Origin of the sequence: Aminobacter sp. NyZ550, from assembly GCF_025628925.2 — a bacterium.
Taxonomy (GTDB): Bacteria; Pseudomonadota; Alphaproteobacteria; order Rhizobiales; family Rhizobiaceae; genus Aminobacter; species Aminobacter ciceronei.
Genome location: NZ_CP114190.1, coordinates 1,765,172 through 2,222,689 on the forward strand (window position 1 = coordinate 1,765,172; position 457,518 = coordinate 2,222,689).

The window sequence follows — 457,518 nt, forward strand, 5'->3', positions numbered from 1 at the left end:
TTGAACGGACGGGTGCCGTGCGCTGCGTCGACCGCAATTATATTGGCTTCGGATATATGTATGGTCATCTTAATCCTCGCGTTCGCGTTACAAGAGCGTGAACTCATCGGCGGCAGACAAAAAACACTTTACCGCCGAGATGGGGTGCGTCTTTCCGCGCTATATTTAATCTCCGCCGCCAGAGAATTAGCGCAATACCCTTGCAATGCCTCCGTACTTAAGCTTGCAATCACAGTCATATTCAAATGATTTTGATACAAATTAAGATTTCTTATGCAAATTATTTGACCTTTTGCTTCTTAGCATTAGATAATAACACGCTGATAAATTACCAATGTATAACCGTCATTCTCCGGGCAGAATGTGCGTCGCTTCCGGCCGCCACGACACCCAGACTTTGGCGCCAGGCTCAAGGTTGATATGTTCGAGTTCGTCGTGGCTCTTCTGCGCCTTGATCTCGATACGGTCGGCGCCCTCCAGATGGATGACGGCGGTTGCGCCAACAAACTCCTCGCCGACCACCTGCGCCTGCAACCCGTCGTAGCCGTCAGCCGGGGGCTGGTTGCTCAACTGTATCCGGTCGCCCGACACCACAAAGGTCGCCTTGTCACCCTTGGAGAGGGCTTTGGCTGGGTTCGGGGCGACATCGAACTCGCCCACCGGCGTCGCGATCTTCAACGCCTTGCCGTTCACGTTCGAGACCTTGCCGGCAAAAATGTTCGACGAGCCAAGGAATTCAGCGACGAACTTGGTTCGCGGCGCGCGGTAAATCTCCTGCGGATTGCCGATCTGCTCGATCCGTCCACGGCTCATGATGACGACGCGGTCAGCCATGGAGAATGCCTCAGACTGGCTGTGCGTGACATAGACGAAGGTGATGCCGAGTTCGCGCTGAAGGTTCGAAAGCACCGTCTGCATCCGCACTTTGAGATGAGCGTCCAGCGCCGATAGCGGCTCGTCGAGAAGGAGGATGTCCGGTTCCGTCACCAACGAGCGCGCTAAGGCCACGCGTTGGCGCTGGCCGCCGGACAGATGGGCAACGTTGCGATCGGCGAACTCGGTGATCTGCATGCGCTCCAGCCATTTGTCGACGCGTTTGCGCCGCTCGGCCTTTTCCACCCCACGCATGCGCAGGGAGAACTCGACATTTTCGCGCACGGTAAGGAACGGAAACAGCGCCAGGCTCTGCCACACCATCGGCGTGTCGCGCTGCCAGGTCGGCAGGTCGTTGATGCGCTTGCCGCCAAGGCGGATCTCGCCTTCAGTCGGGGCGTCCAGTCCAGCCAGCATCCGCAGCGTCGTCGTCTTGCCGCAGCCACTGGAACCCATGATGGCAAGGAACTCGCCCTTGCGGATTTCGAAGTTCATCTTTTCGACTGCGACGAAACTGCCGAAGCGTTTGACGACGCCGTCGAAGACGACGAGAGCCTTGTCGGTCATGATAGCGGTACTCCGGCTATTTCCGCGGACGCTTTGGGCGGACCGCTTCGTTTCATGAGAAGGATCTGGGCGAGCACCACCAACGTCATCGAAACGATGAAGACGAAGGTGCCGATGACGTTGATACGCGGGCTGACCTGACCTTGCAGGAAGCCCAGCACCTTGACTGGCAAGGTTTCATTCAGTCCAGAGACGAACCAGGCCACTGCAAATTCATCGAACGAGACTGCCATAGTCAGGAACAGGGCCGCGAAGATTGCCGGCTTGCAGAACGGGATGATGACATGACGCATCGCCTTCCATTCACTCGCACCGAGATTCCAAGCCGCGGCTTCGAGTGAAGGGTCCATCTGTGACAGGCGCAACCGAACAATCGCCATGGCGAAGGGCGCGCACAAGACCACATGGGCGATGATGACAGAATGGATGGCGCCCGACAGGTTGATGTTGGACAAGAAGGCGAGCATCGCCAGGCCGAGGATGACGACTGGGATCGTGGGTGGCAGAAGGGCCAGCGCGACATAGAAGGTCTTGCCGAAGAACTTGTAGCGGAAGTCGGTATAGGCAGCACCAAAGCCGATCACTGTCGCCAGCACCGATACGATCACACCGGCGACCATCGTGTTGCGCAGGCCTTCCCAGACCAGCGGGTCGGCGGCGACCGTCTCGTACCAGATCGTCGAGAAGCCGCCGAGCGGAAGCGAGGGGAACCGGTCGACATTGAACGAGAAGACGAAGCTCGCGGCGATTGGCGCGAAGATAAAGGCGAAGGCCAGCAGGATGTAAAGTTTCAGCGCCCAGTCGATCAGCCAGTTGCGATTGAAGTCGTTCATCGTCCGCGCTCCTTGTAGGCGTAGCCCACCGCGGCGAACGCGACTGCTAGCAGCGTTGCGATCATGGTCAGCGCGATCACCGCCGCGCGCGGCCATTGCTGGCCCGACTTGGTAGTGTCGGTGATCAGGATGGACAGTGTCGGCGGGTCGCCTCCGCCGAGATAAAGCGGACTGACGAAATCACCGAAGGTCAGGATGAAGCAAAACAGCGCCGCGATCACCAGGCCGACCTTGGCGGCCGGCACGATCACCGCGAAGACCGTGCGCAACCGGCCGCAGCGCAGGTTGTGCGCGGCCTCGATCAGGTTTTTGTCGACGAAGATCAGACTGAACAGCTGCAGCAAAACGACAAGCGGAAAGCTCAGCGTCAGATAGCCGACCATCGTGCCGAACACCGAGTTGAGCATGCCGAACGGTCCGAGCCCGACCTTGGCGAACAGTGCGTTGATGATGCCGTTGTCGGAGAGGAATATCTGCCAGGAATAGACGCGCACCAGATAGCTGGTGAAGAAGGGGATGACCATCAGGAAGATGGCCCAGCGGCGCGCGGTTTCGGTGAGCTTGAATGCGATGGCGTAGGCGCAGGGGAAAGCCAGCGCGCTGGTGATGACGGCAGCAGCGGTGGCAAGCGCGAAGGTGCGCAGATAGGCGTCCCAGAAGACACCGCGACCGAGCATCCTGACCCAGTTGACGGTGTCGAAGTCCGGTTCCATGCGGAAATTCTTGACCGTCCAGAAGCTGAGTGCGATCAGGAACAACAGCGGCGCAAGGAAAAACATCACCTGCCAGATCAGCATCGGCAGTGATAATGTCAGTCCGTAAAGTGTGATTGATTTCCGCATCGCGGCGATTCCATCTTGAAGACACGACTGCACGGCTGCGTGCAGGGATTGCCGGAACGGACGGAGCGCTAAGCGACGCCCCGTCGTCTCTAGATTAGCAGAATAGCTGGCTTGCCGCGTCGCCGCCTTTACGAGCCCTTGTACTCCGACCAGAAATCGTTCCAGTCCTCGAGGCTCTGCTGCACCGGCAGCTGCCGGTACTTGATCCGGCCATTGCGGATCATGTCCATGACGTTGCCTTCATTGAGCAACATGCCCTGGCGCTTGGCTTCCTCGGGCGTTTCCTTGGCCAGAAGCTCCCAGCCCTTCTGGCTGGGAATAAGCGCGGGATAGGCCGCCATGTTGGCAGATTTCACCTGTCCTTTAGCCGAAGTGATGTACTGGATCCATTTTTTGGCGAGGTCGGCCTTTGTCGAGCCCTTGCCGATGGAGAAGGACTCGGTCCACTGTAGGCCGCCCTCTTCGGGGATGACGCTGCGCACCTTGGCGCCGTTCTTCTCCAGCGTCCCGGTGATCCAGTCGCCGATGCCCGCCATGGCCAGCATCTGGCCGTTCTGCAACGATGAGAATGTGCCGCCGTAGTCGAAGAAGCCGCCGATCTGCGGGCGCAGCGTCTTCATCTTCTCCTGCAGCTTGCCCCATTCCGCCTCGTCGATGTCGTAGGGCGAGGCATTGCCGTCGAGCAGGCTGATCTGTCCGAGATTGGGCAGATGCCAGTCGAAATGCCCGACCTTGCCCTTCAGCTTGTCGGCCCAATAGACATTGTAGCTCGACGCCTCCTTTTCGGTGACGGCTTCGGTGTTGTAGGCAACGCCGAGAAAACCGAAGCGGGTGAGAACCGAGTACAGCTTGTCGTCCTGCCAGTGGCCGGCGAACTTCTGGAACTCGGGAAAATAGTCGTCGAAGGCGTAGTCCTTGGGATCGAGCTGCTCGATATAGCCGGCGGAATTGAGCTGCTGGACATATTCGGCATCGGAAAGGATGACGTCGAAGGTGCCGGGAGGCGACTGGGCGATCAGGCCCAGCATGTTGTCGCCGCCGGTATAGTATTTCGGCTTGAACTTGACGTTGTTTTCCGCCTCGAATTCGGCAACGACATCCGGTTCGGCATGGCCGTACCAGGCAAGCATGGTAAGCTCGACAGGAGCGGCGAAGGCCAGCCGGCTGAGATACGGCATCGCCAGGATTCCGCCGCCCAATACGCTTGCACCCTTCAGAATCTCGCGCCGGGTACGGGGCCCCGACAATGCGTCCTTGATGGTCATCGCATTCCCCTTTTGGTTGTTGTTGCCGCAAGGTTAGGAAGCGCAAGTGCATTTGGAAAATTAATTCTTATAATTGGGCCATTTGCATTGCTTATTGACGATCAAGTTCCACATGACGCCTGACGGGGTCGCCGGAGACGCCAGCCTCATCCAGCCGGGCGATGATGTGGTTGACCAGCCGGATGCCGGCGTCCGACAGGCGCGGATGCTTGTAGAACAGGCCAACCCGGATTTCGGCCAGCGGCGGGAACCCGTCGTCCTCGCCGAGTACGCGCATCCCCGGCAACAAAGTGTAGCGCGTCAGTGCGCTTACACCCAGACCGTTGATCACGGCATTCTGCAGGCCAGAGATACCCGGCCCGGTATAAGCGACGCGCCAGCGCATCTGCGCCGCATCGAGCGCCTGGATCATCCGCGCCCGGTACGCGCACCCTTCCGGATGAGCAGCAAGCGGAATGCCTGCCGCCGGATCGAACGTGACCTCGTTCGCCGCCGTCCAGATCGGCCGCTCGATCCATGACCGCGACAGGTATTGCGCGCGATCAGTGTTGACCATCGCAATGGCCAGATCGAGTTCGTCCGCCCGCAGCCGATCGAGGATTTCAGCGCTCCAGCCGCAATAGATCTCGAGCGAAATTTCAGTATGCTGACGCGTGTATTCAGTGATCACCCCTTGTAGGAACGCCACCGCATAGTCGTTCGGCAGGCCGACGCGCAGCACCCCTGCTATCTTGGCGCGATTGAAATAGGACGCCGCCTCGTCGTTGAGCCGCAGGATTTCGCGCGCGTAGCTCAACAGCATCTCACCTTCACCGGTGAGCGTCAGCGAACGGCCCGTCTGCTTGATGAGCGGTGCGCCGACCAGTTCCTCGAGCCGGCGCATCTGCAGCGAGATCGCCGGCTGGGTACGCCCCAGCATGTCGCCGGCCTTGGTGTAAGCGCCTAGATCGATGACCGAGACGAAGGTGCGGAGCAGGTCGGTCTGGAAGTTTATGATGTTGCGCATGGATTTCGTTTCCTCATGCGAGGATGAAGATTATAAATTTCTCATATCACAAGGTTGGGCTCAAATCTTTGCCCCATCAGCCAAAATGGGAGATGACCATGCCTCAACAATCTGTCTTCGCCGCCGAGCTTTCCTGGCCCGACTATGACGCCCGTGTTCGCGGCGGCACCACGGCAATCCTGTTGCCGATCGGCTCGATGGAGCAGCACGGCCACCACATGCCGATGAATGTCGACGTGCTCTTGCCGGTCGAGTTCGCTCGGCGCGTCGCCAGCCGCATCGACGCGCTGGTCGCGCCGCCCTTCACCTATGGCTACAAGTCGCATCAGAAGTCCGGCGGCGGCAATCATCTGCCGGGCACCACCAGCCTTGACGGCGCAACCCTGGTCGCAGCTCTTCGCGACGTCATCAGGGAATTCGCCCGCCACGGCGTTCGCCGCATCTGCCTGGTCAACGGCCATTTCGAGAATTCGTGGTTCATCATCGAGGGCATCGACCTTGCACTGCGTGAGCTCAAATGGGCCGGCATCGACGACATGAAGATCGTCGTCCTGTCTTATTGGGACTTCGTCGACAAGGCGACGATCGGCCGGCTCTATCCCGACGGCTTCGCAGGCTGGGATCTGGAACATGGCGGGGTGTTCGAAACCTCCCTGATGCTGGCGCTCTACCCCCACCAGGTCAGCCTTGAGCGCGCGGTCGACCATGCGCCGGCAACCTTCCCGCCCTACGACGTCTACCCGCCAAAACCGGAATGGACGCCCGCCAGCGGCACGCTCTCCTCGCCCAAGGATGCGACAGCGGAGAAAGGTGAGCTGCTACTACAGGTCTGTGCCGAGGGCATCGTTCAGGCTCTGGAGAGGGAATTCCCGCGCTGAACTTTCTACCTCCAGGCACAATAAAAGCCGCGGCATCGACCGCGGCTTTTTTTGTTGCCAAGGACGGGATCAAAAAGGCCGGCTCGGCGGAGTCAGCGCACCACGCTCGCAAGTCGCTTCGGATGCTGGCCGAGACACCGGCTCTTCGGCATCACGGGCAGTCATGCGCGCACCCAGCCACTTCACCCAGCGGGCGATATCCCTGGCCAGCAGCGCTGCCGGATGCAACGCGGTCGCGGCAGACCGGCAATGCCGGTCCACCGCTTCCCGGGGGCAATCGTGGGGGATGTAGAACACCACCCTCAGTTCCTGATGATGTTGTGCTCCGGACCGAAGGGGAAGCCGGTGATGTTTTCGGCGCTGTCTTCCCCAACGATCAGGATGTCGTGCTCGCGGTAGCCGCCGGCGCCCGGCATGCCCTCGGGCAGCATCACCATCGGCTCCATCGACACCACCATGCCCGGCTCTAGCACCGTCTCGATATCCTCCCGCAGTTCCACGCCGGCCTCACGGCCATAGTAGTGGCAGAGCACGCCAAACGAGTGGCCGTAGCCGAACGAACGGTACTTCAACAAGTCCCATTCGCGGTACATCTCGTTGAGCTCGATGGCGATGTCCTTGCAGCGCGCGCCCGGCTTGATCAGTTCGAGACCGCGACGGTGAACGGCGACGTTCTTCTCCCAGATGTCGAGGCTGGCATCGTCGACATGGTCGCAGAACAAGGTGCGCTCGAGCGCCGTGTAGTAGCCGAAGATCATGGGGAAGGTGTTGAGCGACAGGATATCGCCAGGCTGCACCTTGCGGTTGGTCACCGGATTGTGGGCGCCGTCGGTGTTGATACCCGACTGGAACCAGGTCCAGGTGTCCATCAATTCGACAAAGGGGAACGAGTTGGCGATCTCGCGGATCATCGCATTGGTGGTGGCGATGGCGACTTCATGCTCGGCCACGCCAGCCTTAATTGCTGCAGCACAAGCCGCGCCGCCGACGTCGCAGACGCGGGCGCCTTCGCGGATCAGCGTCTGCTCTTCGAGCGACTTGACGGTGCGCATCCACATCGAGGGCTGGCTGACATCGACGAACTCGACGCCGGGCAGCGCTTCTTCAAGCGTGCGACGGAAATCGAGCGAAATATGGTCGAACTCAATACCAACGCGCTTGGCGCCCGGCGTCAGCTGGCGCACGGCGCTGTAGAAATTGTCACGGCGCCAGTCGGTATAGGTGATGTTGTCGCCGAAGCTACGGCGCCACGGCTGGCCGCCATCGATACCGGCCGAAATGGTGGTAGCATTGTTGTGGTCAATGACCATGCCGTACTTGCGACCAAAGTAGCAGTATAACCATCCGGAATAGTAGTTGATGCAGTGGTAAGACGTAAACAACGCCGCGTCGACGTTGTTCTTTGCCATCCAGCCGCGGACATCGTTCTGGCGACGGGCCATTTCGGCATCGGAGAACGGCGAAAACTCCTTGTCGCCATTGTGCCATTTCATCACGTGCAACATGTCGTCGGTCATCGGGCTGCTCCTCCTTGAGAATAGATCTGATGCAGCACAGCTTAGTTTCGACGACGGCATTTCGAAAATTTATTCACCTAATGTTCGAATAACAGATCTTAATGGAGGAACTATCCCGCAGTCATCACGGACTCTGCAAAGTCTCACCCATAGGCGCCACCATGGCACGATCCGACGCAAGTGCAGCAACACTCTCGTTCTGCTCCACTGCCTCTGGGTTGACGGCACTAGCTGTGAGTGGGGCAGGGAAAAGATGGCGTAGCAGATATGCACCCGATCCGTTCGCGGGTCCGTTTCCGGAACTCCGTGACGTCCCGCCGGGACGGTGGTTGTGGTGACCGCGTTGAATCTGCTGACGTCGATTCGAACGTCGTTGCACACGTCGAGGCGCCCGACCCCGATCATCATCATGAGGCATCGCCCTCGCAAAGGACCATGACCCCGGCGATGGCAGCGCGAACCCGATTGACAGCTGCCCGCAATTAAAGGGCCGCTTCACAAGCTAAATGACCAAAACTGGCTGGACAATCACGTAATTGCCCCTACGCAGCGCCTGAGGAGATTTGCGGGCGGATCAACGTCGCCTCAGCATGATTGCCCAGCTGCAGGTGACCGGTTCAAACGAGCAGCGGACTGCAATTCAATCGCTGATCAGTTCGGTGACGATCGGTGGCGACCGCATCACGATCGATCTGACGATGACAGCATTGCAGGCACAACAGCGACAGATGACAGAGGTCGAGGTTCGGTTTGCATCGACCTCCACAATCCGTTTGCTCTCAAACGATAATCTCCGCACCTCATCACGACATCAGGAAATGCCAGGCCAACTGCCAGCAACAAGACCCATCAAGGCAATTGCCCGCGGCGCGACATGGTACGCTGACCTGCTAACTGGCCGTGCAAAGTCGGCGCGCGAGATCGCAGATCAGGAAAATCTCAACGAGCGCTACGTTCCCAGCTTCTGCGCCTTGCCTTCTTTGATCCAACGATCGTCACCGAGATCGTTGATGGCGACAATGCCATCGATATCGCCTCGGCCGATATAGCTCGCGGACTTGACTTGCCGATGCTCTGGTCCGATCAAATCGAACTGAGCCGATAATCATCCCACGCTGCCTATGATCACCGTAGCACTTTTGGCGCCCGACTTGCTCGTCGGCAGTGTCCGAGCAGCAGCGCTGTCGCCGCTAGCGATCAATACGCGGGGAGGCGTTAGGTGGTCGGTGCCTGCGACCGAGACATGGCAACCATCACGGCACCATCGCTTTGTCGAGAACTCCATAAAGCAAATACCGTTTCCAGAATGACAGGCAAAACGGCCCAGAATTCTGGTTGAAATGACAATTCGGGCCGACAGGTGAGGTATGCAGGCCTTGAAGACTGGCTGGCGGAGCCGCGATATTTTCGCAGCAAGTGATCCGGCTCGATTAGAAGCAATTGCTCCTAAACTACCTGCCCCCTTGGACTGTAAGCCATCAGCCGCTACTGGTTTCGCATGGATCGGCTTGAATGTGACAGGATGTTTGTTGCCGTGATGGAGGCGGGCAGCTTTGCAAGGGCCGCCGAACGGTTGCGAACCAGTGCCGGACAGGCCTCGAAGCTGATTTCGCGATTGGAGGGGGAACTTGGCGTTCGGCTGCTCAACCGCACCACCCGCGCACTGGCGGCAACAGAAGCGGGGCAGGCCTACTTCGAACGCGTGAGGGTTCTGCTTGCCGATTTCGACGCGCTCGAGGAGGCGGTACGCAACGTTTCCGGCACACCGAAGGGGCGCTTGCGAATGACTGCGCCCGTCTCCTTCGGCGCGGCCCAACTGGCCCCGGTTCTTGTGGAGTTCGCGCGTCAGTTCCCACAGATCGAACTCGACGTCAGTTTTTCGGACCGGGTCGTCAGTCTGGTGGACGAGGGCTTCGACGCCGCAATTCGCATCGGCAGCCCTGCCGATTCCAGCCTGATTGCTCGGCGTCTATGCGAAGCGCGCATCGTGGTCTGCGCGTCCGAGGCCTATTTGCGGGATCATGAGAGACCTCGCCGGCCGACTGACCTGAGTTCCCACAACTGCATTATCGACACCAATTTTCGCGAACCCGGTATCTGGGCGTTTCGAGAACCGGACGGCAGTGACACGCTCATCGAAGTCGCCGGTCGGCTGCGCTTCTCCAACGCCGAAGTTGCGCTAACGGCGGCCGAGGCGGGCCTCGGCATAGCGCGCGCGCCGAGTTTCATTGCCGGCCCTCGGTTTCGCGACGGACGGCTCGTACCGCTACTGCGCGAATCCGAGGCCGATCCCCTCACAATCTACGCCCTCTATCCGCCCGGCCGGCATCTCGCCATCAAGGTCCGGGTGTTCGTTGACTTCCTGGTAGCCCACTACCGCAGCGGTCCGGATTGGGACAAAGGCTGGTAGCCGATTAATTCCATTTTGGAATTAAATAACTGCTTTTCGCCAGGATAATATCTGTCCTGGAAACGCGCTATCTCCTCGCTATCGGCGCTGATCAAGCGCTTTGCTCAAGGAGACACGATCATGACCATTGCGATTATCGGAACCGGCAATATGGCGAAGGGCCTTGCCGGCGTATTTTCCCAGGCCGGCTATTCCGTCACGCTCGGTTCACGTGATGCCGCCGGTGCCAGCAAAGCGGCGCGTGAACTGGGCGGCAATGTTTCAGGCGGGGACATCGCTTCGGCGGCACGCAACGCTGAAATCGTTGTTCTCGCGGTGCCATTCGACGCGGCCGGCGAGGTGATTGCCGCGGCAGGCGGCCTGGAAGGCAAGATTGTCATCGACATCACCAACCCGCTGACCGCCGACTATGCCGGGCTGACCATCGGCCATTCGACCAGCGCTGGCGAGGAAATCCAGAAGCTCGCCCCCAAGGCCCAGGTCGTCAAGGCGTTCAATACGATCTTTGCCTCGGTGCTACAGGCGGGCGGCAAGATTGGCGACAAGCCCGCCACTGTCTTCATTGCCGGCGACGAACAAACTGCAATCGACGCGGTGGAGGCAATCGTTGCCAAGTCCGGCTTCGTTCCCGTCCAGGTCGGCGGACTGCGTGTCGCGCGCTATCTGGAGCCGGTCGCCGGCCTCAACATCGTGTTGGGTTACATGCGCGGCCTCGGCACCGATATCGCTCCCGCCTGGCAGACCGCAGCCTGACGTTTAAAACACAGCAATCAGGAGTAACGAACATGAACAATATCAACAACCCCAATCTCGCCGCCCTTCTACTGCGCGTCAGCATGGGCATCCTGTTCCTCGCCCACGCTGGCCTGAAGATCTTCATCTTCACGCCGGCAGGCACTGCCGGGTTCTTCGAAAGCCTCGGATTTCCCGGACCGCTTGCTTATCTTGTCATCGCGGCCGAGCTTCTGGGCGGCCTCGCTTTGATTGTGGGCGTCTGGACCCGCTGGGTTTCCATCGGGCTGATTCCGGTCCTGCTTGGCTCGATCTACGCTCCGCATGGCGCCGCCGGCTTTTTCTTCAGCAACCCCAATGGCGGCTGGGAGTTCCCGGCATTCTGGGCTGTCGCGCTTGCCTCGCTGGCGCTGCTCGGCAACGGCGCCTACGCCCTGCAAAAGGTGCGTGGCTGATTCCGCCCCGGACGCGGTCCCCATCCCACCGTGTCCGGGCCACCTTCTTTGCCGAACGGAGACGTAGCATGCTTGTAAACGGAAAGTGGACCGAGGACTGGCAACCGGTTCAGGCCAAGGACGAACAGGGCGGCTTCGTTCGCCAGATTTCCAGTTTCCGCAACTGGATCACGCCCAACGGCAGCGCCGGACCGACCGGCGAAGGCGGCTTCGCTGCGGAGGCCGGGCGCTATCACCTCTATGTCGCGCTGATCTGTCCCTGGGCTTCCCGTACCCTGATCGCCCGCAAACTGAAGAAGCTCGACGACGTTGTGTCGGTCTCGGTGGTCGAGCCAACCTTGACCGATCAAGGCTGGCGCTTTGGCGACTATCCTGGTTCCAACCGGGACGAGCTCAATGGCGCCACCTATCTGCATGAACTTTACAGCCTTGCCGACGACGATTTCACCGGCCGCGCCACCGTTCCGGTTCTGTGGGACAAGAAGCGCAGGACCATCGTCAACAACGAGTCGGCCGAAATCGTGCGCATGTTCAATTCAGGATTTGGCGCGCTCGCCGACCAGAGCATTGACCTTTATCCGCAAGACCTGCGCGCCGACATCGACGCGTTGAACGAGCGCATCTACCCCTCGCTCAACAACGGCGTCTACCGGGCCGGCTTCGCCACGACCCAGATCGCCTATACTGAAGCCTACGGTGGTGTCTTTGCTATGCTGGATGACCTGGAAACCCGGTTGGCTGATGGACCGTTCCTGCTCGGCGCCCAGCCCACCGAAGCCGATATCCGTTTGTTTGTCACGCTGGTGCGCTTCGATGCGGCCTATCACGGTCTGTTCAAGTGCAATTTGCGCCGCTTGTCCGAGTATCCCAATCTGATGGCCTATCTGAATCGCGTACTCGCCATTCCCGGCATCCGCGCCACAGTAAACATCGACCACATCAAGAAGGGCTATTATTCGATCAGGTCTCTCAATCCGAACGGCATCGTGCCCGACGGTCCCGATCTCAGCGATCTCGGTTTTTGAGCGGCGATTCTAACTGCGATAGGAGACCTCCGATTCCCATGACCAAGTCCTCTACCAAAAGCCTCGTCATCTTCCTGCATGGCGTCGGCAGTCGCGGGGCCGATCTCTTGCCACTTGCCGAGGGCTGGCGCCAAGCACTGCCAGCCTCCACGTTCGCGACACCGGACGGCCCGTTCGCTTTCAACGGGGATAGCTCCGGTCGGCAATGGTTCAGCATCTCCGGTGTGACGGAGGCGAACCGGCCGCAACGCATCGTTGCGGCAAGGCCGGCGTTCGACGATGTCTTGCGCGGCACCATCGAACGGCATGGTCTTCTAGACCATCTCGATCGGGTCGTCCTCGTCGGATTTTCACAAGGCTCCATCATGGCGCTTGACGCCGTTGTATCAGGGCGTTGGCCAGTTGGCGCAGTCGTCGCCTATTCCGGCAGACTCGCGTCGCCGCGACCCTTTGCGCCAGCTGGAATGCCACGCGTTCTTGCCGTGCATGCCGCGGCAGACCCGGTGATATCAGCTGGGGCGTCAATCGAGGCAATGGCAGCACTGCGCGAACTGGGACTCGATGCCGACAGCCACATTCTTCCAGGCGTGGGGCACACCATCACCGCCGAAGGCGCGCAACTGGGCGCAGCATTCGTGGCCGCTGCACTTTCAAGCGAACCCGAATGATCGAGCGCATGCGCTCATCTTCTGATTGACTTGCGAGGCGTGGACTGCCTCAATGTTTTGCTCGGCCCAATGCGAAAGCGCGTCCAGCGTGCGAAAGCGCGTCCAGCGTGCGGATGAGCGTCCGGCCAAGCGGGGTGAGGTCGTATTGACGGTAACCGGGACTGTCGGATATGCCGTCCGGGTTACCAGCCCGTCGCGTTCCAGGTCCCGGAGAGCCCGCGACAGGACTTTTGCTGACAGACCTCCGATCGACTTGTTCAGCGCATTGAACCGCAGCGGGCCAGCGACCAGCAGGCGGACAACCAGCACCGTCCATTTGTCGCCGAAGCGATCGAGGACGCATCGAAGCGGGCTGGCTGTTGGCTAGATATGCATCATACGGGCTCAACGGAGCCTCCGTTCTGGAGCGCACCCCTTTTTGACCGGACAGGCGGCATAGCCGATAAGGCATAGGCATGCGCCTATGAGTACGACTATGTCCAAAGCTTCTGACGTCCCGTTCAGCCGGGTCGAAGTCATTACCTCAGTGCAGCGCCGTCGACGCTGGTCGGTGGCCGAGAAGGTCAGCCTGGTTGAAGAGGCCATGCAACCCTGCATGAGCGAGTCCTACGTTGCCCGGCGGGCATTTCTCCTTCCCAGCTGTTTGCCTAGAAGCGTCGCATGCTCGAAGGCGGTCATGCCGCTGTCCAGGCCGACGAAGATGTTGTTGCCGCATCGAAGGTGCGCGAGCTCGAAAAGCGCGTTCGCGATCGGAGCGGATGCTGGGCCGAAAGACCATGAAAAACGAGACCCTCAAGGAAGCGATCGAGATCGCTCGCCCAAAAAACACAGCTTGCCCCTGGGTGTCCTGGAACGATGCCGAGGACGGTTTCCGGTGAGCGCGATCGCCAGAACTTTGGGTATCGCGCGCTCCAATCAATCTCATCGAACTGCCGCCGTTCCAATTGTCCGGCGCGGTCCCTATCGCAAGCCCGAGGATGCCGATCTGCTGGCCGAGATCAGGCCGATCATCGACAGACGGCCAACCTATGGCTATCGCCTTGTCATCGCACTGATCAACCGACAACGGCGTCTCGCGGGCAAGCCGACCGTCAATGCCCAGCGGGTGTTGCGGGTCATGCGCCAGCATCATCTGACGCTGCAACGCCACACCGCGCAACGTCCCGGCCGAACTCATGACGGTCGTTGACTTGCGCTCGAACGTGCGCTGGTGTTCGGACCACTTGGAGCTCCGTGCCCGTGACGGCCAGGTCGTGAGGGACCGGACAACTTCCCGCAGCATGCCGCCTGCGGTGCAGTCGGAGAACACCAGCGCGGTCAGATCGCCACTATCAACGAATGTCGGAATCGGTAGTTGCGTGTCCCCGCAACCAAATACCAAAACAGTCCAGCTTGTCTGGGCTGTTTTGGTATTTGGACGCAGGTGACGGTCGAGTTGAACCTGCATCAGGGGCCCGCTAGGAGGCAAAGCCGACAAAGCGGGACAAAAAGCCAAATCCTGTCCCCGCAACCAACAATAAAAGCCCGCCAAGGTGAAAACCACGGCGGGCTTCTTGCTGTCTCGAACCACGTGACAGCCCGAGCTTGAAGCGCATCAGGGGCACGCAACAGCCAAAGCCCACTATCTGACTATCCAGATCTTGAAACATCGAGTCGAGGCTGTGCATATCTTCCTGCTGGGTGGGGAGCAATGGCAGTGGCCAGTCGACAGACGCAGAATGCGAGTATCCTTCGTCGCGTTGCAGCCATCGCAATCGACGCACTCGGCATCCTTTTCGTCACTCAACTGATCCTCGCGTCATTGTATCTTTCAACCAACGGTCAGGTGCAGGGCCAAACCTGGTTCTTCGTCAATCTATGTGGGCCAGCGAATGCGGGCGTATTGCCACCATTGGAGGCCGGCGCCTTCTTCATCGATGACTGCAGCGAAACTGTTCTTGGCCTGCCAACGGCACGGCTATTGGGGGCGCGAAACAACGACGAAACGCGGGCTCAGGAATATTACTACCTCAACAGACAGGGGGCCTGGTCGAAGGGAAGATCATTGTCCTTGACTGGCTCGCATTCGCGCTTCTCCTCGTCTACCGGTTGATCGCCGAAGCGAGGGGCGGCGCGACCTTCGGCAAACGGCTGGCTGGGCTGCGCGTAACGAGCGTCAATGACACCAAACAACGACGCCTTCCGATAGCTCGTGCAGTCAATCGGACGGCTGTTCTGGCGCCAGCTTTGGCATTGTTACTATACTCGTCATTTTCATTCGGACTTACTCTCAACCAGGCGACGGGGCTCCGGCTATCTGGACAAGGAGCCGTCTCGGCGCTGGGGCGATCGTGCCCATGGTTTGGCTGGGCATTTTGTGTGCGTCTGTTCTCGCGAGCCGTGTCGCACTTCACGACCGGATCGCTGGCGCAATTGTATTGAAGGCGACGTGACAGGAACGGCGAACCAAACTCATCTCGAGGGTCCAGAGACCTGCTTGAGATCGGAACGATCTTCGTCGCGGTTTCCTCCAAGCCCTCGACCGGACGCTTACCCACAAGCAAAGCGCGACAAAAGCCAAAGCCTGGCCCCAGAACCATTGATAACGACACTCCCGTGAGCCTTGCTTCGGGAGTGTTTTGGGTTGCAGGGCCAACAGCCTGTCGCTCGGTCCAGTTCAGGATCGTGCCCAGTTCCCCATGCAGCGCAACTCGATCTCTCCGCGCTTTGTTCCGGGTGTCAGAATGAAGTGGACGGCCGTCGGAACGAATTTCGCAGGCCTCCTCGATCGTGTAGTGCCGGATGGCTGAGACGTCCTGCTCCAGATCCCGCGCACTACCGTCCACGGGATTGCAGAGCGCGGCCATAGTTTCGATCAACTGGGAGATATCGCTTTGCTTGGTTGACATGCCGGAACAATAAGGTCTGACTGCCCAGCACACTGTCTACACTTTTTGCGATGGCGGCTGCGCCTGTCAGGCGACGCTGCTGAAGCGATCTATATTGAAACTGAAGCGACATATATTGAAGGATATTAGGCTGTGAAGATACATGCTGGCCTTTTGATGACCTCTGCGTTGATTGCGATGAGCGTGGGGACGGCGCGGGCGGAAAACGTGACTACCGAGACCGCCCCAGCCGGCACGGCGTATGCTGACGCGACGGACTGGAGCGGGATCTACGCCGGCCTGCATGTCGGTTGGTAACTTTGTGCTCGGTGTGCAGGGCGATGTCTCCGGGGGTGGCCTGAGCGGTAACTACGACTTCGGCTTCGGGCCATTTCCCAACATCTCCATGGAGGTCAACTGGCTGGCCGGCCTGACCGCCCGTGGCGGTGTCGCCTTCGACAGCGTGTTGCTCTACGGCCTGGCCGGTCTGGCCGTGGCGGATACTGCAATAAAGTACCCGGGAGAATCCGCCGGCCCCACATACACCGGGTACACGGCTGGCGCCGGCGTCGCTTTGAAACTCAATGCCAATTGGTCGGTTTTCGGTGAGTACGCCTATTACGGGCTTGGCGAGCAGGAGTTCGATAGGGATACCTACGACCTCAGCCTATCAAGCGGCAAGGTCGGCTTGAACTACAAGTTCTGATCTGTCCTGACGGGATTGGCTGCGCCGGCGAGAAGCACACTTCCGCCGGCGCTGCGGGCCGCCACGCCAGTTCCTCCTGCATGGCGATGGGCTACGGGCCAGTCGGCTGTCGATCGTCCAGGCGGTGCGACGGGCCGAAGGCCGGTGGTCAGCCTGCCAGCCCCAGCTTCTGTTTCCGCCGCGTTGCCCATGCCGTGATCAGCTGGTCGGCGGTCAGGCCCATGAAGGCGACGCAGAGGCCCAGGACGAGGCCTTTGCCGGCATCGTTGAAGGTCAGCGCCCGGAAGATTTCCTGGCCGATGTCCTTGGTGCCGATGAAGGCGGCGATGATGACCATGAAAAGGGCGAACATGATCGTCTGGTTGATGCCGAGCATGATCTCGGGGAAGGCCAGCGGCATGCGGATGTTCCACAGAAGCTGCCTTTGCGTGCAGCCCGATGTGATGCCCGCCTCTACGATTTCTTGTGGCACGTTGCGCAGGCCGAAGATGGTGTAACGGACGATCGGGATCATCGCATAGATGATGATCGCCGAGATCGCGGCGACGTCGCCGACCTTGAACAGCATGATCACGGGGATCAGATAGATGAAGGACGGAAAGGTCTGGAAGGTGTCGCACAGGAGCTTGGCGATGCCGGTGCGGCGTTCGCTGCGCGAAGCCCAGATGCCGATCGGCAGGCCGATCATGATGCACAGCAGCACCGCGACGGTCACCATATAGGCGGTGATCAGCGAGCGCTCCCAATAGCCGGCGAAGGCGATGAACAGCACGAAGCCGGAGACGATCGCAGCGAGCCTGAAGCTGCCGAGTGACCAGCCTGCCGCGGCGACAAGAGCCACCATCGCCGTCCAGGGGATCGACTGGAACAGGTCGCGGATCGGGATCAGCACGTAGAGCAGCATGGCGTTGCGGAGGTATTGCAACGGGTCGTAGAGCGTGACGGTGATCCAGTCGACGAGGGCATCCCAGAAGGGGGCGGTGCTGAGGGCGAGCTCCGAAGGCCAGGCCTGGGCGTAAGGCGTGATCGCGGCGAGCAACAGCGACGCGGCAATGACGGCCAGCGATGCGGCGAGGAACGGAAAGCGCTGCAGCAGGCTGGCGTCGGGCGCGAGATGCGAGGGCTCCTTGTGGGCAGCAGCGCGGCTCAACTGGTCGAGCGTGATCGCCATCAGGACGATCGCGACGCCGCTTTCCAGCGCCTGGCCGATCTTCAGCGCCTGGAGCCGGAACAACAGGTCATGGCCAAGGCCGCGGGCGCCGACGAAGGAGGCGATGACCACCATCGCCAGGCACTGCATGATGACCTGATTGACGCCGACGAGCAGCGGCTGGCGCGCCGACGGAATCTCGACCATCCACAGGGTCTGGAAGCGGGTGCAGCCGGCCATCTTGCCGGCCTCGCGCACCTCTTCGGCAACGCCCTTCAGGCCGAGGATGGTAAGACGGGCCATCGGCGGAATGGCGAAGATGACGGTGGCGATCGCGCCGGCCTTGTGGCCGACGCCGATGAAGATGGCGATCGGGATCAGGTAGGAAAAATGCGGCAACGACTGCAGCACGTTGAGCAGCGGCACGACGAGCGCTTCGAACCACTGTTTCTTCACTGCGAGAATGCCGATGCCGAAACCGATGAGACCGGCAATGGGTGCGGCGACGAGGACCACCGACAAGGTGATCATCGACAATTCCCATTTGCCGAAGATCGCCATGTAGGCGACGCAGCCTGCCGCCAGCGCGCCAAGGCGCCAGTCACGGAGATACCAGCCGAGCACGCCTGACAGGCCGGCGGTCATGACCCAGGGCATGGCGGCGATGCCGATATCGGGGAAGCCGGAGACCAACAGTCCCTCGACGAAGGCCAGCGGCCAGGTGATCAGCTCGGCAGCACCGCGCGTCAGGTCGCGGAACGAGAACAGCCCGAAGATCGCGTCGTCGCGCAAATGGTCGAAGACCATGTTCGCCCAGTCGACGAACGGAATAGTCCAGCCCTTGGGCACCTGCACCGCCCAGTCGGGCAAAAGCGAGGCGGCAAGCAGCAGGACGAGGAAAGGCAGAACGACAAGCAGCGGCCTAGTCATTGCGGCCAGCGGCTTCTGCGGTTCCATCGCCTCCTGGCGGGTCAGTGTCGCGGCACTCATGCACACTGCTCCTTGCCGTAGAGAGCATCGATCAGACCGTCTCGGGTCAGCGTACCGACGAGCGCGCCAGCGTCGTCGATGACGTCGACGGGACGCTCCGAGGTCAGCACCTGGCGGACCACGCTGGCGATCAGGGCCTGTGCATGGACCGCAGCGGCGTCTGGCTTTCGAGAGGATGCGGGCGCCATGACGGCGCGAACCGACAGCAGGCGATCATGCGAGACGTTGCGGGTGAACTCGGCGACGTAAGGGGTGGCCGGGCAGGTCACCAGCTCCTCGGCGGTGCCGAGCTGCTCGACGACGCCGTCCTTCATGATGGCGATGCGGTCGGCGACGCGGATCGCCTCGTCGAAATCGTGGGTGATGAAGACGATTGTCTTGTTGAGCACCTTCTGCAGGCGCAGGAATTCGTCCTGCATCTCGCGGCGGATAAGCGGATCGAGTGCCGAGAACGGCTCGTCGAGAAACCAGACGTCGGGGCCGACGGCGAGCGAGCGGGCGATGCCGACGCGCTGCTGCTGGCCGCCGGAGAGTTCACGCGGATAATAGCCCTCGCGGCCCTTCAGCCCGACGAGTTCGATCACCTCGCGGGCGCGTCTCTCACGCTTCTGGCGATCGGTGCCGCGAACCTGGAGCGGGAAGGCAACATTGTCGAGCACGGTGCGGTGGGGCAGCAGGGCAAAGTGCTGGAACACCATGCCCATCTTGTGGCGCCTGAGATCGATCAGCTCGCGCTCCGTGGCGGCCAGAATGTCGCGGCCCTCGAACATGACCTCGCCCGAGGTCGGCTCGATCAGCCGCGCCAGGCAACGCAGCAAGGTCGACTTGCCCGAGCCGGAGAGTCCCATGACGACGAGGATTTCGCCCGGCGTCACATCGAAGGAGACGTTGCGGACGGCGGGGACGTAGCCTTCGGCCCTGATGGTCTCGATGGAAGGATTGTTGTGGTTGCGGCGCAGGAAGCCGGCGGGATCGGAGCCGTAGAGCTTCCAAAGGTTGCGGCATGCGATTTTTGCTTCGGACATGTCTGCCTCTCGCCAAAGGGGGCCGATGGGGTATGCGCGGCGAGGTGGCGCCCGCATTTACGCGGGCGTCACGACGCCATGAGGGGACGGATGGATGCGGAGGGTTAGCTGGCGGAACCCATCCAGGCCTTCCAGCGCGCCTCATTGTCGGCCAGCCATTTGTCGGCGGCCGCCTCGGGCTCCATGTTGTCGATGTCGGCGAGCTTCGCCTGCACGGCGATGTCCATGTTGGAGAAGTTGATCTTCTGCAGGATGGCGTAGGCCTTGGGCCACTTGGTCGGGAATTCCTTCCAGGCAGCGATCTTCAGATAACCGTCCTTCGGGTTGCCGCAGTCGTAGCTGAGCTCCTTGTTGGAGCCCCAGGCCGGGTCGTCCTTGCACTTGGGATCAAAAGCCGGGAACTCGACGAACTTGCCGTCATAAAGCGCCTCGACGAAGTTGGGCGTCCAGTTGAAGAGCACGATCGGCTCCTTGCGCTTGACGGCGGATTCGAGCTCGGCCCACAGGGCGGCGGACGAGCCGGCATTGACGACCTCGAAGTTCATACCGAGGGCCTCGACGCGTTCTGCGTCATGCTTGAGCCAGTCGACAGGACCGCCGAGGAAGCGGCCCTTCGGCGCGGTTTCGGCGGTGGCAAACTTGTCGGCGCAGGCGTTCAGCGCTTCCCAGGCGGGCAGGCCGGGGCAGACCTCCTCGACATAGGTCGGATACCACCACTCCTCGCGTGTCTTGGCGTCGTGGGTGGCGGCATCGACGACGCAGCCTTCCTTGACCACCTTCTGGAAGGCAACGCCGAAGGCGCCTTCCCAGACCTCATGCACGAGGCTGACGTCACCTTCGCAAAGAGCGGTGTAGACGACCTGGCTGTCGGCGGAGACGTATTCGACCTTGGCGCCGCCCTTCTCGAGCAGCTTGCCGACGATGTGGGCACCGACGATCTGGCTCGACCAGTTGTGGGTTGGGATCTTGATAGGGTCGGTGGAATCCTGGGCGAACGCCGTGCCGGCCGCAAAAGCCATGATCGTGGCCATGGTTGCGGATTTGGTAAAATGGGTCATTGAACCTCCCGTTCCTGTGTGCTGCGATTGTTCCCATGGAAGGCGGGATGCCGGCCTCTGTGTGCCTGTTGGATTTCCGCGCCATCCCCGCAAAGATAGCGACGAGAAGTGAACCGGTGTCGGCCGGGGTGTAAAAGTCGTAAGTCGACTTGTGAAATGATGTTAATAGGCAACCTGTCGCTCGGTGAAAGTCGCGTGTTGTTTCCCGAGGACAGGCCATCAGGTCGGCGAGGCGGCAGGCGCGCCATCATCTTCGCGCTTTTGTCGTCGAGATTGTCGGACAGTGCTTGGCTTGCAATCGCCCGCCTCGATAGAAGAAGCTGGTGTCGGCCATCAGCCGGCATGTCTCCTTGGTGATCGCGCTATGAACCCCAGCATTCTCGTTGTCGATGACGACCCGGACATCCGCAACGTGATCGGCATTGCACTGGAAAGGGCGGGAATGCATGTCCAGCAGGCGGCCAACGGACGCCTGGCGCTGGAGCAGTTGCGGCGACACCATGCCGACCTGGTGGTGCTCGACATCGGCATGCCTGTCATGGACGGCATCGAATGCTGCAAGGCGATCCGTGCCAGCTCGCATGTCCCGATCGTCTTCCTGACGGCGCATGACGACGAAGTCGACCGGATCGTGGGGTTCGAGCTGGGGGCGGACGATTATGTCAGCAAGCCGTTCTCGCCGCGCGAACTGCTGCTGCGGATCAAGGCCATACTGGCACGCGGCAAGCAGGCAGGCAGTATCACGCGGCACGGCGACCTCAGTCTCGACAGCGAACGCCACATCTGCTCGCTTGCCGGAAAAGATCTGCCGCTGACGGCAACGGAATTTTCGGTGCTGGCGATCCTGTCGGTCCGGCCCGGGATCGTCGTCGGTCGGGGGGCGATGATCGACAAGGCCTATGGCGGGAACAACACCTTGTCCGGACGCACGGTGGACAGCCATGTCCGTAACATCCGCGCCAAGGCGGCGGTACTTGGTTACTCCGACATAATCGAAACGGTGCGAGGGGTGGGCCTACGGCTTGGCAATTGTGTCGCCGGACCAGGCACCGCGTGAGCCGGATCGTCCGGAAATGGCGGCCATCCATGCCGCTGGTTGTGGCGATCGTCTGCGTTAGCCTGCTGGCGGTGCCGGTCGTGACGACGCTGGCGTTGCAGATCGGAACAAACCGGCTGGTCAACGAGACGGAGGCCTCGCTGATCAAGCAAGCGGCGATCTATGCCGGCGCCTATGCCGTCGCGTTCGAGGCCGAGCCGCCCGAAGCAGGCAGGGCTGTACCTGGCTTCTATCTGCCGCCGCCCAAGCGCATTTTCTGGAGTGCTGCGTCACGAACCTTTCGACCGCTCCTGAACCTGCGCCAGGATGTGGTCGAGCCCGTCCGCCCCGATCCGGTGCCGACCGCGGAGCGACTCGATCCGCGTTATCTCAGGATTGCGCCGGGGCTGGGTGCCTTGGCCGACAATGCCAGCCGCACGACACTTTCGACTGTCGTTTTCCTGGATCATCAGGGCATAGACATGCTCGCTGGCGAGTCAGCGAGTTTTGCCGCCGTGCCAGAGGTCCGGCAGGCGCTGCAAGGCGATGTCGGGGCCGCACTGCGCTGGCGGGGTGACGCGGGTACGCGGTTGCGCCTCGCAGTGCTTGGCGGCGGGACAGGGTTCAGGGTGCTGGTTGCCTATCCCGTCATCAGCCACAACCGGGTTATCGGCGCGGTCTATATGTCCAGGACCGCTCCCGGGCTGACGGAATATCTTGCCGGCGAGCGCAGCGCCGTCATCGTCCTGGCCGTCGTGACGCTGTTGAGCGCCGCAGTCGTGGGAACGTTGCTTGTGCGGACGATGCTACGGCCGATCCGCGCCCTGCGCGACCAGTCGAGAATGGTCGCCAATGGCAGCCATTCCGAGCTAGCCCCGCTCGGCCACTATGGCATGCGGGAGATCGCCGACTTGGGTGAAGCGGTCATCACCATGGCCGGCACGCTGTCGCAGCGCAGCAAGGAAATCGGCATCTACACCAACCACGTCACCCACGAGCTCAAATCGCCGGTTACCTCGATCATGGGAGCTGCCGAGCTTCTCGAGGATGGCGACCTGTCTGACGCTGCGCAGCAAAGTCTCATAGGCACCATCAGGGCCCAGGGAGAGCGGATGGATTTGCTGCTCCACCAGCTTCGCGACATGACAAGGTCAAGCGAAGCTATGCGCGGTGAACCTGGCCAGTTGCGAGATATGCTGCCCGAGATTTCCGGGCTCGATATCAGCCTGGCTCCTCCGGATGCCATCCTGCCCCTCTCGGTTGCGCATGGACAAACGGTACTCGCGCACATGGCGGGGAATGCCCGCCATCATGGGGCGACCAGGCTCGACCTCGATTGGGATGGACGGACGCTCCGGCTTTCAGACAATGGTGAGGGATTTGCCGACATCGACCTCGGCCGGATGGTCGAACCGTTTTTCACCACGCGTCGCGAGGAGGGCGGAACGGGGCTTGGCCTGGCCATCGTGGTGGCCATTCTCGAGCTTTATGGTGCGCGGCTGACGCCGGTTGCCGCTCTGGGCGGCGCGGTTTTCGAGATCGATTTCGGCTAGCTTCCATCGGAGCGCATTGCGTTCGAGCTGGCCTGCACGGAAACTGCACACGAGTTGCACCACTTCGACGGCGAATGCGGGTCATCCGCAAACTAGACGTCTGAGGGTCACGGGCCTGCTGGCCCCGATCCACTCAAGGGTAGACCTATGAAGTTGAAACGTCTTCTTGGCGCCGTCGTAACGCTTTGTGCCGCGATTGCCGCCACATCCTCGATGGCATGGGACAATCCCGCCAATCGATACGCCAACGCCTACAAGCAATACACTGATGCAACATGTCCGCTGCCGGCGGACAAGATCGAGCATTTCGTCTATTTCAGCCGGGATCGCGACGCGATCCGCGACCATGCCTTCCTGACCAGCGATCGTTTCGCAGGCGCGCAGATCATGTATGTGTGGCGCCAGCTTGAGCCGACTGAAGGACACTACGACTTCTCATCGATCCAGTCCGACATCGACTACCTGGCCAAGCATGGCAAGCGGCTTTTCATCCAGTTGCAGGATGCATCCTTCTCACCCGAATACAAGCCGGTCCCCGACTATCTGCTGAAAGGTGACTATGACGGCGGCGTCACCGCCCAACATACCGACGACGGAGTTGTCGAAGGTTGGGTTGCCAAGCGCTGGAACGCCAAAGTCCAGGCGCGCTTCGCGGCATTGCTTGCGGCACTCGGCAAGCAGTTCGACGGCGTGGTCGAGGGCGTCAACCTGCAGGAAACGGCCATCGGTGTTTCCAAGGAGACGGATGCGTCCTTTACCCCGGACAAATATGTGGCGGTGCTCAAGACCAACATGCAAGCCATGAAGGCCGCATTCCCCAAGTCAACCACCATGCTCTACGCGAACTTCATGCCCGGCGAATGGCTGCCCTGGGAGGACAAGGGATATCTGCGCGGAATCTATGAGTTTGGCGACAAGATCGGCGTCGGCATGGGGGCTCCCGATCTCATGTACAAGAAGAAGGGCCAGCTCCACCATGCCCTGGCCATGATGCACGAAGGCAAGTTCAACGTGCCACTCGGCATTGCGGTCCAGGACGGCAACTATGTCGGCGAGACAGGCTCGACGAACATCGTGACGAAGCGCACGAACCTGGTGCCGAGCCTTCATGCCTTTGCGCAGGATTTCCTGAAGGTTAGCTACATGTTCTGGGTCAACCAGGAGCCGTATTTCAAGGAAGATGTCCTGCCTTGCTTCTCGGCTAGGAAAGGCTGACGTGACAGATCCCAGGCAATGATGCAGGGGCCGGCGACGCCATGACAAGTGCGCCGGCTCCTTCCGTCGTTGCCCGGGCCGCCCGACTTGTGAAATGATGTCAACAAAAGTCGGGAGGATAGAATGGCATGCGGGCTCAGCATCACATAGTGATCGTCGAGGATGACCCGGTCACACGGGCGAAGCTTGCGGGCTATTTCCTGGCCGAAGGTTACAAGGTCAGCGAGGCCGGCGACGGCGATCAGATGCGTGCCATCATGTCCAGGCATCCGGCCGATCTCTTGATGATCGACATCAATCTGCCGGGTGAGGATGGGCTCAAGCTGACGCGTGAGCAACGCGAGCGCTCCGACGTCGGCATCATCCTGGTCACCGGGCGCACCGACACTGTCGACCGCATCGTCGGGCTCGAGATCGGCGCCGACGACTATGTCACCAAGCCGGTCGAGCATCGCGAGCTGCTCGCCCGGGTCAAGGGCTTGCTGCGCCGCGTCGGCAAGGGCCGGATACCGCAACCGGCTACGGCCACGCGGCATTTCTATGGCTGGACGCTGGAGGTTGCTCGCCGCACGCTGCAGGCAGCCGACGGCACCTTCGTCGAGTTGACCGGAGCCGAGTTCAAGCTGCTGTCGGTGCTGACAGCCAATCCCGGCCAGGTGCTGTCGCGGGAGCGGCTGCTGCACGAGATATCAAGGCGCGAATGGGATGCCAGCGATCGCACCGTCGACGTGCTGGTCAGGCGTCTCAGGCAGAAGCTGAACGACAATCCGCGCACGCCGCGCATCATCGTCACCGCTCATGGCGAAGGTTACTTCTTCGCGCCGGACGCCGTCCAGCCCGGGCGCGTCGCTGCGGCTCTTTAGGCGATAGTTCTAGGCCGGCAGGACGGGGTCGGCGCTGCCTTCGAGCATCTGTTCCCATTGCCGCGAGCCGTCGGCGAAGGCCGTTTCGCAAGAGCCGACGATCTGCCTGAGCTCAGCTGCCGGCCTTTGCGCCGCAGCCGTCTCAAGAGCTTCAGCCGCCTGCAAGAGACGTGGAAAACCGAGCGAGCCGGCCGTGCTTCGGGTGGCGTGGGCAAGGTCGCGCAATGCTTCGCGGTCATCCGCCTTGACCGCGTCGCGCATCGCTTTGAAGCGCCGGGGCAGGCTGTCATGGGCGATGCGATGCAGCCGCCGCACCGTCTCGGAACCCAATGCGTCGACGTCGGCTTTGAAGGCAGCGATATCGAGCGCGACCACGTCCTGTGGCTGTTGCGGCGCGGACTGGCCGCCGAGCGAGGCTACGGCGTCGAGCAATTGCTCGTGGACGATCGGCTTGGCAACGAAGGCATCTACACCGGCGTCGAGATAGCGCTCGACATCGGCCTTGAACACATGCGCCGACATCGCCACGACAGGCAGGTCGGGCGTCCCAAGCTTCTCGCGTAAGCGCTTCATCGTCTCGATGCCGTCGATGCCGGGAAGACTGACGTCCATGACGACGAGGTCGGGTCTGAACTCGCCGATTGCCTCGAGCGCGAGATAGCCGGAGCTGACCGCCGTGATCCGGTGACCGGCATTGGCCAGCACCGTGGTCGAGACCAGCCGCGTGGCGTCGTCGTCCTCGACCACCAGGATGTTGCAGGCCGCGGGCTTGGCCTTGCGGCCGCCTTGGCGTTTCTGGGCCGAAAGCGCTGCTGCCTTGGCCTTGCGCAGCGTCATGTCGAGCATGAAGGTGCTGCCCTTTCCGGGCTCCGAGGCGACGCTGAGTTCAGCGCCGATCAGGCTGGCGAACTCGCGGCTGATGGCAAGGCCGAGCCCGGTGCCGCCGAAGCGGCGGGTGATCGAGGCGTCCATCTGGGTGAAGGGTTGGAAAACGTCCTGCTGCCGCTCGGGCGCGATGCCGATGCCCGTGTCCGCTACGGCAAGACGCAACGTCTGCATGTCCTTGCGGTTGGCGACGACCTTGACGTCGACGGTGACCTGGCCGTGCTCAGTGAACTTGATGGCGTTGCTGACCAGGTTGAAAAGGATCTGGCGAATCTTGCCGGCGTCGCTGCTGAAGGCGGGCGAAAGCTTGTTGTCGAGCACCAGCGTGAGGTCGAGCCCCTTTTCGGCGGCCATCGGGCGCATGAAGGCGGCAACACCGCTGACCAGCTTGCCGAGGTCGAAATCGACCTTGTCGACGTCGACATTGCCCGTTTCGACCTTGGAGTAGTCGAGGATGGCGTTGAGGATGCCGAGCAGGGCTTCACCGGAGCTGGCCGCGATCGACAGATGCTCGCGCTGCTTCGGCCCCAGCTTGCTGTCGGCGAGCAGGCGCATCATGCCCAGCATACCGGTCATCGGCGTGCGGATCTCGTGGCTCATCGTCGCCAGAAAGGCCGACTTGGCGCTGCTCGCCTGCTCGGCCCGGGCGCGCGCCTCGTCATGGTCGATCGCCTCCTGGCGCAGGCGCGTGTTGACCAGCCTGATCTGCTCGGTCTGTTCCTCGACAAGCTGCTGCAACTCCTCGCGGTGGCGTCGGAGCTCGTCGGTGATGCGGGCGCGTTCCTGCTCCAACTCGAGCCGGCGTCGCGACTCGTCGCGGAACTGATTGACGGCCACCGCCATGGTGCGCAGCTCGTCGTCGCCGCTGTCGGTGACGGTGACGTCGAGATCACCCGTCGTCAGCCGCTGCATCGCACGCGACAGGCCGCTCAAGCGGCGGACGAGGTTGCGCTCGACATAGAACCAGACGATGGCGCCCGAGGCGAGGATGGCGCCGAGCAGGGTGACGACAAGCACGATGACGCCGATGCGCACAGCATTGTCGGCGCGCTCGGCTGTCGTGCGGGCGAACTCGTCGGAGCGGTCGAGAATGTTGCGGGCGATCTGGTTCTGCGTCACGGCGAGATCGCGGTTGGCTTCGGCCATGGCGTTCAGGCTGCCGGCTAGGTCGATGACCCGCTGGCGGCGGCCGAAGATCGAGCCCGACACGGGCACGTCGCCGGCGGCGGCCTCGATGGCGCCAAAGAACTCGATGCCCTGCTTGCGCCGAACGGGATCGTCGATGCTAAGGATGCGGCGCCTGATGACCTTCACATGGTCCTGGAAGATGCCGCTGATCTCGCTGATCTCGGCCTTTGTCTCCGCGCGGCTCAGCCGGTTGATCAGCAGGCTGATCTGGGCGCTGCGGTGGCGCAGCTCGTACATGCGCTCCATCAGGTAGATGTCGTGCTCGATCAGCCGGTCGAGCGCGATGTAGGCATCTTCCCGGCGCCCGGGATCGCCGATCAGGCCATAGAGGCCGGCGGTCACCGCCGAAGCGCCGGCCGAGGCGTTGGAGATCAAAGTTTCCGAAAGCAGCAGCACCGACTGCGCCGCCGAGGTCGCCGCCTCGGCGCTGTCGCGATAGGCCTTGTCCTCGTCGAGACGCTGGCGCACCAGCTCGTTGTTCTGTTTGAGGTTGGCCAGCATCTTCTCGACCGAGCCGGCAAAAGCCTCGACGAGCTCGGGGTCGATCGATAGACGCCGGACCTCGGCGAGCGACTTGACGATCTCCTGCGACAGCGTTGCGAGCTTGGCCTGTTCGGCGAGCAGTTCGTCGCGCGAGGTTACGGCGGCAAGGGCAGGAGCGGTGGCGATCAGCTTGGCGCTGAGCTCGGCGGTGCGCTGGGTCGCCGCCACTGCGGGCAAGGCCTGGGCGTTCACCACGGCCTGGGCATCGGCAATGTTGCGCAGGATCAGCCAGCTGACGATGCCGGATGTCAGGGACAGTGCGGTGATGCACAGGAAGGCGAGAAACAGCCTCCCGCCGATGCCGAACCTATGAAGCATGGCTCATATAACCATGGTTTGCGCTGCCAGCGGAAGCTGCAGCTTTTGGGTGGGCATGATCCTTTTCGAAAATCGATTTCGATTTTCCGGGTCATGCACTAGCGTAAGACGATGCGTGCCCCCGCCCCAAGCCACTGCCTGAACCTGATCGCCACGGCTTTTGTCGCCTGCAGTATCGCCCAGTCCGCCGGGGCCGCTGAAACGACGTGGAAGCTGAACGCCTGGGAGCCGCCATTCGACTATTCCAGGCAGCCGGCGACGATCGATTACCAGCCGGTCGTCAAAGCGGCGAAGCCGTGGCGCATCTGTGCGTCCTATCCGCATCTCAAGGATTCCTACTGGGTCAGCGTCAATTACGGCATGGTCGAGCAGGCGCGTTCGGCGGGCGTCAAACTGACCGTCGTCGAGGCCGGCGGCTATCCCAATCTCGAGCGCCAGATCGAGCAGATCCGCACCTGCAGCGCCACCGCCGACGCGCTCATCGTCGGCACTGTGTCCTATGAGGGGCTGACACCGACGATCAAGGATATCGCCAGGCGCATCCCTGTCATCGCTGCGGTCAACGACATCGACGACGCCGGCATCTCGGCGAAATCGGGGGTCTCCTGGGAGGAGATGGGGCAGTCCATCGGTGCCTATCTGGCGCGGCTGCATCCGGCCGGCACCATGCCGGTCAGCGTCGCCTGGTTTCCCGGGCCAAAGGGTGCAGGCTGGGTGAAATTCGTCGAAGCCGGCTTCCAGCGCGCGCTGAAGCAGAGTTCGGCCGAGATTGCTGCGGTCAAATGGGGCGACACCGGCGTCGAGATCCAGCTCCTGCTGATCGAGGAGATGCTCGAAGCCCAGCCCGATATCGACTACATCGTCGGCAGCGCGCCCACGGCGGATGCTGCGGTCAGCATCCTGAGGGCGCAGGGCAGGGCCAACCACGTCCAGGTTCTGGCCGACTATTTCACCCATGGTACCTTCCGCGAAATCAACCGGGGCAAGGTGGTGGCGGCGCCGACCGACTCACCGCCGCTGCAGGGTCGGATCGCCATCGACCAGGCGATCCGGGCGATCGAGGGCACGCTGCACTACCGCCATGTCGGCCCGCCGGTCGAGGTGATCGACAGGAACAATATCCAGGCGCTCGACCTGGAACGCAGCCTGGCCCCTGCCTGGTTCAAGCCGACGTTCGACGTGCAGTAGCCGATAACAATTTTTCACATTTGCTGTGCTGATTTTCACATGCCGCGGCGGACCGGTTCACAGTCGGATGCTAATCTGGCAGGTGGCTGCGGCGTGCTGCGAGGAGGGCGGTGATGGTTGCGACAAATGTGGTCTACCCCGAAATTGTGGCCGGCCCTCCGCGTCCGAGCCTGGTTGTGCAGCCAGGCCTGTTGCTGCCCGGCATGGAGCGCTATCACGTGCCTGGTGGCGGTGCGGTGCTGATCGACATCGAAGCCGGCGATCATGTGACGGTGCGCAATCTCGAAGGCGGGCAGGCGTGCGAGCTGGTGGCGTTTGATGCCGCCGGCCGCGCCGATCCGGGTATCCTGTCGACACGCTCGAACAGCGATGCGTCGGGGCTGAAGGCGCTGCTCGTCGATGGCGACGAGAGTTTGCAGAAGTTTCGGCTTGGCCTCGCCCGCCGCAAGCTCGAGCTTGGCCGGGTCGAGGCGGTGCGCTTCTTCGATGGTGCGACCGCTGCCGGGGTGGAGGAGCGTTTTGTCGTCTCGCGGCCAGGCTCGCTGGTGATTGCCGCACCCGGGGCGCCGATGTCGGTCGACAGCCAGGACACGACGACGCCTCTGGTGGTGATGGTCAAGCGGGCCAAGCTGCGGGCCGGGTCAGGCGGCTTCGAGCTGCCCGATCCGCTCGCCGATCCGGTGCTCGATCTCAGGGTCAAGTCGAAGACGGCGGAGAGCTATTTCGTCAAGGCCGGCGACTACATCCAGATCATCGACGTCGATGGCCGCCAGTGCACCGACTTCCAGTGCTTCTCGGCGCGCAAGCTCGACAAGGGCAGGGACCTCGCCCTCGACGTCACCGCCACCCGCTCGCTGATGGGCCACGCCTATCCGATGCCCGGCCTGCATGCCAAATATTTCGACCAGGATTTCGAGCCGCTTGTCGAGGTCGTGCAGGACACCTGCGGCCGGCATGACGCTTTTGCGCTCGCCTGCTACGCCAAATATTACGACGACATCGGTTATCCCGGCCACATCAACTGCTCGGAGAACTTCAACGGTGCGCTGACACCCCATGGCGTCAATGCCCGCGCCGGCTGGATGGCGGTCAACTTCTTCTTCAACACCGGCATCGACGCCCATGGCGTGATGTTCTCGGACGAGCCGTGGTCGCGGCCGGGCGACTATGTGCTGCTGAGAGCGCTGACCGACATCGTCTGCGTCTCCTCTGCCTGTCCCGACGACACCACGCCGGCCAATGGCTGGAACCTCACCGACATCCACGTCCGGACCTATTCCGGCTCCAACACATTCCAGCGCGCGATCGCCCGACGCACGACCCCGGAGGCAGAACCCAAGATGACCCGCGAGACCGGCTTCCACGCAAGCTTTGCCAAGCACACCCGCAACTTCATCGAATACAAGGGCTTCTGGCTGCCGCAGGAATTCGCCAAGGAGGGCGCCATCGCCGAATACTGGGCCTGCCGTGAGAAGGCGGTGGTGATGGATCTCTCTGCCCTGCGCAAGTTCGAGGTCACGGGCCCTGATGCCGAAGCCTTGATGCAGTACACGCTGACCCGCGACGTCAAGAAGCTCGGTGTCGGTCAGGTCGTCTACACCGCCATGTGCTACGAGCATGGCGGCATGGTCGACGACGGCACCTTGCTGCGTCTGGGCAAGGACAATTTCCGCTGGATCTGCGGCGACGACTATTCCGGCGTCTGGCTGCGCGAGCAGGCGGAGAAACTCGGCCTCAAGGTGCTGGTCCGCTCCTCGACCGACCAGATGCACAACATCGCCGTCCAGGGCCCGAACAGCCGCGACATCCTGAAGGAGATCGTCTGGACGCCGCCGCACCAGCCGGCGCTCAGTGAACTCGAATGGTTCCGCTTCACCATCGGCCGCATCGGCGATGCGACCGGCGTGCCGATCGTCGTCTCGCGCACCGGCTACACCGGCGAGCTCGGTTACGAGGTCTGGTGCCATCCGCGCGATGCCGAGACCGTCTTCGACGCGGTGTGGGCAGCGGGCCAGCCGCATGGGCTGAAGCCGATGGGCTTTGCAGCACTCGACATGGTGCGCATCGAGGCCGGCCTGATCTTTGCCAATTACGAGTTCTCCGACCAGACCGACCCGTTCGAGGCCGGCATCGGCTTCACCGTGCCGCTGAAGACCAAGACCGACGACTTCATCGGCCGCGAGGCGCTGATCCGGCGCAAGGACAATCCGATCCACAAGCTTGTCGGCCTCGACATCGACGCCAATGTCGCTGTCGGCCACGGCGACTGCGTCCATATCGGCCGCGCCCAGATCGGCATCGTCACCTCGTCGATGCGCTCGCCGATCCTCGGCAAGAACATCGCACTCGCTCGCATCGAGGCAGCACATGCCGAGATCGGCACCGAGGTCGAAGTCGGCAAGCTCGACGGCCAGCAAAAGCGCCTGCCGGCCAGGATCGTGCCGTTCGCCCATTACGACCCCAAGAAGGAACGCCCACGGTCGTAGGCGCAACCGGCACCACACATCACCTTCGACAACGCAAAAGCCCCGCAATCGCGGGTCCCGCAACAGCGGGGCTTTCTGTTGGTAGCGGCGGGATCAGCCTGATCAGGCGGTGCCATCGAAGACGTGGGCCTTGCCGTGGACACTGATCCGTACGATCGCGCCCACCGTTGGCGCGTCGACGAAGGACCGGCGCAGGATGAGCGGGTGGTTGCCGATAACGGCGGCGTCGGGCGGGTCGAGACTGTTGAGTACACGCAACGCGACAGTGCTTACCGAGCCGGCGAACTCTGCCTCGATGATCTCGCCGAAGACCACGTTGGGTGGCGGATTGGCGACGTCCGCCCGCGACGCCGGCTCAAGGAAGACCTGCTCCGGGCGCAGCATGATACGGGCGACGTCGCGCGGGCTCGTGCTGTCAGCGCCGATGTGGCCGATGGCGCATTCGGCGATGCCGCCTGAGATACGCGCCGGAAGGATGATGCTGTCGCCGAGGAACTCGGCGATCATCCGGTCCTTCGGGCGCAGATAGAGGTCGCGTGGCGCGCCGACCTGCGAGAAGGCGCCGTCGCGCATGACAGCGACCTGGTCGGCGAAAGACAGGGCCTCGGCCTGGTCGTGGGTGACCAAGATCGTGGCGATGCCGGACTGTTCGAGCAGTTCGGCGACGGCCTTGCGCATCGAGGCGCGCAAGCCCGTGTCGAGAGCCGAGAACGGTTCGTCGAGCAGCATCAGGCGCGGCTTGCGCGCCATGGCACGGGCGAGTGCCACGCGTTGCTGCTGGCCGCCGGAGAGCTGGTGCGGGCGGCGCTTGAGGATGCCCCTGTCGAGGCCGACGACATAAGCGAGGTCGGCGATGCGTTCGTCGCGCGCATCCTCGTCGCGTTTCATGCCGAAGCCGATATTGTCGGCGATGCTGAGATGGGGAAACAGCACGCCGTCCTGCGCCACCACGCCGATGCCGCGGCGATGCGCCGGCACGACATCGCCATTGCCCGCGAGTTCGGTCCCATCAAGCACGATGCTGCCGGCATCGGGGGCCTCGAAACCGGCGATGAGGCGCAACAGTGTGGTCTTGCCGCAGCCCGAGGGGCCGACGATGGCGGTGCGGCTTCCGACTGTGACCGCAAGCTCGATGCCGTCGACGGCGGTGACATTGCCATAGGCTTTGCGCAGGCCATGCAGGTGAAGAAAGCTCATCGGCCGGCCATCCGTCGCGACTGTACATAAAGGAGCCAGGTCAAGGGCAGCGACATCACCACCATGATCAGCGCGTAGGGTGCGGCTGCGGCATAGTCGAGTTCGTTGCTCATCGCCCAGAAGGCCATGGCGAGCGTGCGGGTGCCGTTGGGCGCGAGCATCTGGGTGGCGGTGAGTTCATTGGTGATGCCAAGCCCGACCAGGGCAATGCCGGCGGCGGCGCCCGGCGCGGAGAGGCGCACCGTCGTCGACCACAGCGCGCGCAGCGGGCTGCGGCCGAGGCTGCCGGCCGCCTGTTCGAGCTCGACCGGAGCCTGGGCGATGCTGGCGCGTAGCGACACCAGCGCCCGGGGCAGGAACATCAGCGCATAGGCCGCAAGGATGGTGGCGACGGTCTGGTAGAGCGGCATCGCGACACGCACCGTGACCGTGACCAGAGCGAGCGCGATGACCACGCCGGGCAAGGAGCCGACGATGTAGTTGCAGCCTTCGAGCAGGCGCGGCAGTGGGCCTGGGCGGCGGATCGACAGCCACGCCATTGGAATGGCGATGGCGACGGTGAGCAGCGCGCCGCCGAGTGCCAGCACGAGCGTCTGCCACAGCGCGAGGCTAATGACATCGAGGTTCCAGACGCCGGCGCCACCGGCGACGAGCCAGCGGCCGACGGTCAGGAATGGCACGCCGAGCGCCAGTGATGCTGTGATCAGTGGCAAGGCGAGGCAAGGCACGGTGGCGCGGCCGAGGCTTGTGCGCACAGCGGTGCGCGCAGCACCCGAGCCGACGCGGGCGTAGCGCTCGCCGCCGCGCAGCATGGCTTCGAGCGCCAGGAGCACGAGGCAGCAGACGACCAGCACGCCGGCCAACATGTTGGCCGCCGGTCCGTTGAAGGTCGACTGGAACTGGTCGACGATTGCGGTGGTGAAGGTGTCGAAGCGGATGAAGACATAGAGGCCGTATTCGGCAAGCAGGTGCAGGCCAACGAGCAGCGCGCCGCCCAGCACGGCGAGTTTGAGCTGGGGCAGGACGACCCGAAGGAAAACGCGCCAAGGGGTGTTGCCGAGCGAGGCGGCAGCGTCTTCCAGCGCCGGATCGAGCCGGCGCAGCGTCGCTGCCACCGGCAGATAGATGAAGGGAAAATAGGCGATGACCGAAATCAGCACGCCGGCGAAAAGGCCGTGCATGGATGGAAACAGGGTGATCCAGGCATAAGAATGGACGAAGGCGGGAACGGCGAGCGGCGCTACCGACAGCCCCGACCAGAAACGTGCGCCGGGCAAGTCGCTGCGTTCGGTCAGCCAGGCCAGGGCCACCGACAAAAGCACGGTGATCGGCACGACGAGGATGACGAGCGAAAGCGTGTTGACCAAGAGTTCGCCGACGCGTGGCCGGAACACCAGCTGGGCAACTGAGGTCCAGCCGGTCTGGATCGCAACCCAGATGATGAAGCCGAGCGGCAAAAGGGCAAACAGCGACACCAGCACCGCCGCGACCGCGATCCAGGATGTCGGCAGCAGGCGGGACCAGGCTGCGGCTGGGGTCGATGGCCGCGAAGGATGATATTCAGCCGACGAAGGCGTCACTCCAGGCTCCCGGTTCGCCTCGCGGCGAGGAATAGGTGACCATCCGGTGAAGGAATTCCGCCGTCTTGGCAAGCCCTTCAGGTGCAAAAGCTCCCGCGACCGTGTTGCGGGAGCTTGATTGGCGCAGTGGCATTCAGAGCAGCCCGGCCGCCGTCATCAGCTCGGACACCTTCTTGCTGTCGAGCTTCGAGGCCTCGACCTTCGGCGCCTGCAGGTCCTTGAGTGGGGTCAGCGCCGGGTTGGACTCGTCGCCGGTGCCGACGGCATATTCGAAGGAGGTGCCGGTCCTGAGGATGCCCTGGCCGGTCTTGCCGGTGATCCACTTGAGGAACGCCTGGGCTTCCTTGGGATGTTTGCTGGACGCGAGGACCCCACCTCCAGAGATGCTGACGAAGGCGCCAGGATCCTGGTTCTTGAACAGATGCAGCGAGACATTCTTGCTGTTCTCGCCCGTCTTGGCCTGATCGCCATAGTAGTAATAGTGGTAGATCACGGCGCCCTCGACCTCGCCGGCATGGACCGCCTTCATGGCGGTGCTGTTGCCGCGATAGGCGGTGAAATTGGCCTTCATGCCCTTCAGCCATTCGACGGTGGCTGCCTCGCCCTTGAGTTCGAGCAGCGCGCCGACAATGGCCTGGAAATCGGCGCCCGACGGCGAGGCCGCCCAGCGACCCTTCCAGCTCGGATCGGCCAGATCGAGCAGCGATTTCGGCAGCTTGTCGGCGGTGAGCTTGATCTTGTCATAGGCAAAGACGGTGCTGCGCGCGGCAATGCCGGTCCAGTGGCCGTTGGCGGGACGGAATTCCTCGGGCACCTGCGCCAGCGTGTCGGCATCGACAGGCGCGAACAGCCCGGCATTGTCGACCAGCGCCATGGCCGGCGAGTTCTCGGTCAGGAAGACGTCGGCCGGCGACAGCTTGCCTTCGGCGACGATCTGGTTGCCGAACTCGGTGTCGCTGCCCTTGCGGATCGTCACCTTGATGCCGGTTTCCTTGGTGAAGGCTTCGGCCCACTCGTTGGTCAGGCTTTCGTGCTGGGCGTTATAGACGACGATGCCTTCGGCATCCTGCGCCAGAGTGGACGAGGCGTAGAGGGCCAACAGCAGGGCGGCGCTGGTCAAAGCGAAATGGGTGGACTTCACGGGGGCACTCCTTGGAAGCTGAAGGTGTGTGCTGGGCCGGACAGGCGGCAGCAATACATGAGTAGCGTAGTCAACATGGATGGACATGTCGACGCCAGGGAAGGCGTTGGCGAGGCGCATTCGGTGAACGATGCTGGGAGCTGGGCCGTATCGAGAAGGCTGCTGGAAACTTGAGCGAAGTCATTCGCTGTCGCGAAGTCAGACGTTACTCGAACAAGCCAGGCCTGTCGGACTGGTGCTATGTTGATCGCAAGTGGAGAAAGCGTTGGACCCCGACCGCCAGATCAGCCGTTAGCCGGCGTTTCTTGGAAATTTGTGCCGACGCCGCACCGCGTGGCGGGGCGGTCAAGACAATCGGCTGCAATCGTGACCCCGTTCCAGTGGGTCACGATTGCATTACCCCAGGCGATTTTCTTTTGGCCCAGACGATCTGCGGCTAGGCGCTGCGGCTAGGCGCGGCGGTCCCCGAGGATCATTTCGGCTGCCTTCTCGGCGATCATGATGACAGGCGAATTGGTGTTGCCGGAAACGATCGTCGGCATGATCGAGGCGTCGACGACACGCAATCCGTCGAGGCCGTGGACGCGCAGGCGGTCGTCGACCACGGACATTGTGTCAGACCCCATCTTGCAGGTGCCGACCGGGTGGAAGATCGTCGTGCCGATGTCGCCGGCCTTGCGGATGAGATCGGCGTCGCTGTCGTACTGGGTCCCTGGAAGCATTTCCTCAGGCGCGAAGCGCGCGACGGCCCTGGCCTTCATCAGGCGGCGGACATGGCGCAGCGAGGCAATGGCGGTGCTGCGGTCGCCGTCGGTGGAGAGATAGTTCGGCCTGATCTTCGCTGCCTCGCGCGCGTCTGATGAAGCCATGTGCACGCTGCCGCGGCTTTCGGGACGCAGATTGCAGACCGACACGGTGACGGCTGGAAAGCGGTGCAACGGCTCGCCCAGCCGATCAGTGCTGAGCGGCTGAACGTGATATTCGAGATCGGGCGTTTCGAGACGCGGATCGCTCTTGGCGAAAATGCCGAGCTGGCTCGGCGCCATCGACAGCGGGCCGCTGCGCTTCACCGCATATTCGAGCCCCATGGCGGCCCGGCTGAACAGATTGTGGTAGCGCTGGTTGAGCGTCGCCGCCCCCGTTACCTTGAACACGGTCCGGATCTGCAGATGGTCCTGCAGGTTTTCGCCGACGCCGGCCAGCGCGTGACGGATTTCGATGCCGAGGCCTGAAAGCAGCTCGGGCCGGCCGACGCCGGAGAGCTCGAGAATCTTTGGCGAGTTGATGGCGCCGGCGGCGAGGATTGTCTGGCTTGCCTTGACGCGATGCAACTGGCCGTCCTTGCGGAAGACGAGGCCGGTAACGCGCCTGCCGTCGAATTCGAGCTGCTCGGTCTCGGCGCCGGTGACGACGCGCAGGTTGCTGCGGTCGGTTATGCCGCGCAGGAAGGCCTTGGAGGTGTTCCAGCGCACGCCGCCCCGCTGGTTGACCTCGAAATAGCCGGAACCTTCGTTGGTGCCGGTGTTGAAGTCGTCGGTGCGCGGGATACCGAGTTCCTCGGCGGCGTCGCGGAAGGCGTCGAGGATCGGCCAGGACAGGCGTTGTTTTTCGATGCGCCATTCGCCGCCCGACCCGTGCATGGCGCTCTTGCCGGCGTGATGGTCTTCCGACTTCAGGAAGTAAGGCAGCACATCATCCCAACCCCAGCCAACATTGCCGGCCTGGCGCCAGCCATCATAGTCGGCTGCCTGGCCACGCATGTAGATCATGCCGTTGATCGACGAGCAGCCGCCCAGCACCTTGCCCCGGGGGTAGTTCAGGCTGCGGCCATTGAGGCCGGCGTCTGGTTCGGTCTTCATCAGCCAGTCGGTGCGCGGATTGCCCATGCAGTAGAGGTAGCCGATCGGGATGTTGACCCAGTGATAGCGGTCGGAACCACCGGCTTCGAGCAAAAGCACGCGATTGCGGGGATCGGCGGACAGCCGATTGGCAAGCACGCAACCGGCGGAGCCTGCGCCGACGATGACGTAGTCATGGTCGGCAAATGAGGAGGATGCTTCGGTCACTGCGGTGCCTGCTCGGACTGCTCAATGGCGATGCGCTGCCAGATCGGGGCCATCGCCTGGTTGATCTCGCCATACAATCGATAGCGCCTGGCATAAACAGGGGCAATCGCGCCATTGGGCGTATAGTGGCGGGCGGCCGAGGTCATCGCCGTCGCACCTTCAGCATAGTCGGCGAAGAGGCCAAAGCCGGTCGCGGCGGCAATGGCGGCGCCCAGCGCGCCGGTCTCGCGGCTGCGAGCCACGGTGACCGGAACGCCGAGCACGTCGGCGAAGATCTGCGGCCAGACGGCGCTGCGCGAGCCGCCGCCCGACAATGTGACCTCGTCGAAGATGGCACCCGCCTTGCACAAGGTCTCGACGTGGCGCTTGTGCTCGAAGGCAACGCCCTCGAACAAGGCGCGCAACATATGGCCGCGCGTGTGCCAGCCGGCGACGCCGTAGAATCCGGCGCGGGCGTGGCCGTTCTGCTGCGAGCCATAGAGGAAGGGGTGGTAGATCGGAATGTCGCCATCGGGGTCGACAGACGCGACGAGTTCGCTGCACAATTCGAACGGCGAAGCGTCGCCGTCATGGCCATGCTCGAAGAACTCGCGGACGATCCATTCGAGATTGGCGGCCGAGGTGGCACTCGATTCGATCGCCAGATAGCGCCTGGGGTCGAAGGTCGACAGCATGAAAATCGAAGGGTCGCGGATCGGCTCGTCCGTAATGACCTGGTTGATGCTCCAGGTGCCGGCGATGATCGAGGCTGCGCCCGTGCGGGTGACGCCCGAGCCGACAGCGCTGGCAACGACATCGAACAGGCCTGCCACCACTGGCGTGCCGGCTCGCAGGCCGGTCTGGGCCGCGACCTCTGGCGTGACGTGGCCGGCGATCTCGGCCGATTCCAGCACAGGCGGCAGAAGCTCCATGCAGTCGCCAAGCCCGTAAGCGGCAAGCAGGTCTTGAGCGTAGCGGCGGCTGGGCATTTCAAGCAGGCCGCAGCCAGACATATCAGACGTATCGGTGGAGCGTGCGCCGGTCAGCCGGTTGACGACAAAATCCTTGCACAGAAACACCGTGCCGATGCGGCTGAAAAGCTCGGGCGCATGGCGCTTGATCCAGGCGAGCAGGGTGGGCGTCTGTGCCGCCCACGGCTTTTGCAGGCAATGGGCGTAGGTGCGGTCACCGACATTCTGTTCGGCCCATTCGTCGACGATGCCTATGGCGCGCGTGTCGAGCGACTGGATGCCGATCAGCGGAGCGCCGTCGCGGTCGAGCGCATAGAGCCCGTTGCCATGTCCGGCACAGCCGATGGCAACGATGTCACCGGCGTCGATGCCGGCCTGGTCGATGCACTGGCCGATGACGGCAATGGCGTTGCGCCAGAGCTCGTCGAGGTCGCGTTCGACATGGCCTGGCTTCGGCATGCAGGAGCGGCCGTCGCGGGCGGCGAGCGCAAGTTCGCGCCCTGACGTGTCGAAGATGATCGCCTTGATGACGGTGTTGCCCGCATCTAGGCCAAGAATGTACGTGCCCATTGGCTCCTCCCGATGCCGCTGCTTCAAGCCTGCTTGTACAGGTCGAAGGCTGTGGCACCATCCGCGCCGTCGTGGATGATCGCCATCAGTCCGCGAACGACCGCGCTCGGATGGGCATGCTGGTAGATATTGCGACCATAGACCATCCCCATCGCGCCTTGCGACATCAGCGCCGCCGACTTGTCGAAGACTGTGCGCAGATCCTCCTTGCCGCCGCCACGCACCAGGACCGGGCAGCGTGCCGCCTCGACCACGCGGTGGAAGTCGTTGGGATCGGTGGTCGGGTCGGCCTTGATGATGTCGGCGCCCATCTCGCGGGCGAGGCGGGTCAGCGTGACGATCTTTTCGGCATCGCCGTCGACCATGTAGCCGCCGCTCTGGTCGACGGGCAGCATCGCCAGCGGCTCGATCATCAGCGGCAGACCGTATTTCTCGCAGTCGGCGCGGACGCGTGCGATGTTCTGGACGCATTGCCGGAACAGGTCGGGCTCATCCGGCAGCATGAACAGATTGACCACGACGCAGGCCGCATCCATCTCGATCGCACCGAGCAAAGGCTCGGCCTCGTTCTGAAGCACCGCCCACATCGCCCGATGGCGGATCTTGTTGTAGGGATTGCCCATGTCGATGCGCATCACGAGTGCGGGCTTGTCCTTGCCCGGAACGGTCTGCAGCAGGTCGGCCTGGCCGTAGTTCATCTGGATGGCGTCGGGACGAGCCTTGACCAGCTGACCGACGACGCTTGCCATGTCCTCAAGCCCGTTGAGGAAACTCGGTTCGTTGCAGACGCCGTGATCGATGGCGACGTCGAGGCAGCGGCCACCGCCGAACAGCCTGTTCATGCGGACTTTGTGGTTCAGGCGCATAGGGCGCTCCTTTTGTCGTTCGTCTGGGAGAGATCGGAAAGTGCGATGCCGTGCTGATGGGCGAGCAAGGCGAGAAAGGCGCTGCGCTCGGCGGCGGCCTCGGCGGCGCTCCAGCCTTTGTGGTTGGCCAGGATGGCGAGCACGGCCTCGATGAGCTGGAGGTTGAGCCCGCCCGAAATGGCGATGGTTGTGCGGCGCAGGAATATGTCGGCGAGGCATTCGACCTGCTCGCGCTCGACGATCATGCGGATTTCGCCGGTCGAATAGTCGGAGCCCACCAGCATCGGGTCGGAGGCAGCCGCGAAATCGACCGCCGAGGTGCCGTAACGCTCAAGCAGGGCATGCGCGCGTTCGATATTGAGACCGTGCTGTTCCGCCAGCTTTGCGCACCATGCATCCGAGGCGGCGGGAAATTCTCGTCCGCCACCGATGGCGAGGTCCTGGGTGCCGGTATGGCGCGTCAGGCCGAGGCGCTCGAGCGCCATGTCGGCCGCCATCTCGCCGAAGGAGCGGAAGGTCGTCCACTTGCCACCGATCATGCACAAGGTCGCCGGCAGGCCGCCGCTTGGTTCCACGAACTCGCAGAAATGGTCGCGCGGAATGCGCCCGGTGAAGCTGTCGTCGCTGGCAGGCAAGGGGCGCACGCCGGCAAAGCGGAACACGATGTCTTCTTCGGCGATCACGATCGCGGGGAAAACAAAAGCGAGCGACTGCAGGATGTAGCTGCGTTCGTCGTCCTCACAGCGGACCTGGTCGGGATCATCGACGCGGATGTCGGTCGAACCGATCAGCACCTTGCCGAGATAAGGAAACAGGATGCAGATGCGGCCATCCTCGTTCTCGTAATAGACCATGTGGCCGCCAAGCGCGTCATGCAGCTCGGCATTGTCGACGATCAGGTGCGAGCCCTTGGTACCGCCCATCATGCGCGGGGCGGCCGCGCCAATGGCCTTGTTGGTGAGGTCGATCCAACCACCGGTGGCGTTGATGATCAGCTTGGGGCGGAGCTGCAGGACCTCGCCGGTCAAGCTGTCGGTAAGGGCGAGGCCGTCGTTGGATGCGGCGACCGCGGCATAGTTCAGGGCGTGCGCGGTGGGGCTCGATGCCAATGCGTCGAACAACATCTCCAGGCCGAGGCGCTCGGGACGGCTGACCCAGGCGTCGTAATAGGTGGCGGAGCTGCGGATATCGGAATTGATCGCGGGCCATGTCTTGAGTGTTTCGGCACGGCCGCGGAAGCGGTGCTTCGGCATCAATCGCCGTGCTGCCGTGAACAGGTCGTACATGGTCAGTCCGGCCTTGATCACCAGCGCGCCGCGGCGGCTGGGATTGCGCGTCAGGCCGAGGAAGCGGACCGCGCCGTTGGCGATGCCGGAGAAGGTGTCGAAGATCGGCACCGTCGTCGGCAGCGGCGCGACATAGTGCGGGGCGTTCTTGAGCAGCCGGTCGCGCTCGACCAGCGATTCACGCACCAACTTGAACTCGCCGTTTTCGAGATAGCGAAGCCCGCCATGCACCATGCGCGACAGTGCAGCACTGGCGCCTGAGCAATAGTCGCCCTTGTCGGCGAGCACGACGTCGACGCCTTGCAGCGCGAGTTCGCGGAACACCGAGATGCCGTTGATGCCGCCGCCTATCACCAGCACGGCAATATCGGGCCGCTCTCGCAGAGCGGCGAGTGTGTCGTTGCGGTTCATGTGGGCTGTGCCTTTTCGCTCAGGCATCCATGGCGGTGAGATGCGCGGCGATTGCCGTGTCGATGATTGCCAATTCGTTCGTGCCAAGCGTGATCTCGCCGGCCCGTGCATTGTCGAGCGCCTGTTCGGCTGTGCGCGCGCCGCACAAGCCGAAAGTGATACCGGGCTGGGCGAGTGTCCATGCGATGACGATCTGGGCCATCGACGCCTTGTGCTGTTCAGCGACCGGCGCGATGGCCTGCTTGAGCTTTGCCACCTTCTGCCTGTTGGCGGCGGAGAAACGTGGATTGCCCTTGCGCTGGTCATCGCCGGTGAATTCACGCGAGGGATCGATCGTCCCGGTCAACAGGCCGAGTGCCAGCGAGGAGTAGCTGAGCGTGGCGATGTCGTTGCGCTGGGTGATCGGCAGCAGGCTGGTCTCGATCTCACGATCGATCATCGAATAGCGTTCCTGGATCGCGTCGATCTGGCCAGCGGAGACATAAAGCTCGAGGTCCTCGGCGCTGACGTTGGAAGCACCGATGGCGCGGATCTTGCCCGCTGCCTTGAGCTTTTCCAGCGTCGCCATCGTTTCAGCAATCGGCGTCGTCGGATCCTGCCAGTGGGTGATGTAGAGGTCGATGTAGTCGGTGCCGAGGCGGACGAGGCTCTGCTCGATCTCGTGGGCGATGCCGTCGGCGCCGAGATAGCGGTGCACCGGCTTGCCATCCTGGTCGAAGAAGTGGTTGCCCTTGCCGGAATGCCAGTTGAGACCGCATTTGGTGGCGATGACCACCTTGTCGCGCTTACCCTTGATCGCCTTGCCGACAATCTCCTCGCTGCGGCCGAGGCCATAGGCAGGCGCGGTGTCGATCAGGCTGATGCCTGATTCAATCGAGGCTTCGATGGCGCGGATCGAGGCCTGCTCGTCGGTGCCGCCCCACATCCAGCCGCCGATCGCCCAGGTGCCGAGGCCGACGGCCGAAGCAGAGACGCCGGAGCGGCCAATGGGGCGTTGGATCTGTCGGGAGCTCATGCTGCCTCCTGTTCGGCAAGGTCGAGAATCTGGAGGCTTGTCGCCTCGTCGGTGACGATGGTGTCGAGATGGTTGCCGCGCATGGCGCTGAGGATGGGCGCGGCCTTGCTCGGCCCGCTGGCGATGCCGATCGAGCGCGGTATGGTGGCGAATTCATCCAAGGTCAGCGACACCAGCGACCGGTTGAGGGCGTAGCCGCAAAGCTTGCCGCGACTGTCGATCAGGTGGGCGAGCAACTCGCCCGATGCGCCCGACTGCTGGATGGCCTGCCGGTCGGCGCTCGATGATGGGTGCAGGTCGTAATAGCTGGAGTCGTCGGTCAAGATCGAGCCGATGCCGACAACCGCCACATCTGCCTCGCGCGCCTTGCGGAAGACATCGGCAACGGAACGCACGCCCATCAGCATTTCGCGCTGTTCCGGCGTGTCGGCAAACAAGGGCGCATGCACCTGGTAGGCGCGGCCGCCGAGCTTGTCGGCCATCAGCGATGCGACGTGGTTGACGTCGGTGTAGTGCTTGCCCTGGACGAGACCGGTGGCCGGGATGACCTCGACATCATAGCTGCGACCGGGCTTCAGCCCGGCAACAAGTGCGCTGACGCCCTTGCCGCCGGTGATCGAGATGGTGTCGCCATCCTTGATGGTGTCGAGCAGCAGACGGGCGGCGGCCTCGCCGACCCGCTGCAGCGCGGTCTGCGGATTGTCGGATACCGAGGGCACGACGACGGCGCGTTCGATGCCGCCGAGCGCGACAAGACGCGTCTCGATGTCGACGAGATGGTCGATCGGCGACTTGATCTTGATCTCGACGAGGCCGAGCTGGTGGCCGCGCTTGATCAGCCGGTTGACGGTGGCGTGCGAGATGCCGAGTTCTTTGGCGATCTCGGCCTGGGTCTTGCCCTCGACATAGTGGAGCACGAGGGCCTGGTGCATCTGGCGGACGGTCGATATGTCGTCGCGGGTGTTGGGGGGAGCCATGATGGTGTCTCGTGCTTGATGCTCAGGACTTCTTGCGGTGCAGGAAGTGGTCGATGGAGACGGCCGCTAGAAGGATGCAGCCCTTGATCATGTCCTGCCAGTAGACGGAGACGTCGAGCAGGATCAGCGAGCTGGTGACCACCGAGAGCAGTGCCATACCGAGAATGGCGCCGAAGATGGTGCCCGAGCCGCCATTGAGAGATGCGCCGCCGATCACCGCCGCCGCGATGATGTTGAGCTCCATGCCGGCGCCGAAGGTGGGTGTCGCAGCACCAAAGCGGGCCATGTAGATGACACCCGCCAGTCCGGCGAGGGTCGAGCACAGCACCGTCACCCAGAACTTCACCTGCCTGGTTTTGATGCCGGAGAACTGCGCCGCCTTCTCGTTGGAGCCGGTGTAGAATACCTTGCGGAAAGCGGTCGCGCGGCGCAGCAGGAAGTCGAAGATCGCAACGACGACGACGAAGATGATGATGACATAGGGCAGGCCGTGGAAGCTGCCCTGGCCGATCGCCTTGAATTCCGGCGGCAGCGAAAACAGCGACAGCGGCGTGCCCTTGGTGATGACCAGGCACAGGCCGCGGACGATGACCATTGCCGCGAGCGAGGTGATGAAGTGGTTGAGTCCGACCACGGTGACGAAGAAGCCCATGGCAGCGCCGATCAGGGCGCTCGTGCCGATGCCGATCAGGCTTGCTGTCCACGGATCGAGCCCGGCAAGGAACAGCGCGCCCGACACCACCATCGAGAAGCAGACCACCGAGCCGACCGACAGGTCGATGCCGCCGACGATCAGGAGGATAGTCATGCCGACGACGACGATGCCCTCGATCGAGAAGCTCATCAGCATGGCGCGGAAATTGCCCCATGTCAGGAAATGCGGCGAGGCGAAGCTCATGGCGATGCACAGCGCCAGGATGATGACAATCAGGCCGGCCTCGCGCATCGAGGCGAGGCGCGCGAGGTTGATGCGCCCGGCGGTGTCGGGTGCCTTGATCTCGGCGTGCATGAGGGTTTCTCCGGCTTCCCTAGGCGACATGTGCGGCCTGCTTTTCTTGACGTGAAGAATTCTGGACGCCCGAGGCGAGCATGATGATGGCTTCCTCTCCGAGCGCCTCGGCGCCGAGTTCGCCGGCGATGCGGCCCTCGCGCACCACGATCACGCGGTCGCACAGGCCGATCAGCTCCGGCAGTTCCGAGGAGATGACGACGATGCCGGTGCCCTTGGCCGCAAGCTGGCGCAGCAGGCGGTGGATCTCGACCTTGGCGCCGACGTCGATGCCGCGCGTCGGCTCGTCCATGATGATGACCTTGGGGTCGATCGACAGCTGCTTGGCGATCGCCACCTTCTGCTGGTTGCCGCCGCTCAGCGTCGACACCTTGGCGTCGATGCCGGCCATGCGCACGCCGAGGCGCTTGGTCAGGTCGGCCGCTTGGCGGTCTTCCGCCTTGCGGTCGAGCAGGCCCAGCGAACCGGTCAGCTTGCTGAGGTCAAGCGCCGAGACGTTGGCCGCGATCGGCATGTCGAGGAACACGCCCGAGCCCTTACGGTCCTCGGAGAGGTAGACGAGACCGGCCTTGACGGCGTCGCTGTAGCTGGTGACGCGCAAGGGCTGGCCGTCGAGAGTGACGGTACCTGACGTCACCGGCCTCAGGCCGCAAATACTCTGGGCGATCTCGCTGCGGCCGGCGCCGATTAGGCCGCCGATGCCGAGGATTTCGCCGGCACGCAGTTCGAAATTGACGCCGCTGAAACGGTCGCCGTCGGAAAGTCCTTCGACCGACAGCAGCCTGCGGCCGGGTTCTGCCGGCGCCAGCTTGTCGGGATAAAGCTGGGTGATCTCGCGGCCGACCATCTTGCGCACCACGTCGTCGGGCGAACTTTTGGCAATTGGGTCGGTGGCGACGTAGTGGCCGTCACGGAAGACGGTGACGCGGTCGCACAAAGAGAAAATCTCTGCCATGCGATGGCTGATATAGACCACCGAAATGCCACGATCCCTGAGGCCGCGAACAATGGCAAACAGCCGCTGCGCTTCGCTTTCGGTCAGGGCCGCTGTCGGCTCGTCGAGCATCAGCACCTTGCAGTCGAGCGTCAGCGCCTTGGCGATCTCGACGAGCTGCTGGTTGGAAATGGAGAGGTCGGCGACCTTGGTGCGCACCGGAATGGGCGCGAGCAGGTCCATCACCTTCTGCGCGTCGGCATAGAGTTTCTGGAAATTCATCAGCGGCGCGCGACGGGCATTGATCGCGGCCATGTAGATATTTTCGGCGACCGTCGCGTCCTGGCAGAGCGCGATCTCCTGGTGGACGAGCGCGATGCCGAGGCGCTGGGCTGCCGCCGGCGAGGGGATGGACACGGCCGCGCCGTCGATCAGTATCTCGCCGCGGTCGGGCTGCAGCACGCCGGCGATCATGTTCATCAGCGTCGACTTGCCGGCGCCGTTTTCGCCGCACAGCGCATGGATCTCGCCGCGCTTGAGTTCGAACTGCACGTCGCTCAGCGCCTTGACCGGGCCGAACGCCTTGGACAGCCCGCGGATTTCAAGAATGGGCGCTGTGGTCACGCCATGCTCCTGCGATGAACGCTTGCGAGGTGGAAGGGGGCGTAACCCCCCTTCCGACTTGGTCGCCCCGGATGTCGGGGCAGGGCGGTCGAGCTTATTCCTCGATGCCCTTGGTGCCGCGACGCTTGAGGTACTTGTCCCAGTAGAAGTCGTCGGCGTTTTCGGCTGTCACGATGGAGAAGCCATTGTCGACGAAGGGCACGCTCATGCCGTTGGCGCCCGAGCGCTTGGTGTCGTTCATCGGGTCGATCAGGTTGGGGTGCGCGGCCAGCCACAGCAGCATGAAGCCCATGTAGCCCTGCATGCCCTGGTTGGGGTTGACCGAACCGTAGATCTCGCCGGCCTTGATCATGTCGAGGATCTTGGCGTTGACGTCGGCGAGCATGACCTTGATCTTGCCGCCGCCTTCCTTGGCCGCCTGGGCAGCGCCGATGGCCGAGTTGGCTTCCGGCATGAACACCGCACCGAGGTCAGGATGCGCCTGGGCGAGGCTGAGAACGGCCTGATAGGCCTTGGTCGGGTCCTGGTTCGAGGCAGCGCGGCCGACCAGCTTCATGTCGGGCCATTTGGCTTCCATGCGGGCGATGAAGGCCGAGATGCGCTTGTCATGGTTGTCCTGGCCGGGGTTTTCCAGCACAGCATATTCACCCTTGCCGTCCATCGCCTTGGCAACGGCGTCGGCGGCGTAGGTGCCTTCGGCCAGGTTGTCCGACGTGATGAACGAGGTGCGCTTGGAGTTGGGCGAGTCGGCGGCGAAGGTGACGACGGCGGTGCCCTGTTCGATGGCGCGGTTGATCGGCTCGATGAACGGATCGGAGTTCATCGGATGGACCAGGATGCCGGCCGGCTTCTGGGCGAGCGCCTGGTCGAAGGTGGCGATCTGCTTGTTGACGTCGTATTCGGGCGTGCCGGTGTATTCCGTCTCGCAGCCGAACTGCTGGCCGGCCTGCTTGAACATCTCATAGACCGGGAACCAGTATTCGACGCCCGAGACCATGACGTTCATGACGTATTTCTCACCCGGCTCGCACTTGAACGGGTTGGCGTTTTCGGCAAGCGCCTGGGTCGAAGCCAAACAGGTCGACGCAGCCGCCGCGATTGCGAGCGTGCTCAGAAATTTGCGCAAGTTTCCTCCCTTGGCCGAAGCCATCCTCAATGACCGTCGCGGGCGCCCCAGGCGCCGCTATGTGGATTGATTGCCGCCGGACTTCCTCCCGAAAGCCGACGGTCTGGAGATTACAGCTCACCCAGCATATGTCAATAAAATTCATATACTGAAATATATTTCAGATCAAGCCTCGCGATTCTGAATTTGCGCCGGGGCTGGTCGGGTCTCTGTGGTCGCTACAAGCTAGACCTTTGTGCCGGCGTGCTGCCATGGCCAACCTTCGCGGATGAGATTTTTCCACTTGCCAATCCAATTAGAAAATATCACCTTCGCCATGTGATGCATCAGTTGCAAAATCCAGGACATCAAAGTCTGGCTGATCGCTCAATGGAGAGGGTTCTTATGTTTGCCGTCAATCGTCGCGGGTTTATTGTCTCGGCTCTCGCCGCGGGCCTTCTGGCCGGAGCCGCCAGCGGCGCGCTGGCTGAGGACAAGCCGAAGATCGAATTCCTCTATTCGCCCTTTGCCGACTATGCGCCGTTCTTCCTCGCCGAGGACCTCGGCTATTTCGACGAATACGGCGTCGACGTGACCCTGTCGCCGAAGAGCGGCACTGCCGAGACGATCCAGATGCTGGCCTCAGGCAACGTCCAGGCGGGCGCTGCGACCTGGGGTGCCGGGCTGTTCAATTCGATCAATGCGGGCGCCACGGTCGCCATCGTCGCGACCTCGGCCAAGATGCCCGACACGGTGCCGTCGCCGTCGCCCTTCATGGTCTCGCAGAAGGCCTGGGACGAAGGCATCAAGACGGTCGCCGACCTCAAGGGCAAGCGTGTCGGTATTCCAGGGCCTGGCGGCTTTGGCATGTATTCGGTCGCCAAGGCGCTGGAAAAGGGTGGTCTGACCGTCGACGACGTCGAGGCGATCTACCTGCCGCCGCCTGCGACTGCCGCCGCCTTCGCCAATGGCGGCCTCGAGGCCGGCTGGAGCATCGAACCCTTCGCCCTGCAGCTCGAGCGCGAAGGCTTGGGTCGTCGCCTCGTCGAGGACCATACCTTCGGCACCGAACTTGGCTTCATCGCGTTCAACAAGGAGTTCGTGGAGGGCCACGAGGATGCCGTCGTCAATTTCCTCGCTGCCTATCTCAAGGCTGCGCGCCAGCTCGACAATGGCGGTTGGAAGGACGAGAAGGTGCTCGACATCGTCGCCCGCTACACCGGCACGGAAAAATCGCTGCTTCAGGGCATAGCCTACACCATTCGTTCGGAAGACGGGTCGATCGACTTGAACTCGGTGCGTGAGCAGGAGGCATTCTTCCGCCAGCGCGGCGACCTCGAATACAAGGGCGACGTCGACATCTCCTCGGTCTATCGCAGCGACCTGCTGAAGCGCGCCAACGAACTGGTGGGCAAGAAGTGACCCAGGCCGCGTTGCCGCAAGGGGCGGGTACGATGAGCGAAACGGCGATCGAGGTGCGCAACCTCACCAAGGCCTTCTACGACGCCGACAGCGACCGCACGACCGTCGCTGCCTACGAGGTCGAGTTCGAGGTCAAGCGCGGCGAATTCGTCTGCATCGTCGGTCCCAGCGGCTGCGGCAAGACGACGGTGCTGCGCATCCTCGCCGGGCTTGAAAGCAAGCTCGGCGGCAGCATCGACATGCGGAGCGAAAACCCGCCAGCGATGGTGTTCCAGGAGGCGTCGGTGCTGCCCTGGCTCACCGTGCGCGAGAATGTCGGCTTTCCGCTCAGCCTGCAGGGCGTTTCTGCCGAAAAGCGGCGGATGCGCGTCGACGAACTGCTCGAACTGACCGGGCTGACCGACTTTGCCGATGCGCTGCCGCACCGGCTGTCCGGCGGCATGAAGCAGCGCGTCTCGGTGGCGCGCGCGCTTGTCGACGACCGCGAGATCCTGTTGATGGACGAGCCGTTCGGCGCACTCGATGAACAGACGCGGCTGGTGCTGCAGCAGGAATTGCTGCGCATCTGGGAGACGACGGGCAAGACCGTCGTGTTCATCACCCACAGCGTCGACGAAGCGCTGACACTGGCCGACCGGGTGTTGGTGATGTCGCCGCGCCCCGGCACCATTATCGCCGATCTCACTGTCCCCTTCGACCGGCCGCGCGACGTCGTAGAGATGCGCCGCGACAAGCGTTTCTGGGACCTCACCTATGAGGTCTGGCGGCTGTTGGCCTCAACTTCGCCGGAGCGCCACGCATGAGCCTCATCACCGCAAAGCTGACCGAAGAACAGATCCGCCAGCTCAAGGCTCCGGCCCAGCGTGAGCGGCTGTTCCGCACCATCTCCTATTTCAGCCCGATCCTGTTGTTGTTGCTATGGGAGATCGCCTCGCAGCTCAATGTCATCGACCGGCGCTTCTTCCCCCCGCCGAGTGCCATTGCCGGCACCGCCTGGCAGATGATCGCCAGCTTCGAAATCTTCGACCATATCGGTGCCACGCTGCGCCGCGTCTCGGTCGGCTATGTCATGGGTGCCGTACCGGGCATTCTGCTCGGCCTGATCCTCGGCCTGTCGCAGCCGGCGCGGCGGGTGCTCGGGCCGATCTTCGCCGCACTCTATCCGGTGCCGAAGATCGCCATTTTGCCGCTGATCCTGTTGATCTTCGGCGTCGGAGACGCCTCGAAATTCGTCGTCATCGCCATCGGCGTGTTCTTCCTCTTGCTCTACAACACGATGGGCGGGGTGATGCAGACGCCGCAGATCTATCTCGACGTTGCCAAGAACGCCGGCGCTACGCGCTTCCAGACATTTTTCCGCATTGCACTGCCGTCGGCTCTGCCCAACATCTTCACCGGGCTCCGGTTGGCCGCGGGGTCGTCCTACATCATCATCGCGGCGGCGGAATTCCTTGGCGCGCGCAGCGGCGTCGGCTTCTTCATCTGGGCGTCGTGGCAGACCTTTGCGGTGTCGCGCATGTTCGTCGGCATCGTGGTGATCTCGGCCCTGGGTTATCTCACCATTCTCGCGCTCGAGGCGCTGGAACGGCGTTTCGTGCCCTGGGCAAAACACTGAGGGGCTGAGGAGCACAAGCTCATGATCGTCGACGCCGACCCCACCGTGAATGCACCCGTTTCCGAGCGCATCTATCTGGCGCTCCGCCAGGAGATCATGCGTTGCGAGATCGTGCCGGGGACGACGCTTGATGCTGCCTCAATCGCCGGCAAGTACGAGGTGTCGAAGACGCCAGTGCGCGATGCCATGCAGAAGCTTGCCGCCGATGGACTGGTGACGATCCTGCCGCGCAGCGGCTATCGCGTCGCTCCCATCACCTTCCAGGCGGTGCACGACATCCTCGACATGCGCGCCGCGATCGGACCGCATGCGGCGCGGCAGGCGGCACGTTACGCCACGCCGGCGGAAATCGCGCTGCTGCGCCAGATCGTGAGGGAATATGCCGAGCCGATGGATATCGGCACCATGCAGCAGGTGGCTCGGCGCTTTCACCTCGCCATTGCCCGCTGCAGCCGCAATAAGCGTGTCGTCGCGCTTTCGGAGACACTGTTCGACGAGCTCGAACGCCTGCTGCGCTTTGCCATCGATTTCACCGTCAAGGCAGGCGAGCATTCCGACGAGCACACGGCACTGGTCGATGCGATTGCGGCCGGCGACGGCGAGCGGGCCGCGGCGATCGAGTTCGCCCATATCAAGCACTCCAGGGAGTTCCTGATCGAGCGTCTGATGACGCTGGGCTACCTCTCGGCAAGCGAGATCCAGCTTGGCGGCGCAGCGCGGAGCCCGGCCGAATGATCGCGATCCCTGATGCGGCCGGCCGGTTGGCGGCAGCCCTTGGCGGCGGCCCGGCAGCGCAGCTCGCGGCTTCGGCGCTGGTCGAGGCCGATGCGCTCGGCCTGCCGCGTTTCGGCATCGCCATGCTCGACGAATGGACTGTCGATGCAGCGCCGGTGCCGGCACGCGAGAGCTCGCAGGCCATAGGCTGGCTCGACTGTGCCTCATGCTTTGCGCCGCTGGCGGTCGCCAGCGCCACGCTCGACCTTGCCGAGGCCGCCAGGCAGTTCGGCGTCGCCGCGGTGTTCCTGCGCGGTGTCAGGGGCTTTGGCCGGCTCGCACCCTTCGTTCGCCATCTCGCAGATGGCGGCCTGCTCGGCATCGCCGGCGCGGAAGGCCCGCCTTTCGTCGCGTCACATGGCGGTACCCGTCCGGTGATCGGCACCAATCCGCTGGCGCTTGCCATAGGGCAGGGTTCCGAACGCGTCGTCATCGATGTCGCCACCAGCACGGCAACCATGGCCGATATCCGCAACGCCCGTGCTTCGGGCGCGCCCTTGCCTGAGGGGATCGCCCTGGATGGCGAAGGACGGCCGACCAGAATCGCCGCCGAGGTTGCGGCATTGCTGCCGCGTGGCGGCCAGATCGGCTCGCTGCTCGGATTGGTGGTCCAGCTCATGGCCGGCGTCGCGGGTGGCGGCAGGGGAGATCCGAAAGGCCGGGGCGTGTTCCTGCTTGCCTTCGATCCGTCACGCGCGGGTGAAGGCATCGACTGGCAAGCCAGGCTGGCCGGGCTGAAGGGCGACTGGATCGAGGGCGGCGGTCACTGGCCGCGTGGCGGCCGCGCGGCACCCGAGGCCGTGCTGGACGACGATTTCGTCCAGCGTCTCGACACCTCTCTCGCCCGCATGACGATCCAGCCAGGCCGATGACCACGCCGGTCAGCCAGATGCAGAGTTTGTAAGCCAGATGACCACAAAGCCCGTTTCAGCACCTGTCTTATCCATCGATGCCTTGGACGGCCTGATTGACGAGCCGCGGCAGATCGTCGTCTCCGGCCTCGTCCCTGACGAACTCGTCGCCGTCTCTGCCCGCACCGAGCGGGCGCATGGCGTGACCTGGATGAGCCAGGCGACCTTCATGGCGGACGCCGACGGCGTGGTCGACCTGGCCCGCGACGCGCCGGTCGGCGGAGACTATGCCGAAGTTGCAGCCATGGGCCTGATCTGGAGCCAGCAGCCGGTCGACAGCACCAGCGCCGAGCTCTTCGCCGACGATATCATGCAGCCCATGGCGACGACGCTGACAGCCGAAACCGCCGGTGGCGTGCGGGCCGAGGCCAGGCTTTTTCAGGCTTTCGCCGCGCCTGGAGTGGAGCGATGCGAGATCCGCGACGACGGATTGGTCGGCACGCTGTTCACGCCCGCCGGGCCGGGACCGCATCCGGTCGTCATGGTGCTCAACGGCTCGGGCGGCGGCATTAACGAACCGCGCGCAGCACTGCTTGCGTCCCGTGGTTACCAGGCCTTTGCGCTCGGCTACTTCAAGGCGCCGGGGTTGTCGCCCTTCATCACCGAAACACCGCTCGAATATCTCGAGGCCGGCCTGCGCTGGGCGCGTCGAGAGCTCCAGCCGAAAGACGGCTTCGTCGCTGTCAGCGGCCAGTCGCGCGGCGGCGAACTCGCGCTGCTGCTCGGCGCCACGTTCCCTGAACTGGTCTCCGCCGTGATTGCTTTCGTGCCAGGTGCTGTGGTCCATGGCGCCCAGGGCGCGGGCGATCCGGCACGTGGCGGCTGGCAAGGCACGACCTGGACAAGGGGCGGCGTTCCGCTGCCTCATCTGTGGCAGGACAATGCCGCCGTGCACTGGCATCCCTGGGCCGGCGAGGCTCCGCCCAGCCGGCATCACTCGGTCTTCTTCGAAGGCTTGAAGGACACCAAGCTTGCGGCCCGCGCGCGCATTCCAGTCGAGAACATTGCGGGTCCGGTGCTGCTGATCTCGGGCCGTGACGACCGCGCCTGGCCGTCCAGCCTCTATTCCCGCATGGTCGCTTCGGCCTTGCGGAAGCACGACCATCGTCATCTGGTCAGGCATCTCGATTTCGACGATGCCGGTCACGCCATCAACCTGCCGATCGTGCCGTCGACCCAGATCAGTCGCCTGCATCCGGTGTCGAAGGTCCCTTACACCAATGGCGGCACGCCCTCCGGCAATTCGAGGGCCGACACCGGCTCTTGGCGCGGCATGCTCGCCTTCCTGGACGAGATCACCGGGGCCGCCACCCACCAGAATGCCCACGCAAAAAGCTGAATTCTTCGAAAGGGAGACGAACATGCCCACAAGAGAACATTTGGAAGGCCAGTGGCGCGAATGGCGCTACGCTCATGTCGCCAAGATGTTCCGGCCTTATGGCTGGACCTCGCTGGTCGCCCAGTACTGGCTGGAAGCCGGCGACAAGGACGTCAGCTTCGACCTGCTCCCCGGAACCTGGTCGGTCGAGGACAGCAAGGTCATGTTCACCCCGCCCGCTTCGGGGCCGAACCTCTCCGTCAATGGCACCTATCCGACCGAGCCGATCGAGATCATTCCGGGCCGCAACCAGACCTATGGCCACGGCAAAAGCGAGCCCGTCTATTTCGGTGTCAACGAGGTCGAAGCTATCCTGCGCAGCAGGAATGACGGCAAGTCGCTTTATGGTGTGCGCGTGCGCGATCCGCGCGTGGCGACGACGGTGGAGGAGGCGGGCGTTTCCGCATTCGACTACGATCCAGCATGGCGTATTCCCGGCGTCTACACGCCGACTGATATCACCGAATACGAGGCGGAAACCGTCGAAGCCGGCGTGCGTGAATCGACGCCGCGGATCGGCACCTTCACCTTCGAGCACAATGGCAAGAGCTATACCATCGAGCTGATCGGCAAGGACACGGCAACGGGCGTGCAGCCGGTGGCCCATGTCCGCGACAAGACCAGTGGCCCCGTCACCTACGGTGCCGGCCGCGTCATCGAACTGCAGTTCACCGACGGCACCAACAGCCGCATCGACTGGATCGATTTCAACTATGCGGTGGCGCTGCCATGCGCCTTCACCAACTTCGTCACCTGTCCGCTGGTCCCGCGCGAGAACCAGCTCGATTTCGAGGTTCTCGCCGGTGAAAAGCGCCCGGCGCGGGACGTGGTCAGGACGATGACCTATCAGGCTGGCACAGACGCCGCCTGACAGGCATTTGCCGCTCGCGCGTGCGGTTCCCGATGTGGTGGGGTGACAGACACCTCGCCATTTGCAATCACTTCTGTTTCGACAGGAGGCGCGGGCGATGATGACGGGAGCGATGTGCAGGGCGGCGCGTGCGCTGGTGGAAATCAGCCGGCAACGGCTTGCCGTCGCCTCCAGCGTCGACGAGGCCGATATCGAGGCCTTCGAACGCAAGACCGGCATCCCGGACGATGCCGCCATTGGCGCGCTTCAGGCGGCATTGGAACATTACGGCGCCGTCTTCATCCCCGAGGAGGGCGGCAATGGCGCGGGCGTGCGCCTGAAGTTCAGCCGGTCGGTGACCAAAAGACTGTCGATGCTCGAGGGCGAGGGCGGGCCTGCCGCCAGCGACGACGTTCCCTGAGGCGGCTCATGATCTCGTCCTTGAGGCTATCGGGCAATCCGGTCTAGCTTCGCGCATGCGACTGTTGTCTGCCCTGTTGTTGTCGCTGATGTCGTCGGCCGCCTTTGCGCAAGACTGCGTCGTGCTGCTGCATGGCCTCGCGCGCTCCGACGTGTCCTTCCTGCTGATGGAAGAGACATTCACCAAACTCGACTACGCCGTCGTCAGCGACACCTATCCTTCGGTCGAGGCGCCAATCGGGCAGTTGATCGCCCATGTCGGTACGTCGGCGGCAAAGTGCGGTCCGGCAGCCAGGGTCAACTTCGTCACCCATTCGATGGGCGGTATCCTGCTCCGGGCCTGGCTGAAGGACAACCGGCCGCCAAATCTCGGCCGGGTGGTGATGCTTGCGCCGCCCAACCACGGCTCCGAGGTCGTCGACACGCTCGGCGGACTCAAGTTGTTCGAGATGCTCAATGGCCCCGCCGGCATGCAGCTCGGCACGGGGCCGGACAGCGTTCCGAACCAGCTCGGTGCTGCGGATTTCGAGGTCGGCATCATCGCCGGTGACCGCAGCGTGAACCCGATCCTGTCGACGATGTTCGACGGGCCCAATGACGGCAAGGTGTCGGTGGAAAGCACCAGGCTCGCCGGCATGGTCGACCACATCGTGCTGCCGACCACCCACACCTTCATGATGAACAATCCGCTGGTCATCGCCCAGACGATCAACTTCCTGCGCGACGGACGGTTCGACCACCAACTGACATTGGGCGAACTGCTGCGGCGCGGGCTGGGCAACTGAGCGGGGAAGGCCCGGCGGGTTGGTTGCTGCAAAAGTCCTGAACAGCTGGCAGGAAGTACCGCATCGGCGTCACTCGCCGTGGTAGTCGTCGATGAGCATGCGCTCGAAATCGAGCCCGCGCTGCCAGTTGTTGAGACGGCGATAGACGGCGTGGCCATAGTCGTCAGGCAGGTCGACCCGGCCATCGGTCTCCACCAGGACGCAGGCGCGCAGCCGCTTGCGATGTTCGTGGACCTTGGCAAGCGTGACGGCGCGGACGCGCTCGCGCGGCACGTTCCGCGCTTTCATCTGAGCGACGCCGTCGCGAACCGCTTCTTCAGTGGGTTCCACTGTCAGCCATGTCTCGGGGTCGCCGAAGATATGGCGGCCGCCGATCGAGGGCGTCGAGACGACGGGCAGGCCGGCAAGCAGGTATTCGATGCTGGCATACATCGCGCCTTCTTCCGCCGACAGGCACAGGCCGGTGGCGCTCGCCGCCATGACGGCGTTGATCGCCTGCCAATCGAGCTTCTCGATGCGGTGGCCATCGTGCGGGTTGAGAAAGTGATGCGCTGGCATCATGCGCTTGAGCTCGTCGAGCAGATCGGCGGTCTTCTGTCGTCCGGTGAGGCGCGATTCGTAGAAGACGTGCGCGGCGCTTGGCACCAACCGGGCCAGGTGACGGCGTTTCCAGGGACTGATCATGGCGTTGTAGAAGGCATCGTAGGTGTTCTCGACACCAGATACGGGCTTGAACGTCTGTTCGTCGGCCAGGGCATTGTGGCTGCAGAACAGCGCGTTCAGTCCATGCTCGCGAAATAGCGCGACTTCCTCGAGTTCGTTGCACATGAAGACGAAGCGATGCTCGGGAAAGCGGCGGCGATAGAGCCGCTCAGCGGTCAGCGTCCGCAGGACCTGCCGCTCCTTGCGCATCGCCCAAGTGAACCAGACGAGAAACAGGGCAGGGCGGGCGGCCAAGCGAGATCCAAGATAGTTCGCAACGCCGAGTGGCGCGTGATTGAGCATCGAGGAGGTAAATACGGGGCACGAGCCGTCGTCGAGCCGCCCCGCTGCCATCCTGAGTTCTGCTCCAGCCCTTGTCGCTGCATCAGGTGCAAAGCCGGGTCCGGCGTGGATTCGGGTTCGGTAAGCTAGCCTCAGCTTGTTCTTCAGTCGCATGTTGCCCACAAGCCGTGCCCATCCAAGGCTCACCTATCGCATGGGAACCACCCGACAGAGAAGGGCCACGGAGAGGTGCCGAAAATTGCCACCAAAAACAATCTGGACGCGAGTATTGCGTTTTGCAATGCAACCCTATAGATATCTCGGCCCGCAGCTGTTGCTTATATGTGCATTTGCTTGATAAGCAGTTTGCCGGGAAAAAACCTAGGGGTAGGGTAGGCGTGGGGTATTCGACAATTTACGCGGTCTCGGGCAACGACATCGTCTATGAGACGTTCGATGGTGACGCGGTCGTTCTCGACCTCGCCAGCGGCAGGTATTTCGGCTTCTCCGACAGCGGCAGCTGTGTATGGGAAGCGCTGATCGCACAGGTTCCGCCGGCAAGTCTGGTCGGCCGCACCTGCGGCAGCGGACAGCTTTCCGCCGCCGACCTGGATGCTTTCATTGCCAGGCTGAACGAGTATGGACTGCTTTCGCCTGCGACCGGCATGGCATCGGCCGCATTGTCGCCCGAGCTCGCGCAGCGCCTGGCGGCGGCCCGCGAGGGGCTCAAGATCGACATGCACGACGAGCTCGCCGACCTGGTGATGGTCGACCCGATCCACGACGTCGACGAGCCTGCCGGCTGGCCGGCGGTGAAGCAGTAGCGCCGGTTTCCGGCGCATTTCGATACCACTTGCTGCCTTCAGGTTCCGATGCGAGTGTAACCCTTGACGATCTTGCCGACTATGCGCGCGAGCTCCTCGCCGCCTGCGAGGCGAATGCCGATGCCTTTCCCGGGAAAAGCCGGGTCGAGCTGCCCGGCCTGGCGATCGACGTGTTTTCCGATCACGGCGAACTGGCGAGGGCGCTTGGCCACGGCATGGTTGCAGAGATAGCTGCCGGACGACCGGCGACGCCGGGGCGGATTTTTCTCGCCCACCCTGGCATTGGCTCGATTCCGCAGCCGGCGTTGTGGGGCGAGGCGCTGTTTCATCCGAACATGTTTTCCGAGCGGCTCGAAGCCAACGGCCTGCGCGGCCATTACTTCCACGACCTCAGCTACTGGCAGTTCTACGATGTCGAGAGACAGCTGGGCGTGCAGCTCATGCGGTCCGCCGACGGCTGCCCGCCATGGGAGTTCGGTGCCCCGCTGCGCTGCTTCCTGCATTGGGAATATGCGGCGCGCGGCATGCGCCTCACGCATGCCGGAACGCTCGGCAAGGGCGGCAGGGGCGTGCTGCTGGCCGGGGCCGGCGGCGCCGGCAAGTCGGGCACGGTCGCTTCGGGCCTGCTTGCCGGGCTCGACAGCGTCGGTGACGACTACGTGCTGGTCGAATTCGACGGTGACCGTTCGCTGGCGCGCCCATTGTTCACGACCCTCAAGCAGGACCGGGCGGGCTTCGATCGGCTTGGGCTAGCCCGGCTGCTGCCCGATCCGGGCCTGCTCAACTGGCAGGGCAAGTATCAGTTCAGGGTGCAGGACATTTGCCCGCGTGGCGTCGCCAGTGAACTCGACATCGTGGCGCTGCTTGTGCCGCAGATATCGGGCGCCGCGCAAAGCACCATCACGCCGCTTGCGCGCAAGGACGCGCTTATGGCGCTGGCGCCGTCCGGCATCGCGCAGATGCCGGGCGAACGCGAAAGCGGATTTCGTTTCTTTGGCGAGCTGACACGTCGGTTGCCGTGCTACACTCTGACACTGGGCACGCGCGGCAACGAGATCGCGGATACGATCGCCGCGTTTCTGGACAGGGGCAATTCATGAAGCTGGGCATCGTGCTGCCCGTCTACAACCGCGAGAGCTACATCGGCTCGGCGCTGCGCTCGGTTTTGCGACAGAGCGACGCCGCGCAGCTCGACATCATCGTCATCGACGACGGCTCGGTCGACGGTACCGTGGCGGCTGTGCGGTCATTCATCGCCGACGGCGCGCCGATCCGCCTGTTCTCACAAGCCAATTCAGGCGTGACCAAGGCGCGCAATGCCGGCCTGCGCCGGCTCTCTGACGACACCGAGTTCGTCTCCTTCATCGATTCCGACGACATCTCACCCGCCGGGCGCTTTGCCGCCGACCTTGCCTATTTCAAGACCGATCCGGCGCTCGAACTCACCTATTCCTACATGCGCATGGTCGACCAGATCGACGACGAGACGCTCGAGCCGGTTGCAGGATGCGACGACCGCATCTTTCGCGGCGTGCATCTGTCGGCCGGCATCTATCGGCGCAGCCTGATCGCGCGGATCGGCGATTTCGACGAGGAGCTGGCGCAGGCAGAGGACACCGACTTCCTGTTTCGCATCTTCGAGCAGAGGGCGCGATTTGTCTTTCCCGACACGATCGCGCTCTACTACCGCCGCCATGAACACAATCTGACCCGGAACGTCGCCGAGTCGCGGCGGGAGTTCCTCAAGGCGATGCAGAAATCGATGCGCCGCCGCAAGGCCGACCCGACGCTCGGCGACCTCAGAGGTTTCATCCAGGTGGCGCATCCGTCGGGCGATGGGGCGCCGCTGCGGCCATGAGCTACAGCGTCGTCATTCCCGCCTGGAACGCGGCCCGCACGATCGCCGAGACGCTGCGCTCGGTTGCCGCGCAGACAGTGCCGCCTGCCGAGATCATCGTCGTCGATGACGGCTCGACCGACGAGACCGAGGCGGTGACGCGGCAATCGGGCGTTCCGGTCCGATATGTCAGGCAGGACAACTCCGGACCGGGCAGTGCCACGACGCGCGGCTTCGCGCTGGCCAGGGCGCCCTTCATTGCAACTGTCGACGCCGACGATCTGTGGCTTGGCGACAAGATCGAGCGTCAGTTTCGCAGGCTGGAAGAGGCGCCGCAGCTGGCTGCCGTGTTCACGCAGTGGCGAACCTTTCGGCATGGCGAACCAGACGATGGCACCGGCAAGGTGACGCCCGGCTGGTCGCGCACGACGATGTTGGTCCGTAGCCAGGTGGCGCTTTCCGTCGGCCCGGTGATCGACCCGCCAGGCAACCGCGGTGAAATGGTCGACTGGCTTGGCCGGGCCCGCGAAGACGGCCACCAGCTCGGCATGATCGATGAGGTCCTGGCCCTGCGCCGGATCCTGCCGGGAAGCATGTCCTACGGCCGCGATCCCGAGCGCGACCGCGGCTATCTCGAGGTCGCAAGAATGGCCATGCTGCGGCGCAAGCTCAAGAACGCCGGACAGGGCTGATGGCATCCACGTCACGCCGCATCGGCCGGCGCTTCCCCGACTATGGCTGGGCATGGCCGACAAACGGTCTCGACCAGTTGCTCAAGGCGGTGCTGTTGCCGGACCATGCGGTCGCGCAGACGCAGGCCTTGCGGTGGCTCGATGCCAACGACATCGATGCCGTCGAGTTCCGCGAGCACAGGCTGCTTGCCGCGATCGCCGACCGGTTCGGCAAGGCGCTGGCGATGCATCCCGCCTATCCGCGTCTCGCTGGCCTGCAGAAGATGCTGTGGACCAAGTCGCGGCTTGCCATGCGCGAGGCCGAGCCCGCACTGAGGGCCATCGTCGCGGCCGGCGTGCCGATCATGCTGCTCAAGGGCGCGAGCCGCATCGCGGTGGAGCCGGCGGCACAGCGCGGTCGGGTGGCGCACGACATCGACATCCTTGTGCACCCCGAGCACATGGTGGCCGCCTTCGACATGCTGCGTCATGGCGACTGGCAGGTGTCGACAGGGGTCAGTCCCCAATATCTCAAGCCGCGGTTAGCTGCGGTGCGGTCGATGAATTTCTTCAAGGGCAGCTATGGCGACATCGATCTGCACCAGGTCGCTTATGACTGGTCGCAGGCAGATGAGGCGGACGACGCTGCGGTTTGGCAGCGCGCCACGCCGGCCTCCTTCACCAGTCTCGACGTGCTGGTCCCTTCGACCGCCGACCGGGTGACGCTGGCGATCGGCCATGGCGGCCTCGACGCTCATACCCACAGCGACTGGCTGGTCGACACGGCCTCGGCGATCCGCGCCGGCGGCGTCGACTGGGCCGTGCTTTGCGACGTCGTCGCCCGCAGGCACCTTGCCGTGCCGACGGCGGTGGCGCTGAGCTATCTGAAAGCAGAGATGTCGGTGCCGGTTCCCGACGATGTGCTGGAGCAGGTGGTCGACATGGCCGATCGCGCCGGCGCCGCCCGTATCGCTGCCTTGCTGCAGGCCAAGCCGCGGACCGACTTCAAGGGTCTGACCTGGCTGTCACGCGGTGTCGCCAAGCAGTTGCGCATGCGCAAGAAACGCGCTGTCCGTGAGCGCGAGCTGCCCGGCGTCGTCTGGCACGGTCGGCGCACACAGGCGGGCGATGGTGCGGGGCAGGTCACCCCGGCACTGGCGCAGCAGGTGCCGTTGCCGCCGGCGGCAGTTGGCGGTGCGCCTGCCGAGATCGACATCGTCGTGCGGCTGGACGTGCCGCCGGTGCGCCGTCGCATCGAGATGGAGCTGAATGGCGGCGAATGCCATTTCGCGCGGCTGCGCTATCGCAAGCTGGGTAAATCAGGCGGCCGGCTGACCTTGCGGTTTCGCGGTACCATCCGGCCGGACCAGGCGGATGGCGCGTTGGTGCTGTCGGCGCGGCCGTCGCGACAGTTCCGCGCGTGGGAGCATGAGCAGACGGTCGCCACCTATGGTGCGGTGCCGTTCCAGATCGTCTCGGTGACCGTTTCGCCGGCTCGCTGAGCCGGAGAACAGTTTGCGCTGCCTGCAGTTCCGCGCAACCTGGTCTCAGCATCGTCGCGGCTCAGGCAAATGCCGCCCTGTATAGTCCCGGATGGCAACTTGACTTTACCTTGGCCGTCGATAGGTTGGCGCCGTCATGGTCTTCCGCCGCGAGGTGGAAGCTAAGAGGGAATCCGGTGCGAAACCGGAGCTGTCCCGCAACTGTAAGCGGTGAGCCTATTGCCCCTGTGTCACTGGCATTCGTGCCGGGAAGACGGGCGACAAGGCTACGACCCGCGAGCCAGGAGACCTGCCTGACAGAGTGAGATTCCGTGGTCGGGGTGTGCCACAGGAATGCCGGTTCCGGTTCGGAAGCCCGTTTGCGGCTTTCGCCAGGTCTGCATTTCCGCATCCACGCCAGGGCAGGCAGAGGTTGGCGCGGCGATGTCGGGAAGAACGGTTTCCCCAGAATATCGAAAGTTTGGGCAGACGCATTCGTTGCCTGCTGCCGTGGCATCGCGCCTCGACCTATTGTCCCGGACGCCTTCCGGGCATGGCAACGCCAGGCGTTGCGCACCCCTTTCAAGCAAGGAGAGATCATGAACATCAGACATTGGATCCTTTGGCTCGGGCTCGCCGCGGCATCCGCCATTGGCCTTGCGCCGGCGGCCGCGGAAAGCTTCACCGACGATGCCGGCCGAAAGGTCGAGCTGGAACTGCCGATCAAGCGGGCGGTGATCTTCAACCGCTACGCGGTCGAGTTCGCCCGCGCCATTGGCGCCATCGACAAGGTCGTTGGCGTCGATGCCAGCACGATGCGGGATCCGACCTACTGGCCGCAGTTCAAGGAAGCCGACATTGTCGGCCAAGGCCAGACGCAGCCCAATTACGAGGCGATCGTTGCGCTCAAGCCGGACCTGGTCATCATCCCTCGCAACGGCGTCTATGAGGAGGCAGCCAAGCAGCTCGAAGCCTTCGACATTCCGGTGCTGGTCGTCACCGCCTGGGACACGCTGCAGCATGTCGAAAACGTGACATTGTTCGGCAAGCTGTTCGACGAGAAGGAAAAGGCCGATGCGCTGAACGCCTACTACACCAGGTACATGGACCTGCTGGCCGAGCGTCTGAAGGGCGTCGAGCGCAAGAAGGTTTATCTTGAAGAGGTCCGTGATCTCGTGACCGTCACGCCCGGCTCAGGCTGGCACGACATGATCGAGGCCGGCGGCGGCACCAATGTCTTCGGCGACATCGACATCAAGAAGGAGCCGTCGTCGCGCGGCAACGAAAACAGCTTCACCGTCGATCCCGAGGAGATCATCGCGCGCAAGCCCGACCTGGTGATCAAGCTGCAGCCCGGCTCCTACCAGACCATCCCGGAGGCAAAATTCGCCGAGAGCTGGAGGGCGATCGTCGCGCGCGAGGAAATATCAGGCACGCCGGCAGGGCAGGCGGGCGATGTCCGCCTGATCAACTACTACCTCGCCGGCGGCTCGTCCAAGGTCACCGGCGCGCTGCAGGTCGCCAAGTGGCTCTATCCCGACCTCTTCACCGACGTCGATCCCGAGGCTGCGATGAAGGAATGGATCGAGATCTACCAGGGGCTGCCGTTCCAGGGCGGCATGACCTACCAGGGCACAGCCTCCAACTGATCGACCAGCACGCCGCCGCCCGGCAGGCGGCGGCGTACCCTCTCAATCCGGAGCCTAGAGCACGTCCCGCAATCGATGAATCGATTGTGAAGTGACGGGCGCGTTCGGTGCTGATTCAACATCTATCTCGATGGAGGTGGAGTATGGGGAAGGCACTGAGCGGAGATCTTCGGTTGCGGGTCTTGAAGGCTTCAGACGAAGGCATGTCGGCGCGCAAGGCGGCGGCGCGGTTCGGGGTGGGCGTATCGAGTGCGATCCGCTGGATTGCGCGGGCGAAGATCGGCGAACTGGCGCCGCGGCCGCAGGGCCGCCGCCGCGCTTCCAGTCTCGACGCGCATGAAGGCTTCATCGTCGGGATGATCGAGGAGCACAAGGACATCACGCTCAACGAGATGGTGGCTCGCCTGGAGGGGGAACAGTCGGTGCGGATCAGCCGCAGCGCGCTGAGCGCCTGGCTTGGCCGGCGCGGCTGGACGTATAAAAAAAGTCCGCGCACGCATTGGAGCAGGACCGCCCCGACATCCTGATGCGCCGCCGTGCCTGGTTCGACGGCCAACTCGACCTCGAGCCGGCGCAGTTGGTGTTCATTGATGAAACCGGACTATCGACCAAGATGGCCCGCCTGCGCGGAAGAGCGCCACGCGGCGAGCGTTGCCGTGCCGGTGTGCCGCATGGCCACTGGAAGACCACCACCTTCACCGGAGCGCTGCGGCTGACAGGCATGACCGCGCCCTTCGTCTACGACGGCGCCATGAACGGCAACGTGTTCCTCGCCTATGTCGAGCAAGTACTGGTCCCGACGCTCAAGCCCGGCGATGTCGTCATCATGGACAATCTGCCCGCTCACAAGGCTGCCGGCATTGGCGATGCGATCGAGGCTGCCGGCGCGAGACTGCTCTACCTGCCGCCCTACAGTCCCGACTTCAACCCCATCGAGAACGCATTCTCGAAGCTCAAGGCTCTGCTGCGCGCAAAGGCCGAGAGAACGATCGCGGCACTGTGGGACGCGGTCGGATCGGTCATCGAACTCTTCACCCCCGCAGAATGCGCCAACTACTTCAAGGCAGCCGGCTATGACCCAGATTAAACAGGATGCGCTCTAGACCATGGACATCGCAAGCAGTGCCGGTTTGGCGCGTGGCCAATCCGACGGCATTTCCAGCCTCTACCACCGAGCCGGCTATCGCAAGGCGGCTGTCATCTTGTGGTCGCTGCTTGTGCTGCTGCTCGTCGCCGGCGGCGTTGCCATCGTCGGCATCGCCGAGACGGGGCTGGTGACGCTGCTCATGGTCATCCTGCAGAAGCTGTCGTTCGGCCATTTCGTCGCCGAGGTCGATCCGCAGCAGGCGCGGGTACTGGTTCATCTGCGCCTGCCGCGCGTCGTCATGGCCATGGTGGCGGGCGGTTCGCTGGCCTTCGCCGGCGTGCTGATGCAGGCGATCACACGTAACCCACTGGTCAGTCCCTATACGATCGGCGTGTCCTCGGCGGCGGCCTTCGGTGCCTCGATCGCCATCATGTTCGGCATAGGCTTCAGCGCCGCCGGGCTCTACTTCGTGCCGCTGACGGCATTCCTGTTCGCGCTCGGCTGCGCCGTGCTGGTGTTCTCCATGGCCTGGCTGCGCGGCATGGGGGCACAGACGATGGTGCTGACCGGCATTGCCCTGATGTACCTGTTCAGCGCGATGACCGCAGCCGTGCAGTTCGTCGCCACCCAGGAGCAACTGGCCCGGGTCGTGCACTGGACGTTCGGCAGCCTCAACGGCATCGGCTGGGATGCGGTTGCCGTCTCTGGTGCGGCACTGCTGGTCGCCCTGCCGCTGGCGCAGTCGCGGGCCTGGCAATTCAACGCGTTGACGAGCGCCGGCGACGACGTTTCGCGTTCGCTCGGCATCAATGTCGCGCTGCTGCGCGGCATCGCCGTCGTGCTGTCGGTGGTGGTCTCAGCGGTGGTCATCAGCTTCACCGGCGTGATCGGCTTTGTCGGGTTGATCGGGCCGCATGTCGCCCGGCTGCTGATCGGCAGCGACCATCGCCATCTCATCCCGTTTTCGGCGATCTGCGGCGCCATGCTGCTGCTTCTGGCCGACACTGTCGGGCGCATGGCGTTCAGCCCGACAGTCATTCCGGTCGGCATCGTCGTCGCCTTCGTCGGCGTGCCGCTGTTCCTGCACCTGATCCTGTCCAGGCGCTCGGAGTATTTTTCATGAGCGACTATCTTTCCGTCGACAAGGTCAGCTTCGGTTATGGCAGCCGCCCCGTGCTGCGCGAGGTCTCGGTCGGGCTGACGAAGGGCGACATACTCGGCCTCATCGGCCCCAATGGTGCCGGCAAGTCGACCCTGGTGCGGACCGTGCTCGGCCTTGCCACGCCGTCGTCGGGGCGGATCCTGCTCGACGGCCACGACATCCGCGCAATGTCGCCCAAAGTCCGCGCCCGCCGGATCGCCTATGTGCCGCAATCCTCGCCGCTCAGCTTTCCAGCGACGGTGTTCGAGACCTGCCTGCTCGGTCGCACACCGCATATGGGGGCGAGCCCGAGCCGTGGTGATCTCGCCGTCGTCGAGGACATGCTCAGGCGGCTGCGACTCGAGGATTTCGCCTTCCGTCCGATGTCGGAGCTCAGCGGCGGCGAACGCCAGCGCGTGATGCTTGCGCGTGCCCTGGCGCAGGAGACCGAGGTGCTGGTGCTCGACGAGCCGACGAGCGCGCTCGACATCGGCAACCAGCTATTCACCCTGCGCGTGGTGGCCGAGATCGCGCGCGAACGAGGTGTGACGGCACTGGTCGCCATTCATGACCTGTCGCTCGCCGCCCGCTTTTCCGACAGCCTGCTCCTGCTCGACAAGGGCGCCGTTGTCGGCCATGGCAACTGGCGGAGCACGTTGACCGAACAGACGGTGCGCGACGTCTATGGCGTCAATGTAGAGATCGGGCTGCTGCGCGACATTCCCGTTTTTGCCCCGCACGAGCTGACCTGATGCGGCTCGACATTTCAGGCTTTGCGCGAGGGGGAAGGGCCCAGAGCCACGCTTCGGTGTTGCGGCTCTGCGAAGACGTCGAGCGCATGGGCTTCGACGGCATCTGGTTCAACGAGTTTCATTTCCAGAACCCGCCGCAGGCTTATCCGTCGACCTTGATCCTCGCCTCCGCCATCCTTGCCCGGACGCAGCACCTGCGGGTCGGCACCTCCATCGTGGTGACGCCGCTCTACCATCCATTCCTCTTGGCTGAGGAGGTGGCACAGTTGCACTGGCAGAGCGGCGGCCGCATCGACCTGGGCATCGGCCGTGGCACACATCCGGCGACGCTTGCCGCGCTGGGCATCGCCGCCGAGAGCACCAGGGCTCGTTTCGAGGACTCCTACCGGATCATGCGCGATGCCTGGACATCAGGCGCAAGGATCGAAGAGGGCGCGTGCTGGCCGGCTTCGGAGGTTTCGGTTGGACCGCTTCTTCCAGGCGAGACGGTACCGGTCTATGTCGCCGGCACCTCGCGCGACACGCTTGGATTCGCCGCCCGCGAGGGATTGCCGTTGCTGCTCAGTCTCGATCCGCCTGAAGTCGGGCAGCTTGCCACCTACCAGGCAATCCTCGAGGAGGAGGGCCATGCCTGCCGTCTGCGGGCGTCGCAACTGTCTCGCTATGTCTGCATCGCTCCGACGACGGTGCAGGCGATGGGCAAGCTCGACGAGCTGGTGCCGCGGCTGTTCGAACGTCGGGTTGCGTCGGCAAAGGCCGCAGGGCGGTCTACTGACCAGATCGTGATGCCCGACCGGCAGACGGCCATGGCGCGGCAGGTGATTGCAGGCGCGCCGGACGATTGCGTGGCGCAGCTCAAGGCGCTGGCGGCAGTTACGGGTATCGATGCCATGCGCCTGGTCTTCAACGGCAACGGCATCGTCGACATGGCGGCGGCGCTCGCCGACATGGAGTTTTTCGGACGCGAGGTGCTGCCAGCCTTGCGGCCCGCCTGAGCGCGTCTCAGGCGGCCTTGTCGGCCGCATCGGCACGGTCTGCCTTGCGCGCCACCACCCAGCCCAGCAGGGCCGCGCCGAAAAGCACGACCGCCGCGAGGTAGAAGGCGAGGCCGGGATAGGGCAGCGGCGTGCCGTCGCGCACCGTCCAGGCATAGACCGCGCCGAAGAACAGCGGCGAGGCGACGCCGGCGATGCTCGCCACGCTCATATTGGCGCCTTGCAACTGGCCCTGCTCGAATTCGGAAACGCGCTGGGTCATCAGCGACTGCGTCGTCGGCATGGCGAGGCCCCAGAGCGCGTTCGGAATGATCGCCAGCGAGAACCAGAATCCCGTAGGCGCAAGGCCCATGCAGGCGATGCCGAAGGCGCCGGCAAACAGGCCGAACACCATCGTAGCGCGATCGCCGAAGCGCTTGACGGCCGGGCCGACGATCAGACCCTGGACGATCATGTCGAGCACCCCGACCATTGCCAGCAGCGTGCCGACCTCCCAGGCATGCCAGTTGTAGCGATAGGCGGCATAGAGCACGAACACCGCCGAAAAGACGTGATGGGCGAAATGCAGCAGGAAGGTCACTGCGGCGAGCCCGGTGAGCTCAGGGTGCGAACGCAGCAGCATCATCGCGCCGAACGGATTGGCGCGGCGCCAGGAAAACGACATGCGCTTTTCGCGCGGCAGAGATTCCGGCAGCACGAAGGCACCATAGAGGAACGCGAGCCCACTCATTGCCGCCGCCACCCAGAACGGCGCGCGTGGCGAGATCTCGCCGAGGAAGCCGCCCATCAGCGGACCGGCGACGAAACCGGCGCTGAAGGCAGCACCGATCAGGCCGTAGGCGCGGGCGCGGCCCTCGGGCGGGGTAATGTCGGCCATATAGGCGAAGACGGTTGTGAAGCTCGACGAGGTGATGCCGGCGACGATGCGGCCAAGCGCCAGCCACCACAGGTTCGGCGCCAGCGCCATCAGCACGTAATCGGCGGCAAGGCCCGCCGTCGACAAAAGGATGACGGGACGGCGACCATAGCGGTCGGACAGCGAGCCGATGATCGGCGAGCAGACGAACTGCATGAAAGCCCACAGCGCGATGAAGACACCGTTGATCCAGCCAGCATCGGCGTTGGACCCGGCGAACTCCTCGATCAGCGAAGGCAGCACCGGAATGATGATGCCCATTGCGACGATGTCGAGAACGGCGGTGACGAAGATGAAGGCGATTGCCGCCTGGCGCCGCGACGCTGTGATGGACATGATGGTGGCCTCGATGGACGTGCCTTATAAAACAACCTGACGCGCGATCCAGCCGTGGCGGCGTATATTGTCCAAACCTACTGACATTGGGGCAAGAGCACCGAAGCGCTGAACCAAGTCTTCACGCCTTGAAAAAGCCGACCTACAAATGCGGTCGGATTCGAGACACGGGCGCGCCGCGCGCCGTTCTACAAGACTGCCGACACTACTGCGCCGCGCGTCGAATTGGGTGCGCAAAGGACGCTGTAGCATTGTGAAACCGTGCATGATCCCCATGCACCAAGGAGCCTGCCATGCTGCGCAAGACGGATTTCTTCATCGACGGAAAGTGGGTCGCGCCGACGGTCGCCAAAGAGCTCGACGTCATCAACCCGGCCGACGAGCAGCCCTTCGCGGTGATCTCGCTGGGATCCGCCGCCGACGTCGACAAGGCGGTTGCCGCAGCGCAGCGCGCCTTCCCGGCGTGGAGCGCCACAAGCCGCGAACAACGTATCGCGCTCTTGGAAAAGCTGCTCGCCGCCTACAACAGGCGAGTGCGAGACATGGCCCAGGCGATTTCCTGGGAGATGGGCGCGCCGATCAAGCTGGCGCTGGAACAGCAGGCAGCCAGCGGCTCGGGCCACATCAAGAGCTTCATCGAGGTGCTGAAAAGCTTCGAATTCGAGGAGCCGCTCAACGACAAGAACCCGCAGGAGCGCATCGTGCGCGAGCCGATCGGTGTCTGCGGGCTGATCACGCCGTGGAACTGGCCGATGAACCAGGTGGCGTTGAAGGTCGTGCCGGCGCTGGCAGCCGGCTGCACGGTGGTGCTGAAGCCGTCTGAGATCGCGCCGATGTCGTCGATCGTGTTTGCCGAGATGATGGAGGAAGCAGGCTTCCCGGCCGGTGTCTTCAACATGGTCAATGGCGACGGGCCGACAGTCGGCGAGGCGATGTCGCGCCATCCCGGCATCGACATGATGTCCTTCACCGGTTCGACCCGCGCGGGCGTGGCCGTGACCAAGGCTTCCGCCGAGACGGTCAAGCGCGTGGCGCTGGAACTGGGCGGCAAGTCGCCCAACATCGTCTTCGACGACGCTGACCTCACCGACGCGGTGACGCGTGGGCTGGCGCATTGCTTCGAGAATACCGGCCAGTCCTGCAACGCCCCGACACGTATGCTGGTGCAGCGCCCGGTCTATGCCAAGGCGGTCGACATCGCGGCGAAATATGCCGCCACCGTCAAGGTCGGCAATCCGGCCGAGGATGGCGACCATATCGGCCCGCTGTCGTCCGACGTGCAGTTCGAAAAGGTGCAGGGCATGATCGACGCCGGCATCAAGGAGGGCGCGCGCGTCGTTGCCGGAGGCCTCGGCCGGCCCGAGGGCTTCAACCGCGGCTATTATGTGCGCCCGACGGTGTTTGCCGACGCCAACAACGACATGCGCATTGCCCGCGAGGAGATCTTCGGTCCTGTGGTGGCGATGATCCCGTTCGAAACGGAAGAGGAAGCCATCGCCATCGCCAACGACACGCCCTACGGCCTATCGGCCTATGTTCAAACAGGTGACAAGGCGCGCGCCCAACGCGTGGCGCGCAAGCTCCGTGCCGGCATGGTGCAGATCAACGGCACCGACCGCCCCTATGGCAGCCCCTTCGGCGGCTACAAGCAGTCCGGCCTCGGCCGCGAGGGCGGCAAATGGGGCATCGAGGATTTCCTCGAGGTCAAGGCGATCAGCGGGTTCGAGGAAGGTCTGGGCTGATCTCTTTTCGTCTCAAGAGGTTCCCCCTCTCCGTCACGGCTTCGCCGTGCCACCTCTCCCCCACGTTGTGGGGGCGAGGAACCCAAGTTTCTGCGAGGTCGCACTCTACCTGTGCAGACCAGTCAATTTCGCTAGGGCCTGCGTGATTGGCGTTTCCTCTCCCTCACGGAGTGGGGAAAAGGTGGCTCGGGCGAAGCCCGACACGGAGAGGGGCTTCAAGCGAAACCGCCTCTCTTAACCCCCGTTCCGCCTCAAATATTCCATGGCAATCTCACGCATCCTTGTGCCATCGATGCTGTCGGCGTGGCCGCCATGGGCGATGCTTACCGGCAGATCGATGAGGCGCCGCATGGTGGCACAATAGGCGGTGCGGTCGGAATCCGGCATGTCGTCGACCAGAAGCCCACAATGGATGGCGTCGCCCGAGAACAGCGTGCCGTCATGGCAGTCGAACAGGCCGATCGAACCGGGCGAATGGCCGGGCAGATGCAGCACGGTAAAGCTGCGATCGCCAAGCTCGATGACATCGCCATCGTCAAGCAGGCGGTCAAGCGGCGCAGGCACAATGGCATAGTCGGCGGAGCTCCAGCCGGGCCAGGGCAGTTCCGACACCGCGCCGGGAAAGTTGCGGAACATGTTGGCGTAGGTGGCCTCGTCGGGCATCGTCTCGAAGAATGCTGCCTCGATGCGCGGGCCGGCGCGCCAGGAAAACTCGTGCAGCGAGCCGACATGGTCGAGATGGACGTGGGTGGCGACGACAAGCAGCGGCTTGCCTGGCACAATGTCGATTTCGGGTGCGAGCGCACAGATGCCCATGCCGGTGTCGACAAGCATGTCGAGGTCGCGGCCGCGCACCAGCCACATATTGGCGCGACAATAGTCAGTGACGAAGGGCTCGCTCAGCATCGTCGTCGTCGCGTCGACGATGGTTCTCGAAAACCAGCCGGGACGGGGCGTCACACGAAGGGCCTGCCGATCTTGAAGCGGCCGGGCACCAACCGCCTGAGATAGTCCATGCCCTTTTCGGACAGATGGTTGACGTCTGGCAACATGTAGTCGTCGGGCATGTGCCGGGTCTTGCCGGCGACATTGGCCAGCGGCACCAGCTTCAACACGGTCTTGCCGCCCTCATATTTCAGCGCCACCGAGCCGCCGCCCTTGTCGGCCGCATCGACGGCGAAGACGCCGGCGTCGAAGGCCTCCTGCGCGTCGACGGCATTGACCGCGCCGATGTAGCCGCGCGGCATGTAACCGAGCGCGTCGACACGGGCGCGCTTGCCCGGCAGGCCTTCGGCGAGCGCGTTCTCGAAGGCGCGGCTCAGGTCGCTGCCCGAAAGCTTGATGTTGCCATGGGCGTCGCGCTCAAGCTTGTCGGCAGGCACGATGCTCTCGACCAACGCCTTGCCGTCGGCGGTGCTGACGCCTTCGGAAACCGCAACGACGCAACGACGATGGCGGGCCAGCGTCTCCTTCACCTCGTCGATGAAGCGCGGCACAGAAAAGGCACGCTCCGGAACGTAGATCAGGTGCGGCCCATCGGTGTCTTCGTCGCGCCATGCGGCGGCGGCGGCGGTCAGGAAGCCGGCATGACGGCCCATGACGATGCCGACATAGATGCCGGGCAAGGCGCGGAAATCGAGATCGACCGAGAGGAAGGCGCCGGCGACGAATTCCGCCGCCGAAATGAAGCCCGGAGTGTGGTCGTTTTCCTCGAGGTCGTTGTCGATGGTCTTGGGCGCGTGCACGAAGGCGATACTGCCCTGGGCCGCATCCGTCAGGATCTGCTGGGTGCCGGCGGTGTCGTTGCCGCCAATATAGATGAAAGCGCGCGCATCGGCCTTCTTCAGGCCTTCGAGCACGAGATCGCAATAGGCGGCATCAGGCTTGTCGCGCGTGCTGCCGAGGGCCGCGCCCGGGGTCGCCGCGATGCGCAGCAACTGCTCCTCAGGGATGTCGGTCAAGTCGACATAGTCACCGTCGCGGATACCGCGCACGCCGTGCCGCGAGCCGAGGACCCGCGCCTTGGGATGGCGGCGGCGGATTTCGAGCACGGCACCCGCCATGGTCTGGTTGATGACGGCGGTCGGTCCGCCGCCTTGCGCAATCACGAATGTCGAGGGCATGGTCGTCCTCCCCAAGGGTGCCGGAAATCGCCGTCGCAACGGCGCTGTTTTCCGGCACATTCGCCCTTCTGGCGAAGCGACGCAATGGGAGATTCAACCGGTTCGCAAGGTTTCGAAGATGCCGGGCCGGAGCTTTCGCTCCGGCGGTTTGCTTTAGCCGACGACGATCGGTGTCTTGCCGTTGACCCGGCTGTAGAGGTCGATGACGTCCTGGTTGATCATACGCACGCAACCCGACGACATCGCCTGGCCGATGGTCCACCATTCGGGCGAGCCATGAACGCGGTAGCCGGTGTCCTGGCCGTTCTGGAAGATGTAGAGGGCACGCGCCCCGAGCGGGTTGTCGAGGCCGCCGGGCTGGCCGCCGGCCCATTTCACCAACTCCGGCTTGCGCGCGATCATCTCGCGCGGCGGCGTCCAGGTCGGCCACTTCTTGCCGTACTGGATGTTGGCGCGGCCACTCCACAGGAAGCCGTCGCGGCCGATGCCGACGCCGTATCGGATGGCTTCTCCGCCGGGCTGGACGAGATAGAGAAAGCGTTCCTGCAGCTTGACGACGATGGTGCCGGGCGCTTCGCCGGTCGGATCGACGACGATCTGGCGGCGGAACTTGGGATCGACCTTGGCGAAGGGGATTTCCGGCAGCTGGAATCCTTCGTCGGTGAAGGACGCATACATCACATTCGGGCTGGTGACCTGCTTGTCGACGCTGATCTGTGGGCGGACCGAACCGGTGACGGTGTTGTCCAGGCCCATCGCCGGCATGTCGAAGTCCATGGCGCGGCTGCAGCCGGCGACCAGGCCAGCAGCGCCGAGGCCGAACAGCACGTTGCGGCGCGAGGCAAGGTTCGAAAACTCGGTCTTCGGAGCAGGCGATTTCGACACGGCACAATTCCACTCTACACGCGGGGCGGCCAGGCACCGGAGCGAACCCCGGCTGTGGATCGCGTGTATTTTCACCATTCATGGTTGAAAAAGCATGAACGCCATCGGCCGCGCGTTAAGGGCTTTACATCGGCGCGGAGCCGGAGCTTGATCCCGCTTCCAAATGAGGGAGAGTTGCCATGTCGTTTGAAAGCTGGGCCGCCTTTGCCGCCGCGTCGGCGGTGCTTCTCGTCATTCCGGGGCCCACGATCCTGCTCGTCGTATCCTATGCGCTCGGCCAGGGCTGGCGCACGGCATTGCCGATGGCCGTCGGCGTGGCGCTTGGCGATTTCACCGCCATGACACTGTCGATGCTCGGCATCGGTGCGCTGCTTGCCGCGTCCGCCACCGTCTTCACCATCGTCAAGTGGATCGGTGCCGCCTATCTGATCTATCTCGGCATCAAGCTGTTCCGCGCCGGTGGCACGCTCGACGCCAAGCCGCGCACGGATGCCGCGTCTGCGGCCAAGATGATGGCCCATGCCTGGATCGTGACCGCGCTGAACCCCAAGAGCATCACCTTCTTCGTTGCCTTCCTGCCGCAATTCCTCGACCGCAGCGGCGATTTCTGGACCCAGATGGTGATCTTCGAGCTGACCTTCCTGACGCTCGCCTTCGCCAACGCCTTCGGCTACGCGCTGGTGGCAGCACGCGCCCGCAGCGTGGTGTCCAACCCGCGTGCCATCCGCATCTTCAACCGCACCGGCGGCACGCTTCTGGTCGGCGCCGGCATTGCGGCCGCGGCCACCCGCTCGGGGCACTGAGGATTTTTGGCCGTGGTGAAGGATCGGCTCGGGTTCGCCCTTTCCGGAGCGGATGAGGCAGCCGCTGCGCAATACGAGCGCGGGGTGAGCGAACTCCAGCGCTTTGTCGGTGATCCCGTCGGATCGGCGGACAAGGCGATCGCCGCTGCGCCCGATTTCGTCATGGCGCATGTGCTCAAGGGCTGGCTTTACGGCCTGTCCACAGAGCGAGAGGCGATGGCGGTGGCGCAGGATTGCCATTCGGCAGCCGCTGGGTTCGCGGCGACGGCGCGCGAAAAGGCGCATGTCGCCGCACTTGGGCGACTCGCTGCCGGGCATTGGCATGAGGCCGGGCATATTCTCGGAGAGCTGACGGCGGAGCACCCGCTTGATGCGCTTGCGCTGCAGGCCGGACATCAGATCGACTTCTTCACCGGCAATGCCCCGATGCTGCGCGATCGTATCGCCAGAGCGCTGCCGTCATGGGGCAAGAGCATGCCCGGTTATCACGCCATACTCGGCATGCAGGCCTTCGGCTTCGAGGAGATGGGCGATTACGTCAGGGCGGAAGCGCTGGGCCGCGAGGCAGTCGGGCTGGAGCCGCGCGACGGCTGGGCTCAGCATGCGGTGGCGCATGTGATGGAGATGCAGAGCCGACAGCGCGACGGCATCGCCTGGATGCGCGGCAACACCGACGCCTGGACGAAGGAGAGCTTTCTCCAGGTCCACAACTGGTGGCACCTGGCGCTGTTTCACTACGATCTCGGCGAGACCGACGAGGTACTCGCCCTTTATGACGGGCCGATCTACGGCGCGCAGTCGAAGCTGGCGCTCAACATGGTCGACGCCTCGGCGATCCTGTGGCGGCTTTGTCTCGGCGGCGTCGATGTCGGCGACCGCTGGGCCAAGCTCGCGGCAAACTGGATGCCCAAGGCCGCCGCCGGCAACTATGCCTTCAACGACGCGCATGCGATGATGGCCTTCGTCGGAGCCGGGCTCGAAGCGCCGGCCAAAGCGATGCTCGACGCCCAGCGCGAGGCGATTGCCCGCAACGACGACAATGCCGCCTTCACCCGTGACGTCGGCCATCCCGTCACCCTGGCGATCAAGGCCTTCGGCGAGGGGCGTTATGGCGAGACGGTGAGGCTACTCGAACCGGTCAGGGCCATCGCCCATCGCTTCGGTGGCAGCCACGCCCAGCGTGACGTGATCGAATTGACGCTGATCGAGGCGGCCCTGCGCAATCGCGACGACGGCCTTGCCGTGAAGCTCGCCTCCGCTCGCAACCACGCGCGGCCGGCGAGCCCGCTGTCGGGCCTGTTCGTCCAGCGCGCGGCACTGCTCGCACATGGCTGATTGAGGTCGAAAGCGCGTCGGTTACGCCGAAGATTTATTTTTTACGAGTTCCGAAATAAATGTCGACCCGGCCCCGGAATGTTTGCTAATAAGCAGCGTCCGGTGGAGGAACGGGACGATGGCAAGGCCGTTTTGCCTGTAGGCGATGAAGGCGGCCATGACGTGAGAGGATGGATGCGACGCGCGTCCGCGTCGCTCATTCGGGAGGAACGGCATGTATCTCGGGCTCGATCTCGGCACGTCAGGCGTGAAGGCGCTGCTGATGGACGCCGACCAGAAGATCATTGGTTCCGGCCATGGTTCGCTCGACGTCTCCAGGCCGCATCATGGCTGGTCCGAGCAGGATCCTGCCGACTGGATCCGCGCTACCGAGGAGGCGATCGCCGAGCTCAAGGCAGCGCATCCACGAGAACTGGCTGCCGTTCGCGGCATCGGCCTATCCGGCCAGATGCATGGCGCAACGCTGCTCGATGCCGCGGGCAAGGTGCTGCGCCCCTGCATCCTCTGGAACGACACACGCAGCTATGCCGAGGCGGCCGGCCTCGACGCCGATCCGCGCTTCCGCAAGATCACCGGCAACATCGTTTTCCCCGGCTTCACCGCGCCCAAGCTCGCCTGGGTTCGGGCCAACGAGCCCGACATCTTCGCCAGGGCGGCCAAGGTGCTGTTGCCCAAGGACTATCTCCGGCTCTGGCTGTCGGGCGAGTACATTTCCGAAATGTCCGACTCCGCCGGCACCTCCTGGCTCGATGTCGCAGCAAGGCGCTGGTCGCCGGAGCTACTCGCTGCCACAGGCCTTGGCATCGAGCACATGCCGTCGCTGGTCGAAGGCACCGACAGAGCCGGCACGCTACGCGGCGAGCTGGTGGCGAAATGGGGCATGGGGCAGGGCGTGGTGATTTCGGGCGGCGCCGGCGACAACGCGGCTTCCGCCTGCGGCATGGGTACGGTCAAGCCGGGAGCCGCATTCGTGTCGCTCGGCACGTCGGGCGTTTTGTTTGCCGCCAATGGCGCCTACCTGCCCAACCCGGCAAGTGCCGTCCATACCTTCTGCCATGCACTTCCCAATGCCTGGCACCAGATGGGCGTGATCCTGTCGGCGACGGACTCGCTCAACTGGTTGAGCACCATATCGGGCAAGGACGCGGCTGAACTGACACGCGAACTCGGCGACGAGTTGCGTGCGCCAACGGGCGTCACCTTCCTGCCCTATCTCTCGGGCGAACGGACCCCGCATAACGATGCGGCGATCCGCGGCTCCTTCACTGGTCTCGCCCATGAGATTGACCGGGCCGGCCTGACCCAGGCCGTGCTCGAAGGCGTGGCCTTTGCCTTCCGTGACAGTCTTGAAGCGCTGGCGTCTGCCGGAACGACGCTGACGCGCGTGACCGCCATCGGCGGCGGGTCACGCTCGCGCTACTGGCTGAAGTCGATTGCGACAGCGCTCGGCATGCCGGTCGACATTCCCGCCGACGGAGATTTCGGCGCCGCCTTTGGTGCCGCGCGCCTCGGTCTCATCGCAGCCGAGGGGGCCGACCCGCGCCAGGTCTGCACGCCGCCTGATACGGCCGAAACCATTGAGCCGGCGGCAGCGCTGGCAGACGCCTATGACGCGGCCTACCAGCGCTATCGCAAGCTCTATCCGGCGATCCGGGGGACGATGTGAACGCCCGGGCCAGATCAGCCCGGCACCTTGTCGAGGAAGCCGGTGACGATGCTGAGGCGGCCGTCCTTAAGCGTGGCGAAGTCGCTGCCTTCGATCACGGCTTCCGCGCCGTCAGGGCCGAGGCCCCAGGAGAAACGGATGTTGTCGCCGAAGCCGTCGGCCTTGCCCTTCAGCGTGAAGCGGAAGCCGGGGAACTGGCCGTGCACGCCTGCGATCAGCGCGTCGATGCCGGCATGGCCGTCGCCTTGCATGATCGGGTCGCGATAGCTGACGCCCGGGGCGAAGGCAGCTTCGACGAGCGGCTTGCGGGCGGCGGTGTCGATCTCGTTCCAGGCGGCGAAGTAGGCCTCGGCGATGGCGTTGTAGTCGGTCATTTCTGCTCTCCGTCAGGTTTGTCTTGGTTGACGCAATCCTTTTCGCAGCAGGCTCGACTGAAACCAATTACGCCTGAGGTAATCGAATACGGAATTCGGCGACTGCCCTTTTCAGGCGGTCATGCGTACTCACTGAAAGGAGTTCTCCCATGAGCACCGGCTATTTCGGCGACATCAAGCCCGTCCGCTACGAAGGCCCCGACAGCACCAATCCGCTGGCTTATCGTCATTACAACGCTGACGAGGTGGTGCTGGGCAAAAGGCTGGAAGACCATCTGCGTTTTGCGGTTGCCTACTGGCACACATTCGCCTGGCCGGGCGGCGATCCGTTCGGCGGGCAGACCTTCGAGAGGCCCTGGTTCGGAGAAACCATGGAGAACGCCAAGCTGAAGGCCGACGTCGCCTTCGAGCTGTTCTCGCTTTTGGGCGTTCCCTACTATTGTTTCCACGATGCCGATGTGCGGCCGGAAGGTGCCACCTTCGTCGAGAGTGCCAAGCGCCTCGACGAGATTGCCGACTATTTCGAAGGCAAGATGGCAAAATCAGGCGTCAAGCTGCTGTGGGGCACGGCGAACCTGTTTTCCAACCGCCGCTTCATGGCCGGTGCCGCGACCAATCCCGATCCCGATGTCTTTGCCTATGCGGCGGCGACGGTGAAGCATTGCATCGACGTCACCAAGCGGCTGAAGGGTGAGAACTACGTGCTGTGGGGCGGCCGGGAGGGTTATGAGACGCTGCTCAACACCGACATGGGCCGCGAGCTCGACCAGCTTGGCCGCTTCCTCAACCTTGTGGTCGACTACAAGCACAAGATCGGTTTCACCGGCACCATCCTTATCGAGCCGAAGCCACAGGAGCCGACCAAGCACCAGTATGATTACGACGTCGCCACCGTCTACGGCTTCCTCAGGAAGTACGGGCTGGAGAAGGAGGTGAAGGTCAATATCGAGCAGGGTCACGCGATCCTGGCCGGTCATTCCTTCGAGCACGAGCTGGCGACGGCCAATGCGCTCGGCATCTTCGGTTCCATCGACATGAACCGCAACGACTACCAGTCGGGCTGGGACACCGACCAGTTCCCCAACAACGTGCCGGAGATGGCGCTGGCCTATTACCAGGTGTTGCTGGGCGGCGGCTTCAAGACGGGCGGCACCAATTTCGACGCCAAGCTGCGCCGCCAGTCGCTCGATCCGGAGGACCTGCTGGTTGCCCATATCGGCGGCATGGATGCCTGCGCACGCGGCCTCAAGGCCGCGGCGAAGATGATCGAGGACAAGGCGCTGTCGGGACCGCTCGACAAACGTTACGCCGGCTGGAACTCGACCGAGGCCAAGGCGATGCTGGCTGGCGAGCGCAGCCTCGAGCAGATCGCGACGCGCGTGGTTGCAGAAGGCATCGAGCCCCAGCCGAAGTCGGGCCGGCAGGAATATCTGGAGAACGTCGTCAACCGCTACGTCTGACGGCATATCACGCCAACGATGGCGCCAGCCGCCGGGACTGGCGCCATTTTTTTGTCCGCGCTGTCCGATGTTCAAATCCAGCGGCGCTGCTACATGGCGGCCTGGAAAAACAGGGACGACGGCATGGACAAGCGCAACATCCTGGTGCGGCTGGCGAAGGCGGCTGATTTTGCCGAGGTGAAGCAGGTGCTGGCCGATACGTTCGAAAGCACGTGGCGGCCGGAGATCACAGCCGCGTCGGCCGAGCGCTATCTCACGTCGGATGTCGGCGGCCGTTACGTCGACAAAAACGGTCTCGCCTTCTGGGTGGCCGAGGTCGATGGCCGCATCGCCGGCATGGTGCACTGGAGCGGCGACTTCATCGAGGCGCTGCATGTGGCGGGGGCTTATCAGCGCATCGGTCTCGGCAAGTTGCTCCTGGTGCGGGCTGAGCAGGAGATCGGCAAGGCAGGTTTTGCCAAGGTGCGGCTCGAAACCGACACCTTCAACCAGCAGAGCCAGAGCTTTTATCGTGCAATGGGCTATGTCGAGATGAGGCGGTATCCCGACGAGGAATGGGACAGCGGACTGACCACGGTGCTGTTCGAAAAGCCGCTGGCCAAGGGCTGAGGGGCGCCCGGGACTCGGCATGATTGAGGCGGGCGCGGACACACACCCGTGCCCCCGAATTGCCTCTTTCTCGCCCTCAGGACGCCCGTCGAATCAGGGACTTAGCACCCCATGAGACGGGAACGAAAGACTTTCACCGGGGATACCCACGATCCGGCAATCGAGGCGTTGCTCGGCAAGGCCGCCGACGTCTCGTTCGTCGACCGCCTGATGGCGCTGCCGCCTCCGCCGCTGGAGCCGGAGCTGTCCGACGAGTGGACGCGCGCAGTGACGATGCGGCTCGAAGCCGTGCTCGCCCAGAACATGCGCGCGCATATCGATGCCGATGTTCGCGCCGCAGCCTGATCCCGACTGCGTGGTTTGACTGAGCGGGCAGGGTCCGCCATGCTCCCTTGCATGATACGCGCGGTCCTGCTCGACCTCTCTGGCGTCGTCTATGACGGGGACACGCCGATAGCGGGCGCGGTCGCGGCCATCGGACGGCTCCGTGCCGAGGGCCTGCCGATCCGCTTCGTCAGCAACACGACACGTTTGCCGCATCGGGCGATCGTCGCGCAACTTGCCGGCTTCGGCATAACCGTCGGTCGCGACGAGTTGTTCACGCCGGCGCGTGCCGCTGTCGAATGGCTCGCCCGCGACGGCTGCGTGCCGCATCTCCTGGTGCATCCCGACCTCGTGCCCGAATTCGCCGGCAACATGTTCGGCGACAGAAGGGCGGTGGTGGTCGGCGATGCCGCCGAGGCCTTCACCTATTCGGCGATGAACACAGCCTTCCGCCAGCTGATCGACGGTGCCGAGTTCCTGGCGCTTGCCGTCAACAGCACCTTCAAGGATGCCGATGGCGGGCTCAGCCTCGATGCCGGCGCCTTCGTCGCGGCACTCGAATTCGCCGCCGGCAAACAGGCGACGGTGCTGGGCAAGCCGGCGCGAGACTTTTTCCATGCCGCGTTGGCCGGGTTGGACTGTCCGCCTGATCAGGCGGTGATGGTCGGCGACGACGCGGAAAGTGATGTTGCAGGGGCCTTGAAGGCCGGCATCGGCTCGGCGCTTCTGGTGCGCACGGGCAAATATCGCGCCGGCGACGAAAGCCGCCACGTGCCGCATCCGAGTGCCGTCGTCGACGATCTCATGGCAGCGGTCGAGTGGATTCTTCGCAAACGCAGCTAACCCCGCCGCATGCGCACCGGAGGAGTGCCGAAGGCATGCGAGAAGCTCCGTGAAAACGCTGCCGCCGACGAAAACCCCGTCCGTTCCGCCACCTCGGCCATGCTGACGCGCGTGTCGACCACCAGCCGGCGGGCGGCGTTCAACCTCAGCCTCAGGTAATAGGCGCCCGGAGTCTCGCCGATCGACGTGCGAAAAATGCTTTCGAGCGTGCGCGCGGTGACGCCGGCACGTTTGGCGATCGCGGCAATTGTCAGCGGCTGGTCGACATGCGCTTCCATCAGCCGGATCGCCTGGGCGAGGCGCGGGTCGTAGCCGTCGAGCCGGCCAAGCGAGACCAGCGGCTGCGCGTCGGTGGCGGCGCGCGACTGGTCGTAGATGAAGACGCTGGCGACATCGAGCGCGGTCGCCATGCCCAACCGCGAGCGCACCAGATGCAGCATCAGGTCGAAGGTCGGGGCGGCCCCGCCGGAGGTGAAGACCGGGCCGTCGATGATGTAGCGATCGGGGCGGACCTCGACGTCGGGAAAAGCGGCGGCGAAATCCTCCATGTCCTCCCAGTGGGTGGTGGCCGCACGCCCTTCCAAAAGGCCGGTGCGGGCGACCAGCCAGGTGCCGGCTTCGATGCCGCCCGCAGCACGCGCCTTGCGGGCGCAGCGCCTGATGCCGCCGAGCAGCTTCGACGTGGCGTAGCCTTGCGTGCCGAATCCGGCGATGACCATCAGCACGTCGCAGGCGTCGTCGGGGTCGAAGGCGCCGGAGACCGCCACCGGCAGGCCGCAGGTGGTGATGGCCGGCTCGCCGCTGGCGGAGACAAGCCGGAAGTCGAAATGCGTCTCACCTGATATGCGGTTGGCGGCGCGCAGCGGGTCGACGGCTGACGCGACGCACATGATGGACGCGCCGGAAAAGACCAACATCGTCACCTTGAGCGGCGAGCGCTCTTCGCGAAAGATTGTCGGCTTTTCGCTTTTTGCCATTTGGCTTTCGTAAAACGCAAAACATGTCGACGCAAGCGGCGCAATGATCTGCCCGGAATTGCTGCTGGGAGGAAATGCGATGCCGCTCGAAATGAACCGCGAGGTCTTCATTACCTGTGCCGTGACCGGGTCCGGCGGCACGCAGGATCGCAGCCACCTCGTGCCGCGTTCGCCCAAGCAGATCGCCGACTCGGCCATCGAAGCGGCCAAGGCTGGTGCGGCTATCGTCCATTGCCATGTCCGCGACCCCGAGACCGGCAAGCCGCGCCGCGACATCCATCTCTACCGCGAGGTGACCGAGCGCATCCGCGACGCCAATGTCGATGTGGTGCTGAACCTGACCGCCGGCATGGGCGGCGACATGGTGTTTGGCGGCGTCGAGAACCCGCTGCCGCTGAAAGAAGCCGGCACCGACATGGGCGGTGCCACGAACCGCGTCGAGCATGTGCGCCAGTGCCTGCCCGAGATCTGCACGCTCGACTGCGGCACGATGAATTTCGCCGAGGCCGACTACGTCATGACGAACACGCCGGGCATGCTGCGCGCCATGGGCGGCATGATGACCGCGATGGGCGTCAAGCCCGAGATCGAAGCCTTCGACACCGGCCATCTGTGGTTTGCCAAGCAACTGGTGGAGGAGGGGGTGCTGGCGCCCGACGCGCTGGTGCAACTGTGCATGGGCGTGCCGTGGGGCGCGCCGGACGACCTCAACACCTTCATGGCGATGGTCAACAACGTGCCGAAGAGCTGGACCTTTTCTGCCTTCTCGCTTGGCCGCAACCAGATGGCCTATGCGGCGGCGGCGGTGCTTGCCGGCGGCAATGTGCGCGTCGGCCTCGAGGACAATCTCTGGCTCGACAAGGGGGTGCTGGCCACCAATGCGCAACTGGTCGAGAAGGCGGTGACCGTCGTCGAGACCTTGGGCGCGCGGGTCATCGGGCCAGAAGAGGTGCGCAAGAAGCTCAACCTCGTCAAGCGCGCGCCGCTGGCGGCGTAGCAGATCGCGAACGTGGCATTCCTTCGCGCCCCCCTCTGTCCTGCCGGACATCTCCCCCTCAAGGGGGGAGATTGGCTGGCCGCAATGGGGTCGCCAACCGCCAACGCTGCAAGCACAGCGCGAAAATTGAAGCTGCCAATCTCCCCCCTTGAGGGGGAGATGTCCGGCAGGACAGAGGGGGGCAACGTAGAGTGTTACGCCCTCGGTGAGAGGGAGTTCACACAATGACAATCGCAAAGGCGGCCGCCATTGGCGGCGGGGTGATCGGCGCGGGCTGGGTGGCGCGGCTGCTGCTCAACGGCATCGACGTGTCGATCTTCGATCCCGACCCGGAGGCGTCCCGCAAGGTCGGCGAGGTGATGAAGGGTGCGCGTCGCGCCTACAAGCAGATGGTTTCAGGCGGCCTGCCCAAGGAGGGCAAGCTGACCTATGCCAAGACCATTGCCGAGGCGGTGGCCGACGCCGACTTCATCCAGGAAAGCGTGCCCGAACGGCTCGACCTCAAGCACAAGGTGCTGGCCGAGATCGACATGCATGCGCCAGCCAATGCGATCATCGGTTCCTCCACTTCGGGCATCAAGCCGTCCGACATGCAGGTGGCGATGAAGAAGCACCCCGAAAGACTGGTGGTCGGCCATCCGTTCAATCCGGTCTACCTCCTGCCGATCGTCGAGATCGTCGGTGGTATCAAGACCTTCCCCGAGGCCATCGAGGTCGCCAAGGAGATCTATTCCTCCATCGGCATGAAGCCCGTCGTCATCCGCAAGGAGATCGAAGCCTTTGTCGGTGACCGCCTGCTGGAAGCGGCCTGGCGCGAGGCGCTGTGGCTGATCAAGGACGGCATCTGCTCGGTCGAGGAGCTCGACGACATCATGCGCTACGGCTTCGGCCTGCGCTGGGCGCAGATGGGCATGTTCCAGGTCTACCGCATCGCCGGCGGCGAAGCCGGCATGCGCCACTTCATGGCCCAGTTCGGACCGTGCCTGCAGTGGCCGTGGACCAAGCTGATGGATGTGCCGGAGTTCAACGACGAGCTGGTCGACCTGATCGCCGGCCAGTCCGACGATCAGTCGTCGAAGTGGTCGATCCGCGAGCTGGAGAAGATCCGCGACGACAACCTGGTCGCGATCATGGATGCGCTGTCGAAGCAGAACAAGGGCAAGGGCTGGGGCGCCGGCGCGCTTTACAAGGATTACACCAAACAGCTCGCGGCGCAGGCGAAGCCCAAGGTCTCGAAGGCAGCCGAGAAGGCCAAAGCGAGCAAGCCGGCGAAGAAGGCGGCGAAGGCTGCCAAGAAGAAGGGCTGAGGCGATGCAGGTTGGGGAGGTCGACCCCCACTCCGGTTTGCTGCGCAAACCACCTCTCCCCCGTTCGACGCGGGAGAGGAAGGCCTGCCGCGAGCTTGGCACCTTTCCTCTCCCCCGGGCAGGGGGAGAGGTGGCGCGCGCAGCGCGACGGAGTGGGGGTGCTTCCGTCTCGGTACAGCAATCGAGGAAGGGCTAAGTCATGCATTTCGGTCTGTCCGAAGAACAGCAGCTGATCGTCGACACGACGCGGGCCTTCGTCGAGAACGAGCTTTATCCGCATGAGCAGGAGGTCGAACGATCAGGCCATCTCCGGCGCGAGCTGATCGAGGAGATCAAGGCAAAAGCGATGTCAGCCGGGCTTTATGCCGCCAACATGCCCGCGGATGTCGGTGGCGCCGGGCTCGATACGCTGACCTGGCTGCTCTACGAAAAGGAGCTTGGCCGCGCCAACTATGCGCTGCACTGGACCTGCGTGGCGCGCCCGTCCAACATCCTGCTTGCCGGCACGCCGGAACAGCGCGAGAGATATCTGTTCCCCTGCATTCGCGGCGAGAAGTGGGACTGCCTGGCCATGACCGAGCCGGGCGCCGGCTCCGACCTGCGCGGCATGAAGGCTTCTGCCGTCGAGAAGGACGGCGACTGGGTGCTGAACGGCACCAAGCATTTTATCTCCCACGCCGACCTTGCCGATTTCGCCATCGTCTTCATGGCGTCTGGCGAAGAAGACACGCCGCGTGGCAAGCGCAAGAAGATCACCGCCTTCTTCGTCGACAAGGGCACGCCTGGCTTCACTGTCCGCGACGGCTACCGCAACGTCTCGCATCGCGGTTACACCAATTCGGTTCTGGAGTTCGACGACTGCCGTCTGCCGGCGAGCCAGATCCTTGGCGAGGTGCACAAGGGTTTCGAGGTCGCCAACAGCTGGCTGGGCGCGACGCGCCTGCAGGTCGGCGCCACCTGTCTCGGCCGTGCCGAACGTGCATTGAACCATGCCGTGGACTATGCCGCCCAGCGCCAGCAGTTCGGCCAGCAAATCGGCAAGTTCCAGGGCGTGTCGTTCAAGCTGGCCGACATGGCGACCGAGCTCAAGGCAGCCGAGCTGATGGTGATGGAGGCAGGCTGGAAATACGACCAGGGCACGGTCACCGACCAGGACATGGCGATGGCCAAGCTCAAGGCCACCGAGATGCTGGCCTTCGTCGCCGACGAGGCAATCCAGATCCATGGCGGCATGGGCCTTATGGATGACCTGCCGCTGGAGCGCATCTGGCGCGACGCCCGCGTCGAGCGCATCTGGGAAGGCACGTCGGAAATCCAGCGGCACATCATCTCGCGCGCATTGCTCAGGGCGGTGGGCGGATGATGTTGGGGCTGCGCAGGCGGCAAAAAAGTTTGACCTTGCTCCTCGGGGCAAGGTGGCCCGCAGGGCCGGGTGGGGGTGGAAATGAGTAGCTCGACTTTGACCACCTCCACCCCGAAGCTTTCAGGTCGAACACGGCTCGAACGCCTGCTGCGCCCGAAGTCGATTGCCGTGTTCGGCGGCTCGCAGGCCGCCGCCGTGGTCAAGCAGTGCCTGAAGATGGGTTTCGCCGGCGACATCTGGCCGGTGCATCCGACCAGGGACGAGGTCGAGGGCATCAGAACCTTTCGCTCGGTGGCCGAGCTGCCTGCGGCCCCCGATGCGGCCTTTGTCGGCGTCAACCGCTTCCTGACCATCGAGGTGATCGCGCAGCTTGCCGCGCGCGATGCCGGCGGGGCGATCTGCTTTGCCTCCGGCTTTCTCGAGGCCGGTAACGACGATGCCGACGGCGAGCGGCTGCAGTCGGAACTGGTGGCGGCGGCAGGCGCGATGCCGGTCATCGGACCCAATTGCTACGGCCTGATCAACTATGCCGACGGCGCGCTGTTGTGGCCCGACCAGCACGGTGGCCAGAGGCTCGCGCCTGAGGGGCGCGGCGTTGCCATCATCACGCAATCGTCCAACATCGCCTGCAACCTGACCATGCAGAAGCGAGGCCTGCCGGTAGCCTTCCTGATGACGGCCGGCAACCAGGCGCAGACCGGCCTCTCCGAAATGGCGTTGGGCCTGATCGAGGACGAGCGCGTGTCGTGCCTCGGCCTGCACATCGAGGGGTTCGACACCGTGGCGGGCTTCGAGCGGCTGGCGGTCCGGGCGCGCGAACTGAACAAACCGATCGTCGCCATGAAAGTGGGCCGCTCCGAGCAGGCGCAGAAGGCGACGATCTCGCACACCGCGTCGCTCGCCGGCTCCGACGCCGCATCCGATGCGTTCCTCAAGCGGCTGGGCATCGCCCGCGTCGACACCATCCCGTCGCTGCTCGAGACACTGAAGCTGCTGCATGCCTTGGGACCACTGCCCGGCTTCACCCTGTCGTCGATGAGTTGCTCGGGTGGCGAAGCCTCGGTCATGGCCGACAGCGCCGAGGGGCGGCGGGTGCGTTTCCCGGCGCTTAAGCCTGACCACTATGCGCGGATAAAATCGACGCTCGGCGCTTTTGTGGCGGTCGCCAATCCGCTCGACTACCACACCTTCATCTGGAACGACGAACCGGCGATGACGGCCACTTTCACCGCCATGGCATCTGATAGCTTCGACCTCAACATGCTGGTGCTCGACTTCCCGCGTAACGACCGTTGCTCGGATGCCGACTGGTGGCCGACGGTGCGCGCCTTCGAGGCGGCGCTGAAAGCCAATGGCGCGTCTGGCGCGGTGGTGGCGTCGATGTCGGAGAACCTGACCGAGGAGCACGCCGCCGACCTGTTTGCGCGCGGCATCGTGCCGTTGCAGGGCATAGCGGAGGCGATGGACGCGGCAGAGGCTGCCGCGTTTGTCGGCGAGGCGTGGCGTAGGCCGGTTGCTGCGGCGGTAGGGCGTGGTGCTGATGCATCCCGCTCCGGCCAAAGGCTAGAAAGGGGCGACGCCAAGGCGATATTTGACGAAGCCGCTGCCAAGTTCCTGCTGCGCGACGCCGGCCTGGCCGTGCCGAGCGGTCGTCGCGCGGCAAGCGTTGCGGAGGCCATCGCGGCTGCGGAGTCGCTGGGCTATCCGGTTGCGCTCAAGGCGCTCGGCGTGACCCACAAGAGCGAACTCGGTGCCGTCAGGCTCAACCTGCGGACCGGCGAGGAGGTCGACGCGGCGGCTGCAGCCCTTTTGCTGCTCGGCTCCGGCCTCTATGTCGAAAAGATGGTCTTGGGCGGTGTGGCCGAGCTGATCGTCGGTGTCACCAGCGATCCGCTGTTCGGGCCCGTCATGACCATCGGCAGCGGCGGTGTACTGGTCGAGCTGATGAAAGACAGTGCCACGCTGCTTTTGCCCGCCTCGCGCGGCGAGGTTGCAGCGGCGCTCACGGGGCTGAAGATGTCCCCGTTGCTCCAAGGCTATCGCGGCCGCGCCAGGGCGGATGTCGGTGCCGCAATCGATGCGATCATGGCCATATCAGGCTTCGTGTCCCATCATGCCGATGCAATCGAGGAACTCGATATCAATCCGCTGATCGTCTGTGGTGAAGGGCAGGGCGCCTGGATTGCGGATGCGCTACTGGTGACGGCCTAGAGGGAGAGAAAAAATGTCCGATGTCGTGAAAACCCGTCGCGAGGGTGCGATCCTCGAAGTTACGCTCGACCGGCCCAAGGCCAATGCCATCGATCTCGCTACGTCACGGCTGCTGGGCGAGACCTTCAAGACCTTTCGCGACGATGACGGCCTGCGCGTCGCCATCGTCAGGACGGCGGGGGAAAAATTCTTCTCGGCCGGGTGGGACCTGAAGGCCGCCGCCAGTGGCGATGCGGTCGACGGCGACTACGGCGTCGGCGGCTTCGGCGGGCTGCAGGAACTGCGTGACCTCAACAAGCCGGTGATTGCCTGCGTCAACGGCATGGCGGTGGGCGGCGGCTTCGAACTGGCGCTGTCCTGCGACCTGATCTACGCCTCCGAGCATTCGAGCTTCGCACTGCCCGAGATCCGTGCGGGCACGCTTGCCGACGCCGCGACCATCAAGCTGCCCAAGCGCATTCCCTACCACGTGGCGATGGATCTCCTGCTCACCGGGCGCTGGATGGACGTGGCTGAGGCGCATCGCTGGGGCCTGGTCAACGAGGTGCTGCCGGCCGACAGGCTGGAGGACCGCGTCTGGGAAATCGCCCGGTTGCTTGCGGGCGGTCCGCCGCTGGTCTTCGCCGCCATCAAGGAGGTGGCGCGCGCGGCCGAGGGAACCAGCTTCCAGGAAACGATGAACCGCATCACCAAGCGGCAATTCCGAACGGTCGACGAACTCTACGCCTCGGAGGACAATCTCGAAGGCTTCAAGGCGTTTGCGGAGAAGCGCGATCCGGTGTGGAAGGGGAAGTAGGGAAGCCTAACGTCATGGTCGAGTTGCGTCATGCCCCAACGAGGCGCGCGCAGGAGTGCTACCGGAGCCTGCGCCAATGACCGATTACAGCAAACTCATCGATGCCGAGACCTGGGCCTTCATCGAGCGCACCAACGCCTATTATCCGCCCGATACCATCGACTACACCATTGTCCAGCAGCGTGAGATCTACGATCGCATGTGCCGGGAATTCTTCGCCGGCTATCCCGAGGGCGTGTCGGCCGAGACGACGGCAATCACGGCGCCAGCTCACGACGTGCCTATCCGCATCTACCGCCTGGCCGGCAAGGCGCCGGAAGCGGTGGTGCTCTATTTCCATGGCGGCGGCTTCATCCTCGGTGGGCTCGACAGCCATGACGATGTCTGTGCCGAGCTGTGTGGCCGCACCGGCTACGACGTCGTGTCGGTCGACTACCGGCTGGCGCCCGAGCACCGGCATCCGGCCGCTTTCGATGACGCCATGGCAGCCTTCGAATGGGCTACGGCCAAATACAGCCAGCCAATCGTGCTCGCCGGCGACAGCGCCGGCGGCAACATTGCCGCCGCCGTCAGCCACGCGACGCGCGGCCACAAGCGTCGTCCGGTCGGGCAAGTGTTGGTCTACCCGGGCCTTGGCGGCGATCGCGCACGCGGTTCCTACGTCGTTCACGCCGAGGCGCCGATGCTGACCATGCGCGACCTCGAATTCTACAAGGACATCCGCACCGGTGGCGAGGACCGCACCGGCGACATCACCCTGTCGCCGCTGGCCGATGCCGACTTCGCCAATTTGCCGCCGACAGTCGTCGTCACGGCCGAATGCGACCCGCTGTCGTCTGATGGTGAGGCCTATGGCGAACGCATTGTTGCCGCTGGCGGCAAGGCCTTCTGGCATGAGGAGCCGGGGTTGGTGCACGGCTACCTGCGCGCTCGCAACACCGTCGGCCGCGCCCGGGCAAGTTTCACGCGCATCGTCGATGCTGTGGCGGCGCTGGGGCGCGGTGAGTGGGTATGGTGATTGGCTTCCTTCTCCCCGTTCACGGGGAGAAGGTGCCGGCAAGCGGATGAGGGGCGGCGCCACTTCCTCAAACGTGGAGCTGCCCTTCACCCAACCGCTGCGCGGCCACCCTCTCCCCGTGAATGGGGAGAGGGAAGGGCGTCCGCTTCAATTCCCAGCGCTTGCCATCCTGCGTCCGCCGATCGCCTTTTCCAGCCAGCCGATCTCCATCTCAGGCACCGACGACAGCAGCAGGTCGGTGTAGGCGTCGAAGGGCGGCTTCAGCACTTCGGATTTCGGCCCGTAGCGGACCACTTCGCCGCGATACATGACGGCGATGGAGTCGGCGATCGACTTCACCGTCGCCAGATCGTGGGTGATGAACAGATAGGCGACGCCTTCCTCGGCCTGTAGCCCGAGCAGCAGCTTGAGGATGCCGTTGGCGACCAGCGGGTCGAGGGCGCTCGTCACCTCGTCGCAGATGATCAGTCTCGGTTTGGCGGCAAGCGCACGGGCGATACAGACGCGTTGTTTCTGGCCGCCGGAGAGCTCGGCCGGGTAGCGATCGATGAAACCGCGCCCCATCTCGATCTTGTCGAGCAGTTCGGCGACCTTGGCATCACGCTCCTTGCCGCCCATGCCGAAATAGAACTCCAGCGGACGGCCGATGATGGTGCCCACGGTTTGGCGTGGGTTCATCGCCACGTCGGCCATCTGGTAGATCATCTGCAACTCGCGCAGGTCGTCGCGGCTGCGGTCGGCGAGACGGTTGCCGAGTGCGCGCCCGGCAAAGGTGATGCTGCCTTCCTCGGGCGGCAAAAGGCCTGTTATGGCGCGCGCCAGGGTCGACTTGCCCGAGCCGGATTCGCCGACGACGGCGAGCGTCTGGCCGGGCAGGATGTCGACCGAGACGTTCTTCAGCACCTTGATCTTGCCGCCGCCATAGGCGGCCGTCACGTTCCTGACCGACAGGAAGGGGGAAGCGCCCGGCTTCTTTTCCTCGTGCGCGATCTCGTGCACCGAGACCAGCGCCGAGGTGTATTCCTGGCGCGGCTCCTTGATGATCTGCTGCGTGCCGCCCCATTCGACCAGCTTGCCGTGGCGCAGCACCATGATCTCGTCCGAGACCTGGGCGACGACGGCAAGGTCGTGGCTGATGTAGAGAGCGGCGACACCGGTATCGCGGATCGCCTCCTTGATGGCGGCAAGCACGTCGATCTGGGTGGTTACGTCGAGCGCCGTTGTCGGCTCGTCGAAGACGATCAGGTCAGGCTCGGAGCACAGCGCCATGGCGGTCATGACGCGCTGCAACTGGCCGCCCGAGACCTGGTGGGGGAAGCGCTTGCCGATGTTTTCCGGATCGGGAAGGCTGAGCTTCTTGAACAGCGCAACCGCGCGCCGCTCGGCCTCTGCCCGGCTCGACACCCCGTGCAGGATCGAGGCTTCGACCACCTGGTCCATCAGGCGATGCGCCGGGTTGAAGGCCGCCGCCGCCGACTGCGCGACATAACAGACCTCGCGCCCGCGCAAAGCGCGGATGCCTTGCGTGCCGCCCTTGCGGATGTCGCGGCCGTTGAGGATGATCTCGCCGCCGGTGATCTTCACGCCGCCGCGGCCATAAGCCATGGACGACAGGCCGATCGTCGATTTGCCGGCGCCGGATTCGCCGATCAGGCCGAGCACCTTGCCCTTTTCGAGCGTCAGCGACACGTCGTGCACCAGCGTGATGGTGCGTGGCGCTTCGCCGGGCGGGTAGACCTTGGCCTCGATCCTGAGGTCGCGGATGTCGAGCAACGGCCCGGAACCGTTCGCAGGTGCCTTAGCCATTGCCGCGTCCTCCCTTGAGATCGGTGGTGCGATTGAGCACCCAGTCGGCGACGAGATTGACCGAGATGGCAAGCGCTGCGATCGCGGCGGCCGGTATCAGGGCTGCCGGGATGCCAAAGACGATGCCGTCCTTGTTTTCCTTGACCATGCCACCCCAGTCGGCATCCGGAGGTTGCACGCCGAGACCGAGGAAGGACAGTGCCGACAGGAACAGCACGGCATAGATGAAGCGCAGGCCGAGTTCGGAAATCAGCGGTGACAGCGCGTTGGGCAATATCTCGCGGAAAATGATCCAGCCCTTGCCTTCGCCGCGCAGCTTGGCTGCCTCGACGAAATCCATGACGTTGATGTCGACGGCCACCGCCCGCGACAGGCGGTAGACACGGGTGGCGTCGAGGATGCCCATGACCAGGATCAGCGTCACCAATGTCGATGGTAGCACCGACAGCACGACGAGGGCGAAGATCAGCGTCGGGATCGCCATCAACAGATCGACGAAGCGCGACATGCCGGTGTCGAACCAGCCGCCGACGACGGCGGCTGTGAAGCCGAGGATCGCGCCCAGCGAAAACGACAATGCCGTCGCCATCACGGCGATGAAGATCGTCGTGCGCGCGCCGAAGATCATGCGCGAGAGCAGGTCGCGGCCAAGATTGTCGGTGCCGAGCAGGAACTGCGACGACATCGGGGCCCAGACGTCGCCGACGATCTCGCCCAGGCCGTAAGGTGCGATCAGCGGCGCGAAGATCGCCGCAATCAGGAACAGTGCGGTCAGCACCAGCCCGATCGCGGCGCCAAGGGGAATACGTTTAAGGTCAAGCATGGCGCGCCCTCATTTCGGATGCCTGAGGCGCGGATTGGCCACTATGGCGGCAATGTCGGCGATGATGTTGAGGCCGATATAGACGGCCGCGAAGATCAGCCCGACCGCCTGCACCACCGGCACGTCGCGCTTGGCGACATGGTCGACCAGGTATTGGCCCATGCCGGGATAGACGAAGATCACCTCGATGACGACGACGCCGACGATGAGGAAGGCGAGGTTGAGCATGACGACGTTGATCACAGGGGCGATCGCGTTGGGGAAGGCGTGCTTGCGGATGATCTCGAAGGGCGACAGGCCCTTGAGTTCGGCGGTCTCGATGTAAGCCGACTGCATGACGTTGAGGATAGCCGCCCGCGTCATGCGCATCATGTGGGCGAGCACCACCAGAGTGAGTGCGGTCGCCGGCAGTGCGATGGCCTTCATGCGTTCGAGGAACGGCATGCCGTCATAAACGGTGGAGATACCCGGGAAGATCTGCCACTTCACGGCAAAGAAATAGACGAGCAGGTAGCCGACGAAGAACTCCGGCAGCGAGGTCGAGGCCAGCGCCAGGCCGGAAATGGTCTTGTCGATCCAGCCATTGCGGTAGCGCACGGCGAGCAGGCCGAGGATGATGGCCAACGGGATCGACACGATCGCCGCCCAGAAGGCAAGAAACAGCGTGTTCCACAGCCGCCCGCCGATGGCGGTTGCGATGTCCTGCCGGCTCGACAGGGCCGTGCCGAGGTCGCCGGTCAAGACGCCGCCGAGCCAGCGGAAATACCTGACATAGGCAGGCGCGTTGAGGCCGAGCTCCTCGCGCAGATTGGCGAGCGCCTGCGGCGTGGCCGACTGGCCGAGAATGGATTGGGCGACGTCGCCGGGCAGGATCTGGGTGCCGGCGAAGATCAGGACCGAAACGGCCAGAAGCAGGAGAAGGCCCAGCGCAATGCGCTGGGCGATCAGTTTCAGGATCGGATTGGACATGCGCTCAATGCCCTATCAGGCGTTGAGCCAGCACTTGGACAGTGCGTAGCCGCCCATCATCTCCTGGTTGCCGTCATCGACCCAGCCGCCGACCTTGCCGCTGGTGGCATCGATGAAGTCGTTGAACATCGGCGTGATGACGCCGCCTTCGTCGCGCACGATCTGGCCCATGTCGGCATAGATCTTCTTGCGCTTCTCCGGATCGAGTTCCGAACGCGCGGCAAACAGCATCTTGTCGAAGTCCTCGCGCTGGAAGCGCGTGTCGTTCCACTCGGCTTTCGAATAATAGGCGGTCGAGTACATCTGGTCCTGGGTTGGACGCCCGCCCCAGTAGGAGGCCGAGAAGGGCTGCTTGTTCCAGACTTCCGACCAGTAGCCGTCGCCGGGTTCGCGCTTGACTTCGAGCGTGATGCCGGCCTTGGCGGCACTCTGCTGGTAGAGCTGGGCGGCGTCGACAGCACCTGGGAAGGCGACGTCGGAGGTGCGCAGCAGCACCGAGCCGGAGTGGCCCGACTTCTTGTAGTGGAAGGCGGCCTTGTCGGGATCGAACTTGCGCTGCTCCATTTCGGTGAACAGCGGATAGGCCTTGTTGATCGGCGTGTCGTTGCCGACCGAGCCGTAGCCCATCAGGATCTTCTGCAGCATCTCCTCGCGGTCGAGCGCGTATTTCAGCGCCAGCCGGAGATCGTTGTTGTCGAAGGGCGCGGTGTTGCAATGGGCGATGAAGACGTAGTGGCCGCGGCCGGCGACGTTGCGGATGACGACGCCCGGAACGCGTTTGATCAGTTCGACGATCTTCGGCTCGACGCGGTTGATGATGTCGACCTGGCCACCCTGCAATGCAGAGGTGCGAGCCGTGGCGTCGTTGATGACGATGATCTCGATCTGGTCGGCGAAGCCGCGGTCGTCGCGCCAGTAGTTGGCGAACTTCTCGCCACCGAGGCGCACGCCGGCCTCGTTGACGGTGATCTTGTAGGGGCCGGTGCCGATGCCGGCGTCGGGCTTGTCCTTGCCGCCATTGGGCTGGATCATCAGATGGTAGTCGTCGAGCAGGAATGGCAGGTCGGCGTTGGCGTCCTTGAGTTCGAAGACGACGTTCTGGCCGTCGGCCTTGACCGAGGCGATGCCGCCCATCAGGCCGAGCGCGCCGGACTTCGCCTTCTCGTCGGAGTGGCGCTCGATGGTGGCGACGACGTCAGCCGGCGTCATCTCCTGGCCGTTGTGGAACTGCACGCCCTTGCGGATCTTGAAGGTCCAGGTCTTGGCGTCGTCGGACGCGCCCCACTCCTCGGCCAGTGCCGGCTTGGGCTCGCCCTCGGGCGAGATCTGCACCAGTTGCTCGCCCCACTGGCGGCCGAAGAAATAAGGCACCTGGCTCGACCAGGATGCCGGGTCGAGGCTGTCTGTGGCCGCACCGCCCTGCATGCCGGCGCGCAGGATGCCGCCTTTCACAGGACCTTCGGCCTTGGCGGCACTGGAAAGCAGCGTGTTTGCGAAGGCTGCGGAAACACCAAGGGCTGCGGCGCGACCCAGAAAGTCGCGCCGGCTCAACTTGCCTTTTGCGACTCGGCGGCTCAGATATTCCAGTTCATTTGACATTGGAAAGGCTCCTCACTCTGGCGGTCGTTATTGCTCGACTTCTGGTGGCAATATTGACCGTAACGTAAGGGCATCGGCAAGGCCGAATGCGACATCGAGTGGCGCATTCGCCATGTCGCATTCGGAACAGTCGTTCTGAACGTCAGATGTGGTCGCGCGCGACGATTTCGCTGAAATTGCGCTCGAAGACCAGAATCTCACCCTCATAGGCTTCGATGCGGCCGGTGAGATGGAAATTCTCACCCTCCGAACGCATGGTGGTGAAGGTTTCGGTCCTGACCGACCAGTTGTCGCGTTTCAGCGTCTGGGTCCAATGGGTCTCGCCATGGGCCGCGAGCGGGTCTGCGGGATCGATGCTCCAGGCTTCGCGGGCGACCTCGCCGACGGCCAGTCCATGGTCGAGATCGCGGGTCTCGCCGAAGTCGTCGACGATGCGGAGCGTGACCTTGCCGTCGGCACGTTCGACCTTGCGGAGGTGGCTGTCCTCGCGCAGCGTTTCGATCTGCCAGGGGGTAGCGCCCTCCGGTTCCTCGAACGTCCACTCGTCGCCTTCGCCAGAGGCACGTACAGGCAGCTCGATCGCACCACCATGGATCGTCAGCGTCACCTCTTCCGGTGATGGCCAGACCAGCGGCCAATAGGTCGAAGAGATGGAGACGCGCAGCCGGTTACCTGCAGCGACGCGGTAGGCGATGTCGTCGAGCTTGAAGGCGATCTCCATCGTCTCGCCTGGTACGACTGCCTCAGGGAGTTCGTGGCTGTTGCGGTGGCAGAGGTTGAGTACGCCATAGGTGATGCGCGTCGAAGCACCGTCGGGCTGGACGTCGCACAGGCGCACGGCGACCATCGCGCGCCGGCGGTCGGCCGCAAGCTTCAGCCGGATGACCGGGCTGCCGACGATGTCGAGCGGGGCGTCGAGCGCAGCGCCGTCGAAGCAGGCCGACTTGGCGTCGTCGGCGCGCTGGTCGCCCGGCAGTTCCGGTCCGAGCCAGATGGCGCAATATTCGCCGCCATCCATGCCGCAATCCTGCGGCGAGGTGATCGACACGGCTGGTTCCAGCTTGCCACCCTCGGCAAGCGTGCCGTTGGCGCCGAGCGCCAGGATCCTGGTGGCGATGTCAGGCGAGGGCCACTGCGGCTCGGCGATCCAGCGACCCTGGCGTTCAAGATACCATTCGCGCGGCGGCTCGGAGTCCATGACGTAAAGCCGCATCGCCGGATCGTCCTCGACGCCGGTTTCCTTGCCCTTGAGCCAGTGGTCCCACCAGCGCAAAGCCTCCTGCAGGAAGCCGATGGCCGGCTTCGGTACGGCAAAATGCGGATATTTGTGCACCCACGGTCCGGCGATGCCCTTGACCGGCGCCTTGAGGTTGCTGACCAGGCGTGAGACGGTGTTCTTGTAAGAGTCGCCCCAGCCGCCGACGGCGAGCACGGCAGCCTTGATTGCCGAATAGTTCTCGTTGACCGAGCCGCGCTTCCAGTAGGCGTCGCGACGTTGGTGCTTCAGCCAAAGGGCAGGCAGGAACGGCTCGTGCTCCAGCCGGTCGAGCCACATATCGCGCCAGGCATCGCCGACCAGCGCTGGATCCGGCGGCCTGGAGGAATAGGACAGCATGGTTGCGCCCCAGCCCATGTTTTCGTTGAGCAGCAGGCCGCCCTTGTAGTGGATGTCGTCGGCGTAGCGGTCGTCGGTCGAGCACAAAGTGATGACCGCCTTCAGTGCCTTGGGCTGGAGGGCGGCGACTTGCAGGCCGTTGAAGCCGCCCCAGGAGATGCCCATCATGCCGACCTTGCCGTTGCACCATGGCTGGGCGGCCGCCCAGGCGATGACGTCGCAGGCGTCCTGCCACTCCTGGTCGGAGTATTCGTCGTCCATCAGTCCTTCGGAATCGCCGTTGCCGCGCATGTCGACGCGGATCGAGGCATAGCCGTGGCCGGCGAAATAGGGATGGGTCAGGCAATCGCGCGTCGTCGTGCCGTCGCGCTTGCGGTAGGGCAGGTGCTCGAGGATGGCGGGCACCGGGTCCTGGTCGGCATCGGCCGGCATCCATACCCGCGCGGAAAGCCTGACACCATCGGGCATGACGATGCCCATGTCGGGAAACTCGACGATGTCGCGCGGAAATTCGGTGATGGTTTTCATGCTTGGCTCCCTGCGACGTCGCTACGGCGCCCCGCGTTCTGCGACGCGCAAAGGAACGCTGTGGCGATTAAGTCTGTGCATGATCCTTGGCCGAAAATCGACCTCGATTTTCGGGGTCATGCACTTGGCAGGGTGCCAAACGCAAGGGGTGTTGCATGAGCCCGAGAGCGGATGTCTCTGGCCTGTCCGCGTCAGTTCAGCGGAATGTCGTTGTCGGCCTTGCTCTCCTGGTAGGTCTCCGACATCTCGTCGTAGCGCTTGGAGATTGTTGCGACGCGCTCCTCCAGCCGTTTGCGGTCGGCCTCGGGCAGTTCGCGCACCAGCTTGCGCAGCGAAAAGCTCTTCCAGTAGGCGTTTTCGGCGTTGTACCCGCCCGGCTCCAAGGTGAAGACCTCTTTCAGGATCTTCAGATCGTGCGGGATGGCGAAGTTGTCCCGCGAATCCTCGTGGCTGAAGAGATAGTAGAAATTGTCGAAGCCGGCCCAGGTGATAGCCGACAGGCACAGCGAGCAGGGCTCGTGGGTCGACAGGAAGATCAGATCCTTGGTGTCGGCGCGGGTCGCCTTGGGCATTTCATAGAAACGCTTCAGGCAGTGCATCTCGCCGTGCCAGAGCGGGTTTTCGAGCTCGTTGTTGGTCTCGGCGATGACGAGCGAGCGGTCGTCCTTGGCAAGCAGTGCGGCACCGAACAGCTTGTTGCCCTTCTTCACGCCTTCGGCGGTCTTGGGCACGATGTCGTGTTCGATGACGTCGAAGAGGCGTTCGATGAGCGAGAGTTCGGCCATATGTCAGAAGCCTTCCGGAAGGGTGATTTCGTAAGGATGCGAGAAATGGAACTCTTCGAGATTGGGGCCGGTGCCGCCGCGGTCGACGACGACAAAATCCTGGCTTTCACCGATCGGCGTCAGCACGCCGTGCCAGAGATTGCGGGGATAGTTGACGCCCTGGCCGGGCGCCGTGATGAAGGCGTGCGGCTCGCCCGGGCCGTCGCCGACGTCGTGGCAGACGACGACGAGATAGGGGCGTGGGGTGAGCGGGATGAAGGCCTGGCTGCCGAACGGGTGGCGCTCGACCATCGAAAGCTTCAAGGGGAAGTCGTAGGGCGTTCCCTTGAAGATGTTGATGATGACGTGGCCCTCGGGACCGGCCGCCTCGGCACGGGCGAGCGCATGGTAGCGCTCGCATTTGCCTGAGTTGATCGGGTAGTGCGTGTCGCAGTTGGTGTCGATCACCTCGCCGAATTCGGCGAAGTTCTCCCGCGTCAGCGGCTTGGCGACGATCCGCTTCATCTCACCCGACATGGCTTTGGTCCTCAGCGGCGGCGTGTGGCGTTGAAGGCGCCGAGCTGCATGTGGCGGTTGACGTCTTTGTAGAGCAGGTAGCGGAACTTGCCCGGGCCGCCGGCATAACACGCCTGCGGGCAGAAAGCGCGCAGCCACATGAAGTCACCGGCCTCGACCTCGACCCAGTCGTTGTTGAGCCGGTAGACCGCCTTGCCTTCGAGCACGTAGAGACCGTGCTCCATGACATGGGTTTCCGGGAAGGGAATGATGCCGCCCGGCTCGAAGGTGACCACAGTGACATGCATGTCGTGGCGCAGGTCGTTGGGGTCGACGAAGCGTGTGGTCGCCCAGGCGCCGTTGGTGTCGGGCATCGGGTTGGGCGCGATGTCGTTGTCGTTGAGGAAGAGCGGATCGGGCGCGTCGAGGCCGTCGACATATTCGTAGGCCTTGCGGATCCAGTGGAACCGCGTGGTTTCCGAACCGGCATTGCGCATCGTCCAGCCGCTCGCCGGAGGCAAATAGGCATAGCCGCCCGGCGTCAGCACATGGCTCTTGCCCGCAATCGTGACCGTCACTTCGCCTTCGACGACGAAGAACACGCCCTCGGCGCCCGCGTCCGGCTCCGGCCTATCGCTGCCGCCACCAGGCTGCACTTCCATGATGTATTGCGAGAAGGTCTCGGCGAAGCCCGACAGCGGGCGGGCGATCACCCACGCGCGCGCCTTGTCCCAGTGCGGCAGGAAGCTGGTGACGATGTCCGAAAACTCGCGCTTCGGAATCACTGCATAGGCTTCGGTGAAGACGGCGCGATCGGTGATCAGATCCGTCTGGGGAGGCAAGCCGCCTTTCGGCGCGTAGTAGGAGCGTTTTGTCATGGTTTCTGACGGGGGTCTCAGCGGGGAAGGAGGTCGTGAAGTCGATACCAGGCGATACGTTCCACCTGCTTGCAGGCAGTCAGGAATTCCTGGTCGCGGTTGTTGGCGATGCGGGTCTCGAATGCCTTGAGGATGCTTGCCTTGTCATTGTCGCGCACGGCGATGATGAAGGGGAAGCCGAACTTCTCGACATAGGTGGTGTTGAGCGCGGTGAAGCGGGCGCGCTCGGCGTCGGTCAGCGCGTCGAGACCGGCGGAGGCCTGCTCCTTCGTCGACTCCTCGGTCAGGCGCTTGGCCTGGGCCAACTTGCCGGCAAGGTCGGGGTGGGCGGTCAAAACACCGAGCCGCTCCGACTCGCTCGCCGAGCGGAAGGCGCGGGAGAGTGCGTTGTGCAGGCCGCCGGCGCTGTCGTGCGCCGGGCCGAGCTCGAATTCGAAAGCGCGCTCGGCGATCCAGGGCGAATGCTCGAAGATCGAGCCGAAGCGCTGGACGAACTCGTCGCGGCCCATGCGCGAGGGACGCAGCGCCTGCGGCTTGTAGGGATGGGTGTCGCGCCAGTGCTGGGCGATGTCTTGGCGGCGGGCCAGCCAGACCTTGTCGTGACCCTGTACATATTCGATGAAGCGGCGCAGCGCCTCGGCGCGGCCGGGACGGCCGACGAGGCGGCAGTGCAGGCCGATGCTCATCATGCGCGGACGCCCGGCGGCACCTTCGCGATACAGCGTGTCGAAGCTGTCCTTGAGGTAGGCGTAGAACTGGTCGCCCGAATTGAAGCCTTGGGCTGTGGCAAAACGCATGTCGTTGGCGTCGAGCGTGTAGGGGATCACCAGCTGCGGGGCGATCGCGTTGCCGTGGCCGTCATGGTCGAGCCAGTAGGGCAGCTCGTCGTCATAGGTGTCGGAAATCCACTCGAAGCCGCCTTCGGCAGCGGCGAGCCGCACCGAATAGACCGAGGTGCGGCCGAGATAGAGGCCCTTGGGACGTTCGCCGACGACTTCGGTATGCAGACGGATCGCTTCGATCAGGTCGGCACGTTCGTCGGCTTCCGCATGATCGCGATAGTCGATCCAGCGCAGGCCGTGAGAGGCAATTTCCCAATCGGCATCCTGCATCGCCGCGACATGGTCGGGAGAGCGGGCAAGGGCGGTCGCTACGCCATAGACGGTCACCGGCACATTGGCTTCGGTGAACATGCGGTGGAGCCGCCAGAAGCCGGCACGGGCGCCATATTCGTAGATCGATTCCATGTTCCAGTGGCGCTTGCCCGGCCATTGGGCCGCGCCGACCACTTCCGACAGGAACGCTTCCGAAGCGGCGTCGCCGTGCAGGATGTTGTTTTCGCCGCCCTCTTCGTAGTTGACCACGAACTGCACGCAAACATTCGCGTTGCCAGGCCATTGCGGGTGGGGTGGGTTTGCGCCGTAGCCGCGCATATCTCTTACGTAACGCATGTTCCCTCAAAACCGGATTCTTGCCGGGCACTTGAGCAGAATAACGAAAGGTGCGTCAGACATTCCCTCGAAAAATTTTGAAAGTCTTTTTGTAGTGCTCTGCTCGACCGCACCTTATGCAATGGCCTTAAATGGCGCAAAATCTATGATGATGGCGTTCAGCGCCAATAGGGAGACCGAATGACAAAGGCCGAAGGCGGACGCCTCACAACCCATGTCCTTGATACTGCGACCGGAAAGCCTGCCGAAGGCCTGGTGGTTTCGCTGTTCCGGATCGACGGCGACGCACGCACGCTGCTGAAGACGGTCGCGACCAATTCCGACGGACGCTGCGATGCGCCGCTTCTGGCCGGCGACGAGTTCCGGGCCGGGGAGTACGAGTTGATCTTCGCTGCCGGCGATTATCTCCGTGGCCTGGGCACCGAGCTGCCGAAGCCGGCTTTCCTCGACATCGTGCCGATCCGCTTTGGCATGGCCGAGCCGACGCATTATCATGTGCCGCTGCTGATTTCCCCCTTCGGCTATTCCACCTATCGGGGCAGTTGAGCCATGACGATGGTCAAGACACGCAATCACATCCGCTTCATCCTCAATGGCGAGGACATCAAGCTTTCCGACGTCGCTCCAGACGCTACACTGCTCGACTATCTCCGCCTGCAGCGTTCGCTGCGCGGCACCAAGGAGGGCTGCGCCGAAGGCGACTGCGGCGCCTGCACGGTGCTGGTCGGCCGGCTCTCCGGCGGCAAGCTCACCTATGAAAGCGTCAATGCCTGCATTCGCTTCATGGGCTCGCTCGACGGCTGCCATGTCGTGACTGTCGAACATCTCGCCGGCGGCGGCGACCGGCTGCACCCGGTTCAGCAGGCGATGGTCGATTTCCACGGCTCGCAATGCGGGTTCTGCACGCCAGGCTTCGTCATGTCGCTCTATGGCCTGTGGATGAAATCGCCGGAGCCTTCCGACGCCGAGATCGAGAAGTCGCTGCAGGGCAATCTCTGCCGCTGCACCGGCTACGAGGCGATCATGCGCGCAGCACGCGCCATTTCCGACTATGGCAAGGTCGCTAAGGATCCGCTGCTGGTCGAGCGCAAGGCGATCACCGCACGGCTCGAAGCCTTCCGCGACGGCGTCCGCGTCGAGGTCGGCGAAGGCAAGGACCGCTTCGTCATCCCGGCAACTGTCGACGATCTCGCCGCCGTGCTCGAAGCAGAGCCGACAGCGACCGTGGTCGCCGGCTCGACCGATGTCGGCCTCTGGGTCACCAAGCATATGCGCAAGATCGCGCCAGTCGTCTTCATCGCCAACATCGAGGGCCTGCAGGGCCTGTCACATGACAGGGGCGTCATCACGATCGGCGCCGGCGTCACCTATACCGAAGCCTTCGAGACGCTGTCGAAGCACATTCCGGCGCTTGGCCCGCTGATCGACCGCATCGGCGGCGAGCAGGTGCGCAACATGGGCACCATTGGCGGCAACATCGCCAATGGCTCGCCGATCGGTGACACGCCGCCGCCCTTGATCGCGTTGGGCGCGACGCTCACGCTGCGCAAGGGCAAGACACGGCGGACGATTTCGCTGCAGGACTTCTTCATCGCCTACGGCAAGCAGGACCGCGCGCCGGGCGAGTTCGTCGAGGCCGTGCATGTGCCGGTGCCGTCGAAGGGCGTCCATTTCGCCGTCCACAAGATCGCCAAGCGCCGGGACGAGGACATCACCGCAACACTCGGCGCCTTCTGGCTGAGCCTTGCCAAGGATGGCACCGTCGCCGAAGCCCGCATCGCCTATGGCGGCATGGCGGCGACCCCGAAGCGCGCCAGCTCGGTCGAGGCGGCACTCGTCGGCCAGCCCTGGACCGAAGCAACGGTGGAAGCAGCTATGGCCAAATACGCCGAGGACTTCACGCCGCTGACCGATATGCGCGCCACCGCCGAATACCGCGCGCTGGCGGCGAGGAACCTGCTGTTGCGTTTCTACATGGAGACGACAGACACCAAGGCGCCGTTGACGGTGTCGAGATACGAGGCTGCGTGACATGACCCAGCATCAACCGAACCTCAAGGCCGCCAAGATCTCCGGCGGCGTCCACACCGACCAGCGCCACGACTCCGCCCACAAGCACGTCGCCGGCGAGGCGATCTACATCGACGACATGCCGGAACCGGCAGGCACGCTGCATATCGGCCTCGGCCTGTCCAATGTCGCCCATGGCACGCTGAAGTCGGTCGACCTCGCGGCTGTTCGCGCGGCGCCCGGCGTCGTTGACGTGCTGACCTATGCCGACGTGCCCGGCGAGAACGACGTGTCGCCGAGTGGCATGCATGACGACCCGGTCCTGGCCGAGGGCAAAGTCCAGTTCCATGGCCAGCCGATCTTCGCCGTCGTTGCCACGACCCGAGAGCAGGCCCGCCAGGCGGCGCGCCTTGCCAAGATCGAGTATGAAGAGTTGCCGGCGATCCTCGGTATCTGGGACCTCGATCCCGAGAACGACAAGCAGGTGACGACGCCGCTGACGCTCAATCGCGGCGACGCGGCAGCGGCGATAGCCGCTGCTCCGCGCCGGGTGAAGGGGCGGATGAAGCTCGGCGGCCAGGACCATTTCTATCTCGAAGGTCAGGTCTCGCTCGCGGTGCCCGGCGAGGACGACGAGGTAACTGTCTATTGCTCGACGCAGGGACCGAGCGAGACCCAGCATCTCGTTTCCCATGTGCTCGGCGTTCCGAGCCATGCAGTCCAGGTGGAAGTGCGGCGCATGGGCGGCGGCTTCGGCGGCAAGGAAACCCAGGCCAACCAGTGTGCTGCGATCGCCGCGATCGCCGCCAAGAAGCACAAGCGCGCCGTCAAGGTCCGTCTCGACCGTGACGAGGACATGACCGCCACCGGCAAACGCCACGACTTCGCCATCGACTACGAGGTCGGCTTCGACGATGAGGGCCGCATCCTCGGCGTCGACTACATGTTCGCGCTCAATGCCGGCTTCTCGGCCGATCTGTCGGGTCCGGTGGGCGACCGTGCGCTGTTTCACTGCGACAACGCCTATTTCTATCCCAACGTGCATGCCAAGTCGGCGCCGCTCTACACCAATACGGTGTCGAATACGGCGTTTCGCGGCTTCGGCGGCCCGCAGGGCATGGTCGGCGCCGAGCGCGTCATCGACGAGGTCGCCTTTGCCGTCGGCAAGGACTCGCTCGAAATCCGCAAGCTGAATTTCTACGATCCGATGGGCACGCCGGGCGAGCGCAACCTCACGCCCTACCACCAGAAGGTCGAGGACTGCATCATCCAGCGCATCGTCGCCGAGCTCGAGGACAGCGCGCAATATGCCCGCCGCCGCCGCGAGATCGCGGCGTTCAACGCCAACAGCCGCTTCGTCAAGCGCGGTCTGGCGATGACGCCGGTCAAGTTCGGCATCTCTTTTACCAAGACCGAGTCAAACCAGGCCGGTGCCTTGGTGCATGTCTACTCCGACGGCTCGGTGCACATGAACCATGGCGGTACCGAGATGGGGCAGGGCCTGCATCTCAAGGTGGCGCAGGTGGTGGCGGAAGAGTTCCAGATCGACCTCGACCGGGTGAAGATCACCGCGACCACCACCGCCAAGGTGCCCAACACCGCACCCACGGCAGCATCGTCGGGCGCGGACCTCAACGGCATGGCGGCCCAGGATGCGGCGCGGCAGATCCGCAAGCGGCTGACGGACTTCGCCGCCGAGAAGTACCAGGTGCCGGCCGACCAGGTGGTGTTCCTGCCCAACCGCGTGCGCGTCGGCAATCAGGAGATTGCCTTCAACGACCTGGTCAAGCAGGCCTATCTCAACCGCATCCAGCTGTCGGCCGCCGGCCACTACAAGACGCCGAAGATCCATTGGGACCGCAGCAAGGGCAGGGGCCATGCCTTCTACTACTACGCCTATGGCGCGGCTTGCGCCGAGGTATCGGTCGACGTTTTGACCGGCGAATATGTCGTCGAGCGCGCCGACATCCTGCATGACGCCGGTCGTTCGCTGAACCGGGCCATCGATATCGGCCAAGTCGAGGGCGGCTTCATCCAGGGCATGGGCTGGTTGACCACCGAAGAGTTGTGGTGGGATGGCAAGGGTCGGCTGCGCACGCATGCGCCGTCGACCTACAAGATCCCGCTCGCTTCCGACCGGCCCAAGGTCTTCAACGTCGCGCTGACCGACTGGTCCGAGGCTTATGAACCGACGATCCATCGTTCGAAGGCCGTCGGCGAGCCGCCGCTGCCGCATGGCATGGCAGTGCTGCATGCGCTGTCGGATGCGGTGGCAAGTGTCGCCGACCACAAGATCTGTCCGCGCCTCGACGCTCCGGCGACGCCCGAGCGCGTGCTGATGGCGATCGAACGCCTCCGGGCCGAGGCGGCCCAGGCCAAGTGACCGCGACCGCCAAGAGCCTCCGGGCCTTCCTTGACGCAGCGCCTTCGGTGGCACTGGTCGAGGTGGCCGAGGCCAGGGGCTCGACCCCGCGCGAAAAAGGCGCGTGGATGCTGGTGTCGCCGCAGCGCATCTTCGGCACCATCGGCGGCGGTCAGCTGGAATTCATGGCGATCGATACCGCGCGTGCCATGCTGGCCGGTTCGTCCAAGCGCAGCACGGTCATGGAGCACGTCACCGGCGATCCCGTCCCGGCGCGCTATCTCGACCATACCAGTGAAACCAAGGACAGCCTTACGCTCGACATTCCACTCGGGCCGGAGATCGGCCAGTGCTGCGGCGGCCGCGTCGAGGTTGCCGTCAGGAACGTCGACGAAGCGATGCGCGCCGATCTGCTGGCCGGCGCCGAGGCATCCGACGCGGGACGTCCGCATGTCTATGTCTTCGGCGGCGGCCATGTCGGGCAGGCATTGGCATCGGCCTTCGCGCTCCTGCCGCTCAACGTCGTCGTCGTCGAGACCCGCGCCGACGCGCTCGAAGGCATGCCCGACAATGTCGTCACGCGGCTGACGCCGATGCCGGAAGAGATGGTTCGCGAAGCCCCCTCAGGCTCGGCCTTCGTCGTTCTGACCCACGACCACGCGCTCGACTTCCTGATCGTCGCCGAGGCATTGAAGCGCGATAACACCTGTTATGTCGGCATGATCGGCTCCAAGACCAAGAAGGCGACGTTCAGGAGCTGGTTTCTCAAGATCGCAGGTGGCAGCGACGAACAGTTCGCGGGGCTGATCTGTCCGATCGGCGGTGACGCGGTGAAAGACAAGCGTCCCGCCGTCATTGCGGCGCTCGCCGCAGCCGAGATCATGACCGCGCTTGTCAGGGCGAACTGACCGGCGTGGCGGCAACGAGGCTGGCGGCTATTCGCTTTCCTGGATGTGGGCTTCGAGGAACCACAGCGACTTGTCGAGCGTGCGCGAATAGGCAGTGAAGATATCGGCGGTATCGGCGTCGCCGGCCTCTCCAGTCTCGTCGATGGCCGTGCGCACGCTTTTCGCGGCGTCGGCATAGCGGTCGATCAGAGCTGCGATATGATCCTTGGTCTTGGAGATGTCGGTCGGATAGGGCTTCAGCTTGCTGGCCTCGACGACGACCTGCGAGGTGCCTAGGGCGGCACCGCCGAGCTGGGCGACGCGTTCGGCGATGGTGTCGACGTGTTCATCCAAATCCTTGCGGAAGCCGTCCAGCATCTCGTGGATGGCGATGAAGTGCGGCCCCTTGACGTTCCAGTGCGCCTGCTTGGTGATCAGCGCCAGGTCGATCGCATCGGCGAGCCGGGCGTTGAGAAGCTCGATCGAAACCTTCTTGGCGTTGGATTTGAGATCGTTGCGCGTCGGATGGGAAATCACGTGCCTGCTCCTTGATGGCTGGTCGCGCCGCCCGGCGACTGGCAGGCGGCTCACGCAGGCTACAACAGCCATATGACAGTTCGGTTCCGGGCTGGCCCAGTGGAAAATCAAGCTGATCCGGCGTTACGGGCGACGACTTCGAGATAGGCCGCCTGCAGTTCCAGGCGCACGGGAAGCCGTTGTTGTCCTGCCTCCGACAGCGGCTCGCCGAGATGGTCGGTGCGCAGCTCCTCCATGAAGCGCTCCCACATCTCAGGCCCACCCTTTTCCAGCAGTTCGGCGCGGATGCTGAGCTCTTCGCTGACCGGCAGCCATTTGCGGCCCCAGGCGGCGATCTGGGCGAAGACCGGCAGCAACTCTATCGCCATCTCGGTCAGGGAGTAGATCGCCTTCTGCTTGTGGCTGGGATCGTCGGCCTTGCTGATCAGCCCGTCGTCGAGCAGCCGACGCAGCCGGTCGGCGAGTATGTTGGAGGCGATGCCTTCCTCAGACTGCGTCAGCAACTCGCGAAAGTGCCGGCGATTGCCGAACATCATGTCACGCAGGACGATGAGGCTCCATTTGTCGCCGACCACCTCGAGGGTGAGGTTGATCGGACAGCCCGACCGATGCTGCTGGTTCATGCAAAGTGTCTCCAATAAACCAGTTGCAATATAAAATCAGTCTGCCTATTTTACAACCAGTTAGTAAATGCAATCAGTTTGGATCTCTTTCGGCCAGCGAGGAAGACATGAACGGCATTAACGGCATTTCAGGAATGGACCGCCGCACGATGATGAAGGGCGCAGCCCTTTCCGCGCTGCTGCTGCCCGCGCCGGCATCGGCGCAGCAGGAACAGTCAGCCGCGGCAAGCGCGACGATAACAGGATCAGGGAGCACGACGATAATGACAGGCAAGTTCACAACCGACCGCCTCGAGCGGATGCACAAGGTCATGGCGGGCCATGTCGAAAGCGGCGACGTGCCGGGCCTCGTCTGGGCGGTCAGTCGCGGCGGCGAGACCCATGTCGAGGCAGCGGGTGCGCTTGCGCTCGGCGGTACGGCGCCGATGCGCCGCGACAGCATCTTTCGCATCGCCTCGTTGACCAAGCCGGTCACCGCGGTCGCGGCAATGATCCTGGTCGAGGAATCCAGGCTGCGCCTCGACGACCCGGTCGACAGATGGCTGCCCGAGCTTGCCCACCGCAAGGTGCTCAAAGCCATCGACGGCCAGCTCACCGACACCGTTCCGGCCAGCCGGCCGATCACGCTGCGCGACCTGCTCACCCTGCGCTTCGGCGTCGGCGCGATCATGGTCTATCCCTTCGCCTATCCGGTGCAGCATGCGATGGCCGAAGCCGGCATCGCGCCAAGTGCCGACCTGTACCGCGGCTCGCCCGATGCCTTCATGAAGGCCGTCGGTTCCCTGCCGCTCGCGCATCAGCCGGGTAAGGGTTGGCTCTACCACACCGGCCTCGACGTCGCCGGCGTGCTTGTCGCGCGCGTGGTCGGCCAGCCTTTGTCCGCCTTCATGCAGGAGCGCATCTTCGGCCCGCTCGGCATGAAGGACACCGGCTTCCATGTGCCGGCCGAGAAGGTCGACAGGCTTGCTACCGCCTATTCCAGGGATTTCCAGAGCGGCAAGCTCGGCGTCTATGACGAGGCCAAGGGCGGGCTGTTCGCCAGACCGGCCATTTTCGAATCCGGTGGCGGCGGGCTTGTCTCTACGGCTGACGACTATCTCGCCTTCCAACGCATGATGCTCGGCAAGGGCAAGCTTGGCAGCCAGCGCATCCTGTCGCGCGCCTCGGTCGAGCTGATGACGTCAGACCAGCTCACCGACGAGCAGAAGGCGAGCGCTGCGATGTTCTTCAACGGCAATTCCGGCTGGGGGCTCGGCATGTCGGTCGCGCTCAAGCGCGACAATCTCTTTACGACGCCGGGAAGGTTCGGCTGGGACGGCGGCTATGGCACCTCTGCCTATGCCGACCCGGCCAATGACTTTGCCGGCATCCTGCTGTCCCAGAAGCTGATGGACTCGCCCGAGGCGCCCAAGCACTATGTCGACTTCTGGACCTCGGCCTACCAGGCGATCGAGGGATGAGGTGCCGGCCTAACGTCTTCGCCCGCCTCACTTGCCAGCAAGGATATCTTTGATCAGCTTGTGGCAGCGCTCCGCCATGAAGTCGAGCAGCAGCCGGACCTTCGGGTCCTGCAGCTTCTTGTGCGGATAGACGGCGGCAAACTGCACCGGCGTCGGCGGCGTCTGCGGCAGGATGATCTTCAGCCGCTGGTCGCGGATGAAGGGCTCTACCTCGAAGCGCGGCTTGTTGATGATGCCACGCCCGGCCAGCGCCCAGCCGGTCAGCACGTCGCCGTCGTCGGAATCGAACGGGCCGTGGACCTCGAACTTGGTCGGCCCGTTGGGCGTCTCCAACGTCCAGAAATATTCGCGTGAGCCGGGATAACGCAGCATCAGGCAGTCATGCTTCTTGCCGATCAGCTCATTGGCGCTTTCCGGTTCGCCGCGCTTTTCCAGATATTTGGGTGCTGCGACCAGCACCCGCTCGCATTCCATGATGCCGCGCATCCTGAGGCTGGAATCCTCGATCACGCCGAGTCGGAAGGCAACGTCGAGACCTTCCTTGAGGATATCGACATTGTGGTCCGAAAGCCTGAGCCTGACCTCGATGTCGGGATACTTGTCGTGGAATTCGGGAATGCCCGAGGCGACAAGCCGACGGCCCAGACCGAGCGGGGCGGTGACGCGGATGGTGCCGCGCGGCTGGCCGGAAAGCGCCGAGACGGCGGCTTCGGCTTCGGTGATCGCTTCCAGCACCTGCTTGGCGCCGGAATAGAACACGTTGCCGTGCTCGGTCGGCATCAACTGGCGCGTCGTGCGGTTGAACAGGCGCACGCCGAGGTGCTTCTCCAGCTCCTTGATGCGGTTGGAGGCGACCGCCGGCGAAATGCGCATATCACGGCCCGCGGCGGAGAGATTGCCGAGTTCCACGACGCGAACGAAGACCGCGATATTGTCGAGATATGCCATGCGAGACCGATGGTTCCATAGCCGGCTTGTGCCGTGCAGCGCTACGCTAGTATTTTCCAGATTTTTTTGAAAGTCATCGCGAATCCTTTCACTTCCCCAATGCATCGGGCATCGTAAGATCGGCACGCTGCGAAAAAGGGACGGCGGATGTACGACTTGGCGTTTTTCATGGACTGGGCGAGCTTCGCCGTGCGGTGGCTGCATGTCATCACCGCCATGGCCTGGATCGGCTCGTCGTTCTACTTCATCGCGCTCGATCTCGGGCTGCGCAAGCATGACGGCCTGCCGGTCGGCGCCCATGGCGAGGAATGGCAGGTTCATGGCGGCGGCTTCTACCACATCCAGAAATACCTGGTGGCGCCGGCCCAGATGCCGGAGCACCTGACCTGGTTCAAGTGGGAATCCTACGCCACCTGGCTGTCGGGCTTCACGCTGCTCTGCCTGGTCTATTACGGCGGCGCCGAGCTGTTCCTTGTCGACCGCAACGTGCTCGACGTGTCGGCGCCTGTCGCCATCGCCATTTCGCTCGCCTCGATCGGTCTCGGCTGGATCGTCTATGACCTGCTCTGCAAGTCGAAGCTCGGCGACCACGACACGCTTCTGATGATCATCCTCTATGTCGTCGTCGTGTTCATGAGCTGGGGCTATACGCAGCTGTTCACCGGCCGCGCCGCCTTCCTGCATCTTGGTGCCTTCACCGCGACGATCATGTCGGCCAACGTCTTCATGGTCATCATCCCGAACCAGAAGATCGTCGTCGCCGACCTCATCGCCGGCCGCAAGCCTGACCCGAAATACGGCAAGATCGCCAAGACCCGCTCGACGCACAACAACTACCTGACCCTGCCGGTCGTATTCCTGATGCTGTCGAACCACTACCCGCTGGCCTTCGGTACCGAGTTCAACTGGATCATCGCCGCGCTCATCTTCATCATCGGCGTCTTGATCCGCCACTACTTCAACACGGTGCACAAGCGTGAAGGCAACCCGCACTGGACCTGGCTCGCCGCTGCCCTGTTGTTCGTCGTCATCATGTGGCTGTCGACCGTGCCCAAGGTTTTGACCGGCGAGGACAAGAACGCCTCCGTCCTCACCGAGCCCTATATTGCCGCAGCCCAGTTCCCCAAGGTTCGTGATACGGTTCTCGGCCGCTGCGCCATGTGCCACGCCAACGAGCCGTCCTACGAAGGCGTCTACCATGCGCCGAAGGGCGTGGTGCTGGAGACCGACAACGCAATCGCCTTGCATGCGCGTGAGATTTACCTGCAGGCTGGCCGCAGCCATGCCATGCCGCCGGCCAACGTGACCCAGATCACACCCGAGGAGCGGGCGTTGCTGGTCGCCTGGTATGAACAGGCGCGCAAGTAGCGCCTGCGACCTACGGATTGAAAGTTCGAGGCGCGCTCGTCGCGCTCACCTTGACGCGCGGCAAAACGGGCCGCGATGTGGCCACGCCAGAAAGCCTGTAGAGTTCGATCATGACCACCACACTCCTTCGCGGCCGTACCTTGTCCTTCCTGCGCTGGCCCGATAGCGCAGACGACCATGCGTCCTATGCCTATGAGGAAGATGGTGCGGTGCTGATGCGCGACGGCAAGATCGCGGCCGTCGGCGCCTATTCGGAGATCGCGGCCCAGGCCGGTGACGCCAAGGTCGTCGACCATCGCCCGCATCTGATCCTGCCCGGCTTCATCGATGGGCATGTCCATATCCCGCAGATGCAGATCATTGCGTCCTATGGCGCCGAGCTGCTGGAATGGCTGAACAAGTACACTTTCCCCGAGGAAACGCGCTTCATCGACACCCAGCATGGCCGCCGCATCGCGCGCCTGTTCCTCGACGAGATGGTGCGCCACGGCACGACGACCGTTGCCGCCTATTGCTCGGTGCACAAGCAGTCGGCCGAGGCGTTCTTCGCCGAATCGCATGAGCGCAACATGCTCAACATCGCCGGCAAGGTGATGATGGACCGCAATGCCCCCGACGGTCTGCTCGATACGCCGCAGGCGAGCTATGACGATACCAAGGCATTGATCAAGGAATGGCACGGCAAGGGCCGCCAGCACTATGCCATTACGCCGCGCTTCGCCATCACATCGACCCCCGAGCAGATGGAGATGGCCGGCCAGCTGGCGCGCGAGCATCCCGACCTGCACATCCAGACGCATCTGTCGGAAAACCACGCCGAGATCGCCTTCACCCAGGAGCTCTACCCCTGGTCGCGCGACTATACCGACGTCTACGAACACTACGGCCTGCTCGGCAAACGCACGCTGCTCGGCCACTGCATCCATCTCGGCGAGCGTGAATCCGACGCGATCTCCGAGCATGGCTCGATCGCCGTGTTCTGCCCGACCTCCAACCTGTTCCTTGGCTCGGGCCTGTTCGACTACCAGCGCTACCGCAAGCGTGACAGGCCGCTCCGGATCGCCACCGCCACCGACGTCGGCGGCGGCACCAACTATTCGATGCTGCGCACCATGGACGAGGCCTACAAGGTCATTGCGCTCAACGGCGAGAAGCTGAACCCGCTGGCTTCCTACTGGCAGCTGACGCGCGGCAATGCCGAGGCGCTGTCGATAGCAGACAAGGTCGGCACGCTCGACGTCGGCACCGACGCCGACCTCGTGGTGCTCAACGCCCGCGCCACGCCTGGCATGCGGCTCAGGATGGAGCGCTGCGGCACGCTGGCCGAGGAGCTGTTCCTGCTGCAGACGCTCGGCGACGACCGCGCCGTGGTGGAAGTTTATGTCGCAGGCAAAGCCGCCAAGACGACGATGGATCAGGCTGCCTGACCTTGCGTCATTGCCTCGCGTCTGCCATGTGAGCCGTGTCTGACGGAGGAACGGACGATGGCAGCAGCCGAGGACCTGAAAAAGATCGCTGAGCAGGAGGACCGACTGGTCTTTGAGCGCTTCGACGAGGCGGTTGCCTTCGATATCGGCTCGACCATCCGCGCCCGCGCCGTTGCCGAAAAGCTGCCGATCGTGGTCGACATCAGGCTTTGGGACCGGACCTTGTTTTACTGCGCCCTGCCGGGCTCGACGTGTGGCAACACCGAATGGGCGCGGCGCAAGATCAATGTTGTCAAGGTTTTCCACCGCAGCAGCTACCGCATAGTGCTGACCAAGGCCCGCGAGGACCGTACCTTCCCGATCGGCGAGGCCTTGCCCATCGAAGACTATGTGCTGGCCGGCGGCGGCTTCCCGATCAAGGTCAAGGGCGTCGGTGTCATTGGTGCCATTGCCGTTTCAGGACTGCCGGAGCGCCAGGACCACGAGGTGGTGGTGGCGGCGGTCGCCGAGCATCTCGGCATTCCCAGCCGCGAACTCGCCTTGCCCCCCGTTGCGAACAGCTGAAAGAGTTTGAACGTCCCGATGGCCATGACCGACCCGAAGCAGTTGCTGACCAGCGTTTTCGAAGCCGCCGTGGCGGCCGCCGATCCCGAGCTCACCATCCGCCGCCACCTGCCGGCAAAGCCCAAGGGACGGACGATTGTCATTGGCGCCGGCAAGGGCTCGGCCCAGATGGCGGCCGCTTTCGAAAAAGCCTGGGACGGACCGCTGGAGGGCGTGGTGGTCACCCGCTACGGCTTTGCCGCCCCTTGCGAGCGCATCAGGATCGTCGAGGCCTCGCACCCGGTGCCCGACGCCAACGGCCTCGAAGCGGCGAAGCTTCTGGTCCAGACGATCTCCGGCCTGACCGAGGACGACCTCGTCGTCGCTTTGGTCTCGGGTGGCGGCTCGGCGCTGCTGCCGTCGCCGGCGGGGAACCTGACCCTTGCCGATGAGATCGCCGTCAATGAGGCGCTGCTCGCTTCCGGCGCGCCGATCTCGGCGATGAACACCATTCGCAAGCACATTTCAGGCATCAAGGGCGGCCGGCTGGCTGCAGCCGCGCATCCCGCCCGCGTCGTCTCGCTCGTCGTGTCCGACATTCCCGGCGACAATCCGGCTTTGGTCGCCTCGGGTCCGACGGTGCCCGATGAGGCGTCGCGCGCCGATGCGCGGCGCCTGATCGAAACCTACCGCATCGCGCTGCCCGCCAATGTCATGGCCCACATCAACTCGGCTGCCGCCGACGCGCCGCAGCCGACCGACCCGCGCTTCGCCCGCAACGAGGTGCATGTCATCGCCTCTGCCGCCGTGTCGCTCGACGCTGCCGCCGAAGCCGCGCGCAAGCAGGGCGTTGAGACCGTTATCCTCTCCGACGCCATCGAGGGCGAGGCACGCGAGGTCGGTGGCGTGCATGCGGCCATCGCCCGCGAAGTCGCGACCCGCAACCGGCCGTTCAACAAGCCGGTGCTGATCTTGTCCGGCGGCGAGACCACGGTGACCCTTAGGGCCAAGGGCAAGGGCGGCCGCAACAGCGAGTTCCTGCTTGCCTTCGCCATCGGCATCGACGGCCTCCAGGGCATCGACGCGCTGGCCGCCGACACCGACGGCATCGACGGTTCCGAGGACAATGCCGGCGCCTTTGCCGACGGCTCCACTGTTTCGCGCATGCATGCTGCCAGCGTCGACGCCAAGGCGATGCTGGCCGGCAACAATGCCTGGACGGCGTTCAACTCGGTGGGCGATCTTTTTGTCCCCGGGCCGACCGGCACCAACGTCAACGACCTCAGGGCGATCCTGATCCGGTAGCTGGCATACGCCTTTTGCCGGGTGGGACGGGTCTTGGCCTTGCGTTAGCCAGCCATCATCGCGCGCACCGTCCTGATGTCGGCGACGAAGCGGGCGCGCTCGGCTGCCGCCTCCTGCGGGTCGCGGATGCGCAGGATGTAGGACGGGTGGATCGTCAGGAAAACGGCGAGGCCGTCGTCGCGTTTGATGGTCTGCCCGCGCTGTTTGGTGATCGCCACCGGCGCCTCCAGCAGCGACTGGGCCGCGGTCGCGCCGAGCGCCACCATCAGCTTCGGCTTTAGCAGCGTCACCTCCTGCGCCAGCCACCAGCGGCAAGCCTGCACCTCGCCGGCATTGGGCTTGCTGTGGATGCGACGCTTGCCGCGCGGTTCGAACTTGAAATGCTTGACGGCATTGGTGACGTAGACTGCCGTCCGCTCGATGCCGGCTTCGCCGAGCACCGCGTCGAAGATCTTGCCGGCCGGGCCGACGAATGGCCGGCCCTGTAGGTCCTCCTGGTCACCGGGCTGCTCGCCGACAAACACCAGTTCGGCATTGTCAGAACCCTCGCCGAACACCGTCTGCGTCGCCTCGCTCCACAGCGGACAGCGCCGGCACTGGCTTGCTTGCTGGCGCAGAGCGTCGATCGAATGCGCCTCTGTCTCCGGCGACGGCTCCAAAGCCGGCCAGTGTCTGGCTTGTATCGCCTGGTGATGCGCTGCGGGCATCGTCGGCATCCTCGCGATCATCTCCCGGGCAGCCGCGTCGGCGCCTGATATCAGCTCCGGAATGAGCGACGCCTCGGGAAGGTTCCGCCAATACTTCTTGGGCATCTCCGCCTGCATCGCCTTCACCTTGAGGCGGGCGGGATTGAAGATGCTGGCGAAATAGGTCCGCCACATCTCCTCCGACTGGTCGGCAGCGGGCGCATCATCCTTCGAAGCGCCGGGGCCTAGCGCCAGTCTTTCGCGGTCCCATTCAGCCGAGCCGCGTGGCGTCAGGATCGCCCAGTGCATGCCGGTAAAGCGACGCACGAAGAACGGTGCTGCCAATTCGAGGATGAAGTGGTCAGGCTCGAACCAGGCGACGAAGCGCTCTTCGTCACCGTCGCCGATCTTCCGGAAACGGACGAAGGCATGCATCTTGTGCTCGTCGCGCCTGACCGACTTTTCCATCGCCTCGAAGCGGCGCACGTCGGGGTCGGAGGCGATGCGGAGCAAATGAGGCTCGCTGCGCTGCCGCCACAGCAGCCGATAGAGCAGTGCGAAACGTTCGCTGTCGGAATGGCAGGTGACGATGGCCGCGCGCTCGATGAAATCTCGGGAGACCCTGAGTTCGACGCCCGGGGTCGGCGCCGGCAGCTCGTCCCCTTCGCCGCCGACATGCCATTCGATGTCCTCGGGCTTCACCTCGTTGGTGCTCAGCCTGCGTGCCGCATCGCGCCAGCCGTCGAAGTCGGTCGGGCCGGCGAGATGCACGGCGTAGGCGGCCAGTGGGAAGGCGGGTTGGCCGGTCATCGGAACAGCTCGAGTTGCCGCGGCTTCGGCGCAATCGCCTCGCGCAGCCGTGCAGCGTCGGTGGCGGCGCCCGGCGACCAGCCGTCGGCGACGATGAACGGGCGGACCTTGGTGATGGATTGGCAAAGACGGCCAACGTCATCGAGCCGCAACCGCTTGAAGCGGCGGGTCTCCAGGATACGCTCCACTGCGCGCGTGCCGAGGCCCGGGATGCGCAGCAGCCTCTCCTTGTCGGCGCGGTTGACGTCGAGGGGAAAGGAGGCGCGGTTGCGCAGCGCCCAGGCGAGCTTGGGGTCGATCTCCAGGTCGAGCATGCCGTCAGGCGTGCCGTCGAGGATCTCGCCCTGTTCAAAGCCGTAGAAGCGCATCAGCCAATCTGCCTGGTAGAGCCGGTGTTCGCGCATCAGCGGCGGCTTCCTCAGGGGCAGGGCAGAGGAGGCGTCGGGGATCGGGCTGAAGGCGGAATAGTAGACGCGGCGCAACTGGTAGCTGCCATAGAGCCGGGCGCTGGTCTTGAGGATGCGGGCATCTGAAGTGGCGTCGGCGCCGACGATCATCTGCGTCGACTGCCCGCCCGGTGCAAAACGCTCGCGAGTCTTCGTCCTCAGCGTCGGTTCCGCCTTCTCCTCGATCTTCGAACGCAGCTTTGCCATCGAGACGCGGATCGTCTCCGGCCGTTTTTCCGGCGCCAGCCGCTTCACGCCCTCATCGGTCGGCAGTTCGACATTTATCGACAGGCGATCGGCATAGAGGCCTGCCTTCTCGATCAGCTCGGCAGACGCCTCGGGGATGGTCTTGAGATGGATGTAGCCTGCGAATTTCTCGTCGAGCCTCAGCCGCCGCGCCACCTCCACCATCTCCGTCATGGTCTCGTCGGGCGAGCGAATGACGCCTGACGAGAGGAACAATCCCTCGATGTAATTGCGCTTGTAAAAATCCATGGTCAGCCGCACCACTTCGTCGACCGTGAAGCGGGCGCGGCGGACATTGGAGGACGAACGGTTGATGCAGTAGCTGCAGTCGTAGATGCAGAAATTGGTCAGCAGGATCTTGAGCAGCGAGATGCAGCGGCCGTCGGGGGCGTAGGAGTGGCAGATGCCCATGCCCTCGGTCGAGCCGATGCCGCCAGACTTGAGCGAGTCGCGCCCGCCGGCGCCTGACGAGGCGCAGGAAGCGTCATACTTCGCGGCGTCGGAAAGGATCGCGAGTTTCTCGCGGGTCGAAAGAACTGCCATTTGTTCATGCTATGTTCTTTTTGCTGCCAAGGCCAGAGGGTTCGCTGTGATGCGGCAAATTGTGAACGACGCGTCTGGAGTGGATGGCGGATCAACCGCCATTCCCGGGGATCACACCTCGTGCAGATAAAGGTGGTAGTCGAGCTCGCTCACCGTGCGGGCGACGCGGAAATATTCGCTTTCCTTGATCGCCGTAAACGTGCGGTGCAGGTCGTGGCCCAGCGCCTCACGGAGAAACTCCGACGCTTTCGCCGCCTCGATCGCCGAGCGCCAGTCCGGTGGCATCACGCTTTCAGTACCTTCGGCCTGTTCGTAGCCGTTGCCAGACGTTTCCGGGCCAGGATCGAGCTGCTCCTCCAGCCCCTTCGAGATGCCGGCGAGGATGGTCGCGGCGACGAGATAGGGGTTGGCGTCGACGCCGGAGGGACGGTGCTCGATGCGGCGGTTCCTGGCGTCGCCCGCCGGTACGCGCAGCGCCACCGAGCGGTTGTTGACGCCCCAGGTGGGGGCCACCGGTGCGTAGGACTGGGAGACGAAGCGACGCCACGAGTTGGCATGCGGCGCAAACACCAGCATCGATTCCGCCATCGTCTCGGCGAGGCCGCCGAGCGCATGCAGCAGCTTCGGCTCCCAGGTGCCTTCCGCGGCCTCGGTGAAGACGTTGTTGCCGTCGCTGTCGAGCAGAGAGACGTGAAAATGCATGCCCGAACCGGCATATTTCTCGATCGGCTTGGCCATGAAGCAGGCAGTGACGCCATGGCGGCGGGCCTGGGCACGCACCAGGCGCTTCAGCATCAACAGGTCGTCGGCCGCCTGCATCACGTCCTTGCGGTAGCGCAAGGTGAGTTCGTACTGACCCGGCGCATATTCCGAGATCACGGTCTCGGCCGGGATGCCTTGCACTTTTGCGGCGGCATAGATGTCGGAGAACAGCGGCTCCATGCCATGCAGGTGATCGACCGAATAGACCTCGGTCTTGCCGGAGGCGCGGCCATCGAGCACGGCGCGGGCCGGCTGGACCTTGCCGTCGCTGTCGCGCTCGTTGGCGAGCAGGAAGAACTCGAGCTCGAAGGCGCCGGCAGGATAGAGGCCCTTTTCAGCCAGCCTGTCGACCTGTCGCTTCAGCGCCAGACGAGGGTCCGAAGTCATTGGCGCGCCGTCGAGATGGAACATCGACATCAGCACCTGGCCGCGGGCGGGGCTGGTGCCATGCAAAGGCTTCAGCGTGCCAGGTATCGGCCAGGCGCGGAGGTCGCCATCGCCGGAATCCCAGATCAGCCCGGTCTCGTGGACGTCCTCGCCAGTGATGTCGAGGCCGAGGATGGAGATGGGCAGGTGGCGCCCGCCTTCGTAAAGTCCCATCAGTTCGTGGCGGCGGATGATCTTGCCGCGGCCGACGCCATTGGCGTCCGTCAGCACGATATCGAAGGCTTCGATGTCGGGGTTCGCGTCGAGGAAGGCTCTCGCTTCGTCGACGGTCGAGCCGGAAGGTGATGTCATGATGTCACTCGATTGTCCTTCTGCCTTGTCTCATACCGCAAGACGGGCGGCAATGTCGTCGAAAGCTGCGATCAGCTTGTCGACCTGCCGCGCTGTCGTCACCGGCGAGACCAGCATCATGTTGTGGAACGGCGCGATCAGGACACCGCGATTGACCAGCGCCACATGCATGGCAGCCTCCAGCCGGGAGGCGTGGGCATGCTCGGCCTCGCCACCATTGCGCAGCGGACCGGGGGCGAAGATGAATTCGACGCGGGCGCCGACGCGCATCACGTGCCAAGGCAGTTTCCGTTTTCGGATCGCCTTGTCGAGCCCCGTGGCCAGCCGTTCGGCCAGCTTTTCCATGTGGGCGTAGGCCGCCTCCGTCATCACCTCTTCGAGCGTGGCGCGCATCGCCGCGAACTGCAGAGGATTGGCCGACAGCGTCGTGCCCATGCCGGAATAGCCCGGCTCCTTGGTGGCATTGTAGGCGGCGTAGCGGGCGGCGACCTCCTCGCTCATGCCCCAGACACTGGCCGGCACGCCGCCAGCGACGGGCTTGCCGAGCACGAACAGGTCGGGGTCGAGATTGTGCTTGCTTGTATAGCCGCCGGGGCCGGTCGAGATGGTGTGGGTCTCGTCGATCAGGAGCAGCGTGCCGGCTTGCCGCGTCAGCGTGCGCACGCCTTCGAGGAAGCCCGGCTCGGGCAGCACCATGCAGGAATTGGTCAGCACCGGCTCTGATATGACGCAGGCGACGTCGCCATGGCTCAGCGCCTTCTCCAGCGCCGCAAGATCGTTGAACTCTACGATGCGGGTGCGCTGGGTGAGATCGCGGAACTCGCCTGATAGTCCCGGGCGGTTGATCGGCTTGCCGCCGTCGAGCCGCACCATCGTCTCGTCGACCGAGCCGTGGTAACAGCCGTTGAAGACGAGGATCTTGTCGCGGCCGGTGATGGCGCGGGCGACCCGCAGGGCGAAGCGGTTGGCGTCGGTGGCTGTCGTCGCGATCTGCCAATGCGGCAGGCCGAAGCGCCTTGCCAGCAGCAGGCCGAGCGTGAGCGAATCCTCCGACGGCAGCATGTAGGTCAGGCCGCGGGCCGCCTGCCGGCGAATCGCACGGGCGACGGGTGCCGGTGAATGACCGAACATCGAGCCGGTATCGCCAAGGCAGAAGTCGGCCAGCCTGATGCCGTCGATGTCGGTGATCGTGGCGCCGCTCGCCTTGTCGACCAGGATGGGGAAGGGCGTCGGCCAGTCTTTCATCCAGTGCATCGGGACGCCGTTGAAGAACCCGGCCATGCCGTTGCCCACCGCGGCCTCCGATTTTGGGCGGGCGCGGCGGAAGATGTCCGCCTCCGTCGCTGCAAGTTCGGCGATGCGCGACAAAGGCACGCCGCCTTCGGTGGCTTCAGGTCGTTCGATACGGTTCATCATGGCTCCCATTGGACAGACGGGCGCCACTCTAGCCAGCCGTTCCCACAAACGGCAACTGGCCGTTGCAAGGGTCTCTGTTGGCTCAGCGCGGCCATCTTGACCCATCGATCGCAATGGCGATCATGACACTGTGCTTTGGGGGTGATGAGCGATGCGTGCTATGATGACTGCCATGTCGATCCTGCTTGCGGCGGGCCCGGCCGGTGCCTCTGGCGGGCTCTCATGCGGTGCCAAGGATGAGGCAGTGAAGCTGACCATCGAGAGTGGCGTCACTCGTGGCATGGGCAGCCCGGTGTTCAATTTCCGCGGCGAGATCGAGATTTCCGACAAGGCGATTTCGCTGGACCTGCGCAAGATGAGCTTCGAACGCGACCACCTCGCGCAATACTGGCTCGACGGCGAGGAATTGCGCATGGTCGTCTACCGCGAGCGCGAGGCCGACAAACCGCATGGTTATGTCGAGATCACGGTCCGGACCAAATCAGGCGACGAAGGCGACTATATCGGCCAATATTCGGTCACCGTGTTCGACATGACGGATGCCACCGGCGGCGACGGCAAGACCTACAATCTTACCGGCCGCGCCACCTGCCTGGTCGAATAGTCCCTTCCGGATCGGCCGGCGCGTTCGCCGCGCGGGCCTGCGCTCAATCCTTGTGCATGGCGGCGATGGCGCGCCGCATCAGTGCCAGGAAGGTTTCCCGTTCCTCCTCGGAAAAGTCCGCCAGGGCAGCTGCGTTCTGGGCGCGGGCGGCAGCCGTGGCCGGGTCGCGAAGCGCCTTTGCCCTTGGCGTCAGGTGGATTGCCTGCGAGCGCCCGTCCTCCGGGTTGGCGCGCCGTTCGATCAGCCCATCACGCTCCATCCTGGTCAGGGTATTGGCCATCGTCGCTTGTTCGACGTCGAGGCGCCGCACCAGTTCGATCTGCGTCAGCCCATCTTCGTCCCACAATGCCAGCAGCGTCATGAACTGCGCCGGCGCCAGGTCGAGGGGGCGGATGCGCTCGTGCAGGCCCTTGGCGAACAGGCGTGCCATCTGGTTGGCGAGATATCCGGCGGAGCGTTCTTTCTGAAAAGCCATGCCGCGAGGAATAGCTGTTGAATAGCATGCTATGCAACGATATATAGCTTGCTATGTAAACTGGAGATTCGACGATGAAAGCGAAACTTCATGCCGCGGCCGGCGGGGTTGCCTTGCTCACTGTCAGCTGTTTCTGGATTGCCACAATTGCCGCTGAACTGACCGCCAACGCCGAGATCATCGCCACGGCAAAGGCCGTAATTCTCGCCGGCATGGTGGTGCTCATCCCGGCGATGATCATTGCCGGTGGCACGGGATTCTCGCTCGGCAAGGGCTGGAGGCGCCCTGGCGTCCAGCACAAGAAGCGGCGCATGCGCATCATCGCCGCCAATGGCCTGCTGGTGCTGCTGCCGTCGGCCTATGTACTTGCCGGCTGGGCGGCGGAAGGCCGTTTCGATACGGCCTTCATCATCGTGCAGACACTGGAGCTGGCGGCCGGAGCCCTCAACATTGCGCTTCTGTCGCTCAATATGCGCGACGGCTTGGCACTGCGGCGCAAGCCGGCGGGGGCTGTACGCGCCGGCTGAGTTTCGCGCGGAATCCGCATCATTCCAGGAAAAGCCGCTTCACGTCTCTCCCTGGAATTGTGCTAGCCGGTGATGTCGATGACGCCGCAATCGCCGGCGGCGCTGCCAAAGGCGAGACGGCGTTCTTCCTTGTCCCAGGCCATCGAGGTGATGGCGCCCTTGCCGGGGCGGCGCAGCAGCACTTCCTTGGCGTCGGCAAAACGGACCGCCAGCACCATGCCGTCTTCATAGCCGATGGCGACGATGTCTTCGCTCGGATGGCAGGCAACCGAGGTCACCATGGTGTTGCCGCGCGTGCCGAGTTCCAGCGGCGCCTTGCCCATCGGGCCGTCCTTGCCTGTGAAGGGCCAGACGATCGCCGCCGGCGCGCCGGAGCTGGCCAGCCATTTGCCCTTGGCGCTCCACGACAGGCTCTTCACCTTGGCGGGATAGCCGGTCATGCGCATGTGCTTGGCATCGACGAGTTTCCAGCCGTGCAGGGCGTTTTCCTGCATGGTGGTCACCAGGAATGCGCCGTCGGGCGAAAACGTGATGCCGGTATGCGCACCGTCCCATTGCAGTTCGGTCGGCGTGCCGTCGGCGGCGGGGAAATGCAGCGTCGCGCCATTGTAGCGGGCAACGCCGATGCGCATGCCCTTCGGCGAAAAGGCCACGCCCTCGACCGAGCGCGGGTGGGCGAACTCCTTGGTCTTGCCGTCGGCGAAGCGCACCCAGGCATTGCGGCCGCTGGCGTAAGCCACGGCTCCCTGCGGGCCTGAAGCGACCGACGTCACCCACTTCTTGCCGACGCTCGCCAGTTCAGCCGTAACGCCGGCCGAGGTCAGCGTCATCACCTTGCCGTCTTCGCCGCCCGAGATCATCAGGTCGTTTTTGGCCGTCGTCGTCGCCGACAGCAGCCCGTCATGCAGCCTGACCGACTTCTGGCCATGGTCGAGCCAGTGCACCATGCCGTCGGCAAGCGCAAAGAAGGGAATGTCGTCGAGGAAGCTTGCAGTGACGCAATGTCCGTCGAGATCAAGCGGGGCGACTGTCGGCATGGGCTGTAAAACTTCCGGTGCTGATTTGTCCTCACCCCTAAGGACAGGGTGAGCAAGCGTCAACTTCGACACTGGGTCGACGCTGGCGCTCAGCTCGCATCTGAGGCGAGGCAAGCGACCGGCTCCCGATACATCGAGGGCCGTGGGTTTTCCGATGGCTAGGCTGCCTGGCAAGCCTCGAAGCTGCGCTTCAGGCGCTCGGCGTCGAGTTCGCGGCCGATGAACACCAGCCGGCTCTCGTGCTTTTCGTCGTCCTTCCAGGCACGCTGGTGGTCGCCTTCGATGATCATGTGCACACCCTGGATGACGTAGCGGTCCGGATCGTCCTTGATGGCGATGATGCCCTTGAGGCGCAGGATGTTGGGGCCTTCCATCTGGGTGATCTTCTCGATCCAGGGGAAGAACTTCTTGGAATCCATCTCGCCGCCGCGCAGCGATACCGACTGCACCGTCACGTCGTGGATCGGCGACACCGCGCCATGCTCGTGGTGGTCGTGATCATGATGGTCATGATCGTGGTGGTGATGATGGTGGTCATGGTCGCAGTTCGGGCCGCATTCATGATCGTGGTGGTGGTCATGATCATGGGCGTCGAGGAAATGCGGGTCGTCGGCCAGCACGCGCTTCAGGTCGAAGGCGCCGCGGTCGAGCACCTGGTCGAGCGCCACGCCGGCGCGGGTGGTGCGATGGATCCTGGCGGACGGGTTGATGGCGCGCACGGCAGCCTCGACGTCGCGCAGCTCGTCTGATGTAACCAGGTCGGTCTTGTTCAGCACGACGACGTCGGCGAAGGCGATCTGGTCTTCTGCCTCGCGGCTGTCCTTGAGGCGCAGCGGCAGGTGCTTGGCATCGACGAGCGCCACGACCGCGTCGAGCTTGGTCTTGGAGCGGACGTCGTCGTCCATGAAAAAGGTCTGGGCGACCGGCACCGGGTCGGCGAGGCCGGTGGTCTCGACGACGATGGCGTCGAAACGGCCCGGGCGGCGCATCAGGCCTTCGACGACGCGGATCAGGTCGCCGCGGACTGTGCAACAGACGCAGCCATTGTTCATCTCGTAGATTTCCTCGTCGGATTCTACGATCAGGTCGTTGTCGATGCCGATCTCGCCGAATTCGTTGACGATGACCGCATATCGCTTGCCATGGTTCTCGGACAGGATGCGATTGAGTAGCGTCGTCTTGCCGGAACCGAGATAGCCGGTCAGCACGGTGACGGGGATTTGGGTCTGGGTTTCGGTCATGGTCGTCCTCGGGATCGAATAGAGGCCTCATATAGGATGCCGGCCAAGCTTTTGCACGTCTCAAACGGCATCATGGCGCCACCTGATGAACATTACGGAAGTTTCATTGGGAGCGAGGTGCGACCGCACCTAGATTGACGGTCAGGCAAGGGGCTTGCCGACCCATTCGTGGAGACACCCAGCCATGCGCAAGGCACCTTTCCCCAGCACACTCAACCGCCGCCGGGCGCTTGGCCTGATTGCGGTGACGGCGGGCGGCAGCGCGCTCGTGCCGGTGCAGCTGTTTGCGCAGCAAGCCTCGCCGCAAGCGAGCTCGCTGCTCTTGCCGGAAGCCGGCGTCTGCTCGATCACGCCTGAAACCACCGAAGGGCCTTATTATTTCGACCCGGAGCTTGAACGCAGCGAAATCACCGAAAGTCGTGAGGGTGTCGACCTCACCGTGCGCCTGCAGATCGTCGATGAAGCATGCAACCCGATCGAGGGCGCGCGCGTCGATCTATGGCACTGCGACGCGACGGGGCACTATTCCGGCTATCCCGGCCAGGGCGACAATCGCGACGTCGATACGTCAGGCGAAAAATTCCTGCGCGGCTGGCAGCGGGCCGACACGGCCGGCATCGCGACTTTCCAGACCATCTATCCCGGCTGGTACCGCGGTCGCACCACCCACATCCACTTCAAGGCGTTTCCGGAGGAGGGCAGGGCCATGACCGGGCAGATGTTCTTTCCCGACGATCTCAGCGAGCAGATCTTCTCGACCAGGGCGCCCTACAATCAGCGTGGCGGACAACGCGACACGATGAACGCCGACGACGGCATCCTGCGCCGCGCCGGTTCCGGCGTGCAGAGCACGGTGCGCGAAGCCGCATCCGCCTACGAGGCGCTGATGATCGTTGCCGTAAGACGGGCAGGATGACGTCTATCGACCGGAAGATTTGCCGGCGAAGCGTATTTGTCATCGAACTGTAACATGCGTCTGGCACAGAGCGCTCGTGCGGGTGGTCGGTTGCCGGCAAAACGAGCAGGCAACAATCTCCCGTGCGGTCGATTGCAAAGGGCCACGCAGCAACTATTCTCGGCCATCACGGTACGAGGCGTGGCGCAGGAGATGCGGATGTCCAAGTCCAACAAAGGCGCGGCGATGAGCCGGCTTCACCAGGTCGCCCGACTGGCGCGCACCTCGCTGGCCGCACGGCTTCTGGCGCATGGCTTTTATGCCGGCCAGGACCAGATCATGCTGTCGCTGCACGATGACGACGGCCAGACCCCCGGCCAGCTCGCTTCGCGCCTCGGCGTGCGGCCGCCGACCATCACCAAGACCATCAACCGGCTGCAGGCCCAGGGATTCCTGGAAAAGCGCGCATCGGACACCGACGCCCGCCAGGCCCACATCTTCCTCACCGAGACCGGCCGTGACGCCATCCGCGCCGTCGAAAAGTCGGTCAAGAAGACCGAAAAGCAAGCGCTCAAAGGTTTTGACAAGAAGGACGTCAAGCAGCTTTCCAAGCTCCTTCTGCGCATCGAGGCCAACCTGTCCGACCTGACCCTGATCGACGACGAGGCTGCCGCCGACGTCGAGGGCACGACCGAGGTCGAGCCCGAAGTGGAAGCCGAAGCGGCGGAGTAACCGTCACGGCAGAGACATTCCATCCCGGTATCCGGGATGGAAAATAGCCTGGTCCACTGTCTTTTGCCTTGCCGGGCAGCCGCGATAGGCGCAATAGCCAAGCATCCCTAGTCATTTGCCCGGCCTGCCAGCGTGTCTCCTCAAAAACCAGCAGAAACCGCAACGCCATCATCGGCGATCCTGCTGATATTTGCCTCGGGCCTGGTGTTTTCCTTCCTCGACACCAGCGCCAAGCATCTCGTCACATCAGGCATGGCGGCACCCTTCGTCACCTGGGTGCGCTTTGCCGTGCATGCGCTGATCGTGCTCGTGCTGTTCAAGGCCTGGGAGCGGCCGGAGCGGCTGGTGCCGCAGAGCCTGTGGCTGCAGATCCTGCGCGCCGTCTTCATGTTCGGCTCGACGATCTTCAATTTCCTCGCGCTGCAGACCCTGCAACTGGCCGAAACCGTGTCGATCAACTTCGCCAGCCCGATGGTCATCACCGCCCTTGCCGGGCCGCTGCTTGGCGAATGGGCCGGCTGGCGGCGATGGCTCGCGGTCTTCGTCGGCTTCATCGGCGTGCTCGTCATCACCCGGCCGGGCTTCGGCGGCTTCGACATGGGGCACATCTTTTCGCTCTGCGCCATGCTGAGCTCGTCGCTCTACACCATCATGACGCGCCAGATGGGCAGGCGCGAGACGGCCGAGAGCCTGATCCTCTATTCGGCAGTGGTTCCTGCGCTCTTCATGCTGCCGGCCGTGCCGCTCGCCGGTTCGCTGCCGGCACATCTTTATGACTGGCTGGTGTTGTTCGGGCTCGGCGTCTTCGGCGGCTTCGGCCACTGGCTGCTGATCAAGGCCTACCAGCGCGCCTCCGCCACGGCCCTTGCGCCTTACCCCTATCTGCAGATGGTCTGGATGATCATCCTGGGCTGGCTGGTGTTCGACCAGTTGCCCGACCGCTGGACGCTTGCCGGTGCCGCGATCATCGTTGCCAGCGGCCTCTACATCATCCACCGCGAGCACACGCTGAGGGTCCGGAACCGCGCCGCGCCGAGTGCCGAAACCGAAGAGCTGGCAAAAAAGCTTTGATTTGCCGTTGAACAATGGCATACGGCTTTAAACGGTTTAAAAGACCGTCCGTTCACGCTTGCGGATGGAGGGCCCGCTGGCTCAGAAGATCAAGCTTTCGACGATAGCCGACGCGCTCGGCGTTTCGACCGCGACCGTGTCGCTTGCGCTGCGCGACAGCCCTCTTGTCGCCGACGTCACCCGTGATCGTATCAAGCAGCATGCCCGCGAGATTGGCTACATCTACAACCGCCGCGCCGCCAGCTTGCGCACCTCGCGCTCGGGCATCGTGGGCGTCGTCGTCCACGACATCATGAATCCGTTCTATGCCGAGATCCTGCGCTCCATCGAGAGCGAGCTCGACCGCAGCCGCCAGACCTTCATTCTCTCCAACCACTATGACGATCTGGAGAAGCAGCGCACCTTCGTCGACACGCTTTTGCAGCTCGGCGCCGATGGCGTGATCATGTCGCCGGCCATCGGCACGCCGCCCGAGGACATCATCATGGCCGAGGAGAACGGCCTGCCGGCGGTGTTGATCGCGCGCTCTGTCGAAGGTGCAGAGGTGCCCGTTTTTCGCGGCGACGACGCCTATGGCACGGCGCTTGCCACCAACCACCTGATCTCGCTCGGCCACAAGCGCATCGCCATGATCGGCGGCACCGACCAGACCTCGACCGGCCGCCACCGCTATCAGGGTTATCTCAACGCCATGGAAGCGGCGGGCCTGGAAGTGCTGCCGACCTGGCGCATCGCCGGACCGCGCACCAAGCAGGGCGGCTTCGAGGCGGCCGGACAGTTCTTGGCGCTGAAGGACAAGCCGACCGCAGCTTGCTGCTGGAACGACCTCGTCGCCATCGGCCTGATGAACGGCATCGCGCGTGCCGGCCTCGTGCCGGGCATCGACGTTTCCGTCACCGGCTACGACGATCTCGAGGAAGCGCAGATCGCGACGCCGGCGCTGACCACTGTGTGGAACGGCCAGCGCGAGGTCGGCCGTCGAGCGGCAAGCGCGCTTCTCGACAAGCTCAACGGCCAGTCGGTGCGCCCGTCGCAGGAACTGATCAAGCCCGAGCTGCATGTCAGGCAGTCGACGGGAAAGCCCAAAGAGCGCACATGACTGTGCCAGCCATCGAGGCGCCGTCAGTCCTGATTCCCGGACTGCTGCACCCCCGCGTCACCGAGCGACTCAGGTCGGCATTTTCTCTTGTCCATCTGGCATCCAGCGATCCCGCGCTGCTGACAGAGGAGATGAAGGCAAGGGTGCGTGGCATAGCCTCGGCGGGACAGGTCGATGCGGCGTTCATCGACGCTTTGCCCAATCTCGAGATCATCGCCAATTTCGGCGTCGGCTACGATGGTGTCGACGCGCGCCATGCCGGCTTGCGCGGCATCATGGTCACCAACACGCCCGATGTCCTCACCGAAGAAGTTGCCGACGCTGCGGTCGGCCTGCTCATCAACACGGTGCGCGAACTGCCGCGGGCCGAGGCATGGCTGCGCGACGGGCGCTGGGTCAGCGAGGGCGGCTATCGGCTGACGCCGGGCACGCTGCGCGGCCGCCGCATCGGCATCTTCGGCATGGGCCGCATCGGTCGTGCCATCGCCCGCCGGCTCGAAGCTTTCGGACTGCCGATCGCCTACCACAACCGCCGCCCGGTCGAGGGCGTGGCGTACGCCTACCATCCGACGCTGAAGGAACTGGCTTTGTCTGTCGACACGCTTGTGTCGGTTGCGCCTGCCACGCCGCAGACCGCAAAGATTGTCGATGCCGGCATTTTCGAGGCGCTCGGCGCCAACGGGGTTTTCGTCAATGTCGGCCGTGGCGCCACCGTCGATGAGGCAGCGCTTGTCGATGCCCTGTCGAAAGGCACGATCCTTGCCGCCGGCCTCGACGTCTTCGCTGACGAGCCCAACGTGCCGCAGGCCCTCATCGACTTGCCGAACGCTACGTTGCTGCCCCACGTGGCCTCCGCCACAGTTCATACCCGGAAAGCGATGGCCGACCTTGCGGCCGACAACATCTTTTCGTGGTTTTCACATGCGCGCCGGGCGCTGACGCCGGTACCCGAGACCGGGCATGTGACGGCAAAAATCTAGCTGAGCCAACCTGGCTGGGATCGACCTGTCCCCCGATCAGGACGCGCCGGGCGCTGAAGGACAGGCCGGCTGCCGTCTGCTGCTGGCACGACCTCGTCGCCATCGGCCCGACGGCCTTGCGCGCGCCGGCCTCGTGCCGAGCATCGACGTCTCGGCCATCGGCTATGACCTTGCGGAAGCGCAGATCGTGACGCCGGCGCTGGAACGGCGTGCGCTAAGTCGGCCGTCGCGCCGCCCGTCGCAGGAACTGATCAAGTCCGAGCTGCATGTCAGGCAGTCCACAGGAAAGCCGAAGGAACACGCAATCGCGCCAAAGTCCGGACAAGGCTGCTGACGACCCATCGGGAACACTGGCGCCTCGATCCCGTGGGTGAGGACAGCCGAAGCGTCTCCAAGCTGTCATATTAGACCGTCGTTACATGTTGCGCTTGCGCACCATAAGGTTGTGTACGTGTACAGCCTCCCCCGTAGGGTGTCTTCCCTCTGCATCAAAAAGGATGTATCGCCAGCATGATATCTACTTGGGGGTGTATCTTGAGGTCGATTCTTCTCGTTTCTTCAATCCTGCTTGCCGCTGCGGGCAACGCGATGGCGGCGGATGCCGCGAGCGTCGAGCCCGGGTTCGGGTGGTCGGGCTTCTATGTCGGAGCCCAGGCCGGCTACGGTTGGGGCGATGTCGACAGCCACAATGTCGGCCGTGAAACCGGGGTTACAGACTGGCGGGATTCGTGGAACGCCAACGGCGGCCTGGGCGGCATCCATGTCGGCTACAATCATGCGTTCAACCAGCTGGTCGTTGGCGCAGAGGCCGATCTCGAGGTGTCCGGGGCGAAGGGGGCGGTCGAATCCGATTACGCCGGGCTGGTGGAGAACCAGATCGAGGTTCAGGGCTCGCTGCGGGCGCGCCTCGGCTATTCGGTCGGTCCGGCGCTGTTTTACGCAACAGGCGGACTCGCCGTCGCCCGCATCGAAACCACCTACGATGGCGACGCCGACCGCTGGACGCACACCAAGAGTGGCTGGACCGTCGGCGGCGGCGTGGAGTACGCGCTGTCGCGCAACTGGACGACCCGGATCGACTATCGCTACACGGATTTCGGCAGCTTCACAGAAAACCCTGCCACCGACAGCGGCTTTAACCACGTCACCGAGCTCAAGACCCAGGCAGTGCGGTTCGGCGTCAGCTACAAGTTCTGATCGAACCCGGTCGTCGGCGGAACGTAGTCGACTACTCCGCCGCGGCCCGTGCCGCAGTCCGGGCGATCGCATGCGCGCGCACCGCATCGCCAAATGCCTTGAAGATGCGTTGCGAGACGTCGTCGGACTTGACCCAGTATTCGGGGTGCCATTGCACGCCGACCGCGAAGGCACGCGAGTCTCGAACCGACACGGCTTCCACTGTGCCGTCAGGCGCTACGGCCTCGACCTGAAGCTTCGATCCCAGGCGCTCGACCGCCTGGCGGTGGACCGAGTTGACCAGGATGTCGCCTGGGCCGAACACGCCGGCAAGGCAGCTGCCCGGCTTGATGGTCGCCACCTGGTGGATGGCGAAGCGTTCGTCCTGGTTGTCGCTGACCGGAGCCCGGTGATCGGCAATGCCTTCGCGCTCCTGGATCTCGGTGGCGAGCGAACCGCCGAGCGCCACGTTGAGCTCCTGAATGCCGCGGCAGATGGCGAGCAGCGGCACGCCGCGTTCGATCGCCTTGCGGATCAGCGGCATGGTGGTCGAGTCACGGGCGAAGTCGTAGGGGCCATTCGCTTCGGTCGCTTCCTCGCCATAGAGGCGAGGATCGACGTTGGACTTGGAACCTGTCAGCATGACGCCGTCGACCGACGAGAGCAGCTCATCGAGGTCGAGGCGGTCGCCGAAATTGGGCACCAGCACGGGCAGCACCCCGGCGCCCGAGATCGCCGCCTCGAGATATTGCTGAGGCGCCGCATGCCAAGTGTAGTTCTCGAACTGCTTGACGTCTGACGAAACGGCGACGAGCGGCTGGTGCATGATGGGGTTCGAATCCTTGTGGAAAGCAGGCTGTTTCCTTGCCTACAAAATAGGCGATCCCGAGGCGCTTTTCCAACACAAGTTTGCACATCTCGTATGTGCCAGGCTGGGCGGGCTTAGACTATAGTTTTAGATGCTTGCGCTGCCGCAGCGTTTTGCGCGGCCAAAGCTTCTCCGCCCTCTCGGGCGTGCTTTACTCATCCCCTTCGCCGTGTATTGTCGCGGTCGGCGTGAGTGGTGGGAGGCCAAATATTTCCCCAGCGTCGCATGTCTTTCGGTCCACTATGGGAGGATTTTGATGGATCGCCGTTCATTTATCAGGAAGGCCGGTACCACCGGCGTGGGAGCGGCCGCGGCCGCTGCGACGCTCGCGGCACCGGCGATTGCCCAGTCCAATCCCAAGATTACATGGCGGCTCGCGTCGTCTTTCCCCAAGTCGCTCGACACCATCTATGGCGGTGCTGAAGTCCTGTCGAAGCACCTGTCGGAAGCCACCGACGGCAACTTCACCATCCAGCCTTTCGCTGCCGGCGAAATCGTGCCCGGCCTGCAGGCGGCCGACGCCACGACCGCCGGTACGGTCGAAGCCTGCCACACGGTGGCATATTATTACTGGGGCAAGGACCCCACGTGGGCGCTGGGTGCGGCCGTGCCGTTTGCGCTCAACGCACGCGGCATGAACGCCTGGCACTATCATGGCGGCGGCATTGACCTGTTCAACGAATTCCTGGCGACCCAGGGTCTCTATGGTCTGCCCGGCGGCAACACCGGCGTGCAGATGGGCGGCTGGTTCCGCAAGGAGATCAACACGGTCGCCGACCTGCAGGGCCTGAAGATGCGCATCGGCGGCTTCGCCGGCAAGGTCGTCGAGCGGCTCGGCGTGGTGCCGCAGCAGATCGCCGGCGGTGACATCTATCCGGCGCTCGAAAAGGGCACCATCGATGCTGCCGAATGGGTTGGCCCGTATGACGACGAGAAGCTCGGCTTCCAGAAGGTCGCGCCCTACTACTACTATCCCGGCTGGTGGGAAGGTGGCCCGACGGTCCATTTCATGTTCAACAAGGCCAAGGTCGACGAACTGCCGGCAGCCTACAAGGCACTGCTGCGCACGGCTGCCCAGGCTGCGGACGCGAACATGCTGCAGAAGTACGACTTCCTCAACCCGACGGCGGTGAAGAGCCTGGTTGCCAACGGCGCGCAACTGCGTCCGTTCAGTCCGGAAATCCTCTCGGCCTGCTTCGACAAGGCCAACGAGGTCTATGCGGAGATGGAAGCCAGCAATCCGGCTTTCAAGAAGATCTGGGACTCGATCAAGGGCTTCCGCAAGGACCACTATCTGTGGGCCCAGATCGCCGAATACAACTACGACACCTTCATGATGATCCAGCAGCGCAACGGCAAGCTCTAAGCTTCCGCCTGTTTAGAAAGGGCCCCGGGGCATTGCTCCGGGGTCTTTTTTTGTTTCCGGACACCTGCTCTGCCAGTGGCGTTTTCTACTGCCGCGTGTAACGTGTGCGGTGGCGCCGATCATAACAATCAGGGGCCCGGCGCCGTTCCACGCACTCACTGTCAACAACAATGGGAGTTCAGGAATGGACCGCAGATCCTTTATTCGCAAGGCCGGCGTTACCGGCGCGGGCGCAGCCGCTTCCGCCGCGCTGCTTGCAGCACCGGCAATCGCGCAATCACTGCCCAAGGTTAGCTGGCGCTGCACCTCGTCGTTCCCCAAGGCGCTCGACACCATCTATGGCGCCGGCGAGACGATGGCCAGATACGTGCGCGAGGCGACCGACGGAAACTTCAACATCCAGGTGTTTGCCGCCGGCGAGATCGTTCCCGGACTGCAGGCGGCCGATGCCGCGGCGGCGGGCACCGTCGAATGCTGCCACACCGCGTCCTACTATTACTGGGGCAAGAACCCGACATTTGCGCTTGCGACGGCTGTGCCCTTCATGTTCAACGCCCGTCAGATGAACGCCTGGATCTACCACGGCGGCGGCCACGACCTGCTCAACGAGTTCTACGCCAAGCAAGGCCTGTACGGGCTCGCCTGTGGCAACACCGGGGCCCAGATGGGCGGCTGGTACCGTAAGGAGATCAACACCGTCGCCGATCTCAAGGGCCTCAAGATGCGTGTCGGCGGCTTCGCCGGCAAGGTGCTGGAAACGCTTGGACTGGTGCCGCAGCAGATTGCCGGCGGCGACATCTATCCGGCGCTGGAGAAAGGCACCATCGACGCCGCCGAGTGGGTCGGTCCCTATGATGACGAGAAGCTCGGCTTCCACAAGGTTGCGCCCTACTACTATTACCCCGGCTGGTGGGAGGGCGGGCCGACGCTGCATGCCCTGGTCAACCTTGCCAAGTGGCAGGAACTGCCCAAGCCGTACCAGGTGGCGCTCACCTCGGCATGCCAGGCCGCCAATTGCGACATGATGGCGACCTATGACTACAAGAACCCGGCGGCACTTCGCCGGCTGGTGGCCAATGGCGCCCAGTTGCGGCCGTTCAGCCAGGAGGTCATGAAGGCCTGCTTCGAGGCCTCGAACCAGACCTATGGCGAGATCTCGGCCAGCAATGCCGACTTCAAGAAGATATTCGACAGCCAGGTCGCCTTCCGCAAGGACGCCTATCTCTGGGCGCAGCTGTCGGAATACACCTTTGACACCTTCATGATGGTCCAGCAGCGCACCGAGGCGCTCTGAGCCGAGAGACGGCGTCCGTTGCGCCGAGCTGACGGCAAATGAGAGTTTGCCGCCAGCAGCCGTCCGAAACCCGGGACCTTGCACGCCCCGGGCTTTTCCGTTGCGTTCAGGACGCCGTGACGACCGGAGATCGTGCGCCCCTTGAAGGGTTGTCTTAGACCCGTCGGTCGCGCGGCTAGTGCCATCGCGGTCCTGCCGTGTGTCCTCTCGCGATGCGGTGGGCAGGCTTCCACAGAGAGGGAAGTGACCGAACGTACCGAACCGGCCATTTTTCGGCGACCTGATTGCTTCCGTTCTTGGGTCATAGGCAACTCAAACGATGACATCGACATGACGCTGACGATGACTACCCTCTACGCACTTCTCGTGATCCCGATCTGCTTTGTCCTGTGGATAGGGGCACGTCGACCCGACGCGCTGGTCCGTAACGACCGAAGGCGGCCGATGTCCGCCCTGATCGCCCGTCTGGGCAGCTTCCCGCTCGCCGAGGAAGCCTTTCAGGATGCGTTGGTGTCGGCGGTTTCGCACTGGAGTCGCAACGGCGTGCCCGCATTCGCCGCAAGGCTGGCGGCTCCAGGCCGCCTATCGCAAGGTGGTCGACCGCATCAGGCAGAACAAGTCGGAAGCGCGCAAGGTCGATGACCTCAAGCCGCTGGTCCGCGGCGAGACCGCCGAAGATCCCGACGTAACCTCGACGAACGCCTGCGTCTGATCTTCACCTGCTGCCATCCTGCGCTGGAAACCAAATCGCAGGTCGCACTCACGCCGCGGACCAGCGGCGGCCTTTCGACGACGGAGATCGCGCGTCATTCTCGACGCCGAGACGAGTAGGGACAAAGGCCGTCGCGCGGCCGGGGCCTGACGAATGGGCAACACGGTTGCAGTCAGTGCTTGCCATCGTCTACCACATCTACACTTCAGGCTATGCCGTCGGCCCGGCCAACGGAGGCCATGCCCGTGTCGATGCCAACGGGGTGACGGTCGCGCTGGCCGACCAGGACCGGACCAAATGCAAGCGGTCACAGATCGACGAAGGTCTCGGGCTGATCGAGATGGCGATGCAGCGCCGCGCACTCGGCCCGTACCCGATCAAGGCGGCGATTGCCGCCTGCCACGTGCAGGGAGAGGTCTCCCACTGGCCGCAGATCGTGCTGCTCTATGATAGCCTGCTGCGGCTCGAGCCGACCGCTGTCGTGCGCCTCAGCCGGCGGTCGCGCTGTCGGAAGCGGGATGGCCGGAGGCCGCGTCGCGCTCGCTCGATACGCTCGCGGCCGAACTCAAGGACTACCAGTCCTATCATGCGGCGCGCGCCGAGCTTCTGTCGCGGACGGGGCATCTCAGCCAAGCCGCGGTAGCCTATGCGGTCGGCATCGACCTTGCCGGTTCAGAAGCCGACGCCGCCTTCCTGCGGCGACGGGGCGGGCGTCTGGTTACGCAAGCCGGGTCGGCCTGACCTGCCGGAGGGGCAAGAAAAAGGCGCCTTTCGGCACCTTTTTGCTGCTTGAGGATCAGTTGAAGCTCGGTGGCTTCGTCAGATCGTTTGCCGGAGCCGCCGGTTGAACCGGGGCGGTGCCCGGTTGCGCCGGCGCTGTCCCTGGCTGGGCCGGGGCAGGCGCGCCGAGCGGAGGCAGGCCGAGGCCGCCGCCCAATCCACCGCCGAGCCCCGGCATTTCGGGCATCTTGATCTCAATCGTCGACGGATCGACCTGCTTGCCCTTGTAATGCATGACCATCTGCGGGAAGGCGATGGTAAGTCCGATCATGATGATCTGGATGCAGACGAAGGGGACGGCGCCCCAGTAGATCTGGCCCGTCGTCACCGGTTGGATGTTCTTTCCGGTGATACGGTCGAGATAAGGCACGCGCGCCGCCACCGAACGCAGGTAAAACAGCGCGAAGCCAAACGGCGGATGCATGAAGCTGGTCTGCATGTTGACGCCGAGCAGCACACCGAACCAGATCAGGTCGATGCCGAGCTTGTCGGCGGCGGGCGCCAGCAACGGCACGATGATGAAGGCCAGCTCGAAGAAGTCGAGGAAGAAGGCCAGCAGGAATACCAGCACGTTGACGGCGATCAGGAAGCCGACTTCGCCGCCGGGCAGCGACACCAAGAGGTGTTCGACCCAGAGATGGCCGTTGACGCCATAGAAGGTCAGCGAGAAGACGCGGGCGCCGATCAGGATGAACAGCACGAAGGACGACAGCCGTGTGGTGGAGGCCAGCGCCTGCTTGATCACCGCGAAGCTGAGGCGGCCCTTGGCGGCGGCCATGATCAGCGCGCCCACAGCGCCCATTGCGCCGCCTTCGGTCGGCGTGGCGATGCCGAGGAAGATGGTGCCGAGCACGAGGAATATCAGCGCCAGCGGCGGGATCAGCACGATGATCACCTGCTGCGCCAGCCGCGACATCAGGTTGAACTTGAGGCCGCGGTCGAGGATGGCCGCGATGTAGATGACGACGACACCGACGCAGGCGCCGAGGATGTCGGCGTTGGCGCCATGTGTTGGCGACAGATAGACATGTGCTGCATAGGCGATCGCCACTGCCAGCACCAATGCCGCAAACAGCGAGGTCACGCCGTGGCCAAGCGTACGGGCATCGAGCGGCAGCGCCGGCATCGACTTCGGCCGGATGATCGACATCAGCAGGATGTAGCCCATGTACATGCTGGTCAGCACCAGGCCGGGGATGAGCGCGCCCTTGTACATGTCGCCCACCGAGCGACCGAGCTGGTCGGCGAGCACGATGAGCACGAGCGAGGGCGGGATGATCTGCGCCAACGTGCCTGACGCGGCGATGACGCCCGACGCGACGCGCCGGTCATAGCCGTAGCGCAGCATGATCGGCAGCGATATCAGGCCCATGGCGATGACCGAGGCGGCCACCACGCCGGTGGTCGCTGCCAGAAGCGCGCCGACGAAGATGACGGCATAGGCGAGACCGCCGCGGATCGGTCCGAACAACTGACCAATGGTGTCGAGCAGGTCTTCGGCCATGCCTGATCGCTCAAGCACGATGCCCATGAAGGTGAAGAACGGGATCGCCAGGAGCGTCTCGTTCGACATGACCCCCCAGAAGCGTTCGGGCAGGGCGTAGAGCAATGGCCAGGACAAGTTGATCGAGCCATTCGAGTAGGGCGCGAGTTCGACGCCGATGAAGAAGAACAGCAAGCCGTTGGCGGCGAGCGAAAATGCGACCGGGTAGCCAAGCAGCATGAACACGATCAACGAGAAGAACATGATCGGCGCCATGTTCTGGGCGATGAACTCGATCATGAGCGTACCTCGTCGGCCAGCGCCTTGCCTTCGAGCTCAGCCTGCTCGTGCGCGGAGATGAACGGGGTCGGATCATCCATGTCGCCGCGCATGATGGCGATCTTCTTGATGATCTCGGAGATACCCTGGAGGCCGAGCTGGATGAAGCCCATCAGCAGCAGCGCCTTTGCCGGCCACAGGATCAGGCCGCCGGCGCTGGACGACATCTCGCCGGAACGGAACGACAGGCTGACATAGGGGATGAAGTAGAAGATCATCAGGATGACGAAGGGCATCAGGAACAGCATATGACCAAGCAGGTCGATCCAATGCTGCACCCGGCGCGAGAACATGCCGTAGACGATGTCGATGCGGATGTGCTCGTTCTGCTTCAGCGTGTAGGCGGCTGCCAGCATGAAGGCGGCACCGAACAGGTACCACTGCAGTTCTAGCCAGGCGTTGGACGACATGTTGAATGCCTTGCGGATCACCGCATTGCCTGCGCTGACGAGGATGGCGAGCAGGATCGCCCACGCCACCGTCTTGCCGATCGCTTCGTTGATACGGTCAATGGCTCTGGATAGAGCGAGAAGCCCTGCCATGCATTCCTCCCAGGTTGTGTGGGGCAGCCGTTGTTCCCCGACGTTCTTTTTTCGGCACTCCCGATGCCATGGGTATGCCGGTCATGGGGCCGGCGTCAACATAACGAGCGGTACTCGTCAATTGCTGCGAAGGTAGCAAAACGAGGAAAAGGCCCACAGGCCGCGCGGCATGCGACCAAAGTCGAAGACGATTTTCGCGGTCAGGCAGCCGGGCTTGGCGCGTCCTTGCGGTCGCCGGTCAACACCAGCATCGCCGCGAGCAGGCCATACATCCAGGCGTCGCGCCATTCGATCGGGAAATAGCCGGCCCATAGCGACTCGGCGATGCCGAAGGCGGCAGCACCGAGTGCTGCCTTTCCCGGTGCGTAGTAGCCGCCGACCGCGGTGATGAACAGGATCTTCAGGCCGTAGACCAGGCCGGCGCCGAAGCCGAGATTGCCGTAGTAAAGTGCTGCCAGCACACCTGCCAGGCCGGCGCACATGCCGCCGAACAGCAAGGCGCGGTGAAACACCTTTGTCGTGTCGATGCCGCAGAGTTTTGCGGCGAAAGGATCGTCGGCGACGGCCCGCCAGTTCCGGCCGAAACTTGAGTGCGACAGCTTGGCGGCGCCCAAGATGATGACGGTTGCTGCCGTCGCCGTATTGATCAGCTGGATCACTGTCATCGTCGCGACGAAATTGCCGCCAGAGGCAAAGACCACCGGCGTCGCCAGCATCGGCGGCAGCCAGTAGTCGTGTGTGTCAGCGGCAATGCGGCTGAGTTCCATCAAGGCGATCATCACGCCGAGCGTGGCGGCGACGATCGCGTTGGGCGAACGGCCGGCGAGCGGGGCGAAGACCGAGTGCGACAGCACACGGCTCACCAGCGTGGCGTAGGCGAGCGCCACGACAATGCCGAAGGCAATTGTCGAAGGCAGCGTCAGCCACAACGCCTGGTAGCCGTAGACGGCGGCCAGGATCATCGTCTGGCCCGAGAAGGCGAAGATGCCGCCATAAGCGAGATTGGTACGCTGGAGCAGGCCGTTGCCCAGCGCATAGCCGAAGGCCAGAAGGCCGTAGATCGCGGCCGAATGCACGCCGTTGAGAAGCTGTTGCAGGAAATAGAGCATGCGTTGTCCGGCGGCGCAGGGAGCTGTCCCGTGCCGCAAGATTGCGCTCGTGATTCTAACTTGTCAAATTGCGTTTACTAGTTAGATTTAGGCATGGCAGTTTCCTGGACCCGGCATCGTTTCTCCGGCGGCGTGCTTGCGCTCGACACCGCCAACACGGTGGTGCTGCGCGGCGACGCGGAGCGCAGCTTCGACCGTTTCGACGACCCCTCGGAGATCGCCCGCTTCGCCGCGGCCGCCAGTGTCTTTCGCACCGACGAGCTCAAGGGCAGGGTGCTTACCGCCCCCGACCCACAGGCGATTGCCGGCAAGGTGATTTCCATCCGTGAAACAACCGACCGCCTAGTGCGCCGCAGTGTTGTCGATGGCGCTCTGGCCACGGCAGACATGCCCGGTTTCCTCAACGCATGTGCCAACGGACTCACTGGGGCGCGCGAAAGCCTGAGCGCCGATGCGCCCTTCGGTGCTGCGCCGGAACCGCTGGCCTTCGAGGCAGCACTCGCCGTGTCGGCGTTGTCGCTGTTGTCAGCCGGCACCATGTCCCGGCTCAGGATCTGCCCCAACTGCAACTGGCTGTTCGTCGACCGCAGCCGCAACGGCAGCCGGCTCTGGTGCGACATGGCCGTCTGCGGCAACCGCCAGAAGGCGCGGCGCCATTACAGCAGGCGCAAGGAGGTGCAAATTGCCTGAAGGTGGATTCTTGCGTGCTACATTTGCCCTTTCGGCGCTTGTGTCGCTGGCATTGGCTGGCTGCCGCGAAAGCGGCGGCGAGGGGGAACATTTCGAGCTGTCCGGCCGGCTGTTCGTATTCAACTACCGGGTCGCGACAGTGCAATATCTGGTGACGCTTAAGCCGCTCAAGCCGGTCGGCGAGGGCGAGGTCGCAATCACGACATTCGAAAACCCCGCGGGCGGCGCGGCCATCGTCGTGCGCCAGAAGATATGGCCGCTCAACGACAAGGTCACGATCAACAGCCCGCCCCTCGAATGCGTGGTCAAGGACAGGCCCTACAAGGTGTCGATCCGCATCGAGAATGCCAAGGGCGAACTGATGCAGGCGCTGGAGACGACCATGGTCTCGTCGCAGGACCAGTCGGTGCTGCCCGACAAGCCGCTGGTCGTCGGCCCGTTCTACGATCCCAATCCGGAACTTGAGGGGCATCCCGACGGTCACCTGCCCGGAGGCCGCGGCGTGACCTGTCCTCCCGCGGCCTGAGCTTCGCTCCGACGGAAATTTTCATTCGCCTGGACGGCTTCCGCTTGCGTATTCGTGTGCGGTCGACGCCGATCGGCACCTTCGATTGTTCTTTTTCCCAGGCAAAGAATTTCGTTTGACGCGACAGCCGCGCCCGGAAAAGCTATCGCTAAGCTACCCAAGGTCAGCCGCCCGAATCGAGGGTGGTTGGGGCACAGGAAATGCTGATGACGCTTCACGACGTCGCTCTCGACGACAAGTTCGATCTGGGCAAGGAGCGGATTTTTCTATCCGGCGCGCAAGCCGTCATCCGCATGCTGCTGATGCAGCGCGAGCGCGACAGGCTCGCGGGCCTCGATACGGCGGGCTTCGTCTCGGGCTATCGCGGCTCGCCGCTTGGCGGCCTCGACCTGCAGCTGTGGAAAGCCAAGACGCAGCTGGCGCAGTCCAACATCGTCTTCCAGCCCGGTCTCAACGAAGAACTCGCCGCCACGGCCTGCTGGGGCTCGCAGCAGGCTGAGCTTATGGGCGAAGGCAAGCACGACGGCGTCTTTTCCGTCTGGTACGGCAAGGGTCCCGGCGTCGATCGCTCGGGCGATGTCTTCCGTCATGCCAATCTCGCCGGCTCTTCGAAGAAGGGCGGCGTTCTGGCGCTGATGGGCGACGACCATACCGCCGAATCCTCGACCAACGCACACGCCACCGAGTTCCTGTTCGTCGACACGATGATCCCGATCCTCAATCCGGGCGGGGTGCAGGAGCTGATCGACTACGGACTCTACGGCTTTGCCCTGTCGCGCTTCGCCGGCACCTGGGCGGCAATCAAATGCGTGAAGGACAACATCGAATCGACGGCCTCCGTTGATGCCTCGCTCGGTCGGCTCAACATCGTCATCCCCGAATTCGACATGCCCTCAGGCGGGCTCAACATCCGCCACGAGCTCGACCAGCTCGGTCAGGAAGCGCGGCTGCACGAATACAAGCGGGCGGCTGCGTCCGCGTTCATCCGCGCCAACAACATCAACCGCATCGTCTATTCCGGCGGCCGCAAACCCAAGATCGGCATCATCACCGTCGGCAAGAGCTTTCTCGACGTGCGCCAGGCGCTCGACGATCTCGGCATCGACGAGAGTCGCGCCAACCAGCTCGGCATCCGCCTGTTCAAGGTCGGTTGCCCGTGGCCGCTCGACATCGAGCACATCAGGGAGTTTGCCCGTGACCTCGAGATGATCGTCGTCGTCGAGGAAAAGCGTTCGTTGCTAGAGGTTCAGGTGCGCGAGGAGCTCTACGGCACCTCGATGCAGCCCAAGGTCGTCGGCAAGCGGGACGAGCGCGGCGACTGGCTGTTTCCGGCCAAGGGCGCGCTCGACCCCAACGACATCGCCATTGCCATCGGCGAGCGCGTGCTCAAGGTCATCGGCCCGTCGGAAGAGATCGCCGCCCGCGTCAGCCGCTTGCGCCAGTACCAGGCGATGCTGGCCGACACCAAGGACGTGGCGTCGCGCACGCCGTTCTTCTGTTCCGGCTGCCCGCACAATTCCTCGACCAAGGTGCCTGAGGGCTCGATCGCCGGCGCCGGTATCGGCTGCCACTTCATGTCGTTGTGGATGGACCGCAGCACCGTCGGCTTCACCGCCATGGGCGGCGAGGGCGCGCAATGGGTCGGCCAGGCGCCGTTCACCAAGCGCGAGCACATCTTCCAGAATCTCGGCGACGGCACCTACAACCACTCCGGCACGCTGGCGCTCCGCTTCGCGCTCGCCTCGGATGCCAACATCACCTACAAGATCCTCTACAATGACGCGGTTGCGATGACCGGCGGCCAGCCGCATGAAGGCAGCCTGACCGTGGACATGATTGCCCGCCAGGTCCGTGCCGAGGGCGTCGAGCGCATCGCCGTGGTCACCGACGAGCCGGACAAATATGGCGGCCGTTCTCAGTTTCCTGCCGGTACAACCTTCCATCACCGCGACGATCTCGACCTCGTTCAGCGCGAGCTGCGCGACATCAAGGGCGTCACCGTCCTGCTCTATGACCAGACCTGCGCTGCCGAGAAGCGCCGTCGCCGCAAGCGCGGCACCTTTCCCGATCCGGACAAGCGCGTCTTCATCAACGAGCTCGTCTGCGAGGGCTGCGGCGACTGCGGCGTCAAGTCCAACTGTGTCTCGATCCAGCCTGTCGAAACCGAGTTCGGTCGCAAGCGCAAGATCGACCAGTCGAGCTGCAACAAGGACTTTTCCTGCGTCAACGGCTTCTGCCCGTCCTTCGTGACGGTGCATGGTGCCAAGATCCGCAAGGCCGAAGGCATCGCCGGAACCAGTGACGCGTTGCAGGGTGTGCCGGAGCCGAAGCCTTTTGCGCTCGACCGCGACGGCTGGGCAGCGATCATCGACGGCGTCGGTGGCACTGGTGTCGTCACCGTCGGCGCGATCCTCGGCATGGCCGCCCACCTCGAAGGCAAAGGCTGCGGCATGATCGACATGGCCGGCCTCGCCCAGAAGGGCGGTTCGGTGTTCACCCATGTCCGCATCGCCCGTTCGCCGGACGACATCAACGCCATCCGCGTCTCGGCCGGCAAGGCCGACCTGATCCTCGGCTGCGACCTCGTCGTGTCGGGCGCCAAGAAGGTGCTGGCGGCGGTTCGCGAAAACCACACCATCTTCGTCGCCAACACTGCAGAGATCATGCCCGGCGAGTTCACGCGCTCGGCCGACTTTTCGCTGCCGACGGAGCGGCTGAAGAAGACGATCCGCGATGCGGCGGGCGAGGCGAACGCGCATTTCTTCGACGCCACCCGCACCGCATCTGCGCTGTTCGGCAATTCGCTCGGTGCCAACATGTTCATGCTCGGCTTTGCTTTCCAGCATGGCGGCCTGCCACTGTCGACTGAAGCGGTCGAAAAGGCGATCGCTCTCAATGGCGAAGCGGTGGCGATGAATGTCGCGGCGTTCCGCTGGGGCCGCCGCGCCGCCCATGATCCGGAGTTCGTCCGCGCCATGATCGGCCGGACCACCCGCGGCGATGAGCCTGTCGTCGCCCGGACACTCGATGAGATGATCGCGCGCCGCGCCGCGTTCCTGAAAGCCTATCAGAACGCTGCCTATGCCGAGCGCTACACCGGCCGCATCGCCGCGCTCCGCGCCGCCGAGCAGAAGGCTAAGCCGGGCTCGACAATCGTCACCGATGCGGCGGCGCGCTCGCTGTTCAAGCTGATGGCGATCAAGGACGAATACGAGGTTGCGCGGCTCTATGCCGACGGCTCGTTCCAACGCGAGCTGGCCAAGCAGTTCCAAGGCTACGACCGGCTTGAGTTCCATCTTGCGCCGCCGATCCTCGGCCGCAAGGGTGCTGACGGGGTGCCGCGCAAATCGAGCTTCGGTCCGTGGATGATGAAGGGCTTCAGGCTGCTGTCGGCGATGAAGGGCCTGCGGGGTGGTGCCCTCGACGTCTTCGGCTACACCGCCGAGCGACGTATGGAGCGTGCATTGCTCGACCGCTACGAGGCCGATCTCGAGCTGATCCGTGGCGCACTTACGAGCGACAATCTTGACGCTGCGGCCGCATTGGCATCGGTGCCGCAGCTGATCCGCGGCTATGGTCACGTAAAGCATGCCAGCGTCGACAAGGCATCGGGGGAACGAGAACGGCTGGTCAAGAGGTTGGCTGCCGCGCCGGTAAGCCCCACGCTCCAGGCTGCCGAATAGGCGATACGACTTGTTTACCTGAACCTAAATTAGAAGTTGTGGCACGCGATTGAGTGGCGTTACTGGCGTATAAGTGCGCGCTTTCTAAGCCTTTCTTAAGGTGGATGTGGCAGTCCTTGGCCTCCTAGGCAGGCCTCGGATGCGCAGAAGAAACAACGAGATACCGGTCGACGTCTACATACCCTTCGTGGAAACGCTTTTCCGCGATGGCGCGACGCTGGCTGTTGGTATGGTTGCGCAGACGGTCCTGATCGGCGTCGTCTGGTGGAAAACCGCTCACCCGCTCTATCTTGTCGTTGCGCTGTTCATGGTGCTCGTCGCCACGTTGCGCATGCGAAACTTCCGCAAATACAACAGCTTACCGGCTGCCACGACGTGGGAAGAAGCGCACAAGCGCGAAAACGACTACATCCTCTATGGCACTCTGCATGGCCTGGCGCTGGGCTCGTTCTGCCTCGCCGGCATCTATTTCGCCTATGATCCTTTCGCCGAAATCGCCTCGGTCTGCGTGACGCTTGCATCGGCCACCTCGATTGCCGGCCGCAATTACGGCTCGCCGCGCATGGTGATGATCTTCACCGTGACAATGACCTGGGCGATCTCGCTCGGCTTTCTGCTGCGTGGCGATTTCTACCACGTCTTCCTGGGCCTGCTGTCGGCGCCGTTCCTCTACGCCATCCGCAAATTCGCCGATACGGTGCGCGACGTGCTGTTCACCGCAGTGTCGGAGGAGAAGAAGGCCAACCGCATCGCCCAGCGCTTCAATCGTGCCCTCAACACCATGTCGCACGGCCTAGTCATGCTCGGCCCCGACGGTCGCGTGGCTGTGGCCAACGCGGAAGCTGCGCATCTGATGTCGGTCAAATCGCCCGAGGCGCTGCTCGGCCGCTCGATCCATGGCCTGCTGATGCGCGGCGTCGCCGGCGGCCAACTCGCGCTCAAGGATTGCCGCTACATCGAGGCACAGCTGACCCGCGCTTTGCGCGAGGGCAGGGACCGCAAGGTTCTGGTCTCGCTCGCCAACGGCCAGTGCCTGGAGTTCTCGGCGCGCGAAGGCAGCCAGGAGCTTGGCGTCATCACCTTCGAGGACGTGACAGCTCGCGTCGCCGCCGAAGAGAAGATCCGTTTCATGGCCCGCTACGATGGCCTGACCGGGCTGCCCAACCGCGCCTATTTCCATGAAGTGGCGGCTGAATGCGTACTCTCCGGCGACCGCGAACGGCTGTGCGCGCTCGCCGTGCTCGACCTTGACGACTTCAAGAGCGTCAATGACACGCTTGGTCATCCTGTCGGCGACGGGCTGATCTACGCCGTCGCCGAGCGGCTGGCAGCGTTTGCCTCCGACGCCGTCAAGGTCAGTCGCTTCGGCGGCGACGAGTTCATGATCTATTTCGACAAGGTCGACGACGAGAGCCATCTCAAGCTGATGCTCGACCGCATGTTCGCCGAATTGCAGGGCGAGGTCGATGTCGCCGGCCATGTGCTGCGCATCCAGGCCAGCGGCGGCGCCGTGCTCGGCAAGGTGCGTGAAGCCGATGTCGACGCGATGATCGTCAAGGCCGACCTCGCGCTCTACAAGGCCAAGGAATCCGGCAAGAACAGCTGGCAGCTGTTCGAGGCGGTGATGGACGCCGCCTTCCGCAATCGCCAGCTGATGAAGGCCGATCTGCGCAATGCGGTTGAAGCGCGCGCGCTCCGCGTGGTCTACCAGCCGATCGTTTCGATGAGCACGATGCGTATCGCCAGCTGCGAGGCGTTGTGCCGTTGGGACCATCCAGAGCTTGGCCCGGTCTCGCCGGCAACCTTCATTCCGCTCGCCGAGGAGATGGGCATCATCTCCGACATCAGCACCTTCGTGCTGCAGGCGGCCTGCGCCGAATGCGCCAAGTGGCCGGCGCCGATCGGCGTGTCGGTCAACCTGTCCGCCAAGGACTTCCGCGACCGCGATGTCGTCGAGAAGGTCCGCGGCGCGCTTGTGGCTTCAGGCCTCGCGCCGCACCGCCTCGAAATCGAAGTCACCGAGACGGCGCTGCTCGACGACAAGTCGTCGACGCGCAGCTACATCGAGGAACTCAAGGCACTGGGCGTGCGCATTGCGCTCGATGACTTCGGTACCGGCTATTCCAGCTTGAGCTATCTGCACAAGCTGCCGCTCGACAAGGTCAAGATCGACCGCAGCTTCCTTGCCGATGTCGCGCAGAACCCGCGCTCGCTGAAGCTGCTGAAAGGCATCGTCGACCTGTCACGGCCGCTCGGCCTGTCGGTCACCGTCGAGGGCGTCGAGACCTTCGAACAGCTCAAGATCCTCGCTGTCGAGGTCCACCCCGACCTCGTCCAGGGCTTCCTGTTCGGTTCGGCGCTGTCGTCGTCCGGCATTGAAACCATGTCCAACACCGTCTGGCCCTTTGCCAAGGACATCGGTCTCGCACGCATTTCAGCCCGTCGATAAAGTAAGCGGAAGGGCAGGTCGCGCAACTGGCAAAAACGCTTGTTTTTCCATTAATTGTTAACCTTAATGGAAGGTAAATAGGAACATTTTGAATTTTATCTTTACATCAAACCGGCCTCCGCTACCCTTCGATTGGGCGGAAGTACGGGGAATACCATGACGATCCATCAAGCGACGTCCGGCGGCGACGCCGACGTCAAGAGTGGCAGTGTGTCCGGTGAAGGCTCGAGTTTCGCGAGCCATGTTTCAAGTCTGCTCGAGCGGGCCGAATACCGGCGCTGCGACAAGGGCGAAGACCTCGAAGACATCTATCGCCTCCGCTACAAGTCGTACCGTCTGAGCGACATGGTGTCGGAAAATCCCGACCACACCATCCATGATGATCTCGACGATGCCGAGAACTGCTACAAATTCGGCATCTACATCGATGGTCAACTGGTCAGCACGCTGCGCATCCATCATGCCTGTCGCGACACGCCGGCGTCGCCGTCGACGACCGTCTATGGCGATATCCTGCGCCCCCAGCTGGCGGCCGGCGCCAACTTCGTCGATCCCAGCCGCTTCGCTGCAGATCCGGACTGGTCGCGTGTCTATCCTCAGATCCCTTATCTCACGCTGCGCCTGGCCGGCATGGCCTGCTTCTATTTCGACGCGCCTTACTGCCTGTCGACCATTCGTCCCGAGCATGCCGGCTTCTATCGCCGCATCTACAAGTCGGAGCAGATCGGCGAGTTGCGCGATTATCCCGGCCTCAACTACCAGGTCGTGCTCTATCGCGCCGACGTCAACAGCATCCGCGAGCGCTCGTTCCAGCGTTTCCCATTCTTCAAGTCGACGCCGATGGAACAAAGGTTGATGTTCAGCAGGCAGCCGATGGGCGAGCTCGCGCCGCTGACCATCCTGCCGACGGCAAAATATTTTCGCGAAGCCGCCTGAGCTTCGCGTAAGGTCGGCGGCAATGTGATCCGGAATCCGCGGGAACAATGACGACGCCGACCACAAAACACCTGTTGCGGGCCGCATTGCTGCTCGGGATGATCCTGCCCGCTCCGGTGCTGGCTGCTGACACGCTCACCGTCGCCAATATGACCTTTCGCACCGGCCCTTTCGCCGATGCCGGTACTCCGCTGATGGACGGCCAGCGCGACTACATGCTGATGCTCAACGAGCGCGACGGCGGTATCAACGGCATCAGGCTGAACTACGACGAGTGCGAGACCGGCTTCAGCGTCGACAAGGCTCTGGAGTGCTACGACAAGGCCAAGGCGTCGAGCCTTGTCACCCAGCCCGGGTCGCCCGCGATCACTCTTGAGTTGCTGCCCAAGGCCAGCGTCGACAAGGTGCCTGTGCTCGCGCCGGGATACGGCTTTTCGGCCATGGCAGATGGCAAGCGTTTTCCCTGGGCCTTCAATCCTCCGGTCAGCTACTGGGACGGCGCCTCGATGATGCTCAAGGGCATATCGGGCGACGACCTCGACAATCTGCGTGGCAAGAAGATCGCGCTTTTGCATCTCGACGGTCCTTATGGCGAGGAGCCGATCCCGCTGTTGCAGGCATATGCCGACAGCTTCGACTTCACGTTCCTGCCCGTTCCGGTGGCGGCCAAGGAGATGCAGAGCCAGTCGGCGCAATGGGCGAAGATCAAGGCCGAGCGCCCGGATTTCGTGCTCCTGTGGGGCTGGGGCGCGATGAATGCGGGTGCCTTGGCCGAGGCGGTTAGATCGGGCTTTGCGATGGACAGGCTCGTCGGCATCTGGTGGTCGGCGCATGACGACGACCTGAAGGCGGTGGGCGAGGCGGCCAAGGGCTATCGCGCCCTGTCGTGGAACCTGCCCGCGCCGGATGCCGAGGTGATCAAGGACATCCGCAAATATGTCATCGACGCCGGCAAGTCGCAGACGTCTGCCGAGGCGCTCGACAAGCTGTTCTACCAGCGCGGCGTCTTGATCTCGATGCTGTCGGCCGAGGCGATCAAGGTCGCTCAGGAGCACTTTGACACAAGGCTGATCAGCGGCGAACAGATGCGCTGGGGGCTGGAGAACCTCAAGATCGACGATGCCAGGCTGGCGGCGCTCGGCATGTCAGGCATGATCGGCCCGTTCGCGACGACCTGCGCCAATCACGCCGGCAATGGCAGCGCCTGGCTTTTGCCGTGGGACGGCAACCGCTTCGTCAAGGCTTCGCACCCGCTGACCGCCGACGCCAAGGTGATCGCCCCGCTGGTCGATCAGGAAGCCGGTAAGTTCGCCACGTCGCATGCGCCATGGCCGCTCAACGAGGCCTGCAAGAACTAGCCCTTTTCCCACAGACAGTGATCGGCGCGGCTCGCCGCCATTCCGGCATCGCAATATCAGTCATCGCTTTTGCAACAAAAGCTTGCGTTTGATCAAATGAGCATTTATTTCCCCGCTGGGGATTGATAATCTTGTCGCAGCCATCGGGGCAATCTTTCCATTGCCCTGCAGCGCGCATTTAGGTATGTGCCCTTGAACTCGTTTTCCGGAGGGGACTCTCATGGCTGATACCACGCCGACCGGCCCGATCGAACTTGGCGCGCAGATGGACTACGCCGAGCACGAGAAAACTTATTCGATGTTCATTATGCTGTCCAAATACGGCACGCTGTTCTGCGTGGCGCTGATGATCGCCATGGCATTCGGCTTCTTCACGCCAGCCGGGTTCTTCTCCAGCCTCGTGCTATTCCTGGTCATCTGTGGCGTTGGCGGCTACCTGCTGCGCGACGTGCCGACCCACATTCGCTGATTGATTTCCTGGCAGCCGCCGGGTTCCCGCGCCGGTTCGTGTCACGGCCAATTTCCGGTCGAAGCTGAACGGGCGATCTTCCCTACGAAGAGCGTGGATCAAGGACGGCTGCACGCAATAACCTTGCCGGCGAAACGCCCGGCGGGGCATGGTCCTGATAAGTTTTTGGTGCGGGTGCGTCGGCGGTCTTTTCGTCACTAGCCCAGTAGATTTCGTTGGTAAGGCGCCGACGCGTCTGTGTGCGTCCGGCACTTTACGTTTGGTAAGGTTCCAGCCGAAAGGACGTCACGGTGGGCCAGACGATATTCATACCCAGAGAGTTGGATGCGATTGAGAGCCGTGTGGGTGCTTCACCGGATACGGTGAAACGCCTTGTGGGTCTCGGTTTCGAGGTTGTTGTCGAGACGGGTGCAGGCACCTTGTCGCGCATTCCCGATGCCGATTATGCGGCGGTGGGGGCTGTCATCGGCAAGGCCGGCGATGCCTCGAAAGCCGATGTGGTGCTCAAGGTGCGCCGTCCCTCGGAGGCCGAGGTCAAGGGCTACAAGCCGGGTGCTGCCGTGCTTGCCACCATGGATCCTTATGGCAACGAGGCCGGTGTGGCGGCGATGGCCAAGGCGGGGGTGACGGCGTTTGCCATGGAGTTCATGCCGCGCATCACCCGAGCCCAGGTGATGGACGTGTTGTCGTCGCAGGCAAATCTCGCCGGCTATCAGGCGGTCATCGACGGTGCTGCCGAATATGACCGGGCGCTGCCGATGATGATGACGGCGGCCGGCACGGTTCCTGCTGCCAAGGTGTTCATCATGGGCGTCGGCGTCGCCGGCCTGCAGGCGATCGCCACCGCACGCCGCATGGGCGCGATCGTGACTGCCACCGACGTGCGTCCGGCTGTCAAGGAGCAGGTCGCCTCGCTCGGCGCCAAGTTCCTCGCCGTCGAAGACGAGGAGTTCAAGGCCGCCGAGACCGCCGGCGGCTACGCCAAGGAGATGTCCAAGGAGTATCAGGCCAAGCAGGCGGCCTTGACCGCCGAGCACATCGCCAAGCAGGACATCGTGATCACCACGGCACTCATCCCGGGCCGTCCGGCGCCGAAGCTGGTGTCTGCGGCAATGGTCGCCTCGATGAAGCCGGGTTCGGTGCTTGTCGACCTCGCCGTCGAGCGCGGCGGCAATGTCGAGGGTGCGGTGCCGGGCAAGGTCGTCACCACGGCCAATGGGGCAAAGATCGTCGGCCATCTCAACGTGCCGGGCCGGGTCGCGGCGTCCGCCTCGCTGCTTTACGCCAAGAACCTGTTCGCCTTCCTCGAGACCATGGTCGACAAGACCACCAAGCAGATCGCCATCAACCGCGACGACGAGCTGGTCAAGGCAACCATGCTGACCGATGGCGGCAAGGTGGTGCATCCGAACTTCGCCAATGCCGCTGCGGCTGCGGACAAGCCAAAGCCGATCGTGGCCGGCCAGAACCGCGGTGACGACCCGGCGAGCGATAGTGCAACTCCTGCCAAGGCAACGGCGAAGAAGCCGGCCGCCGCCAAAGCGGACAAACCGGCGGCTGCGAAAAAGCCCGCTGCCCAAAAAGCCACTGCCAAGAAGTCGGCGCCAAGCGCCGGCGCGAAGACATCATCTGAGGGAGACGCGTGATGGAAGGTCTTCAGAAAGCCCTCGACCAGCTCGACCAGGCGGTTGCCGCCGTCCGGCTCGGCGTCCAGGATCTCGCCACATCTGAAGGTGCGGCCGAAGCTGCCGGCAATGCGGCACATGCCGTCACCGGCGGGGCGGTCGACCCGTTCGTGTTCCGCTTCGCCATCTTCGTTTTGGCGATCTTCGTCGGCTATTACGTCGTCTGGTCGGTGACGCCGGCCCTGCACACGCCGCTGATGGCCGTCACCAACGCCATCTCCTCGGTCATCGTCGTCGGTGCGCTGCTGGCCGTCGGCATCGCCGCTTCCGGCCTTGCCACCGGCTTCGGCTTCGTCGCCCTGGTGCTGGCCTCGGTCAACATCTTCGGCGGCTTCCTCGTCACCCAGCGCATGCTGGCGATGTACAAGAAGAAGGACAAGTGACGTGACCCTGAACCTCGCTTCCTTCCTCTATCTCGTCTCCGGCATCCTGTTCATCCTGGCGCTGCGCGGCCTGTCGCATCCGACCACCAGCCGCAAGGGCAACACCTACGGCATGATCGGCATGGGCATCGCCATCGTGACCACGCTGGCGCTGGCCAAGCCCTCTGCCGGCGGCCTCGGCCTGATCGTGCTCGGCCTCGTCATCGGCGGCGGCGTCGGTGCGGTCACCGCCCGGCGCATCGCCATGACCTCGATGCCGCAGCTGGTCGCTGCCTTCCACAGCCTCGTCGGTCTGGCCGCCGTCATGGTCGCCGCTGCAGCCATCTATGCACCCGAAAGCTTCGGCATCGGTGCCGTCGGCGCCATCCACGGCCAGGCGCTGGTCGAGATGAGCCTTGGCGTTGCCATCGGCGCCATCACCTTCACCGGCTCGGTCATCGCCTTCCTCAAGCTCGATGGCCGCATGTCGGGCAAGCCGATCATGCTGCCGGCTCGCCACCTGATCAACGCAGCCCTCGGCATCGGTCTGGTCGTGCTGATCGTGCTCTTGGTCACCACCCAGTCGACGACCATCTTCTGGCTGATCGTGGCATTGTCGCTTGTGCTCGGCGTGCTCCTGATCATCCCGATCGGCGGCGCCGACATGCCTGTCGTGGTGTCGATGCTGAACTCCTATTCGGGCTGGGCAGCAGCGGCACTCGGCTTCACGCTGGGCAATCTCGCGCTGATCATCACCGGTGCGCTGGTCGGCTCGTCGGGTGCGATCCTGTCCTACATCATGTGCAAGGGCATGAACCGCTCGTTCATCTCGGTCATTCTTGGCGGCTTCGGCGGCGAGACGGCGGCAGCTGTCGACGACGGCATCCAGCGCACGGTCAAGACAGGTGCCGCTGACGACGCGGCCTATCTGATGATGAACGCCCAGAAGGTCATCATCGTGCCGGGCTACGGCATGGCCGTCGCCCAGGCCCAGCATGCGCTGCGCGAGATGGCCGACAAGCTCAAGGCCAATGGCGTGGAAGTCAAATACGCCATCCACCCGGTCGCCGGCCGCATGCCCGGCCACATGAACGTGCTGCTCGCCGAGGCCAATGTGCCTTATGACGAGGTCTTCGAACTCGAAGACATCAACTCGGAGTTCTCGCAGGCCGACGTCGCTTATGTCATCGGCGCCAACGACGTCACCAACCCGTCGGCACGTGACGACAAGAGCTCGCCGATCTATGGCATGCCGATCCTCGACGTCGACAAGGCCCGCACCTGCCTGTTCGTCAAGCGCTCGCTCGGCTCCGGCTATGCCGGCATCGACAACACGCTGTTCTACAAGGACGGCACCATGATGCTGCTCGGCGACGCCAAGAAGATGACCGAAGAAATCGTCAAGGCCATGGATCACTGAGACAACACATCAGCCCATCCACACCCCGACAAACAAAAGCCCGGCAACGCCCGGGCTTTTTTGTTGCCTTGAACTGGCATAGGCTGCCCCTGTTTCTGAACAGTCTGCTTGCTGAATAGTCTTCGCTCTTGTCAGGGGGGATTTGCGATGAATGTCAGCCCCGCACCAATACGGCCTGCGGCCAAGGACAATGCGCGCCAGGCCGTGGTCATCGTCCACGGCATGGGCGAGCAGCGGCCGATGGATACCATCCGCAGCTTCGTCAGTGCTGTCTGGAGTTCCGATCTCAGTCGGACGGAAGGCAAGTTCGGTGCGCGCAAGCCGGATCCCGACGGTGATGGCCTGATCAACAAGAGCTGGGTCCACCCTGACCGGCGCGCGCGGTCCTACGAGCTGCGCCGCATCACCACGCCCGATGACGTCGACGGACGGCGGACCGAGTTCTACGAGCTCTACTGGTCCGACATTACTCAGGGCACCACCGTCCAGCGCCTTGTGGCCTGGGTGAAGGGCCTTTTGCTGCGCAAGTGGTCGGATGTGCCCGTCGACGCACGGCGGCTCTACATCGCCGCCTGGGCGGTCACTGTGCTGATCGCTACGCTGCTCATCGTTCCCAACCTGATCGAGTGGTTCGGGCTGGGCAAGGTGCTCTTCCCCGGATGGGTCTGGAGCATCGCTGCCGTGGCCGTCGGCTGGCTGGTCAGCCAGTTCCTGGTGCCCTATTTCGGCGACGTCGCCATCTATGTCCGGGCCGAGCCCGACACCATCGTCAAGCGAACAGAGGTGCGGGAGAGGGGGCTGGCGCTGCTGCGCGGGCTGAACGACGACCCGGCCTATGACCGCATCGTCGTTGTCGCCCACAGCCTGGGCACCATCGTCGCCTACGACATATTGCAGCTGTTGTGGGCCGAACGCGCGCCGAGCGGCCGCAACAGGCGCAGCGAGCCGGAGCTGCTCAAGGCGTTCCGCGCTGTCGGCAAGAAGGCGCTGCCCATCGACAGCGCCGGGCGCGCCAAGGTCACGATGGATGCCGCAGAGCTGGCTGAGTTTCGCGGCCTGCAATGGCAGCTCTATCGGCAGCTGAGCACCGCACCGTCCGACAAGCTCGACAGCTGGAAGGTCAGCGATTTCGTTACCTTCGGCAGTCCGCTCACCCATGCCGAGTTCCTCGTTACGCACAATGCCGCCGACTTCGCCAAGGCGGTCGACGAGCGGCTGCTGTCGACATGCCCGCCGGTGTCTGAGGGCAAGAACCCCAACATCCTCTACCCCTCGCGGTCGCCTAGATACCCACACCACGCTGCGGTCTTTTCCGCGACGCGCTGGACCAACATCCACGACAAGGGCAATGGCTGGCTGACCGGCGATCCGATCTCCGGACCGCTGGTCGAAAATTTCGGCCCCGGCATCCTCAACATCCAGGTCAGCCTGACCTGGGCGCTCGGCCGTATCTTCACCCACACCAATTACTGGTCGACGGCAGCCGAGGGCTGGGAGGTGCTGCCTTCTGGTGAGCGCGGCCCGCGTAGCCATCTCGACGTGCTGCGCGACGCCGTCGATCTCGGCCGCAAGGCGGACCCCGATCCGCCTGCGCCGAAGCCCGCCGCGCGCCGGCGCATCAAGCCGGCTGATCCGGCCGTCTAGAGCGTTTCCGCTATTCTTCGAATCGCGGATCTCTTTTTTGTTGGCGCAATTCCGGACGGAGAACCGCCACACACTTTAGCGCTGGGCTTCGGTTGCCATCTTCACGGCCATACCGGCCAGCACCGTGCCCATCAGCCAGCGTTGCACCGCGACCCAGCCGGGGTTGCTGGCGAGGAAGGTGGAGATCGAGCCGGCGGAGATGGCGATGAGTGAGTTGACCGCAATGCTGATCGAGATCTGGATCGTGCCGAGCACCAGAAGCTGGGTCAGCACGTTGCCGTCGGCCGGATCGATGAACTGCGGCAGCAGCGACAGATAGAGCACGGCGACCTTGGGGTTCAGCAGATTGGTGAGAAAGCCCATGGCAAACAGCTTGCGCGGCGTGTCCTTGGGCAGCTGCCGCACCTGGAAGGGCGAACGTCCACCCGGGCGAAGGGCCTGCCAGGCGAGCCAGAGCAGGTAGGCGGCGCCGGCGAAGCGGATGGCGTCATAGGCGTAAGGAACGGCGAATATCAGCGCCGTGATGCCGAAGGCCGCGCACAGCATGTAGACGATGAAACCGAGCGCCACCCCGCCGAGCGAGATCAGGCCGGCCCTGGGGCCCTGGCTCAGCGAACGCGACACCAGGTAGATCATGTTGGGGCCCGGTGTCAGCACCATGCCAAGGGCAATGGCAGCAAATGCGATCAGGCTGGCTGTCTCGGGCATTCACATTCCCTCCGCGCTGGATCTCCAGCTGGGCGCAGAAATGCCCGGAAATCTCGAACCGGGAAAGAGGGCAGGTGCGACCGAACGATTGCGGCAGATGCCGCGTCATCGGCACAAAAAATGCCGGAGCGCTGTTTGCACCCCGGCACTTTGAAACGGTGACTGCAGCTTACTTGAGAGGTGCGGTCAGCTGCAGCGCGCCGATCGCCACGGCGGCGTTGAGGCCGGTCTGGTTGGTCAGGCTGACCGGCTGTAGCGCGATCGAGCGGCCGGAGCCGCCGACGAGCACGTTGGCGCCGAGGCCGACGGCGACCGTCGCTTCGGCTGTCGCGCCGAGATAGTTGCCGGCGAGGCCGCCCGGGTCATAGACGTCGCGACTCGGCGCCAGTACCAACCATTCCAGCGCGCCGCCGGTGGTGGTGCCGATGTCGACGCCGTATTTGTTGATGCGGCCGGAATAGATCTCCTGGGCGCGGTTGCCGAAGGCTGGCGTAAACGTGCACTGCATGTCCTTGCTCGAGCCGATGACAAAGCCGGTGCCGCCGTTGACGGTGCAGCTGAGCATGCCGAGCTTGGCGCCGAACTGCGCGTGTGCTGGTGCCGCAAAGGGCACCAGGGCAAGGGCAAGGATGGCGAGCTTTTTCATTGGGGGAATCCTTTCAGGCATGAAGCGATATCAACCGCATAGCCGCCGAAAGGTTCCCTCAGGCGCGGCTAGCCGATCTCACGCAATCGCCGGCGAATCTCGCCAGCGAAACGCATCACGCGCTCCGGCTGCGGCTTTTCTGCGGCATAAAACGACAGCATGGCGAAGCGGGCCTTCGGCGCACAAGCCTTGAACACACCCCTTTTCAGGATGCGGCGCACCGGACGGCGCATGAGCAGCCGGTCAATCCACCACGGGCTGCCGAGTGTGGTGATGACAACGACATGGCGGAGCTCGCCGAGCAGCGGCTTGATCGGGCCGAAATCGCTGCCGTGATCAAAGGCGATGCCAGGGGCGAACACCCGGTCGACCCAGCCCTTCAGCATCGCCGGCAGGCCGAACCACCAGGTCGGGAACACCAGCACCAGCACCTCGGCCTCGCGCAAGGTTTTTGGGTGGGCGTCGAGTGCCGATGCGTCGAAGCGTTCGCCATAATAGGAGCTACGCTCGGCGGGTGTCAGGCGCGGATCGTAAGCTGTGCGGTAGAGGTCGAGCAGCTCGACCTGATGGCCGGCGCCGGTGAGCTCGGCGATTGCCGTCTCTGCGAAATGTCGGTTCAGGCTGTCGGGCAGCGGATGCGACAGCACGACGAGGCAGTTCACGGCAATGCCTCGTCGCGAAAGGTCAGGCGCCGCCGCGCGTGCGGGCGAGGCCGTCGACAGCAGGCTTGTAGTTGGGGTCGAGGCGCACTGCCTCGGCATAAGCCTTGGCGGCCTTGGCCTTGTCGCCACGACGCTCGTAGATCAGCGCCTGGTTGGCCCAGCTTTCAGCGATCTTGCCGTCGAGCTTGATTGCCATATTGAAGTCGGCGAAGGCGTTGTCGTCGTCGCCGGTGGCGAGATAGGACAGGCCGCGGCCGTTATACGGCTCGGCTGCGTCAGGCGACAGTGAGATCGCCTTGGAGAAATCCTCGAGCGCAAAGGCGTGCTGGCCCTGCTGCTGATAGATCAGGCCGCGATTGTGGTAGGCGCGCGGGTCGGTGGTGTCGAGCTCGATCGCCTTCTGGAAATCGTTGAAGGCGTCCTGGGTGCGGCCCGCCTTGCGGTAGAGATTGCCGCGGCCGATATAGGCAGCGTCATAGGAGGCGTTGAGCTGGATCGCCTTGTTGTAGTCGACCAGCGCCGAGGCCTGGTTGCCCATGAAGCGGTAGATCAGCGCCCTGTTCGAGTAGGCCTGGTAGAAGTTCGGGTTGAGCTGCAGTGCCCGGTCGAAGTCCTGCAGTGCCTCGCGGTATTTGCCGCCGCGGCCATAGGCCGAGCCGCGCACATTGTAGGCTTCGGGGTCGTTGGGATTGCTTGAGATGACGGCACTCAGCGACGAGATGTTCTCGCTCGAACCCTGCATCGTGTCGATGCGGGTCAACTCGCCGGCCGGGCCGGACGACTGGCAGCCGGCAACGGCCATGGATACCAGCACCAAAGCTGTCATGGCGCCGCCGCGCAGCAGGGAGTTGCGGTTGCTCATGACTGCATTCATCGCTGCGTGTCCCTCGCTTGCGCCTCTACGGCTTGAGCGCCGCGTCCGGTGACGTCCGGACAAAACAAAAAGGTGGCGGCGATTTTTGGTCGCCCCACCTTGTCGTTATCCTTCGAAAAGGACCAAAGATTGGCAGATCAACGTGCCGGACGTGCGCCAGCGCCTGCACCAGCGGCAGCAGCCGGGCGCGGCGTGCTGGGCAGCAGGCCTTCGCGCTGGGCGCGCTTGCGGGCCAGCTTGCGGGCGCGGCGAACGGCTTCAGCCTTTTCGCGAGCACGCTTTTCCGAAGGCTTCTCGTAGTGACCGCGCATCTTCATTTCACGGAAGATGCCTTCGCGCTGCATTTTCTTCTTCAGCGCGCGAAGCGCCTGGTCAACATTGTTATCGCGGACGAGTACCTGCACGTGTGATCCTGTCTTTCGGGTTCGTAATCTGGAGGCTACGGCAATAGCCACAACGCCTCCACGATGGGTTCCACCGGGAATTGTTGGCGGCAGATAGCAGAATCAGCCCTGCTTGTCCACTGCAAAGGCCGCACTTCCTGCGGTCTGTGCGAAAGTGGCGCCGCGCCGTGCCCACTTCCGCCGCATTCCTTGTCAAGGAAGCCACTCTCATTTCCAGTTCCCATAGGCAAGCCCCTCCATGCGTTCACTGATTTTCGCCCTGGCGCTCACTGCCGCCATTCCGGAGGCGCACGCGGCCGATCTCATCGGCTTCTGGGACAAGCCGCAGCATGGCGGCAACAGCTTCAACCGCCTGCCGCCGGATCAGGCCTATTTCGATGCGCTGCGTGGCTATGGCGCCACCTGGGTGCGCCTGTCCTATGACAAGTGGAAGGCGGAGAAGCGCGACTTCCTGATCGGCACCGCCGACAAGTATGACGGCCTTGTCGCCTCCGACGTGAAGACGCTGAAACAAGTGCTCGACCGCGCCGACAAGGCCGGCCTCAAGGTTGTCATCGCACCGCTATCGCTTCCCGGCATGCGCTGGGCCCAGAACAACGACAGGAAGTTCGACGGCCGCCTGTGGGCCGACAAGGATTACTGGACCCAGGCCGCCGCCTTCTGGCGCGACCTGGCGCGCGAACTCAAGGACCATCCGGCCGTCGCTGCCTACAACATCGTCAACGAGCCGACGCCGGAAAAGGAAGGGGGGCTCGCCGAGCACGCCAACATCGCCGAGATGCGCGCCTGGTACACCAAGAATGCCGGCAGCTCGCGTGATCTCAGGGCCTTCTACGACACGGTCATCGCGGCGATCCGCGAAGTCGATCCTGCGACCCCCGTCATGGTCGACGCCGGCTGGTATGCCGCGGCCGACGCCTTCTCTTATTGGCCGGCGGGCCTCGCCGATCAGCGCGTCCTTTACTCTTTCCACATGTACGAGCCTTATGCCGCGACCAGCGCGCCCAACATGAAGCGCGACAAGCCCTACGCCTATCCGGGCAAGGTGCCTTACGGCAACGGCGAGGAGAGATGGGATGCCGAGCGCGTCCGCGCCTATCTCGACCAACCGGTCGAGTGGGTGGACAGCCGCGGCATCGCGCGCAACCGCGTCGTCGCCGGCGAGTTCGGCTGCATGCGCCGCCTGCCGTTCTGCAAGCAGTATCTCGAGGACGTGCTGACCAACCTCGACGAGGACAAGCTGCACTGGGCCTTCTACAGCTTCCGCGAAGACGCCTGGGACGGCATGGACTACGAGCTTGGCTCGGGCAAGGTGAACTGGAAATATTGGGAAGCGCAGGAGAATAACGAGCCCGATCCGGTCAAGCGCAAGTCGACGTCTGAGTTCGAACCGATCTCCAAGCGCTTGGCGGCGGGCAAGTAATCGTTATTGGCGCAATTCCGGACGGACCACACTTTCCCCGGAACTGCGCTACGCCAAAAACTTCAGTCCGTTGACGATCTTGTCGACGCGCTTGCGGTCGCCATGCAGGCCGAGCCCGACGATGTCGAGCCCGGCGGCAGGCGTTGCCGCCACCGAGGCGCGGTTGTCGGCGTCGTTGTTCGTTACGAACAGCGGCCGCGTGTAGATCGAAAACGCCATGCCGCGCGAACGAGCCCGCTCGAAGGTTCGCCGTATCGTCTGGCTGTCCGCGCCATAGACGAAGACCGGTTCGCGGATCATCGCGAGATAAAAATTGTCGTCATTGTCCTTATAGGGCTCGCCTGCCATTTCGGGATAACCGTGCATCAGCCCGCCGGTCAGGAATGCCGAGACATTCACCTTCTGCCAGGGCGCGAGTTCGTCGAGGAGGATGAGAGCGGTCTTGGTCGGGTACATCATGACCCAAGGCTAGCCGCGTCCGGCGCAAGGGTCTTGAACGTTTGTGCGAGCGCCACGACATTGCGGTTTCAGCCAGCGCGGACCCCGCATGATGTCTCCCGCATCAATGACCGAAGACTTCATCGCCACCGACGAGCCGGTCCACGGGCTGCAGCGTCTGGTCGCGCGCTTCGGTGGCCACGCCTACGATCCGCATCGCCACGAAACCTATGCCGTCGGCCACACGCTTTGGGGCGCGCAGGCCTTCCGTTATCGTGGCAGCGACCGGATCAGCGTCCGGGACGAATGCATGGTCATCCATCCCGATGAGGTGCATGACGGCCATGCCGGTGTGCCCGAGGGCTTTTCCTACCGCATGCTCTACATCGAGCCGTGGCTCGTCTGTCGGGCGCTGGGCCGCGACCGCCTGTTGCCCTTCGTGCCCGAAGTGGTCGAGCGCGATGCCGCACTTGCCGCTCTGATCGACGATGCCTTCGCCGATTTCCCCTATCCGATGGAGCTGCTGCAGGCTGATGCCTTCATATCCGATGTCGCAGCACACCTCGCCCGGCGCAGCGATGACGCCGGGCTGCAGCGCGTGGCGGCACTGCCCGTCGACGAGGTCGCCGTAGCACGCTCGTTCCTGACCGAAGAGTTCGACCGGCAGGTGACGTCTTGCGATCTCGAACGCATCACCGGCCTCGACCGTTTCGAACTTTCCCGCGCCTTCCGCCGCTTGATCGGCACCTCGCCGCACCGCTATCTCGTCGGGCGCAGGCTGGCGCATGCCCGCTCCCGCATGGCCGCGGGCGAGGGGTTGGCCGAGGCTGCGGCGGCCTCGGGTTTTGCCGACCAGAGCCACATGACGCGTCATTTCCGCGCCCGTTTCGGCATCACGCCGGGGCGTTTTGCGACGCTGGCCAGTGCATCCCAAGCGTGACAACTGGCCCCCACAGTACCGCATCGTGCACCATGAAAGCGCGGCCGGGCAGGTTTATTGCAACCTGTCCCTTGAAATGCGCCCGGAGTTAATGCCGTGACCGATACCGCCATATCAGCCCGCTCGTCCTCCACCGATGGCACGGTGATGGCAATTCTTCTCGCGGTCAGCTTCAGCCATTTCCTCAACGACGTCATGCAGTCGCTGATCTCGTCGCTCTATCCGATGCTGAAGGACGACTATAAGCTCGACTTCTGGCAGATCGGCCTTCTGACCACGACCTTCCAGGTCACCGCGTCGCTGCTGCAGCCGGTCATCGGCATGTACACCGACAAGAAGCCGCTGCCATTCTCGCTGCCCATTGGCATGTGCCTGACGCTGATCGGCCTGCTGACGCTGGCTTTCGCGCACAGCTATTCGATGCTGCTCGTCGGCTCGGCCTTCGTCGGACTGGGCTCGGCGATCTTCCATCCCGAATCCTCGCGCGTCGCGCGTCTCGCCTCCGGCGGCCGCTTCGGCCTCGCCCAGTCGCTCTTCCAGGTCGGCGGCAATTTCGGCTCGGCGCTCGGGCCGTTGCTGGCCGCCTTTATTGTCGTGCCCCTGGGGCAGGGCGGCATTGCCTGGTTCTCGATCGCTGCCATGGTCGGCATCGTCGTGCTCATCCGTGTCAGCGTCTGGTACAGCCGCCACATCGTCAGTTCCGCCAAGCGCGCGGCGCCAACCCTATTCAACCCGCTGCCGCGCAAGAAAGTCATCTCGGCGCTCGTCGTGCTGGCCATCCTGGTCTGCTCCAAGCAGGCCTACACGGCCAGCCTGTCGAGCTACTACACATTCTATGTCATCGAGCGCTTCGGCGTGTCGGTGCAGGAATCGCAGTATCTGCTGTTTCTGTTCCTCGGCGCGGCGGCCCTCGGCACCTTCCTCGGCGGCCCGATCGGCGATCGCTTCGGCGCCAAGACGGTGATCTGGTTCTCGATTCTCGGCGTTTTGCCGTTCACGCTGATGCTGCCTTATGCCGACCTGTTCTGGACCAAGGTGCTGACCGTGCTGATCGGCCTGATCCTGGCCTCGGCCTTCTCGGCCATCGTTGTCTTCGCCCAGGAGCTGGTGCCCGGCCGCGTCGGTCTCATCGCCGGCATCTTCTTCGGCTTCGCCTTCGGCATCGGCGGCATCGCCGCCGCGGTCCTCGGCGTGATCGCCGATTCACACGGCATCGAGTATGTCTTCAAGCTCTGCTCGTTCCTGCCGATGCTGGGCCTGCTGACGGTGTTCCTGCCCAACATGAAGGCGGCGCGTCTCGGCGCGGCCTGAGCCTCGTTGCCAGGAGCGTGATATCAGGTCACGCTCCGCCGATCGCCGGAACGTTGCGCAGCTTGTCGGGATTGCGCGTCACGTAGATCGCAATCACCTTTCCGTCCTCGATGTTGAGCGCCGTCGTCTGGACCGTCGTTTCCTCTTCCAGGGTGACGAACCCAGGCAAACCATCGATGATCGCATAACGGATCAGCCGTGACGGACGCAGGGCAAACAGGCGTGCAAGGCTGGCGTGGCGTGCCATGACGGCAGCGATCCCGACCAACGGCTGGGACGGGGCCGCAACCCGGCCACCACCATCGGCATAGGTAATGACATCCTCGGCGAGCATCGAACGCAAGGCTGCGAGATCGCCCGTCCTCGATGCATCGAAAAAGGCTGCGGCAAAGCGCAGGCCTTCCTCTTTCGGAACGGCAAAACGCGGCCTGGCGTCATGGATATGCGCCCGCGCCCGACTGGCGAGCTTGCGGCATGTCGTGGCTTCGCGGCCGATGGCTTCCGCTACCGCCTCGAATTTCAGCCCGAACACGTCATGCAGCAGGAACGCCGCCCGCTCCAAAGGTGACAGGCGCTCCAGCGCGATCATCAGGGGCAGCGTTATGTCGTCGGCAGCCTCGCCGTCCTCGGGGTCGAAGATCGGGTCCGGCAACCAGGGGCCGACATAGGTCTCACGCAGCCTTCGGCTCGATTTGAGTTCGTTGAGGCACAGGCGCGTAACGATGGTGCGCAGATAGGCAGCCGGCGCCTCCACCATGCTGCGGTCGGCGGCGAGCCAACGCAGCCAGGCGTCGTGGACGACGTCCTCCGCATCGGCTGTCGATCCCAGCATGCGATAGGCAAGCCGGACTAGGCCCGGCCGCTGCTCGGTGAAGGTCGAGGTCAACGAAATCTCGTTCATCGCACGCCAGACTAGGCCGGCAGCAAGGCGGCGTCACGCCCGCGCGCAAACTGAAGTGCTGCCTCGGCGACGCGCTTGCCGAGGTGACGGGCAGTGGCGAGATCGGATTCGGGCGGCGCCGTGTCGGGACCCTCGTCGGTGTTCGACTGGGCTGCGGCTCCAAGCCAGAACCCGAGCCGATTGAGGTCGGCTTCCGAGCCCTGAGCAGAGCTGTTGGCCGGTGGCAGGTCGAGATTGATCCAGTGCATGCCGTGCTGTGCCGCAAACAGCGTGAGTTGGATCAGCGTGGCGAGCTTGTCGCCGGACCGGGCGCCCGAGTTTGTAAAGCCGGCCGCAAGCTTGTCCTTCCACAGATAGCCCCTTGCCATCACCGACCGTGAGCTTGCCTCGGCAAAGCTTTTGAACGCCGCCGAGGCAGCACCCATGTAGGTCGGCGTGCCGAAGATGATCGCTTGCGCCGCCTCAAGGTCGTCCCAGTGCCGATCGACTTCTTCAACCGGCAGCAGCAGCGCCTCCGCGCCCTCGACTTTACGCACGCCGGCCTCAATTGCTTCTGCCTGACGCCGCGTGTGGCCGAAGCCGCTGTGAAAGACGATCGCGATGCGAGTCGAGGTTCGGGTGGTGGTCACATTGTCCATGGTCATATCCTCTGCCGGTGCTGTTACTGAAGACATGACAAGGCAAGGTCGCAGAACGTGACATGCCGGGAGATCTTGCGCTCCCGGCGTCATCGCTGTGAGTGCCCAGGCCTCGCCTGGGCACGGCCCGGGCGGGCCTGATCAGAGCCGGTTGATCGACACCCCGCCGTCGGCGAGCAGGGCTGCGCCCGTGGTGAAGCTCGAGGCTTCCGAAGCGAGATAGAGCGCTGAGCGGGCGATCTCTTCGGGCTGTGCGATGCGCTTCAGTGCGTGTAGGCCCTCGACGAAGGCGCGCTCGTCGGCGGTCTTGAACGTCGCCATGGGCGTGTCAGTGCCGCCCGGCAAAAGTGCGTTGACTCGGATGCCCTGCGAGCCGTATTCCGCCGCCAGCACCTGCGTCAGGCCGATAAGCCCTGCCTTGCTCGCGGCATAGGCCGCCATGCCCGGCATGCCGGTGGTGTAGCCGACGAAGGTCGAGGTGAAGATCAACGAGCCGCCACCGCGCTCCAGCATCGCCGGGATCTGGTACTTGGCGCCGAGATAGGCACTGGTCAGGTTGGTCTCCATCACCTCTGTCCAGCTTGCCAGTTCCAGCCCGGTGATCGGACCCATCTCGCCGACGAGGCCGACATTGTTGAAGGCGATGTCGAGGCCGCCGAACTGCGCCTCTGCCTTCTCGACAAGGGCGCGGGCAAAGGCCTCGTCCCTGACGTCGCCGGCAAGTGCTACCGCCTGGCCGCCGTCGGCGCAGATTTCCCTGGCGAGCGCTTCCAATGCGGCGGCGCCACGCGCTGCAAGCACAACACGCGCGCCTTGCCGCGCAAACAGCGTCGCCGTCGCGCGGCCGATGCCCGAGCTTGCTCCGGTGACGATTGCGGTTTTTCCATTCAGATCGAACATGTCTGCTCCTGTGGGCGTTTCGGCCGGAGGCATCCGGCTCTGACCCACAGGTCGCAATTCGGTGCTCGACGGGCCACCCGATACGTGCGGCGTGAAGCGGCGGTGAAACCGCTGTCGCCAACAGAGGCGCGAACGGTAGGCGCCGTCGCACGCGGCTGTCGGCCTGGTGATGGCGTTGAACACTCTGACGGAAGCTTGGCCAACGCGACTTCGGCACTGTTTCTCCAACGCTTGACCTGATGAAGGGCGGTCTCTACGTTCCGATCGTCAAGACTTTGCGGGTGGACGCGCCACCCCATTCAAATATGACCCCCCAAGAAATGATTGAGATTTTGCTCGACGCCGAGTCGCGGGACCCGAACACATTGGGCGAGTTGCTCTGGGACGCCTACGGCCAGTTCGACAAAGGCTTCCCGATCGATAATCTGCGCCCACTGCTGAGCTCACCGTCCGAGAAGGTGCTTGGCCTCGGCGCATTTCTGGCGAACGAGCTTGGATGGCGCGCGAGGGCGATGATACCGGAGCTTGCGGAACTCATGGGTTCTTCGAACGCGGGTATCCGCTTCAATGCGATTGGCGCATTGACTGACTGTACGACGCAAGAGCACGGCGAGATTTTGGGCAAACTTCTTCAGTGCTTGGAGGATCCTGACAGCGGTGTGCGCTGGCGTGTGATTGAATTCATTCGTCTGTCTGGTTCAGGGCAATTTGCCATGGCAATCAGAAACGCTGCATCGCAGCGGCCAAACTCGATCTACACCGAGCTCGATCTGTCGTTCCGCTATTCGAGGACGGTGACCGAAATAATGGTGCGGCAACTGGCGAGCCATTCCCATCCTGGGTTACGTCTGTTCGCGGCGGGGCTGGCCTTGAGGCCGCGCAAGATCATAGATGAGAATTTTGCCAAGATCGTCCTGGAAGCCGGCGAGCCGGAGCCATGCGGTCTGATCTCCCAAGCCTTTCAACTGCACGCTGTGCCCACCAGTGCCGAGTTCGGGCGAGTGGAGAATTCGCAAATGAAAGACTCCAGCACCTCCAGCGTTTTTCGGGGTGATGGGCATTTGAAGAAGCGTGGCGCAAAACGGCAGGCCCCGTCGCAAACAGTCTAAGGCTGGTCGGCGGATTTCGCTAGTGCTACACCTCGCGCTCCCAAGCTTCCGGCATCAGCGAGGCCCTGAAAAATGCGGAAATATTCGGTTTTTGCCATAGCCCGTGAGGCGATGCGGGGACACAAGGGCTGGGAGGAACAGTGGTCCTCGCCTGAGCCGAAAAGCGAATACGACGTCATCATCGTCGGTGCCGGTGGCCATGGCCTGGCAACCGCCTATTATCTCGCCAAGGAGCACGGCATCACCAATGTGGCGGTGCTGGAAAAGGGCTGGCTCGGTGGTGGCAACACCGGCCGCAACACCACCATCATCCGCTCCAACTATCTTTACGACGAATCGGCCGGCATCTACGACCACGCCCTGAAGCTGTGGGACGGTCTCAGCCAGGACCTCAATTACAACGTCATGTATTCGGCGCGCGGCGTGATGATGCTGGCGCACAACGTTCACGACGTGCAGGTGCTGAAGCGCCATGTCCATGCCAATCGTCTCAACGGCATCGACAATGAATGGCTGACGCCCGAGCAGGCGCGGGAGTTCTGCCCGCCGCTCAACATCTCGGCCTCGGCGCGTTATCCTGTCGTTGGCGCCGCCTTGCAGCGCCGCGGCGGCACCGCTCGCCACGACGCGGTTGCCTGGGGTTATGCCCGCGGCGCCTCCGATCGCGGCGTCCACATCATCCAGAATTGCGAAGTAACAGGCGTGCGCCGCACGCCGGATGGTCGTGTCTCGGGCGTCGAGACGTCCAAGGGCTTCATCGGCGCCAAGAAGGTCGGCGTCGTTGCCGCTGGCCACACCTCGGTCATCATGAACATGGCCGGCGTGCGCATGCCGCTCGAAAGCTATCCGCTGCAGGCGCTGGTGTCGGAACCGGTCAAGCCGGTATTCCCGTGCGTGGTGATGTCCAACACCGTGCACGCCTACATCTCGCAGTCCGACAAGGGCGAGCTGGTCATCGGTGCGGGCACCGACCAGTATATCTCCTATTCGCAGACCGGCGGCCTGCACATCATCAACCACACGCTCGACGCCATCTGCGAGATGTTCCCGATGTTCACGCGCATGAAGATGCTGCGTTCCTGGGGCGGCATTGTCGACGTCACGCCGGACCGTTCGCCGATCCTGGCCAAGACGCCTGTGCCGGGGCTCTACGTCAATTGCGGCTGGGGCACGGGCGGCTTCAAGGCGACGCCTGGCTCGGGCAACGTCTTTGCCCACACCATCGCCCGCGACGAGCCGCATCCGATCAATGCGCCCTTCACCATCGAGCGCTTCCGCACCGGCCGCCTCATCGACGAAGCGGCAGCGGCGGCGGTGGCGCACTGAACTATGACCCGCCTGGCAAACCGTTTCTTTGTGATCATGGGGGCGGCGGGGTTCGGTACGTTGGTTAGCGTAGTGACCCTGTCTAGTTATGGTTACAAGGGCGAAGTAGGGCACCTTTTGCTCGAAAACGTGGAGCACTTGTTGCTCCCGTCCTTCATTTCTCTTGTCTGGTTTGGAATTATGCCAAAGGTGGGCACGTGGATGTACCTTCAGGGCAGTTTTGACCATCCGCGTCGTCGTTACGCGTTCGAATTCGCGCCGTATCGTTTCCTCTTCCTAATCACTGATGATCCGCGGGTCGTAGCAAGAAGACGAGGTCAAAATTGACGTTGCCAATCTTCCACGTCTCTTGGGCTGCGTTCAAGACGGAGGTGCGCTGATGACCATGCTCGCCGCCACCATAGCGGCAGTGGCCGCGCCCTTCGTGCTCGCCGACGAGAAGGGCATGTTCCATTTGCCCGACGCCAGCGAGGTCCGGCTGCAGACGATCAGCCGCAGCGACAACGAGGCGGAGTGGCCGTTCTCGGTCGCCTCGGGCCTGCTTGCGTGTGTGTGGAGTGGCGGGCGCCGGGTCGTTTCTTTCATCGACACGCCTGACGATCCCGATGATGAGCACGATGCGCCGCCTGGGCGCCACGTCATCGTCTCGGCCAACCCGTTCGAGCTTACCTTCCTCAACATCTCAAGCCGCGACCTGTTCCTGCCGGCCGACAACGTCGAGACGCTGATCAAGCGCGTCGCTCCGTTCGAGGCCTTGGGGCGGCGGCTCTGCGACCAGCCGCAAGGCACCATTGTCGGCCCCGGCGAACTCTAGGGATCATCAAGATGCTTCTCATTCACTGCCCCTATTGCGAGGAAGAGCGTCCCGAGCTCGAGTTCCGCAATGCCGGCGAAGCGCATATCGCGCGCTCGACCAACATCGCCGCCGAGAGCGACGAGGACTTCGAAAAGTTCTTCTTCATCCGCTCCAACCCGAAGGGTGTAATCTTCGAACGCTGGCGCCACATCCATGGCTGCGCGCGCTTCTTCAACGCCGCCCGCGACACCATCACCGACCGCTTCCTTCTGACCTACAAGGCCGGCGAGCCCAAGCCGGACCTCGAGAAGCTCAAGGCAGACGGTGGCCCGGCCGCCTGGGCCAACCGCCCGCCTGACCAGCTCAACGAAAAGCCCAAGGCAAAACGCTCGACCAAGGGAGAGGCATGATGGCTGGATCCTACCGCATTTCCGGCCAGGGGCGCCTGACGCCGGCCAAGACCGCGCGCTTTACCTTCGACGGCAAGTCGATGACCGGCCTTGCCGGTGACACCGTCGCGTCGGCGCTGCTCGCCAATGGCGTGCATCTCGTCGGCCGCTCGTTCAAGTATCACCGTCCGCGCGGCATCCTCTCCGCTGGCGCCGAGGAGCCGAACGCGCTGGTCACCGTCAGCCGCGACGCTGCGCGCAAGACGCCCAATGTGCGGGCCACCGTGCAGGAGCTCTATGACGGCCTGACCGTCGCCTCGCAGAACCGCTGGCCGTCGCTGTCCTTTGACGTCGGTGCCGTCAACGATATCGCGTCGCCGATGCTCTCAGCCGGCTTCTACTACAAGACCTTCATGTGGCCGAAGGCTGCCTGGCACAAGTTCTACGAGCCCAATATCCGCGCCGCGGCCGGTCTTGGTGTAGCACCGGACCAACCCGATCCCGACCATTATTCGGCGCTCTACGCCCATTGCGAGGTGCTGGTGCTCGGCGGCGGCGCTGCCGGCCTGGCTGCGGCACTTGCTGCGGCCGAAACCGGCGTCCGCGTCATCATTTGCGACGAGCAGGCCGAGTTCGGCGGCGCGCTGCGTTATGAGAAGGGTGCAGTCATCGACGGCCAGGACGGCTGGAGCTGGGCGCAAGATGTGGTGGCGAAACTCGCCGCAATGGACAACGTCACCGTTCTGTCGCGCACCACGGCCTTCGGATACTACGCCCAGAATTTCGTCGGCCTCGTCGAGCGTGTCACCGACCATCTTGCGCGCCCCGGCCGCGACGAGCCGCGCGAGCGGTTGTGGCAGGTTCGCGCCAAGCGCGTTGTCATCGCCACCGGCGCCATCGAGCGTCACATGGTGTTTGCCAACAATGACCGCCCGGGTGTCATGCTGGCATCCGCGGCGCGCACCTTCCTCAACCATTACGGCGTCGTCGTCGGCAGACAGATTGGCGTCTATACCGCCAATGACAGCGCCTATGCCGCGGCCATCGACCTCAAGAAGGCCGGCGTCGGCGTCGCCGCCGTCGTCGACCTGCGCGACAACCCGTCTGGCCCGCTTGTCGATGAAGCACGCGCGCTCGGCATCGAGGTCAACCATGGCCGCGCCGTCACCAGCGTCAATGGCAGCCAGCGGATCAAGTCGATGACCGTGCAGGCCAAGGGCGGCGGCGCCGAGCGCACCATCGCCGTCGACGCGCTGCTGATGTCAGCCGGCTGGACGCCATCGGTGCACATGTTCTCGCAGTCGCGCGGCAAGGTTGCTTTCGACGACGCCACCAAGCGCTTCCTGCCCGGTACCTATGCTCAGGATTGCGTCTCGGTCGGCGCCTGCAACGGCTTCGACTCGCTCGAAGACACCGTCGCGCAGGCGCTTGAGGCCGGCGCCAATGCCGCCCGCGATGCTGGGGCCAAGTCAAGCAAGGGTGTCACGCTCAAGGTCGAGGCTTCCGAAGGCTGGACCGGCGGTATGCTCGGTTCCGGCCCGGGTGCCGGTGCCGGTACCACGGTCAAGGCCTTCGTCGACTTCCAGAACGACGTCACCGCCAAGGACATCCGCCAGGCAGTGCATGAAGGCATGCGCTCGATCGAGCACGTCAAGCGCTTCACCACCAACGGCATGGCCACCGACCAGGGCAAGACGTCCAACATGCACGGCCTTGCCATCGCGGCTGAGGCGCTAAACAAGGACATCCCGGCCGTCGGACTCACCACCTTCCGCGCGCCCTACACACCGGTGACCTTCGGCGCCATCGTCAACCACGCCCGCCACGGGCTGTTCGACCCGACGCGCAAGACCCCGACCCATAGCTGGGCCGAGAGCCATGGCGCGGTGTTCGAGGATGTCGGCCAGTGGAAGCGCGCCTGGTATTTTCCACGCGCCGGCGAAGACATGCATCAAGCCGTCGACCGCGAATGCGTCACCGTCCGCAAGTCTGCCGGCCTGTTCGACGCCTCCACCCTCGGCAAGATCGAGGTGGTCGGTCCTGACGCCGCCAGGTTCATGGAGCTGCTCTACACCAACCCGTGGGAAAAGCTCGAAGTGGGCCGCTGCCGTTATGGCATCATGCTGCGCGAGGACGGATTCATCTATGACGACGGCGTCGTCGGCCGCCTGGCGCAGGACCGCTTCCACGTCACTACGACGACAGGCGGTGCTGCCCGCGTCATGAACCACATGGAAGACTATCTCCAGACCGAGTTCCCCGATCTCGACGTCTGGTTGACCTCGGTCTCCGAGCAGTGGGCCGTGATTGCGGTCCAAGGCCCCAACTCGCGTGACATCATCGAGCCGCTGGTCGAGGGCATCGACATGTCCGACGAGGCCATGCCGCACATGTCGGTGCGCGAGGGCATGATTTGTGGTGTGCCGACCCGCCTGTTCCGCATGTCCTTCACCGGCGACCGCGGCTTCGAGGTCAACGTGCCTGCCGATTATGGCCGCGCGGTGTGGGAAGCTTTGTGGGCCGAGGGCCAGAAGCACGGCGCCTGCGCCTATGGCACAGAGGCGATGCACGTGCTGCGCGCCGAGAAGGGCTACATCATCGTCGGCCAGGACACTGACGGCACCGTCACGCCCAATGACGCCGGCCTCGACTGGGCTGTCGGCAAGAAGAAGACCGACTTCGTCGGCATTCGCGGCATGACGCGCCCCGACCTTGTCGCCAAGGGCCGCAAGCAACTCGTTGGCCTCAAGACCAAAGATCCGCGCACTGTGCTCGAAGAGGGTGCCCAGATCGTCGAGAACCCCAAGCAGGCGATCCCGATGAAGATGATCGGCCACGTTACCTCGAGCTACTGGTCGGCCAATTGCGACCGCTCGATCGCCATGGGCCTCGTGCTCGGCGGTCGCGACCGGATTGGCGAGACGCTCTACGTGCCGATGCCCGATGGCGTCATCGAGGTGGAAGTCACCGGAACCGTATTCTTCGACGAGAAGGGAGACCGCCTCAATGGCTAAGGTCGCAATCGCAACCCGTCAGCCGGCGCATGCCGGCAAAAGCCTCGGCGGGCATGGCGTTTCGCTCAAGGTTCTGGAACCGGCCAGCCGCATGTCGCTGCGTGCCCGCCCAGCCGCCGTCGCCGCGCTGTCCAAGGCGATCGGCGTGACCCTTCCGGAGAAACCCAAGAGCTCGGCCGTCAAGGCTGGCCGCACCGTGCTCTGGCTCGGCCCTGACGAATGGCTTGTTATCGACGAGGCCGGCGGCGATCCCATCGGCGACTGCGCTTCGGTCAAGGGCCTGCACTCGGCGGTCGATGTCTCGCATCGCAATGTCGGCATCGCCGTCATTGGCCCCAATGCGGCTGATACCATCAATGCCGGCTGCCCGCAGGACCTGTCGCTTGCAGCCTTCCCGGTGGGTGCTGCCTCGCGCACCGTGCTCGGCAAGGTCGAGATGGTGCTTCTGCGCACCGGCGAGGATGCCTTCCGTCTGGAATGCTGGCGCTCGTTCTCCGACTATGTCTGGGGCTTCCTGTCAGAGGCGGCCCGCGACGGCTAGTTCGCGCGAGCTTTCTTCAGAAGAGCTGCCTCGCCCCGGAACCTCGGGGCAGGGCAGGCGTTTGTTCTCGACGCTGTAGAGAGGACAAATCCATGCCATCCATGCCCGTGCAAACCACCGGCCGGATGCGGCCGAAGCGCGAAAGGCGCGCCCGCCGCAACGACGAACGGCCGAAGGATCAGCACGTCCTGCAGCAGGAACTCGACGAAGCCTTGGAAGACAGCTTTCCTGCCAGCGACCCGGTGTCGGTCACCTCGACGACGATTTCCGGTTCGCCGACAGGCGACGCCAAGGGCGGGAAGCACTAGGCTCTCGCGCCGTGACATGCGGCGCGCTACCGGGGCCGCCCGGGTGGTGGCGAGGTCACGGCCTGGATCCTAGGATTCAGGCCGTGACCTACGAAACGTGACGCCGGGCAAAGCGCGCAACCCTCAGCGACGACCTCACCTGCTACGGACCGGACGAGCAAGCCCCCAGAAACGAAAAAGCCGCCCTGGGACGGGCGGCTTTTCTGGAGGGACTGAGAAACCGCTCAGTTGAAGCTCGGTACGATCCAGGGATTGACGTCGATGCCGATGCGCGGCTTCTCCGCGCCGATTGCGTTGGTGGTCTGCGGGCCCTTGTCCTCCCTGATCGAGCCGGTCAAACCACAGTCGAGCTTCTGGCCCGAGATGGTTTGGGTGCACACAGTGGGCTGGTGCGTCGTCTTGTGGGTGTCGTTTGCCATTGCAAAGCCGCTCGTCGCGGCGAGAGCCGCGAGCGCCAGAATAGTCCGTCGCATTGTCATCTCCGTAAATTTTACCGTACGCGTACGGTGTGACTTACAGATACGGCCGCACCCTGCGTTTTGCAAGGGATAAACCGTACGCGTACGAAATTATTATGGATGCACTGACTGCACTGCTACCCAGGGCACTTGCCGGGTTCGTCGGTGAGCGGCGGCGTCTCGCTGGCGGCAAGGCCTGCCATGGCCAGGTCGCCCATCCGCATCACATAGGCCTTCGGATCGCCGAAGGGGTAGAAGGGGAAGGTGATCAGCAGCGACACCGAGCCGTGTGCAACGGTCCACAGTGCGGTGGCGATGGCGCGTGCATCGCCTTTCAGCACGCCGGCGGCAAGGCAGGCATGCACCCGTTCGATGATGATCTGGAAAGCCGGGTTCTCTCGCTCCATCTCGTCGAACGTCTCTTCGGGCGGATGCTTCAGCTTCTCGGTCATGAACACGGTGCGGTATTCGTTGGGATTGCCGAGGCCGAATTCCGCATATTCGCTCAGCGCCGCCCGCATTGCCTCGACGGGATCCTCGGGCTGGTTCTGCCGCATCCGCCGCGCCAAGTCGGCGAAGGCATCCTCGGCCAGCGCCATCAGAATTTCCTGTTTGTCGGCGAAATAGGAATAGACCGACATCGGCGCATAGCCGACCCGCGTGGCGAGCTTGCGGATCGTCAGGCCTTCGTAGCCTTCTTCCCGTACGAGCGCGTGGGCCGCCGCCACCAGTTCGGCCCTGAGTTCGGCCTTCTGGAGTTCGCGTCGCTGTGCTGCACTGCTGGACAAGAAACCGCCCTACTACTTCCCTTGATCAGATTGGCCGAGTCTATACGCCGGCCAATGATGCGGCAAGGCGATCAACGACGTAGCTCATCGGGACTAAGGCCGGCTGAGGGGCGGCCAGGGGTCAGGCGGTTTCGCGCTTGGGCTCGACGAAGGTCATGGTCAGCCAGCGTGCGGTGAGGGCCGGCTTCTTCTGGTCCTCGATCTCGATCGTCACATCATGCGTCGCCTGGATCCAGCCCGACGGGCGGATCTTCAGGCCCGACAGCACGAAGCGGGTGCGGATGCGCGAGCCGGTCTTGACAGGGGCGACGAACTTCAGCTCCTCGAAACCCTGGTTGATGCCCATGCTACCGCCTTCGAGCGAAGGCAGCGTGTCGAAGGTCATCGCCGAAAGCAGCGACAGCGTCAGGAAGCCGTGCGCGATGGTGCCGCCGAAAGGCGTTTCGGCCGCCGCGCGGTCGGGGTCGCAATGGATGAACTGGTGATCGTCGGTGGCGTCGGCGAACTGGTCGATCATCAGCTGGGTGACGGTACGCCATGGCGAGACGCCAACCTCCTTGCCGAGATTGGCCTGAAGTTCGTCGAGGGTGATCGATTTCAGGCTCATTGCATCCTGTCCTGCATAAGAAAAAGTCATGCGGCGCTGTAACTGCGAGGACTGATACAGAATCAGACACGCCATGTCATCGCTTGTGGCGGCAAATCCGTCGCAGATTGGCCAGTACAAGCAGATGATTTTGCTATTCGGCCGGCTCGACGCCGGTGTAGGCGGCTTCCTCGAGCTCGCGCTTGAGGCGGCTCTCCTCGGCGACTTTGGGCGTGATGAAGCGTCCGAGCAGCAGATAGGCCACCGGCGTAAGCAACAGTGTGGAGATCGTGGCGAGTCCGAGGCCACCGACGATCACCCAGCCGAGCGCGATGCGCGCCTCGGCGCCGGCGCCCTGGGCCAGCACAAGCGGCAGGCCGCCGAGCACGGTGCAGATCATCGTCATCATGACAGGCCGCAACCGGATCGTTGCCGCTTCCTCGATCGCCTGGCGCACGCCCATGCCGCGGTCGCGCAACTGGTTGGCAAACTCGACCACCAGAATGCCGTTCTTGGCCATCACGCCGACAAGCAGCACGAGCCCGATCTGGCTGTAGGCGTTGAGCGACGTGCCGGTCAGGATCAGCGCGAAAACGGCGCAGGCGAGGCCCAAGGGCACCGTCGCCATGATGATGACAGCCGAAACGAAGCTCTCGAACTGGGCCGCCAGCACCAAGAGGATGATGACGATGGCAAAGCCGAAGATCGTCAGCATGCTGCCGCTGGTCTCGTTCAGCGTCGCCGCCTCGGCGAGCGGCAGCAGGCGGCTGCCCGCGGGCAGGACCGGTGCCGCGATCTGCTCGACTTCCTTCAGTGCATCGCCGAGCGCAAAATCGTCGGCCAGGCCAGCGGTGATGGCGACGGAGCGCTGCTGCTGTTCGCGTGACAGCGACGGCGGCACGGCGCGTTCGCTGAGCGTGGCGATCGTCGACACCGGCACGAAGCGGCCGTCGGTCGTCCTGATGAAGATGTTCTCGAGGTCGGTCGAATCGTTGATCGGATTGGTGGTCGAGACCAGCTTCACGTCGTAGCTGCGGTCCTCGATGAAGACGCTGGTGATCTTGCGGCCGTCGAGCATCGCCTGCAGGGCAGGGGACAGGCCCTTGATGTCGATGCCGAGGTCGGAGGCGCGCTCGCGGTCGACGGTGACGAACAACTGCGGCTGGTTGGCGTCGGTCGAAAGCCGCGGCTGGCGGAAGCGCGGATCCTTCTCCATCTCGGCCAGCACCTTGGCGGCGGCGGTGCCGAGATCGGCATAGCTGTTGCCGATCAGCGCGAATTGCAGGCCGTTGCCGGCGCCGCGAATGCCCAGGCTGTTGGGCTGTCCGACCGTGGTGCGCACGCCGGGCACCTGGCTGGTGCGGGCCAGGATGTCGGCGGCGATCTCTTGCTGGGTGCGGCTGCGCTCGCTCCACGTCGCCAGCGACAGCACCATGAAACCGCTATTGTTGTTGTTGCCCATGCCGGCGCTGACGAAGGTGCTCTCGATCTCGCCCGACTTGCGCAGCGGCTCGATCAGCCCCTCGATGCGGCGCAATTGCGAGGCGGTGTAGTCGAGGCTGACGCCTTGCGGGGCCGAGACGCGCAGCATCACCAGCGAGCGGTCCTCGGTCGGCGTCAGCTCCTGGCGCACGCTGCCGAAGGCGACATATGCCGCGCCCGCGAACAGAAGCGACACGAGGATGACGATAGCGGGCGCATTGAGGCAGGCATGCAAGCAGAGTCTGTAGAGCGCGGCGAGCTTCGTGCCGATCTTGCCGAGCACGCCGCCATGGCTGTGCTCGATGCTCTTTTCGGTCAGCATGCGCGAGGCCAGCATCGGACACAGCGACAGAGCCACGATCGACGACAGAAGCACCGAGATCGCCAGCACGAAGCCGAACTCGCGAAACAGGCCGCCGGTCTGGCCGGGCAGGAACGAGATCGGGATGAACACTGCGGCAAGTGTCGCCGTCGTTGCCACCACCGCGAAAAACACCTCCTGCGTGCCAAGCACTGCAGCCGCCCGCGGGCCCATGCCCTCATTGCGGCGGCGGACGATGTTTTCGAGCACGACGATGGCGTCGTCGACGACGAGGCCTGTCGCCAGCACCAGCGCCAGCAGCGTCAGGATATTGACCGAGAAGCCTGCAAGATAGATGCCGGCGATCGTGCCGATCATTGCCACTGGCATGGCAAAGCCCGGGATCAGCGTCGCGCGCCAGTCCTGCAGAAAGGCATAGATGACGATCAGAACGATCGTTACCGACAAGATCAGCGCGATCTCGACCTCGTGGATGGCGCCCTGGACAAATGTTGCGTCATCCGACGTCACTCGGATGGTCATGCCGGGGGGCAGCGTGGTCTGGATCTTCTCTGCTGCCGCGCGCACGCCCTTGGAGATGTCGAGCGTGCTCGATTGAGCCTGGCGCACGATGCCGATGCCGATGCCGGTCTTGCCGTCGGAGCGCAAGGAGGTCGAGCCCGGGTCGCCGCCGAGCGTGACTGTGGCGACGTCGCCGAGCTTGGTCTTGCCGTTGATGATGATGCTCTCGAAGGCCTCGGGCGTCGTCACAGCCGCACTTGCGCGGACGATCAGGTCCTGATTGCCGACGGTCAGCGACCCAGCGGGTGCGTCGAATGACACGCTCGCCAGCGCGTTCGAGATGTCGGCCAGCGTCAGGCCGAGGCTCGCCACCTTGGCCTGGTCGATGTCGACGCGGAAGATCTTGGCGCGGTCGCCATAGGTCTGCACGTCGGCGACGCCGTCGACGGCGGCCAGCGTGTCGACGATCTGGTCCTCGACAAGGATCGTCATGTCCTCGACCGGCATGGTGTCGGAGGTCACCGCCAGCCGCATCACAGCGTCGGCATTGGCGTCGGCCTTGACGATGCGCGGCGCATCGGCGTCGTCGGGCAGCGAGTTGGTCACCCGGCCGACAGCGTCGCGCATGTCGGAGGCGGCAACGTTGAGGTCGACGCCGTCATTGAATTCGACTGTTACCCGGCTGTTGCCGTAGGACGAGCTCGACGAGATCGATTTGACGCCGGTGACGCGCGCCACAGCCCCTTCGACAACTGCCGTCACCTCACGGTCGACGATCTCGGCCGCGGCGTCGGAGTAGCCGGTCGATACCGTGATGACCGGCCGGTCGACGTCGGGCAGCTCGCGCACCTCGACGCCGTAGAAGGCGGCGAGGCCGGCGACCACGATCAGCGTGTTGATGACGAAGGCCAGCACCGGTCGACGCACGAACAGTGCGGTGATGCCTTTTTCGGCGTTCTCGTTCTGCATTGTGCTCATGCCGGCGCTCCCGCTCAGGAGCCGCTGCCGCCGGCCTCGCGGCCGGCAATCAGCAACTCGGCGCCTTCGCGCACCGTATGGATGCCCTCGGTCACCACCTTGTCGCCTGATGTCAGCGCCGCCTGCACCAGCACGCTGTCGGTGTTGCGCTGGATGATACGCACCGGCACGCGCTTGGCCTTGCCGTTGTCGAGCGCCCAGACGAAGGCGCCGTCGCCACCCCACTGGATCGCCAATGGGTCGACCGAGGGGTAGGTGTCGCCGGGAAACTGCATCGCGACCTGGAACGACATGCCAGCGCGCAGTGCGTCGTCGTCATTGTCGATCCGCGCCTGGATGCGCAGCGTGCGGCTCTGTTCATCGAGGCGATTGTCGACGGCACTGACCTGGCCTTCGAACACCCGGCCGGGGCGCGCGACCGAGCTTGCGCTCAAAGGCGCGCCGACCGAAATCAGCCCGGTGAAGCGCTCCGGCACCCAGATGTCGACGATGATCCTGGAACGGTCGTCGATGGTGGCGATGGTGGTCTGGCTGGTAACGTAGTTGCCGGCCTCGACAGGCAGGATGCCGACGATGCCGGCAATGGGCGCGGTGATGGTGCGGCGGTTGAGCGCCAACGCTGCGTCGCGCACGGCCAGACGCGCATTCTCGACGGCGAGTTCGGCTTCCTTGAGCTGCACGGTGGTTGCCGTGTTGGTGGCGCGCAGCGCCTTGATGCGTTCCAGCGATGCCTCGGCGTCGCCCTGGGCGATGCGGGCGCGTTCGAGCGCGATCTCTTCCGAATCGGAATCGAGCCGGGCAATCACCGTGCCCGCTGTGACTTTCTCGCCGGCTGCGACCGAGATTTCAGTCAGCCGCCCCGATGCGTAAGGGGTGATGACAACCGAGTTGAGTGCCCGCCCGGTGCCGATCGCCGACAGGCGGTCGTTGATCGTGCCTGACGCCACCGTCTGCGTCACGACAGGTGTCTGCGGCAGGCCGCCACGATTGCCGCCCTGGCGGTTGCCGCCGCTGCCGTTGCGCGCTGCCGCCTGTGGCTGTTCGGTCTTGGCCTGGGCCCAGTCGATGCCCCAGCTGGCAAGGACCGTGCGCGAACTCGGCACCAGCAGCACCCATCCGGCGGCTGCCGCAAGTACAATGACAAGTGCCAAGACAATCTGCTTCCAGGCGGCCATGCGTACTCCGGTCTGCTGCGTATTCGTTCCACTCGGGAACACGTGGCGTCTCATCGCTGGCAAAGCACTGCACTGTTGCCGCACCTTGCCAAGGGATCGTTCGTCGGCAACCGGGCGCAAGCCCATCGGGGCGCGCCAGTATAGCCTAGTTCGTCAGCCGAGGCTTAGGGCAAATCTGGCTGTCTGGCACATTAAATCTGCGTAATATTTGCAGGATTTACCACGCGCTCAGCGCAAGTCCTCGATCGCGCGGATGCGTCTTGCCGCTTCCGTTTCGAGCTTGCTGGTCAGCGCGCCGATAACCGTTTCGGCGGCGACGAACAGCGCCGATGACGAATCCCACGCCGACGGCACCGCCGTGCGCCCTGCGATCACGTGGCGAGCGAAGCGCGCGATCGGAGAGAGCCACTGGTCGGTGAACAGGATGATGGTGGCGCCCCTGGCATGGGCCTTCTCGGCAAAGCGGATCAGGCTGTCCTGATAGCGCCTGATATCGAAGATCAGCAGCGTGTCGCGCTTGCCCATGTCGATCAGCTTGTCGCGCCACAGGCTTTCCTGGCCGACGAGATGGGTCACGTCAGGCCGAATCAGATTGAGGTGGGCGGCCATGTAGCGCGCCAGCGGGTCGGTGAAGCGGCCGCCGACGAGATAGACGTGCCCCTTCGGGCCGGCTAGCTGGGCGACAATGTCGGCGAGCTGCCGGTCGGAAATGTGCCGGAACGTCTCGCGGATGTTTTCGAGCACCGCTTCGAGTATGGGCGCGGTCGAGGCGGGTAGGGGCGATGACGTCGTCGTGCGCGAAGCTGGCGATTGCAATTGCGCTGCCAGTTCGTCCTGCAGCGCCGACTGGAATTCGGGGTAGTTCTGGAAACCGAGCCTCGCCACGAAACGCAGGATCGTCGGCGAGGACACACCCGCCTGCTGCGAGAACTCGGCCACTGTCTTCAGCCCGATCAGCGGATAGGCGGCGATCAGCGTCTGCGCCGCCCGGCGCTCGCCTGCCGGCATGGTGTCGATCTTTTCGGTGATCTGTTCGGCAACGCTCGAAACCATCCGCATCCCCTGCTGCATCAGTCGCTGCTCTGGCCCAGCGCACAGTCCGGCTCAGGCCCGAAATGACATTTGACAAACCCTCCTAATGTGTATGAAATCATCCACAGGGGCGCAATGAACAAAAATACGTAACATACGATACGGCCCCGGGGATGACTGAATGGGAACGGGCCAGGCCGCTGCGCGTGCAATGACGAATGCCGTCCGAGTGACGAACCGGGCCGGGCGCAGCCCGTTTGTCATCCTGTGCGACCACGCCTCCAATCATCTGCCCGCAAGCTACGGCACGCTCGGTCTCGATCAGTCCGAGATGCTGCGCCACATCGCCTGGGATCCGGGCGCCTTGCCGGTGTCGCAACGCATGGCCGAGGGCCTCGACGCCACGCTTGTCGAATCCTGCGTGTCGCGCCTTGCCGTCGACTGTAACCGGCCGCTCGCCGCTCATGATTTGATCCCGGAGATCAGCGAGACGACAGCCATTCCCGGCAACGCCGCTTTGACCGCCTCTCAGCGCGAGGCCCGAATCGCGCTGTCCTGGCGTCCGTTCCACGAGGCGATCGACGAGGTCGTTTCGGAGCGGCTCCGCGAAGGGCGGGAGACGAGACTGGTGTCTGTCCATTCCTTCACTCCGGTCTACAAGGGCGTTTCGCGCCCCTGGCACATTGGCATCATCCATGACGAGGACGCCCGGCTCGCCGCGCCGCTGATCGCCGCGCTCAAGACGCTCGACGGCATCACTGTCGGCGTCAACGAGCCCTATTCGCCGGTCGACCGCGTCTATTTCACCCTGGAACACCACGGCAGGTCGCGCGGACTGCCATGCGCGATGATCGAAATCCGCAACGACGAAATTACGGCGCAGGCGGGGCAGCGGAAATGGGCGGATCTGCTCACGGGCATCTTTGAAGGGCTCGAACCGGAGGCGGGCGAAGCCGCTCCCTACCAGGCAAACGCCTGACAACTGGCAGAACGGAGAACGAGTCATTGCCGAATGCCGCAATTCTATTCGTCCGGTACGTCGATGCGATGAACCATCGCATCGGCCGTGGCGCAATGTATCTGCTCTACGTGATGGGTGCGATCCTGCTCGGCTCGACGATTTCGCGGCTGTTGCTTGGTGTGCCCTTCAACTGGGCGCTCGAGATGTCGCAGTTCGCCCTTTCTGCCTACTATCTTCTGGGCGGCGCCTATACGATGCAACTCGGCGGACACGTACGCATGGACCTGTTCTACAGCAGGCTCGCCGCTCGGAAGCGGGCTGTCACCGACGCGATCACCATTCTTTTCGTCATATTTTATCTTGCGGTGCTCCTCGGAGGCGGCATCTCCAGTACGAACTACGCCATCGTCTACGGCCAGAAGAACTACTCAGCCTGGGCCCCTGTGCTGTGGCCAATCAAAGTGATCATGACCTTCGGCGTCTTCATGCTGCTGCTGCAGTGCATCGCCAACTTCTTCAAGGACGTCGCTGCAGCGCGTGGAAGGCCGATTGAATGAGTTCGGAATTCATTACCCTCTTCATGTTCGGAACGATGATGGTGCTGCTGTTTACCGGGCAGCACGTGTTCGGCGTCATTGGCTTTGTTGGTTCGGCCGCGGCGCTTTGGCTGTGGGGACAGGGCTCGTTCGAAATGCCCTTCAATGCCGCCTTTCAGGTGCTCAACTGGTATCCTCTGATCACCGTGCCGTTCTTCATTTTCATGGGCTACATGCTCTCGGAGTCGGGCATGGCGAGCAATCTCTATCGGCTCTTCCACGTCTGGTTCGGACCGGTGCGAGGCGGGCTGGCGCTCGGCACGATCGGACTTATGGTGTTGATCGCGGCGCTGAACGGCCTGTCGGTCGCCGGCATGGCAATTGGCGCGACCATCGCGCTGCCGCAACTGCTTCGTCATGGCTACGACAAGGTCATGGTGACAGGCGTCGTGCAGGCCGGCTCCTCGCTCGGCATCCTGATACCGCCCAGCGTCGTGCTGGTGCTGTTTGCCATGATCGCGCGCCAGCCAGTTCTCGACCTCTGGTTGGCGGGCGTCGGCCCCGGCCTGCTGATGGCCGTCATCTTCGCCGGCTATGTCGCCATCCGCTGTTACTTCCAGCCGGAGATTGGTCCTGCGCTGCCGGCGGAAGAGCGGGCAGAGATCACCTGGTCGGAAAAGTTCGGGCTGCTGCGTGCCGGCTTGCTGCCAATCGCCATCTTCGCCATCATGATGGGGTTGTTCCTGACCGGAACCACCAGTTTGGTTGAAAGCTCGGCGGTTGGTGCGGCGCTCGCCATGGCGGCAGCCTGGCTGTCAGGGAATCTCGACCGCAAGGTCTTCGAGGAATCGACACGCAACACGCTGTCGATCAGCTGCATGTTCTTGTGGATCATCCTCGGCGCACTTTGCTTCAGCTCCGTCTATGACGGGCTTGGTGCGGTGAAGGCCGTCAAAACAGTCCTGGTCGATACCTGGGATTTCGAGCCCTGGACAATTCTGGTGCTGATGCTCCTGTCCTTTGTCGTGATGGGCATGTTCCTCGACGACACCGCAATGCTGGTGATCGTCGCTCCGCTCTATATCCCGCTCGTCATCAGCCTCGGCTTCAATCCGATCTGGTTCGGCGTACTTTACACGATCACCTGCCAGATCGCCTACATCACCCCGCCGTTTGGCTACAATCTGTTCCTGATGCGGGCCATGGCGCCACCGGAGATCACGCTGGGCGACATCTACCGATCGATCGTGCCTTTCTTCGTGCTGATGGTATTGTCGCTGATACTCATCATGGTCTTTCCGCAGATAGCACTCTGGCTGCCGTCGCAGGTCACGGGCCGATGAGGGCTGGCACGGAAGGGAGGAGGCGGCACCGAACGAACTGGCATCCAGAATGTGAACTAAGCAAGCAATGGGAGTAAGTGAGATGGACGACAGGAAGACCCTTAACAAGCGTGAGTTTCTTCGGAAATCCGTGCTGGCGAGTGCGGGCGCTGTTGGCGCCACCGCGCTGGCCACGCCCTATGTGAAGGCGCAGAGCCCAATAAAGTGGCGGATGCAGACCTACGCCGGGCCGGCATTGGCCGAGCACGTGGTCAAGAACTCGATAGACTGGTTCAACAAGGCCGCCAATGGCGAGATGGAGATCGAGCTCTACACGGCTGACCAGCTTGTTCCGCACGGCGAACTGTTCCGCGCGGTCCAGTCTGGGACGATCGACTTTGCCCAGAGCGACGACGACTCGGCGGCAGCGCCCGTCGACGTCAGGGTGTTTGGCGCCTACTTCCCGCTCGCCTCGCGCTACTCGCTCGACGTTCCGGCGCTCTGGCATTGGCACGGGCTCAAGGAAGTCTGGGAGGAGGCTTATGCCGAGATTCCGGATGTCACTTGGCTCAGCACGGGTTCGTGGGACCCTTGCAACTTCGGCACCACCAAGCCGATCAAGTCGCTGGCCGACCTCAAGGGCCTCAGGGTCTACACCTTCCCGACCGGTGGCCAGTTCCTGTCCAAATTCGGCGTCGTGCCGGTGTCGCTACCGTACGAGGACGTTCAGCCGGCGATCCAGACCGGCGAACTGGATGGCGTTTGCTGGTGCGGCATCACCGAGATGCACACGGTGGGCTGGGCCGACGTCTTGAAGTACTTCTTGACCAATCCGCTGTCAGGCGCCTGGGCCGGCTCGTACTTCGTCAACACCGAGAAATGGAAGGCCGTCCCCGAACATCTGCAGCAGCTTCTGCGCATGGCGATCGACAGTTCGCACTACTACCGGCTGCATTGGTACTGGGCCGGCGAGGCGAACTACCGCAACACCGGAAAGCTTGAACTGACCACCATCCCCGACGCCGAATGGAAGCAGGTCGAGGACGAGGCGACGAAGTTCTGGGATGAGATCGCTGGCCAGAGCCCGCGGAGCGCCAAGGTCGTCGAGATCATCAAGAAGTACAACGATTCGATGATCAAGGCCGGACCGCCCTACCGTTACGGCTGAGCAGTCATCTTTGCAAACAGGTTCGTCCGCGGGTGCGGGCGGACCGCCCCTACGCAGGTTTCAAACGTCCAGGAGCAGTAAATGGCCGGAAATCTCACATTCGATCAGCTGAAGGAGGCTGTTGCCGCCGGCGAGATCGACACGGTGCTCGCTTGCGCCGTTGACATGCAGGGCCGTCTGATCGGCAAGCGGTTTCTGGCCAAGTATTTTGTCGAATCCGCTTATGACGAGACCCATGGCTGCAACTATCTGCTGGCCAACGATATCGATATGGAGCCGGTGCCCGGCTACAAGGCGGCAAGCTGGTCGAAAGGTTATGGCGACTTCGTCATGAAGCCCGACCTCAACACCATCCGCAACGTGCCCTGGCTCGAGAAGACGGCGCTGCTGCTCTGCGACCTCAAGGATCACCACACCCATGAGGATCTTGCGCACTCGCCGCGTGGCATCCTGCGCAAGCAGGTCAAGCGGCTGCAGGAGCGCGGCTATCTCGCCTATTTCGCCTCCGAGCTCGAATTCTACCTGTTTTCCGAAACCTACGATTCGGCCCGCGCCAAGCACTGGCAGAACCTCGACACCGCGTCGCCCTATATCGGCGACTATCTGATCGGCATCACCACCAAGGAAGAAGGCGTCATGCGCCGGCTTCGCAACGAGATGGAAGCCGCCGGCATTCCGATCGAGAATTCCAAGGGCGAGTGGGGCCCGGGCCAGGAAGAGATCAACGTCCGTTACGCCGAAGTTCTCGAGATGGCCGACCGCCATGTCATCCTGAAGAACGGTGCCAAGGAGATCGCGGCCTCCGAAGGCAAGGCGATCTCGTTCATGTCCAAATACAATTACGGCCTCGCCGGCAACTCCAGCCACATCCACAATTCGCTGTGGAGCGCCGACGGCAAGACGCCGCTGTTCTACGACAAGGGTGCGGAGTGGACCCTGTCCAAGCTCGGCCAGCAATGGTCGGCCGGCCAGCTCAAATATGCCAAGGAGTTCACCTGGTTCCTGGCGCCCTACATCAATTCCTACAAGCGCTTCCAGTCGGGCACGTTCGCGCCGACCAAGATCATGTGGAGCGAAGACAACCGCACTGCCGGCTTCCGCCTCTGCGGCGAGGGCACCAAGGGCATCCGCATGGAGTGCCGCATCGGCGGCGCCGACCTAAACCCCTATCTCGCCTTTGCCGCGCTGATCGCAGCCGGCCTCGCCGGCATCGACGAGAAGCTCGAACTGCAGAAGCCATTCTTCGGTGATGCCTACCAGGCCGCCAGCCTGCCCGAAATCCCGAAGACCTTGCGCGATGCCACCGAGACGCTGGCGTCATCGAAGATGCTCAGGGAAGCGCTCGGCGAGGAGGTCGTCGATCACTACGTCCACACCGCGCGCTGGGAACAGTTCGAATACGACCGCCGCATCACCGACTGGGAGCTGCACAGAGGCTTCGAGCGGTACTAGAGTCACCCTCATTGCGTGACCCTCCTTTGGCCTGCCGGCCAGGGGAGGGTGTTGAACTTGGAAGGACAAAAAACATGACCGAGACGGTCAAACTCAAATCCCCCATCGATGGCTCGATCTATGTCGAGCGGCCGGTCGCTTCCGACCAGGCGATCAATGCTGCGGTCGAACGCGCCCGCGCAGCACAGGCCGATTGGGCGCGCGTGCCGGTCGCCGAGCGTGCCGCCTACATGCTCAAGATGCTCGAGGCGCTGGTTGCGATGAGCGACGAGATCGTGCCGGAACTGGCCTGGCAGATGGGCCGGCCGACCCGTTATGGCGGCGAGTTCGGCGGCGTCAGGGAACGCACCCAGTATATGGTCGAGATTGCCGAGCGCGCGCTCGCGCCGGTGCCTGCGTCCAACCCCAAGGACGGCTTCCGCCGCTATGTGAAGAAGGACCCGCTCGGCGTGGTCATGGTGATTGCGCCGTGGAACTATCCCTACCTCACCGCCGTCAACACCATCGTGCCCGCGCTGATCGCCGGCTCGACAGTCATCCTCAAGCATGCCGCCCAGACGCTGCTCGTCGGCGAGCGCTTCGCCCGTGCCTTTGAAGTCGCCGGCCTGCCGAAATACGTCTTCCAGAACCTGGTGCTCAACCACGCCCAGACCGAGAAGTTGCTCGGCTCGGGCAAGATCGACCATGTCAACTTCACCGGCTCGGTCGCCGGCGGCCGGGCCATCGAGAAGGCGGCGGCTGGCACCTTCATGACGCTCGGCCTGGAGCTCGGCGGCAAGGATCCGGCCTATGTGCTGCCCGACGCCAAGCTCGACCACGCGGTCGCCAATCTCGTCGAGGGCGCGTTCTTCAATTCGGGGCAGTGCTGCTGCGGCATCGAGCGCGTCTATGTCCACGAGAAGATCTACGACCAGTTCGTCGAGGGCTTCATCGCGGAGACGAAGAGCTATGTGCTCGGCAATCCGCTCGAGCAGGCAACGACCATGGGCCCGATGGCCCAGGCGCGCTTCGCCGACTTCATCCGTGAGCAGAAGGCCGAGGCTCTGCGCAAGGGCGCGGTCGCCCACATGAACACCAGGGACGCCCAGGACAAGGAAGGCTCGCCCTATTTGCCGGCCGAGGTGCTGACCAATGTCGACCACCAGATGTCGGTGATGCGCGAGGAAAGCTTCGGCCCGATCGTCGGCATCATGAAGGTGCGTAACGACGAGGAGGCGATCGCGCTGATGAACGACAGCCCCTACGGCCTCACCGCCTCGATCTGGACCGCCGACACAGAGCACGCCATCTCGGTGGGCGACCGCGTCGAGACCGGCACCGTGTTCATGAACCGCTGCGACTATCTCGATCCGGCCCTCGTCTGGACCGGCGTCAAGGACACCGGTAAGGGCGCTGCGCTGTCGCAGATCGGTTACGACAATTTGACCCGGCCGAAGTCCTATCACCTGCGCGAGAAGATCTAGGTCTCATCTTATGAACAACCCCTCTCCGCCTCGCTGCGCTCGGCACCTCTCCCCAAAGGGGCGAGGAAGGGCTGCTGCGACGCTGGCGCTTGCCCAGCTTGGTTTCCTCGCCCCTTTGGGGAGAGGTGGCCCGCAGGGCCGGAGAGGGGTCTCTTTTGCTAACGTGGAAAGCTGACAAGCCAAATGTCCAATCTCGTTTCCAAGTGGAACTACCCGACCACCGTCCGCTTCGGCGCTGGCCGCATCTCCGAGCTGCCCGACGTGCTTGCCGCTACCGGCATCAAGAAGCCGCTGTTCGTCACCGATCCCGGCCTCGCCAAGCTGCCGGTCGTTGCATCGACGCTGAAGATCCTCGACGACGCCAAGGTGCCCTATGGTGTCTTCTCCGACGTCAAGCCGAACCCGGTCGAATCGAACCTCACCGCCGGCATCGCCGTGTTCAAGAAGGGCAAGCATGACGGCGTCATCGCCTTTGGCGGCGGCTCGGCGCTCGACCTTGGCAAGCTGATCGCCTTCCAGGCCGGCCAGACACTGCCGGTGTGGGATTTCGAGGATGTCGGCGACTGGTGGACCCGCGCCAATTCCGACGCCATCGCACCGATCATCGCGGTGCCGACTACCGCCGGCACCGGCTCCGAGGTTGGCCGCGCCGGTGTCATCACCAATGAAGAGACCCACACCAAGAAGGTCATCTTCCATCCCAAGCTTTTGCCGGCGATCGTCATCGCCGACCCCGAGCTGTCGGTCGGCATGCCGTCCTTCATCACCGCCGGCACCGGCATGGATGCCTTCGCCCACTGCCTCGAGGCCTATTGCGCGCCGGGCTACCATCCGATGGCCGACGGCATCGCCGTCGAGGGCATCCGCCTGGTGTTCGAGAACCTGCCCAAGGCCTTCGCCAACGGCAAGGACCTCACCGCCCGCGCCCACATGACGAGCGCTGCCGCCATGGGAGCCGCAGCCTTCCAGAAGGGCCTCGGCGCGATCCACTCGCTGTCGCATCCAATCGGCGCGCTCTACGACACCCATCACGGCATGACCAACGCCGTCTTCATGCCTTATGTGCTCGCCTTCAACCGCGACGCGATCGAGGAAAAGATCGTCCGCCTGTCGGCCTATTGCGGAATCAAGGGCGGCTTCGACGGTTTTGCCAAGGCGGTGATCAAGCTGCGCAAGGAACTCAAGGTGCCGCATGCGTTGCCGGGCCTGATCAAGGGTCTCGACATGGACAAGAAGCGCAAGACCCTGATCGCCGACATGGCGGTGGTCGACCCGACCGCAGGCGGCAACCCGGTCAAGCTCACCAAGAAGGCCGCGCTCGGCTTGCTTGAAAACGCCATCGAAGGGACGGTTTGAGACTAGTGCTCGGACACGATCCCGAATTGTATAGTCGGCAAAACAAAGGGGGAGGGCTTGGGGGACATCCGGAATTTAATTAGCCGGTAAACAACGGCGACGATTGCGACAACCGATTAAAAGTAGTTAACTTTTTTCCACTGCGGGCGGAGGCTTCATGGAACTTTCATGCGACTGTCACATGAAGCCATTACCGCATCGCAGGCGTCTCATGGCGTCAGTTCAACGGAGAGAACACATGTTCAAGTTTGCAGGGAAAGTGCTTTCCCTAAGCGCGGCGTCGCTGATGGTGACGACGGCTTTTGTGTCGGCCCAGGATATGGCCGCACTCGAAGCCGCCGCGAAGGCGGAGGGCCAGCTGACCACGATCGCGCTGCCGCATGACTGGTGCGGATATGGCGCCGTCATCGAAGGCTTCAAGAAGAAGTACCCCGAGATCACCGTCAACGAGCTGAACCCCGACGCGGGCTCCAGCGACGAGATCGAGGCGATCAAGGCCAACAAGGACAACAAGGGCCCGCAGGCGCCTGACGTCATCGACGTCGGTCTCTCCTACGGTCCGCAGGCCAAGGCCGACGGCCTGATCCAGCCCTACAAGGTCGCGACCTGGGATTCGATCCCCGACACCGCCAAGGACGCCGAAGGCTACTGGTACGGCGACTATTACGGCGTGCTGTCCTTCGAAGTGAACAAGGACCTTGTCAAGAACCCGCCGGCCGACTGGGCCGACCTGCTCAAGGACGAGTATAAGAACTCGGTTGCGCTTGCCGGTGATCCGCGCGCGTCCAATCAGGCGATCCAGGGCGTCTATGCCGCCGGTCTCGGCTCGGGTGCCACCGACGCCGCCTCGGCCGCCGAGAAGGGCCTCGCCTTCTTCAAGGAACTGAACGCCAAGGGCAACTTCGTGCCGGTCATCGGCAAGTCGGCGACCCTCGCCCAGGGCCAGACCCCGATCCTGATCACTTGGGACTACAACGCCCTTGCGGGCCGCGACACGCTGAACGGCAACCCGCCGGTCGACGTCATCGTCCCGGCTTCGGGCGTCGTTGCTGGCGTCTACGTCCAGGCGATCAGCGCTTATGCGCCGCACCCGAACGCTGCCAAGCTGTGGATGGAGTATCTCTATTCCGACGAAGGTCAGCTCGGCTGGCTGAAGGGCTACTGCCACCCGATCCGCTTCAACGATCTCGCCAAGAACGGCAAGATCCCGCAGGAAATGCTCGACAAGCTGCCGCCGGCCGCTGCCTATGAAAAGGCCGTGTTCCCGACGCTTGAAGACCAGGCCAAGGGCAAGGAAGCGATCACCAAGCAGTGGGATGCCGTTGTCGGCGCCAACGTTCAGTAACTGATCTCTGCCATCGCGGGCGGCTTCGCGGCCGCCCGCATTTTCTCTCGAGACGGCGCTCCGATGACCCAAGCCAGCATATCCGACCCGGCCATCGCCGCACGCTCCGCTCCGCCGGATGCGACCCGCGGTTTCCGCTTGCCGACCCATTGGCTCGGCGTCGCGCCGTTCTTCATCTTCGCCCTGATGTTCCTGATCCTGCCGACGCTCTATCTCGTCATCGGCGCCTTCCAGAACGACCAGGGTGAATACACGCTCGCCAACATCCGCCAGCTGTTCCTCGATGCTTCGATCCGCGACGCCTACTGGGTGTCGATCAAGATCAGCTTCTGGTCGGCCACCATCGGCGCCTTCATCGGCCTTGCGATGGCGATCGCCATCGTGCGCGGCGGCCTGCCCAGCTGGGTGCGCTCGTCGACGATGACCTTCTCAGGCGTCGCCTCCAATTTCGCCGGCGTGCCGCTGGCCTTCGCCTTCCTCGCCACACTTGGTCGTCTTGGGCTTGTCACGGTGCTCCTGCGCGGCATCGGCATCGATATCTACGCGCTGGGCTTCAACGTGCTGACGTCCTGGGGCCTGATCATCGTCTACCTGTTCTTCCAGATCCCGCTGATGATCGTCATCATCACGCCGGCGATCGACGGGTTGAAGCGCGAATGGGGCGAGGCGGCTGCCACGCTCGGCGCCACCACCTGGCAGTACTGGCGCATGGTCGTCATCCCAGTTCTGTGGCCGAGCTTCCTCGGCACGGTCATCCTGCTGTTTGCCAATTCTTTCGGCGCCATCGCCACGGCCTATGCCTTCACCGGCTCGTCGCTCAACATCGTGCCGATCAAGCTCTACGCCCAGATTCGCGGCGACGTGCTGCACAACCCGCATCTCGGCTACGCGCTGGCCTTCGGCATGATCGTCGTTACCGGCCTCGCCAACATCTTCTACATCTGGTTCCGAACCCGCTCGGAGAGGTGGCTCAAATGAAGACCTCCCGCTTCTGGGCTTGGCTCGTCTTTGCCGTCGGCGCCGCCTATTTCTTCATCCCGCTGATCGCCACCTTCGAGTTCTCGCTGCGCATGCGCCGCGGCGAATACTCCTTCGACGCCTATCGCGTCGTGCTCGGCGACAGCCGTTTCCAGGAAACCTTCGGCTATTCGGTGACGGTTGCCGTCTTCACCATCCTGCTCGGCGTGTTCCTCGTCGTGCCGACGGCCTACTGGATCAGGCTGCGCATGCCGCACCTCCGGCCCATCGTCGAGTTCATCACGCTCTTGCCGCTGGTCATCCCGGCTATCGTCATCGTCTTCGGCTACATCAGGATGTACGGCTCCAACTCGCCGCTGCCGTTCCTCGGCTCGGCGCGCGGCACCGACGCGTTGCTGGTCATAGGTTATGCGACGCTGGCGCTGCCCTATATGTACCGCGCCGTCGACACCGGCCTGCGCACCATCGACGTGCGCACGCTGACCGAAGCCGCCCAGATTCTCGGCGCCGGCTGGGCCACCATCATCGCCCGTGTCATCCTGCCCAACGTGCTGATCGCCGTTCTGTCGGGCGCCTTCCTGACCTTCGCCATCGTCATCGGCGAGTTCACGCTGGCCAGCCTGCTCAACCGTCCGGCTTTCGGTCCCTATCTGCAGAACATCGGCGCCAACCGTGCCTATGAACCGGCGGCACTCGCGGTCATCGCCTTTGCCATCACCTGGGGCTGCATGTCGGTGATCCAGATTCTCGCCCGTTTCGCGCCGAAGTCGGCAAACCGCCCGAACTGAACAAGAAGAGCACACGCCAATGGCCGATCCCTTCCTTTCCATCCAGAGCGTCAAGAAATCCTTCGGCAACGTCGCCGTGGTCAAGGACTTCAACCTCGACGTCGGTGCCGGCGAGTTCGTCTCGTTCCTCGGGCCATCGGGCTGCGGCAAGACCACCATGCTGCGCATCGTCGCCGGCTTCGAGGAGCCCAGCGCCGGCAAGGTGCTGATCGGCGGCAAGGACGTCACCGGCCTCAAGCCGAACCAGCGCAACATCGGCATGGTGTTCCAGGCCTATGCATTGTTCCCCAATCTGACGGTTGCCCAGAACATCGGCTTCGGCCTCAAGGTCGCCGGCGTGGCCAAGGCCGAAGCGCAGGCGCGCATCCAGGAGATGCTCAACATCATCAAGCTGCCCGACTTCGGCGACCGTTATCCCTACCAGCTCTCCGGCGGCCAGCAGCAGCGCATAGCACTTGCCCGCGCGCTGGCGCCCAAACCCAAGCTCTTGCTGCTCGACGAGCCGCTGTCGGCGCTCGACGCCAAGGTGCGCATCTCGCTGCGCGAGGAAATCCGCTCGATCCAGAAGAAGCTAGGCATCACCACCATCTTCGTCACCCACGACCAGGAAGAGGCGCTGTCGATGTCCGACCGCATCGTGGTGATGAACGAGGGCCGCGCCGACCAGACCGGCACGCCGTTCGAGATCTACAACCGCCCGTCGACCAAGTTCGTCGCCAACTTTGTCGGCACGCTCAACGTGCTTGAAGGCACAATCAGCGACGCCGCCTCCGGCACGGTCAAGATCAACGCGGAAGAGATCGGTCTGAAGGGCAAGCTCAACGGTTCCAAGTCAGGCGACACGCTGTCGCTGGCGCTGCGTCCCGAAGCGATCTCGCTCGGCCGCAAGGCCGGCAACGATTCCAGCCTCACCGGACAGATCGCCGACGTGCATTTCCTCGGTTCCGTCATCCGCGTCCGCGTCGGTGTCGGCCAGAACGTCGTCTCGCTCGACACCTTCAACAATTCCTCCACGCCACCGCCCGTCGTCGGTGAAAAGACCGAGATCAGTTTTTCCTCGGGGGACGTGCTGGTTCTGCATTAGGCGGCATCATCGAACCGCAACTGCCGAAACATCAGCTTTTGCGACGAGGCGGGGATTTCCCCGCTTCGCTGCGTTTGAGAGCAGGCGGGTTCCTCGGTCTTTTGAAATCCTGGGCGAGACATCGGACGCTTGCCGATGCTGCCTCCGGCCAATCGCGATCCTTCGCCCCCCGCTGGCCTGCCGGCCATCTCCCCCAAGCAGGGAGATCACGCCTTCATCGGCGCATCGCTCAATCGCCAAGGTCGCCAGTCCCTCCGTGCTTTTCGCTGAGACTCGATGCGACGCCGCGGAATGGGCGCATCCGGCGACGAACGAGGGTCTACGCCCCCTCGTCCTCCCCCTGCCTTCACCACAAGGGGAGAAGGCTGGGACATCACCACCGCAGGCCTTTCCAAATCCCCTTCCGCCCTGTCTACTCCGGCCATGGCCTTCACGCTTCGCCAGCTTCAGTTCTTCGTTGCCGTTGCCGAGCAGGGCACGATATCGCGCGCGGCGCAGAACCTGTCGATCTCGCAGTCGTCGGTCACCGAGGCGATCAAGGAGCTGGAGGCAGACCTCGGCGTCGAGCTGTTCGAGCGCCATCCGCGCGGCCTCAACATCACCCATAAGGGCCACCAGTTCCTGCGCCACGCCACCAAGATCCTGGCCGACGTTTCAGACGCGCGCCGCACCTTCTTCGGTGGGCAGGCGACGGCCACAGGCCAGCTAAAGCTCGGCGTCACCTCGCTGGTCGCCGGCTATGTGCTGTCCGACTTGCTCGCCCGCTACCGCCGCGCGCATCCGGCTGTCGAGATCTCGGCGATCGAGGACAATGGCGACTATCTCGAGCATCTGCTTGTCGGCGGCAAGCTCGACCTTGCCGTCATGGTCACTTCCAATTTGCGCGACCGCATGGCGCTGCAGTCGGAAATCCTCGAGGTCTCGGCCTATCGCCTCTGGCTGCCGCTCGGCCATCCCCTGGCCTCGGCCGAGATCATCGGCGTCGGCGACATCGCCAGCGAACCGCTGATCATGCTGTCGGTCGACGAAATCGAGGAAAACACCGGCAAGCTGCTGTCGGCCATCGGCGCCAAGCCGCATGTTGCCTTCCGCACGCGCTCGGTCGAGGCCGTGCGTTCGCTGGTGGCGACTGGGGCAGGCGTGGCGCTGCTGCCCGACCTCGTCTACCGGCCCTGGTCGCTGGAAGGCGACCGGATCGAGTCCCGCGACGTCTCCGGTTCGCTGCCGGTGGTGCAGGTTGGCATGGTCTGGCGGCGCGGCTCGTCGCTGCCGGCTGCGGCGCGCGATTTCATCGGCATCGCACAGGCCCAGCGTACCGTCCGCCAAAAGCTCTGACGTATCCGTTCGGTATCGGAAAAACCGATATCACCCTTCTTTCGAATGAATTTGCGAAACCTGCGCTTTCGCAGCACCTTTCGTTACAGGGCAACACCGCCGATGGGAGAGCGGTTCCTGCATCAGGGAGGATCGAGATGAAGGCATTTCTGAAATCCTGCACGGCAATCGCCTTGGCCTGCAGCTTTTCCGGCCAGGCGGTGGCGCAGGTCAAGGAAATCGGCAAAGGCGAGGGCCAGGTCAACATCATCGCCTGGCCGGGCTATATCGAGCGCGGCGAGACCGACAAGAATTACGACTGGGTGACGGAGTTCGAAAAGGCGTCGGGCTGCAAGGTCAACGTCAAGACTGCGGCGACGTCAGACGAAATGGTGGCGCTGATGAACGAAGGCGGCTTCGACCTCGTCACCGCCTCGGGCGACGCCTCGCTCCGCCTCGTCGCCGGCAAGCGCGTCCAGCCGATCAATACCGATTTGGTCAAGAGCTGGTCAACCATCGATGAGCGCCTCAAGGATGCGCCGTGGTTCACCGTCGACGGCCAGCATTACGGCGTGCCCTATCAGTGGGGGCCCAACGTGCTGATGTACAACACCAACGTCTTCAAGGAAGCGCCGAAGAGCTGGAACGTCGTGTTCGAGCCTATGGACCTGCCCGACGGCAAGCCCAACAAGGGACGCGTCCAGGCCTATGACGGCGCGATCCACATCGCGGACGCTGCCAACTACCTGATGGCCCACAAGCCCGACCTCGGTATCAAGGATCCCTACGAGCTCAACGAGGACCAGTACAAGGCGGCCCTCGACCTGCTGCGCGTCCAGCGTACGCTTGTCGGCCGCTACTGGCACGACGCCATGATCCAGGTCGACGACTTCAAGAACGAAGGCGTCGTGGCTTCGGGATCGTGGCCATTCCAGGTCAACCTGCTTGGCTCGGAAAAGCAGCCCGTCGGCTCGACGATCCCGGAGGAAGGCGCCACCGGCTGGGCCGACACGACGATGATGCATGTCGATGCCGCCAATCCGAACTGCGCCTATATGTGGCTCGAGCATTCGCTGAACCCCAAGCTGCAGGGCGATCTTGCTGCGTGGTTTGGGTCTAACCCGGTCGTGCCGGCTGCTTGCAAGGGCAACGAACTGCTGACCGATGCGGGCTGCAAGGCCAACGGCTTCGAGGACTTCGCCAAGATCAAGTTCTGGCGGACCCCGGTGTCGAAATGCGCCAGCCAGAACGACCAATGCGTGCCCTATTATCGCTGGGTGTCAGACTATATCGGCGTGATCGGCGGCCGCTGAGGCCGGCAACGAAACGATGCCCCCCTCGCCAGGCCGCTTGCGGCCGACCCTCTCCCTACGGGGAGAGGGGGCGGAGGCACCAACCGAGCTTAAACGACCGCCTGATGGCGGCAGACAAGCATCGGCGGCCGTGGGTCGGCCGGATGCGTTGCAATGGCCAGGCCATCACCCGGGCGCACATGGCCTAGACATCGGAAGCCAAAGACGATGACCCCAGCAGTCGCCTTTCAGAAAACCTCGCGCCATTTCGGCGCGGTGCGCGCGGTCGATGCCGTCGACCTCGAGATCAAGCCTGGTGAGTTCTTCGCCATGCTAGGTCCCTCGGGTTCGGGCAAGACCACCTGCCTCCGGCTGATCGCCGGCTTCGAGCAGCCGACCTCGGGCAGCATCTCGATCTTCGGCGAACGTGCCGAGGGCGTGCCGCCCTACCGTCGCAACGTCAACACGGTGTTCCAGGACTACGCGCTGTTCCCGCATCTCAACGTGCTCGACAACGTCGCCTACGGGTTGATGGTCAAGGGTGTAGGCAAGGACGAGCGCCATCGCGCCGCCGAAGACGCGCTGAAGCTTGTGCAACTGCCGGGTTATGGCAGCCGCAAGCCGGGCCAGCTGTCGGGCGGCCAGCGGCAGCGCGTGGCGCTGGCGCGCGCGCTGGTCAACAAACCCAAGGTGCTGCTGCTCGACGAGCCGCTCGGCGCGCTCGACCTCAAGCTGCGCGAGAGCATGCAGGAAGAACTCAAACAGTTGCAGAAGGCACTCGGCATCACCTTCGTCTTCGTCACCCACGACCAGGGCGAGGCCCTGTCGATGGCCGACCGGGTCGCCGTCTTCAACGACGGCCGCATCATGCAGGTCGGTGCGCCGGAGGAGATTTACCAGCGCCCGGCCTCGCGCTTCGTCGCCGATTTCGTCGGCTCGTCCAACGTGCTGCCGCCCGACTTCGTCCAACGTTACGCCGGACAGCACCGCTGGGGCAGCCTCCGGCCCGAGCAGATCCGCGTCCGCTCCGACACCTCGGGTGACGGTGTCGCCGCCCGCGTCGTCTCGCGCCACTATCTCGGTGCGGCCACCAAGCTGTCGCTCGACGCCAATGGCCTCAGGCTGCATGCGACCGTGCCTTCGGGCACTGCCGTGCCCGACGATGGCGCCCATGTCATGCTGACCTTCAATCGCGACCAGCTGCACCTCATGGAGGAGTCGGCATGAGCGTCCAGGCGGCTACCGGAACTCCGAATGTAGCGGCGGCGATCCTGCCCCGGCGCGGCGGACTGGCCGGGTCGTTTTCGGACCTGTTATGGCGCAAGCCGGGATTGTTGCTGTTCCTGCTCCTGGCGCCGCCGCTGATCTGGCTCGGCGTCGTCTATATCGGCTCGCTGATGGCGCTGCTGGCACAGAGCTTCTTTTCGATCGACGAATTCTCCGGGCTGATCAGCCGTGAGCTGACGCTCAAGACCTATGGCGATCTGTTCCAGCCGGCCAATCTCGACATCATTGTCCGCACCGTGACGATGGCGGCGGTCGTGACCTTGGCCTCGGCCATCATTGCCTTCCCGATCGCCTACTACGCGGCGCGCTATGCCCGCGGCACCTGGAAGGCGCTGTTCTATCTTGGCGTCATGCTGCCCTTGTGGTCGAGCTATCTGGTCAAAATCTATGCCTGGAAGCTGATCCTTGCCAAGGAAGGCATCCTGACCTGGCTGTTTGCCAAGCTGCATCTGTCGTGGTTGCTCGACAGCTGGCTGTCGCTGCCCGTCGTCGGTGGAAATTCGCTCTCGGTGTCGTTCACCGGCACCTTCATCGTCTTCGTCTATGTCTGGCTGCCGTTCATGATCCTGCCGATCCAGGCAGCACTCGAGCGCGTGCCGGGCAATCTGGTCGAGGCCTCGTCCGACCTCGGCGCATCGCCGGGGCAAACGTTCCGCAACGTGCTGTTCCCGCTTGCGCTGCCCGGCATAGTCGCCGGCTCGATCTTCACTTTCTCGCTGACGCTCGGCGACTACATCATCCCGCAGATCATCGGCACGTCGAGGCTTTTCATAGGCCAGGCCGTCTACGCCCAGCAGGGAACCGCCGGCAACATCCCGCTCGCCGCCGCCTTCACCGTGGTGCCCGTCGTCATCATGGGCTTCTACCTCTGGGGTGCCAAACGTATGGGAGCCTTTGATGCGCTCTGACCGTTCGCAATCGGCCCCACGCGGGCTGAAGATCGCAGCTGCCGCGGGGCTCGCGTTCCTGCACCTGCCGATCCTGCTGATCTTCGTCTACGCGTTTACGACAGAGGAAAAAAGCTACCAGTGGCCGCCGCCCGGCTTCACCACGCAGTGGTTTGCCGTGACCTGGGGACGCGCCGACGTCTGGCAGGCGCTGGGGCTTTCGGTGCAGGTCGCGGCGATCTCGACTGGTATTGCGCTCGTGCTCGGCACGCTCTGTGCGGCAGCCGTCAGCCAGACAAGGTTCTTCGGCCGCGAGGCGATCTCGCTGCTGGTGATCCTGCCGATCGCACTGCCCGGCATCATCACCGGCATCGCGCTGCGCTCGGCCTTCAGCCTGGCGGAGATCCCGTTCTCGTTCTGGACGATCGTGCTCGGCCACGCGACCTTCTGCGTCGTGGTCGTCTACAACAACGCGGTGGCGCGGTTCCGCCGGACGTCGGGTTCGCTGATCGAAGCGTCGATGGACCTCGGCGCCGACGGTTTCCAGACGTTCAGGCACGTGATCCTGCCCAATATCGGCACGGCACTTCTGGCCGGTGGCATGCTCGCCTTTGCGCTGTCCTTCGACGAGGTCATCGTCACCACCTTCACCGCCGGACAGCAGCAGACATTGCCGATCTGGATGCTGGAGGAACTGGTGCGGCCGCGCCAGCGCCCGGTCACCAATGTGGTCGCCATGGTGGTGGTTCTCGCCACTCTGCTGCCGATCCTCGCCGCCTATTACCTGACCCGCGAAGGCGACCAGATCGCCGGTGCCGGCAAATAAGACTGGAAAGGGAGAAGTCATGGACACCCAGATGCTCATCGGCTCGAAGTTCGAGCGCGGCACCGAGACCGAGGAGGCCATCCTCAACCCACGTAGCGGCGAGACGATCCTCAGCCTGCCGGAGGCGTCGCCTGCCCAGATCGAGGCAGCGGTCGCGGCCGCCGAGAAAGCCTTCGTGACGTGGTCGAAGACCACGCCGGCGCAGCGCTCGGGCTATTTGCTCAAGATCGCCGACCGCATCGAGGCCGAGGCGGAAGGCTTTGCCAGGCTCGAGGCACTCAACTGCGGCAAGCCGATCAACGCCGTGCTCAATGACGAGATTCCGGCCATCGTCGACTGCTACCGCTTCTTCGCCGGCGCGGTGCGCTCAATGCCGGGTCTGGTGGCGGGCGAGTATCTGCCCGGGCACACCTCTATGATCCGCCGCGACCCCGTAGGCATCGTCGCCTCTATCGCGCCGTGGAACTATCCGCTGATGATGATGGCTTGGAAGCTGGCACCGGCAATCGCCGGCGGCAACACTGTCGTCTTCAAGCCTTCGGAGCAGACGCCGCTGACGGCACTGAAGCTCGCCAGGATTCTCGCTGAGGTCCTGCCGGAAGGCGTGGTCAATGTCGTGCTCGGCCGCGGCGAGAGTGTCGGCAATGCGCTGATCAACCATGCGGCGGTCAGCATGATCTCGATTACCGGCGACGTCGCCACCGGCAAGAAGGTGTTGCAGGCGGCGGCCAAGTCGGTCAAACGCACGCATCTCGAACTCGGCGGCAAGGCGCCGGTCATCGTCTTCGACGATGCCGACATCGACGCCGTGGTCAGCGGCCTGCGCGCTTTCGGCTACTACAATGCCGGCCAGGACTGCACGGCGGCCTGCCGCATCTACGCCGGGAAAAAGGTCTACGACAAGCTCGTCGCCGACCTGTCGTCAGCAGTGTCTACCATCCGCTACGGCCAGGCAGACGACACCGAAAACGAGATCGGGCCGCTCATCTCCAGGCGCCAGCGCGACCGCGTTGCCTCCTTCGTCGAACGGGCCTCCGAGCTCAAGCACATCGAGATCACCACAGGCGGCAAGCCGGGCGAGGGCGGCGGCTTCTACTACCAGCCGACGGTCGTCGCCGGCGCGCTGCAGGAGGACGAGATCGTGCGCCGCGAGGTGTTCGGCCCGGTGGTTTCGGTAACGCGTTTCTCCGACGTCGACGAGGCGGTCAACTGGGCCAATGACAGCGACTACGGCCTGGCGTCGTCGGTGTGGACCAAGGACATCTCGCGCGGCATGGCGACCGCGGCGCGGCTGCAATATGGCTGCACCTGGATCAACACGCACTTCATGCTGACCAACGAGATGCCGCATGGCGGTCTCAAACAGTCCGGCTACGGCAAGGACATGTCGGTCTACGCGCTGGAGGACTACACCGCCGTACGCCATGTCATGATCGCGCATGGGTGAGCGGCCGTTTTCGCGCGCAGCGCGAAGGCCATGATGCCGGTGGCATCATGGCAGGCCGGCTAATGCCGGGACGCTGCCGCAGGCTGCGGGATCCGGCTGGACGGGCAGGCAGATGAGGGAGCAGAGCTTGTCGTACCCGCCCTCATCCGGCCCTTCGGGCCACCTTCTCCCCGTGAACGGGGCAAAGGAAACAAGGGAGGAAAAGACATGCATCGTCGTCAGTTTCTCGCATCCGCAGCCATTGCTGCATTCCTCGCTACGGCTCCGGCCATCGGCCCGGCGCTGGCGCAGGACACGCCGCAGGCTGTCGTCGACGCCTATCTCGCCGCCTGGAATGCCCATGACTCGGCCAAGGCGGCCGAACATTTCGCCGACAACGTCGTCTACTACGACGCTTCGGTCGGCAAGCCCGTCGAGGGCAAGGAGGCGGCCAAGACCGGCGTCATCGACAATTTCCTGAAGGCTGTACCCGATGCCGTCTGGACGATGAAGGGCAAGCCCGTGGTGCAGGACGACCGCGTGTCGTTCGAATGGGAATTCTCCGGCACCAACACCGGCGACTGGGCCGACGGCACCAAGGCGACCGGCAAGAAGTTTGCCTTCACCGGCGCCTCGATGTTCTCGGTCAAGGATGGCAAGATCGCCAGCCAGAGCGACTATTATGACGCGCTCGGTTTCTACAAGCAGCTTGGCCTGATGTAGCCGGTCAGGCGAAGCCGTACTGTGTCATCAGCGCCGTCATGCGCGCTGCAGCGAGGTCCGGCCTGTCCAGCACATTGGCCCGGTCGGCGAGGCGGAAGATGTCGGCGTAGTGCAGTGCACCTCTTGCCGACTGCATGCCGGCGGGCATGGTGAAGTGGCTCTGGTGGCCGTTGAGCCAGGCGAGGAAGACGACGCCGGCTTTGTAATATTGCGTCGGCGCCTCGAAAATCTTGCGCGACAACGGCACTGTCGGCTCGATGGTGCCGCGGAAGGTGGCGAGGTCGCCCTTGGCCAAGGCTGCCAGCGCCTTGGATGCCTGGGGCGCTACCGCATCGAAGATGCCGAGCAGCGCGTGGCTGTGGCGCGTGCCGTCACCTTCTATCAGGGTGGCATAGTTGAAGTCATCGCCGGTGAAGCAGATCACGTCCTGGGGCAGACGCCGGCGCAGCTCGACCTCATAGGCCTGGTCAAGCAGCGAGATCTTGATGCCTTCGACCTTGTCCTGGTGATCGGTGATGATGGACAGCACGGTTTGCAACGTGTCCTCGAAACGGTCGCCGCCCCAATAGCCTGTGAGTTCGGGATCGAACATGTCGCCCAACCAGTGGAGGACGACTTTGTCCTTGGCCTGGCCAAGGATGCGGCCGTAGACCTTGCGGTAGTCGTCGGGGGATTTCGCGACATGAGCGAGCGCCCGGCTCGCCATCAGAATCGCGCGGCCGCCATGCTTCTCGATGAAGCCGAGCTGTTCCTCGTAAGCCGAGATGACGTCGTCGAGTGATTTGGCATCCTGTTTGGGCAACTGGTCGGTGCCCGCGCCGCAAGCGAGGTCGGCACCCGGCACCGTGCGCGCTTCGGCGAGTGAGCGGCTGATCAGCTCCTGCGCGCCCGCCCAATCCAGCCCCATGCCGCGCTGCGAGGTGTCCATCGCCTCGGCGATCTTGAAGCCGAGCGACCAGAGATGATGGCGGAAGGCCATGGTCGCATCCCAGTCGATTACAGGGCTGTTCCAGGGCAGCGTGTCGGCCCACGGGTCGGAGACGACATGCGCAGCCGCGTAGGCGATACGATTGAAAACGGGGGCGGCTTCAGGTCGTTCGATCGGTGTGCCGACAAGTGCGTAGGTCTCGATCGAGCGGTCCGTCCGCGGAAGCTTCACTGCCTTGGCCATGGGTTCCTCCCTGATCGGTTGCATCTGGTAATTTAGATCGTTCCAAATTTCAAGCCGGAATTGTGAGGTCTGGCGCAGGTGTGCCGGTCGATCGGGCGGTGCATCGATATGCTGGGATGGTTTCAGGGCAAAATAGCATTACAAATCGTTTGAAAGCGCGAATTGTGTACAATTCTGGCATTCTGATGGCCAAGGCCTTTGGGTTCTGCCGATGTGAAAAGGATGGTATCGCCGTTCTTCCTTGCTTGACAGTTTGGAACGTTCCAATTATTGGACTCGGAAAAGGGAGCCGGAGACGCTCGCCAGGAGGATCGTTTTGAAGCAGCCGAAGGTGACAGTTGTCGATGTTGCGCATGCCGCCGGCGTGTCGAAGTCGACCGTGTCGCTCGTCCTTCAAGGCAGCTCGCTGGTCAATGAATCGACCCGCGCCAAGGTCGGCGCCGTCATCCGCGAGCTCGGCTATGTCTACAACCGCAGCGCCGCCAATTTGCGCCAGTCGAAATCCAAGATCGTCGGCATCGTCGTCAACGACCTGACCAACAGCTTTTTTGCCGAACTGGCGGTGGGCATGGACATGGTAGTGCAGTCGGCCGGCTACATCCAGTTCATGGCCAACTCGGCAGAGAATCCCGACCGCCAGGCCGAAGTGATCGCCTCGATGCGCGAGCATGGCATGGCCGGGCTGATCCTGTCGCCGGCGCGCGGGACGACATCAGCCGATCTCCGGCCGCTGGTCGACAGCGGCATTCCCGTCGTGCTGGTGGCGCGCAACGTGCCGGGGCTCAAGGTCTCCTCCGTGGTGTCGGATGGACATGCCGGGGCTGCGGCTGCCGTGCGCCACCTGATCGAGCTAGGTCATCGGCGCATCGCCTTCCTCGGCGGCTTCAACGACACGGCCGTATTCGACGAACGCATGCGCGGTTTTCGCGACGCTCTGGTGGAGGCGGGGCTCGATGCCTCGGACGAGCTGGTGATCAGTTCGGCGCCGTCGCGTGCAGGCGGTGTGGCGGCGGTCGAGCGGCTGTTGTCTATGGCCGACCGGCCGACAGCGGCGCTCTGCTTCAATGATGCGGTAGCCTTCGGCGCCTGCGACGGGCTGCGCAGCGCCCGCATCGAACCGGGCGTCGATTTCGGCGTCATCGGCTTCGACGATGTGATCGAGGCAAAAACGGCGGTGCCGGCGCTGACCACTGTTTCGGTCGATCCGCAGGGCATGGGCCGGCGGGCGGCGCAACTCCTGCTCAAGCAGATCAATTCAGGCGATTTCGAGCCTGAGGCGCTGGTCGCCTCGGTGCGGCTGGTGGTGCGCGAGAGCTGCGGCGCGGCACAGCGCATGAAACGAGAGGCGGTGACCGCATGACGCGCTGGGGTCTGATCGGGGCGAGCACCATCGCCAGGGAATGGGTCATCGGCGCGATCCGTGCGACCGGCGGCGAGGTGGTGTCCGTCATGAGCACCAATGCCGAGCGCGGCCGCGACTATGCCCAGGCGAACGGCATCGCGAAGTCGGTGACGTCGCTTGAGGACATTACAGGCGATGCCGGTATCGACGCCGTCTACATCTCGACCACCAACGAATTGCATGTGGAACAGGCGATTGCTGCGGCAAAGGCTGGTAAACATGTGCTGTGCGAGAAACCATTGGCGCTGACCATTTCTGACGCCCGGGCAATGGTGCATGAGGCGAAGGATGCCGGGGTCGTCCTGGCGACGAACCACCATCTGCGCAATGCGGGAAGCCACCGGGCGATGCGCGACGCAATTGCCGTAGGCCGTATCGGCAAGCCGCTGGCGGCGCGCGTGTTTCATGCCGTCTATCTTCCGCCGCATCTGCAGGGCTGGCGGCTCGACAAGCCGCAGGCCGGCGGCGGCGTGATCCTCGATATCACGGTGCATGACGCCGACACTTTGCGCTTCGTGCTCAATGACGATCCAGTCGAGGCCGTCGCCTTCAGCCAGGCGGGCGGCATGGGACAGGCGGGCCTCGAAGACGCAGTGATGGGCGTGCTGCGCTTCAGGTCAGGCGTGATCGCGCAGTTCCATGACGCGTTCACCACCAAGTTCGCCGAGACCGGTTTCGAGGTGCACGGCACCGAGGGTTCGCTGATCGCGCGCAATGTCATGACGCAGAAGCCGGTCGGCTCGGTCGTGCTGCGCAATGCCGAGGGCGAACACGAGCTCGATCTCGACCAGCGCAATCTCTACGAAGCGGGCCTGCAGGCGTTCCATGATGCTGTCGCCGGCAAGGGCAGGCCGTCTGCCACGGGCGAGGACGGCGTATGGTCGCTGGCGACGGGTCTAGCCGTGGTCAAGTCGGCGGCGACGGGCAAGGCAGTGGCCATCGAGGCGGGGCTCTGACATGAGCAAGCACATCACTCCCGCCCAGGCCGCTGCTTTGATACCCGATGGTGCGGTGGTCTCGGTGTCGTCGTCGAGCGGGCTAGGCTGTCCCGACCTGACGCTGAAGGCGATCGGCGAACGCTTCGAGGCTACAGGCCATCCGCGCGACCTGACGACGCTGCACCCCATCGCCGCCGGCGACATGAGCGGCATCAAGGGTGTCGACCATATCGCCAAAAAGGGCCTGCTGAAGACGATCATCGGCGGCTCCTATCCGTCGGGGCCGTCGAGCGCCGAGCCGCCGCTGATCTGGCAGATGATCGGCAATGAGGAGGTGGCTGCCTACAACGTGCCGTCCGGCATCATGTTCGACCTGCATCGCGAGGCTGCCGCCAAGCGGCCGGGCGTCATGACCAAGGTCGGGCTCGACACCTTCGTCGATCCCGAGCGGCAGGGCTGCGCCATGAATGCGCGTGCTGCGGCCGAACCGCTGGTCAAGAAGGTCAGCTTCGAGGGCGAGGACTGGCTGTTCTTCCCAGCTATCAAGCCTGAAGTGGCGATCATTCGGGCGACGACATCAGACGAGCGCGGCAACCTGACCTACGAACATGAAGGCGCCTATCTCGGCGGGCTCGACCAGGCACTCGCCGCGCGCAACAATGGCGGCATCGTCATTGCCCAGGTCAAGCGTATCACCAAGGACGGCTCGCTGCGCCCGCACGATGTGCGCGTGCCGGGCATGCTGGTCGACTACATCGTCGTCGACCCCGAGCAGAAGCAGACGACGCAGACGCTCTACGACCCTGCGATTTCAGGCGAGATCATGCGGCCTCTCGACAGCTTCCGCGTGCCTGAGTTCAACATTCAGAAGGTCATCGCCCGCCGGGTCGCTCAGGAACTCGAGGCCGGCAGCGCGGTCAATCTCGGCTTCGGCATTTCGGCCAACGTGCCGCGCATCCTGCTTGAAGAAGGGCTGCATGGTGAGGTCACCTGGGTGATCGAGCAGGGTGCCGTCGGCGGCGTGCCGCTGCTCGATTTCGCTTTCGGCTGCGCGTCGAATGCCGATGCCTTTATGCCGTCGCCCTACCAGTTCACCTACTTCCAGGGCGCGGGTTTCGACGCCTCGCTGCTGTCGTTCCTCGAGATCGACCGCAACGGCTCGGTCAACGTCTCCAAGCTCAGCTTCCGGCCACACGTGACGGCGGGTGCCGGCGGTTTCATCGACATCACGGCGCGAGCCAGGAAGATCGTCTTCTCCGGCATGTTCAATGCCGGCGCCAAGCTCGACATCGAGGCTGGCAAGCTGGTGGTCGAGAAAGAAGGCAAGCTCAAGAAGCTGGTCAACGAGGTCGAGCATGTCACCTTCTCGGGGCGCCGCGGCGTCGAACAGGGCCAGGACATCACCTATGTCACCGAACGCTGTGTGATGAAGCTTATGCCTCAAGGCATTGTGCTGACCGAGATCGCGCCGGGCGTCGAACTGCAGACGCATATTCTCGACCAGTCGGAATTCCCGCTGATCGTGTCGGACAAGCTCAAGCAGATGGATGCTGCCCTGTTCGCCGAAGCGCCGATCAGGTTGAAGCTGCCGCGCAAGCCGGTGCGCAAGCTGGAGGGCATCCATGGCTGACCAGCGCATCAGGGTCGAGTTCGAGGGTCCTGTCGCGATCATCACGGCGGCCCGGCCGGACAAGCTCAACGCCTTCGATATAGACATGCTGAAGGCGCTGTCCCAGGCCTGCGACGAGGTCGAGGCCAATGCGGAAATCCGCGTCGCCATCCTCACCGGCGAGGGCAAGGCGTTTTCGGCCGGCGGCGACATCAAGGCCTGGGGCGAAATGACACCCAACGAGTTCGGCCATGCCTGGGTGCGTTTCGGCCACCGCGTGTTCGAACGCCTGGCGACGCTGCGCGTACCGGTGATCGCTGCCATCAACGGCCATGCGTTGGGCGGCGGACTGGAACTGGCGATAGCCGCCGACATCCGCATTGCCGAGCGTCATGTGAAGATCGGCCTGCCCGAGACTGGGCTCGGCATGGTGCCGGGCTGGTCGGGCACACAGCGTCTGGTGAGGCGCGCCGGTGCGCAGGTGGTGAGGCGTATGGCGCTGGGCGGCGAGGTGTTTTCCGCCGACGAGGCAGCAGGGCTCGGGCTGGTCGACCATGTGGTCGAGACCGGCGCGGCGGTGGCTGCGGCGCGCGCCTATGCGGCCCGGGTCGCGGCGCGGGGGCCTGCGGCAGTCGAGGTCGCAAAACTGATGATCGCCACCGCGAATGGTGAAGACAATGGCACCGCCGTCGAGGCGCTGGGCTCGATTCTCGTGGCCAAGACCGGAGACCTCAAGGAGGGGGTCGCGGCCTTCAGCGAGAAGCGTGCCGCCAAGTTTGCAGGAGAATGGTGATGACGGTCCTGATGCGTCCCAAGCCGCTCGACGGCTTCAAGGTCCGCGAGTTCAAGATGCTGATCGACGGCAAATGGACCGCCGGCGCCGAAGGCAAAGCCATCGAGCGCGCCAGCCCCGGCCATGGCGCCGTTGTCAGCCGCTACGAGGCCGCGACCGCTATCGATGCGAACCGCGCCATTGCCTCGGCACGCAAGGCGTTCGACGACGGACATTGGCCGCGCATGACCGGCGCCGAGCGCTCGCGCATCCTGCTCAGGGCCGCCGACATCATCGACGCGCGTGCCGATGAACTCGCCTTCCTCGATTGTATCGAGTCAGGCAAGCCGATCTCCCAGGCCAAGGGCGAACTTGGCGGTGCCGCCGACATCTGGCGCTATGCGGCAGCACTTGCGCGGGACCTGCATGGCGAGAGCTACAACACGCTGGGCGACGGCACGCTGGGCGTGGTCCTGCGCGAGGCGATCGGCGTCGTGTCGATCATCACGCCGTGGAATTTCCCGTTCCTGATCGTCAGCCAGAAGTTGCCTTTTGCGCTGGCCGCCGGCTGTACGGCAGTGGTCAAGCCGTCGGAGTTGACGTCAGGCTCGACGCTGGTACTCGGCGAGATTCTGGAGGCGGCAGGGGTTCCCCAGGGCGTGGTCAACATCATCGTCGGAACCGGGCCGGAGGCTGGTGTGCCGCTGACCAGCCACCCCGACATTGACATGGTGTCGTTCACCGGCTCGACCGGTATCGGCAAGCTGACCATGGCCAACGCCGCGCAAACGTTGAAGAAAGTGTCACTGGAGCTCGGCGGCAAGAACCCGCAGATCGTCTTCCCTGATGCCAATCTCGATGACTTCGTCGATGCGGCCGTCTTCGGCGCCTATTTCAACGCCGGCGAGTGCTGCAATGCCGGCTCGCGCCTGATCGTGCATCGCGACGTCGCCGACGAGGTGACCAGCCGCGTTGCCGCTCTGTCGGCCAAGGTCAAGGTCGGCGATCCGCTCGACCCATCGACGCAGGTTGGTGCTATCATCACGCCGCAGCATCTTGCGAAGATCGTTGGTTACGTGAAAGGTGCGAGCGAGAACGGTGCGAGGGTTGCTGTCGGCGGGTCTGCCGCTGATCTCGGCCTCGGCCAGTTCATGGAGCCGACGATCCTGTCGTCGGTCGCCCCCGACATGGCGGTGGCGAAAGAGGAGGTGTTCGGACCGGTGCTTTCGGTGCTTGCCTTCGAGACCACTGACGAGGCGATCCGTATCGCCAATTCGATCGACTATGGTCTGTCGGCAGGCGTCTGGAGCCGCGACTTCGACACCTGCCTGACAGTCGGCCGTAGAGTCCGTGCCGGTACCGTCTGGATGAATACCTTCATGGACGGCGCCTCGGAGCTGCCCTTCGGCGGCTACCGCCAATCGGGCATCGGCCGCGAGCTCGGCCGCCATGCGGTCGAGGATTACACCGAGACCAAGACGCTCAACATGCATATCGGACCGCGCACCGGCCATTGGATGCCGAAGGAGGCGCGCGGCTGAACGGAGGAATTCCCAGAGGCGGGGCCGAAGGGATTTTATGACACGCAATGACGCGTGAGGAACTTGCAACCCGGGAGGAACTGGAATGCGTAAGTTTTTGATGAGTACGGCAGCCGTGGCGGCACTGTTTGCCGCGCCTATGCCGATGGCACAGGCCGAGGAAAGCGTCGAAGTTCTGCACTGGTGGACGTCAGGCGGTGAGGCAGCAGCACTCGACGTGCTGAAGAAGAACCTGGAAGGCCAGGGCGTGACCTGGAAAGACATGCCGGTTGCCGGCGGCGGCGGCGAAGCGGCGATGACCGCGCTGCGCGCCCGTGTCACCGCAGGCGATCCGCCCACCGCCGTGCAGGCGCTTGGCTTCGACATCACCGACTGGGCCAACCAGGGCGTCGTCGGCGATCTCGGCGAAGTGGCCGACAAGGAAGGCTGGGACAAGGTCGTTCCGGCCGCACTGCAGAACTTCGCCAAGCATGACGGCAAGTGGATTGCAGCACCTGTCAACGTGCACTCGACCAACTGGGTCTGGATCTCCAAAAAGGCGCTCGACGCTGCCGGCGGCAAGGCGCCCGAGACCTGGGACGAGCTGGTCGCGGTGCTCGACAAGATGCAGGCCAACGGCATCACCCCGCTCGGCCATGGCGGCCAGGCCTGGCAGGATGCGACCATCTTCGACGCCGTCGTGCTGTCGCTCGGCACCGACTTCTACAAGTCGTCGATGATCGATCTCGATCCGGCCGCACTCGGCGGCGACAAGATGGTCGAAGCCTTCGACCGCATGGCCAAGCTCAAGACCTATGTCGACAAGGACTTCTCCGGCCGCGACTGGAATCTTGCCTCGGCCATGGTCATCGAGGGCAAGGCCGGCATGCAGATGATGGGTGACTGGGCCAAGGGTGAGTTCCTCAAGGCCGGCCAGAAGCCGGGCACCGACTTCGTCTGCATCCGCTTCCCCGGGACGCAGGGCGCCGTCACCTTCAACTCTGACATGTTCATGATGTTCAAGGTTGGCGACGACAAGAAGAAGGCGCAGCTGCAGATGGCTGCCGACATCGAGGATCCGGCCTTCCAGTCGTCGTTCAACGTGGTCAAGGGCTCGGTGCCGGCACGCACCGACGTGCCTGACACCGCCTTTGACGATTGCGGTAAGAAGGGCATCAAGGACCTGGCGGAAGCCAGCTCCGGTGGCAAGCTGTTCGGCTCGATGGCACATGGTTATGCCGCACCGGCCGCGGTGAAGAACGCGCTCTACGACGTCGTTACCCGTCACTTCAACGGCGAACTCGACTCCAAGGCCGCCGCCAAGGCGCTGGCCGAAGCGGTTGCCGCCGCCAAGGGGTGAGACGCCGGTATGCGCAGCAAATCCATCGTGCCGGTGGCACGATGGCAGGCGGCGAACGCCCGGGAGCTGCGTAGCAGCGGGGCCACGGCAGGCCCTTCACCGAACTTCGTGCCCCGGCTTCGGCCGGGGCACATCCTGACCTGACAACCCAGAGGCTGGACCCCATGGCCGATCTCACCACGACCGCCCCCCGCGCGGTGACGAACCCGCGCGCGACGTTGCAGGACCTGCTGCCGAAGATCGTGCTGGCGCCGAGCTTCGCGTTGATCCTGATCTTCGTCTACGGCTTCATCGTCTTCACGGCCTTCCTGTCGTTCTCGGGCTCGAAGCTTTTGCCCGATTTCTCGACCTGGGTCGGCCTGAACAACTATGTCAGGCTGTTCAACCATCCCAACTGGATCACGGCGCTGAAGAACCTTGCGATCTTCTCGGTGCTGTATATCGTCATCTGCAGCTTCATCGGGCTGGCGCTGGCGATCTTCCTCGACCAGAAAATCCGCGGCGAGGGCGTGCTGCGCCCGATCTATCTCTACCCGATGGCGCTGTCATTCATCGTCACCGGCGTCGCCTGGAAGTGGTTTCTCGACCCCGGCATCGGCCTCGAGCACGTGATGCAGTCATGGGGTTGGGAAAGCTTCTCGTTCCGCTGGACCAAGGAAGGCCAGATGGCGATCTACACCATCGTCATCGCTGCGGTGTGGCAATCGTCGGGCTTCGTCATGGCGATGTTCCTCGCCGGCCTGCGCGGCGTTGACAACGAAATCATCAAGGCCGCCCAGATCGACGGCGCCTCGACGCTCACCATCTATCGCCGGATCATCATTCCACTGATGCGGCCGGTGTTCCTGTCGGCCTTCGTGGTGCTCGCCCACCTCGCCATCAAGTCCTACGACCTTGTGGTGGCGATGACCGACGGCGGACCGGGGACTGCGACCTGGACGCCGGCGCTGTTCATGCAGAAGTTCACCTTTGGCCGCAATGAAATGGGCATGGGTGCTGCGTCCGCGATCATCATGATGATGATGATCTTCGCCATCATCGTGCCCTACCTCTACTCCGAACTCGGGGGGAAGAAGAAATGAGTGCCGCCTCCCAGGACGTCGCCACCCGCAACGGCATCTTCGCCCGTGCGCTGATCTATGCCGTTCTCATCCTGTTTGCGGTCTACTACCTGCTGCCGCTCTATGTGATGGTCGTCAATTCGCTGAAGCCGCTGGACGAGATCCGCCAGGGCAACATGCTGGCGCTGCCGCAGCAATGGACGATAGCGCCCTGGCTGTCGGCCTGGTCGACTGCGCAGATCGGCGTCTCGCCGACGGGGCTGAAACCCTATTTCCTGAACTCGGTGATGATGGTGGTTCCGGCAGTGGCGCTGTCGACCATCCTCGGAGCGCTCAACGGCTATGTGCTGACCAAATGGCGCTTCAAGGGCGATAACATCGTCTTCGGCCTGATGCTGCTTGCCTGCTTCATTCCGTTCCAGATCGTGCTGATCCCGTCGGCGCGCATCCTCGGCCTGACCGGCTTGGCCGGCACCATCACCGGCCTTGTGCTGATCCACGCCATTTACGGCCTCGGCTTCACCACGCTGTTCTTCCGCAACTATTACGAGGCGTTCCCGACCGAACTGGTGCGGGCAGCACAGATCGACGGCGCGAGCTTCTTCCAGATCTTCCGGCGCATCCTTTTGCCGTCGTCGGGTCCGATCATCGTCGTCACCGTCATCTGGCAGTTCACCAACATCTGGAACGACTTCCTGTTCGGCTCGTCGTTTTCGGGCTTCAACTCGATCCCGCTGACGGTAGCGCTCAACAACCTCGTCAACTCGTCCACCGGCGTGAAGGAATACAACGTGCATTTCGCCGGCGCGATCCTCGCCGCCCTGCCCACCCTCATCGTCTACATCGTCTCCGGACGCTATTTCGTGCGCGGCCTTATGGCCGGCGCGGTCAAGGGGTAAGCCCATGTCGTTTCTCAAGATCAGCAATCTCTACAAAAACTATGGCCAGGTGGAGATCCTCAAGGACATCAATATCGAGATCGACAAGGGCGGCTTTCTGGTGCTCGTCGGCCCGTCGGGCTGTGGCAAGTCGACGCTGCTCAACACCATAGCCGGGCTCGAGCCGATCACCTCGGGCGAGATCTCCATCAACGGCAATTCAGTCGCCGGGCTGCATCCGTCCAAGCGCGACATCGCCATGGTGTTCCAGTCCTACGCGCTCTACCCGAACATGACGGTGGCCGGAAACATCGCGTTTGGCATGGAAATCCGCGGCGTGCCCAAGGACGAGCGCGACAAGGCGATCAAGCAGGTGTCCGACATTCTGCAGATAGGCCACCTGCTCGACCGCAAGCCGAGCCAGCTCTCCGGCGGCCAGCGCCAGCGTGTTGCCATGGGCCGGGCGCTGGTGCGCAATCCGCAGGTCTTTCTGTTCGACGAGCCGCTGTCCAACCTCGACGCCAAGCTGCGCGTCGACATGCGCACCGAGATCAAGCGCCTGCACCAGCGCATGAAGACGACGATCGTCTATGTCACCCACGACCAGATCGAAGCGATGACGCTGGCCTCCAAGATCGCCGTGCTCAAGGACGGCACCCTGCAGCAGTTCGGCACGCCGGCCGAGATCTACAACAGTCCGGCCAACATGTTCGTCGCCGACTTCATGGGTTCGCCGGCGATGAACCTGTTGATCGCGCGCCTCGAAAACGGCGAGGGCGGGCTCAACGTCATGCTCGAAAGGCCGGGCGAGAAGCCGCTGGCGCTGCCGATCAAGAATGCCAATGGTGCGCTCGGTGGCTATTCGGGCAAGGAGATCATCTTCGGTGTCCGTCCGGAAGCACTGACCGACCCGGATGGTGCCGATCGCAACGCCAGGTCGATCGCCGAGGGCGAATGTTTGATCGAGGTGGTCGAGCCTGCCGGTTCCGACACCTTCGCTGTGACCAAGCTCGGCGGCAAGGAAGTGGTGGCGCGGCTGCGTGCCGACGCCGCGATCCATGCCGGCCAGAAGACGAAGCTCGCCTTCAACCTGGACAAGGCGGTGTTCTTCGACCCGAAGAGCCAGCTGCGCATCGCCTGACATGTCCGGACAGCCTGACATCGTCATCATCGGCTCGGGTGTCGGCGGCGCTACTGTTGCTGCAGGGCTCGCCGCGACCGGCGCGGAGATTCTCGTGCTCGAGGCTGGTGGCCATATCGCCGACCGGCCGGAGAACCGCGACCAGCGCGCCATCTTCCAGCGCGGGCATTTCCGCCCTGACGAGACCTGGTATGAGGCCGACGGTACCGGCTTCAATCCAGGCAACTATTACAATGTCGGCGGCAATTCGAAGTTCTACGGCGCCGTGCTGACACGCTACCGCCGCGAGGACTTTGACGAGATGCAGCATCTCGACGGTGTGTCGCCGGCATGGCCGATTGCCTATGAAGACCTGGAGCCGTGGTACGGCAGGGCCGAAGAGCTTTATCAGGTGCGCGGTACGCTCGGCGAAGACCCGACAGAGCCCGTGCATTCGCAGCCCTATGGCTTGAAGCCCGTTGCCGACGAGCCCGCGATCTCGAAGGTGCGGGCACGCCTCAAGGCCAACGGCATGCATCCCTTTTCGCTGCCGCTCGGTGTCGATATCGAGCGCTGGCTGGCCAAGGGCAAGACGCCGTGGGACGCCCACCCCAACAGCTTCGACGGCAAGATGGATGCCGAGACGACGGCGCTGGCCGCGGCGCTGAAGCATGAGAACGTCAAGCTGCAGACCGGCTCGCGTGTGACGCATCTGGAGGCGGCCGCCGACGGGCGGATCGTTGCGGTTCATTACCTGCGCAATGGCGAGGCAACAGTGCTGCGACCGAAGCTGGTGATCCTGTCGGCAGGGGCTGTGCAATCGGCGGTGCTACTGCTGCGCTCGGCCAACGACAGCAACCCCAGCGGCCTCGCCAACCGCTCCGATCAGGTCGGCCGCAACTTCATGAACCACAATTCGACGGCTGTCATCGCCATGAGCCCCTGGTTCCGCAATGACTCGGTTTACCAGAAGACCTTCGGCTTCAACGATTTCTATCTCTCCGACGGCGAGGGCGGGCCGCCACTGGGCAACGTCCAGCTGCTCGGGCGCATCTCGGGCACCATCCTGAAGGGCGCGATGCCCGCCGTGCCGGAGTGGCTGTTGAATCTGACGACGGCGCATTCGATCGACTTCTACGCCATGAGCGAGGACCTGCCGTCGCCGGAAAGCCGGGTCATGGTCGATGGCGACCGCATCGTGCTGAAATGGGTGCGCAGCAACTGGCAGGCGCATGAGCGGCTGGTGGCCAAGCTCAAGCAGGTGCTGCGCAGCGCAGGTTTCCCGGTCGTCGTCTCACGCGCCTTCGACAAGCGCACGCCGTCGCACCAGTGCGGCACGGTAAGGATAGGCAGCGACCCCAAGGACGCCCCGCTCGACGTCTTCTGCCGCGCCTTCGACCATCCGAACCTGTTCGTGGTCGATGCGAGCTTCCTGCCGACATCGGCGGCGGTCAATCCGGCGCTGACGATCGCGGCGCAGGCGCTGCGGGTTGCCGACCACATCGCTGAAAAGGATCTGGCGGCATGAAAGTGGCGGCAAAACCGGTGGCACTGGTGACCGGCGCGCGGCGCGGCATCGGCCTTGCCGTTGCCGAAGCGCTTGCCAGGGCGGGCTTCGACCTCGCCATCACCGATCGCGAGGAAGACGTTGCCTCGGCAGAGGCGGTATCGGGGCTGGAGAAACACGGTGCGCGCGTGCTGTTCCTCGCCTCCGACCTTGCCGACCTCGACGGCCATGCCGGCACGGTCGACAGGATCGTCGGGCATTTCGGGCAGATCGACTGCCTGGTCAACAATGCCGGTGTCGCGTCCAGGGTGCGCGGCGATTTCCTCGAGATGACGCCCGAGAATTTCAACGCCATCATGGCGGTCAATCTGCGCGGCACGGTGTTCTTCACCCAGGCGGTGCTGCGGGCCATGCTCATCGCACCACCGACATTGCATCCGCGCTCGGTGATCAACATCACCTCGATCTCGGCCGAGATGACGTCGCCCGACAGGCTCGACTACTGCATGTCGAAGGCCGGGCTTGCCGCCTTCACCCAAGGGCTGACGCTGCGGCTCGCCGGCACCGGCATCGACGTGTTCGAAATCCGGCCCGGAATCATCCGCTCCGAAATGACGGCGAAAGTCTCGGAGAAATACGACCGGCTGATCGCTGACGGCCTCGTGCCGGTCAAACGCTGGGGCGAGCCGAACGACATCGGCCGCATCGCGGCGGCACTCGCCAGCGGCGGCTTCGGCTTTGCCACCGGCTCCATCATCAGGGCTGACGGTGCGCTGTCGGTCGCGCGACTTTGAGATCAGAGATGACTTACGACTACATCATCACAGGTGCGGGTCCAGCCGGTTGCGTGCTGGCCAACCGGTTGAGCGAAGATTCCGATGTGCGCGTACTGTTACTTGAGGCCGGCGGCGGCGACTGGAACCCGCTGTTCCACATGCCGGCGGGCTTTGCCAAGATGACCAAGGGCGTGGCCAGCTGGGGCTGGGAAACCGTGCCGCAGAAGCACATGAAAGGCCGCGTCTTGCGCTACACCCAGGCCAAGGTGATCGGCGGCGGCTCCAGCATCAACGCCCAGCTCTACACGCGCGGCAACGCCGCAGACTATGATCTGTGGGCAAGCGAGGACGGCTGCACCGGCTGGGACTACCGCTCGGTGTTGCCCTATTTCAAGCGCTCGGAAGACAACCAGCGTTTCGCCGACGATTATCATGGTTATGGCGGGCCACTCGGCGTGTCGATGCCGTCGGCTGCCCTGCCGATCTGCGATGCCTATATCCGCGCCGGCCAGGAGCTCGGCATTCCCTACAATCACGACTTCAATGGCAAACAGCAGGCCGGCGTCGGCTTCTATCAATTGACCCAGCGCAACAAGCGGCGCTCGTCGGCATCGATGGCCTATCTCGCCCCGATCAAGGACAGGCGCAACCTGACCGTCCGGCTCGGCGCACGGGTAACGCGCATCGTGGTCGAGAAGGGCAGGGCTGTCGGTGTCGAGGTCGCGAGCGGCAATGGCAGCGAAATCATCCGCGCCGAGCGCGAGGTGCTGGTGTCCTCCGGGGCCATCGGCTCGCCCAAGCTTCTGCTGCAGTCGGGCATCGGCCCGGCCGATCACCTGAAGAGCGTCGGTGTGCCTGTCGTCCACGACCTCAAGGGTGTCGGCGAAAACATGCAGGACCATCTCGACCTGTTCGTCATTTCCGAATGTACCGGCGATCACACTTACGACAACGTCGCCAAGCTGCATCGGACGCTGTGGGCAGGACTGCAATATGTGCTGTTCCGCACCGGGCCGGTGACGTCGAGCCTCTTTGAAACGGGTGGCTTCTGGTACGCCGATCCCGACGCGCGTTCGCCGGACATCCAGTTCCATCTCGGCCTTGGTTCGGGCATCGAGGCCGGCGTCGCCAGGCTCAAGAATGCCGGCGTGACGCTCAACTCCGCCTATCTGCATCCGCGCTCGCGCGGCACGGTGCGGCTCGCGTCCAGCGACCCGGCGGCGGCTCCGCTGATCGACCCCAATTACTGGGCCGATCCGCACGACCGCAAGATGTCGATCGAGGGCTTGCGGGTGGCGCGCGAAATCATGCAGCAGGCCGCCCTGAAACCCTTCGTGTTGGCCGAGCGGCTGCCGGGGCCGGACAAGGTGACCGAGGAACAGCTGTTCGACTATGGCTGCGCCAACGCCAAGACAGACCATCACCCTGTCGGCACCTGCAAGATGGGCACCGACGATATGGCTGTCGTCGACCTCGAGCTCAAGGTACATGGCATGGAGGGCTTGCGTGTCTGCGACAGCTCGGTCATGCCGCGCGTGCCCTCCTGCAACACCAATGGCCCGACTGTCATGATGGGTGAGAAAGGCGCCGACATCATCCGCAACCGCGACCCGCTGCCACCGGCGATTTTCACATATGAGCGCAACGACACCCGACCACGGGCCAGGGCCGAGATAAGCTAGTTTCACCCGGAGGGCCAGGCCTCGCCCGTCACTGCTGTTCGAGGGGGCATGCCCTCAGTCCGTGGATTGGCTGCCTTTGTTCCGCATGGCCCGCGAACGAGCTTTCCGGGCTTTGCGATGATCGTGGTAGGGAACCTCGACCATTCCGCATTGCAGACAGTCGATGTACTTGCCGCAATTGGTTTCCCAGCACTGGACATCGTGTGTCCAACTGAGCGCGATCCGTTCAAGATGCTGGGTCTGTGACCCCTTCAGAAGGATCAGTTCGTTCGGCCGCGAGGTTGCCTTGACATAGTCAGATGCCTCCTTTGGCAAGAGGAAGTCGATGAACTTGCCGCTGTTCCTGTCCTCTGCGGTAGGGCGGGCGCGATGGCCGTTTTCGCCGACGAAGATGAACTGGTCCGAACATTGGTAGGCGAGGTCGTATGCAAGTGCGGTGCCCTTCCTCGGGCCACCGGTATAGTCGGAGATAAAGCCGATCACTGCGCGCTTGTTGGCTGGCTGGGCATTGCGGAGAATGGCGATGGCGGCCGGAATGCTGTCGTTGGGCGCCTTCACCGTATCGACGATGAAGGCGGGGCCTCCGGCGGTGGCGAGGATGCCGCAGCGGTTCCATGGGGCTGCAAAGCCGGCAATGCGAGATGCCGCCAAGGCTGGTGGCACGCCGAGTTCGACAGCGGCGGCGAAAGCGCCCAGGGTCGCGATCCAGAACTCCTCTCCTACAAAAGCCGTCTGCAGTTCGAAGCTTCCTTTCCGGCAGGACACCGTCACTTTGAGGCGTCGTGGGAAAGCAGCCTCGGCAGCGTCCAGTCTGTAGTCGGCGCCTTTCGACCGGCCGAAGGTGACGATCCGGGCCTGAGTACGCTTTGCCATTGCCATGACATGCGGATCGTCCGCATTGAGGACAGCCAGCCCCGATGGTGACAAGGCCGCGACAAGCTCTCCCTTTTCCTGAGCCACGGCGTCCTTGCCGCGAAAGGCCGAATAATGCTCCAGGCCGACCTTGGTGATGATGGCGACGTCAGGGCGGAGGAGGTGAGCCATCGGCGTGATCGAGCCTTTGACGGTGGCACCAACCTCGGCGACGACATAGTCCGCCTGCGATGGCGCGTGGCACAACGTTCTTGCCAGCTGCGGGATCGTGTTCTCGTAGACTTGGGCGTATACGCTGCCCTGGCCCTCCAGAATGTGCGCAAGCAGGGCGGTGGTAGTCGATTTCGCCGAACTGCCCGTTATGCCGATGTGCAGCGCCTTGGAGCGGCCACGTCTCAGTTGCGCCAGCTTCAACCGGAGGCCATTACCGAGGCGAGCGATGATGGCCCGTGGCCCATGCTTTCGGCGGACGGACCGAGTGGCATTCCTGAACGCCTGATACATCAATGCCCCTCTCCAGCGGGCGCTCGATCCGCGCCACGTAGTTCCACGGCACGCTGCGCGCTCATTATGCCGCCTTCTTCTTCTTGATCGCTCTCAATCGCTTACGCGCAATCGAAGCATAGATACGCCGCCGGTATTCGAGCATGTTGGAAAAGATCGAGCTGAACCGATAGGCGCCAGTCGTTTCTCCGAACATCTGGTGTGCATAGATCTTGCCGGTCCCTGAGTATTTTCGCCCGATGAAATGCTCGGGAATGAGGATATGAGAGGGCCAGATGACGATATCCGGACGGTGCGTTTCGATCAGCTCGGCAATGAACAGATTACCCGTCGTCCTCCAGGGTTGGTCCAGTTCGGCCGGGGGGGTCTTTTCCAGTATGGAGAGGATCAGGTCCAGGAATGGATGGCCCGGCGCAGCCGCAACGATCGGGGCAACCAACTGGCCGCGCAGGAATTCGTTTTCGTAGACAGTGTAGAGGCTTCCACCGTCATCGAACAATTCATCGACCGGGTGGACGCAAATGCTGTCCGCTCCGGCCATGTAGCCGCCCTGGGCGTACAGGATTTCGAAGCGCAGCAGGTCTGCGGCACCGGCATAAGTGCCGCGCTTCATGTACTCGTCGATCTGGGCGCGAGTCCTGAACGTGCCGTTACGGAGGAAGTCATTGTCGTAGAGCGTGTATTCCCAGTCCGGGTGTCGCTCGATCCAGCTCTGCATCCACTGCGACGGCTGCTGCTTCGGGCCTATCCAGATATGACCGAGCTTCCTGGGAATTTTCATGGGGTGCGAAGCTCCATAGGCCCAAGACAGGTGCCCGGCATGCGGCCGTCCAGCAGAGCCGTGGCGAGCAACCAGAAGGCGAAGCGCGGCTTTGGTGAACACTTTCTGGCGTGTGATGAGAGGCTCGTCAACCGAAAGGTCGAGCCCTTCTTTGCCGACCGCCCGAATGAACGGCCGGCGCATGCCGAAGGTTGGCAACCTTTCGGATCTAATGTGCGGGAACTGGCCTTGCGTTGTGCCTTGCTGCTCAGTCTTGAATGGCGTGGCAGGCGACGTTGGCGCCGGCTGCCGAGTGCCTTAGTTCCGGCCGTTCCTTCTTGCAGACGTCCATCGCCAGCGGGCAGCGCGGGTGGAAGGTACAGCCGCTGGGCGGGTTGAGCGGGCTAGGAATGTCGCCGCCCAAGGGCGCGCGGTCGCGCTTCGGCGCTTCGAGGTCGGGCACGGTTTCGAGCAGCAGCCGGGTGTAGGGGTGTTGCGGAGTTTCGAGGATGACCTCGCCCGGTCCTTCCTCGACGAGGCGACCGAGATACATCACGCCGATGCGGTCGGTGAGGAAGCGCACCACCGACAGATTGTGGCTGATGAACAGGTAGGTCAGCCCCAGCTTCTGCTGCAAATCCTTGAGCAGGTTGAGCACCTGCGCCTGCACAGACACGTCGAGGGCGGATGTCGGTTCGTCGAGCAAAAGCAGCTCGGCCTCGGCGGCAAGCGCGCGGGCGATCGAGATGCGCTGGCGCTGGCCGCCGGAGAATTCGTGCGGATATTTGTCGGCGTCGCTGGGCGCCAGGCCGACGGTGAGCAGAAGTTCGCCGATACGCTTGCGGCGCTCAGCGCGGCCAAGTTTTTGCGCCATGGGCTCGGCGATGCTCTGGCCGATGCGCCAGCGCGGGTTGAGGCTGCCGACGGGATCCTGGAACACCATCTGCAGCCGGACGCGTTCGCCGCTGGCCTTGCGTATTTCGACGGCGCCTGCGGTCGGCCTTTCCAGTCCGGCGACGAGGCGTGCGACGGTCGACTTGCCGCAGCCGGATTCGCCGACCAGCGAGAAGGTGGTGCCCGGTCGGATGGCGAAGCTGACGCCATCGACAGCCTTGACGCTGCGACGCGGGGCGCCGGTTGCCAGGCGTTGCAGGAAGGGTGCTGAAACATCGAAGGTGCGGCCGAGATTGGCGACCTTGAGCAAGGGCTGTTCGGTGACGATTGCGTTCATGCGCCGCCACCATCGATCCAACTGCCGTCGCGGGCGACGATACGGCCGCGCTTGACCACCAGTGCGCGCTTCGGCCGGTCGACGACGATCTGGGCCTGGTTTTCACCTTCGATCAGCACGAGGCTGCCGTCGCAGCCGACATCCAGCCCATGGCCGGCGAGATCGAGCAGGTCGGCGCCGCGCTTCGTACCCATGTCGAGGGCAGCCGTCAGCTCGGCGTCGGTGCGGCAGTTGCTGCGCCAGGACAACAGCCAGCAGCGCTCCAGCATGTCGCCATTGCCATGCGGGTTCCAGGTGTCGCGCAACGAATCCGACGCCACAGCACAACGCACGCCATAGTCGGCAAGCTCGAACATCGGCGGGAAGGGGATGTCGCCGGGCACCGCCGAGATGATGCCGATGCCGGCCTCGGCGAGCAGGTCCATCATGCGGGCGAGCTCGTCGCGCGATGCGGTGCCGAGACAGAAGGCATGGCTGACGATGACCTTGTCCTGCATGCCAAGCGCCTTGGCGCGCTCGGCGATCAGGCCGAGTTCGTAGAGGCCGAGCTCGCCGCGCTCATGCAGGTGGATGTCGATCTTGGCCTGCTTGCGGTGGGCGATGCCGAAAATGGTGTCGAGATGGCCCTTCGCGTCGCCGTCGACGCTGGCCGGGTCGATGCCGCCGATTACAGAGGCGCCTTCGTCAAGGGCTGCTTCCATAAGCTCTGCCGTACCCGGCTCGATCAGCATGCCGAGTTGCGGGAAGGCGACGATCTCGAGGTCGACGGCGTGCTTGGTCTTTTCCCATGCGGCGAGCACGCCATGCAGATTGTCGAGCTTGTATTCGGGCGAGATGTCGACATGGCTGCGAATGTGGGTCGAGCCGTTGGCGACGCACTGGCGCATCAGATTGCCGGCGCGCTCGGCGACAGACCAGGGCAAGCTGCGGCGGATCTCGACCTCGTTGTCGATCATGGCGCGGAGTGAATCCGGCACATTGATGCTGTGCCAGGGCAGGCCCCACAGGATCTTGTCGAGATGGACATGCGCCTCGACGAAGGGGGCAATGGCGATCGCGCCCTTGCCGTCAACGACCGTGATGCCGTCAGGGCCCGTCACATTGCTGCCAATCGCCGCGATGCGGCCGTTCTCGATCAGGATGTTGCCCGCGCTCCCGGCATCGGGGCGGACATTGGTGAGCAGAAGGTTGGTCATGATTGCTGTTCCGTGGTCTTAGCGAAGGCGAGGATTGAGGACGTCTCGAAGCCAGTCGCCGACGATGTTGACGGCCAGCACCAGAAGCACGAGTGCGGCGCCGGGGAACAGCGAGATCCACCATTCGCCCGACAGCAGCAGGTCGTTGCCGGCGCGGATCAGGGTTCCGAGCGAGGGCTGCGACGGCGGCATGCCGAGGCCGAGGAAGGACAGGATCGCTTCGGTGAGGATGGCGACGCCGAGGCCGAGCGTTGCCAGCACCAGCACCGGGCCGATGGTGTTGGGCAGGATGTGGGCAAGCAGGATACGGACGTTGCCGACTTCGCTGATGCGGGCTGCGGCGACATAGTCCTTGCGGCGCTCGATCATGGTGGCGGCGCGCACGGTGCGGGCGAACTGCACCCAGTCGGCGACGCCGATCGCCAGGATGACGACGTAGAAACGCATCTCCTCGCGCATGCCGATCGGCATGACGATCTTGGCGACGCCGTCGATGAAAAAGGCGATCATGATGGTCGGGAAGCTGAGCTGGATGTCGCCGAGCCGCATGATGACCGTGTCGACCCAGCCGCCGAGATAGCCGGCGATCAGGCCGAGTGCGACGCCGATGGTCATCGAGAAGGCGACGGCGGCGATGCCGACCAGGATCGACACGCGCATACCGTAGAAGATGGTGGAGAGGATGTCGCGGCCCTGCTCGTCGGTGCCTAGCAGGTAGGTCGAGCTGCCGCCGTCGATCCATGCCGGCGGCAGGCGGGCGTCCATGATGTTGAGGGTGGCCGGATCGAACGGATTGTGAGGCGCAATCAGGCTTGCGGCGGCGGCACAGAACACCAGCGCGATCAGCGCGACAGCGGCGAAGATGACCGGCGGCGAATTCCTGAAACGCCAGGCCAGTTCGCTGTTGCCAAAGGCTTTCAGTCGGAGGACGAGCTGGCTCATTTTGCGCGCAACCTTGGATCAACGGCGAGATAGATAAGGTCGACGACCAGGTTGATCGTGACGAAGCTGAAACCGACGAAGGCGAGATAGGCGGCCATGACGGGGAAGTCGGCGAATTCGATGGCCTGCAGGATCAGCATGCCCATGCCGGGCCACTGGAAGACCGCCTCGACGACGATGGCGAAGGCGATCAGCGAGCCGATCTGCAGGCCGGTGATGGTGATGACCGGCAACAGGCTGTTGCGCAGCGCATGCGTCAGATAGACGGCGCGGTCAGACAGGCCGCGGGCGCGGGCGAACTTGACGAAATCCGTGCGTACCACCTCAAGCATTTCGCCGCGCACAAGCCGCATGATCATCGACACCTGGAACACGGCAAGCGTGATGGTCGGCATGATCAGAGCCTTGATGCCTGATGTGGTGAGCAGGCCAGTCGTCCACCAACCCAGCGTCACGACCTCGCCGCGGCCGAAGGCCGAGAGCCAGCGCAGTTCGACGGAGAACACCAGGATCAGAAGCATGCCGATCAGGAACTGCGGCATGGAGATGCCGAGCAGCGACCCAAACTGCAGGCTGCGGCTCAACAGGCCACGTGGCTTGAGCGCCGTATAGACGCCCATCGGGATACCCATGGCAAGGGCAATGACGGTCGCGCACATGACGAGCTCCAGCGTCGCCGGCAGGCGGGCGAGGATCAGGTCGACCACCGGCTGGCGGTTGCGATAGGAGATGCCGAAATCGCCGACCACGGCACGTTCGACGAAGCGCCAGAACTGGACGAAAGTCGACTGGTCGAGACCAAGGGCGACACGCAGTTCCTCGCGCTGGGCAAGCGTGGCGTTGACGCCGAGGATGTTGTTCACCGGGTCGCCGAGGAAATTGAAGATCGAGAACGAAAGCGCCGACACGACCAGCATCACGAGGATGACGCTGGTCAGTCGCGTGGCGAGCAAGGAAATCATCTCAGCCTCTGAAATGGAGAAGAGGCCGGGCGCGCGTGGCGCCCAGCCTCCGATCGATCGTCAGTCCATCGTGTAGTACCAGAACCGCGTGTATTCGTCGGCTGGTACGATGGCGTGGACCTTGTCGCTCATACCCCAGGTCAGGAACTGCTGGTGCAGCATGATCTTGCCGACCTCGTCGCGGTGCAGCTTCATCACCTCGGAGATCATCTCCTGGCGCTTCTCGGTGTCGTATTCGGTGCCGATCTGCGGGATCAGCTCGTCGACGCGGGCGTTGGAATAGCCTTTCGGGTTCCAGGCGCCGAGGTCGCCGGTGGGTGTGTGGAAGGTCGCCGAGATGATGTTATAGGCGTCCAGCGTCGGCAGGCCGGCCCAGCCGAGCATGTAGAAAGAGTATTTGCCGGCGGGCAGCTCGGTGTCGAACTGCACAGGCGGGTGCATCGTCAGCTGCGCCTTGATGCCGACCTTGGCGAGCATGCCGACAGTTGCCTGGCAGATCTGCTCGTCATTGATGAACGAACCGGCCGGGCAATCCATCGGCAAGGTGAAGCCGTCGGCATAACCCGCTTCCTTGAGCAGTGCCTTCGACGCCTCGATATCAAAGGGGAAGCGGACGTCGAGGCTGGCGTCGTAGAAGGGCAACTGCGGCGCCATCATGATCGCCGACGGGCGGCTGTTGTCGCGCATGATCGAGCGTTTGATGCCGTCGATGTCGATGGCCTGGTAGATCGCCTTGCGGACGCGTACGTCGGCGAGCGGGTTGGAATCGAGGCCGGGCAAGGTCTTGGACTGCTGGTCCATGCCGTAAAAGATGTTGCGCAGATGCGGCGCGCGCATGATCTGCATTCCGGGTGTTCCCTCGATGCGCGCGACGTCCTGCGGCGGCGCGTTGCGGATGAAGTCGACCTCGCCGGAGAGCAGGGCCGCGACGCGCTTGGCATTGTTGGCGATTGGCGTGTAGACGATCTCGTCGATGTTGTGCTCGCGCTTGTCCCACCACTTTTCGTTGGCGACGAAGACGGTCTTTACGTCGGGCTCGCGGCTGGCGACCTTGAACGGTCCGGTGCCGATCCCTTGCGTGATCATCGCGCCGCCGGTGTTGGTCGACAGGTCGAGCGGCTTCTGGGCGCCGATCGATTCCTGGAATTCCTTGTCGAGGATGTACCAGCCGGCAAAATCGTTGAGCAGCAGCGCGTATTTGCGCTTGAGCGTGATGTCGATGGTGTGGTCGTCGACCTTGGCGATCCCGGCGATCGGCTCGAGCAGGCCGGCGAAGGGCGAGCCCGGCGAACCGGCACGCCCATAGGAGAAGATCACGTCGTCGGCGGTGAACGGGTTGCCGTTGTGGAACTCCACGCCCTTGCGCAGGTGGAAGCGCCACTGAGTGTCGGACAGCGTTTCCCAGCTTTCGGCCAGGGCCGGCTCGATCTTGAGCTCCTTGTTCCAGCGGACAAGGCCTTCATAGACGTTGCCGATCAGGCTGAGCGTGAAATCCTCACGCGCCGCGTGAGGGTCCATCGAACTGATTTCCTGCGATTCAGCGAACCGCAGCGTCTTGGCTTCAGCCGCGCTGACGGCGAGGCCGGCGCAGGAGGCGAGGAGAAGGAGTTTCAGATAACGGTTCATCGGCTGTTCCCACACAGTTCTTGATTGTTGGACTTGTCTTGTCTCGTTCGGGCGTCGGCATGCCGATGGGCCAGGGCGTCGAGCATGCCGAAAGCCGCCGCATCCATCGGGTTCGAGAACTGGTTCAACAAGGCTGTGTGGCCGGCGTGACAGGAACGAAACCGCGATCCTCTCATCCCCCGAGGTTCGGGGAATGCCCATTTCGATCCGTTCTGATCTCGAGCACTTGTCACTTGGAGCCTAGCCTGTTGAGAGCCGACAGGAGGGATGATTTCACATCGAATACGCTTAGTCTACAGTGTTGTATGCGTAGAATGGCATCAATTGTATACAAACAATGCCTGAAATTTGAGCTGTTTGGCAGGGGCATGGGCGTGGCGAAACCAGCGCCGTCGCAACGGGCGACGCCATCGAAATCGAAGGCCATGTTCAGACCGCGGCAGCGCCATCCTTGGGGCGGCTGTTCTGCCGTCAGAGCGTCGTGCCGCCCTGGTGGATGAAACAGGCGGCGGATGTGCCGCCGGCATCGACGAGCCGGGGCAGTTCGCTGCGGCAGCGGTCTCCGGCCTTGGGGCAGCGCGGATTGAAGGCGCAGCCTTCCGGCCAGCTGCCCAGGCGCGGCATCGAGCCATCGATCTGGGCAAGCCGGTCGGCCTTGCGATTGAGCGACGGGATCGAGCCCATCAACCCGGCAGTATAGGGGTGGCGTGGCCGGTGGATGACCTCGTCGACCGGTCCGATCTCGACGACGCGGCCGGCATACATCACCGCGACCCGGTCGGCGGTCTCGGCGATGACACCCATGTCGTGGGTGACAAGCATGATCGCGGTGCCACGGGTCGCCGCAAGCCGCTTCAACAGCCCGATGATCTGGGCCTGGACCGAAACGTCGAGTGCCGTCGTCGGCTCGTCGGCAATGATCAGCTCCGGCTCGCCGGCAAGCGCCAGTGCTATGACGATGCGTTGGCGCATGCCGCCCGAGAACTGGTGCGGATACTGGCTGAAGCGGTTTTCCGGATCGGCGATGCCGACCTCGCGCAGCAGCTGCAGCGCCTTGGTGCGTGCGGTCTCGGCATTGCCCGGATGATGCGCGCGGATGGTTTCTGTCAACTGGCGCCCGACGGTGAACAACGGGTCGAGGCTGGTCAGCGGGTCCTGGAAAATCGCGCCGATGTGGCGGCCTCGCAGCTTACGCTGTTCGGCCTGGGGCAGATCGTCGATGCGCTGGCCGGAGAGATGGACGGTGCCGCCCGAGATGCGCCCGGGCGGCTGCAGCAGCCCGATCAGGGCGCTTCCGGTTAGCGACTTGCCGGCGCCGGATTCGCCGACGACGCCGAGGATTTCGCCCTGGCCGATGCTGAAGGAAACGTCGTCGACGGCGACGAGCGAGCGTTGGCGCAGCGGAAACTCGATGCGCAGATTGTGTACATCGAGGACGGCGGCAGCTTGCGCCGCCGCTCCCGGATCAAAGGCCAGTCCAGTCATGGGAGCACCGCCATGCGTTCAAGGGTTGTGCCAAGGGAAAAGGCATGTTCCAAGCAGCGACTGTAGAGGATAGAATACATACCAAGTCCTCCTTATGCCCAATTCACCAGGCCAGTTCACCAGGATCGTGACATGCTACGCGAGCTCCGCGCTTCGAAGACCGCCGTTTCGTCGAGCCAGAGCGGCAAGACCAAAAAGCGTGGCGGCCCGACCGACGAGCATATTCACGGCGAAATCTACGCGGCGATCATCAACCACCAGATCCGCCCGGCCACGCCCTTGCAGGAGGATGCGCTGGCGACTGCCTTCGGCGTCAGCCGCACCATCATCCGCAAAGTGCTGCAGCGGCTGTCGCACGAGAAGCTGGTCGACCTGATCCCCAACAAGGGCGCCTTCGTCGCCAAGCCTTCGATCGAGGAGGCGCGACAGGTGTTCGAAGCCAGGCGCGGCGTGGAATGCATCCTTGCGGAAAAGCTCGCCTCGACGATCACCAGGGAAGACGTCGATCGGCTGACGGCCATGGTGAGCGCCGAGGCGGAGGCAGTCGAGCAAGACAGCAAACATAGGCGGCTGCAGCTCTCCGGGGATTTTCATCGTGAACTCGCTTCGCTTGCCGGAAACGAGGTGCTGCGTGACTTCGTGCACGAACTGGTGTCGCGGACGTCGCTGATCATCGCGCTGTACGAATCGCCGGGTGCGGTGCCGTGCTCGTACAGCGAGCACAAGGAGATCGTGGACGCCCTGAAGCGGCGGGACGGCAAAAAAGCTGCGCAGTACATGGACCACCATCTCCGTCATATCGAGGCTCAGATCGACCTGTCCGACCACCCCGTGCGCGTCGACTTCAAGACGCTGTTCAAACCCTTGGCCTAACTGACCTTTCTCGTCGTTCCGGCGTTTGCGAGGCGCGTTTCGGGTGCATAGCCGGCGAGCTTGCCGCGATAGGTCTTGGGCAGCGGATAGGCGAGATCGCCGCGCTTGGAGGTCTTCAGGCCCATGCCGACAATGGCCTCGGCAAATTTGACGCCGGCAACCACGCCGTCGATGACGGGAACCTGCAGCCGGTCTTCGAGATAATGCGCAAGATCGGCCATGCCGGCGCAACCGAGCACGATGGCCTCGGAGCGATCTTCGGACAGCGCCCTCTCGCACTCGGCAAGGATGATCGCGCGGGCGTTCGATTCCGGCTTTTCCAGCTCCAGCACCGGAACGTCGGTGGCGCGCACGCGGCGGCAATGATGCTGCATGCCGTAGTTGCGGACCAGCTGTTCGGCGATGATGCGCGTGCGTTCGAGCGTCGTCACCACTGAAAAGCCGGTGGCGACGAAGCTTGCCGCGTGCATGGCGGCTTCTGCAATGCCGAACACCGGCGCGCCTGATATCTCGCGCGCCGCAAGCAGACCGGGATCGCCAAAACAGGCAATGATGTAGGCGTCGGCGGCCGGCCCATCCATGATCTCGTCGACAAGGCCGATGATGCTCATCGCTTCATCGTAGTGGCCTTCGATCGAGGCGGCGCCGGAGCGGGAGGTCACCGCCAGGATTTCGGTTGCCGGTGCTGCAACCGCCCGCGCCGCATCACCGATGAGATCGGTCATCGACTGGGTGGTGTTGGGATTGATGAGCTTAATTCTCATGCGATCCTCTGAAGCCGCTGGCCTCGCCGGGTGTCGGTAGTTCCCAGCCTCAAATTGTATACTATCATGTATTCGTATTGGATGTAATTTGCTGTTGTCAACACGGTATCCGGCGATTTTGCGGGATAGACGAATACGAGTGGCCGCCCGTCGCAGGACTGATGGCGGCGGGTTTGCGCACGGATGCCCGGGCTATCCTAGCTGGCAGCACAAGCATTTGAAGGATTTGGGATTTTGCTGCACTGCAACGGGCTGTAGCGCAAAGCCAATCATTGCGTGGTTTTCCGGGGCGGCTTGCGCCTCAGGAGGCTGTGCTAATTGTATACATATTGAGTACGTCAGCTTCGGTCGAGAACAGACCTAGAAACCGCAGGCAAGGCATTCCTCGCCGTTCCTGTAGCGATATTCGGCTTTCCAATAGTGCGGGTCGTTGACCAAGGCATATTCCACATCGCCTGACATGGCGTATTTCTTCCTGAACGGACGCGCCAGCATGACGAACAGTCGACAGCCCGGCGGCCAGTCGCCGACCGAGAGAATACTGTTTCCCCTTGATAGCTCCGACATCAGGATCGCCTGCATGGGCGACGCCATCCGGGGGAGGTCGGACATGGGTATGCTCCAGTGATTGTCGAGTGGCTCGGGCGACGAACAGCATCTGGCGGTTTTTGCTTGTCGGGAAGGAGGGTAAAGCGTTGCGCCAAGCGCCTGCAAGCTACTGCGGCAGAGCGCTGGCTTTTCTCGTCTCGCGAGGGAGCTCGCCGAACTCGTGCCGGTACTCGGCGGCGAAGCGGCCGAAATGGGTGAAGCCCCACTTCAGCGCGACGTCGGTGACGCTGGCTTCGCCCGCCACGAGGTCAAAACGGGCACGGCGCATGCGTTCGCGGGTCAGGGCACGGATGGGCGAGATGCCGAAGGCGTTGCGGTAAGCCAGTTGCAAGGTCCTGGGGGCTACGCCGGCGGCTTTGGCGATCTCATGCAGACCGATGGGTGCCGCGACATTGGCGCGGATGAATTCTTCTGCCCGCTTCAGGTGGCGGGGGGCTGCACCCGGCCTGTGCTCGTTGAAGAACAGGCTCATGTTGTTGGGCTGGTTGCGTAGGAACAGTTCGAGCAGGTGCTGCTCATGCAGAACGTTGTGCAGGCCCGGGCCGTGCAGCGGTTCCTTCGCATCGGCGGCATGGAACAGCGAATTGGCAAGACGGCGCCATGCCTGCATCTCGGGCCGGGAGAAATCGATCAGCGGGTCGAAGATCAGCGGCCCCTGGATATCGCGGTCGAGCAAGCGCATGGCAAAGGCATGCAGCGGCGCCTTTCGCACCTGGACGAGCAACTGGGCGCAGCCCTGCCACCATTTCATCCTTGTCGCCAGGTCGGCGTTGAGGACGGAGGCGACGCTGCGGTCGGTCAGAAACTCGCGTGTGCCGTTGCGGACAGTGGCTGAACCGGAGATCGGCATCTGGATCAGGTAGAAGTCGCCGAGTTCGCCCGGATCGATCAGCACGTCGGCGCCATAGCTGATATAGTTCAGCGAGATCATCTCGCCGGGCGCATGATTGTGCGTGACGCGAAAAGCTGTCCTCTCACCGATGATGTCCAGTCGGTGATTGCAAAACTTCTGGGCGACCCGCTCCCTGGCGCAGTCGAGATCGTTCGACTGAAACAAGACATGGTCTGAAAGCGGTACCCTTCGGACGGACGCCTCTTCCATCAGCATTCGGGCAGACTAGCACCGATCCTCCAGCTGCCAATGAAAATGAGCGGCAGTAGGTCGCGCCGGTAGCATTTTTGCGCTTTCTGGATAGTCATCGCGCATTCCGGCTAGTGCTTTGAAGATACCCGCAGCAATCTATGCGTGGAACAAATGAAAGGGTCGCCTCGGGTAGGCCCTTCGAAAGCAAAGGGAGCATCACATGAGCAATGAACTCGCCAAGGGCATCACGCGCCAGGGCACCGGCTATGCCGGCAAGACCTGGAACATCCTTGGACAGGTCTATTTCCCGAAGGCGGTGTGCGACGCCACCTTCGCCTTCGAGACCAACAGCGAGCCGGGCCAGTTCGTGCCCGTGCACATCCATCCGAACCAGGAAGAGTTCATCCTGGTGCAGGAAGGCGAGCTCGACCTCAAGCTCGACGGCGAATGGGTCAAGGCCAAGGCGGGCGATCTTGTGCGCATGCCCAGGGGCATTCCGCACGGCTACTTCAACAAGTCCGACAAGCCGACCAAGGCCCTGTTCTGGGTTTCGCCGGCCGGCATGCTGGAAGAACTGTTCAACCGGCTCGACAACCTCGCCGACCCGGCCGAGGTGGTGAAGGTCTCGGCTCAGCACGAGGTCAACTTCCTGCCGCCCGAAGCCAACGACTAGGCTGCCAGCTTCCAACGGGAATCTGCCTGGCGCGCGCGACACGGGTCGCGTGCGAAGGCCGGCTCGCGTCCTGGCGAACCCTGCATCCTGGCACACAAGGAACAGCAAGATGGTCGAGAAGAAGAAAGTCTGCGTCATCGGCGCCGGCGTCAGCGGGCTTGCGGCAGCACATGCCTTCAGGCAGCGCGGACATGATGTCGAAATCGTCGAGCGCGGTTACGACCTGGGCGGGGTCTGGGAGCCGTCGCGATCCTATCCCGACGTTCAGACGCAAAGCCCAAAGGATCTCTATCGCTACACCTCGATGCCGATGCCGGAGAACTATCCGGAATGGCCGAAAGGCACGCAGGTCCACGCCTATCTCAAGAGTTACGCCGAGCAGAACGGGCTCGTGCCGCTGATCCGCTACGGTACCAAGGTTGTTTCCATGCAGCGGCGCAATGGCGCCAAAGGCTGGGCCGTCGAACTGGAAACTGGCGACGGTACGACGGTCACTGGGGATTTTGACTTCGTTGCCGTCTGCACCGGCAATTTCAGCGAGAAACGCGAGCTGGTGCATCCGGGTCAGGACGCGTTCGTCGCGGCCGGCGGCCAGGTGCTGCACTCGTCCGAATACACCGATCCGGCGACGGTGCGGGGCAAGCGGGTCGTGGTGCTCGGCTTCTCCAAGTCGGCGACCGACATCGCCGTCAACGCCGTCAATTCGGGTGCAGCCGCCGTCACCATCGTCTATCTCGAGCCGGTCTGGCGTATTCCCTACTTCATCGGCGGCCTGATCAACTTCAAGCGCATCCTCTATGTCCGTGCCCAGGAGGTGATGTTCCCGAGCTGGAACCAGCCTCTGCTGGCGCGGCTGGCGCATGCCATGGCCAAGCCGTTCGTCTGGGCCAACTGGCGCGGGCTGGAAAGCCTGCTTTCGCTGCAGCTCAAGCTGAAGAAGACCGGCCTGAGGCCAAAAGTGCCGATCGAGACCAGCATCAACTGCTCGGTGCCGATCGTGACGCCGGGCTTCTTCGACATGGTCGCCGACGGACGCATAAAGGCAATCCAGGGCACTATTGCTGCTTATGACGAGGCCACGGTGATCCTGTCGGGCGGCGAGCGGGTCAAGGCCGACATGGCCATACTCGCCGTCGGCTGGAAATCCGGATTGCCCTTCCTGCCGGAAGAACACCGGCGCAAGCTTGTCGAGCCAGACGGGCAGTACCGGCTTTATCGCGTCATCGCCAACCCCGATTTGCCCGACATGGGCTTCGTCGGCTTCAACTCGTCATTCTGCACTGTTCTGAGTGCTGAACTCGCCGCCAACTGGTTGGTGCGATATGCGGACGGCAAGCTGGGGCGTCAGCCGACGCATCAGGAGATGACCGACAACATCGAGATGATGCTGCGCTGGAAGCGCGACGAACGCCCTGCCGCCGGCGTCTATGGCGGCCTGTGCGTCGCGCCTTATCATTTCAAACATTTCGACGAACTGCTGGCTGACATCGGCGCAACCAAACGGCGGCGCAACGTCTTGGCCGAAAACTTCGCGCCGCCAAACGCCGATGCCTATGCGGGCTATCTCAACAGCGCGCCGGATTATCGGGCGGCGTAAAAGGACGACGCAAACAACTGTGCCAAGTCCGGCTGTCCGTCGGGCGCTGGTCGATATTAGCAAGTGATATCAGAGAGTTCGGATGGTGGGCGTGACAGGGATTGAACCTGTGACCCCTGCAATGTCAATGCAGTGCTCTCCCGCTGAGCTACACGCCCATCCGATGGGGGCGGATACACCATTTTTGATCCGGCGCGTCAATAGCGTGTTTGGCGGAAAAACGCGCCGGATCATCAATTCCTTCAGCGGCGCGATCAATTCCCTTGGCGACGCTGGGGAAACGCCTATGCGGCGTGGAGCATCTTCTCGACTTCGTTGACGAGATCGCGCAGATGGAAGGGCTTCGACAGCACTTTTGCGTCGCGTGGCGCCTTCGAATCAGGGTTCAGGGCGACTGCCGCAAAGCCGGTGATGAACATCACCTTGAGATCGGGGTCGATCTCGGTTGCGCGGCGCGCCAGTTCGATGCCGTCCATTTCCGGCATGACGATGTCGGTCAGAAGCAGCGAAAAGGGTTCCTCGCGCAGCCGCTCGTAAGCGCTCGCGCCATTGTCGAAGTCACTTACCTGGTAACCTGCGCGTTCCAGCGCCTTGACCAGGAAGCGACGCATATCGTCGTCGTCTTCTGCCAGAAGAATGCGTGCCATAAGTATCCCGTCCGAATCAGCGGTCGAAGCCGCCCCCCAGCAGGGGCTTCGTTAACCATCTTGTATATGAGTCCTGGACGGTAAACATCAAGTGAATGCCGTGTCAGCAGAGTGACGCAAAGGCATAATAAGAGCCGACTTTCCACCGCCTGAACGACTGGACACTGGCGGCTGCAGGTGGCACTTTCGATAGATGAGTGAGTGCATTTCGCAGGTCCATCAGGAAAGATGACGCCAGCCGAAGATTTCGCCGAGCTGCCGCCGTTCGAAGTCCGGACGAGTGCCGAGCAGCGTGTGCCATTCGTGTTCAATTCGCCGCACAGCGGACGTTGTTATCCCGACCGGTTCCTCGCCATGTCCAGGCTCGATGCCGTCGCGATCAGGCGCTCGGAGGACTGCTATGTCGACGAGCTGTTCGGCGCGGCCGTCGCCTTGGGCGCGCCGATGCTGACCGCTCACTTCCCACGCGCCTATCTCGATGTGAACCGCGAGCCGTGGGAACTCGATCCCCGGATGTTCGCCGAGCCGGTGCCGCCTTTCGCCAATGTCCGCTCGGCGCGCGTCGCCGGAGGGCTGGGCACGGTGCCGAAGCTGGTGGGCGAGGGGCTGGATATCTATCCCGGCCGGCTGCCGCTGTCGGAGGCGATCGGGCGAATCGAATCCGTCTACAAGCCTTATCATGAGACGCTGAAGCGGCTGGTCACCCGGACCCATGCCCGGTTTGGCTATGCCGTGCTCGTCGACTGCCATTCGATGCCGGCGTCGGTCCGCCTCGGCGACAATGGCACACGGCCTGATTTCATCGTCGGTGACCGTTTCGGGACCTCTGCTGCATCTGCTCTGTCAGAGCGGGCAATCGGGCTGCTGGCGGCCATGGGTTATGCTGTGGCGCACAATAAACCTTACGCCGGCGGCTTTATCACCGAACACTACGGCCGCCCGGCCCGGAAGCTTCATGCGCTGCAGATCGAGATCAATCGCGGGCTCTATATGGACGAACGAACGTTCAAGAAATCCGCTGGATTTTATGCTCTTGCCGACGATCTGGCCCGGTTTTCCGGGGATCTCATGGCAATACCAGACTATCATTTCCTCGACCTGCCATTGGCCGCAGAGTAGCCGCCTGAGGCCGGTGGTTAAAAAAAGACCGCTCCGGAGAGCGGTCGAAGTCTAGGGAGGAAACGCCCAAGGAGGGCATGGACAGGAGAACTGTCCGAAGTCGAGATTATTGTGCGCTGCACAAAAGTCAAGGCGCCTTTGGGCTTTTTAATTCACGGTGATGTGGTTATTGCCGAGCGGGGTCGTGGCGTGTCATCCACGCCACAGTTGGAGATGGGGTGAATGATGGTCGACGCCGGGTTTATGCGACGGATCGCAACTGCAGCAGCAGCCGAGACGCTGCCGAGATTCCGGCGTCTCGCGGCGGTGGAAAACAAGCTTGCCAGCGGTTTTGACCCGGTCACCGAGGCCGACCAGGAGGCCGAGCGTGCCATCCGCGCGCTGATCAATGCCGAATTTCCCGATCACGGCATTCTCGGCGAGGAGCATGGCAGCGAAAACCTCGGCAACAGCCATGTCTGGGTGATCGACCCGATCGACGGCACGCGTGCCTTCATCTCCGGCCTGCCGGTTTGGGGCACGCTGGTCGGGCTGACCGTCGACGGCGATGCGGTCGCCGGCCTGATGTCGCAGCCTTTCACCGGTGAGCTGTTCTACGCCGACGGCAAGGGCGCGCATTACGAGGGCCCGGGCGGGCCGCGCAAGCTTGCCGTGCGCAAGACCACGTCGCTTGCCGATGCGACGATGTTCACCACGACGCCAAGCCTGTTCAAGGGCGAGATGCGCAAGCGCTACGACCATCTCGAGACCCAGGTCCAGCTCGCCCGCTACGGCACCGATTGCTACGCCTTTGCCATGGTTGCGGCGGGCCAGGTCGACATCGTCGTCGATCCGGGACTCAAGCCCTACGACATCGTGGCGCTGATCCCCATCATCGAGCAGGCCGGTGGCATCGTCACGACCTTCGAGGGCGGCCCGGCGGAAAATGGTGGCGACATCATCGCGGCGGCAACGCCCGAGCTGCATGCTGCGGCCCTGAAGGTGCTGATGGGCTGAAGCAGCCTATTCGACCGTCACAGGCGTTCCCGGCACGAAAGCGCTGAACGCCGCGAGCAGTTGCTCGCGGTAGATGTCGACTTCCTGCAGGATCTCGTGGCGGGCGCCATCGATGGTCAGCATTGAGGCGACACGGCATCCGTGGACATATTGCTCGACGTCGCGCGTCGAGACCACCTGGTCGGCCCCGGCCGTGACAATCAGCATCGGCACCTTGAGCGAGGCCATGAAGGCTGGGTCGCGCACGGTTTCCGAGGCCGTCGCAGCCGCCCGCAGCCAGGCGATCGTCGGCCCGCCGACGGAGAGTTCGGGATAGGTCTCGTAGAGCAGAATGTTGCGGCGATAGCGACGTTCGTCGCTGGTCAGCTTGTTGACAGCAAAGGGCGTGCCTTCGCGCGGCCGCGGGCCCCAGGCGGCGTAGAGCCTGCCGAGGCCGATCCAGCACAGCAGCGTCGTGATGCGCCTGATAGCTGACATCGAGAACGGCGCGCCGACGACCGACAGGAACGGCGCCACCAGCACCATGCGCTGAACGCGGTTGATCATCGCCGGTGCGGCGAGAAGGGCGATCAAGGCACCGCTTGAATGGGCAAGGATGAAGAATGGGCCGCGGCAGTCGGGCAAGACGATCTGCTCGAAGAAGGCCTCGAGATCCCTGACATAGTGGTCGAATGTCTTGACGTGGCCGCGGTGACGGTCGCGCAGCAGCCGCTCGGATGCACCCTGGCCACGCCAGTCGAAGGTGGCGACGGCATGGCCGCGTACTGACAAATCGCGAATGGTCTCGAAATACTTCTCGATACACTCGTTGCGGCCCGGCAGCAGAATCACCGTGCCCTTGAACGGGTGCGAAGTCGCGGGAAACAGGCCATAACGCAACTGCTTGCTGTCATGTGCGTTGAAGTGGCCGACGGTTGCCCGCTCGGGTACCGGATTGCCGGGGATTTCGTGGAACACGTCCGTCATCAGCGCTCGGCTTGGCACTCGCTGCCGTGGGATCTGGCGATACGAGGGTGATAGAAAGCCGCACCGAGAAAATCAAAGGAAATCCGTGCGAAGCGGAAACGCCAATCGGAATCGAATGAGGCCGAAGGCAGCTTGCGGGTTGCCTTCGGCCTCTGTCGTTCCGGGAGGAAGGGACGTTGCAACCCGGTTCGGCTTCGTCGGCGGCATTCTGTGGTGCCGCCTGTTCTTGAACTTGGGTGCACTCTAGGCCGGCCGACCTGAACGGATACCGAAGGGGCGGTTCATCTTCGGTTCATCCTGGCGGCGGTGAAAAAGCTCTCGCAAAGATGTCTTGAAATGGCTTTGGGCGCCCCCCAAATGTCTCCTGCGGCGCCCAATATCGGGGCCGCTGATCACCGCCGGGACGCCAGAATGGGTTTCGGCACAGGTCATACGCAAACCTTGTTGCTCACTGGAGAACACCCATGCGTCACGTTGATTTTTCTTCGCTCCACCGCTCGACCGTCGGTTTCGACCGCCTGTTCAACATGCTGGACGGCCTTGGTCAGCCTGAAGGCGGCACCACCTATCCGCCCTACAACATCGAGCGCACCGGCGAGGACGCCTACCGCATCAGCATGGCGGTTGCAGGCTTCTCGGAGACCGAGATTTCGATCGAAGCCCATCGCAATGTGCTGACGGTCAAGGGCGAGCGCGCCAATGAAAGCACCGGCGAAGGATCGGAGCTGCTCTATCGCGGCATCGCCTCGCGCGCCTTCGAGCGCCGCTTCCAGCTTGCCGACCACGTCGAAGTTGTAGGCGCGACCCTCAAGAACGGCCTGCTTCACATCGATCTCAAGCGCAACATTCCTGAAGAGCACAAGCCTCGCAAGATCGAGATTTCGGCTGCTCCGGCGAAGGCCAAGCAGATCGAGGCCAACACGGTCAACTAAGACTGCTCCTCCCAAGCAGCAAAGGCGGCGCCTCCAGCGCCGCCTTTTTTGTTGTCCGCTATCCGTAACTGCGCCTAACGCAGCAGTTCGCTGAACCGGCCGATGTCGTCTGAGGTGGTGGCGAAGGAGGTGACGAAGCGATAAAGCGCCTCGTCATCGCTGATCTGCCCGGCGAGCGACGTCGGGGTCGGCCAGGTGTAGAAGGCGGCACCTGCGGCCTGGGCCTTTTCGGCAACATCCTTCCTGATGATGGCGAAGACCTCGTTGGCCTCAGGCTGCCAGCCGAGGCGCGCAACGGCCGAGCTTTCGAAAGCCTGGGCAAGACTCGCCGACATCGCATTGGCGTGACGCGCCGTCTCCAGCCACAGGCCGCCGTCGAAATAGGCGTCGAATTGCGCCGAGATGAAACGCGCTTTGGAGAACAGCTGGGCCGAACGCTTGCGCAGGAAGGCCATTTCCCTGGCACGGTCGAGATCGAACATGACGATCGCCTCGGCGCACCAGCAGCCGTTCTTGGTGCCGCCGAAGGAGATGATGTCGACGCCGCGTTTCCAGGTCATCTCCGCCGGCGAGACGCCGAGAGACACCAGCGCATTGGCAAAGCGGGCGCCATCCATATGCAGCGGCACCGCATGCTTGCGGGCGACGGCGGAGACGGCCGCGATATGGTCGAGACGATAGATGGTGCCGACCTCGGTCGCCTGGGTGATGGAAATCGCAGCCGGGCGTCCGCCGTGGACGTTTTCGGAGGCGTAGCGGCCGATCGCTCGCTCAAGATTGCCGATGTCCATGCGCCCGAGCGTTCCATCGACCGGGTAGAGCCGCGAACCAGGGGAAAAATACTCAGGCGCGCCGCATTCATCCTCGAGAATGTGCGCCTCGCGGTGGGCAAAGGAAATGCCACCGGGCTTGCCGTATGCGGCGAGCGAAAGCGAATTGGCCGCGGTGCCTGTGGCGACGAAGAACACCGCCACCTCGCGCTCGAAAACTTCGGAGAACCGTGCATAGACCGCCTTGTCGAGCTCGCCGTCGCCATAGGCGCGGCTGAAGCCCGCAGCACTGGCATGCAGTCTCTCGGAAATCTTGGGGTGAGCGCCGGCCCAATTGTCTGATGCGAAGAACATTTTCGTCGGTCCGTAATATGGCTGCGGGAGACTGCGTGGCAGGGGGTAGGCGCGAGCTAGACCGGATTTGCCGATCTTCGGCAAGTGCGGGGTCCAGAAATCGATTGAGGCAGGAAAAGTGCTGTTTTGACCGGGTGTTCAAAAATTACGCCATGCGACGGTTTGACGTAATTTTCGGTCTTTGCAGAGGCGGAAAATTCGTGAATCGGTCTTGTGCGTATTCAAGAATTCTGTCATACAAAATTTAGGACAGCAGTGCTGTCTTATTTATCTGCCCAATACGAACCGGATTTGGCGTATGATGACGCTGCGTCCGGCTTCCGCTGCGGGCTAGGGTCAGGGCTGAGGTCGGAGCAATCCGTTCACGTCTGTCCCGACTGCGGTTCAGCGCCGACGAACGGCGCTGGGCCGCTGCATATCGAGCATATCTGAAGGTGAACGGATCGGCATACTGCCGTCCCAAGGCAAACTGCCCGGATCGGGCTGGAATGGAGATAGACGATGACGGAGTTGACGCCATCTGTGACGACGGGTTTTGTGCCGGCCGCGCAGACGAAAGCGGCCAACAATAAAACCGATCATCTCCGAACCACCACCGGCTATGCAGCGCATGGCCTCTACGATCCGCGCAACGAACATGACGCCTGCGGCGTCGGTTTCATCGCCCAGATGAAGGGCATCAAGTCGCACCAGATCGTCAAGGACGGTCTGTTCATGCTCGAAAACCTGACGCATCGCGGCGCCGTCGGCGCCGATCCGCTGATGGGCGATGGCGCCGGTGTCCTGGTGCAGATCCCCGACCGGTTCTTCCGCGAGGAGATGGCCAAGCAGGACATCGATCTGCCGGCACCCGGCCAGTATGGCGTCGGCCACTGGTTCATGCCGCAGGATGCTGCGACGCGCGAACATGTCATGGACATCATCCGCGAGTCGGCGCAGTCGGAAGGTTTGCCGCTGATCGGCTTCCGCGACGTGCCGGTCGACAACGCCTCTTTGTCGAAGGCACCTGATATCGCTGCTTCCGAGCCGTTCCATTGTCAGGTGTTCATCGGACGCACGCCCGAGATCGATGACGACGAGGAGTACGAGGCTCGCCTCTACCTGCTGCGCAAGGTGATCTCCGGCCGCATCTATGCCGAGCACAACAACAAGGACATCGGCGCTTATTGTGTGTCGCTGTCGGCGCGCACCATCGTCTACAAGGGCATGTTCCTGGCCTTCCAGGTCGGCGCCTATTACAAGGACCTTTCCGATCCGCGCTTCGAGACGGCGCTGATTCTCGTTCACCAGCGCTTCTCGACCAACACCTTCCCGTCGTGGAAGCTGGCGCACCCGTACCGCATGGTCGCCCACAACGGTGAAATCAACACGGTGCGCGGCAACAACAACTGGATGGCGGCGCGCCAGGCTTCGGTCGACAGCGAGCTGTTCGGCAACAACATTTCCAAGCTCTGGCCGATCTCCTATGAGGGCCAGTCGGACACGGCGTGCTTCGACAACGCGCTCGAGTTCCTGTTCCAGGGCGGCTATACGCTGGCGCATGCCATGATGATGCTGATCCCGGAAGCCTGGGCCGGCAACAAGTCGATGGATGCCGACCGCAAGGCCTTCTACGAATACCACGCAGCGCTGATGGAGCCGTGGGACGGTCCGGCTGCGGTGTGCTTCACCGACGGCCGCCAGATCGGCGCGACACTCGACCGCAACGGCCTGCGTCCGGCCCGCTACATGGTCACCGACGACGACCGGGTCATCCTGGCGTCCGAAGCCGGCGTGCTGCCGGTCGATGAAAAGAGCATCATCAAGAAGTGGCGTCTGCAGCCCGGCAAGATGCTGCTGATCGACCTGGTCAAGGGCCGCATCGTTTCGGACGAGGAGATCAAGTCCGAGATCGCGACCAAGCACCCCTACACGAAGTGGTTGTCCAACACCCAGCTGATCCTCGAGGAGCTGAAGCCGGTCGAGCCGCGCGCGCTGCGCAAGGACGTCTCGCTGCTCGATCGCCAGCAGGCCTTCGGCTACACGCAGGAAGACACCAAGCTCCTGATGTCGCCGATGGCGACGACGGGCCAGGAAGCCGTTGGCTCGATGGGTACCGATACGCCGATCTCGGCGATGTCGGACAAGTCGAAGCTGCTTTACACCTATTTCAAGCAGAACTTCGCCCAAGTCACCAATCCTCCGATCGACCCGATCCGCGAGGAGCTGGTGATGAGCCTGGTGTCGTTCATCGGCCCGCGCCCGAACATCCTCGACCTCGTCGGCACCTCGCGCCGCAAGCGTCTGGAAGTGCGCCAGCCGATCCTCACCAATGCCGACCTGGAGAAGATCCGGTCCATCGGCCACACCGAGGAGAGCTTCGACACCAAGACGATCGACGTCACCTATGCCGCATCGGAAGGTGCTGCCGGCATGCAGGGTGCGATCGAGCGCCTGTGCGAGCGCGCCGAGGCTGCGGTCGCCGGCCGCTACAACATCATTATCCTGTCCGATCGTCAGCTCGGCCCGGACCGCATCGCCATCCCGTCGCTGCTGGCGACGGCCGCCGTGCACCATCACCTTGTCCGCAAGGGCCTGCGTACCTCGGTCGGTCTCGTCGTCGAATCGGGCGAGCCGCGCGAAGTGCACCACTTCTGCTGCCTCGCCGGCTACGGCGCGGAGGCGATCAACCCGTATCTGGCCTTCGACACGCTGACCGACATGCACAAGCGGGGCGAGTTCCCGCCTGAAGTGGACGGCTCGGAAGTCGTCGGCCGCTTCATCAAGTCGATCGGCAAGGGCATCCTCAAGGTGATGTCCAAGATGGGCATCTCGACCTACCAGTCCTATTGCGGCGCCCAGATCTTCGATGCCATCGGCCTGAAGACCGATTTCGTCGAGAAGTACTTCACCGGCACGGCAACCAACATCGAGGGCGTCGGGTTGGAAGAGGTGGCGACCGAAACCGTCAGCCGCCACGCCTCGGCCTTCGGCGAAGATCCGGTGCTGCGCAATGCGCTCGAAGTCGGCGGCGAGTACATGTATCGCATGCGCGGCGAAGCCCATGTGTGGACACCTGACGCGGTTGCCTCGCTGCAGCACGCCGTGCGCTCGGGTTCGTGGGCGACGTTCAAGGAGTTCTCGGCCCAGATCGACAGCGAAACAGCGCGTGCCCAGCAGATTCGCGGCATGTTCCGCATCAAGCTGGCCGAGGAGAGCGGACGCAAGAAGGCGGCACTCGACGACGTCATGCCGGCGGCCGAGATCGTCAAGCGTTTCTCGACCGGTGCCATGTCCTTCGGCTCGATCAGCCGCGAGGCGCACAGCACGCTTGCCGTTGCGATGAACAAGATCGGCGGCAAGTCGAACACCGGCGAGGGCGGCGAGGAGCCCGACCGCTACCTGCCGCTGCCCGGTGGCGGCGTGAACCCCGAGCGTTCGGCGATCAAGCAGGTGGCTTCCGGCCGCTTCGGCGTGACGACGGAGTATCTCGTCAACTCCGACATGATGCAGATCAAGGTGGCGCAGGGTGCCAAGCCCGGCGAGGGCGGCCAGTTGCCTGGTCACAAGGTCGACGCGACGATCGCCAAGACCCGCCACTCGACCCAAGGTGTCGGCCTGATTTCGCCGCCGCCGCACCATGACATCTATTCGATCGAAGACCTGGCGCAGCTGATCTACGATCTGAAGAACGTCAACCCGGCAGCCGACGTGTCGGTCAAGCTGGTGTCGGAAGTGGGCGTTGGCACGGTTGCGGCAGGTGTCGCCAAGGCGCGCGCCGACCACATCACGATATCAGGCTATGACGGCGGCACCGGTGCATCGCCGCTGACCTCGCTCAAGCATGCCGGCAGCCCGTGGGAAATGGGTCTCGCCGAGACGCATCAGACGCTGGTGCTGAACGGCCTGCGTTCGCGTGTCGCGCTCCAGGTCGACGGCGGCCTGCGTACCGGCCGCGACGTCGTCGTCGGGGCGCTGCTGGGTGCCGACGAGTTTGGCTTCTCGACCGCGCCGCTGATCGCGGCGGGCTGCATCATGATGCGCAAGTGCCATCTCAACACCTGTCCGGTTGGCGTCGCCACCCAGGATCCGGTGCTGCGCAAGCGCTTCAAGGGCACACCCGAGCACGTCATCAACTACTTCTTCTACGTCGCCGAAGAGGTGCGCGAGCTGCTGGCCGAGATGGGCTACACCCATCTCGACCAGATCATCGGTGACGCCGACCTGCTGGAAAAGCGCGAGCTGATCAACCACTGGAAGTCGCGTGGCCTGGACTTCTCCAAGGTGTTCTACAAGCCCGATGCGCCGCGCGAAGCCGTGCACTGGACCGAACGCCAGAAGCACCCGATCGACGACGTTCTCGACCGCAAGCTGATCGCCGAGGCGAAGGCGGCGCTGGAAACACGCCAGCCGGTGAAGATCGAGGCAACCATCCGCAACGTCGACCGCTCCGCCGGTGCGATGCTGTCGGGTGAGGTCGCCAAGCGCTTCCGCCACAAGGGCCTGCGCGAGGACACCATCTCGGTGAAGCTGACCGGCACCGCCGGACAGTCCTTCGGTGCCTTCCTGGCACGCGGCATCTCGTTCGAGCTGGTCGGCGACGGCAACGACTATGTCGGCAAGGGCCTGTCCGGCGGCCGCATCGTCATCCGCCCGTCGGATGACGCCCGGATCGTTGCCGAGGATTCAATCATTGTCGGCAACACCGTGCTTTACGGTGCGACCGAAGGCGAGTGCTACTTCCGCGGTGTCGCCGGCGAACGTTTCGCCGTCCGCAACTCGGGCGCCGTTACCGTCGTCGAAGGCGTGGGTGACCATGGCTGCGAATACATGACGGGCGGCGTGGTGGTGGTCATCGGCAAGACCGGCCGCAACTTCGCAGCCGGCATGTCGGGCGGCGTCGCCTATGTCCTCGATGAGGAAGGCGATTTCGCCGAGCGCTGCAACATGGCGATGGTCGAGCTCGAGCCGGTCCCTGAAGAGGACGACATGCTGGAGAAGCTGCACCATCACGGTGGCGACATCGCCCACAAGGGCCGTGTCGACGTCTCGGGCGACATGACACGCCATGACGAGGAGCGGCTGGTTCAGCTGATCTCGAACCATATGCACTACACCGGTTCGACCCGTGCCAAGCAGATCCTGGACGACTGGGCGAGCTACCGACCCAAATTCCGCAAAGTCATGCCGGTGGAGTACCGCCGCGCACTGATCGAGATGGAGCGCATGAGGATGGGCGTCGCGGCGGAGTAAGCCGTGACGATCTTCCGGCGGCGCCCGAACAGGGCGCCTGCCATCGCATGCTTCATTTGAAGTGGTGGAATTCTAAGCCCGCGCCGAGGTGCTGGGCATGACTGACGAGAGTTACGATGGGCAAGGTTACAGGTTTTCTCGAAATTGACCGGCAGGTGCACAAGTACCAGCCGGCTTCCGACCGCATCCGGCACTTCCGCGAATTCACGCTGCCGATGTCGAACAAGGAAGTCGAAAAGCAGGCTGCGCGCTGCATGGATTGCGGCATTCCGTTCTGCCATGGCCCGACGGGCTGTCCGGTGCACAACCAGATCCCGGACTGGAACGACCTCGTCTACAATGGCGATTGGGACAACGCGATCCGCAACCTGCATTCGACCAACAACTTCCCCGAATTCACCGGTCGCATCTGCCCGGCACCTTGCGAGGAAGCCTGTACGCTGAACCTCGAGGACATTCCTGTCGCCATCAAGACCGTCGAGCAGGCGATCGCCGACAAGGCTTACGAGACCGGTTACATCAGGCCTTATCCGCCGGAGAAGAAGACCGGCAAGAAGATCGCTGTCATTGGTTCCGGCCCTGCCGGCATGGCAGCGGCGCAGCAACTCGGCCGCGCCGGCCACGACGTGCATGTCTATGAGCGCGAGAGCCGTCCCGGCGGCCTGCTGCGTTTCGGCATTCCTGATTTCAAGATGGAGAAGCACTATATCGACCGTCGCGTCGAGCAGATGACGGGCGAAGGCGTGACGTTCCATTGCGGCGTCAATGTCGGCGTCGACAAGCCGGTGACCGAGCTCCTGGCCGAATATGATGCCCTGCTTTACTGCGGCGGCTCCGAAACGCCGCGTCCGGCGGGCATTCCCGGCGACGACCTTAAGGGCGTGCATGACGCGATGCCTTACCTCGTCCAGCAGAACAAGCGCGTCGGCGGCGAAGACATCCAGTCGGTTGCCTGGCAGTCGGAACCGATCGTCGCTGGTGGCCTGCATGTCGTCGTCGTCGGCGGTGGCGATACGGCGTCCGACTGCGTCGGCACCGCATTTCGCCAGGGTGCCGTGCGCGTCACCCAGCTCGACATCCGTCCGCAGCCACCGGAGCGCGAGAACAAGCTCGCCGTGTGGCCTTACTGGGCGACCAAGATGCGCACCTCGTCCTCTCAGGCCGAAGGCGCGCAGCGCGAGTTCCAGGTGGCGACGCTGGAGTTCATCGGCGAGGAAGGCCAGCTGACCGGCGTGAAGTGCTGCGAAGTCGACGACAAGCGCAAGCCGATCCCGGGCACCGAGTTCGTCATCCGCGCTGATCTCGCCTTCATCGCCATCGGCTTCGCCGGGCCGCTCGCCGACGGTATGGTCAAGGAACTCGAGGGCAAGCTCGAGATCACCACCGACAGCCGCCGTTCGACCAATGTTGCCGCCAACGACCGCGACTACAAGACCAATGTGGACAAGCTCTATGTCGCCGGCGACGTGCGCCGCGGCCAGTCGCTTGTGGTCTGGGCGATCCGCGAAGGCCGCCAGGCCGCGCATTCGATAGATGCCGACCTGATGGGGTCGAGCGTCCTGCCGCGTTAAGCTGGCCGGAACCAAGCAAACAAAAGGCGCCGCGAGGCGCCTTTTTCGTTTCCGGTCGACAACCTTAGCGCCTGATGATGGCGGTCGTCGTTTCGGTTCCTTGCGCTGCAGGCAGCGGCTTTGGCGGCCAGGAGAAGTCGTCGATGCGGCCGGCAGGTGCTGCGGGGGCGATGCCTTGCACGGCAAGCTTTTCGCCTGGAGAACGCGGGTCGGACGTGGCAGCCGTCTGGCCGCCGAGAAGCTCCGTGCCACCGTCGAGTTCCGGATCGGAGAGCGAGACCGGCACCGTCCGGTCGATGTTGACAGGCACATTGAGTTCGCCGGGCGTCGCCTGCGGCAGGCTTGCCGGCACGACGGTTTCGGTACCTTGAGGCGTGATGCCGAGCAGCTTGTTCAGCGGCTTTTCGGCGAAGAAGGCGAGCTTGCGTTTGCCGGCGCGGGTGACGTTGATGCCGTCGTCGGCGCGCAGGCGCACCGGCTGGCCGTTGATGTCGGGGCCGCTGGTGACGAAGGCGCCGGCCTCGTCGACGAAGCCGTCCCAGACATCGACGAATTCGCTACCTGCGGCTTCCGTTGCAGCACGGTAGATGTCGTTGAAGGCGAGCATGTCGGTGTTCATCTTCGACGACTTGAAGGCGGGCATGCCGACCCACAGGAACGGCACCTTGGTGTCGGCGATGGCCTTGGCCAGCTTGTCCGCGCGCGCCGTGTACTCCTTGGTCCAGGCGGCGCTCATCGGTGGCTCGCGGGTGTCGGCGACCCGCATCTGCTGGCGGTCGTTAGAGCCCATCATGATGATGACAGCGGCAGGCTTTTCCTGCTCGATCAGCGCCTTGGCTTTCTCGGGCCAGTTGTAATAGTCCTCGCGGACGAGGCCCGACGAGCCGTTGGTCTTGTCGATGACCCTGATCTTGGCATTCTCGGCAAAGACCGTGCCCAGCCCCTCGGCAATGCCGCCGCCGAGGAAGTCGCCGATGACCAACACGACACGCGCGTCAGCCAGCTTTTCGACCACCGGAACGGCCGGATCGGCAGCCCTGCCGATATTGCCGGCGGTTGCCTTTGGCTTGCGTGGCGTCTTGCGGATCTTTTTGCGCGGCTGCGGCTCGTCAATGATGAAGGGATCGACGCGCGGTTCGCGGCGCGGCATGAACAGGTCGCGCAGGGACCATTTGCGCAGAATGCCTTCCTGCGCCACGGCCGGCGTCGGCATTGTCGACGAAATGGCGGTCAAGGCGACCGCCACCGCGACCAGTGGCGTCGTCAGGCGCAACAGCGAAAACCGCGGACGACGCGTCAATGCCAATACAGCCTCCGGTTGCTAGTTACGCCGCAGGAACTTCAGCACTTCCATGCTCGGATGACCGTCCGGCGTCAAGCCCAGCTGTGCCTGGAATGCCTTGATTGCCGAGCGCGAACCCTCGCCGATCTTGCCGTCGCTCTTGCCGTCGTAATAGCCATGCGCCGACAGGCGCTTCTGCAACTCCTGCTTTTCCTCGAAGCTGAGCTTGGTGAACGGCCGCTTCCAGTCCTGCACCAGGCCACCATAGCCGGCGATCTCGTCGGCAAGAAGGCCGACGGCGAGCGCGTATTTGTCGGCGTTGTTGTAGCGCTTGATGACCGAGAAGTTCTTGGTCATCAGGAAGGCCGGTCCGCCGCGGCCGTCCGGCACCTTGAGGGTGGCGACGTCGGAGCCGCGCTTGAAGGCCTTGCCGTTGGCGCGTTCGATGCCGAGCGATGCCCATTTGTCGAGCGTCAGCGATCCCGTCGGGAACTTCTGACCAGCGGGCAGCACCACTTCGTAACCCCAGGTCTTGCCGGCCTGCCAGCCGTTCTTCTTCAGAAGGTTGGCTGCGGTGGCGAGCGCGTCGGGCACGGAGTTCCAGATGTCGCGCTTGCCATTGCCGTCGGCATCGACCGCGTAGGCCTGGTAGCTGGTCGGGATGAACTGGGTGTGGCCCATCGCGCCGGCCCAGGAGCCGACGAGGTGACTTTCGTCGATGTCGCCGCGCTGCAGGATCTTCAGCGCCGCGATCAGCTGGGTGCGGGCGAACTTCGCCCGGCGCTGGTCGCCATAGGCGAGCGTCGCCAGCGACCGCACGACATTGCGCATCACCTTGTCGTTCTTGAGAATCTCGCCGTAGTTCGATTCCATCGACCAGATGGCGAGCAGGATGTAGCGGTCGACGCCATACTTGGCCTCGATGCGGTCGAGCCAGGGTTTCCACTTGCGCGCCATCTCGCGACCGACAGCAATTGACTGGTCATGGACGCGATTGTCGAAATAGTCCCAGACGGGCGCGGTGAATTCGGGCTGAAAGCGGGCCTTTTCAAGTACTTCGGGGTCGGCCGAGGTCACGCCACGAAAGGCGCGGTCATAGGTCGAACCGGAAATCCCGTTGTCTGCGGCGACGGAGCGGAAGCTCGCCACCCAGCGCTGGAAACCGGCTTCGGCGGCCGCCGGGCCGGCCGGAAGCATCAATGCCAGCGAAAGGGCAGCGGCGCTCAGGAGGCCTTTGGCGGTCTTGCGAAGGGGCATTCTTTCCTCCTTGGAGAGATCAGAAACACGATTCATCGCCGATGCCGGTTATCAATCAGTTTACCATAGACCCGTTGGGGAACGAAAAGCGGGTTGAGGGATTGTCCACCTAGCTGTTCGGACAATCAAGATCGCGTGATCAATGGTCTTGCCCGCTGTCGCCGAATATGTGAACGCATTCAGTATTCATCAATTCGGGCGTGGCAAAGTTGGCGTCCGATACATCCCTCTATCGGACGACCACGCAATGAAAAGAGTTCGCAAGGCAGTTTTTCCGGTCGCGGGCCTTGGCACGCGTTTTCTGCCTGCCACCAAGTCTATCCCCAAGGAAATGCTGACTGTGGTCGATCGCCCTGTGATCCAGTACGTGGTCGACGAGGCGCGCGAAGCGGGCATCGAACATTTCATCTTTGTCACGGGCCGCAACAAGGCGGTCATCGAAGACCATTTCGACGTCCAGTTCGAACTTTATGATACGCTGGCCCAGCGCGGCAAGACCGAGCAACTGGAGCGCCTGCAGCGGTTGCAGCCGGCCCCGGGCCAGACCTCGTTCACGCGACAGCAGGTACCGCTCGGCCTTGGCCACGCAGTGTGGTGTGCGCGCGAGCTGGTCGGCGACGAGCCCTTCGCGCTGCTGTTGCCCGACATGATCATGCAGTCGGAAAAGAGCTGCATGCGCGAGATGGTCGAGCTCTATGCCGAGACCGGCAACAACATCATCGCCGTCCAGGAATGCGACCCGGCCGAGGCGCACAAATACGGCATCGTCGGCAAGGGCAAGTCGGTTCACACCGGCTTCGAGATCGAGGGCATGGTGGAAAAGCCCAAGCAGGGCACGGCACCCTCGAACCTGTTCATCAATGGCCGCTACATTCTGCAGCCGGAGATTTTCAAGATCCTGGCAAGCCAGGAGCGTGGCGCCGGCGACGAGATCCAGCTGACCGACGCCATGCTCAAGCTCGAGAAGATGCAGTCGTTCTACGGCTATCATTATCGCGGCCGCACCTTCGACTGCGGCTCGCCGGAAGGTTTCGTCGAAGCCAACGTTGCCTTTGCCTTGTCGCGCTCCGATCTCAGCAGGAGCATGGCCGGCGTCATCGAAGGGCTGCTCGGCGAGATCAAGCTGGGCAAATAAGCCACATGTCGCCTGTGCGTCAGGCTTGGACGCACGGTGCGATGGCTTTCGGCCGCTGCTGCCGCTAGAAATACCCTGCCAGGTGCCCGCAGCGATGCGGGAGAATCGGGAACACGGTGCAAATCCGTGGCGTGCCCAACGCTGTAAGAGGGACCGTATCGGCAGAGGCCACTGTTCATCCAACGGGAAGGCGCCGCAGACGGGTTGAACTCGAGCCAGAAGACCGGCCCGGCAGACATCGACCTCCGCATGGTCAGGCGGAGGGAACCGACATGCTCGCCAGGGGATATGCGATGCTTGCTGACCAGTTGAAGGCCGTTTCAGGCTGTTTCGATATCGCCGCACAGGATGCCGTTTACCGCGCCATCTTCACGCGCCGCGACGTTCGCAGCCATTTTCTGCCTGATCCGATCGACGACGATGTGCTGGCGCGGCTGCTGCTGGCTGCCCATCACGCGCCGTCGGTCGGCTTCATGCAGCCGTGGAACTTCATCGTCATCAGAGATCGCGAACGACGCGAGCGGGTCCGCGACCTGTTCTTTGCGGCGCGGCAGCAGGAACTGCCTGAGATCGCCGAGGAGCGGCGGCAGCTGTACCGCAAGCTCAAGCTCGAAGGCATCTGCGAAAGCCCGCTCAACCTGGTCATCACCTGCGACCGCAGCCGTTCGGCAAACTCTCCGCTCGGGCGATGGCACAATCCCGAGATGGACCTCTTCAGCACCGTCTGCGCAGTTCAGAATTTCTGGCTCGCCGCGCGTGCCGAGGGCATAGGCGTCGGCTGGGTCAGCATCCTCGATCGCGAGGCGCTGAAGCAGTTGCTAGGCATTCCCGATCACGTCGTGCCGGTGGCCTATCTCTGCGTCGGCCACGTCAGCGAATTCGCCGACAAGCCCGATCTCGAGCGCCATGGCTGGGGATGCCGTCTGCCGCTTGCCGAGCTGATCATGAGCGAGGTCTATGCGGGGCAGGGGGAGACGGCCTTGAGGGCCGCAGCCGCCGCGATCGGCGGTTTGCCCCAAGCAGGTTAGCGCTGGATTTTCAACCCGACGAAGACGCTGTTGGTCTTGGCGTCGCGGAACGGCAAGGTGCTGTCGAAGGTCTCATGGCGCAGCTTGCCGGTCAGGCCGGCGTAGCGGTTGAGCCACCAGGTCAGGCCCGCTTCGGCGCTGAGCCTCAGCTCGTGGTCGTTCGAGCTGGCATAGTCGCGGTAGCCGACGCCGCCGGCGAGGAATGCAGTCAGGTTGGAACGGATCTGCCGTTCGACGCTGAGGCGGCCGTTGTAGAGCACCGAACCGCTGTCGCCGGCAGTGGTCGAACCTTCGACCAGGGTTTCGCCGGTCAGGCCGACGATCGTGCCGCGCATCGGCGACCATCTGAGATCAGCGGCAATCGTCGCGGCGGAAACCGTCTTCAGCCGGTCGTCGTCGAAATCCTCCGAAATCCAGCCGGCCGAAATCTCGCCGCCGAATTTTTCGCCCATGTCGATCTCGACGCCGGCGCGGGCGCCGGTACGCTTGGACGAGCGCTCGAAACCGGCGGTGTCGAAGCGCAGGTCATAGACCCGGCGGCCGAATTCGACCTCGCCAAAGGGCGTCAACGCCGGTGAGACCTCGTAGCCGACGCGGACCTTGCCGGTATAGAGTCTGGAGTCGCGGTCCTTCTGTGAGAGCGTGGTGCCGTCGGTCAGTTCGGCGTCGCTGTAGCTTTCGTCGACAGCTTCGCCGGTCACTCCGAAGCGGAACTTGCCGACGGCCTTTTCGACACCCAGCGCGCCGTTCAGCGTGTGCAGGGTCGGCCGCTCGGCGGTGCCGGAGATGACCACGGGCGACGACGTCGATTCCGGGCGCATGCTGTAGCCGAGCCGCGCCAATGCGCGCATGTCGTCGGCGAGATCGAGCTGCAGCCGCCCGTCGATGCCGCCGCTGAGATCCTTGACCTCCTGGCCGGAGATGGATTTTCGGTAGTTGCCATAGGCGTCGATGGTCGCCGAATGGCTCTCCCAATCGGACGCGGCGTTCAGCCTGAGGGTCGTCTCGGACAGAACGGCCGACTTTCCGTTAAAGCTGGAATCCGCATTCGACGTCGCGGTGACGCCCTGTTCAAGGCTCGGCTTCAGAACGAAGGTGCCGAAACGGATGCCAGTCGGCTCGAACGGGTTCGCATCCGGCTGAGGCCTGCGGCCTTCGATGGCGCGCTGGCGCTCGGCTTCGGGTCCGTTCTCGATCTCCGTTTCGGAATCGACGGTGCCCTGGCGCACGGTGCCGGTGGTCAGCTCTTCGTCGGCTGCCGGCACTGCTGGCCGCTCGGCAGCCGTCGGCGCGGCGGTGCCGGCCAGCCGCTCGCGTGCCTCGCGGGCGCGCTGGCGCGCGGTCGTGGGCGGACGGGCGGATGGCAAGGAGCCGGCCGATGTGCCGTCGGCGTTGGGCGGTTCGCTGAACAAATCGGTGGCCTCAGCGTCAGCCTGGGTTGGAATCGCGCCGGGGCTGACCGGCTGGTAGGCCGGTGCCTGGTCCTGCGCCTGCTCGGCCGCAGGGCGCCTTTTGTAAAGCCGCAGGGTGTTGTTGATGTCGTCTTCGCTGACCGGTCCGCGCAAGGCGGTTTCCTGGGCATGCAGCGGTGCGGCGCACAGCAACGTCGCCACGCTTGCCGTCGCCAGCAAGATGCGGAGTGCCGTGGTCTGTGTCCGTTGCTCCGGCCTGATCTGCGCCATCTTTCCCACTGCTTCGCCGACGCAAGGGCGTCGCACTTACCAACTGGTAAATCGCCATGGTTAACGGAGCGTTTCCCGCACGCCCTGAGAGGCCTCGTTTTGGGCGGATAATCATGGACAGCCGCACGCCGACGCGCTAACGCATGCGCCATGCACGCTGGATCGCTGAAAAAAGAGCCGGACGGGCAGGCGTCGATCGCCTCCGCGCTCCGCACCGTCACCATCGAGCAGGCCGGCATCGCCGCGCTTGTCGCAGCGCTTGAAGGCCCGCTCGCCGAGCCATTCGCCAGGGCTGTCTCGATCCTGGGCCAGCTCAGCGGCCGGGCGATCATCACCGGCGTCGGCAAAAGTGGGCATATCGGCTCCAAGCTGGCGGCGACCTTCGCCTCCACCGGGACTCCGGCCTATTTCGTCCATCCTTCGGAAGCCATTCACGGCGATCTCGGCATGATCACCAGGGAAGACGCGATCGTCGCACTCTCCTGGTCGGGTGAAACAGCAGAGCTCAAGGGTATCGTTGCCTATTCGAGGCGCTTTTCGATCCCGCTGATTGCGCTGACGGCCGGCGATACGTCCGCCTTGGCGCGTCAGGCCGACGTCGTCCTGTCATTGCCCCGGGCGCCGGAAGCCTGTCCGCACGGTCTTGCGCCGACGACGTCGACGCTGCTGCAACTCGTCGTCGGCGACGCGCTGGCCGTGGCTTTGCTCGAGGCGCGCGGCTTCACTGCCGATCATTTCCGCACCTTCCATCCCGGCGGCCAGCTCGGCGCGAGCCTGATGCCGGTCGGCGACCTGATGCACAAGGGCGAGGAAATGCCGATCGTCGCCGTCGGCACCAAGATGCCGGAGGCAGTAAAGACACTGTCCAAGAAGCGTTTCGGTTGCGTCGTTGTCGTCGACGAGCAGGGCCGGCTGGCCGGCATCGTCACCGACGGTGACCTGGCGCGCAATCTCGATCGAAATCTCGCCGAGACCAATGTCGAGGACATCATGACCCGACAGCCCAAGACGGTGCCGCCGCAGATGCTGGCGGGCACTGCGACGGCAATGCTCAACGAGCACAACATCAGCGCCATCCCGGTGGTCGAAGGCGACAAGCCTGTCGGCATCATCCACTTCCACGATCTGCTCCGGGTTGGCGCCGCCTGACCGGCGCCCTGCTGCCAACTGCCTGACGGCCCCCTACTCAGCTTCGTCCGGACCGAGGGCGAGCGCGCCGATGACCGCGCAGGCGGCAAGCATGGCCGCGCATGCCGATAGAACAGCTGTCGGGCCGAACAGATCCAGCGCGGCACCGACAACGAGAGCGGCAAGCGGGGCCGTGACGAGGATCATTCCGATCGATGCGCCGATGACATGGGCGCGCAGGTTCTTCGGCGCACTGGTCTGCAACAGGGTGGTGAAAACAGGCGAGAGCGGGCCGGCGGCGATGCCGAGAACTGCACCTGATGCAATCAGCGTGGGCACCGCGCGGTCGATCACGAGCATGATGACGCCGGCGGCCAGGCCGACGAAGGCGGCAACGAAGACACTGCGCAAGGCGGGCCGACCGCCGATTACGGCCATTGCAAGGTTGACCGCTATCGCACCGGCCGCGGCGGCGGTGAGATAGAGCCCCAATGTCGAAGCCGACTGCCCTTCGGCGCGCAGAATTGCCGGCATGGCAACATTTTCGAGTGCGACGAAGGTGCCGGTGCCAAGGCTTGCCAGCAGCAGGGCCGTCCGCAGGCGGAGCGATCCGAAGATGATGCGCATCGCGCCAGCCAGTTCAGTGGACGCGGTTGAGGACATCTGCCGCAGGCGGAACTGGGGCAGGCTGAGCGCGGTCATCAATGCGGTCACGATGTTGAGTGCGGCGATGATCCACAACAGCGTAGAGGTCTCGGCGATCGCCACCAGCAAGGCAGCGATCGCCGGCCCGACGATGGCGGCGCCGTTGTCGACAAGGTCGTCGATGGCATTGGCGCGCAGCAGCGGCATGCGCGCCAGACGCGCGATTTCGGGAACGCGGGATTCGATCGCGACGCTGCCGGGGCCGTCGAATATGGCGCCGAGCAAGGCAAGCGCGACGAGTGCACCGATGGTCAGCATGCCGAAGCCGTAGAGCAGGGCGGCGGCAATCGACGCTGCGCAGCCGAGCCCGACAGCGATCATGGCGGTCTGGCGGATGCCGAGTCTTTCGGCGACAGGGCCGCCAAACGCACTGCCGAGAATAGCCGGAGCGAGTGTCACGAAGGCGACGATGCCCATCCAACTGGCGCTGCCGGTGAGGTCGTAGACCAGCCAGGGATAGACGATGGCGGTGATTGCATTGCCCAGGCTGAAGAAGATACTGGCCAGCTGCAGCCCGGCAAACGGGGCGCGTGTCCTGGCAAGGCGCAAGGTGCTCATGACAGTTTCGCTGCGAGCCGCAGCATCCTTTGCTGGTTCTGGTTTCCAGGATTTCCGGGGCAAGCCTTGCCGGCCTGTGCCCGTCTGTCTCGCCTATGTCGTTGCTCCCGGCCTGAGAAAGCGGGTCAACAGCAGATGCAATGTTTTCTTTTGCTCGAGCGGCTTGAAGCCGGGGTCGACGGCGACGCGGCCGAACACGCCGTCGATGAGCGCGGAGATCCATTGGGCGCCGTCGGCAGGATCGAGCCCCGGCCCGATCTCGCCGCGCGCGGCGGCATCGCGCAGGATCAGGGCGAGTGCTGTGCGCATTTCGGCGTCATGGGCCGTGACGAGGGCTGCGATCTGCTGGTCGCGCATCGCCTCCGCCGCGATTTCGAGTGCGAGGCTCGAATAGGCCGGGTCGGCGGCCAGTTCGAGCACGATGTCCATGAATTTGAGGATCTCGCCGAACAGGTCCTGGCTGTTGTCGATCTGTGCGAAATAGGCCGCCGTCTCGCGGCGATCCTGCTCGACGATTGCCGCGATGATCGCGTGCTTGGTCGGGTAGTAATGGAACAGGTTGCCGGGGCTCATGCCTGCTTCGGCGCAGATTTCCGCGGTCGAGGTGCCGTGAAAACCTTTCCGGGTAAAACAGGTGATCGCCGCAGTCAGGATCTGCTGCTTTTTTGCCTCGAACTTTTCTGGGTCGACCTTGCGCATCCGCGCTCTCATTTATTATTAGATTGATCAATCTAATAATTGAGCGTGGTCATGTGGTCAAGTCAAAGGGATGCTCCAGGGGGCTGGCGAGGTGCCGCTCAAGCGATCAGGAGAGCTTGCCTCAGACCGGCTCCACCACCAGTTCCAGATCGGTGTCGGCAGCGCCTATGACACGCACCTGCGCGCCGGCGGGCAAATCGGGGCCGGAGACCCGCCAAGTCGTGTCGCCGAGCTTGATGCGGCCCCGGCCTTCCCTGATCGGTTCGGCCAGCGTTGCCGTGCGGCCGATCATCTGGGCGCCACGATTGTTCAGAAGGGGCTGGTCGGATGCCTGTTCGCGGTCGCGAACGAGCTTCTTGCCGACATAGGCGGAGGCAAGCGAGAGCACCAGGAAAATCAGGACCTGCACCTGCCAGGTCCAGAACGCCGCGTCCCAGAGCAGCAGCGACGCCGAGCCGACGATCAGCGCGGCGATGCCGATCCACAGCAGGAATACGCCCGGCGCAAAGATTTCCAGACACAGCAGGATGAAGCCGAGCAGCATCCAGTTCCAGGGACCGAGTTCGGCAACGATGCTTGCGATCATGTGCGGTTCCTCAATTCACCTCGTCCGGTCAGAGGCTCAGCCCTGCTCGGGCGGAATCCTCGGCGGACGGGAGGCCTGGCGCTGCCCGCCTGCCGTGCCGCCGTCGCGGAAGACTTCCTTGGCGATCTCACCGATACCGCCAAGTGTGCCGATCAGCGACGACGCCTCCATCGGCATCAGGACAAGCTTGCTGTTGTTGGCTGTTCCAACCTTGGCCAGCGCCTCGGTGTACTTCAGCGCGACGAAGTAGTTGATCGCCTGGACGTCGCCCTTGGCGATGGCTTCCGAAACCACCTGGGTAGCGCGTGCCTCGGCCTCGGCGGAGCGTTCACGCGCCTCGGCGTCGCGGAAGGCGGCTTCCTTGCGGCCCTCTGCTTCCAGAACCTGCGCCTGCTTCATGCCCTCGGCTTCGAGAATCTGGGCGCGCTTGTTGCGTTCGGCCATCATCTGGCGACCCATCGATTCGATCAGATTCGCCGGCGGATTGATGTCCTTGATCTCGACGCGGGTGATCTTGATGCCCCAGGGGTGTGCCGCTTCGTCGACGACGCGCAGCAGGCGCTCGTTGATGGCGTCGCGGTTCGACAGCAGCTCGTCGAGATCCATCGAGCCCATCACGGTGCGGATGTTGGTCATGGTCAGGTTGAGAATGGCGTTCTGCAGGCCGGCGACCTGATAGGCCGCCTGCGGCGCGTTCAACACCTGATAAAAAGCAACGCCGTCGACGGCGACCATCGCATTGTCCTTGGTGATGATCTCTTGCGTCGGCACGTCGAGCACCTGCTCCATCATGTTCATCTTGGCGCCGATGCGGTCGATGAAGGGGATGATCAGGTTGAGGCCGGGCGTCAGCGTCCGGGTGTAACGACCGAAACGCTCGACAGTGTAGTTGTAACCTTGGGGAATCGTCTTGATGCCGGCGAACAGCACCAGGAGCACGAGAACGACAAGTACCGGGATGACGATATCGAAGCCGCTGAAGCCCATGCGAAACTCCCCCGCAAGTTGAGTGCGCGATTCACAAGTCGCGCCACATGCGTTGAAGACTTAAGGGCGTTTCAGCGGCGATACAACACAGCAAGCCGGAAATGTCGTCCGGCTTAGCGTGGGAAGGCGAACAGGTCGGCGTCGGCATCCCGGTGGCCGGAAATGCCGGCGCTGACGATCTCCGCCGCGATGCGTGAATAGGTGATGCCGTTGCCGCCATAACCCATGGCTGCATGGATGCGCGGGTGGCCGGGAATGGTGCCGATATAGGGCAGGCCGGTCGGCGTGGTCCCGAACGAACCGGCCCAGGCGAATGCCGGTTTGGCATCGAGTCGCGGGAAAAGCCGCTTCAGCTTCGCCGAAATGCGATCCGATTTTTCGGCGATCAGCGCGTCGCGCCGAACCTCATCGGCGAAATCCTCGTCCTCGCCGCCACAGATCACCCGACCGTCCGCCGTCGCGCGCAAGTAAAGATAGGGGTCGGAGGCCTCCCAGATCAGATGCCTGCCCGGCCAAAGCGCCTGCCTTTGTGGTTTTGTTGCGATCGCCCAGGTCGAGATGATCTCGTGGTCGGTGGCGGGTATCAGGTTGGCGACGAGTTCGTAGCCGGTCGCCAGCACGACATGGCCGGCCGTAATCGTCGGGCCTTCCGCCGTCACCACCACCGCCTCTTCGCGTCCGGTCTGGATGGAGACAGCCTCGACGGGGGCGTAGAAGCGTGCCTTGCACTCCAGCGCCCTGTGCAACAGCCCGGCGGTCAGCTTTCTCGGGTCGAGTGCCAGATTGTCGTGGCTCAGGATGGCGCCCTGGCGTCGGATGCCGCACTGGTCTTGCAGTTCGGATGCGGCAAGATAGGTGGCGTGAATGCCGGCAAGGCGCCGGGCTTCTGCCTCGTCGCGCAATGCCGGCGCATCCAGAACATCGCCGGCAAGATAGAGCGAAGACCTGGTTTCCATGTTGCAACGGATGCCAAGTTCGCCGACGCGCGTCCTGAGGTTCAACACCGCAAGACGCGAACGTCGCCAGGCACGTTCGGCCTGTTCACGGCCGATGCTGCGGGCGAGTTTCGACAGCGGTTGATCGATCTCGAACTGGACGAGTGCGGTGGTCGCCGCAGTCGAGCCGAGGAGCGGTCCGCGCCTGTCGATGCAGACGACAGCATGGCCAGCATCGGTCAGGGCTTCGGCGATCAATGCGCCGCTGATGCCCATGCCGACGATGGCTACGTCGGTCCTGATGTCGCGGGTGAGCTTACCTGTCGGAACGGACGGTGCGCGGTAGGCGTGCCAGACGGGCCGTCCGGTCCTGAGGTCAAGCTTGCGGGTCATAGACGGGCGGATCTCCCTGGCCCGTGGTCAACGCCGCGCACCGATGGAGGTTCCGCCGCCGGCGGTTAGACCCAGCCCATGAGCTCGCGACGCGTGATCGTCTCGATCACCGCCATGCCTTCCGGACTGTCGTTGAGGCAAGGGATGTGGGAAAAATTCTTGCCGCCGGCATGGTGGAAGATCTCGGCGTTTTCGCCGGCGATCTCCTCCAGCGTCTCGATGCAGTCGGACGAGAAGCCGGGGTTGACGATGGCGATCGACTTGACGCCCTCCTTGGCCAGCCGCTCGACGGTCTTGTCGGTGTAAGGCTGCAGCCATTCCTGCGCACCGAAGCGCGACTGGAAGGTGGTCATCAGCTTCTTGTCGCTCATCGCCAGCCGCTCGCGCAGCAGCCGTGTCGTCTTCACGCAATGGCAGTGATAGGGGTCGCCCCTCTCGAAATAGGGCTTCGGGATGCCGTGATAGGAGGCGAGGATGACCTCCGGTTCGAAGTCGAGCTTGGCCAGGTGCTGCTCGATCGAGCGGGCCAGCGCTTCGATATAGACCGGCTCGTCATAATAGGCGGGAACCGTGCGGATCGACGGCATGGCGCGGATCTTCATTAGCGCGCGGAACAGCTGGTCGCTGGCGGTCGCCGTCGTCGTTGCCGAAAACTGCGGATAGAGCGGGAACATGACGATGCGGTCACAGCCCTGGGCGATCAGCTTCTTGACGACGCTCTCGGTCGACGGGTTGCCGTAGCGCATGGCCCAGTCGACGACGACGTCAGGCAGGTCGCTGAGCGCTTCTGCCAGCTTCTCGCCCTGGGCGCGGGTGAAGGTGCGCAACGGCGACTCATCGCGATCGGTGTTCCAGATCTTCTTGTAGTTCTCGCCCGACTTCTTCGGCCGCGTGTTGAGAACGATGCCGTAGAGGATGGGATACCAAAGCACCCTGGGCATCTCGATGACGCGCGGGTCGGACAGGAATTCGCGGAGATAGCGCCACATCGACTTCTTGTCGGTGCCGTCGGGCGTGCCGAGATTGACCAGGAGAACGCCGACCTTGCCCTTGCGCACCGCCGGATGACCGTTTGGAAACGCGCCCAGTGCCTTGGCCGATGTCTCGTCGATTGTGGTCGTCAGGTTCATTCGGTGTCTCCGTTACGCGGGATACCTAATTGAATGGGGTGGGCATTCAATGTCGCGTCTGGCCGCACCCTGCAAGGGAATAGGGCAACAGGGCAGCTGGGAGTAGGGTTTTGTCGCCCCAGTACCTTATTGCTTACTGCCCTATTGCCCGATTCGCCTGCCCGGAATCTAATAACCCGCCCGGCATGCCGGGCGGGTTTGCTTAAGCAATTGGCCCTGTTCAGTTTGCCGACGGGATCGAAAGCGTTCCGCCGATATGCAGGTCCTCGGCCTTGGCGTCCGGGTTGGCCGCGGCAATCGCCTGCCACTTGGTCGCGTCACCGAGATAGGTTTTGGCCAGATCCCAGAAGGTGTCGCCGCGGGCAATGGTGTGCGACTTGCCGGCGGCAGCCGGTGACGCCGCAGCGGGTGCAGTTGCCTCGGCAGGCTTGGCTGGCTCGACTGTCGGCGGCGTGCCGGCGATCTCGCCCGAGGCGCTCGGCAGCGCAGGCGTTGCCGGTGTGGCTTCGGTCGTTGCCGCGGGGGCGGCTTCAGCCGGCTTGGCCGGCTCGGCAGCAGGCGCTGCGGCAACGGTCGCGGCGATCTCGGTGATGCGGCCGTCGAGCTTGGGCGTGAACGGACGGTTCTTGCCGAGAAAGTCGGCAACGACCTGTTCGAGGCTCGGACCATAGTCGTAGGCGTTGGTGGCGTTCGACGCGAACAGCTTGTAGCCGTCGCCGCCCTGGCGGACGTAGTTGTTGGTCGCGACCGTATAGACCTTGGCTTCGTCGATCGGCTTCCAGGCGCCGCCGTCCATCACCTCGACCGATTTGATGCGGCCGGCATTGGCGGCGACCGATTTGTCGAAGGAGTATTTCAGGCCGGCGACCTGCGGAAACTTGCCCTTGCCTTCCTCGATCTCGCTGACGCCTGCCTCGAGCGAGGCGACGATGTCCTTGCCGGAGAGCTGGAAAGTGGCGAGCGTGTTCTGGAACGGCAAGACTGTGAGAACTTCGCCCATCGTCACCACGCCCTTGTCGATCGAGGCGCGGATGCCGCCGCCGTTCTGGAAGACGATGGTGACGCCCTGGTCCTTGACCCGGTCGAGGATGGCGTCGGAGATCAGGTTGCCCATCGCACATTCGCGGGCACGGCAATTATCGCGGCTGCCGTCGATCAGGTCGGTGGCCTCGGCGACTTCCTTGTTCTTCAGCTCTTCGATCGGCGCGCCGAGTTCCTTGATGCGGGCGAGAACCGCCTCGTCCGGCTTGACCGAGTTGTCGAGATAGATCGGGTCGCCCTTGGCTCCCTTGACCACGCCGTTGTCGTCGAAGGTGACGGTGAACTCGCCGAGATATTTGGAGTAGGACGCGGCCTGGGTGACCGGAACCTTGTAGCCCTCGGGGTTGTCGATCATCGTCGGGTAGGGGCCCTCGGCCTTGGCGTCGGTGTTCGACAACAGAGAATGCGAGTGGCCGCCGACGACAACGTCGACGCCGGGAATCTTGGCGATCAGTTCCTTGTCGCGGGGATAGCCGACATGGGTCAGCGCGATGATCTTGTTGACGCCCTCGGCCTTCAGCTTCTCGACTTCGGCGGTGATCGTCTTGATGTCGTCTTCGATGGCGATGTTCGGGCCGGGCGAGGCGATTTCCGGGGTATCGGTGGTGACGGCGCCGATGATGCCTATCTTCTGGCCGCCGACCTCGAGCACCAGTGACGGCTTGATGCGGTCGCCGACCTTGGACTGGGCATTCGGGTGGACGTTGGCCGAGAGAACCGGGAACTGGATCTTCTCGAGGAAAGGCACCAGCGCTTCTTCGCCGTCGTCGAACTCGTGGTTGCCCACGGTCATGGCGTCGAACTTCATCTGATTGAGGAATTCGGCTTCAACCGCGCCCTTGTAGGTGGTGTAGAACAAAGAGCCCTGGAAGTTGTCACCGCCATTGAGCAAGAGAACGTTCTGGCCTTCGAGTTTCTTGCGCTGTTCGGCAATCGCCGTGACCAGGCGCGCGGCACCGCCGATGCACTCGCCTTTGCCCTCTTCTTCGGCGGAGCAGGTCGATTCAAACTTGTTGTTGCTCTCAATGCGGCTGTGCCAGTCATTGATATGCATGATGGTCAACGTATAGTCGGCGAATGACGGCGCGGCGGAATAGCCGAATGCCGAGGCCGACAAAGCCGCAATGGCAGCCAATCTTTTCATGATGAAATCTCCCGAATGACCCCCGCGAGACGTTTAGCGTCTTCGCTTGATCGGAATGTTACACATTCCTTGGCGCCATGTTCACATTCCGAATTTTCGGATGCAAGGGAGAATCGGAAACGAAAAGCCGGCTTACTTGCCGGGCATGGCTTCCGGCCGCGCCGGAAGCCTGAAAGGAGATGCCGTGCCCGCCGAAGCGGGCTTGGAATGCCGTCAGGCGGTACGCCGGGTCAGGGTGAATTGCTGGCCGGCCGAGCTGGTGCAGTTGAGCTGGTTGGCCGAGATCAGCAGGCAGTTGAAGCTGATCGGCGACTGGCGGATCAGCGACGTGCCGTTGATCTGGACCGAGTTGGCGCCAGTCAGGATGTAGGTACCATCCGAGAGCTTCTGGCCGGTGTCGGTCGCGACCGTCTGGAACGAGCCGGCGGCAAAGGTGGAGAGCCCAGTGCCCTTGGCGTCGAGCCAGGCACCTTCCACACCCGTCGGCGCTGGCCTCACGCCACCGCCGCCCGAAGATCCGCCGCCGCTGGTCGAACAGCCGGCAATGGCGGCCGCAAGCAAGGCAAGCACTCCGGCCGAAGCAATTTTGCGCGAAGTCGTCATGAAAGAATCCTCTCCTCAGTCCGCAGCCTTCAATCGCCCGATTTTGCTTTCAAGGCAAGGCTTTGCCGGCCGACATCGTCGGTCGGGCAATTGCGAATTGACTGCGACTGTGGCCGATTTGCCCGCCCGTTGGGCCGTCAGGACCGCATGGGTAGATTGACAGTTTTTGTAAACGATGCAACTTTCGTATGCCGTAAAACACAAATGTTCTAGGCAAGGGATGTGCCTGGAGCAACTTAGACGCCTTGGGGAGGCAACATGGATTCGTTTCTGACCGGCCTGAAAGCGGCCGTGGACACGCTTGGAGCAACGGTACTGTTGCCCATCGTCATTTTCATCATCGCTGTGGTTCTCGGCGCCAAGGTGGGCAAGGCGTTCCGCGCCGCCATCACCATCGGTGTCGCCTTCATCGGCATCAACCTGGTGCTTGGGCTGATGCTCGGCTCGATCGGCGACGTCGCCAAGGCGATCGTCACCAACACCGGCATCCAGCGCGACATCGTCGATGTCGGCTGGCCGTCGGCTGCCGCCATTGCCTTCGGCTCGTCGGTCGGCCTGTGGGTCATTCCGATCGGTATTGCCGTCAACATCGCGCTGCTGCTTTTGCGACTGACGCGCACGCTCAACGTCGACGTCTGGAATTTCTGGCACTTTGCCTTCGTCGGTTCGCTGGCCACCGCCGCTACCGGCAGCCTCGGCTACGGCTTGGCGGTCGCAGCGCTCGTCGCAGCGCTTGCGCTGCTGTTCGCCGACTGGTCGGCACGCGCGGTGCAGCAGTTCTACGGCATTCCCGGTGTGTCGGTGCCGCATCTGGCCTCGGCGCAGATCCTGCCCATCGCCATCGTGCTGAACTGGATCATGGACCGCATTCCTGGCATCAACAGGATCAATATCTCGACCGAGACCATCGAGAAGCGCTTCGGCGTGTTCGGTGAGCCGGTCGTGCTCGGCCTGATCATCGGCCTCGTGCTTGGTGTGATCGCCTACTACAACGCCGGCGATTTCGGCACCGTGCTGTCCAAGGTGCTGACGACGGGCATGACGCTGGCTGCTGTGATGCTGCTTCTGCCGCGCATGGTGAAGGTGCTGATGGAAGGCCTGCTGCCAGTTTCGGACGCCGCCCAGGAATTCGTCCGCAAGCGCACCGGTGACCGTGAGCTGCTCGTCGGCCTCGACTCGGCGATCCTGATCGGTCACCCCGCCGCCATCTCGTCGTCGCTGATCCTGGTACCGATCGCCATCGTGCTGTCGGTCATCCTGCCCGGCAACCGCGTCATCCTGTTCGCCGATCTTGCAGTCATTCCGTTCATTGTCGCCATGACCGCGCCGCTGCTCAAGGGCAACGTCTTCCGCATGGTCATCGTCGGCACCGTCACGCTGGCGCTCGGCTTCTATGTCGCCAACGCGCTGGCGCCGCTGTTCACAAGTGCTGCCGTCTCGTCGGGCTTCCAGATGCCGGCCAATGCGGTGCAGATCACCTCTGTCGTCGACGGCTTCCTCTGGATCCCCTACGTGATCATCGAAGCGATCCAGGGCCTCGCCATCGCCGGCCTGGTTCTGCTCGCGGCGGTGATTGCCCTGCTGTTCGTCCTCTACCGCCGCAACAGCGCGGCATGGGAGCGCGCGGCGGGCGCCGAGGACGAAGCCGAGCAGGCAGCCCCTGCCGTCCGCGCCAAGGCTTCGGCACACGCCTGACATCGAAAACCCGGACCGGCGGCGCGTGCCGCCGGTTTCGGACACTGGAGTAGTTGAATGGCGCGAGCCCTGATGAACTTTCTCGATCCCCAAGCCATTGCCCTGGGGGTCGAGGCACAAGACAACGAAGCGGTCATCCGCCTGCTGGCCGGCAAGCTCGAGGCACTCGGCTATGTCCGGCCATCCTATGCGGGCGCCGTGGTAAGGCGCGAGGCGACGATGCCGACCGGCCTGCCGCTCGGCTACGCCCTCAATGTCGCCATTCCGCACACCGACCCGGAGCATGTCCTGAAACCGGGGATCGCGCTGGCCGTGCTGCGAAAGCCGGTGGACTTCGCCAACATGGAAGATCCCGACGAGGCGGTGCCGGTCGGCTACGTGTTCCTGCTTGCCATCAACGACAAGGACAAGCAGATAGATATGCTTCAGGAAATCATGGACACCATCCAGAGCGAGGCGGCGCTTGCCAGCCTCAGCAACGCCAGGTCGATCGAAGACATCGGCGCAGTGCTCGGCTAGCTATAGGAAGGGATTTACTCGATGGCCAAACAGAAGACCGTTCTCTTTGCCTGTGGCACCGGCGTCGCCACCTCGACGGCGGTCAACGCCACCGTCACCGAAGCCATGAAATCGCGCGGGCTGATCTTCAACGCCATGCAGTGCAAGGCGACCGAAGTGCCGAGCCTCGCCGACAATGTCGATCTTATCGTTTCGACGACGCCGATCTCGGCGTCGGTGACTGTCCCTGTCATCAAGGGGCTCGCCTTCCTGACCGGCATCGGCAAGGACAAGGCGCTCGACGACATCGAGGCCGAGCTGCGCAAGTAGCCTCAGCCTCCAACCCATCAAACAAAAAGGGCGCCGTTTGGCGCCCTTTTCGTATTCAAGTCCTGGCGCTCAGCGCACCAGGATGTTGCGGAACTGCCAGGGATCTTCCTTGTCGAGGTCCTCCTCGAACAGGCCGGGGCGGCCTTCAAGCGGCGTCCAGTCGGTGTAGTAGCCGTTGACCGGCCCGAGATACTGCTTTTGCACTTCAAGGCAGCGCTTGTAGTCGACCTCGTCGGCTTCGACGATGCCGGCCTCGGGGTTCTCAAGAGCCCAGACCATGCCGGCGAGCACAGCGGAAGACACCTGCAGGCCGGTGGCGTTCTGGTAGGGTGCGAGCTTGCGCGCCTGTTCGAGCGTCAGCTGCGAGCCATACCAGTAGGCGTTCTTGTCGTGGCCATAGAGCAGCACGCCGAGTTCGTCCGATCCGTCGACGAGTTCGTTCTCGTCAAGCACGTGATGGACTGGCTGTGCCTTGCCGGCTGCGCCGAACATCTCGTGCAGCGACAGCACCGCGTCGTTGCAGGGATGGTAGGCGTAGTGGCAGGTCGGGCGGTAGGTCACCTTGCCCTTCTTCGAGCGCACGGTGAAGAAGTCGGAGATCGAGATCGCCTCGTTGTGGGTGACCAGGAAGCCGTATTGCGGGCCGGGTGTCGGGCACCAGGTGCGAACGCGGGTGTTGGCGCCGGGCTGCTCGAGATAGATCGCAGCCTTGGTGCCCTTCTTGAACTTCTTGGCGTTCTTGGGCTTCCAGGTCTCGTGGGTGCCCCAGCCGAGCTCTGCCGGCTGCAAACCTTCCGAAATGAAGCCTTCGACCGACCAGGTGTTCCAGAATACGTTCATCGGCTTGGGATTCTTGGTGCGCTGGGTGTCGCGCTCGGCGATGTGGATGCCCTTGACGCCGGCCTTCTTCATCAGCGCGGCCCAACCGTCACGGTCGTTGGTCGCCGGTTCCTCGAAGTCGAGGCCGAGATCCCTGGACAGGTTGACCAGCGCCTGCTTGACGAACCACGAGACCATGCCGGGATTGGCGCCGCAGGTCGAAACGGCTGTCGTTCCGCCCGGGTGCTTGCGCCGCTCTTCCAGCAGCGTCTCGCGCAGCGCGTAGTTGGTGCGCTCGCCATTGTCGGCGCTGTTGTCGAAGTAGAAGCCGAGCCACGGCTCGATGACGGTGTCGACGTAGAGCGTGCCGAGCTTGCGGCACAGATGCATGAGCTCCACGGAACCGGTGTCGACCGAGAGGTTGACACAGAAGCCCTGGCCACCGCCATTGGTCAGCAGCGGCGTCAAAAGCGCCTTGAAATTGTCCTTGGTTACCGCCTCCTGGATGAATTTGATGCCACGCTCATCCGCGAGTTTTCGGTTTTCGTCGCTGGGATCGATAATCACCATGCGCGACTTGTCGAACTTGAAATGGCGTTCAATGAGGGGGAGCGTTCCGCGGCCGATCGAACCAAAGCCGATCATCACAACAGGACCAGTAATCTCACCGTAAACGGGCCATTTTTCATTCGCCATTTTTTATGGCACTCCTTCTCACACTAAAAGAGCCGGGCCCCGATTGACCCGGCTTCAACGGCTAAACCATACATGCTTGTCACAATAAAGCGAATCCAGTTCCCACATCCTGTAGGAACCGGACGTTATGCCGCTATTCTTAGCCGGCGGAGGCGATGCCGTTGAGGAAACCGACCAACCTGTCGCGGTCGGCGGTCAGGCCCTTGTAGTCGAGCTGATCCCGGTCGAGGCTCATCAGTTGTCCGGCGAAAGACGGGGCCAGTTGGGCCCTGTCGGGATTGCGCGCAAGCACCGCCAGCGGGTCGAGATAGATGCGGATGGTGAAAAGGATATCACCTGAGATGGGCAGCTTGCGCAGGGTCTGGCGCTCGACGCGGATGAAGGCGTGGGCGGCGACGTCGGCACAGGGAAAGGTCGAATCCGTTTCCGCCGAGCGGGCTAAACGCTGACGATCGGACAGCGGGTGATAGAGCTCGCCATTGGCCTGAACCGACCAGTTGAAGCGCTCGACCAAGACCGCGAGCTTGTCGAACATGCGGGCGATCAGCTCGTTCATGCGAGTGCCCGGCCCGAATCCGGGGACGGGGCCGTGAATGTCGTGGATCGCCTTGCCGAACTTCTCGGTCAGCCGCCACGACGAGGGAAAGCACAGCGAACCGGCGGCCAGCCTCCAGCCATTTTCACCCTGCCGCATCAGGATCAGGTCTTCCTGGACGAGTTTTGACGCGGCAATCAAAGGGTTGTCGCCAGCGTTGGTGACGTCGACGAAGCGGCCGGAGCCTGCGATCACACAGCGCCCGCCTTCGAGGCGATAGGTCTCCGGATAGCGCTCGACCAAGTGCGCGACCAGAAGGTCAAGCACCTCCTGCTGGGCCGCACGCGTCTCAGGCTCGGCGACGAAGACCTTGTCGGGGATCTCGGCGTAGAGCCGGTCCTTCTGCGCGAGATAGGCTTCGAGATGCTCGTCCAGCTCGATCCAGTCGCGCGCTTCGGCCTGTTTCAGTCCGATGGCGAAAGGTTTGGAGGTGCCGTCGTAAGGCGTATGCGCAGGGATCACAGGGTGGTCGGCCACTGCGGCGGGCGATTGCGCCTGGTGTGGTAGACACGCAGCACTTCTATGTTGCCGTCCTTGACGCGGTACGGAATGAAGTAGGGCAGGTCGGGCACCGCACATTCGCGTACGGACTCGCGACCGGCGGTCGGGCGCCCGATGTCGGGCCGCTCCTCGATCAGCCGCAGCGCCTTGATGATGCGCTCGCCGACCTTCTGCGCCATTTCTGGGTCATCAGCGGCAATGGTCGTGCGGAGCTCGGCGAGATAACGGACGGCGCGGGGAAGGATGCGTAGCGTCATGTCTCGGCGGCGCCTGCTTCTGGAGCTGGCAGTTCACTCTCGGATCCCCATGACGCCAGCCAATCCGTCACGGTTTCTCCCAGCACGAATGTGCCTTCGTCGGCCTCGCGTTCGGCCTCGCGCACGCTGGCGAGATAGGCCTGCTGGTCTCCGACATAGGCGGCCACTGCTTCCTTGATGATGAAGGCGCGCGAACGTCTCGTCAGCGTTGCATAATCGTCTACTTCGCAGCGCAGATCGTCGGGCAGGCTGATAGAGAATTTGGATTCGCTGGCCATGTTCAGGCTCTACAAATGCACCTGGGAACAATGTAGTCGACTATCGCGGTGAGTCAAACCTAACCTCGCACCAGCTTTGCCGGTATCAACCCGCGTAGCGAATTCCCGACCCATAGTCTTGATGCCCCGCCAAGGTCATCTAAGCTCAAAATGGTCTCGACGGCTTCGCCGCGCTCAAGCATTTCGCCGCGCAAAACCCCGGCAAGCAGGCCGCAAGCAAGTGCAGGCGTCCTGAGTGGTCCACCCTCGCCAAGATCAACAAAGATGCTGGTGATGGTGCCTTCGCAGACGTTTCCCGCCTGGTTGAGCAGGATCATCTCGTCGGCTTTTTCGCGGGAAAACTCGGCGCGGGCACGGTCATAGGCTTCGCGGCGCGTGGTCTTGTGGCGCAGCAGCAGATTTGAGCTGTCGAGACGAGTCGCGGCGATGCGTATTGTCCACATGGCATCAGGCGCAAGCGCTGCGAATGGCTGGGTGGTGACGTCTGTGCTGCCGTCGGCGGCAAGGGCGAGCCGGACCCGCAAGGCAGCGTCGCCGGTGGCTGCACGTTTCAGGTTTTGCCCGACAATTTCGCGGTCGAAGCCGAAGCCAAGGGCTCGCGCTGAAGCTTCGAGCCGGCCGAGGTGCCGATCGCCGCGGAGGAAACCGCCAGCCGGCTCCCAGCGCAACGTCTCGATCAGGTCGAAGCCGGAACCGTGCCCGTGGCGAAGCGTGCTTTCAGAAGACATTCCGCATACTCCGCTTCCGCAGTCGAATCGAACACCACGCCGCCGCCGACATTGTAGACGGCCTCGCCGTCCTCATGCAGCGTGATGGTGCGGATCGCCACCGAAAAGCGCATCGTGCCGCCGGGCGCTATCCAGCCGATGGCGCCGCAATAGACGTCACGTGGGGTGCTCTCCAGTTCGCGCAGGATTTCCATCGCGCGGATTTTCGGAGCTCCTGTGATCGAGCCACACGGAAACAGAGCCGCGAAGACCTGCTCGATGCTGAGATCGGGCAACAGCTTCGCCCGCACGGTGCTGACCATCTGGTGCACCGTCGGGTAGCTCTCGATGCGAAACAGCTCGGGAACGTCGAGTGTACCGACTTCGCTGATCAGCGAGATGTCGTTGCGCAGCAGATCGACGATCATGCGGTTTTCCGCCTGGTTCTTCTCGTCGTTGCGCAGGAATTCCCTGAGGGCGGCATCCTCTTCCGGCGTTTTGCCGCGCGGGGCGGTGCCTTTCATCGGATGGGTCTCTATCCAGCCGTCGCTGTCGATCTCGAAGAAAAGTTCGGGCGAGCGCGACAGCACCGTGGGGCCGCCGAGCGAGACCAGCGCGCCATATTTCACCGGCTGCCGGGCAATCAAGGCGTCGAAGGCGTCCAGCGGGGTGCCCGACCACTGCGCCTGGACCGGAAAGGTCAGGTTGGCCTGGTAGCAGTCGCCCTGGCGCAGGTGCTGGTGCAGCTTGTTGAAGCGGCGCTCATAGTCCGCTTCCGACCATGTCGCCCGTGCATCGAAGATCGGCCCGTTGGTGACGGCCGCGCGCGATGCCGGACGGTCGTTGTCCGACGGCTGGTCGAACACGCCGAGGCAGACCAGCGGCGCGCGTCGGCCCCCGGGAAGCAGCGGCCGCAGCTTCGGTTCGAGCAGGTAGCCGGCCTCGTAGGAGAAGTAGCCGGCGAGCCACTTGCCCTGTTCGTGCGCCTTCTGGGCTGCCTGCAATGCCGGGAAAAAATCCGCAGCGTCCTGGGCAACGATGATCTCGCGCGGTGCCTCGAACAGCACCTCGCGGCCGGCGGGGTCGTCCCTGAACAGGACGAAGGGGGAGTGGGGACCAGTCATGACAGTTGCCTGGGGACGCGATCAGTCCAGCGCTTCCAGTTCGTCGATGAGGCTGCTGATGACGGCAAGCCCCTTCTGCCAGAAGGCGGGATCGGTGGCGTCGAGCCCGAACGGTTTCAGCAGCTCCGAATGATGCTTGGTGCCGCCGGCGCGCAGCATCTCGAAATACTTGTCCTGAAAGCCGCGCTCGGCATTCTGGTAGACGGCATAGAGCGAATTCACCAGGCAGTCGCCGAAGGCATAGGCATAGACGTAGAAGGGCGAGTGGATGAAGTGCGGGATGTAGGACCAGAACACCTCGTAGCCTTCGCGCAGCTTGATCGCCGGCCCCAGGCTCTCGGCCTGAACCTCGAGCCAGAACTGGCCGAGCTGGTCCGAGGTCAGCTCGCCGTTCTTGCGTTCGGAATGGACCTTGCGCTCGAATTCGTAGAAGGCGATCTGGCGCACGACCGTATTGATCATGTCCTCGACCTTCTGCGCCAGCATCGCCTTGCGCTCGCGCTTGTCCGTGGTGCGGTCGAGCAGTGAGCGGAAAGTCAGCATCTCGCCGAACACGCTTGCCGTTTCGGCAAGCGTCAGCGGCGTCGAGGCCATCAGGGCGCCCTGGCCGGCTGCAAGGACCTGGTGCACGCCGTGGCCGAGTTCGTGGGCAAGGGTCATCACGTCGCGCGGCTTGCCCATGTAGTTGAGCAGCACGTAGGGGTGCGCCGACGGCACCGTCGGGTGGGCAAAGGCGCCCGGCGCCTTGCCGGGGCGGACCGGGGCGTCGATCCAGCGGCGGTCGAAGAAGTCACGCGCGATCTCGGCCATTTCGGGCGAGAAGCGCTGGTAGGCGGTCAGCACCGTATCCTTGGCATCGTCCCAGCCGATCGTCGCCTGCGGCGTCTCGGGCAGCGGCGCGTTGCGGTCCCAGTGGTTCATCACCTCCATGCCGAGCCACTTGGCCTTCATCTTGTAGTAGCGATGCGACAGGCGCGGGTAGGCGGCGCGGACGGCTGCCGCGAGCGCGTCGACGACCTCGCGCTCGACGCGGTTGGCGAGGTGGCGCGAGTCGGCGATGTCCTCGAAGCCGCGCCAGCGGTCGGAGATTTCCTTGTCCTTGGACAAAGTGTTGGTGATCAGCGTAAAGACGCGCTGATTCTTGCGGAAGGTCGCAGCAAGCGCGTCTGATGCTGCCTTGCGAACCTCGCCATCGGGATCCTGGAGCATGTTCAGCGCCGGCTCGAGCGCCAGCTCCTCGCCACCGATGTTGAAGCGCAGGTCGGTCATGGTCTCGTCGAACAGCCGGTTCCAGGCGCCGCGCCCGGTGATCGACTTTTCATGGAACAGCTGCTCGACGCGGTCTTCGAGTTGGTAGGGCTTGTCCTTGCGTAGGTCGAGCACCCAGGGACGGTAATGGCCGAAAGCCGGGTCGGCATCGAGCGCCTTGAGGATGAGGTCGTCATCGACCAGGTTCAGCTCGAGCGCGAAGAACAGAAGATGCGCGCTGGCATCCGTCATCTTTTCCTGCACGTCGCCATAGAGCTTCGAGCGCTTGGGGTCGGAGGTGTCGCCGGCATAGACGAGCCCGGCGTAGGAAACGACGCGGCCGACCAGCTCTTCCAGCGCCTCATAGGTGCGCATCGCCTCGCCGAGCTTGCCGGCGCCCCCGCGCCCGGCCTCGATGGCAAGCGTACCTTTCCAGCGCGCCTCGAAGGCAACGGCATCGGCCGAGGCTTTCTCGAGGTCGCGGGCTAGCTCCGGCGCGTCCATGCTGGAATAGAGGTCGGCAAGGTTCCATTCGGGCAGTTCGCCCAGCCCTGCCGCGCTCCCGGCGGAGGCAATGGCCGACATCTGTTGCCCGGAATTCCAACGCATTGCGTCTTCCTTTTCACTGACTTTGACCGGTTGGATTCAATCCTAAGGGATTCGTTCACCGGCTTTCTTGAAACCTTATTTAGAACCCTGTGCCAGGATGATCCACATCCAATCAGCAACTGCGGGCATATTGCGGACATTCATGGCAGGTTCGATTCTCATAGTCGATGACGATCCCGTACAACGTCGCCTCGTCGACGCCGCGGTGACGAAATTCGGCCACACCGCCATAACTGTCGACGGCGGCGAAGCCGCGCTGCGCATGCTCGACGGACCCCGCGCGGGCGAGATCGGGGTGATCATCCTCGACCTGTCCATGCCCGGGCTCGACGGCATCGGCGTGCTCAAGGCGATGCGCGAACGCGGCATCGCCCTTCCGGTCATCGTCCAGACCGCCCAAGGCGGCATCGAAACCGTGGTTTCGGCGATGCGCAACGGCGCCTTCGACTTCGTCGTCAAGCCGGCCTCGCCAGACCGGCTGGCTGCGGCAATCGACAACGCGCTCAAGGTCGAAGCGGTCGAGGACCAGGTGCGCCGTACGGCACGCCGCGGCAGCGGCTTGCTCACCTTCCGCGACATGGTCACCCGCAGCCCGACCATGGACCGTGTCATCCGACTCGGCCAGAAGGCCGCAGCTTCCAACATCCCGATCCTGATCGAGGGCGAATCGGGTGTCGGCAAGGAGCTCGTGGCGCGCGCCATCCAGGGCTCCGGCGACCGCCGCTCGAAACCCTTCGTCACCGTCAATTGCGGCGCCATTCCCGACAATCTCGTCGAGAGCATCCTGTTCGGCCATGAGAAAGGCTCGTTCACCGGTGCGACGGAGAAACACCCGGGCAAGTTCGTCGAGGCCAACCACGGCACGCTGTTCCTCGACGAGATTGGCGACCTGCCGCTCGACGTGCAGGTCAAGCTGTTGCGCGCGGTGCAGGAGGGCGAGGTCGATCCGGTCGGCGGCCGCGCGACGGTCAAGGTCGACATCAGGCTGATTTCGGCGACGCACCGCAATCTCCTGCAGCAGGTCAAGGACAGCAAGTTCCGCGAGGACCTTTTCTACCGCCTCAACGTCTATCCGATCTTCGTGCCGCCGCTGCGCGACCGTCGCGACGACATCCCGCTTTTGGTCAGCCATTTCATCTCGCGTGTCGCGCCCGCCAGTCCGCATGGCCGCATACCGATGATCTCGGAAGGTGCGCTGGCGCTGCTTCAGGCCTATGACTGGCCGGGCAACATCCGGCAGCTCGAAAACGCGGTGTTCCGCGCCTGCGTGCTGTCCGAGGGCGATATCCTTACCGAGGACGAGTTCCCGCAGATCCGCGCCCAGGTCGAAGGCGTGGTCGATCTTGGCGGCGAAGCCGTGCCCGCGGCAGCCAAGATCGTCGTGGACAGGCCGACGTCTGCCGCAGCCCTTCAGCCGCCGGCACCGGAGCGGCTTCGGCCGGGAATGCTGCGTGCGCTCGACGAGCGCGGCAATGTCCGGGCGCTTGCCGATGTCGAGTTGGAGATGATCCGGCTCGCCATCGATCACTACAACGGCCAGATGAGCGAGGTCGCCCGGCGGCTGGGAATCGGCCGCTCGACGCTGTATCGTAAACTCAAGGAATACGGCATCGATCCCGAGACCGGTCGCAGCGAGCGGTTGGCCTCTTGAAATTTTGTTGCCGCTGATTTTGATTTAAAGCTTGCGTGTCGCTTGCGGGGCGCAGCGCACTACAGTTTCGTGCGTATTTGTTCAGTGGTGTTTTTGTGGTTTAAACCAGTGGTTTACCATGAAAAGGTGCGATTCCTTTTTGCTGGGATATCGCCATGGTGTTACCGCATTTCGCCTTCAATAAGCAGTGATTAACCATTAGGATCGATATTCGGACGCGAATCCGTAAGCGTGTCCGGGCTTCAAATCCGGGGACAGATGGCAGCCTAACAGGGCCTTTTGATTTGAATAGGATCGAGAACACCGAAGGGCGTCGCTCGAAATCGAATGGTTGGCAGAAGTGGCTTACAGCCGCGATGCTAACGTTTGGTTTCCTGACAGCCTCTCAGGCGACAGCCTCCGCCGAAACGCGGACACTCAAGCTGTACTACACCCACACGGGTGAGCGGGCTGAGATCACGTTCAAGCGCAATGGCCGCTATGATCAGGCTGGCCTCAAGAAGCTTAATCAGTTCCTGCGCGACTGGCGCCGCAACGAGCCGACCAAGATGGACCCGCGTCTGTTCGACGTGGTCTGGGAGGCCTATCGTTCCTCCGGTGCCCGCGACTACATCCACGTCGTCTCCGCCTATCGCTCGCCGGCGACCAATTCGCTGCTGCGCAGCCGCTCCAGCGGCGTTGCGGAAAAAAGCCAGCACATGCTCGGCAAGGCGATGGACTTCTTCATTCCGGGCGTGCCGTTGAAGAAACTGCGTGACGCGGGCCTGCGTGTCCAGGCCGGCGGCGTTGGCTATTATCCGCGTTCCGGTTCGCCCTTCGTCCACATGGACGTCGGCAATGTGCGCCACTGGCCACGCATGAGCCGCAAGGAACTCGTCGCGGTGTTCCCATCGGGCAAGACCTTGCACGTGCCGAGCGACGGCAAGCCGCTGCCCGGCTTCGAGCAGGCTTTGGCCTCCTATCAGTCGCGCAAGGCGAGCGGTGACTTCGTACTTGCCAGTGCGACGCCTGCCAAGCGCAGCGGCGGCCTGTTTGCCGCGCTGTTCGGCGGTGGTGCCGACGAGGAAGAGGATACCGGCGAAATCGCAGTGGCCGCCGTTCAGCCCAAGAAGGCGCCGACCAAGGCCATATCAGCGGAGGCACCGGTTCAGAAGGCGCTGCCCGGCATCCAGATCGTGGCGCCCGAGAATGCGCAGCGCGCCGAGATCCCACAGGTGGCCGAAGAGGCACCTGACCAGCAAGCGCCCGAGACCATCATCGCGGCCTTGCCGGCGCGCAGCGTTCCACTGCCAGGTGTAGCCCCGCGGCCGCAGGCCGAGGTTGGCATGGCGACCGCCGAGAACGTGCCGTTCGGTGCTGCTTCGGCACCGCTGGCCGAAGGTGAGCAGCCGACCGCCGTCGAGCAGCAGATCGCAGCCAATGTGCCGCTGCCGACCTGGCGCCCGAACCACACTCCGCCGGCCGAGCTCAAGCCCGAGAGCCAGAACGTGCTGATGGCGTTGGCCTCGACGGATGACGCGCCTGCAATTGCCAGCGACGTCAACGCACCGCTGCCGTCGGCCCGTCCGCAGGACATGACCGTTGAAGCTGCCCTGGCCGCTGCGAACGACATTCCCGCCGAAGACGAGTCCGCCCAGGACGAACTTGAGATCGCCTCGCTTGCGCCGCAGCCGGAGCCGCGTTCGGTCTTCGACCAGCCCGAGGCAATTGCAACCGCAACTCCTGCAGCTGCAACGCCCAAGAACGCGATCACCACCGCCTCGGCCGGCACCGACCCTGCCGCGGCCGTCGGTGGCAACGTCAAGACGACGCGCAAGTCGGCCCGCCCGTTGGCTCAGGAAGCCAAGCCGGATCCCAAGGCCGTGGTCGTTGCCGCTGCGCCCGACGCCGCACGCTGGGCACTGCGCAGCGGCACGCAGGTGACGACGGTCACGACCAACACCAAGGCGCCCGGCTTTGCCTACAACATGGTTCGGACGGCTCCGACCGAGGTTTACACGGCGGGCTTCCAGCAGGGCGACCAGTCGGCAAGTGCCCACAAGTTCTCCGGCGCAGCCGTGAAATTCCTCTCGGTGGCCCGGTTCTCGACGAACTGATCAACATCAAGACAATCAAAAAGCCGCGCGGGGCAACCTGCGCGGCTTTTTGTTTTTGGTCTCACCTTCTCCCGCTGGGGGCTAGAGCGTTTCCGCGTTTCTTCGAATCGCGGAATCTCTCTATCTTCTTGTTTTTGTGCATTGCGGACGGAAAACCGCTGCACACTTTTCCTGGAATTGCTCCAAGGCAAGAAACTCAGTTCTTGCGCAGCTTGTTCGCTTCGGCGGCAAGCGCCTCGATGCCGGCCCAGTCGCCTGCCTTGACCATGTCGTCGGGGGCGACCCACGAGCCGCCGACGCAGACGACGTTCGGCAGGCTGAGATAATCCCTGGCGTTCTTCGCCGAGATGCCACCCGTCGGGCAGAATTTTACTCCGGCAATGGGCGAGGCCAGTGCCTTGAGGAACGATGCGCCGCCGGCCTGCTCGGCGGGGAAGAACTTCAGGAAGTCGAGCCCGGCTTCAAGCGCGCCCATGATTTCGCCCGGCGTGATGGTGCCCGGCAACAGCGGCACGTCACTTTGCGCGGCATGTGCTGCCAGTTCGCGCGTCAGGCCGGGGCTGACGATGAATTTCGAGCCGGCGGCGACGGCTTCGTCGAAATGGCGCGCGCTGAGGATTGTACCGGCGCCGACAATGCAGTCCTCGACCTCGGCGGCGACACGGCGGATGCATTCCAGTGCTTCATCGGTCCTGAGCGTGATCTCGATCGCCCGGAGACCGCCTCGCGCCAGCGCGCGGGCCAGCGGCACGGCGTCGGCGGCGCGCTCGATCTTCAGCACCGGAATGACCGGCTGGCCATCCAGCAGCGCAAGCAGTTTCTGGGTTTTGCTGGTCATGGCATCTTACTCCGCTGTCAATTTTCAACCGATTTAACAGACCCGCCATTCCAAGTCCACGAAGCCTTTGGCGACATGGTGTTGCGCCCCGAATGAGCGCGGTGGGTCGAAGGCCGTCGCTGTCGCCGAAGCCCTACGCCTCAGAGCGCAAGCCGTCTATGCCTGGCGGAAAATCCCGGCCAACCAGCGCTTGAGGGTCGACCACAAGTCGCGGTCGCCAAGAGACAGAGCCTGGGCGATGGCTGCCTGGGTACGCTGACCGGCGATGCCATCGGCGCCCAGGCAATGATCAGCCTGGAAACGCTTGACCTGGGCTGCCGTGCCCTGGCCGTAGATGCCGTCCGTGTCGACGGGATAGCCCAGGGCAACCAACGCTTCCTGCAGTTCGGTGACCAACTCACCGCGCGTTCCGACCATCATGGTGAGGTCGCCGGGGGCGGGGCCGTCGATCTGCCGCTTGTAGGCCTCCGCCAGCTTGAGATGGTAGCCGTTCTTGCGGAAGCCGGGTCCGTTGTAGCCATGGCCGAGCGCTTCCCAGTCGTGATCGTTCAGCGCACTTGTCAGCCCCGCCTTGTCGAGATAGCGCGTCATCAGCCGGGCCTGGCCGGCGGCGCCTGAACGTGCCTCGGTCACAAGCGCATCGACATCGTCAAAGCCGAGCCATTGCCAATGCGACCCCATCACCTGACCGAGCCCCCAGGACGTCGATTCATAGGCGGCCTGGTGGTCGATGGTGGCTGCCCGTTCGAGCATCTGCCACCGCGCTGCCTGGGCGCGCGGGTTGGCGACTGCACCCGCATTCGGTGAGGCCAGCCCTTCGGCGCGGGCACGCTCCTGCGCTGCGCCGGAAAGCCTGCGGTCGAAATAGTGCCCCTCGAAACGGATCAGCGGTTCGTTGCGGCCGTCGATCTTGGCGAATACCTGGCCGGCGCTCTCGATCTCGGCGATGGCCAGCAGCGCCGCCGGCTCCAGTCCGAACTCGCTGGCCGCCTTTTCGATTTCCGTTGCCGTTTGCCTGCTGAACATGCGCGGTCTTCTCCATATCCAGGCGTCCGGTGGAAAAAGATCTTACCGCTGGGCGCAGGTCGAATCGACAACAGACTGTAATCGTTCCGCTTTCAGCTGCACGTTGAAAAAAAATGGCCAAAGCGTTAGTGGCTCGGCGATGAACCTGTCTACACCGCAGTCTCTTTTCCGCGTTGCCGCCCTCTACCGCTTCTGCCGGCTCGAGGGTTACGAGGCTTTGCGCGCGCCGCTCGCCGCCTTCTGCTGCGGCCGTGGCATCAAGGGGACGCTGCTGCTCGCACGCGAAGGCATCAACGGCACCGTCGCCGGCACCGCAGAGGCGATCGCCGAGTTGATCGCCCATCTTGAGGCCATGCCGGAATTTTCCGGTCTTGAGGTCAAGTACAGCACGGCTGGGGAGATGCCGTTCCACCGCATGAAGGTGCGGCTGAAGAGCGAAATCGTCACCATGGGCGTCGAGGGTATCGATCCGCTCGCCAGCGTCGGCGCCTATGTCGAGGCGAGCGACTGGAACGCGCTGATTTCCGATCCCGACACCATCGTCGTCGACACCCGCAACGATTATGAAGTGTCGATCGGCACCTTTTCCGGCGCTGTCGATCCGCGGACAAAGAGTTTCCGCGAGTTCCCGGCCTGGGTCGAAAACCATCGCGGCGAGCTCGAAGGCAAGAAGGTGGCGATGTTCTGCACCGGTGGCATTCGCTGCGAGAAGGCCACGGCGTACGTCAAGTCGATCGGCCTCGATGATGTCTTCCACCTCAAGGGCGGCATCCTCAAATATCTCGAGGACGTGCCGGCCGAAGAGAGCCTTTGGAAGGGCGAGTGCTTCGTCTTCGACGAGCGTGTGTCGGTGTCGCACGGGCTTGTCGTAGGGCAGGCCGAGCTGTGCCGCGCCTGCCGGCATCCGCTGATGCCGGAAGAGCTTCTGTCGCCGACATTCGAGGCGGGCGTGTCCTGCCCGCATTGCCATGATGCCCGCACGGACGAAGACCGCGCGCGCTATGCTGAGCGCCATCGCCAGGTGGAATTGGCGGAAAAGCGTGGCTCCAGCCCTCATATCGGCAGTTAGCCCTCCGCTTCCGGCCGATCTCGCCAAATTGACGACCGTGCCAAATTGACGGGCGTCATTGCAATGTCTTGATCGTCCGCCTACCTCTCGGCGACCGATATTCCAACCGGAGGCATCCATGTTCGACCCCAAAAAGCTGCTCGACGATCTCCTCGGCTCCAAGATCCCGGGAACCGGCTCCACCGTGCGCGACAAGGCCGGGCAGGCGACCCAACTCGCCAAGGACAATCCGCTTGCGGCCGGCGCGCTGGTTGCCGTGCTGCTCGGCACCGGTGCCGGCCGCCAGGTTGCGGGCACGGCGCTTAAGGTCGGCGGTCTCGCGGCCATTGGCGGCCTGGCCTACAAGGCCTACCAGAACTACAAGGCCGGCAATGCGCCCGAGCAGGCAACTGCCGCCCCCGATGCCGAGCCGCAGCTTTTGCCGCCGCCGTCCGACAATTCCTTCCACCCATCGCAGGCGCCACAGGGCGAGACCGAGTTCGCGCTGACGCTGATCCGCGCCATGATCGCCGCCGCCAAGGCTGACGGCCATATCGACGATGACGAGCGCAAGAAGATCGGCGACAAGCTCAGCCTGTCGGGCATCGGCTCCGACGCCGAGCAGTTCCTGATGGAGGAGCTCAATTCGCCGCTCGATCTCGACGCGATCGTCGCTGCGGCCCAGACCGAGGCACAGAAGGTCGAGCTCTACACCGCCTCACGCCTGGCCATCGATCCTGACACCCGCGCCGAGCGCGGCTATCTCGACCTGCTCGCCGGCCGGCTGCAGCTGCCGGACGCGCTTGTCGACCACATCGAGGCGACGGTTTCGAGCGTCAAGGTGCCGGTCGTCGAGGCATCGGCCAATCCGCAAGTCAACCCGCGCTGGTAACAGACCGGGAGGCGCCGGGCGGTGCCTAAAAGGCGTTCTTTCGCGTTAAGGATTTGTTAACCGCCCGGGCGCATCATTTTCTTACTCGGATCGGCTCTCCTCCTCCCAAGCACGGTTCGATCAAAGACTGGGCGGTCGCCAATGACCGCCCTTTTTGTGTGTCTTATCCTCACCAACGCACCCAATCCTCGATGACCGACGCGCAGGTCCGTTCTGGCCCTTTGCCAACGGCGCGCCGTCTATTTCGATTTTCGGGGCCGTGCTTTAGACTGCTCGCGCTACCAATGATCTGCCGCCGGCGATCGGTCATGCGCAGGGAGGAGCTTCATCATGGCAAGCAACAGGGTTGCGGTGGTTACGGGCGCCGGCAAGGGCATCGGCAAGGCTGTGGCGACGGCCTTGCTCAAGGAGGGCTGGAACACCGTCTTCTGCGGCCGCAGCAAGCATGCGCTCGATGAAGCGATCCGAGACGCCGGCAAGACAGACGCCAAGGCGCTGGCCATCGTCTGCGACGTGACCAGGCCCGACCAGGTCGACGACATGTTCGAGACCATCACCGAGGCATTCGGCCGCGTCGACCTGCTCTTCAACAATGCCGGCATGGGCTACAAGGCGTCGACCATCGACGAAATCCCGGTCGAGGCCTGGAACGAGGTCGTGTCCGTCAATCTCACCGGCACCTTCCTGTGCTCGCGGGCAGCCTTCGCGGCGATGCGACGACAGGAGCCGATGGGCGGACGCATCGTCAACAACGGCTCGGTCTCTGCCCATGCACCGCGCCCCGGCTCTGTGCCCTACACCGCGACCAAGCACGCCATCACGGGTCTCACCAAGACGCTGGCGCTCGACGGCCGCCCGTTCGACATCGCCTGCGGCCAGATCGACATCGGCAATGCGTTGACCGAGATGGCCGTGCCGATGTCCGTGGGCGTGCAGCAGGCCAATGGCTCGATCGCTGCGGAAGCCGTGATGGACGTCGCCCGTGTCGCCGAGGCCGTCGTCTACATGGCCAGCCTGCCGCTTGACGCGAACGTGTTGTTCATGACCGTCATGGCAACCAAAATGCCCTATGTCGGACGCGGCTGAGGCGGCCGGCTGGTCGATCTGGTCTGCCCTGTTCTTCATCCTGTGGTGGGCATTGCAGTACCGCCGCATGGTCAACGAGGAACGTATCCTCCGCGCGACGTTCCCCGAGTATGAAGACTATGCCCGCCACGTTCCGATGGTCATCCCGACGCTGACGCCGTACCGGCCCGGCACGGCAGCGACGCCTACGCTGCCGGCCGAGTAAGGCGTAGATCGAAACGCCCGGCTATTTCGCCAGGAACGCCTCGATGCGTTCCAGCGCCCGCAGGATGTTCTCTTCCGAGTTGGCGTAGGACAGCCTGATGTAGCCTTCACCCAATATGCCGAAGTCCGGCCCGCCGATCAGCGCTACGCCGGCGTCCTCGAGCAGGGCCGAAGCCAGTTTCTTGGCCTTCCAGCCGGTCTGGCTGATGTTGGGGAAGGCGTAGAAGGCGCCTTTCGGCGTGACGCAGGAAATGCCTGGTATGGCGTTCAGGCCTTCGACGACGATACGGCGCCTGTTGTCGAAGGCGCGCATCATGCGCTCGACGTCGTCCTGAGGGCCGTCGATGGCGGCAATGCCGGCGAACTGGCTCGGCGCGTTGACGCAGGACCAGCAATTGACGGCGAGCTTGCGCACCTTGTCGTAGAGGCGGCCGCCTACGGTCGCATTCGGCCAGATCGACCAGCCCATGCGCCAGCCGGTCATCGCCCAGGTCTTGGACCAGCCGTTGAGCACGATCAGCCGGTCGCGGATTTCAGGGTAGGTCAGCAGCGAGACGTGGCGTTCTCCGTCATAGGTCATGACGTCGTAGATCTCGTCCGACATGATTGCGACATGCGGATGGCCTTCGAGGCCCTTGACCAGCTTGGCGATCTCGACGCGCGGCGTCACCCCGCCGGTTGGATTGGCCGGCGAATTGAGGATCAGGAGCCGCGTCTTTGGCGTGATCAGTGCAAGCGTCTCCTCGGCCGAGAAGGCAAAGCCGTTGGCCTCGCGCATCGGCACCGGCACCGGTGTTGCGCCGGTGAACTCGATCATCGAGCGGTAGATCGGGAAACCCGGGTCGGGATAGAGGATTTCAGCCCCCGGTTCGCCGAACATCAGGATCGCGGCGAACATCGTCGGCTTGCCGCCGGGCATGATCATGACGCTCTCCGGCGACACCTCGACGCCTGTCGTGGCAAGGGTGCGCCGCACCACCGCCTCGCGCGTTGCCAACAGGCCATTGGCCGGCGTGTAGCCGTGATGGCCATCACGTAAGGCCTTGATCGCGGCCTCGACGATATGCTCGGGCGTGCGGAAGTCGGGCTGGCCTATGCCCAGGTTGACGATATCGCGCCCCTCATGGAGCAGGGCCGTGGCGCGGGCCAATACGGCAAAGGCATTTTCTTCGCCGAGGCGGTCGAAGGCGGCAATCGTGTGGAGCATTCCGGCTATCCGTCTGGTTCTGTTGGGGGCACCGGATTTTTGCGAGAGTTGGGGCGACCATGTCAAACGAATTGGAGACGTCCTTGTCCGAGAACCTGCAGGACTGGAAGCCGCGGCCGCGCCCCGAGCGCATAAATCTCGAGGGACGGTATGTCCGCCTGGAGCCGCTCGACGCCGCAAGACACGGCGAACGCCTGTACGAAATGGCGACCGCCGAAGATGCCGAGGGCCGCTTCCGCTGGCTCTTCGACACCAAGCCGCAGACCCGCGCCGATTTCCAACCCTGGCTCGAAAAATCGGCGGCGAGCGAGGACCCGCTGTTTTTCGTCGTCATCGACAAGGCCAGCGGCAAGATGGCCGGGCGGCAGACCCTGATGCGCATCGACCCGAATTTCGGCGTCATCGAGATCGGCAACATCTACTGGAGCGACATCGTCTCGCGCAAGCCGGCGGCAACCGAGGCCCAGTTCCTGTTTGCGCGCCACATCTTCGAGCTCGGCTATCGGCGCTACGAGTGGAAGTGCAACAATCGCAACGAACCGTCCAAGCGGGCGGCCGAACGTTTCGGCTTCAAGTTCGAGGGCATCTTCCGCCAGCACATGGTGACCAAGGGCGAGAACCGTGACACCGCCTGGTATTCGATCATCGACAAGGAATGGCCGGCCTTGCTCAAGGCCTACGACGCCTGGCTCGATCCGGCCAATTTCGATGCCGCAGGCCAGCAGAAGCGCAAGCTTGAGGATTTCCGCGCCGAGTTCGGCGCCTGAAGGTGCCACGGGCGCCTTTTGGCCCCAACAGCTATGCGTGCGACAATCGAACCGGTGATGGCGCGTTGGCTGAAACGGCAACGGGCGCTATGTAGCTGAACTTGCCGGCATCGGTCCGGACGCAACGAGATGTTAGGGCCACGCCGATGGACACCAAGACCCGCCATGCCGCCGTCGCCGCCGCATGGATCATGATCATCTTCGGCGTCGCGGCGTTTTTCCTGCCCAAGGTGATGCTCGCCGTCGGCAACTATTCGACCGCCGCCGCCGGTGTCATCGCGGTATGCTTCGTTCTTGCCTTCTTCGGCGTGTTCTGGCTGCGCGGCCGCAGCCAGCGCAAGAACGGCAACTGAAACAAGTTGATCCTATCCGACCGCTGCGGCCTTCACGGTTCCGGCCAGCGGTATCTTAAGCTCGGCGCGCAAGCCGCCGCCGCTGCGGTTCTTGAGGACAACGTCGCCGTCAAAGCGGCGGGCAATGTTGCGGGCAATCGTCAGGCCGAGCCCGAAGCCGCCGGTCTGGCGGTTGCGCGAACCTTCGATACGGATGAACGGGCGGAAGATGGTTTCCATCTTTGTCTCCGGAATGCCCGGGCCGGAATCGTCGATGGTGAGCAGCACGTGCCCGTCGACCTGCGACAAGGCCAGGCGGGCCTTGCCGCCATACTTCACCGCATTGTCGACGAGATTGGCCACGCATCGGCGCAGCGCGATCGCCTGGCCTTGGCAGACGAGCCCACGGGCGTGGTGGCGAGCGCCGTCGAAGACGACATGCGGATTGCCGTCGGCGATCGAATCGACGAGCGACCAGAAGTCGATCCGTTCCAACGCCTCGTCCCTGGCCTCGTAGGTGGCGAAGTCGAGTACGGAGGCCGAGATCGCCTCGATGTCGGCCAGATTGTGCATCAGCGCGGTGCGAAGCGGCGAGTTGCGCAGCAATTCCAGGCGCAGGCGAATGCGCGTCAGCGGCGTCCTGAGATCATGCGCGAGCGCGGCCGCCAGCAATTCGCGGTCCTCGACATATTCCTTCAGCCGCGCCTGCATGGTGTTCACCGCCCGTGCCGCCGACTTGTATTCACTGCTGCCGCGTTCATCCAGAGGCGGGCTTTTCAGGTCTGCGCCGATCCGCCGGACGGCACTTTCGAGCGCGCGATAAGGTGCCGTCAGCCGGCGCAGCGACCAGATCGACAGCGCCACCACCAGGGCTGCCACCGATCCGTAGAGCGGCAGACTGTCGCTGTTGAGGACCGGACTGGGTGGCGTCGCCTTCATGGTGAAATTGAGCCACTGGCTGTCCTTGAACTCGATCGACGCCACCAGCGTGTCGCTGTTGGTGATGTCGGATGACAGGTCGAGCAGTTCGCGTTCGACGCTGCCCACGCTCTGGTCGGGTTCCGCTGAATTCTGGCTCGGCCGTGCCTTCGGCATTTCGCGGCGCACGCGAGCTTCCTGGATGCCGTATTTCGACAGCCTGCCCACGATGATGTCCTCGAGCTCTGCCATTTCGTCATCCGCGGGAATGACCGAGCTGACGGCAGGCGCATCCGAAGTGGTCAGCACATGCGGCGGAACGGAGAGGCCGGCGGCGATGCGGGTGCGATCGAGTGGCTGTTCCGCATACAGCAGCTTTGCCAGCGACAAAGCCCGGTCGTTGAGGCGAAACAGGTCGAGGATATTGTTGGAGGCAACGCGTTCGCGCGAGACGATGGAGAGCGTCGAGACCTGGATGGACAGCAGCCCGGCGATGACGATCAGAAGCACCCAGGCCGGCAGCGACCGTGGCAGGAGCCATCTCATTCGGCTGATACCTCGGGCACGAACTGATAGCCGCCGCCGCGCACGGTCAGCACCAGCTTCGGCGCGCGCGGATTGTCTTCCATCTTGCGGCGCAGGCGGCTCACCAGGATGTCGACGCTGCGGTCATAGCTGTAGTCGCCGTTCTGGTTGGAGAGTTCGACCAGCTGCTCGCGGCTGAGCACGCGCTGGGCGCTGCGCACCAGCGTGTGCAGCAGGTTGAACTCGGCGGTCGTCAGCTCGACCCGGATATCGTCGGGCCTGAGCAGCCGGCGGCGGGAGGCATCGAGCGTCCAGCCGGCGAATTTGTAGACTTGCGGCACCGGCCGGTGCGTCGTTCCCGCGGCACTCGGCCGGCGCAGCACGGCGCGTGCCCGGGCCAGCAGCTCGCGTGGGTTAAAGGGTTTTGGCACGTAGTCGTCGGCGCCCATCTCCAGGCCGACGACGCGGTCGATGGTTTCGGTGACCGCCGTCAGCATGATGATCGGGATCCTCGAATGCGTGCGCAGGTCGCGGCAGATGTCGAGGCCGCTTTTGCCGGGCAGCATCACGTCGAGGATGATCAGGTCGACAGGGGCGCGGCGCAGGGCTGCCTGCATCTCGTCATCGTCGCGCGCGCCCGAGACGCGCATGCCGTGCTTGACGAAGAATTCCTGGAGCAGGTCGCGGATTTCCCTGTCGTCGTCAACGATCAGGACATGGGCATCGGTCTTCACTTTTCGCACCTCAGGTCGATGCGAGCGGCATCGGCGCGGACCTTGGCGAAATGAGGTCGAACCAAGGTTTTGACCAGAAAACACGAGAACTTGAGCGCCTGAGGCGGCAGTTACAATCCAGAAACAAAACACTGCAAACCGGAAAGAAACCCGACAAGTCGGTCCGCGATAACAACCGTGCTGCTTCAACCACGGGTGCTGGAACCGACATGCGAAAGTTAGTGACCAGTTCGATGATCGTACTGCTCGCCGCACTTTCAATTGGCGCAGCCAGCACCCAGCCGCAGGCAAAGGGAACAGTTACGAGGACCGATCGCTGCAACAGGCTGCAGCAGCAATTCACCGATGAAATCGCTGAACATGCCGAGGCGAAACGGGCCGCCGAAGCGAAAGCCCTTCAGAAAAAGGCGATGAAATTCTGTGCCGGCAACCAGCAGGCCCAGGGCATCCGCGCCTATGCGACAGCACTGAAGATGCTTGGAGCGCAACCGATCGAACCCTGATCGGCAAGCTCAAGAAGGCCCCCAACAATGCACTTGTGCAAAGGAAACTGATCATGAACGTCAACAAGACCCTGCTGACCGCTCTCGGCATGACCGTCGCCATGGCCTTCTCGGCCCCGGTGCTCACCGCCAGCTCGGCCAACGCTGCCGGCTACACGGCAGCGCCGGCGGCTGCCGCCACGACCACAACCAAGACGGTCACTCCGCTGGTGAAGAAGGTCGCGAGCAAGAAGCCGACGCACAAGAAGGTCAAGAAGCACAAGAAGCACGTCGCGCCGGCCGCCACGACCAAGAAGACCACGATGTAAGCACCCGACGCCACGCAGGTCGTGGTCCACAAAAATCCGCCCTGGCAGCCGCAACTCCAGGGCGGATTTCTTTTGCGCGCAGATTGGCAGTTCAGGACGTCGCGGGCGCCAAGCCCGCTCAGGCCTTCAGGCTAGCGGCCAGCAACACCAGGCCAAGCAGCATGACGAGTGCCGCGCCGCCGATCTCGATGGCATTGTGGACGCGATTTCCGGCGCGGCCGTCGCCGGCTATCGCAACGGCCCAGTTCTTCGCCGTCACTGCCATGATGGCAAGTGCCGAGACGGTGATGGCGGTTCCGAGCGCCATGGCGAAGACCGACAGGATGCCGCCGGCCCAAAGTCCGTTGAGGAAGGCGAAGCTGAGCACGATCAGCGCGCCGGAGCAGGGGCGGATACCGACCGCTGCAACTGCCGACCATGCGGTGCGCCAGTCGAAATGCTTGCCTTCGAGCATCCTGGGATCCGGCGCGTGCGAGTGGCCGCAGGTCGAGCAGACTTCACCCACGGCGTGAGCGTGATGGGCGTGAGCATGCGGGCTGTGCCCGTGGTCATGATGCGCGTGGTTGTGGGCTTGGTGAGCGTGATCGTGATGATCGTGCGCATGATCGTGGCTGCACGTGGCGTGGTCATGATGGTCGTGGCCTGAGGTGGCGTGGTCGTGATCATGATGACCATGCGCATGGACATGGGCTGCCGACAGGCTGTGTACCGGAGCCGCACCTGCCAGGAACGCCATCGGCTTGAGTTTCTTCCACAGCAGCCAGGCGCCGAAGGCGGCGATCAGGGCGTAGCTCACCGTTTCCAGGAACCAGGTTGCGTTGGTCATCGACACCGATGTACCGCGCAGGACGAGGAACACCAGCGTCATCAGCACAACGGCAGTCGCCCCCTGGAGGAAGGCCGAGACGAAGGACAGCATCACGCCGCGGCGCAACGCCACTTCGTTGGCGAGCATATAGGACGAGATTACGGCCTTGCCGTGGCCGGGGCCGGCGGCGTGGAAGATGCCATAGGCGAAGGACAAGCCGACGAGCAGCCAGATGCTGCCGCTGTCGCCGTCGCGCATCGCCTTCAGCGAGCCGGTCAGCGAGCGGTAGAACTGCTGCTGATGAACGTTGATCCAGTTGAGCAGCTCGGAGAAGAGGCCGGCCGACGGCACCATCGCTTCGTTGGTGCCGATGCCGAGTGAACTCTGGGCATGCGCCCGGACCGCGAAATGGCTGAGCACATAGCTGAGCGCCAGAAGCGCGAAAATCACTCGGATGGTCGTCTTCTTCACTGCATCACCCCTTGGCTGGGCAGTTCAATTCCAGGCGCGTGGCAAAAATCTTGCTCATGTCGGTGCCCGACGGGTCGTTGAAGAACGCATCGGTCAGCTTCGACTGGTTCTGCGCGATTGCTTCGTCCGGGTCGGGCCGGACCACTGTCTTGGTACAGATCGGGGGGAGGTCCGCGACGCTCAGATTGGTGTCTTCGGTGAAATCGATCGCCGTGTAGAAGGTCGGATCGTAGACGCCGAAATCGATCTTGCCGGCAAGCTTCAGCGGCTCCTTCGGCTCGGTCTCGAACAGGATGATGAGCTGCTGGTCCTCGAAATTGGCGACGAGATTGGCCGGCGGCTTCATGGCGATGTCCTTGCCGTCGACTGTCACGACCTGGAAGTAATTGTACTCGCCGATCGATTCGAACACCGTCTTGGAGACCTCGGCCAGTTCGCTGTCGTCGAGCTTGAGGTCGGAGTTCTTGTCGAACTCCATCAGCACCGTGCTGGAAAACAGGTCGTCGAAGCGCCACAGATGCCTGAGCGAATTCACGGTCTTGTCGGGATTGAGCACGACGTCGAGCCGCGCTTCGGCGAAGACGTGCGGGTGAACGCTCGCCGGCACCGTCATGGTCAGCAAGGCCACTGCCGCCGTGGCCAGCGTCGTCTTGGAAATCTTCAGAATCATTGCTCCGGCGGCCCGACATGTTGGGTGATGCCGACAATTATCAGAAACCGGGCGAAAGTGGGACGGCGGCCGTTCAACTAAACGGCATGATTGCAGGGGTTGGTCTTGAACCATTGCACCAGGAAGTCGACGAAGACCCGGATCTTCGCCGGCAGGTAGCGCCGGTGCGGGTAGACGGCGAAGATGCCGCCGCCGCCGAGGCGGCGGTCGTCGAGCACCGGTACCAGCCGGCCGGAATCGAGATCGGGGGCGGCGATGAAATCGGGCAGGATGGCAAAGCCGAGTCCGGCAACGGCCGCGGCCCGCGCCGCCATCGGGCTGTTGACCTCCATCGGACCTGAGACCGATACGGTCATGACGTCGCCGGTCTCGCCGGAGAATGGCCAGTTCGACATGTATCGGCCATTGGTGTCGATGATGCAGGGCACGTTGGCGAGATCCGCCGGTTTTGTCGGCATGCCGTATTTTTCGATCAGCTCGGGCGAGGCGCAGACCCGGATGCCGAACGGCGCCAAGCGCCGGGCGATCAGCGACGAGTTCTCCAGCCTGGAGATGCGGATGGCGAGGTCGAAGCCTTCCTCGACAAGATCGACGAAGCGGTCGTCGAGATGAATCTCGAGCACGATATCAGGATGTGCCTTGGCGAATTCGATCAGCGAGCGGCCGATCGGCGCGTCGGCAAAGGTGCGCGGCGCCGACAGCTTGACCCGGCCGCGCACGTCGCCCGAGGATTCGCGCACAGCATCGGCCAGGCTGTCGACCTCGCGGATGATCTCGGAGGCGCGCCTGTAATAGGTATGGCCTGCCTCGGTCAGCGAAAACTGCCGTGTCGTGCGGTTGAGCAGCAGCGCGCCGAGTTCGTCCTCGAGCTCGCGCACATATTTGGACAGCAGCGCCTTGGAGCGGCCGATCTTGCGCGCGGCGGCGGAAAAGCCTTCGGCCTCGACCACGTCGATGAAGGCGCGCATGCGGGTGAGTGTGTCCATGGCATCAGTCCTTTGTGCCGGCAGTGTCGAGCACGCGGCGTCCCAACCGGATCAGCGCGAGATCGCTGCCGGCCGGGCCGAGCAGCGACAGCCCGAACGGCGCGCCGTCGACCGTGCCGATCGGCAGCGTTATCTGGGGGAAGCCCGACAGGCCGGACAGGCAGAGCAGCATCAAAGCGCGCTCGCGATAGGCGAGAAGTTCGTCATGGCTGCCGCTGGCCAGGGGCGCGGCTCCCGGTACCGTCGGCAGGACCAGAATGCCGTCCGTGCCGAGCAGCACGCCCAGCTCCTGGCGAAACGCGTCGCGCCTTTCGATCTCGGCGGCATAGTCTGACGCGGAAATGGTGGCGCCGAACTCAAAACGCTCCTTGACGCCGGGTCCGAGGCCACGATCTCCGGAAGCGATCCAGGCTCCATGCTCTTGCCAGGCCTCGAAGGCCTGGACCTTGCGGAAGCACCAATAGAGCTCGCCTGATGAAAAGGAGAGAGGGCCAGCCTTGGCGATCAGGCCAAGGGCGGTTCCGGCACGCCGGCGCATCCGCTGGTACTCTGCCGCTTCATCCGGGCCGGTCGGCAGGCTGTCGAGCCAGTCGAGCGCCACGGGCCTTTTCAGCTGGCCGCGATGGGCGTCCTCGCCGATGAGCAGCTTCGCCACGGTCTCATAGACGTCGATATCGGGTGCGAACCAGCCGAATGTGTCGAGGCTCGGCGCCAGCTTCATCGCGCCGTCGAGCGAAATCAGCCCATGTGTGGTGCGCAGGCCGATCAGTCCGCAGAAGCTCGCCGGTGCCCGGATCGAGCCGCCGGTGTCGGAGCCTATGGCGATGTCGGCGAGCATGCCGGCGACCGCCGCAGCCGAGCCCGACGACGAACCGCCGGTGACGCGGTCCGGCGCGGCGGGATTGATCGGGTGCGGGAAGTGCGCGTTCTGGCCCATCAGCGAGAAGGCAAGTTCGTCGGTCTGGGTCTTGCCGACGAATCGCGCGCCGGCATTAAGCAGGATCTGTATCGCAGGCGCGGTTCTTGTGGCTGTTTCGGCGCTTGCAGTCTTTGCCGGGTTGCCGCAGCCGGTTTTGTAGCCGGCGACGTCATAGATATCCTTGACTGCCAGCCGAAGCCTCGCCAAAGACCCGGTTTCCGCATTTAAAACAGGTGCTTGCGGCACATCGAGAAAAGCGTTGAAGCGGTTGGATATGCCGGTCATCGTTCGAAGCCTGTTTACGATGTCTCCAACATTGTTCGATGTTTGAATTTTTTCAACCCGCCATGAGATTTTAATTGATTGTGACGGTGACGAGCCATATATCCGCGCTTGCCCAAAGTCGCACGTGCCTGTGGGTGTCCGCCGATCCCTCGAATGGCGAGGAAATCGGTAAGGTAACTGGAGCTAACCCCTCCAGTCGATTTGGCGGCCAACCGCAAAATCGAGGACACCTTGAAGCAACGACGGTGCGGGCCTTTCTGGTTCTCTTCCGGCTGTCCAAAAGCCGGGGTTACTGAAGAGGCACACCTTCATTGCCGGCAGTGCGGAACGGGTCTTCCCATTTCCAAGCCAAGGCAGACAAAGCGAACCGAAGCCGGGCTGGCTCAGGTTCATCGCCGCGTGAAGCGCATTTGTGGTTCCAGGGTCTCCACAGGCTGGATCCATCAAATAGCGGTCATGTCTTTGTCCACCGTGGGATTCCGCGGCCGGGAACGGCCGTCCCGCAGCTTGATGTTTTTTGCGCGGCAGGACCGCGCGATGGAGAGACCTATGGCCACTCAGCGCATCCTCGACTTCCTCGCCACCCGACGTCCGTCCGGCCCTTGCCTGGTCGTCGACCTCGATGTCGTGCGCGACAATTTCCGCGCCTTCGAGAAGGCGATGCCTGAGTCCAAGGTCTACTACGCTGTCAAGGCAAACCCGGCGCCTGAGATCCTGCGCCTGCTCGCCGGCATGGGCTCGTCCTTCGACACCGCTTCGGTCGCCGAAATCGAGATGGCTATGGATGCCGGCGCCCCGGCCGAGCGCATCTCCTTCGGCAACACCATCAAGAAGGAGCGTGACATCGCACGTGCCTTCGAACTCGGCATCCGCCTGTTCGCCGTCGACTCTGTCGAAGAGGTCGAGAAGGTGGCGCGTGCCGCTCCCGGCTCCCGCGTGTTCTGCCGCGTGCTCACCGACGGCGAAGGCGCCGAATGGCCGCTGTCGCGCAAGTTCGGCTGTGTGCCCGCAATGGCCGTCGACGTGCTGCGCGTTGCCAAGTCGCTCGGCCTCGATGCCTTTGGCGTGTCGTTCCATGTCGGCTCGCAGCAGACCGACCTGACGGCCTGGGATCGTGCTCTTGCTGACGCCAAGAAGGTGTTCGCCAAGCTCGCCGAAGAAGGCATCATGCTCGGCATGGTCAACATGGGCGGCGGCTTCCCGACGCGCTACCTGCGCGACGTGCCGGCGGCCCAGGCCTATGGCCAGGCGATCTTCGAGGCGCTGTCCAAGCACTTCGGCAACAACATCCCGGAGACCATCATCGAGCCGGGTCGCGGCATGGTCGGTAACGCCGGCGTCATCAAGTCGGAAGTCGTGCTGATCTCCAAGAAGGCCGACAACGACAATGTGCGCTGGGTGTTCCTCGACATCGGCAAGTTCGGCGGTCTCGCCGAGACGATGGACGAGGCGATCCGCTACCCGATCGTGACCGACCGCGACGGCGACGAGGTGGCACCTTGCGTGCTCGCCGGCCCAACTTGCGACTCGGCCGACGTGATGTATGAAAAGACACCGTACCCGCTGCCCCTGTCGCTGACCATCGGCGACGAGGTGCTGATCGAGGGTACCGGCGCCTACACCACGACCTACTCGTCTGTCGCCTTCAACGGCTTCGAGCCTCTCCGATCCTACGTGATCTGACGGCTCGAAACGGCGCCTGGCGCCGGAGCCGTTCAGATCACCCCGGCGGGCGTGCCTCTGCACGCCCGATCGGGTTCGCTTGTGGAACAGATCTCCGCTCGTGAAGGATCGCGGAAATGAACGTTGAAGAAATTGCCAAAATCTTGCCCGACATCGTGATCGTGGCTGAAACCCGGGCCGACATCGCCGCGCGCGAGGTACTGCTTGACCGTGCCATGGGCCCGAAGCGGCGCAAGAAGTCGTCGGAGAAGCTGCGCCGCGGTCGCCGCCCATCCGAGGGCCTGGCGCTGGTCGCGCGCGATGCCAAGGGCTCGGTCGTTGGCACCGTGCGGCTGTGGGACGTGCGGCTGGGCGAGGGCGGTCCTGCTGCGCTGCTGCTCGGCCCGCTCGCCGTCGATCCGGCGGCAAAGGGCACCGGCATCGGCTCGGCGCTGATGCGCCTGGCTATCGCCGAAGCCTCCCGCCTTGGCCACCGCGTCATCCTGCTCGTTGGCGACGCGCCATACTATGCGCGTTTCGGCTTCTCCGCCGCGAAGACCGGCCAGCTTGCCATGCCCGGCCCATATGAGCGCGACCGCTTCCTCGCGCTGGAACTCGTTTCCGGTGCGCTCGACGGCGCCAAAGGCGTGCTCAAGGCGGCCGGGCGCAAGCTCGGCGCCCCGGCGCGCAGGGCGGACTCGACGTTCGGTAAGGGCGGTGCGGGATCGGAAAACGCGGGCGTGTCCTTTGCGCGTCCGACGGGCCGTGCTGCACTCTAGCCGGAGTGTCCGCCCGGCTGCCTGAGGTGAGCCGGAACGCGTTATCTCCAGGCCGAAATACGGCTTGGCGCAGCCGGGAAACAGGTCGGCGACGGCGTTCTCTCCTTGACGCAGGCGATTGACGGCTGCGGCGATTGCGGCAACAGCGAGGGCCGCTGTTGGCTTGTGGTGTGCTCGTCACTCAACTCGACTGCCGAGACAAGGTAGCCGCAGCCCGACAGCGGCATAACGCAAGCCATGACCATTGCCACTGCTGCAAGGCGGTTTCGACGCACTTTCGACTCCACGTCGGCTATGGGACGGGCAAAGCGCCGTGCCTCGACGAGGCACGGCGCCGTCGCTCACTGGTTGGTGGTGTAGTACTGGTCGCCGCCACTGTGTGGCCGCCGCCTGTCGTCGCAACGGGAATGCCGCAGGCGACCATAGTCCTGGGTGCAGAAGATCGGCTCCGAGAATGGCGGGCGTGGTGCACGGGGTGGGCGTGGCGGCATTGGCGGCACAGGTGGGCGGGGGTGACAGCGCGGCTGATCTCCGCCATGACGCCGCGGATACCGCGTGTAGTTGTCGCCATGGCGCGGCGGGTAGCGAGTGTAATCGCCGCCGTGGCGCGGCGGATAGCGCGTGTCGTCCCAGCGCGGCGGGCCGTGGCGATCGTCCACGCAGCCTGCGAGCGTAAGCACGCTCAGGGTCGCAGCCAGGGCAATCAGTCGATTTCGATTCACAGGACACTCCGGCTGGAATTGACCGGGGCGATGTGGGCTTCATTTGTTGTGGGGACATTACCGGGCCGCCGGGGTCGGACCTTTGTCCCTCACGAATGAGAAAGGCCGGGCGAGCCCGGCCCTTGCAGTCAGTCGTTGGAGAAGCGGCGCGGTCGCGGCCGGTCGATGCAATCGGGCGACGGCGTCGTTGCCGGTCCGCCTCGGCAGTCGAGCGGTTCACTGCTGGGACGCGGCGGCGGGCCATGCCTGGGGTATTCGCGCGGCCCATCCCAATTGCGCGGCCCGCGCGGACCATCCCAGCTACGGGGCCCGCCTCTGGGGCCGTCCCAGTTGCGCGGCCCGTGCCTGGGACCGTCCCAGTCGCGGCCATAGCGGTCGTCCACGCAGCCGGCGAGGGCGACGACGCACAGGGTCGCGGCCAATGCGGCCAGTCGATTTCGGGTCATATGATACTCCACGTCGCAAAATCGTCCCTGGCGAGCGATGTGGACCACGTGCATTACGGTTGCATTGCGTGTGTGCCGGAAGTGCGTGGGTTGCATAGAAAAAGCCCGTTCAACACCGCCGGGCTTTTCCAATTCCGATGGTCTTGTCGGCTTAGAGCAGCTGGCTCAGGCCCATGGCCACCGACATGTCGCCCTCGACCTTGATCTTGCCGGTCATGAACGCCATCGTCGGGTTGAGCTCGCCTGCGATCAGCGACTCGAGATCGTCGAGCGACAGCTTGATGGTGCAGTCGGCCGGGCCGTCGGTCGTCGACAGGGTGGTGCCATCGATGACGATGACGCCGTCGCTGCCGGTGTCGAACTTGATCGAGCGGCCAAAGCCGGCGCTCTCCACCTTCGCCTTGATCTTGTCTGCGACTGCCTGAATGCTCATGGCTCTCTCCTGGTCTTTCCTGAAAGGCGCTTTGCGCCCGGCCTCCCCGGACCAATCCGGACGAGCCGGCCATGTCACAGGACTGCAATTCCTATAACTGGCATCTTACGTTTACGTCAACGTAGAACTGGCTGGCGATGGTCACGCGACGTGGCGCGAAAGGCAGCCAAGTTGGCTGCCTGTCGGGTTCAATGTGCTTTGGCCGGGCCTGCTTCGGCTGGCTTTGCCGCCTCGGCCTCTGCTGCGGCAGCAGCCGATTCACGCTGGCGCACGGCGTTGTCGCGGACATCGTCGGGGGTCAGGAAGTCGATCTGCTCGACCATTACCTCGTGGATCAGCTTCGAACCGACACGGGCGTTGATGGCGTCGCGGATGCCGTTGCGAAAGCCGTCCAGATCGAGCTTCTCATATTCGGTGAAGTCGATCTGCGGATTGCCGTAGAGATAGGAATAGACCTGATCGACAAGCAGCGAGGCCATCGGCACCGATAGCTTGCCGACTTCCTTGGGTTCGACCGTGTACACGAGGCGCGTCAGGAAATAGCCGTGCACGCGCTCACCTTTGAGCAACGGCACCGAAATGACGTCGGTCTTGACATAGTCGAGACCGCCGAGCAGCGGCATCTGCTCTTCGGTCGCCGGCAGGTTGGCGGCGGCCTGGAACGAATAGAAGACCGAGCCGAGGGTCACGGCGACAATCCACAGCGCCGCCGCGATGAACTTGATCACCGCGCCCACCCGAATTCGTTTGCCGAATAGGTGCCGTCCGCTTCGGAGCGCTGGATGGCGTCGCGGAGCAGGGAGGCGACTTCACTGACGGCGCTGAGATGAGCGAGGATCGCACGTTCATTGGCGACGAGCTTGTCGCGCAGGCGTTCGACACCGACCTTGAGCTCGCTCGGGTAGTCGCCCTCGACCAGGCCCTTGGTGGCGCGGGTCAGTTCGTAGAGATAGCGGCTCTTGCGGGCGTTCGATGCCTTGATGTCGAAATGGACGTCGGTGCGGATCGCAGCGGTCTCTTCTTCGACCGCATCCTCGATCCGGCTGATGATGGCCGCGACGTTGCCCGGGCGGGCAGCGTCGATGAGATCGGCCGTCACCGGCAGGTTCGTCCTGTATTCGGAGAGATCCGACATATCTTATCCTCTACGATTTTGTGTCAGTGGCGGAGGCGGCATCGTCGCTTCCCAGCGAGCGCACCATCTTCCGCTGCAATTCCTGAATGAGCGCAGTGGCCTGGCTCATTTGTTCATCGAGTGCCGCCTTTTCAGGCCCGCCAGCGACGCCGCTGACCGGCACCACCTGCTCGTCCTTGATGTAGTGGTCGCGCATAACGGTCTTGGCGATACCGATGCCGCCGGCTTCGGCGGTCTGGTTGGCGAGATGCTCGGCCATCATCGACTTCCACATGTCGCCGGCCATGCCCTTGCCGTACACGCTTTCGGTGTTCTTCGGCATCATGTTGCCGATGAAGGTTTGCAGGACCATTGCCTCGAACTTCTTCATCGACGCATCGGCCGAGGTCTTGTCCGGCTGGCGCGTGACACCGCCGGTGACGGCGGCTTCGGTGAGCGAAAATGTTCCGGCCGGGGCCGCGCTGGCGGTCCGGTTGGCAAGCGCCGCGCGCGCAGCCTGGATGCCTGATGGCTCGACGGCCTTGGCTACATCCAGAATGATGTCGCTGGGTGGGGAGATGGCCAAAGCGGCTCGCCTTTCCGGGTTTACGTTACTGCTGATTGTGGAGGGTCAAGCTTGCGGCAACCTTACTTGTCTTCAGCCGACTTTCTTTCAATGATTTCGAGACGTTCGCGGTCGGCGCTGTCACGCTCATCCTGACGGCGGACCTCGCGGTAGGCGCGCTCGACCATGTTGGTGCGGGCGGTGGCAGTGGCGATCTTGCCGACCTCGACATTGGCGAGGCCGAGATTGAGCTGCTTCTTGTCGATCGCCTCCTTGATGCGGCGATGGTAGAGTTCAGGGAACAGCTGGGAGATGCCTTCGGTGCTGTCGAAGCTGTCCGACAGCGATTGCGCCTCGGCTTCGGCGGCAATCGCATTGGCGACAAAACCGGCGTGGCGCGTCTCGTGCAGCGCCTTGAGCTGCTCCTGCACGGCTACCAGCTTCTTCAGGCGATCCCTGCGCGACGCGGCCATTCCTTACCTTCCCACGGTGATGTCGACGAAGCCGTCGGCAAACAGGCTGAGCATGGTGGCGATGCCGAAATACATCAGCACCAGGCCACCGGCGACGACGAAGGGCAGCGAGATGAAGTAGACCGGGATCTGCGGCGTCAGCTTGTTGACGAAGCCGATCGTCAGGTTGATCAGGATGGCATAGGCGACGAAGGGGCTGCCCAGCCTCAGCACCACCATGAAGCTTTCCGACAGCGTGTCGGTGACGTCGACGAGGGCTGCCTGCGGATTGAAGAACATGTTGACCGGCGCGACCTGGTAGGAGGCGACCAGTGCGCGGATGATCTCGTGGTGGAAATTGAAGGCAAACAGCAGGATCAGCGCCGCGATCGAGATGATCGAGGCAAGCGCTGCCTGGGGCTCGTTTTCCTCGATCGCGTGGCCGCCGACACCGCCGAAGCCGATCAGCATGGCGATCGCCGAGCCCATGAACATCAGCGCCAGGATGTAGAGCCTGGCCATCAGCCCGATCAGGCCGCCGATCAGAAGCTCGGATGCGATCATCGGCATCAGCACGCCGGGACGAGCGTCGACGAACGGGAAGATCTGGTCCCAGAGGTGGATCAGCAACCCGCCGGTGGCGGCGACGGCGACGAACAGCCTGACATGCATCGGCACGCGCACGCTGGAGATTCCGGGCATCAGCATGAAACAGGCGCCGATGCGACAGAAGGCCAGGAACGCCGCAAGGACCATGCCTTGCGCGGCGGCATTCATGAGACGGTACCGAGCACGCGCAGTTCGACGCCCTTGGCGATCTCGACATGGCTGAGCACCGGCAGGGTCGGAAACAGCCTTTCGATGATCATGCGGACATAGGGACGTGCGTCGGGTGCGGTGACGATCACGAAACGCTCACCGGTTTCGAGATGCGTGCGGATCGCCTTGGAGGCTTCCTGGCCGAATTCCTCGAGCTGGCGCGGATCGATGTCGAACTCGCGCACTTCGCCCTTGGCGTCGCGCTTGAGGCTCTGGTGGAAAGCGAGATCCCAGCGGTTGCCGAGGCGCAGCACCTTGAGCACGCCGCCTTCGCTCAAGTCGCCGCAGATCTGCTGCGCCATGCGGATGCGGACGTGCTCGACGATCTGCTCGGTGCGGCGGACATGCGGCGAGATCTCGGCGATTGCCTCGATGATGAGGTGCAGGTTGCGGATCGAGACGCGCTCGGCGAGCAGAAGCTTGAGCACCGCCTGCAGGCCGGGATAGGTGATGTGCGAGGTGCAGATCTCGTCGGCGAGCTTGCGGTATTCGGGGTCCTGGCGCTCGAGCAGCGCCTTCATGTCCTTGTAGGACAGGAGCTGCGGCAGGTTGTTGCGGATCACCTCGGAGAGATGGGTGAGCAGCACCGACATGTTGTCGGCGAAGGTGAACTGCTCGCGCTTCAGGTCCTCGGCGAAGGAATCGAGCACCGAGAAGGCGCGCATACCGAAAGCCGGTTCGCGCACTTCCTCGCCCGGAATGTCTGGCAGATCCCGCGAGCCGAGCAGCACCATGATTTCGCCGACGCGCATCTGGTATTCGGCGACGACGGTGCCGTGCACCTTGATCTGGTAGCTCTTGGGCGGAATCGAGAAGTCGTCGGTCATGCGCACTTCCGGCACGACGAAGCCGTACTGGGTGGCGAACTTCTTGCGCATCTTCGACATGCGGAAGGCGAGTTCCTGATGGGTAGCGAGCAGGCGCGTCGACAGCTGCTTGCCGATCAGCAGCTCGATCTCGGCGGTGGCGAGCGATGCCTTGACCGAGTTCTTTTCCTCTTCGACCTTGTCGGCCTCGACCTGCTCCCTTTCAGCGTCGACCTCGGCCATGCGGCGCTTATGCTGCATCGGGATGAAGTAGCCGAGTGCTGCCATGGCAACGGCAAGCGAGAGGAACGGCAACATCGGCAGACCGGGCACGAGCGAGAGCAGAAACAGCAGGCCGGCGGCGACATAGAGCGCGCGTGGATAGGCGCCGAGCTGGCCGAACACCGCCTGGTCGGCCGATCCACGGGTGCCGCCCTTGGAGACGAGCAGGCCGGCGGCGAGCGAGACGATGAGCGCCGGGATCTGGGTGACGAGGCCGTCGCCGACCGACAGCTTGATGAACACGTCAGCGGCTTCGCCCATGCCCATGTCGTGGCGGAAATAGCCGATAGCGATACCGCCGACGATGTTGATGGCGGTGATCATCAGGCCGGCGATGGCGTCGCCTCGGACGAATTTCGAGGCACCGTCCATCGAGCCGAAGAAGGAGCTTTCTTCTTCCAGTTCGCGGCGGCGCAACTGCGCTGTCTTGTCGTCGATCATCCCGGCCGACAGGTCGGCGTCGATCGACATCTGCTTGCCGGGAATGGCGTCGAGGGTGAAACGGGCGCCGACTTCGGCGATACGCGTCGCACCCTTGGTGATGACGATGAAGTTCACCACGATCAGGATCAGGAACACGATCAGGCCGATGACGAAGTCGCCGGACATGACGAGGTTCGAGAAGCCCGAAATGACGTAGCCGGCGGCATGCGTGCCTTCATTGCCATGCGACAGAATCATGCGCGTGGTGGCGATGTTGAGCGACAGGCGCAGCATCGTGGCGATCAGCAAGATGGTCGGGAACGACGAGAAGTCGAGCGGGCGCTGGATCCACAGCGCGACCATCAGAATCAGCACCGAAATGGCGATCGAGAAGGCAAGGCCGACGTCGATCAGGAAGGCCGGGATCGGCAGGAACAGGACGGCGAGGATGATGACGATGCCGACGGCGAAGAAGACGTCGCGTCCGTTCCTGGCTGGAACGCCTGCGCCTGAAATGGTTTCGCTGATCGCCATTGATGCTTCCGATCGAATCCCGCCGCGCGCCAATGCCACGGCTTCCTGACCCTATTGCGCCAAGCTTGCGCGAGGGTGGGAGGCAGGCGAAAAGATGCGGCAGCTGGCACGCAACGGAGCTTCGACGGGCGCTTTTATGCCAATCTTCGGCGTCGAAGGACCGCGCGATGGAGCTGGCAAGGAGGGCAGGCTTCGCGACGGTCGCTGCGGCCTTACGCCTAATGCAGCTCGATATGCCCCTTGTGACTGCCGAGGGCTGCCGCCAGGCTGGTGGGGCGTTCGATCAGGCGGTGGACGCGGGGTGGCTGGGGGCCGCTGTGCAAGGCGCGCAGTTTGTCGCCGATGACGGCGTCGGCGTGGGTGGCGCGCTGGTTGTGGCGGATGTATTCGAGCCAGGTCGGGGTGTGGTAGGTTTCGACCCAGATCTCGGGGTTTTCAAGGTCGCGCGCCAGCACCCAGTTGCGGGCGCCGTCACGGCGGCGGACACGGCGGCGCTCGGTCATGGCGTCGAGGAAGGCCGGTACATCTTCTTCGCGGATGATGAATTCGATCGAGATGACGATGGGCCCCGAACGCGGCCGGACGTCGAGCGCCAGGTGTGGTTCGCGGAAGCGGTTGAGCGGGTCGAGGTTGAGCGCTGTGTGCTCGGGCAGCGGCAGCAGGAAGCCGATCGCCGCACCGACCAGCATGACGATGCCGGCAACGATCAGGGCGGTGGCCGCGCCGTTGCTTTCGGCGACGAGACCCCAGATCCAACTGCCCAGCGCCATGCCGCCGAAGGTTGCCATCTGGTAGATCGACAGCGCCCGGCCGACAACCCAGCGTGGGGTCGACATCTGCACGGTGATGTTGAAGTGCGAAAGCGCAAGCACCCAGCAGGCGCCGCCGACGAGCAGGCCGGCCGAGGTGAGCCAGGCATTGGAGCTGAAGGCGGCGATCCAGCTGCAGAGGGCGAAGCCGAGAAAGGCCGAGCGCACGATGGTTTCGCTCGTCATGCTGCTGCGGATGCGGCCGCTGATCAGCGCGCCGCCGACCGCGCCGACACCGAAGGCGCCGAGCATGATGCCGTAGGTCAGCGGGCCGCCGGCGACGAGGTCGCGGGCAACCAGCGGCAGCAGTGCCTGGATGACGACGGCGGTGAAGCCGAAGGCGAAGCTGCGCAGCAGCACCTTGCCGATGTTGGGCGACATGGCGACGTAGCGCAGGCCTGCACCCATGGCCTGGCCGAGCGTTTCGCGTGGCAGCGGGTTTGCCGGATATTGCGGGCGCCAGCGAAACAGTACGAAGATGATGGCGAAGTAGCTCAGCGTGTTGACGGCGAAGGCGGCCGCAGCACCTGCGGTGGCGACGATGATGCCGCCGATGGCCGGGCCGACGCTGCGCGTCATGTTGAAGCCCATCGAGTTGAGCGCGACGGCCGCCGGCATCACCGTGCGGGGCACCATGTCGCCGACGGAGGCCTGCCAGGACGGGTTGTTAAGTGCGGTGCCGCAACCAATGAGGAAGGTGAAGGTGAGCAGCAGCCAGGGCGTGATCAGGCCGAGATAGGCAAACAGCGTCAGCGCCGCCGAGACGGCGAACATGAAGCACTGCGCGGTCAGCATGACGCGGCGGCGGTCGTAGCTGTCGGCGAGTGCGCCCGACGCGAGCGAAAACAGCATGATCGGCAGGGAGATCGAGGCCTGGACCAGCGCCACCATGTCGGAGGAGGTGGCGATCGAGGTCATCAACCAGGCGGCTCCGACAGACTGGATCAGACTGCCGAAATTCGAAGCCAGGCTGGCGAACCAGACGGAACGGAAAATGCCGTGCTTGAAGGGCGCGAGCGCCGAACCTTGCTCGTACTGGTGGTCGTCGTCCATGCGCCAAGCCGGCTGAGCCGGGTGCCCTCGTGTGATTTGCCGCTACGGCGCCAAGCCTCCTTCGGGAGGCGCAAAGGACGCCGTGGCCCTCCTGTGGATGCACGACCTGTTCGGGGAATCGATTTCGATCATGCAGGAATGACTAGACCATGATCGGCTGGCCGGGTGAACCCATTTGTACGATGCCGGCATGGTCCAGTGGCGGCGCGGCTAAGGTCCACAGGGACGGTCTCAGGTCGCGGTGCGCGAACAGGCTTGCCACGCAGCCATCAGAAGCCGTTTTCGATGCGCTCGAAGATGACGTTGGTGAAGCTGGAAATCTGGGCGCCGATAAACGGGCCGGTCAGCGCCACCACCAGGAAGATGGCGACGATCTTGGGCACGAAGGTGAGCGTGATTTCCTGGATCTGGGTCAGGGCCTGGATCAGGGCGATGCCGACGCCAACCAGCATGGCTGCCGCCACCGCGGGCGCGGAGGCAGTCAGCACCGTCCAGATGGCGAACTGGACAAGGTCGAGGGCATCGGCTTCGTTCACGCGGCAGCCTTGACCTTGACGCCCGCGACGACCGCGACGGTCTTGCCGTCGGACAGCACGGCGGTGACGCCGTCCTTGGCGAGACGGACCTCGGTGACCGTGCCCGACGTCTTGCCGTCGGCCGAAGTGATGTTGCGGCCGATCAGGGCGTCTGCCTGGGCGAGCGCCGAGGACTGCAGGATCTGGTCGAGGCGCGCATTCATCTGCACCGACTGCTCGACCTGCGAGAAGGTGGCGAGCTGCGCCACATATTCGGTCGATTCCATCGGCTTGGTCGGGTCCTGGTTCTTCATCTGCGCCATGAGCAGCTTGAGGAAGGACTGGTAGTCGACCTGCGTCTTGGAGCCGGTCGACTTGTTGGCGCCGGTGTTGGAGCCGACAGGCGGCGTCACGGAGAAATCGATGGGCATCAGAATCTGCCTCCGGCTGCGCGGGCGGGTTGCACCGTTGCCGTCTCTTCGCCGGCGATGATGCGCTGTTCGAGTGGATAGAGGGAGCGGATGGTCTTCAGCGCCTCGTAGACATGATCCTCGGCAACGAGGCGGTCGACATGCTTCAGGCTGGAGAGGATTTCCGCATTGTCGAAGGTGGCGAGCAGCAGCGGCAGCGAGCGGCGGAACATGTCGCGCGCCTGGACCGCGCCGATCGGATCGACCAGCATGACCTGCAGGATGAAGTAGAGCTGGCGCAGCGGCGTCGAGGCCTGCTCGGGTTGCAGCACATGGCTTTCGAGCAGGAACTGCACGTCGTTGAGCAGTTCGAGCGAGACCTTGCGGTCGGCGCGCACCACGGCACCGTTGATGTAGATCTTCTCGTTGGCCTTCAGCGAGATCTTGAGCGTGTTTTTCATTGTATGCCGTCGCGGATGATTTGCGAGACCTCGATCAGGCCCTCGAAGCTTTCGGAGCGGCCCTGGCGGATGTCTTCTGACTCGCGTAGCAGCCACAGGCCGATCGAAATGAGGTTGGCGCGGAGCTCCTTGGGGAGAGCATTCTCGGGGTTGCCGAGATCGTCCATCAGGGAGGTCCAGACGCGGTTGGTGAAGTTCAGTGCGGCGATCGCCTCGTTGGAATTGGCTCCGGCTTCGCTGGCCCTTATCAGCATGTCGATTGAGCGGCTGAGAAGCTGACGTTCGCGATCCCGCGCATCGGCGACGGAGTCGGTCTGAATGTCGGCATAGGAGAATTGATACATATGCGTCCCGTTTGTTGCCGTTCAGGTCAGAGGTAATTCATCAGGCTGAGCTTCTGGATACGTGCCGTCAATGCGTAGGATCTCTCGATCATCGAAATCAGGTCGCTGACGCGTGTCGCCGCCTTTTCGGGGTTGACGCCCTCGGTGTTGATGATGTGGCGCTCGAACAGGTCCATCTGCATCTTGATGCGATCGGTGGCGTTGGTGACGCGCTGCTCGATGATGCCGGTCTGCGATTCCAGCTGGCCTATGTCGCTGATGGCGCTGCCGATAATCGACACGGCGCGGGTGACCAGCGCGCCGCGGGCCGCAGCGCCGACATTGGAATCGAGCAGGTCGCTGACCATGGCGGCGGCCATGGCGACCTTACGGATGCCGGCATTGTTGGCGCTGACCGAGGACTCGGTGGTTTCGTTGAGCGTGATGCGGCTGGTGATGCCCTGGTCGGTGGCATTGGAGAAATTGGCCTGCCAGCCGGCGCCGAGGAACATCGGCTCGACGACCGAGGTCATGAAAGTGTCCATCTGGGTGGCCGAGATCGACTGCGCCGCCGGATCGTTCTGCGTGAAGCCGAAATGTGTCTGGAAGGCAGTGTCGAATGCCGCCTTGGCCGGCGAGCCGGCCTTGAATTCGTTGATCGGCTTGACGTCGGTGTTGGTGCCGGCAAACAGATATTCGCCGTTGAGGCTGGTGTTGAGCACCGAGGTCAACGTGTCGAGCGTGCCGCGCGCCGCCTTCTGGGTCAGCGCGTAGGCGGCATCACCGGAGGAACTGCTGGTCAGGCTGGCAAGGAAGGTCTGTGCGGCCTTGCCGACCTCGTTGAGCGACTTCTGCGTCGCTGACAGGCGCGACGACACCAGGCCGTTGCTGTCGACAATGCCATCGAGGCGCTCGAGGTCGCGATGGAGTGTGACCGACTGCGCGGTGCGGGCGCCAAGTGCCAAGCCGGTGTCGGCGACAAAGCCGGAGCTGGCCTCCTTCTGCGCCTTGATGAGCTCGGACTGCTGGCGCAGCATCGAGTAGCGCAGGGCGCTGGTGACCGCGGAGGAGGAGACGAACGTCGCTTTCATCGCGCTATCTCACCGCGCCCAGGAGGGCTGCCAGCATGTCGTCGACCGCCTTCAACAGCCGGGCTGTGGCCTGATAGGACTGCTCGAGTTCCAGCATCTTCGACATCTCGATGTCGACATTGACAGCGGTATCGTTTGACAGGGCCTCGGCGGTGCGGATAGCCAGCGCTTCCTTGGTCTGGGCGGCGGTGTCCGCCTGCTTGCGCATGCCCTCGAACCAACCGATCGAATTGGTCGAGAAGGTGCTGAGGCTCGAGCTTGTGGCGATACCCGCGGCCGGATCGAAAGTCATCGTCTGGTCGATGCGGTTGCCATAGGAGATCAGCAGGTCGGCATAAGAAGCGTTGCTGGCGGGGTTCTTGACATAGGCCGCGCCGTTGATGCCGCCATCGCGCAACAGCTTGGGATCGCCGCCGATCTGCGGGTCGACCGCCGGATTGATCTTGATCGAGCGCGCAAGGCCATTGACCAGTACGCCCGCCGGCGGGACCGCCGGGCCGCCGGACCAGGTGAACAGGCCGGCCTGGTCGGCAAGGGCTGGTGCCGTCTCCGAGAAGGCGGTGATCAGTCCGCGCGCCATCTCGTCGAGCTGCGCCTGCATCGTGGTGGTGACACTGTCGCGGAGCTGTATCATGCCGGCGAGCTTGCCGCCGGCGTTTGTGTTGGCGCCGACGCCTGGCTGAAGCGGCACGCCGTCGATGAGAATCTTGTTGCCGGTCACGCCGGCGGAGTAACCCGCCAGTGGCTGGAAGGTGACCGCGCGTGGGACGGTCTCGAACAGGGTGGTGCCATCACCTGTGGTGATGACCATGTCGTTGTCGCCGCGCTTGAAGGTCGAGATCGGCACGATCTCGGAAATCTTCTTCAGGATGGCGTCGCGCTGGTCGAGGGAGTCGTTGACGTCGCGGCCGGCGCGGGTGCCCTGGATGATCGTCTTGTTGGCCTGCTCGAAATCGGCGAGCAGCCTGTTGAGATCATCGACGGTGGTCGCGATCTCGCTGTCGGTCTCGGTGCGGATGCGCTGAATGGCATCGCTGCCGTCGTTGAGCGAGCGCACCACCTGGCGGGCGGCATCGATCGCCGCCGTGCCGAGGTTCTGGTTGGAGGGGGCTGCCGCGTAAAGCTGCAGCGCTTGCTGGAACTTGCCGAGCTGGGTTGCGACCGAGCCCTTGTTTTCCGAGCCGTTGACGTCGAGTGAAAGTTTCTGCAGCCCCTCCAGGAGGGTGTTCTGGCCGGTGAAGTCGGCCAGGGCAGACAGGTTCTGGCGAAACAGCTGCTCGTTGGTCGCACGCTGGATTTCGACCACGCGCGCCCCGGGGCCGGTGCTGGCGAGCACGGCTGTGCGGCGCACGTAGTCAGGATTTGATGCATCCGCGACGTTGCGGGAAACAGTGCTTGTCTGGCGCGACGTGTTGCGAAGCGCAGATTGGGCTATGCTAATGGCAGACGACAGCGACATGCTATGTTTTTCCAGCGGGCGATAAGCCCGTCAGTCCTATCTCTTCAGGTTGACGAGGATATCCATCAGGTCCGCTCCGGTTTGGAAGACCTTGGAATTGGCAGTGTAGTTACGCTGGGACTCGATCATCGCGGTGAGTTCCTCGGCGATGTCGACGTTGGAGTTTTCGAGCGCGCCCGAGATCATCTTGCCGAGGCCGCCCGAGTCGGCGAAACCGATCTGGACCGGGCCGGAGTCGGCGCTCTCGCGGAACACGTTACCCGAAAGGCTGTTGAGACGGTCGGGGCTTGCCACGTCGGCCAGAGGAATCTTGAACAGAGGCTTCATCGAACCGTCCGCGTACTGGGCGTACATGGTGCCGTCGGTGTCGATCTCGACACGTTCGATGGTGCTCGGTCCGTTGCCGTCGGCAACGGCCTTGGTCACGGTGTAGGGCGATGCCAGCTGCGTCATCTTGGAGATGTCGAGGGTCACGGGCGCACCGTTCGGGACGGTGAAGCTGAGGCTGCCGGCACTGGTCAGCTTGCCGGTGGTACCGTCGAAGGTCATGGTGCTGTTGGTCAGCAGACCGCCTGCGGCATAGGGGAATGAGGTTCCGGCCGCCGCCTTGGACTGGTCGTACACGGCGACGTCCCAGGTGTTGGCGCCGGTCTTGGTGTAGTAGATGTCGACGATCTTCTTGGCGCCCAGATTGTCGTACATGACCATCGACGATTTCGACGTATAGGTCGCGCCGGCGGCATTCGTGCTCGGGAGCGGGCCGGCGGAGACGGCAGCGTCGCTCTGCAGGTTGGCCGTGAAGGTGGCGTTCTTGGTCGGCAGCGCGGTGAGCTCGGAGCTCGAGATCTGGACGGGCACCAGGCCATCGAAGCCGTTGGCGGTGGCGGCCGGAATGCCATTTGCGTAGCTGTAGCCCATCAGCTGGTAACCGGCGGCATTGATGAGGCGACCCTGGCCGTCGGGCACGAACGAACCGGCGCGGGTGAGGTAGGGCGAACCGGACGCGTCCTGGACGACGAAGAAGCCGTTGCCCTGGACCGCGAGGTCGGTGCCCGACGTCGTGTACTGGAGCGTGCCGTCCTTGGCGACTGCGTTTAGAACCTTGGTGGTGACGCCGCCGGAATTGTAGGCGCCGGGCGTGCTGGGCAGCACCAGCGATGAGAATTCGGTATAGGCGCGCTTGTAGCCGGTCGTGCTCGAGTTAGCGATGTTGTCGGCGACCGTCGACAGCCGGTTCGCCTGGGCATTCATGCCCGAAACGCCGGTTCGCATCATTCCGTAAAGGCTCATCGGTGGTCTCCTCAAATCTCATGCCACGCTGGTGAAGTTACGTGGCATGTCTTGCGCGAGGCTGGTCAGACGATCAGCCGGTAGCCGAGGAAACGCTTCGAATCGATCGGGTCGTGGCCAAGACGCTCACGCAATTTCTTGCGCAGCTTCGAGATGTGGCTTTCGACGACATTTTCTTCGACTTCTTCGTCGAAGACACCGTAGATCGCGTTGAAGACCTGGGTCTTGGTGACGCGACGGCCGCTGTTGCTTGCCAAATACTCGAGGATGCGACGCTCACGGCGCGGCAGCGGCATCGGCTCGCCGTCGATCTCGGGGTCGCGGCCGTCCATGAAGATGCGCATTGCGCCGATCTGGGTGAAGCCGGTGTCTTCCTGGGCGCGACGGCGGATGGCCGAGATGCGGGCAAGGATCTCACGAATGTGGACGGGTTTGCGGATGACGTCGTCGACACCCGACTCGAAAAGCTTGAGCGTGTTTTCGAGATTGTTCTGTTCGCTGAGGGCGATGACCGGGGCTTTGGTACGGTCTCGCAGCTGACGCGGCGAGATCGAACCCTCGTTGCAGTCGCCGATGAGGAAGGCGCGAACGGAACGCAGATCCTCGTCGGGAGCGCTGGAAACCCATTCGCCGAATTCGGTCGAACGGAAGCCTGCGCACGCCACACCTTCCCGGTCGAAGAGTGAATTATATCCGTTGGTGACGAGCTCTCGCTCGTCCACGATTACGATCATGATTCCGCCCCCGAATCAGTAAAAATGCCCTGTTAACCAATCGGTAATGGGTCGGGACCAAGGCGACCAATCGTGAATTCTTGCCGCTATTTTTTAGGGAGTCTGGAATCGCATGGGTTGAACAGGTTGCACGATATGCGTGCATCCTTGCGCAAGCCTGTAATGAGGGGCGGGCTAACGGCCCGTGTCTGGTTCGGTTCGGTTGGAAACGCCTATGGGTTGCAGAAGGTCCGGGCGTTTTCCGTCCAGCGGCCGAAGCCGGTGGCGACCATGTTGGCGATGACGCGACAGACGTAGCGTTTTTGTGCAGGGTCGTTGTTGGGGCCGGCATGATAACGCGCGACCGCCATCGACCAGGACTCATGACGCGAGTGCAGGCTGACGAGAAAGCGCGCGGCATAGTCGACATTGAGGCGCGGATTGAGCATGTCGCGCACCGAGCGGAATTCGGTTGCGTGGTATCGGTGGTTGATCTGCATGCAGCCGAGATCGATCAGTGTCTTGCCTTCGCGACGCGCAGTCTCGAAGGCCGCAACGGCTTCGGCCTCATTCCTGGGAAAGACGGCTTTTCCCTCTATGTTCAAGGCGTTAGGCTGCAAGCTGCCCTTCTTTCCGGTTTCGGTCAGACCAACGGCATAGAGAATGCCCACCGGCACGCCGTAGCGGTCGGCGGCGCGCAGGATCTCAGGCTCGCACGGATTGGCCGCAGCTGCAGCGATCGTGGTGGCGGCGCTAGATGTAGCGGCTGCTGCCAGGGCGATCAGCGCCAGACGACGAGATGTTGCGCGAATTGCTTTCGTCATTTGCAGCGTTCCCACTCTGACGTCCATTGCTGGAATTGCCACCTTCACCACCTGTCCCGCCCGACTGGGCGGATGCCTGGTCACGGCCTGCGAAGCCGTTGGCAGCGCCGCCGTCAGCGCGGGCATTCGTCGACTGCGGCTGCAGGATGGTGACGCGGTCAACGTCGAAACCGAGGCCGCGAAGGGCGCTGTTGATCGCCTCGCGGTCGGACGAAAGCCTGTTGTAGGCCTCGGTGTTCTCAACCTCGATTTCAACCGAAAGTTGCTCGCCGGCGAGGTGAAGATTGGCTGTGACCATACCCAGTTCGACGGGGCGCAGTTGGATCTTGAGAGCCTGCGCGCCGGGTGTGCTGGATGCGCTGTTTTGGAGCTGCTGGACCGATGATACGGCAGCGACATGGCGCGGTGCCGCGGAGGCGATGTCGAGCGCCAGCGCACCCGCGGTGCTGCCCGCGCCAGTGCTCGCCGGTGCCGGGATCGACTGCTCCGACATGACGGTGACGGTGTTGCCGACGGAGGGTTGTTCGGCTTGCCTGACAGGTGTCGGTCGTGCCGGTTTGTCGGCCCTGGCTGCGACGTCGCTGGCGGTTTCCGGCGTGCCGGATTGCGCTGCCTGCTGCGTCTCGGGCGTGGAGCCTGTCGCGGGTGCCGAAACAGGTGCCGCGGACTGCGGCGCGGCTCCGGTGGTAGCCTGGCGCGCGGTCTTGCCGCTCGTGACGAGGGCTGCGAGTTCCGGCTCAGACGCATCGCCTGCAGCCTCTGGCTGTGCGCTGGCCTTGCTCTCCCCGACTTCGGTCGCGTCGGCGGAACCAGCCTTTGCCGGCTGGGCGCCCGCCTTGCGTAATTCGCTCAGTGCAAGCACCAGCGGCAATGCAGGCTCTTCGGTCTTTTCTGCTTTGACGTCCTTCGTCGTGGCATCCGGCTGCGGCTCGGCTATTTCGGGTGTCGCGTCCTCGGCAGCTTCGCCGATCCTGGGTGTTTTGCCCTCGGCTTCGGCGAGCGCGTCACGTGCGGCAAGCCGCTCTGCGAGCTTGTTCAGGCCCTTTTGGCGCGGGGCATCGTGATCGGCGGCATGACCTTTCGATTTCGGCTCGCCCTTGTTCGGTGAGCCCAGCGCCTGGCCGAAATCAGGCTGGTCGTCATTACTGGCGAGGGCATTGCGCTCATGGCCGGATGAATGGCGCGCGAGCGGGCTCACCAGGGCCGCGCTGATGGCGTCGGTCATTTGGGGGAGCCTCCTAGCAGTTCGTCAATGGATTCAAGCGTGCGGCGCGCTTCAGTGATCTTGGGATCTTCCGGTTCCGCTGGTTCCGGTTGCTGTTGCGCTGTCAGTGGCACGACCCTGGGCGCCGCGACCGTTGCCGGCTGCTCAGCCGGAGGCGACGCGGGTGCTGCTGCCGGGACCTCGGGGGCCGCCGACTGGGCGGGCGCAGCCTCTGCAGATGCCTCGACGGCGTCGGGGATCATCGGATCCGCCGGTGGCGGCGTGATCTCGATCGCCGCCGGCGGCAGATCGCCGATATCCAGCGGTTTCGATGCGCTTGCGGGTGCCGCCGGAACAGCCGACGTCAGCTCCGAGGCAACGGCCTCGACGGCGTCGAGCAAGGCGCGGTCGCCCTTGGACAGCTTGTCGCGATCGATGCCGCCGAGCTTGCCAAGTATGTCTGCGGCGGTGCCGGAAGTGACCGAAGACAGGCCGGAATAAAGCTGGGCGCGCGGGTCAGCACCGCCGGGTGCACCGTCACGACTCTTCACGGCCCTGGCAGCGGCAAAGGTGGACAGTTCGGTCAGGCCGTCGATGGCGGCACGGCGGGCGATACGGAGATAGACGACCCGTTCCTGCTCGGCGTCCATCATCGCGGTGATTTCGGCGAGCGTGTCGAGATTGATCGACTTGTGCAGGGCAACGACGCCGCCAACGAAGGCATCGGCAAACTGGCTGGCATAAGGCGAGCGCAGGTAGCTGCGAACATATTGCGTCGAGTTGCGCAGGAAGCGGCCGCCATCTTCAAGCCGGGTGGCGAGCGCAACCGAGCGGCGCAGGGCGGCTTCCTCGACCAGCGTGCCGGGGCTGAGCAGTCTGGCCTGGTCGAACAGCTTCATCGCCTGCTCGGGCTGTTCGGCGATGCTGACCGAACCCTTGACCAGCGCCAGAAAGGCACCGAGTTCAGAAATCTGCGTCAGCGGGTCGATCGCGGCCAGCGGCTCCACCGTGCCCTTGGGCTTGCCTCGGAGATAATCGATGACGCCTTGCGCCAGCTTCTGGTCGGCCTCTTCAAGCTCCAGCCGCGAAACCACCTGCTCGATGGTCAGCGGGTTGCCGCCGCTCATCGCATAGATCAGCAGGGCGCGAAAATTCTTGGGATCTTTGAATGCGTCGACATCGGCGGTTCGCATGCGCTCGTCGGTCATTTCGAGCAGCCGGCGCTGCAACGGCAGCGAAGCCTGATCGCCGGAGGCGATGCGGTCCTGCAACAGCTGCAGGCAGCGCACCAGATGGTAAGGCTCGAGCGCCGGCGCCTCGCTGGCCACGGCACGGCCGGGTACGCCCGCGACCAGCAGGGCGATCAGCGCGGCACCGGACAGGGTTGCCGCCAGCCTCATTCGGCGCGCTCCAGCAGGATTTCGATACGCCGATTGGTGGCCGAGAACGGTTCGGCCTTATCCTTCAGCTTGCGGTCGGCGAAACCGGCGACCTCGACGATACGCTTTTCGTCAAGCCCGGCGCGGGCGAGCATGTAGTAGGCTGAGTGGGCGCGCGAGGTGGACAGGCGCCAGTTGTCATAGCCGCCGCCACGGAACGGACGCGCGTCGGTGTGTCCGTTGATCGAGATGTTGCCCTCGTGGGTGGCAAGTGTCTTGGCGATCTTTTCCATGGCGAGCACAAGCTGCTTGCGCGGCACGGCGGAGCCGATTTCGAACATGCCGAAATCGAACTGCTCGGTGACCGAGATGACGACGCCCTTGTCTGTGGCGACGACCGAGAGACCGTCGGGCAGGGCGCCGCCCGACTTGATCGCCTCGGCGAGTTCGCGGCGGATGGCGTCGGCATCGTTGACGGTTTCGCGTGTCGGTGCCTCGTCCCTGGGCTTTGGCGCCTCGGCCAATGCTCCAGCTTCGTTGGTGTCGCGCTCGGGAGCATCGCCCGGCTTGGCGGCGGTTTCGCGCGCTGCGGGAGCCGGTGCGGCCTGGACTGGTGGCGCCTGCTCGGCGGGCTTGGCTTGTTGTTCTTCGGCCTTCACCGGATCGGTCTTGGCCGAACGCTCGGTCTTGTCGCCGGGCTTTGCCGGTTCGCCTTCGATCGCGGCGCGCTCGGCACTTGCTTCGGCGGCAGGCGTTGCCACCTGCTCGGTCCAGAAATCGGGTGCGAACGGATCGCGATAGGCTTCTCCGCCAGAGGCGCCGCTGGCCGGACCGGCATTCTGGGCACCGCCTTCGTTGCGTTCCGAGATGTTGGCCTTGGCGCCGGTGTCCTGGGCGATTTCGGCGAGCACAGCGTAGGGGTCGGCAAACAGGTGCTCGTCGGAGCGGTTGGCGGCAGGGCTGGCGTCAGCGGAGTTTTTCTCCGTCGACGGGCCGGCATTGCCGCGGCCATCGGAGCCTGCCTTGGCGCTGGCTTCCTGCGGGTTCTCGGCCGTCAGGCCGACCGAATTGGGACCGTCACCGAGTTCTTCGAGGCCCTTGCGGCTGGCATTGCGGTCGACCAGCTTGACGGGGTTGAAGTAGCTGGCGACAGCCGCCTTGGTCTGCTCGTTGGCGGCACTGATCAGCCACATGACGAGGAAGAAGCACATCATCGCCGTCATGAAGTCGGCGAAGGCGATCTTCCAGGCGCCGCCATGGTGGCCGTCGTCATGGTCGGAATGGGCTCGCCTGACGATGACGATCTCGTGGCGTGGCTCGGCGCCGTCAGGACCGTTCATGGCAAGGTCTCGGAAAGCGCCGAAGACCATTCGCCGAGGCGGGTCTCGAACAGGTTGTCGTCGATCGCGACGCTGAGATCGAAGCCGACTGCTTCGATGAAGTCGATATTGTCGATGCGATGGCCGATGGCTGCAGCGAGCGCGTCGAACAGGAATTGCGGGCCGCTGACCTTGATGCGCACCGCTTCGCGGTCGGCACAGGCGGCAATGATGGCGCTGGACAGGGCATCGATCGAGCGCTGGCGGATGTCGTCACTGACCAGCGTCGCGACAACGCGGGCGGCGGCGTCGGTGGTGAGGTGGACGATACGCGTCTCCATCTCGGCGATGCGCTTGGCGATGACCTCGCCGGCCTCGCTGCCGAAGCGGGCGCCAAGCGAGGCGACCTCCTCGGCGTGGCGCTGGCGCTCGGCCTCGAGCACCAGCTCGTACTCCTCGCTCAGGCGTGTGGTCAGATCGGCCTCGGCCTGGGCGACGGCTTCGGCGACGATTGCCGGGATATCCAGATCCGGAACCGCCTTGGGATATTCCGTGGCCGAGGTCTCGGGCTGGCCGGCATGCGGATACGGATTTGGCGCGAGCGGTGCGAAATCGGTCAGCCGTTCAAAAAGCGCTGCGATCGACATTACGCGGCAACCTCGTTACCGGCCCATTTGCGCAGGATCAGTGCGGTGCGCTCTTCATTGATGTCGACCATGCGGGCGAGGCGGTCCTGCGGGGCAGGGCGCAGCTTGTTGCGCAGGTCGTCCATGGCGTGCGGCCGCTGGTCGGACAATGCGGCGGGCTCTTCCTCGAACGAGGCCATGCCCTCTGCATTCGGCAAGGCGCGCTGCATCTCCTCGAAGCTCGGCCCGGCGAAGGTGGGCAGGGCAGGGGCTGCGGACGAACCGGACAGTGCTGCTGCCATCGGCCTCAGACCGAAGAAGGCGACGAGGAAAACGACGACGATGAAGGCTGCAGCGTTGATCATCGTTCCTGCGTGCTGGCCGATCGAGGCCATGATGCCGGGGCTCTCGATGACCTCGCCGTCGAGGCCGTCGATGAACTCGACCGCCGAGACGTTGATCAGGTCGCCGCGCTTTTCGTCGAAGCCGGTGGCCGAGGTCACCATCTTCTGGATGTCGGCGACGCGGGCGGCGATGGCCTCGGGCGTCGCGTCCTTGCCGAGGATGGCTGCCAGGCGCTGCTGGTTGACAACCACGGCGATCGACATCTTGGTTACCGAATAACCATTCGACACCGTGGCGATGCGCTTGGAGTTCATCTCGTAATTGGTGATCTCTTCCTTGCGGTCGCTGGCCGAGGTCGACTGCGGGCCGTCGGTGGCAGCGGCCTCGGCATCGGGCAGGTTCTGCTCGACGGTGGCAGGTGTCGACGACTGCTTCTGGTTGGAATTCTCGTTGGCGCGGACCACCTGGACGGAGCGCTCGACGCGTGATTCCGGATCGAAGATCGTCTCTTCGGTCTGGCGCGAGTCGGTGTTGACGTCAGCCTTGACGCTGGCGCGGAAATTGTCCGGCCCGAGATAGGCTGCCAGCGCACGGCGGATGTTGTCCTCGATCTGGGTTTCGACGGTGCGCTCGACGCCGATGGAGCGGGCGGCGCTCGAATTGTTGGGGTCGTCGCCGGCGGCGAGCAAATTGCCGCTCGAATCGAGAACCGTCACACGCTCGGCATCGAGGCCGGGGACGGCTGCGGCAACGAGATGGCGGATCGACATGGCGCTCTTGTCGGCATCCATGCTGGCGGCGCGGATGACGACCGAGGCCGACGGCTTCTGCTCGTCGCGGCGGAAATTGGCGCGCTCGGACATGACGATGTGAACACGGGCGGCCTTGATGCCTGATATCGACTGGATGGTGCGGGCGATCTCGCCTTCCAATGCGCGGACACGGGTGACCTGCTGCATGAAGGAGGTGAGGCCGAGCGAGCCGACATTGTCGAACAGCTCGTAGCCGGCATTGGCGCTGGTGGGCAGGCCTTTTTCGGCGAGCAGCATGCGGGCTTGCGCGGTGCTGCCGGCTGGGACCAGCACGGTGGTGCCGTCGGAGGCGACGTCGAAGCCGATGCCCGCTTCGCCCAGCACCATGCCGATCTGGTTCACGTCGGAGCGTTCGAGGCCGACATAGAGCGTCTCGTAGGCAGGACGGTTGAGATAGACGGATGCCACGCCGACGATGGCGATCACCAGTGCTGCGATAGCACCCAGCATGGCGAGACGGCGTGGGCCGAAACTCCTGAGATTGGCGACGATGCTCTGTAGCTGTTCGGGCACGTGCGTAAGTTCCCCGCAATACTTTCCGGAGAGACCCTAGCCCGCGAAGCTTGTGCGAAAATGTTATGGGCCGCGCAAGTTGCGCGGCCCATGGCATTTCGTCCGGATTGTTGTTGCCGAAGTGCAACCTGGATTCAGGCGTCTCCAAACGCCGAAACCGGCTTTCGGGGCCGAGGCGTCAGCTCTTGAACAGCGACAGGATGTTCTGCGAGTTCGAATTGGCGATCGACAACGCCTGGATGCCGAGCTGCTGCTGGACCTGAAGGGCCTGCAGGCGGGTCGATTCCTTGTTCATGTCTGCGTCGACGAGCTGACCGACGCCGCGGTCGATGGAGTCCATCAGGCTGGTGGTGAAGGTCTTCTGAAGGTCGATCTGGCTCTTGGCCGCGCCGAGCGTGGTGGCGGCGTCGGTCATCTCGGCGAGGGTCGTTTCGGTGACCTTCACCATCTGCAGGATCTGGTCGAAGCTGAAGCCCTTCACCGAAAGGGTCGCAACGGCGTAGCCGTCTGTGGCGGCAACCGCTGCACCCGGGGTCGTCGGGTTGACGGCGGTGTTGTCGCGCACGCCCGTGGTGCCGAGGCGAAGGCCTTCGAGGATGCCTTTGTTGACGTTGTTGGTGGCTGCGGCGTCGTAGAGCTTCACGCTCTGGACCTTGATGTCGATCGTTGCCAGCGTGACTGTGCCCGAGTTGTCGCGGATAAAGCCCGAAACGATCTTGGCGTCATTGTGGACGCCGGCCGCCGAATGGCCGGCAGCTGTCGTCGAATTGACCGAAAGCCAGTTGGCACCGGAGAAGCTGGCGCTGTCGGCATAGCTCTTGAGCTGTGCCTGCAGCGCCTTGATCTCGACGTCGATCTTGTTCTTGTCGGCGTCCGAGCCATTGGCGGCGGCGACAAGCTTGACCTTGATGTCGTTGAGAGTGTCGATCGACTTGTGCATCGCGGTATATGCGGTGTCGACCTTCGAGGCGCCGAGGCCGAGCGCGTCCTGGACCGTCGAGAGTGCCCTGTTGTCGGAGCGCATGGTGGTGGCGATCGACCAGTAGGCGGCGTTGTCGGAGGCTTCCGCGACGCGGAAGCCGGTCGAGATGCGGGCCTGGGTGGTGTTCAAAGCCTTGTTCGTGGTGTTGAGGCTCTGAAGCGCCGTCAACGCCGAAGCATTGGTCATAATACTGGACATCGAAATAAACCCCTCTGTCAGAGCCGCGCGATCTGCCGCCGCGAACCGGTTGCGGATGCCGTACGTTCTGCCCGTGGCAGCCGAACCGTCATAGCAATTGGTTAACCATAACTACGAACTTATGGTTAACGGCAGATTAAAGACCACACGACGACAGGCCTTCGCATTTACCGTTACGTGGCGGAATCTATGCTCGCCGTAACTTGCGCGAAGCTATCCGGCGCCGCCAGGCGAGGAGAAGGCGGCGGACAGGGCAAAATGAAATCGGGCCGCACCCAAGGGTACGGCCCGATTTCACGACTGGAGATGTTTTGGCGCCGGGGCATCAGCCCTTGAACAGCGACATGATCGACTGCGAGTTGCCGTTGGCGATCGACAGCGCCTGAATGCCGAGCTGCTGCTGGACCTGGAGGGCCTGCAGACGGGTCGATTCCTTGTTCATGTCGGCATCGACGAGCTGGCCCACACCGCGGTCGATGGAGTCCATCAGGCTGGAGGTGAAGGCCTTCTGCAGTTCGATGCGGCTCTTTGCAGCGCCGAGGTTGGTAGCGGCCGTCGTCATTTCCTTGAGTGCTGCTTCGACAACGCCAAGCTGCTTGGTGAGCTGCGCATCGGAGTAGCCTTTGACCGAAACTGTCATGACCGAGTAGGTGTCGGTTGCGGCATCGGTGCCGGGGGTCGGGGCGGACAGGGCGGCACGGACGCCGGTGGTGCCGAGACGCTGGCCATCCAGGATGCCGGTCTTGATGGCGGCAGCACCGCCGGTCTCGAACAGCTTGATGTCATCGACCTTGACGTCGATGGTCGACACAGAAGCGGAGCCGGCGCCGTCGCGGTTGAAGGCGGAGACGATCTTGACGTCGTCGGCTGCGGTTGCCGCAGCACCGCTCTTGACCGAGAGCATGTTGGTACCGGAGAAGGTGGCGCCGTCGGAATAGGCCTGGAGCTGCTTCTGGAGGGCCTTGATCTCGGTGTCGATCTTTTCCTTGTCGGCAGCCGATGCGCCGTTGGCGGCGACCAGCTTGACCTTGATGTCGTTGAGCGTGTCGATGGCCTTGTTCATGCCGGTATAGGCGGTGTCGACCTTCGAAGCGCCGAGGCCAAGCGAATCCTGCACGGTCGAGAGCGCCTTGTTGTCCGAACGCATGGTGGTTGCGATCGACCAGTAGGCCGCGTTGTCGGAAGCTTCAGCAACGCGCAGACCTGTGGCGATGCGGCCCTGGGTGGTGCTCAGCGACTTGTTGGTGGCGGAAAGCGTCTGCAGCGCCGTCATTGCTGACGCGTTGGTATTGATGCTGGACATGGGAATTACGCCCCTAGGAAAAAGCAATACTGGAACATACCGGATCGACCGGTATGGCGGCGTGGCATCATGCCTATGATCGCCAAGAAGGGGTCACCCGCCATGCCAAGGACTATCGCATCTTAACCTTACCGAACTGCTAACAACCGTATGAGGTTCGTTTGTTAGAGCGTTGAAATATTTATAGTTTCCTCGATCTTTCAGCGCGACAACACGGGTGCGGACCCAAACGCAAGCGGGCCGCACTGAGGTGCGGCCCGCTCTGATGCAAAATGCCAGAGACGATTCGATCAGCCGCGGAACAGCGACATGATCGACTGCGAGTTGCCGTTGGCGATCGACAGCGCCTGGATGCCGAGCTGCTGCTGGACCTGGAGGGCCTGCAGGCGGGTCGATTCCTTGTTCATGTCGGCATCGACGAGCTGGCCGACGCCGCGATCGATGGAGTCCATCAAGCTCGAGGTGAACGACTTCTGCAGCTCGATGCGGCTCTTGGCGGCGCCGAGGTCGGTGGCGGCCGTGTTCATGTCCTTGAGCGCGCTTTCGACAACGCCGAGCATCTGGGTCAGCTGCTGGTCGTTGGCGAACAGCGTGCCGTCCGTCAGCTTCATCGTGGCGACCTGGAAGGTGTCGGCGGCATCGTAAGTGCCGAGGGTGACGGCATTGGCCGCACCTTCGACGCCAGCGGCGGTGCGCTCGGAGTCGAGAATGCCCTTGCCGGTGGTGGCGACGCCAGTGCCGGCTTCATAAAGCTTGATGCTCTCGACCTTGATGTCGATGGTCGAGATCGAGGCCGTGCCCGATGCATCGCGGTTGAAGGCCGAAACGACCTTGACGTCGGGAGAAGCGGCGGCGCCGCTGTTGACCGACAGCATGTTGGTGCCGGAGAAGGTCGCGCCGTCAGCATAGGACTTGAGCTGGTCCTGCAGGGCCTTCACTTCGGTCTGGATCTTGGCCTTGTCGGCGTTCGACGCGCCATTGGCGGCGACGAGCTTGACCTTGATCTCGTTGAGCGTGTCGATGGCCTTGTTCATGCCGGTGTAGGCGGTGTCGACCTTCGACGCGCCGAGGCCGAGCGAATCCTGGACCGTCGACAGGGCCTTGTTGTCCGAACGCATGGTGGTGGCGATCGACCAGTAAGCGGCGTTGTCGGAAGCTTCCGCGACGCGGAGACCCGTTGCGATACGGCCCTGGGTGGTGTTGAGAGCTTTGTTGGTGGCAGACAGGGTCTGCAGCGCGGTCATTGCCGACGCGTTGGTATTGATGCTGGACATGGGAAAATACGCCCCGAAAAAACAACAAAAACAGGGACATACCGGACCGACCGGTATGGCGGAGCGGCATCATGCCCATGATCGTTGTCGATCACCCGCCATGAAGCATCAATGTCGTATAGACATTTCTAAAACTCTAACTTTCGAGAAAATGGCCGATTAACCAACGCCGATTTGTAGAATATTGGCTGACCGGGCTGCCCGGTGGCGTGTCGAGCGGAAGAAGATCCGAAATAAAAATGGGCCGCACCGAAGTGCAGCCCATTTTCCCAAGATGTGCCTGAGACGGTTCGATCAGCCGCGGAACAGCGACATGATCGACTGCGAGTTGCCATTGGCAATCGACAGCGCCTGGATACCGAGCTGCTGCTGGACCTGGAGGGCCTGCAGACGGGTCGATTCCTTGTTCATGTCGGCATCGACGAGCTGGCCGACGCCGCGATCGATGGAGTCCATCAGGCTCGAGGTGAAGGCCTTCTGCAGCTCGATGCGGCTCTTGGCAGCGCCGAGGTTGGTTGCAGCGGTCGTCATCGACTTGAGCGCGCCTTCGACCTTGCTCAGCATCGAGCCGATGAAGGCGTCGGTGACGCCGGCAGCGGTGATGTCGAGGTTGGCGACGGAGACGCCGGTGATGGACGTAGCCGTGCCGTCAGCTGCTGCGGCCGCGGTTGCGGCAGCCGTCGCCGATGCGGTGTCGGTGCCGCCACCTGCCACCGAGGCAGCATAGGCGCTGTCGTAGGCAGTCTGGGCAGCCTTTGAGCTCCAGATTGCGGTCTGGCGGTCGAGGATACCGGCGTTCTTGACGTTGGCCGGGGTGCCGGCGCCCGAATCATAGAGCTTGATGCCTTCGACGTTGACGTCGATGGTCGAGATCGAGGCGGTGCCCGACGCGTCGCGGTTGAAGGCCGAAACGATCTTGGCATCCTGCTGGACACCGGTGTCGGCGGCTGCTGCGGCGCCCGCGGCGTTCTTGTCGGAGGCAACCGAGAGGTAGTTGGCACCCGAGAAGGTCGCGCCGTCGGCATAGGCCTTCAGCTGGCCCTGCAGCGCCTTGATTTCGGTCTGGATCTTGGCCTTGTCGGCGGCAGACGCGCCGTTGGCGGCGACCAGCTTGACCTTGATGTCATTGAGCGTGTCGATGGCCTTGTTCATGCCGGTGTAGGCGGTGTCGACCTTCGAAGCGCCGAGGCCGAGCGAATCCTGAACGGTGGAAAGCGCCTTGTTGTCGGAACGCATGGTGGTGGCGATCGACCAGTAGGCGGCGTTGTCGGAGGCTTCTGCAACGCGGAGACCCGTGGCGATACGGCCCTGGGTGACGTTGAGCGACTTGTTGGTGGCTGCAAGCGTCTGCAGCGCCGTCATTGCTGACGCGTTGGTATTGATGCTGGACATGGGAATTACGCCCCTAGGAAATGCAAAGGTACAGGGACATACCGGATCGACCGGTATGGCGGAGCGGCATCATGCCCATGATCCCCGAGGGATCACCCGCCATGCCGGGTAATCTCTCCGATACTCCCTACCAAATCGCTAAGCGTTAGAAACATTGCGGATAATCTTGGGATTTATTTTGAATGCTCCGGGCAGACGCAAAACGGGCCGCACCTGAGGTGCGGCCCGTCCTGATACGGAATGCCTGAGACGGTTCGGTCAGCCGCGGAACAGCGACATGATCGACTGCGAGTTGCCATTCGCAATCGACAGCGCCTGGATGCCGAGCTGCTGCTGGACCTGGAGGGCCTGCAGGCGGGTCGATTCCTTGTTCATGTCGGCATCGACGAGCTGGCCGACGCCGCGGTCGATCGAGTCCATCAGGCTGGAAGTAAAGGCCTTCTGCAGCTCGATGCGGCTCTTGGCGGCGCCGAGGTTGGTGGCGGCAGTCGTCATTTCCTTCAGCGCGCCTTCGACAACGCCGAGCATGGCGCCGATCTGGGTATCGCTGAAGCCCTTAACCGAAAGCGTCGCCACGGTGTAAGTGTCGGTGCCGACAGCGGCAGCGCCGGCCGTCGGGTTCGAGGCGGCAGCGACGCGCGCGCCGGTGCCGAGGCGGTGTGCATCGAGGATACCATCGGTCAGGCCGGTGGAGGCAGCCGAGGCGTCATAGAGCTTGATGTCCTGAACCTTGACGTCGATGGTCGAGATCGAGGCCGTGCCCGATGCATCGCGGTTGAAGGCCGAAACGATCTTGACGTCGTCGGCGGTGCCGGCGACGGCATGGCCGGTCGTCGTGTCGACCGAAAGCATGTTCGAGCCCGAGAAGGTGGCGCCGTCGGCATAGGCCTTCAGCTGGCTCTGCAGCGCCTTGATTTCGGTGTCGATCTTTTCCTTGTCGGCAGCCGAAGCGCCGTTGGCGGCGACCAGCTTGACCTTGATGTCGTTGAGCGTGTCGATGGCCTTGTTCATGCCGGTGTAGGCGGTATCTACCTTCGAAGCGCCAAGGCCGAGCGAATCCTGGACCGTCGAGAGGGCCTTGTTGTCCGAACGCATCGTGGTGGCGATCGACCAGTAGGCGGCGTTGTCGGAAGCTTCTGCGACGCGGAGACCCGTGGCGATGCGGCCCTGGGTGACGTTGAGCGACTTGTTGGTGGCTGCGAGGGTCTGCAGCGCGGTCATTGCTGACGCGTTGGTATTGATGCTGGACATGGGAATTACGCCCCTAGGATATGCTGAAGTACAGGGACATACCGGACCGACCGGTATGGCGGAGCGGCATCATGCCCATGATCTCTCCGTGAGGATCACCCGCCATGCCCGGCAATCTCCACGATAGAAGCTACCAAAGGTCTAAGCGGTATGGTTAACGCGCATTAACTTGCTGATTTTCCCGGGATTTGTGCGCGCCCCAAAAACACGTTGGCCGCAGTTCGCGCGAAGCGAACTGCGGCCGTCATCCCGGATTTCGGTGATGGCGCGCCCGCAAGCGGACGCGCGGTGATCTAGGTGAAAGATCGAACAAGGCTGCCGACGAGCAGGTTCCAGCCGTCGATGAGCACGAAGAACAATATCTTGAATGGCAACGACACCACTGTCGGCGGCAGCATCATCATGCCCATCGCCATGGTGATGGTGGCGACGATCAGGTCGATGACGAGGAAGGGCAGCACGATCAGGAAGCCGATCTCGAAGCCGCGGCGGATTTCGGAGATCATGAAGGCCGGGACCAGGATGCGCAGGTCGACCTTGTCTTCCGACACCGTCTGGCCGCGTTCGCGGGCGAGGTCGGCGAACAGGCTGAAGTCCTTGTCGCGGACATTGCGCATCATGAAGGTGCGGAACGGGTCGGAAATGCGATCGACAGCTTCAACCTGGGTGATCTGGTTGTCCATCAGCGGCTTGACGCCGTTCTGCCAGGCCTGATCGAAGGTCGGCGCCATGACGTAGAAGGTCATGAACAAAGACAGCGAGATCAGGATCAGGTTGGCCGGCGTCGACTGCAAGCCGATGCCGGTGCGCAGGATCGAGAAGGCGATGACGAAGCGGGTGAAGCTGGTCACCATGATCAGCAGGCCCGGTGCCACCGAAAGCACGGTGAGCAGGCCGAACATCTGGATGATGTAACCGATGGTGGCGCCATCGGTGTTGCCGAGCTGACTCAGGTCGAGCTGCTGCGCGCTCGCCGGCGCAATTGCGCCAGCGAGGATGGCTGCGGTGGCCAGGAACTTTTTCATTCGAAGAGCAACGTTCTGATCAGCACTTCCTTGACGTGGCCATCGCTGCGGATCGCGGCGCGTTCGTCGAGGTCGGTCTTGAGGTGGCGGAAAGCGCTGGCGCCCTGGACCTGGTGGATCCGGAGCGTGCGCACGTAGGCGAGCAGGTCCTGGTGGACGCGCTCGGCGAGGTCTGCGGATTGCGGCGCGTCGAGCACCAGCGAGACCTCGAGGCGAATCCACATCGTGTCGGGTGCCGCGAGATTGGCGGTGATGGCCGGCAATTGCACCAGAGTGCCTGCAGCTTCGCTGGCCGGACCATGCTCGGCTGGCGCCTCTTCCTTGGCGGCGTGGGCCTTGGGCGCTTCGGGAACAGCTTGCTCGACAGGTGTGCTCTCGCCCTTGAGGTAGCCACCCGACAGCCAGCCCATGCCGATGGCTCCGACGGTCAGCACCGCCAGGATGCCGAGCTGGACGACCAGCGAGGGGCCGGGCTTCTGGGGGAGGAACTGATCTATGTCTGACATGTCCCGGACCTAGAAGGGGAGGACCTGGTCGAGGAACTGCTGGCCGTATGGCGGCTGCTGGACCTCGGTGATGCGGCCGCGGCCACCATAAGAGATGCGGGCTTCGGCGATACGCTCGTAGGGAATAGTGTTTTCCGGACCGATGTCGGACGGACGCACGATGCCGGCGATGGTCAAGACGCGCAGCTCGGCGTTGACGCGCACCTCCTGCGAGCCCCGGATCATCATATTGCCGTTGGGCAGCACGTCGGTGACGACGGCGGCAAGGAGCAGGTTGAGCTTCTCGGACCGCGTGGTGGCGCCGTCGCCGGAATAAATCGACTTGGAGCCGGCGCTGCCATCGCCCTTGCCACCGGTCTTGGCGCCGTCCCATTCGACATTGAGGCCAGCGGCAATGGTCCGGTTGGTGACGCGGTTGCGCTCGGACTCGTTCTGGAAACGGGCCCTGTCGTCGATCTCGATCTTGACGGTGAGGATGTCGCCCGGCTGCAGCGCGCGCGGGTCGGTGAACATGCGGCTCTGCTTGTCCTGCCACAGCGAAAAGCGCTTCGGCGGTGCGGCAGGCGATTCAGGATAGCGGTACATCGACGAGCTGCCATCCTCGATGCCGGAGCCGACGGCCGACATCGTCGGCTCCTTGCCGATTTCCTTGAGGTTGGAGCCACAGCCGGCAAGGCTGGCCATGGCTGCAGCGAGGAGGGCTTTTTTGATCATGTGGGGTCTTCCCGGCGTGCGGCGCTCGCGATGATGCGGGTCAGTTCCGCCGCGACCTTGCTTTCCATTTCATTCAGGATGACGCTCGCCTTGCGCGCGTCGAGCTTCATCATGATGGCGGCGGCGAGGTCGGTGTTCATCACCGCCAGGCGCTCGGCGGCGGCATCGGGCTTCATGCGTGAATAGATCTGGACGACACCTTCCTCGGCGCGGGCGAGGAAGACCTCGCGGCGCTTCAGCCAAGTTTCGTATTCGGTCTTGCGCTCCTCGAGCAGGGCGATGCGCTTGTCGACCTCGGCCTGCAGCTTCTTCAGCTCCTCGGCCTGCAACTGGTAACGGCGGTCGCGGGCAGCGTCGGCAATGTTGGAACAGAAGCGCTCGACCTCGCTCTGTTCGACCGGCGGCACGGCAGCCTCGATGGCTTCCTTCGGGGCCTCGCGCTCGATGACCCGCGTCGGCGTGCCCTGGACCACGGGCGCCTTCGGCGCGGCCTGTTCGGCGGATGCGGCACCGGCAAAGACGACGCCGAGTGCTGCCGCGGCAAGTGCGTGGCGACGGATGTGGGAGAGGGCGTTGGTCATGGCCATGGCTTACTGGACCACCAGGTCGGCCTGCAGCGCGCCTGCCGACTTGATGCCCTGGAGGATTGCGATGATGCCATCCGGCTTGACGCCGAGGCGATTGAGGCCGGCGACCAGCGTCTGCAGATCCGGGCCGTCGAGCAAGGCGAGCTTGGAATCGGCACGCTCTGTCTCGATGACTGTAGCATCTTCGACCGCAGTTTCGCCGCGCGAGAACGGCTCGGGCTGGACGACGCGCGGTTGCTCGGTGATGCGAACCGTGAGCGTGCCGTGGCTGATCGCGACGCGCGAGATCTTGACCTCGTTGCCGATGACGATGGTGCCGGTACGCTCGTCGACGACGACCCGCGCGGGGACGTCCGACATGATCATCAGGTTCTCGAGCTCGGCATAAAAGCGCGCGGTCGAAACGCCTTCGGGCTTGCGGATGACGACGACACGCGAATCCTGCTCGCCAGCGACACGCTTGCCGAAGCGGTGGCGGGCATAGTCGTTGATGGCGTCGGCAATGCGCACCGAGGTCGAGAAGTCAGGATTGAACAGCTGCAGCGTGAGCACGTTCTCGTCGGCGAAGCGGGCCTTGACCTCGCGTTCGACGATGGCACCGTTGGGAACGCGGCCGGAGGTCGGAACGCCTTGCGTGACCTGCTCGGCCTTGCCCTGCGCGTTGAAGCCGGAGACCAGCACCGACCCTTGCGCGACGGCGTAGATCTCGCCATCGGGCGCCTTGAGCGGGGTCATCACAAGTGTGCCGCCGGCAAGCGATGAGGCGTCGCCGAGCGAGGAAACGTTGATGTCGATGCGTGCGCCGGCCTGGACGAAGGCCGGCAGGTTGGCGGTGACGATGACGGCAGCAACGTTGCGAACGCGCGCCCGGCCATCCTCGGAGGCGATGCCGAGATTTTCGAGCATGGCGCGGATCGACTGCTCGGTGAAGGGCGAATTGCGCAGGCTGTCGCCCGAGCCGTTCAGGCCGATGACGAGACCGTAACCGACAACCTGGTTGTCGCGGGCTTCCTGGAGCGAGGCGACGTCCTTGATGCGGACATTGACGAGATTGGCGGCGGTGCCCGAATTGAGCGTGGTCTGACGGCCGCCATCGCCCGAGGTGGCGATGAAGTCGCCGTCGCCGCCATTGCCGCCGCCGAATTCGGTTGTGGCGTAACCGCCGGCAGCCGCCTTGCCGCCGGCCTTCAGCTGGCCGGCCGGAACGCCATCGGGGCCGTCGGCATAAGCGGTTTGCAGGCCGAATACGGCGATTGCGGCGAGCAACAGTCTACGGATCATATGGCACCCACGCGGATCGAGCCGTCGGCCATGACCGTGCCCGTGAAGACCTTGCCGCTGTCGAGGTTGCGGACCTTGACGACGTCGCCGGCTGCACCTGGCTCGAGCGTCACGGCCGCGGCCGAGATCATCAGCGGGCCGGAGGCGAAGACGACCTGAACGGAAGCGCCGCGGTCGACCAGCCAGGCCTCGCGCAGCGCGGTGATCGGAACATAGCGGCCGGGCAAAAGCGTACGCTTGGCGATGCGGCCGTCGAGCTCGTCGGCCATGGTGGCGACTGCGTCGGGGCGCACCTTGCCCGGCTTGAGGGTGACTTCCTTGAGCGAGGACAAGGCGATCGTCTCGCCGGGATAGATGACGCGGTTGGGAACGAGCACGACCTCCTGGTCGGCAGCCTGCGCTGCGCCGCCAAGCATGGCGAAAGCAAGGACTGCCGAGCGGATGTAGAGGAGGGCGTGCCGTCGCCGCATAATCTTCACCGGATGTTCTTGGAGACGACGGCGGCCATTTCGTCGGCCGCCTGGATGACCTTGGAGTTCATCTCGTAGGCGCGCTGTGCCGAAATCAGCTCGGTGATTTCCTTGACCGGATCGACGTTGGAGCTTTCGAGGTAGCCCTGGCGGATGGTGGCGTAGCCGGGGTCGCCGGGAATGCCGACATTGGCCGCGCCCGACGCTTCGGTTTCGGCGAAGAGATTGTCGCCGAGCGGCGCGAGGCCGGCCTCGTTGGCGAAGTTGGCAAGCGTCAGCTGCCCGAGCGGCTGGAGCGCCGTCTGGTTGTCGAGCCGGGCGAAGACCTGGCCGGAATTGTTGACGATGACCTCGACGGCGTCCTGCGGCACGTTGATCGCTGGGATGACGTTGAAGCCGTCGACGGTGACGAGCTGGCCGGTGGCGTTCTTGTTGAAGGAGCCGGCGCGGGTGTAGAGCGTCTGACCGTCGGCGCCTTCGATCTGGAACCAGCCCTTGCCGGTCAGCGCGAGATCGTACTCGTTGCCGGTGTTGGTCGGCACGCCCTGGATGTGGACGTTGCGCACCGCAGATGTCTTGACGCCGAGGCCGATCGAGACGCCTTCCGGCACGATCGCCGAATTGGCCCGGTTGGGCACGCCCTGGGTGCGGTCGACCTGGTAGAGCAGGTCGGAGAACTCGGCGCGGGCGCGCTTGTAGCCGGTCGTGTTGATGTTCGCGATGTTGTTCGCGATCACCTCGAGATTTGTCTGTTGGGCATTCATGCCCGTGGCGGCAATTGCAAGCGCTTTCATCGGGTTGTTCCTCAGATGCCCATGCGGCTGACTTCGAGATAGGCCGTGACGATCTTGTCGCGGATGGCGACGGCGGCCTGCAGGGCCTGCTCGGCGCTCATCACGGCATCGACAACCTCACGCGTGTCGGCCTTGCCCTGAAGGCCGGAGAGCGACAGCTGCTCGGCCTGGCGCAAGGTGTTGTGCGCTTCGGTCGCTGCGTCGGCGAGGGCGGCGGCGAAGGACGAGGCGACACCGCCGCCTGCCGCAGCCGCGCCGGCCTCGGGCACAACGCTGGTCGGCTTGGACAGTAGCTGGGTGCCGACTGGGCTGATGGAGCCGATCATTACTGGTTCCTCATAAGATCAATCGTCATGGAAATGAGTTCGCGCGCCTGCTTGACGACCTGCAGGTTGGCTTCATAGGAGCGGTTGGCCTCGGTCATGTCGGCCATTTCGATGATGACGTTGACGTTGGGCATCTTGACGAAACCGGCGGCGTCGGCGGCCTCGTTGCCGGGCTGGAACTCCAGCGGAAAAGCCGTCTGGTCGTGGCCGATCGAGGCGATCTCGACGGTCGAGGCTCCGGTGGCGCGGTCGAGTTCGGCGGCGAAGCTGACGGTCTTGCGACGATAGGGATCGGCGCCCGGCGTGTTGCCGGTCGACTGGGCATTGGCGAGATTTTCCGAAACGATGCGCAAGCGTTCCGACTGGGCTCCGAGACCGGAACCGGCGACCTTGAGGGCGGCGACGAGCGGATCCATCCCGGTCAGGCCTTCGTGCTCAGCATGATCATGCGGTGGAAGGCCTTGACGATGGCCGTGTTGAGTTCGAACGAGCGGCGGACTTCGCCGGCTTTCATGAGCTCTTCCTCGACGGCAACCGTATTGTCCGAAGGCAGAACGGCGTGCTTGGGATCCTCCGGCCTGATGGCGTAACCGGCTTCGGTGGCGCCGCCGGTGAGGTGGCCCGTCTGGGTCGACGCCATGGCGACGCGCGAACGGTCGAGCACTTTCTCGAAGGGCTCGATGTCGTTGGTCCGATAGCCGGGCGTGTTGGCGTTGGCGACGTTACCGGCGATGGCGTTCTGGCGCACTGAGAGCCAGCGAGCCTGCTGGGCAGCCAGATCGAACAGGTTGACGGGGTCCATGGAAATCTCCGAGCAGATTTCCAAACACTATGGCCTCAGTCTTGCGCGGGCCTTGCGCGGGGCCCGGCCGCTACTGCGCGACCTGGAAGACCTCTTCGCGCGAGGTGACGAGCACCCATTTGCCGTCGCGCTGTTCGATCGATGCAACGCGGCTCGAATCGGGCAGCACGGAGCCGCGTTGCACCACCCAGACACCGGCGTCGTCCTCGACCATGGCGCGGCCATTGGCGATGTGCACGAGCTTGAATTCGATCTTCGGTCCGGGAAAGGGCTGTTCGGCTATGCCGGCAAGACCAGCTTCATCCTTGTTGGGGCGCAGCGAGCCGGTGGCAAACAGGTCGAGCTTCATCGGCGGAATGTCTTCGGCCGTCATCGGCGCGCCGACACGTTCGACCTGCTCGCCCAGGACAAGCGGGACCGCCTGGTCGTTCTGACCGCCGCCGGAGAATTTCATCGCCCGGATGCCGAACTTGTCCTGATTGAAGAAGATGTACCAGGGAAACAGCGCGCAGGTGAGCCCGAGTGCGATTCCGAGGGCGGCGATGATGAAATCGCTGCGGTGATCACGCTTTTTCTCGTGCTTCGGCGTGATGGTCAGCGGCCGGCGTTTCAGGCCGAGCCGCTGCATCAGCGTGCGCGGCTCATCCTTGGAGCCGATCATCTCCAGGAATTCGCTTGCCGGGTCATTCCGCCTGAACATGTGTTCTATCCCTGGATTTCAGATGGCGTGCGAGGTCGGAGAACGGATCGAGCGAGGGCCCGTCGGCAGGCGACTGGCCGAGCGCTTCGTAGATTACCGGCACCTGCTTCACGGCGAGGTCGAGGTCGGGATCGGCGCCCGGCTGGTAGGCGCCGAGCAGACGGATGTCGCGCGTGTCCTCGAAGCGCGAGATCAGTGCCTTGAGTTTGCTGACGAGCTGGCGCTGCTCCGGCGTCCAGGCCTTGGAGGCGAGACGGGAGATCGAAGCCAGTGGATTGACCGGCGGATAGCGACCTTGCTCGGCGATGGAACGGTCGAGCACCACGTGGCCATCGAGAATGCCGCGCACGGAATCGGCGACGGGATCGTTGTGGTCGTCGCCGTCGACAAGCACGGAGATGATGGCGGTGATCGATCCCGTGCCCTCCATGCCGGGGCCGGCGCGTTCGAGCAGCTTGGGCAGTTCGGTGAAGACGGAGGCGGGATAGCCGCGCGCCACCGGCGGCTCGCCGGCGCCGATGGCGACCTCGCGCAGGGCATGGGCAAAACGGGTGATGGAATCGAGCACCAGCAGGACGCGGTGGCCCTTGTCGCGGAAATGCTCGGCGACACGCATCGCGGTGTCGGGCGCGCGGCGGCGCATCATCGCGCTCTCGTCCGAGGTGGCGACGACCGCGACCGTCTTGGCCATGGCAGCGACGCCGATGGTGTCTTCGAGGAATTCGCGCACCTCGCGGCCGCGTTCGCCAATCAGGGCGACGACGACGGTGTCGAAGGCATCCGCACCGGCGAGCATGGCAAGCAGCGTCGACTTGCCGACGCCGGAGCCGGCGAAGATGCCCATGCGCTGGCCGAAACACAGCGGGGTGAAGATGTCGATGACGCGGACGCCGGTCAGGAAGCCTGTTTCGACGCGTTGGCGGGCGAGCGCCGCGGGCGGGATCGCTTCGGTGGCATCGTTCCTGGCACTGCGGACCAACGGTGCGCCGCCGTCTATGGGGCGGCCGAGCGCGTCGATGGCACGGCCGCGCCAGCTCGGATGCGGCGTGATGGCGATCGGCCCACGCGTGAAGACGGCATCGCCGACGCCGACCTCGCCGCTGCTTTCATAAGGCGCCACCAGCACCTCGTCGCGGCCGATCTGCACGATCTCGCCGCGCCGGTTGCGGCCATGGCCACGGTGTTCGACGATGTCGCCGAGGCGCGCGCTGAGCGACAGGCCGCCGACCTTGTAGTGGGTAGATGCGATCTCGGTCACTTGCCCGCCGCGTCTGACCAGCAGGCGGTCGTCGGCGAAGCGGTGCTGGATCCGCTCGAGCGCTTCGAGCCGGTTGTCGTGGACCGCCTGGGGCTCGTCGCGGATGTTGGCCAGCGCGTTGCTCACTTACTTCGAGCCGAGCGTCTTGATAGCGTCGGAGAACGACGCTTCGGTTTGACGCATCAGAGCGGCGGTGTTCTCGAAGGCGCGCTGAACCATGATGAGCTTGCTCATCTCCTTGATCGGATTGACGTTGGACTCCTCGACGAAGCCCTGGACGATGCCGGCGTCCATGCGGTCGACGACCGGCTCGGGCGCCGTCGGCGGAATGACGCCGGAGTTGCCGTAACGGACGAAATTGGTACCGGGGTTGAACTCGTAGAGGCCGATGGCGCCGACGAGGCGTCCGTCCTGGCGCAGCGAGCCGTCGGAACCCGCGGTGGGCGGTCCGGCACGTGGGTCAAGCTGCGTCGGCGCGCCGCCGGCGTCGAGCACCGGATGGCCCTCGACGGTGACGAGCTGGCCTTCCGCCGTCATCGAGAAGCGGCCGTCGCGCGTCATCACGACGCCAGCAGGCGTTTCGATGCCGAACCATGCGTCGCCGCGAATGGCGAAGTCGAACGGGTTGCCGGTTTCACGCATCGCGCCATGCTGGGTCGACAGGTAGGTATCACCCGGCGAGGTGAAGGAGACGGATTTCGGGCCGAGGCCGGAAACGACGTCCTCGAACTTCACACCGGTGGCGCGGAAGCCGACAGTCGAGGCGTTGGCGACGTTGTCGGCAATGGTGTTGAGACGCTTTTCCAGAGCCACCTGGGCGGAAAGGGCGACGTAAAGACCGTTCTGCATGATGTTCTCAGAACCTCAGTTTCTGCATGGCAAACAGCACGTCAGTCGAAACGCCGTAGGCCGGCGACGATGAGCCGAACAGGGTGCCGACGGAGGCCTGCACCGGGGAGGACGGATTGTTGATTTCCCAGAGGCTGGTGAAGCGCTTGAGGAATTCGCCGAGCTTCTTGGGATTGGCAAAGGTCTCGATCTTCAGCTTGTCCTCGAACAGCTTGACCTGACGGTCGATGTTGGCCGAGGCGAATGATTCAGGCAGGCCGAGCGCGGTGCGTACGACCTTGGCCAGCGCTGGGTCGGCGAGCACTTCGTAGAAGCTGGTGATCGAGGGGGCCTTGCGCTCGAAATAGAGCGCGAGGCGCACGCCCTCATTGTCCTTGCCGGCGTCCTCTTCCAGGGTCTGGCGGACATACTTGTCGACCGCCGGACGCTGCGCGGCATTGTAGGTCGTCGCATCCTTGCCGAGTGCTTCGAAGTTATAGGTGCTGGCAAACGCGGCGTAGCGCTTGTCCGTCATCTGGTTGGCGTAGCTCTTCGGGTCCCGAACGCCGCCGGCCAGTACCTTTTCCATCATCTCCTTGTTGGGGATCGACCCTTCGATGCCGAAGGATTTCATGGCGAAGGTGTAGAGCCTGGTGTCGGACATAAGGTCCTTGGCCGATGTCACCTTGACGATGTTGTCGAGGTAATACTTGACCTCCTTCTTGACCGCTTCGGAGTTGGGGTCGACACCATCGAGCTTGACCCGGATCAGGTATTTGTCGACCGCGCCCTGCTGCGCCTTGGTGTAGACGGTGGCCTTGTCACCGAGCTCGGCAAAGTTGAAGCTCTTGACGAATTCGGCGTAGCGCTTGTCGGTCAGCTTGTTGGCGAAGCTGTCTTCTTTGGCCACGCCTTCCTTCAGGGCCTTGACCATGAAGGCCTTGGCGTAGGCCATGTCCTGCAGGCCGTGCGCCTTCATGGCGTATTTGAACAGACGGTCGTTCTTGACGAACTCGTCGATGCTTTTCACCTTGGTGATGTTCTTGAGATAGTACTCGGTGTCGCGCTCGACAGTGGGCTGGTTCTCCACGCGATCCAAGGCCTTGCCGAGATCCCGCGCGATCAGGTGGTAGCTTGTATAGGTATTGAGCACGACAACAGCCCTTCCGCCGCAGCATAGACGGGGAAGGCTACGCCCCATTGCTTGCGCGAGGCTGAATGGCTTGGCGATGATCCTTCAAGCCTCACACAAGGCACGGCCGCTATCTGTGCCTGTATGTTGCTTTGAATGTGCGGAAGGACCTGCTGTGGGCATTCTGATCGGACTCGTCGTGACGCTGGGCTGTGTGCTCGGCGGCTTCATGGCGATGGGTGGACACCTGGACGTCCTGATGCAGCCTTGGGAACTCGTCATCATTGGCGGTGCGGCCCTCGGTACGTTCCTGGTTGCCAACCCGATGGCCACCGTCAAGGATACCGGCAAGGCGATCGTCGAAGCGCTCAAGCAGGCAGTGCCGAAAGAGCAGGACTATCTCGAGACGCTGGGCGTGCTGCATTCGCTGATGCGCGAGTTGCGCACCAAGACCCGGTCCGAGGTCGAGGCGCATATCGACAACCCCGACGACTCGCCGATCTTCCAGGCCTATCCGCTGGTGCTCAAGAACTACGACCTGACGCATTTCATCTGCGACTATTGCCGCATCATCATCATCGGCAATGCCCGTTCGCACGAGATCGAGGCGCTGATGGACGAGGAAATCCAGACCATCCGCGCCGACAAGCTCAAGTCCTATCACGCGCTGATCGCCGTTGGTGACGGCCTGCCGGCGCTGGGCATCGTTGCTGCGGTGCTTGGCGTGGTCAAGGCGATGGGCGCGCTCGACCAGTCTCCCGAAATCCTCGGCGGCCTGATCGGTGCGGCACTGGTCGGCACCTTCCTCGGCATCTTCCTGTCCTATGCCGTGGTCGCGCCGATCGCCACCAAGATCAAGACGGTGCGCGAGAAGAAGAACCGCCTCTACATCGTCGTGAAGCAGACGCTGCTTGCCTACATGAACGGCTCGCTGCCGCAGGTTGCAATCGAGTTCGGCCGCAAGACGATCTCGTCTTATGATCGTCCATCGATCGATTCGGTGGAGCAGAGCACGCTGAACACGGCGATCGTCGAGAAGAAGGCCGCCTGAGCCAATGCGGGACGCTGACAAAGGGCATCGCAAGTCATGAATACCACCGCAAGCCCGGCGGAACCGCGGGATGTCGTCATCGAGCGCCTGCTGGGCGATACCGGCGAGCCGGAGAAAGTGCTTGCCGCTGCGCGCCGCCTTGCCGAACGCGCGGCAACCGCTATTGCCGAGGCCATCAACCACGCACTGCCAACGTCTGTCTTCGTCGAGGTTGGCGAGATCAAGCTTGGCCGCATGACGGATGCCAAGGCAGGCAAGAGCAACCAGGCGATGACCGTCGCCCCGACCAAGCTTTCGCCCGATGGCCTGGTGATGACGTTCGATCCGCAGGCGATCGCCATCCTGGTCAACCTGATGTTCGGCGGTGATGCCGGCCGCGACATTGCCCCGATCGACCGCGATCTGTCGTCGATCGAGCTTGGCGTTGTCTCGCTGCTGATCCAGGATGTGGCGCGCGCGATGAACGCGCAGGGGCCGGACGGTGGCCTTGGCGTCAAGCTGCCGGCGCCCGAAGCGATCACCGGCGCGATGATGAAGAAGCATGTGTTTCGCGACGGGCCGTCGGCGCGCATCGTGCTGACCGTGTCGACGATGGCTTCGCGCGGTACGCTGACGCTGACGCTGCCGCAGCGCGTGCTGGTTTCGGATCGCCGCCCGGCAGAGGTCGAGACGAGTGCTGCTCCGACCACCGAATGGCGCTCGCGCTTCTCCGACGAGCTGATGCGCTCGACCGTGAGGCTGGAAGCCTCGATGCCGATCGGGCGCATGACGCTTGGCGAACTGACTGGTCTCCAGGTCGGGCAGGTCATCGAGCTCGCCGAGAACACCCAGTCCAACGCTGTCATCGCCGCTCGCGGCAAGACACTGTTTGCCTGCGAGTTCGGCAAGCTCGGCCAGAATTACACAGTACGCATCCGGCGTCCGTTCGACTCTACAGAAGATACAATTGAAGGGATCGTCGCGGGTTGAGCTGCTGCCCAGCAGCACCAGCCGCCGCGAACGACAGAACAGGAGAACACCGATGAGCAAGGCACAGTCCAAGCCCGAGGTCGAAAAGCCCGAAATCGAAGAAGTCGAGGACGATCAGCTCAATCGTGCCATCGAAGAATTGCGCGGCGTGCTGAGCGAAGAGGAAAAGCGGCCAAGCGCCGGCGGTGCAGCGGCGGCAGCCGGCAACAGCAGCGTGATCTTCGGCATTCCGGTCGAAGTGCAGATCGTGCTCGGCAGCACCGAAATGCCGGTGTCGGAGCTGATGGCGCTGCAGAAGGGCTCGACGGTTGCGCTCGACCGCCGCATCGGCGAACCTGTCGACGTCGTGGTCAACGGAAGGCGTATCGCGCGTGGCGAAATCACGGTACTTGAGAGCGATCCGTCGCGTTTCGGCATCCGCCTGACCGAAATCGTAGCGGCGACGAAGAGCGCCTGAGGACTGGACTTTTGACTGTGCTTACCCCTGCTTCCAGAGAGACCTCCGCATGACCACGTCGCTGGCGTCGCTGACGCGGCCACAGAAGGCTGCGGCTATTTTGGTGGCCATGGGCAAGCCATCGGCCAGCCGTCTGCTGAAGTTCTTCAAGCAGGAGGAGCTCAAGGCGCTCATCGAAGGCGCGCGGCTGCTGCGTACGATTCCCCAGGCCGATCTCGAACGGATCGTCGCCGAGTTCGAGGCCGAGTTCACCGAAGGTGCCGGCCTGCTCGATTCCGCCGACAAGATGGACACCATCCTCAACGAGTCGCTGTCGCCGGAAGAAATGAACGCCCTGATGGGCAATGGCGAACCCTTGATGATCAAGGATAACCTGCCGCCGGTGTGGCCGCAGGTCGAAAGGCTCGAAGCAACGCAGATCGGCACTTTCCTTGCCAATGAGCATCCGCAGACCGCGGCGATGATCCTGTCCAACCTAGCGCCGACCTATGCGGCACGCGTGGTGTTGTCGATGGAAAAGCCGGTGCGCAGCGAGATCATCAAGCGCATGATGGAATTGGCCAACGTGCCCGAGGCTGCGACCAAGCTGGTCGAGCAGCAGCTGCGCAACCACGTGCTGACCGAAAGCGCCCAGAAGGATACATCGGTCGGACAGACGCGCGTCGCCAGCGTCCTCAACGAACTGGACAAGTCGCAGCTCGAAGAGGTGATGAGCGACCTGCGGGAAGTCGGCATGGCCGATCTCGATGCCATCCGCGCCCGCCTGTTCTCCTTCGAGGACATCACGTCGATGTCGCAGAAGGCGCGCGTGGCTCTGTTCGATGGACTCTCTACGGAACTCATCACCATGGCCCTGCGTGGAACGCCGCTGCCGCTCGCCGAGGCCGTGCTGTCGTCGATCAGCGCGCGCTCGCGCCGCATGATCGAGTCCGAACTGAGCCAGGGATCGGAAGGCATTCAACCGGCCGACATCCTGCGTGCCCGCAAGACCATCGCTTCCACCGCCTTGCGCATGTCAAACGAGGGCCTCCTCGAATTGCCATCCGCGCAAGACGCCGCCTGACCTTATCCGACGCGGTCTGCTGAGCAATGTCGGACGAGGACAAAGACTCCAAAACAGAAGAGCCGACAGAGAAGAAAATCCGCGACACGATGGAGAAGGGCAAGTTGCCCGTCTCCAAGGAAGTCGCGATCTTCACCTCGTTCCTGGCGATCATGGTCTATGCCGTGTTCTTTGCCAGCTCGTCGGTCGCCGAACTCGGCGTCTTCCTGTCCAATTTCCTCGAAAAGCCCGAGGCCTGGCCGCTCGGCACCGAGCGCGACGTCATCGAACTCTACCAGGCGGTGGCGGTCGAGATCGCACGCGCGGTCGCCAGCCTGTTCGTGATGCTGATCGTGGCGGGCGTCGGTGCGTCGCTGATCCAGAACGTGCCTCAGTTCGTCGGCGAGCGCATCCGCCCGCAAGCCGAACGCATTTCCCTGACCAAGGGCTGGAAGCGCATGTTCGGCGCTCAGGGCCTTGTCGAATTCCTGAAGTCGCTGGGCAAGCTCGGCTTCGTGATGATCGTGCTTTACTTCGTGCTGTCGGACGATCATCGCCGGCTGCTGGCCGGTATGATCACCAATCCGGTGGCCTTTGGCGACGTCATCCGCGGCATCACCGTCGACATCCTGGTGGCGATCGTCTTCGTCATGGGGGTGATCGGCGTCGCCGACATCGTCTGGTCGCGCTTCCACTGGTTCCAGGAACAGCGCATGACCAAGCAGGAGGTCAAGGACGAGATGAAGCAGTCGGAAGGCGATCCGATCGTCAAGGCCCGGCTGCGCTCGATCGCCCGCGACCGCGCTCGCCAGCGCATGATGACCGCGGTGCCCAAGGCGACGCTGGTGATCGCCAATCCGACCCACTTCGCCATCGCGTTGCGCTACGTCCGCAACGAGGATGCAGCACCTGTCGTGCTCGCCAAAGGGCAGGACCTAGTCGCTTTGAAGATCCGCGAAATAGCCGAACAGAACGGCATTCCAGTGTTCGAAGACGTGGCGCTCGCCCGCTCCATGTACAAGCAAGTTTCAGTGGATAGTGTCATTCCATCGCAGTTCTACCAGGCCGTCGCCGAACTGGTGCGGATCGTTTACGGAAACAAGGCTCAGCGCAATCCGTCATGAAAAATCAGCAGTACGCTTCGACCCGTGAAGTACTTGTTGCAACGGCGATCCAGCCGGTGGTGCGCGAATTGCGCCTCGTCGACCTTGCCGATTACATCGCCTTCATCAGGCTCGAGCATTTTGCCAACGTGGCCGACCTGGTCGACTCTGCGGCGGAGCTCTATTTCATGCCGGGCGCGCTGCGCCTCGGACTGGGCGGTGAGGCGCATGTCAGCTGGACGGGTAGCCCGCGCATCGTTCTTGACCTCGAGCTCAGGCCGGAAGGGGCGGTGGTCTATTTCCAGCTGTCGATGACGGCGACCAACGCGTCAGTGGAAGTCCACTATGTGTCGTTTGAGAAACCGGATCCGGAGCCGGAAAAGAACACGGAATATCTCGCCGCCGCCATCCAGCATGCGATGATCAGGCGGACTCCGCAGGCCGAAGCGGCCTAGATTCGAGTGATGCCGGCCTGCAAATGCCTGCTCCCTGCGCTTCCGGTGCTCACGTAGGTTGAATGTACGCTCCGGTTCTCGGTACCGGCCTTTTTTGGCTCGGCCTGACCCGAAACCCCGACCAGCGCTAGTCGATCAGGCCCAGCCGCAGCGCCTTGGCGACCGCATGCATGCGGTTGACGGCGTTGAGCTTCTGCGTCGTCTGGGTGAGATACTGGTTGGCGGTGTGCACCGAAAGCTTGAGCAGCTTGGCGATCTCTTCGCTGGTGTAGCCGCGAGAGGTCAGCTTCAGGCACTCGATCTCGCGGCGCGACATCGACGGCAGGTCGCGTGACTGGGGCGAGATGATGCGCGACACCGCATCGAACAGCGCAAAGCAGCGGCCGTGCAGGTCGTGCAGCGTCTGCGGGTTGGGCGAAAGCTCCGGGCCGCCGAAGATGAAGAGGCCGACCTGGCCGCGATCGGTGTAAACAGGAAATGCGATGCCGCGGCCACTCTGGGCGAGTGGTTCGATGCGGCTGGTCCAGGTGAGTGCTGAAAAGACCTCAGGGGCATCAGCGTCATCCGTCCACCAGCATGGCGCGGTCGACTGGCGCGCATGGCGCATCAGGTGTTCGCCGATACCGCCGCCGAGCAGGCGGGCAGCCGACATGGAACCGGGATAATCGGAATCAAAGCATGCCGTCAGCCGGCCGCTTTCTGCGGGTGGACCTGCCAGGCACAGCGCGAAATCGCGCGCGCCGAGATCGACCGAGATCCAGCGGCAGCGCTTGGCGGCGTCCGCGAGCGTTACGGCTTGCAGGCCGATCGGGTGAGGGGCGGACGGAACATCCTGTTCATAATCGCGTGCGCGGCTCAGCTGCTTTGCCTGGGCGTAGCTCAAATGATGCCGCTCCTGATTGCGGTCGCAATCGCCATGGCGCGATTGGAGGCCGACAGTTTCTGGATCGCGTGGGTGATGTAGCTGTTGACGGTGTTGGACGACACGCCGAGGATCAGCGCCACCTCGTCGGTGGTCTTGCCCTCGGAGACCCAGAACAGGCACTCCCGCTCGCGGTCCGACAAGGGGTCCTGCATTGTCGCTGCGGCCAGCACGCTGGGCGCCTGCGACAGGGCATAGCAACATTCGAGCTGGGTGCGCGGCATGACGTTCGGATCGATGCGACCGGTCTCGGCAGCCGAGAACAATACGAACAGGCGTTGGCGGCCGACATGCAGGCGAAGTGCGAAGATTTCGGCATGGCCGAGCACGTCGAGCAGGCGGGCTTCCTCGCCGCCGAGAATGGCGGGCGCCTGGGAGGCCAGCACGCTCTGCGGGCGTGCGCCCGGCGCACTGGCGAACGGGCCCTGAGCCAGACCGGCGATCAGTGCATGGCCGGCGAGCTGGATGGCGTCGTAGATCCAGTTCGAGGCGATGATCTGGAGATTGTCGCGCTCCTGATCCTGGGCGATGGCGACCAGCATGTAGCCGTCTGCACCGATCTCGTCGGTCAGGTTCATGAAAAAAGCGGTGAGATCGCTTCTGGATGCGAGCCTTGCTGCGACGGTGGTCTGTTCGTTGCGAGCGGCGAGGGCGGTCATTTCGGAAACTTCTGCCGGAATCCATAAGGGTACCTGGTCTGGGCGGCGCCCGAACCGGTCGAAATACTCGTGACTATGACGCTAGAAACGCGACGCGGACGCCTTATGCATCCATCGGCCGAATCCGTGCGGGTCGCGCGAAGCCTGACGCGCTCTCAACCGAGAAAAATCCCGGTATTTCAGAGAGTTGGTGGTTCGCCGCGCCCCCCGTGGACCGGCTGATTCGGGTTCAATTTAACCCCTCGCGAATCGCTCCGCAAACAGAATTGACAAAAAGTTAATTCAGAGTCCTTCGACAGACTCAAGGCAGCCGGAAACGCTGCGGAAACCTTCGGGAAAGCTTCGCGAGAATGGCCATTGATCGCCTGGCCCGTTCGGCTTAACGCTGCGTCGCGTGGGGCAGGGATAGCAGATGAGCGATCAGTTTCGTGAAGTGACCAGCGTGTCGTGGTTCGGGCGCATCAGGCGCTCGGTCGGAGGCGTGCTGGTCGGGTTCGTCCTCGTCCTTGCCATGGTCGTGGTGCTGTTCTGGAACGAGGGCCGGGCGGTGACCACGGCGCGCTCGCTGGCGGAGGGCGCCGGTGCGGTTGTGTCGGTGCCCGTCGACAAGATCGACGCCGCCAATGAGGGCGAGCTGGTGCACACCACGGGGCCCGTGATGACCTCTGACGCAGTCAGCGATCCGGACTTTGCCATCGAGGCCAAGGGCGTGCGGCTGGTGCGCACCGTCGAGATGTTCCAGTGGGTGGAGAATTCCAAATCGGAGACCAACACCAAGCTGGGCGGTGGCGAGGAAACCGTCACCACTTACAGCTACGCCAAGGAATGGCAGGACCGGCCGATCGACTCGGCCGAGTTCAAGCAGCCGGCCAATCATCAGAACCCCGCCATGGCGCTCGGCTCGCGCACGTTTCAGATCCATGAAGGCAAGCTTGGCGCCTTTACGCTTGACGAGCCGGTGTTCGACCGCATCGGCGACAGCAATTCGCTGACCATCACGCCGAGCCAGTTGCCGGACATTGCCGCCGCCTATCCCGGCACCGAGCGCGTCAACGTCTTGGACGGGCGCATCTATCTCGGCGCAAATCCGGCTTCTCCAGCCATCGGTGACTACCGCATCGAGTACCGGCTGGTACCGCTCGGCGACATCAGTGTCATCGGCCGCCAGACGGGCGAGCGGTTTGCGCCCTACCAGACGGTGGCCGGCGACGAGCTGCTGCTTGTCGACAGCGGCAGGGTGCCGGCGGAAAAGATGTTCGCCGACGCAGTCAGTGCCAACACCATTATCACCTGGCTGGTGCGCGTCGGCTGCCTGCTGTTGCTGGCAATCGGCTTCGGGCTGCTGCTGGCGCCACTCGGCGTGATTGCCGATGTGATTCCCTTCATAGGCTCGATGGTGCGCATGGGCACCGGGCTTGTCGCCTTCGTACTGGCCTTGCTGGTGGGCACTGCAACGATCGCGGTCGCATGGTTCTGGTACCGGCCGGCGCTGGCGATAGGCATCGCGCTTGGCGGGCTTGCGGTTGCCTGGCTGCTGACGCGGCTTGGACGGAAGAAGGCAGCGGCGCCGGCGGCTGCGGGAACTGTTTCGGCGCAGTGACCTGAGAACGGTCGGGCAGCTTGGTGCTGCCTCTGATCCGCTCCTTCTGGGCACCTTCTCCCCGCAAGCGGGGAGAAGGGAGAGCTTGAGGATTACCGTCCCTCGAAGCCGGTCAGCACGCCGACGGCATTGACGCCGATCTCGTCGACGGCGTAACCGCCTTCCATGACGAACAAGGTCGGCAGGCCGAGCTTGGCGATGCGGGCACCGATCTTCGGATAGTCGGCGCTGGTCAGCTTGAAGTGGCTGATCGGATCCTTCTCGAAGGTGTCGACGCCGAGCGAGACCACGACCACGTCAGGCGCATAGGCAGCGAGCTTCCGGCAGGCGTCTTCCAGTGCCTCGTTCCATTTGTCGAAGGTGGTGCCGAAGGGCATGGGGTAGTTGATGTTGAAGCCCTCGCCTTCGCCCGAACCGCGTTCGTCGGCATGGCCGAGGAAGAACGGATACTCGGTCATCGGGTCGCCATGCAGGTTGATGACCTGGATGTCGGCGCGTGAGTAGAAAATCTCCTGAGTGCCGTTGCCGTGGTGATAGTCGACGTCGAGCACGGCGACGCGCTTTGCGCCCTGGTCGCGGAACCACTGGGCGGCGACGGCGGCGTTGTTGATGAAACAGTAGCCGCCCATGAAGGCGGCACCGGCGTGGTGGCCCGGCGGACGGCAGAGCGCGAAGGCGGCACGTTCGCCGGCCTTGACGAGTTGAGCTGCTGTCAACGCCACGTCATAGGATGACTTGATGGCATCCCAGGTCCCCTTCACGAAGCTCGCGCCGCCGTCGAAGGAATAGTAGCCGAGCAGTGCCTCGATGGTCTGCGGGCGCACGTCGCCGCGCAGGCCGCGTGTCGGCCAGGCGAAGGGGATGGCCGAGCCGGTTTTCCCTGCTGCTTCCCATTCCGGCCAGACGGTCCGCAGGAAATCGATATAGTCGGCCGCGTGCACGCGCTTGGCGGCGGCGAGGTCATGTATCTCGGGCGCTAGGATATCGCCGAGCTTCTGGTCTTCGACCCGCGCCTTGATGATCTCGGCCCGCGAGGGTTTTTCGAAGCCGGGCACGATGGCGCCGGCGACAAGCTCCATCTGGCCGCTGTGGCCGGCGTGAAGCGGCGAAAAGACTGTCTTCATGAAAATCCTTCCTGGTTCTAGTTGAGGTCGAGATAGGGGTCGACGAGGGCAAGCCACATGGTCTTGACGTCGTCCTGGATGAGATCGAAGGCCTTGCGGTCGCGCTTGAGCCCGACGAGACGGCAGACGTGGCCGACTTCCATCATCACCACGCCGAGCCGGCTGGCGATGCCGTCGTCGAGCGCCGGGTTCACATGCTGCAGCCAGGCTGCATAGAGCGCGATGATCTGGTCGTCATACTCGTTCTGGATCGGACGGAGGTCGGGATTGCCGGTGATCGCCTCGATGACCGGCATCAGCGTGGCGTTGTCGAGATAGAGCCGGGAGGTGTCGACGAAGAGCTTGTCCACCTCCTGCTGGAATTCGTCGCGATTGGTCGGGCGGGGAGCCGCAATGCGCTTGGCGATCACTTCCGGGAAGGCACCGAGCCAGCGCCGGGCAAGGTCGAGCAGGATGGCTTCCTTGTTGGGGAAGTACTGGTAGATCGAGCCGACCGACAGGCCGGCGCGCTGGGCGATGGCCAGCGTCGTCGGCGTCTTGGTTCCCTGTTCCCTGGTCAAGATCAGGGCGGCGTCGAGGATCCTGTCGACGACCTTGCTCGACCGTTCCTGTCGCGGCTGTTTGCGCGGGCTAAGCGCCGTCGTGGCCTTCTTTGTGAGACTGCTCTTCACGGACTGGACTTCTCGCTCCCTGCTCGTCGCCAGCATACACCAGGGGCGTCCTCCACAACGCATCCCCGGAAAACCCGCATATTGACAAACGCGAATAATTAGTCGCATTTTTTCTCGATGCTGTCTTTAGGGAAAGAGGAATTCCTTGGGACAGCGAACCGGCCTCAGCCTGCTGTCTGGTTGCGCCACTCCTTGGGACGGGGCAGCCGGTGCGGGCGTGAACGGTATCAGTCAGTCAAGTGCGCGGAGTCGCGATGTCTGTCCAACCGGTTCGCAATGCCGATCTGATCGTCATCAACGGCCGCGTGCTGACCATGGACTCGACCCGGCCCACGGCCGAAGCGGTGGCAGTCGTAGATGGACTGATCGCGGCCGTTGGCGACAACGCCACCGTTGAAGCGCTGCGCGGCCCCGACACAAAGATTATCGACGCGCGCGGCGGATCGGTGGTTCCTGGCTTCATCGAAGCGCACATGCATCTCTTCTCGGGTGCGGCCGAACTGGCGCATCTTCAGCTTGCCGGCGTGCATGGCCTTGATGCTCTGCGCGAAGCGGTGCTGGCCTATGCGGCTGCTCGCCCGAACCAGCGCATGCTTGTCGGCCAGGGCGCCGACTACACCATTCTCGGCGGCGAGCGCGTGACGCGCCATCACCTCGACGCCATCTTGCCCGACCGGGCCTTCATCATGGCGGCCCCCGACCATCACACCTATTGGGCGAACACCAAGGCGCTCGAAATGGCCGATGTGTTGCACGGGCGGGAACTTACGCCCGGCAACGAGATCGTCATGGGCGACGATGGCCTGGCCGAGGGCGAGCTGCGCGAGAACGAGGCGTTCAACCCGGTGCTCAAGCTTGCCGGCGAGGAGCGTGTGCGGCTCGGCCTGTCGACCGGCGGCGAGCCCGATCCTGTGCCCGAAGGCGACGAGCGCGCTGGCGACCGCGCCATCATGCGCCGCGGCCTCGATTGGTGCGCGCGCCACGGCATCACCTCGATCCAGAACATGGACGGCAATTTCTACCAGTTGGAGCTTCTGTCGGAAGTCCAGGCAGAGGGCGATCTGATCTGCCGGGTGCAGATCCCGTTCCACTACAAGAACTTCATGACGCCAGACGCGCTGGACAAGGCGTCCGTCATGGCCGAGCGCTACGACGGCGACTGGCTGTCGTCGGGTCTCGTCAAGATGTTCTATGACGGCGTGCTGGACTCCTGGACGGCCGTGATGATCGAGCCCTATGCGGATCGTCCCGACTGGGTCGGCGAGCCGCTGTTTTCGCCCGAGGAGTTCAAACGTATCGCCACCGAGATCGACCGGCGCGGCCTGCAGATCGCCGTGCATTCGATCGGCGATGGCGCGACACGCGCCGTACTAGACGGCTACGAGGCGGCCGCGAAGGTCAATGGGAAGCGCGACAGCCGCCACCGTGTCGAGCATGTCGAGCTGACCACGGCCAGCGACATCCAGCGTTTCGTCGACCTCGGCGTGATCGCTTCGATGCAGCCTCCGCACCCGCCGGGTGCGATGAGCTTTCCTCTTGAGCCGACGGTATCGCGCATCGGTCGCCAGCGCTGGCCCTATGCCTATCCGACCCGGACCTTGATCGAGGCCGGCGCGCATGTGGTGTTTGCCTCCGACTGGCCAGTGGCGCCGATCGATCCGATCGAGGGCATGCAGGCAGCGATGCTGCGAAAGCCATGGGCTGAAGACATGCCCGACCAGAGCGTTTCGCTGCACCAGGCGCTGGCCGGCTACACCGTCGAGGGCGCCTACGCCGAGTTCAAGGAAGACCGCAAGGGCCAGCTGAAACCAGGCTATTTCGGCGACCTGGTGGTGCTCTCGGCCGACATCGAGGCAACCGATCCGGCGGTGTTGCACCAGGTGCGGCCTGTGACGACCATCTGCGGAGGGCGGGTGAGCTACCAGGCATGAGCCGCAGGGCGGCTGCCTGGCGACATGACGACGAGCCGTTGTTGCCAAGCCTGACGGGGTGTGGTGACAATTGAACGGGGAAAAAAGTTTCACTGCAAAAGTGGACGAAACAAATGGGGCGTTTGCGTGCCGGACACACCGGGTAAGAATGCGATCGAAGTTCGTGGGGTTCGTAAAGTATTCGGGACGGGAGAGGCGCAGGTCGCAGCGCTGGATACCGTTTCGGTTTCGATCAGGGAAAACGAGTTCTTCACGCTGCTTGGACCTTCCGGCTGCGGCAAGACCACGCTGCTTCGCCTGATCGCCGGCTTCGATTTTCCTTCGGAAGGCGAGATCCTGCTCTATGGCAGCGATATCGCGCCGCTGCCGCCATTCAAGCGGCCGGTCAACACGGTGTTCCAGTCCTACGCACTATTTCCGCATATGACGGTGGCCGAGAACATCGGCTTCGGCCTTGAGATGCTGGGCAAGCCACGCGCCGAGATCGACGCCCGCGTCGCCGAGATGTTGAAGCTGGTGCGCATGGAAAAGCTCGCCAAGCGCCGCACCAGCCAGATCTCCGGCGGTCAGCAACAGCGCGTGGCGCTGGCCCGCGCGCTCGCGCCGCAGCCCAAGGTGCTGTTGCTCGACGAGCCGCTGTCGGCGCTCGATTACAAGCTGCGCAAGGAAATGCAGATCGAACTCAAGCGTCTGCAGCACGAGACCGGCATCACCTTCATCTTCGTCACCCATGACCAGGAAGAAGCGCTGACCATGTCCGATCGCATCGCTGTGATGTCGTCGGGCAAGATCCTGCAGGTCGGGTCGGCGCGCGAGATCTACGACCGGCCGGCGGTTCGCTTCGTCGCCGACTTCATCGGCGAAACCAATTTCCTCGACGCCAGCATCGACAGCATCGACGGCGGCAAGGCCAAGGTGACGCTGAAGTCCGGCGCGACGATCTCGGCGACGGTCGCCGATGGCTTCAAGCCCAACGGCGATGCCACCGTCGTCATCCGGCCCGAACACGCCAAGGCGGTGAAGGGCAAGGGTGACATTTCGGGCCTGGTCGAAAACGTCGTCTATTTCGGCACCGACACGCATGTGCATGTCAGGCTGGATGACGGCGAGGCTTTCACCGTGCGCCAGCAGAACACGCGCGGCGCGATGGTGGAATTCGAGCGCGGCGAGCGCGTCGGCATCGTCCTGGGCGACGATGCGGCCCAGATCCTGAAGGACTGAGCCATGGCGACCGCAGCCGAAATCGAAAAGCAGGCAGAGGCGCGGGAGATCAGGACCCGCTGGTATCTCTCGGCGCCGGCGCTGATCATCATCCTTCTGGCCGCATCCGGCCCGCTCTTGATCGTGCTTCTCTATTCGTTCCTGACGCCCGGACCCTACGGCGACGTCCAGTGGAAGTTCTCGACCGAGGGCTGGGTCTCGGTTTTCCTCGAACGCGACATTTTCGACGACACGCTGTCCTTTGCCAGCGCCCATCTCACCATCTTCTGGCGCTCGCTGAAACTCGCTCTCATGGCGACGGTGGCGACGCTGGTCTTCGGTTTTCCGACGGCCTATTTCATCGCAACGCGGTCGGAGCGGACGCGCGACATCTGGTTGTTCCTGATCACCATTCCGTTCTGGACCAACCTTTTGATCCGCACCTTTGCCGTGCTGCAGGTGATCCGCAACGAAGGCCTGATCAACACGGCGCTGATCAATCTCGGCATCACCGACCAGCCGATCCAGATGCTCTACACCGACTTCGCCATCATGGTGGGCATGGTCTATGTCTACCTGCCGCTGATGGTGCTGCCGCTCTATGCCAGCATGGAAAAGCTCGACTTCCGCCTCGTCGAGGCCGGCTACGATCTTTATGCCACGCGCTGGCAGGTGCTGAAGCGGATCATCTTCCCGCTGGTCAGGCCCGGTGTCGTCGCCGGCTCGATCCTGGTCTTCATCCCGGCCATCGGCGCCTATGTGACACCGAGCGTTCTGGGTGGCGGCAAGAACATGATGTTCGCCAACCTGATCGAGCTGCAGTTCGGGCAAGGGCGCAACTGGCCACTGGGGGCAGCACTTTCGATCACCGTCATGGCGATCGTGATGGTGGCGCTTCTCGTCTACGTCCGCAACACCTCGGGCTCGGAGGTGCGTCATGGCTAAGCGCTTCTCGATCAGGCAGCAGACTGGCTTCACGACGATCGCCTGCGCCTGTTTCTTCCTGCTTTACCTGCCGATTGCCGTGCTGGTGATCTACGCCTTCAACGAGTCGAGCTCGGTGTCCGACTGGGGCGGCTTCTCGCTGCGCTGGTTCGTCGCCGCCTGGTCCAACCAGCAGGTCGTCGACGCCTCCTGGCGGTCGCTGAAGATCGCCTCCTCGGCGGCGATCATCGCCACCATTGCGGCAACGATGGCGGCACTGGCGACGACGCGGACGCGCACCTATCGCGGCCTGACGTTCAAATACGCCTTCATCAACCAGCCGCTGATGGTGCCGGAGATCGTCACCGGCGTGGCGCTGCTGATCTTCTTTGCGCAGATCAAGATCGCCAGCGGCTACAACGGCCTCGGCTACCTGATCGCGGCGCACACGGCGTTCTGCATTCCCTTTGCCTATCTGCCGATCCGGGCGCGCCTCGAGAACATGGACCTGACGCTCGAACGGGCTGCGGCCGATCTCTACGCCACGCCATGGAAGGCGTTCCGCCGCGTGACGCTGCCACTGCTCTGGCCGGGAATCATAGCCGGCCTGATGCTCGCCTTCGTCATCTCGCTCGACGACGTGGTCATTACCGAATTCGTCAAGTCGGGCGGGCAGGACACCTTGCCAACCTACATGCTGGGGCAGATCCGCCGCGGCATCACGCCGGAGGTCAATGCGATATCGACCGTCTTCCTGCTCTTGTCGGTCGTCATCGTCACGCTGTTCTTCTTCTTGAGCAGGAAACGGGATTAATCAACGGGAGTGGAATGATGAATCTGAAATCCATGTCGATGGCCGCCGGCCTTGCGCTGCTTGCCTCGACCAGCCTCGCCTCCGCAGCCGGCGAGTTGAACATCTACAACTGGGGCAACTACATCAGCCCCGACATGATCAAGAAGTTCGAGAAGCAGTTCGACGTCAAGGTAACAGTGACCGACTACGACTCGAACGACACCGCACTTGCCAAGGTGCGCCAGGGCGGTACCGGCTTCGACGTCGCCATGCCGTCGCAGACCTACGTGCCGATCTGGATCCAGGAAGGGCTCATCCTCGAGACCAATCCCGGTGGCATGGAGAACTTCAAGAACGTCGCGCCCGAATGGGCCAACCCGGCCTTCGATCCGGGCCGCAAGTACACCGTGCCGTGGGCCTGGGGCACCGTCGGCGTGGTCGTCAACACCGACGTCTACAAGGGCGACATCAACACCTGGAAGATCGTCTTCGACACGCCGGACGAGCTGAAGGGCAAGGTCAACGTCGTTCCCGAGATGAACGACGTCATGCATGCCGCGATCAAGTATGTCGGCGGCGAGCAGTGCACCGGCGACAAGGAAGTGCTGAAGAAGGTGCGCGACGTTCTCGTTGCCGCCAAGCCGAACTGGATCGCCATGGAATACAACACCATCGAAAAGATGGGCGCCGGCGACTTCAAGGCAACCAGCGACTGGAACGGCTCGGCCCTGCGCCAGCGGCTGAAGAACCCGGCCATCCACTACGGCTATCCGACCGAAGGTTTCCAGTACTGGTCCGACAACGTGGTGGTGCTGAAGGAAGCCAAGAACGTCGAGAACGCCAAGCTGTTCCAGAACTTCATGATGGATCCGGAAAACGCGGCGATGAACTCGGCTTTCCATCGCTATGCCAACGGCATCGCCGGTTCGGAGAAGTTCATGCCAGCCGACATGACGTCCGCGCCGGAAGTCGTGGTGCCGGAGGAGTTCAAGAAGAACGGCGAAATCCTCCAGACCTGCGCGCCCGAGGTGACCGCCCTGTACACCAAGATCTGGACCGAACTGCAGAAGTAAGTTCTGCCCGATCAGAAACAATCACGGCCGGACCCGGTCCGGCCGTGATGTTGATGTAGCCTGCCACTGGCAGGGTGCTCACAGTCTGAAATGAAGAGGAGACCTGCTGTGAAACCAATGATGTCCACTGCCGTCGCGGCGATCGCGCTGTTTGCGGCGACCGGCTTTGCCCGCGCCGAAGGCCAGCTCAACATCTACAACTGGGGCAACTACACCAACCCCGAGGTGATCAAGAAGTTCGAGGAAAAGTACAAGGTCAAGGTGACGATCACCGACTACGACTCGAACGACACCGCACTCGCCAAGGTGCGCCAGGGCGGCAGCGGTTTCGACATCGCTGTTCCCTCCCAGACGCATCTGCCGATCTGGATCAAGGAAGGTCTGCTGCTCGAGACCAATCCGGGCGGCATGGAGAACTTCAAGAACGTGTCGCCCGACTGGGCCAACCCCGAATTCGACCCCGGCCGCAAATATTCGGTGCCCTGGGCTTGGGGCACGGTCGGCACGGTTGTCAACACCAGCACCTACAAGGGCGACATCAACAGCTGGAAGATCATCTTCGAGACACCCGACGAGCTGAAGGGCAAGGTCAATGTCGTCCCCGAGATGAAGGACGTGGTGACGGCGGCGATCCGCTATGTCGGCGGCCAGCAATGCACCGACGACAAGGAGGTGCTGAAGAAGGCGCGCGACCTGCTGGTGGCGGCGAAACCGAACTGGGTCGCTATGGAGTATGGCGCGATCGACAAGATGAAGGCCGGCGACTTCCAGGCCTCGACAACCTGGAACGGGGCCGCGCTGCGCATCCGGCTGGCGCGTCCTGAGGTGAATTTCGGCTATCCGAAGGAAGGCTTCACCTACTGGAGCGACAACGTGGTGGTGTTGAAGGACGCCAAGAACGTCGAGAACGCCAAGCTGTTCCAGAACTTCATCATGGATCCCGAAATCGCGGCCGGGCTTTCCGCCTATCACCGCTATGCCAACGGCGTTGCCGGCTCGGAAAAGTTCATGCCCGCCGAGATGAAGGACGCGCCTGAAATCGTTATTCCGGAAGCGAGCAAGGCGCATGGCACGATGGCCTTGATGTGCCCGCCGGAGGTCGATGCGATCTACACCAAGATCTGGACCGACCTGCAGAAGTAGGGGCTGTTCCTGCTCCCCGTTTGCGCGAGGAGGTGCCCCGAAGGGCGGATGAGGGGCAGCACCAGGCCTTGAAGCGTTTGTGCCGTCCCGCATCTGGTTTTGAGTTTGTCGAAGGGCCGGCATCGTCTCCACCATGGGTGCGAAGAGACAAGGTTGAGAGACATGAGCTCCTACAGAAACAGCGATGCGCCGCCACCCATCATGCAGGGCTCGCCACCGGCGATGAAGGTACCGAAGGCGCAATGGGACATGCCGCCGTGGAACCGCTGGGCGTTTCAGCACGTGCGCGAGATCGTGACGACGGCGGAGGTATGGCGCGGCGAAGGTCCGGTTCGTGAATTGCCGCGCGCCGAGACAGATCTCGACGGCCTGGCGGTCGTGGACAGCGGGGGCAAACCGACGACGCTTTCGGGGCTGCTCGACGAGACCTACACCGATGGCTTCCTCGTGCTCAAGGACGGCAAGATCGCCTATGAGCGCTACTTCAACGGCATGACGCCACGCACGCTGCATCTGTCGCAATCGGTGGCGAAATCGGTGACGGGCACGGTATGCGGCATTCTTGCGGGGCGAGGTATCGTCGACCCGAAGAAGCTGGTGACCGACTATCTGCCGGAGCTGGCAACGACCGGCTGGAAGGGGGCGACCGTTCAGCAGGTGCTCGACATGACCACGGGTGTCCGTTTCAGCGAGGCTTATACCGACCCCTATTCCGACATCGGCCAGGTCGACGTCGCCGGCGGCTGGAAGCCGGTCCCCGCGGATGCCGACCCCAGCTTCCACTGGCCACGGCATATGTTCGAGTTGATCCAGCGCCTGATCGAAACGACCAGGCCGCATGGCGCTGCCTTCGAGTACCGCTCGATCGAGACTGATGTGCTCGCCTTCATCATGGAGCGGGCGACCGGCAGGCGGCTGCCGCAACTGGTGTCCGAAGAGCTGTGGCAGAAGATCGGCGCCGAGGAGAGCGCCTGTTTCACCGTCGACAGCGCCGGTTACGCCATTGCCGACGGCGGCTTCAACGCGACGCTGCGCGACTATGCCCGCTTCGGCCAGACGATCCTGGAGGACGGCGCCGACATCGTGCCTGCCGGCTGGATCGCCGAGACCCGGCGGGGAATGCATGGCCCCAACTTCAGCACCTCGATGCCCGAGGCCAGCTATCGCAACCAGTTCTGGATCGAGGACCCGCGCTCGCGGACGCTGATGTGCCGCGGCGTGTTCGGGCAACTGATCCATATCAATTTCGACGCCGGCATGGTCACGGTGAAGCTGTCGACCTGGCCCGACTTCACTTCGGTTCCCTATTCGGTGGCGACCCTGAAGGCTGTGCACACCATCGCAGCCGCACTCGCCTGACCGGAACATAGCAGCAAGGACATATCATGACGTCATCAAACGCCTTCGAGCAGGCATTCGGTTTTGCGCGCCAGGACGTGACGCTCGGCAACTGGCGCGAGAAGCCGTTCAACCGCTGGGCTTTCCAGAATGTCGGCGAGATGGTGCGCAGCACGCGAATCCCGGCCCTGGAGGGCAAGGTCGAGAGCGCGCCCGTCGATCTCGCCGGGCTTCTGACGGAAATCGTTGATATCAACGGCCGAAACGAGAGCGTGGCCGGTTTCCTCGAGCGCTCGTCGACGGATGCGCTTGCGGTGATGAAGAAGGGGCGCTTCGTCGGCGATTGGTTCGCGCCCGAGATGCGGCCCGAGGCACGGCACATCATCTTTTCGATCTCGAAGTCGCTGACGGCGATCCTTGCCGGCAGCCTCGAAGGCGAGGGCAAGCTCGACCCGAATGCGCCGGTGACCGACTACGTGCCCGAAGCGACCGGCTCGGTCTACGCCAAAGCCACTGTGCGTCACGTGCTCGACATGACCGTCAGCCTCGATTTCGAGGAGGCTTATCTCGACCCCGAAAGCGCCTTTGCCCGTTATCGCCGCGCCACGATGTGGAACCCGGGCGGCGGATCGGAAACTTTGCGCGAGTTCCTCGTCTCACTGCAGCCGCTGGACGAGCCGCACGGCCAGACCTTCCGCTACCGCTCGCCCAATTCAGACCTGCTCGGCATCATCGTCGAACGCGCCTCTGGCCAGCGTTATGCCGAGCTGATGGCGGACAAGCTGTGGCAGCCGCTGGGCGCGGTGCGCGATGCCTTCGTCAGCGTCGATGCGGAAGGCTCGGCGCGCGCGGCGGGCGGCGTATCGGTGGCGGTGCGCGACCTCGCGCGCGTCGGCGAAATGATGCGGCAGGGCGGTGTTGCCGAAGGCGGCCGGATCGTGCCGCAGGCCTGGGTCGAAGACACAATCCATGGCGGCGATGCAGTGGCCTGGCAGCGCGGTACGATGACCAACCTGTTCGCCCACGGGCGCTATCGCAACAAGTGGTACCAGAGCGCCAATGCTGCCCAAGCCTATTGCGGCATCGGCATCCACGGCCAGTGGCTCTACATCGACCCCAAGGCCGAGGTGGTGATCTCCAAGATGTCGTCGCAGGCGCTGCCGGTCGACGATCCGCTCGACCTCGACAATGTCGCGTTCTTCGAGGCGATCTGCGCCAGGGTGTGAGGGCCGAACTCTCGAGTGTCCATCCGTCACGGTTTCGCCGGGCTAACTCTCCTCACTTCCTGGGGGCAAGGCACTCCGGCCGCGTGAGGTTGCCTATGCGATCTCACGCAGGATGTGGTCGTGCAGCAACTGGGCTGTCGGTGACAGCGTGCGGCCGCGCACGGTGATCAGGCTGTAGGGCTGGACGTTGATGTCGAAGGCGATCGGCAGGATCTCGATCGTGCCGTCGAGACCGCTCTTGGCGTTGACGAAGTTGGCGACGTCAGTCGCGATCGGCGCGATGGCGTCCGACTGCGCCACCATCACCAGCGTCAAGAGCAATGAGCTGGTGTTGAGGATGCGGTCGGGCATGCGGACGTTTCGGCTCATGAAGATGCCCTGTACCGTCTGACGTAGCAGCGAACCGCCGGGCTGGAAAACCCAGTCGAATTCGGCAAGTCGTTCCAGCGGAACAGTGCCGGAGCCGGCCAGGGGATGGCCGCGGCGAACGATGAGGCAGGCCTTCTCAATGCCTATGATGCGGCTTTCGAACAAACGTGGATCGAGATCGTCGGGGACGCGGGCGACGATGAAATCGTGGCGCGAGGCGAGGAGTTCGCGTGCCAGGACGGCACTTGTCTCGATCTGCACGCTGATCTCGATGCGCGGATAGCGCTCGCGGATCTTGCGGATGGCAGGTACCGCCAGCTCGATCGCCGGTGCGGTCACCGCGCCCATGGCGACCGAGCCGCCCTTGCCGGACTTGAGGTCGGAGATCTCACGGTCGACCTGCTGCATCTCGAGCAGGATGGCGCGGCCACGGCGGGCAAGGGCTGCGCCATAGGGCGTCAGCCGGACGCCTCGTGGCAGCCGCTCGCAGACCTCGACGCCGAGGATGTCCTCGATCTCGGAGATCATGCGCGAGGCAGCGGGCTGGGAGATGTTCATGACCTGGGCGGCGGCGCTGATCTGGCCGTGATCCTCCAGCGCCACCACCATGCGCATATGGCGCAGCTTGAGGCCGCTGCGCAGCAAGGTTTCGTTGTCGTTGATGCGCAGGCTGGTGCCGCTTACCCTGGCGTCGTCCCGGATGTCGACCATCGCGTCCTTCCCTCCTGCACAGCCTTGAACTGGCTTTGAAGCATACCAGAAATGATATGCCGTGCAGCCGATTTTGCATTTGACTGTTATGCCACATTCCCCGACGTTGAGACCGTCGCGAGTTCGATGTCAGCCAGCCGGGCGCTGGAGCATCGAGCGGAGGAAACGCAGGGCTCGCGGCCTTTTGGAGGAATACACATCATACCTGGCTTTGCCGCGCCGTTCATGGCGGGGCCACGCGCGAGCGCTTGCGTTCGCGCGCCGGCACTTCACAAGGGAGAGAGAAGGTGAAGATCATCAAGACGTTCGTAGCCGCCCTCGCGGTTGGCCTCGCCGCCATGTCCTATCAGGCCCATGCCCAGGACAAGGGGACGATCGGCATCGCCATGCCGACCAAGTCGTCGCTGCGCTGGATCAATGACGGCGACGCGCTCAAGGCGGCCCTCGAAGCCAAGGGCTACACCATCGACATGCAGTATGCCGAAGACGATATCCCGAACCAGCTCGCCCAGATCGAGAACATGGTGACCAAGGACGCCAAGGCCTTGATCATCGCTTCGATCGACGGAACCACGCTGTCGGCGGTGCTGCAGCAGGCGGCCGACAAGGGCGTCAAGGTCATCGCCTATGACCGCCTGATCCGCGACAGCGGCAATGTCGACTATTACACCACCTTCGACAACTTCAAGGTCGGCGTGCTCCAGGCAGACTCGTTGCTCAAGGGCCTCGGCTATCCTGACAAGCCAGGTCCGTTCAACATCGAGCTGTTCGGCGGTTCGCCCGACGACAACAACGCCTTCTTCTTCTACGACGGCGCCATGTCGGTGCTGCAGCCGCTGATCGACAAGGGCACGCTGGTCGTCAAGTCGGGCCAGATGGGTATGGAAAAGGTCGGCACGCTGCGCTGGGATGCGGCGGTGGCGCAGGCCCGCATGGACAACATCCTGTCGGCCAACTACTCCGACGGCAGCCGGGTCGATGCGGTGCTCGCGCCCTATGACGGCCTGTCGCGCGGTATCATCTCGTCGCTGCGCGGCGTCGGCTACGGCACGGCCGAACAGCCATGGCCTGTCATCTCCGGTCAGGATGCCGAGGTGCCTTCGGTCAAGGCGATGATCGCCGGCGAGCAGTACTCGACGGTGTTCAAGGACACCCGCGAACTGGCCAAGGTAACCGCGAACCTAGTCGATGCGGCGTTGTCCGGCGGCAAGCCCGAGATCAACGACGAGAAGACCTACAACAACGGCGTCAAGGTGGTTCCGTCCTACCTGCTGGTGCCCGTGTCGGTGGTCAAGGACGACATCCAGAAGGTCCTGGTAGACTCCGGCTACATCAAGGTCGAGGAGATAAAGTAAGCCTTCCGCCTTGCCGCTCCCCGTGCAATTGCGGGGAGCGGTTCAAGGGACCGGACACCCGCTTGGCGGGCTCCCCGCATCAACGCCGAAGGCAGCCAATGCCGGGCGCGGGCGCGTGTCGAGACCCGCGCAGGGAGGGGGTGGAGCTCCGTTCCAAAGAGAGTACGCTACCTCCGTTTCCGGGTGCATTTTCCTGGACAGGCGGGGCGCCACTTCGAGCGAGGGACCATGAGTGACGACATCATTCTGGAAATGCGCGACATCACCAAGACCTTCCCGGGCGTCAAGGCGCTCGAGAACGTCAATCTCAAGGTGAGGCGCGGCGACATCCACGCCATTTGCGGCGAGAACGGCGCCGGCAAGTCGACGCTGATGAAGGTCCTCTCCGGCGTCTATCCCTTCGGCAGCTATTCCGGCGACATCCGCTATGAAGGCCAGGAATGCCGTTTCAACGGCATCCATGACTCCGAAAAACGCGGCATCGTCATCATCCATCAGGAGCTTGCGCTCGTGCCGATGCTGTCGATCGCCGAGAACATGTTCCTGGGCAACGAGCAGGCAAAAAACGGCATCATCAACTGGGACAAGGTGCGCCGCCGTGCCGCCGAGCTGTTGAAGAAGGTCGGCCTGCGCGAGGATCCCGACACGCTGATCACCAACATCGGTACCGGCAAGCAGCAACTGGTGGAAATCGCCAAGGCGCTGGCCAAGGACGTCCGGCTTCTGATCCTCGACGAGCCGACGGCCTCGCTGTCGGAGAAGGACAGCCAGTCGCTGCTCGACCTGCTCGTCGAGTTCAAGGCGCAAGGCATGACCTCGATCATGATTTCGCACAAGCTGAACGAGATCAAGCGCATCGCCGACCAGATCACCATCATCCGCGACGGCCAGTCGATCGAGACAATGGACAAGGCCGATATCACCGAGGACCGCATCGTCACCTCGATGGTCGGGCGCAGCCTTGAGAACCGCTATCCACACCGCGAGCCGAACATCGGCGAGACCATCTTCGAAGTGAAAAACTGGTCGGTGCACCACCCGCTGCATCCGGAGCGGCAGATCATCAAGAGCGTCAACCTGTCGGTGCGCAAGGGCGAGGTCGTCGGTATTGCGGGCCTGATGGGGGCCGGGCGCACCGAGTTCGCGATGAGCGTGTTCGGCAGGTCCTACGGCACCAACATCACCGGCGACGTGCTGCTGCACGGCAAGAAAGCCGACACCTCGACGGTCGGCAAGGCGGTCAAGGCAGGCCTCGCCTATGCCACCGAGGACCGCAAGGTCTACGGCCTCAACCTGATCGACCACATCAAGCACAATGTGACGGTCGCCAACCTGCCAAGCGTCTCGTCGAAGCTGGGCGTGATCGACGACAATGCCGAACTGAGGGCCGCCAACGAGTATCGCAAGAAGACCAACATCCGCTCGTCCAGCGTCTACCAGATCACCGGCAACCTTTCCGGCGGCAACCAGCAGAAAGTGGTGCTGTCGAAGTGGCTGTTTGCCAACCCAGACGTGCTGATCCTCGACGAGCCGACGCGCGGCATCGATGTCGGCGCCAAGTATGAAATCTACACGATCATCAACAAGCTCGCCGACGAGGGTAAGGGCATCTTGGTGATATCGTCGGAAATGCCGGAACTTCTCGGCATCTGCGATCGCATCTATGTGCTCAACGAGGGACGCATCGTCGGTGAGATGAAGGCCAGCGAAGCCAGCCAGGAAAAGATCATGCGGGCGATCGTCCGCGGCGAGGAGAAAGCCGCATGAGCACGGAAACAGCTGCCCCGACGGTCAATTCCGCCAAGGCGACGGCGCAAGATGCCATCAAGGCGAACCTGCGCGAATACGGGCTGGTGCTTGCCCTGATCGCCATCATGATCTTCTTCCAGTTCACCACCAGCGGTGTGCTGTTCAAACCGGTCAACCTGACCAACCTGATCCTGCAGAATTCCTACATCATCGTCATGGCGCTCGGCATGCTGCTGGTCATCGTCGCCGGGCATATCGACCTGTCGGTCGGCTCGGTCGCCGGCTTCATCGGCGCGGTCGCGGCGGTGCTGATGGTCGATTTCGGCTTCAACCCGTTTCTTGCCGGACTGATATGCATATGCGTCGGCGCCGTCATCGGTGGCGTCCAGGGCTACTTCATCGCCTATATGAAAATCCCGTCCTTCATCGTCACACTTGCCGGCATGCTGGTGTTCAAGGGGCTGGCACTGTGGTTGCTCGGCGGACGCTCGGTCGGGCCTTTCCAGCCGGAATTCCAGATGCTGTCGGCGGGCTTTATCCCCGACCCGATCGGGCCGTGGACGATCGGCGGGGTCAAGCTGCACGCTACCACCATCGTCATTGCCTTGCTGATCGTCGCCGGAATGCTCTTTGCGGCGCTGAAAAGCCGGCGCAACCGCGAGAGCCACGGTTATGATGCCGAGCCCTTCGGCTTCTTCGTGCTGAAGAATGCCGTCATGGCCGGTATCGTGCTGTTCCTGCTCTATATGCTGGCGTCCTATCGCGGCCTGCCCAACGTGCTTGTCGTGATGGGCGTGCTCATCGCCGCATTCGTTTTCGTGACCAAGCGTATGACCTTTGGCCGGCGCATCTATGCGATGGGTGGTAACGTCAAGGCGGCTGCTCTCTCGGGCATCCACACCGAGCGGCTGACATTCCACATCTTCGCCATCATGGGGGCGTTGGCAGCACTTGCCGGACTGATCTTTGCCGCCCGTCTGAACATGGCGACGCCTAAGGCAGGTGCCGGCATGGAGCTCGACGTGATTGCTGCGGTGTTCATCGGTGGTGCTTCGGCGTTGGGCGGTGTCGGCCAGGTGGCGGGCGCGGTCATCGGCGCCTTCATCATGGGCGTGATGAACAACGGCATGTCGATCATGGGCATCAACATCGACTGGCAGCAGGTGATCAAGGGCCTGGTTCTGCTCGGTGCTGTCGCCTTCGACCTCTACAACAAGAAGAAGGCCTAGGCCGCAGGGAGCGACCGGCCGCGGCGCCCGGGAGAGCGGGCCCGCAATCTCGAAGACAACAGGCAAGGCGAGCTGCGCATGTGCGTGGCGCGACGGGAAAGTCTTGCCGGGCGCCGGAAACGAGGCCGGCCGGGGCGAGACGGAAGGAGTGCAGGAATGTTGATGTCCCAGATAATCCTGGCCGACGGCAAGAGCCGTGTGGCGGTGCGGGAAGGCGGGACCGCGCGGCTGGTCAACGACGCCAAGTCGATCTACGCGCTGGCGCTGGAGGCGGTGCGCGCCGGAACCACGCTTGCGGCCATCGTCGCCGACCGCGGCCTTGGCGAGGCCGTCGACATCGAGGCCGCCGGCCGCGCCGGCCAGGTGCTGTCGCCGGTCAGGCATCCCGATCCGGCGCATCTGCATCTGACCGGCACCGGGCTCACCCATCTGGGCTCGGCGGCGACGCGGGACAGCATGCACAAGAAGCTGGACGCCAGTGGCGAGGAGATGCTGACCGATTCCATGAAGATGTTCCGCATGGGGCTGGAGGGCGGCAGGCCGGCGCGAGGCCAGGTCGGTGTGCAGCCGGAATGGTTCTACAAGGGCAACGGCAACATGGTCGTCGATCCCGGCAAGCCGCTGGTGTCGCCGCACTTCGCGCTCGATGCCGGAGAGGAGCCGGAGATTGCAGGCGTCTATCTCGTCGGCGACGACGGCACGCCCTATCGCATCGGCTTCACGCTCGCCAACGAGTTCTCCGACCACGTCACCGAGCGTATCAACTATCTCTATCTCGCCCATTCAAAACTGCGGAATGCCTCGTTTGGCCCGGAAATCCTCGTCGGCGAACTGCCTGCCGACATCAAGGGTGCCTCGCGTATCATTCGCGCCGGCAAGCCGATCTGGGAAAAGCCGTTCCTGTCCGGCGAGGCCAACATGTCCCACACCATCGCCAATCTCGAACATCATCACTTCAAATATGGTGTCTTCCGCCAACCGGGCGACGTGCACGTGCACATGTTCGGAACGGCGACGCTGTCATTCGCTGACGGGGTGAAGACGGAGCCCGGTGACGTGTTCGAGATCGAGGCGGCGGAATTCGGACTGCCGCTGCGCAATCCGTTGAAACAGGCGCGGGCAGCGGCCCCCATCGCGGTCAGGACATTGTAAGGTGATGGCGATGAGCGACGCCATGATGGCTAGATATCCGAGCCTGGCCGGGCGGCCGGTGCTCGTCTCCGGCGGAGCGACAGGGATTGGCGAGGCGATGGTGCGGGCCTTTGCCGCTCAGGGAGCGAAAGTCGGATTTGTCGACCTTGCCGAAGCCGAGGGCATGGCGCTTGCCGAGGAGCTGGCGGGCATGGGCGCTTCCGTCGCCTTCCATGCCTGCGACATCACCGATATCGCGGCCTACCGCGAGGCGATAGCCGCGATCGAGGCCTTGCAGGGTCCGACCATGGCGCTGGTCAACAACGCCGCGAGCGACACCCGCCACGACTGGCGCGCGGTGACGCCGGAGTATTTCGATGCGCGTGTTGCGGTCAATCTGCGCCACTCGTTCTTCGCCATCCAGGCGGTGGCACCCGGCATGATCGCCGCCGGCGGCGGTGCGATCGTCAATCTCGGCTCTATCGGCTGGATGAAGGCCTCGGGCGGCTATCCTGCCTATGCCGCTTCCAAGGCTGCCGTGCACGGCATGACGCGCTCCTTCGCCCGCGATCTCGGCAAGCATGGCATCCGGGTCAATACGCTGGTACCGGGCTGGGTGATGACCAAGCGCCAGCTTGAGCTCTGGGTTGACGATGCAGCCAATGCCGAGATCGATGCAAATCAGTGCCTGGCAGGGCGGGTCCTGCCCGACGACATCGCGCGCATGGCGCTGTTTCTTTCGGCCGACGATTCCATGATGTGCACGGCACAGAATTTTGTCGTCGATGGCGGTTGGGTGTAACGGTCACTCGACCATCGAAAAGCGATATTCGGTGACCTGCGAATAGATCTCGTCAGGCCTCAGCACGGCACTCGGGAAGTGCGGGTGGTGGATGGCGTCGGGGAAGCGTTGCGGCTCGAGGCACAGCGCGCCGTGGCGGACGGGCGCGATGCCGCCGCGCAAGGGCGGGACAACCGGCAGGAAGGCGCCGTCATAGAGCTGCAGTCCTGGCTCGGTGGTCCAGAGATCGAGCCGGATGCCGGACAGCGGGCCTTCGAGCCTCGCCGCATGCCACGGCTCGGGCGCCGGCTGCATGGCAAGTACCCAGTTGTGGTCATAAGGGCTGTGTGCCTCGTCCATTCCGTTGCGGACCGGGCGAAGCTCACGGAAATCGAACGGCGTGCCGTCGACGGCAGGCACCTCGCCGGTGGGGATGTTGTTCGCGTCGACAGGTGTGTAGGCCTCGGCGGCGATCTTCAGACGATGGTCGAGGATCGAGCCGCCACCATCGAGATTGAAATAGGCGTGGGCGGCGAGGTTGACCAATGTGGGGGCATCGGCACGGGCGCCGAGCGCAATGGTGAGGCGTCCGGCGTCGAGTGAATAGCGGCAGGTGGCGATAACCTTGCCGGGGTAGCCCTGATCCCCTGCCTGCGAGATCAGCGCCAGCAGCACCGAACTGTCGTTGGCGTCGACGACGAGCCAGTTGCGGCGGAAGAAACCGTCGCTGCCGCCATGGAGATGCGTGCGCTCCGCCTCGTTGAGATCGAGCTCGAACGTCTGTCCGTCGAGCTCGAAGCTGCCGCCGGCGATGCGGTTGGCGCAACGTCCGGCAATAGCGCCGAAATAGCCGCCATGGTTGAGATAACCGTCAAGATCGTCGAAGCCGAGGATGACCGAGCGCGGGCCGTCAGGCGTTGCGACGACGAGGTCGGCAAGTGTCGCGCCGAAGGTTAGGATCCTTGCCTCGATGCCTTCGGCGGCGATGTCGATCGCTTGCACCACCGTGCCGTCGGCCATCTGACCGAATTCGCTGATCGGCATTGTCGTTTGCTCCGCGCGGCCCTCGCGCCCAGCGCAGGTTCCTGCAAACCGGGACGATTCTCAAGCGGCTTTTGCCAGCTGCCTTGCGCGTCCTGACGGGTGCGTGCTCCGTGTCACGCGGCAAGCAGACTCTTGAGCTTGACCGAGGGCGCGGCCAGCGCGCCGATGTCGGGGCGGGCGGATCTTGCGATCAGCATTTCGGCGAGGCGAATGTCGCGCGCAACCGCATTGCCCGGGCCGATGCCGCTGGCGGCGACGAGTCGGCCGTCCTCTTTGAGATGGAACAGGATGAAGGCGCCGTCGTCGAGGTCGCGGCGGACGGTGCGCTCGCCTTCGTCGGGCAAGCCGGCGATCTGCAGGCTGAGCCCGTACTGGTCGGACCAGAACCAGGGAACGCAGGCATGGGCCTCCTCTGATCCGAGCATGTTGCGCGCAGCGAGCGCGCCGTGCTCCTGGGCGCTGCGCCAGGCCTCCAGCCGGACGCGGCGGCCGCCATAGACGGCAAGCGGGAACGAACAGCAGTCGCCGGCGGCGAAGATCAGAGGGTCGCTGGTGCGTAGCTGCGCGTCGACGGCGATACCGTTGTTGAGGGTGAGGCCCGCGGTTTCGGCAAGTGTCGTGACCGGCACGGCGCCGATGCCGATGATGGCGAGATCGGCCGTGACCTGCAGGCCGCTGGCAAGCGTGATGCGTACCCCGTCAGCCCTGTCGTTGATGGTCGCAATGCCGTCGCCGCAGACGATGTCGACGCCTTCGGTTGCGTGCGTCTCGTGGACGACGGTTGCGATGTCTTCCGGCACGCCGCGCATCAGGATGCGTGACTGAGCCTCGATGACGGTGACGTCCGCACCGAGCTTGCGGGCGGATGCCGCGAGTTCGAGGCCGATGAAGCCGCCGCCGGCGATGGCTATCCGGCAGCCGGGACCGAGATGCGAACGGATGGCGAGCGCATCATCGAAGGTCCGGAGATAGACGCAGCGCGAGCCGAGACCGGCAAGCGGCAGCCGGCGCGGTGTGGCTCCGGTGGCGATCAACAGCTTGTCGTATTCGAGGTCGGAGCCGTTGGTGAGACGGACAGAGCGGTTGGCGCGGTCGATCGATGTCGCGGTGGTGGTGCCGACCAGGTCAATGCGATGTTCCTTGAGGCGTGCGGCGTCGGCGATCGCCTTGATGGCGGGTGCATCGGTCGATGTCATCGCCTCCTTGGACAGCGGTGGACGCTCGTAAGGCAGATGCCTCTCCGCGCCGACAAGCGTGATGGTGCCGTCATAGCCGGCTTCCCGCAGGGCGAAGGCGGCCCGCGTGCCGCCTTCGCCGGCGCCGATGATGATCATTCCCGCCGCCATGTCAGTCAGCCCAGCTGGATGAAGACCTTGCCGGCGTCGATTTTCACCGGATAGGTCCTGAGGTTGACGCAGACGGGCGCGCCGCGCGCCGCACCGGTCTTGTAGTTGAAGCGGCCATTGTGCTTGGGGCATTCGATGATGTCGCCCATGACCAGGCCCTGCGACAGATGGATCTGCTCGTGGGTGCACAAGCCGTCAGTGGCGAAGAACTCGTCCTCCGGGCTACGGTAAAGCGCGAAGGTGCGCCCGGCATGGTCGAAGCGGATCACGTCTTCCTCGTCGATGTCGTCGGCCGCGCAGGCCTCGATCCAGTCGCTCATGTCTCTCTCCCTGGGTTTCGAACGGCTATTCGGCAGCCAGCGCCGTCTCGCTATGGAAGTCCTCGCGGTAGGGCCGTGCCGTCGGCGGCAGCTCGCGCTTGACGAAGTAGTCCTCGTTGCGGAGCTGGCGGACGAAGGCCGGCAGCATCTCGCGGTAGCCGTCCCACATGGAGGGGCTAGGCGCCGGCAGGTCGTGCTTGATCAGCTCATGCAGCTTCGGCAGCGCGTGATAGGGCACCATCGGGAACATGTGATGTTCGACGTGGTAGTTCATGTTCCAGTAGATGAAGCGGCTGACGGGGTTCATCAGCACCGTGCGGCTGTTGAGGCGGTGGTCGATGACGTTGTCGGCGAGGCCGCCATGCTGCAAAAGGCCGGTGAGCACGTGATGCCAGGCGCCGTAGAGGCGAGGCAGGCCGACAAGCATCAAAGGCAGCCATGAGCCGAGATAAAGTGCCAGCATGATGGTGGCCCCATAGATGGCGAGCCAGATTCGGGCGATGCGGATGGCGCGGGGCTGCTCGCTCTCGGGGATGAAGGTCTTTTCCTCCGCGCCGATGATGCCGGCCGCGTTGCGGACCATGTCAACCATGGCGTGCCAGGCATCGAGCAGGCCGAAGAAATTGAGCGCGACGCGCAGAAGGTCTGGCGGGCGCATGACCGCTATCTCTGGATCGCGGCCGACGATGACGGTGTCGGTGTGGTGGCGGGTGTGGCTCCAGCGCCAGGTCACCGGATTGCGCATGATCATGAAGCAGGCGATCTGATAGACCGCGTCGTTCATCCACTGCGTCTTGAAGGCGGTGCCATGGCCGCATTCGTGCCAGCGCGAGTCGGTTGCCGAGCCGTAGAGCACGCCGTAGCAGAGGAAGAAGGGCACGCACCACCAGCTGCCCCACAGCGCCGCGCCGGCAGTACCGAAGGCGATGAGCAGGCCGAGCCAGATTGCGGTGTCGCGGACGGCCGGACCGTCGGAGCGCTGCATCAGCTCCTTCATCTGCTTGCGCGGAATGTCGGTGTGGTACCACTCGGCAGCCGCAAGGCCGCTTTCGACGGCGCGATGCGCGCTTTCTCCCACAAGGCTGTAGTCGCGCGCCAAAGGCGTCACGGTCATGGCTCTCTCCCTGGAAGTCGGAAACAGGTCCGCGATGGGCGCTGGAAATCGTTCACTGCAAGAATGCTAACTCATGATGCAATATCTTCAATCATTGCATGATGGTTTCTATCATTTTCTATCATGATGCGCTAAGCTGCGGCAAAATCCAGGGATTGGATATGAGCAAGCGCCCGACAATCACCGATCTCGCCCACGCCTCGGGTGTCAGCGTTGCAACCGTCGACCGTGTGCTGAACGGGCGCCTGCCGGTGCGCGAGGAAACGCAGCGCCGCGTCTACGAGGCGGCGACATCCATCGGCTATCATGCCGCCGGGCTGATCGCGCAGCGCATGCGCAAGGAACTGCCGGTGTATCGGCTCGGCTTCGTGCTGCTGCGGCCGAAAGACGTGTTTTACCGTGCCTTCGCCGGTGAACTGGAGAAGGCGATAACCGAGGCGACAGGGTTTCGCGGTGCTGGTGTCATCGAATTTGCCGAGACGCTCGCGCCGGAGGAGATTCTGGAACGGCTGCGGCGGCTGGCGGCAAGCTGCGATGCAGTGGCGCTGGTCAGCCCCGACCATCCCAGCGTGACGGCGGCGGTTGCTGAACTCAAGCAGCGCGGCATTCCCGTCTTCGCGCTGCTGTCGGACTTCGCGACGGGCATTCGCGAGGGATACGTTGGCATCGACAACCTCAAGGTCGGACGCACTGCCGCATGGATGATCTCCAAATGCGCGCGGCAGCCGGGCAAGGTGGCGTTGTTCGTCGGCAGCCATCGCTTCCATGGCCACGAATTGCGCGAGATCGGCTTTCGCGCTTTCTTCCGCGAACATGCGCCCGACTTCACGCTGCTCGAAACCATCGTCAACAACGAGTCCTGGGAAGCCACCCACGAGGTCGTCGACGACCTGCTCCGCAAGCATGACGATCTCGTCGGTTGTTACGTTGCCGGCGGTGGCATCGAAGGCGCGATCTCGGCGCTAGGCCAGGCGAAGCCCGATCCGTTGCCGGTGCTGATCTGCAACGAGATCACCTTGGACACACGCGTGGCATTGGCCGACAACCTTGCAACGATGGTGATTGCGACGCCGCTGGCGTCGTTGTGCCGCGAACTTGTCGGGCTGATGGCGCATGCGATCGAGGAGGGGGCGGCCAACGCCCCCGGTCAGACCTTCCTGCCGTTCGACATCTTCCTGCCGGAGAATATCTGACGGTGTGGCCTGCCGGCCATGCGAATCTATCATCAGATGATAGATTCGCATCATATTTCGGATTGACTGTTCTATTTTATAGGTAGATTGGAACACAAATATCGATGCGCCGCCCCGCGATCCCGGAGGAGAAATTCGGCATGCCCAGCAAGCTCACATTCGCGCTGAACCATATGGTGGCACCCGGGCTGAAGCCGGCAGCGTTCTTCGCATTGTGCCGGGACCTTGGCCTGAGCGATGTCGAAATCCGCAACGACCTCTCACGTAACGCCATCATCGACGGCACGCCGGCTGCGGCCATCAAGGCGCAGGCAGCGGAAAATGGAATGTCCATTGCAACCATCAACGCCCTGCAGCGCTTCAACGAATGGAACGCCGCGCGCGAAGCCGAGGCGATCGAACTCGCCGACTATGCCCGCGACGCCGGTGCTGCGGCGCTGGTCCTGGTTCCGGTCAATGACGGCACGGGGCAGGCCGATGGCGAGCGCCAGCGTAACCTCAGGACGGCGCTGACGGCGCTGACCGCGATCCTCGGCGATCGCGGCGTGCGTGGACTTGTCGAGCCGCTCGGCTTCGAGATCTGCTCGCTGCGCTCCAAGCGCGAGGCGGCCGAAGCCATCGAGGATGTCGATGGAACTGACACTTTTCGAATGGTGCACGACACGTTCCATCATCATCTTGCCGGCGAGCCCGACATCTTCCCAGGCATGACCGGCCTGGTGCACATTTCAGGCGTTGACGACCCCGCGGTGACGGTCTCTGACATGCGCGACCCGCACCGGGTCTTGGTCGATGCAGCCGACCGGCTCGACAATGTCGGCCAGATCCGTGCGCTGGTGTCTGGCGGCTATCAGGGGCTGCTCTCCTTCGAGCCGTTTTCGCCTGTCGTGCAGAAGCTTACCGAGCCGCGCGCAGCGCTTGCCGAGAGCATTGCGTTCATCCGCTCGCGGGTCTGACGCAACGGCTCCATCCAGCGAAATAGCCGTCATCTCCAGCGCCGCCCGGGCGACCGGGCGGCGCAATTCGTTGCTTCCCCAAGATTGACAGGCAGGCAATGGAATGTCTCTTGACGTTTGGCCTCAATATGGAATAAACATTTCATATACAAAAAACACGGCCCGAACATTCTGAATTTGGGCCGGCATCGGGAAGCGAGTGGCGCATCTTGCATCGCGGAGGAGCGATGGTGCCTCTCGTAGAGACGAGCCTGCGGCCGACCGCGGGCTTCCGGCACATCGGGGTGCAGCCGGGCACCATTGTTGGAGGAGAGTGAACATGAGGAAATTCCTGCTCGGCGTAGCCATGACCGCGCTGATGTCCGGCACTGCGTTTGCCGGCGATATCGGCGTCAGCATGGCCAATTCTGACACCTTCCTGACCGTCCTGCGCAAGGGTATCGAGAAGTCCGCGGCTGACGCCAGCCAGCCGGTCGTCATCGAGATCGCCGACGACGACGTCAACAAGCAGCTCAGCCAGGTCCAGAACTTCATCGCCGCCAAGGTCGACGCCATCATCGTCAATCCGGTCGACACCTCGGCCACCGGGCCGATGACCAAGCTTGCCACCGACGCCGGCATTCCGATCGTCTACGTCAACCGCGAGCCGATCGACGTCGGCGCGCTCGGTGCCAAGGGTGCTTTCGTCGGTTCGAACGAAGTCGATTCCGGCACGCTTGAGACCAAGGAAGTCTGCCGCATCCTCAAGGAAGCCGGCAAGACCGAGGCTGGCATCCTGATCATGGTCGGTGACCTCGCCAACCAGGCGGCTGTGATGCGCACCAAGGACATCCATGATGTCAACGCCGGCAGCGACTGCGGCGTCAAGCTGAACGTCATCGACGAACAGACCGCTGGCTGGGATCCGGTCAAGGCACAGGACCTGATGACCAACTGGATCGCCGCCGGCCACAAGCCGGACGCCGTCATCTCGAACAACGACAACATGGCCATCGGCGCCATCAACGCCATGAAGGCGGCCGGTTGGGACATGAAGACCGTGATCGTGGCCGGCGTCGATGCGACCCAGGAAGCGCTCGCCTACATGAAGGCCGGCGACCTCGATGTGACCGTGTTCCAGAACGCCGCCGCCCAGGGTGGCGGTGCGGTCGAAACCGCCATGAAGCTCGCCAAGGGCGAAGCCGTGACGTCGCCCGTCTGGGTGCCGTTCGAGCTGGTAACCCCGGCGAATATGGACCAGTACACCACCAAGAACTGATATGATCTGACCAATGCGCCGTCGCAAACGGCGGCGCATTTTCCCCAAGAGGACCTTGACCCGCGCAACAGTCGGGCCGGCCTGGGAGGACCAATCATGCAAAGCACCGGTAGGATGGAAGCGGCGCCTGCGGGCGGTGCCGCGGTGGATGGCGGCTATCTTCTCGAGGTCGAAAACGTTCGTAAGGAATTCCCGGGTGTCGTCGCCCTTGACAACGTCCAGCTGCGTCTGAAACGCGGCAGCGTACATGCGCTGATGGGCGAGAACGGCGCCGGCAAGTCGACGCTGATGAAGATCGTGGCCGGAATCTACACGCCCGACTCCGGCAGCTTCAAGCTGCGCGGCGAAGACATCAAGCTGCGGGGGCCGCTCGATGCGCTCGAACACGGCATCGCCATGATCCACCAGGAACTCAACCTGATGGCGCCGATGACGGTGGCCGAGAACATCTGGATCCGCCGCGAGCCGCTGACCCGGCTTGGCTTCGTCGACCATGGCGAGATGCGCCGCAAGACATCAGACCTGTTCAAGCGCCTCAACATCGACATCGATCCCGAGGTTCAGGTGGGTACGCTGACCGTCGCCAGCCGCCAGATGGTCGAGATCGCCAAGGCGGTGTCCTACGAATCCGACGTGCTGATCATGGACGAGCCGACCTCGGCGCTGACCGAGCGCGAGGTCGACCACCTGTTCACCATCATCCGTGCGCTGCGCGCCCAGGGCAAAGGCATCATCTACATCACCCACAAGATGAACGAGCTGTTCGAGATCGCCGACGAGTTCTCGGTGTTTCGCGACGGCAAGTACATCGCCACCAAGGCGTCGACCGAGGTGACCCGCGACGACATCATCCGCATGATGGTGGGGCGCGAGATCACCCAGATGTTCCCCAAGGAGGAGGTGCCGATCGGCGACGTCGTGCTGTCGGTGAAGGGGCTCACGCTGAAGGGCGTCTTCTCCGACGTTTCATTCGACGTGCGTTCAGGCGAAATCCTCGGCATTGCCGGTCTCGTCGGCTCGGGCCGCTCCAACATCGCCGAAACGATCTTCGGCGTGACGCCGTCGGACGCCGGCACCATCGAGCTGTTCGGCAAGACGGTCCGTGTCGACAGCCCGGCCACGGCTATGAAGCACGGCATGGCTTTCCTGACCGAGGACCGCAAGGAAACCGGCTGCTTCCTCTTGCTCGACATCCAGGAAAACACCCAGATGGCGGTGCTGCAGTCGGACTATGTCAAGAACGGTTTCGTGCAGCAAAAACAACTCGGCAAGGATTCGGTCGAGATCAGCGCGGCGCTGAGGGTGAAGACCCCAGACATGGCCGAGCCGATCATCAACCTGTCCGGCGGCAACCAGCAGAAGGTGCTGATCGCGCGCTGGCTTTTGACCAAGCCGAAGATCCTCATCCTCGACGAGCCGACGCGCGGCATCGATGTCGGCGCGAAGGCCGAAATCCACCGCCTGATCTCGAAGCTCGCCGGGCAGGGGGTGGCGGTGGTCATGATCTCGTCCGAGATGCCCGAGTGCCTGGGCATGAGCGACCGCATCATGGTGGTGCATGAGGGCCGCGTCACCGGCTTCCTCGACCGCGCCGAGGCCAGTCAGGTCAAGATCATGGAACTCGCGTCGCACTGACGCCAATCAGCTCAAGGGTGGAAGAACCATGTCGACGAACGAGATTGCGGGTCCCGCAAACGTCATCGGAAGCAAGAAGCGCCTGCCGCCGGAGGTGTCCATCCTCGGCGTGTTGATCGGTATCGCCATCGTCTTCGAGATTCTTGGCTGGATCTTCGTCGGCGACAGCTTCCTCGCCAACAAGCAGCGCCTGTCGATCATCATCCTGCAGGTGTCGGTGATCGGCATCATCGCGGTCGGAGTGACCCAGGTCATCATCACCGCCGGCGTCGACCTGTCGTCGGGCTCGGTCGTCGGTCTCGCCGCCATGGTCGCGGCGAGCCTGGCGCAGACATCGGCCAATCCGCGCGCCGTCTATCCCGCGCTGACCGACATGTCGCCGATCTGGGCGATCCTCGCCGGCCTCGGCGTCGGCCTTCTCGCCGGCATCGTCAACGGCTCCCTGGTAGCACGGACCAAGATACCGCCCTTCATCGCCACGCTCGGCATGATGGTGTCGGCGCGCGGCCTCGCCAAATGGTATACGCTCGGCCAGCCGGTGGCGCTGCTCGACGACAGCTTCACCTGGTTTGGCAAGAGCTTCAACATCCTCGGCTTTCCGCTGCCGCTGCCGGTCATCATCTTCCTCTTGGTTGCCGTCATCTGCCACATCGCGCTGACCTACACACGCTACGGCAAGTTCACCTATGCCATCGGCGCCAACCCGCAGGCGGCACGCGTTTCGGGCATCAATATCGGCGGCCACCTGATCAAGGTCTATGCCATTGCCGGTCTGCTGTCGGGACTGGCCGGCGTGATGACCGCGGCCCGCGCCGCCTCAGGCCAGCCGGGCATGGGCGTGGCCTATGAACTCGACGCCATCGCTGCTGCGGTCATCGGCGGCACCTCGCTCTCGGGCGGCGTCGGCCGCATCACCGGCACTGTGATCGGCACGATCATCCTCGGCGTGCTGACTTCGGGCTTCACCTTCCTCAAGGTCGGCGCCTACTATCAGGAAATCATCAAGGGCATCATCATCGTTGCGGCCGTGATCATCGACCAGCATCGCCAGAACAAGCGCAAGAAGGCGTAAAGAGTGCTTTGGACATGATCTTATCCGAAAACCGGTTTCCACTTTTCGGGATCATGTCAGAATCAGGCCGCCCGGCTTCCCGTCGGCGGGCGGCCCCTCCCCAAAGATCAAGATTGCAGCCCGGACGGCGCGGGCCAAGGAAATGAGGTTGTCATGACAGTTCGGTTCGGTGTCCTCGGCGCAGGCCGCATCGGCAAGGTCCACGCCAAGGCCGTGGCCTCCAACCCGCAGGCCAAGCTCGTTGCGGTGGCCGATGCCTTCGAAAAGGCGGCCAACGACCTCGCCGAGGCCTACGGCTGCGACGTACGTACGATCGAACAGATCGAGGAAGCGGCCGACATCGACGCGGTGGTGATCTGCACGCCGACCGACACCCATGCCGACCTGATCGAGCGCTTCGTGCTCGCCGGCAAGGCGGTGTTCTGCGAAAAGCCAATCGACCTCGACGCCAAGCGTGTCGAAAAGTGCCTTGCCGTGGTCGAGAAGGCCGGCGGCACGCTGATGGTCGGTTTCAACAGGCGTTTCGACCCGCATTTCGCCGCTGTGCGCAAGGCGATCGACGACGGCGCCATCGGCAAGGTCGAGCAGGTGGTGATCACCTCGCGCGATCCCGGCGCGCCGCCGGCCGAATACATCACGCGTTCGGGCGGCATCTTCCGCGACATGACCATCCACGACTTCGACATGGCCCGCTTCCTGCTCGGTGCCGAACCGGTGGCGGTGACGGCAACCGCCTCGGTGCTGGTCGACAAGAAGATCGGCGAGCTCGGTGATTTCGACAGCGTCAGTGTCATTCTGGAGACCGCGACCGGCCAGCAATGCGTCATCACCAATTCGCGTCGCGCAACCTATGGCTATGACCAGCGCATCGAGGTGCATGGTTCGGATGGCATGGTGGCGGCGGAGAACCAGCGCGCCGTTTCAATCGAGGTCGCCAACGGCAAGGGCTATACTCGCCCGCCGCTGCACGACTTCTTCATGACCCGCTACACCGAAGCCTATGCCGCCGAGATCGCCGCCTTCGTCGCTTCGGTGACCAAGGGTGCCAGGATCTCGCCCGACGGCAAGGACGGCCTGATGGCGCTGAAGCTGGCCGATGCGGCGCTGAAGTCGGCCAAGGACGGCAAGACCGTACGGCTCTAAGCCAACGGGCGGACAGTCGCCTCGGGGCAATTGGCCTCGGGGCGCACAGCCACAATCTGTTGATGGAATAAAAATTCCTGATGACAGACAATTGGAATTGAAATTGCATTGTGTGGCCTGCTAACTGATCTCAGGGCAGGCCGGCGCGGCGGAGCGACCGGGAGGACAAAATGACCGACCCCAAGAACCAGCCTACACTCGACGTCATCACCATCGGGCGCGCCTCGGTCGATCTCTACGGCCAGCAGACCGGATCGCGGCTGGAGGACGTGGCGTCCTTTGCCAAGTCTGTCGGCGGCTGCCCCGCCAACATCGCCATCGGCACGGCGCGGCTCGGGCTGCGCTCGGCGCTTTTGACCCGCGTCGGCGATGAGCATATGGGCCGCTACATCCGCGAGCAGATGCTGCGCGAGGGTGTATCAGACGGCGGCATCGTCACCGACAAGGAGCGGCTGACGGCGCTGGTGCTTCTTTCGGTCGAGAACGACAAGACGTTTCCGCTGATCTTTTATCGCGAAAACTGCGCCGACATGGCGTTGTCGGAAGCCGACATCGCCCCCGATTTCATCAAGTCGGCGCGGGCGATCGTCGTCACGGGCACGCATTTCTCGCGGCCCAACACCGATGCCGCCCAGCGCAAGGCGATGAAGCTGATCAAGGAAAGCGGCGGCAAGGTGGTGTTCGACATCGACTACCGCCCGAACCTCTGGGGCCTTGCCGGCCACGCCGCCGGTGAAAGCCGCTACATCGCGTCCGACAAGGTGTCGAACCATATCAAGGGTGTGCTGGGCGACTGCGACCTGATCGTCGGCACTGAGGAAGAGGTGATGATCGCGTCGGGCGAAAGCGAGCTGCTCGCCGCGCTGAAGACCATCCGTTCGCTGTCCAGCGCGACGATCGTGCTGAAGCGCGGGCCGATGGGCTGCATCGTCTATGGCGGGGCGATCTCGGACGATCTCGAGGCTGGCATCGTCGGCAAGGGGTTTCCGATCGAGGTCTACAATGTGCTGGGTGCGGGCGATGCCTTCATGTCCGGTTTCCTGCGTGGCTGGCTGGGCGGCGAGAGCCTGGCGACATCGGCGACCTGGGCCAATGCCTGTGGCGCCTTCGCCGTGTCGCGTCTGCTCTGCTCGCCGGAGATCCCGACCTTCGACGAGCTGCAATTCTTCCTCAGGAACGGCAGCAAGGAACGCGCGCTGCGCAAGGACGAGGCGATCAACCACGTGCATTGGGCAACCACGCGCCGGCATGAGATCCCGTCAATGATGGCGCTCGCCTGCGACCACCGCATCCAGCTGGAAGACATCGCCGCTCGCACGGGTGCGGATGCTCAGCGTGTCCGCGACTTCAAGGTGCTGGCTGTGCAAGCGGCGGCCAAGGTTGCCGATGGCCGCGACGGCTACGGCATGTTGATCGACGAGAAGTTTGGTCGCGATGCGATGTTCGAATTCGCCCGCCATCCCTTCTCCTGGCTGGGACGGCCGGTGGAGCTGCCGGGGTCGCGACCGCTGCGTTTCGAATTCTCGCAGGACATCGGCTCGCAGCTGGTGGAGTGGCCGGTCGAGCACTGCATCAAGTGCCTGTGCTTCTACCATCCCGACGATTCCGCTGAGCTCAAGGCCGAGCAGCAGCAGAAGCTGCGCACCCTGTTCGAGGCCGCGCGAAAGGTCGGCCGTGAGCTGTTGATCGAAATCATCGCCGGCAAGCACGGCAAGCTCGACGAGAACACCATTCCGCGCGCTCTGGAAGAACTCTACGCGCTCGGCATCAAGCCCGACTGGTGGAAGCTCGAGCCGCAGGCTTCGGCCGCCGCGTGGCAGAAGATCGAGGCGGTCATCACCACCAACGATCCCTACTGCCGTGGCGTGGTGCTGCTTGGGCTCGAGGCACCGCTGGCCGAGCTCGAAGTGGCCTTCGCCGCGACGTCTGACGCATCCGTTGTCAAGGGGTTCGCCGTCGGGCGCAGCATCTTTGCCCACGCGGCGGAAGAGTGGATGGCCGGCCGCATGGATGACCAGGCGGCAGTCGACGACATGGCCCAGCGTTTCGAGCAGCTGACCAAGGCATGGCTTGCCGCGCGCGGTCGTCGGGCGGCATAAACAGACAGCTGAGGCGAGGTCGGCATCTCAGGATGCGCCGCTGAAGCGGGAGGAGAAGACGATGACCAAGACCGTTCGCCTGACCATGGCGCAGGCGCTGACGCGCTATCTCACACGGCAGATGACCGTGATCGACGGCAAGATGGTGCCTTTGTTCGGTGGCGTGTGGGCGATCTTCGGCCACGGCAACGTCGCCGGTCTCGGCGAAGCGCTCTACCAGGTGCGCGAGGAACTGCCGACCTATCGCGCCCACAACGAGCAGGCGATGGCGCATGCGGCGATCGCCTTTGCCAAGACCAACTTTCGGCGGCGCGTGATGGCGGCGACGAGCTCCATCGGCCCGGGCGCGGTCAACATGGTGACGGCGGCGGCACTCGCCCATGTCAACCGCCTGCCGGTTTTGCTTCTGCCCGGCGACGTCTTTGCCAACCGCGTGCCCGACCCGGTTCTGCAGCAGGTCGAGGATTTCGGCGATGGCACGGTATCCGCCAATGACTGCTTCCGTCCGGTGTCGCGCTATTTCGACCGCATCACCCGTCCAGAGCAGATCATCCCGGCGCTGGCGCGCGCCATGCAGGTGCTGACCGATCCGGCCGAGTGCGGGCCGGTGACGCTGTCGCTCTGCCAGGACGTTCAGGCCGAGGCCTATGACTATCCCGAGAGCTTTTTTGCCGAGCGCGTGTGGACGCCACGCCGGCCGCGTCCGGACCGCGACGAACTGGCTGTCGCTGCCGAGGTGCTTCAAGCGGCGAAGAAGCCGCTGATCGTCGCCGGTGGCGGCGTGCTCTATTCCGGTGCTTCGGAAGAACTCGACCGCTTCGTCCAGGCGACCGGCATCCCGGTCTGTGAGACGCAAGGCGGCAAGTCGGCGCTATCAGACGAGCATGGGCTGAACATGGCGGCGGTCGGCGTCACCGGCACAGCGGCGGCCAATCGGCTTGCCGAGGAGGCGGACGTCGTTCTGGCCGTAGGCACGCGGCTGCAGGACTTTACCACCGGCTCATGGGCGCTGTTCAAGAACGCGGGCAAGACCATCATCGGGCTCAACGTCCAGCCCTTCGACGCGGGCAAACACATGGCCCTGCCGCTGGTGGCGGATGCCAGGGAAGGTCTCATGGAGCTCGGCGCCGCCGTCGCCGGCTACAAGGCGCCTGTGACCTGGACAGAGGACGCCAAGTCAGGCAAGGCCGAGTGGCGCAAGGCAGCCGCCAAGGTGACGGCGGCGACCAATGCCGCATTGCCTTCAGACGCTCAGGTGATCGGCGCCGTGCAGCGCACGCTGGGCAGCGATGTCATCGTGCTGCATGCGGCTGGCGGCCTGCCGGGCGAGATGCACAAGCTGTGGCAGGCGGGCGAACCCGGCTCTTACCATTCCGAATACGGCTTCTCCTGCATGGGCTACGAGATTGCGGGCGGCCTGGGCGCCAAGATGGCGCGGCCTGACAAGGAGGTCGTCATCATGATCGGCGACGGCTCCTATCTGATGCTGAACTCCGAGATTGCGACGTCTGTCATGCTGGGTCTCAAGCTCACCATCGTGCTGCTCGACAACAGGGGCTATGGCTGCATCAACCGGCTGCAGATGGCCACTGGCGGCGCCAACTTCAACAACCTCTTGCGCGACTCCAAGCATGAGATATTGCCTGATATCGACTTCGTCGCGCATGCGAAAAGCCTGGGCGCCAATGCGGAGAAGGCAGCGTCGATTGCCGACCTGGAGGCCGCGCTCGACCGCGCCCGCAAGAGCGACAGAACCACGATTGTGTTGATCGACACAGACCCGCTGATCTCGACCGGCGAGGGGGGGCACTGGTGGGACGTTGCCGTGCCCGAGGTGAGCGCACGCGCCGAGGTCAATGCCGCGCGTAAGGGCTATGAGGAAAAACTGAAGCTGCAGCGGGTGGGGGATTGAGGGGTTGTGATGTTGGCGCTGATGGTAGCGAATTGAGGCTGTCTTTTGCGACGGCAGAGAATGACACTGGAGAACTGAAGTGAAAGCCAAACTGGGCATGTCCCCCATCGCGTGGTGGAACGACGACCTTCCGGAACTGAGCGATGACGTGTCGCTGGAGGAATGCTTGGCGCAATCGCGCTCGGCTGGATTTACCGGCATGGAGCAGGGACGCCGGTTTCCGAGCACGCCTGAGGAGATGCTGCCGATCCTGAAGAAGGCGGACGTGACTTTGTGCGGCGGCTGGTTCTCGGGCACGCTCGTCAACGACGACCTCGCCGCCAACAAGGATCGCATCCAGCCGATGATCGAACTGTTCAAGGCGGTCGATGCCCCCTGCATCGTCTATGGCGAGGTCGGCCGCTCGATCCAGGGAGACCGCTCGAAGCCGCTGGCAACCAAGGCTGTACTCTCCGACGACGAGATGAAGGCCTATGCCCGAAAGCTGACCGCATTCGGCGAGTGGTGCGCCGAGCAGGGCATGCCTCTGTCCTATCACCACCACATGGCTGCGGTGGTGCAGTTCGAACACGAGCTCGATGCCTTCATGAAGCAGTCGGGCGAGGGCATCCCGCTCCTGCTCGATGCCGGCCATCTCGCCTTTGCCGGTGGCGACGTGTTGCGTGCCATCGACAGCCACCACAAGCGCATCAGCCACGTCCATGTAAAGGACGTGCGTCTGGACGTCATCAAGGCGCTCGACTGGACCAGGCAGTCCTTCCTCGACGCGGTGGCCCTGGGCGCTTTCACCGTGCCGGGCGACGGCTCGCTCGATTTCGGTGCGATCGTGCAGAAGTTCGCCGACCATGGCTATGAGGGCTGGTTCGTCGTCGAGGCAGAGCAGGACCCGAAGAAGAGCCCGCCGCTGAAGATGGCTCAGGTCGGTCATGCCGAGTTGATGCGGGTGATGACTGCGGCGGGCTACACGGTGGAAACACAGGGCTTTCCCGCCGCATGACCCCGAAAGTCGGCGTCGATTTGTCGGGATGGCTGCCTCCATCACGGCGTCCTTTGCGGGGCTCCGACGCGCGGCGCGTAGTGCTTGAGCGTCGCGCGGGGGCCGGTTACCATCCGCAGAAATTGATCGGCGAGGCAACACGCAATTGATGAACGACCAGAACCATCCGTTCCTTCGCCCGTTGTGGAGGCGCATAGCGCTGGTCGGCTTCTGCGCCGCCTGGTCGATCTTCGAGTTTGCCACCGGATCCGCATTCTGGGGCACGCTCGCGGGCGGCATGGCTGCGCTCGGTGCCTACCAGTTCCTCATCGCCTACAAGCCTGGCGACGACGCCGCCACCGACAAGGAGTGACGAGATGTCGAGACTGCTGATCAAGCCGAAGCACGGCACCGGGCGCGTCACGCACGTCACGCCTGAATCCGCCGGCTGGACTTATGTCGGTTTCGACCTGCACAAGCTGGAACCCGGCGATACCTTCGGCGACTGGACGGCCGACCGCGAAACCTGCCTGGTGCTGGTTTCGGGAAAGGCGCATGTGCGGGTCGGCGAGGACGATCTCGGCATGCTCGGCGAGCGCATGTCGCCCTTCGAAGGCAAGCCCTGGTCGGTCTATGTGCCGGCTGGCGGCGACTGGTCGGTCAGGGCCGACACGAATGTCGAGCTCGCCGTCTGCACGGCTCCCGGCCTCGGCGGAAACCTGCCGGTACGGGTGATAGGTCCCGACGACGTCAAGCAGGAAACGCGCGGCAAGGGCACCAACACACGCTACGTCACCAACATTCTGCCCGAAGGCGATCCGGCGGATTCGCTGTTGGTGGTCGAGGTCATCACACCAGGCGGCCACACCTCGAGCTATCCGCCGCACAAGCACGACGAGGACAATCTTCCCGCTGAATCACTGCTGGAGGAGACCTATTACCATCGGCTCAACCCGCCGCAGGGTTTTGCCTTCCAGCGCGTCTACACCGAGTTCAACGATGCCGGGCATCGCGAGATCGACGAGGCGATGGCAGTGGAGGATGGTGACGTGACGCTGGTGCCCAAGGGCTATCACCCTTGCGCTGCCTGCCACGGCTACGACCTCTATTATCTCAATGTCATGGCGGGGCCGAAGCGGACCTGGAAGTTCCACAACGCCAAAGAGCACGAGTGGCTTCTGAAGGCCTGAGGCGTCAGAAAGCCCAATATATTCCAGGAGCGAGGACGAAACGATGGCACGCAACAGGCCAACGGTCGCGGATCTGCGCGCGTTGAAAGGCAAGAGGCAACTGTCGAAGCTGCGGGTGACGTCGCTGGAGGAGGCGGAGGCGGCCGAGCGCGCCGGCATCGACCTGTTGTCCGTCACCTATGCGCTGATGCTCGACCCGCGCTTCCGCGATGCAGCACCTACCTGCTTTGCCGTTCCGGGCGACGAGTACGGCATGATGGGGGCGACATCTGACGAAATCCTGCGCACGGCGGTGAAGCTCAAGGCAGCGAGCGCCGATGCGGTCTACTGCTCGGCGAGCGCCGGGACCATCCGCCGGCTGGCGGACGAACATATCCCGGTCTGCGGCCATGTCGGGCTGATCCCGACGCATTCGACCTGGACGGGTGGCTTCAGGGCCGTCGGCAAGACGGCTGAGATGGCGGCGCTGGTGTGGAAGCAGGTCAAGGATCTCGAGCACGCCGGCGCCTTCGCTGCCGAGATCGAGGTGGTGCCGGCCGAGGTGGCGAGCGCGATCTCGAGGCGGACCTCGCTTGTGCTGATCTCGATGGGCGCGGGTGCGGGGTGCGATGCGCAATATCTGTTTGCCGAGGACGTGCTCGGGCTCAATCGCGGCCATTATCCGCGCCACGCCAAGGTGTATCGCAACCTGGCCGTGGAATATGACCGCATCCAGCAGGAGCGGATCGCGGCGTTCTGGGAATACGCCGGCGACATTTCCAGCGGTGTCTATCCGGCGGCAAGCCATATGGTCGGCATCGACGCCGACGAGTTGCGCAAGGTCGAGGATTTTCTGAGCGGGCAGGCCTAGACCTGCCCGCTCCGGAATTCGGTTCGCATACCGGCGTCTAAAGCGCCGTACTCAGAACGCGCGTCACCGACTTCCGATCGGGGTTGAGCATGATGTAGCTCGGCCTGGGTTCAAGTCTCAGCCGCTTGAGCATGATCCTGGTCTTGGCCAGCAGCGTGTCGTCGCGCGAGGCGGCTTCAAGCTTGTGCTCCAATGCTTCCAACGTTTCGATGGCGTTCTCGATGCGGTCGAGTGCTGCGAGGCTCTTGGCGAGCGAGAATTCGGCGCCGGCGAAATCGGGTGAGAGCGACAGCACCTTGCGGAAGGCTTCCGCCGCTTCGATGTGCCGGGACAGCGCCTGCAGCTCCATGCCAAGCCTGAGCCAGGCCTTGGCCGATGTCGGCACCGAATTGGCGAGCGTCTGGTAGTGGACCAGCGCCTCGCGGTGTTCGCCCTTGGCCGACAAAAGCTGGCCGATGCCGTAGAGCGCGCGGGAATAAGTGGCGTCGGTGGCGAGGATCTGGCGGTATCCGTTTTCCGCCCGTTCCAGCTGCCCCTGCTGATGCAAACGCGTGACCTCGGCGAAGATGCCGTTGAGCGACCGGGTATCGAGGCGATCACCGTTGTTGCGTCCGCTCTTTGTGTAGATCTGGGCGCAGTTGATCTTGCTCTCGGTCACACCGAAGGCGAATTTGTAGGGCTCGTCGCCGCGCAAGAAATCATAGGTGGTGAGGCCGTTCTCGATCGCCAGCTTGATGCAGTGGCCGTGCAGGATCAGGCCGGTGGGGACGGAGGTGACGGCCTCGTCTCGGCCGGCCATGAAAAACAGCAACGCCTTCTTGACCGGATCGACGAAGATGGCGAGCCCACCCAGCGGCCGGTCGCCCTGCCACAGGACCGGCAGGTAAAGCGTGCCGTTTCGGAAACTGTCCCGTAGCACGCGGCGATTGTTGTGCAGGATGGCGGCGAGCCGGTCGCCCTTGCGGGCGCCCCATTTTATCCGCCAAAGGTCGAGCAGCGTGTCGATGTCGCGCTCATAGGTGTCGGCATCGGCGCGGGTGATGCGCAATTCCCCCGCATCGACCTTGCGCAGGAAGCGCCGCAGCTTCTGCCTGGTGTTCGTGCTGAGCACATTGTCGAGATAGCCGTCGAATGTGTCGGGCAAGGCGGCCGCGAAGCAGCGGCAGTTGTCGACATTGTCGGCGGCATTGACGCGGCTGAACTCGCGCATGGCAAAGATGTCGCGCGAGAACTGGCCGATGAAGGCAAAGACGCGCTCGCGCGACATGCGCAGGTTTTCGAGATTGAGCCGCGCCCAGCCCATCTGGGCAACGTGGCGGCCGAAGGCCTTCAACGCCATTTCGGCATGGACGGGATCACAGATGGCGCCGGTGTAGTCGGCGGCATTGTTGCCGGCCATGCTGATCTCGTTGAAGAATAGTCCGGTCTTGCCGCTCATGCGGGTGCGCATACGCAACGGCATGAGCGCGACATAGGGCGATCCCGGGTTGCCGAGGCGAGCGGCAAGCACGAACCAGGCGCCCTTGTAGAAACGCATGTAGGGCACCAGCCAGGCCCAGGAGACGAAGAACTGCGCCTCCGGATCGGCCTTGTACAGGCGCTCCCAGTCCTGCCGCATCTTGGCCAGCGTTTCAACATCGGTAATGACGTCGACCTGCATCTCTGTCCCCCTCGATGACATGGTTTCCCCTTCGCTCAACGTTCCATGAAGGCGCGCGACATGCTGTCGGCAATCGGCTTGGTCAGATAGCGGAAGAATGTCCGCTCCTCGGTCTGGACCAGCACCTCGGCGGGCATGCCGGGCGTCGGCGAGAAGCCATGGACGCGCGAGATCTGGTCCGCCGACAGGCTGACGCGAGCGACATAGACTTCGCGTGCGACCGGACCCGACGTGTCCGGCAGCGCGTCGGCGGAGACATAGATCACCTGGCCGTCGAGCACCGGCGTGGTGCGCCGGTTGAGCGCGGTAAGCTGTACCGTGGCCTTCTGGCCGACACGGACACTGTCGATGTCGGTGCGGGAGATCAGCGCCTCGATCACCAGCGGCACGTCCGACGGCAGGATCTCGACGATCGGCTTGCCGCTTTCGATGACGCCGCCCGATGTGTGGTAATACATGCGCACGATGGTGCCGGCGACCGGTGCGTTGATGGTGACGCGGCTGAGGATGCTCTTCGCCTGGCGAAGCTGCTCGCGGATGGTATCGAGGTCGCCCTCCAGGTTCTGCAATTGCTCGAGCGCGGCCTGCTTGTAGGCTTCTTCTGCCTGCTTGATCTGCTGGTCGAGCCTGATGACCTCGGCGCCGATCTCGGAAACCTGGGCGGCGAGGCGGCCGATCTGCCCCTCGGCATCGGCCATGGCGCGCTGGATCGCCTTGATTTCGGTGGCCCGCAACAGCCCCTTGTCGAGCAGCGACTTCTTGCCGGCATATTCTTCCTTCATCAGCGCCAATTGCCGGCGCACAGCGCCCAGTTGTTCTTCGTAGCCGCCCGAGCGAAAAACAAAGGCGGCGATGTTCTGCTTGAGCAGGCCGATCTCGCTTTGCAACTTGCTGCGTGCGGCGTCAAAGGTCAGTTGTTGACCGTCGACGATCGGCTTGATCTCGGGGTCATCGAGGTTGTCGGTGACGCTCTTTGGAAACGAGATGTTCACCGCTCCACTGATCTCGGCATTCAGCCGCGCAGCGATGGCATCAAGGCGAACCTGGCGCAGGAAGAGCTGACGCTCGCTGGCTTCGGCTGCCGTTTCATCGAGGCGGACGAGAGGCTGGTCGTAGGTGACGACATCACCTTCGCTAACCAGCAGTTCCTTGATGATGCCGCCTTCCAGATGCTGGACGATCTTGTTCTGGCCGGCGGCGACGAACGAACCCTGCGCGATGATGGCGGCGGCGAGCGGCGCCGTGAAAGCCCAGGTGCCGAAGCCGCCAAAAGTGAGTGCTATGAGCAGGAGGCCGATCTTGGTCTGCTTGCCGATCGAGCGCGGCACGTCGGCGTACCATTCGAGGTCGTGGACCTTGACGATTGCCGTATCGCTCATGACTTTGTCCCCTTACGGAATCTGATGGCCGAACGAGCCGCCCTCGATGCTCAACCCGCGCTGGGCAAGTGCCTGGAGCACGTCCTGTCGCTTGCCGAACAGGGCCACCGTGCCGTTGACCAGCAACAGAATCTTGTCGACGCTCTGCAGAAGTGCCGGACGCTGCGTGATGGTGATGACGGTGATCTTGTTGTCCTTGGCGTGCTGCAGTGCACGGGCAAGTGCCACGTCGCCGGCGGCGTCGAGGTTGGAGTTCGGCTCGTCCAGCACGACCATGCGCGGGTTGCCGAAGAAGGCGCGGGCGAGCGCGATACGCTGCTTCTGGCCACCGGAAAGCGGTGCGCCGTCGGCTGCGACGAAGGTCTCGTAGCCATGCGGCAAGGTGGCGATCATCTCGTGGACGTCGGCGAGCATGGCCGCCTGGTAGATATCGGCGTCGCTGGCATCCTCGCGCATGCGGGCAATGTTGGCCTTGATCGTGGCAGGGAACAGCTGAACGTCCTGCGGCAGATAGCCGATGTTTTCGCCGAACTGGCGCTGATCCCAGTTCCGCAAATCCATCAGGTCGAGACGCACGTTGCCTGACGTCGGCAGGATAGAACCGACGAGCATCTTGCCGAGCGTGGTCTTGCCTGCGCCCGAATTGCCGATGATCGCAAGGGAGTCGCCCGGGGCCAGGGCAAAGGTGATGCCGTTGAGCACGACCCGCTTGGTGCCCTGTGGCACGAACAGCAGGCGTTCGACGTCGAGGCGGCCTTCTGGCCGCGGCAGGTTCAGCCGTTCGAAATTGAGCGGCGACGTCTGCAGCAGGCTGGCGATGCGGCCATAGGCGGCGCGCGATTGTACGACCTGGTTCCAGCCTTCGATGGCACCCTCGATCGGGCCGAGAGCGCGGCCGGCGATGATCGACGCGGCGATGACCATGCCGCCGCTGAGATGGCCATCCAGGGCGAGATGCGCACCCCAGCCGAGCATTGCGACTTGCGTCAGCAACCGCACTGCCTTGGATGTTGCGGCGAAGGCGATGTTGCGGTCCTGTGCGAGGACTTGCGCCCTGAGCGAGCCGGCCGTGTCCTTGCCCCAGATGCGCACGGCCTCCGGGATCATGGCGAGCGCGTTGATGATCTGCGAATTCCGCGACATCGAGTCGAGATGCAGGTTGGCCTTGCTCTGGAACGAATTGGCTTCGCTGAAGGAGGCAGCCGTCGAGCGCTGGTTGATGATGGTGATCACGAGCAGCAGCAACGCCGATGTGACGACGATGAAGCCGAGATGCGGATGCACAAGAAACACGGCAAGCACGAACAATGGGGCAAGCGGGGCATCCAGCAGGGACAGCAAGGTGCCCGAAACGAGGAATGAGCGCAGTTGTCCGAGGTCGCTGAGCGTCTGGTATTCACGGCCGTTGCTGTGCAGCGCGGCGCGCGCCGCGGCACTCAGGATCGGTGCGCCGAGTTGCGCGGCCACCTCGACGGCGGTCCGCATCAGGATGAAACGACGGATCGCGTCGAACATCGCCTGAAGGATCACGGCGCCGACGATCACGATCGTCAGCATGACCAGAGTGTCAACCGAGCGGCTGGTCAGCACGCGATCGGAGATCTGGAACAGATAGAGCGGGATTGCGAGCACGAGCACGTTGCTGGCCAGAGTGAACAACATGACGATCAGCAGGTTGCGCTTGACGACGTTGAGGCCGGTCTTCAGCGAAGCGGAGAAGTCGATCGGGCCAAGGCGCTTGTGGAAGACGCCACCACCGCCGCCACCGCCGCCACCGCCGCCACCGCCGCTGTCGATGTCGCCGCCGTTCGGGCCTTTGGCTTCAGGCAGTTTTTCCTTCGGCTTGATCGGGCCGTTGTCGGCGTCGATCACCTTGCCAACCGGCATCGACGTATCTTTCATTTCAGTCTTTGCCGGTCCCTGCGGCTCACTTACCCGCAAGTCGGGGCGAGGGGGAGCCGATGCCGCCGTGGTTGCCGGTTGCGGCGCCTCTTTGGATTCAGGCCTGGCCTGAGGAGCAACTGCCTGGGGCTGGGGCGCGGCAATGGGCTCCTCCGGAGCCGCACGCTGAGCCTGATGCGGCGGCGTGCCGGGCGCTGTTTCGGCGGGGGCAGACGCTGGGGGGCGTTGAGCCGTAGCGCTCCGCTCCGGAGGAGGTATGATCGAGGGCTCTGATGGCCTCTGGGGTGGTTGATGCGGGTCCGCCGGCCTGGCGCTTGCCTGTGCAGCCTGCGGCGTAGGTGTCGAGGTTTCCGGTGACTTACGTTCTGCCTGAGCGGCCGGTTTGTCGCCGGCAGCGTCACGCAACTCGCCCACCACGTTGTCGATGTAGCGTTCCAGCCTGTCGAGCGCCTGCTCCTGGGGGGCTATTGCACTCGACAGCCGAGCCTGCGGCAGGGGCTTGGGCTCCGATGTCCGCGGAGGTGCCGGCGAACTGTCCTGGTTGTCGCCTTCATCAGGCAAACTATGAAAACCACTCCAGCTTTCACGGTCGTCAGTCATCTTGCGCCCCTCTCATTCGGCTCAGCCCAGCATGTGCTGCATGACGTCGGCCGATCCGGAATCTGCGGCTTGCGGTGCGATGTTGGTGCCTTGGGAAGCGTCGCCGGTGTCGTCGCCAATGCTGTCATCGAGGAAAGCCACAGCTTCACTGACAAGTGTGTCCGGGTCCTGCCCTCCCAGATCCGGCTCGCTCGACACGAGGTTGGCCTGGATCAGGATCTCATCGGAGTAGCTGTCACCGCCGACATAGATCTTGGAGTAGCCGTCGACGTCGACGATGGTGGCGTCGTTGACCAACTGGTTACCGCCGGTGGCGATCGTCCAATCCGCGTCAGGATTGGCGACCATCTCGTTCATGGCAAGCGCTACTTGGTCGCTGTCGCCCACCACGGTCGTCTGCTTGATGTATTGCAGATTGTATATGTCGCCCGAGATGTAGAGTACGCGCAGCACGCCGATGCCGGCGAAGGCGGCGTCCTGAAGAATGGACGTCGGCAGTTCCTTGTTGCCGGCAGCGAGATCAGCCGAGGCGGTGTCATAGCCGTCCGGCAGCGGCTCGCAGGTGCCTGCACCGACATTGACGATGCTCGCCTGGTTCCACAGCAGGTTTCCGCCCGTCGAGGCGGAGCCTTCGCCAGTCGTCTCGAAGCCGTCGACGGCACCGATCATGTCGTTGTCGATCAGCAAGTTGAGCTGATGGATGATGCTGGCGTCGTAGACGTTGCCACCAACTATGATGAGGTCGTAGTAGCTGCCGAGTTCGTACAGGCTGAGGCCATTGAAGGCGGTGTTGTCGCCGGTCGAAACGACCGACTGCACACCGGACGAGGAAGCGATGACAATGTCATTGTCCATGACGAACGCGTATTGCTCGATCCAGTTCATCATCAGCAGGTCGCCCGAAATTTCGGTGACCACGTAGTAAGCGGGGAAGCTGGGCGGGGCGTCGGGAGTTGCGTCGGTTTCTCCTGCCGAAGGATCGATGTGCTTGAACATCGCGATGTTGAAGCTCTCGTTCTCGCCACCTGGATCAAACGGCCAGCCGCCGATCGCCGAGCCGACGCTGTCGGCATCGCATGTGCCGTTGATCTGCACGATGGCGTTCAGCGAGTAATGGTCGCCAATCACGGCCATGACCTCTGCCGAGACCCATTCGTTGACCACGACAGCATTGTTGATGACGGTGTTGCCGCCGGTGGTGATCTCGACGCTCGGGTTCACCGTGCCGTCGCCCCAGCCGTCCATGAAGTCGCCGGAGTCCGGAGGCGTGTCGATGTCGAGCGGGCCGTCGGGGCCGCCTGCATCCTCTTCGTCGTCGTCGTCGTCCTTGAGGAAGTTGACGTAGTCCTCCATGTCCGGGACGTCGGCTTCGTCGACAAGCTGGCCATTGAAGTAGGTGCCTTCGAGTGCTTCGCCCTTCGTGGTGAAGACCTCCGCATTGCCATGGCCATCGCCACTGAATCCGGTGAGCCGCGCCTGGGCGGTCGTCACGAAGGTGGTCATCTCTTCGGTCGTGCCTGGAAGCGTCAGGTCGTCGATCGGCGACAGGTCGGCCGCGGCCTGTTGCAACTCGTCCAGCGAACTGTTGTCTAGCGCCGCCGGGGTGAACTTCAACCCGCTGCCACCGAAGCCGACATAGTCGTTGTCGGACAGCCGGATTTCCTGGTTGACGATGGCGGCCAAATCGCCCGGTGGCTCGATCTGAGGCAGGACGACGCCGCCCGACCCAACCGTATTGCCATCGGGAAGGCGGGTGAGATTGTGGAGGAACGGCCCGTCGGGGACCTCTACGTCCGGAGGGGTGAAGGCAACCTTCGACCAGACGGTGATCTGCTCGATCTCGGGCCTCAGCCCCAGATACGGCACATTGGGATCGAAATCCTTGAGGGTATGGGAGGCGTCGACCTTGATAGCGACGGTCTGCGGGTCCGGAAGCTCCTCTTCGGCCTGTTGGGTCGCCCTGAACCCGTCATAGGCCTGCTTCTGTCGCGCTTCCTCGACGTTTGTCTCGAACAGCCCGACGAAATGGGCAATCGCTTCTGAGACCTTGTCCAAGTAAACGGAATTCATCTGCCTAGCCTCCGCCCTTTGCGAACGGAACAGCAGCGCCTAGGCGCTGCCGCCGGTCACGTTTGAGGACTGCGCGGAAAACTCCGCGCAGTCCGTTTCGTTTGGCTGTTGGTCGCAAATCATTCGACCGGCGCCAGGCGATCAGGCGTTGTCGTCTTCGCCTGTCAGCGTCTCGGTGAAGTTGCCGCCGACAACGGTCATGTCGACCGTATTGCCTTGCAGGTTGGCACCCATCACGATCTGCTGGTTGAAGGCGCTGGTGTCAATGATGGCGTCGGCGCTGGCGAAGCTTTCACCAGTGACATAGCCGTCGTCGGAATTGCCCGAGCCCCAGTTGCCGCCCGCGCCACCTGCGCCACCGGCTCCACCAGTTGCTGCGCCGACCGTGCCGCCGCCGCCGCCGCCGCCAGCCCAGGCTGCGCCGCCAGTCGCATTGCCGCCAGTACCGTCAGCCCAGGCACCGCTCAGCGCGTTGCCGCCGTCGCCGTCGCCATAGGCCCATGCGCCACCGCTGGTGCTTGCGCCACCTGTTGCTGCGCCTGCGGTCGCCGAACCACCGGTCCCTGCGCCGCCACCGCCGCCGCCGCCGCCATTGCCTTCACCGGAGCCTTCGCCATAGCCTGCGCCGAAGCCGGCACCGAAGCCTGCGCTGAGTGCATCGCCGGTATCGCCCTTGGCGTCGCCGCCATTGGCGTTGGCGTCGCCACTGTCGGCGTCTGCCTTGCCGGAATCGGCGTCGCCGCCGCGGCCGGTGTCGGAGTTGGCGTTGCCGCCGTCGCCCTTGGCGTCGCCGCCTTCACCGAAGTTCAGGACCGGGATGATCGGTACGAATGCGTCGATGCCGTCGCCAGCGTCGCCCTTGGCGTCGCCGCCTTCGGTATCGTCGATGTCGCCACCGCTACCTGCGTCTGCCTTGCCGGAATCGGCATTGGCGTCGCCGCTGTCGGCCTTGGCGTTGCCGCCGTCACCCTTGGCATCGCCCGAGTCAGCTTCGCTCGCGCCAACGCCAAGTCCGGCACCCAGGCCGAGACCGAGGCCGAGACCGAGGCCGGTACCACCATCGCCGCCCCTGCCGCCGTCGCCCTTGCCGCCGTCAGCGTCGGTGTCGGCGCTGCCACCCTTGCTGTCGCCGCTGTCAGCCTTGGTGTCACCCTTGGCGTCGCCGCCCAAGGCTGCGCTGAGCGCCAGGCCACCTTCGCCCTTGCCGCCGTCGGCTTCGCCGCCCTTGGCGTTGCCACCGTCGCCGCCGTCGGCTTCGCCGCCCTTGGCATCGCCGCCGCCGCCGCCGCCGCCGTCGGCATTGATGCCTTCTTCAGCGGATGCGTGGCCGCCCTTGGCGTCGAAGTCTTGCTTGAAGTAGCCGTCGTTCTTGACGGTCGCTTCTTCAAGCTTGTCGTTGTCGACCATGTCGGCGGTCTGGGTGATGACGAATGCGTTGCTGTTGGCGCCCATCGCGCCGGTCAGCACGTCCTTGAAGCTGATGTCGTCGCCCGGATCGTAATTGACGTCGCCATCCTTGCTGAAGAGCACGTCGCCCTTGATGTCGCCGCCGGCATGGATGTCGGCGAAGTCGTTGTCTTCCTTGTAGTCGCCGAGCCGGCCTTCGAGCTCGACATCAACGTCGACGTCGACGTCGACCTTGGTCTCGGTCTTGTTCTCGTTGGTGTTCTCGTTCTTCGACTCGTTCTTGTTCTCGTTTTCGTTCTCGGACTTGTTCTCGTTCTCGTTCTTGTTTTCGGACTCGTTCTTGTTCTCGTTCTCGGACTTGTTTTCGTTCTCGTTCTCGGACTTGTTTTCGTTCTCGTTCTCGGACTTGTTTTCGTTTTCGTTCTTATTCTCGTTTTCGTTCTTGTTTTCGTTCTCGCTGTCGCCGCCCAATTCGATCTCGTTGCCGACGAATTGCAGGCCAAACGCGTTGAGATTGTTGCTGTTACGATCAGACATCGTCTTGTCCTCGGTTGGGACCGCGATCACTTGACCGTTTTCATCTTTCACACGGTCTTAGGTTCACGCGGACGGTTCATTTTCGATGGAGAAACGAAGGGTCGCCAGGCTGAGGGGACTGATAGCCGGGTACCCTGAACTCAACTCTTGATGGGTGAAGACCTCCCCTTCGTTGGCGGGGTGGGAGACTTGGATTCTCACAATGTCGTGAACGCAAGGCCGCTACAGCTGGCCCAAATCGCGACTTATTGCGGATTCTCAAGCACCCACGCCCATGTTGCTTGAACCAACAAAGTCTGTGGCCGTGACCCCGAAATTGTAAGCTGACAGTTCGCGCTAGGCTGTTTGGGCGGGCGGCCCAAGAACTCGCGATAGCGATCTAGCTATTGCAGCCGAGAATCGGCGGGAAATATTGAGCTATTGCAATCACTGTACAATTACGTGTCGTCGATCTGGGAAACGGCCAAGTTCCGGCTGCTTGTTGCGGATGAAAAAACGCAGCGTTGATCGCTCGATCGGGCAGGTCAGCTTAGGCCGAAGGGCTAGCTCGCGCGGCGGTCCAATTGACCGGATGGGCTACATCAGCGCCCTCGATAGCTCATCTTGGATATACCGAACCGTTAACAAGACGTATATGCTATTAACTAATGCTCCCCTTAGGCGGCAATGGGGGAAGAAATAGCTTTGTGAACATTGGGTGGGAGACCTCATGTACCGAGTGGCTATTCCCAGCGCACGCCGCGCTAACGGAGCAGATGGCTCCGCACAGAAGACCTGCAAGACGTTGCTGATCGTCGCTCCGGCCGATTTCGTGTCGGAGAGCCTGATTTTCGCAATCGAACGCGAATTTCACTGGATCACTGTCGAGCAGGTGCCGACGCTTGCCGATGCGTGCGTCGGCTTCGAGGCTCCGGTTTCGCTGATCCTGGTCGAAGCCAAGCAACTGCCGCAGGTCGCGGCCCAGTCCGAACGGCTGGCGCTTCTGCACCCCTCGGCACAGGTCATGCTCATCCAGGAAGACGGCAGGCAGGAGGTTTCGATCCGTGATGTCGTCACCGCGCGGAACGTTCGTGGTGTTCTGCCGATGAACCTGAAGCTTGACGTCTGGCTGTCGGTGGTGCGCCTGGTGTTGCGCGGCGGCGAGTATTTCCCGCTGTCCTTGTTCGAGCCGATCGTCGAACGACGCCGCGCCGGAGTGCTCGGACCGATCGCCAATCTTGAAGCCCCGTCACCGAAGGCGCCCGTCGCGCAGGACGGCGAAACCGACGATTTCGACGAACTCACGGAGCGCGAGCTGCAGATCCTGGCGATGGTTGCACGCGGCCTGCAGAACAAGCTGATCGCCGCGGCGCTCGGGCTGTCCGAGCATACGGTGAAGATCCACCTGCACAACATCATCACCAAGCTTGGCGCGCACAATCGCACCGAGGCGGCGGCGGTCTATCACAAGCGGCGCGACAGCGTCGGCGATCGTCGCGTCAGCAGCGACGGCGTCGTGCCGCACGCTCAGCATACCTTGTCATGAGCGCGCGATGCCGCGTTTCCAGGACGTGCTGCTTACCGTTGGCCAGTTGAACTACACCTGGACCAACACCGAAAGCCTGCTCATCTATCTGATCGCCGGTCTTGCCAAGGTCGACAAGGAAACGGCGATCATCATCTTCCTCACTCTTAATACGACGCGTGCGCGCCTTGATCTTGTCGAGCGCCTCGCAAAGATGGCGAAGACACCGCAGGCCTGCCGCGACGCCGTGCTGTCGGTGGCCGACCAACTGACCCACCAGGGCAAGCTGCGCAACAAGTACAGCCACTGCATCTACTCGTTCGACGAGACCGGCACTCGCGCCAGCACCCAGCTGATGCGCATCTTCGACAGCAAGGACAGCGTCCGCTACGGCAAGAACGAGGAGCTGGACGACAACGAGATGCATCGCATCTCGGCCTCGATCGAGGCGATCAGGGACATCAACCGGCAGATCTGGAAGATCGTCGAGGAAAATCAATTCCCGCACTGAGCGGGCTGGGCATCCTCAAACGCCGATCCGCGTCCACCTTCCGCTTTCCGACTGCGACTGCCGCGCAAAGTAGCGGTAGGGCGTGCTTTTCCAGTTCCTGATGGCGCCGGTGCGGTTGTCTAGGATGAGGTCGCCGCTGTCGGTGCGGACCGTCAGCACCGTGTGTCCGGTGCCGCCATAGGTGGCGACGGTCAACAGAAGCGTGGATGCCGGCCAGCCGAGCTTGCGCAGCTCGTTCTTCTTGAGAATGGCGATGTCCTCGCAGTCGCCCACCGATGTCGGCAGCCGCCAGTCGTCGTCACGTCCTGTCGTGGCGATGTCCTCGCGCTGCCGGATGCGCTGGTTGACCGAGACATTGACCCGCTTGAGGTCGTTCATGCGCGCCTCCGTCAGCGCCATCACCTTGGTCTTGCCGGCGGTGCTGCATAGTCCGGGTTGTCTAGTGCAAAAGGTATTTGCAGCCGGCGGGGCAAAGGCATAGCCGACCGTACTCATGCTTGATCCGGAGGTGACAGACTGGCTGCAGCCAGCCGTAAGCAAGGCGATCGCAACAAGTGCCGCGAACTTGTACATGTGCTGTTCCCCTCTCAACGGGTACTAGCAGACAGCATATTAGAGCTAGATAAATCAACCCATGCGGGCGGCCTTTGCACCGATTTCAAAAGGTTGTATGCTTAACAAAGTGTTTCCGATGATCGGAACGCGTGATCATAGCGCCAGTTTGGGGACGGGCGCGTTTTTTCCCTCAGGAGGAAGAAATGACGACGTACCCAACCTGCGTGCGCAGGATTCACACGATTCTGCTGGTTTCCTCGGCTCTTGCGGCGGTCAGTTTTGTTTTCCCCGCATCAGCCCAGAGCAACATCCGGCCACGCATGACGGCCGCGCAATGCCAGCCACTTTCCCAAAGCAATTATGAAATGTGCTGCATCGCGCTCAATCGCAGCAGCATCATGTCGGCTGACGAACTGGCGCAATGCCCACCACTGACCACGTCGCTGATCGCGGCCGTATTGGCCGGTAGCGAGAATGACGGCGATGACGGCGGCACCGGAAGCGACGGTGACGGCGGTGGTGATGGCGACGGCGACGGCGACGGCGACGGTGATGGCGACGGCGACGGTGATGGCGATGGCGACGGTGATGGCGACGGTGATGGCGACGGCGACGGCGGTGGCGGCGGTGGCGGCGGCGGTGGCGGCGGCGGCGGCGGCGGCGGCGGCGGTGGCGGCGGTGGCGGCGGCGGTGGCGGCGGCGGCGGTGGCGGCGGCGGTGGCGGCGGCGGCGGCGGTGGCGGCGGCGGCGGTGGCGGCGGCGGCGGCGGCAGCGAAGATGGCGATACTGGTGGCGGCGGTGCCGGTGGAGCCGGTGGCGGCTCGGGTGGCGGTGCCGGTGGAGCCGGCGGCGGCTCGGGTGGCGGTGCCGGTGGAGCCGGCGGCGGCTCGGGTGGCGGCGCCGGTGGCTGAGCCTGACCGAACCTGATCGGGCAACATGCTGGAGATCCCGGGCGGCGACAGCCGCCCGGTTTATTGTTGGATGCAGCGGATATAGCCCCGGCTGGGGCCGTTTATTTGGATACCGCCCAATAGCGGTCGTCGGCAAAGGTCGTGCCCATCATCAGGCCCTTGACCCGCGCGCTGACGCCGACCTTGCGCACTTCCTGGAACATCATGATGAAGGGGGAGGTGTCCGTATGCACCTTCTGGATCGCCTCATACATGGCCTTGCGCTTGGCCGTGTCCTGCTCGCGCACCGCAGCCATTGCATCGGGCGAAAGCCGGCCGGCGTTCCAGCCGAAGCGGTCGGCCAGGCTGTCGGAGCCGTCGGGAGCATCCTGTTTGTTGACGGCGAAGGCCTTGGCGTTGGAGTGCGGGTCGGGATAGTCAGGCCCCCATAGCCCAAGCCAGATGTCGAGGTCGTGGTTGCGGTAGCGCTCGAGCCATTCGCGGCCGCCGATCACCTGCAGATTGATATGGACGCCCGCCTGCGCCATGGTGGCCTGGATTGCCTTGGCGAAATCGGTGAAGGGTTGGGTGTCCCACACCACCATGTCGAGCGAGAACTCGCCGCTGACCCCGCCTTCGGCCAGCACCGCCTTCGCCTTTTCGACGTTGAAGCTGAAAGGCGTATAGGCGATGGCGCCGAGGAAGCCGTTGGGCACCAGCGTCTGGTGCACTTCCATGGTGCCGCGTGAAATGGTGTCGACGATGCCCTGGTAGTCGACGAGGTACTTCATCGCCTCGACCACCTTGGGATTGGCGAGATACTGGTTCCTGACGTTCAGGCCCATGTAGTAAATGTTGCCCGAGCGACCATGGACGATGGACAGCTTCGGGTTGTTGGTGAGCGTGTCGAAATCGTTGGGCCCGAGCCGGTTGGCGATGTCGATCTCGTCGGTTTCGAGCAGCCAGCGCTGGGCCGAGCTTTCGGCGACATGGCGGATGAGCACGTGCTCGACCTTGGCCGGCTCGCCCCAATAATTGTCGTTGCGGGTCAGCAGGATCGACACCCTCGGTTGCCATTTGCTGAGCGCAAACGGCCCCGATCCTGCGGAGTTTTGTGCCTTCAGCCAGCCATTGCCATAGTCGCCGTTTACTTCCTGCGCCTTGACGATCTTGCTGTCGACGATTGCGCCCATGTAGGACGACAGGCAGTAGAACAGGAAACTCGGCGAATAGGTTTCGGCAAGGGTGATGACCAGGGTCTGGTCGTCCAGCGCCCTGATGCGGTCGTCGACATTGTCAGGCGAAAAGCCGAACTGGCCGATGATGAAGGCCGAGCGCGACTTGAGGTGAATGACCCGCCTCAGTGAGAATTCGGCGTCCCACGCCGTCACCGGATTGCCCGAGGCAAAGCGCGCCTTCGGGTTCATCTTGAAGGTGAAGGTCTTGCCGTCGGGCGAAATCGCCCAGCTTTCGGCGAGCAGGCCCCTGATGCGGGTCGGGTCGTCGACGTCGAAGGTGAGCAGCGACTGGTAGATCTGACTGCTGGTCAGCACGCCGCCGACCTCGCCGACCTCGCCCGGGTCAAGGGTCACGACGTCGTCGATGGCATCGGCGACAACAAGCGTATCGTCAGGCGTATGGGCGAACGCAACCGAAACGGCGAGCGCCATCCCCAACATCGCCGCAACCATCGCCTTGAACAAACGCATGCCTCTTGTCCCCTCATGAGCCGTTGCTGCGGCCCAAATCATCGGCTCGGCGGCGTCGATCAGAAAGTCGTCGTAATAGGCCGATTTGTGAAGGGGTTATATTCTTTTGCCCGCATATGAACATGCGGCATGATGCATGGAATCGTATTTCAACTTTATCCAGGTTTCGCGTATTCTGTTTCGAAATTCCCGCCGCTTTGGGTCTCGGATGGCGTGTTCATGTCGCGATTCCGGATTACTGTTGCTCTCAACGTCTGTTTTTGGAATCGTTTTCTCCTGGAGTTGTCCGATGCGCTTTTCTCTGTTGGCTGCAGTCGTAACTGCCGGGTTGGCTTTTGCCACCGGCGCGCAGGCCGAACGCCTGACCGACAAGCCGCTTGTCGACACCGCCTGGCTCAAGTCCAACCTCGGCAACAAGAGCCTCGTCGTGATCGACGTGCGCGATGCCGCCAAGGATGGCGCCAACCCCTACGCCAAGGGCCACGTGCCCGGTGCCGTCAGCGCTCCCTATTCGACGGTCGGCTGGCGGGCCGAGGTGAATGGCGTTCCCGGCATGCTGCCGCCGCTCGAGACCATCACCAAAACCATCGGCGACCTTGGCGTCAGCAATGACAGCCATGTCGTCATCGTACCGAATGGCACCGACTCCTCGGAATTCGGCGGCGCCACCCGCGTCTACTGGACCTTCAAGGTGCTCGGCCATGACGCCGTGTCGATCCTCGACGGCGGCGCCCGCGCCTGGGAAGCCGCCGGCGGCGAACTGGCAACCGATGTCACCAAGCCCGCGGCGGTCGCCTTCACGGGCGAGCTGAAGAAGGAGCTTCTGGCCACGACCGCCGATGTCGAAAAGGCACGCGCCGAAGGCATCAAACTGATCGACGGTCGCCCGGCCGCGCAGTTCAAGGGCGAGGCGAAGAGCCCTGTCGTCCGTGTTGCCGGCACCATTCCCGGCTCGAAGAATCTCGAAAACAGCAAGCTCTATGACGCGGAAAAGGCGTCCTTTGCGTCGAAGGAAGCGGTTGGAAGCCTGTCGCAGTCCGTTGGCCTGGCCAAGGACGAGCAGAACATCGCCTTCTGCAACACCGGCCACTGGGCGTCGGTGGTGTGGTTCGGCCTGAGCGAGGTCGAGGGCAACAAGAACACCAAGATGTATGATGGCTCGATGGCCGAATGGGCCGCCGATCCGGCACGCCCCGTGCAGCCCGGCAACTGATCGCCAGAGGGCAGGGCCGACATGACGATGTCCGGGAGCGATCCTGGACATCTTCGTTTGCAGCGGCCACGCCTACACTTCCAGAATGTCCCGGACTGATCTGAAATGACTGAGATAAATGCCACCGCGCCGGCACCTGTCGCTGGCGTCAACCTCGACAAGGGACCTGTCGTCTTTGTCGGGCTTGCCTTGATCCTCGGCGGGCTCGCCATCGGCCAGGTGATCGACACGCGCCAGGCGGTACTGTTTGTGATCGGCGGCCTGCTTGGGCTGACGCTCTACCACGCCGCCTTCGGCTTCACTGGCGGCTGGCGCCGCTTCGTCGTCGAGAAGCGTGGCAATGCCATCCGCGCCCAGATGCTGATGATCGCCGCGGCAGCGGTCGTCTTCATTCCGCTTTTGTCGCTCGGCAGCTTCAACGGCCAGGCGCTCGTCGGTGCCTTCGCGCCGGTCGGCGTGTCGGTGCTGGTGGGTGCCGCGATGTTCGGTCTCGGCATGCAACTCGGCGGCGGCTGCGGCTCGGGCACTTTGTTCACCGTCGGCGGCGGCAGTTCGCGCATGCTGGTGACGCTGATCTTCTTCATCGTCGGCGCAGTCATAGGCACGGCGCATCTGCCGTGGTGGCTGGCGCTGCCGTCGCTGCCCGAGATCAGTCTCGGCAAAACACTTGGCGTGACGGGCGGAGTGATCGTTACACTTGTCGGCCTGGCGGCCGTCGCCGGCCTCACCGTGCTGGTTGAGCGTCGTGCCCATGGCGCCATCGAGACGGCAAAACCCGTGCCACGCCAGGGCGTGGGCCGCTTGCTGCACGGTCCGTGGCCGCTGATCGGGGCAGGGCTTCTGCTCGCCGGGCTCAACATCGCGACGCTGGTCACTGCCGGCCATCCGTGGTCGGTGACCTTCGGCTTTGGCCTGTGGGGCGCCAAGGTGGCGCAGGCGGTCGGCGTGCCGGTCGAGACCTGGGCGTTCTGGACCTGGCCCGGGCCGGCCAAGGCGCTGGGCTCCAGCGTGCTCGCCGACATCACCTCGGTGATGAATTTCGGCATCATCCTGGGAGCCGCGCTGGCGGCAGGCCTCGCCGGCAAGTTCGCGCCCAAGGTGCATGTGCCTTTCGCCTCGTTCCTGGCGGCGGCCATCGGCGGCGTGCTGATGGGCTATGGCGCGCGGCTGTCGTTCGGCTGCAATGTCGGTGCGCTGTTTTCCGGCATCGCCTCGGGCAGTGTGCATGGCTGGCTGTGGTTCGCCTCGGCCTTTGTCGGCAGCCTCGGCGGTGTCGCTCTACGTCCGCTCTTCGGTCTCGATGGGTTCAAGAAATGAGCGCGCGCAACACTCTGCTGTTCGGCACGGCCTTCCTCGCCGCCACCTCGGCCGTCGCCGTCGACCATTACCGCTTTGCCGTGCCGAAGGCTGCACCCGCTGCCGCCGCGCCGGCAACGCCCTGCGCCGCCGGTAACCCGTGCGGTGCAAGCTCGCCTTGTGCCGCAGCTTCGCCCTGCTCGGCCGCATCGCCTTGTGCCGCGGCCGCTCCTTGTGCCGCAGCATCCCCATGCGCGGCAGCGTCGCCATGTTCAGCAGCTTCGCCTTGCTCGGCGGCACCCGCTCCGGCGGCCGTCGCCCCTTGCGGCGCTGCCTCGCCCTGCGCGGCAGCTCCCTCACCTGCCGCATCTCCATGCGCTGCCGCTCCCGCAGCCTCGCCTTGCGCGGCCCAGCCGCAATAGGCCAAGCTGCGGTCCGGAGGCCAAGGATGGACGAGATGAGAGTGGAGGCGGCGCGACAGGCGCTGTTTTGCGAGCAGGTGCTGGCGAAATCGAGCAGCAACGTGCTGCTCGAGACGCTGCGCGAGGCCAAGTCGGTGGCCGCCTGGGAGCATTTTCCCCAAGGCGACGTGTTCGACGCTGAGACGGGTGCGCAGTGGTATTATCACAGCCACCCGCCGCAGGAGGGGCAGGCCGAACACGGTCATTTCCATTGCTTCGTCAGGCCGGAAGGCGCCAACGGGCCGATCCACCACGTGGTGGCGGTCGGCGTCGACGCCTATGGCCGGCTGCTGCGTCTGTTCACCGTCAACCAATGGGTCGTCGGCGACAACTGGTTGGAGGCCGAGGCGACGATCGCGCTCTTGCCGCGCTTCGACCTGCATTTTGCCCGGCCGTCCTACCTGGTCAATCGCTGGCTGAGTGCCGTGCTGGCGCTCTATGGCGAGGAGATCAGGGCGCTGATCCGCGAGCGCGACCGCGTACTGGCCGCGCATCATCAGGCGAATGGCGCTCCAGCGCGCGACGACCGCGCGCTGGAGGTGACGTCCGAACTCGGCGTTGACCTTCGCCAGATGGCCGCCGGCCTGGGCGTCTGAACGCATTGGAACTGCGCGTCGTGCTTTCCTGAAATCGGTCCCGATTTCGGGGCCGGTGCGCTATCCCCTGAGGATGATCCTGATGGCCTGGTCGAACACGGTGTGCATGCTGCTGGCATAGAAGGACAGGCGGTTGCCCGAGCCGGCATTGCAGGCCATGGCCACCGTCAGGCCGGACCTGGGCTCGTGCTGCATGACGGCGACGTAGCCCGGAATGCTGCCTTGGTGGCCGAAGAACGGGCGGTCGGCGTAGCTGCTCTGGAACAGGCCGGCACCTGTCTCGCGCATCCGGGTTCCGGGAAAGCTGACTTCTGCGCGGTTCTCGCTCATTTCGCGGAACAGCGGTGCCGGCAGGAGGCTGCCGTCAAACAGCCCACGCATGAAGACCACCATGTCACTCGGCGTCGACACCATGTCGCCGCAGCCATAGGCGCCGGAAAAGGGAAAGCTGTCCGAGGAGTCCTGTAAATCGTCGGAATAGGGCAGAACGCCGTCCATGCGCCACATCTCGCCGCCGTCGGCCAGCGTCGCGCTGGCACCTGTCACAGGCTTCGGACGATGATAGTAGCCGCGCACGATGCGCCCGGACGGAAAACTTTCGGTCGCCGGCGACCATGTGTCCTCGAGGCCGAGCGGTCCGAGGACCTTTTCGCGGAGATAGGCGCCGAGCGACAGGCCGGATGCCGCTTCGATCAGCATGCCGGCCAACACATAGCCGGTGTTGTTGTAGACCGCAGGGCCGCCGGGTGCAGTCTGCCCGCCGACGTTGAAGGCGAGCTCGACCAGTTGGGCCGGCGTCCAGGTCCGACTCGGGTCCATCGGGATGTCGTATTCGAACTCCGGCAAGCCGCCGCGATGGTTGATCAGCTGGCGCACCGACACCTCGCCCGATCGCGGCAGGTCGGGGAACCAGGCTGAAATCGGCGCGCCGAGATCGACCTTGCCGTCCTCGGCGAGCTTCATCAGCGCCGCCGCGACGAAGGTCTTGGTGCAACTGCCGATCTTGAACAGCTGGTCCGGTGTGACGGGCAGGTTGAACTGCTTGTCCGATACGCCCGCGGTGACGGCAACGACCTCGCCGTCGCCACGCGCGAAGGCGAGGGAGGCGCCTACCGCGCCCTCGGCGCGGTAGGTTTCGAGCAGACGGTTCAGGTCTTCGCGCATGACTGTCTGCTTTCTCCGTTGCTTGCCTTACTCGGCGACGTCGACGGCGGCGAAATTCTGCCGGCCGAACGGATCCATCACATAGTTGAGCACGCTCTTGCGCACCGGGATCGAGACCACCGAATGGGCGATCGGCGCTTCAGGCACCTCTGCCTTCAGGATCGCCTGAGCGGCGCGGTAGATCTCGGCGCGCTTCTCCGGATCTGATGTGACGCGGCCGGCAGCGAGCAGCTTGTCGAACTCGGGATTGCACCAGCGCGAGCGGTTCGAGCCACCCTTCACGCCGTCGCAGGCAAAGGAGAAGGACAGCATGTTGTCCGGATCGCCATTGTCGCTCGAACCGCCGAGCAGATAGGCGTCGTGCTCGCCCTTGCCGGTGCGGGTCAGGTATTCGCCCCACTCGAAGGTGACGACCTCCGACTTGACGCCGACAGCCGCCCAATCGGCCTGGATCATCTCGGCCATGCGGCGGGCGTTGGGATTATAAGGGCGCGACACCGGCATGGCCCAGAGCTTGATGTTGGTGCCGGCGTCGAGGCCTGCTTCCTGCAGCAGCTTCTTCGCACCTTCCGGATCGTAGTCGATCGCTGCGTCGGTGACGGCACCCAACTGCATCGGCGGCACCACGCTGCCTGCCAAGCTGCCGGCGCCCTGATAGACCGCTTCGACGATGGCCTGGCGGTTGATCGCCTTGGCAAGTGCCGTGCGCACGCGCACGTCGCCGAGCGGCCTGTGCTCGGTGTTGAAGCCGACGGAGCCGATGTTCTGGCCCGGCTGGCTGAGGATATCGATCTCGGGATTGTCCTTGATCTCGGCAAGAGCTGCGGCCGGCGGCGGGGCGGCGACCTGGCACTCATTGGCCTTGATGCGGGTGACGCGGACCACAGGCTCCGGCGTGATGGCGAAAATCAGCGTGTCGATCTTGGGCGCGCCGTTCCAGTAGTCCTTGTTGGCGACGTAACGGATCTGGGCGTCCTGCTGGTAGGCCTGCAGGATGAACGGGCCGGTGCCAACCGGGCGCTGGTCGATGATTTCGGGCGTACCGGCGGCGACCATCTTTTCGGTCTGCTCGAGCGACAGGATGGAGAGGTAGTCGAGCGCGACCCCGGCGAGGAAGGTGACGTTGGCTTCGTTAAGCGTGAAGCGCACCGTGTAGTCGTCGACCTTCTCGATGCTCTTGATCATCGAGCCCATGCCGAGGCCGAAGAAGTACTCGTATGAGGCGTTCGACAGCTTGTGATAGGGGTTCGCGGTGTCGCGCTGGCGCTCGAAGGTGTAGAGCACGTCGTCGGCATTGAACTCGCGCGATGGCGTGAAGGTTTCGTTGGAATGGAACTTCACACCCTTGCGCAGATGGAAGGTGTAGACCTTGCCATCCTCCGACACGTCCCATTTCTCCGCCAGCGCCGGTCCGACTTCGGTGGTGCCGGGCTTGAACTCGACGAGGCGGTTGAAGATCGTCTTGGCTGCGGCGTCCATTGTGGAGTCGGCCACCGTCAGCATCGGGTTGAAGGTTTCGGGGCTGGCCTCCGAGCAGTAGACAAGCGTCTTGGCGTAGGCCTGGCCGCCGAACAGCATGGTCGAGGCGACAAGCGCCGAACGCAGAAACATGCCTGAAGAAGTCATTGTTATCGCTCCCTGTTTTGGTTGGTTTCGGCGCGCAGCGGTTCTCCTCCCACAGCGCCGAGATGCTTGCTGCCTGTGGTCTAGCTGCCCGCGGCGCTGATGCCGTCAGGCTGCACGAAACGGTCCGGCGCGAGTGCGCCATAGCTGACGCCGAGTTCCACGAGATCATCCGGCAGCGGCTCGCCGCGCATCAGCGCCGATCCCAAGCGGGCCAGTGTCAACGACACCTGGAAGCCGTAGCCGCCCTGCCCGCCGAGCCAGAAGAAGCCGGGCAGGTGCGGGTCGAAGCCGACGACCGGCGTGCGGTCCGGCGCAAAGGTTCGCAGGCCGGCCCAGGGCGTCGACGGCCGGCCGACATCGAGACCGGTCGCTTCCTCGATGTTGTAGGCGGCGGTGGCGACGTCGATGTCCTCGGGATAGGCGTCGCACGGTTCTGTGTCTGCCTCGTCGGCGAGTGAGCCGATCAGGCGGCTTGCATCAGGCTTGAAATAGAAGCGCTCGTGCAGGTCGACGACGAGCGGCCATTTGCGCACATCGACGCCGGCGGGCGGGTCGAACAGGAAGGCGGTACGCCGCTTGGGCATGAAGCCGAGGCCAGACAGGCCGGCACGGCCGGCGATGACGTCGACCCAGGCGCCTGCCGCGTTGACGACGATGTCGCCCTCGTGGATGCCCGAGGCCGTAACGACGCGGAAGCCTTCCGGCGTGCGCTTGATTTCGAGCACGTCGGCGCCGGTTACGATCTTGCCGCCTGATACCTTTAGTGCAGAGGCCTGGGCCTGGACCATCTTGCCGGTGTCGATGTCGACGGCACCCGGTTCGTAGACGGCACCGCAGGTTCGCTCCGGCGCGATCAGCGGCACCAGTTCGGTGACGTCCTGAGGCGACAGCCGCCGCACTGATGGCACCAATGCCTGGTACTCTGCTGCGAGCTTGTCGATGGCATCGTCATCGTCGGGGCCGCCGAAATGCAGGGCGCCGCGCACATGCTCGATGAAGCCGCCATCGATGATGGCCTGCCGGCTTGCCACCGACAAGGCGCGGACCAGCGCGTTGCCGTAGGTTTCGGTGAACAGGGCGGCGGAGCGCCCGCTGGCGTGGTAGCCGAGCTGGGATTCGCGTTCGATCACTGTCACCTCGGCCCATTGCTGGACCGCGGCAGCGAGCGAAAGGCCGGCAATGCCGCCGCCAATGACGATAACTCTAGGGGTGTGGGACGTGGAATGCATGGCCATTCGTAAAATCATTTTCTGATCGGGTCAATAATTAGCGGATAGGAAAAATATGGGTGAATCTTGCGACAAGGAAGGAGTTGGACTAGCTAACATAGTCAGGTGATGGAGATGCCAATGTCCGAACAGCCGAATCTCGGCGACTGCCTGCGCAACCTGAGACGGCAACATGGCTGGACGCTTCAGGATGTCAGCCACCTCACCGGCGTCGCGGTGTCGACGCTGTCGAAGGTCGAGAACGACCAGATGTCACTGACTTACGACAAGTTGCTGCAGATCTGCGGCGGGCTCGGCATCCATGTCACCGAACTGTTGAGCGGCGATTCAAAGCAGCCCACGGCGCGCACACGCCGGTCGGTGACGTCGAAGAGCACGACCCTGCGCCAGCTGACGCGCAACTACGACTATTATTATCTCGCCACGGATCTGGTGCGAAAGCGCATGGTGCCGATCCTGGCTGATGCGCGGGCGCGCACGCTTGAGCAGTTCGGCCCGCTGACCAGCCATGCCGGCGAGGAATTTCTGATCGTGCTGAAGGGCGAGATCGAGGTCCACACCGAGCAATATGCGCCGGTGCGGCTCAAGGCAGGCGAAAGCGTCTATATCGACAGCACCATGGGCCATGCCTACCTTTCGGTCGGCGAGGGCGACGCAGAGATGCTGTGTGTCTGCTCCGGCGATGAGCCGGACATGGAGCAGACCCTGATCGGCCTTAATGAGGAAGAGAAGGTTGGGGCCTAACTGGGCCCTAGAGAGTTTCCGCTTTTCTTCGAATCGCGGAATCTCTCTATCTCTTTGTTTTTACGTAATTCCGGACGGAAAACCGCTGCACACTTTTCCTGGAATTGCTGTAGACGCTGCGTCCTTTAGGCGACGCGGCGGCCTTCGCGCCAGACGGTGCGCACCACCGGCACGTGCTCGTCGACACGCACTCGCACCAGATCGCCACGGCGCCCGGCCTCGATGACGCCGCGGTCGGTGAGGCCGACGGCGTCCGCCGGGTTCTTCGACACCATCGCCATTGCCTGCGGCAGCGAGATGCCGTCGACGACCTCGCCAAGGAAGAAGGCCGACTGGATCAGGCTGAACGGGATGTAGTCGGACGACAGGATGTCGAGCAGGCCGTGCTCGGCAAGCGCACGGGCCGAGACATTGCCCGAATGCGAGGCGCCGCGCATGACGTTGGGCGCGCCCATCAGCACGCCGAGGCCGGCACCCTTCGAGGCGGTCGCGGCTTCGAGCGTGGTCGGAAATTCGGCGACGCGGATGCCCTGCGCGATGGCCTCGTCGACATGGGCTGACGTGGCGTCGTCATGGCTCGCCAGCACGATGCCGCGCGCGTGGCAGGCGGCCGAGATCGCCTGGCGGTTTGGCGCCGAATTGCGGGCGGAATCGCCCATGCGCTTATCGCAGAATGTCCGGAACTCGACGTCGTTCAGCTTGAGCTTGCGCTGGTAGTAATAGGCATAGGTCTCCAAGTTGACGAACTGGCGCTGGCCGGGCGCGTGGTCCATCAGCGAGGCCAGCTTGACGCGGTCGTCGCCGTCGAAGACGGCAAAGCTGTCCTGGCAGTCGCCGGCCGAGACCTCGCAACGCAGGTGGATGAAGTGATCGGCGCGGACACGGTCGGCGCGCACGCTGTCTTCGATCGCATCGGCGAGCAAGCGCATGTCGGCGGCCGTCATGTCGGCATCCTCGTCCATGCCGACACGCAGAGCGTCGAACACGGTGGTGATGCCGGCGGACGCCACTTGCGCGTCGTGGGCGAGCACGGCGGCAATCGGGTTCCAGCGCACGCGCGGGCGCGGCGCATAATGGCCTTCGAGATGGTCGGTGTGGAGCTCGACGAGGCCGGGAATGACGTAGTCGCCGGCCATGTCCTCGCCAATGGCGCTCGGGCCGGTGGAAATCTCTGTTATCCTGCCATCACGGACGACGATCGAGCCGTCGATCACCTCGTCGGCAAGGACGATGCGGGCATTCTTCAGGACAAGGTCGGTCATCTCAGGCGGTCTTTCTTTCGGCTTGCTTGCCCAGTGCGCGATAGGTCCGCACTTCGAACGGCGCGCCCGGCGATGGCTCGACGAACACGGCCAGGCCATCCATCGGCACCGGCCTGTCGAGCGTATCGCCCAGGCATTCCTCGATTGCGGCGCGGACGCGCTGGGCTTCCTCGGCCGAGATGCGGCCGGTCAGGGTCATGTGGAAACGGAAGGTGTCGAAAACGTAAGGGTAGCCCCACTGGCTGAGGTTGCGGCATTCCCGGGGCGACAACGCATCGGGGTTGCGGCGGGCGATCTCGGCGTCGCTCAGCGGGGCGCGGAACGGCTCGAAAGCCGTCACCACATCGCCGGCGAAGCGGTCGAGCTCGGGCAGTTGCTCGGCGGGGACCAGGGCGAAGAAGCCGTCGATCTGGGCGAGCTTCAGGCGCGGAATGCCGAACGGCACGGCGGCATTTGCAAAGGCGTCGACCGCATCGATGAGGCCAACCTCGGTCATGCCGTCGGCGAGACGGAAGGGCGCCTTGAGGGTGGCGTGAAAGCCATATCGGCGGGCTGCTGCCGTGTGGAACGCCACTTCCGCGGCCGACAGTTCGCCGAACGCTTTTGCCGGAGTGACTGCGCCGCCAAACGCATCGCGCCCGAGCCAGCCGGCCGCGATGCGGCACAGCGGATCATCGTGCTCAGGCGTGAAATAGATGGCGTAGCGCATGGAAAGGTTCCTGGAAGGCCGTGCGATAGATGATTTGCGTGACAGTTTGACGAAGTAGTGGCCGACTTTGCCGCCTTTGCAAGGGCCGGCCACATTTGTTCAGTGACTGGCCTTGTTGCCGATCAGGCGTTGGCGCAATGCAGTCGAGATGTTGTCGAAGATGAACACCACGACAAGGATCAGCAGCACCATATAGGCGACGTTTTCCCAGTCGGAATTGGTGCGCATCGCTTCCCACAGCTTGAGGCCGATGCCGCCGGCGCCAACGGCGCCGATGATGGTGGCCGAACGGGTGTTCGATTCCCAGAAATAGAGCGACTGGCTGATCAGCACCGGCAGTACCTGCGGCACGACGCCGTAGCGCTGGACTGAAACAGGCGAAGCGCCGACCGAACGCATGCCTTCGCGCTGCTTGTCGTCGATGTTTTCCAGCGCCTCGGAGTAGAGCTTGCCGAAGGTGCCGGTGTCGGTGAAGAAGATCGCCGAGATGCCGGCAATCGGGCCGGGTCCGAAGGCGCGGGTGAAGAACAGCGCCCAGATCAGCATGTCGACCGAACGCAGGAAGTCGAAGAAGCGCTTGGCGACCTGGTTGACCAGGCGGTTGCGGGTGATGTTGCGCGCTGCAAGGAATGCCAGCGGGAAGGCGAGCAGGCTGGCGAACAACGTGCCGACGAAGGCCATGACGATGGTCTGGGCGAGCTTGAGCCAGACGTCGCCATGCTGCCATTCCGAGTTGTTGACAATATTGTTCCAGGCAAGTGCTGCGTTCGAAGTCTTCGGGTCGATACGTTCGCCTGACAAGACCAGCGACACGATCTCACCGGTCGACTTGCCCCAATAGGGCGAATGGCCGTCGAAGAAGAAGTTTTCCCAGCCGAAGAAGCGATGACGGACGTTGACGTCGTCGGCGTCGATCTGAGCACTGCCGGCAAATCCGAAATCGACGGTGATCTTTTCGCCCGGCTTTTTCTGGGTCGCCCAGGACGGAAGTTCGCCTGTAACAGTGATGCTCTTTGCCGGTACGATGGCGATATCAAGCGTCTCGCCGCCGTTTGTCACGACGACACTGGTCGGGGTGACCTCGATGCGGTCGCTGCCGTCGATCTCGACGGTCACGCGGCTGGCCGACGCCTTGTTGGCCGAAGCGGTCGAAGCAGTTGCCGATGGCCGCTCGAAGCTCAGCCACTGCGGATGCCGGTCGGCGCGGTAGGCCGAAAACCGGGGGTAGCTGATGTCGAGGCGGTCGTCCTTGAAGTCGATCTGCGGCCGCACCTCGTAGGAAACCCAGTCGGCGAGGTAGGTGCCGGCGATGCCCCAGTTGCCGCCGGCAAGCACGGCACCGACGGCGAAGAACCACCAGGCGAAGGCGAGATAGGCGACAAGGCCCAGACCAACGGCCCAGCCGGTCAGGGCCTTGCGCCAGGAGCCGGCGAAAACGTCGGGATGGCGCTCGGAGATCGCCTGCATCTGGGTAAGGGAAAGGGTGGTCATGAACTTAGTCCCCGCGGCCGAAGGCGAAGGCCTGTTCGCCGACCAGTTTCTTGCGCAGCCAGGCAGAGAACTGGTCGACCGCGACGATGGTGCAAAACAGGAGGATGATGATGGCGATGGTCTTGGCTTCGTGGTTGCGGCTGATCGACAGGCGGAGCACCTCGCCGATACCGCCACCGCCGACAGCGCCGATGATGGTCGAGGCGCGGACATTGATCTCGAGGCGCAGCAGCGCGTAGCTCAGGAAGTTCGGCATCACTTGCGGCACGATGCCAAACCAGACACGCTCGGGCCAGTTGCCGCCGACAGCGCGCAGGCCTTCGTCGGCCTTCATGTCGGCGTTCTCGACGACCTCGAAGAACATCTTTCCGAGCGCGCCGATGGTGTGCAGCGACACCGCGATGATCGCCGGGATGGCGCCCATGGAGAGCACGGCGAGGAAGAAACCGGCGATGACGATCTCGGGGAAGGCGCGCAGGATTTCGAGGAAGCGGCGGACGAAAAAGCGCAGCCAGCGCTGGGTGACGAGGTTGGATGCCGCCAGGAAACAGAGCAGGAAGCCGAAGGCGAAACCGATCAGCGTCGAAACGAGCGCGATATTGATCGTCTCCAGCATCTTGTAGACGTATTCGGGCAGGTAGAACGATCCGAACAGATACATCCGACCTTCGGGATAGTCGAATTTCAGGCTGCCGTCGGCATAGGGCGAGGGCAGGTCGAACATGGCGCGCCAGATATCGAAGACGTCGCGCGGGATCATCTGGTCGACGAAGTCGAAGAAATGCGGCAGCCGATCGAAAAACTTGCCGGCATTGCTGTCATTGGCGAACCAGAGCGATCCGGACAGCGCGATGAAGAGGAAGAACAGACCGCCAGCCGTATAGAGGCGGCGGCGGCTGGCGAGTTCGCGCCAGTGCTGCTCGACCGCGAGGCCGGCTTCCGAGAGGGGCATTGTCATGAGGTTTCCGTCCGATGCCGGATAAAACGGGACGCGCCGCGGTTGCTGCGCGGCGCGTCCGTGTTGCTTTCGAGGCTTAGCTGCCGATCTGCGCCTTGCGGGCGTCGATCACAGGCTGGTAGAATTCAGGGGTGACTTCGGTGAAGCCCTTGAAGTCGCCGCCCTGGATGGCCGCGAAGCAAGCCGGATCGGTCTCCGGCAGCTTGACCATGTAGTCCTTGAACTTGCTCTTGATGTCGGCGTCGAGCGAGGTGCGCACGACGATCGGTCCGTTCGGGATCAGCGGCGACTTCCAGACTTCGACCAGGTCGTCCATGTCGAGGATGCCCTTGTCGACCATCTTGCGGAGATTGCCGGACGTATAGCCATCGTTGAATTCGCCGACGCCCGAACCGAAGGTCGTGCCGGCGTCGAAGGTGCCCTTGAGCACTTCAAGGACGAGGTTTTCATGACCGCCGCCGAAGCCTGTCTCGGCGAAGTAATCCTTCACGGCGACGCCGCCGAGATCCTTTGGCAGCGCGGTGACGGGGATCAGGTAGCCCGAGGTCGAGTCTGCATCGGCGTAGCCTAGTTTCTTGCCCTTGAGGTCCTCGAGCTTGGTGATGCCCGAATCCTTCTTGGCGACCATGATGGTGTAGTAGCCGGTGGCGCCGTCGGTCTGGACGGTGGTCAGGATAGGCTCGACCGCGTCCTTGTTCTGAAGGTAGATCTTGGCGTAGCCCGAAGCGCCGAGCTCGGCGTAGTCGAGCGTGCCGCCGAGCAGGCCCTGGATGGTGCCGTCATAGTCGGCGGCCGGGAACAGCGACACCTTCTCGACGCCGATGGCCTTGGGCAGCTGGTCGACGAGGCACTGGAAGTTGCGCAGGCGGTCGGCTTCGTTTTCGCCGCCGATCAGGCCGATGCGGAATTCCTTGAGGTCGGCGGCATTGGCCGAACCGATCGCCAGCACGGCGAGCGAAGCGGCACCCAGGAGTGCTTTCTTGAACATCACAGATCTCCAGTTTGGCCCAGCACCTTGCCGGGTCATTGCGGTTGATGATTGCGGGCCCTTGACGCGGGCGAGACGAACGCGAGCAGGCTCAGACCGGGGCGTAAGCCGGTTCCAGAGGTGCGGCGGATACGGGAGCCCTGACCTTGACCGGGCGGATGCTGGTCGAGGTGATGGCTTCAGAAATTTCAGAGCCGTCGGCGTCGGCACCGTAGACGAGGCGCACGGCCTCGATGGTGAGGTCTTCGGGCGCGCCGTCGAACACCACCGCGCCGCCCTGCATGCCGATGATGCGGTTGCAGTAGGTGCGGGCGGTGTCGAGCGTGTGCAGGTTGGTGATGACGGTGATGCCGTCGCGCAGGTTGATGTCGCGCAGCGCGTCCATCACCACCTTGGCGTTGAGCGGGTCGAGCGAGGCGATCGGCTCGTCGGCGAGGATCAGCTTCGGTTCCTGCATCAGGGCACGCGCAATGGCGACGCGCTGCTGCTGGCCACCCGACAGGGTTCCGGCCGGCTGCAGGGCGGTGCGGGCGATATCGAGGCGCTCGAGGGCTGCGATCGCCCGGATGCGCTCCTCACGCGAGAAGATCGAAAGCAGGTTGAGCACGGTCGAACGGTGGTTGAGGCGACCGAGCAGGACGTTGGTCAGCACGTCGAGGCGTGGCACCAGGTTGAACTGCTGGAAGATCATGGCGCAGTCGCGCTGCCAGCGGCGCAGTGCGGGACCGCGCAGCGTCGACACTTCGGTGCCCTCGAAGACGATCGAGCCCTGGCTCGGGTCGATCAGGCGGTTGATGGTCTTGAGCAGGGTCGACTTGCCGGCGCCGGAGCGGCCGATGATGCCGACCATCTGGCCCGGCTGGATCTTGAGGTTGACGCCGTTGACGGCGACATTCTTGCCGAAGCGGCGCGTCACGTTGCGGATTTCGAGCATCTTGGCTTCCCTGTCCCGTCGGGCCTTTTCGCCCTTGTCTGCGATGGGCCTAGACCCGGGACGTGAAGCTGCAATGTCGGGACCATGTCAGTTTTGTTACGATGCACAGGCCGACGCGCGAAAAACACGGCTTTTGAGGGCAAATATCGCTGTTTTTGGAGTCCCGTTTCTGAAATCGGCTTTCGCGAACCGCGATGGCCCGCTGTGATCTCTGCCTGTGTCAGGCCGCCTGTTGCCGGTCTTTCCAGTTCTCGTGCTGCTTGCCCCATGCCGACATTGCTGTCACGGCATCGTTCAGGCTCAAGCCCAGCGGCGTGATCGAATATTCGACGCGCGGCGGCACCTCTTCATAAGCATGCCGGCTGATCAGCCCGTCGGTCTCCATCTGCCGCAGTTGTTGCGTCAGCACCTTCTCGCTGATGCCCGGCAGCAACCGGCGCAGTTCGGCAAAGCGATGGGGCCGCAGGTGCAGTTGCCACAGCAGCGCGGTTTTCCACTTGCCGCCGATGGCCTGCATGGCTGCGGCAAGACCGCAGCTGTCCGGTTCCTTGTGCCTCATCCTCCAGCTCCTGTCATGATATCAACGGCTTACTTCAAGGTGCGTACTTCTCAATGCAGTGACGGTACATATGTTTGGTCCGAGCGCGCGCCAAACGTAAACCAGCCCCTCGTCGCAAGGGGGCTTCATATTTCGGAGAAAAATCGTGAAAACAGATGTCTGCGTGCTCGGCACGGGCCGTATGGGCTCGTCCATCGTCCGAACTTTGTTCGACCAGGACTACCCGCATGCATGACGGGGAGACGAAACGCACCGCCACCTGTTCGTGTCGCAGCGTGAAACTCGTCCTCGCCGGGGAGCCGAGACGAGTCTATGCCTGCAGTTGCACCGAGTGCCAGAGATGCACCGGGACGGCATTCTCCTACCGCGCCATCTATGCGGATTCCGCCGTCGTTAGCCAGGAAGGCGAGACCAGGTCGTGGCGGCGAGCCGGCGCGTCGGGACAATGGCTGGAGCAGACATTCTGCACCACCTGTGGATCGGTCGTCTTCATGCGGGCGGAAGCGTTGACGGCGGCGCTGTCGGTCTCGGTTGGCTGCCTGGAGGATCAGGGGTTCCCGGCGCCGGTCGTGCTCCACTGGCCGAACAGCAAGCACGATTGGCTTTGTCTCGAAGGTGTGCCCGAGGCGGGCTCGCCTCGAAAGGGAAATCACAAGGAGTAGTACGAAAACCAGGCAGCTGGCTGTCAGCATTGTACTCAAGCGCAGCCCGCTGACGGCCGCAGCTGCCGATCGGACATAAGGTCCACTTGCGGAAATCCTGGAAAAAGCATGACGAATCAATGTTTTGCCGAATTTCGGCAAGAATCTGCCAAAACTTGGCCTGCAAACCCTGACACTACAGTTGTTAGTCATTATATGAGGGCGGACGACACTTTGAGGATCCGCTGATGAAATTGTCCCGAACGACCCGCTTCGCCACGCTTTTCGCGGGCCTGTTCCTCGCCTTCTCCATGATTGCCGTCGACCACGCCGATGCGCGGCGCGGCGGCAGCTTCGGCAGCAGGGGTACGCGTACCTTCCAGTCGGCGCCGCCGACCCGCACCGCGCCGCAGCCGACCGCGCCGGTCGAGCGTTCGATGACGCCCAACACCGGTCAGGCAACCAACCCGGCCGCCACCAGTGCAGCCCGTCCTGGCGCGACTGCACCGCAGCGCCCCGGCTTCATGGGCGGCTTCGGCGGCGCGATGATCGGCGGCCTGCTGATGGGTGGCCTGCTCGGCATGATGATGGGCCAAGGCTTTGGCGGCCTCGCCGGTATGTTCGGCATGCTGATGCAACTGCTGCTGATCGGCGGCGCCATCTGGCTCGCCCTGCGCTTCTTCCGTTCGCGCCAGGCCACCGGTCCGGCGATGGCCGGCGCCGGTGCCGGCGGCAACTTCAACTATCGCGACGCCGCACCGGCTAATGAAACCGGCAGGGCCAACGGCGGCAGCCGCTCGTTCAGCATTCCGAGCATTGGCGGCAGCCGCGCTGACGCTACACCGCAGCAGCCTGCCAGCAAGGACATCACCGTGTCGGGCGAAGATCTCGATACCTTCCAGCGCCTGCTGGCCGAGGTACAGGAAGCGTTCGGCCGCGAAGACCACAAGGCGCTGCGTCGCCTGGTAACGCCGGAGATGGTGTCATACCTCTCGGAAGAGCTGGCCGACAACGCTCAGAACGGCGTCCGCAACGATGTCACCAACGTCCAGCTCCTGCAGGCCGACATTGCCGAAAGCTGGAACGAAGGCGACCGCGACTACGCCACCGCGGCGATGAATTATTCGTCGATCGACGTGACGCGCAACCGCACGACGGGCGAAGTGGTGGACGGCGACGAAAACGAGCCGACCGAGACGACCGAGCTGTGGACCTTCGTGCGCCACAACGGCGGCGACTGGCAGCTCTCGGCGATCCAGGAAGCCTGAGTCTTTTCAGACTGATTGCAACGCCCGCGGCCTTCCCTATCAGGGCTGGCCGCGGGCGTTTTGGTTTAGGGTAGCGGCCTCATCGGTTGCGTCGAAATTCCGATTGCTCCCGTAATTATTCTGGGCAAGGTTGAGAGCCAGGGGAGATCGGGATGGTCCGATCCGGCACTTTCGTCAGGGTGCCCACGCGAAGCTCGGATGGCCATGGCCGACAATGTTCTCGTTTCGCCCGATTTCCTGACGCTCACACTCGGCATCATCGTCTATTTCGTCGGGGTGCTGCTCAATCGCCATGTAGCGTTCCTGCGCAACTACAACATTCCCGAGCCGGTCACCGGCGGGTTTCTGGCGGCCGCGGCGGCGTGGGCGTTCTACGAGCTGTCGGGCACGGAGATCGTCTTCGAGATGACCACGCGCGACAGGCTGCTGGTCATCTTTTTTGCCACCGTCGGCGTGAATGCGCGGCTGGCGGACCTTCTTGTCGGCGGGCGGGCGTTGATCGTGCTGTGCGTGCTAACGGTGCTGTTCGTCTTCCTGCAGAACGGCGTCGGCACGCTCGGCGCCTGGCTGTTCGGCCTGCCTTCCGCCGCTGGTGTCATCATGGGGTCGATCGCCTTTGTCGGCGGCCATGGCACCACGATTGCCTGGGCGCCGGCGATCGCGGCCGAGCACGGCTTTCCCACGGCCCTGGAAGTCGGCACGGCTGCTGCCACGCTCGGATTGATCGTCGCCAGTGTTCTCGGTGGGCCGGTGGCAAAATTCCTCGTCGAGCGCGGCAAGCTGAAAACAGGCAGTACCGGCTCCGACAACCAAGTGGCCGTCGCCCAGGCAGAGGCTGCACCGATCGACAAATCGAACTTCATGCAGGCGCTGCTTTTGGTCAATGTTGCCGTGGTGCTTGGCTATGCGCTCCACGGGCCGGTCACATCGATGGGCGTCAAGCTGCCGCTGTTCGTGCCTTGCCTGATCATGGGCGTCGTCCTGTCGAACACGGTCCCCTATCTGTTTCCACGCATGGCCTGGCCGGCGCGCTCGCCGGCAATGTCGCTGATCTCCGACTATTCGCTCTCGGCTTTCCTGGCCATGTCGCTGATGAGCATGCAGCTCTGGACACTTGCCGGGGTTGCCGGCCCGCTGTTGGCCGTCGTTGCCTTGCAGGCGCTGCTCGCGGTGTCCTTCATTCTGGTCGTGCTGTTCCCGCTGTTGGGCAGGGACTACCAGGCGGCCGTGCTGAGCGCCGGCTTTACCGGCCTGTCTCTCGGTGCCACGCCCACCGCCATTGCGTCGATGACGGCGGTGACCAGGCACTATGGCCCGTCACCGAACGCCTTCGTCATCCTGCCGCTGGTGTCGGCGTTTTTCGTCGACCTAGTCAACATGATCGCGATCCAGTTTTTCCTGGCGGGGTGAGGGCTGCTCAGCCGCCGTGCTTTTCCAGGAACTCTTCCGCCGAGAGGTTGCGGAAATCGTCGAGGGCAACGCGCAGCCTGGCGTGGTCCCAGTCCCACCAAGCCAGCGCCTGGAAGCGATCCGCTGTCGTGCGGTCGAAGCGCTCGCGCAGCGGCTTGGCGGGCACGCCGGCGACAATGGTGTAGGGCGCGACATCCTTGGTGACGACAGCGCCCGAGCCGACCGCCGCACCGTCGCCGACGGTAACGCCCGGCAGCACCGTCGAGCCGTGGCCGAGCCAGGTGTCGTGGCCGATGGTCACCGCGTTCGACCGGCGCCATTCGAAGAACTCGGTCTCGTGGCTGGCATCTTCCCAGTAGTCCGAGGCGCGGTAGGTGAAGTGATGCAACGTCGGCCGCCAGGTCGGATGGTTCGTGGCGTTGCAGCGCACGCTTGCTGCGATGTTGGAGAATTTGCCGACCGTCGTGCACCACAGGCTGCAGTCCTGCATGACGTAGGAGTAGTCGCCGAGCGAACTTTCGCTGATGCGGGTGCGCTCGGAGACTTCGGTCCAGCGGCCGAGCGTCGACTGCGTCACCTCGGCCGATGGGTGGATCCAGGGCTGTTCGGACAGCTTGCGGCTCATGCTGCGACCTTTCCGGCGGCAAATGTGGTGACGTCGATGATGCGGTCGGCGACCGCCTCGCGCACGTCGGCGTCGTGGAAGATGCCGAGCAGGGCCACACCCTTCAGCTTCTTCTCCTCAATCAGTCCGATCACCACCTCGCGGTTGGTGGCGTCGAGCGATGCCGTCGGCTCGTCGAGCAGGAGCACCGGATGGTCGGTGATGAAGCCACGGGCGATGTTGACGCGCTGCTGCTCGCCGCCGGAGAAGGTGGCGGGCGGCAGGCTCCACAGACGTTCAGGCAGGTTCAGCCGGCCGAGCAGTTCCGAGGCGCGGGCATGAGCCTCGGAGCGTTCGGTGCCGCGGGCGACCAGCGGCTCGGCGACGACGTCGAGCGCCGAGACGCGCGGAACGGTGCGCAGGAACTGGCTGACATAGCCGATGGTGTCGCGGCGCACCGAAAGCACGGTGCGCGGATTGGCAGTGGCAAGATCGACAAGCTGGCCATGGTGATCGACGATGATCTGGCCCTGGTCGACGCCGTAGTTGCCGTAGACCATCTTCAGGATCGAGCTCTTGCCGGCGCCAGAGGGGCCACCGAGCACGGCGCATTCGCCAGCCCTGACCGAGAACGAGACATTGGCGACCACCGGCAGGCGGATGCCGCCACGCAGATGCATGGTGAAGGCCTTGGAGACCTCCGAGACGATGAGGGGAGTGGCCATGTCAGAATCTTTCCTTGATGAGCATGATCTTGCCCGAAAACCGGGAACCACTTTTCGGGACCATGCTCAGACCTGCAGGATGGAGGAGACGAGGAGCTGGGTGTAGGGCGCGCGCGGATCATCGAGCACACGGTCGGTGAGGCCGGCTTCGACGACATGGCCGTCCTTCATCACCATCATGCGCTGCGACAGCAGCCGTGCGACGGCGAGGTCATGCGTGACCACGATGGCCGCGAGGCCGAGGTCGGTGACCAGTCCGCGCAACAGATCGAGCAGGCGCGCCTGCACCGAAACGTCGAGGCCGCCGGTCGGTTCGTCCATGAACACCAGCCGCGGGCCGGTAACGAGGTTGCGGGCGATCTGCAGGCGCTGGCGCATGCCGCCCGAGAAAGCGCGGGGTTCGTCGTCGATGCGCTCCTCGTCGATCTCGACGCGGCCGAGCCAGTCGACTGCGGTCGCGCGGATGTTGCCATAGTGGCGGTCACCGATGGCCATCAGCCGTTCGCCGACATTGGCGCCGGCCGACACCGTCATGCGCAGCCCGTCGGCCGGGTTCTGGTGAACAAAACCCCAGTCGGTGCGCATCAGGAAGCGGCGCTCGGCCTCGCTCATGCGGTAGAGGTCGCGCCACTGGCCGTCGCGCATGCGGTAGCTGGCGGTACCAGAGGTCGGCAACAGCCGGGTCGACAGGCAGTTGAGCAAGGTGGTCTTGCCGGAGCCTGATTCACCGACGATGGCCAGCACTTCGCCGGGCCATAGATCGAACGAGATGTCTTCGCAGCCGATGCGCGAGCCATAATATTTGGACAGCGCCGTAACGCGCAGAAGCGGTTCGTCGGTCATTGGGCAGGCTCCAGCATATCGGGCGAGAGGTGGCCGCGATGGCCGCAGGCCTGGCGCGTCTCGCAATGGTCGGTGTCGGAACAGACGAACATGTGCCCGCCCTTGTCATCGAGAATGACTTCGTCGAGATAGACCTGCTCGGCCCCGCACAGAGCGCAGGGCTGGTCGAACGTCTGGATTTCGAAGGGATGGTCCTCGAAGTCGAGGCTGACCACCCTGGTGAAGGGCGGCACGGCATAGATGCGCTTTTCACGCCCGGCGCCGAACAACTGCAGCGCGGGCGACATGTGCATCTTGGGATTGTCGAACTTCGGTGTCGGCGAGGGGTCCATGACGTAGCGGCCCTCGACCTTGACCGGATAGGCATACGTCGTGGCGATGCGGCCGTGCCTGGCGATGTCCTCGTAGAGCTTGACGTGCATCAGCCCGTATTCCTCGAGCGCGTGCATCTTCCGCGTCTCGGTCTCGCGCGGTTCGAGGAAGCGCAGCGGCTCGGGGATCGGAACCTGGTAGACCAGCGTCTGGCCCTCGGTCAGTGGATATTCCGGGATACGGTGGCGGGTCTGGATGATCGTCGCCTTGGCCGTCTCGGTGGTCACCGCGACGTCGGCGACCTTCTGGAAGAAGGCGCGGATCGAGACGGCATTGGTCGTGTCGTCCGCGCCCTGGTCGATGACCTTGAGCACGTCTTCAGGACCGATGATCGCGGCGGTCACCTGGACGCCACCGGTGCCCCACCCATAGGGCATCGGCATTTCGCGGCTGGCGAACGGCACCTGGTAGCCGGGAATGGCAATGCCCTTGAGGATCGCCCGGCGGATCATCCGCTTGGTCTGCTCGTCGAGATAGGCGAAGTTGTAGGTTGCGATGTCAGACATGGCAGGCAGATCCGATTTGCGCTAACTCTTTGCCGCGTTGACCATCGCAACGAGGGGGAGCCGCATGGATTCTTCGGGGTGGATTCGTGTCTTGGTGCTGGTGGCCCTTGTTGTAGCCGCTGTCGCATTTTTCGCGCGGAGCAAGCCAAAGCCGACAAAGCGAGCCTGGGAGAATGATGGTGCTCCGCAACGCGACCTTGGCTCCTGGCATTTGGGCGATAGAGTTGGGAGAGCTCATTCGGCTGCCTCCCTTGTCTCGGTCTGATCTGTAGCTTGACGCTTCTCGTGCTCGCCGCGCATGCGGCGGACGAGGTCGAGCTCAGCCTGGAAGTCGACATAATGCGGCAGCTTCAGGTGTTCGACGAAGCCGGTCGCCTGGACGTTGTCGGAATGCGAAATGACGAACTCCTCGTCCTGTGCCGGTGCGGTGATGTCCTCGCCCAGTTCGCCGGCGCGCAGCGCCCGGTCACATAGCGACATCGCCATGGCCTTGCGCTCGGATTGACCGAAGACCAGCCCGTAGCCGCGGGTGAACTGCGGCGGCGCCTTGGCCGAGCCCTTGAACTGGTTGACCATCTGGCATTCGGTGACGCGGATGCGGCCGAGGCTTATGGGAAAGGGCAGTTCCGGCACGTCGAGCTCGAGCTCGACCTCGCCGATGCGGACCTCGCCGACGAAAGGATGGCTGCGGCCATAGCCGCGCTGCGTCGAGTATCCGAGCGCCAAAAGAAAACCCTCGTCGCCGCGCGACAGCGCCTGCAGGCGGATGTCGCGCTCCATCGGAAACTCAAGCGGTTCGCGGGTGATATCACCCGTGAGGTGGTCCTCGGGCAGCTCGCCGTCAGCCTCGATCAGCCCTTCATGGGCCAGGATCTCGGACACTCGCGCCATGCGCTGGCCGTCGCCTTCGCGCTGCTCGGGCGTCGCGACTTCGGCATCAGTGGCGAGTTCCGGGTCGAGCAGGCGGTGGGTGTAGTCGAAGGTCGCGCCGAGCAGCTGGCCGCCGGGGAGGTCCTTGTAGGTCGCCGAAACGCGGCGTTCGACCTGCATGACAGCTGTGTCGATCGGCCTCGTGTAGCCGAAGCGCGGCAAGGTGGTGCGGTACGCGCGGACGAGGAAGATCGCCTCGATCAGGTCGCCGCGCGACTGCATGATGGCGAGCGCGGCAAGCTCACGGTCATAGAGCGAGCCTTCCGACATGACGCGGTCGACGCCGAGCGCCAACTGTTCGACGATCTGCTCGATGCGCAGCGACGGCACCGAGCGGTCACCCCGGCGGCGGTCGGCGAGAAGGCGATGGGCGTTGGCGATGGCGGCTTCGCCGCCTTTGACAGCAACATACATATCAGGCCTCCATCGTCTTGATGCGGACAGTGCGGGGCAGGCAGGCGACCGCTCCGGGCGCCGCCAGGATCACATCGACGCCGCGCGGGAAGCGGGCGCCATTCTGCTTCCACTGCTCGACGAAATGGCGCGGCAGAGGCGTCGGCGCGATGCTGTCAGTCGTCTCGATGCCGGGGCCCTCGAGATGCAGCGGCGCGCCATCGGTCAGGCTGTCGACCTGCAGGATCAGTGTCGTCGAGCGATCGGGATATTCCTGCGTTCCTTGCGCAAAGTTTTCGAGCGAGATCAGGTTGGCCGGGTTGGCGACAAGGGCGAAATGCGCGTCGGCCGGTGTCGCGGCCAGCGGCGCGCCGGTGTGGAAGCCGAGCCAGGACTTTGCCGCCGAGACCTGCAGCCCGGCATCGAGCCAGAGCGGAGTGTCGTGGTCGCACAAGGTCAACGCCACCGCGCCTGCGGTTGCCGCCAGCGGTGCAGGCGGCTGTGCCAGGCCAGCTACCTGCTGGACCGTTCCGGGACGCGCCATGGCGTCCATGACGGCGCGGAAAACCGTCTGGGCATTAAAAACCGGGGCGGCAAAGCCGCCGTCAATCACATCCATCTGATCCATCAGTCCTCTCCGCGCACCATGGTGAAAAAGTCGACCTTGGTCGCTGCCGTCTCGGCACGACTGGTCGCATCGGCTTCGGCTTGTGCGGCACGCAACGGTGCGATGACCTTCTCTTCGATGTCGGCGCGGCGGTCGGCATTCTGCCAAAGGGCATCAGTGATGGCCGAAAGGCGGGCCTTGTCCTTGTCGCGGCCGAGCGCATAGGAATGGCCGATCTCGCCGCTCGGCAAACGCACCGTGGCGCGGGTCACCGTCGCCTCGCCGAAGTTGAACGGCGCGCCGCCGCCGCCGATACGGCCACGAACCGACACGAGACCGGTCTCCGGTCCGCGCAGCATCTCGGCTTCGCCAGAAATGCCTGCCGCCGCGCACAGCCGCTTCAACTCGTCCACTGGTGCTAGCGAAAGCGCCGCCATGGCCGTCTTGCGCGCCGTCTCCAGTTCTCTTTCCTGCCGTCGGTCCATCGCTTTCGCTGCTCCACTTCACATTTGTCTATTGTTCTATACAATCGAACAACCTACAATGGGCTTGTAGCGAGGCTCCGTGACGGATGCATGACAAGTCGCAAACTGGGACGGTGGATTTGAGCGGGCAGGGACGAGAACAGGCGGTGACACGCAAGAGCGGGGTGGCGCTATGGCGCCAGATCGCCGACCAGATCAGGCAGGCGATATCGGCTGGAACTCTGGGTGCCGATGGCAAGCTGCCGCCCGAAATGATCCTGTCCGAACGCTTTGGCGTCAATCGCCATACCTTGCGCAGCGCCATTGCCGCGCTTGTCCAGGAAGGCGTGTTGCGCGCCGAGCAGGGCCGCGGCACTTTCGTCGAGAGCCGCCAGAAGCTCTCCTACCCAATTTCGGCGCGGACGCGCTTTTCCACAGGGCTGCGCGAGCAGACGCGCGAGCGCCGCAGCATCCTCCTGGCCGACGCCATCGAACCTGCCCTCAGCCGTGTCGCCGAAGCCCTGGGGCTTGCGCCGGATGCGCCGGTGCTCCGGCTGGAAACGCTGAGCGAGGCCGACGGCCGGCCAGTGTCGCGCGCGTCGAGCTGGTTCGATGCGGAACGCTTCCCCGGCTTCGCACGGGTCTACGCCGAGACCGCGTCGATCACGCTCGCTTTCCAGCATTTTGGAATCGAGGACTATTTCCGCAAGTCGACGCTGGTTTCGGCGCGCCACGCCGATGCCGCCGACCTGGCCGATCTCAAGCTGTCCGCTGGCGCCATCGTGCTGGTCGCCAGGGCGATCAACGTCGACACCGCAGGCGTGCCGATCCAGTACGCTGAAACCCGCTTTGTCGCCGACAGGGTCGAACTCAGCGTCTCGACGGAGGCCTGAGGTTCCGGCTGTTTGCCGCGGCCGCCATGGCGCATGATAGTCCATCCCAGCGTATCGTCGATTTCTGGCGATTGGATGCGATTTTCATAGCCGTGCTTAATTGGCTTGCCAGCGCAAGCCTATGCGGGGCCTGCTGTCTGCAAATGTTGGTGGGCAAACAAGATTCTTTCTAACAATGCTTGACAATTGTCCGGTTTAGAGAAAAATTCCAATTTAGTGGAATTTACGGACGGAATGTCGGAATTCAGGACTGGCTTGGTGGAGGACTTTGCGCCAGTTCATTAGTAGTCTGTAAAACACCGCTGAGAATACCTCTTCGCCGGCTTGTCGGTCGCGCAGTCCTTTCTACTGCGTGAGGGCGGGTTTTATTGCGCGGCAAAAGCCGTGCGCGTGATCGATATTATCCAAATGGGGAACATAATGAACAATATTCTGGTACCGAACCGCCGTACCGCGCTGAAGATGCTTGGTGGTGGCGCCGCCGTCCTTGCCATGCCCGCCGTGATCCGCCCGACCCCCGGCTGGGCTGCGAACGGCGTGTTGAACATCACCACCTACGACAAATTCCTGCCGCAGGAATTCCTCGACAAGTTCCAGAAGGACAGTGGAATTCAGGTCAACATCCGGCTGACCGACGACCAGGGCAAGCAATACAATCTGCTCACCGCCGAGGGCGCAAATCCTTCGACCGACATCGTCACCGTCGCCGGCCATCGTTATTCGCAGTTCATCGCCTCGAAGCTGCTGCAGCCGCTCGACACCGGCAAGATTCCGAACTGGAGGAACCTCAACCCCGCCTACCAGAACGCTGCCTGGGCGCGCGTCGACGACAATCTCTGGGGCCTGCCGATCCTCGCCGGCTATGAGGGGCTCGCCCGCAATGTCGACTATGTGAAGGAAGCGCCGAGCTGGGAGATCATGTTCGACCCGCAGTACAAGGGGCAGACCTCCTATATCGTCAGCGATTTCATGACCATCGTCATGCAGTATCTCGGCCATGACGGCGACTTCGTCAGCTATGTCGACAAGGCCGACGTGGCGCAGAAGGCGACCAACGAAGCGCGCGATTTCCTCATCAAGCACAAGGACATGGTGCGCAAGTACTATGACGCCGGCTCGGAAGTGCAGCAGATGTTCATCAACGAGGACATCTATCTTGGCCATTCCTGGTCGGGTCCGGCTGCCAAGCTGATCATGGACGGTCATCCGATCAAGCTGTCGGTGCCGAAGGAAGGCACGTTCGGCTTCTGCTATACGCTCAACGTCGTCAACAACGCGCCCAACGCCGAGAACGCCTACAAGCTGCTCGATGCCGTGCTGGCAAGCCCGGAGGTGGGGGCGGCAATGACCCGCCAGTCGGGCTACAGCTCGACGATCAACGGCGTCGCCGACCTGCTCAACGACCGCGAAAAGCTCGCCTCGACGCTGCCCCAGGAAGAGCTTGAGCGCATCGTCTTCTTCTCGTCGGTCAATCGCGACATGAAGAACGAGATGATCGACCGGGCGACCGCTGAGGTCAAAGCGGCCTGACGAGGCGAAAGCCTCGCACGGCCCATCGCCTGTCCCGGAGCGCTGCGACGATCTCCGGGACAGGCTGCCGGCCTGTCATGTGCATGACCCTCGAAAATCGGGCACGGTTTTCGGGTGGGCTCATGCACCGGTTCAGAGAGTTACAGCGTTCTGAGCGAGGCGCTGTAGTCCCACAACGCGCGATGACTGACCTGCCGGCAATGCCTGGCGGTACAAGTTGGGCTGCGCCAACCGAGATTGTTTGATGGTGATTAGCAACACGACAGCCGGCTATGCGGCAGGGCGCGGCGACGCGCCGGTGCCCAAATATTCGACCGGCATCGCCAAGGTGGTCAATTCCGCGCTCTACCGGCATACGCTGGGGGCCGCTGTCGAGTCCCGGATCGGCCGGATCATCCTTCTGGCCGGGGTGCCGCTGGTCTGGCTGATCATGCTGCATGTCGGGCCGATCTATCAGATGCTGAAGATCAGCCTGATGTCCCACTACCCGGTGCTGCCGGGTGTGGAATCGCACTTCACCCTGGACAACTACGCGATCTTCTTCAAGGAATCGCTCTACTTCACGCCGCTGATCAAGAGCTTCATCTTCGCCACGGCAGCGACGGCGGTGACGCTGGTTGTGGTCTACCCGGTGGCCTACTACGTCGCCAAGGTCGTCAAGCCGGAGGGCCGTTCCAAGGCGCTGCTGTTGCTGCTGGTGCCGTTCTGGGCCGGTGAGTTGATCCGCACCTTCTCGGTGATCATGCTTCTTGCCAACCGCGGCGCGGTCAACGTGCTCTTGCGCGAGATCGGCCTGATCGACCGGCCGATCCCGATGCTCTACACCTCGTTCTCGCTCGGCTTCGGCCTGGTCTACCTGATCTGCCTCTACATGCTTTTGCCGCTCTACTCGGCGATCGAGAAGATCCCGGGACAATATCTGGATGCGGCTGCCGATCTGGGCGCCGGTCCGTTCACCCGCTTCCGCCGGATCATCCTGCCGCTGTCCAAGGACGGCATCGTCTCGGGCTGCTCGCTGGTGTTCCTGACCTGCATCGGCGTCTTCGCGACCCCGATGCTGCTCGGCGGACCCAACACCGTGCTGTTTCCTGAAACCATCAGCGGCTTCTTCCATGGCGCCAGCGACAAGTGGCCGGTCGGCGCCGCCTTTGCGCTGATCATGCTGGTCACCGCCTTGATCACCGCAGGCATCTTCATGCGCCTCGTCGGCGGCAAGAAAAGGAGTGCATTCTGATGCGCAACATGTTTGCAGACGCTCCGCGCACGTCGCTGACGGCGATCTACTGGGCCTTCCTGCTTTACCTGCTCCTGCCGCTCACGCTGATGATGGCGATGAGCTTCAAGGACGCCAACTTCGTCGCCTTCCCGATCGGCGATTGGACCCTCGACTGGTATGCCAAGGTGATGCAGGACAAGCAGTTCCTGGAAGCCTGCCTGTACTCGGTTATGATTGCCGCCGCCTCGACGCTCGCCGCAACCACGCTCGGTACCTGGATCGCCATGCTGATCGTCGCCGAAGGCATCAAGGGCCAGGTCATCATCTTCGCGCTCGCCTGCCTTCCGGCTGTCGTGCCAGGCATGATCTCGGCCATCTCGCTGCGCATCTTCATCTCGACAATCGACATGCCGACGGGAACCGCGGCCATCATCCTCGGCCACACGGTGCATGCAGTGCCCTTCGTGGTGGTGATGGCGCTGACCCGCCTGCGCTCGATGCCGGGCAATCTCGTCGATGCCGCGCGTGACCTCGGTGCCGACAGCATCGTTGCCTTCTTCCGCGTCACGCTGCCCTATCTCGGGCCGGCGCTTGTCGGCGGCATGATCTTCTGCGTGCTTCTGTCGATCGACGACTTCGTGCGCACCTTCTTCCTGGGAGGCTATCGTCCGACCCTTCCCATGCTGATCTTCGCCAAGGTGCAGGGCGGCATGTCTCCTGAAATCAACGCAATGGCGACACTCGTCCTGGTGGTTACCGCCGCCGTCGGACTTTACGCCGAATACATGACCCGCCGCGCGAGGACCCGCTGATGCAACCCGTCGTCCAGTTCGACAATGTCACCAAGAGCTACGGCAAGCATGTTGCCGTCGAGAACCTGAACCTCAGCATCGAGGCGGGCAAGTTCGTCACGCTGCTCGGCCCGTCCGGCTGCGGCAAGTCGACTTCGCTGCGCATGCTCGGCGGCTTCGAGACGCCGAACTCCGGCCGCATCCTGCTCGGCGGCAAGGACGTGACGCGCGTGCCGCCCAACAAGCGCAACGTCAACATCGTGTTTCAGGACTACGCGTTGTTTCCGCATATGAGCATTGCCAAGAACATTGCCTTCGGCCTCGAGCTCAAGGGGTTTGACAACCAGCACATCCACCGCCGCGTCTCGGAGCTGCTCGAGCTTGTCCAACTGCAGGATTATGCCAAGCGGTTGCCGTCGGAGCTGTCGGGCGGCCAGCGCCAGCGCGTCGCGCTGATGCGCGCCTTGGCTCCCGATCCGGAGGTGCTGCTGCTCGACGAGCCGCTGTCGGCGCTCGACGCCAAGCTGCGCCAGCAGATGCAGATCGAGCTCAAGTCGATCCAGGAAAAGACCGGCAAGACCTTCATGTTCGTGACCCACGACCAGGAAGAGGCGCTGACCATGTCCGACACGATCGTGGTCATGAACAAGGGCCGCATCGAGCAGATGGGTGACCCGAACACGCTTTATGGCCGTCCAGGCTCTGTGTTCGTCGCCAACTTCATCGGCGAGACCAATCTTTTGCGCAGCACAGTCGTCGGCACCGAAGGTGACCAGGCAGCGCTGAACTGGAACGGCGTCACCATCAAGGCAGCACAGGGCGGGCTTACGCCAAAGGCCGGTGACCACCTCTATGTCGTGCTGCGCCCCGAGGCGATCCACTGCTCGGCCGCCGAGCCGGAGAGTGGCAACCGCATCAAGGGCAAGATCCGCCAGCGCGTGTTCAAGGGCAACCACACCTCGCTTTCGGTCGAGGTCGGCGACGGGACCATGCTCAATGCGCTGGTCCATCCCGCCGACGTCAGCCAGCTCAATGGCGAGGAAATCTGGGTCGGCTGGAAGCCAGAGACGACGACGGTCATCCCCGACCGCCACGCGCACAACTGAGACGACAAATAGGCGACAAGGGCGGCCCGCGTCGAGAACCGGTGCGGGCCGACAGCAGGCAGGGCAGGACATGCGACATGACGAATTCGACCGGACACCAGGGGCGACCTATGGCGTTTGACGTACAAGCGCCGTTGCAAGCGGCCGCCGCCGGCCTCGCCGAGCTCGAACAGCGTGTTCGCGACGAACTGGCCTGCCTGTGCTACCCGCCGTCGAACTGGGTGGTGCCGACATCAGCCGAGGGGGAAGAAAAGGTCCATGACGTCGTCGTCATTGGCGGCGGCATGTGCGGCCTGGTCGCGAGTTTCGCCCTCTTCGGTGCCGGCATCCAGAACATCCGCATCTTCGACCGCAGCCCGACGGGCTTCGAAGGGCCGTGGCTGACTTATGCCCGGATGGAGACGCTGCGCTCGCCCAAGCAGTTGACCGGCCCGGCCTATGGCATGGCGTCGCTGACCTTTCGTGCATGGTATGTCGCCCAGTTCGGCAACGATACCTGGGCTGAACTCGACAAGATCCCCCGGCCGATGTGGATGGAGTATCTGCGTTGGTACCGCAAGGTGCTCGACCTGCCGGTCGAGAACGGCGTCGAGGTCAAGACGATCGTGCCGGAAGGCGAATTGATGCGGCTGACGCTGTCGGGCGAGGGCGCTCGGGAAAAATCGGTGCTGACCCGCAAGGTGGTGATGGCGACCGGCCGTGACGGCATGGGCCATCCAAGCATTCCGGGTTTTGTCGACGGCTTGCCGCGAAACTATTGGGCGCATTCCTCCGATGCAATCGACTTCGCTGCCCTGCGCGGCAAGCGCGTGGTCGTTGTCGGCGTCGGCGCATCTGCCGTCGACAATGCCGCCGAGGCGCTGGAGGCAGGAGCGGCGGAAGTCCGCCATCTCATCCGCCGCAAGCAGATGCCCTGTATCAACAAGCTGATGGGCATCGGCTCGTTCGGCTTCACCGCTGCCTTCCCGCAGCTCAGCGATGCCCGGCGCTGGCAGATCATGAACTATTCGCTGCGCACCCAGACGCCAGCGCCGCGTGGCTCGACGATGCGTGTCAGCCGGCATCCCAACGCCTGGTTCCATTTCGATGCGGCGGTGGAGAAGGCCGAGCTCGACGGCGACGAGATCGTCATCTCGACCTCGCAGGGCAAGGCGGTCCGCTGCGACTTCCTGATCCTCGGCACTGGCTTCGGCGTCGATCCGCTGGCGCGCAAGGAGCTCGACGGTTACGCCGACAAGATCCTGCTGTGGCAGGACCGCTTCACGCCACCTGAAGGCCAGGAAAACACCGAGCTTAGCAACTACCCCTATCTTGCCAACGACTTCACCTTTCTCGAACGCGAGCCGGGACAGGCACCGTGGCTGGCCAACATCCACAGCTTCAACTCCGGGGCGGCCGCCAGCCTTGGCAAGATGAGCGGCGACATACCGGGCATCAGCGAAGGTGCGGCGTGGCTGGCGCGCGAGATCGCCGCAAAGCTCTACAGCGAGAATTTCGGCCAGTACTGGCAGCGCCTGCTCGACTACGACACGCCCGAACTGCGCGGTGACGAGTGGACGGCATCGCCCTTGCCCGACGAAGCGCCGGCAGCCGCCCGCAAGCAGGCATAAGAGGAACGGCATGACTGACACCATAGACGTGATCGCCGCGATCGTCGGCATAGCGCCAGGCAGCGAACTGGCGGCGGTCGTCGCCGGCCGCGCCGACATCATGGCGCTGACCCAGCAGACGCATGATGCGGCGCTGACGCCCGCTGAACCCGGCGGTCTCACCCATGCCGAGCGCGCAGCCCTGGCCTGCCGCATCGCCAAGATCAACGACGCCGGCGATTTCGAGGCGCATTTCGAAACGCTGCTCGACAGCTCGGGCGCCTCAGGCGACACCGCGCGCATTGCCGACATCTGGTTCGACGGCAGCGGCGACATCAGGCTCAAGGCCCTGATCCGCCATGTCGATCTCGTGGCACATGCGCCCAAGGATGCGACGCGCCGCGATATCGAACTGCTGCAGGAAGCCGGGCTAACCGACGCCGACATCGTGCGCCTGTCCGAGCTCGTCGCTTTCGTCAGCTATCAGATCAGGGTTGCCGCCGGGCTGCGGCTGATGCGGGGACTGGCATGAGCAAGGTCGTTCACGAATTCACCACCGCGGTCCCCGAGTGGAAGCCATACGTCAAGCCGCTCGATCTCGCGGATGCCACTCCGGCACAGCTCGAGGCGCTGAAGATCACGCCGTCCAACACCAAGGTGTCGGACTACGTGCTGGTGCTGGCCCATGACGTCGAGACGCTGACTCACCGCTCGCCGCTGTTCAACGGGGTGATGTACAACAAGGGCGGCCTGTCGCGCGCCGAGCGCGAGATCGGCGCCGTCGGCGCGTCGATCGTCAACCGCTGCATCTACTGTGCGGCGGTGCATGCCAGCCGCTACAACCAGCTGGCCAAGGACGAGACCGTCATTGCGGCGATCTTCGCCGACGGTGTCGAAGCGGTAATTTCGCCGCGGCTGAAGGCGATCCTCGACTTTTCGGTCAAGCTGTCGAAATGCCCCTCGGACGCCGATGCGTCCGACATGCAGGCGCTTGTCGACGCCGGTCTCGGCAAGGACGAGATCCTCGACCTGATCCTGTCGTCGTCGCTGTTCGGCTGGGCCAACCGGCTGATGCACACGCTTGGAGAACCGCTCGCCGAATAGTTGCCCGTGGCGTCGGAATGGAGAATCGGAATGAACATACATTCGGTCAATCCGCCGGAAATCGGGCCGCGCCTGCAGGCATATCGCAAGCAGCAGAACCTGACGCTTGCCGACCTCGCGACCAGATCGGGCGTCTCGCGCTCGATGCTGTCGGAGATCGAGCGCGGCAACGCCAACCCGACCTATGGCACGCTGTGGCATCTCACCCGCGCGCTCAACATCGACCTCAACAGGCTGATCAGCGGCGCCAGCGAGGAGCGTGGCGACCGCATCGACCTGCAGCCGGAGAATTTGACGCCGACCATCCGCAGCGCCGACGGCAGCTGCACGCTGCAGATCCTGTCGCCGGCCGGCATGGTGCCGCTGATCGAATGGTATCTGTTGAGCTTCGAGCTCAAGGGCAAGCTGATCAGCGATCCCCACGGCACAGGCACGATCGAGCATCTGCACTGCACCGAAGGCGAGATCGTGGTGCGCAGCGCCGGCAACGAGATGATCGTCCGCGCCGGCGAGACGGCGCGCTATGCGGCCGACGTCGCACACTCGCTGACCAGTGTTGGCCCGGCCGGTGCACGGGCTTTCCTGGTGGTGGCATCGGGGGAGGTCGGCAGCAGCACGACCCGGGCGTTGATTCGCCCGAAATGAACGACCCCGGTGCGCCCGCAATGGGAGCGCCGGGGCTGAAATGAATTTGATCCAAAAGGGAATGTTGAAAATGAAGGTAGGTATTGTCGGCGCGGGTTCGATCGCCTTTGGCACGGCGGTGTTTCTGGAACAGCAGGGCCACAAGGCAACGCTGTGGTCGCCGTCGGGCGAGCGCACCAAGGCGCTGGCCAAGGGCGAAGCTCTGGTTGCCCAGGGCGCCGTCGAAGGCACCTTCCATCCGGCTGCTGCTCCGAGCGCCGAAGCGCTCGTCGCCGGCGCCGAAGCGATCGTGATCGCGCTGCCGGCCTATGGCCACAAGGTCGTTCTCGACGCCATCGCGCCTTACGTCAGCGCCGACCAGACCGTCATCATCAGCTCGCACGCATCCTTCGGCGCGCTTTATCTGTCGCGCCTGCTGGCTGCGCGCGGTGTCGTCGCGCCTGTTGTAGGCTGGGGCACGACTGTCGTATCCGGTCGCCAGCTCAGCCCGACGCTGGTCAACGTCAACACCGTGCGCAAGAAGGTCGATCTCGCCACCGTTCCGGCATCGCGCAGCGCCGACGGCCTTGCCGTCTGCCAGACGCTGTTCGGCGACCGCTTCGTCGACCGCGGCAGCCTGATGGCGATCGCGCTGTCCAACCTCAACCCGCAGAACCACATGGGCATCGCGCTCGGCAACATGACGCGCATGGAACGCGGTGAAACCTGGAGCCAGGGCCAGAACGTGACGCCGAATGTCGGCCGCCTGCTCGAGCAGCTCGACGAGGAACGCATCGCCATTGCCACCAAGCTCGGCCTCGAAGTGCGCAACATCTTCCAGCACTTCCACCTGTCTTTCCACGTGCCGATGAGCTCGATCTCTGAGATGAACCAGGAGATGCACGAGGCCGGCAATGGCGGCCAGGGCCCGACCACTGCCGACAGCCGCTATGTTACCGAAGACGTGCCTTTCGGCCTGGTCATGACCGCCAAGATCGGCCGTCTGGCAGGCTACCCCGCCGAGCTGCACGAAGCCGGCGTGCGCATCTTCTCGGCCATGTATGGCCGCGACTTTACTGCCGAGAACGACCTGCTAACCGCGCTCGACCTCGACGCCATGTCGCTGGCCGAGCTCAACGGCCTTTGCCGTGAGGGATATGCGGTAGCTTAAGGTCTGGGTACCGCAGGCGCGGCGCTCCTGGCGGGTCGCTGCGCCGCTTTTTTGTTGCTCCGGCGGCAGCTGGCCGCTGCCTCGGGGTAAGGGTCAGGCTGCGCCCGGAGCGCCGAACTGCTGCAGCAACCAGTTCTCGAAGGCCTGCATTCCAGCTGTCACCGGGTGGGATTTCAACCGGGTGAGCCAGTAGTCGCCGGTTGAAACCGTCGTCTCGAACGGCTGGACGAGGCGGCCGTCGTCGAGATTGCGCTCGAACATGTTGATCGGCACCAGGGCTACGCCGACGCCGCGGGCAGCAGCCTCGGCAAGGGCCAGCGACGAATCGAACATCATACCGCGCAACACCGGCTGCGGCGCACCTGCCGCCTCGAACCAGCGCGTCCATTCGTCGGCGCGATAGGAGCGCAACAGCTCGACGCGCGCGAGGTCCGCCGGCTGTGTCAGCCGCGCCGCCATCACGGGCGAGCAGACCGGCGACAATGGCGAGGCAATCAGCTGCATCGCCTCGGTTCCACGCCATGAGCCGTCGCCAAAGCGGATCGCCAGGTCGAGACCGTCGCCGGCGAGGTCGACACGGTTGTTGTTGGTCATGATCCTGAGGTCGAGATAGGGGTGCGCCTGGTGGAACGCCGGCAGTCGTTCCATCAGCCAGCCGACGGCGAAGGTCGCGACCACGCCGACAGTCACCACTTCGTGGAAGTGCCCCTCCTCGAACCGGCTCATCGTCGCGGTGACGCGCCGGAAGGCGTCTGTCAGCACAGGCGCCAGGGCCGCGCCCTCGTCGGTCAGCGCCAGTCCCCTCGGCAGCCGACGGAACAGTTTCACCCCGAGCAGGTCCTCGAGCGACTTCACGTGATGGCTGACTGCGGTCTGCGACACGAACAGCTCCATGCCGGCCCGGGTGAAGCTGCAATGGCGCGCCGAAGCCTCGAAGGCTCGCAGCGCGTTCAGCGGCAATTGCGACGTTTCCACGTGGTTTTGGTCCTATGCCCATATTTTTCTCATGGGTAACCAAAATATTGAGTGTTTGTCGAGGTCACGGGATTTTGCCAGTCTGCGGCCGTTATCGAACAAAACCTGCAGGTTATGACCTGTTCGCGGGCTGGGGTGGAGCCTGTGAGCTGTAGTCGTTCGCCCATTTTCCTGGGGCCTGCTTCCAACTGACAAGCTGCCCATCATGAAATTCATCAGCCATCTGTTCTCATTCCTCGTCCTGACCGGGCTTGCGGCCGCCTGCTGCCTGGCTTTGCTGGTCGCCGACATCACCAGGGATCTGCCCGACTACCGCGAACTGGCGGATTGGGAGCCGGCTGTCATGACCCGGGTCTATGCCTATGATGGCGCATTGCTTGCGGAATATGCGCGCGAGCGGCGGCTTTTCCTGCCGATCGCCGCCGTGCCCGATCGTGTCCGGCAGGCGTTCCTGTCGGCGGAAGACAAGGGCTTCTACAGCCATTCCGGCATCGACATGTCCGGGCTCGTCAACGCGGTCTGGGCCAACATGGCCAACTTCGGCTCTGGTCAGCGCATGATCGGCGGATCGACGATCACCCAGCAGATCGCCAAGAATCTCTTGCTCTCCTCGGACCGCACGCTGGAACGCAAGGTCCGCGAGGCGGTTCTGTCCGTTCGCATCGAACGCGCCTTTTCCAAGGACGAGATCCTCGAGCTCTATTTCAACGACGTCTATTTCGGGCTCGGCGCCTATGGCATCGCCGAGGCGGCACTGACCTATTTCGACAAGCCGGTCGGCGATCTTTCGGTTGCGGAGGCGGCTTATCTTGCCGCGCTGCCCAAGGGGCCGAACAACTACAATCCCTATCTCAACGCCGAGCGAGCCGTCGAACGACGCAACTGGGTGATCGGCCAGATGCTGCGCAACGGATTTGTCGACCGGAATGAAGCGCGTGCTGCGGCGGCCTTGCCGCTCGGTACGAAGACGCGCGCACCGAACCTGCTGGTTGCTGATGCCAGTTACTTCACCGAGGCGGTGCGCAGACAGATCGCCGAGCAGTATGGCGACGCTGCGCTCTACACCGCCGGCCTCGCCGTGCGCACGACGCTCGATCCCAAGCTGCAGGCAGCAGCGGTCAGAGCGCTGCGGCGGGGGCTCGTCAACTATGATCAGGGCAGGGGTTTTCGCGGACCGGTGACCCGCATCGCGACCGATGGCGATTGGCAACAAGCACTTGATGGCATCGTGCCACTGGCCGACGTGCCGGAATGGCGCCTGGCGGTTGTGCTAGGCGCGGCCGACGAGGGCATCAGGATTGGCCTTCGCCAGGCTTCAGGCAGCCGGCAGGCGCGAGAAATCGCCCACATCAGCACCCAGTCGATGCGCTGGGCACTGAGGCGCCCAAAGGCGGGCAAGACATCGGCAGGCGCGCTTGCGGCCGGGGATGTCGTTTATGTTGAGAAGCAGCACGACGGCTATGTACTGCGGCAGGTGCCGGAAGTGCAGGGCGCGCTCGTCTCGATGGATCCGCACACCGGCCGGGTGCTGGCGAGCGTCGGCGGGTTCTCCTTTGCCCAGTCGGAGTTCAACCGCGCCACGCAGGCCTATCGGCAGCCGGGATCGGCGTTCAAGCCCTTCGTCTATGCCGCGGCCCTCGACATCGGCTACACGCCGGCAGCACTGGTGATGGACCAGCCGATCGCACTTCCCGATGGTGCGGGGCGGGTCTGGAGACCGAAGAACTATGACGGCCGCTTCAGCGGTCCCTCGACCTTGCGCACCGGGCTCGAACGAAGCCGCAACCTGATGACGGTGCGTCTCGCGCGCCATGTCGGCATGGATGTGGTGGCGCAATACGGCCAGAGCTTCGGCATCTATGACAAGCTCAAGCCCTACCTGCCGATGTCGCTCGGTGCTGGCGAGACCACGCTGATGCGCCTGGTTTCGGCCTATGCTGTCATCGCCAACGGCGGCAAATCGGTGCAGCCGTCGATGATCGACCGTGTCCAGGACCGTCGCGGCAAGACCATCTTCCGCCACGACGGCCGGGACTGCGACGCCTGCAATGTCGAGGCATGGCAGGACCAGCCGGAACCTGAACTGCGTGACGTCAGCGAACACGTGCTCGACCCGATGACTGCCTACCAGATCACCTCGATGATGCGCGGCGTTGTCGAGCGTGGCACCGCCACAGGTGTGTCGGCGCTTGGCGTGCCGGTCGCCGGCAAGACCGGCACCACCAATGATGAGAAGGACGTCTGGTTTGTCGGCTTCACCCCCAACGTCGTCACTGGCGTGTTCCTTGGCTACGACACGCCGAAGCCGATGGGGTATGGCGAATCCGGCGGTGGGCTGGCGGCACCCGTCTTCATCGACTTCATGAAGGTTGCCCTCGAGGACAAGCCGGCCGCCGAGTTTCCTGTGCCCGAAGGGATGACATTCGAAAGCGTCGACCGACGCACGGGAAGGCGCGTCGCTGCCGGCAGTCCGGGCTCGATCCGGGAGGCCTTCAAGCCGGGCACCTCGCCTTGCGTCGCGGACTGCCCTGTCATCGACGGTTTTGAAGCGTCCGACATCGTCACGGCGACGGTTCCCGCCATCGGCGGCATGTCGCCCGCGCTGCGCGACAAGCTGCTCAACAGCACTGGCGGGCTCTACTGAGATGCAGAGGCGTGGCGCGAGAAATGCCGGAGGCCGCATCCGGCTTGTCATGGCGGCGTTTGCCCTCTTGTTCGCAGCCATCGGCGGACGACTGGTGCAGCTTGGCCTGGCCGGCAACGAGCGACCGGCCTATGCCTTCAGGGGGGTGGCCAATGCCAGGCCGCAGATCCTGGATCGCAATGGCGTGCTTTTGGCAACCGACCTGCCGAGCGCATCGGTCTATGCCGAACCGCGCTATGTGCCTGATGTCGACGAGACGGTCGAGAAACTGGTGGCCATCTTTCCGGACCTCGATGCGCGCCAGTTGCACCAGCGGCTGAAGAGCGACGCCGCCTTCGCCTGGCTCAAGCGTCAGGTCACGCCGGCGCAGAAACAGGCACTGTGGAACGCCGGGCTACCGGCCATCGGGCTCCGTCCGGAGAAGCGTCGCATCTATCCCAACGGTTCGCTGGCTGCTCATGTGCTCGGCGCAGTCGATCTCGACAACATAGGCATATCGGGCATCGAAAAGTGGATCGACGGTCAGGGTCTGCAGGAGCTCAATCTTGCTGGAATGGCCGGCGATGCGAGGCAGTTGCAGCCGGTGGCGCTGACGATCGACGTCCGTATCCAGCACGCCCTTGCTGACGAAATATTGAAGGCAATGGCACGCTTCAAGGCCAAGGCAGGCGCCGGCCTGCTGCTCGATGTCGACAATGGCGAGGTGCTGGCGCTGGCCTCGTTCCCTGATTTCGACCCCAACGAACCCATCGATGCGCTGCAGCCCGAGCGGCTCAACCGGATTAGCGCCGGCGCCTTCGAGATGGGCTCGACCTTCAAGGCGCTGACCACCGCGATGGCGCTCGATTCCGGCCAGTTCACGCTGCAGTCGGTCATCGATGCACGCAAGCCGCTGCAGTTCGGGCGGCAGATGATCCACGATTATCGCGGCAAGTACCGCATGCTGACCATCCCGGAGGTGTTCATCTACTCCTCAAACATATCGACGGCGAGGATTGCCATGACCTTGGGCGGTGAAGCGCAGCGGGCCTACCTCACGCGCTTCGGCCTGATGTCGCGACTGCGCACCGAACTGCCGGAGAGCGCCGGCCCGATCCTGCCGCGAAGCTGGAGCGATGTGACGACGGCAACCGTCTCGTTCGGCCATGGCATTGCGGTGACGCCGTTGCAGGCGAGCATGGGCATTGCAGCGCTGGTCAATGGCGGGCGCCTGATCACCCCGACCTTCATCAACGGCGCCCCGGTCGCCGGCCGCATCATCGGCTCGGGACTCGTCTCGGCTGCCACGGCGGATGCGATGCGCTATCTCCTGCGCTACAACGCCGAAGCCGGTTCGGCCAGGAATGGAGCCGTCGCGGGCTATCTCGTCGGCGGCAAGACGGGCACGGCGGAGAAAGTCGTCAATGGCCGCTACGCCAAGGACCTGGTGATGACCTCGTTCATGGCTGTGGTTCCGGCCGACAAGCCGCGATATCTGTTGTTGACCATCCTGGACGAGCCCAAGGGCCTGCCGGAGACGTTCGGCTTCAGGACCTCAGGCTGGAATGCCGTTCCCCTTGGCGGCGCCATCCTCCGACGTGTCCTGCCGATGCTGGGTTTGCAGCCGCAGTTCTTCGGGACTGGCGTAGCCTCTCGCGACGGCAAGGAAGGTGACGCAGCGGGAGAACTTTGAGTGCCAAGCAAGTCATCTTGCGGTTGTATGAACTTTGCTAAACTCAATTTAAATTGTTTGTATGCAAAAGCCTCTGCGGGATTTCGGGGAGGCTGTCGTGCTCAATCGCTTCTGGCTGTCGAGAAGCGGCAATTTCGCGATGATGTTCGCTATTTTGCTGCCTGTGCTTTTGGCCGCCGTCGGCTTCGCGCTCGATATCGCCAATCTGATGAAGGCCAGATCGGACCTGCAGAACGCGCTCGATTCAGCGGTGCTGGCAGCGTCGCGACTGAGCGATCAGACCGGCACTCGGCAGGCCACATTCGACGCGTTCTTTGCCGCCAACGTTGCCAACAAGCCGGCGCTGGTCAACGCCAAGGCCAAGCTCGTCTTTGAGCAAACCGTCAACGAAATCAAGACCACCGCCACCGCCGACGCCAACATCAAGTTGAACTTCGCCTTCATCTTCGGGCAGAGCTCGGCCGTCGCCGCCACGGCGAATGCCTTTGAATCGAACTCCAAGCTCGAAGTGGCGCTGGTGCTCGACAACACCGGTTCGATGGGCGCGGCCAACATGGCGGCGCTGATCGAAGGCTCCAAGGAGATCATCAAGACCTTGCAGAAGGTCAAGGCCGATCGGCCCGAGCGCCAGATTCGGGCTGCCCTTGTGCCGTTCGTGACTGCCGTGAACATCAAGAGTGCCGAGGGTTTCAGTCAGTCGTGGATCGATATGCGGGAAGAGGTGCCGCTGGACGACAAATCATGGAACGGCAAGAACTTCGAGCCCAACTTGGACGAAAAAGGCAAGGACAAGAGCCGTGTCGGCCATTGGAAGCTGTTTAAGGACCTGGAGAAAAACTGGAAAACGGGCCCCAAGGGCGAATGGAAAGGCTGCGTCGAAGCGCGCCGCGATATCTACGCACTGACGGACGACGCTCCTGACATCACCAAGCCGGACACCTTGTTCGTGCCCTACTTCGCCCCGGATGAGCCGGGCGGGCCGATCAAGTCCCCCAACAGCGGTGACTATTTCAACAACAGCTACCTGGACGATGTGGTCGGGGGAACCAATGCCCAAAAGCAGAAATCCCAGAAGAAGTATTCCGACGCAACGGCGCGTGCCAACGCCAAGTTGAAGGAGACGCCCAACGACACCACTGGGCCGAACTACGGTTGCGCGACGCCTGTCGTTCCGCTGACCGAGGACTTGGTCAAGCTAGGTGGCGATCCTGTCAAGAAGATCAAGGGCGAACTCGACAACATGAACTTCTGGTACGGTTCGGGGACCAACGTTTCCGAAGGCCTCGCCTGGGGCTATCGTGTCCTGTCGCCGGGCGCGCCGTTCACCGAGGGCGATGCCTTCAAGGCGGCTGACACCTCCAAGGTCGTCGTCGTCTTCACTGACGGCGAAAACAATGTCTTCGGCGCCGCCAAGGAAACCATCAACAGGTCGGACTATGGTTCCTACAGCTACCTCGATACCGGACGCATGGGGGCTTTAGACCGCGCCGGCGCGCTCAAGAAAGTCAACGAGGCGACGAAGACCGTTTGTGCCGATTTAAAGAAGCAGGATGTCATCGTCTACACGGTGGTTCTGGGTGCCGACACCCCGGCCAATCGCGATCTCTACAGCACCTGCGCGACGGGTCCGGGCTACTACTTCCCGACCAAGAACATCGCCGAGCTGAAGGCGGCGTTCCAGACCATCGCCAACTCAATCTCGCCGCTGCTGATCACGCATTGAGATTGCTCGATCATGCGATCTGACAAGCCGTCGGGCGTTAAGTCGGCCCAATGGCGTGGCCGATCAGGCTTGTGCGGCTGGCCGATGTCGCGCTGGAGGTAACTCGGGAGAGAAGACGGGCGACCATGGCGGCGAAAGCGCCGCAACACGCGCCTGACTGTATCAGAGATTTTCTTCATAGAAACGACCGGCAGCTGTTTCATAGCTCTCCACGATTTGCATGCCGCCATGCGTCGGGTACAATGAAGTACCGTCACTCTTGGCATGAAGGAATTTCATGAAACAGGGCTCCCGCCTGCCGCCGCTGCAGACGCTCCGCGCCATGGCAGCGGTGGCGCGCACACGCAGCTTCACCAAAGCGGGCGAGGAGCTCGGGCTGACCCAGACGGCCATCAGCCATCAGATCGCGCAGCTCGAAGCCTGGCTGGGCACGCCGCTGTTCGTGCGCAGCAGGAAGGGTGTCGAGCTGACAGTCCTGGCCGACAAGGCGATACCTGATATCGTCGCGGCGCTGTCGGCGCTGGAGGCGGTGCTGGAGACGCGCGCCCGAGCCTCCGGAGCGAACAGCTCAGCATCTCGACGACACCGGAATTCGCCAGCCAGTGGTTGCAGCCGCGGCTCGGCGGCTTCTGCGTCGCCCACCCAGAGATCGACGTCAGCGTGACCATCGAATACCGGCGCGCCCGCTTCGACATCGACAAAATCGGCGTTGCGATCTGGCTGGCGGGGACACTGCCGGGCACCGAAGCCTTCCGCCTTACCGAGGACTACGAATTCGCCGTCTCGTCACCGGCCGTTGCCAGGGCTCTGCCCAGTCGCCAGGCACTGCGCGCGGCACTCCCTTGCTGCGCTATGAAGGCGCCCGGCACACGGTGCTGGATTGGGAGCGCTGGCATGGGCAGATCTACGACGGGAAGGGGCAGTTTCCTGCTGTCGACGGCGTGGAGGGACCGTTCGATTTTCAGGCCGGGCCGAGCTTCCCGACATTCTCCGACATGATCGCGGCGTGCCGGCAGGATGCTGGGCTGGCGTTGGTACGGTCCTCGCTTGTCGCCGACGACCTCGCCGCGGGGCGGCTGGTCAAATGCTTCGACGAGATCATCCCGTCGGACCTGCAGTACCACCTGGTGACGTCGCCGGCACAAAGGCGAAGCCCAGGCGTGATCGCCTTCAGGAAATGGATCATCCAGCAGATGACGGGCTAGCAGGAAGGTCTGCTTCGCCGGCCGCATGCCGTCTCAAAGTGAGGAACCGGTAGCGGAAGTTGGATACGCGCATCCGTAAGTCCAAGCAAAAGGGCCTGGCGAGAGGGGGCGGGGCCGGCCTCACAGAGGCACAAGTCAAGCCAATGGCTTGGGCTCAATGGCTTCGTCGTTCTCACCTGTCAGGCGGGCATCAGCATCGGTCGCTCGGCAACGATGTCGGACGCGGCGTCCAGCGAAACTTCAGGGCTCTTTTCGCCGCTCAACCGGCGGCCGCTGCGCTGGTCAAACAGCTGGAGATGCTGCGGCGCGACCCGGAACGACAGCGGCTCTCCCGCCTTGCGCCGGCTGCTGCCGACGATGTGGGCGATGACGATCGACTTCGCCACCGTACCGTGGACCAGTTGGGCGGCGCCGAGTTCTTCCGAGAATTCGTAGGTTCCCGACAGTCCGCCCGAGCCGAGTTCCACTGCCTCGGCGCGGAAGCCGGCGGTGATCGGCCCAAGAACCGCCGCGGGCCAGCGGCCACGGTCATAGGCCAGTTCCTGCCCGTCCTCGAGCGTGATGATGCCCTTGGCCGGATCGATGGTGCCGGGCAGCAGGTTGAGACCGGGCGTGCCGATGAAGCCGGCGACATAGGTTGTCGCCGGGCGCTGGTAGATTTCCACAGGCGCGCCGACCTGCTCGATGACGCCCTTGTTCATGACGACGATGCGGTCGGCCAAGGTCATCGCCTCGATCTGGTCGTGGGTGACGAACAGGGTGGTTGCGCCCAGGCGCTGGTGCAGCTTGCGGATCTCGACGCGCATCGCCACGCGCAGCCGCGCGTCAAGGTTCGACAGCGGCTCGTCGTAAAGGAACACCTTGGGTTCGCGGATCATCGCCCGGCCCATGGCGACGCGCTGGCGCTGGCCACCGGACAGCTGGCCCGGCTTGCGGTCAAGGAACTCGCCGAGACCGAGTGATGTCGCCACTCCCTTCACACGCTCGCGGCGATCAGCCTTCGAAATGCCGGCGATCTTGAGCGCGTAGCCGATGTTGTCGGCAACCGTCATGTGGGGATAGAGCGCGTAGTTCTGGAACACCATGGCGCAGCCGCGTTCGCGCGGCTCGAGCTTGTTGACGATCTTGCCCGCGATCGAGATGTCCCCGTCGGAGATCGCTTCAAGTCCGGCGACCATACGCAGCAGCGTGGACTTGCCGCAACCGGACGGGCCGAGGATGACGACCAGCTCTCCGCTGGAGATGTCTAGGTCGATGCCGTGCACGACCTCGTTCTTGCCGTAGGTCTTGCGCACGCCGCGAATGGCGATCTGGGCCATGGTCTGGTCTCCTTACTTGTCGGTCTGGATGAGGCCGCGCACGAACCAGCGCTGCAGAAGAATGGTCACCAGCACCGGCGGGGCCAGGACGATCAGGTTGGCCGCCATGGCGATGTTCCAGACCGGCGGCTCGCCGAACAACGGACCGGGCACGACCTTCTGCAACTGCATGGTGGCGGTGGCGTAGTTCTGGTGGTCGGTGACGACGAGCAGCGGCCAGAGATATTGGTTCCAAGACCACACGAACATGATGGTGGCGAGCGCTGCCATGTTGGTTCGCGACAGTGGCAACAGCACCTCGAAGAAGAAGCGTACCGGGCCTGCGCCGTCCATCTTGGCGGCTTCGGTCAACTCGTCGGGCACGGTGAGGAAGAACTGGCGGTAGAGGAACGTGCCGGTGGCGGTGGCAATCAGCGGCAGGATCAGACCCGAATAGGAGTTGAGCAGGTTCCACTCCGGCAGATTGACGCTGATGCCGACGAAATCGAGCATCGACTGGAACGGCCTCAGCGCATCGGCTGCAACCGCGTAGGTCGGCACGATGCGCACCTCCAGCGGCAGCATCAGGGTGATGAAGATCAGCCAGAAGAAAACCATGCGCAGGCGGTAGTTGAAGTAGACGATCGAGAAGGCCGAGATCGCCGAGATGGAGATCTTGCCGATGGTGACGCCGCCTGCGACGATCAGCGAATTCAGCATCACCCGGTCGAAGTTACCCCGCTCCCAGGCGGCGGACAGATTCTCGAACAGGTGGCCGCCGGGCCAGAGCGGCATCGGCACCTGGTTGACGGTGTGAAAGTCGTGGCTCGCCGCCACGAACACGATCCACAGCGGGATCAGCAGTGCGACCAGGCTGAAGATCAGCAGCGCGTGGGTGGCGAAGTCGAGGATGGGAGTACGTTCGATCACGGTTGGCGCTCCGGTCAGCTGTAGTGGATGCGCCGCTCGACGTAGCGGAACTGGATGACAGTGAGGGCGATGACCAGCAGCATCAGCACGATCGACTGGGCGGCAGCGAGCGAGTAGTCCTTGCCCTGAAAGCCGTCGGCATAGATCTTGTAGACCATCAGGTCGGTCGCGCGGGCCGGGCCGCCGCCGGTGGTGATGTCGACGATGCCGAAGCTGTCGACGAAGCTGTCGGTGATGTTGATGACGATCAGGAAGAACAGCGTCGGCGCGATCAGCGGCAATTGCACGTCGCGCATACGGCGCATCACGCCGGCGCCGTCCATGGCGCAAGCCTCGATCACCGAGCGCGGTATCGACTGGAGTGCGGCCAGGAAGAAAATGAAGTTGTAGCCGACCATCTTCCAGCTCTGGGCAAAGACAATCAGGGCAAAGGCGTCATAGCCATCGAGCGCCGGATTCCAGATGTCGGGAAAGACCCGGTTGATGGCCGAGACGAAGCCCGCATCCGGCGAGAAGATGAAGCGGAAGGCAAGGCCGACGGCGGGTGCTGCCAGCGCGTAGGGCAGGAAGAAGGTGAACTTGTAGACCTGGTGTCCGGGCAACCGTCTGTCGACGAACAGCGCGAGGATAACGGCGATGACCAACGACAGCGCGGTGGCTATGCCGGCAAAGGCGAGCGATATCCGCACCGAGCTCCAATATTTGGGATCGGCGAAGACGGTCTGGAAATTGAGCAGGCCGACCCAGTCGTTGCTGCCGCCGAATGGCGGCTCGAGTGTGACCGCCCAGTAGAGCGCCTCGCCCGAAGGCCAGTAGAAGAAGACGAAGATGAGCAGCATCTGCGGCGCGATGAAGGCTGCCGCCAGCCACAGGTTGGAGAAAGTGGCGCGCTTTTCCAAGCAACGTCTCCCGGTCCGCTATGCTGAAAAATAGGCGCCGCGGAGAGCGGCGCCCGACTGGTCCCGCGCCTGAGGATCAGGGCAGGGCAGCGCCCTTGTAGGTCTGCTCGTAGCGGCGCAGGATCTGGTTGCCGCGTTCGACGGCCGCATCGATGGCCGTCTGCATGTCCTTCTGGCCGGTGAAGGCGGCCTCGAGTTCGGCGCGGACTTCGGCGCGGATCGAGGTGAAGTTGCCGAGGCGAATGCCGCGCGACAGCGGGCCGACGTCGGAAGCGGTCAGCGAGGCGATGGCGACCTCACGGCCGGTATGCTTGGGGTCGCTGTAGAAGCCTTCCTGCTTGAGCAGGTCGAATCCCTTGGTGGTAACAGGGATGTAGCCGGTGTTCTCGGCGATGTACTTCTCGCCGGTGTCGGCAGCCGTCACATATTTCAGGAATGCGGCGGCAGCTTCGTATTCCTTATCCGTCTTGCCCTGCATCAGCCACAGCGAGGCGCCGCCGACCAGCGAGTTGGTGCGCTTGGTGGTGTCGATCACCGGCAGCATCGCCACGTCCCAGTTGAGACCGGCGACCTGGGTGTTCTTGACCGTGCCGTGGTTGGCGATCGAGGTGATTGTCGAGGCGCAGCTGCCGTCGGCGAAGGATTGCACAAGGTTCTTGCCCACCTGGGTGGTCTGGATCTTGGCGTAGCCGGCGTCGAGCCAGCTCTTGAAGTCCTTCATGTGGTCGACGAAGGCGGTCTTGTTGAAGACCAGCTCGGCGCCGAGGCCGCCGTAACCGTTGTCCATCGAGGCAACGGGGAGGTTATTAGTGGCGGAGAACTGCTCGAGGTTCATCCAGGTGTCGAAGTCGAAGGCGAAGCCACACTCGACACCGGCGGCCTTCATGGCCTTGAGGTCCTCGCCGAGCTCGGCCCAGGTCTGGGGGGCGCTGGTCTTGTTGATCTTCGCCCAGGCATCCTTGTTCCAGTAGAACACGGCCGTCGACGAATTGTAGGGGAACGACCACATGTCGCCGCCGGAGGTGGCGTAATAGTTGGCGATGCCGGGGAAATAGCCCTTCCAGTCGATGTCGAGCTTGTGCTCCTCGGTGAACTTGTTGGCCGGATAGATGGCGCCCGACAGCATGAAGTTGACGGTACCAGCGTCATATATCTGGACGATGGTCGGCTGCTGCTTGGCGCGATAAGCGGCGATCGTGTTCTGCTCGGCCTTGTCGTAGCCGCCCTGACCGGTGCAGACCGCCTCGTACTTGTCCTGCGATTCATTGAACAGCTGGCAGTGCTTGGCTACGACCTCACCGAGGTCGCCGGTCAGGCCGTACCAGAAATCGAACTTGGTGCGCTCGGCCGCACCGGCGGCCGTCGCAATGGCGCTTGCCGCAGTTGCAAGCAGGAACAGTCGTTTCATCCGTCGTCTCCCTCAGGAAGCTGGTGCGAGCACAATGCTCGCTGCAGCCCGTACCCTGACGGGATGACAGGCACGTCTTGATCCGGTGACAGAATGACGACAATCAACGACAGCGTGGAATGGCGGCCGCGCAGCTGCTCTCATCCAAGAACGCAGTCTGTCAGACGCCGGCTTCCCTGACCTCGAAGACGTTGCCGCCGCTGGTCTCGAAGCGGCCGGCCGCGCCGCGCTGGAGCGAGTAGCATTTCTCCTGGCCGGAGCGGAAATCGCCCCAGACGGTACAGAGCTGGTCGCCGCGCACCATCCAGCGGCCGCTATCGCCGGCCCGCTTCGGCGCATCGATGCTGATCTCGGCGCGGCCGTCGGGCAAAAGCATCATCTGTCCACTGAACCAGCCGCCCTGTTCCCACCACGAGATCGAACGGCCGACGAGTTCGCTGCGGATTTCGGCCGAACTGAGCTCGCCCGCGAGAGCGGCCGACATCGGCGGAAACGCGGCCGACAGCATCAACAGCACCTGCAGGAAGCGTCGCATCGCGGTACCCGTTCATGACGTTGCGATGACGATTCAATGACATTTGCCGGCCAATGTCCATGGCCGATGGCGCCCGTGCACTGTCAGCAAAGCGTCACGCTCACGCAAAACGGCTGACACGTAGCCGGACCAGTCTGCCCACGGTTTTCACCCGAGGGGCGATGCCCCGCCATTCTCCAAGACGAGGAACAGACCATGCTTGCCAATGGCACTGCCGGCACCGGCATTTCAGCGCACAAGCGCGCCGACGACCTTTCCGACTTCAGCGACGAGCTCGACATGATTGAAGCCTTGGGCGTCGAGTCGATCGAGCTGCCCACATATGACATGGACCTCGTGGTCGGTGGCAGGATCCGCAGGCCGCAGTTCGAGGCGCTGAAGCGCGCCACATCAGGCCGCGACGTCGGCTTCTCGGTACATGGCCCGCTGGCGATCAACTTCATGGACGAGGCATTTCGCTTGCCGCGCCACCTCGAGGTGCTCGAGGCCTCGCTTGAAATAGCGGCTGAGGTCGGCGCCGAAAACTATGTCATGCACTCCGGCCTGACACCGCTGCAGCAGGGCCATGGCATCGAGGCCGCCTATGGCCGCCAGCGCGAATGGCTGGCCAAGGCTGGCGAGATCGCCCGCCAGCACGGCCTTTTTCTCTGCGTCGAGACGCTGTTTGCAGGCTATGACGGCAAGATCCATGCTTCGTCGCCGTCGCGCCTCGCCCGCGAACTGGAGGCCATCGCCCACCCCAATGTCGTCGCGACCCTCGACTTCAGCCACGCCTATCTCAAGCTCGACTTCGACGGCCGCCGCGATGATTTCGTCGGGGAGATCAAGGCGCTGGCGCCGTATGCCCGCCATCTCCACATGCATGACAGCTTCGGCCGCCAGGACGACATCTGGATGTTTACCGAGGGTGAGCGCCTCGCCTACGGCCATGGCGACCTGCACCTGCCGGTCGGTTGGGGCGACATCCCCTGGGAAACGCTGATGGCCGAATGCAGCTTCCCCGAGGGCGTGCTGTTCAATATCGAGCTCAAGCAACGCTACTGGTACGCCGCTGAGGAAACCGTCGATGCGACCAAGGCGCTGGCCGACAAGGCCCAGGTCATCGGTCAGGCCCGCGCCGCCTGATCGAGCGTCCAACATCCATCTCTGCGGCGCCGAGCTTCCCGGCGCCGCGCGTCAATGAGGCGCGTCTGGCAGGCAGCAAAATGCCTCAACGACGACGAGCGCTCGTGGGGACGAACCCCGAAAGCGGCATCTGCTACGCCGGCTGCATGCTGTCTTGAGGTGAGGAAGTGGTAGCGGGAAGTGGAGAAGCTGTGCTTTCAGCGAACGTTCTGATTTTAAACATCTATTTTGCGTCACTAGTACCCAACTAGGTACCACCTTTAGCGCGGGAAAGCGACCTTACAATCAGGCCATTTCGACTGAAGGACGACAGGGGCCAATTCTCTTCCTAGGGCTAAGGAAAAAATCCTCTGTAACTGCGGGCAGCGTCACCATTCGGATAGCACTGGCCTCAGGTGCAGTCTCCCCTTCCTCCCATCCGATGTGGTCTTGGATCGCTAATCCACCTGCACGTTTACATATCTCTTGAATGATTTAGGGAGGACATCGCATATTGCGTCGTGATGCTTGTAATGTAATAATTTAAATGTATTCGGAAAAAGCAATATAAGTATTTTTGTGATTGCTGAAGAAACTCTTGTGATCTGCTCCAGGAGCTTTTGAGCTTCGTTCGGTACGTAGCGAGGAAATACGCCTACGACAGTTGTAAGCGCCATGTACATTGAGCTGGACGTATGTACGTGTCCGCAGAGGGACGTGTACTCTGCTCTCAATGTTTGGAAAAGCTTTCTTGCTTCGGTGTCTTTCGAGATGAAAGCGGTGTCTTTGACCACGTCCATTAATTCGTAGACGGAAGTCAAAGACAGGACGTTTTGATCTTGCGATAGCCCGATGCATTTAACAAAATTCTCTAGCCCGCTTCGTAGAGATAGATGCCCTGGTTTGTACATGCCCTGTGTTGCAAGAAGAAAAGACTGAAGAATGTCTGAGATAGCCTCTTTCAAATAAATTGAAAAATTCTCGTTTTTAATTTTGTCCTTCCATGGGGGCGATTGATTTATTGCTCGCTCTATGATCAGGATAGGAAATGTCCTCTTGAAAGATTTCTTGAAAGATTTTTCTAGGTCGTTTTGCTCAAAAATCTCAAGTAGTCGATAATTTGTTACAAATTTCCGGAGTTCGGCATAAGCATTATCGAACGGCATGTTATCTTCCGTGCGTTAATCTTTGTATTATCTCATTCCAGCTTAATTTTTCTTCCCTTCGCGATTGGAATATCGCCTGTGCATTCGGATCTTCAGAAGTTATCCGAGAAAGGGCATTGACGAGCCGGGCTAAGCGGTCGTCATTTAACTTGACAGTTTCGCACACTATCAAGCCTATGAGCTCATATCGGGACCTCTTTTCCCATCGAGGGACCGGCAAGTTCAGCGCTTGTGAAGCAAACTCGGCCAAGTCTTCGTTAGTAGGAAAATACCTATCGTCCGAAAATACCGTGGGCAGTGCTCCAACAAGGAACCTGATGTTTGGATTTCTTGGAACGTGCCGATTAAAGTTCCGTTCCGTTTCACTAATCACTTCTACGTTGGCTCCGAGCGACCGAAAGTCGAGGTTGCTGTGGCTCTCAAGCAACCAGGAAAGCTCCTCCAGGAAGCGCTTAAAGGCCCTGGGATCCTTCACCTTTTCGGTGCGAGCGGTTTGTCGCTTGCTCTTCGGCTCAACCATTAGCCGCATTCTCCAAGAACTCTCTGGCAATGCCCGCCAGGTGGCTTTTCAGTGTCGTGTCGTCCAGATCGAGAATTAGCTTTTGGCTTCCCTGTTTGGCCGCGAGCTTCGTTCGTTTAGGAAGCACATTCTTAAATCGCTTTCCCTTCCAGACGCCATTCTTGTCCAGAAATTCGATAGCCTCGCGATACACCACCGTGTTCGTTTCAACAATGGTGAGCACAACGCCAAGGCACTCTATCGGATGACCATGATTATTTGAGCATCGCTCCACCACGCCGCGCAATAGGTCAATACCGGTGCGTGATAGCGGCTCAGGCTTCACTGGCACGAGATACCCGCTTGACGCCAGTAGAGCCGCCATCATCCAGTGGGATGGTGTTGGTGGCGTATCTATAATGACGAAGTCGTAGACTTCATCAGCCTTGATGGCTTCCAGATATCGGCGCAAACGTTGCTCGCGACCTTGGCCCGCAGCCATCTCCAGCCGATAAAGTTCCAGGTCCCCAGGGATAAGATCGAACCCGTCCTTAACCTTCCAGGGTTTGATTTGGCCGAGGTCGAGCTTCGGAGTAATGGCGTCGAGGTTGACGGCGCTTACAGGTGCAGGGCTATCATCGAAAATGGTGACGATCGTGTGGCCGCCTTCTTGTCGCCTTTGGACATACTCCTCGCCAGACAATAGGCATTGGGTCGCGTTGAACTGAGGGTCGAGGTCGACCAATAAAACCTTGCAGTCTTCTCGCTTCACAAGCGCATCCGCGAGATTTGTGGCGAGGGTCGTTTTGGCAACCCCGCCTTTCATGTTTACTACTGCTACTGTGGTCATCGTCCCCCCTGCGCGGCAGCCCGCCTACGGCATGTCGCATCAATCAATAGCGGTATCGAACTGAGGTTTCCAATGCTCTTTCTTCCTAGGGCCTGCTTGGAGCTGGCTTTTACAGGCGCTGTACTACGGACCATCGTCTAGCGCGTCGATTGCGAGCAATGCATAACAATCAGGGGGGAGACGATCCTAACCCATATCGATTGCGGGGCCCCCTCCCTTCGGAGTTGTGCCAGCAATCTCGAACCACACGTACAGGAATACGCATGCTTACAATAGCCTTAGGGACTGTCCTGGCCTGTGTGCAACTTGTCGCCGTTGACGGGGACACAATCAAGTGTAACGGCGAGAACATGCGTCTAATAGGCGATGGCGTGCCATTCAAGTCTGGCATAGACACGCCAGAGATCGGCAGCCACGCCAAATGCGCGCGCGAAAACATGCTGGGTCAGGAGGCCAAGAAGCGCCTTGCCCAGCTACTTAGAAGTCCTGGCGTTCGTATTGAGGACACCGGGGTCCGCGACAAGACCGAAAAGCGAAGGCGGCTTGTTCGGATGCGTTTGGGGGATGGGCAGCTGGCGGAACATATTCTTTTGGAGGAAGGCTATGCCGTCAGGTGGGCACCGAAAATGAAGCGCTCTTGGTGTGGGTAAAGAACTTGCTAGCAGTTGGAACCTGTCGCCTTTCTACAGAGTCCTCTACTCGCACTGGCATCGAATTAGACTTTCCTTCGTCTTTCTGTGAGATTGGTAGAAGCATGGTTCACCCATGGAGGGGAAGTGGGGTCGGCGGGCAACTTCGCCTTTCTTGGCGTCTACGACACACGGCTGGTGACGCTGGGAGGTCTCGCAGAACGATACTTCCGCGACGACCCTTCGACTGCCATCTTCAAGCTCCGCCAATTCGCCGAATTGACTACCAAGATGATCGCCGCCCGGCATGGTGCCTACCGCGACGAACGCGAGACCTTCGACGACACATTGCGGCGGCTCTCCTATGATCGGATCATCCCGAGAGAAGTAGGTGACATCCTTCATGCCCTTCGCAAGACTGGCAATGCTGCCGTGCACGAGGCAAAGGGTGGACACGCCGAAGCGCTTACGGCGCTGAAATTCGCCCGTTCGCTTGGCGTGTGGTTCCATCGCACATATGGCAAAGAGCCGAACTTCACCCCCGGTGCTTTCATCCCGCCAGCGCAGCCGGTCGATGCTACGGCTTCCCTACGGCAGGAGATCGAGACGCTCCGCCAAAAGGTGGGTGAGAGCGAGGACGCAGCCGCTGCTGCTCGCCGCGAGGCTGAGGAACATGCGCGTGCTCGCGAGACAGCCGAGGAGCGGCTGAAGCGGGAGGCCGAGGACCGGGCGGCATGGAAACAGCTTGCGCAGGAGAGCGAGGCAGAGAAGTCGGCAATTGCCGTCAAGCTGGCGAACTTGCAGGCCGAGGCGGAAGCCGCTCCTCGCGCCGAGCTAATGACCTTCATTGAGAGAGGTGAAGAAGCCGCCGCACAACTCGATCTGGATGAAGCCGAGACCCGCGCCCTTATTGACCAGCAACTGCGCGACAACGATTGGGACGCCGATACCAAGACCCTGCGGCATGGTGCGGGCGTACGACCGGTCAAGGGCCGCAATATGGCGATTGCCGAGTGGCCGACCGCCAATGGACCCGCCGACTACGCGCTCTTCGTCGGCACGATGCTGGTTGGCGTGGTCGAGGCCAAGCGCAAGCGCAAGAACGTCTCCGCCGCTATCGACCAGTCGCAGCGATACTCTGCTGGGATCAAGGACGGCGGCGATTTCTCGTTCGCAGGTGGGCCGTGGGACGAGCATCGGGTGCCCTTCGTCTTCGCTGCAAATGGCCGATCCTACCTCAAGCAGATCGAGACCGAGAGTGGCATCTGGTTCCGCGATACGCGGCGCAGCGGCAATCATCGTCGTGCCCTGGTCAACTGGCCGACACCCGAGGGACTGAGCGGTCTTCTGGAGGTCAATCAGGATGTGGCAGATGCCGCCCTGAAAGCCCAGCCCTTCGAGTTCGGCTTCCCGCTCCGGCACTACCAAGAGGCGGCGATCCGAGCAGTCGAGACGGCGCTGTCGGGCGAACAGCGGTCTATGCTTGTGGCGATGGCTACCGGCACTGGCAAGACCAAGTTGGCAATTGCGTTGCTCTACCGCCTGCTGTCGGCCAAGCGGTTCCGCCGCATCTGCTTCGTCGTGGATCGCTCCGCGCTAGGTCACCAGACAGAGGGCGAGTTCTCGACAACCAAGGTCGCGTCGGGGAAGACCTTCGCCGAGATTTTTGGGCTGAAAGGGCTGGGGGACTTAGCCCCTGATGTCGAGACCAAGGTGCATATCTGCACCATCCAAAGTCTGGTGAAGCGGGTGCTATATGCTGCAGACACGTCCGACGCTCCGCCCGTCGATCAATATGATCTTATAGTCATAGACGAATGCCACAGGGGCTATCTGCTCGACCGAGAGATGTCGGACAGCGAATTGTCGTTCCGAGGCCAGGACGATTACATCTCAAAATACCGGCGCGTGCTGGAGTATTTTGATGCAGTCAAGGTCGGGCTGACCGCCACACCTGCACTGCACACGACGGACATTTTCGGCGAGCCGATCTTCCGCTACTCCTACCGGGAAGCCGTAATTGACGGCTTTCTGATCGACCATGAGCCGCCGGTGAGGATCGACACCGCCTTGGCCCGGTCCGGCATTGGCTTTGCGGAGGGCGAACAGGTCGAGTATCTCGCACCAGCCACCGGCGAGATCGACACAGCCATCTTGCCAGACCAAATCCACTTCGAGGTCGAGCAGTTCAACAAGCAGGTGATCACGCCGGAATTCAATCGCGTTGTTGCCGAGGAACTGGCTAAGCACATCGACCCCGAACTTGGCGGCAAGACCTTGATCTTCGCAGCGACCGACGCCCATGCCGACATCGTAGTTAGTGCCATCAAGAAGGCCTTTGCGGATGCGTATGGTGAGATCGATGACGCGGCAGTCAGGAAGATCACCGGCAGCGTGGACAAAGTGCAGACTTTGATCCGCTCGTTCCGCAATGACGCCAATCCGAAGATTGCCGTCACCGTCGATCTGCTTACCACCGGCATCGACGTACCGAAGATCGTCAACCTCGTGTTTTTGCGCCGGGTGAACAGCCGTATCCTCTATGAGCAAATGATTGGGCGGGCGACACGCCGCTGCGACGAGATCGGCAAGGAAGTGTTCCGCATCTTCGACGCTGTGGACCTGTACCCGCACCTCCAGAACCTGACCGATATGAAACCGGTCGTGGTCAATCCCTCGATCCGCTTCGAGCAGCTTGTCGGCGAGATGATTGCCACGACTGACGATGCCCAGCGAGAGACGATCCGTGAGCAGATCGCGGTGAAGCTTCGCCGTCGCCTCAAGAAGCTCCCTGATGAGGTTCGTCAGCGGTTCGAGGCGGTCGCGCGTGAGACGCCCGAGGCGATGCTGCAACGTCTGCTGACGGGTAATGGGCCCGATCTCGCTGCATGGCTGAAGGACCATGCGGGCATAGGCCCGATCCTTGACTGGCAGGCGGATGGTGACATTCCTCGTTACATCCCGATCTCGCACCATGCCGATCAGGTGGTTGCAGTCACCCGTGGATATGGTGACGCCGAGAAGCCGGAAGACTTCCTCGACAGCTTCTCGGCATTCGTGCGCGACAACATCAACATCATCGCTGCGCTGAAGCTCGTGGTGCAGCGTCCGCGTGATCTGACCCGCGCCGACCTGAAAGAGTTGCGCCTCGCGCTCGACCGCAAGGGCTACTCCGAGGCCAATCTGCGCCGGGCATGGGCCGACGCGAAGAACGAGGAGATCGCGGCCTCGATCATCGGCTTCGTGCGGCAGGCTGCCATAGGCGACCCACTGGTGCCTTACGAGGATCGGGTCAGGACAGCTATGCGCAGCATCATGGCCCGCCGCCAGTGGACCGAACCACAGAAACGGTGGCTGAAGCGCATTGGCGAGCAGATCGAGAAAGAGGTGGTCGTTGATCGGGAGGCTCTCGACAAGGAGCCTTTCATTGCCGATGGAGGGTTCAACCGGCTCAACAAGGTGTTTGGCGGCGAGCTTGAGACCATCCTTGCCGTTATCAACGAAGAAATGTGGAAGAAAACGGCATAGGCATGAGCGTACTTCAGGAAATTCCGGGGCCTGCAGATAATTCTATAGAGGGAGACGGTTCCGTTTTTGGAGAATGGCTGCGCCAAGAGATGCAACAAAAAGGTCTCACAATCGGCGAGTTGGTGGACAAAACCGGGATCACCTACACCGGGATCTGGAACATTGTGAAGGGGAACACTGTGTCCCCTCGCAAAGAAACCCGTCAGAAGCTGGCAAATGCGCTGAATGAAATCATTCCGGCGGCCATAGAAGCGAAGATCGAGAGCCAATCCATTCCCTTGCCAGGTTTCGAGTGGGTAGACTTTACGCCAACGGACCTAGAAACAGTGCCTCAATCAAGCGGGGTGTATGTCTTCTATGACATCACAGACCGGCCGGTCTATGTCGGAAAATCAAGCAAGAACGTCCGCATTCGGGTCAAAGATCATCAAACGCGCTTCTGGTTTAAAGCACCCCTCGTTGTCCGAGGAGCCTTTCTTGCCGTGTCCGATGCGGACCTGTGCCTTAAGATCGAAACGATCCTGATCAAGTTTTTGGGGAAGCACGCTCTGTTAAACACCAAGGGCGTGGTTCGCGACGGAGATGAAGCATGACCACCACAACCGACATCGTTGCCAAGCTCTGGGGCCTGTGCAACGTGCTGCGCGACGATGGCGTCACTTACAACGAGTATGTGACCGAGCTGACCTACCTTCTATTCCTAAAGATGCTGGAGGAGACGGGCCGCGAGAACCGCCTGCCGGACGGTTACCGCTGGGGCATCCTCGTCAAGCAGGCGGGCATGGAGCAGCTCGACTATTACAAGGCCATGCTGCTCGACCTCGGCAAGGCGAAGGATGGCCTCGTTGCTGCGATCTTCACAGATGCCCAGACCCGACTGCGCAAGCCCATCAACCTCAAGGCACTGACCTCGAATATTGACCAGCTCGACTGGTTCTCTGCCCGTGAGGAAGGACTGGGCAATCTTTATGAGGGGCTGCTGGAGAAGAATGCCGCCGACAAGAAGTCCGGCGCGGGCCAGTACTTTACGCCGCGTCCGCTGATCGATTGCATCGTCCGCCTGATGCAGCCGCAACCTGGCGAGACATGTCAAGACCCGGCAGCCGGCACGGCGGGCTTCCTCGTCGCCGCTGATCGTTACATCAAGGATCACACCGACGACCTTTACAAGCTGACGCCGGATCAGGCGCATTTCCAGCGCAACAGCGCCTTTGTCGGGGCAGAGCTTGTACCCGACACGCACCGGCTCTGCATGATGAACCTGCTGCTGCACGGCATCGAGGGCGGCGTGAGCAACATCGACACGCTGTCTCCAGATGGCGAGGCGCTGCCCAAGGCCGACCTAATCCTAACCAACCCGCCATTCGGTACTAAGAAGGGCGGCGGTCGCCCGACCCGCTCCGATTTCTCGATGACGGCAGATACGTCGAACAAGCAGCTTGCCTTCGTAGAGCACATCGTTCGCGCCCTTAAGCCCGGAAGCCGTGCTGCTGTGGTCGTGCCCGACAATGTGCTGTTCGAGGACAATACGGGTCGCCGCCTGCGCACATGGCTAATGGACCTGTGCAACCTGCACACCATCCTGCGCCTGCCGACCGGCATTTTTTATGCGCAGGGCGTCAAGACCAATGTACTTTTCTTACAGCGTGGGAAGACCGAGAAGGGCAACACCAGCGCCGTGTGGGTCTACGATATGCGGGCGAATATGCCCGCCTTCGGTAAGACCCGTCCGCTGACCGTCACCGACTTCGCCGACTTCGAGACCGCCTATGGCTCCGTCCCAAATGGCGGTGCCGGGCGCAAGGAACAGGGCGAGGACGGTCGCTGGCGCAGGTTTTCCCGCGAGGCCATCGCCGCCCGTAACGACAATCTCGACATCGCGTGGTTGCGCGATACTGAAGCAGAGGCGGAGGAGGCGCTGACCGAGCCGGAGGACATCGCCGCCGCCATCATCGGCCACCTCAAGGCCGCGCTCGAAGAGATTGAGCGCCTGTCGGAAGAAATCGAGCCGGACAGCGTCGATGCTGCTATCATCGCCGAGGCTGCCGAATGAGTGAATTTCCGCAGGGATGGGCTGAAGCGACACTGGGCAGCCTCGCATCAAAGATCGTCGACGGTTCGCACAACCCACCATCGAAGATGGACGCGGGCAAACCGATGTTGAGTGCACGTAACATACGTGACGGTCAGGTCGTCTTCGATGAATATCGTTTGATTGAGGAAGGCGCATTCGAGCATGAGCATCGGCGAACCCGGATCAAGCAAGGAGATGTCCTCCTCACAATAGTCGGCGCGATTGGGCGAACCGCCGTTGTACAAGATGATACGCCTTTTGCATTGCAGCGAAGCGTTGCTGTCATCGGTGACTTTGGTCCGATCGAACCACGATTTTTGGCAAAGGCACTTGAAAGCCCGACGTACCAGCAATGGCTGCTTGAAAATGCAAAGGGCACTGCGCAGAAGGGCGTCTATCTTAAGTCGATTGCATCGTCGAAAGTGCCTGTCGCTCCGCTCTCCGAGCAGCGGCGGATCGTGGCGAAGATCGACAGCCTTACGGGTAAGTCCCGCCGCGTCCGTGATCACCTCGACCACATCCCCCGTCTTGTGGAGAAGTACAAGCAGGCCGTGTTGGCGGCGGCGTTTCGGGGCGAACTGACGCGGGACTGGCGGGCGCAGAACGGCGTGTGCATCGACATCGAGGTTACCAGACGGAAGCGGGCAGCCGCGAAGCTCGACAGGCGTCGCGAGAAGGCGCTGTCCCAACTTCCCGAGCGAGGGGCATTCGAACACGCTATACCGTCGATGTGGCGCTGGGTAAGCATTGAGGAGTTGGCGTCGGACGAACCCAGAGCGATACAGAGCGGACCTTTCGGTAGCGCATTGCTACATTCCGAGTTCGTTTCTCAGGGTCGGCTGGTGATCGGGATTGACAATGTCCAGGATGGCTACTTTGCCAAAGGGGCACAGAACCGTATCTCCGACGCCAAATTCGCGGAGTTGATCCGTTTCGCCGCACGGCCCAATGATGTCCTGATCACGGTGATGGCCACGATCGGGAGGGTTTGCGTTCTGCCAGCTGATCTGGAACAGGCAATCATAACGAAGCACGTCTACCGCATCACCGTCGATGACCGTTGCGCATTGCCAGAGTTCATAGCGTATGGGCTGCGTGGGTCCGAGGCCGCCTTGAGCCACATGGGTGCGAATGTTCGAGGTCAGACCCGCCCAGGGCTCAACGGCGAAATTATCAAGAGCCTCCTCCTGCCGGTGCCACCTCTCCGCGAACAACGAGAGATCGTTCGCGTGATCAAGTCTGCATTTGACTGGATCGACCGTCTTGCGACCGAGGCGACTGGAGCCCGCAGACTGATCGACCGGCTCGACCAAGCTGTGCTCGCCAAAGCCTTCCGAGGCGAACTCGTACCGCAAGACCCTTCAGACGAACCCGCCAGGGTGTTGCTGGACCGGATCAGCGCAGAGCGCGGAGCCGCGCCGAAGGCCAGGCGAGGCCGGGGGCCGGAAGCAGCATGAAGGTCTTCATCGCCAACTTCGGACGCGAGAACTATGCGTGGCCCGATTGCTTGGCTCGCGGCACCATTGCGACGATGAACGATGTCGCGGTGCAAAGGTTCTGGGAGGTGGGCGACCGTGAGAGCTACATCCAGAACAGGATGCGGTTGCACAAGACTGCTGCGGGCAAGATGCCGACCCGGCCGGTCGCCTCTCGATGGTTCAACCTGATGACGACGGTCGTCGAGAGTGAGGGCGACCTCTGGATACACCGAGAAAAGGACCAGCTCTGGTGGACCGTCTCCGGTTCGGCTCCGGCGACATTCGAACCGCTTAAGGAGACAGTTGGTGATCGGCGCGATGTGATAATCTGCCATAAGCCTTGTGATCCGTGGTTAAACCGAAACCGGAAGGGCAACCGCCTCGAATGGGCGGGCCTACACCCGAAGGCGCAGGAATTCCTGTTCACCGAGGGGACGCTCCAGCAACTAAAGCCGGACAATGCCGAATATGCGCTGAAACTGATCGATGGCGACGACCTCTCCACATGGTATTCCCGACCGGAGTGGAAGGCGAAGGTTGCTCGTCGGCAGAAAACCCCTGGAAAGGTGTTCAATCCTCGCGAGATCGCTGTCTGGAGAATGGCCGACACCCTCAAGAAGACTGTGGCGGCGGCGAACGGTCAGCAGGTCCTGCGGACGGTGAAGAACAAGGAGCTTCGCATTCCCGAGAATGAACTGATCCCGTTCCTTAATGCCTTGTTGTCGGACCAGGACGGTTCGTGTGCGATCACCGGCCTGCGCCTGCAATACGATACTGATGCTGATGACCCTCAGATGCTCTGTTCTCTCGACCGGATCGACAGCAATGGCCACTACGAAAAGGACAACCTTCAGATTGTCTGCAAGTTCGTAAACCGCTGGAAAAACAGCAGCGATGACGACGAGTTCCGCCGACTGATCATGGTCTTACAGGGTGAACCGGACGGTGAGGAGAAAGCCGACCATCTTCCTGACTTAGAACTGTGGTCCGCCTAAAACATGCCGAATGTAAATCCTGAAATCCTGCGATGGGCACGTGAAACCGCCGGACTGACGTTGAAAGAGGCGTCGGAGAAACTCAATCTCGGCGATGCCAGGGGCGTGGCGGGCGATGAGCGCCTCGCCGCCTACGAGGTCGGTGAAGTTGAGCCTTCTCGTTCACTGCTTGTGCGAATGTCGAAGCAATATCGCCGACCGCTTCTCGCTTTTTACATATCGTCGGTTCCGCGTACCGCCGAACGTGGCGAGGATTTCCGCACGCTGCCGCCGGAGCACTCCCGGTCGCAGGACGCGCTCGTTGATGCGCTAATCCGGGATGTACGTGCGCGGCAGGAGATGGTTCGGGCGTTGCTTGAGGACGATGACGAAGCTGTCAGGCTGCCGTTCGTCGGCTCGATGTCTGTGCGCGAAGGTGTTGAGGCCGTGCTCCAGTCTATTCGTGAAACACTCGACCTCGATCTTGATCAGTATCGTGGCCGCAAGGGGCGCAATGGCGGCCCGGACGGCTTCGCGTATCTCCGGGCGCAAGCCGAAAAGGCAGGCGTCTACGTTCTACTCATCGGGAGTCTTGGAAGTCACCATACCAGCCTGGACGTGGAGATGTTCCGGGGCTTTGCCCTTGCCGATGAGATGGCTCCATTTATCGTCATCAACGATCAGGATAGTGAAAAGGCATGGCCATTCACACTATTGCACGAGCTATGCCACATCTGGCTAGGTCAGACCGGCGTTAGCGGCGCGAGCGGGGCCAGTGCTGTTGAGCAATTCTGCAACGACGTGGCCGGGCGGCTCTTGCTGCCTCGGGATGAGGTGCAGAACATTGCCTACCTGCGTGGCAGGTCGTTTGACGACACGGTGGCCGCGATCAACGACTTTGCAGAGGCCCGCAACGTCAGCCGCTCGATGGTTGCCTACAGGCTCTTCCGTGAAAACATCATCGACCGAGAGATGTGGAGTGGCCTCAGCGCCTTGTTCAGGATGCAGTGGCGTCAGGCTCGCGATGACCGCCGGGAACGTAACAGGGACCGCGATGGCGGGCCGAACTACTATGTCGTGCGGCGGCATCGCGTGGGTGAAGCCCTGCTTGGCCTGGCTAGGCGAATGCTGGCAGGGCAGGCATTGTCTCCCTCGAAGGCGGCCAAGTTGCTGGGCGTGAAGCCGTCCAATGTCTACAGCATGGTAAGCAGCGGGCCAGGCAGCCCCGGATCGCTCCATAAGGCGCAGGGGTGATAATTGCTGCACCTGCTCGACGCCAACGTCCTGATTATGGCCAACCGGCACTATTACCCGCTGGATCGCGTACCTGAATTCTGGGATTGGCTGGTGCACATGGGCCATGCAGGCCACATCAAGATGCCGGTTGAAGTGGTCGAGGAAGTCCGTGACGGCTCCGATGGTCTAGCGGATTGGATGTCAGATCACGATCATCTCGACGCACTACAGCTCAACGAGGATGTCGAAGTTTCACTCGTTCAGCGGGTGATCAACGAAGGCTACGCGCCAGACCTAGACGACAAGGAGATCGAGATCGTCGGACGCGATCCGTTCCTGATTGGCGCTGCCTTGCGCAATCCTGCCGAGCGATGTGTGGTGACGACCGAGGTATCAAGGCCAAGTAGAAAAAGGGCGAACCGCCATGTGCCCGACGTGTGCAATACTCTCAGTGTCCGCTGGATGGATAGTTTCGGGCTGATACGGACGTTGAACTTCTCAACTTCGTGGAAGCGCGGAGCATGATCGTCAGTTGGTGCCATTAATCCATCCCGCCAAATGTCCTGATGAACCCGGGTTCATTGCACCGTTTCGCCAAGAGGTGGTAAACAGACGCTTGTCCAACGACGATCCAGTCGCCCTGCTCGACGCAATAGGCCCCTGTCGGCAGGGTGGCCGCGTGTCGGCGTAACCGCCGGGATGCTGTTCGCGTCTTGTCGTCAAAGTATGTACTTTGCTCTCAGCCAACGGAGGCTGATATGGCACCATCGAACGACGATGGATGCGCCCGGGTAGCGTGGATATTAAGTCAGCTCGGCCCCAGGGTGCTGGAAGCTGAGAGACGATACCGCGAAGTTAACACACTGGAGCCCACCTCCGTCACACGCCAGATGGCTAACGACGCGTTAGAAAGGTACAATTGTTGGCTCGATTTCCTAGGTTGGCTCGCGGAGGCGGAGGCGGAGGCCGCGAGGCACAGCGGCAATGGTCACATCACGACCGTTTCCCGTGTCTTTGTTAGCAGCGACGGAAATCGGCAAAGTATCTCACTGTCCTGGCGTTGTAGGAGTGCCAAGTCGGCTATTGCGGGGCGGCGGACAAAAAGGATGCTGCGAAAAGACGCCAAGCACGTGCACATCCACCAGACCCCGTGAGGTGCATAGATCGTGGGGATTAGTCGCGAGGGTTTCTCCGAAGGGACTTGGAGCATAAGGAAGCTTGCGCCGACATTTCGTTTGCGCAGCCGCCCGGTTCTGCCCTTCTGGGGACCTCTATAAACCCGGGTTCATTGCGAGAGCTCCGAAAGAAGACGATAGACCGATGCTCTCCCCATGGACAATTGCTTAGCGATCGCTGTCGCACCAATCCCCTCTTGGTGAAGCCTTGAAACGTCTTCGGCCTTCGCGCGTACGGTTGGTTTGCGGCCTTTGTACTTTCCGTCCCGTTTCGCCTTTGCAATTCCTTCGCGTTGGCGCTCTAGCATCATCTCGCGCTCGAACTGCGCCATTGCCGCAAACATGGTGAGCATCAACTTGCCGCTAGGCGATTTTGTGTCCACCGAGGAGCCGCCGAAATCAAGTATCCGAAGAGCCACGCCCTTCTCGTCCAATAAAGCAACTATTGCAAGGAGATGGGCAGTAGATCGTGCGAGGCGATCCAGCTTGGTCACTACAAGCGTATCTCCCTCCCTTAGAAATTGGAGGGTGGCCTCTAGTTGTGGCCGGTGTGCAACCGACGAGACCTGTTCGCAGAATAGCTTCTCATGAACACCTGCCGCACGCAGGTCGCGTTGTTGCGCTAGCAGGCCAGCTTCTTGTTCCGTGGTCGATGTCCGAGCATATCCAACATTCATCAATGTCTTCTTTGTCTTAATGGCATCTTAGATACTATAAGACATTTGTCTCAAAAGTCAATTTCAATTCTAATGAGACGAATATCTCGCATTCCTTGGATGTCTCACTAACCCGAGCCCTATGCGGACTGCAGCGATGGTGAGCTTCTTTCTTCTGGCGTAAGTTGTTCGAGGGAGTCGTTTGGGCCTCGCATGAGGGGGAGGATCATTGTTATGGAAAGACGGGGGTCCCGGTACACCCTTGCGGGGGAAAGCAATCCCTATTGGGTTCTGGTAGAGCCCATCCTCCTTCGTATCTGGGCGGACGGGATTGCCAAGACTAGCTCGCTCAGCTTGCAGTTAGCCAACGGCCTGTCGCTAACAATGCACATCATCCTCTTCGCGATTGGCGTGATCCTACGCCTCGCCGCCGTCGGCGCGTTACTTCTCGTAATGTACTTGCTGTTCCCGCAGACCGTAGAGACAGCGTTGGGCTCCGTCCTTTCTGCGCCTTACACCGTTGCAGCTCCAGCGAGCGGTGCTCTTTCCTGGGTGATTGAGCTTCTCGGCTATGTGATCGTGGTTTCTTCGATCGTGTTCGTGCTTGGTGCCAAACTATTTGGATTTCTCGGCGAATTGCTCCTGTATTTGGTCTTTGCCCTGACGCATATGGCGCCGCTTCGCCTACTCGCCGCTGGGTTAAGGAGCGAGAACTACTGGGCTCAGACGATCGCTAAGACCTCATTCATGGGCATGTATCTTGTTCAATCCGTAGGCGTTTTTCCTGACAATGCACGGGCTGAATGGGATCGTGTGTTTGATCTCTATTTGAAGTCGAACACTCCGCACGGCCGAGAGCAACTCGAGATGCTGGCAGATGAGTGGTCCGAGAAGCGAGGAAAGCAAAGAAGTGGTCCGACGCTGCACCAGTGAAAGCGGCAACGTCAGACCTTCACCCTGGGGCTCGTGGTAGCGGCACAGGTCAGAGCGATGTTAGTCTAACTGGCTGCGCACGTCGGAATAATCGACCAGAGGAAGCGGGCCTACATAAAACCCTAGGGGAACCGCTTGATCACCTGAGGCGAGTTTAGTCGCGCCTTTGATGCGCCCTTTAGCTTCGCTATCGTAGGGGACGGCACTCGCCGTTCCATCGACATCCGCAACCACATAGATGTCTGGGTCGGTCTCGGCTCCGATGGCTCGTAATTTACATCCGACAAAATGATAGCCGCCGACGGCTGCGTCTTCGCAATGTACTGCGCTGTAACGCTCTGGATCAAAGAACTGATCTTTCGGGCCACGATCTAGCCGTTTTACGTATTCTAGAACGATGGCGTCTTTAACTCGCGAAACGTGGTCGTTCGGTACCCTTGTCAGGTTCTCTTGACCAATCGCCAACCAGCCAGAGGCCTTTGCCTCGCATCCGAGTTGCCAGTGCTGCTCTGACGCGGTGGCTGCTAAATCCTGGGACGGCATCTTGAGTTGCGTAGCGAGCTGCTTGTTCAGCTTGTCTTCGTGAGCGGTCACCCACTCATTTCTTTTCGCCCATTGGCTCCCGTCGCTTCCAAATTTCTCGTCAGCTTGGGATTGAATTGCGTCATATTTTTTCAGCGCCTTACAATATGCGTCCGGCGGCAATGCAGTTTGACCTGCAGCTTTGGCAATTGAGCTGCCCGTAGTTGTGGCGACCCCAAGTGATAGTGCAAGCCTTAGCGCAAGCTCAGCCGGCCGTGGCCAGGCTATTTGACGGTATCGATTAGCGATCATGTACTCCCCACCTGAATGGAACTGTCAGAACCCGTAGTTAAATGCCGTTGCGGTAACATGTTAGCCGAGTATTGTTACGGAAATCAATTCAAAACCGTAAAGGGATTAGGTTCATATCGCCGATTTCCGTCGCCATGATACGGGTCATGGGTCCGAGAGAAGCACTAGGAATTCGAATAAAGACGTTGCGTCATGAGCGTGGCTTGACTCAGGATGCGTTGTCGGAGCGATCCCAACGATCTGTCGATACGCTGTCACTGATCGAGCGTGGCCTAAACTGGCCGTCGGTGGAAACTCTTGAGCTGATTGCTCACGGGCTGGGCGTTTCGGTCAGCGACCTGTTGAATGATCTCATTACACAAGACGGTCAGGAAGATGACCTTGTTGTAGTCGCAAAAGAAGCTTTGAAACGAATTGATCAACGTGACCTGCGCCTAGCAGTTGCCTTGCTCCAGACAATGGTTCAGGACAAAAAGTAGTACACGTCGAAAGCACTTCTATTTGGAAGACATTTTGGTCGCGTGCCGAGGAAATGAGATTAGTTGAGCGTTTCTCTCAATCTTAGTAGGGATGACGCATACATAGGTGCTAGGGACCGTACGCCGCGACCGGCAGGTACCAGAACTCCCTGCCGAACGAGATACTCCACTGCTCCCGTGAGGCTTTCGTCACCCCCCGCAATACCGCCAACCTCTATGAGTATTTGGGCCAACCTACGTAGGTCGTCTGCAGTGCCGGGCGCTTGATAGAGCAATTGGAAGAATGAAATGACCGCATCGGCCAGGTAGTCCGAGCTCGCTGGTTCCCGAACCACGGCCAATTGGCTTATGACCTCCTCACGAGCTGCATCGATCGTATCATTGGTCCAATGCACCAGCTCGTCCAAGGAAGTCGTGGTGTGGCGTGTGCCCAGGTGGTTTGTTGCCTCAACGAAATTATGAACTACCTCAAAGCGTACTCTCTGGTTGGTTTTGGCGTAAATTTTTAGGGAAATCCCTTTCCGCAGTGGAACGTCAACAGAAAGGGAATTTCGTTCGCGGGTGAAAGAGGTTGTCGCAGCATACCCCGCAACTCGTATCCGCGACGAACGAGCTAGAAAACGATCCGCCAAACCACGAACGTAGCCTAGCGGCGACGGAGCAGTGCGCTCCCAGTACGTTTCAACCTTCTTGAGATTGTACTCAACATCGCCGGCAAAATATCTGCACTGACTGCGGTGTGCGGCCTGTTCCATTCCTCGAAGAATATAGGCTATAGCTTGCCTAATGTAACCCTCTGCCCAAGCCTGGTAGATAGTACCGCGACATAGCCGTAGAATGCGGCCCTCCAGGATGCAGTTGTCATTATCATCTAGGATGTACTCGCCCGCGTTGTTGCGACCAATCGCGCCGCTCAACAAGCGCCAATCAGGAAGGTCCAAGGTGGCCTGCCCCGATCTTATCGCTGCGCTTCGGCTGCTCGAAAAGTTATGGCGAACAAATTTAGTCGGATTGAGTGAAAGCGTTGCAGAGACCGCATAGTTGGTCGGTCCGAAGTTGTCCGGTCGCCCCATCCTGGAACATCTGACGTGTCCTGCGATTAGTGGATATCCCGCAATTGTCCTGCGCGCGACCTTCCCCTTGCGAAAGCTGATTTCGCCCGTGAAATTCCCTCGGTGCTGTGGAGCTCGAAAGAAAGCACCACAGTCAGATGAGAGGTCCTGGGGATACCTTTCCGAGTAGCGCTCATCCCCAATCTGACTGTGAAGTGCCATAAGGAAACCTCTTGCAGTCGTATCGTCTCCAGATAAGCCAATGCCCGAAATGTGTATCTCTATTTTGTCATGTTTTGCTTCGTATGAGAGAAAGTCGGTAGTCTCGGCAATAGTACCGATTACCTCACTCAAATCAGAGTATACCATGTAGGGGGCGTATGACCGTGGGTTAGGGGAGGCCGGGCTCCTCAACTGGAGTGGAGGTGCTCGACCAGGAGCCCACTATACTCAACCTTTGAAACAGCGTCGGCAAGTCTTCTCATGGCCGGTCCCGAGCCATATCGGTCGTCCATGGATTTCTGCTCGCGCCATCCGTTGATGGCCTCTCGGATTTCCCTCTCAACACCACCACCTCGCAGTGCATCGTTGAAGGAATTCCTGAAGCTGTGAAAAACAAGTCGGCGCGGCTCCCAGATCTTGGCGGCCTTGAGATTGCTTCGAAACCGCTTCGAGTAGGCATCGGAAGGTTTCTCGCCAGCCCCCGCGATGGCTTCGGGGAACAGCCTCCCAGCCTTCGCCTGTTCTACCCAGGGTACGAAGCCAAACTTGATCAAGGACGGGTGCAATGGAATTTTGCGAACTGCGTTTTTGGTCTTCACCCGCTTCGAAAAGCTACTGCCTTCGTAGTCGCCGTGTTCCTCGTCAGTGACGCTGATGAACCAGATGCCATCCGGCGACTGCCTGATATCCTCCTTTTCGAGCTGGAGGATTTCGTTCATGCGCATACCGCTCCAGAGAGCGAGGATGGGAGCCCAGTAGCGATGTCGCTTGATGATGTTCGGACCGACTGAGTGGCATCCGTACTCGTCGTCGACGCATCCTTTGAATAGGGGCAGTGCAAAGAGCGCGTTGAGATGTTCGATCGCGAACGGCGCGTAAGTGCTCGCCTTGGCCAAGTGCTTCTTGGATTGGCCACCTGAGGCTGGTGCTTTCAGCCCAACCCAGGGATTTATTTCGATCCATCGCTCTTGAAGCGCGAGGTCAAAGGCACTTCGCAGTATCTGAATGTGCTTGTCTGCTTCCTTGTGGCGGGACGCGTAGTCGCCATGTTTGTTTTTGTGAAGCTCTGCGGCTTCTGCAAGCTTTGCCTTCTTGTAGTGCTGAGTAACGTGGGATGGGATCTTAGGGAGGAATTCGATCAACTCACGGCAGCCATCTCTGTCGATGTCTGCGACCGGGAAAGCCGCACCAAAGTGCTCCTCCAGCGCTCGAAATGGAATGCGATATTGAGCGGTTCTTGATTGGGTTACGCGGTCCGCCTTTGTCTGATGAAAAAGTGTGTTCAGATCGGCAAGGGTTTTTCGATGGAGGGCGGAGGTAGGCTTTGCGCTAACTACTTCAAGGTGGTCGGCCGCAGCAAACATTTGATCTGATATCGGAGCCAGTGAACCCAGGTTCACTGAATGATAGCGCCGCTCGGTCAGTGCAACATCAGCCCTCTCAATCAACCGACAGAGCAATTGAAAGGCTCTGTGTTCCTTGAGGGCAGAGAGCTTTTCGGTGGCAAGACCGTCGTAAGCTGCTTTTGACAGAATTCCGCGATCGGCGAGAATTCTAAGCGCCCGCGTCGTCGTCGTACGGTACTCCCCGGACGCTTGCAGCTGCGCCATTTGTGCCGCGTCGGCTGCGTCGGACAGCAAGTCAGGAAAGTCGGGATGGTCTCGGTTTGCGAAATAGTCCCCTGCGAGGAGGTTTTTCTCGTCCCTGTCTATGAAGTACGAGACCGCAACCTGCCGAGCCTCCATTTCCGTGAGGCTAATCCCGTCCGTGGCTCCGGTTTTAGAACCGTTGCGCAGAAGCATGGCTTCCAGGCTGTGAAGCTCTGCATCAGTTCGTACCGCAAAGAGATTGCCCTGTTGCCGGACCTCGCTTGGTCGTGCTCCTGGAGTGACGCGCTCTACGAACGCAGTCTTTTGAGCGAGTGCTTGCAGGCGTTTGGGAATATTGCGCTTAAACTTTTGATCGCCGGGTGCGCCGACGAGATAGCGAGCTTTTGCCAAATCTTCCATCCTCAAAAGGTACCAGAGAAAGGTACCAGTCGCGACGAAAAAGTCGTTCAAAACCAGCGCGTTGAAGCTATTTCAATCCCTTAGTAAGGGAATGGTAGCGGGAAGTGGATTCGAACCACCGACCCCAGGATTATGATTCCCGTGCTCTAACCAACTGAGCTATCCCGCCAGGGTTGGAGAAGGCCCGAAATGACTGTCTCTGTGAGAGGCAGGCGTCGATGCGTTCGCCAAGGTTGGGCGGATATAATGTCTCGATGGCGAGCCTGTCAAGCAGTGAGATCGGGCGTTTCAGGATAAATGTCTGACGCATCGGCTGACCCTTGGGCAGCTCGCGGAAAGCGCCATTCCACCGCCTTCGCGGACGCGCCGGGCGCTTATGGCGCAACACGCGGGGTTGAGTTGGCGAGGTGCCGGGACTATGTCTGCCGGCATAATTCTCCTTGGAAAGAGCCTGATGAAACCGCGTATTGCAGTCCTTGGATGCGGCTATTGGGGCGGCAACCACATCCGCACCCTGAAGTCGCTTGGTGCCCTCCATGCCGTCTCCGACGTCGATTCGGCTCGCGCCGAGCGTTTCGCCGGCGAACATGGCTGCATCGCGCTGACCCCAGACGAATTGTTCGCCCGCGACGATGTTGATGCGATCGTCATGGCGTTGCCGCCGCAGTTCCACGCCGACTTTGCCGTGCGTGCCGTCGAGGCCGGCAAGGACGTGCTGGTCGAAAAGCCGATCGCGCTAACCGTGCCTGATGCCGAGCGCGCCGTGAAGGCCGCGCGCGACAATGGCCGCGTCTTCATGACTGGCCACGTGCTGCGTTTTCACCCGGCCTTCGAAGGGCTCAAGGCGCTTGTCGACAAGGGCGAGCTCGGCGATGTCGGCTACATCCACTCGCACCGTCTCGGTCTCGGCAAGTTCCACGCCGAGAACGACGCGCTGTGGGATCTGGCGCCGCATGATTTGTCGATGATCCTGGCGATCACCGGCACGGCGCCGATCGAGGTGCGCGGCGAGGGGGCTGCCGTGCTCAACCACCTCAGCGATTTCGCCCATCTGCACATGCGCTTCCCCAACGGCCTGCGCGGGCACCTGTTCGCCTCGCGGCTCAACCCTTACCGCGAGCGCCGGCTGACCGTCGTCGGCACCAAGGGCATGGCGGTGTTCGACGACGTCGAGCCGCAGGAGCGCAAACTGGCGCTCTATCGCCACGCCGTTTGGCAGGACGAGGGGCAGTGGACGTCGACGATGAACGAGCCGACCTACATTCCGATCGAGAACGCCATGCCGCTGACGCGCGAGCTCGAGCACTTCATCCACTGCATCCAGACGCGCGAAGAGCCGCGCACCGGCGCCGAGGAAGCGCTTGGCGTGCTCAGGATTCTCACGGCAGGCACGGTCACGCACGACTGACCTTTGTGGGAGTAATGGAGTAGGCCAACAAAGGGTTGCGCGCCATTGGCGCAGTCTGTCCCTTATTCCCTTCGCAGCAGCCACCAGCCGACAAGCGCAAGCGCTGCCAGCCACACCACGATGACGAAGGCGAGGCCGGCCATGCTGCGCGGCCTGGCGGTGATTTCGGTTGCCTCGGCACGGAAGCGAGCCATCAGTTCGGGCGGAATCATGCCGATCACCAGCCAGATGCCCAGGGGCACGATCAGCAGGTCGTCGAGATAGCCGAGCACCGGCACGAAGTCGGGAATGAGATCGACAGGGCTGAGCGCATAGGCGGCGACGCAGGCAGCCGCCACGCGGGCAAACCATGGCGTCAGCGGGCTGCGCGCCGCAAGATAGAGCGCCACGACATCGCGCTTCAGAAGCAGCGCCCAGCGCTTGGCTGCTTCCAGCATGCCGCCGGGCTGGTTGCCGGACTGAATGGTCATTCAGTGACCGCCCACCACGTAACAAACAAGATGGAAAGCACGGCGATCACGGCGAGGCATTCAAAGTAGGCGGAGACATACGACTGGATGACCGGTCCGTCGGCGCGAGAACGGAAGCCGCTCATCAGGCTGGGAGGTGTCAGCTTATGCATAGTGGCGATCGCGCCGCTGATGCCGGCGAAACTCACGATCAGGGAGGCCGTTTCGCTCACCATCCAGCCTGCGAGCGATGCACCCATGATGATGGCGATCACGGCCAGCTTGGGAAGCCAAGGAACATCTCGGCTTAAGAGCGCTAGATATGCGGCGATCACGCTATTTGGTGAGCCACATGCCCCACCGCTTTATCAAGGTGGGGTCCATCGAGCCTGGCTTATTCCGCAGCAATTGTCCCCGGCGTTGCCGCAAGCCGCGACAGCATCGCTTCGGCATCGGCATGGCGCTCGGAGCGCTCGATGAAGCCGCCGCCGAAGACGCGGGCTTCGTTGCCTTCGTCTGAATAGAGCACGCAGGCCTGGCCCGGTGCTATGCCCGACTCGCCGTCGACAAGCTCGACCCAGGTGGCGCCGCCCTTGTGATGCAGCACGACGGGGCGGGGCGGACGCGACGAACGCACCTTGGCATAAAGTTCCAGGCCTCCAGCCGGCACCGCCGACAGGGCGTCATCGCCGAGCCAATTCATGCCGCGCAGGAAGATCTTGTGCGTCTCCAGCGCCTCGCGCGGGCCGACGACGACACGCGCGCGCTCGGCGTCGATATGGACGACGTAGAGCGGCTCGCCCGAGGCGATGCCGATGCCGCGGCGCTGGCCGATGGTATAGCGCAGGATGCCTTCATGGCGGCCAAGCACACGGCCGTCGATATGGACGATGTCGCCGGGATTGGCGGCCGAAGGTCTGAGCTTGGCGATGATGTCGGAATATTTGCCCTGCGGCACAAAGCAGATGTCCTGGCTGTCCTGCTTGGCGGCAACCGTCAGGCCCATGCGCTCGGCAGCGGCGCGCACGTCTGGCTTGGACATGCCGCCAAGGGGAAAACGCAGATAGTCGATCTGCTCCTGGGTGGTGGCGAACAGGAAATAGCTCTGGTCGCGATC

At 63.3% G+C, this 457,518-nt stretch carries 420 protein-coding genes, 2 tRNA genes, 1 pseudogene and 2 riboswitches (2 of these 425 only partly in view); of the genes and pseudogenes, 217 read left to right on the forward strand and 206 right to left on the reverse strand.

All coding sequences use genetic code 11. The features are described 5' to 3' along the window. From N7E70_RS08825 to N7E70_RS08850, 6 genes are all read right to left on the reverse strand, one after another. Positions 1 to 68, reverse strand: partial view of an amidohydrolase family protein gene (locus N7E70_RS08825; protein WP_263006093.1) — the 5' end (the start) only. The gene continues 1,453 nt to the left of window position 1, outside the view; only the first 68 of its 1,521 coding nucleotides appear in the window; the start codon lies at positions 66 to 68; the stop codon falls past the left edge of the window. A gap of 277 nt (positions 69 to 345) precedes the next feature. Next, positions 346 to 1,440: an ABC transporter ATP-binding protein gene (locus tag N7E70_RS08830; protein ID WP_263006083.1), complete on the reverse strand. Its 1,095-nt coding sequence runs from the start codon at positions 1,438 to 1,440 to the stop codon at positions 346 to 348. After that, a complete protein-coding gene (locus N7E70_RS08835) occupies positions 1,437 to 2,273 on the reverse strand; it encodes an ABC transporter permease (RefSeq protein WP_108605996.1) in 837 nt (278 codons plus the stop codon). Before N7E70_RS08835 ends, N7E70_RS08830 begins: the two co-directional genes overlap by 4 nt. Beyond that, entirely contained in the window at positions 2,270 to 3,115 is an 846-nt protein-coding gene (locus N7E70_RS08840; RefSeq protein ID WP_263006082.1) for an ABC transporter permease, read from the reverse strand. The genes N7E70_RS08835 and N7E70_RS08840 overlap by 4 nt, the downstream gene beginning before the upstream one ends. A 128-nt stretch (positions 3,116 to 3,243) precedes the next feature. Further along, positions 3,244 to 4,380 carry a polyamine ABC transporter substrate-binding protein gene (locus tag N7E70_RS08845; protein WP_263006094.1) on the reverse strand — a complete coding sequence of 379 codons (1,137 nt, stop codon included), beginning with the start codon at positions 4,378 to 4,380 and terminating at the stop codon, positions 3,244 to 3,246. Between the two features lie 91 nt (positions 4,381 to 4,471). Then, positions 4,472 to 5,386 (reverse strand): LysR substrate-binding domain-containing protein, encoded by a 915-nt coding sequence (locus N7E70_RS08850; protein ID WP_154387504.1) that lies wholly within the window; start codon positions 5,384 to 5,386, stop codon positions 4,472 to 4,474. A 98-nt stretch (positions 5,387 to 5,484) separates the two neighbouring features. Between N7E70_RS08850 and N7E70_RS08855 the strand changes: the two genes are divergently transcribed. Next, positions 5,485 to 6,264, forward strand: a complete 780-nt coding sequence (locus N7E70_RS08855) for a creatininase (RefSeq protein WP_263006095.1) — start codon at positions 5,485 to 5,487, stop codon at positions 6,262 to 6,264. Positions 6,265 to 6,566: 302 nt separating this feature from the next. Here the strand turns inward: N7E70_RS08855 and N7E70_RS08860 are convergent, their stop codons facing one another. Further along, entirely contained in the window at positions 6,567 to 7,781 is a 1,215-nt protein-coding gene (locus N7E70_RS08860; protein ID WP_263006096.1) for a M24 family metallopeptidase, read from the reverse strand. A 590-nt stretch (positions 7,782 to 8,371) separates the two neighbouring features. On the opposite strand from N7E70_RS08860, the gene N7E70_RS08865 reads away from it, so the two are divergent. The 6 genes from N7E70_RS08865 to N7E70_RS08890 all read left to right on the forward strand — a co-directional run bounded on the left by N7E70_RS08865 (position 8,372) and on the right by N7E70_RS08890 (position 13,071). Beyond that, the gene (locus tag N7E70_RS08865; RefSeq protein WP_263006097.1) at positions 8,372 to 8,830 is read left to right on the forward strand and encodes a hypothetical protein; all 459 of its coding nucleotides are present in this window, start codon (positions 8,372 to 8,374) and stop codon (positions 8,828 to 8,830) included. Positions 8,831 to 9,303: 473 nt separating this feature from the next. Next, positions 9,304 to 10,191, forward strand: coding sequence for a LysR family transcriptional regulator (locus N7E70_RS08870; RefSeq protein WP_263006098.1), 888 nt, complete (start codon positions 9,304 to 9,306; stop codon positions 10,189 to 10,191). A 120-nt stretch (positions 10,192 to 10,311) separates the two neighbouring features. After that, complete coding sequence (locus N7E70_RS08875) at positions 10,312 to 10,944, forward strand: NADPH-dependent F420 reductase (protein WP_263006099.1); 633 nt, start codon at positions 10,312 to 10,314, stop codon at positions 10,942 to 10,944. A gap of 32 nt (positions 10,945 to 10,976) precedes the next feature. Continuing rightward, a complete protein-coding gene (locus tag N7E70_RS08880) occupies positions 10,977 to 11,378 on the forward strand; it encodes a DoxX family protein (RefSeq protein ID WP_263006100.1) in 402 nt (133 codons plus the stop codon). A 68-nt stretch (positions 11,379 to 11,446) separates the two neighbouring features. Then, positions 11,447 to 12,403, forward strand: coding sequence for a glutathione S-transferase family protein (locus N7E70_RS08885; protein ID WP_263006101.1), 957 nt, complete (start codon positions 11,447 to 11,449; stop codon positions 12,401 to 12,403). Then, positions 12,400 to 13,071 (forward strand): alpha/beta hydrolase, encoded by a 672-nt coding sequence (locus N7E70_RS08890; RefSeq protein WP_263006102.1) that lies wholly within the window; start codon positions 12,400 to 12,402, stop codon positions 13,069 to 13,071. Before N7E70_RS08885 ends, N7E70_RS08890 begins: the two co-directional genes overlap by 4 nt. Here the strand turns inward: N7E70_RS08890 and N7E70_RS08895 are convergent. Next, positions 13,054 to 13,380 (reverse strand): winged helix-turn-helix transcriptional regulator, encoded by a 327-nt coding sequence (locus N7E70_RS08895; protein ID WP_331461912.1) that lies wholly within the window; start codon positions 13,378 to 13,380, stop codon positions 13,054 to 13,056. The genes N7E70_RS08890 and N7E70_RS08895 overlap by 18 nt on opposite strands. 166 nt (positions 13,381 to 13,546) lie before the next feature. On the opposite strand from N7E70_RS08895, the gene N7E70_RS08900 reads away from it, so the two are divergent. Then, a complete protein-coding gene (locus tag N7E70_RS08900) occupies positions 13,547 to 14,260 on the forward strand; it encodes an IS3 family transposase (protein WP_442866500.1) in 714 nt (237 codons plus the stop codon). 268 nt (positions 14,261 to 14,528) lie between these two features. Here the strand turns inward: N7E70_RS08900 and N7E70_RS08905 are convergent, their stop codons facing one another. Continuing rightward, on the reverse strand, positions 14,529 to 14,738 hold the full coding sequence (locus N7E70_RS08905; RefSeq protein ID WP_263006103.1) for a hypothetical protein: 210 nt from the start codon (positions 14,736 to 14,738) through the stop codon (positions 14,529 to 14,531). Positions 14,739 to 14,761: 23 nt separating this feature from the next. Here N7E70_RS08905 and N7E70_RS08910 point away from each other — a divergent pair, with 23 nt between their 5' ends. From N7E70_RS08910 to N7E70_RS08920, 3 genes are all read left to right on the forward strand, one after another. Further along, positions 14,762 to 15,163, forward strand: a complete 402-nt coding sequence (locus tag N7E70_RS08910) for a hypothetical protein (protein WP_263006104.1) — start codon at positions 14,762 to 14,764, stop codon at positions 15,161 to 15,163. Continuing rightward, a complete protein-coding gene (locus N7E70_RS30905; protein ID WP_442866501.1) occupies positions 15,160 to 15,492 on the forward strand; it encodes a hypothetical protein in 333 nt (110 codons plus the stop codon). Before N7E70_RS08910 ends, N7E70_RS30905 begins: the two co-directional genes overlap by 4 nt. A gap of 750 nt (positions 15,493 to 16,242) precedes the next feature. After that, entirely contained in the window at positions 16,243 to 16,644 is a 402-nt protein-coding gene (locus N7E70_RS08920; protein WP_263006105.1) for an outer membrane protein, read from the forward strand. Positions 16,645 to 16,792: 148 nt separating this feature from the next. Here N7E70_RS08920 and N7E70_RS08925 read toward each other — a convergent pair whose 3' ends face one another. From N7E70_RS08925 to N7E70_RS08935, 3 genes are all read right to left on the reverse strand, one after another. Further along, on the reverse strand, positions 16,793 to 18,784 hold the full coding sequence (locus N7E70_RS08925) for an ABC transporter permease (RefSeq protein WP_263006106.1): 1,992 nt from the start codon (positions 18,782 to 18,784) through the stop codon (positions 16,793 to 16,795). Then, positions 18,781 to 19,809 carry a quaternary amine ABC transporter ATP-binding protein gene (locus N7E70_RS08930; RefSeq protein WP_263006107.1) on the reverse strand — a complete coding sequence of 343 codons (1,029 nt, stop codon included), beginning with the start codon at positions 19,807 to 19,809 and terminating at the stop codon, positions 18,781 to 18,783. The genes N7E70_RS08925 and N7E70_RS08930 overlap by 4 nt, the downstream gene beginning before the upstream one ends. A gap of 104 nt (positions 19,810 to 19,913) precedes the next feature. Then, positions 19,914 to 20,867 (reverse strand): ABC transporter substrate-binding protein, encoded by a 954-nt coding sequence (locus N7E70_RS08935; protein WP_246765198.1) that lies wholly within the window; start codon positions 20,865 to 20,867, stop codon positions 19,914 to 19,916. Positions 20,868 to 21,231: 364 nt separating this feature from the next. On the opposite strand from N7E70_RS08935, the gene N7E70_RS08940 reads away from it, so the two are divergent. The 4 genes from N7E70_RS08940 (at position 21,232) to torR (ending at position 25,534) form a co-directional block, all read left to right on the forward strand. Continuing rightward, positions 21,232 to 21,924, forward strand: a complete 693-nt coding sequence (locus N7E70_RS08940) for a response regulator transcription factor (protein ID WP_263006108.1) — start codon at positions 21,232 to 21,234, stop codon at positions 21,922 to 21,924. 29 nt (positions 21,925 to 21,953) lie between these two features. After that, the gene (locus tag N7E70_RS08945; RefSeq protein ID WP_263006109.1) at positions 21,954 to 23,456 is read left to right on the forward strand and encodes a histidine kinase dimerization/phospho-acceptor domain-containing protein; all 1,503 of its coding nucleotides are present in this window, start codon (positions 21,954 to 21,956) and stop codon (positions 23,454 to 23,456) included. A 147-nt stretch (positions 23,457 to 23,603) separates the two neighbouring features. Continuing rightward, on the forward strand, positions 23,604 to 24,671 hold the full coding sequence (locus tag N7E70_RS08950) for a hypothetical protein (protein WP_263006110.1): 1,068 nt from the start codon (positions 23,604 to 23,606) through the stop codon (positions 24,669 to 24,671). A gap of 128 nt (positions 24,672 to 24,799) precedes the next feature. Further along, positions 24,800 to 25,534, forward strand: a complete 735-nt coding sequence (torR, locus tag N7E70_RS08955) for a two-component system response regulator TorR (RefSeq protein ID WP_067957866.1) — start codon at positions 24,800 to 24,802, stop codon at positions 25,532 to 25,534. 9 nt (positions 25,535 to 25,543) lie between these two features. On the opposite strand, the gene torS is transcribed toward torR, so the two are convergent. Continuing rightward, complete coding sequence (gene torS / locus N7E70_RS08960; protein ID WP_263006111.1) at positions 25,544 to 28,468, reverse strand: TMAO reductase system sensor histidine kinase/response regulator TorS; 2,925 nt, start codon at positions 28,466 to 28,468, stop codon at positions 25,544 to 25,546. Between the two features lie 111 nt (positions 28,469 to 28,579). Between torS and torT the strand changes: the two genes are divergently transcribed. Continuing rightward, positions 28,580 to 29,656: a TMAO reductase system periplasmic protein TorT gene (gene torT / locus N7E70_RS08965; protein ID WP_154387550.1), complete on the forward strand. Its 1,077-nt coding sequence runs from the start codon at positions 28,580 to 28,582 to the stop codon at positions 29,654 to 29,656. A 113-nt stretch (positions 29,657 to 29,769) separates the two neighbouring features. Beyond that, the gene (locus tag N7E70_RS08970; RefSeq protein ID WP_263006112.1) at positions 29,770 to 32,142 is read left to right on the forward strand and encodes a DUF1989 domain-containing protein; all 2,373 of its coding nucleotides are present in this window, start codon (positions 29,770 to 29,772) and stop codon (positions 32,140 to 32,142) included. A 102-nt stretch (positions 32,143 to 32,244) separates the two neighbouring features. Here the strand turns inward: N7E70_RS08970 and N7E70_RS08975 are convergent, their stop codons facing one another. The 12 genes from N7E70_RS08975 to N7E70_RS09030 form a co-directional block, all read right to left on the reverse strand. Beyond that, positions 32,245 to 33,339: an ABC transporter ATP-binding protein gene (locus N7E70_RS08975; protein ID WP_263006113.1), complete on the reverse strand. Its 1,095-nt coding sequence runs from the start codon at positions 33,337 to 33,339 to the stop codon at positions 32,245 to 32,247. Next, a complete protein-coding gene (locus N7E70_RS08980; RefSeq protein WP_263006166.1) occupies positions 33,336 to 34,853 on the reverse strand; it encodes an ABC transporter permease in 1,518 nt (505 codons plus the stop codon). The genes N7E70_RS08975 and N7E70_RS08980 overlap by 4 nt, the downstream gene beginning before the upstream one ends. 199 nt (positions 34,854 to 35,052) lie before the next feature. Beyond that, positions 35,053 to 36,060, reverse strand: a complete 1,008-nt coding sequence (locus N7E70_RS08985; RefSeq protein WP_263006114.1) for an iron ABC transporter substrate-binding protein — start codon at positions 36,058 to 36,060, stop codon at positions 35,053 to 35,055. Between the two features lie 449 nt (positions 36,061 to 36,509). Next, complete coding sequence (locus N7E70_RS08990; protein WP_263006115.1) at positions 36,510 to 38,126, reverse strand: GMC family oxidoreductase; 1,617 nt, start codon at positions 38,124 to 38,126, stop codon at positions 36,510 to 36,512. Continuing rightward, on the reverse strand, positions 38,123 to 39,646 hold the full coding sequence (locus tag N7E70_RS08995) for an FGGY-family carbohydrate kinase (protein WP_263006116.1): 1,524 nt from the start codon (positions 39,644 to 39,646) through the stop codon (positions 38,123 to 38,125). The genes N7E70_RS08990 and N7E70_RS08995 overlap by 4 nt, the downstream gene beginning before the upstream one ends. Positions 39,647 to 39,669: 23 nt before the next feature. Further along, the gene (locus tag N7E70_RS09000; protein ID WP_067957897.1) at positions 39,670 to 40,512 is read right to left on the reverse strand and encodes a class I fructose-bisphosphate aldolase; all 843 of its coding nucleotides are present in this window, start codon (positions 40,510 to 40,512) and stop codon (positions 39,670 to 39,672) included. Then, positions 40,503 to 42,209 carry a glycerol-3-phosphate dehydrogenase/oxidase gene (locus tag N7E70_RS09005; protein ID WP_263006117.1) on the reverse strand — a complete coding sequence of 569 codons (1,707 nt, stop codon included), beginning with the start codon at positions 42,207 to 42,209 and terminating at the stop codon, positions 40,503 to 40,505. The genes N7E70_RS09000 and N7E70_RS09005 overlap by 10 nt, the downstream gene beginning before the upstream one ends. 19 nt (positions 42,210 to 42,228) lie before the next feature. Next, positions 42,229 to 43,224: an aldo/keto reductase gene (locus N7E70_RS09010; protein ID WP_263006118.1), complete on the reverse strand. Its 996-nt coding sequence runs from the start codon at positions 43,222 to 43,224 to the stop codon at positions 42,229 to 42,231. Then, entirely contained in the window at positions 43,221 to 44,201 is a 981-nt protein-coding gene (locus tag N7E70_RS09015; protein ID WP_067957907.1) for a sugar-binding transcriptional regulator, read from the reverse strand. Before N7E70_RS09015 ends, N7E70_RS09010 begins: the two co-directional genes overlap by 4 nt. Positions 44,202 to 44,223: 22 nt before the next feature. Then, a complete protein-coding gene (locus tag N7E70_RS09020) occupies positions 44,224 to 45,210 on the reverse strand; it encodes an ABC transporter permease (protein WP_263006119.1) in 987 nt (328 codons plus the stop codon). Positions 45,211 to 45,229: 19 nt separating this feature from the next. Beyond that, the gene (locus N7E70_RS09025; RefSeq protein ID WP_263006120.1) at positions 45,230 to 46,768 is read right to left on the reverse strand and encodes a sugar ABC transporter ATP-binding protein; all 1,539 of its coding nucleotides are present in this window, start codon (positions 46,766 to 46,768) and stop codon (positions 45,230 to 45,232) included. A 94-nt stretch (positions 46,769 to 46,862) separates the two neighbouring features. Beyond that, positions 46,863 to 47,894 (reverse strand): substrate-binding domain-containing protein, encoded by a 1,032-nt coding sequence (locus tag N7E70_RS09030; protein WP_263006121.1) that lies wholly within the window; start codon positions 47,892 to 47,894, stop codon positions 46,863 to 46,865. Between the two features lie 384 nt (positions 47,895 to 48,278). On the opposite strand from N7E70_RS09030, the gene N7E70_RS09035 reads away from it, so the two are divergent. The 9 genes from N7E70_RS09035 (at position 48,279) to N7E70_RS09075 (ending at position 56,028) form a co-directional block, all read left to right on the forward strand. After that, complete coding sequence (locus tag N7E70_RS09035; RefSeq protein ID WP_263006122.1) at positions 48,279 to 49,295, forward strand: ABC transporter substrate-binding protein; 1,017 nt, start codon at positions 48,279 to 48,281, stop codon at positions 49,293 to 49,295. A gap of 32 nt (positions 49,296 to 49,327) precedes the next feature. After that, entirely contained in the window at positions 49,328 to 50,098 is a 771-nt protein-coding gene (locus tag N7E70_RS09040) for an ABC transporter ATP-binding protein (RefSeq protein ID WP_263006123.1), read from the forward strand. Then, positions 50,095 to 50,910 (forward strand): ABC transporter permease, encoded by an 816-nt coding sequence (locus tag N7E70_RS09045; RefSeq protein ID WP_067957915.1) that lies wholly within the window; start codon positions 50,095 to 50,097, stop codon positions 50,908 to 50,910. The genes N7E70_RS09040 and N7E70_RS09045 overlap by 4 nt, the downstream gene beginning before the upstream one ends. Before the next feature lie 21 nt (positions 50,911 to 50,931). Further along, positions 50,932 to 51,645, forward strand: a complete 714-nt coding sequence (locus N7E70_RS09050; RefSeq protein WP_067957918.1) for a GntR family transcriptional regulator — start codon at positions 50,932 to 50,934, stop codon at positions 51,643 to 51,645. Further along, positions 51,642 to 52,556 (forward strand): Ldh family oxidoreductase, encoded by a 915-nt coding sequence (locus N7E70_RS09055; protein ID WP_263006124.1) that lies wholly within the window; start codon positions 51,642 to 51,644, stop codon positions 52,554 to 52,556. Before N7E70_RS09050 ends, N7E70_RS09055 begins: the two co-directional genes overlap by 4 nt. A gap of 37 nt (positions 52,557 to 52,593) precedes the next feature. Further along, positions 52,594 to 53,934: an acyl-CoA thioesterase/BAAT N-terminal domain-containing protein gene (locus N7E70_RS09060; RefSeq protein ID WP_263006125.1), complete on the forward strand. Its 1,341-nt coding sequence runs from the start codon at positions 52,594 to 52,596 to the stop codon at positions 53,932 to 53,934. Between the two features lie 22 nt (positions 53,935 to 53,956). After that, positions 53,957 to 54,844, forward strand: a complete 888-nt coding sequence (locus N7E70_RS09065) for a DUF1684 domain-containing protein (RefSeq protein ID WP_246790428.1) — start codon at positions 53,957 to 53,959, stop codon at positions 54,842 to 54,844. Between the two features lie 97 nt (positions 54,845 to 54,941). After that, positions 54,942 to 55,244: a hypothetical protein gene (locus N7E70_RS09070; protein WP_067957933.1), complete on the forward strand. Its 303-nt coding sequence runs from the start codon at positions 54,942 to 54,944 to the stop codon at positions 55,242 to 55,244. A 55-nt stretch (positions 55,245 to 55,299) separates the two neighbouring features. Continuing rightward, positions 55,300 to 56,028, forward strand: a complete 729-nt coding sequence (locus tag N7E70_RS09075) for a lipase family alpha/beta hydrolase (RefSeq protein WP_263006126.1) — start codon at positions 55,300 to 55,302, stop codon at positions 56,026 to 56,028. 69 nt (positions 56,029 to 56,097) lie between these two features. Here the strand turns inward: N7E70_RS09075 and N7E70_RS09080 are convergent, their stop codons facing one another. Then, on the reverse strand, positions 56,098 to 56,985 hold the full coding sequence (locus N7E70_RS09080; protein WP_263006127.1) for a glycosyltransferase: 888 nt from the start codon (positions 56,983 to 56,985) through the stop codon (positions 56,098 to 56,100). Positions 56,986 to 57,410: 425 nt separating this feature from the next. On the opposite strand from N7E70_RS09080, the gene N7E70_RS09085 reads away from it, so the two are divergent. The 10 genes from N7E70_RS09085 to N7E70_RS09130 all read left to right on the forward strand — a co-directional run bounded on the left by N7E70_RS09085 (position 57,411) and on the right by N7E70_RS09130 (position 67,449). Beyond that, entirely contained in the window at positions 57,411 to 57,836 is a 426-nt protein-coding gene (locus N7E70_RS09085) for a PqqD family protein (protein ID WP_067957941.1), read from the forward strand. Between the two features lie 29 nt (positions 57,837 to 57,865). Further along, positions 57,866 to 58,936, forward strand: a complete 1,071-nt coding sequence (locus N7E70_RS09090) for a serine kinase (RefSeq protein WP_263006128.1) — start codon at positions 57,866 to 57,868, stop codon at positions 58,934 to 58,936. Further along, on the forward strand, positions 58,933 to 59,694 hold the full coding sequence (locus tag N7E70_RS09095; RefSeq protein ID WP_263006129.1) for a glycosyltransferase family 2 protein: 762 nt from the start codon (positions 58,933 to 58,935) through the stop codon (positions 59,692 to 59,694). Before N7E70_RS09090 ends, N7E70_RS09095 begins: the two co-directional genes overlap by 4 nt. Continuing rightward, positions 59,691 to 60,365, forward strand: coding sequence for a glycosyltransferase family 2 protein (locus tag N7E70_RS09100; RefSeq protein WP_263006130.1), 675 nt, complete (start codon positions 59,691 to 59,693; stop codon positions 60,363 to 60,365). The genes N7E70_RS09095 and N7E70_RS09100 overlap by 4 nt, the downstream gene beginning before the upstream one ends. Continuing rightward, positions 60,365 to 61,846, forward strand: a complete 1,482-nt coding sequence (locus N7E70_RS09105) for a nucleotidyltransferase family protein (RefSeq protein WP_154386391.1) — start codon at positions 60,365 to 60,367, stop codon at positions 61,844 to 61,846. The genes N7E70_RS09100 and N7E70_RS09105 overlap by 1 nt, the downstream gene beginning before the upstream one ends. Before the next feature lie 120 nt (positions 61,847 to 61,966). After that, a riboswitch (cobalamin riboswitch) is annotated at positions 61,967 to 62,156 on the forward strand. A gap of 268 nt (positions 62,157 to 62,424) precedes the next feature. Beyond that, positions 62,425 to 63,474 carry an ABC transporter substrate-binding protein gene (locus tag N7E70_RS09110; RefSeq protein ID WP_263006131.1) on the forward strand — a complete coding sequence of 350 codons (1,050 nt, stop codon included), beginning with the start codon at positions 62,425 to 62,427 and terminating at the stop codon, positions 63,472 to 63,474. A 143-nt stretch (positions 63,475 to 63,617) separates the two neighbouring features. Next, a protein-coding gene (locus tag N7E70_RS09115; protein WP_263005224.1) for an IS630 family transposase occupies positions 63,618 to 64,561 on the forward strand; the annotation gives its coding sequence in 2 pieces (ribosomal slippage) (positions 63,618 to 63,954 and positions 63,954 to 64,561; 945 coding nt in all). A 19-nt stretch (positions 64,562 to 64,580) separates the two neighbouring features. Next, positions 64,581 to 65,684: a FecCD family ABC transporter permease gene (locus N7E70_RS09120; RefSeq protein ID WP_263006132.1), complete on the forward strand. Its 1,104-nt coding sequence runs from the start codon at positions 64,581 to 64,583 to the stop codon at positions 65,682 to 65,684. Further along, on the forward strand, positions 65,681 to 66,454 hold the full coding sequence (locus N7E70_RS09125; protein WP_067957960.1) for an ABC transporter ATP-binding protein: 774 nt from the start codon (positions 65,681 to 65,683) through the stop codon (positions 66,452 to 66,454). Before N7E70_RS09120 ends, N7E70_RS09125 begins: the two co-directional genes overlap by 4 nt. Continuing rightward, complete coding sequence (locus N7E70_RS09130) at positions 66,454 to 67,449, forward strand: LLM class flavin-dependent oxidoreductase (RefSeq protein ID WP_263006133.1); 996 nt, start codon at positions 66,454 to 66,456, stop codon at positions 67,447 to 67,449. The genes N7E70_RS09125 and N7E70_RS09130 overlap by 1 nt, the downstream gene beginning before the upstream one ends. 7 nt (positions 67,450 to 67,456) lie before the next feature. On the opposite strand, the gene N7E70_RS09135 is transcribed toward N7E70_RS09130, so the two are convergent. Then, positions 67,457 to 68,701, reverse strand: a complete 1,245-nt coding sequence (locus N7E70_RS09135) for a TCR/Tet family MFS transporter (protein ID WP_067957965.1) — start codon at positions 68,699 to 68,701, stop codon at positions 67,457 to 67,459. 293 nt (positions 68,702 to 68,994) lie between these two features. Here N7E70_RS09135 and N7E70_RS09140 point away from each other — a divergent pair, with 293 nt between their 5' ends. Further along, positions 68,995 to 70,443 (forward strand): aldehyde dehydrogenase family protein, encoded by a 1,449-nt coding sequence (locus N7E70_RS09140; protein WP_154386394.1) that lies wholly within the window; start codon positions 68,995 to 68,997, stop codon positions 70,441 to 70,443. A gap of 234 nt (positions 70,444 to 70,677) precedes the next feature. Here N7E70_RS09140 and N7E70_RS09145 read toward each other — a convergent pair whose 3' ends face one another. The 3 genes from N7E70_RS09145 to N7E70_RS09155 all read right to left on the reverse strand — a co-directional run bounded on the left by N7E70_RS09145 (position 70,678) and on the right by N7E70_RS09155 (position 73,451). After that, positions 70,678 to 71,349 (reverse strand): MBL fold metallo-hydrolase, encoded by a 672-nt coding sequence (locus N7E70_RS09145; protein WP_263006167.1) that lies wholly within the window; start codon positions 71,347 to 71,349, stop codon positions 70,678 to 70,680. Positions 71,350 to 71,399: 50 nt separating this feature from the next. Then, positions 71,400 to 72,566, reverse strand: a complete 1,167-nt coding sequence (locus tag N7E70_RS09150) for a diphosphate--fructose-6-phosphate 1-phosphotransferase (RefSeq protein WP_263006134.1) — start codon at positions 72,564 to 72,566, stop codon at positions 71,400 to 71,402. 153 nt (positions 72,567 to 72,719) lie between these two features. Next, positions 72,720 to 73,451, reverse strand: a complete 732-nt coding sequence (locus N7E70_RS09155) for a L,D-transpeptidase (RefSeq protein WP_263006135.1) — start codon at positions 73,449 to 73,451, stop codon at positions 72,720 to 72,722. A 179-nt stretch (positions 73,452 to 73,630) separates the two neighbouring features. Here N7E70_RS09155 and N7E70_RS09160 point away from each other — a divergent pair, with 179 nt between their 5' ends. From N7E70_RS09160 to xylB, 3 genes are all read left to right on the forward strand, one after another. After that, positions 73,631 to 74,254 carry a LysE family translocator gene (locus tag N7E70_RS09160; RefSeq protein WP_067957979.1) on the forward strand — a complete coding sequence of 208 codons (624 nt, stop codon included), beginning with the start codon at positions 73,631 to 73,633 and terminating at the stop codon, positions 74,252 to 74,254. Positions 74,255 to 74,269: 15 nt separating this feature from the next. Further along, positions 74,270 to 75,589 (forward strand): tetratricopeptide repeat protein, encoded by a 1,320-nt coding sequence (locus N7E70_RS09165; RefSeq protein ID WP_263006168.1) that lies wholly within the window; start codon positions 74,270 to 74,272, stop codon positions 75,587 to 75,589. A 214-nt stretch (positions 75,590 to 75,803) separates the two neighbouring features. Further along, positions 75,804 to 77,255, forward strand: coding sequence for a xylulokinase (gene xylB / locus N7E70_RS09170; protein ID WP_263006136.1), 1,452 nt, complete (start codon positions 75,804 to 75,806; stop codon positions 77,253 to 77,255). Between the two features lie 14 nt (positions 77,256 to 77,269). On the opposite strand, the gene N7E70_RS09175 is transcribed toward xylB, so the two are convergent. Beyond that, positions 77,270 to 77,629 (reverse strand): nuclear transport factor 2 family protein, encoded by a 360-nt coding sequence (locus N7E70_RS09175; RefSeq protein ID WP_263006137.1) that lies wholly within the window; start codon positions 77,627 to 77,629, stop codon positions 77,270 to 77,272. Between the two features lie 149 nt (positions 77,630 to 77,778). Here N7E70_RS09175 and xylA point away from each other — a divergent pair, with 149 nt between their 5' ends. The 4 genes from xylA to N7E70_RS09195 all read left to right on the forward strand — a co-directional run bounded on the left by xylA (position 77,779) and on the right by N7E70_RS09195 (position 80,865). Continuing rightward, positions 77,779 to 79,089: a xylose isomerase gene (gene xylA / locus N7E70_RS09180; protein WP_263006138.1), complete on the forward strand. Its 1,311-nt coding sequence runs from the start codon at positions 77,779 to 77,781 to the stop codon at positions 79,087 to 79,089. Positions 79,090 to 79,182: 93 nt separating this feature from the next. Continuing rightward, positions 79,183 to 79,698 carry a GNAT family N-acetyltransferase gene (locus tag N7E70_RS09185; RefSeq protein WP_269441451.1) on the forward strand — a complete coding sequence of 172 codons (516 nt, stop codon included), beginning with the start codon at positions 79,183 to 79,185 and terminating at the stop codon, positions 79,696 to 79,698. A 111-nt stretch (positions 79,699 to 79,809) separates the two neighbouring features. Beyond that, positions 79,810 to 80,043, forward strand: a complete 234-nt coding sequence (locus tag N7E70_RS09190; RefSeq protein ID WP_263006140.1) for a hypothetical protein — start codon at positions 79,810 to 79,812, stop codon at positions 80,041 to 80,043. Positions 80,044 to 80,094: 51 nt separating this feature from the next. After that, positions 80,095 to 80,865 (forward strand): TIGR01458 family HAD-type hydrolase, encoded by a 771-nt coding sequence (locus tag N7E70_RS09195; protein WP_263006141.1) that lies wholly within the window; start codon positions 80,095 to 80,097, stop codon positions 80,863 to 80,865. On the opposite strand, the gene N7E70_RS09200 is transcribed toward N7E70_RS09195, so the two are convergent. Continuing rightward, positions 80,862 to 81,842: a GlxA family transcriptional regulator gene (locus N7E70_RS09200; RefSeq protein ID WP_263006142.1), complete on the reverse strand. Its 981-nt coding sequence runs from the start codon at positions 81,840 to 81,842 to the stop codon at positions 80,862 to 80,864. The genes N7E70_RS09195 and N7E70_RS09200 overlap by 4 nt on opposite strands. 79 nt (positions 81,843 to 81,921) lie before the next feature. Here N7E70_RS09200 and N7E70_RS09205 point away from each other — a divergent pair, with 79 nt between their 5' ends. The 6 genes from N7E70_RS09205 (at position 81,922) to N7E70_RS09230 (ending at position 89,534) form a co-directional block, all read left to right on the forward strand. Continuing rightward, positions 81,922 to 82,839 (forward strand): 3-keto-5-aminohexanoate cleavage protein, encoded by a 918-nt coding sequence (locus tag N7E70_RS09205; protein ID WP_263006143.1) that lies wholly within the window; start codon positions 81,922 to 81,924, stop codon positions 82,837 to 82,839. A 224-nt stretch (positions 82,840 to 83,063) separates the two neighbouring features. Next, on the forward strand, positions 83,064 to 84,146 hold the full coding sequence (locus N7E70_RS09210) for a carnitine 3-dehydrogenase (protein ID WP_263006144.1): 1,083 nt from the start codon (positions 83,064 to 83,066) through the stop codon (positions 84,144 to 84,146). A 199-nt stretch (positions 84,147 to 84,345) separates the two neighbouring features. Continuing rightward, on the forward strand, positions 84,346 to 85,509 hold the full coding sequence (locus N7E70_RS09215; protein WP_263006145.1) for an acyl-CoA dehydrogenase family protein: 1,164 nt from the start codon (positions 84,346 to 84,348) through the stop codon (positions 85,507 to 85,509). Between the two features lie 81 nt (positions 85,510 to 85,590). Continuing rightward, complete coding sequence (locus tag N7E70_RS09220; protein ID WP_263006146.1) at positions 85,591 to 87,720, forward strand: acetate--CoA ligase family protein; 2,130 nt, start codon at positions 85,591 to 85,593, stop codon at positions 87,718 to 87,720. A gap of 13 nt (positions 87,721 to 87,733) precedes the next feature. Beyond that, positions 87,734 to 88,516 (forward strand): carnitinyl-CoA dehydratase, encoded by a 783-nt coding sequence (locus N7E70_RS09225; RefSeq protein ID WP_263006147.1) that lies wholly within the window; start codon positions 87,734 to 87,736, stop codon positions 88,514 to 88,516. A 76-nt stretch (positions 88,517 to 88,592) separates the two neighbouring features. Then, complete coding sequence (locus N7E70_RS09230) at positions 88,593 to 89,534, forward strand: alpha/beta hydrolase (RefSeq protein WP_263006148.1); 942 nt, start codon at positions 88,593 to 88,595, stop codon at positions 89,532 to 89,534. A gap of 147 nt (positions 89,535 to 89,681) precedes the next feature. Here N7E70_RS09230 and N7E70_RS09235 read toward each other — a convergent pair whose 3' ends face one another. From N7E70_RS09235 to puuE, 9 genes are all read right to left on the reverse strand, one after another. Beyond that, the gene (locus N7E70_RS09235) at positions 89,682 to 91,340 is read right to left on the reverse strand and encodes an ABC transporter ATP-binding protein (protein WP_154386407.1); all 1,659 of its coding nucleotides are present in this window, start codon (positions 91,338 to 91,340) and stop codon (positions 89,682 to 89,684) included. Beyond that, on the reverse strand, positions 91,333 to 92,163 hold the full coding sequence (locus N7E70_RS09240; protein WP_067958014.1) for an ABC transporter permease: 831 nt from the start codon (positions 92,161 to 92,163) through the stop codon (positions 91,333 to 91,335). Before N7E70_RS09240 ends, N7E70_RS09235 begins: the two co-directional genes overlap by 8 nt. 9 nt (positions 92,164 to 92,172) lie before the next feature. Beyond that, positions 92,173 to 93,132 (reverse strand): ABC transporter permease, encoded by a 960-nt coding sequence (locus N7E70_RS09245; RefSeq protein WP_067958016.1) that lies wholly within the window; start codon positions 93,130 to 93,132, stop codon positions 92,173 to 92,175. A 15-nt stretch (positions 93,133 to 93,147) separates the two neighbouring features. Continuing rightward, the gene (locus N7E70_RS09250; RefSeq protein ID WP_263006149.1) at positions 93,148 to 94,731 is read right to left on the reverse strand and encodes an ABC transporter substrate-binding protein; all 1,584 of its coding nucleotides are present in this window, start codon (positions 94,729 to 94,731) and stop codon (positions 93,148 to 93,150) included. A gap of 142 nt (positions 94,732 to 94,873) precedes the next feature. Then, complete coding sequence (locus N7E70_RS09255) at positions 94,874 to 96,874, reverse strand: CocE/NonD family hydrolase (RefSeq protein WP_263006150.1); 2,001 nt, start codon at positions 96,872 to 96,874, stop codon at positions 94,874 to 94,876. Between the two features lie 191 nt (positions 96,875 to 97,065). Then, entirely contained in the window at positions 97,066 to 97,659 is a 594-nt protein-coding gene (locus N7E70_RS09260) for a nucleoside deaminase (protein WP_263006151.1), read from the reverse strand. 3 nt (positions 97,660 to 97,662) lie between these two features. Continuing rightward, positions 97,663 to 98,163 (reverse strand): ureidoglycolate lyase, encoded by a 501-nt coding sequence (locus N7E70_RS09265; protein WP_263006169.1) that lies wholly within the window; start codon positions 98,161 to 98,163, stop codon positions 97,663 to 97,665. 23 nt (positions 98,164 to 98,186) lie between these two features. Further along, entirely contained in the window at positions 98,187 to 99,032 is an 846-nt protein-coding gene (locus N7E70_RS09270) for a bifunctional allantoicase/(S)-ureidoglycine aminohydrolase (protein ID WP_263006152.1), read from the reverse strand. 17 nt (positions 99,033 to 99,049) lie between these two features. After that, complete coding sequence (gene puuE / locus N7E70_RS09275) at positions 99,050 to 100,483, reverse strand: allantoinase PuuE (RefSeq protein ID WP_263006153.1); 1,434 nt, start codon at positions 100,481 to 100,483, stop codon at positions 99,050 to 99,052. A 180-nt stretch (positions 100,484 to 100,663) separates the two neighbouring features. Between puuE and uraH the strand changes: the two genes are divergently transcribed. The 4 genes from uraH to xdhC are packed head-to-tail and all read left to right on the forward strand — an operon-like array spanning position 100,664 to position 105,763. After that, a complete protein-coding gene (uraH, locus tag N7E70_RS09280; protein ID WP_067958031.1) occupies positions 100,664 to 101,029 on the forward strand; it encodes a hydroxyisourate hydrolase in 366 nt (121 codons plus the stop codon). A gap of 3 nt (positions 101,030 to 101,032) precedes the next feature. Further along, positions 101,033 to 102,514, forward strand: coding sequence for a xanthine dehydrogenase small subunit (gene xdhA, locus N7E70_RS09285; protein ID WP_263006154.1), 1,482 nt, complete (start codon positions 101,033 to 101,035; stop codon positions 102,512 to 102,514). Position 102,515: 1 nt separating this feature from the next. After that, on the forward strand, positions 102,516 to 104,876 hold the full coding sequence (xdhB, locus tag N7E70_RS09290; RefSeq protein ID WP_263006155.1) for a xanthine dehydrogenase molybdopterin binding subunit: 2,361 nt from the start codon (positions 102,516 to 102,518) through the stop codon (positions 104,874 to 104,876). Continuing rightward, the gene (xdhC, locus tag N7E70_RS09295) at positions 104,873 to 105,763 is read left to right on the forward strand and encodes a xanthine dehydrogenase accessory protein XdhC (protein ID WP_263006156.1); all 891 of its coding nucleotides are present in this window, start codon (positions 104,873 to 104,875) and stop codon (positions 105,761 to 105,763) included. The genes xdhB and xdhC overlap by 4 nt, the downstream gene beginning before the upstream one ends. Before the next feature lie 27 nt (positions 105,764 to 105,790). Here the strand turns inward: xdhC and dps are convergent, their stop codons facing one another. Together dps and N7E70_RS09305 are read right to left on the reverse strand one after the other, a co-directional pair. Then, positions 105,791 to 106,279: a DNA starvation/stationary phase protection protein Dps gene (gene dps / locus N7E70_RS09300; RefSeq protein WP_067958045.1), complete on the reverse strand. Its 489-nt coding sequence runs from the start codon at positions 106,277 to 106,279 to the stop codon at positions 105,791 to 105,793. Between the two features lie 107 nt (positions 106,280 to 106,386). Continuing rightward, positions 106,387 to 106,902: a winged helix-turn-helix transcriptional regulator gene (locus tag N7E70_RS09305; RefSeq protein ID WP_192314614.1), complete on the reverse strand. Its 516-nt coding sequence runs from the start codon at positions 106,900 to 106,902 to the stop codon at positions 106,387 to 106,389. A gap of 107 nt (positions 106,903 to 107,009) precedes the next feature. Here N7E70_RS09305 and N7E70_RS09310 point away from each other — a divergent pair, with 107 nt between their 5' ends. After that, on the forward strand, positions 107,010 to 108,362 hold the full coding sequence (locus N7E70_RS09310) for a serine hydrolase domain-containing protein (protein ID WP_263006157.1): 1,353 nt from the start codon (positions 107,010 to 107,012) through the stop codon (positions 108,360 to 108,362). 27 nt (positions 108,363 to 108,389) lie between these two features. On the opposite strand, the gene N7E70_RS09315 is transcribed toward N7E70_RS09310, so the two are convergent. After that, the gene (locus N7E70_RS09315; RefSeq protein WP_067958054.1) at positions 108,390 to 109,310 is read right to left on the reverse strand and encodes a LysR family transcriptional regulator; all 921 of its coding nucleotides are present in this window, start codon (positions 109,308 to 109,310) and stop codon (positions 108,390 to 108,392) included. A 147-nt stretch (positions 109,311 to 109,457) separates the two neighbouring features. Between N7E70_RS09315 and N7E70_RS09320 the strand changes: the two genes are divergently transcribed. From N7E70_RS09320 to N7E70_RS09335, 4 genes are all read left to right on the forward strand, one after another. Continuing rightward, positions 109,458 to 110,678: a urate hydroxylase PuuD gene (locus N7E70_RS09320; RefSeq protein ID WP_192314617.1), complete on the forward strand. Its 1,221-nt coding sequence runs from the start codon at positions 109,458 to 109,460 to the stop codon at positions 110,676 to 110,678. A gap of 110 nt (positions 110,679 to 110,788) precedes the next feature. Further along, a complete protein-coding gene (gene guaD, locus N7E70_RS09325; RefSeq protein ID WP_182575211.1) occupies positions 110,789 to 112,105 on the forward strand; it encodes a guanine deaminase in 1,317 nt (438 codons plus the stop codon). A 57-nt stretch (positions 112,106 to 112,162) separates the two neighbouring features. Beyond that, entirely contained in the window at positions 112,163 to 112,669 is a 507-nt protein-coding gene (locus tag N7E70_RS09330; RefSeq protein WP_263006158.1) for a heme-degrading domain-containing protein, read from the forward strand. Between the two features lie 18 nt (positions 112,670 to 112,687). Further along, on the forward strand, positions 112,688 to 113,953 hold the full coding sequence (locus N7E70_RS09335; protein WP_263006159.1) for a glycerate kinase type-2 family protein: 1,266 nt from the start codon (positions 112,688 to 112,690) through the stop codon (positions 113,951 to 113,953). 44 nt (positions 113,954 to 113,997) lie between these two features. On the opposite strand, the gene N7E70_RS09340 is transcribed toward N7E70_RS09335, so the two are convergent. From N7E70_RS09340 to N7E70_RS09355, 4 genes are all read right to left on the reverse strand, one after another. Continuing rightward, on the reverse strand, positions 113,998 to 115,449 hold the full coding sequence (locus tag N7E70_RS09340; protein ID WP_263006160.1) for a UdgX family uracil-DNA binding protein: 1,452 nt from the start codon (positions 115,447 to 115,449) through the stop codon (positions 113,998 to 114,000). Further along, positions 115,446 to 116,684: a putative DNA modification/repair radical SAM protein gene (locus N7E70_RS09345; protein WP_263006161.1), complete on the reverse strand. Its 1,239-nt coding sequence runs from the start codon at positions 116,682 to 116,684 to the stop codon at positions 115,446 to 115,448. The genes N7E70_RS09340 and N7E70_RS09345 overlap by 4 nt, the downstream gene beginning before the upstream one ends. 111 nt (positions 116,685 to 116,795) lie before the next feature. After that, on the reverse strand, positions 116,796 to 118,184 hold the full coding sequence (locus N7E70_RS09350; RefSeq protein ID WP_182575207.1) for a glutamine synthetase family protein: 1,389 nt from the start codon (positions 118,182 to 118,184) through the stop codon (positions 116,796 to 116,798). A 30-nt stretch (positions 118,185 to 118,214) separates the two neighbouring features. Further along, a complete protein-coding gene (locus tag N7E70_RS09355; protein WP_371818624.1) occupies positions 118,215 to 119,600 on the reverse strand; it encodes an aspartate aminotransferase family protein in 1,386 nt (461 codons plus the stop codon). Between the two features lie 160 nt (positions 119,601 to 119,760). On the opposite strand from N7E70_RS09355, the gene N7E70_RS09360 reads away from it, so the two are divergent. After that, positions 119,761 to 120,204 (forward strand): hypothetical protein, encoded by a 444-nt coding sequence (locus N7E70_RS09360; protein ID WP_269441452.1) that lies wholly within the window; start codon positions 119,761 to 119,763, stop codon positions 120,202 to 120,204. Between the two features lie 43 nt (positions 120,205 to 120,247). On the opposite strand, the gene N7E70_RS09365 is transcribed toward N7E70_RS09360, so the two are convergent. Next, on the reverse strand, positions 120,248 to 120,679 hold the full coding sequence (locus N7E70_RS09365; RefSeq protein ID WP_067958085.1) for a MarR family winged helix-turn-helix transcriptional regulator: 432 nt from the start codon (positions 120,677 to 120,679) through the stop codon (positions 120,248 to 120,250). Between the two features lie 74 nt (positions 120,680 to 120,753). On the opposite strand from N7E70_RS09365, the gene N7E70_RS09370 reads away from it, so the two are divergent. Then, on the forward strand, positions 120,754 to 121,206 hold the full coding sequence (locus N7E70_RS09370; RefSeq protein ID WP_067958087.1) for a hypothetical protein: 453 nt from the start codon (positions 120,754 to 120,756) through the stop codon (positions 121,204 to 121,206). Between the two features lie 62 nt (positions 121,207 to 121,268). Here N7E70_RS09370 and N7E70_RS09375 read toward each other — a convergent pair whose 3' ends face one another. After that, positions 121,269 to 122,243 (reverse strand): WD40 repeat domain-containing protein, encoded by a 975-nt coding sequence (locus tag N7E70_RS09375; RefSeq protein WP_192314635.1) that lies wholly within the window; start codon positions 122,241 to 122,243, stop codon positions 121,269 to 121,271. 158 nt (positions 122,244 to 122,401) lie between these two features. After that, positions 122,402 to 123,484, reverse strand: a complete 1,083-nt coding sequence (locus N7E70_RS09380; RefSeq protein WP_067958095.1) for a CobW family GTP-binding protein — start codon at positions 123,482 to 123,484, stop codon at positions 122,402 to 122,404. A 184-nt stretch (positions 123,485 to 123,668) separates the two neighbouring features. Here N7E70_RS09380 and N7E70_RS09385 point away from each other — a divergent pair, with 184 nt between their 5' ends. The 7 genes and pseudogenes from N7E70_RS09385 (at position 123,669) to N7E70_RS09415 (ending at position 129,458) form a co-directional block, all read left to right on the forward strand. Then, positions 123,669 to 124,400, forward strand: a complete 732-nt coding sequence (locus tag N7E70_RS09385; protein WP_263006171.1) for an intradiol ring-cleavage dioxygenase — start codon at positions 123,669 to 123,671, stop codon at positions 124,398 to 124,400. A gap of 198 nt (positions 124,401 to 124,598) precedes the next feature. Further along, positions 124,599 to 125,111, forward strand: a complete 513-nt coding sequence (locus N7E70_RS09390; RefSeq protein WP_067966171.1) for a MarR family winged helix-turn-helix transcriptional regulator — start codon at positions 124,599 to 124,601, stop codon at positions 125,109 to 125,111. A 132-nt stretch (positions 125,112 to 125,243) separates the two neighbouring features. Beyond that, entirely contained in the window at positions 125,244 to 126,182 is a 939-nt protein-coding gene (locus tag N7E70_RS09395) for a DMT family transporter (protein ID WP_263006172.1), read from the forward strand. Between the two features lie 64 nt (positions 126,183 to 126,246). Further along, a complete protein-coding gene (locus N7E70_RS09400) occupies positions 126,247 to 127,281 on the forward strand; it encodes a LacI family DNA-binding transcriptional regulator (RefSeq protein ID WP_067958100.1) in 1,035 nt (344 codons plus the stop codon). Next, entirely contained in the window at positions 127,278 to 128,261 is a 984-nt protein-coding gene (locus N7E70_RS09405; protein ID WP_263006173.1) for a 2-hydroxyacid dehydrogenase, read from the forward strand. Before N7E70_RS09400 ends, N7E70_RS09405 begins: the two co-directional genes overlap by 4 nt. Positions 128,262 to 128,311: 50 nt before the next feature. After that, positions 128,312 to 128,595, forward strand: a pseudogene (locus tag N7E70_RS09410) (transcriptional regulator); the annotation flags it as partial. 200 nt (positions 128,596 to 128,795) lie between these two features. Further along, a complete protein-coding gene (locus N7E70_RS09415) occupies positions 128,796 to 129,458 on the forward strand; it encodes an outer membrane protein (RefSeq protein WP_263006174.1) in 663 nt (220 codons plus the stop codon). A gap of 31 nt (positions 129,459 to 129,489) precedes the next feature. On the opposite strand, the gene N7E70_RS09420 is transcribed toward N7E70_RS09415, so the two are convergent. Further along, complete coding sequence (locus N7E70_RS09420) at positions 129,490 to 130,263, reverse strand: gamma-glutamyl-gamma-aminobutyrate hydrolase family protein (protein ID WP_067958105.1); 774 nt, start codon at positions 130,261 to 130,263, stop codon at positions 129,490 to 129,492. Between the two features lie 298 nt (positions 130,264 to 130,561). Between N7E70_RS09420 and N7E70_RS09425 the strand changes: the two genes are divergently transcribed. The 4 genes from N7E70_RS09425 (at position 130,562) to N7E70_RS09440 (ending at position 134,320) form a co-directional block, all read left to right on the forward strand. Next, entirely contained in the window at positions 130,562 to 131,671 is a 1,110-nt protein-coding gene (locus N7E70_RS09425; RefSeq protein ID WP_067958106.1) for a TRAP transporter substrate-binding protein, read from the forward strand. Positions 131,672 to 131,855: 184 nt separating this feature from the next. Then, a complete protein-coding gene (locus tag N7E70_RS09430) occupies positions 131,856 to 132,965 on the forward strand; it encodes a TRAP transporter substrate-binding protein (RefSeq protein WP_067958108.1) in 1,110 nt (369 codons plus the stop codon). A gap of 502 nt (positions 132,966 to 133,467) precedes the next feature. Further along, positions 133,468 to 133,677: a hypothetical protein gene (locus N7E70_RS09435; protein ID WP_263006175.1), complete on the forward strand. Its 210-nt coding sequence runs from the start codon at positions 133,468 to 133,470 to the stop codon at positions 133,675 to 133,677. Positions 133,678 to 133,843: 166 nt separating this feature from the next. After that, the gene (locus tag N7E70_RS09440) at positions 133,844 to 134,320 is read left to right on the forward strand and encodes a hypothetical protein (protein ID WP_263006176.1); all 477 of its coding nucleotides are present in this window, start codon (positions 133,844 to 133,846) and stop codon (positions 134,318 to 134,320) included. A 153-nt stretch (positions 134,321 to 134,473) separates the two neighbouring features. Here N7E70_RS09440 and N7E70_RS09445 read toward each other — a convergent pair whose 3' ends face one another. The 3 genes from N7E70_RS09445 to N7E70_RS09455 form a co-directional block, all read right to left on the reverse strand. Continuing rightward, positions 134,474 to 136,240, reverse strand: coding sequence for a TRAP transporter large permease (locus N7E70_RS09445; RefSeq protein ID WP_263006177.1), 1,767 nt, complete (start codon positions 136,238 to 136,240; stop codon positions 134,474 to 134,476). Then, positions 136,237 to 136,821: a TRAP transporter small permease subunit gene (locus tag N7E70_RS09450; RefSeq protein WP_263006178.1), complete on the reverse strand. Its 585-nt coding sequence runs from the start codon at positions 136,819 to 136,821 to the stop codon at positions 136,237 to 136,239. Before N7E70_RS09450 ends, N7E70_RS09445 begins: the two co-directional genes overlap by 4 nt. Positions 136,822 to 137,021: 200 nt before the next feature. Then, positions 137,022 to 137,930, reverse strand: a complete 909-nt coding sequence (locus N7E70_RS09455) for a branched-chain amino acid ABC transporter permease (protein ID WP_263006179.1) — start codon at positions 137,928 to 137,930, stop codon at positions 137,022 to 137,024. A 93-nt stretch (positions 137,931 to 138,023) separates the two neighbouring features. Here N7E70_RS09455 and N7E70_RS09460 point away from each other — a divergent pair, with 93 nt between their 5' ends. The 11 genes from N7E70_RS09460 to N7E70_RS09510 all read left to right on the forward strand — a co-directional run bounded on the left by N7E70_RS09460 (position 138,024) and on the right by N7E70_RS09510 (position 153,152). After that, entirely contained in the window at positions 138,024 to 138,620 is a 597-nt protein-coding gene (locus tag N7E70_RS09460; RefSeq protein WP_263006180.1) for a CGNR zinc finger domain-containing protein, read from the forward strand. Between the two features lie 10 nt (positions 138,621 to 138,630). After that, positions 138,631 to 139,146, forward strand: a complete 516-nt coding sequence (locus N7E70_RS09465; protein WP_263006181.1) for a hypothetical protein — start codon at positions 138,631 to 138,633, stop codon at positions 139,144 to 139,146. A 206-nt stretch (positions 139,147 to 139,352) separates the two neighbouring features. Next, positions 139,353 to 142,829 carry an indolepyruvate ferredoxin oxidoreductase family protein gene (locus N7E70_RS09470; RefSeq protein ID WP_263006182.1) on the forward strand — a complete coding sequence of 1,159 codons (3,477 nt, stop codon included), beginning with the start codon at positions 139,353 to 139,355 and terminating at the stop codon, positions 142,827 to 142,829. Positions 142,830 to 142,968: 139 nt separating this feature from the next. Beyond that, a complete protein-coding gene (locus tag N7E70_RS09475; protein ID WP_263006183.1) occupies positions 142,969 to 145,278 on the forward strand; it encodes a putative bifunctional diguanylate cyclase/phosphodiesterase in 2,310 nt (769 codons plus the stop codon). Positions 145,279 to 145,434: 156 nt separating this feature from the next. Beyond that, a complete protein-coding gene (locus N7E70_RS09480; protein ID WP_067958128.1) occupies positions 145,435 to 146,214 on the forward strand; it encodes an N-acyl amino acid synthase FeeM domain-containing protein in 780 nt (259 codons plus the stop codon). A 47-nt stretch (positions 146,215 to 146,261) separates the two neighbouring features. Then, entirely contained in the window at positions 146,262 to 147,572 is a 1,311-nt protein-coding gene (locus N7E70_RS09485) for an ABC transporter substrate-binding protein (protein WP_263006184.1), read from the forward strand. 220 nt (positions 147,573 to 147,792) lie between these two features. After that, positions 147,793 to 148,041: an aa3-type cytochrome c oxidase subunit IV gene (locus tag N7E70_RS09490; RefSeq protein WP_263006185.1), complete on the forward strand. Its 249-nt coding sequence runs from the start codon at positions 147,793 to 147,795 to the stop codon at positions 148,039 to 148,041. Positions 148,042 to 148,331: 290 nt separating this feature from the next. Beyond that, positions 148,332 to 149,687, forward strand: a complete 1,356-nt coding sequence (locus N7E70_RS09495) for a Re/Si-specific NAD(P)(+) transhydrogenase subunit alpha (protein ID WP_263006186.1) — start codon at positions 148,332 to 148,334, stop codon at positions 149,685 to 149,687. Then, complete coding sequence (locus N7E70_RS09500) at positions 149,687 to 150,109, forward strand: proton-translocating transhydrogenase family protein (protein WP_067958142.1); 423 nt, start codon at positions 149,687 to 149,689, stop codon at positions 150,107 to 150,109. Before N7E70_RS09495 ends, N7E70_RS09500 begins: the two co-directional genes overlap by 1 nt. A gap of 1 nt (position 150,110) precedes the next feature. Continuing rightward, positions 150,111 to 151,508 (forward strand): NAD(P)(+) transhydrogenase (Re/Si-specific) subunit beta, encoded by a 1,398-nt coding sequence (locus tag N7E70_RS09505; RefSeq protein WP_192314663.1) that lies wholly within the window; start codon positions 150,111 to 150,113, stop codon positions 151,506 to 151,508. A 147-nt stretch (positions 151,509 to 151,655) separates the two neighbouring features. After that, positions 151,656 to 153,152: a hypothetical protein gene (locus N7E70_RS09510; protein WP_263006187.1), complete on the forward strand. Its 1,497-nt coding sequence runs from the start codon at positions 151,656 to 151,658 to the stop codon at positions 153,150 to 153,152. Between the two features lie 75 nt (positions 153,153 to 153,227). Here the strand turns inward: N7E70_RS09510 and N7E70_RS09515 are convergent, their stop codons facing one another. From N7E70_RS09515 to rpsU, 5 genes are all read right to left on the reverse strand, one after another. Continuing rightward, positions 153,228 to 153,860, reverse strand: coding sequence for a LysE family translocator (locus tag N7E70_RS09515; RefSeq protein WP_263006188.1), 633 nt, complete (start codon positions 153,858 to 153,860; stop codon positions 153,228 to 153,230). Positions 153,861 to 154,029: 169 nt separating this feature from the next. Continuing rightward, a complete protein-coding gene (locus N7E70_RS09520) occupies positions 154,030 to 154,506 on the reverse strand; it encodes a DUF992 domain-containing protein (RefSeq protein ID WP_067958149.1) in 477 nt (158 codons plus the stop codon). 68 nt (positions 154,507 to 154,574) lie between these two features. Next, on the reverse strand, positions 154,575 to 155,168 hold the full coding sequence (locus N7E70_RS09525; protein WP_263006189.1) for an NAD(P)H-dependent oxidoreductase: 594 nt from the start codon (positions 155,166 to 155,168) through the stop codon (positions 154,575 to 154,577). Positions 155,169 to 155,190: 22 nt separating this feature from the next. Then, positions 155,191 to 156,030, reverse strand: coding sequence for a tetratricopeptide repeat protein (locus N7E70_RS09530; protein ID WP_442866502.1), 840 nt, complete (start codon positions 156,028 to 156,030; stop codon positions 155,191 to 155,193). 149 nt (positions 156,031 to 156,179) lie between these two features. After that, positions 156,180 to 156,446 (reverse strand): 30S ribosomal protein S21, encoded by a 267-nt coding sequence (gene rpsU, locus N7E70_RS09535; RefSeq protein ID WP_067958156.1) that lies wholly within the window; start codon positions 156,444 to 156,446, stop codon positions 156,180 to 156,182. Positions 156,447 to 156,684: 238 nt separating this feature from the next. Between rpsU and N7E70_RS09540 the strand changes: the two genes are divergently transcribed. After that, positions 156,685 to 157,869: a glycoside hydrolase family 5 protein gene (locus N7E70_RS09540; RefSeq protein ID WP_263006191.1), complete on the forward strand. Its 1,185-nt coding sequence runs from the start codon at positions 156,685 to 156,687 to the stop codon at positions 157,867 to 157,869. A gap of 48 nt (positions 157,870 to 157,917) precedes the next feature. Here the strand turns inward: N7E70_RS09540 and N7E70_RS09545 are convergent, their stop codons facing one another. Further along, positions 157,918 to 158,328: a DUF2000 domain-containing protein gene (locus N7E70_RS09545; RefSeq protein WP_263006192.1), complete on the reverse strand. Its 411-nt coding sequence runs from the start codon at positions 158,326 to 158,328 to the stop codon at positions 157,918 to 157,920. Positions 158,329 to 158,416: 88 nt separating this feature from the next. On the opposite strand from N7E70_RS09545, the gene N7E70_RS09550 reads away from it, so the two are divergent. Both N7E70_RS09550 and N7E70_RS09555 read left to right on the forward strand, forming a co-directional pair. Then, entirely contained in the window at positions 158,417 to 159,247 is an 831-nt protein-coding gene (locus N7E70_RS09550; protein ID WP_263006193.1) for an AraC family transcriptional regulator, read from the forward strand. A 147-nt stretch (positions 159,248 to 159,394) separates the two neighbouring features. Further along, positions 159,395 to 160,558, forward strand: a complete 1,164-nt coding sequence (locus N7E70_RS09555; protein WP_263006257.1) for an MFS transporter — start codon at positions 159,395 to 159,397, stop codon at positions 160,556 to 160,558. Positions 160,559 to 160,586: 28 nt separating this feature from the next. On the opposite strand, the gene N7E70_RS09560 is transcribed toward N7E70_RS09555, so the two are convergent. From N7E70_RS09560 to N7E70_RS09570, 3 genes are all read right to left on the reverse strand, one after another. After that, positions 160,587 to 161,459, reverse strand: coding sequence for a sigma-70 family RNA polymerase sigma factor (locus N7E70_RS09560; protein WP_263006194.1), 873 nt, complete (start codon positions 161,457 to 161,459; stop codon positions 160,587 to 160,589). An 11-nt stretch (positions 161,460 to 161,470) separates the two neighbouring features. Further along, positions 161,471 to 162,097 carry a flavodoxin family protein gene (locus tag N7E70_RS09565; protein WP_067958174.1) on the reverse strand — a complete coding sequence of 209 codons (627 nt, stop codon included), beginning with the start codon at positions 162,095 to 162,097 and terminating at the stop codon, positions 161,471 to 161,473. Between the two features lie 141 nt (positions 162,098 to 162,238). Next, on the reverse strand, positions 162,239 to 162,997 hold the full coding sequence (locus N7E70_RS09570; RefSeq protein ID WP_067966181.1) for an SDR family oxidoreductase: 759 nt from the start codon (positions 162,995 to 162,997) through the stop codon (positions 162,239 to 162,241). 239 nt (positions 162,998 to 163,236) lie between these two features. On the opposite strand from N7E70_RS09570, the gene N7E70_RS09575 reads away from it, so the two are divergent. From N7E70_RS09575 to N7E70_RS09610, 8 genes are all read left to right on the forward strand, one after another. Further along, on the forward strand, positions 163,237 to 164,106 hold the full coding sequence (locus N7E70_RS09575) for a HEAT repeat domain-containing protein (protein WP_263006195.1): 870 nt from the start codon (positions 163,237 to 163,239) through the stop codon (positions 164,104 to 164,106). Positions 164,107 to 164,178: 72 nt separating this feature from the next. Next, positions 164,179 to 165,432, forward strand: coding sequence for a sarcosine oxidase subunit beta (locus N7E70_RS09580; protein ID WP_067958180.1), 1,254 nt, complete (start codon positions 164,179 to 164,181; stop codon positions 165,430 to 165,432). Positions 165,433 to 165,435: 3 nt separating this feature from the next. Further along, positions 165,436 to 165,759: a hypothetical protein gene (locus N7E70_RS09585; protein ID WP_263006196.1), complete on the forward strand. Its 324-nt coding sequence runs from the start codon at positions 165,436 to 165,438 to the stop codon at positions 165,757 to 165,759. Between the two features lie 52 nt (positions 165,760 to 165,811). After that, positions 165,812 to 166,246, forward strand: a complete 435-nt coding sequence (locus N7E70_RS09590) for a hypothetical protein (protein WP_263006197.1) — start codon at positions 165,812 to 165,814, stop codon at positions 166,244 to 166,246. Between the two features lie 11 nt (positions 166,247 to 166,257). After that, positions 166,258 to 166,638, forward strand: coding sequence for a sarcosine oxidase subunit delta (locus N7E70_RS09595; RefSeq protein ID WP_154386944.1), 381 nt, complete (start codon positions 166,258 to 166,260; stop codon positions 166,636 to 166,638). Further along, on the forward strand, positions 166,638 to 169,631 hold the full coding sequence (locus tag N7E70_RS09600; RefSeq protein ID WP_263006198.1) for a sarcosine oxidase subunit alpha: 2,994 nt from the start codon (positions 166,638 to 166,640) through the stop codon (positions 169,629 to 169,631). Before N7E70_RS09595 ends, N7E70_RS09600 begins: the two co-directional genes overlap by 1 nt. Then, the gene (locus N7E70_RS09605) at positions 169,624 to 170,172 is read left to right on the forward strand and encodes a sarcosine oxidase subunit gamma (protein WP_067958185.1); all 549 of its coding nucleotides are present in this window, start codon (positions 169,624 to 169,626) and stop codon (positions 170,170 to 170,172) included. The genes N7E70_RS09600 and N7E70_RS09605 overlap by 8 nt, the downstream gene beginning before the upstream one ends. A gap of 92 nt (positions 170,173 to 170,264) precedes the next feature. Beyond that, positions 170,265 to 170,480, forward strand: coding sequence for a hypothetical protein (locus N7E70_RS09610; protein WP_371746473.1), 216 nt, complete (start codon positions 170,265 to 170,267; stop codon positions 170,478 to 170,480). A gap of 224 nt (positions 170,481 to 170,704) precedes the next feature. Here N7E70_RS09610 and N7E70_RS09615 read toward each other — a convergent pair whose 3' ends face one another. The 6 genes from N7E70_RS09615 to N7E70_RS09640 all read right to left on the reverse strand — a co-directional run bounded on the left by N7E70_RS09615 (position 170,705) and on the right by N7E70_RS09640 (position 177,841). Next, the gene (locus N7E70_RS09615; protein ID WP_182575387.1) at positions 170,705 to 170,953 is read right to left on the reverse strand and encodes a DUF680 domain-containing protein; all 249 of its coding nucleotides are present in this window, start codon (positions 170,951 to 170,953) and stop codon (positions 170,705 to 170,707) included. 122 nt (positions 170,954 to 171,075) lie between these two features. Continuing rightward, complete coding sequence (locus N7E70_RS09620; protein WP_067958193.1) at positions 171,076 to 171,726, reverse strand: TetR/AcrR family transcriptional regulator; 651 nt, start codon at positions 171,724 to 171,726, stop codon at positions 171,076 to 171,078. A 121-nt stretch (positions 171,727 to 171,847) separates the two neighbouring features. Then, the gene (locus N7E70_RS09625; RefSeq protein ID WP_269441453.1) at positions 171,848 to 172,333 is read right to left on the reverse strand and encodes a MaoC family dehydratase; all 486 of its coding nucleotides are present in this window, start codon (positions 172,331 to 172,333) and stop codon (positions 171,848 to 171,850) included. Positions 172,334 to 172,466: 133 nt separating this feature from the next. Then, complete coding sequence (locus N7E70_RS09630) at positions 172,467 to 175,595, reverse strand: efflux RND transporter permease subunit (protein WP_442866503.1); 3,129 nt, start codon at positions 175,593 to 175,595, stop codon at positions 172,467 to 172,469. Positions 175,596 to 175,609: 14 nt separating this feature from the next. Beyond that, positions 175,610 to 176,770, reverse strand: coding sequence for an efflux RND transporter periplasmic adaptor subunit (locus N7E70_RS09635; RefSeq protein ID WP_263006199.1), 1,161 nt, complete (start codon positions 176,768 to 176,770; stop codon positions 175,610 to 175,612). A 228-nt stretch (positions 176,771 to 176,998) separates the two neighbouring features. Continuing rightward, positions 176,999 to 177,841 (reverse strand): MurR/RpiR family transcriptional regulator, encoded by an 843-nt coding sequence (locus N7E70_RS09640; RefSeq protein ID WP_442866504.1) that lies wholly within the window; start codon positions 177,839 to 177,841, stop codon positions 176,999 to 177,001. A 142-nt stretch (positions 177,842 to 177,983) separates the two neighbouring features. Between N7E70_RS09640 and N7E70_RS09645 the strand changes: the two genes are divergently transcribed. The 18 genes from N7E70_RS09645 to N7E70_RS09730 all read left to right on the forward strand — a co-directional run bounded on the left by N7E70_RS09645 (position 177,984) and on the right by N7E70_RS09730 (position 198,010). Then, entirely contained in the window at positions 177,984 to 178,781 is a 798-nt protein-coding gene (locus N7E70_RS09645; RefSeq protein WP_263006201.1) for an N-formylglutamate amidohydrolase, read from the forward strand. Positions 178,782 to 178,849: 68 nt separating this feature from the next. Next, on the forward strand, positions 178,850 to 179,320 hold the full coding sequence (locus N7E70_RS09650) for a TRAP transporter small permease subunit (RefSeq protein WP_263006260.1): 471 nt from the start codon (positions 178,850 to 178,852) through the stop codon (positions 179,318 to 179,320). Then, on the forward strand, positions 179,317 to 180,642 hold the full coding sequence (locus N7E70_RS09655; protein ID WP_263006202.1) for a TRAP transporter large permease: 1,326 nt from the start codon (positions 179,317 to 179,319) through the stop codon (positions 180,640 to 180,642). Before N7E70_RS09650 ends, N7E70_RS09655 begins: the two co-directional genes overlap by 4 nt. Positions 180,643 to 180,724: 82 nt before the next feature. Further along, positions 180,725 to 181,789 (forward strand): TRAP transporter substrate-binding protein, encoded by a 1,065-nt coding sequence (locus N7E70_RS09660; protein WP_154386949.1) that lies wholly within the window; start codon positions 180,725 to 180,727, stop codon positions 181,787 to 181,789. 81 nt (positions 181,790 to 181,870) lie between these two features. After that, positions 181,871 to 183,241, forward strand: coding sequence for a glutamine synthetase family protein (locus N7E70_RS09665; RefSeq protein WP_263006203.1), 1,371 nt, complete (start codon positions 181,871 to 181,873; stop codon positions 183,239 to 183,241). A 74-nt stretch (positions 183,242 to 183,315) separates the two neighbouring features. After that, on the forward strand, positions 183,316 to 184,704 hold the full coding sequence (locus tag N7E70_RS09670; protein WP_263006204.1) for an aldehyde dehydrogenase family protein: 1,389 nt from the start codon (positions 183,316 to 183,318) through the stop codon (positions 184,702 to 184,704). 183 nt (positions 184,705 to 184,887) lie between these two features. Continuing rightward, positions 184,888 to 186,060 (forward strand): iron-containing alcohol dehydrogenase, encoded by a 1,173-nt coding sequence (locus tag N7E70_RS09675; protein WP_263006205.1) that lies wholly within the window; start codon positions 184,888 to 184,890, stop codon positions 186,058 to 186,060. Positions 186,061 to 186,298: 238 nt separating this feature from the next. After that, positions 186,299 to 187,405, forward strand: a complete 1,107-nt coding sequence (locus N7E70_RS09680; protein WP_067958226.1) for an ABC transporter substrate-binding protein — start codon at positions 186,299 to 186,301, stop codon at positions 187,403 to 187,405. A 63-nt stretch (positions 187,406 to 187,468) separates the two neighbouring features. Then, positions 187,469 to 188,383 (forward strand): ABC transporter permease, encoded by a 915-nt coding sequence (locus N7E70_RS09685; RefSeq protein ID WP_442866505.1) that lies wholly within the window; start codon positions 187,469 to 187,471, stop codon positions 188,381 to 188,383. Continuing rightward, positions 188,380 to 189,171, forward strand: a complete 792-nt coding sequence (locus N7E70_RS09690; protein ID WP_067958235.1) for an ABC transporter permease — start codon at positions 188,380 to 188,382, stop codon at positions 189,169 to 189,171. Before N7E70_RS09685 ends, N7E70_RS09690 begins: the two co-directional genes overlap by 4 nt. 19 nt (positions 189,172 to 189,190) lie before the next feature. Next, entirely contained in the window at positions 189,191 to 190,255 is a 1,065-nt protein-coding gene (locus N7E70_RS09695; protein WP_263006206.1) for an ABC transporter ATP-binding protein, read from the forward strand. A 423-nt stretch (positions 190,256 to 190,678) separates the two neighbouring features. Next, a complete protein-coding gene (locus N7E70_RS09700) occupies positions 190,679 to 191,590 on the forward strand; it encodes a LysR family transcriptional regulator (RefSeq protein ID WP_263006207.1) in 912 nt (303 codons plus the stop codon). Positions 191,591 to 191,727: 137 nt separating this feature from the next. Next, positions 191,728 to 192,882 (forward strand): ABC transporter substrate-binding protein, encoded by a 1,155-nt coding sequence (locus N7E70_RS09705; RefSeq protein WP_263006208.1) that lies wholly within the window; start codon positions 191,728 to 191,730, stop codon positions 192,880 to 192,882. A 207-nt stretch (positions 192,883 to 193,089) separates the two neighbouring features. Further along, complete coding sequence (locus N7E70_RS09710) at positions 193,090 to 194,088, forward strand: ABC transporter ATP-binding protein (protein WP_263006209.1); 999 nt, start codon at positions 193,090 to 193,092, stop codon at positions 194,086 to 194,088. Continuing rightward, positions 194,085 to 195,056, forward strand: coding sequence for an ABC transporter permease (locus tag N7E70_RS09715; protein ID WP_263006210.1), 972 nt, complete (start codon positions 194,085 to 194,087; stop codon positions 195,054 to 195,056). The genes N7E70_RS09710 and N7E70_RS09715 overlap by 4 nt, the downstream gene beginning before the upstream one ends. Continuing rightward, positions 195,046 to 195,861, forward strand: coding sequence for an ABC transporter permease (locus N7E70_RS09720; RefSeq protein WP_263006211.1), 816 nt, complete (start codon positions 195,046 to 195,048; stop codon positions 195,859 to 195,861). Before N7E70_RS09715 ends, N7E70_RS09720 begins: the two co-directional genes overlap by 11 nt. A 19-nt stretch (positions 195,862 to 195,880) precedes the next feature. Then, entirely contained in the window at positions 195,881 to 197,308 is a 1,428-nt protein-coding gene (locus tag N7E70_RS09725) for a gamma-aminobutyraldehyde dehydrogenase (RefSeq protein WP_263006212.1), read from the forward strand. Between the two features lie 207 nt (positions 197,309 to 197,515). Further along, positions 197,516 to 198,010 carry an ester cyclase gene (locus tag N7E70_RS09730; protein WP_067958257.1) on the forward strand — a complete coding sequence of 165 codons (495 nt, stop codon included), beginning with the start codon at positions 197,516 to 197,518 and terminating at the stop codon, positions 198,008 to 198,010. A 4-nt stretch (positions 198,011 to 198,014) separates the two neighbouring features. Here N7E70_RS09730 and N7E70_RS09735 read toward each other — a convergent pair whose 3' ends face one another. Then, positions 198,015 to 199,181, reverse strand: a complete 1,167-nt coding sequence (locus N7E70_RS09735; protein ID WP_067966188.1) for a dihydrodipicolinate synthase family protein — start codon at positions 199,179 to 199,181, stop codon at positions 198,015 to 198,017. Positions 199,182 to 199,497: 316 nt separating this feature from the next. Between N7E70_RS09735 and N7E70_RS09740 the strand changes: the two genes are divergently transcribed. The 12 genes from N7E70_RS09740 (at position 199,498) to N7E70_RS09795 (ending at position 213,806) form a co-directional block, all read left to right on the forward strand. Next, positions 199,498 to 200,541, forward strand: coding sequence for a LacI family DNA-binding transcriptional regulator (locus N7E70_RS09740; protein ID WP_263006213.1), 1,044 nt, complete (start codon positions 199,498 to 199,500; stop codon positions 200,539 to 200,541). Continuing rightward, positions 200,538 to 201,539, forward strand: coding sequence for a Gfo/Idh/MocA family protein (locus N7E70_RS09745; RefSeq protein WP_067958262.1), 1,002 nt, complete (start codon positions 200,538 to 200,540; stop codon positions 201,537 to 201,539). The genes N7E70_RS09740 and N7E70_RS09745 overlap by 4 nt, the downstream gene beginning before the upstream one ends. 1 nt (position 201,540) lies before the next feature. After that, on the forward strand, positions 201,541 to 203,151 hold the full coding sequence (locus N7E70_RS09750) for an acyl CoA:acetate/3-ketoacid CoA transferase (protein ID WP_263006214.1): 1,611 nt from the start codon (positions 201,541 to 201,543) through the stop codon (positions 203,149 to 203,151). Beyond that, on the forward strand, positions 203,144 to 203,923 hold the full coding sequence (locus N7E70_RS09755) for an enoyl-CoA hydratase/isomerase family protein (RefSeq protein ID WP_067958266.1): 780 nt from the start codon (positions 203,144 to 203,146) through the stop codon (positions 203,921 to 203,923). Before N7E70_RS09750 ends, N7E70_RS09755 begins: the two co-directional genes overlap by 8 nt. Next, positions 203,923 to 205,443, forward strand: coding sequence for an aldehyde dehydrogenase family protein (locus tag N7E70_RS09760; protein ID WP_263006215.1), 1,521 nt, complete (start codon positions 203,923 to 203,925; stop codon positions 205,441 to 205,443). The genes N7E70_RS09755 and N7E70_RS09760 overlap by 1 nt, the downstream gene beginning before the upstream one ends. An 85-nt stretch (positions 205,444 to 205,528) precedes the next feature. After that, positions 205,529 to 206,782, forward strand: a complete 1,254-nt coding sequence (locus N7E70_RS09765) for an ABC transporter substrate-binding protein (RefSeq protein ID WP_067958270.1) — start codon at positions 205,529 to 205,531, stop codon at positions 206,780 to 206,782. A 164-nt stretch (positions 206,783 to 206,946) separates the two neighbouring features. Then, a complete protein-coding gene (locus N7E70_RS09770; protein WP_263006216.1) occupies positions 206,947 to 207,864 on the forward strand; it encodes a carbohydrate ABC transporter permease in 918 nt (305 codons plus the stop codon). After that, positions 207,861 to 208,742 carry a carbohydrate ABC transporter permease gene (locus N7E70_RS09775; RefSeq protein ID WP_067958276.1) on the forward strand — a complete coding sequence of 294 codons (882 nt, stop codon included), beginning with the start codon at positions 207,861 to 207,863 and terminating at the stop codon, positions 208,740 to 208,742. The genes N7E70_RS09770 and N7E70_RS09775 overlap by 4 nt, the downstream gene beginning before the upstream one ends. A 4-nt stretch (positions 208,743 to 208,746) precedes the next feature. After that, positions 208,747 to 209,862, forward strand: a complete 1,116-nt coding sequence (locus N7E70_RS09780; protein WP_263006217.1) for an ABC transporter ATP-binding protein — start codon at positions 208,747 to 208,749, stop codon at positions 209,860 to 209,862. Between the two features lies 1 nt (position 209,863). After that, positions 209,864 to 211,369, forward strand: coding sequence for a GMC oxidoreductase (locus N7E70_RS09785; protein WP_263006218.1), 1,506 nt, complete (start codon positions 209,864 to 209,866; stop codon positions 211,367 to 211,369). Beyond that, on the forward strand, positions 211,366 to 212,142 hold the full coding sequence (locus tag N7E70_RS09790) for a 3-ketoacyl-ACP reductase (protein WP_263006219.1): 777 nt from the start codon (positions 211,366 to 211,368) through the stop codon (positions 212,140 to 212,142). Before N7E70_RS09785 ends, N7E70_RS09790 begins: the two co-directional genes overlap by 4 nt. Positions 212,143 to 212,150: 8 nt before the next feature. Further along, positions 212,151 to 213,806 carry a GMC family oxidoreductase gene (locus tag N7E70_RS09795; protein ID WP_263006220.1) on the forward strand — a complete coding sequence of 552 codons (1,656 nt, stop codon included), beginning with the start codon at positions 212,151 to 212,153 and terminating at the stop codon, positions 213,804 to 213,806. Between the two features lie 54 nt (positions 213,807 to 213,860). Here N7E70_RS09795 and N7E70_RS09800 read toward each other — a convergent pair whose 3' ends face one another. The 8 genes from N7E70_RS09800 to N7E70_RS09835 form a co-directional block, all read right to left on the reverse strand. Continuing rightward, a complete protein-coding gene (locus tag N7E70_RS09800; RefSeq protein ID WP_154386962.1) occupies positions 213,861 to 215,183 on the reverse strand; it encodes a Mur ligase family protein in 1,323 nt (440 codons plus the stop codon). A gap of 64 nt (positions 215,184 to 215,247) precedes the next feature. Continuing rightward, on the reverse strand, positions 215,248 to 216,162 hold the full coding sequence (locus N7E70_RS09805; RefSeq protein WP_263006221.1) for a glycosyltransferase family 32 protein: 915 nt from the start codon (positions 216,160 to 216,162) through the stop codon (positions 215,248 to 215,250). Positions 216,163 to 216,211: 49 nt separating this feature from the next. Continuing rightward, positions 216,212 to 217,174, reverse strand: coding sequence for an ABC transporter ATP-binding protein (locus tag N7E70_RS09810; protein ID WP_263006222.1), 963 nt, complete (start codon positions 217,172 to 217,174; stop codon positions 216,212 to 216,214). Beyond that, on the reverse strand, positions 217,171 to 218,370 hold the full coding sequence (locus tag N7E70_RS09815) for an amidohydrolase family protein (RefSeq protein ID WP_154386964.1): 1,200 nt from the start codon (positions 218,368 to 218,370) through the stop codon (positions 217,171 to 217,173). Before N7E70_RS09815 ends, N7E70_RS09810 begins: the two co-directional genes overlap by 4 nt. An 18-nt stretch (positions 218,371 to 218,388) precedes the next feature. Beyond that, positions 218,389 to 219,312, reverse strand: a complete 924-nt coding sequence (locus tag N7E70_RS09820) for an ABC transporter permease (protein ID WP_182575406.1) — start codon at positions 219,310 to 219,312, stop codon at positions 218,389 to 218,391. Then, the gene (locus N7E70_RS09825; protein WP_067958301.1) at positions 219,309 to 220,274 is read right to left on the reverse strand and encodes an ABC transporter permease; all 966 of its coding nucleotides are present in this window, start codon (positions 220,272 to 220,274) and stop codon (positions 219,309 to 219,311) included. The genes N7E70_RS09820 and N7E70_RS09825 overlap by 4 nt, the downstream gene beginning before the upstream one ends. Before the next feature lie 60 nt (positions 220,275 to 220,334). Further along, a complete protein-coding gene (locus N7E70_RS09830; protein WP_263006223.1) occupies positions 220,335 to 221,900 on the reverse strand; it encodes an ABC transporter substrate-binding protein in 1,566 nt (521 codons plus the stop codon). 471 nt (positions 221,901 to 222,371) lie between these two features. After that, positions 222,372 to 223,385, reverse strand: a complete 1,014-nt coding sequence (locus N7E70_RS09835; protein ID WP_263006224.1) for an ABC transporter ATP-binding protein — start codon at positions 223,383 to 223,385, stop codon at positions 222,372 to 222,374. 132 nt (positions 223,386 to 223,517) lie between these two features. Here N7E70_RS09835 and N7E70_RS09840 point away from each other — a divergent pair, with 132 nt between their 5' ends. Next, positions 223,518 to 224,258, forward strand: a complete 741-nt coding sequence (locus N7E70_RS09840) for a GntR family transcriptional regulator (protein WP_263006225.1) — start codon at positions 223,518 to 223,520, stop codon at positions 224,256 to 224,258. Here the strand turns inward: N7E70_RS09840 and N7E70_RS09845 are convergent. From N7E70_RS09845 to N7E70_RS09855, 3 genes are all read right to left on the reverse strand, one after another. Then, positions 224,255 to 225,022: an aspartate/glutamate racemase family protein gene (locus N7E70_RS09845; RefSeq protein ID WP_067958311.1), complete on the reverse strand. Its 768-nt coding sequence runs from the start codon at positions 225,020 to 225,022 to the stop codon at positions 224,255 to 224,257. The two genes, N7E70_RS09840 and N7E70_RS09845, sit on opposite strands and share 4 nt — an antisense overlap. Before the next feature lie 360 nt (positions 225,023 to 225,382). Then, positions 225,383 to 225,634 (reverse strand): hypothetical protein, encoded by a 252-nt coding sequence (locus N7E70_RS09850; RefSeq protein WP_263006226.1) that lies wholly within the window; start codon positions 225,632 to 225,634, stop codon positions 225,383 to 225,385. 103 nt (positions 225,635 to 225,737) lie between these two features. Beyond that, a complete protein-coding gene (locus tag N7E70_RS09855; protein WP_263006227.1) occupies positions 225,738 to 226,688 on the reverse strand; it encodes an AraC family transcriptional regulator in 951 nt (316 codons plus the stop codon). A 247-nt stretch (positions 226,689 to 226,935) separates the two neighbouring features. Between N7E70_RS09855 and N7E70_RS09860 the strand changes: the two genes are divergently transcribed. Both N7E70_RS09860 and N7E70_RS09865 read left to right on the forward strand, forming a co-directional pair. Continuing rightward, positions 226,936 to 227,388 (forward strand): cupin domain-containing protein, encoded by a 453-nt coding sequence (locus tag N7E70_RS09860; protein WP_067958320.1) that lies wholly within the window; start codon positions 226,936 to 226,938, stop codon positions 227,386 to 227,388. A 109-nt stretch (positions 227,389 to 227,497) separates the two neighbouring features. Beyond that, entirely contained in the window at positions 227,498 to 228,985 is a 1,488-nt protein-coding gene (locus N7E70_RS09865) for a flavin-containing monooxygenase (RefSeq protein WP_263006228.1), read from the forward strand. 83 nt (positions 228,986 to 229,068) lie between these two features. Here N7E70_RS09865 and N7E70_RS09870 read toward each other — a convergent pair. Together N7E70_RS09870 and cpdR are read right to left on the reverse strand one after the other, a co-directional pair. Next, positions 229,069 to 229,143 (reverse strand) — tRNA-Val (locus tag N7E70_RS09870). A 126-nt stretch (positions 229,144 to 229,269) separates the two neighbouring features. Further along, positions 229,270 to 229,632: a cell cycle two-component system response regulator CpdR gene (cpdR, locus tag N7E70_RS09875; RefSeq protein ID WP_018429348.1), complete on the reverse strand. Its 363-nt coding sequence runs from the start codon at positions 229,630 to 229,632 to the stop codon at positions 229,270 to 229,272. Between the two features lie 228 nt (positions 229,633 to 229,860). Here cpdR and N7E70_RS09880 point away from each other — a divergent pair, with 228 nt between their 5' ends. Together N7E70_RS09880 and hisN are read left to right on the forward strand one after the other, a co-directional pair. After that, complete coding sequence (locus N7E70_RS09880; protein WP_067958326.1) at positions 229,861 to 230,751, forward strand: N-formylglutamate amidohydrolase; 891 nt, start codon at positions 229,861 to 229,863, stop codon at positions 230,749 to 230,751. A 222-nt stretch (positions 230,752 to 230,973) separates the two neighbouring features. Further along, positions 230,974 to 231,747, forward strand: coding sequence for a histidinol-phosphatase (gene hisN / locus N7E70_RS09885; RefSeq protein ID WP_154386969.1), 774 nt, complete (start codon positions 230,974 to 230,976; stop codon positions 231,745 to 231,747). A gap of 6 nt (positions 231,748 to 231,753) precedes the next feature. On the opposite strand, the gene N7E70_RS09890 is transcribed toward hisN, so the two are convergent. After that, a complete protein-coding gene (locus tag N7E70_RS09890; protein ID WP_154386970.1) occupies positions 231,754 to 232,713 on the reverse strand; it encodes an alpha/beta fold hydrolase in 960 nt (319 codons plus the stop codon). Between the two features lie 464 nt (positions 232,714 to 233,177). Between N7E70_RS09890 and N7E70_RS09895 the strand changes: the two genes are divergently transcribed. Further along, entirely contained in the window at positions 233,178 to 233,645 is a 468-nt protein-coding gene (locus N7E70_RS09895; protein ID WP_263006229.1) for an Hsp20 family protein, read from the forward strand. Positions 233,646 to 233,719: 74 nt separating this feature from the next. On the opposite strand, the gene N7E70_RS09900 is transcribed toward N7E70_RS09895, so the two are convergent. Further along, positions 233,720 to 234,769 carry a threonine aldolase family protein gene (locus N7E70_RS09900; protein WP_263006230.1) on the reverse strand — a complete coding sequence of 350 codons (1,050 nt, stop codon included), beginning with the start codon at positions 234,767 to 234,769 and terminating at the stop codon, positions 233,720 to 233,722. A gap of 501 nt (positions 234,770 to 235,270) precedes the next feature. On the opposite strand from N7E70_RS09900, the gene gltB reads away from it, so the two are divergent. Continuing rightward, positions 235,271 to 240,001 (forward strand): glutamate synthase large subunit, encoded by a 4,731-nt coding sequence (gene gltB / locus N7E70_RS09905; RefSeq protein WP_263006231.1) that lies wholly within the window; start codon positions 235,271 to 235,273, stop codon positions 239,999 to 240,001. 116 nt (positions 240,002 to 240,117) lie between these two features. Beyond that, positions 240,118 to 241,572: a glutamate synthase subunit beta gene (locus N7E70_RS09910; RefSeq protein WP_263006232.1), complete on the forward strand. Its 1,455-nt coding sequence runs from the start codon at positions 240,118 to 240,120 to the stop codon at positions 241,570 to 241,572. A gap of 64 nt (positions 241,573 to 241,636) precedes the next feature. Here the strand turns inward: N7E70_RS09910 and N7E70_RS09915 are convergent, their stop codons facing one another. Then, the gene (locus tag N7E70_RS09915; protein WP_263006233.1) at positions 241,637 to 242,878 is read right to left on the reverse strand and encodes an SGNH/GDSL hydrolase family protein; all 1,242 of its coding nucleotides are present in this window, start codon (positions 242,876 to 242,878) and stop codon (positions 241,637 to 241,639) included. A 15-nt stretch (positions 242,879 to 242,893) separates the two neighbouring features. Then, positions 242,894 to 244,111, reverse strand: coding sequence for a lytic murein transglycosylase (locus N7E70_RS09920; protein WP_067966192.1), 1,218 nt, complete (start codon positions 244,109 to 244,111; stop codon positions 242,894 to 242,896). A 247-nt stretch (positions 244,112 to 244,358) separates the two neighbouring features. Between N7E70_RS09920 and galU the strand changes: the two genes are divergently transcribed. Next, complete coding sequence (galU, locus tag N7E70_RS09925; RefSeq protein ID WP_263006234.1) at positions 244,359 to 245,246, forward strand: UTP--glucose-1-phosphate uridylyltransferase GalU; 888 nt, start codon at positions 244,359 to 244,361, stop codon at positions 245,244 to 245,246. Positions 245,247 to 245,309: 63 nt separating this feature from the next. Further along, positions 245,310 to 245,492: riboswitch (cobalamin riboswitch) on the forward strand. 26 nt (positions 245,493 to 245,518) lie between these two features. After that, positions 245,519 to 246,274: a 5,6-dimethylbenzimidazole synthase gene (gene bluB / locus N7E70_RS09930; RefSeq protein WP_442866506.1), complete on the forward strand. Its 756-nt coding sequence runs from the start codon at positions 245,519 to 245,521 to the stop codon at positions 246,272 to 246,274. Here bluB and N7E70_RS09935 read toward each other — a convergent pair. Further along, positions 246,271 to 247,956 carry an outer membrane beta-barrel protein gene (locus N7E70_RS09935; protein WP_263006235.1) on the reverse strand — a complete coding sequence of 562 codons (1,686 nt, stop codon included), beginning with the start codon at positions 247,954 to 247,956 and terminating at the stop codon, positions 246,271 to 246,273. The two genes, bluB and N7E70_RS09935, sit on opposite strands and share 4 nt — an antisense overlap. A 150-nt stretch (positions 247,957 to 248,106) precedes the next feature. Here N7E70_RS09935 and N7E70_RS09940 point away from each other — a divergent pair, with 150 nt between their 5' ends. Continuing rightward, positions 248,107 to 249,105: a KpsF/GutQ family sugar-phosphate isomerase gene (locus N7E70_RS09940; protein WP_067958356.1), complete on the forward strand. Its 999-nt coding sequence runs from the start codon at positions 248,107 to 248,109 to the stop codon at positions 249,103 to 249,105. A 33-nt stretch (positions 249,106 to 249,138) separates the two neighbouring features. Here the strand turns inward: N7E70_RS09940 and N7E70_RS09945 are convergent, their stop codons facing one another. The 8 genes from N7E70_RS09945 to N7E70_RS09980 all read right to left on the reverse strand — a co-directional run bounded on the left by N7E70_RS09945 (position 249,139) and on the right by N7E70_RS09980 (position 257,865). Continuing rightward, positions 249,139 to 250,347: an MFS transporter gene (locus N7E70_RS09945; protein WP_263006236.1), complete on the reverse strand. Its 1,209-nt coding sequence runs from the start codon at positions 250,345 to 250,347 to the stop codon at positions 249,139 to 249,141. A gap of 93 nt (positions 250,348 to 250,440) precedes the next feature. Next, positions 250,441 to 251,046, reverse strand: a complete 606-nt coding sequence (locus N7E70_RS09950) for a TetR/AcrR family transcriptional regulator (RefSeq protein WP_192314808.1) — start codon at positions 251,044 to 251,046, stop codon at positions 250,441 to 250,443. Positions 251,047 to 251,167: 121 nt separating this feature from the next. Continuing rightward, positions 251,168 to 251,632 (reverse strand): NfeD family protein, encoded by a 465-nt coding sequence (locus tag N7E70_RS09955; protein ID WP_067958367.1) that lies wholly within the window; start codon positions 251,630 to 251,632, stop codon positions 251,168 to 251,170. Positions 251,633 to 251,668: 36 nt separating this feature from the next. Further along, positions 251,669 to 252,619 (reverse strand): SPFH domain-containing protein, encoded by a 951-nt coding sequence (locus N7E70_RS09960; protein ID WP_067958370.1) that lies wholly within the window; start codon positions 252,617 to 252,619, stop codon positions 251,669 to 251,671. Positions 252,620 to 252,732: 113 nt separating this feature from the next. Then, the gene (locus tag N7E70_RS09965; RefSeq protein WP_263006237.1) at positions 252,733 to 253,947 is read right to left on the reverse strand and encodes an NAD(P)/FAD-dependent oxidoreductase; all 1,215 of its coding nucleotides are present in this window, start codon (positions 253,945 to 253,947) and stop codon (positions 252,733 to 252,735) included. Positions 253,948 to 254,012: 65 nt separating this feature from the next. Then, a complete protein-coding gene (gene hemH, locus N7E70_RS09970; RefSeq protein WP_182575416.1) occupies positions 254,013 to 255,077 on the reverse strand; it encodes a ferrochelatase in 1,065 nt (354 codons plus the stop codon). Between the two features lie 220 nt (positions 255,078 to 255,297). Further along, a complete protein-coding gene (locus tag N7E70_RS09975; RefSeq protein ID WP_263006238.1) occupies positions 255,298 to 257,262 on the reverse strand; it encodes a 5'-nucleotidase C-terminal domain-containing protein in 1,965 nt (654 codons plus the stop codon). A gap of 213 nt (positions 257,263 to 257,475) precedes the next feature. Continuing rightward, a complete protein-coding gene (locus N7E70_RS09980) occupies positions 257,476 to 257,865 on the reverse strand; it encodes a hypothetical protein (RefSeq protein WP_067958382.1) in 390 nt (129 codons plus the stop codon). A 258-nt stretch (positions 257,866 to 258,123) separates the two neighbouring features. Here N7E70_RS09980 and N7E70_RS09985 point away from each other — a divergent pair, with 258 nt between their 5' ends. The 3 genes from N7E70_RS09985 to N7E70_RS09995 are packed head-to-tail and all read left to right on the forward strand — an operon-like array spanning position 258,124 to position 260,388. Beyond that, positions 258,124 to 259,560, forward strand: coding sequence for a PTS galactitol transporter subunit IIC (locus tag N7E70_RS09985; RefSeq protein WP_067958385.1), 1,437 nt, complete (start codon positions 258,124 to 258,126; stop codon positions 259,558 to 259,560). 57 nt (positions 259,561 to 259,617) lie between these two features. Then, positions 259,618 to 260,079 (forward strand): PTS sugar transporter subunit IIA, encoded by a 462-nt coding sequence (locus N7E70_RS09990; protein ID WP_067958387.1) that lies wholly within the window; start codon positions 259,618 to 259,620, stop codon positions 260,077 to 260,079. 21 nt (positions 260,080 to 260,100) lie between these two features. Further along, a complete protein-coding gene (locus N7E70_RS09995) occupies positions 260,101 to 260,388 on the forward strand; it encodes a PTS sugar transporter subunit IIB (protein WP_067958390.1) in 288 nt (95 codons plus the stop codon). A gap of 69 nt (positions 260,389 to 260,457) precedes the next feature. On the opposite strand, the gene N7E70_RS10000 is transcribed toward N7E70_RS09995, so the two are convergent. The 7 genes from N7E70_RS10000 to N7E70_RS10030 form a co-directional block, all read right to left on the reverse strand. Further along, the gene (locus N7E70_RS10000) at positions 260,458 to 261,903 is read right to left on the reverse strand and encodes a homospermidine synthase (protein WP_263006239.1); all 1,446 of its coding nucleotides are present in this window, start codon (positions 261,901 to 261,903) and stop codon (positions 260,458 to 260,460) included. A gap of 139 nt (positions 261,904 to 262,042) precedes the next feature. Then, positions 262,043 to 262,960 (reverse strand): heme-dependent oxidative N-demethylase family protein, encoded by a 918-nt coding sequence (locus tag N7E70_RS10005; protein ID WP_263006240.1) that lies wholly within the window; start codon positions 262,958 to 262,960, stop codon positions 262,043 to 262,045. Then, entirely contained in the window at positions 262,957 to 263,256 is a 300-nt protein-coding gene (locus tag N7E70_RS10010) for a type II toxin-antitoxin system RelE/ParE family toxin (RefSeq protein ID WP_067958394.1), read from the reverse strand. Before N7E70_RS10010 ends, N7E70_RS10005 begins: the two co-directional genes overlap by 4 nt. Then, a complete protein-coding gene (locus N7E70_RS10015) occupies positions 263,253 to 263,534 on the reverse strand; it encodes a CopG family ribbon-helix-helix protein (protein WP_067958397.1) in 282 nt (93 codons plus the stop codon). The genes N7E70_RS10010 and N7E70_RS10015 overlap by 4 nt, the downstream gene beginning before the upstream one ends. A gap of 59 nt (positions 263,535 to 263,593) precedes the next feature. Continuing rightward, positions 263,594 to 264,262 carry an aminotransferase class IV family protein gene (locus N7E70_RS10020; protein ID WP_182576025.1) on the reverse strand — a complete coding sequence of 223 codons (669 nt, stop codon included), beginning with the start codon at positions 264,260 to 264,262 and terminating at the stop codon, positions 263,594 to 263,596. After that, positions 264,211 to 265,365, reverse strand: coding sequence for an aminodeoxychorismate synthase component I (locus N7E70_RS10025; protein WP_067958403.1), 1,155 nt, complete (start codon positions 265,363 to 265,365; stop codon positions 264,211 to 264,213). The genes N7E70_RS10020 and N7E70_RS10025 overlap by 52 nt, the downstream gene beginning before the upstream one ends. Positions 265,366 to 265,386: 21 nt before the next feature. After that, positions 265,387 to 267,222, reverse strand: a complete 1,836-nt coding sequence (locus tag N7E70_RS10030; protein WP_182576024.1) for a M3 family oligoendopeptidase — start codon at positions 267,220 to 267,222, stop codon at positions 265,387 to 265,389. Between the two features lie 142 nt (positions 267,223 to 267,364). On the opposite strand from N7E70_RS10030, the gene N7E70_RS10035 reads away from it, so the two are divergent. Both N7E70_RS10035 and N7E70_RS10040 read left to right on the forward strand, forming a co-directional pair. Further along, positions 267,365 to 268,873, forward strand: a complete 1,509-nt coding sequence (locus tag N7E70_RS10035; protein ID WP_182576023.1) for a sigma-54-dependent transcriptional regulator — start codon at positions 267,365 to 267,367, stop codon at positions 268,871 to 268,873. Positions 268,874 to 269,229: 356 nt separating this feature from the next. Then, positions 269,230 to 270,969 carry a DUF882 domain-containing protein gene (locus N7E70_RS10040; protein ID WP_263006241.1) on the forward strand — a complete coding sequence of 580 codons (1,740 nt, stop codon included), beginning with the start codon at positions 269,230 to 269,232 and terminating at the stop codon, positions 270,967 to 270,969. A gap of 196 nt (positions 270,970 to 271,165) precedes the next feature. Here N7E70_RS10040 and N7E70_RS10045 read toward each other — a convergent pair whose 3' ends face one another. Together N7E70_RS10045 and N7E70_RS10050 are read right to left on the reverse strand one after the other, a co-directional pair. Then, the gene (locus N7E70_RS10045; protein ID WP_263006242.1) at positions 271,166 to 271,807 is read right to left on the reverse strand and encodes a 2-dehydro-3-deoxy-phosphogluconate aldolase; all 642 of its coding nucleotides are present in this window, start codon (positions 271,805 to 271,807) and stop codon (positions 271,166 to 271,168) included. Between the two features lie 156 nt (positions 271,808 to 271,963). Beyond that, positions 271,964 to 272,833, reverse strand: coding sequence for an N-acetylmuramidase domain-containing protein (locus N7E70_RS10050; protein ID WP_263006243.1), 870 nt, complete (start codon positions 272,831 to 272,833; stop codon positions 271,964 to 271,966). 139 nt (positions 272,834 to 272,972) lie between these two features. On the opposite strand from N7E70_RS10050, the gene trhO reads away from it, so the two are divergent. From trhO to N7E70_RS10070, 4 genes are all read left to right on the forward strand, one after another. Next, on the forward strand, positions 272,973 to 273,902 hold the full coding sequence (gene trhO, locus N7E70_RS10055) for an oxygen-dependent tRNA uridine(34) hydroxylase TrhO (protein WP_067958417.1): 930 nt from the start codon (positions 272,973 to 272,975) through the stop codon (positions 273,900 to 273,902). A 118-nt stretch (positions 273,903 to 274,020) separates the two neighbouring features. Continuing rightward, on the forward strand, positions 274,021 to 274,773 hold the full coding sequence (locus tag N7E70_RS10060) for a tellurite resistance TerB family protein (protein ID WP_263006244.1): 753 nt from the start codon (positions 274,021 to 274,023) through the stop codon (positions 274,771 to 274,773). Between the two features lie 330 nt (positions 274,774 to 275,103). Continuing rightward, on the forward strand, positions 275,104 to 275,859 hold the full coding sequence (locus N7E70_RS10065; RefSeq protein ID WP_067958423.1) for an SDR family oxidoreductase: 756 nt from the start codon (positions 275,104 to 275,106) through the stop codon (positions 275,857 to 275,859). After that, a complete protein-coding gene (locus tag N7E70_RS10070) occupies positions 275,843 to 276,064 on the forward strand; it encodes a methyltransferase family protein (protein WP_263006245.1) in 222 nt (73 codons plus the stop codon). The genes N7E70_RS10065 and N7E70_RS10070 overlap by 17 nt, the downstream gene beginning before the upstream one ends. Positions 276,065 to 276,085: 21 nt before the next feature. On the opposite strand, the gene N7E70_RS10075 is transcribed toward N7E70_RS10070, so the two are convergent. Beyond that, complete coding sequence (locus N7E70_RS10075) at positions 276,086 to 277,270, reverse strand: pyridoxal phosphate-dependent aminotransferase (RefSeq protein ID WP_263006246.1); 1,185 nt, start codon at positions 277,268 to 277,270, stop codon at positions 276,086 to 276,088. Between the two features lie 83 nt (positions 277,271 to 277,353). Here N7E70_RS10075 and N7E70_RS10080 point away from each other — a divergent pair, with 83 nt between their 5' ends. Then, positions 277,354 to 278,037, forward strand: coding sequence for a GNAT family N-acetyltransferase (locus N7E70_RS10080; RefSeq protein WP_182576017.1), 684 nt, complete (start codon positions 277,354 to 277,356; stop codon positions 278,035 to 278,037). A gap of 146 nt (positions 278,038 to 278,183) precedes the next feature. Next, a complete protein-coding gene (locus N7E70_RS10085; protein WP_067958433.1) occupies positions 278,184 to 278,390 on the forward strand; it encodes a hypothetical protein in 207 nt (68 codons plus the stop codon). A gap of 12 nt (positions 278,391 to 278,402) precedes the next feature. Here N7E70_RS10085 and N7E70_RS10090 read toward each other — a convergent pair whose 3' ends face one another. Together N7E70_RS10090 and N7E70_RS10095 are read right to left on the reverse strand one after the other, a co-directional pair. Then, positions 278,403 to 279,833, reverse strand: coding sequence for an ATP-binding protein (locus tag N7E70_RS10090; protein WP_263006247.1), 1,431 nt, complete (start codon positions 279,831 to 279,833; stop codon positions 278,403 to 278,405). After that, positions 279,830 to 280,546 (reverse strand): response regulator, encoded by a 717-nt coding sequence (locus N7E70_RS10095; RefSeq protein ID WP_263006248.1) that lies wholly within the window; start codon positions 280,544 to 280,546, stop codon positions 279,830 to 279,832. Before N7E70_RS10095 ends, N7E70_RS10090 begins: the two co-directional genes overlap by 4 nt. A gap of 50 nt (positions 280,547 to 280,596) precedes the next feature. On the opposite strand from N7E70_RS10095, the gene N7E70_RS10100 reads away from it, so the two are divergent. Further along, positions 280,597 to 281,049 carry a hypothetical protein gene (locus N7E70_RS10100; protein ID WP_263006249.1) on the forward strand — a complete coding sequence of 151 codons (453 nt, stop codon included), beginning with the start codon at positions 280,597 to 280,599 and terminating at the stop codon, positions 281,047 to 281,049. Between the two features lie 53 nt (positions 281,050 to 281,102). Further along, entirely contained in the window at positions 281,103 to 281,357 is a 255-nt protein-coding gene (locus tag N7E70_RS10105; RefSeq protein ID WP_067958446.1) for a hypothetical protein, read from the forward strand. Between the two features lie 118 nt (positions 281,358 to 281,475). Here N7E70_RS10105 and N7E70_RS10110 read toward each other — a convergent pair whose 3' ends face one another. The 4 genes from N7E70_RS10110 to N7E70_RS10125 all read right to left on the reverse strand — a co-directional run bounded on the left by N7E70_RS10110 (position 281,476) and on the right by N7E70_RS10125 (position 285,496). Continuing rightward, on the reverse strand, positions 281,476 to 282,636 hold the full coding sequence (locus N7E70_RS10110) for a nickel/cobalt transporter (protein ID WP_263006250.1): 1,161 nt from the start codon (positions 282,634 to 282,636) through the stop codon (positions 281,476 to 281,478). A gap of 4 nt (positions 282,637 to 282,640) precedes the next feature. Further along, complete coding sequence (locus tag N7E70_RS10115; protein WP_263006251.1) at positions 282,641 to 283,306, reverse strand: DUF1007 family protein; 666 nt, start codon at positions 283,304 to 283,306, stop codon at positions 282,641 to 282,643. A 77-nt stretch (positions 283,307 to 283,383) separates the two neighbouring features. Then, positions 283,384 to 284,292 carry a LysR family transcriptional regulator gene (locus tag N7E70_RS10120; protein WP_067958465.1) on the reverse strand — a complete coding sequence of 303 codons (909 nt, stop codon included), beginning with the start codon at positions 284,290 to 284,292 and terminating at the stop codon, positions 283,384 to 283,386. Positions 284,293 to 284,296: 4 nt separating this feature from the next. After that, a complete protein-coding gene (locus tag N7E70_RS10125; RefSeq protein WP_263006252.1) occupies positions 284,297 to 285,496 on the reverse strand; it encodes an amidase in 1,200 nt (399 codons plus the stop codon). Positions 285,497 to 286,045: 549 nt separating this feature from the next. On the opposite strand from N7E70_RS10125, the gene odc2 reads away from it, so the two are divergent. Beyond that, the gene (gene odc2 / locus N7E70_RS10130) at positions 286,046 to 287,179 is read left to right on the forward strand and encodes an ornithine/lysine decarboxylase (RefSeq protein WP_154386463.1); all 1,134 of its coding nucleotides are present in this window, start codon (positions 286,046 to 286,048) and stop codon (positions 287,177 to 287,179) included. A gap of 116 nt (positions 287,180 to 287,295) precedes the next feature. Next, on the forward strand, positions 287,296 to 287,937 hold the full coding sequence (locus N7E70_RS10135; RefSeq protein ID WP_154386462.1) for a GNAT family N-acetyltransferase: 642 nt from the start codon (positions 287,296 to 287,298) through the stop codon (positions 287,935 to 287,937). 850 nt (positions 287,938 to 288,787) lie between these two features. Here N7E70_RS10135 and N7E70_RS10140 read toward each other — a convergent pair. From N7E70_RS10140 to N7E70_RS10345, 42 genes are all read right to left on the reverse strand, one after another. Further along, a complete protein-coding gene (locus N7E70_RS10140) occupies positions 288,788 to 289,105 on the reverse strand; it encodes a hypothetical protein (protein WP_263006253.1) in 318 nt (105 codons plus the stop codon). A gap of 151 nt (positions 289,106 to 289,256) precedes the next feature. Beyond that, on the reverse strand, positions 289,257 to 289,538 hold the full coding sequence (locus tag N7E70_RS10145) for an SCP2 sterol-binding domain-containing protein (RefSeq protein WP_067958475.1): 282 nt from the start codon (positions 289,536 to 289,538) through the stop codon (positions 289,257 to 289,259). Between the two features lie 188 nt (positions 289,539 to 289,726). Continuing rightward, on the reverse strand, positions 289,727 to 290,266 hold the full coding sequence (locus N7E70_RS10150) for a hypothetical protein (protein ID WP_067966202.1): 540 nt from the start codon (positions 290,264 to 290,266) through the stop codon (positions 289,727 to 289,729). Further along, positions 290,263 to 290,673, reverse strand: coding sequence for a hypothetical protein (locus N7E70_RS10155; protein WP_154386460.1), 411 nt, complete (start codon positions 290,671 to 290,673; stop codon positions 290,263 to 290,265). Before N7E70_RS10155 ends, N7E70_RS10150 begins: the two co-directional genes overlap by 4 nt. 10 nt (positions 290,674 to 290,683) lie before the next feature. Further along, entirely contained in the window at positions 290,684 to 291,238 is a 555-nt protein-coding gene (locus tag N7E70_RS10160; protein WP_067958487.1) for a rod-binding protein, read from the reverse strand. A 62-nt stretch (positions 291,239 to 291,300) separates the two neighbouring features. After that, on the reverse strand, positions 291,301 to 291,690 hold the full coding sequence (locus N7E70_RS10165) for a hypothetical protein (RefSeq protein WP_067958490.1): 390 nt from the start codon (positions 291,688 to 291,690) through the stop codon (positions 291,301 to 291,303). Between the two features lie 3 nt (positions 291,691 to 291,693). Then, the gene (gene fliR, locus N7E70_RS10170) at positions 291,694 to 292,446 is read right to left on the reverse strand and encodes a flagellar biosynthetic protein FliR (protein WP_067958493.1); all 753 of its coding nucleotides are present in this window, start codon (positions 292,444 to 292,446) and stop codon (positions 291,694 to 291,696) included. Further along, entirely contained in the window at positions 292,443 to 294,533 is a 2,091-nt protein-coding gene (gene flhA / locus N7E70_RS10175) for a flagellar biosynthesis protein FlhA (protein ID WP_067958496.1), read from the reverse strand. The genes fliR and flhA overlap by 4 nt, the downstream gene beginning before the upstream one ends. A gap of 218 nt (positions 294,534 to 294,751) precedes the next feature. Further along, positions 294,752 to 296,395: an MFS transporter gene (locus tag N7E70_RS10180; protein ID WP_154386457.1), complete on the reverse strand. Its 1,644-nt coding sequence runs from the start codon at positions 296,393 to 296,395 to the stop codon at positions 294,752 to 294,754. A gap of 269 nt (positions 296,396 to 296,664) precedes the next feature. Further along, complete coding sequence (gene fliQ / locus N7E70_RS10185) at positions 296,665 to 296,931, reverse strand: flagellar biosynthesis protein FliQ (protein ID WP_067958500.1); 267 nt, start codon at positions 296,929 to 296,931, stop codon at positions 296,665 to 296,667. Beyond that, positions 296,928 to 297,341, reverse strand: coding sequence for a flagellar hook assembly protein FlgD (gene flgD, locus N7E70_RS10190; protein WP_154386456.1), 414 nt, complete (start codon positions 297,339 to 297,341; stop codon positions 296,928 to 296,930). Before flgD ends, fliQ begins: the two co-directional genes overlap by 4 nt. Continuing rightward, positions 297,341 to 297,781 (reverse strand): flagellar biosynthesis repressor FlbT, encoded by a 441-nt coding sequence (gene flbT / locus N7E70_RS10195; protein WP_067958505.1) that lies wholly within the window; start codon positions 297,779 to 297,781, stop codon positions 297,341 to 297,343. The genes flgD and flbT overlap by 1 nt, the downstream gene beginning before the upstream one ends. Continuing rightward, complete coding sequence (flaF, locus tag N7E70_RS10200) at positions 297,778 to 298,125, reverse strand: flagellar biosynthesis regulator FlaF (protein ID WP_154386455.1); 348 nt, start codon at positions 298,123 to 298,125, stop codon at positions 297,778 to 297,780. The genes flbT and flaF overlap by 4 nt, the downstream gene beginning before the upstream one ends. Before the next feature lie 26 nt (positions 298,126 to 298,151). Beyond that, positions 298,152 to 299,195 (reverse strand): flagellar hook-associated family protein, encoded by a 1,044-nt coding sequence (locus N7E70_RS10205; RefSeq protein WP_067958510.1) that lies wholly within the window; start codon positions 299,193 to 299,195, stop codon positions 298,152 to 298,154. Positions 299,196 to 299,199: 4 nt separating this feature from the next. Continuing rightward, entirely contained in the window at positions 299,200 to 300,654 is a 1,455-nt protein-coding gene (gene flgK / locus N7E70_RS10210; protein ID WP_263006255.1) for a flagellar hook-associated protein FlgK, read from the reverse strand. A 36-nt stretch (positions 300,655 to 300,690) separates the two neighbouring features. Then, positions 300,691 to 301,944 (reverse strand): flagellar hook protein FlgE, encoded by a 1,254-nt coding sequence (locus N7E70_RS10215; protein WP_067958514.1) that lies wholly within the window; start codon positions 301,942 to 301,944, stop codon positions 300,691 to 300,693. Between the two features lie 65 nt (positions 301,945 to 302,009). Beyond that, on the reverse strand, positions 302,010 to 302,678 hold the full coding sequence (locus N7E70_RS10220; protein ID WP_067958516.1) for a response regulator transcription factor: 669 nt from the start codon (positions 302,676 to 302,678) through the stop codon (positions 302,010 to 302,012). A gap of 212 nt (positions 302,679 to 302,890) precedes the next feature. Continuing rightward, a complete protein-coding gene (locus N7E70_RS10225) occupies positions 302,891 to 303,481 on the reverse strand; it encodes a transglycosylase SLT domain-containing protein (protein ID WP_154386454.1) in 591 nt (196 codons plus the stop codon). Continuing rightward, the gene (gene fliK / locus N7E70_RS10230; protein WP_269441455.1) at positions 303,411 to 304,706 is read right to left on the reverse strand and encodes a flagellar hook-length control protein FliK; all 1,296 of its coding nucleotides are present in this window, start codon (positions 304,704 to 304,706) and stop codon (positions 303,411 to 303,413) included. Before fliK ends, N7E70_RS10225 begins: the two co-directional genes overlap by 71 nt. Then, on the reverse strand, positions 304,703 to 306,085 hold the full coding sequence (locus tag N7E70_RS10235; RefSeq protein WP_263006263.1) for a chemotaxis protein MotC: 1,383 nt from the start codon (positions 306,083 to 306,085) through the stop codon (positions 304,703 to 304,705). Before N7E70_RS10235 ends, fliK begins: the two co-directional genes overlap by 4 nt. Next, the gene (locus tag N7E70_RS10240) at positions 306,082 to 307,404 is read right to left on the reverse strand and encodes a MotB family protein (protein WP_263006264.1); all 1,323 of its coding nucleotides are present in this window, start codon (positions 307,402 to 307,404) and stop codon (positions 306,082 to 306,084) included. Before N7E70_RS10240 ends, N7E70_RS10235 begins: the two co-directional genes overlap by 4 nt. Further along, positions 307,401 to 308,030 carry a hypothetical protein gene (locus N7E70_RS10245; protein ID WP_263006265.1) on the reverse strand — a complete coding sequence of 210 codons (630 nt, stop codon included), beginning with the start codon at positions 308,028 to 308,030 and terminating at the stop codon, positions 307,401 to 307,403. Before N7E70_RS10245 ends, N7E70_RS10240 begins: the two co-directional genes overlap by 4 nt. Continuing rightward, a complete protein-coding gene (fliF, locus tag N7E70_RS10250; RefSeq protein ID WP_263006266.1) occupies positions 308,030 to 309,679 on the reverse strand; it encodes a flagellar basal-body MS-ring/collar protein FliF in 1,650 nt (549 codons plus the stop codon). The genes N7E70_RS10245 and fliF overlap by 1 nt, the downstream gene beginning before the upstream one ends. 178 nt (positions 309,680 to 309,857) lie before the next feature. After that, the gene (locus N7E70_RS10255) at positions 309,858 to 310,859 is read right to left on the reverse strand and encodes a flagellin N-terminal helical domain-containing protein (RefSeq protein WP_067958535.1); all 1,002 of its coding nucleotides are present in this window, start codon (positions 310,857 to 310,859) and stop codon (positions 309,858 to 309,860) included. 325 nt (positions 310,860 to 311,184) lie between these two features. After that, complete coding sequence (locus N7E70_RS10260; RefSeq protein ID WP_067958536.1) at positions 311,185 to 312,162, reverse strand: flagellin N-terminal helical domain-containing protein; 978 nt, start codon at positions 312,160 to 312,162, stop codon at positions 311,185 to 311,187. A 290-nt stretch (positions 312,163 to 312,452) separates the two neighbouring features. Continuing rightward, the gene (locus tag N7E70_RS10265) at positions 312,453 to 313,436 is read right to left on the reverse strand and encodes a flagellin N-terminal helical domain-containing protein (RefSeq protein WP_263006267.1); all 984 of its coding nucleotides are present in this window, start codon (positions 313,434 to 313,436) and stop codon (positions 312,453 to 312,455) included. Between the two features lie 294 nt (positions 313,437 to 313,730). Continuing rightward, complete coding sequence (locus N7E70_RS10270) at positions 313,731 to 314,828, reverse strand: flagellin N-terminal helical domain-containing protein (protein WP_263006268.1); 1,098 nt, start codon at positions 314,826 to 314,828, stop codon at positions 313,731 to 313,733. Positions 314,829 to 315,086: 258 nt separating this feature from the next. Continuing rightward, positions 315,087 to 316,079 carry a flagellin N-terminal helical domain-containing protein gene (locus N7E70_RS10275; protein ID WP_067958545.1) on the reverse strand — a complete coding sequence of 331 codons (993 nt, stop codon included), beginning with the start codon at positions 316,077 to 316,079 and terminating at the stop codon, positions 315,087 to 315,089. Positions 316,080 to 316,372: 293 nt separating this feature from the next. Continuing rightward, positions 316,373 to 317,104, reverse strand: a complete 732-nt coding sequence (fliP, locus tag N7E70_RS10280; protein WP_067958555.1) for a flagellar type III secretion system pore protein FliP — start codon at positions 317,102 to 317,104, stop codon at positions 316,373 to 316,375. Continuing rightward, positions 317,101 to 317,610: a flagellar basal body-associated FliL family protein gene (locus tag N7E70_RS10285; RefSeq protein WP_263006269.1), complete on the reverse strand. Its 510-nt coding sequence runs from the start codon at positions 317,608 to 317,610 to the stop codon at positions 317,101 to 317,103. Before N7E70_RS10285 ends, fliP begins: the two co-directional genes overlap by 4 nt. A 9-nt stretch (positions 317,611 to 317,619) precedes the next feature. Further along, positions 317,620 to 318,324, reverse strand: coding sequence for a flagellar basal body L-ring protein FlgH (gene flgH / locus N7E70_RS10290; RefSeq protein WP_263006270.1), 705 nt, complete (start codon positions 318,322 to 318,324; stop codon positions 317,620 to 317,622). Beyond that, positions 318,321 to 318,905: a MotE family protein gene (locus N7E70_RS10295; protein WP_263006344.1), complete on the reverse strand. Its 585-nt coding sequence runs from the start codon at positions 318,903 to 318,905 to the stop codon at positions 318,321 to 318,323. Before N7E70_RS10295 ends, flgH begins: the two co-directional genes overlap by 4 nt. A 9-nt stretch (positions 318,906 to 318,914) precedes the next feature. Next, positions 318,915 to 320,192 carry a flagellar basal body P-ring protein FlgI gene (locus tag N7E70_RS10300; protein ID WP_067958568.1) on the reverse strand — a complete coding sequence of 426 codons (1,278 nt, stop codon included), beginning with the start codon at positions 320,190 to 320,192 and terminating at the stop codon, positions 318,915 to 318,917. Next, positions 320,189 to 320,662 carry a flagellar basal body P-ring formation chaperone FlgA gene (flgA, locus tag N7E70_RS10305; protein ID WP_067966205.1) on the reverse strand — a complete coding sequence of 158 codons (474 nt, stop codon included), beginning with the start codon at positions 320,660 to 320,662 and terminating at the stop codon, positions 320,189 to 320,191. The genes N7E70_RS10300 and flgA overlap by 4 nt, the downstream gene beginning before the upstream one ends. A gap of 5 nt (positions 320,663 to 320,667) precedes the next feature. Further along, the gene (gene flgG, locus N7E70_RS10310) at positions 320,668 to 321,456 is read right to left on the reverse strand and encodes a flagellar basal-body rod protein FlgG (protein ID WP_067958571.1); all 789 of its coding nucleotides are present in this window, start codon (positions 321,454 to 321,456) and stop codon (positions 320,668 to 320,670) included. Between the two features lie 11 nt (positions 321,457 to 321,467). Beyond that, positions 321,468 to 321,782, reverse strand: a complete 315-nt coding sequence (locus N7E70_RS10315) for a flagellar hook-basal body complex protein FliE (RefSeq protein WP_067958573.1) — start codon at positions 321,780 to 321,782, stop codon at positions 321,468 to 321,470. After that, a complete protein-coding gene (gene flgC / locus N7E70_RS10320; protein WP_067958576.1) occupies positions 321,782 to 322,198 on the reverse strand; it encodes a flagellar basal body rod protein FlgC in 417 nt (138 codons plus the stop codon). Before flgC ends, N7E70_RS10315 begins: the two co-directional genes overlap by 1 nt. A 5-nt stretch (positions 322,199 to 322,203) precedes the next feature. Continuing rightward, positions 322,204 to 322,584 carry a flagellar basal body rod protein FlgB gene (gene flgB, locus N7E70_RS10325; RefSeq protein ID WP_067958577.1) on the reverse strand — a complete coding sequence of 127 codons (381 nt, stop codon included), beginning with the start codon at positions 322,582 to 322,584 and terminating at the stop codon, positions 322,204 to 322,206. Between the two features lie 70 nt (positions 322,585 to 322,654). Further along, positions 322,655 to 323,284, reverse strand: coding sequence for a hypothetical protein (locus N7E70_RS10330; RefSeq protein ID WP_263006271.1), 630 nt, complete (start codon positions 323,282 to 323,284; stop codon positions 322,655 to 322,657). Then, positions 323,268 to 324,668, reverse strand: a complete 1,401-nt coding sequence (fliI, locus tag N7E70_RS10335) for a flagellar protein export ATPase FliI (protein ID WP_067958590.1) — start codon at positions 324,666 to 324,668, stop codon at positions 323,268 to 323,270. Before fliI ends, N7E70_RS10330 begins: the two co-directional genes overlap by 17 nt. After that, positions 324,669 to 325,391, reverse strand: coding sequence for a flagellar basal-body rod protein FlgF (gene flgF / locus N7E70_RS10340; RefSeq protein WP_263006272.1), 723 nt, complete (start codon positions 325,389 to 325,391; stop codon positions 324,669 to 324,671). It abuts the gene before it with no gap. Positions 325,392 to 325,398: 7 nt separating this feature from the next. Next, positions 325,399 to 326,523 carry a DUF1217 domain-containing protein gene (locus N7E70_RS10345; protein WP_067958597.1) on the reverse strand — a complete coding sequence of 375 codons (1,125 nt, stop codon included), beginning with the start codon at positions 326,521 to 326,523 and terminating at the stop codon, positions 325,399 to 325,401. 154 nt (positions 326,524 to 326,677) lie between these two features. Here N7E70_RS10345 and motA point away from each other — a divergent pair, with 154 nt between their 5' ends. Genes motA through N7E70_RS10375 form a run of 6 tightly spaced genes read left to right on the forward strand, consistent with a single transcriptional unit; the run spans position 326,678 to position 331,579 of the window. Next, positions 326,678 to 327,553, forward strand: a complete 876-nt coding sequence (motA, locus tag N7E70_RS10350) for a flagellar motor stator protein MotA (protein WP_067958601.1) — start codon at positions 326,678 to 326,680, stop codon at positions 327,551 to 327,553. A gap of 36 nt (positions 327,554 to 327,589) precedes the next feature. After that, complete coding sequence (locus tag N7E70_RS10355) at positions 327,590 to 328,522, forward strand: FliM/FliN family flagellar motor switch protein (protein ID WP_263006273.1); 933 nt, start codon at positions 327,590 to 327,592, stop codon at positions 328,520 to 328,522. A gap of 52 nt (positions 328,523 to 328,574) precedes the next feature. Next, positions 328,575 to 328,979, forward strand: coding sequence for a flagellar motor switch protein FliN (fliN, locus tag N7E70_RS10360; protein ID WP_067958613.1), 405 nt, complete (start codon positions 328,575 to 328,577; stop codon positions 328,977 to 328,979). 49 nt (positions 328,980 to 329,028) lie between these two features. Then, positions 329,029 to 330,042 carry a flagellar motor switch protein FliG gene (locus N7E70_RS10365; RefSeq protein ID WP_067958615.1) on the forward strand — a complete coding sequence of 338 codons (1,014 nt, stop codon included), beginning with the start codon at positions 329,029 to 329,031 and terminating at the stop codon, positions 330,040 to 330,042. Positions 330,043 to 330,068: 26 nt separating this feature from the next. Continuing rightward, complete coding sequence (flhB, locus tag N7E70_RS10370) at positions 330,069 to 331,145, forward strand: flagellar biosynthesis protein FlhB (RefSeq protein ID WP_263006274.1); 1,077 nt, start codon at positions 330,069 to 330,071, stop codon at positions 331,143 to 331,145. Beyond that, on the forward strand, positions 331,142 to 331,579 hold the full coding sequence (locus N7E70_RS10375; protein WP_067958619.1) for a hypothetical protein: 438 nt from the start codon (positions 331,142 to 331,144) through the stop codon (positions 331,577 to 331,579). The genes flhB and N7E70_RS10375 overlap by 4 nt, the downstream gene beginning before the upstream one ends. A 127-nt stretch (positions 331,580 to 331,706) precedes the next feature. Here N7E70_RS10375 and N7E70_RS10380 read toward each other — a convergent pair whose 3' ends face one another. Together N7E70_RS10380 and N7E70_RS10385 are read right to left on the reverse strand one after the other, a co-directional pair. Beyond that, on the reverse strand, positions 331,707 to 332,462 hold the full coding sequence (locus N7E70_RS10380; RefSeq protein WP_067958621.1) for a helix-turn-helix transcriptional regulator: 756 nt from the start codon (positions 332,460 to 332,462) through the stop codon (positions 331,707 to 331,709). Then, entirely contained in the window at positions 332,459 to 333,160 is a 702-nt protein-coding gene (locus N7E70_RS10385) for a helix-turn-helix transcriptional regulator (protein ID WP_263006275.1), read from the reverse strand. Before N7E70_RS10385 ends, N7E70_RS10380 begins: the two co-directional genes overlap by 4 nt. A gap of 412 nt (positions 333,161 to 333,572) precedes the next feature. On the opposite strand from N7E70_RS10385, the gene N7E70_RS10390 reads away from it, so the two are divergent. Then, a complete protein-coding gene (locus N7E70_RS10390; RefSeq protein ID WP_263006276.1) occupies positions 333,573 to 334,760 on the forward strand; it encodes a TMEM43 family protein in 1,188 nt (395 codons plus the stop codon). A gap of 92 nt (positions 334,761 to 334,852) precedes the next feature. Here N7E70_RS10390 and N7E70_RS10395 read toward each other — a convergent pair whose 3' ends face one another. Both N7E70_RS10395 and N7E70_RS10400 read right to left on the reverse strand, forming a co-directional pair. Further along, complete coding sequence (locus tag N7E70_RS10395; RefSeq protein ID WP_263006277.1) at positions 334,853 to 335,884, reverse strand: histone deacetylase family protein; 1,032 nt, start codon at positions 335,882 to 335,884, stop codon at positions 334,853 to 334,855. Between the two features lie 17 nt (positions 335,885 to 335,901). Then, complete coding sequence (locus N7E70_RS10400) at positions 335,902 to 336,555, reverse strand: TetR/AcrR family transcriptional regulator (RefSeq protein ID WP_067966206.1); 654 nt, start codon at positions 336,553 to 336,555, stop codon at positions 335,902 to 335,904. 254 nt (positions 336,556 to 336,809) lie between these two features. Between N7E70_RS10400 and N7E70_RS10405 the strand changes: the two genes are divergently transcribed. From N7E70_RS10405 to N7E70_RS10440, 8 genes are all read left to right on the forward strand, one after another. Further along, positions 336,810 to 338,486: an amidohydrolase gene (locus N7E70_RS10405; RefSeq protein WP_067958631.1), complete on the forward strand. Its 1,677-nt coding sequence runs from the start codon at positions 336,810 to 336,812 to the stop codon at positions 338,484 to 338,486. A gap of 126 nt (positions 338,487 to 338,612) precedes the next feature. After that, entirely contained in the window at positions 338,613 to 339,707 is a 1,095-nt protein-coding gene (locus tag N7E70_RS10410; protein WP_263006278.1) for an ABC transporter ATP-binding protein, read from the forward strand. Between the two features lie 3 nt (positions 339,708 to 339,710). Continuing rightward, entirely contained in the window at positions 339,711 to 340,631 is a 921-nt protein-coding gene (locus N7E70_RS10415; RefSeq protein ID WP_263006279.1) for an ABC transporter permease, read from the forward strand. Then, entirely contained in the window at positions 340,624 to 341,424 is an 801-nt protein-coding gene (locus tag N7E70_RS10420) for an ABC transporter permease (RefSeq protein ID WP_192314905.1), read from the forward strand. Before N7E70_RS10415 ends, N7E70_RS10420 begins: the two co-directional genes overlap by 8 nt. A 17-nt stretch (positions 341,425 to 341,441) precedes the next feature. After that, the gene (locus tag N7E70_RS10425) at positions 341,442 to 342,476 is read left to right on the forward strand and encodes an ABC transporter substrate-binding protein (RefSeq protein ID WP_192314907.1); all 1,035 of its coding nucleotides are present in this window, start codon (positions 341,442 to 341,444) and stop codon (positions 342,474 to 342,476) included. Positions 342,477 to 342,593: 117 nt separating this feature from the next. Next, positions 342,594 to 343,619 (forward strand): extracellular solute-binding protein, encoded by a 1,026-nt coding sequence (locus N7E70_RS10430; RefSeq protein WP_263006345.1) that lies wholly within the window; start codon positions 342,594 to 342,596, stop codon positions 343,617 to 343,619. 162 nt (positions 343,620 to 343,781) lie between these two features. Next, positions 343,782 to 344,978, forward strand: coding sequence for a serine hydrolase domain-containing protein (locus N7E70_RS10435; protein WP_263006280.1), 1,197 nt, complete (start codon positions 343,782 to 343,784; stop codon positions 344,976 to 344,978). A gap of 26 nt (positions 344,979 to 345,004) precedes the next feature. After that, the gene (locus N7E70_RS10440; protein ID WP_263006281.1) at positions 345,005 to 346,183 is read left to right on the forward strand and encodes a serine hydrolase domain-containing protein; all 1,179 of its coding nucleotides are present in this window, start codon (positions 345,005 to 345,007) and stop codon (positions 346,181 to 346,183) included. Positions 346,184 to 346,276: 93 nt separating this feature from the next. On the opposite strand, the gene N7E70_RS10445 is transcribed toward N7E70_RS10440, so the two are convergent. Then, entirely contained in the window at positions 346,277 to 347,263 is a 987-nt protein-coding gene (locus N7E70_RS10445) for a LysR family transcriptional regulator (RefSeq protein ID WP_263006282.1), read from the reverse strand. 338 nt (positions 347,264 to 347,601) lie between these two features. Here N7E70_RS10445 and chvE point away from each other — a divergent pair, with 338 nt between their 5' ends. The 5 genes from chvE (at position 347,602) to N7E70_RS10470 (ending at position 353,529) form a co-directional block, all read left to right on the forward strand. After that, positions 347,602 to 348,618, forward strand: a complete 1,017-nt coding sequence (gene chvE, locus N7E70_RS10450) for a multiple monosaccharide ABC transporter substrate-binding protein (protein ID WP_442866516.1) — start codon at positions 347,602 to 347,604, stop codon at positions 348,616 to 348,618. 228 nt (positions 348,619 to 348,846) lie between these two features. Further along, positions 348,847 to 350,385 carry a multiple monosaccharide ABC transporter ATP-binding protein gene (mmsA, locus tag N7E70_RS10455; RefSeq protein WP_263006284.1) on the forward strand — a complete coding sequence of 513 codons (1,539 nt, stop codon included), beginning with the start codon at positions 348,847 to 348,849 and terminating at the stop codon, positions 350,383 to 350,385. Beyond that, entirely contained in the window at positions 350,382 to 351,596 is a 1,215-nt protein-coding gene (gene mmsB / locus N7E70_RS10460; RefSeq protein WP_263006285.1) for a multiple monosaccharide ABC transporter permease, read from the forward strand. Before mmsA ends, mmsB begins: the two co-directional genes overlap by 4 nt. Positions 351,597 to 351,752: 156 nt before the next feature. Further along, the gene (araD1, locus tag N7E70_RS10465) at positions 351,753 to 352,748 is read left to right on the forward strand and encodes an AraD1 family protein (protein WP_067958653.1); all 996 of its coding nucleotides are present in this window, start codon (positions 351,753 to 351,755) and stop codon (positions 352,746 to 352,748) included. Positions 352,749 to 352,758: 10 nt separating this feature from the next. Further along, on the forward strand, positions 352,759 to 353,529 hold the full coding sequence (locus N7E70_RS10470) for an SDR family NAD(P)-dependent oxidoreductase (RefSeq protein ID WP_185910333.1): 771 nt from the start codon (positions 352,759 to 352,761) through the stop codon (positions 353,527 to 353,529). Between the two features lie 3 nt (positions 353,530 to 353,532). Here the strand turns inward: N7E70_RS10470 and N7E70_RS10475 are convergent, their stop codons facing one another. From N7E70_RS10475 to N7E70_RS10490, 4 genes are all read right to left on the reverse strand, one after another. Beyond that, positions 353,533 to 354,552, reverse strand: coding sequence for an aldose epimerase family protein (locus N7E70_RS10475; RefSeq protein ID WP_067958657.1), 1,020 nt, complete (start codon positions 354,550 to 354,552; stop codon positions 353,533 to 353,535). Positions 354,553 to 354,665: 113 nt separating this feature from the next. Further along, complete coding sequence (locus N7E70_RS10480; RefSeq protein ID WP_263006286.1) at positions 354,666 to 355,886, reverse strand: NAD(P)/FAD-dependent oxidoreductase; 1,221 nt, start codon at positions 355,884 to 355,886, stop codon at positions 354,666 to 354,668. 17 nt (positions 355,887 to 355,903) lie between these two features. After that, positions 355,904 to 356,218 (reverse strand): MocE family 2Fe-2S type ferredoxin, encoded by a 315-nt coding sequence (locus N7E70_RS10485; protein ID WP_067958664.1) that lies wholly within the window; start codon positions 356,216 to 356,218, stop codon positions 355,904 to 355,906. A gap of 25 nt (positions 356,219 to 356,243) precedes the next feature. Then, the gene (locus N7E70_RS10490; protein ID WP_263006287.1) at positions 356,244 to 357,332 is read right to left on the reverse strand and encodes a fatty acid desaturase family protein; all 1,089 of its coding nucleotides are present in this window, start codon (positions 357,330 to 357,332) and stop codon (positions 356,244 to 356,246) included. Between the two features lie 161 nt (positions 357,333 to 357,493). Between N7E70_RS10490 and N7E70_RS10495 the strand changes: the two genes are divergently transcribed. The 12 genes from N7E70_RS10495 (at position 357,494) to N7E70_RS10550 (ending at position 371,616) form a co-directional block, all read left to right on the forward strand. Continuing rightward, positions 357,494 to 358,525, forward strand: a complete 1,032-nt coding sequence (locus N7E70_RS10495) for a LacI family DNA-binding transcriptional regulator (protein ID WP_263006288.1) — start codon at positions 357,494 to 357,496, stop codon at positions 358,523 to 358,525. A 140-nt stretch (positions 358,526 to 358,665) separates the two neighbouring features. After that, entirely contained in the window at positions 358,666 to 359,481 is an 816-nt protein-coding gene (locus tag N7E70_RS10500) for a TIM barrel protein (RefSeq protein ID WP_263006289.1), read from the forward strand. A 319-nt stretch (positions 359,482 to 359,800) separates the two neighbouring features. Continuing rightward, positions 359,801 to 360,739 (forward strand): substrate-binding domain-containing protein, encoded by a 939-nt coding sequence (locus N7E70_RS10505; RefSeq protein WP_067958671.1) that lies wholly within the window; start codon positions 359,801 to 359,803, stop codon positions 360,737 to 360,739. Positions 360,740 to 360,832: 93 nt separating this feature from the next. Further along, a complete protein-coding gene (locus tag N7E70_RS10510; protein WP_442866517.1) occupies positions 360,833 to 362,374 on the forward strand; it encodes a sugar ABC transporter ATP-binding protein in 1,542 nt (513 codons plus the stop codon). Between the two features lie 28 nt (positions 362,375 to 362,402). Next, positions 362,403 to 363,446 carry an ABC transporter permease gene (locus N7E70_RS10515; protein ID WP_182575635.1) on the forward strand — a complete coding sequence of 348 codons (1,044 nt, stop codon included), beginning with the start codon at positions 362,403 to 362,405 and terminating at the stop codon, positions 363,444 to 363,446. 153 nt (positions 363,447 to 363,599) lie between these two features. Next, entirely contained in the window at positions 363,600 to 364,589 is a 990-nt protein-coding gene (gene iolG, locus N7E70_RS10520) for an inositol 2-dehydrogenase (RefSeq protein ID WP_154386436.1), read from the forward strand. 170 nt (positions 364,590 to 364,759) lie between these two features. Further along, positions 364,760 to 366,688, forward strand: a complete 1,929-nt coding sequence (locus tag N7E70_RS10525) for a bifunctional 5-dehydro-2-deoxygluconokinase/5-dehydro-2-deoxyphosphogluconate aldolase (protein WP_263006291.1) — start codon at positions 364,760 to 364,762, stop codon at positions 366,686 to 366,688. Between the two features lie 61 nt (positions 366,689 to 366,749). Continuing rightward, positions 366,750 to 368,600 carry a 3D-(3,5/4)-trihydroxycyclohexane-1,2-dione acylhydrolase (decyclizing) gene (iolD, locus tag N7E70_RS10530; protein WP_263006292.1) on the forward strand — a complete coding sequence of 617 codons (1,851 nt, stop codon included), beginning with the start codon at positions 366,750 to 366,752 and terminating at the stop codon, positions 368,598 to 368,600. A gap of 79 nt (positions 368,601 to 368,679) precedes the next feature. Then, the gene (gene iolE / locus N7E70_RS10535) at positions 368,680 to 369,597 is read left to right on the forward strand and encodes a myo-inosose-2 dehydratase (protein WP_182575638.1); all 918 of its coding nucleotides are present in this window, start codon (positions 368,680 to 368,682) and stop codon (positions 369,595 to 369,597) included. A 148-nt stretch (positions 369,598 to 369,745) separates the two neighbouring features. Continuing rightward, positions 369,746 to 369,949, forward strand: coding sequence for a hypothetical protein (locus N7E70_RS10540; RefSeq protein WP_067958695.1), 204 nt, complete (start codon positions 369,746 to 369,748; stop codon positions 369,947 to 369,949). Positions 369,950 to 369,953: 4 nt separating this feature from the next. Next, positions 369,954 to 370,766: a 5-deoxy-glucuronate isomerase gene (iolB, locus tag N7E70_RS10545; protein ID WP_154386433.1), complete on the forward strand. Its 813-nt coding sequence runs from the start codon at positions 369,954 to 369,956 to the stop codon at positions 370,764 to 370,766. 43 nt (positions 370,767 to 370,809) lie between these two features. Continuing rightward, complete coding sequence (locus N7E70_RS10550) at positions 370,810 to 371,616, forward strand: 3-methyl-2-oxobutanoate hydroxymethyltransferase (protein ID WP_263006293.1); 807 nt, start codon at positions 370,810 to 370,812, stop codon at positions 371,614 to 371,616. A gap of 37 nt (positions 371,617 to 371,653) precedes the next feature. Here the strand turns inward: N7E70_RS10550 and N7E70_RS10555 are convergent, their stop codons facing one another. The 5 genes from N7E70_RS10555 to N7E70_RS10575 all read right to left on the reverse strand — a co-directional run bounded on the left by N7E70_RS10555 (position 371,654) and on the right by N7E70_RS10575 (position 381,171). Beyond that, on the reverse strand, positions 371,654 to 373,276 hold the full coding sequence (locus N7E70_RS10555; RefSeq protein WP_263006294.1) for a GNAT family N-acetyltransferase: 1,623 nt from the start codon (positions 373,274 to 373,276) through the stop codon (positions 371,654 to 371,656). A gap of 35 nt (positions 373,277 to 373,311) precedes the next feature. Continuing rightward, positions 373,312 to 374,655, reverse strand: coding sequence for an HlyD family type I secretion periplasmic adaptor subunit (locus N7E70_RS10560; protein ID WP_263006295.1), 1,344 nt, complete (start codon positions 374,653 to 374,655; stop codon positions 373,312 to 373,314). Positions 374,656 to 374,667: 12 nt separating this feature from the next. Further along, entirely contained in the window at positions 374,668 to 376,557 is a 1,890-nt protein-coding gene (locus N7E70_RS10565) for a type I secretion system permease/ATPase (protein WP_442866507.1), read from the reverse strand. Between the two features lie 621 nt (positions 376,558 to 377,178). After that, on the reverse strand, positions 377,179 to 379,227 hold the full coding sequence (locus tag N7E70_RS10570) for a type I secretion protein (RefSeq protein ID WP_263006297.1): 2,049 nt from the start codon (positions 379,225 to 379,227) through the stop codon (positions 377,179 to 377,181). A 141-nt stretch (positions 379,228 to 379,368) separates the two neighbouring features. Further along, positions 379,369 to 381,171 carry a hypothetical protein gene (locus N7E70_RS10575; protein ID WP_263006298.1) on the reverse strand — a complete coding sequence of 601 codons (1,803 nt, stop codon included), beginning with the start codon at positions 381,169 to 381,171 and terminating at the stop codon, positions 379,369 to 379,371. A gap of 709 nt (positions 381,172 to 381,880) precedes the next feature. Between N7E70_RS10575 and N7E70_RS10580 the strand changes: the two genes are divergently transcribed. Together N7E70_RS10580 and N7E70_RS10585 are read left to right on the forward strand one after the other, a co-directional pair. Next, positions 381,881 to 382,696 carry a helix-turn-helix transcriptional regulator gene (locus N7E70_RS10580; protein WP_067958720.1) on the forward strand — a complete coding sequence of 272 codons (816 nt, stop codon included), beginning with the start codon at positions 381,881 to 381,883 and terminating at the stop codon, positions 382,694 to 382,696. 7 nt (positions 382,697 to 382,703) lie between these two features. After that, entirely contained in the window at positions 382,704 to 383,186 is a 483-nt protein-coding gene (locus N7E70_RS10585) for a hypothetical protein (protein ID WP_067958723.1), read from the forward strand. Between the two features lie 15 nt (positions 383,187 to 383,201). Here the strand turns inward: N7E70_RS10585 and N7E70_RS10590 are convergent, their stop codons facing one another. From N7E70_RS10590 to N7E70_RS10600, 3 genes are all read right to left on the reverse strand, one after another. Next, a complete protein-coding gene (locus tag N7E70_RS10590; protein WP_067958727.1) occupies positions 383,202 to 383,759 on the reverse strand; it encodes a transglutaminase-like cysteine peptidase in 558 nt (185 codons plus the stop codon). A 275-nt stretch (positions 383,760 to 384,034) separates the two neighbouring features. Further along, the gene (locus N7E70_RS10595; protein ID WP_263006299.1) at positions 384,035 to 384,679 is read right to left on the reverse strand and encodes a hypothetical protein; all 645 of its coding nucleotides are present in this window, start codon (positions 384,677 to 384,679) and stop codon (positions 384,035 to 384,037) included. Between the two features lie 74 nt (positions 384,680 to 384,753). After that, a complete protein-coding gene (locus tag N7E70_RS10600; RefSeq protein ID WP_263006300.1) occupies positions 384,754 to 386,340 on the reverse strand; it encodes an ABC transporter substrate-binding protein in 1,587 nt (528 codons plus the stop codon). Positions 386,341 to 386,629: 289 nt separating this feature from the next. On the opposite strand from N7E70_RS10600, the gene N7E70_RS10605 reads away from it, so the two are divergent. Together N7E70_RS10605 and N7E70_RS10610 are read left to right on the forward strand one after the other, a co-directional pair. Continuing rightward, the gene (locus N7E70_RS10605; RefSeq protein WP_263006301.1) at positions 386,630 to 387,553 is read left to right on the forward strand and encodes a sulfurtransferase; all 924 of its coding nucleotides are present in this window, start codon (positions 386,630 to 386,632) and stop codon (positions 387,551 to 387,553) included. Positions 387,554 to 387,658: 105 nt separating this feature from the next. Further along, the gene (locus N7E70_RS10610; protein WP_263006302.1) at positions 387,659 to 388,870 is read left to right on the forward strand and encodes a YeeE/YedE family protein; all 1,212 of its coding nucleotides are present in this window, start codon (positions 387,659 to 387,661) and stop codon (positions 388,868 to 388,870) included. A 67-nt stretch (positions 388,871 to 388,937) separates the two neighbouring features. On the opposite strand, the gene N7E70_RS10615 is transcribed toward N7E70_RS10610, so the two are convergent. Next, entirely contained in the window at positions 388,938 to 389,276 is a 339-nt protein-coding gene (locus N7E70_RS10615) for a hypothetical protein (protein ID WP_263006303.1), read from the reverse strand. 21 nt (positions 389,277 to 389,297) lie between these two features. Here N7E70_RS10615 and N7E70_RS10620 point away from each other — a divergent pair, with 21 nt between their 5' ends. Next, positions 389,298 to 389,906: a DUF6969 family protein gene (locus N7E70_RS10620; protein WP_263006304.1), complete on the forward strand. Its 609-nt coding sequence runs from the start codon at positions 389,298 to 389,300 to the stop codon at positions 389,904 to 389,906. Positions 389,907 to 389,966: 60 nt separating this feature from the next. Here the strand turns inward: N7E70_RS10620 and N7E70_RS10625 are convergent, their stop codons facing one another. The 3 genes from N7E70_RS10625 to N7E70_RS10635 all read right to left on the reverse strand — a co-directional run bounded on the left by N7E70_RS10625 (position 389,967) and on the right by N7E70_RS10635 (position 393,931). Further along, positions 389,967 to 391,070, reverse strand: a complete 1,104-nt coding sequence (locus tag N7E70_RS10625; protein ID WP_263006305.1) for a serine hydrolase domain-containing protein — start codon at positions 391,068 to 391,070, stop codon at positions 389,967 to 389,969. A 27-nt stretch (positions 391,071 to 391,097) separates the two neighbouring features. Continuing rightward, on the reverse strand, positions 391,098 to 392,696 hold the full coding sequence (locus N7E70_RS10630) for an ABC transporter substrate-binding protein (RefSeq protein ID WP_263006306.1): 1,599 nt from the start codon (positions 392,694 to 392,696) through the stop codon (positions 391,098 to 391,100). Between the two features lie 80 nt (positions 392,697 to 392,776). After that, positions 392,777 to 393,931: an NAD(P)/FAD-dependent oxidoreductase gene (locus N7E70_RS10635; protein WP_263006307.1), complete on the reverse strand. Its 1,155-nt coding sequence runs from the start codon at positions 393,929 to 393,931 to the stop codon at positions 392,777 to 392,779. Between the two features lie 114 nt (positions 393,932 to 394,045). Between N7E70_RS10635 and N7E70_RS10640 the strand changes: the two genes are divergently transcribed. Further along, positions 394,046 to 394,669, forward strand: a complete 624-nt coding sequence (locus N7E70_RS10640; RefSeq protein WP_154386860.1) for a helix-turn-helix domain-containing protein — start codon at positions 394,046 to 394,048, stop codon at positions 394,667 to 394,669. A 125-nt stretch (positions 394,670 to 394,794) separates the two neighbouring features. Here the strand turns inward: N7E70_RS10640 and N7E70_RS10645 are convergent, their stop codons facing one another. From N7E70_RS10645 to N7E70_RS10675, 7 genes are all read right to left on the reverse strand, one after another. Beyond that, positions 394,795 to 395,931, reverse strand: a complete 1,137-nt coding sequence (locus N7E70_RS10645; RefSeq protein WP_263006308.1) for an alpha-D-ribose 1-methylphosphonate 5-triphosphate diphosphatase — start codon at positions 395,929 to 395,931, stop codon at positions 394,795 to 394,797. 1 nt (position 395,932) lies between these two features. Continuing rightward, positions 395,933 to 396,640: a DUF1045 domain-containing protein gene (locus tag N7E70_RS10650; RefSeq protein WP_263006309.1), complete on the reverse strand. Its 708-nt coding sequence runs from the start codon at positions 396,638 to 396,640 to the stop codon at positions 395,933 to 395,935. 99 nt (positions 396,641 to 396,739) lie between these two features. Beyond that, positions 396,740 to 398,131, reverse strand: coding sequence for a phosphonate ABC transporter, permease protein PhnE (phnE, locus tag N7E70_RS10655; protein ID WP_263006310.1), 1,392 nt, complete (start codon positions 398,129 to 398,131; stop codon positions 396,740 to 396,742). Positions 398,132 to 398,135: 4 nt separating this feature from the next. After that, positions 398,136 to 399,089 carry a phosphonate ABC transporter, permease protein PhnE gene (gene phnE / locus N7E70_RS10660; protein ID WP_263006311.1) on the reverse strand — a complete coding sequence of 318 codons (954 nt, stop codon included), beginning with the start codon at positions 399,087 to 399,089 and terminating at the stop codon, positions 398,136 to 398,138. 76 nt (positions 399,090 to 399,165) lie between these two features. Further along, complete coding sequence (phnD, locus tag N7E70_RS10665; protein ID WP_192568902.1) at positions 399,166 to 400,077, reverse strand: phosphonate ABC transporter substrate-binding protein; 912 nt, start codon at positions 400,075 to 400,077, stop codon at positions 399,166 to 399,168. Positions 400,078 to 400,168: 91 nt separating this feature from the next. Next, the gene (phnC, locus tag N7E70_RS10670) at positions 400,169 to 401,011 is read right to left on the reverse strand and encodes a phosphonate ABC transporter ATP-binding protein (protein WP_263006312.1); all 843 of its coding nucleotides are present in this window, start codon (positions 401,009 to 401,011) and stop codon (positions 400,169 to 400,171) included. A gap of 220 nt (positions 401,012 to 401,231) precedes the next feature. Further along, a complete protein-coding gene (locus N7E70_RS10675) occupies positions 401,232 to 401,570 on the reverse strand; it encodes a winged helix-turn-helix transcriptional regulator (protein ID WP_263006313.1) in 339 nt (112 codons plus the stop codon). Between the two features lie 227 nt (positions 401,571 to 401,797). Here N7E70_RS10675 and N7E70_RS10680 point away from each other — a divergent pair, with 227 nt between their 5' ends. From N7E70_RS10680 to gltS, 3 genes are all read left to right on the forward strand, one after another. Then, complete coding sequence (locus tag N7E70_RS10680; RefSeq protein WP_263006314.1) at positions 401,798 to 402,232, forward strand: GFA family protein; 435 nt, start codon at positions 401,798 to 401,800, stop codon at positions 402,230 to 402,232. A gap of 227 nt (positions 402,233 to 402,459) precedes the next feature. Then, positions 402,460 to 403,479: a Tim44 domain-containing protein gene (locus N7E70_RS10685; protein WP_263006315.1), complete on the forward strand. Its 1,020-nt coding sequence runs from the start codon at positions 402,460 to 402,462 to the stop codon at positions 403,477 to 403,479. Positions 403,480 to 403,683: 204 nt separating this feature from the next. Then, positions 403,684 to 404,889: a sodium/glutamate symporter gene (gene gltS, locus N7E70_RS10690; protein ID WP_442866508.1), complete on the forward strand. Its 1,206-nt coding sequence runs from the start codon at positions 403,684 to 403,686 to the stop codon at positions 404,887 to 404,889. 7 nt (positions 404,890 to 404,896) lie between these two features. On the opposite strand, the gene N7E70_RS10695 is transcribed toward gltS, so the two are convergent. From N7E70_RS10695 to phnG, 7 genes are all read right to left on the reverse strand, one after another. Beyond that, the gene (locus tag N7E70_RS10695; protein WP_067958773.1) at positions 404,897 to 405,514 is read right to left on the reverse strand and encodes a DapH/DapD/GlmU-related protein; all 618 of its coding nucleotides are present in this window, start codon (positions 405,512 to 405,514) and stop codon (positions 404,897 to 404,899) included. Continuing rightward, positions 405,511 to 406,218 carry a phosphonate C-P lyase system protein PhnL gene (gene phnL, locus N7E70_RS10700; RefSeq protein ID WP_263006317.1) on the reverse strand — a complete coding sequence of 236 codons (708 nt, stop codon included), beginning with the start codon at positions 406,216 to 406,218 and terminating at the stop codon, positions 405,511 to 405,513. The genes N7E70_RS10695 and phnL overlap by 4 nt, the downstream gene beginning before the upstream one ends. A 66-nt stretch (positions 406,219 to 406,284) precedes the next feature. Next, complete coding sequence (gene phnK / locus N7E70_RS10705) at positions 406,285 to 407,061, reverse strand: phosphonate C-P lyase system protein PhnK (protein ID WP_192314975.1); 777 nt, start codon at positions 407,059 to 407,061, stop codon at positions 406,285 to 406,287. Further along, positions 407,058 to 407,939 carry an alpha-D-ribose 1-methylphosphonate 5-phosphate C-P-lyase PhnJ gene (locus tag N7E70_RS10710; RefSeq protein WP_263006318.1) on the reverse strand — a complete coding sequence of 294 codons (882 nt, stop codon included), beginning with the start codon at positions 407,937 to 407,939 and terminating at the stop codon, positions 407,058 to 407,060. Before N7E70_RS10710 ends, phnK begins: the two co-directional genes overlap by 4 nt. 234 nt (positions 407,940 to 408,173) lie before the next feature. Then, positions 408,174 to 409,283 carry a carbon-phosphorus lyase complex subunit PhnI gene (locus N7E70_RS10715; RefSeq protein ID WP_263006319.1) on the reverse strand — a complete coding sequence of 370 codons (1,110 nt, stop codon included), beginning with the start codon at positions 409,281 to 409,283 and terminating at the stop codon, positions 408,174 to 408,176. Position 409,284: 1 nt separating this feature from the next. Next, the gene (gene phnH, locus N7E70_RS10720) at positions 409,285 to 409,890 is read right to left on the reverse strand and encodes a phosphonate C-P lyase system protein PhnH (RefSeq protein WP_115731044.1); all 606 of its coding nucleotides are present in this window, start codon (positions 409,888 to 409,890) and stop codon (positions 409,285 to 409,287) included. Beyond that, entirely contained in the window at positions 409,890 to 410,354 is a 465-nt protein-coding gene (gene phnG / locus N7E70_RS10725; RefSeq protein ID WP_067958793.1) for a phosphonate C-P lyase system protein PhnG, read from the reverse strand. The genes phnH and phnG overlap by 1 nt, the downstream gene beginning before the upstream one ends. A gap of 86 nt (positions 410,355 to 410,440) precedes the next feature. On the opposite strand from phnG, the gene phnF reads away from it, so the two are divergent. The 10 genes from phnF to N7E70_RS10775 all read left to right on the forward strand — a co-directional run bounded on the left by phnF (position 410,441) and on the right by N7E70_RS10775 (position 420,357). Then, the gene (gene phnF / locus N7E70_RS10730; RefSeq protein WP_263006320.1) at positions 410,441 to 411,226 is read left to right on the forward strand and encodes a phosphonate metabolism transcriptional regulator PhnF; all 786 of its coding nucleotides are present in this window, start codon (positions 410,441 to 410,443) and stop codon (positions 411,224 to 411,226) included. Between the two features lie 420 nt (positions 411,227 to 411,646). After that, a complete protein-coding gene (locus N7E70_RS10735; protein ID WP_263006321.1) occupies positions 411,647 to 412,756 on the forward strand; it encodes an extracellular solute-binding protein in 1,110 nt (369 codons plus the stop codon). Positions 412,757 to 413,000: 244 nt separating this feature from the next. Beyond that, a complete protein-coding gene (locus N7E70_RS10740) occupies positions 413,001 to 413,990 on the forward strand; it encodes an ABC transporter permease (protein ID WP_263006322.1) in 990 nt (329 codons plus the stop codon). Further along, positions 413,990 to 414,784, forward strand: coding sequence for an ABC transporter permease (locus tag N7E70_RS10745; protein WP_067958813.1), 795 nt, complete (start codon positions 413,990 to 413,992; stop codon positions 414,782 to 414,784). The genes N7E70_RS10740 and N7E70_RS10745 overlap by 1 nt, the downstream gene beginning before the upstream one ends. Further along, on the forward strand, positions 414,784 to 415,869 hold the full coding sequence (locus tag N7E70_RS10750) for an ABC transporter ATP-binding protein (RefSeq protein ID WP_067958817.1): 1,086 nt from the start codon (positions 414,784 to 414,786) through the stop codon (positions 415,867 to 415,869). The genes N7E70_RS10745 and N7E70_RS10750 overlap by 1 nt, the downstream gene beginning before the upstream one ends. Before the next feature lie 110 nt (positions 415,870 to 415,979). Beyond that, entirely contained in the window at positions 415,980 to 417,479 is a 1,500-nt protein-coding gene (locus N7E70_RS10755) for an NAD(P)-binding domain-containing protein (RefSeq protein ID WP_263006323.1), read from the forward strand. 10 nt (positions 417,480 to 417,489) lie between these two features. After that, positions 417,490 to 417,990 (forward strand): CMD domain-containing protein, encoded by a 501-nt coding sequence (locus N7E70_RS10760; protein WP_263006324.1) that lies wholly within the window; start codon positions 417,490 to 417,492, stop codon positions 417,988 to 417,990. Further along, complete coding sequence (locus N7E70_RS10765) at positions 417,987 to 418,562, forward strand: peroxidase-related enzyme (protein WP_067958829.1); 576 nt, start codon at positions 417,987 to 417,989, stop codon at positions 418,560 to 418,562. Before N7E70_RS10760 ends, N7E70_RS10765 begins: the two co-directional genes overlap by 4 nt. 30 nt (positions 418,563 to 418,592) lie before the next feature. Next, complete coding sequence (locus N7E70_RS10770) at positions 418,593 to 419,207, forward strand: helix-turn-helix domain-containing protein (RefSeq protein ID WP_263006325.1); 615 nt, start codon at positions 418,593 to 418,595, stop codon at positions 419,205 to 419,207. Between the two features lie 70 nt (positions 419,208 to 419,277). Continuing rightward, positions 419,278 to 420,357, forward strand: coding sequence for an NAD/NADP-dependent octopine/nopaline dehydrogenase family protein (locus N7E70_RS10775; protein WP_263006326.1), 1,080 nt, complete (start codon positions 419,278 to 419,280; stop codon positions 420,355 to 420,357). 93 nt (positions 420,358 to 420,450) lie between these two features. On the opposite strand, the gene N7E70_RS10780 is transcribed toward N7E70_RS10775, so the two are convergent. Beyond that, a complete protein-coding gene (locus N7E70_RS10780; RefSeq protein WP_067958837.1) occupies positions 420,451 to 421,332 on the reverse strand; it encodes a LysR family transcriptional regulator in 882 nt (293 codons plus the stop codon). A gap of 205 nt (positions 421,333 to 421,537) precedes the next feature. Here N7E70_RS10780 and N7E70_RS10785 point away from each other — a divergent pair, with 205 nt between their 5' ends. The 5 genes from N7E70_RS10785 to N7E70_RS10805 all read left to right on the forward strand — a co-directional run bounded on the left by N7E70_RS10785 (position 421,538) and on the right by N7E70_RS10805 (position 428,576). Then, positions 421,538 to 423,976, forward strand: a complete 2,439-nt coding sequence (locus tag N7E70_RS10785) for a penicillin-binding protein 1A (protein ID WP_263006327.1) — start codon at positions 421,538 to 421,540, stop codon at positions 423,974 to 423,976. A 49-nt stretch (positions 423,977 to 424,025) separates the two neighbouring features. Then, positions 424,026 to 425,648: a peptidoglycan D,D-transpeptidase FtsI family protein gene (locus N7E70_RS10790; RefSeq protein WP_263006328.1), complete on the forward strand. Its 1,623-nt coding sequence runs from the start codon at positions 424,026 to 424,028 to the stop codon at positions 425,646 to 425,648. 97 nt (positions 425,649 to 425,745) lie between these two features. After that, positions 425,746 to 427,371 carry a TadE/TadG family type IV pilus assembly protein gene (locus tag N7E70_RS10795; RefSeq protein ID WP_263006329.1) on the forward strand — a complete coding sequence of 542 codons (1,626 nt, stop codon included), beginning with the start codon at positions 425,746 to 425,748 and terminating at the stop codon, positions 427,369 to 427,371. Between the two features lie 277 nt (positions 427,372 to 427,648). Next, positions 427,649 to 428,035, forward strand: a complete 387-nt coding sequence (locus N7E70_RS10800) for a LysR family transcriptional regulator (protein ID WP_154386848.1) — start codon at positions 427,649 to 427,651, stop codon at positions 428,033 to 428,035. 178 nt (positions 428,036 to 428,213) lie between these two features. Then, entirely contained in the window at positions 428,214 to 428,576 is a 363-nt protein-coding gene (locus tag N7E70_RS10805) for a LysR substrate-binding domain-containing protein (RefSeq protein WP_269441456.1), read from the forward strand. A 179-nt stretch (positions 428,577 to 428,755) separates the two neighbouring features. Here N7E70_RS10805 and ugpC read toward each other — a convergent pair whose 3' ends face one another. The 5 genes from ugpC to N7E70_RS10830 all read right to left on the reverse strand — a co-directional run bounded on the left by ugpC (position 428,756) and on the right by N7E70_RS10830 (position 433,646). Then, complete coding sequence (gene ugpC, locus N7E70_RS10810) at positions 428,756 to 429,895, reverse strand: sn-glycerol-3-phosphate ABC transporter ATP-binding protein UgpC (RefSeq protein ID WP_263006331.1); 1,140 nt, start codon at positions 429,893 to 429,895, stop codon at positions 428,756 to 428,758. A 12-nt stretch (positions 429,896 to 429,907) separates the two neighbouring features. Continuing rightward, positions 429,908 to 430,804 carry a sn-glycerol-3-phosphate ABC transporter permease UgpE gene (gene ugpE, locus N7E70_RS10815; protein ID WP_067958855.1) on the reverse strand — a complete coding sequence of 299 codons (897 nt, stop codon included), beginning with the start codon at positions 430,802 to 430,804 and terminating at the stop codon, positions 429,908 to 429,910. 14 nt (positions 430,805 to 430,818) lie between these two features. Then, a complete protein-coding gene (locus tag N7E70_RS10820; protein WP_067958858.1) occupies positions 430,819 to 431,703 on the reverse strand; it encodes a carbohydrate ABC transporter permease in 885 nt (294 codons plus the stop codon). 76 nt (positions 431,704 to 431,779) lie between these two features. After that, positions 431,780 to 433,111, reverse strand: coding sequence for an extracellular solute-binding protein (locus N7E70_RS10825; protein ID WP_263006332.1), 1,332 nt, complete (start codon positions 433,109 to 433,111; stop codon positions 431,780 to 431,782). Between the two features lie 160 nt (positions 433,112 to 433,271). After that, entirely contained in the window at positions 433,272 to 433,646 is a 375-nt protein-coding gene (locus N7E70_RS10830) for a hypothetical protein (RefSeq protein WP_263006333.1), read from the reverse strand. Between the two features lie 195 nt (positions 433,647 to 433,841). On the opposite strand from N7E70_RS10830, the gene N7E70_RS10835 reads away from it, so the two are divergent. Continuing rightward, a complete protein-coding gene (locus N7E70_RS10835) occupies positions 433,842 to 434,771 on the forward strand; it encodes a sugar phosphate isomerase/epimerase family protein (RefSeq protein WP_263006334.1) in 930 nt (309 codons plus the stop codon). Between the two features lie 437 nt (positions 434,772 to 435,208). On the opposite strand, the gene N7E70_RS10840 is transcribed toward N7E70_RS10835, so the two are convergent. Both N7E70_RS10840 and N7E70_RS10845 read right to left on the reverse strand, forming a co-directional pair. Then, entirely contained in the window at positions 435,209 to 435,916 is a 708-nt protein-coding gene (locus N7E70_RS10840; RefSeq protein WP_263006335.1) for a hypothetical protein, read from the reverse strand. A 512-nt stretch (positions 435,917 to 436,428) separates the two neighbouring features. Further along, positions 436,429 to 437,265, reverse strand: coding sequence for a ParA family protein (locus N7E70_RS10845; RefSeq protein WP_263006336.1), 837 nt, complete (start codon positions 437,263 to 437,265; stop codon positions 436,429 to 436,431). 776 nt (positions 437,266 to 438,041) lie between these two features. Here N7E70_RS10845 and hsdR point away from each other — a divergent pair. From hsdR to N7E70_RS10885, 7 genes are read left to right on the forward strand one after another with little or no spacing between them, the layout of a single operon-like run. Further along, entirely contained in the window at positions 438,042 to 441,422 is a 3,381-nt protein-coding gene (gene hsdR / locus N7E70_RS10855; protein WP_263006338.1) for a type I restriction-modification system endonuclease, read from the forward strand. A gap of 2 nt (positions 441,423 to 441,424) precedes the next feature. After that, positions 441,425 to 442,015, forward strand: coding sequence for a helix-turn-helix domain-containing protein (locus N7E70_RS10860; RefSeq protein WP_263006339.1), 591 nt, complete (start codon positions 441,425 to 441,427; stop codon positions 442,013 to 442,015). Beyond that, positions 442,012 to 443,475, forward strand: coding sequence for a class I SAM-dependent DNA methyltransferase (locus tag N7E70_RS10865; RefSeq protein WP_263006340.1), 1,464 nt, complete (start codon positions 442,012 to 442,014; stop codon positions 443,473 to 443,475). The genes N7E70_RS10860 and N7E70_RS10865 overlap by 4 nt, the downstream gene beginning before the upstream one ends. Beyond that, complete coding sequence (locus N7E70_RS10870; protein ID WP_263006341.1) at positions 443,472 to 444,953, forward strand: restriction endonuclease subunit S; 1,482 nt, start codon at positions 443,472 to 443,474, stop codon at positions 444,951 to 444,953. The genes N7E70_RS10865 and N7E70_RS10870 overlap by 4 nt, the downstream gene beginning before the upstream one ends. Next, positions 444,950 to 445,969: a hypothetical protein gene (locus N7E70_RS10875; RefSeq protein ID WP_263006342.1), complete on the forward strand. Its 1,020-nt coding sequence runs from the start codon at positions 444,950 to 444,952 to the stop codon at positions 445,967 to 445,969. The genes N7E70_RS10870 and N7E70_RS10875 overlap by 4 nt, the downstream gene beginning before the upstream one ends. A 3-nt stretch (positions 445,970 to 445,972) precedes the next feature. Continuing rightward, entirely contained in the window at positions 445,973 to 447,202 is a 1,230-nt protein-coding gene (locus N7E70_RS10880; RefSeq protein ID WP_269441457.1) for an ImmA/IrrE family metallo-endopeptidase, read from the forward strand. A gap of 3 nt (positions 447,203 to 447,205) precedes the next feature. Further along, a complete protein-coding gene (locus N7E70_RS10885) occupies positions 447,206 to 447,709 on the forward strand; it encodes a DUF4411 family protein (RefSeq protein WP_331461919.1) in 504 nt (167 codons plus the stop codon). A 760-nt stretch (positions 447,710 to 448,469) separates the two neighbouring features. Here N7E70_RS10885 and N7E70_RS10890 read toward each other — a convergent pair. After that, on the reverse strand, positions 448,470 to 449,036 hold the full coding sequence (locus tag N7E70_RS10890) for a recombinase family protein (protein WP_263006346.1): 567 nt from the start codon (positions 449,034 to 449,036) through the stop codon (positions 448,470 to 448,472). A 363-nt stretch (positions 449,037 to 449,399) separates the two neighbouring features. Between N7E70_RS10890 and N7E70_RS10895 the strand changes: the two genes are divergently transcribed. Further along, positions 449,400 to 449,948 carry a hypothetical protein gene (locus N7E70_RS10895; protein ID WP_263006347.1) on the forward strand — a complete coding sequence of 183 codons (549 nt, stop codon included), beginning with the start codon at positions 449,400 to 449,402 and terminating at the stop codon, positions 449,946 to 449,948. Between the two features lie 60 nt (positions 449,949 to 450,008). Here the strand turns inward: N7E70_RS10895 and N7E70_RS10900 are convergent, their stop codons facing one another. Further along, positions 450,009 to 450,782 carry a hypothetical protein gene (locus N7E70_RS10900; protein ID WP_263006348.1) on the reverse strand — a complete coding sequence of 258 codons (774 nt, stop codon included), beginning with the start codon at positions 450,780 to 450,782 and terminating at the stop codon, positions 450,009 to 450,011. Between the two features lie 146 nt (positions 450,783 to 450,928). Between N7E70_RS10900 and N7E70_RS10905 the strand changes: the two genes are divergently transcribed. Beyond that, positions 450,929 to 451,261 (forward strand): helix-turn-helix domain-containing protein, encoded by a 333-nt coding sequence (locus tag N7E70_RS10905; RefSeq protein WP_263006349.1) that lies wholly within the window; start codon positions 450,929 to 450,931, stop codon positions 451,259 to 451,261. A gap of 59 nt (positions 451,262 to 451,320) precedes the next feature. Here the strand turns inward: N7E70_RS10905 and N7E70_RS10910 are convergent, their stop codons facing one another. The 3 genes from N7E70_RS10910 to N7E70_RS10920 all read right to left on the reverse strand — a co-directional run bounded on the left by N7E70_RS10910 (position 451,321) and on the right by N7E70_RS10920 (position 454,713). Beyond that, on the reverse strand, positions 451,321 to 452,202 hold the full coding sequence (locus N7E70_RS10910) for a hypothetical protein (RefSeq protein ID WP_263006350.1): 882 nt from the start codon (positions 452,200 to 452,202) through the stop codon (positions 451,321 to 451,323). Positions 452,203 to 452,723: 521 nt separating this feature from the next. Beyond that, entirely contained in the window at positions 452,724 to 454,595 is a 1,872-nt protein-coding gene (locus tag N7E70_RS10915; RefSeq protein ID WP_263006351.1) for a site-specific integrase, read from the reverse strand. A gap of 41 nt (positions 454,596 to 454,636) precedes the next feature. Beyond that, positions 454,637 to 454,713 (reverse strand) — tRNA-Met (locus tag N7E70_RS10920). A gap of 285 nt (positions 454,714 to 454,998) precedes the next feature. On the opposite strand from N7E70_RS10920, the gene N7E70_RS10925 reads away from it, so the two are divergent. Further along, positions 454,999 to 455,952, forward strand: a complete 954-nt coding sequence (locus N7E70_RS10925) for a Gfo/Idh/MocA family protein (RefSeq protein ID WP_192314995.1) — start codon at positions 454,999 to 455,001, stop codon at positions 455,950 to 455,952. A gap of 62 nt (positions 455,953 to 456,014) precedes the next feature. On the opposite strand, the gene N7E70_RS10930 is transcribed toward N7E70_RS10925, so the two are convergent. From N7E70_RS10930 to mnmA, 3 genes are all read right to left on the reverse strand, one after another. After that, positions 456,015 to 456,389 (reverse strand): YkvA family protein, encoded by a 375-nt coding sequence (locus tag N7E70_RS10930; RefSeq protein ID WP_263006524.1) that lies wholly within the window; start codon positions 456,387 to 456,389, stop codon positions 456,015 to 456,017. A 29-nt stretch (positions 456,390 to 456,418) separates the two neighbouring features. Next, positions 456,419 to 456,676 (reverse strand): hypothetical protein, encoded by a 258-nt coding sequence (locus tag N7E70_RS10935; RefSeq protein ID WP_263006352.1) that lies wholly within the window; start codon positions 456,674 to 456,676, stop codon positions 456,419 to 456,421. Between the two features lie 119 nt (positions 456,677 to 456,795). Continuing rightward, positions 456,796 to 457,518, reverse strand: partial view of a tRNA 2-thiouridine(34) synthase MnmA gene (mnmA, locus tag N7E70_RS10940; protein WP_263006353.1) — the 3' portion only. It continues 468 nt past the right edge of the window; the window shows 723 of its 1,191 coding nt (coding positions 469-1,191); the start codon falls outside the window, past its right edge; the stop codon is at positions 456,796 to 456,798.

Bases quoted from the DNA above. Each gene is read 5' to 3' on its own strand.
- N7E70_RS08830 (WP_263006083.1), bottom strand. From the start codon at position 1,440: ATGACCGACAAGGCTCTCGTCGTCTTCGACGGCGTCGTCAAACGCTTC.
- N7E70_RS08835 (WP_108605996.1), bottom strand. From the start codon at position 2,273: ATGAACGACTTCAATCGCAACTGGCTGATCGACTGGGCGCTGAAACTT.
- N7E70_RS08840 (WP_263006082.1), bottom strand. From the start codon at position 3,115: ATGCGGAAATCAATCACACTTTACGGACTGACATTATCACTGCCGATG.
- N7E70_RS08845 (WP_263006094.1), bottom strand. From the start codon at position 4,380: ATGACCATCAAGGACGCATTGTCGGGGCCCCGTACCCGGCGCGAGATT.
- N7E70_RS08850 (WP_154387504.1), bottom strand. From the start codon at position 5,386: ATGCGCAACATCATAAACTTCCAGACCGACCTGCTCCGCACCTTCGTC.
- N7E70_RS08855 (WP_263006095.1), top strand. From the start codon at position 5,485: ATGCCTCAACAATCTGTCTTCGCCGCCGAGCTTTCCTGGCCCGACTAT.
- N7E70_RS08860 (WP_263006096.1), bottom strand. From the start codon at position 7,781: ATGACCGACGACATGTTGCACGTGATGAAATGGCACAATGGCGACAAG.
- N7E70_RS08865 (WP_263006097.1), top strand. From the start codon at position 8,372: ATGATTGCCCAGCTGCAGGTGACCGGTTCAAACGAGCAGCGGACTGCA.
- N7E70_RS08870 (WP_263006098.1), top strand. From the start codon at position 9,304: ATGTTTGTTGCCGTGATGGAGGCGGGCAGCTTTGCAAGGGCCGCCGAA.
- N7E70_RS08875 (WP_263006099.1), top strand. From the start codon at position 10,312: ATGACCATTGCGATTATCGGAACCGGCAATATGGCGAAGGGCCTTGCC.
- N7E70_RS08880 (WP_263006100.1), top strand. From the start codon at position 10,977: ATGAACAATATCAACAACCCCAATCTCGCCGCCCTTCTACTGCGCGTC.
- N7E70_RS08885 (WP_263006101.1), top strand. From the start codon at position 11,447: ATGCTTGTAAACGGAAAGTGGACCGAGGACTGGCAACCGGTTCAGGCC.
- N7E70_RS08900 (WP_442866500.1), top strand. From the start codon at position 13,547: ATGTCCAAAGCTTCTGACGTCCCGTTCAGCCGGGTCGAAGTCATTACC.
- N7E70_RS08905 (WP_263006103.1), bottom strand. From the start codon at position 14,738: ATGCACAGCCTCGACTCGATGTTTCAAGATCTGGATAGTCAGATAGTG.
- N7E70_RS08910 (WP_263006104.1), top strand. From the start codon at position 14,762: ATGGCAGTGGCCAGTCGACAGACGCAGAATGCGAGTATCCTTCGTCGC.
- N7E70_RS08920 (WP_263006105.1), top strand. From the start codon at position 16,243: ATGTCGGTTGGTAACTTTGTGCTCGGTGTGCAGGGCGATGTCTCCGGG.
- N7E70_RS08925 (WP_263006106.1), bottom strand. From the start codon at position 18,784: ATGAGTGCCGCGACACTGACCCGCCAGGAGGCGATGGAACCGCAGAAG.
- N7E70_RS08930 (WP_263006107.1), bottom strand. From the start codon at position 19,809: ATGTCCGAAGCAAAAATCGCATGCCGCAACCTTTGGAAGCTCTACGGC.
- N7E70_RS08935 (WP_246765198.1), bottom strand. From the start codon at position 20,867: ATGACCCATTTTACCAAATCCGCAACCATGGCCACGATCATGGCTTTT.
- N7E70_RS08940 (WP_263006108.1), top strand. From the start codon at position 21,232: ATGAACCCCAGCATTCTCGTTGTCGATGACGACCCGGACATCCGCAAC.
- N7E70_RS08945 (WP_263006109.1), top strand. From the start codon at position 21,954: ATGCCGCTGGTTGTGGCGATCGTCTGCGTTAGCCTGCTGGCGGTGCCG.
- N7E70_RS08950 (WP_263006110.1), top strand. From the start codon at position 23,604: ATGAAGTTGAAACGTCTTCTTGGCGCCGTCGTAACGCTTTGTGCCGCG.
- torR (WP_067957866.1), top strand. From the start codon at position 24,800: ATGCGGGCTCAGCATCACATAGTGATCGTCGAGGATGACCCGGTCACA.
- torS (WP_263006111.1), bottom strand. From the start codon at position 28,468: ATGCTTCATAGGTTCGGCATCGGCGGGAGGCTGTTTCTCGCCTTCCTG.
- torT (WP_154387550.1), top strand. From the start codon at position 28,580: ATGCGTGCCCCCGCCCCAAGCCACTGCCTGAACCTGATCGCCACGGCT.
- N7E70_RS08970 (WP_263006112.1), top strand. From the start codon at position 29,770: ATGGTTGCGACAAATGTGGTCTACCCCGAAATTGTGGCCGGCCCTCCG.
- N7E70_RS08975 (WP_263006113.1), bottom strand. From the start codon at position 33,339: ATGAGCTTTCTTCACCTGCATGGCCTGCGCAAAGCCTATGGCAATGTC.
- N7E70_RS08995 (WP_263006116.1), bottom strand. From the start codon at position 39,646: ATGGGCACGTACATTCTTGGCCTAGATGCGGGCAACACCGTCATCAAG.
- N7E70_RS09000 (WP_067957897.1), bottom strand. From the start codon at position 40,512: ATGCGCCTGAACCACAAAGTCCGCATGAACAGGCTGTTCGGCGGTGGC.
- N7E70_RS09005 (WP_263006117.1), bottom strand. From the start codon at position 42,209: ATGAACCGCAACGACACACTCGCCGCTCTGCGAGAGCGGCCCGATATT.
- N7E70_RS09010 (WP_263006118.1), bottom strand. From the start codon at position 43,224: ATGAGCTCCCGACAGATCCAACGCCCCATTGGCCGCTCCGGCGTCTCT.
- N7E70_RS09015 (WP_067957907.1), bottom strand. From the start codon at position 44,201: ATGGCTCCCCCCAACACCCGCGACGACATATCGACCGTCCGCCAGATG.
- N7E70_RS09020 (WP_263006119.1), bottom strand. From the start codon at position 45,210: ATGCACGCCGAGATCAAGGCACCCGACACCGCCGGGCGCATCAACCTC.
- N7E70_RS09035 (WP_263006122.1), top strand. From the start codon at position 48,279: ATGTTTGCCGTCAATCGTCGCGGGTTTATTGTCTCGGCTCTCGCCGCG.
- N7E70_RS09040 (WP_263006123.1), top strand. From the start codon at position 49,328: ATGAGCGAAACGGCGATCGAGGTGCGCAACCTCACCAAGGCCTTCTAC.
- N7E70_RS09045 (WP_067957915.1), top strand. From the start codon at position 50,095: ATGAGCCTCATCACCGCAAAGCTGACCGAAGAACAGATCCGCCAGCTC.
- N7E70_RS09050 (WP_067957918.1), top strand. From the start codon at position 50,932: ATGATCGTCGACGCCGACCCCACCGTGAATGCACCCGTTTCCGAGCGC.
- N7E70_RS09055 (WP_263006124.1), top strand. From the start codon at position 51,642: ATGATCGCGATCCCTGATGCGGCCGGCCGGTTGGCGGCAGCCCTTGGC.
- N7E70_RS09060 (WP_263006125.1), top strand. From the start codon at position 52,594: ATGACCACAAAGCCCGTTTCAGCACCTGTCTTATCCATCGATGCCTTG.
- N7E70_RS09065 (WP_246790428.1), top strand. From the start codon at position 53,957: ATGCCCACAAGAGAACATTTGGAAGGCCAGTGGCGCGAATGGCGCTAC.
- N7E70_RS09070 (WP_067957933.1), top strand. From the start codon at position 54,942: ATGATGACGGGAGCGATGTGCAGGGCGGCGCGTGCGCTGGTGGAAATC.
- N7E70_RS09075 (WP_263006126.1), top strand. From the start codon at position 55,300: ATGCGACTGTTGTCTGCCCTGTTGTTGTCGCTGATGTCGTCGGCCGCC.
- N7E70_RS09095 (WP_263006129.1), top strand. From the start codon at position 58,933: ATGAAGCTGGGCATCGTGCTGCCCGTCTACAACCGCGAGAGCTACATC.
- N7E70_RS09100 (WP_263006130.1), top strand. From the start codon at position 59,691: ATGAGCTACAGCGTCGTCATTCCCGCCTGGAACGCGGCCCGCACGATC.
- N7E70_RS09105 (WP_154386391.1), top strand. From the start codon at position 60,365: ATGGCATCCACGTCACGCCGCATCGGCCGGCGCTTCCCCGACTATGGC.
- N7E70_RS09110 (WP_263006131.1), top strand. From the start codon at position 62,425: ATGAACATCAGACATTGGATCCTTTGGCTCGGGCTCGCCGCGGCATCC.
- N7E70_RS09120 (WP_263006132.1), top strand. From the start codon at position 64,581: ATGGACATCGCAAGCAGTGCCGGTTTGGCGCGTGGCCAATCCGACGGC.
- N7E70_RS09125 (WP_067957960.1), top strand. From the start codon at position 65,681: ATGAGCGACTATCTTTCCGTCGACAAGGTCAGCTTCGGTTATGGCAGC.
- N7E70_RS09130 (WP_263006133.1), top strand. From the start codon at position 66,454: ATGCGGCTCGACATTTCAGGCTTTGCGCGAGGGGGAAGGGCCCAGAGC.
- N7E70_RS09135 (WP_067957965.1), bottom strand. From the start codon at position 68,701: ATGTCCATCACAGCGTCGCGGCGCCAGGCGGCAATCGCCTTCATCTTC.
- N7E70_RS09140 (WP_154386394.1), top strand. From the start codon at position 68,995: ATGCTGCGCAAGACGGATTTCTTCATCGACGGAAAGTGGGTCGCGCCG.
- N7E70_RS09145 (WP_263006167.1), bottom strand. From the start codon at position 71,349: ATGCTGAGCGAGCCCTTCGTCACTGACTATTGTCGCGCCAATATGTGG.
- N7E70_RS09150 (WP_263006134.1), bottom strand. From the start codon at position 72,566: ATGCCCTCGACATTCGTGATTGCGCAAGGCGGCGGACCGACCGCCGTC.
- N7E70_RS09160 (WP_067957979.1), top strand. From the start codon at position 73,631: ATGTCGTTTGAAAGCTGGGCCGCCTTTGCCGCCGCGTCGGCGGTGCTT.
- xylB (WP_263006136.1), top strand. From the start codon at position 75,804: ATGTATCTCGGGCTCGATCTCGGCACGTCAGGCGTGAAGGCGCTGCTG.
- N7E70_RS09175 (WP_263006137.1), bottom strand. From the start codon at position 77,629: ATGACCGACTACAACGCCATCGCCGAGGCCTACTTCGCCGCCTGGAAC.
- xylA (WP_263006138.1), top strand. From the start codon at position 77,779: ATGAGCACCGGCTATTTCGGCGACATCAAGCCCGTCCGCTACGAAGGC.
- N7E70_RS09185 (WP_269441451.1), top strand. From the start codon at position 79,183: ATGGCGGCCTGGAAAAACAGGGACGACGGCATGGACAAGCGCAACATC.
- N7E70_RS09190 (WP_263006140.1), top strand. From the start codon at position 79,810: ATGAGACGGGAACGAAAGACTTTCACCGGGGATACCCACGATCCGGCA.
- N7E70_RS09195 (WP_263006141.1), top strand. From the start codon at position 80,095: ATGATACGCGCGGTCCTGCTCGACCTCTCTGGCGTCGTCTATGACGGG.
- N7E70_RS09200 (WP_263006142.1), bottom strand. From the start codon at position 81,842: ATGGCAAAAAGCGAAAAGCCGACAATCTTTCGCGAAGAGCGCTCGCCG.
- N7E70_RS09205 (WP_263006143.1), top strand. From the start codon at position 81,922: ATGCCGCTCGAAATGAACCGCGAGGTCTTCATTACCTGTGCCGTGACC.
- N7E70_RS09210 (WP_263006144.1), top strand. From the start codon at position 83,064: ATGACAATCGCAAAGGCGGCCGCCATTGGCGGCGGGGTGATCGGCGCG.
- N7E70_RS09215 (WP_263006145.1), top strand. From the start codon at position 84,346: ATGCATTTCGGTCTGTCCGAAGAACAGCAGCTGATCGTCGACACGACG.
- N7E70_RS09220 (WP_263006146.1), top strand. From the start codon at position 85,591: ATGAGTAGCTCGACTTTGACCACCTCCACCCCGAAGCTTTCAGGTCGA.
- N7E70_RS09225 (WP_263006147.1), top strand. From the start codon at position 87,734: ATGTCCGATGTCGTGAAAACCCGTCGCGAGGGTGCGATCCTCGAAGTT.
- N7E70_RS09230 (WP_263006148.1), top strand. From the start codon at position 88,593: ATGACCGATTACAGCAAACTCATCGATGCCGAGACCTGGGCCTTCATC.
- N7E70_RS09235 (WP_154386407.1), bottom strand. From the start codon at position 91,340: ATGGCTAAGGCACCTGCGAACGGTTCCGGGCCGTTGCTCGACATCCGC.
- N7E70_RS09240 (WP_067958014.1), bottom strand. From the start codon at position 92,163: ATGCTTGACCTTAAACGTATTCCCCTTGGCGCCGCGATCGGGCTGGTG.
- N7E70_RS09245 (WP_067958016.1), bottom strand. From the start codon at position 93,132: ATGTCCAATCCGATCCTGAAACTGATCGCCCAGCGCATTGCGCTGGGC.
- N7E70_RS09250 (WP_263006149.1), bottom strand. From the start codon at position 94,731: ATGTCAAATGAACTGGAATATCTGAGCCGCCGAGTCGCAAAAGGCAAG.
- N7E70_RS09255 (WP_263006150.1), bottom strand. From the start codon at position 96,874: ATGAAAACCATCACCGAATTTCCGCGCGACATCGTCGAGTTTCCCGAC.
- N7E70_RS09260 (WP_263006151.1), bottom strand. From the start codon at position 97,659: ATGGCCGAACTCTCGCTCATCGAACGCCTCTTCGACGTCATCGAACAC.
- N7E70_RS09265 (WP_263006169.1), bottom strand. From the start codon at position 98,163: ATGAAGCGGATCGTCGCCAAGCCGCTGACGCGGGAGAACTTCGCCGAA.
- N7E70_RS09270 (WP_263006152.1), bottom strand. From the start codon at position 99,032: ATGACAAAACGCTCCTACTACGCGCCGAAAGGCGGCTTGCCTCCCCAG.
- puuE (WP_263006153.1), bottom strand. From the start codon at position 100,483: ATGCGTTACGTAAGAGATATGCGCGGCTACGGCGCAAACCCACCCCAC.
- uraH (WP_067958031.1), top strand. From the start codon at position 100,664: ATGACAAAGGCCGAAGGCGGACGCCTCACAACCCATGTCCTTGATACT.
- xdhA (WP_263006154.1), top strand. From the start codon at position 101,033: ATGACGATGGTCAAGACACGCAATCACATCCGCTTCATCCTCAATGGC.
- xdhB (WP_263006155.1), top strand. From the start codon at position 102,516: ATGACCCAGCATCAACCGAACCTCAAGGCCGCCAAGATCTCCGGCGGC.
- N7E70_RS09305 (WP_192314614.1), bottom strand. From the start codon at position 106,902: ATGAACCAGCAGCATCGGTCGGGCTGTCCGATCAACCTCACCCTCGAG.
- N7E70_RS09310 (WP_263006157.1), top strand. From the start codon at position 107,010: ATGAACGGCATTAACGGCATTTCAGGAATGGACCGCCGCACGATGATG.
- N7E70_RS09315 (WP_067958054.1), bottom strand. From the start codon at position 109,310: ATGGCATATCTCGACAATATCGCGGTCTTCGTTCGCGTCGTGGAACTC.
- N7E70_RS09320 (WP_192314617.1), top strand. From the start codon at position 109,458: ATGTACGACTTGGCGTTTTTCATGGACTGGGCGAGCTTCGCCGTGCGG.
- guaD (WP_182575211.1), top strand. From the start codon at position 110,789: ATGACCACCACACTCCTTCGCGGCCGTACCTTGTCCTTCCTGCGCTGG.
- N7E70_RS09330 (WP_263006158.1), top strand. From the start codon at position 112,163: ATGGCAGCAGCCGAGGACCTGAAAAAGATCGCTGAGCAGGAGGACCGA.
- N7E70_RS09335 (WP_263006159.1), top strand. From the start codon at position 112,688: ATGGCCATGACCGACCCGAAGCAGTTGCTGACCAGCGTTTTCGAAGCC.
- N7E70_RS09340 (WP_263006160.1), bottom strand. From the start codon at position 115,449: ATGACCGGCCAACCCGCCTTCCCACTGGCCGCCTACGCCGTGCATCTC.
- N7E70_RS09345 (WP_263006161.1), bottom strand. From the start codon at position 116,684: ATGGCAGTTCTTTCGACCCGCGAGAAACTCGCGATCCTTTCCGACGCC.
- N7E70_RS09350 (WP_182575207.1), bottom strand. From the start codon at position 118,184: ATGACATCACCTTCCGGCTCGACCGTCGACGAAGCGAGAGCCTTCCTC.
- N7E70_RS09355 (WP_371818624.1), bottom strand. From the start codon at position 119,600: ATGATGAACCGTATCGAACGACCTGAAGCCACCGAAGGCGGCGTGCCT.
- N7E70_RS09360 (WP_269441452.1), top strand. From the start codon at position 119,761: ATGATGACTGCCATGTCGATCCTGCTTGCGGCGGGCCCGGCCGGTGCC.
- N7E70_RS09365 (WP_067958085.1), bottom strand. From the start codon at position 120,679: ATGGCTTTTCAGAAAGAACGCTCCGCCGGATATCTCGCCAACCAGATG.
- N7E70_RS09370 (WP_067958087.1), top strand. From the start codon at position 120,754: ATGAAAGCGAAACTTCATGCCGCGGCCGGCGGGGTTGCCTTGCTCACT.
- N7E70_RS09375 (WP_192314635.1), bottom strand. From the start codon at position 122,243: ATGCCGACAGTCGCCCCGCTTGATCTCGACGGACATTGCGTCACTGCA.
- N7E70_RS09380 (WP_067958095.1), bottom strand. From the start codon at position 123,484: ATGACCGAAACCCAGACCCAAATCCCCGTCACCGTGCTGACCGGCTAT.
- N7E70_RS09385 (WP_263006171.1), top strand. From the start codon at position 123,669: ATGCGCAAGGCACCTTTCCCCAGCACACTCAACCGCCGCCGGGCGCTT.
- N7E70_RS09390 (WP_067966171.1), top strand. From the start codon at position 124,599: ATGTCCAAGTCCAACAAAGGCGCGGCGATGAGCCGGCTTCACCAGGTC.
- N7E70_RS09400 (WP_067958100.1), top strand. From the start codon at position 126,247: ATGGAGGGCCCGCTGGCTCAGAAGATCAAGCTTTCGACGATAGCCGAC.
- N7E70_RS09405 (WP_263006173.1), top strand. From the start codon at position 127,278: ATGACTGTGCCAGCCATCGAGGCGCCGTCAGTCCTGATTCCCGGACTG.
- N7E70_RS09420 (WP_067958105.1), bottom strand. From the start codon at position 130,263: ATGCACCAGCCGCTCGTCGCCGTTTCGTCAGACGTCAAGCAGTTCGAG.
- N7E70_RS09425 (WP_067958106.1), top strand. From the start codon at position 130,562: ATGGATCGCCGTTCATTTATCAGGAAGGCCGGTACCACCGGCGTGGGA.
- N7E70_RS09430 (WP_067958108.1), top strand. From the start codon at position 131,856: ATGGACCGCAGATCCTTTATTCGCAAGGCCGGCGTTACCGGCGCGGGC.
- N7E70_RS09435 (WP_263006175.1), top strand. From the start codon at position 133,468: ATGCGTTGGTGTCGGCGGTTTCGCACTGGAGTCGCAACGGCGTGCCCG.
- N7E70_RS09445 (WP_263006177.1), bottom strand. From the start codon at position 136,240: ATGATCGAGTTCATCGCCCAGAACATGGCGCCGATCATGTTCTTCTCG.
- N7E70_RS09450 (WP_263006178.1), bottom strand. From the start codon at position 136,821: ATGGCAGGGCTTCTCGCTCTATCCAGAGCCATTGACCGTATCAACGAA.
- N7E70_RS09455 (WP_263006179.1), bottom strand. From the start codon at position 137,930: ATGCTCTATTTCCTGCAACAGCTTCTCAACGGCGTGCATTCGGCCGCG.
- N7E70_RS09460 (WP_263006180.1), top strand. From the start codon at position 138,024: ATGGCAGTTTCCTGGACCCGGCATCGTTTCTCCGGCGGCGTGCTTGCG.
- N7E70_RS09470 (WP_263006182.1), top strand. From the start codon at position 139,353: ATGACGCTTCACGACGTCGCTCTCGACGACAAGTTCGATCTGGGCAAG.
- N7E70_RS09475 (WP_263006183.1), top strand. From the start codon at position 142,969: ATGCGCAGAAGAAACAACGAGATACCGGTCGACGTCTACATACCCTTC.
- N7E70_RS09480 (WP_067958128.1), top strand. From the start codon at position 145,435: ATGACGATCCATCAAGCGACGTCCGGCGGCGACGCCGACGTCAAGAGT.
- N7E70_RS09485 (WP_263006184.1), top strand. From the start codon at position 146,262: ATGACGACGCCGACCACAAAACACCTGTTGCGGGCCGCATTGCTGCTC.
- N7E70_RS09490 (WP_263006185.1), top strand. From the start codon at position 147,793: ATGGCTGATACCACGCCGACCGGCCCGATCGAACTTGGCGCGCAGATG.
- N7E70_RS09500 (WP_067958142.1), top strand. From the start codon at position 149,687: ATGGAAGGTCTTCAGAAAGCCCTCGACCAGCTCGACCAGGCGGTTGCC.
- N7E70_RS09510 (WP_263006187.1), top strand. From the start codon at position 151,656: ATGAATGTCAGCCCCGCACCAATACGGCCTGCGGCCAAGGACAATGCG.
- N7E70_RS09515 (WP_263006188.1), bottom strand. From the start codon at position 153,860: ATGCCCGAGACAGCCAGCCTGATCGCATTTGCTGCCATTGCCCTTGGC.
- N7E70_RS09520 (WP_067958149.1), bottom strand. From the start codon at position 154,506: ATGAAAAAGCTCGCCATCCTTGCCCTTGCCCTGGTGCCCTTTGCGGCA.
- N7E70_RS09530 (WP_442866502.1), bottom strand. From the start codon at position 156,030: ATGAGCAACCGCAACTCCCTGCTGCGCGGCGGCGCCATGACAGCTTTG.
- N7E70_RS09540 (WP_263006191.1), top strand. From the start codon at position 156,685: ATGCGTTCACTGATTTTCGCCCTGGCGCTCACTGCCGCCATTCCGGAG.
- N7E70_RS09545 (WP_263006192.1), bottom strand. From the start codon at position 158,328: ATGATGTACCCGACCAAGACCGCTCTCATCCTCCTCGACGAACTCGCG.
- N7E70_RS09550 (WP_263006193.1), top strand. From the start codon at position 158,417: ATGATGTCTCCCGCATCAATGACCGAAGACTTCATCGCCACCGACGAG.
- N7E70_RS09555 (WP_263006257.1), top strand. From the start codon at position 159,395: ATGGCAATTCTTCTCGCGGTCAGCTTCAGCCATTTCCTCAACGACGTC.
- N7E70_RS09560 (WP_263006194.1), bottom strand. From the start codon at position 161,459: ATGAACGAGATTTCGTTGACCTCGACCTTCACCGAGCAGCGGCCGGGC.
- N7E70_RS09565 (WP_067958174.1), bottom strand. From the start codon at position 162,097: ATGGACAATGTGACCACCACCCGAACCTCGACTCGCATCGCGATCGTC.
- N7E70_RS09570 (WP_067966181.1), bottom strand. From the start codon at position 162,997: ATGTTCGATCTGAATGGAAAAACCGCAATCGTCACCGGAGCAAGCTCG.
- N7E70_RS09575 (WP_263006195.1), top strand. From the start codon at position 163,237: ATGAAGGGCGGTCTCTACGTTCCGATCGTCAAGACTTTGCGGGTGGAC.
- N7E70_RS09580 (WP_067958180.1), top strand. From the start codon at position 164,179: ATGCGGAAATATTCGGTTTTTGCCATAGCCCGTGAGGCGATGCGGGGA.
- N7E70_RS09585 (WP_263006196.1), top strand. From the start codon at position 165,436: ATGACCCGCCTGGCAAACCGTTTCTTTGTGATCATGGGGGCGGCGGGG.
- N7E70_RS09590 (WP_263006197.1), top strand. From the start codon at position 165,812: ATGACCATGCTCGCCGCCACCATAGCGGCAGTGGCCGCGCCCTTCGTG.
- N7E70_RS09595 (WP_154386944.1), top strand. From the start codon at position 166,258: ATGCTTCTCATTCACTGCCCCTATTGCGAGGAAGAGCGTCCCGAGCTC.
- N7E70_RS09600 (WP_263006198.1), top strand. From the start codon at position 166,638: ATGGCTGGATCCTACCGCATTTCCGGCCAGGGGCGCCTGACGCCGGCC.
- N7E70_RS09605 (WP_067958185.1), top strand. From the start codon at position 169,624: ATGGCTAAGGTCGCAATCGCAACCCGTCAGCCGGCGCATGCCGGCAAA.
- N7E70_RS09610 (WP_371746473.1), top strand. From the start codon at position 170,265: ATGCCATCCATGCCCGTGCAAACCACCGGCCGGATGCGGCCGAAGCGC.
- N7E70_RS09615 (WP_182575387.1), bottom strand. From the start codon at position 170,953: ATGCGACGGACTATTCTGGCGCTCGCGGCTCTCGCCGCGACGAGCGGC.
- N7E70_RS09625 (WP_269441453.1), bottom strand. From the start codon at position 172,333: ATGAGCCTGAAATCGATCACCCTCGACGAACTTCAGGCCAATCTCGGC.
- N7E70_RS09630 (WP_442866503.1), bottom strand. From the start codon at position 175,595: ATGAGCACAATGCAGAACGAGAACGCCGAAAAAGGCATCACCGCACTG.
- N7E70_RS09635 (WP_263006199.1), bottom strand. From the start codon at position 176,770: ATGGCCGCCTGGAAGCAGATTGTCTTGGCACTTGTCATTGTACTTGCG.
- N7E70_RS09640 (WP_442866504.1), bottom strand. From the start codon at position 177,841: ATGCAGCAGGGGATGCGGATGGTTTCGAGCGTTGCCGAACAGATCACC.
- N7E70_RS09645 (WP_263006201.1), top strand. From the start codon at position 177,984: ATGGGAACGGGCCAGGCCGCTGCGCGTGCAATGACGAATGCCGTCCGA.
- N7E70_RS09650 (WP_263006260.1), top strand. From the start codon at position 178,850: ATGAACCATCGCATCGGCCGTGGCGCAATGTATCTGCTCTACGTGATG.
- N7E70_RS09655 (WP_263006202.1), top strand. From the start codon at position 179,317: ATGAGTTCGGAATTCATTACCCTCTTCATGTTCGGAACGATGATGGTG.
- N7E70_RS09660 (WP_154386949.1), top strand. From the start codon at position 180,725: ATGGACGACAGGAAGACCCTTAACAAGCGTGAGTTTCTTCGGAAATCC.
- N7E70_RS09665 (WP_263006203.1), top strand. From the start codon at position 181,871: ATGGCCGGAAATCTCACATTCGATCAGCTGAAGGAGGCTGTTGCCGCC.
- N7E70_RS09670 (WP_263006204.1), top strand. From the start codon at position 183,316: ATGACCGAGACGGTCAAACTCAAATCCCCCATCGATGGCTCGATCTAT.
- N7E70_RS09675 (WP_263006205.1), top strand. From the start codon at position 184,888: ATGTCCAATCTCGTTTCCAAGTGGAACTACCCGACCACCGTCCGCTTC.
- N7E70_RS09680 (WP_067958226.1), top strand. From the start codon at position 186,299: ATGTTCAAGTTTGCAGGGAAAGTGCTTTCCCTAAGCGCGGCGTCGCTG.
- N7E70_RS09685 (WP_442866505.1), top strand. From the start codon at position 187,469: ATGACCCAAGCCAGCATATCCGACCCGGCCATCGCCGCACGCTCCGCT.
- N7E70_RS09690 (WP_067958235.1), top strand. From the start codon at position 188,380: ATGAAGACCTCCCGCTTCTGGGCTTGGCTCGTCTTTGCCGTCGGCGCC.
- N7E70_RS09695 (WP_263006206.1), top strand. From the start codon at position 189,191: ATGGCCGATCCCTTCCTTTCCATCCAGAGCGTCAAGAAATCCTTCGGC.
- N7E70_RS09700 (WP_263006207.1), top strand. From the start codon at position 190,679: ATGGCCTTCACGCTTCGCCAGCTTCAGTTCTTCGTTGCCGTTGCCGAG.
- N7E70_RS09705 (WP_263006208.1), top strand. From the start codon at position 191,728: ATGAAGGCATTTCTGAAATCCTGCACGGCAATCGCCTTGGCCTGCAGC.
- N7E70_RS09710 (WP_263006209.1), top strand. From the start codon at position 193,090: ATGACCCCAGCAGTCGCCTTTCAGAAAACCTCGCGCCATTTCGGCGCG.
- N7E70_RS09715 (WP_263006210.1), top strand. From the start codon at position 194,085: ATGAGCGTCCAGGCGGCTACCGGAACTCCGAATGTAGCGGCGGCGATC.
- N7E70_RS09720 (WP_263006211.1), top strand. From the start codon at position 195,046: ATGCGCTCTGACCGTTCGCAATCGGCCCCACGCGGGCTGAAGATCGCA.
- N7E70_RS09725 (WP_263006212.1), top strand. From the start codon at position 195,881: ATGGACACCCAGATGCTCATCGGCTCGAAGTTCGAGCGCGGCACCGAG.
- N7E70_RS09730 (WP_067958257.1), top strand. From the start codon at position 197,516: ATGCATCGTCGTCAGTTTCTCGCATCCGCAGCCATTGCTGCATTCCTC.
- N7E70_RS09735 (WP_067966188.1), bottom strand. From the start codon at position 199,181: ATGGCCAAGGCAGTGAAGCTTCCGCGGACGGACCGCTCGATCGAGACC.
- N7E70_RS09745 (WP_067958262.1), top strand. From the start codon at position 200,538: ATGACGCGCTGGGGTCTGATCGGGGCGAGCACCATCGCCAGGGAATGG.
- N7E70_RS09750 (WP_263006214.1), top strand. From the start codon at position 201,541: ATGAGCAAGCACATCACTCCCGCCCAGGCCGCTGCTTTGATACCCGAT.
- N7E70_RS09755 (WP_067958266.1), top strand. From the start codon at position 203,144: ATGGCTGACCAGCGCATCAGGGTCGAGTTCGAGGGTCCTGTCGCGATC.
- N7E70_RS09760 (WP_263006215.1), top strand. From the start codon at position 203,923: ATGACGGTCCTGATGCGTCCCAAGCCGCTCGACGGCTTCAAGGTCCGC.
- N7E70_RS09765 (WP_067958270.1), top strand. From the start codon at position 205,529: ATGCGTAAGTTTTTGATGAGTACGGCAGCCGTGGCGGCACTGTTTGCC.
- N7E70_RS09770 (WP_263006216.1), top strand. From the start codon at position 206,947: ATGGCCGATCTCACCACGACCGCCCCCCGCGCGGTGACGAACCCGCGC.
- N7E70_RS09775 (WP_067958276.1), top strand. From the start codon at position 207,861: ATGAGTGCCGCCTCCCAGGACGTCGCCACCCGCAACGGCATCTTCGCC.
- N7E70_RS09780 (WP_263006217.1), top strand. From the start codon at position 208,747: ATGTCGTTTCTCAAGATCAGCAATCTCTACAAAAACTATGGCCAGGTG.
- N7E70_RS09785 (WP_263006218.1), top strand. From the start codon at position 209,864: ATGTCCGGACAGCCTGACATCGTCATCATCGGCTCGGGTGTCGGCGGC.
- N7E70_RS09790 (WP_263006219.1), top strand. From the start codon at position 211,366: ATGAAAGTGGCGGCAAAACCGGTGGCACTGGTGACCGGCGCGCGGCGC.
- N7E70_RS09795 (WP_263006220.1), top strand. From the start codon at position 212,151: ATGACTTACGACTACATCATCACAGGTGCGGGTCCAGCCGGTTGCGTG.
- N7E70_RS09800 (WP_154386962.1), bottom strand. From the start codon at position 215,183: ATGTATCAGGCGTTCAGGAATGCCACTCGGTCCGTCCGCCGAAAGCAT.
- N7E70_RS09810 (WP_263006222.1), bottom strand. From the start codon at position 217,174: ATGAACGCAATCGTCACCGAACAGCCCTTGCTCAAGGTCGCCAATCTC.
- N7E70_RS09815 (WP_154386964.1), bottom strand. From the start codon at position 218,370: ATGACCAACCTTCTGCTCACCAATGTCCGCCCCGATGCCGGGAGCGCG.
- N7E70_RS09820 (WP_182575406.1), bottom strand. From the start codon at position 219,312: ATGAGCCAGCTCGTCCTCCGACTGAAAGCCTTTGGCAACAGCGAACTG.
- N7E70_RS09825 (WP_067958301.1), bottom strand. From the start codon at position 220,274: ATGATTTCCTTGCTCGCCACGCGACTGACCAGCGTCATCCTCGTGATG.
- N7E70_RS09830 (WP_263006223.1), bottom strand. From the start codon at position 221,900: ATGAACCGTTATCTGAAACTCCTTCTCCTCGCCTCCTGCGCCGGCCTC.
- N7E70_RS09835 (WP_263006224.1), bottom strand. From the start codon at position 223,385: ATGACTGGACTGGCCTTTGATCCGGGAGCGGCGGCGCAAGCTGCCGCC.
- N7E70_RS09840 (WP_263006225.1), top strand. From the start codon at position 223,518: ATGCTACGCGAGCTCCGCGCTTCGAAGACCGCCGTTTCGTCGAGCCAG.
- N7E70_RS09845 (WP_067958311.1), bottom strand. From the start codon at position 225,022: ATGAGAATTAAGCTCATCAATCCCAACACCACCCAGTCGATGACCGAT.
- N7E70_RS09850 (WP_263006226.1), bottom strand. From the start codon at position 225,634: ATGTCCGACCTCCCCCGGATGGCGTCGCCCATGCAGGCGATCCTGATG.
- N7E70_RS09860 (WP_067958320.1), top strand. From the start codon at position 226,936: ATGAGCAATGAACTCGCCAAGGGCATCACGCGCCAGGGCACCGGCTAT.
- N7E70_RS09865 (WP_263006228.1), top strand. From the start codon at position 227,498: ATGGTCGAGAAGAAGAAAGTCTGCGTCATCGGCGCCGGCGTCAGCGGG.
- cpdR (WP_018429348.1), bottom strand. From the start codon at position 229,632: ATGGCACGCATTCTTCTGGCAGAAGACGACGACGATATGCGTCGCTTC.
- N7E70_RS09880 (WP_067958326.1), top strand. From the start codon at position 229,861: ATGACGCCAGCCGAAGATTTCGCCGAGCTGCCGCCGTTCGAAGTCCGG.
- hisN (WP_154386969.1), top strand. From the start codon at position 230,974: ATGATGGTCGACGCCGGGTTTATGCGACGGATCGCAACTGCAGCAGCA.
- N7E70_RS09890 (WP_154386970.1), bottom strand. From the start codon at position 232,713: ATGACGGACGTGTTCCACGAAATCCCCGGCAATCCGGTACCCGAGCGG.
- N7E70_RS09895 (WP_263006229.1), top strand. From the start codon at position 233,178: ATGCGTCACGTTGATTTTTCTTCGCTCCACCGCTCGACCGTCGGTTTC.
- N7E70_RS09900 (WP_263006230.1), bottom strand. From the start codon at position 234,769: ATGTTCTTCGCATCAGACAATTGGGCCGGCGCTCACCCCAAGATTTCC.
- gltB (WP_263006231.1), top strand. From the start codon at position 235,271: ATGACGGAGTTGACGCCATCTGTGACGACGGGTTTTGTGCCGGCCGCG.
- N7E70_RS09910 (WP_263006232.1), top strand. From the start codon at position 240,118: ATGGGCAAGGTTACAGGTTTTCTCGAAATTGACCGGCAGGTGCACAAG.
- N7E70_RS09920 (WP_067966192.1), bottom strand. From the start codon at position 244,111: ATGCCCCTTCGCAAGACCGCCAAAGGCCTCCTGAGCGCCGCTGCCCTT.
- galU (WP_263006234.1), top strand. From the start codon at position 244,359: ATGAAAAGAGTTCGCAAGGCAGTTTTTCCGGTCGCGGGCCTTGGCACG.
- bluB (WP_442866506.1), top strand. From the start codon at position 245,519: ATGCTCGCCAGGGGATATGCGATGCTTGCTGACCAGTTGAAGGCCGTT.
- N7E70_RS09935 (WP_263006235.1), bottom strand. From the start codon at position 247,956: ATGGCGCAGATCAGGCCGGAGCAACGGACACAGACCACGGCACTCCGC.
- N7E70_RS09940 (WP_067958356.1), top strand. From the start codon at position 248,107: ATGCACGCTGGATCGCTGAAAAAAGAGCCGGACGGGCAGGCGTCGATC.
- N7E70_RS09945 (WP_263006236.1), bottom strand. From the start codon at position 250,347: ATGAGCACCTTGCGCCTTGCCAGGACACGCGCCCCGTTTGCCGGGCTG.
- N7E70_RS09950 (WP_192314808.1), bottom strand. From the start codon at position 251,046: ATGCGCAAGGTCGACCCAGAAAAGTTCGAGGCAAAAAAGCAGCAGATC.
- N7E70_RS09955 (WP_067958367.1), bottom strand. From the start codon at position 251,632: ATGATCGCAAGCATCGTTGCCGAACTCGGTCCCTGGAACTGGATGCTG.
- N7E70_RS09960 (WP_067958370.1), bottom strand. From the start codon at position 252,619: ATGGGCTTCAGCGGCTTCGATATCGTCATCCCGGTACTTGTCGTTCTC.
- N7E70_RS09965 (WP_263006237.1), bottom strand. From the start codon at position 253,947: ATGACCCGCAAGCTTGACCTCAGGACCGGACGGCCCGTCTGGCACGCC.
- hemH (WP_182575416.1), bottom strand. From the start codon at position 255,077: ATGAACCTGACGACCACAATCGACGAGACATCGGCCAAGGCACTGGGC.
- N7E70_RS09975 (WP_263006238.1), bottom strand. From the start codon at position 257,262: ATGAAAAGATTGGCTGCCATTGCGGCTTTGTCGGCCTCGGCATTCGGC.
- N7E70_RS09980 (WP_067958382.1), bottom strand. From the start codon at position 257,865: ATGACGACTTCGCGCAAAATTGCTTCGGCCGGAGTGCTTGCCTTGCTT.
- N7E70_RS09985 (WP_067958385.1), top strand. From the start codon at position 258,124: ATGGATTCGTTTCTGACCGGCCTGAAAGCGGCCGTGGACACGCTTGGA.
- N7E70_RS09990 (WP_067958387.1), top strand. From the start codon at position 259,618: ATGGCGCGAGCCCTGATGAACTTTCTCGATCCCCAAGCCATTGCCCTG.
- N7E70_RS09995 (WP_067958390.1), top strand. From the start codon at position 260,101: ATGGCCAAACAGAAGACCGTTCTCTTTGCCTGTGGCACCGGCGTCGCC.
- N7E70_RS10000 (WP_263006239.1), bottom strand. From the start codon at position 261,903: ATGGCGAATGAAAAATGGCCCGTTTACGGTGAGATTACTGGTCCTGTT.
- N7E70_RS10010 (WP_067958394.1), bottom strand. From the start codon at position 263,256: ATGACGCTACGCATCCTTCCCCGCGCCGTCCGTTATCTCGCCGAGCTC.
- N7E70_RS10015 (WP_067958397.1), bottom strand. From the start codon at position 263,534: ATGGCCAGCGAATCCAAATTCTCTATCAGCCTGCCCGACGATCTGCGC.
- N7E70_RS10020 (WP_182576025.1), bottom strand. From the start codon at position 264,262: ATGTCTTCTGAAAGCACGCTTCGCCACGGGCACGGTTCCGGCTTCGAC.
- N7E70_RS10025 (WP_067958403.1), bottom strand. From the start codon at position 265,365: ATGACTGGTCCCCACTCCCCCTTCGTCCTGTTCAGGGACGACCCCGCC.
- N7E70_RS10030 (WP_182576024.1), bottom strand. From the start codon at position 267,222: ATGCGTTGGAATTCCGGGCAACAGATGTCGGCCATTGCCTCCGCCGGG.
- N7E70_RS10035 (WP_182576023.1), top strand. From the start codon at position 267,365: ATGGCAGGTTCGATTCTCATAGTCGATGACGATCCCGTACAACGTCGC.
- N7E70_RS10040 (WP_263006241.1), top strand. From the start codon at position 269,230: ATGCTAACGTTTGGTTTCCTGACAGCCTCTCAGGCGACAGCCTCCGCC.
- N7E70_RS10045 (WP_263006242.1), bottom strand. From the start codon at position 271,807: ATGACCAGCAAAACCCAGAAACTGCTTGCGCTGCTGGATGGCCAGCCG.
- N7E70_RS10050 (WP_263006243.1), bottom strand. From the start codon at position 272,833: ATGTTCAGCAGGCAAACGGCAACGGAAATCGAAAAGGCGGCCAGCGAG.
- trhO (WP_067958417.1), top strand. From the start codon at position 272,973: ATGAACCTGTCTACACCGCAGTCTCTTTTCCGCGTTGCCGCCCTCTAC.
- N7E70_RS10060 (WP_263006244.1), top strand. From the start codon at position 274,021: ATGTTCGACCCCAAAAAGCTGCTCGACGATCTCCTCGGCTCCAAGATC.
- N7E70_RS10065 (WP_067958423.1), top strand. From the start codon at position 275,104: ATGGCAAGCAACAGGGTTGCGGTGGTTACGGGCGCCGGCAAGGGCATC.
- N7E70_RS10070 (WP_263006245.1), top strand. From the start codon at position 275,843: ATGTCGGACGCGGCTGAGGCGGCCGGCTGGTCGATCTGGTCTGCCCTG.
- N7E70_RS10075 (WP_263006246.1), bottom strand. From the start codon at position 277,270: ATGCTCCACACGATTGCCGCCTTCGACCGCCTCGGCGAAGAAAATGCC.
- N7E70_RS10085 (WP_067958433.1), top strand. From the start codon at position 278,184: ATGGACACCAAGACCCGCCATGCCGCCGTCGCCGCCGCATGGATCATG.
- N7E70_RS10090 (WP_263006247.1), bottom strand. From the start codon at position 279,833: ATGAGATGGCTCCTGCCACGGTCGCTGCCGGCCTGGGTGCTTCTGATC.
- N7E70_RS10100 (WP_263006249.1), top strand. From the start codon at position 280,597: ATGAGGTCGAACCAAGGTTTTGACCAGAAAACACGAGAACTTGAGCGC.
- N7E70_RS10105 (WP_067958446.1), top strand. From the start codon at position 281,103: ATGAACGTCAACAAGACCCTGCTGACCGCTCTCGGCATGACCGTCGCC.
- N7E70_RS10115 (WP_263006251.1), bottom strand. From the start codon at position 283,306: ATGATTCTGAAGATTTCCAAGACGACGCTGGCCACGGCGGCAGTGGCC.
- N7E70_RS10120 (WP_067958465.1), bottom strand. From the start codon at position 284,292: ATGGACACACTCACCCGCATGCGCGCCTTCATCGACGTGGTCGAGGCC.
- N7E70_RS10125 (WP_263006252.1), bottom strand. From the start codon at position 285,496: ATGACCGGCATATCCAACCGCTTCAACGCTTTTCTCGATGTGCCGCAA.
- odc2 (WP_154386463.1), top strand. From the start codon at position 286,046: ATGGCCACTCAGCGCATCCTCGACTTCCTCGCCACCCGACGTCCGTCC.
- N7E70_RS10135 (WP_154386462.1), top strand. From the start codon at position 287,296: ATGAACGTTGAAGAAATTGCCAAAATCTTGCCCGACATCGTGATCGTG.
- N7E70_RS10140 (WP_263006253.1), bottom strand. From the start codon at position 289,105: ATGACCCGAAATCGACTGGCCGCATTGGCCGCGACCCTGTGCGTCGTC.
- N7E70_RS10145 (WP_067958475.1), bottom strand. From the start codon at position 289,538: ATGAGCATTCAGGCAGTCGCAGACAAGATCAAGGCGAAGGTGGAGAGC.
- N7E70_RS10155 (WP_154386460.1), bottom strand. From the start codon at position 290,673: ATGTCGGATCTCTCCGAATACAGGACGAACCTGCCGGTGACGGCCGAT.
- N7E70_RS10165 (WP_067958490.1), bottom strand. From the start codon at position 291,690: ATGGCCGCGTCGCGCAGGGATCGCCTGAAGAAGCTGGTAGCCGTGCAG.
- fliR (WP_067958493.1), bottom strand. From the start codon at position 292,446: ATGAATGCCGCCGCGCAAGGCATGGTCCTTGCGGCGTTCCTGGCCTTC.
- flhA (WP_067958496.1), bottom strand. From the start codon at position 294,533: ATGGCGATCAGCGAAACCATTTCAGGCGCAGGCGTTCCAGCCAGGAAC.
- N7E70_RS10180 (WP_154386457.1), bottom strand. From the start codon at position 296,395: ATGGACGACGACCACCAGTACGAGCAAGGTTCGGCGCTCGCGCCCTTC.
- flgD (WP_154386456.1), bottom strand. From the start codon at position 297,341: ATGCCCATCGATTTCTCCGTGACGCCGCCTGTCGGCTCCAACACCGGC.
- flbT (WP_067958505.1), bottom strand. From the start codon at position 297,781: ATGAAAAACACGCTCAAGATCTCGCTGAAGGCCAACGAGAAGATCTAC.
- flaF (WP_154386455.1), bottom strand. From the start codon at position 298,125: ATGTATCAATTCTCCTATGCCGACATTCAGACCGACTCCGTCGCCGAT.
- N7E70_RS10205 (WP_067958510.1), bottom strand. From the start codon at position 299,195: ATGAAAGCGACGTTCGTCTCCTCCTCCGCGGTCACCAGCGCCCTGCGC.
- flgK (WP_263006255.1), bottom strand. From the start codon at position 300,654: ATGTCGCTGTCGTCTGCCATTAGCATAGCCCAATCTGCGCTTCGCAAC.
- N7E70_RS10215 (WP_067958514.1), bottom strand. From the start codon at position 301,944: ATGAGCCTTTACGGAATGATGCGAACCGGCGTTTCGGGCATGAATGCC.
- N7E70_RS10220 (WP_067958516.1), bottom strand. From the start codon at position 302,678: ATGATCGTAATCGTGGACGAGCGAGAGCTCGTCACCAACGGATATAAT.
- N7E70_RS10225 (WP_154386454.1), bottom strand. From the start codon at position 303,481: ATGACGAAAGCAATTCGCGCAACATCTCGTCGTCTGGCGCTGATCGCC.
- fliK (WP_269441455.1), bottom strand. From the start codon at position 304,706: ATGACCGACGCCATCAGCGCGGCCCTGGTGAGCCCGCTCGCGCGCCAT.
- N7E70_RS10235 (WP_263006263.1), bottom strand. From the start codon at position 306,085: ATGAGGCTGGCGGCAACCCTGTCCGGTGCCGCGCTGATCGCCCTGCTG.
- N7E70_RS10240 (WP_263006264.1), bottom strand. From the start codon at position 307,404: ATGAACGGTCCTGACGGCGCCGAGCCACGCCACGAGATCGTCATCGTC.
- N7E70_RS10245 (WP_263006265.1), bottom strand. From the start codon at position 308,030: ATGTCGATCGCAGCGCTTTTTGAACGGCTGACCGATTTCGCACCGCTC.
- N7E70_RS10255 (WP_067958535.1), bottom strand. From the start codon at position 310,859: ATGTCCAGTATTATGACCAATGCTTCGGCGTTGACGGCGCTTCAGAGC.
- N7E70_RS10260 (WP_067958536.1), bottom strand. From the start codon at position 312,162: ATGTCCAGCATCAATACCAACGCGTCAGCAATGACGGCGCTGCAGACG.
- N7E70_RS10265 (WP_263006267.1), bottom strand. From the start codon at position 313,436: ATGTCCAGCATCAATACCAACGCGTCGGCAATGACCGCGCTGCAGACC.
- N7E70_RS10270 (WP_263006268.1), bottom strand. From the start codon at position 314,828: ATGTCCAGCATCAATACCAACGCGTCAGCAATGACGGCGCTGCAGACG.
- N7E70_RS10275 (WP_067958545.1), bottom strand. From the start codon at position 316,079: ATGTCCAGCATCAATACCAACGCGTCAGCAATGACCGCGCTGCAGACC.
- fliP (WP_067958555.1), bottom strand. From the start codon at position 317,104: ATGAAAAAGTTCCTGGCCACCGCAGCCATCCTCGCTGGCGCAATTGCG.
- N7E70_RS10285 (WP_263006269.1), bottom strand. From the start codon at position 317,610: ATGTCAGACATAGATCAGTTCCTCCCCCAGAAGCCCGGCCCCTCGCTG.
- flgH (WP_263006270.1), bottom strand. From the start codon at position 318,324: ATGATCAAAAAAGCCCTCCTCGCTGCAGCCATGGCCAGCCTTGCCGGC.
- N7E70_RS10295 (WP_263006344.1), bottom strand. From the start codon at position 318,905: ATGACCAACGCCCTCTCCCACATCCGTCGCCACGCACTTGCCGCGGCA.
- N7E70_RS10300 (WP_067958568.1), bottom strand. From the start codon at position 320,192: ATGATCCGTAGACTGTTGCTCGCCGCAATCGCCGTATTCGGCCTGCAA.
- flgA (WP_067966205.1), bottom strand. From the start codon at position 320,662: ATGCGGCGACGGCACGCCCTCCTCTACATCCGCTCGGCAGTCCTTGCT.
- flgG (WP_067958571.1), bottom strand. From the start codon at position 321,456: ATGAAAGCGCTTGCAATTGCCGCCACGGGCATGAATGCCCAACAGACA.
- N7E70_RS10315 (WP_067958573.1), bottom strand. From the start codon at position 321,782: ATGATCGGCTCCATCAGCCCAGTCGGCACCCAGCTACTGTCCAAGCCG.
- flgC (WP_067958576.1), bottom strand. From the start codon at position 322,198: ATGGATCCGCTCGTCGCCGCCCTCAAGGTCGCCGGTTCCGGTCTCGGA.
- flgB (WP_067958577.1), bottom strand. From the start codon at position 322,584: ATGGACCCCGTCAACCTGTTCGATCTGGCTGCCCAGCAGGCTCGCTGG.
- N7E70_RS10330 (WP_263006271.1), bottom strand. From the start codon at position 323,284: ATGTTCAGGCGGAATGACCCGGCAAGCGAATTCCTGGAGATGATCGGC.
- flgF (WP_263006272.1), bottom strand. From the start codon at position 325,391: ATGCAGAACGGTCTTTACGTCGCCCTTTCCGCCCAGGTGGCTCTGGAA.
- N7E70_RS10355 (WP_263006273.1), top strand. From the start codon at position 327,590: ATGAATACCACCGCAAGCCCGGCGGAACCGCGGGATGTCGTCATCGAG.
- fliN (WP_067958613.1), top strand. From the start codon at position 328,575: ATGAGCAAGGCACAGTCCAAGCCCGAGGTCGAAAAGCCCGAAATCGAA.
- N7E70_RS10365 (WP_067958615.1), top strand. From the start codon at position 329,029: ATGACCACGTCGCTGGCGTCGCTGACGCGGCCACAGAAGGCTGCGGCT.
- flhB (WP_263006274.1), top strand. From the start codon at position 330,069: ATGTCGGACGAGGACAAAGACTCCAAAACAGAAGAGCCGACAGAGAAG.
- N7E70_RS10375 (WP_067958619.1), top strand. From the start codon at position 331,142: ATGAAAAATCAGCAGTACGCTTCGACCCGTGAAGTACTTGTTGCAACG.
- N7E70_RS10385 (WP_263006275.1), bottom strand. From the start codon at position 333,160: ATGACCGCCCTCGCCGCTCGCAACGAACAGACCACCGTCGCAGCAAGG.
- N7E70_RS10390 (WP_263006276.1), top strand. From the start codon at position 333,573: ATGAGCGATCAGTTTCGTGAAGTGACCAGCGTGTCGTGGTTCGGGCGC.
- N7E70_RS10395 (WP_263006277.1), bottom strand. From the start codon at position 335,884: ATGAAGACAGTCTTTTCGCCGCTTCACGCCGGCCACAGCGGCCAGATG.
- N7E70_RS10405 (WP_067958631.1), top strand. From the start codon at position 336,810: ATGTCTGTCCAACCGGTTCGCAATGCCGATCTGATCGTCATCAACGGC.
- N7E70_RS10415 (WP_263006279.1), top strand. From the start codon at position 339,711: ATGGCGACCGCAGCCGAAATCGAAAAGCAGGCAGAGGCGCGGGAGATC.
- N7E70_RS10420 (WP_192314905.1), top strand. From the start codon at position 340,624: ATGGCTAAGCGCTTCTCGATCAGGCAGCAGACTGGCTTCACGACGATC.
- N7E70_RS10425 (WP_192314907.1), top strand. From the start codon at position 341,442: ATGAATCTGAAATCCATGTCGATGGCCGCCGGCCTTGCGCTGCTTGCC.
- N7E70_RS10430 (WP_263006345.1), top strand. From the start codon at position 342,594: ATGATGTCCACTGCCGTCGCGGCGATCGCGCTGTTTGCGGCGACCGGC.
- N7E70_RS10435 (WP_263006280.1), top strand. From the start codon at position 343,782: ATGAGCTCCTACAGAAACAGCGATGCGCCGCCACCCATCATGCAGGGC.
- N7E70_RS10440 (WP_263006281.1), top strand. From the start codon at position 345,005: ATGACGTCATCAAACGCCTTCGAGCAGGCATTCGGTTTTGCGCGCCAG.
- N7E70_RS10445 (WP_263006282.1), bottom strand. From the start codon at position 347,263: ATGGTCGACATCCGGGACGACGCCAGGGTAAGCGGCACCAGCCTGCGC.
- chvE (WP_442866516.1), top strand. From the start codon at position 347,602: ATGTCCTATCAGGCCCATGCCCAGGACAAGGGGACGATCGGCATCGCC.
- mmsA (WP_263006284.1), top strand. From the start codon at position 348,847: ATGAGTGACGACATCATTCTGGAAATGCGCGACATCACCAAGACCTTC.
- mmsB (WP_263006285.1), top strand. From the start codon at position 350,382: ATGAGCACGGAAACAGCTGCCCCGACGGTCAATTCCGCCAAGGCGACG.
- araD1 (WP_067958653.1), top strand. From the start codon at position 351,753: ATGTTGATGTCCCAGATAATCCTGGCCGACGGCAAGAGCCGTGTGGCG.
- N7E70_RS10470 (WP_185910333.1), top strand. From the start codon at position 352,759: ATGAGCGACGCCATGATGGCTAGATATCCGAGCCTGGCCGGGCGGCCG.
- N7E70_RS10475 (WP_067958657.1), bottom strand. From the start codon at position 354,552: ATGCCGATCAGCGAATTCGGTCAGATGGCCGACGGCACGGTGGTGCAA.
- N7E70_RS10480 (WP_263006286.1), bottom strand. From the start codon at position 355,886: ATGATCATCATCGGCGCCGGCGAAGGCGGCACGCGGGCCGCCTTCGCC.
- N7E70_RS10485 (WP_067958664.1), bottom strand. From the start codon at position 356,218: ATGAGCGACTGGATCGAGGCCTGCGCGGCCGACGACATCGACGAGGAA.
- N7E70_RS10490 (WP_263006287.1), bottom strand. From the start codon at position 357,332: ATGACCGTGACGCCTTTGGCGCGCGACTACAGCCTTGTGGGAGAAAGC.
- N7E70_RS10495 (WP_263006288.1), top strand. From the start codon at position 357,494: ATGAGCAAGCGCCCGACAATCACCGATCTCGCCCACGCCTCGGGTGTC.
- N7E70_RS10500 (WP_263006289.1), top strand. From the start codon at position 358,666: ATGCCCAGCAAGCTCACATTCGCGCTGAACCATATGGTGGCACCCGGG.
- N7E70_RS10505 (WP_067958671.1), top strand. From the start codon at position 359,801: ATGAGGAAATTCCTGCTCGGCGTAGCCATGACCGCGCTGATGTCCGGC.
- N7E70_RS10515 (WP_182575635.1), top strand. From the start codon at position 362,403: ATGTCGACGAACGAGATTGCGGGTCCCGCAAACGTCATCGGAAGCAAG.
- iolG (WP_154386436.1), top strand. From the start codon at position 363,600: ATGACAGTTCGGTTCGGTGTCCTCGGCGCAGGCCGCATCGGCAAGGTC.
- N7E70_RS10525 (WP_263006291.1), top strand. From the start codon at position 364,760: ATGACCGACCCCAAGAACCAGCCTACACTCGACGTCATCACCATCGGG.
- iolD (WP_263006292.1), top strand. From the start codon at position 366,750: ATGACCAAGACCGTTCGCCTGACCATGGCGCAGGCGCTGACGCGCTAT.
- N7E70_RS10540 (WP_067958695.1), top strand. From the start codon at position 369,746: ATGAACGACCAGAACCATCCGTTCCTTCGCCCGTTGTGGAGGCGCATA.
- iolB (WP_154386433.1), top strand. From the start codon at position 369,954: ATGTCGAGACTGCTGATCAAGCCGAAGCACGGCACCGGGCGCGTCACG.
- N7E70_RS10550 (WP_263006293.1), top strand. From the start codon at position 370,810: ATGGCACGCAACAGGCCAACGGTCGCGGATCTGCGCGCGTTGAAAGGC.
- N7E70_RS10555 (WP_263006294.1), bottom strand. From the start codon at position 373,276: ATGCAGGTCGACGTCATTACCGATGTTGAAACGCTGGCCAAGATGCGG.
- N7E70_RS10560 (WP_263006295.1), bottom strand. From the start codon at position 374,655: ATGAGCGATACGGCAATCGTCAAGGTCCACGACCTCGAATGGTACGCC.
- N7E70_RS10565 (WP_442866507.1), bottom strand. From the start codon at position 376,557: ATGAAAGATACGTCGATGCCGGTTGGCAAGGTGATCGACGCCGACAAC.
- N7E70_RS10570 (WP_263006297.1), bottom strand. From the start codon at position 379,227: ATGAATTCCGTTTACTTGGACAAGGTCTCAGAAGCGATTGCCCATTTC.
- N7E70_RS10575 (WP_263006298.1), bottom strand. From the start codon at position 381,171: ATGTCTGATCGTAACAGCAACAATCTCAACGCGTTTGGCCTGCAATTC.
- N7E70_RS10580 (WP_067958720.1), top strand. From the start codon at position 381,881: ATGTACCGAGTGGCTATTCCCAGCGCACGCCGCGCTAACGGAGCAGAT.
- N7E70_RS10585 (WP_067958723.1), top strand. From the start codon at position 382,704: ATGCCGCGTTTCCAGGACGTGCTGCTTACCGTTGGCCAGTTGAACTAC.
- N7E70_RS10590 (WP_067958727.1), bottom strand. From the start codon at position 383,759: ATGTACAAGTTCGCGGCACTTGTTGCGATCGCCTTGCTTACGGCTGGC.
- N7E70_RS10595 (WP_263006299.1), bottom strand. From the start codon at position 384,679: ATGTTGCCCGATCAGGTTCGGTCAGGCTCAGCCACCGGCGCCGCCACC.
- N7E70_RS10600 (WP_263006300.1), bottom strand. From the start codon at position 386,340: ATGCGTTTGTTCAAGGCGATGGTTGCGGCGATGTTGGGGATGGCGCTC.
- N7E70_RS10605 (WP_263006301.1), top strand. From the start codon at position 386,630: ATGCGCTTTTCTCTGTTGGCTGCAGTCGTAACTGCCGGGTTGGCTTTT.
- N7E70_RS10610 (WP_263006302.1), top strand. From the start codon at position 387,659: ATGACTGAGATAAATGCCACCGCGCCGGCACCTGTCGCTGGCGTCAAC.
- N7E70_RS10620 (WP_263006304.1), top strand. From the start codon at position 389,298: ATGGACGAGATGAGAGTGGAGGCGGCGCGACAGGCGCTGTTTTGCGAG.
- N7E70_RS10625 (WP_263006305.1), bottom strand. From the start codon at position 391,070: ATGCGCGAAGACCTGAACCGTCTGCTCGAAACCTACCGCGCCGAGGGC.
- N7E70_RS10630 (WP_263006306.1), bottom strand. From the start codon at position 392,696: ATGACTTCTTCAGGCATGTTTCTGCGTTCGGCGCTTGTCGCCTCGACC.
- N7E70_RS10635 (WP_263006307.1), bottom strand. From the start codon at position 393,931: ATGGCCATGCATTCCACGTCCCACACCCCTAGAGTTATCGTCATTGGC.
- N7E70_RS10640 (WP_154386860.1), top strand. From the start codon at position 394,046: ATGTCCGAACAGCCGAATCTCGGCGACTGCCTGCGCAACCTGAGACGG.
- N7E70_RS10645 (WP_263006308.1), bottom strand. From the start codon at position 395,931: ATGACCGACCTTGTCCTGAAGAATGCCCGCATCGTCCTTGCCGACGAG.
- N7E70_RS10650 (WP_263006309.1), bottom strand. From the start codon at position 396,640: ATGCGCTACGCCATCTATTTCACGCCTGAGCACGATGATCCGCTGTGC.
- phnE (WP_263006310.1), bottom strand. From the start codon at position 398,131: ATGACCACCCTTTCCCTTACCCAGATGCAGGCGATCTCCGAGCGCCAT.
- phnE (WP_263006311.1), bottom strand. From the start codon at position 399,089: ATGACAATGCCCCTCTCGGAAGCCGGCCTCGCGGTCGAGCAGCACTGG.
- phnD (WP_192568902.1), bottom strand. From the start codon at position 400,077: ATGTTCAAGAAAGCACTCCTGGGTGCCGCTTCGCTCGCCGTGCTGGCG.
- phnC (WP_263006312.1), bottom strand. From the start codon at position 401,011: ATGCTCGAAATCCGCAACGTGACGCGCCGCTTCGGCAAGAATGTCGCC.
- N7E70_RS10675 (WP_263006313.1), bottom strand. From the start codon at position 401,570: ATGAGGCACAAGGAACCGGACAGCTGCGGTCTTGCCGCAGCCATGCAG.
- N7E70_RS10680 (WP_263006314.1), top strand. From the start codon at position 401,798: ATGCATGACGGGGAGACGAAACGCACCGCCACCTGTTCGTGTCGCAGC.
- N7E70_RS10685 (WP_263006315.1), top strand. From the start codon at position 402,460: ATGAAATTGTCCCGAACGACCCGCTTCGCCACGCTTTTCGCGGGCCTG.
- gltS (WP_442866508.1), top strand. From the start codon at position 403,684: ATGGCCGACAATGTTCTCGTTTCGCCCGATTTCCTGACGCTCACACTC.
- N7E70_RS10695 (WP_067958773.1), bottom strand. From the start codon at position 405,514: ATGAGCCGCAAGCTGTCCGAACAGCCCTGGATCCACCCATCGGCCGAG.
- phnL (WP_263006317.1), bottom strand. From the start codon at position 406,218: ATGGCCACTCCCCTCATCGTCTCGGAGGTCTCCAAGGCCTTCACCATG.
- phnK (WP_192314975.1), bottom strand. From the start codon at position 407,061: ATGACCGACGAACCGCTTCTGCGCGTTACGGCGCTGTCCAAATATTAT.
- N7E70_RS10710 (WP_263006318.1), bottom strand. From the start codon at position 407,939: ATGTCTGACATCGCAACCTACAACTTCGCCTATCTCGACGAGCAGACC.
- N7E70_RS10715 (WP_263006319.1), bottom strand. From the start codon at position 409,283: ATGTATGTTGCTGTCAAAGGCGGCGAAGCCGCCATCGCCAACGCCCAT.
- phnH (WP_115731044.1), bottom strand. From the start codon at position 409,890: ATGGATCAGATGGATGTGATTGACGGCGGCTTTGCCGCCCCGGTTTTT.
- phnG (WP_067958793.1), bottom strand. From the start codon at position 410,354: ATGGACCGACGGCAGGAAAGAGAACTGGAGACGGCGCGCAAGACGGCC.
- phnF (WP_263006320.1), top strand. From the start codon at position 410,441: ATGCATGACAAGTCGCAAACTGGGACGGTGGATTTGAGCGGGCAGGGA.
- N7E70_RS10735 (WP_263006321.1), top strand. From the start codon at position 411,647: ATGAACAATATTCTGGTACCGAACCGCCGTACCGCGCTGAAGATGCTT.
- N7E70_RS10740 (WP_263006322.1), top strand. From the start codon at position 413,001: ATGGTGATTAGCAACACGACAGCCGGCTATGCGGCAGGGCGCGGCGAC.
- N7E70_RS10745 (WP_067958813.1), top strand. From the start codon at position 413,990: ATGCGCAACATGTTTGCAGACGCTCCGCGCACGTCGCTGACGGCGATC.
- N7E70_RS10750 (WP_067958817.1), top strand. From the start codon at position 414,784: ATGCAACCCGTCGTCCAGTTCGACAATGTCACCAAGAGCTACGGCAAG.
- N7E70_RS10755 (WP_263006323.1), top strand. From the start codon at position 415,980: ATGGCGTTTGACGTACAAGCGCCGTTGCAAGCGGCCGCCGCCGGCCTC.
- N7E70_RS10760 (WP_263006324.1), top strand. From the start codon at position 417,490: ATGACTGACACCATAGACGTGATCGCCGCGATCGTCGGCATAGCGCCA.
- N7E70_RS10765 (WP_067958829.1), top strand. From the start codon at position 417,987: ATGAGCAAGGTCGTTCACGAATTCACCACCGCGGTCCCCGAGTGGAAG.
- N7E70_RS10770 (WP_263006325.1), top strand. From the start codon at position 418,593: ATGAACATACATTCGGTCAATCCGCCGGAAATCGGGCCGCGCCTGCAG.
- N7E70_RS10775 (WP_263006326.1), top strand. From the start codon at position 419,278: ATGAAGGTAGGTATTGTCGGCGCGGGTTCGATCGCCTTTGGCACGGCG.
- N7E70_RS10785 (WP_263006327.1), top strand. From the start codon at position 421,538: ATGAAATTCATCAGCCATCTGTTCTCATTCCTCGTCCTGACCGGGCTT.
- N7E70_RS10790 (WP_263006328.1), top strand. From the start codon at position 424,026: ATGGCGGCGTTTGCCCTCTTGTTCGCAGCCATCGGCGGACGACTGGTG.
- N7E70_RS10800 (WP_154386848.1), top strand. From the start codon at position 427,649: ATGAAACAGGGCTCCCGCCTGCCGCCGCTGCAGACGCTCCGCGCCATG.
- ugpC (WP_263006331.1), bottom strand. From the start codon at position 429,895: ATGGCCCAGATCGCCATTCGCGGCGTGCGCAAGACCTACGGCAAGAAC.
- N7E70_RS10825 (WP_263006332.1), bottom strand. From the start codon at position 433,111: ATGAAACGACTGTTCCTGCTTGCAACTGCGGCAAGCGCCATTGCGACG.
- N7E70_RS10830 (WP_263006333.1), bottom strand. From the start codon at position 433,646: ATGCGACGCTTCCTGCAGGTGCTGTTGATGCTGTCGGCCGCGTTTCCG.
- N7E70_RS10835 (WP_263006334.1), top strand. From the start codon at position 433,842: ATGCTTGCCAATGGCACTGCCGGCACCGGCATTTCAGCGCACAAGCGC.
- N7E70_RS10840 (WP_263006335.1), bottom strand. From the start codon at position 435,916: ATGCCGTTCGATAATGCTTATGCCGAACTCCGGAAATTTGTAACAAAT.
- N7E70_RS10845 (WP_263006336.1), bottom strand. From the start codon at position 437,265: ATGACCACAGTAGCAGTAGTAAACATGAAAGGCGGGGTTGCCAAAACG.
- N7E70_RS10860 (WP_263006339.1), top strand. From the start codon at position 441,425: ATGAGCGTACTTCAGGAAATTCCGGGGCCTGCAGATAATTCTATAGAG.
- N7E70_RS10865 (WP_263006340.1), top strand. From the start codon at position 442,012: ATGACCACCACAACCGACATCGTTGCCAAGCTCTGGGGCCTGTGCAAC.
- N7E70_RS10870 (WP_263006341.1), top strand. From the start codon at position 443,472: ATGAGTGAATTTCCGCAGGGATGGGCTGAAGCGACACTGGGCAGCCTC.
- N7E70_RS10875 (WP_263006342.1), top strand. From the start codon at position 444,950: ATGAAGGTCTTCATCGCCAACTTCGGACGCGAGAACTATGCGTGGCCC.
- N7E70_RS10880 (WP_269441457.1), top strand. From the start codon at position 445,973: ATGCCGAATGTAAATCCTGAAATCCTGCGATGGGCACGTGAAACCGCC.
- N7E70_RS10890 (WP_263006346.1), bottom strand. From the start codon at position 449,036: ATGAATGTTGGATATGCTCGGACATCGACCACGGAACAAGAAGCTGGC.
- N7E70_RS10895 (WP_263006347.1), top strand. From the start codon at position 449,400: ATGCACATCATCCTCTTCGCGATTGGCGTGATCCTACGCCTCGCCGCC.
- N7E70_RS10900 (WP_263006348.1), bottom strand. From the start codon at position 450,782: ATGATCGCTAATCGATACCGTCAAATAGCCTGGCCACGGCCGGCTGAG.
- N7E70_RS10905 (WP_263006349.1), top strand. From the start codon at position 450,929: ATGGGTCCGAGAGAAGCACTAGGAATTCGAATAAAGACGTTGCGTCAT.
- N7E70_RS10925 (WP_192314995.1), top strand. From the start codon at position 454,999: ATGAAACCGCGTATTGCAGTCCTTGGATGCGGCTATTGGGGCGGCAAC.
- N7E70_RS10930 (WP_263006524.1), bottom strand. From the start codon at position 456,389: ATGCTGGAAGCAGCCAAGCGCTGGGCGCTGCTTCTGAAGCGCGATGTC.